At 32.8% G+C, this 456,468-nt stretch carries 399 protein-coding genes and 3 pseudogenes (1 of these 402 cut by a window edge); 194 read left to right on the forward strand and 208 right to left on the reverse strand.

All coding sequences use genetic code 11. The annotated features are described in order from the left end of the window. Window positions 1-484, reverse strand: partial view of a DEAD/DEAH box helicase gene (locus BUE10_RS03335; protein ID WP_073482318.1) — the start only. It extends 878 nt beyond the left edge of the window; the window shows 484 of its 1,362 coding nt (coding positions 1-484); it begins with the start codon at window positions 482-484; its stop codon lies beyond the left edge, outside the window. Window positions 485-689: 205 nt separating this feature from the next. On the opposite strand from BUE10_RS03335, the gene BUE10_RS03340 reads away from it, so the two are divergent. The 6 genes from BUE10_RS03340 (at window position 690) to BUE10_RS03365 (ending at window position 7,674) form a co-directional block, all read left to right on the forward strand. Then, on the forward strand, window positions 690-2,417 hold the full coding sequence (locus BUE10_RS03340) for a M14 family metallopeptidase (protein WP_073482320.1): 1,728 nt from the start codon (window positions 690-692) through the stop codon (window positions 2,415-2,417). A gap of 338 nt (window positions 2,418-2,755) precedes the next feature. Next, window positions 2,756-3,091, forward strand: a complete 336-nt coding sequence (locus tag BUE10_RS03345; protein ID WP_073482322.1) for a cyclic-phosphate processing receiver domain-containing protein — start codon at window positions 2,756-2,758, stop codon at window positions 3,089-3,091. Window positions 3,092-3,215: 124 nt separating this feature from the next. Next, on the forward strand, window positions 3,216-4,331 hold the full coding sequence (locus tag BUE10_RS03350) for a DUF4236 domain-containing protein (protein ID WP_073482324.1): 1,116 nt from the start codon (window positions 3,216-3,218) through the stop codon (window positions 4,329-4,331). Window positions 4,332-4,581: 250 nt separating this feature from the next. Further along, entirely contained in the window at window positions 4,582-5,316 is a 735-nt protein-coding gene (locus tag BUE10_RS03355) for a DUF6882 domain-containing protein (RefSeq protein ID WP_073482326.1), read from the forward strand. A gap of 342 nt (window positions 5,317-5,658) precedes the next feature. Further along, entirely contained in the window at window positions 5,659-7,035 is a 1,377-nt protein-coding gene (locus BUE10_RS03360) for an energy transducer TonB (RefSeq protein ID WP_073482328.1), read from the forward strand. Between the two features lie 36 nt (window positions 7,036-7,071). After that, window positions 7,072-7,674 carry a hypothetical protein gene (locus tag BUE10_RS03365; protein WP_073482330.1) on the forward strand — a complete coding sequence of 201 codons (603 nt, stop codon included), beginning with the start codon at window positions 7,072-7,074 and terminating at the stop codon, window positions 7,672-7,674. Window positions 7,675-7,738: 64 nt separating this feature from the next. Here BUE10_RS03365 and BUE10_RS03370 read toward each other — a convergent pair whose 3' ends face one another. Then, window positions 7,739-8,365 (reverse strand): NUDIX hydrolase, encoded by a 627-nt coding sequence (locus BUE10_RS03370; RefSeq protein WP_073482332.1) that lies wholly within the window; start codon window positions 8,363-8,365, stop codon window positions 7,739-7,741. Window positions 8,366-8,372: 7 nt separating this feature from the next. Between BUE10_RS03370 and pyrE the strand changes: the two genes are divergently transcribed. Together pyrE and BUE10_RS03380 are read left to right on the forward strand one after the other, a co-directional pair. After that, window positions 8,373-9,017: an orotate phosphoribosyltransferase gene (gene pyrE, locus BUE10_RS03375; RefSeq protein ID WP_053473537.1), complete on the forward strand. Its 645-nt coding sequence runs from the start codon at window positions 8,373-8,375 to the stop codon at window positions 9,015-9,017. Between the two features lie 145 nt (window positions 9,018-9,162). After that, window positions 9,163-9,555 (forward strand): orotate phosphoribosyltransferase, encoded by a 393-nt coding sequence (locus BUE10_RS03380; RefSeq protein ID WP_073482334.1) that lies wholly within the window; start codon window positions 9,163-9,165, stop codon window positions 9,553-9,555. Window positions 9,556-9,746: 191 nt separating this feature from the next. On the opposite strand, the gene BUE10_RS03385 is transcribed toward BUE10_RS03380, so the two are convergent. Then, window positions 9,747-10,475 carry a biotin--[acetyl-CoA-carboxylase] ligase gene (locus BUE10_RS03385; RefSeq protein ID WP_073482336.1) on the reverse strand — a complete coding sequence of 243 codons (729 nt, stop codon included), beginning with the start codon at window positions 10,473-10,475 and terminating at the stop codon, window positions 9,747-9,749. A 92-nt stretch (window positions 10,476-10,567) separates the two neighbouring features. Here BUE10_RS03385 and rsfS point away from each other — a divergent pair, with 92 nt between their 5' ends. From rsfS to BUE10_RS03455, 14 genes are all read left to right on the forward strand, one after another. Further along, window positions 10,568-10,939, forward strand: a complete 372-nt coding sequence (gene rsfS, locus BUE10_RS03390) for a ribosome silencing factor (protein WP_012024667.1) — start codon at window positions 10,568-10,570, stop codon at window positions 10,937-10,939. Window positions 10,940-10,956: 17 nt separating this feature from the next. Further along, window positions 10,957-12,882, forward strand: a complete 1,926-nt coding sequence (gene ftsH, locus BUE10_RS03395) for an ATP-dependent zinc metalloprotease FtsH (RefSeq protein ID WP_073482338.1) — start codon at window positions 10,957-10,959, stop codon at window positions 12,880-12,882. 116 nt (window positions 12,883-12,998) lie between these two features. Beyond that, window positions 12,999-13,604 carry a lactate utilization protein B/C gene (locus tag BUE10_RS03400; protein ID WP_073482340.1) on the forward strand — a complete coding sequence of 202 codons (606 nt, stop codon included), beginning with the start codon at window positions 12,999-13,001 and terminating at the stop codon, window positions 13,602-13,604. A 1-nt stretch (window position 13,605) separates the two neighbouring features. After that, complete coding sequence (locus tag BUE10_RS03405) at window positions 13,606-14,496, forward strand: phosphatidate cytidylyltransferase (RefSeq protein WP_073482342.1); 891 nt, start codon at window positions 13,606-13,608, stop codon at window positions 14,494-14,496. Next, window positions 14,486-15,139 (forward strand): phosphatidylserine decarboxylase family protein, encoded by a 654-nt coding sequence (locus BUE10_RS03410; RefSeq protein WP_053473543.1) that lies wholly within the window; start codon window positions 14,486-14,488, stop codon window positions 15,137-15,139. The genes BUE10_RS03405 and BUE10_RS03410 overlap by 11 nt, the downstream gene beginning before the upstream one ends. After that, window positions 15,140-15,409 (forward strand): acyl-CoA-binding protein, encoded by a 270-nt coding sequence (locus BUE10_RS03415; protein WP_056206080.1) that lies wholly within the window; start codon window positions 15,140-15,142, stop codon window positions 15,407-15,409. 9 nt (window positions 15,410-15,418) lie between these two features. After that, window positions 15,419-16,201: a superoxide dismutase gene (locus tag BUE10_RS03420; protein WP_073482343.1), complete on the forward strand. Its 783-nt coding sequence runs from the start codon at window positions 15,419-15,421 to the stop codon at window positions 16,199-16,201. A gap of 246 nt (window positions 16,202-16,447) precedes the next feature. Then, entirely contained in the window at window positions 16,448-20,635 is a 4,188-nt protein-coding gene (locus BUE10_RS03425) for a hybrid sensor histidine kinase/response regulator transcription factor (RefSeq protein WP_073482345.1), read from the forward strand. Window positions 20,636-20,841: 206 nt separating this feature from the next. Next, window positions 20,842-23,922, forward strand: coding sequence for a SusC/RagA family TonB-linked outer membrane protein (locus BUE10_RS03430; protein WP_073482347.1), 3,081 nt, complete (start codon window positions 20,842-20,844; stop codon window positions 23,920-23,922). 10 nt (window positions 23,923-23,932) lie between these two features. Then, window positions 23,933-25,480: a RagB/SusD family nutrient uptake outer membrane protein gene (locus BUE10_RS03435; RefSeq protein WP_073482348.1), complete on the forward strand. Its 1,548-nt coding sequence runs from the start codon at window positions 23,933-23,935 to the stop codon at window positions 25,478-25,480. Between the two features lie 178 nt (window positions 25,481-25,658). After that, a complete protein-coding gene (locus BUE10_RS03440; RefSeq protein ID WP_073482350.1) occupies window positions 25,659-26,717 on the forward strand; it encodes a glycoside hydrolase family 130 protein in 1,059 nt (352 codons plus the stop codon). Then, window positions 26,717-28,003, forward strand: a complete 1,287-nt coding sequence (locus tag BUE10_RS03445; protein ID WP_073482352.1) for an MFS transporter — start codon at window positions 26,717-26,719, stop codon at window positions 28,001-28,003. The genes BUE10_RS03440 and BUE10_RS03445 overlap by 1 nt, the downstream gene beginning before the upstream one ends. A gap of 16 nt (window positions 28,004-28,019) precedes the next feature. After that, a complete protein-coding gene (locus BUE10_RS03450; RefSeq protein WP_073482354.1) occupies window positions 28,020-29,741 on the forward strand; it encodes a glycoside hydrolase family protein in 1,722 nt (573 codons plus the stop codon). Between the two features lie 203 nt (window positions 29,742-29,944). Continuing rightward, window positions 29,945-31,615 (forward strand): alpha-glucosidase, encoded by a 1,671-nt coding sequence (locus BUE10_RS03455; protein WP_234984702.1) that lies wholly within the window; start codon window positions 29,945-29,947, stop codon window positions 31,613-31,615. A gap of 113 nt (window positions 31,616-31,728) precedes the next feature. Here BUE10_RS03455 and BUE10_RS03460 read toward each other — a convergent pair whose 3' ends face one another. Beyond that, complete coding sequence (locus BUE10_RS03460) at window positions 31,729-33,600, reverse strand: alpha-amylase family protein (protein WP_073482358.1); 1,872 nt, start codon at window positions 33,598-33,600, stop codon at window positions 31,729-31,731. Window positions 33,601-33,957: 357 nt separating this feature from the next. On the opposite strand from BUE10_RS03460, the gene BUE10_RS03465 reads away from it, so the two are divergent. From BUE10_RS03465 to BUE10_RS03495, 7 genes are all read left to right on the forward strand, one after another. Then, a complete protein-coding gene (locus tag BUE10_RS03465; protein WP_091291083.1) occupies window positions 33,958-35,634 on the forward strand; it encodes an OstA-like protein in 1,677 nt (558 codons plus the stop codon). A 263-nt stretch (window positions 35,635-35,897) separates the two neighbouring features. After that, the gene (locus BUE10_RS03470; RefSeq protein WP_073482360.1) at window positions 35,898-37,091 is read left to right on the forward strand and encodes an aspartate aminotransferase family protein; all 1,194 of its coding nucleotides are present in this window, start codon (window positions 35,898-35,900) and stop codon (window positions 37,089-37,091) included. Window positions 37,092-37,247: 156 nt separating this feature from the next. Continuing rightward, window positions 37,248-38,642, forward strand: a complete 1,395-nt coding sequence (locus BUE10_RS03475) for a tetratricopeptide repeat protein (RefSeq protein WP_073482362.1) — start codon at window positions 37,248-37,250, stop codon at window positions 38,640-38,642. 2 nt (window positions 38,643-38,644) lie between these two features. Next, window positions 38,645-39,394, forward strand: coding sequence for a shikimate dehydrogenase family protein (locus BUE10_RS03480; protein ID WP_073482364.1), 750 nt, complete (start codon window positions 38,645-38,647; stop codon window positions 39,392-39,394). Between the two features lie 65 nt (window positions 39,395-39,459). After that, a complete protein-coding gene (locus BUE10_RS03485; protein WP_073482366.1) occupies window positions 39,460-40,224 on the forward strand; it encodes a lipid A phosphoethanolamine transferase in 765 nt (254 codons plus the stop codon). Between the two features lie 246 nt (window positions 40,225-40,470). Continuing rightward, window positions 40,471-42,465 carry a DUF349 domain-containing protein gene (locus tag BUE10_RS03490; protein WP_073482368.1) on the forward strand — a complete coding sequence of 665 codons (1,995 nt, stop codon included), beginning with the start codon at window positions 40,471-40,473 and terminating at the stop codon, window positions 42,463-42,465. Between the two features lie 392 nt (window positions 42,466-42,857). After that, window positions 42,858-43,277 (forward strand): OsmC family protein, encoded by a 420-nt coding sequence (locus BUE10_RS03495; RefSeq protein ID WP_073482369.1) that lies wholly within the window; start codon window positions 42,858-42,860, stop codon window positions 43,275-43,277. A gap of 73 nt (window positions 43,278-43,350) precedes the next feature. Here the strand turns inward: BUE10_RS03495 and BUE10_RS03500 are convergent, their stop codons facing one another. Both BUE10_RS03500 and gyrA read right to left on the reverse strand, forming a co-directional pair. After that, a complete protein-coding gene (locus tag BUE10_RS03500; protein WP_073482371.1) occupies window positions 43,351-44,622 on the reverse strand; it encodes a tetratricopeptide repeat protein in 1,272 nt (423 codons plus the stop codon). 44 nt (window positions 44,623-44,666) lie between these two features. Continuing rightward, the gene (gene gyrA / locus BUE10_RS03505) at window positions 44,667-47,306 is read right to left on the reverse strand and encodes a DNA gyrase subunit A (protein ID WP_073482373.1); all 2,640 of its coding nucleotides are present in this window, start codon (window positions 47,304-47,306) and stop codon (window positions 44,667-44,669) included. A gap of 258 nt (window positions 47,307-47,564) precedes the next feature. Between gyrA and BUE10_RS03510 the strand changes: the two genes are divergently transcribed. The 3 genes from BUE10_RS03510 to BUE10_RS03520 all read left to right on the forward strand — a co-directional run bounded on the left by BUE10_RS03510 (window position 47,565) and on the right by BUE10_RS03520 (window position 52,237). Further along, a complete protein-coding gene (locus BUE10_RS03510) occupies window positions 47,565-50,111 on the forward strand; it encodes an ATP-dependent Clp protease ATP-binding subunit (RefSeq protein WP_073482375.1) in 2,547 nt (848 codons plus the stop codon). A gap of 140 nt (window positions 50,112-50,251) precedes the next feature. Continuing rightward, window positions 50,252-51,622, forward strand: coding sequence for a 30S ribosomal protein S6--L-glutamate ligase (gene rimK, locus BUE10_RS03515; protein ID WP_073482377.1), 1,371 nt, complete (start codon window positions 50,252-50,254; stop codon window positions 51,620-51,622). A 93-nt stretch (window positions 51,623-51,715) separates the two neighbouring features. After that, the gene (locus BUE10_RS03520) at window positions 51,716-52,237 is read left to right on the forward strand and encodes a DUF421 domain-containing protein (protein ID WP_073482378.1); all 522 of its coding nucleotides are present in this window, start codon (window positions 51,716-51,718) and stop codon (window positions 52,235-52,237) included. A gap of 23 nt (window positions 52,238-52,260) precedes the next feature. Here BUE10_RS03520 and BUE10_RS03525 read toward each other — a convergent pair whose 3' ends face one another. The 6 genes from BUE10_RS03525 to hutH all read right to left on the reverse strand — a co-directional run bounded on the left by BUE10_RS03525 (window position 52,261) and on the right by hutH (window position 58,033). Continuing rightward, the gene (locus tag BUE10_RS03525; RefSeq protein WP_073482380.1) at window positions 52,261-52,767 is read right to left on the reverse strand and encodes a hypothetical protein; all 507 of its coding nucleotides are present in this window, start codon (window positions 52,765-52,767) and stop codon (window positions 52,261-52,263) included. A 220-nt stretch (window positions 52,768-52,987) separates the two neighbouring features. Beyond that, entirely contained in the window at window positions 52,988-53,875 is an 888-nt protein-coding gene (locus BUE10_RS03530; protein ID WP_143187732.1) for an IS3 family transposase, read from the reverse strand. Continuing rightward, the gene (locus BUE10_RS03535; RefSeq protein WP_073482383.1) at window positions 53,821-54,339 is read right to left on the reverse strand and encodes a transposase; all 519 of its coding nucleotides are present in this window, start codon (window positions 54,337-54,339) and stop codon (window positions 53,821-53,823) included. Before BUE10_RS03535 ends, BUE10_RS03530 begins: the two co-directional genes overlap by 55 nt. Before the next feature lie 112 nt (window positions 54,340-54,451). After that, window positions 54,452-55,795 (reverse strand): inorganic phosphate transporter, encoded by a 1,344-nt coding sequence (locus tag BUE10_RS03540; RefSeq protein WP_073482385.1) that lies wholly within the window; start codon window positions 55,793-55,795, stop codon window positions 54,452-54,454. Between the two features lie 30 nt (window positions 55,796-55,825). Next, window positions 55,826-56,470 (reverse strand): DUF47 domain-containing protein, encoded by a 645-nt coding sequence (locus BUE10_RS03545; protein WP_073482387.1) that lies wholly within the window; start codon window positions 56,468-56,470, stop codon window positions 55,826-55,828. Between the two features lie 48 nt (window positions 56,471-56,518). Further along, entirely contained in the window at window positions 56,519-58,033 is a 1,515-nt protein-coding gene (hutH, locus tag BUE10_RS03550; RefSeq protein WP_073482389.1) for a histidine ammonia-lyase, read from the reverse strand. A 638-nt stretch (window positions 58,034-58,671) separates the two neighbouring features. Between hutH and thrA the strand changes: the two genes are divergently transcribed. From thrA to BUE10_RS03570, 4 genes are all read left to right on the forward strand, one after another. Further along, window positions 58,672-61,119 carry a bifunctional aspartate kinase/homoserine dehydrogenase I gene (gene thrA / locus BUE10_RS03555; RefSeq protein WP_073482391.1) on the forward strand — a complete coding sequence of 816 codons (2,448 nt, stop codon included), beginning with the start codon at window positions 58,672-58,674 and terminating at the stop codon, window positions 61,117-61,119. 159 nt (window positions 61,120-61,278) lie between these two features. Further along, on the forward strand, window positions 61,279-62,199 hold the full coding sequence (locus tag BUE10_RS03560; protein WP_073482393.1) for a homoserine kinase: 921 nt from the start codon (window positions 61,279-61,281) through the stop codon (window positions 62,197-62,199). Between the two features lie 371 nt (window positions 62,200-62,570). Next, complete coding sequence (gene thrC, locus BUE10_RS03565; protein WP_073482394.1) at window positions 62,571-63,860, forward strand: threonine synthase; 1,290 nt, start codon at window positions 62,571-62,573, stop codon at window positions 63,858-63,860. Window positions 63,861-64,022: 162 nt separating this feature from the next. After that, complete coding sequence (locus BUE10_RS03570; RefSeq protein WP_073482396.1) at window positions 64,023-66,785, forward strand: P-loop NTPase family protein; 2,763 nt, start codon at window positions 64,023-64,025, stop codon at window positions 66,783-66,785. A gap of 98 nt (window positions 66,786-66,883) precedes the next feature. On the opposite strand, the gene BUE10_RS03575 is transcribed toward BUE10_RS03570, so the two are convergent. After that, window positions 66,884-67,273 carry a helix-turn-helix domain-containing protein gene (locus BUE10_RS03575; protein ID WP_073482398.1) on the reverse strand — a complete coding sequence of 130 codons (390 nt, stop codon included), beginning with the start codon at window positions 67,271-67,273 and terminating at the stop codon, window positions 66,884-66,886. Window positions 67,274-67,869: 596 nt separating this feature from the next. Here BUE10_RS03575 and BUE10_RS03585 point away from each other — a divergent pair. Together BUE10_RS03585 and BUE10_RS03590 are read left to right on the forward strand one after the other, a co-directional pair. Beyond that, entirely contained in the window at window positions 67,870-68,376 is a 507-nt protein-coding gene (locus BUE10_RS03585; protein ID WP_073482401.1) for a GNAT family N-acetyltransferase, read from the forward strand. Between the two features lie 118 nt (window positions 68,377-68,494). Beyond that, window positions 68,495-69,043, forward strand: coding sequence for a HutD family protein (locus tag BUE10_RS03590; RefSeq protein WP_073482403.1), 549 nt, complete (start codon window positions 68,495-68,497; stop codon window positions 69,041-69,043). 174 nt (window positions 69,044-69,217) lie between these two features. On the opposite strand, the gene BUE10_RS03595 is transcribed toward BUE10_RS03590, so the two are convergent. Further along, window positions 69,218-69,790 carry a Crp/Fnr family transcriptional regulator gene (locus tag BUE10_RS03595; RefSeq protein ID WP_053473578.1) on the reverse strand — a complete coding sequence of 191 codons (573 nt, stop codon included), beginning with the start codon at window positions 69,788-69,790 and terminating at the stop codon, window positions 69,218-69,220. A 236-nt stretch (window positions 69,791-70,026) separates the two neighbouring features. Between BUE10_RS03595 and BUE10_RS03600 the strand changes: the two genes are divergently transcribed. Continuing rightward, window positions 70,027-71,136 (forward strand): pectate lyase family protein, encoded by a 1,110-nt coding sequence (locus tag BUE10_RS03600; protein ID WP_073482404.1) that lies wholly within the window; start codon window positions 70,027-70,029, stop codon window positions 71,134-71,136. A gap of 357 nt (window positions 71,137-71,493) precedes the next feature. Here the strand turns inward: BUE10_RS03600 and BUE10_RS03605 are convergent, their stop codons facing one another. The 3 genes from BUE10_RS03605 to BUE10_RS03615 form a co-directional block, all read right to left on the reverse strand. After that, window positions 71,494-71,877: a DUF3037 domain-containing protein gene (locus BUE10_RS03605; RefSeq protein ID WP_073482406.1), complete on the reverse strand. Its 384-nt coding sequence runs from the start codon at window positions 71,875-71,877 to the stop codon at window positions 71,494-71,496. Next, on the reverse strand, window positions 71,867-72,649 hold the full coding sequence (locus BUE10_RS03610) for a HipA family kinase (protein ID WP_073482408.1): 783 nt from the start codon (window positions 72,647-72,649) through the stop codon (window positions 71,867-71,869). Before BUE10_RS03610 ends, BUE10_RS03605 begins: the two co-directional genes overlap by 11 nt. Window positions 72,650-73,213: 564 nt before the next feature. Then, a complete protein-coding gene (locus BUE10_RS03615) occupies window positions 73,214-74,062 on the reverse strand; it encodes an NAD(P)H-hydrate dehydratase (RefSeq protein WP_073482409.1) in 849 nt (282 codons plus the stop codon). Between the two features lie 365 nt (window positions 74,063-74,427). On the opposite strand from BUE10_RS03615, the gene gcvT reads away from it, so the two are divergent. The 3 genes from gcvT to BUE10_RS03630 all read left to right on the forward strand — a co-directional run bounded on the left by gcvT (window position 74,428) and on the right by BUE10_RS03630 (window position 78,632). Beyond that, window positions 74,428-75,510, forward strand: a complete 1,083-nt coding sequence (gcvT, locus tag BUE10_RS03620; protein ID WP_073482411.1) for a glycine cleavage system aminomethyltransferase GcvT — start codon at window positions 74,428-74,430, stop codon at window positions 75,508-75,510. A 207-nt stretch (window positions 75,511-75,717) separates the two neighbouring features. Then, window positions 75,718-77,748 carry a S41 family peptidase gene (locus BUE10_RS03625; RefSeq protein WP_073482413.1) on the forward strand — a complete coding sequence of 677 codons (2,031 nt, stop codon included), beginning with the start codon at window positions 75,718-75,720 and terminating at the stop codon, window positions 77,746-77,748. A gap of 170 nt (window positions 77,749-77,918) precedes the next feature. Next, window positions 77,919-78,632: a YebC/PmpR family DNA-binding transcriptional regulator gene (locus tag BUE10_RS03630; RefSeq protein WP_026729302.1), complete on the forward strand. Its 714-nt coding sequence runs from the start codon at window positions 77,919-77,921 to the stop codon at window positions 78,630-78,632. 293 nt (window positions 78,633-78,925) lie between these two features. Here BUE10_RS03630 and BUE10_RS03635 read toward each other — a convergent pair whose 3' ends face one another. The 6 genes from BUE10_RS03635 to BUE10_RS03660 all read right to left on the reverse strand — a co-directional run bounded on the left by BUE10_RS03635 (window position 78,926) and on the right by BUE10_RS03660 (window position 86,109). Continuing rightward, entirely contained in the window at window positions 78,926-79,813 is an 888-nt protein-coding gene (locus tag BUE10_RS03635) for an IS3 family transposase (RefSeq protein ID WP_143187733.1), read from the reverse strand. Further along, window positions 79,759-80,277: a transposase gene (locus BUE10_RS03640; protein ID WP_073482383.1), complete on the reverse strand. Its 519-nt coding sequence runs from the start codon at window positions 80,275-80,277 to the stop codon at window positions 79,759-79,761. The genes BUE10_RS03635 and BUE10_RS03640 overlap by 55 nt, the downstream gene beginning before the upstream one ends. A gap of 80 nt (window positions 80,278-80,357) precedes the next feature. After that, the gene (locus tag BUE10_RS03645) at window positions 80,358-81,245 is read right to left on the reverse strand and encodes a LamG domain-containing protein (protein ID WP_073482417.1); all 888 of its coding nucleotides are present in this window, start codon (window positions 81,243-81,245) and stop codon (window positions 80,358-80,360) included. 319 nt (window positions 81,246-81,564) lie between these two features. Continuing rightward, window positions 81,565-82,473 carry a LamG domain-containing protein gene (locus BUE10_RS03650; protein ID WP_073482419.1) on the reverse strand — a complete coding sequence of 303 codons (909 nt, stop codon included), beginning with the start codon at window positions 82,471-82,473 and terminating at the stop codon, window positions 81,565-81,567. 389 nt (window positions 82,474-82,862) lie between these two features. Next, the gene (locus tag BUE10_RS03655; RefSeq protein WP_073482421.1) at window positions 82,863-83,903 is read right to left on the reverse strand and encodes a PLP-dependent cysteine synthase family protein; all 1,041 of its coding nucleotides are present in this window, start codon (window positions 83,901-83,903) and stop codon (window positions 82,863-82,865) included. Window positions 83,904-83,973: 70 nt separating this feature from the next. Next, on the reverse strand, window positions 83,974-86,109 hold the full coding sequence (locus BUE10_RS03660; RefSeq protein WP_073482423.1) for a S9 family peptidase: 2,136 nt from the start codon (window positions 86,107-86,109) through the stop codon (window positions 83,974-83,976). 69 nt (window positions 86,110-86,178) lie between these two features. On the opposite strand from BUE10_RS03660, the gene BUE10_RS03665 reads away from it, so the two are divergent. Next, window positions 86,179-86,499, forward strand: coding sequence for a YbaB/EbfC family nucleoid-associated protein (locus tag BUE10_RS03665; protein WP_053473588.1), 321 nt, complete (start codon window positions 86,179-86,181; stop codon window positions 86,497-86,499). A gap of 130 nt (window positions 86,500-86,629) precedes the next feature. Here BUE10_RS03665 and BUE10_RS03670 read toward each other — a convergent pair whose 3' ends face one another. Further along, complete coding sequence (locus tag BUE10_RS03670) at window positions 86,630-87,649, reverse strand: threonine aldolase family protein (RefSeq protein WP_073482425.1); 1,020 nt, start codon at window positions 87,647-87,649, stop codon at window positions 86,630-86,632. Window positions 87,650-87,994: 345 nt separating this feature from the next. On the opposite strand from BUE10_RS03670, the gene prfB reads away from it, so the two are divergent. From prfB to lpxD, 3 genes are all read left to right on the forward strand, one after another. Then, window positions 87,995-89,093, forward strand: a protein-coding gene (gene prfB, locus BUE10_RS03675) for a peptide chain release factor 2 (RefSeq protein ID WP_143055988.1) whose coding sequence is annotated in 2 segments (ribosomal slippage) — window positions 87,995-88,057 and window positions 88,059-89,093 — 1,098 coding nt in all. Because the reading frame shifts where the segments join, the coding sequence is not laid out codon by codon here. Window positions 89,094-89,192: 99 nt separating this feature from the next. Continuing rightward, complete coding sequence (gene msrB, locus BUE10_RS03680) at window positions 89,193-89,639, forward strand: peptide-methionine (R)-S-oxide reductase MsrB (protein WP_073483034.1); 447 nt, start codon at window positions 89,193-89,195, stop codon at window positions 89,637-89,639. Window positions 89,640-89,969: 330 nt separating this feature from the next. Further along, window positions 89,970-90,968 (forward strand): UDP-3-O-(3-hydroxymyristoyl)glucosamine N-acyltransferase, encoded by a 999-nt coding sequence (lpxD, locus tag BUE10_RS03685; protein WP_073482426.1) that lies wholly within the window; start codon window positions 89,970-89,972, stop codon window positions 90,966-90,968. Between the two features lie 53 nt (window positions 90,969-91,021). On the opposite strand, the gene BUE10_RS03690 is transcribed toward lpxD, so the two are convergent. The 4 genes from BUE10_RS03690 to BUE10_RS03705 form a co-directional block, all read right to left on the reverse strand. Next, complete coding sequence (locus BUE10_RS03690; RefSeq protein ID WP_073482428.1) at window positions 91,022-91,228, reverse strand: hypothetical protein; 207 nt, start codon at window positions 91,226-91,228, stop codon at window positions 91,022-91,024. Between the two features lie 2 nt (window positions 91,229-91,230). Beyond that, entirely contained in the window at window positions 91,231-91,542 is a 312-nt protein-coding gene (locus BUE10_RS03695; RefSeq protein ID WP_073482430.1) for a DUF3817 domain-containing protein, read from the reverse strand. Between the two features lie 2 nt (window positions 91,543-91,544). Next, window positions 91,545-92,003, reverse strand: coding sequence for a hypothetical protein (locus BUE10_RS03700; RefSeq protein ID WP_073482432.1), 459 nt, complete (start codon window positions 92,001-92,003; stop codon window positions 91,545-91,547). A gap of 69 nt (window positions 92,004-92,072) precedes the next feature. Then, a complete protein-coding gene (locus BUE10_RS03705) occupies window positions 92,073-92,663 on the reverse strand; it encodes a TetR/AcrR family transcriptional regulator (RefSeq protein ID WP_073482433.1) in 591 nt (196 codons plus the stop codon). Window positions 92,664-92,975: 312 nt separating this feature from the next. Between BUE10_RS03705 and BUE10_RS03710 the strand changes: the two genes are divergently transcribed. From BUE10_RS03710 to hemN, 5 genes are all read left to right on the forward strand, one after another. Then, on the forward strand, window positions 92,976-94,604 hold the full coding sequence (locus BUE10_RS03710) for an acyl-CoA carboxylase subunit beta (protein ID WP_073482435.1): 1,629 nt from the start codon (window positions 92,976-92,978) through the stop codon (window positions 94,602-94,604). A gap of 121 nt (window positions 94,605-94,725) precedes the next feature. Further along, window positions 94,726-95,148: a DoxX family protein gene (locus tag BUE10_RS03715; protein WP_073482437.1), complete on the forward strand. Its 423-nt coding sequence runs from the start codon at window positions 94,726-94,728 to the stop codon at window positions 95,146-95,148. Between the two features lie 114 nt (window positions 95,149-95,262). Beyond that, window positions 95,263-95,610, forward strand: coding sequence for a hypothetical protein (locus BUE10_RS03720; RefSeq protein ID WP_073482439.1), 348 nt, complete (start codon window positions 95,263-95,265; stop codon window positions 95,608-95,610). 112 nt (window positions 95,611-95,722) lie between these two features. After that, window positions 95,723-96,193 carry a hypothetical protein gene (locus BUE10_RS03725; RefSeq protein WP_073482440.1) on the forward strand — a complete coding sequence of 157 codons (471 nt, stop codon included), beginning with the start codon at window positions 95,723-95,725 and terminating at the stop codon, window positions 96,191-96,193. Between the two features lie 126 nt (window positions 96,194-96,319). Next, on the forward strand, window positions 96,320-97,684 hold the full coding sequence (gene hemN / locus BUE10_RS03730; protein ID WP_073482442.1) for an oxygen-independent coproporphyrinogen III oxidase: 1,365 nt from the start codon (window positions 96,320-96,322) through the stop codon (window positions 97,682-97,684). On the opposite strand, the gene BUE10_RS03735 is transcribed toward hemN, so the two are convergent. The 8 genes from BUE10_RS03735 to BUE10_RS03770 form a co-directional block, all read right to left on the reverse strand. After that, window positions 97,681-98,382, reverse strand: coding sequence for a sulfite exporter TauE/SafE family protein (locus tag BUE10_RS03735; RefSeq protein WP_073482443.1), 702 nt, complete (start codon window positions 98,380-98,382; stop codon window positions 97,681-97,683). The two genes, hemN and BUE10_RS03735, sit on opposite strands and share 4 nt — an antisense overlap. Window positions 98,383-99,119: 737 nt before the next feature. After that, window positions 99,120-99,569 (reverse strand): FixH family protein, encoded by a 450-nt coding sequence (locus tag BUE10_RS03740; RefSeq protein ID WP_073482444.1) that lies wholly within the window; start codon window positions 99,567-99,569, stop codon window positions 99,120-99,122. A gap of 13 nt (window positions 99,570-99,582) precedes the next feature. Continuing rightward, window positions 99,583-101,001 carry a cytochrome c oxidase accessory protein CcoG gene (gene ccoG, locus BUE10_RS03745; RefSeq protein ID WP_073482445.1) on the reverse strand — a complete coding sequence of 473 codons (1,419 nt, stop codon included), beginning with the start codon at window positions 100,999-101,001 and terminating at the stop codon, window positions 99,583-99,585. Window positions 101,002-101,011: 10 nt separating this feature from the next. After that, window positions 101,012-101,950 (reverse strand): cbb3-type cytochrome c oxidase N-terminal domain-containing protein, encoded by a 939-nt coding sequence (locus BUE10_RS03750; protein WP_073482446.1) that lies wholly within the window; start codon window positions 101,948-101,950, stop codon window positions 101,012-101,014. A 2-nt stretch (window positions 101,951-101,952) separates the two neighbouring features. Further along, window positions 101,953-102,147, reverse strand: a complete 195-nt coding sequence (locus BUE10_RS03755; protein WP_053473606.1) for a CcoQ/FixQ family Cbb3-type cytochrome c oxidase assembly chaperone — start codon at window positions 102,145-102,147, stop codon at window positions 101,953-101,955. 7 nt (window positions 102,148-102,154) lie between these two features. Then, window positions 102,155-104,341, reverse strand: a complete 2,187-nt coding sequence (gene ccoN / locus BUE10_RS03760; protein ID WP_073482447.1) for a cytochrome-c oxidase, cbb3-type subunit I — start codon at window positions 104,339-104,341, stop codon at window positions 102,155-102,157. Between the two features lie 3 nt (window positions 104,342-104,344). After that, window positions 104,345-104,536 carry a cbb3-type cytochrome oxidase assembly protein CcoS gene (gene ccoS / locus BUE10_RS03765; protein ID WP_073482448.1) on the reverse strand — a complete coding sequence of 64 codons (192 nt, stop codon included), beginning with the start codon at window positions 104,534-104,536 and terminating at the stop codon, window positions 104,345-104,347. Between the two features lie 114 nt (window positions 104,537-104,650). Further along, a complete protein-coding gene (locus tag BUE10_RS03770) occupies window positions 104,651-107,038 on the reverse strand; it encodes a heavy metal translocating P-type ATPase (protein ID WP_073482449.1) in 2,388 nt (795 codons plus the stop codon). A 198-nt stretch (window positions 107,039-107,236) separates the two neighbouring features. On the opposite strand from BUE10_RS03770, the gene BUE10_RS03775 reads away from it, so the two are divergent. Then, the gene (locus tag BUE10_RS03775; RefSeq protein WP_073482450.1) at window positions 107,237-107,917 is read left to right on the forward strand and encodes a Crp/Fnr family transcriptional regulator; all 681 of its coding nucleotides are present in this window, start codon (window positions 107,237-107,239) and stop codon (window positions 107,915-107,917) included. 1 nt (window position 107,918) lies between these two features. Here BUE10_RS03775 and mazG read toward each other — a convergent pair whose 3' ends face one another. The 4 genes from mazG to def all read right to left on the reverse strand — a co-directional run bounded on the left by mazG (window position 107,919) and on the right by def (window position 110,945). After that, entirely contained in the window at window positions 107,919-108,689 is a 771-nt protein-coding gene (mazG, locus tag BUE10_RS03780; RefSeq protein WP_073482451.1) for a nucleoside triphosphate pyrophosphohydrolase, read from the reverse strand. A 93-nt stretch (window positions 108,690-108,782) separates the two neighbouring features. After that, window positions 108,783-109,580: a carbonic anhydrase gene (locus BUE10_RS03785; RefSeq protein WP_073482453.1), complete on the reverse strand. Its 798-nt coding sequence runs from the start codon at window positions 109,578-109,580 to the stop codon at window positions 108,783-108,785. Window positions 109,581-109,803: 223 nt separating this feature from the next. Then, window positions 109,804-110,292 carry a DUF5606 family protein gene (locus BUE10_RS03790; protein WP_073482454.1) on the reverse strand — a complete coding sequence of 163 codons (489 nt, stop codon included), beginning with the start codon at window positions 110,290-110,292 and terminating at the stop codon, window positions 109,804-109,806. 62 nt (window positions 110,293-110,354) lie between these two features. Then, window positions 110,355-110,945 carry a peptide deformylase gene (gene def / locus BUE10_RS03795; RefSeq protein ID WP_053473614.1) on the reverse strand — a complete coding sequence of 197 codons (591 nt, stop codon included), beginning with the start codon at window positions 110,943-110,945 and terminating at the stop codon, window positions 110,355-110,357. A 199-nt stretch (window positions 110,946-111,144) separates the two neighbouring features. Here def and BUE10_RS03800 point away from each other — a divergent pair, with 199 nt between their 5' ends. After that, window positions 111,145-113,367 carry an FUSC family protein gene (locus tag BUE10_RS03800; RefSeq protein WP_073482456.1) on the forward strand — a complete coding sequence of 741 codons (2,223 nt, stop codon included), beginning with the start codon at window positions 111,145-111,147 and terminating at the stop codon, window positions 113,365-113,367. Window positions 113,368-113,430: 63 nt separating this feature from the next. Here the strand turns inward: BUE10_RS03800 and BUE10_RS03805 are convergent, their stop codons facing one another. From BUE10_RS03805 to BUE10_RS03815, 3 genes are all read right to left on the reverse strand, one after another. Beyond that, window positions 113,431-114,924: a malate:quinone oxidoreductase gene (locus BUE10_RS03805; protein WP_073482458.1), complete on the reverse strand. Its 1,494-nt coding sequence runs from the start codon at window positions 114,922-114,924 to the stop codon at window positions 113,431-113,433. Window positions 114,925-115,048: 124 nt separating this feature from the next. Continuing rightward, window positions 115,049-115,465 carry a Holliday junction resolvase RuvX gene (gene ruvX / locus BUE10_RS03810; protein ID WP_073482460.1) on the reverse strand — a complete coding sequence of 139 codons (417 nt, stop codon included), beginning with the start codon at window positions 115,463-115,465 and terminating at the stop codon, window positions 115,049-115,051. Window positions 115,466-115,594: 129 nt separating this feature from the next. Beyond that, window positions 115,595-116,227 carry a PAS domain-containing protein gene (locus BUE10_RS03815; RefSeq protein ID WP_073482462.1) on the reverse strand — a complete coding sequence of 211 codons (633 nt, stop codon included), beginning with the start codon at window positions 116,225-116,227 and terminating at the stop codon, window positions 115,595-115,597. A 274-nt stretch (window positions 116,228-116,501) separates the two neighbouring features. On the opposite strand from BUE10_RS03815, the gene BUE10_RS03820 reads away from it, so the two are divergent. From BUE10_RS03820 to BUE10_RS03830, 3 genes are all read left to right on the forward strand, one after another. Further along, a complete protein-coding gene (locus BUE10_RS03820) occupies window positions 116,502-117,317 on the forward strand; it encodes a 2,3,4,5-tetrahydropyridine-2,6-dicarboxylate N-succinyltransferase (RefSeq protein WP_056206227.1) in 816 nt (271 codons plus the stop codon). A gap of 107 nt (window positions 117,318-117,424) precedes the next feature. After that, a complete protein-coding gene (locus BUE10_RS03825; protein WP_073482463.1) occupies window positions 117,425-118,489 on the forward strand; it encodes a glycosyltransferase family 9 protein in 1,065 nt (354 codons plus the stop codon). 2 nt (window positions 118,490-118,491) lie between these two features. Continuing rightward, window positions 118,492-119,280 carry a glycosyltransferase family 2 protein gene (locus BUE10_RS03830; RefSeq protein WP_073482465.1) on the forward strand — a complete coding sequence of 263 codons (789 nt, stop codon included), beginning with the start codon at window positions 118,492-118,494 and terminating at the stop codon, window positions 119,278-119,280. Here the strand turns inward: BUE10_RS03830 and BUE10_RS03835 are convergent. Next, window positions 119,258-120,028: a Kdo domain containing protein gene (locus BUE10_RS03835; protein WP_073482466.1), complete on the reverse strand. Its 771-nt coding sequence runs from the start codon at window positions 120,026-120,028 to the stop codon at window positions 119,258-119,260. The genes BUE10_RS03830 and BUE10_RS03835 overlap by 23 nt on opposite strands. An 84-nt stretch (window positions 120,029-120,112) precedes the next feature. Here BUE10_RS03835 and BUE10_RS03840 point away from each other — a divergent pair, with 84 nt between their 5' ends. Continuing rightward, entirely contained in the window at window positions 120,113-121,186 is a 1,074-nt protein-coding gene (locus BUE10_RS03840; protein ID WP_073482468.1) for a glycosyltransferase family 4 protein, read from the forward strand. A gap of 3 nt (window positions 121,187-121,189) precedes the next feature. Here BUE10_RS03840 and BUE10_RS03845 read toward each other — a convergent pair whose 3' ends face one another. Then, window positions 121,190-122,053 carry a hypothetical protein gene (locus BUE10_RS03845; RefSeq protein ID WP_073482470.1) on the reverse strand — a complete coding sequence of 288 codons (864 nt, stop codon included), beginning with the start codon at window positions 122,051-122,053 and terminating at the stop codon, window positions 121,190-121,192. A 119-nt stretch (window positions 122,054-122,172) separates the two neighbouring features. On the opposite strand from BUE10_RS03845, the gene BUE10_RS03850 reads away from it, so the two are divergent. Next, the gene (locus BUE10_RS03850; RefSeq protein WP_073482471.1) at window positions 122,173-123,192 is read left to right on the forward strand and encodes a glycosyltransferase family 2 protein; all 1,020 of its coding nucleotides are present in this window, start codon (window positions 122,173-122,175) and stop codon (window positions 123,190-123,192) included. A gap of 3 nt (window positions 123,193-123,195) precedes the next feature. Here BUE10_RS03850 and BUE10_RS03855 read toward each other — a convergent pair whose 3' ends face one another. The 7 genes from BUE10_RS03855 to BUE10_RS03885 form a co-directional block, all read right to left on the reverse strand. Then, complete coding sequence (locus BUE10_RS03855) at window positions 123,196-124,164, reverse strand: glycosyltransferase family 2 protein (RefSeq protein ID WP_073482473.1); 969 nt, start codon at window positions 124,162-124,164, stop codon at window positions 123,196-123,198. Between the two features lie 87 nt (window positions 124,165-124,251). Beyond that, complete coding sequence (locus tag BUE10_RS03860) at window positions 124,252-124,887, reverse strand: PglD-related sugar-binding protein (protein ID WP_073482475.1); 636 nt, start codon at window positions 124,885-124,887, stop codon at window positions 124,252-124,254. A gap of 2 nt (window positions 124,888-124,889) precedes the next feature. After that, a complete protein-coding gene (locus tag BUE10_RS03865) occupies window positions 124,890-125,897 on the reverse strand; it encodes a 3-oxoacyl-ACP synthase III family protein (protein WP_073482477.1) in 1,008 nt (335 codons plus the stop codon). Then, complete coding sequence (locus tag BUE10_RS03870; RefSeq protein WP_073482479.1) at window positions 125,887-126,975, reverse strand: aromatic ring-hydroxylating oxygenase subunit alpha; 1,089 nt, start codon at window positions 126,973-126,975, stop codon at window positions 125,887-125,889. Before BUE10_RS03870 ends, BUE10_RS03865 begins: the two co-directional genes overlap by 11 nt. Before the next feature lie 5 nt (window positions 126,976-126,980). Then, a complete protein-coding gene (locus BUE10_RS03875; protein ID WP_073482481.1) occupies window positions 126,981-127,718 on the reverse strand; it encodes an SDR family NAD(P)-dependent oxidoreductase in 738 nt (245 codons plus the stop codon). Window position 127,719: 1 nt separating this feature from the next. After that, window positions 127,720-128,772, reverse strand: a complete 1,053-nt coding sequence (locus BUE10_RS03880; protein WP_073482483.1) for a ketoacyl-ACP synthase III — start codon at window positions 128,770-128,772, stop codon at window positions 127,720-127,722. A gap of 4 nt (window positions 128,773-128,776) precedes the next feature. Further along, window positions 128,777-129,007 (reverse strand): phosphopantetheine-binding protein, encoded by a 231-nt coding sequence (locus tag BUE10_RS03885; protein WP_056206255.1) that lies wholly within the window; start codon window positions 129,005-129,007, stop codon window positions 128,777-128,779. 251 nt (window positions 129,008-129,258) lie between these two features. On the opposite strand from BUE10_RS03885, the gene BUE10_RS03890 reads away from it, so the two are divergent. After that, window positions 129,259-130,335, forward strand: coding sequence for a DegT/DnrJ/EryC1/StrS family aminotransferase (locus BUE10_RS03890; protein ID WP_073482485.1), 1,077 nt, complete (start codon window positions 129,259-129,261; stop codon window positions 130,333-130,335). A 39-nt stretch (window positions 130,336-130,374) separates the two neighbouring features. Next, complete coding sequence (locus tag BUE10_RS03895; RefSeq protein ID WP_073482486.1) at window positions 130,375-130,947, forward strand: L-threonylcarbamoyladenylate synthase; 573 nt, start codon at window positions 130,375-130,377, stop codon at window positions 130,945-130,947. A gap of 196 nt (window positions 130,948-131,143) precedes the next feature. Here BUE10_RS03895 and BUE10_RS03900 read toward each other — a convergent pair whose 3' ends face one another. Next, on the reverse strand, window positions 131,144-132,268 hold the full coding sequence (locus BUE10_RS03900; RefSeq protein WP_073482488.1) for a cysteine desulfurase family protein: 1,125 nt from the start codon (window positions 132,266-132,268) through the stop codon (window positions 131,144-131,146). Between the two features lie 86 nt (window positions 132,269-132,354). On the opposite strand from BUE10_RS03900, the gene BUE10_RS03905 reads away from it, so the two are divergent. Further along, window positions 132,355-133,365, forward strand: coding sequence for a hypothetical protein (locus tag BUE10_RS03905; RefSeq protein ID WP_143055987.1), 1,011 nt, complete (start codon window positions 132,355-132,357; stop codon window positions 133,363-133,365). Window positions 133,366-133,483: 118 nt separating this feature from the next. On the opposite strand, the gene BUE10_RS03910 is transcribed toward BUE10_RS03905, so the two are convergent. Further along, entirely contained in the window at window positions 133,484-134,035 is a 552-nt protein-coding gene (locus tag BUE10_RS03910; RefSeq protein WP_073482492.1) for a Smr/MutS family protein, read from the reverse strand. After that, window positions 134,025-134,210: a hypothetical protein gene (locus BUE10_RS03915; RefSeq protein ID WP_053473640.1), complete on the reverse strand. Its 186-nt coding sequence runs from the start codon at window positions 134,208-134,210 to the stop codon at window positions 134,025-134,027. The genes BUE10_RS03910 and BUE10_RS03915 overlap by 11 nt, the downstream gene beginning before the upstream one ends. Window positions 134,211-134,332: 122 nt before the next feature. Here BUE10_RS03915 and BUE10_RS03920 point away from each other — a divergent pair, with 122 nt between their 5' ends. After that, on the forward strand, window positions 134,333-134,599 hold the full coding sequence (locus tag BUE10_RS03920; protein WP_317043635.1) for a DUF2752 domain-containing protein: 267 nt from the start codon (window positions 134,333-134,335) through the stop codon (window positions 134,597-134,599). Between the two features lie 15 nt (window positions 134,600-134,614). Here the strand turns inward: BUE10_RS03920 and BUE10_RS03925 are convergent, their stop codons facing one another. Further along, complete coding sequence (locus BUE10_RS03925) at window positions 134,615-135,316, reverse strand: DUF1003 domain-containing protein (protein ID WP_073482496.1); 702 nt, start codon at window positions 135,314-135,316, stop codon at window positions 134,615-134,617. A 190-nt stretch (window positions 135,317-135,506) separates the two neighbouring features. On the opposite strand from BUE10_RS03925, the gene BUE10_RS03930 reads away from it, so the two are divergent. The 3 genes from BUE10_RS03930 (at window position 135,507) to BUE10_RS03940 (ending at window position 138,341) form a co-directional block, all read left to right on the forward strand. Then, entirely contained in the window at window positions 135,507-136,298 is a 792-nt protein-coding gene (locus BUE10_RS03930) for a serine O-acetyltransferase (RefSeq protein ID WP_073482498.1), read from the forward strand. A 1-nt stretch (window position 136,299) separates the two neighbouring features. Continuing rightward, on the forward strand, window positions 136,300-137,187 hold the full coding sequence (gene cysM, locus BUE10_RS03935) for a cysteine synthase CysM (protein WP_073482500.1): 888 nt from the start codon (window positions 136,300-136,302) through the stop codon (window positions 137,185-137,187). 167 nt (window positions 137,188-137,354) lie between these two features. Further along, a complete protein-coding gene (locus tag BUE10_RS03940; RefSeq protein WP_073482502.1) occupies window positions 137,355-138,341 on the forward strand; it encodes an aldo/keto reductase in 987 nt (328 codons plus the stop codon). A gap of 374 nt (window positions 138,342-138,715) precedes the next feature. Here the strand turns inward: BUE10_RS03940 and BUE10_RS03945 are convergent, their stop codons facing one another. After that, window positions 138,716-139,591, reverse strand: coding sequence for a sensor histidine kinase (locus BUE10_RS03945; RefSeq protein ID WP_234984703.1), 876 nt, complete (start codon window positions 139,589-139,591; stop codon window positions 138,716-138,718). A gap of 333 nt (window positions 139,592-139,924) precedes the next feature. On the opposite strand from BUE10_RS03945, the gene rlmD reads away from it, so the two are divergent. The 3 genes from rlmD to BUE10_RS03960 are packed head-to-tail and all read left to right on the forward strand — an operon-like array spanning window position 139,925 to window position 142,720. Next, window positions 139,925-141,337 carry a 23S rRNA (uracil(1939)-C(5))-methyltransferase RlmD gene (rlmD, locus tag BUE10_RS03950; RefSeq protein ID WP_073482506.1) on the forward strand — a complete coding sequence of 471 codons (1,413 nt, stop codon included), beginning with the start codon at window positions 139,925-139,927 and terminating at the stop codon, window positions 141,335-141,337. Between the two features lie 14 nt (window positions 141,338-141,351). After that, complete coding sequence (locus BUE10_RS03955; protein ID WP_073482507.1) at window positions 141,352-141,924, forward strand: DUF6452 family protein; 573 nt, start codon at window positions 141,352-141,354, stop codon at window positions 141,922-141,924. Beyond that, window positions 141,896-142,720, forward strand: a complete 825-nt coding sequence (locus BUE10_RS03960) for a DUF6048 family protein (protein WP_073482509.1) — start codon at window positions 141,896-141,898, stop codon at window positions 142,718-142,720. Before BUE10_RS03955 ends, BUE10_RS03960 begins: the two co-directional genes overlap by 29 nt. Before the next feature lie 50 nt (window positions 142,721-142,770). Here the strand turns inward: BUE10_RS03960 and BUE10_RS03965 are convergent, their stop codons facing one another. From BUE10_RS03965 to BUE10_RS03975, 3 genes are all read right to left on the reverse strand, one after another. Next, the gene (locus tag BUE10_RS03965; RefSeq protein ID WP_073482511.1) at window positions 142,771-143,463 is read right to left on the reverse strand and encodes an aspartate/glutamate racemase family protein; all 693 of its coding nucleotides are present in this window, start codon (window positions 143,461-143,463) and stop codon (window positions 142,771-142,773) included. Between the two features lie 18 nt (window positions 143,464-143,481). Next, window positions 143,482-143,718 (reverse strand): hypothetical protein, encoded by a 237-nt coding sequence (locus BUE10_RS03970; RefSeq protein WP_053473652.1) that lies wholly within the window; start codon window positions 143,716-143,718, stop codon window positions 143,482-143,484. Window positions 143,719-143,808: 90 nt separating this feature from the next. Then, on the reverse strand, window positions 143,809-144,972 hold the full coding sequence (locus BUE10_RS03975; RefSeq protein WP_073482512.1) for a THUMP domain-containing class I SAM-dependent RNA methyltransferase: 1,164 nt from the start codon (window positions 144,970-144,972) through the stop codon (window positions 143,809-143,811). 135 nt (window positions 144,973-145,107) lie between these two features. Between BUE10_RS03975 and BUE10_RS03980 the strand changes: the two genes are divergently transcribed. Beyond that, window positions 145,108-145,872 carry a class I SAM-dependent methyltransferase gene (locus BUE10_RS03980; RefSeq protein WP_073482514.1) on the forward strand — a complete coding sequence of 255 codons (765 nt, stop codon included), beginning with the start codon at window positions 145,108-145,110 and terminating at the stop codon, window positions 145,870-145,872. A gap of 97 nt (window positions 145,873-145,969) precedes the next feature. Beyond that, window positions 145,970-146,638 carry a ZIP family metal transporter gene (locus BUE10_RS03985; protein ID WP_056206289.1) on the forward strand — a complete coding sequence of 223 codons (669 nt, stop codon included), beginning with the start codon at window positions 145,970-145,972 and terminating at the stop codon, window positions 146,636-146,638. A gap of 176 nt (window positions 146,639-146,814) precedes the next feature. On the opposite strand, the gene BUE10_RS03990 is transcribed toward BUE10_RS03985, so the two are convergent. Together BUE10_RS03990 and BUE10_RS03995 are read right to left on the reverse strand one after the other, a co-directional pair. Further along, window positions 146,815-149,202 carry a TonB-dependent receptor gene (locus BUE10_RS03990; protein ID WP_073482516.1) on the reverse strand — a complete coding sequence of 796 codons (2,388 nt, stop codon included), beginning with the start codon at window positions 149,200-149,202 and terminating at the stop codon, window positions 146,815-146,817. A 156-nt stretch (window positions 149,203-149,358) separates the two neighbouring features. Next, the gene (locus tag BUE10_RS03995; protein WP_073482518.1) at window positions 149,359-150,501 is read right to left on the reverse strand and encodes a helix-turn-helix domain-containing protein; all 1,143 of its coding nucleotides are present in this window, start codon (window positions 150,499-150,501) and stop codon (window positions 149,359-149,361) included. 180 nt (window positions 150,502-150,681) lie between these two features. Between BUE10_RS03995 and murQ the strand changes: the two genes are divergently transcribed. From murQ to BUE10_RS04035, 8 genes are all read left to right on the forward strand, one after another. After that, entirely contained in the window at window positions 150,682-151,494 is an 813-nt protein-coding gene (gene murQ / locus BUE10_RS04000; protein WP_073482520.1) for an N-acetylmuramic acid 6-phosphate etherase, read from the forward strand. A 113-nt stretch (window positions 151,495-151,607) separates the two neighbouring features. Next, entirely contained in the window at window positions 151,608-151,829 is a 222-nt protein-coding gene (locus BUE10_RS04005; RefSeq protein WP_053473765.1) for a DUF6095 family protein, read from the forward strand. A gap of 24 nt (window positions 151,830-151,853) precedes the next feature. Further along, on the forward strand, window positions 151,854-152,090 hold the full coding sequence (locus BUE10_RS04010) for a hypothetical protein (protein ID WP_073482522.1): 237 nt from the start codon (window positions 151,854-151,856) through the stop codon (window positions 152,088-152,090). Between the two features lie 2 nt (window positions 152,091-152,092). Further along, a complete protein-coding gene (locus BUE10_RS04015; RefSeq protein ID WP_073482523.1) occupies window positions 152,093-152,665 on the forward strand; it encodes a pentapeptide repeat-containing protein in 573 nt (190 codons plus the stop codon). A 113-nt stretch (window positions 152,666-152,778) separates the two neighbouring features. Beyond that, window positions 152,779-153,354 (forward strand): DUF1572 family protein, encoded by a 576-nt coding sequence (locus BUE10_RS04020; RefSeq protein ID WP_073482525.1) that lies wholly within the window; start codon window positions 152,779-152,781, stop codon window positions 153,352-153,354. Window positions 153,355-153,440: 86 nt separating this feature from the next. Continuing rightward, window positions 153,441-153,812, forward strand: coding sequence for a DNA topoisomerase IV (locus BUE10_RS04025; protein ID WP_073482527.1), 372 nt, complete (start codon window positions 153,441-153,443; stop codon window positions 153,810-153,812). A gap of 196 nt (window positions 153,813-154,008) precedes the next feature. Then, on the forward strand, window positions 154,009-155,931 hold the full coding sequence (locus BUE10_RS04030; protein ID WP_073482529.1) for a DUF294 nucleotidyltransferase-like domain-containing protein: 1,923 nt from the start codon (window positions 154,009-154,011) through the stop codon (window positions 155,929-155,931). Between the two features lie 2 nt (window positions 155,932-155,933). Beyond that, window positions 155,934-156,560 carry a 3'-5' exonuclease gene (locus BUE10_RS04035; RefSeq protein WP_073482530.1) on the forward strand — a complete coding sequence of 209 codons (627 nt, stop codon included), beginning with the start codon at window positions 155,934-155,936 and terminating at the stop codon, window positions 156,558-156,560. Window positions 156,561-156,593: 33 nt separating this feature from the next. On the opposite strand, the gene BUE10_RS04040 is transcribed toward BUE10_RS04035, so the two are convergent. The 30 genes from BUE10_RS04040 to BUE10_RS04185 all read right to left on the reverse strand — a co-directional run bounded on the left by BUE10_RS04040 (window position 156,594) and on the right by BUE10_RS04185 (window position 183,203). Beyond that, window positions 156,594-158,432, reverse strand: a complete 1,839-nt coding sequence (locus BUE10_RS04040; RefSeq protein WP_073482532.1) for a type VI secretion system baseplate subunit TssF — start codon at window positions 158,430-158,432, stop codon at window positions 156,594-156,596. Window positions 158,433-158,489: 57 nt separating this feature from the next. Further along, a complete protein-coding gene (locus tag BUE10_RS04045; RefSeq protein ID WP_073482534.1) occupies window positions 158,490-158,846 on the reverse strand; it encodes a carboxypeptidase-like regulatory domain-containing protein in 357 nt (118 codons plus the stop codon). A 311-nt stretch (window positions 158,847-159,157) separates the two neighbouring features. After that, window positions 159,158-160,228 carry a hypothetical protein gene (locus BUE10_RS04050; protein WP_073482536.1) on the reverse strand — a complete coding sequence of 357 codons (1,071 nt, stop codon included), beginning with the start codon at window positions 160,226-160,228 and terminating at the stop codon, window positions 159,158-159,160. Window positions 160,229-160,446: 218 nt separating this feature from the next. After that, window positions 160,447-161,550 (reverse strand): DUF2931 family protein, encoded by a 1,104-nt coding sequence (locus BUE10_RS04055; RefSeq protein WP_073482537.1) that lies wholly within the window; start codon window positions 161,548-161,550, stop codon window positions 160,447-160,449. 99 nt (window positions 161,551-161,649) lie between these two features. Then, window positions 161,650-162,054 carry a hypothetical protein gene (locus BUE10_RS04060; protein ID WP_073482539.1) on the reverse strand — a complete coding sequence of 135 codons (405 nt, stop codon included), beginning with the start codon at window positions 162,052-162,054 and terminating at the stop codon, window positions 161,650-161,652. A 9-nt stretch (window positions 162,055-162,063) separates the two neighbouring features. Then, the gene (locus BUE10_RS04065; protein WP_073482540.1) at window positions 162,064-162,366 is read right to left on the reverse strand and encodes a hypothetical protein; all 303 of its coding nucleotides are present in this window, start codon (window positions 162,364-162,366) and stop codon (window positions 162,064-162,066) included. Window positions 162,367-162,380: 14 nt separating this feature from the next. Further along, window positions 162,381-162,809 (reverse strand): hypothetical protein, encoded by a 429-nt coding sequence (locus BUE10_RS04070; RefSeq protein WP_073482542.1) that lies wholly within the window; start codon window positions 162,807-162,809, stop codon window positions 162,381-162,383. Continuing rightward, the gene (locus BUE10_RS04075) at window positions 162,794-163,546 is read right to left on the reverse strand and encodes a T6SS effector amidase Tae4 family protein (protein ID WP_200801707.1); all 753 of its coding nucleotides are present in this window, start codon (window positions 163,544-163,546) and stop codon (window positions 162,794-162,796) included. The genes BUE10_RS04070 and BUE10_RS04075 overlap by 16 nt, the downstream gene beginning before the upstream one ends. 34 nt (window positions 163,547-163,580) lie before the next feature. Then, complete coding sequence (locus BUE10_RS04080; RefSeq protein WP_073482544.1) at window positions 163,581-164,036, reverse strand: hypothetical protein; 456 nt, start codon at window positions 164,034-164,036, stop codon at window positions 163,581-163,583. Between the two features lie 3 nt (window positions 164,037-164,039). Continuing rightward, the gene (locus BUE10_RS04085) at window positions 164,040-165,848 is read right to left on the reverse strand and encodes a type VI secretion system Vgr family protein (RefSeq protein ID WP_073482545.1); all 1,809 of its coding nucleotides are present in this window, start codon (window positions 165,846-165,848) and stop codon (window positions 164,040-164,042) included. A gap of 32 nt (window positions 165,849-165,880) precedes the next feature. After that, window positions 165,881-166,276 carry a type VI secretion system tube protein TssD gene (gene tssD / locus BUE10_RS04090; protein ID WP_073482547.1) on the reverse strand — a complete coding sequence of 132 codons (396 nt, stop codon included), beginning with the start codon at window positions 166,274-166,276 and terminating at the stop codon, window positions 165,881-165,883. 133 nt (window positions 166,277-166,409) lie between these two features. After that, a complete protein-coding gene (gene tssD / locus BUE10_RS04095; RefSeq protein ID WP_029269192.1) occupies window positions 166,410-166,796 on the reverse strand; it encodes a type VI secretion system tube protein TssD in 387 nt (128 codons plus the stop codon). 154 nt (window positions 166,797-166,950) lie between these two features. Then, the gene (locus tag BUE10_RS04100) at window positions 166,951-167,382 is read right to left on the reverse strand and encodes a GPW/gp25 family protein (RefSeq protein WP_073482548.1); all 432 of its coding nucleotides are present in this window, start codon (window positions 167,380-167,382) and stop codon (window positions 166,951-166,953) included. Between the two features lie 9 nt (window positions 167,383-167,391). Beyond that, on the reverse strand, window positions 167,392-168,105 hold the full coding sequence (locus tag BUE10_RS04105) for a hypothetical protein (protein ID WP_073482550.1): 714 nt from the start codon (window positions 168,103-168,105) through the stop codon (window positions 167,392-167,394). Window positions 168,106-168,133: 28 nt separating this feature from the next. Next, window positions 168,134-168,658 carry a hypothetical protein gene (locus BUE10_RS04110; protein ID WP_073482552.1) on the reverse strand — a complete coding sequence of 175 codons (525 nt, stop codon included), beginning with the start codon at window positions 168,656-168,658 and terminating at the stop codon, window positions 168,134-168,136. Between the two features lie 95 nt (window positions 168,659-168,753). Beyond that, window positions 168,754-170,124 (reverse strand): DUF5458 family protein, encoded by a 1,371-nt coding sequence (locus tag BUE10_RS04115; protein WP_073482554.1) that lies wholly within the window; start codon window positions 170,122-170,124, stop codon window positions 168,754-168,756. An 18-nt stretch (window positions 170,125-170,142) separates the two neighbouring features. Continuing rightward, a complete protein-coding gene (locus BUE10_RS04120) occupies window positions 170,143-170,592 on the reverse strand; it encodes a hypothetical protein (protein ID WP_177178050.1) in 450 nt (149 codons plus the stop codon). A 50-nt stretch (window positions 170,593-170,642) separates the two neighbouring features. Then, window positions 170,643-171,155 (reverse strand): type VI secretion system TssO, encoded by a 513-nt coding sequence (gene tssO / locus BUE10_RS04125; RefSeq protein ID WP_073482557.1) that lies wholly within the window; start codon window positions 171,153-171,155, stop codon window positions 170,643-170,645. 23 nt (window positions 171,156-171,178) lie between these two features. After that, the gene (locus tag BUE10_RS04130; protein WP_073482558.1) at window positions 171,179-172,348 is read right to left on the reverse strand and encodes a hypothetical protein; all 1,170 of its coding nucleotides are present in this window, start codon (window positions 172,346-172,348) and stop codon (window positions 171,179-171,181) included. A gap of 288 nt (window positions 172,349-172,636) precedes the next feature. Then, complete coding sequence (locus tag BUE10_RS04135) at window positions 172,637-173,773, reverse strand: hypothetical protein (protein WP_073482560.1); 1,137 nt, start codon at window positions 173,771-173,773, stop codon at window positions 172,637-172,639. 32 nt (window positions 173,774-173,805) lie between these two features. Beyond that, a complete protein-coding gene (locus BUE10_RS04140; RefSeq protein ID WP_073482562.1) occupies window positions 173,806-174,231 on the reverse strand; it encodes a hypothetical protein in 426 nt (141 codons plus the stop codon). A gap of 51 nt (window positions 174,232-174,282) precedes the next feature. Next, window positions 174,283-174,648, reverse strand: a complete 366-nt coding sequence (locus BUE10_RS04145) for a hypothetical protein (RefSeq protein WP_073482564.1) — start codon at window positions 174,646-174,648, stop codon at window positions 174,283-174,285. Between the two features lie 472 nt (window positions 174,649-175,120). Next, complete coding sequence (locus BUE10_RS04150) at window positions 175,121-175,771, reverse strand: hypothetical protein (protein ID WP_073482566.1); 651 nt, start codon at window positions 175,769-175,771, stop codon at window positions 175,121-175,123. 1 nt (window position 175,772) lies between these two features. Further along, entirely contained in the window at window positions 175,773-176,528 is a 756-nt protein-coding gene (locus tag BUE10_RS04155) for an SH3 domain-containing protein (RefSeq protein WP_073482568.1), read from the reverse strand. Then, window positions 176,521-178,989, reverse strand: a complete 2,469-nt coding sequence (locus tag BUE10_RS04160; RefSeq protein WP_073482569.1) for a DUF5675 family protein — start codon at window positions 178,987-178,989, stop codon at window positions 176,521-176,523. Before BUE10_RS04160 ends, BUE10_RS04155 begins: the two co-directional genes overlap by 8 nt. 11 nt (window positions 178,990-179,000) lie before the next feature. Continuing rightward, a complete protein-coding gene (locus tag BUE10_RS04165) occupies window positions 179,001-179,492 on the reverse strand; it encodes a DUF4280 domain-containing protein (protein WP_073482571.1) in 492 nt (163 codons plus the stop codon). 69 nt (window positions 179,493-179,561) lie between these two features. Further along, a complete protein-coding gene (locus BUE10_RS04170) occupies window positions 179,562-180,641 on the reverse strand; it encodes a peptidoglycan-binding protein LysM (protein ID WP_073482573.1) in 1,080 nt (359 codons plus the stop codon). 21 nt (window positions 180,642-180,662) lie between these two features. After that, window positions 180,663-181,634 (reverse strand): TssN family type VI secretion system protein, encoded by a 972-nt coding sequence (locus BUE10_RS04175; RefSeq protein ID WP_073482575.1) that lies wholly within the window; start codon window positions 181,632-181,634, stop codon window positions 180,663-180,665. Between the two features lie 2 nt (window positions 181,635-181,636). Then, window positions 181,637-182,587, reverse strand: a complete 951-nt coding sequence (locus BUE10_RS04180; RefSeq protein ID WP_073482577.1) for a type VI secretion system baseplate subunit TssG — start codon at window positions 182,585-182,587, stop codon at window positions 181,637-181,639. After that, window positions 182,565-183,203, reverse strand: a complete 639-nt coding sequence (locus tag BUE10_RS04185; RefSeq protein ID WP_073482579.1) for a C40 family peptidase — start codon at window positions 183,201-183,203, stop codon at window positions 182,565-182,567. Before BUE10_RS04185 ends, BUE10_RS04180 begins: the two co-directional genes overlap by 23 nt. Window positions 183,204-183,423: 220 nt before the next feature. Between BUE10_RS04185 and BUE10_RS04190 the strand changes: the two genes are divergently transcribed. Next, window positions 183,424-184,476, forward strand: coding sequence for a PKD domain-containing protein (locus BUE10_RS04190; protein ID WP_073482581.1), 1,053 nt, complete (start codon window positions 183,424-183,426; stop codon window positions 184,474-184,476). Window positions 184,477-184,481: 5 nt separating this feature from the next. Further along, on the forward strand, window positions 184,482-186,947 hold the full coding sequence (locus BUE10_RS04195) for an AAA family ATPase (protein ID WP_073482583.1): 2,466 nt from the start codon (window positions 184,482-184,484) through the stop codon (window positions 186,945-186,947). 53 nt (window positions 186,948-187,000) lie between these two features. Here BUE10_RS04195 and BUE10_RS04200 read toward each other — a convergent pair whose 3' ends face one another. The 10 genes from BUE10_RS04200 to ychF form a co-directional block, all read right to left on the reverse strand. Continuing rightward, on the reverse strand, window positions 187,001-189,721 hold the full coding sequence (locus BUE10_RS04200) for a DNA gyrase/topoisomerase IV subunit A (protein ID WP_073482585.1): 2,721 nt from the start codon (window positions 189,719-189,721) through the stop codon (window positions 187,001-187,003). A gap of 43 nt (window positions 189,722-189,764) precedes the next feature. After that, window positions 189,765-190,367, reverse strand: coding sequence for a hypothetical protein (locus BUE10_RS04205; protein WP_073482587.1), 603 nt, complete (start codon window positions 190,365-190,367; stop codon window positions 189,765-189,767). Window positions 190,368-190,389: 22 nt separating this feature from the next. Continuing rightward, a complete protein-coding gene (locus BUE10_RS04210; RefSeq protein ID WP_073483038.1) occupies window positions 190,390-192,258 on the reverse strand; it encodes a DNA topoisomerase IV subunit B in 1,869 nt (622 codons plus the stop codon). Between the two features lie 162 nt (window positions 192,259-192,420). Beyond that, complete coding sequence (gene pncB / locus BUE10_RS04215) at window positions 192,421-193,596, reverse strand: nicotinate phosphoribosyltransferase (RefSeq protein ID WP_073482588.1); 1,176 nt, start codon at window positions 193,594-193,596, stop codon at window positions 192,421-192,423. An 81-nt stretch (window positions 193,597-193,677) separates the two neighbouring features. After that, window positions 193,678-194,658, reverse strand: a complete 981-nt coding sequence (locus BUE10_RS04220) for a transglutaminase domain-containing protein (protein WP_073482590.1) — start codon at window positions 194,656-194,658, stop codon at window positions 193,678-193,680. Between the two features lie 3 nt (window positions 194,659-194,661). After that, window positions 194,662-195,186 (reverse strand): NADPH-dependent FMN reductase, encoded by a 525-nt coding sequence (locus BUE10_RS04225; RefSeq protein WP_073482592.1) that lies wholly within the window; start codon window positions 195,184-195,186, stop codon window positions 194,662-194,664. Between the two features lie 110 nt (window positions 195,187-195,296). Then, complete coding sequence (locus BUE10_RS04230) at window positions 195,297-196,214, reverse strand: YihY/virulence factor BrkB family protein (protein ID WP_073482593.1); 918 nt, start codon at window positions 196,212-196,214, stop codon at window positions 195,297-195,299. A gap of 90 nt (window positions 196,215-196,304) precedes the next feature. After that, a complete protein-coding gene (locus BUE10_RS04235) occupies window positions 196,305-196,979 on the reverse strand; it encodes a hypothetical protein (RefSeq protein ID WP_073482595.1) in 675 nt (224 codons plus the stop codon). A gap of 8 nt (window positions 196,980-196,987) precedes the next feature. Beyond that, the gene (locus tag BUE10_RS04240; protein ID WP_073482597.1) at window positions 196,988-197,665 is read right to left on the reverse strand and encodes a TIGR02117 family protein; all 678 of its coding nucleotides are present in this window, start codon (window positions 197,663-197,665) and stop codon (window positions 196,988-196,990) included. Window positions 197,666-198,006: 341 nt separating this feature from the next. Then, window positions 198,007-199,101, reverse strand: coding sequence for a redox-regulated ATPase YchF (gene ychF, locus BUE10_RS04245; RefSeq protein ID WP_073482599.1), 1,095 nt, complete (start codon window positions 199,099-199,101; stop codon window positions 198,007-198,009). Window positions 199,102-199,395: 294 nt separating this feature from the next. Here ychF and BUE10_RS04250 point away from each other — a divergent pair, with 294 nt between their 5' ends. Further along, on the forward strand, window positions 199,396-202,029 hold the full coding sequence (locus tag BUE10_RS04250) for a TonB-dependent receptor (protein ID WP_073483040.1): 2,634 nt from the start codon (window positions 199,396-199,398) through the stop codon (window positions 202,027-202,029). Between the two features lie 238 nt (window positions 202,030-202,267). Here BUE10_RS04250 and BUE10_RS04255 read toward each other — a convergent pair whose 3' ends face one another. Both BUE10_RS04255 and BUE10_RS04260 read right to left on the reverse strand, forming a co-directional pair. Beyond that, window positions 202,268-203,425, reverse strand: a complete 1,158-nt coding sequence (locus BUE10_RS04255) for a peptidase associated/transthyretin-like domain-containing protein (protein ID WP_073482600.1) — start codon at window positions 203,423-203,425, stop codon at window positions 202,268-202,270. Between the two features lie 164 nt (window positions 203,426-203,589). Continuing rightward, window positions 203,590-203,943: a 4Fe-4S dicluster domain-containing protein gene (locus BUE10_RS04260; RefSeq protein ID WP_056206329.1), complete on the reverse strand. Its 354-nt coding sequence runs from the start codon at window positions 203,941-203,943 to the stop codon at window positions 203,590-203,592. 158 nt (window positions 203,944-204,101) lie between these two features. Here BUE10_RS04260 and BUE10_RS04265 point away from each other — a divergent pair, with 158 nt between their 5' ends. The 6 genes from BUE10_RS04265 (at window position 204,102) to BUE10_RS04290 (ending at window position 209,033) form a co-directional block, all read left to right on the forward strand. Beyond that, window positions 204,102-205,175: an acyl-CoA reductase gene (locus BUE10_RS04265; protein ID WP_073482602.1), complete on the forward strand. Its 1,074-nt coding sequence runs from the start codon at window positions 204,102-204,104 to the stop codon at window positions 205,173-205,175. 92 nt (window positions 205,176-205,267) lie between these two features. Next, entirely contained in the window at window positions 205,268-206,338 is a 1,071-nt protein-coding gene (gene serC, locus BUE10_RS04270) for a 3-phosphoserine/phosphohydroxythreonine transaminase (RefSeq protein ID WP_073482604.1), read from the forward strand. Between the two features lie 142 nt (window positions 206,339-206,480). Then, window positions 206,481-207,431 (forward strand): D-2-hydroxyacid dehydrogenase, encoded by a 951-nt coding sequence (locus tag BUE10_RS04275; protein WP_073482606.1) that lies wholly within the window; start codon window positions 206,481-206,483, stop codon window positions 207,429-207,431. A 103-nt stretch (window positions 207,432-207,534) separates the two neighbouring features. Continuing rightward, window positions 207,535-208,098, forward strand: a complete 564-nt coding sequence (locus BUE10_RS04280; RefSeq protein ID WP_073482607.1) for a DUF937 domain-containing protein — start codon at window positions 207,535-207,537, stop codon at window positions 208,096-208,098. Window positions 208,099-208,262: 164 nt separating this feature from the next. Continuing rightward, complete coding sequence (locus BUE10_RS04285) at window positions 208,263-208,700, forward strand: DUF6146 family protein (protein ID WP_073483042.1); 438 nt, start codon at window positions 208,263-208,265, stop codon at window positions 208,698-208,700. Window positions 208,701-208,730: 30 nt separating this feature from the next. Next, on the forward strand, window positions 208,731-209,033 hold the full coding sequence (locus tag BUE10_RS04290) for a DUF6787 family protein (protein ID WP_053473691.1): 303 nt from the start codon (window positions 208,731-208,733) through the stop codon (window positions 209,031-209,033). Window positions 209,034-209,035: 2 nt separating this feature from the next. On the opposite strand, the gene BUE10_RS04295 is transcribed toward BUE10_RS04290, so the two are convergent. Continuing rightward, window positions 209,036-209,332: a hypothetical protein gene (locus tag BUE10_RS04295; protein ID WP_053473692.1), complete on the reverse strand. Its 297-nt coding sequence runs from the start codon at window positions 209,330-209,332 to the stop codon at window positions 209,036-209,038. A gap of 224 nt (window positions 209,333-209,556) precedes the next feature. On the opposite strand from BUE10_RS04295, the pseudogene BUE10_RS24190 reads away from it, so the two are divergent. The 4 genes and pseudogenes from BUE10_RS24190 to BUE10_RS04310 all read left to right on the forward strand — a co-directional run. After that, window positions 209,557-209,781 (forward strand): annotated as a pseudogene (locus tag BUE10_RS24190) (ATP-binding cassette domain-containing protein); the annotation flags it as partial. 204 nt (window positions 209,782-209,985) lie between these two features. Next, window positions 209,986-210,435: pseudogene (locus BUE10_RS24195) on the forward strand (ABC transporter ATP-binding protein); the annotation flags it as partial. A gap of 132 nt (window positions 210,436-210,567) precedes the next feature. Next, window positions 210,568-211,332, forward strand: coding sequence for a TIGR02757 family protein (locus BUE10_RS04305; protein ID WP_073482611.1), 765 nt, complete (start codon window positions 210,568-210,570; stop codon window positions 211,330-211,332). Window positions 211,333-211,490: 158 nt separating this feature from the next. Next, complete coding sequence (locus BUE10_RS04310; protein WP_073483044.1) at window positions 211,491-212,843, forward strand: DEAD/DEAH box helicase; 1,353 nt, start codon at window positions 211,491-211,493, stop codon at window positions 212,841-212,843. A gap of 76 nt (window positions 212,844-212,919) precedes the next feature. Here the strand turns inward: BUE10_RS04310 and BUE10_RS04315 are convergent, their stop codons facing one another. Continuing rightward, window positions 212,920-214,032: a lactonase family protein gene (locus BUE10_RS04315; protein ID WP_073482613.1), complete on the reverse strand. Its 1,113-nt coding sequence runs from the start codon at window positions 214,030-214,032 to the stop codon at window positions 212,920-212,922. Window positions 214,033-214,279: 247 nt separating this feature from the next. Here BUE10_RS04315 and BUE10_RS04320 point away from each other — a divergent pair, with 247 nt between their 5' ends. The 4 genes from BUE10_RS04320 to BUE10_RS04335 all read left to right on the forward strand — a co-directional run bounded on the left by BUE10_RS04320 (window position 214,280) and on the right by BUE10_RS04335 (window position 218,817). Further along, a complete protein-coding gene (locus BUE10_RS04320; protein ID WP_073482615.1) occupies window positions 214,280-216,208 on the forward strand; it encodes a vWA domain-containing protein in 1,929 nt (642 codons plus the stop codon). 154 nt (window positions 216,209-216,362) lie between these two features. After that, window positions 216,363-217,613, forward strand: a complete 1,251-nt coding sequence (locus BUE10_RS04325) for a dihydroorotase (protein WP_073482617.1) — start codon at window positions 216,363-216,365, stop codon at window positions 217,611-217,613. Between the two features lie 4 nt (window positions 217,614-217,617). Then, entirely contained in the window at window positions 217,618-217,944 is a 327-nt protein-coding gene (locus BUE10_RS04330; protein ID WP_073483046.1) for a hypothetical protein, read from the forward strand. Window positions 217,945-218,172: 228 nt separating this feature from the next. Next, on the forward strand, window positions 218,173-218,817 hold the full coding sequence (locus BUE10_RS04335; RefSeq protein ID WP_073482619.1) for an alpha/beta hydrolase: 645 nt from the start codon (window positions 218,173-218,175) through the stop codon (window positions 218,815-218,817). Between the two features lie 134 nt (window positions 218,818-218,951). Here BUE10_RS04335 and BUE10_RS04340 read toward each other — a convergent pair whose 3' ends face one another. From BUE10_RS04340 to BUE10_RS04350, 3 genes are read right to left on the reverse strand one after another with little or no spacing between them, the layout of a single operon-like run. Continuing rightward, a complete protein-coding gene (locus tag BUE10_RS04340) occupies window positions 218,952-219,377 on the reverse strand; it encodes a hypothetical protein (RefSeq protein ID WP_234984704.1) in 426 nt (141 codons plus the stop codon). Between the two features lie 48 nt (window positions 219,378-219,425). Then, on the reverse strand, window positions 219,426-219,929 hold the full coding sequence (locus BUE10_RS04345; RefSeq protein ID WP_073482623.1) for a hypothetical protein: 504 nt from the start codon (window positions 219,927-219,929) through the stop codon (window positions 219,426-219,428). A 12-nt stretch (window positions 219,930-219,941) separates the two neighbouring features. Then, window positions 219,942-220,706 carry an MBL fold metallo-hydrolase gene (locus tag BUE10_RS04350; protein WP_073482625.1) on the reverse strand — a complete coding sequence of 255 codons (765 nt, stop codon included), beginning with the start codon at window positions 220,704-220,706 and terminating at the stop codon, window positions 219,942-219,944. A gap of 90 nt (window positions 220,707-220,796) precedes the next feature. Between BUE10_RS04350 and BUE10_RS04355 the strand changes: the two genes are divergently transcribed. Beyond that, entirely contained in the window at window positions 220,797-222,257 is a 1,461-nt protein-coding gene (locus BUE10_RS04355; protein ID WP_073482627.1) for a nicotinate-nucleotide adenylyltransferase, read from the forward strand. Window positions 222,258-222,541: 284 nt separating this feature from the next. Here the strand turns inward: BUE10_RS04355 and bcp are convergent, their stop codons facing one another. Then, window positions 222,542-222,994 (reverse strand): thioredoxin-dependent thiol peroxidase, encoded by a 453-nt coding sequence (bcp, locus tag BUE10_RS04360; protein ID WP_073482628.1) that lies wholly within the window; start codon window positions 222,992-222,994, stop codon window positions 222,542-222,544. 97 nt (window positions 222,995-223,091) lie between these two features. Between bcp and BUE10_RS04365 the strand changes: the two genes are divergently transcribed. Beyond that, complete coding sequence (locus tag BUE10_RS04365; RefSeq protein WP_056206362.1) at window positions 223,092-223,748, forward strand: endonuclease III domain-containing protein; 657 nt, start codon at window positions 223,092-223,094, stop codon at window positions 223,746-223,748. Between the two features lie 16 nt (window positions 223,749-223,764). On the opposite strand, the gene BUE10_RS04370 is transcribed toward BUE10_RS04365, so the two are convergent. The 9 genes from BUE10_RS04370 to BUE10_RS04405 form a co-directional block, all read right to left on the reverse strand. After that, window positions 223,765-224,829 (reverse strand): tetratricopeptide repeat protein, encoded by a 1,065-nt coding sequence (locus tag BUE10_RS04370; protein WP_073482630.1) that lies wholly within the window; start codon window positions 224,827-224,829, stop codon window positions 223,765-223,767. Between the two features lie 636 nt (window positions 224,830-225,465). Continuing rightward, window positions 225,466-225,609, reverse strand: a complete 144-nt coding sequence (locus tag BUE10_RS24085; RefSeq protein WP_165590706.1) for a hypothetical protein — start codon at window positions 225,607-225,609, stop codon at window positions 225,466-225,468. Window positions 225,610-225,659: 50 nt separating this feature from the next. After that, a complete protein-coding gene (locus tag BUE10_RS04375) occupies window positions 225,660-226,244 on the reverse strand; it encodes an RNA polymerase sigma factor (protein ID WP_073482632.1) in 585 nt (194 codons plus the stop codon). A gap of 312 nt (window positions 226,245-226,556) precedes the next feature. Further along, the gene (locus tag BUE10_RS04380; RefSeq protein ID WP_073482634.1) at window positions 226,557-227,315 is read right to left on the reverse strand and encodes a glycoside hydrolase family 16 protein; all 759 of its coding nucleotides are present in this window, start codon (window positions 227,313-227,315) and stop codon (window positions 226,557-226,559) included. 72 nt (window positions 227,316-227,387) lie between these two features. Continuing rightward, window positions 227,388-229,046 (reverse strand): glycoside hydrolase family 16 protein, encoded by a 1,659-nt coding sequence (locus tag BUE10_RS04385; RefSeq protein ID WP_073482636.1) that lies wholly within the window; start codon window positions 229,044-229,046, stop codon window positions 227,388-227,390. Between the two features lie 56 nt (window positions 229,047-229,102). Next, window positions 229,103-230,710, reverse strand: a complete 1,608-nt coding sequence (locus BUE10_RS04390; RefSeq protein ID WP_234984705.1) for a hypothetical protein — start codon at window positions 230,708-230,710, stop codon at window positions 229,103-229,105. Window positions 230,711-230,722: 12 nt separating this feature from the next. Continuing rightward, window positions 230,723-232,222 (reverse strand): RagB/SusD family nutrient uptake outer membrane protein, encoded by a 1,500-nt coding sequence (locus tag BUE10_RS04395; RefSeq protein ID WP_073482639.1) that lies wholly within the window; start codon window positions 232,220-232,222, stop codon window positions 230,723-230,725. An 11-nt stretch (window positions 232,223-232,233) separates the two neighbouring features. Then, a complete protein-coding gene (locus BUE10_RS04400) occupies window positions 232,234-235,272 on the reverse strand; it encodes a SusC/RagA family TonB-linked outer membrane protein (protein WP_073482641.1) in 3,039 nt (1,012 codons plus the stop codon). Between the two features lie 241 nt (window positions 235,273-235,513). Beyond that, window positions 235,514-238,315, reverse strand: coding sequence for a triple tyrosine motif-containing protein (locus BUE10_RS04405; RefSeq protein WP_304456937.1), 2,802 nt, complete (start codon window positions 238,313-238,315; stop codon window positions 235,514-235,516). Window positions 238,316-238,910: 595 nt separating this feature from the next. On the opposite strand from BUE10_RS04405, the gene uvrA reads away from it, so the two are divergent. Further along, the gene (uvrA, locus tag BUE10_RS04410) at window positions 238,911-241,706 is read left to right on the forward strand and encodes an excinuclease ABC subunit UvrA (RefSeq protein WP_073482645.1); all 2,796 of its coding nucleotides are present in this window, start codon (window positions 238,911-238,913) and stop codon (window positions 241,704-241,706) included. Between the two features lie 85 nt (window positions 241,707-241,791). Here uvrA and BUE10_RS04415 read toward each other — a convergent pair whose 3' ends face one another. From BUE10_RS04415 to BUE10_RS04435, 5 genes are all read right to left on the reverse strand, one after another. Beyond that, window positions 241,792-242,091, reverse strand: coding sequence for a hypothetical protein (locus tag BUE10_RS04415; protein WP_044047707.1), 300 nt, complete (start codon window positions 242,089-242,091; stop codon window positions 241,792-241,794). A 325-nt stretch (window positions 242,092-242,416) separates the two neighbouring features. After that, window positions 242,417-243,886 carry an oligosaccharide flippase family protein gene (locus BUE10_RS04420; protein WP_073482647.1) on the reverse strand — a complete coding sequence of 490 codons (1,470 nt, stop codon included), beginning with the start codon at window positions 243,884-243,886 and terminating at the stop codon, window positions 242,417-242,419. 78 nt (window positions 243,887-243,964) lie between these two features. Continuing rightward, window positions 243,965-245,248, reverse strand: a complete 1,284-nt coding sequence (locus BUE10_RS04425) for a glycosyltransferase family 4 protein (RefSeq protein WP_073482649.1) — start codon at window positions 245,246-245,248, stop codon at window positions 243,965-243,967. Window positions 245,249-245,393: 145 nt separating this feature from the next. Further along, window positions 245,394-247,850: a YfhO family protein gene (locus BUE10_RS04430; protein WP_073482651.1), complete on the reverse strand. Its 2,457-nt coding sequence runs from the start codon at window positions 247,848-247,850 to the stop codon at window positions 245,394-245,396. 51 nt (window positions 247,851-247,901) lie between these two features. Next, a complete protein-coding gene (locus BUE10_RS04435; protein WP_044048302.1) occupies window positions 247,902-248,189 on the reverse strand; it encodes a DUF4834 family protein in 288 nt (95 codons plus the stop codon). Window positions 248,190-248,313: 124 nt separating this feature from the next. Here BUE10_RS04435 and BUE10_RS04440 point away from each other — a divergent pair, with 124 nt between their 5' ends. Further along, window positions 248,314-249,285, forward strand: a complete 972-nt coding sequence (locus BUE10_RS04440) for a transporter (protein WP_073482653.1) — start codon at window positions 248,314-248,316, stop codon at window positions 249,283-249,285. Between the two features lie 43 nt (window positions 249,286-249,328). Further along, window positions 249,329-250,447 (forward strand): GNAT family N-acetyltransferase, encoded by a 1,119-nt coding sequence (locus BUE10_RS04445; protein WP_073482654.1) that lies wholly within the window; start codon window positions 249,329-249,331, stop codon window positions 250,445-250,447. A 90-nt stretch (window positions 250,448-250,537) separates the two neighbouring features. On the opposite strand, the gene BUE10_RS04450 is transcribed toward BUE10_RS04445, so the two are convergent. Together BUE10_RS04450 and BUE10_RS04455 are read right to left on the reverse strand one after the other, a co-directional pair. Further along, window positions 250,538-251,023: a hypothetical protein gene (locus tag BUE10_RS04450; protein WP_073482656.1), complete on the reverse strand. Its 486-nt coding sequence runs from the start codon at window positions 251,021-251,023 to the stop codon at window positions 250,538-250,540. A gap of 123 nt (window positions 251,024-251,146) precedes the next feature. Further along, complete coding sequence (locus BUE10_RS04455; RefSeq protein ID WP_073482658.1) at window positions 251,147-252,406, reverse strand: aminotransferase class I/II-fold pyridoxal phosphate-dependent enzyme; 1,260 nt, start codon at window positions 252,404-252,406, stop codon at window positions 251,147-251,149. Between the two features lie 293 nt (window positions 252,407-252,699). Between BUE10_RS04455 and nirK the strand changes: the two genes are divergently transcribed. From nirK to BUE10_RS04470, 3 genes are read left to right on the forward strand one after another with little or no spacing between them, the layout of a single operon-like run. Further along, complete coding sequence (gene nirK, locus BUE10_RS04460; RefSeq protein WP_073482660.1) at window positions 252,700-254,142, forward strand: copper-containing nitrite reductase; 1,443 nt, start codon at window positions 252,700-252,702, stop codon at window positions 254,140-254,142. Between the two features lie 16 nt (window positions 254,143-254,158). After that, a complete protein-coding gene (locus tag BUE10_RS04465; protein ID WP_073482662.1) occupies window positions 254,159-254,941 on the forward strand; it encodes a formylglycine-generating enzyme family protein in 783 nt (260 codons plus the stop codon). A 10-nt stretch (window positions 254,942-254,951) separates the two neighbouring features. Continuing rightward, window positions 254,952-255,545 (forward strand): SCO family protein, encoded by a 594-nt coding sequence (locus BUE10_RS04470; protein WP_073483048.1) that lies wholly within the window; start codon window positions 254,952-254,954, stop codon window positions 255,543-255,545. A gap of 41 nt (window positions 255,546-255,586) precedes the next feature. On the opposite strand, the gene BUE10_RS04475 is transcribed toward BUE10_RS04470, so the two are convergent. The 4 genes from BUE10_RS04475 to BUE10_RS04490 form a co-directional block, all read right to left on the reverse strand. After that, window positions 255,587-256,810, reverse strand: coding sequence for a hypothetical protein (locus BUE10_RS04475; RefSeq protein ID WP_073483049.1), 1,224 nt, complete (start codon window positions 256,808-256,810; stop codon window positions 255,587-255,589). Window positions 256,811-257,073: 263 nt separating this feature from the next. Continuing rightward, window positions 257,074-257,796, reverse strand: a complete 723-nt coding sequence (gene ric / locus BUE10_RS04480) for an iron-sulfur cluster repair di-iron protein (RefSeq protein WP_073483051.1) — start codon at window positions 257,794-257,796, stop codon at window positions 257,074-257,076. A gap of 111 nt (window positions 257,797-257,907) precedes the next feature. Then, window positions 257,908-258,432 carry an azurin gene (gene azu, locus BUE10_RS04485; RefSeq protein ID WP_073482664.1) on the reverse strand — a complete coding sequence of 175 codons (525 nt, stop codon included), beginning with the start codon at window positions 258,430-258,432 and terminating at the stop codon, window positions 257,908-257,910. Between the two features lie 24 nt (window positions 258,433-258,456). Further along, complete coding sequence (locus BUE10_RS04490) at window positions 258,457-258,906, reverse strand: RrF2 family transcriptional regulator (RefSeq protein WP_073482666.1); 450 nt, start codon at window positions 258,904-258,906, stop codon at window positions 258,457-258,459. A gap of 197 nt (window positions 258,907-259,103) precedes the next feature. On the opposite strand from BUE10_RS04490, the gene BUE10_RS04495 reads away from it, so the two are divergent. Further along, window positions 259,104-259,883: an NYN domain-containing protein gene (locus tag BUE10_RS04495; RefSeq protein WP_073482667.1), complete on the forward strand. Its 780-nt coding sequence runs from the start codon at window positions 259,104-259,106 to the stop codon at window positions 259,881-259,883. Between the two features lie 35 nt (window positions 259,884-259,918). Continuing rightward, a complete protein-coding gene (locus BUE10_RS04500; RefSeq protein WP_073482669.1) occupies window positions 259,919-261,433 on the forward strand; it encodes an FMN-binding glutamate synthase family protein in 1,515 nt (504 codons plus the stop codon). 51 nt (window positions 261,434-261,484) lie between these two features. Here BUE10_RS04500 and BUE10_RS04505 read toward each other — a convergent pair whose 3' ends face one another. From BUE10_RS04505 to BUE10_RS04525, 5 genes are all read right to left on the reverse strand, one after another. Continuing rightward, complete coding sequence (locus BUE10_RS04505) at window positions 261,485-262,174, reverse strand: hypothetical protein (protein ID WP_073482671.1); 690 nt, start codon at window positions 262,172-262,174, stop codon at window positions 261,485-261,487. A 2-nt stretch (window positions 262,175-262,176) separates the two neighbouring features. Continuing rightward, window positions 262,177-262,953 carry a hypothetical protein gene (locus BUE10_RS24090; protein ID WP_073482672.1) on the reverse strand — a complete coding sequence of 259 codons (777 nt, stop codon included), beginning with the start codon at window positions 262,951-262,953 and terminating at the stop codon, window positions 262,177-262,179. Between the two features lie 142 nt (window positions 262,954-263,095). After that, window positions 263,096-263,527: a hypothetical protein gene (locus BUE10_RS04515; RefSeq protein ID WP_073482674.1), complete on the reverse strand. Its 432-nt coding sequence runs from the start codon at window positions 263,525-263,527 to the stop codon at window positions 263,096-263,098. Window positions 263,528-263,734: 207 nt separating this feature from the next. Next, window positions 263,735-264,139 carry a hypothetical protein gene (locus BUE10_RS04520; protein ID WP_073482676.1) on the reverse strand — a complete coding sequence of 135 codons (405 nt, stop codon included), beginning with the start codon at window positions 264,137-264,139 and terminating at the stop codon, window positions 263,735-263,737. 11 nt (window positions 264,140-264,150) lie between these two features. Beyond that, on the reverse strand, window positions 264,151-265,329 hold the full coding sequence (locus BUE10_RS04525; protein WP_073482677.1) for a glycoside hydrolase family 88 protein: 1,179 nt from the start codon (window positions 265,327-265,329) through the stop codon (window positions 264,151-264,153). 602 nt (window positions 265,330-265,931) lie between these two features. On the opposite strand from BUE10_RS04525, the gene BUE10_RS04530 reads away from it, so the two are divergent. Further along, the gene (locus tag BUE10_RS04530; RefSeq protein WP_073482679.1) at window positions 265,932-266,312 is read left to right on the forward strand and encodes a ribosomal maturation YjgA family protein; all 381 of its coding nucleotides are present in this window, start codon (window positions 265,932-265,934) and stop codon (window positions 266,310-266,312) included. Between the two features lie 21 nt (window positions 266,313-266,333). On the opposite strand, the gene BUE10_RS04535 is transcribed toward BUE10_RS04530, so the two are convergent. Then, a complete protein-coding gene (locus BUE10_RS04535; RefSeq protein WP_073482681.1) occupies window positions 266,334-268,112 on the reverse strand; it encodes an ABC transporter ATP-binding protein in 1,779 nt (592 codons plus the stop codon). 81 nt (window positions 268,113-268,193) lie between these two features. On the opposite strand from BUE10_RS04535, the gene BUE10_RS04540 reads away from it, so the two are divergent. The 3 genes from BUE10_RS04540 to BUE10_RS04550 all read left to right on the forward strand — a co-directional run bounded on the left by BUE10_RS04540 (window position 268,194) and on the right by BUE10_RS04550 (window position 271,888). Further along, window positions 268,194-268,772 carry a non-canonical purine NTP diphosphatase gene (locus BUE10_RS04540; RefSeq protein ID WP_073482682.1) on the forward strand — a complete coding sequence of 193 codons (579 nt, stop codon included), beginning with the start codon at window positions 268,194-268,196 and terminating at the stop codon, window positions 268,770-268,772. A 193-nt stretch (window positions 268,773-268,965) separates the two neighbouring features. Beyond that, window positions 268,966-270,873 carry a DEAD/DEAH box helicase gene (locus tag BUE10_RS04545; RefSeq protein ID WP_073482684.1) on the forward strand — a complete coding sequence of 636 codons (1,908 nt, stop codon included), beginning with the start codon at window positions 268,966-268,968 and terminating at the stop codon, window positions 270,871-270,873. A 241-nt stretch (window positions 270,874-271,114) separates the two neighbouring features. After that, window positions 271,115-271,888: a carboxypeptidase-like regulatory domain-containing protein gene (locus tag BUE10_RS04550; RefSeq protein WP_073482686.1), complete on the forward strand. Its 774-nt coding sequence runs from the start codon at window positions 271,115-271,117 to the stop codon at window positions 271,886-271,888. A gap of 326 nt (window positions 271,889-272,214) precedes the next feature. Here BUE10_RS04550 and BUE10_RS04555 read toward each other — a convergent pair whose 3' ends face one another. The 3 genes from BUE10_RS04555 to BUE10_RS04565 all read right to left on the reverse strand — a co-directional run bounded on the left by BUE10_RS04555 (window position 272,215) and on the right by BUE10_RS04565 (window position 274,342). Further along, entirely contained in the window at window positions 272,215-273,675 is a 1,461-nt protein-coding gene (locus BUE10_RS04555) for an aminoacyl-histidine dipeptidase (protein ID WP_073482688.1), read from the reverse strand. Window positions 273,676-273,839: 164 nt separating this feature from the next. Beyond that, window positions 273,840-274,133 carry a type II toxin-antitoxin system RelE/ParE family toxin gene (locus BUE10_RS04560; RefSeq protein WP_073482690.1) on the reverse strand — a complete coding sequence of 98 codons (294 nt, stop codon included), beginning with the start codon at window positions 274,131-274,133 and terminating at the stop codon, window positions 273,840-273,842. Beyond that, a complete protein-coding gene (locus tag BUE10_RS04565) occupies window positions 274,130-274,342 on the reverse strand; it encodes a hypothetical protein (protein WP_073482692.1) in 213 nt (70 codons plus the stop codon). Before BUE10_RS04565 ends, BUE10_RS04560 begins: the two co-directional genes overlap by 4 nt. Before the next feature lie 83 nt (window positions 274,343-274,425). On the opposite strand from BUE10_RS04565, the gene BUE10_RS04570 reads away from it, so the two are divergent. The 3 genes from BUE10_RS04570 to BUE10_RS04580 all read left to right on the forward strand — a co-directional run bounded on the left by BUE10_RS04570 (window position 274,426) and on the right by BUE10_RS04580 (window position 276,784). Then, the gene (locus tag BUE10_RS04570) at window positions 274,426-275,487 is read left to right on the forward strand and encodes a DUF3810 domain-containing protein (protein WP_073482694.1); all 1,062 of its coding nucleotides are present in this window, start codon (window positions 274,426-274,428) and stop codon (window positions 275,485-275,487) included. A gap of 161 nt (window positions 275,488-275,648) precedes the next feature. After that, window positions 275,649-276,143 (forward strand): RNA polymerase sigma factor, encoded by a 495-nt coding sequence (locus BUE10_RS04575; RefSeq protein WP_073482695.1) that lies wholly within the window; start codon window positions 275,649-275,651, stop codon window positions 276,141-276,143. 8 nt (window positions 276,144-276,151) lie between these two features. Then, entirely contained in the window at window positions 276,152-276,784 is a 633-nt protein-coding gene (locus BUE10_RS04580; protein WP_073482697.1) for a hypothetical protein, read from the forward strand. Between the two features lie 144 nt (window positions 276,785-276,928). Here the strand turns inward: BUE10_RS04580 and BUE10_RS04585 are convergent, their stop codons facing one another. Beyond that, on the reverse strand, window positions 276,929-277,738 hold the full coding sequence (locus BUE10_RS04585) for a lysophospholipid acyltransferase family protein (RefSeq protein WP_073482699.1): 810 nt from the start codon (window positions 277,736-277,738) through the stop codon (window positions 276,929-276,931). Between the two features lie 123 nt (window positions 277,739-277,861). Continuing rightward, window positions 277,862-278,515, reverse strand: coding sequence for an NUDIX hydrolase (locus BUE10_RS04590; RefSeq protein WP_073482701.1), 654 nt, complete (start codon window positions 278,513-278,515; stop codon window positions 277,862-277,864). Between the two features lie 91 nt (window positions 278,516-278,606). Between BUE10_RS04590 and BUE10_RS04595 the strand changes: the two genes are divergently transcribed. Beyond that, entirely contained in the window at window positions 278,607-279,044 is a 438-nt protein-coding gene (locus tag BUE10_RS04595; RefSeq protein WP_073482703.1) for a DUF4268 domain-containing protein, read from the forward strand. Between the two features lie 89 nt (window positions 279,045-279,133). Here the strand turns inward: BUE10_RS04595 and BUE10_RS04600 are convergent, their stop codons facing one another. From BUE10_RS04600 to mnmA, 5 genes are all read right to left on the reverse strand, one after another. After that, on the reverse strand, window positions 279,134-279,769 hold the full coding sequence (locus BUE10_RS04600) for a Pr6Pr family membrane protein (RefSeq protein WP_083597951.1): 636 nt from the start codon (window positions 279,767-279,769) through the stop codon (window positions 279,134-279,136). A 114-nt stretch (window positions 279,770-279,883) separates the two neighbouring features. Beyond that, window positions 279,884-280,294, reverse strand: coding sequence for a hypothetical protein (locus BUE10_RS04605; RefSeq protein ID WP_073482705.1), 411 nt, complete (start codon window positions 280,292-280,294; stop codon window positions 279,884-279,886). A gap of 20 nt (window positions 280,295-280,314) precedes the next feature. Then, on the reverse strand, window positions 280,315-281,259 hold the full coding sequence (locus BUE10_RS04610) for an NAD(P)H-dependent flavin oxidoreductase (protein WP_073482706.1): 945 nt from the start codon (window positions 281,257-281,259) through the stop codon (window positions 280,315-280,317). Between the two features lie 9 nt (window positions 281,260-281,268). After that, a complete protein-coding gene (locus tag BUE10_RS04615; RefSeq protein WP_073482708.1) occupies window positions 281,269-282,870 on the reverse strand; it encodes a S8 family serine peptidase in 1,602 nt (533 codons plus the stop codon). Window positions 282,871-282,913: 43 nt separating this feature from the next. Continuing rightward, a complete protein-coding gene (mnmA, locus tag BUE10_RS04620) occupies window positions 282,914-284,101 on the reverse strand; it encodes a tRNA 2-thiouridine(34) synthase MnmA (protein ID WP_073482710.1) in 1,188 nt (395 codons plus the stop codon). 140 nt (window positions 284,102-284,241) lie between these two features. Here mnmA and BUE10_RS04625 point away from each other — a divergent pair, with 140 nt between their 5' ends. Then, window positions 284,242-286,119, forward strand: a complete 1,878-nt coding sequence (locus BUE10_RS04625; protein ID WP_073482712.1) for a PEP/pyruvate-binding domain-containing protein — start codon at window positions 284,242-284,244, stop codon at window positions 286,117-286,119. Between the two features lie 255 nt (window positions 286,120-286,374). Here BUE10_RS04625 and BUE10_RS04630 read toward each other — a convergent pair whose 3' ends face one another. The 10 genes from BUE10_RS04630 to guaA all read right to left on the reverse strand — a co-directional run bounded on the left by BUE10_RS04630 (window position 286,375) and on the right by guaA (window position 300,756). Beyond that, entirely contained in the window at window positions 286,375-286,932 is a 558-nt protein-coding gene (locus tag BUE10_RS04630) for a DUF4956 domain-containing protein (RefSeq protein WP_073482713.1), read from the reverse strand. Between the two features lie 207 nt (window positions 286,933-287,139). Next, window positions 287,140-287,856: a toxin-antitoxin system YwqK family antitoxin gene (locus BUE10_RS04635; RefSeq protein WP_073482715.1), complete on the reverse strand. Its 717-nt coding sequence runs from the start codon at window positions 287,854-287,856 to the stop codon at window positions 287,140-287,142. Between the two features lie 145 nt (window positions 287,857-288,001). Next, entirely contained in the window at window positions 288,002-289,915 is a 1,914-nt protein-coding gene (gene yidC / locus BUE10_RS04640; RefSeq protein WP_073482718.1) for a membrane protein insertase YidC, read from the reverse strand. Between the two features lie 81 nt (window positions 289,916-289,996). Next, the gene (locus BUE10_RS04645) at window positions 289,997-291,610 is read right to left on the reverse strand and encodes a CTP synthase (protein WP_073482721.1); all 1,614 of its coding nucleotides are present in this window, start codon (window positions 291,608-291,610) and stop codon (window positions 289,997-289,999) included. Between the two features lie 172 nt (window positions 291,611-291,782). Then, window positions 291,783-292,016, reverse strand: a complete 234-nt coding sequence (locus BUE10_RS04650) for a DUF3820 family protein (RefSeq protein WP_073482724.1) — start codon at window positions 292,014-292,016, stop codon at window positions 291,783-291,785. 281 nt (window positions 292,017-292,297) lie between these two features. Continuing rightward, complete coding sequence (gene nagB, locus BUE10_RS04655; RefSeq protein WP_073482726.1) at window positions 292,298-294,226, reverse strand: glucosamine-6-phosphate deaminase; 1,929 nt, start codon at window positions 294,224-294,226, stop codon at window positions 292,298-292,300. A 421-nt stretch (window positions 294,227-294,647) separates the two neighbouring features. Beyond that, a complete protein-coding gene (locus BUE10_RS04660; RefSeq protein WP_053474079.1) occupies window positions 294,648-295,049 on the reverse strand; it encodes an OsmC family protein in 402 nt (133 codons plus the stop codon). Further along, window positions 295,049-297,166, reverse strand: coding sequence for a PBP1 and LysM peptidoglycan-binding domain-containing protein (locus BUE10_RS04665; protein WP_073482728.1), 2,118 nt, complete (start codon window positions 297,164-297,166; stop codon window positions 295,049-295,051). Before BUE10_RS04665 ends, BUE10_RS04660 begins: the two co-directional genes overlap by 1 nt. A 93-nt stretch (window positions 297,167-297,259) precedes the next feature. Then, window positions 297,260-299,164 (reverse strand): muramidase family protein, encoded by a 1,905-nt coding sequence (locus tag BUE10_RS04670; protein WP_073482730.1) that lies wholly within the window; start codon window positions 299,162-299,164, stop codon window positions 297,260-297,262. 62 nt (window positions 299,165-299,226) lie between these two features. Next, on the reverse strand, window positions 299,227-300,756 hold the full coding sequence (gene guaA / locus BUE10_RS04675) for a glutamine-hydrolyzing GMP synthase (protein ID WP_071636969.1): 1,530 nt from the start codon (window positions 300,754-300,756) through the stop codon (window positions 299,227-299,229). 185 nt (window positions 300,757-300,941) lie between these two features. Here guaA and BUE10_RS04680 point away from each other — a divergent pair, with 185 nt between their 5' ends. After that, window positions 300,942-301,469, forward strand: a complete 528-nt coding sequence (locus BUE10_RS04680; protein WP_073482732.1) for a hypothetical protein — start codon at window positions 300,942-300,944, stop codon at window positions 301,467-301,469. Between the two features lie 73 nt (window positions 301,470-301,542). On the opposite strand, the gene BUE10_RS04685 is transcribed toward BUE10_RS04680, so the two are convergent. Further along, window positions 301,543-302,253, reverse strand: a complete 711-nt coding sequence (locus BUE10_RS04685; protein ID WP_073482734.1) for a hypothetical protein — start codon at window positions 302,251-302,253, stop codon at window positions 301,543-301,545. 305 nt (window positions 302,254-302,558) lie between these two features. Between BUE10_RS04685 and BUE10_RS04690 the strand changes: the two genes are divergently transcribed. The 15 genes from BUE10_RS04690 (at window position 302,559) to BUE10_RS04760 (ending at window position 315,977) form a co-directional block, all read left to right on the forward strand. After that, the gene (locus BUE10_RS04690; RefSeq protein ID WP_073482735.1) at window positions 302,559-303,476 is read left to right on the forward strand and encodes a DnaJ C-terminal domain-containing protein; all 918 of its coding nucleotides are present in this window, start codon (window positions 302,559-302,561) and stop codon (window positions 303,474-303,476) included. Further along, complete coding sequence (locus BUE10_RS04695; protein ID WP_083597952.1) at window positions 303,469-303,774, forward strand: chaperone modulator CbpM; 306 nt, start codon at window positions 303,469-303,471, stop codon at window positions 303,772-303,774. Before BUE10_RS04690 ends, BUE10_RS04695 begins: the two co-directional genes overlap by 8 nt. A gap of 161 nt (window positions 303,775-303,935) precedes the next feature. After that, window positions 303,936-304,319 carry a RidA family protein gene (locus tag BUE10_RS04700; RefSeq protein ID WP_053474087.1) on the forward strand — a complete coding sequence of 128 codons (384 nt, stop codon included), beginning with the start codon at window positions 303,936-303,938 and terminating at the stop codon, window positions 304,317-304,319. A 162-nt stretch (window positions 304,320-304,481) separates the two neighbouring features. Then, the gene (locus BUE10_RS04705; protein WP_073483056.1) at window positions 304,482-305,738 is read left to right on the forward strand and encodes a chloride channel protein; all 1,257 of its coding nucleotides are present in this window, start codon (window positions 304,482-304,484) and stop codon (window positions 305,736-305,738) included. Between the two features lie 374 nt (window positions 305,739-306,112). Beyond that, a complete protein-coding gene (locus BUE10_RS04710) occupies window positions 306,113-307,117 on the forward strand; it encodes a DHH family phosphoesterase (RefSeq protein ID WP_073482737.1) in 1,005 nt (334 codons plus the stop codon). Window positions 307,118-307,124: 7 nt separating this feature from the next. After that, window positions 307,125-307,787: a gliding motility-associated peptidyl-prolyl isomerase GldI gene (gene gldI, locus BUE10_RS04715; protein WP_073482738.1), complete on the forward strand. Its 663-nt coding sequence runs from the start codon at window positions 307,125-307,127 to the stop codon at window positions 307,785-307,787. A 16-nt stretch (window positions 307,788-307,803) separates the two neighbouring features. Continuing rightward, on the forward strand, window positions 307,804-308,877 hold the full coding sequence (locus BUE10_RS04720; RefSeq protein ID WP_073482740.1) for a peptidylprolyl isomerase: 1,074 nt from the start codon (window positions 307,804-307,806) through the stop codon (window positions 308,875-308,877). Between the two features lie 57 nt (window positions 308,878-308,934). After that, window positions 308,935-310,092: a peptidylprolyl isomerase gene (locus BUE10_RS04725; RefSeq protein ID WP_073482742.1), complete on the forward strand. Its 1,158-nt coding sequence runs from the start codon at window positions 308,935-308,937 to the stop codon at window positions 310,090-310,092. 211 nt (window positions 310,093-310,303) lie between these two features. Next, window positions 310,304-311,200, forward strand: coding sequence for an EamA family transporter (locus tag BUE10_RS04730; protein WP_073482744.1), 897 nt, complete (start codon window positions 310,304-310,306; stop codon window positions 311,198-311,200). 87 nt (window positions 311,201-311,287) lie between these two features. Continuing rightward, entirely contained in the window at window positions 311,288-311,644 is a 357-nt protein-coding gene (locus BUE10_RS04735; RefSeq protein ID WP_073482747.1) for a DoxX family protein, read from the forward strand. Between the two features lie 33 nt (window positions 311,645-311,677). Then, window positions 311,678-312,385 (forward strand): aquaporin Z, encoded by a 708-nt coding sequence (gene aqpZ / locus BUE10_RS04740; RefSeq protein ID WP_073482750.1) that lies wholly within the window; start codon window positions 311,678-311,680, stop codon window positions 312,383-312,385. 31 nt (window positions 312,386-312,416) lie between these two features. Further along, the gene (locus BUE10_RS04745) at window positions 312,417-312,659 is read left to right on the forward strand and encodes a GlsB/YeaQ/YmgE family stress response membrane protein (protein ID WP_073482753.1); all 243 of its coding nucleotides are present in this window, start codon (window positions 312,417-312,419) and stop codon (window positions 312,657-312,659) included. A gap of 120 nt (window positions 312,660-312,779) precedes the next feature. Beyond that, window positions 312,780-313,616 carry a sterol desaturase family protein gene (locus BUE10_RS04750; protein ID WP_073482755.1) on the forward strand — a complete coding sequence of 279 codons (837 nt, stop codon included), beginning with the start codon at window positions 312,780-312,782 and terminating at the stop codon, window positions 313,614-313,616. Between the two features lie 113 nt (window positions 313,617-313,729). Further along, window positions 313,730-314,008, forward strand: a complete 279-nt coding sequence (locus tag BUE10_RS04755) for a DUF2805 domain-containing protein (protein ID WP_053474100.1) — start codon at window positions 313,730-313,732, stop codon at window positions 314,006-314,008. A 112-nt stretch (window positions 314,009-314,120) separates the two neighbouring features. Further along, window positions 314,121-315,977 (forward strand): M61 family metallopeptidase, encoded by a 1,857-nt coding sequence (locus BUE10_RS04760; RefSeq protein ID WP_073482757.1) that lies wholly within the window; start codon window positions 314,121-314,123, stop codon window positions 315,975-315,977. Window positions 315,978-316,190: 213 nt separating this feature from the next. On the opposite strand, the gene BUE10_RS04765 is transcribed toward BUE10_RS04760, so the two are convergent. The 6 genes from BUE10_RS04765 to BUE10_RS04790 form a co-directional block, all read right to left on the reverse strand. After that, window positions 316,191-316,634: a hypothetical protein gene (locus BUE10_RS04765; RefSeq protein WP_073482759.1), complete on the reverse strand. Its 444-nt coding sequence runs from the start codon at window positions 316,632-316,634 to the stop codon at window positions 316,191-316,193. Window positions 316,635-316,959: 325 nt separating this feature from the next. After that, a complete protein-coding gene (locus tag BUE10_RS04770; protein ID WP_255396465.1) occupies window positions 316,960-319,380 on the reverse strand; it encodes a GH92 family glycosyl hydrolase in 2,421 nt (806 codons plus the stop codon). A 725-nt stretch (window positions 319,381-320,105) separates the two neighbouring features. Beyond that, complete coding sequence (locus BUE10_RS04775; protein WP_073482761.1) at window positions 320,106-320,714, reverse strand: GNAT family N-acetyltransferase; 609 nt, start codon at window positions 320,712-320,714, stop codon at window positions 320,106-320,108. Window positions 320,715-321,200: 486 nt separating this feature from the next. Beyond that, window positions 321,201-321,557, reverse strand: a complete 357-nt coding sequence (locus BUE10_RS04780; RefSeq protein WP_073482762.1) for a hypothetical protein — start codon at window positions 321,555-321,557, stop codon at window positions 321,201-321,203. 146 nt (window positions 321,558-321,703) lie between these two features. Continuing rightward, window positions 321,704-322,882 (reverse strand): AIR synthase related protein, encoded by a 1,179-nt coding sequence (locus BUE10_RS04785; RefSeq protein ID WP_073482764.1) that lies wholly within the window; start codon window positions 322,880-322,882, stop codon window positions 321,704-321,706. Between the two features lie 236 nt (window positions 322,883-323,118). Then, window positions 323,119-325,308, reverse strand: coding sequence for a glutamine synthetase III family protein (locus BUE10_RS04790; protein ID WP_073482765.1), 2,190 nt, complete (start codon window positions 325,306-325,308; stop codon window positions 323,119-323,121). Between the two features lie 428 nt (window positions 325,309-325,736). On the opposite strand from BUE10_RS04790, the gene BUE10_RS04795 reads away from it, so the two are divergent. The 3 genes from BUE10_RS04795 (at window position 325,737) to BUE10_RS04805 (ending at window position 330,057) form a co-directional block, all read left to right on the forward strand. Then, window positions 325,737-326,753: a glutamine synthetase beta-grasp domain-containing protein gene (locus BUE10_RS04795; protein ID WP_073482767.1), complete on the forward strand. Its 1,017-nt coding sequence runs from the start codon at window positions 325,737-325,739 to the stop codon at window positions 326,751-326,753. 365 nt (window positions 326,754-327,118) lie between these two features. Then, the gene (locus BUE10_RS04800; protein WP_073482769.1) at window positions 327,119-328,084 is read left to right on the forward strand and encodes a TerC family protein; all 966 of its coding nucleotides are present in this window, start codon (window positions 327,119-327,121) and stop codon (window positions 328,082-328,084) included. A gap of 173 nt (window positions 328,085-328,257) precedes the next feature. After that, window positions 328,258-330,057 (forward strand): T9SS type A sorting domain-containing protein, encoded by a 1,800-nt coding sequence (locus BUE10_RS04805; protein ID WP_073482770.1) that lies wholly within the window; start codon window positions 328,258-328,260, stop codon window positions 330,055-330,057. Window positions 330,058-330,123: 66 nt separating this feature from the next. Here BUE10_RS04805 and BUE10_RS04810 read toward each other — a convergent pair whose 3' ends face one another. From BUE10_RS04810 to BUE10_RS04820, 3 genes are all read right to left on the reverse strand, one after another. Further along, a complete protein-coding gene (locus BUE10_RS04810) occupies window positions 330,124-330,630 on the reverse strand; it encodes a hypothetical protein (RefSeq protein WP_073482772.1) in 507 nt (168 codons plus the stop codon). Between the two features lie 86 nt (window positions 330,631-330,716). Then, on the reverse strand, window positions 330,717-331,586 hold the full coding sequence (locus BUE10_RS04815; protein ID WP_073482774.1) for an alpha/beta hydrolase: 870 nt from the start codon (window positions 331,584-331,586) through the stop codon (window positions 330,717-330,719). 924 nt (window positions 331,587-332,510) lie between these two features. Beyond that, on the reverse strand, window positions 332,511-333,383 hold the full coding sequence (locus BUE10_RS04820) for an AraC family transcriptional regulator (RefSeq protein ID WP_073482776.1): 873 nt from the start codon (window positions 333,381-333,383) through the stop codon (window positions 332,511-332,513). Between the two features lie 450 nt (window positions 333,384-333,833). Here BUE10_RS04820 and BUE10_RS04825 point away from each other — a divergent pair, with 450 nt between their 5' ends. The 4 genes from BUE10_RS04825 to BUE10_RS04845 all read left to right on the forward strand — a co-directional run bounded on the left by BUE10_RS04825 (window position 333,834) and on the right by BUE10_RS04845 (window position 337,360). Continuing rightward, window positions 333,834-334,232, forward strand: a complete 399-nt coding sequence (locus BUE10_RS04825; RefSeq protein ID WP_073482778.1) for a T9SS type A sorting domain-containing protein — start codon at window positions 333,834-333,836, stop codon at window positions 334,230-334,232. A 1,182-nt stretch (window positions 334,233-335,414) separates the two neighbouring features. After that, a complete protein-coding gene (locus BUE10_RS04835; RefSeq protein ID WP_073482782.1) occupies window positions 335,415-335,771 on the forward strand; it encodes a T9SS type A sorting domain-containing protein in 357 nt (118 codons plus the stop codon). Between the two features lie 429 nt (window positions 335,772-336,200). Then, window positions 336,201-336,602, forward strand: a complete 402-nt coding sequence (locus tag BUE10_RS04840) for a DUF3244 domain-containing protein (RefSeq protein ID WP_073482783.1) — start codon at window positions 336,201-336,203, stop codon at window positions 336,600-336,602. 371 nt (window positions 336,603-336,973) lie between these two features. Beyond that, window positions 336,974-337,360 carry a secretion protein gene (locus BUE10_RS04845; protein ID WP_073482784.1) on the forward strand — a complete coding sequence of 129 codons (387 nt, stop codon included), beginning with the start codon at window positions 336,974-336,976 and terminating at the stop codon, window positions 337,358-337,360. Window positions 337,361-337,492: 132 nt separating this feature from the next. Here BUE10_RS04845 and BUE10_RS04850 read toward each other — a convergent pair whose 3' ends face one another. Then, on the reverse strand, window positions 337,493-338,695 hold the full coding sequence (locus tag BUE10_RS04850; protein WP_073482785.1) for an alpha/beta hydrolase family protein: 1,203 nt from the start codon (window positions 338,693-338,695) through the stop codon (window positions 337,493-337,495). A 53-nt stretch (window positions 338,696-338,748) separates the two neighbouring features. Beyond that, window positions 338,749-339,156 carry a helix-turn-helix domain-containing protein gene (locus BUE10_RS04855; protein ID WP_073482786.1) on the reverse strand — a complete coding sequence of 136 codons (408 nt, stop codon included), beginning with the start codon at window positions 339,154-339,156 and terminating at the stop codon, window positions 338,749-338,751. A 204-nt stretch (window positions 339,157-339,360) separates the two neighbouring features. Between BUE10_RS04855 and BUE10_RS04860 the strand changes: the two genes are divergently transcribed. The 4 genes from BUE10_RS04860 (at window position 339,361) to BUE10_RS04875 (ending at window position 343,694) form a co-directional block, all read left to right on the forward strand. Further along, a complete protein-coding gene (locus BUE10_RS04860; RefSeq protein WP_073482787.1) occupies window positions 339,361-339,678 on the forward strand; it encodes a hypothetical protein in 318 nt (105 codons plus the stop codon). 497 nt (window positions 339,679-340,175) lie between these two features. Next, entirely contained in the window at window positions 340,176-342,098 is a 1,923-nt protein-coding gene (locus tag BUE10_RS04865) for an HsdM family class I SAM-dependent methyltransferase (protein ID WP_073482788.1), read from the forward strand. A 5-nt stretch (window positions 342,099-342,103) separates the two neighbouring features. Further along, the gene (locus BUE10_RS04870) at window positions 342,104-343,123 is read left to right on the forward strand and encodes a restriction endonuclease subunit S (protein WP_073482789.1); all 1,020 of its coding nucleotides are present in this window, start codon (window positions 342,104-342,106) and stop codon (window positions 343,121-343,123) included. 70 nt (window positions 343,124-343,193) lie between these two features. After that, window positions 343,194-343,694, forward strand: a complete 501-nt coding sequence (locus BUE10_RS04875) for a HEPN family nuclease (protein WP_073482791.1) — start codon at window positions 343,194-343,196, stop codon at window positions 343,692-343,694. A gap of 155 nt (window positions 343,695-343,849) precedes the next feature. Here the strand turns inward: BUE10_RS04875 and BUE10_RS04880 are convergent, their stop codons facing one another. Further along, window positions 343,850-347,290 (reverse strand): methylmalonyl-CoA mutase family protein, encoded by a 3,441-nt coding sequence (locus BUE10_RS04880; protein WP_073482793.1) that lies wholly within the window; start codon window positions 347,288-347,290, stop codon window positions 343,850-343,852. 294 nt (window positions 347,291-347,584) lie between these two features. On the opposite strand from BUE10_RS04880, the gene BUE10_RS04885 reads away from it, so the two are divergent. The 6 genes from BUE10_RS04885 to purU all read left to right on the forward strand — a co-directional run bounded on the left by BUE10_RS04885 (window position 347,585) and on the right by purU (window position 353,317). Then, a complete protein-coding gene (locus BUE10_RS04885; RefSeq protein ID WP_073483059.1) occupies window positions 347,585-349,192 on the forward strand; it encodes a L,D-transpeptidase family protein in 1,608 nt (535 codons plus the stop codon). A gap of 185 nt (window positions 349,193-349,377) precedes the next feature. Then, the gene (locus BUE10_RS04890) at window positions 349,378-349,719 is read left to right on the forward strand and encodes a hypothetical protein (RefSeq protein ID WP_073483061.1); all 342 of its coding nucleotides are present in this window, start codon (window positions 349,378-349,380) and stop codon (window positions 349,717-349,719) included. Between the two features lie 348 nt (window positions 349,720-350,067). Further along, the gene (locus BUE10_RS04895) at window positions 350,068-350,937 is read left to right on the forward strand and encodes a hypothetical protein (protein ID WP_073482795.1); all 870 of its coding nucleotides are present in this window, start codon (window positions 350,068-350,070) and stop codon (window positions 350,935-350,937) included. Between the two features lie 116 nt (window positions 350,938-351,053). Beyond that, window positions 351,054-351,470, forward strand: coding sequence for a cytochrome c oxidase assembly factor Coa1 family protein (locus BUE10_RS04900; RefSeq protein WP_073482796.1), 417 nt, complete (start codon window positions 351,054-351,056; stop codon window positions 351,468-351,470). A gap of 168 nt (window positions 351,471-351,638) precedes the next feature. Further along, the gene (locus BUE10_RS04905) at window positions 351,639-352,358 is read left to right on the forward strand and encodes a DUF4197 domain-containing protein (RefSeq protein WP_073482798.1); all 720 of its coding nucleotides are present in this window, start codon (window positions 351,639-351,641) and stop codon (window positions 352,356-352,358) included. 104 nt (window positions 352,359-352,462) lie between these two features. Then, window positions 352,463-353,317, forward strand: coding sequence for a formyltetrahydrofolate deformylase (gene purU, locus BUE10_RS04910; RefSeq protein WP_073482799.1), 855 nt, complete (start codon window positions 352,463-352,465; stop codon window positions 353,315-353,317). A 230-nt stretch (window positions 353,318-353,547) separates the two neighbouring features. Here purU and katG read toward each other — a convergent pair whose 3' ends face one another. The 4 genes from katG to BUE10_RS04930 form a co-directional block, all read right to left on the reverse strand. Then, entirely contained in the window at window positions 353,548-355,740 is a 2,193-nt protein-coding gene (gene katG, locus BUE10_RS04915; protein ID WP_073482801.1) for a catalase/peroxidase HPI, read from the reverse strand. Window positions 355,741-356,609: 869 nt separating this feature from the next. Then, window positions 356,610-357,410, reverse strand: coding sequence for an ABC transporter substrate-binding protein (locus BUE10_RS04920; RefSeq protein ID WP_073482803.1), 801 nt, complete (start codon window positions 357,408-357,410; stop codon window positions 356,610-356,612). A gap of 323 nt (window positions 357,411-357,733) precedes the next feature. Continuing rightward, on the reverse strand, window positions 357,734-358,561 hold the full coding sequence (pyrF, locus tag BUE10_RS04925) for an orotidine-5'-phosphate decarboxylase (RefSeq protein WP_073482805.1): 828 nt from the start codon (window positions 358,559-358,561) through the stop codon (window positions 357,734-357,736). Between the two features lie 109 nt (window positions 358,562-358,670). Continuing rightward, window positions 358,671-360,854 (reverse strand): DUF5723 family protein, encoded by a 2,184-nt coding sequence (locus tag BUE10_RS04930; RefSeq protein ID WP_073482807.1) that lies wholly within the window; start codon window positions 360,852-360,854, stop codon window positions 358,671-358,673. A gap of 160 nt (window positions 360,855-361,014) precedes the next feature. On the opposite strand from BUE10_RS04930, the gene BUE10_RS04935 reads away from it, so the two are divergent. The 11 genes from BUE10_RS04935 to BUE10_RS04980 all read left to right on the forward strand — a co-directional run bounded on the left by BUE10_RS04935 (window position 361,015) and on the right by BUE10_RS04980 (window position 367,496). Continuing rightward, window positions 361,015-361,488: a Dps family protein gene (locus BUE10_RS04935; protein ID WP_073482808.1), complete on the forward strand. Its 474-nt coding sequence runs from the start codon at window positions 361,015-361,017 to the stop codon at window positions 361,486-361,488. 107 nt (window positions 361,489-361,595) lie between these two features. Continuing rightward, window positions 361,596-361,781: a CsbD family protein gene (locus tag BUE10_RS04940; protein WP_073482810.1), complete on the forward strand. Its 186-nt coding sequence runs from the start codon at window positions 361,596-361,598 to the stop codon at window positions 361,779-361,781. Window positions 361,782-361,944: 163 nt separating this feature from the next. Beyond that, a complete protein-coding gene (locus BUE10_RS04945; protein ID WP_073482812.1) occupies window positions 361,945-362,496 on the forward strand; it encodes a helix-turn-helix domain-containing protein in 552 nt (183 codons plus the stop codon). Between the two features lie 22 nt (window positions 362,497-362,518). Beyond that, window positions 362,519-362,968 carry a response regulator gene (locus BUE10_RS04950; RefSeq protein WP_073482814.1) on the forward strand — a complete coding sequence of 150 codons (450 nt, stop codon included), beginning with the start codon at window positions 362,519-362,521 and terminating at the stop codon, window positions 362,966-362,968. Window positions 362,969-362,978: 10 nt separating this feature from the next. Continuing rightward, entirely contained in the window at window positions 362,979-364,760 is a 1,782-nt protein-coding gene (locus BUE10_RS04955; protein WP_073482815.1) for a sensor histidine kinase, read from the forward strand. A gap of 141 nt (window positions 364,761-364,901) precedes the next feature. Continuing rightward, window positions 364,902-365,471 carry a DUF4142 domain-containing protein gene (locus tag BUE10_RS04960; RefSeq protein ID WP_073482817.1) on the forward strand — a complete coding sequence of 190 codons (570 nt, stop codon included), beginning with the start codon at window positions 364,902-364,904 and terminating at the stop codon, window positions 365,469-365,471. 48 nt (window positions 365,472-365,519) lie between these two features. Beyond that, a complete protein-coding gene (locus BUE10_RS04965; RefSeq protein ID WP_073482819.1) occupies window positions 365,520-366,167 on the forward strand; it encodes a porin family protein in 648 nt (215 codons plus the stop codon). Between the two features lie 33 nt (window positions 366,168-366,200). Next, a complete protein-coding gene (locus BUE10_RS23830; RefSeq protein WP_143055986.1) occupies window positions 366,201-366,353 on the forward strand; it encodes a lmo0937 family membrane protein in 153 nt (50 codons plus the stop codon). A 48-nt stretch (window positions 366,354-366,401) separates the two neighbouring features. Next, on the forward strand, window positions 366,402-366,686 hold the full coding sequence (locus BUE10_RS04970; protein ID WP_073482820.1) for a YtxH domain-containing protein: 285 nt from the start codon (window positions 366,402-366,404) through the stop codon (window positions 366,684-366,686). Window positions 366,687-366,723: 37 nt separating this feature from the next. Further along, complete coding sequence (locus BUE10_RS04975) at window positions 366,724-367,077, forward strand: hypothetical protein (protein ID WP_073482822.1); 354 nt, start codon at window positions 366,724-366,726, stop codon at window positions 367,075-367,077. 38 nt (window positions 367,078-367,115) lie between these two features. Then, window positions 367,116-367,496 (forward strand): hypothetical protein, encoded by a 381-nt coding sequence (locus tag BUE10_RS04980; RefSeq protein WP_073482824.1) that lies wholly within the window; start codon window positions 367,116-367,118, stop codon window positions 367,494-367,496. Between the two features lie 350 nt (window positions 367,497-367,846). Here the strand turns inward: BUE10_RS04980 and BUE10_RS04985 are convergent, their stop codons facing one another. Next, a complete protein-coding gene (locus BUE10_RS04985) occupies window positions 367,847-369,178 on the reverse strand; it encodes a DUF5723 family protein (RefSeq protein ID WP_073482827.1) in 1,332 nt (443 codons plus the stop codon). Between the two features lie 280 nt (window positions 369,179-369,458). Further along, window positions 369,459-370,535 (reverse strand): peptide chain release factor 1, encoded by a 1,077-nt coding sequence (prfA, locus tag BUE10_RS04990; protein WP_056204197.1) that lies wholly within the window; start codon window positions 370,533-370,535, stop codon window positions 369,459-369,461. Window positions 370,536-370,951: 416 nt separating this feature from the next. Here prfA and BUE10_RS04995 point away from each other — a divergent pair, with 416 nt between their 5' ends. From BUE10_RS04995 to BUE10_RS05010, 4 genes are all read left to right on the forward strand, one after another. Beyond that, the gene (locus BUE10_RS04995) at window positions 370,952-371,518 is read left to right on the forward strand and encodes a hypothetical protein (RefSeq protein ID WP_073482829.1); all 567 of its coding nucleotides are present in this window, start codon (window positions 370,952-370,954) and stop codon (window positions 371,516-371,518) included. A 1-nt stretch (window position 371,519) separates the two neighbouring features. Continuing rightward, window positions 371,520-371,888 carry a hypothetical protein gene (locus BUE10_RS05000; RefSeq protein ID WP_073482831.1) on the forward strand — a complete coding sequence of 123 codons (369 nt, stop codon included), beginning with the start codon at window positions 371,520-371,522 and terminating at the stop codon, window positions 371,886-371,888. 246 nt (window positions 371,889-372,134) lie between these two features. Continuing rightward, complete coding sequence (locus BUE10_RS24095; protein WP_200801708.1) at window positions 372,135-373,061, forward strand: hypothetical protein; 927 nt, start codon at window positions 372,135-372,137, stop codon at window positions 373,059-373,061. Window positions 373,062-373,302: 241 nt separating this feature from the next. Next, complete coding sequence (locus BUE10_RS05010; RefSeq protein WP_143055985.1) at window positions 373,303-374,172, forward strand: hypothetical protein; 870 nt, start codon at window positions 373,303-373,305, stop codon at window positions 374,170-374,172. A 145-nt stretch (window positions 374,173-374,317) separates the two neighbouring features. Here the strand turns inward: BUE10_RS05010 and BUE10_RS05015 are convergent, their stop codons facing one another. Next, a complete protein-coding gene (locus BUE10_RS05015) occupies window positions 374,318-374,647 on the reverse strand; it encodes a hypothetical protein (protein WP_073482835.1) in 330 nt (109 codons plus the stop codon). Window positions 374,648-374,817: 170 nt separating this feature from the next. Here BUE10_RS05015 and BUE10_RS05020 point away from each other — a divergent pair, with 170 nt between their 5' ends. The 3 genes from BUE10_RS05020 to BUE10_RS05030 all read left to right on the forward strand — a co-directional run bounded on the left by BUE10_RS05020 (window position 374,818) and on the right by BUE10_RS05030 (window position 376,085). Beyond that, entirely contained in the window at window positions 374,818-375,291 is a 474-nt protein-coding gene (locus BUE10_RS05020; RefSeq protein WP_073482837.1) for a hypothetical protein, read from the forward strand. A gap of 85 nt (window positions 375,292-375,376) precedes the next feature. Beyond that, entirely contained in the window at window positions 375,377-375,787 is a 411-nt protein-coding gene (locus BUE10_RS05025) for a DUF6157 family protein (protein ID WP_073482839.1), read from the forward strand. A gap of 94 nt (window positions 375,788-375,881) precedes the next feature. Beyond that, window positions 375,882-376,085 (forward strand): YqaE/Pmp3 family membrane protein, encoded by a 204-nt coding sequence (locus BUE10_RS05030; protein ID WP_177178049.1) that lies wholly within the window; start codon window positions 375,882-375,884, stop codon window positions 376,083-376,085. A 20-nt stretch (window positions 376,086-376,105) separates the two neighbouring features. Here the strand turns inward: BUE10_RS05030 and BUE10_RS05035 are convergent. Further along, window positions 376,106-376,890, reverse strand: a pseudogene (locus BUE10_RS05035) (DUF5995 family protein). 178 nt (window positions 376,891-377,068) lie between these two features. Beyond that, window positions 377,069-377,446, reverse strand: a complete 378-nt coding sequence (locus BUE10_RS05040) for a GreA/GreB family elongation factor (protein WP_073483065.1) — start codon at window positions 377,444-377,446, stop codon at window positions 377,069-377,071. A gap of 648 nt (window positions 377,447-378,094) precedes the next feature. On the opposite strand from BUE10_RS05040, the gene BUE10_RS05045 reads away from it, so the two are divergent. The 7 genes from BUE10_RS05045 (at window position 378,095) to BUE10_RS05075 (ending at window position 385,725) form a co-directional block, all read left to right on the forward strand. Then, window positions 378,095-378,589 carry an SRPBCC family protein gene (locus BUE10_RS05045; RefSeq protein ID WP_073482842.1) on the forward strand — a complete coding sequence of 165 codons (495 nt, stop codon included), beginning with the start codon at window positions 378,095-378,097 and terminating at the stop codon, window positions 378,587-378,589. Between the two features lie 280 nt (window positions 378,590-378,869). Further along, complete coding sequence (locus tag BUE10_RS05050; RefSeq protein ID WP_073482844.1) at window positions 378,870-379,901, forward strand: hypothetical protein; 1,032 nt, start codon at window positions 378,870-378,872, stop codon at window positions 379,899-379,901. Window positions 379,902-379,907: 6 nt separating this feature from the next. Next, the gene (locus BUE10_RS05055) at window positions 379,908-380,828 is read left to right on the forward strand and encodes a hypothetical protein (RefSeq protein ID WP_073482846.1); all 921 of its coding nucleotides are present in this window, start codon (window positions 379,908-379,910) and stop codon (window positions 380,826-380,828) included. Window positions 380,829-380,832: 4 nt separating this feature from the next. After that, window positions 380,833-382,062 (forward strand): hypothetical protein, encoded by a 1,230-nt coding sequence (locus BUE10_RS05060; protein WP_073482848.1) that lies wholly within the window; start codon window positions 380,833-380,835, stop codon window positions 382,060-382,062. Window positions 382,063-382,198: 136 nt separating this feature from the next. After that, complete coding sequence (locus BUE10_RS05065; protein ID WP_073482849.1) at window positions 382,199-384,502, forward strand: type IA DNA topoisomerase; 2,304 nt, start codon at window positions 382,199-382,201, stop codon at window positions 384,500-384,502. A 309-nt stretch (window positions 384,503-384,811) separates the two neighbouring features. Then, the gene (locus BUE10_RS05070; protein ID WP_073482851.1) at window positions 384,812-385,288 is read left to right on the forward strand and encodes a DUF6265 family protein; all 477 of its coding nucleotides are present in this window, start codon (window positions 384,812-384,814) and stop codon (window positions 385,286-385,288) included. 65 nt (window positions 385,289-385,353) lie between these two features. Further along, entirely contained in the window at window positions 385,354-385,725 is a 372-nt protein-coding gene (locus BUE10_RS05075; protein ID WP_234984708.1) for a DUF4844 domain-containing protein, read from the forward strand. Window positions 385,726-385,983: 258 nt separating this feature from the next. Here the strand turns inward: BUE10_RS05075 and BUE10_RS05080 are convergent, their stop codons facing one another. After that, window positions 385,984-387,144 carry an MFS transporter gene (locus tag BUE10_RS05080; RefSeq protein WP_073482855.1) on the reverse strand — a complete coding sequence of 387 codons (1,161 nt, stop codon included), beginning with the start codon at window positions 387,142-387,144 and terminating at the stop codon, window positions 385,984-385,986. A 275-nt stretch (window positions 387,145-387,419) separates the two neighbouring features. On the opposite strand from BUE10_RS05080, the gene BUE10_RS05085 reads away from it, so the two are divergent. The 5 genes from BUE10_RS05085 to BUE10_RS05105 all read left to right on the forward strand — a co-directional run bounded on the left by BUE10_RS05085 (window position 387,420) and on the right by BUE10_RS05105 (window position 395,572). Then, window positions 387,420-389,849, forward strand: coding sequence for a TonB-dependent receptor (locus BUE10_RS05085; protein WP_073482857.1), 2,430 nt, complete (start codon window positions 387,420-387,422; stop codon window positions 389,847-389,849). Window positions 389,850-390,129: 280 nt separating this feature from the next. After that, window positions 390,130-390,855 carry a hypothetical protein gene (locus BUE10_RS05090; protein WP_073482859.1) on the forward strand — a complete coding sequence of 242 codons (726 nt, stop codon included), beginning with the start codon at window positions 390,130-390,132 and terminating at the stop codon, window positions 390,853-390,855. A gap of 236 nt (window positions 390,856-391,091) precedes the next feature. Next, window positions 391,092-393,386, forward strand: coding sequence for a TonB-dependent siderophore receptor (locus tag BUE10_RS05095; RefSeq protein WP_073482860.1), 2,295 nt, complete (start codon window positions 391,092-391,094; stop codon window positions 393,384-393,386). A 177-nt stretch (window positions 393,387-393,563) separates the two neighbouring features. Then, a complete protein-coding gene (locus BUE10_RS05100; protein ID WP_073483067.1) occupies window positions 393,564-394,880 on the forward strand; it encodes an APC family permease in 1,317 nt (438 codons plus the stop codon). 68 nt (window positions 394,881-394,948) lie between these two features. Beyond that, complete coding sequence (locus BUE10_RS05105) at window positions 394,949-395,572, forward strand: GyrI-like domain-containing protein (protein ID WP_073482862.1); 624 nt, start codon at window positions 394,949-394,951, stop codon at window positions 395,570-395,572. Between the two features lie 57 nt (window positions 395,573-395,629). On the opposite strand, the gene BUE10_RS05110 is transcribed toward BUE10_RS05105, so the two are convergent. Further along, window positions 395,630-398,263, reverse strand: coding sequence for a valine--tRNA ligase (locus tag BUE10_RS05110; protein WP_073482864.1), 2,634 nt, complete (start codon window positions 398,261-398,263; stop codon window positions 395,630-395,632). Window positions 398,264-398,517: 254 nt separating this feature from the next. Between BUE10_RS05110 and BUE10_RS05115 the strand changes: the two genes are divergently transcribed. Continuing rightward, the gene (locus BUE10_RS05115) at window positions 398,518-398,898 is read left to right on the forward strand and encodes a DUF1573 domain-containing protein (protein WP_073483069.1); all 381 of its coding nucleotides are present in this window, start codon (window positions 398,518-398,520) and stop codon (window positions 398,896-398,898) included. A gap of 129 nt (window positions 398,899-399,027) precedes the next feature. On the opposite strand, the gene BUE10_RS05120 is transcribed toward BUE10_RS05115, so the two are convergent. The 5 genes from BUE10_RS05120 to BUE10_RS05140 form a co-directional block, all read right to left on the reverse strand. Next, window positions 399,028-399,513, reverse strand: a complete 486-nt coding sequence (locus BUE10_RS05120; protein ID WP_073482866.1) for a hypothetical protein — start codon at window positions 399,511-399,513, stop codon at window positions 399,028-399,030. 151 nt (window positions 399,514-399,664) lie between these two features. Next, a complete protein-coding gene (locus BUE10_RS05125) occupies window positions 399,665-401,794 on the reverse strand; it encodes an OmpA family protein (protein ID WP_073483071.1) in 2,130 nt (709 codons plus the stop codon). Window positions 401,795-401,804: 10 nt separating this feature from the next. Next, window positions 401,805-402,734: a PorP/SprF family type IX secretion system membrane protein gene (locus tag BUE10_RS05130; protein ID WP_073482868.1), complete on the reverse strand. Its 930-nt coding sequence runs from the start codon at window positions 402,732-402,734 to the stop codon at window positions 401,805-401,807. 19 nt (window positions 402,735-402,753) lie between these two features. Continuing rightward, window positions 402,754-405,381 (reverse strand): gliding motility-associated C-terminal domain-containing protein, encoded by a 2,628-nt coding sequence (locus BUE10_RS05135; protein ID WP_073482870.1) that lies wholly within the window; start codon window positions 405,379-405,381, stop codon window positions 402,754-402,756. Between the two features lie 159 nt (window positions 405,382-405,540). Further along, window positions 405,541-406,866: a PDZ domain-containing protein gene (locus BUE10_RS05140; RefSeq protein ID WP_073482872.1), complete on the reverse strand. Its 1,326-nt coding sequence runs from the start codon at window positions 406,864-406,866 to the stop codon at window positions 405,541-405,543. 122 nt (window positions 406,867-406,988) lie between these two features. On the opposite strand from BUE10_RS05140, the gene BUE10_RS05145 reads away from it, so the two are divergent. The 6 genes from BUE10_RS05145 to lgt all read left to right on the forward strand — a co-directional run bounded on the left by BUE10_RS05145 (window position 406,989) and on the right by lgt (window position 412,360). Beyond that, complete coding sequence (locus tag BUE10_RS05145; protein ID WP_073482874.1) at window positions 406,989-408,185, forward strand: pyridoxal phosphate-dependent aminotransferase; 1,197 nt, start codon at window positions 406,989-406,991, stop codon at window positions 408,183-408,185. 203 nt (window positions 408,186-408,388) lie between these two features. Further along, window positions 408,389-409,060, forward strand: coding sequence for a GTP cyclohydrolase I FolE (gene folE / locus BUE10_RS05150; RefSeq protein ID WP_073482876.1), 672 nt, complete (start codon window positions 408,389-408,391; stop codon window positions 409,058-409,060). Between the two features lie 88 nt (window positions 409,061-409,148). After that, window positions 409,149-409,514 carry a four helix bundle protein gene (locus tag BUE10_RS05155; protein WP_073482878.1) on the forward strand — a complete coding sequence of 122 codons (366 nt, stop codon included), beginning with the start codon at window positions 409,149-409,151 and terminating at the stop codon, window positions 409,512-409,514. Window positions 409,515-409,594: 80 nt separating this feature from the next. Further along, a complete protein-coding gene (gene cysS, locus BUE10_RS05160) occupies window positions 409,595-411,073 on the forward strand; it encodes a cysteine--tRNA ligase (RefSeq protein ID WP_073482880.1) in 1,479 nt (492 codons plus the stop codon). 21 nt (window positions 411,074-411,094) lie between these two features. Beyond that, complete coding sequence (gene yidD, locus BUE10_RS05165) at window positions 411,095-411,334, forward strand: membrane protein insertion efficiency factor YidD (protein ID WP_073482882.1); 240 nt, start codon at window positions 411,095-411,097, stop codon at window positions 411,332-411,334. Window positions 411,335-411,400: 66 nt separating this feature from the next. Beyond that, a complete protein-coding gene (lgt, locus tag BUE10_RS05170; RefSeq protein WP_073482884.1) occupies window positions 411,401-412,360 on the forward strand; it encodes a prolipoprotein diacylglyceryl transferase in 960 nt (319 codons plus the stop codon). Window positions 412,361-412,378: 18 nt separating this feature from the next. Here the strand turns inward: lgt and BUE10_RS05175 are convergent, their stop codons facing one another. The 12 genes from BUE10_RS05175 to BUE10_RS05235 form a co-directional block, all read right to left on the reverse strand. Continuing rightward, a complete protein-coding gene (locus BUE10_RS05175) occupies window positions 412,379-413,035 on the reverse strand; it encodes an acyloxyacyl hydrolase (RefSeq protein WP_073482885.1) in 657 nt (218 codons plus the stop codon). Between the two features lie 84 nt (window positions 413,036-413,119). Beyond that, window positions 413,120-416,110: a protein translocase subunit SecDF gene (gene secDF, locus BUE10_RS05180; protein ID WP_073482887.1), complete on the reverse strand. Its 2,991-nt coding sequence runs from the start codon at window positions 416,108-416,110 to the stop codon at window positions 413,120-413,122. Between the two features lie 227 nt (window positions 416,111-416,337). Then, window positions 416,338-417,273 (reverse strand): malate dehydrogenase, encoded by a 936-nt coding sequence (gene mdh, locus BUE10_RS05185; RefSeq protein WP_053470983.1) that lies wholly within the window; start codon window positions 417,271-417,273, stop codon window positions 416,338-416,340. Window positions 417,274-417,378: 105 nt separating this feature from the next. Beyond that, window positions 417,379-419,319, reverse strand: a complete 1,941-nt coding sequence (gyrB, locus tag BUE10_RS05190; protein ID WP_073482888.1) for a DNA topoisomerase (ATP-hydrolyzing) subunit B — start codon at window positions 419,317-419,319, stop codon at window positions 417,379-417,381. A 349-nt stretch (window positions 419,320-419,668) separates the two neighbouring features. Next, the gene (locus BUE10_RS05195; protein ID WP_073482890.1) at window positions 419,669-422,404 is read right to left on the reverse strand and encodes a M16 family metallopeptidase; all 2,736 of its coding nucleotides are present in this window, start codon (window positions 422,402-422,404) and stop codon (window positions 419,669-419,671) included. 216 nt (window positions 422,405-422,620) lie between these two features. Continuing rightward, complete coding sequence (asnB, locus tag BUE10_RS05200; protein ID WP_073482892.1) at window positions 422,621-424,237, reverse strand: asparagine synthase B; 1,617 nt, start codon at window positions 424,235-424,237, stop codon at window positions 422,621-422,623. 311 nt (window positions 424,238-424,548) lie between these two features. Next, the gene (asnB, locus tag BUE10_RS05205) at window positions 424,549-426,225 is read right to left on the reverse strand and encodes an asparagine synthase B (RefSeq protein ID WP_073482893.1); all 1,677 of its coding nucleotides are present in this window, start codon (window positions 426,223-426,225) and stop codon (window positions 424,549-424,551) included. A gap of 481 nt (window positions 426,226-426,706) precedes the next feature. Then, window positions 426,707-428,278, reverse strand: a complete 1,572-nt coding sequence (locus BUE10_RS05210) for a hypothetical protein (protein WP_073482895.1) — start codon at window positions 428,276-428,278, stop codon at window positions 426,707-426,709. Window positions 428,279-428,757: 479 nt separating this feature from the next. Beyond that, entirely contained in the window at window positions 428,758-429,207 is a 450-nt protein-coding gene (locus BUE10_RS05215) for a hypothetical protein (RefSeq protein WP_073482897.1), read from the reverse strand. Between the two features lie 180 nt (window positions 429,208-429,387). Beyond that, window positions 429,388-431,142: a TonB-dependent receptor gene (locus BUE10_RS05225; protein ID WP_073482902.1), complete on the reverse strand. Its 1,755-nt coding sequence runs from the start codon at window positions 431,140-431,142 to the stop codon at window positions 429,388-429,390. 147 nt (window positions 431,143-431,289) lie between these two features. After that, complete coding sequence (locus tag BUE10_RS05230; protein WP_073482904.1) at window positions 431,290-432,153, reverse strand: PhzF family phenazine biosynthesis protein; 864 nt, start codon at window positions 432,151-432,153, stop codon at window positions 431,290-431,292. A gap of 103 nt (window positions 432,154-432,256) precedes the next feature. Then, window positions 432,257-435,274, reverse strand: a complete 3,018-nt coding sequence (locus BUE10_RS05235; RefSeq protein ID WP_073482907.1) for a tetratricopeptide repeat protein — start codon at window positions 435,272-435,274, stop codon at window positions 432,257-432,259. Window positions 435,275-435,633: 359 nt separating this feature from the next. Here BUE10_RS05235 and BUE10_RS05240 point away from each other — a divergent pair, with 359 nt between their 5' ends. Continuing rightward, window positions 435,634-436,317 carry a cell division ATP-binding protein FtsE gene (locus tag BUE10_RS05240; protein ID WP_056204398.1) on the forward strand — a complete coding sequence of 228 codons (684 nt, stop codon included), beginning with the start codon at window positions 435,634-435,636 and terminating at the stop codon, window positions 436,315-436,317. A 3-nt stretch (window positions 436,318-436,320) separates the two neighbouring features. On the opposite strand, the gene BUE10_RS05245 is transcribed toward BUE10_RS05240, so the two are convergent. Continuing rightward, window positions 436,321-437,157 (reverse strand): class I SAM-dependent methyltransferase, encoded by an 837-nt coding sequence (locus BUE10_RS05245; RefSeq protein WP_083597955.1) that lies wholly within the window; start codon window positions 437,155-437,157, stop codon window positions 436,321-436,323. Between the two features lie 63 nt (window positions 437,158-437,220). Between BUE10_RS05245 and BUE10_RS05250 the strand changes: the two genes are divergently transcribed. Then, window positions 437,221-438,108 (forward strand): glycosyltransferase family 2 protein, encoded by an 888-nt coding sequence (locus BUE10_RS05250; RefSeq protein WP_073482910.1) that lies wholly within the window; start codon window positions 437,221-437,223, stop codon window positions 438,106-438,108. On the opposite strand, the gene BUE10_RS05255 is transcribed toward BUE10_RS05250, so the two are convergent. The 3 genes from BUE10_RS05255 to BUE10_RS05265 are packed head-to-tail and all read right to left on the reverse strand — an operon-like array spanning window position 438,105 to window position 440,681. Continuing rightward, a complete protein-coding gene (locus BUE10_RS05255) occupies window positions 438,105-439,178 on the reverse strand; it encodes a glycosyltransferase family 4 protein (protein WP_073482912.1) in 1,074 nt (357 codons plus the stop codon). The two genes, BUE10_RS05250 and BUE10_RS05255, sit on opposite strands and share 4 nt — an antisense overlap. Further along, complete coding sequence (locus tag BUE10_RS05260; protein ID WP_073482914.1) at window positions 439,175-439,579, reverse strand: sugar 3,4-ketoisomerase; 405 nt, start codon at window positions 439,577-439,579, stop codon at window positions 439,175-439,177. Before BUE10_RS05260 ends, BUE10_RS05255 begins: the two co-directional genes overlap by 4 nt. Window position 439,580: 1 nt before the next feature. After that, entirely contained in the window at window positions 439,581-440,681 is a 1,101-nt protein-coding gene (locus BUE10_RS05265; RefSeq protein ID WP_073482916.1) for a glycosyltransferase, read from the reverse strand. 46 nt (window positions 440,682-440,727) lie between these two features. Between BUE10_RS05265 and BUE10_RS05270 the strand changes: the two genes are divergently transcribed. Further along, on the forward strand, window positions 440,728-441,627 hold the full coding sequence (locus tag BUE10_RS05270) for a glycosyltransferase family 2 protein (protein ID WP_073482918.1): 900 nt from the start codon (window positions 440,728-440,730) through the stop codon (window positions 441,625-441,627). A gap of 160 nt (window positions 441,628-441,787) precedes the next feature. Here BUE10_RS05270 and BUE10_RS05275 read toward each other — a convergent pair whose 3' ends face one another. From BUE10_RS05275 to BUE10_RS05305, 7 genes are all read right to left on the reverse strand, one after another. Further along, window positions 441,788-442,534: an acyltransferase gene (locus tag BUE10_RS05275; RefSeq protein WP_073482920.1), complete on the reverse strand. Its 747-nt coding sequence runs from the start codon at window positions 442,532-442,534 to the stop codon at window positions 441,788-441,790. Next, on the reverse strand, window positions 442,521-444,029 hold the full coding sequence (locus tag BUE10_RS05280) for an O-antigen translocase (protein WP_073482922.1): 1,509 nt from the start codon (window positions 444,027-444,029) through the stop codon (window positions 442,521-442,523). Before BUE10_RS05280 ends, BUE10_RS05275 begins: the two co-directional genes overlap by 14 nt. Before the next feature lie 3 nt (window positions 444,030-444,032). Next, a complete protein-coding gene (locus tag BUE10_RS05285) occupies window positions 444,033-445,172 on the reverse strand; it encodes a DegT/DnrJ/EryC1/StrS family aminotransferase (protein ID WP_073482924.1) in 1,140 nt (379 codons plus the stop codon). Continuing rightward, a complete protein-coding gene (locus tag BUE10_RS05290; RefSeq protein ID WP_073482926.1) occupies window positions 445,169-446,119 on the reverse strand; it encodes a FemAB family protein in 951 nt (316 codons plus the stop codon). Before BUE10_RS05290 ends, BUE10_RS05285 begins: the two co-directional genes overlap by 4 nt. Window positions 446,120-446,241: 122 nt before the next feature. Then, on the reverse strand, window positions 446,242-446,844 hold the full coding sequence (locus tag BUE10_RS05295; protein WP_053471006.1) for a trimeric intracellular cation channel family protein: 603 nt from the start codon (window positions 446,842-446,844) through the stop codon (window positions 446,242-446,244). Window positions 446,845-446,912: 68 nt separating this feature from the next. Then, a complete protein-coding gene (locus BUE10_RS05300; protein WP_073482928.1) occupies window positions 446,913-447,758 on the reverse strand; it encodes a hypothetical protein in 846 nt (281 codons plus the stop codon). A gap of 109 nt (window positions 447,759-447,867) precedes the next feature. Further along, a complete protein-coding gene (locus BUE10_RS05305) occupies window positions 447,868-448,611 on the reverse strand; it encodes an RDD family protein (RefSeq protein ID WP_073482930.1) in 744 nt (247 codons plus the stop codon). 20 nt (window positions 448,612-448,631) lie between these two features. Here BUE10_RS05305 and BUE10_RS05310 point away from each other — a divergent pair, with 20 nt between their 5' ends. The 7 genes from BUE10_RS05310 to BUE10_RS05340 all read left to right on the forward strand — a co-directional run bounded on the left by BUE10_RS05310 (window position 448,632) and on the right by BUE10_RS05340 (window position 456,352). After that, window positions 448,632-449,612 (forward strand): stage II sporulation protein M, encoded by a 981-nt coding sequence (locus BUE10_RS05310; protein WP_073482932.1) that lies wholly within the window; start codon window positions 448,632-448,634, stop codon window positions 449,610-449,612. Window positions 449,613-449,623: 11 nt separating this feature from the next. Next, complete coding sequence (locus BUE10_RS05315; protein ID WP_073482934.1) at window positions 449,624-450,391, forward strand: DUF4129 domain-containing protein; 768 nt, start codon at window positions 449,624-449,626, stop codon at window positions 450,389-450,391. Then, window positions 450,391-451,596, forward strand: a complete 1,206-nt coding sequence (locus tag BUE10_RS05320) for a DUF4350 domain-containing protein (RefSeq protein ID WP_073482936.1) — start codon at window positions 450,391-450,393, stop codon at window positions 451,594-451,596. Before BUE10_RS05315 ends, BUE10_RS05320 begins: the two co-directional genes overlap by 1 nt. A gap of 107 nt (window positions 451,597-451,703) precedes the next feature. Next, window positions 451,704-452,717: an AAA family ATPase gene (locus BUE10_RS05325; protein WP_073482939.1), complete on the forward strand. Its 1,014-nt coding sequence runs from the start codon at window positions 451,704-451,706 to the stop codon at window positions 452,715-452,717. A 134-nt stretch (window positions 452,718-452,851) separates the two neighbouring features. Beyond that, a complete protein-coding gene (locus BUE10_RS05330) occupies window positions 452,852-454,183 on the forward strand; it encodes a DUF58 domain-containing protein (RefSeq protein WP_073482942.1) in 1,332 nt (443 codons plus the stop codon). A gap of 102 nt (window positions 454,184-454,285) precedes the next feature. Continuing rightward, window positions 454,286-455,371: an alkaline phosphatase family protein gene (locus BUE10_RS05335; RefSeq protein ID WP_073483075.1), complete on the forward strand. Its 1,086-nt coding sequence runs from the start codon at window positions 454,286-454,288 to the stop codon at window positions 455,369-455,371. Between the two features lie 192 nt (window positions 455,372-455,563). After that, window positions 455,564-456,352: a TrmH family RNA methyltransferase gene (locus BUE10_RS05340; RefSeq protein WP_073482944.1), complete on the forward strand. Its 789-nt coding sequence runs from the start codon at window positions 455,564-455,566 to the stop codon at window positions 456,350-456,352. The last annotated feature ends 116 nt before the right edge of the window (window positions 456,353-456,468 follow it).

Genomic DNA, 456,468 nt, shown 5'->3' on the forward strand with positions numbered 1-456,468 from the left:
CAATAATAAAAGACATTTGCTCGTGAAACCCAAGTTGAAGCGATTTATCAAACTCGTCTAAAATCAGCGTTTGAATTTTATCTGTTCTAAAAGTATCTCTGTCAATATGATCGGCGATTCTTCCGGGTGTTCCAATTAAAACTGCCGGAGGATTGCTTAAATTTTTTATTTCAGTATCGATTGAATGTCCGCCGTAGCAAATGTTTACTTTGTACTGCGTTCCCATTTTCTTCCAAACCTGCTCAATCTGCAATCCAAGTTCGCGAGACGGAACTAAAATTAAACATTGAACCGATAAAATTTCTGGCTGTAATAATTCTAAAACAGGAAGCAAAAAAGCAAGTGTTTTTCCAGATCCGGTTGGAGAAAGTAATAAAACATTGTTATCGTTCAGGATTGTGTCCTGAGCTGTTTCCTGCATTTCGTTTAGGCTCTCAATCCCTAAATTCGAAAGTATATTGTTAGAATGGTGTTTTTTATTCATTTTGCAAAAGTAGAGAAAATAGTTGGCAGTGTACAGCTTTTGGTATTCAGTTTTCAGCCGCAGTCACAGTTTTCAGCCATGATTAAATAGTTTTTGCCACTAATTTCACGAATTTCCACAAATTAATTCGTGCTAATTCGTGAAATTCGCGGCTAACTTTAAATCTAAATTTCTCTATATTTGATTTCTATTAAAAACCCAAATCATGAGATTTTTTACCATTGTCATTTCACTTTTCACGATCTCTCTTTTCGCTCAAAACAATAAAAAATACGATACTTTTTTTGAAAAAGGAAACGGAAATCAATCGGCATCTTATCAGGAAACTATTGCTTATTTTAAGCTTTTAGCAAATGATTTTCCGACGATTCAAATTAAAGAAATGGGTTTAACAGATTCTGGTGAACCTTTACACATGGTAACTTTTAATCCTGACAAGGAATTTGATTTTAATAAAATCCAAAAAACAAAAGCAGTTCTTTTTGTCAATAACGGAATCCACGCAGGAGAACCGGACGGAATCGACGCCACAATGCAATTTTACAGAGATTTAGCGATTGGAAAACTGAAAGCTCCAAAAAATACCGTTTTAGTCTGCATTCCGTTTTATAATATTGGCGGTGCTTTAAATCGTAATTCGACAACGCGTGCGAATCAGGATGGACCTGAAATTTATGGTTTTAGAGGGAATGCCAGAAACTATGATTTGAACCGTGATTTAATGAAATCGGATACCCGAAACACAAAAAGTTTTGTTGAAATTTTCCAAAAAATAAATGCCGATGTTTTTATTGATAATCACGTAAGCAACGGTTCTGATTACCAATACAAACTGACTTATATTATGACCCAGCATAATAAACTCGGAACTGTTTTGGGCGATTTTATGAATAATGAAATGATGCCGGCTTTGGTAAAAGATTTACAGAAAAAGAAAATCGAAACTACACCTTATGTAGATTCTTTTAAAGATACGCCAGACAAAGGTTTTGGGCAGTTTGTCGATAGTCCGCGATATACAACGGGTTACACTTCCCTATTTAATACGATTGGTTTTGTGGTCGAAACACATATGCTGAAAAAATATGCCGAACGTGTAAAAATGACATACGAATACATGAAATCGACTTTGGATTTTACCGATGCCAATTATCAGAAAATCAAAGAACTTCGAGTGAAAAACCTTGAGCAATATCAGCCTAAGAAATCTTATACTTTAAAATGGGAATTAGACAGCACAAAAGCGACTACATTTTCATTTTTAGGATATGAAGCAGGTTACAAAAAAAGCGAAGCTACAACAGGAAATCGTTTATATTACGACCGAAGCAAACCTTATAAAAAAGACGTTCCGTATATCAAAGAATTTAAATCGGTTAAGGAAGTTGTAATTCCTACCGCTTATGTTATTCCGAGAGGATATTGGAATATTATTGACCTTTTGAAAAACAATAATATTTCGTTTAAACAAATTAAAAATGACACGATTATTGAAGTCGAAAGTTATAGAATTGCCGATTTTAAAACTGTTCCGTTTGCTTACGAAGGACATTATGCACATCGAAATACAACCGTAACTTCTAAAATTGTTAAAATGGCTTTCGCCAAAGGTGATTACATCGTTCCAACCAACCAAAAAGGTGTAAAATATCTTCTGGAAGCTTTTGAGCCAGAAGGCGTTGATTCGTTTTTTAACTGGAATTTCTTCGATCCTATTTTACAGCAAAAAGAACATTATTCTGAATATATTTTTGAAGATACGGCTGCAAATCTTTTAAAAGAAAATCCTGCTCTAAAAGCGGAATTAGAAAACAAAAAACAAACTGATGCTGAATTTGCTAAAAATCCTGAAGCACAGCTGGATTGGATTTACAAGCATTCTGTTTATTATGAAAAGGCGCATTTGCAGTATCCTGTTTATCGAGTGCTTTAGTTTTTTTATTTTGCTGATATTTTTTAACGCAAAGTGCGCAAAGATTTTTTTGATTTTGAGTGGTTTTAAAAAACGTTAAGATCGCAAAGCTTTATGTGTAGAATTTTGTCAAAGTTGAATTTCAATAGCCCCTAGCTTTAGCTAGGGAACAAAATATGGATAAAAAAAGGCTTTAGCCAAATCTGCCAAAGTTTGGCTAAAGCCTTTTCTTTCTCTTTAAAATTTATCATCCAGCTAAAGCTGGACGCAATTCAAAATTCATTTTTAAATTTAACATTTTCAAACTTGTATCTTTATAACAGAAATACTTTGATAAAATCTAAATTATATACTAAAAAATGTCATACAAACTTTTTCTCGACGATATTAGAGATGTAAATATGGTTTACAAAAAACTAACTAATGATGATTTCGTTGTGGTTAGAAATTCTCATGATTTCAAAAAAGTTATTCTTGAAAAAGGACTTCCTGAACTAATTAGTTTTGATAATGATTTAGGTCTTGATGAAAATGATCAAATTGCCGAAGATGGTTACGCTTGCGCCAAATGGCTGGTTTATGAATCTGGAATAGATTTATTGAATTTAAAATTCAATGTTCACTCTGCTAATCCAGTTGCAAGTCAGCAAATTCAGGGTTTACTTGATAATTATATTAGGCATTTGAGAGGTTAAATTTCTTTTCATACAATTGATTTTTCACACAAAACATTGATTTATAAATAATTTACGGTTTTCCGTAATAATTCCATGCCACGCACATTTACTTTTGAAATTATTAATTTTAAAGAAATAAACTATGGCTTGGAGTTTTCGAAAACGCATCAAAATTATCCCGGGAGTTCATCTTAATCTTAGCAAAAGTGGTATCTCTACTTCTATAGGAATTAGAGGAACAAGTATGACTTTTGGAAGCTCAGGGACTTATCTAAACACAAATGTGTTAGGTATTAGTAATAGGCAACGACTAAACTATCCAGAAACTAATTTTAGTCCTCAAATTTATAATGAAACACTAGAACTTACAGACAACATCTTTAGCTCTGATATACATGAGATTACAAGTCAAAACATGCAGGGAATTAAAGAAGCAATAATCTTGGCTCATGAACAAAGAAAAGATTTAAAAAAAGATCTCTTAAAACTAAAAACTTCATTAAATTCTACAAAATTAAAACTAGGTTTAAGTTATTTTCTAATATATGGTTTAGTAAAAAAAACAATTCCTGAAAATTTAAAAACAGATATTGGAGAACAGAAAAAAGCAATTATACAAACTGAGGAACAAATCAAAAATTGTTTCGTTAAACTTGATATTGATTTTGATCCAGAGATAAAAGAAAAATATGATACTCTTTTACAAACATTTACCAAATTAGCAAGCTCCCAGAAAATTTGGGATGTCACCAGTGCTTATTATCAAGATAGAGTAGCTGCCAGATCTTCTGCAAGTACAATAGTAAAGAAAAAAGATGTACGGTTTTCTGTTAAATCCCTGCCTGATATAAAATCAGATTTTAATGCTCTATATTTTCAAAATGCTAATGGTGCAGATTTATATTTCTATCCGAGTTTTATAGTTATGTATTCAAACAATACAAATTTTGCCTTAATTGGGATTGACGAACTTATTTTTAATCAAAATTATGTAAGGTTTACCGAAACAGGAATTATTCCAAAAGACTCAAAGGTAATAGATCGAACTTGGGCAAAAGTAAATAAAAATGGAACTCCTGATAAAAGATTTAAAGGCAATTATCAAATTCCTATTGTTCGTTATGGAGAAATTAACCTTAGAACAAATACTGGACTAAATGAAGAATACGAATTTAGTAATTATGAATTTACAGAAGAATTTGGTAAGGCCTTTAGAGATTATCAGTCAACAATAAAATCATTAAAACAGCTTAATTAATATTCCGTAGGAATATCTCATCGGTAGAAAAAAAATAGTATCGCTGTAAAGTGTGTCCTGTAAGGACACCTGTTTTATGGAAACACATATCTGCAATATCAATCAAACGTTCCTACGGAACGTATAACTGCAATTCAAATTTAATCCTACCAATGAGACATTCCTACAGAATGAATTGTTTTATCTGGCTTATTTTAAAAGTTATATATTTGAAAATATCAATTTTATAATTCTAAAAAGTCATAAAGAAATGGGACTATTCAATAATCTTTTTAAAAAGAAAGAAGAAAAAACAGAATCAACTATCGATCTACAAAATGACAAACACTTTACATCTGAAAATGATTTTTTAGAGAAATTTGGAGCACTTGCTTTAGAAAAACAAAGAAATCTTTATAGTGTAACCGGCGAACTTTCCTGGAATGTAGATATGAATAAAGAAGAAATAATATTTGGAGATAATCTTATATTTCCAATTCAGGTTTTGGGCTCATTTTCGAATGCGTCAGAAACATGGCTTTGGATCTGGGAGAATAAAGCTGGTTATGCTGAATCTGTTATGAAACAAGCTCTTTTATTGAAGCAGTATGGAGAAGAAAATAATATTGATTTATTGACAGTTGGACAATTTGATGCGGCAGAGAATGATTTACATTTAATAGGTATGATTGCTGTTGAAATGTTTAATGCAAGTGGATATTACCTTGGAAATTATGGTCAGGGAACAATGATTCTTACTATTAAATCTGATGTAATAGATAAATCTGAAAGTGAAGAATTATCTCGAATTTTAACTGTTTTTCCAGAATTGATTTCAACATTTGAAATTCAAAATCATAAAAATGCTTTCACAAATTATCTATCTCAAAAAGGTTATAAATTAACATTAAATGGAAATGAAATTAAAGCAGAAAAGAATGAAAATGTGATTAATACTGTTTTTAATGAAGATAATCTTTTGACAAAATTAAATGGCAATTCTTAAGCTTTGTAAGTACAAATGAGAATTTGTATCGCAAAACATGAAACCTCAAACCTGAAACAAAAAACTAACCACAAAGTGCAGCTCCGCGTGAGGGATAGAGCTAAGCTACCGAAGTAGCAGCGAAAGCCCGACAGCATCCCGATAAAAGGGCGAATATGCGTAAAATGAATTAGCCCTTTTGTCGGGATGGTGGCACGCCCTAATTATTAAGTTTCAACGGAAAAGAATATCGATTTAAAATGCTGAAAAAAACTCCACAATGTGGCTTTCCGTAAAAATGGTTGGTTATAATATTTTATATTTGAAATAAATCTAACCAAACCCAAATCAAAATTCCTACTGATGAAACACAAATTAATTTCGTTATTCGTGTTGGTTTTCATTATTTTTTCTTGTAAAAATGAAACTAAAGAAAGTAATTCTATTTCAGAACCTCAAAAATCGAACGCAAATACAACTGAATCAGACAATATAAAAAGTGATTCGGCAGCGGTGAATTCTTCAAGCAATAATTTGGCAGAAAACAAAAAATTATTGTTGGATTTTTATCTTAAAAATGATAAAAAACCGCAATACTTTTTAATTAACAACAATAAAGATACTACGATTGTCTGCGCAGAAAAAACCAAAATAACAATTTCGGCGAATAGTTTTATTGTTTCAAAAACACAAAAAGAGGTTTCGGGACAAATTAAAATTTCGGTTAAAGAATATTATAGTATTTCGGATATTCTTTTAGGCAGACTTTCGACAACTTCAAACGGAAAGTTACTGGAAACTGGCGGAATGCTGGATATAAATGCTGTTTCGGGTTTGGAAAAATGTGATTTGAAAAAGGGAAAAAGTATTGAAATTGAAATGCCTAAAAAGAAAGAAAAAGAGAGAATGCAGCTTTTTAACGGAAAGAGAACAAATGATCAGGTTAATTGGCAGCTGGCTGAGGTTTCGATCAATTTAAATAAGGTTTATAGTAAAGTTGATGAAATGCCTGTTTATCCGGGTGGTAATCAAGTGTTATATAAAACTCTTGGCAACAATATAATTTTACCGGACGAAATTATCTCAGGTAGAGTTACAAGTACTTTTGTTGTAGATAAAGAAGGAAATGTAACCAATATTAAAATAATAAAAGGCTTAAGCAAAGAGGTTGATGAAGCTGTGGTTAAGGCTTTTAAAAAGCTTTCAAAGTTTATTCCGGGCAAAGTAAATGGTATTCCTGTAAATGTTCAATATTCACTTCCCGTTAATATTCACTCAGATGAAGATGGTAATAATGGCTATTTAAGTTCTACTTCTAACAGCAGCGGGTCTGGTAATTATGAAGTAAAAAAAACAAAAGCAGAGGAATTTGGTTCTTACTTATTTAAAAGTGCGAAACTAGGTTTTATAAATTGTGACAGATTTTTGGATTATGATGAATCGTCTAAAATTGATTATGTGATTAATTTTAAAAATGACAGCAATACTTCTGTAAGTATCATATTTCATAGTATAAAATCTGTAATGACAGGATACTCAAATGGTGATAATGTCTCGTTTAACAATATTCCATCTGGAGAAAAGATTACTATTTTTGCAATTAAATATGTTGACAATAAACCTTATTTAGCCACTCAGGAAACTGGAACTTCACAACAAAAATTGAATAATTTGGCTTTTGAGGAAGTAACTCCTGAAAAATTAAAACAGGAAATAAAAAAATTGGACCAACTAAACTAATTCTCTCTTTTCAATAATTGTTATTACAGAATCTACATGAAAAACTTTTTGCTGGTTTATTTATTTATATCATTTTCAAATATTGTTTGCGGACAAAAATTAGTTTCAGGCGAATATGATTCTGGAATGAATCTTTCTTATGATGAATCGTCTAAGATGCTGACGGGGTATTTTGAAAGTTATACCGGATTAGATGAAGAAACCAACAACCCTAAATTTTCTTGTATTTTTTATATTGAAGGAAAAGTTACGGGGAAAAAATTTAGCGTAAAAACTTATTATCCAGAAGATAAAAACGATGATGTAATTTTAGGAACAATTGAAATAATCAATAACAAAACCATTAAAATAAAACTTCCTGAAGAGCATGGCGGATGCTGGAATGTACAGCATTTTGCAGATAAGCCTGAACAATTTGAGTTGGAAAAGAAAAACAATTGGATACAGGTTAGATATGTAAACAAAAGCAAATCGTTCTTTTTTAAAGAAAACTCTAACCTTAGTAAAACAAAAATGTATTTAATTAAAAATGATATTGTTTATGTCGAAAAAATTGAAAACGGAAAAGCACATTGTAGCTACAAAGGAAAAAAGATCATAAAAGGCTGGATTAACATTGATGATCTAAATAAATTGTAACAAAAGCCCCAATGAACGCAAAACTGAGTATTTAAATCTCAAATTTTTAAATTCCAAATTTTAATTAATTTTTGGAATTTGGAATTTTTAATATTGGATTTTTCTCCTCCTGAAATAATAATTTAATGTTTTCGTAAGAGTTTTTAAGTGCTTCTTTGATTTGTTCTGGGTTTAGCCAAGCTACTTTTTCGATTCCTTCTTCGATTTGTCCGTGTGGAGTTCCTTCAAAATCAGAATGCATTTCGAACCAATGCGTGATTTTGAGTTTGTATTTTCCGTTGCGTTTAAAGATATGATATGTTTTTTGAAGCTTTTGAACAATACGGAGTTGGTTTACGCCTGTTTCTTCCTCAACTTCCCGCATGGCGGTGGCTTCAATATCCTCGCCTTTCTCGATTCCGCCTTTTGGTAAGTCCCATTTTCCGTTTCTAAAGATGAATAAAACCTCACCTTTTTTATTGTACACAAAACCTCCGCCGGCTTTATTTACCGGAATTTTGGCTTTGAGGGTTTTCATTATTTCACTTTCGTCAGGATGATATAAAATAGCTTTTTGAATTTTATTTTGAAAAATTTTTACTATAAGCTGTTCGATATCAATACTTTCTAACAAGAACAATTGAAAATCTGTCTCGCGGGAGATTTCATTTGTCAAAAAAAGTGGTTTGTCGTTCACAAAAACTTTATACATTTGTACTATGATTTTTAATAAAGATACTGCCGAAAAAACAGCCGAATTGCTTTTGCAAATAAATGCAATTAAATTGAATCCCGAAAATCCTTTTACATGGGCTTCTGGTTGGAAATCTCCTATTTATTGTGATAACAGGTTAATTCTTTCATTTCCGAGCATTAGAAACTATGTTCGTGATGAATTTGCTAAGAACATTGAAAAACAATTTGGAAAACCTGATGTGATTGCCGGTGTTGCTACTGGGGCCATTGGAATTGGAATTTTAGTTGCCGAAAGTCTTGGACTTCCGTTTGTATATGTGCGTCCGGAACCTAAAAAACACGGAAGACAAAACCAAGTTGAAGGTTTTTTTCAAAAAGGACAAAATGTTGTTGTTGTTGAAGATTTAATCAGCACAGGAAACAGCAGTTTGCTTGCCGTTGAAGCTTTACGCAATGAAGGTGCTAATATTAAAGGAATGGCAGCGATTTTTACCTATGGTTTTAATGTTGCCGAAGAGAATTTCAAAAATGCTAATGTTGATTTATTCACTTTAAGCAACTACGAAAATCTTTTAGATTTAGCAGTTCAAAAACAATATATCACAGAAGACCAGCAATCTACACTACAAGAATGGAGCGTAAGCCCATCGACTTGGGGACAGGAGTAAATTTTAGATTTTAGATTTTAGATTTTAGATTTTAGATTTTAGATTTTAGATTTTAGATTTTAGATTTTCTAAAAATCGCTTCGCTCTTTTTGGGATTTGGAATTTATTTTGATTGCTACATACAAATAAAAAAACAAAATATTATATGAACTTAGAAAGTCCAAAAGTTACCGTTCAGAAATCAGCTCAGGATTTATTCGATCAACTGACTGATGTTAAGAATTTTGAAAAATTAATGCCGGATAACATCGCTAAATTTGAAGTAATTGGCGAAGATGCTTTTATTTTTGGATTGAAAGGTATGCCGGAAATCAAATTAAAAATGAAAGATAAAGTAGCTCCTAACAAAATTGTTTTGGGTGCTGCAAGTGATAAACTTCCGTTTACTTTAACTTCAAATATTGACTCTATTTCTGATTCAGAAAGTGCTGTTCAATTATTCTTTGAAGGCGAATTCAACGCTATGATGGCGATGATGGTTAAAGGTCCAATCAGTAAGTTTATTGAAACTTTAGCAAACAATATGACAAAATTATAATTGTGAATTGTAAATTGTGAATTATAAATTGTTAATTATAAATGAAAAGCCTGATTTAATTGTCGGGCATTTTTTTGCTACAGATTAAAAGGATTAAAATGATTTTTTTCTCACGCAGATCTGGCAGATTCTGCAGATTTATTTTAAGCAAAAAACCTTTGAACCTTTGCCTCTCTGCACCTTTGAACCTCCTAGTAAAGCATCTGAATCTCCTTTATCTCAAATTCAGAAACAGAATCATCTTCCAATAAAACCTGCAGTTTTCCAATAGGTGAAACGCCCTGAATAATTCCCATAAAGTTTTTGTCTTCTAAATTTTTAAAAGGCATTGGAACTCCTTTTTTGAACAGCGAATTAAAATAATCTATCCAGAAAAGGGATGATGAGGTTATCCATAATTTGGTTTTCTCTTCTATTTTTTCGGTAATTAAAATTGCCAGATTCTCTTTGTCAAAAGTTTTTCCGGAGATGACTGCCAAAGAAGATCCACGAGGCAGTTCCTCATAATTAGTTTGATTGACATTTATTCCGATTCCGACAACTGACACTATCCTGCCATCGCTTTTTAGGGTATTTTCTATTAATATGCCACCAATTTTTTTATTGTATGACATTATGTCGTTAGGCCATTTTATGCATAAATCAGGAATATTTAACGATTTCAAGGCATCTAAAACAGCTAAAGAAACGACAATACTTAAATTAAAAACCTGTTCATTATCAAAGAGAAAATCTTTTACCAAGACGCTCATAATTAAGTTTTTACCCGTCTCAGAGCTCCACTTTGCCCCCATTTGCCCCTTGCCTTTTGTCTGATTTTCAGCCGTTACCACCGTAAAATTCTCCTGTTCATCCTGACTTGACAACGATTTTAAGAAATCATTTGTGGAATCTATGGCATCGAGTTTGATTAGTTTCATTAAATAATTTAAATATCTTAATTTAATATTTTGTTAAGGTTCAAAAATAATCACAAAATTTGGTAACTTTACAAATTCATATAAAATAATTCATGGCGAAAAAGACTATTAATAATGATGTTCTATTGGCGAACATAATCAAAGGGATTGAGGAAGTAAAAGGAAATGATATCGACATTCTTGACTTAAGAGATATAGACACAGCAGTTTGTGACTATTTTGTCATTTGCAACGGTAGCTCAAATACCCAAGTTAACGCCATTGTAAACTCAATTCAAAAAACAGTTTCAAAAGACTTAAAAGACAAACCCTGGCACGTAGAAGGAACCGATAATGCAGAATGGGTTCTTATGGATTATGTGCATATCGTGGTACATGTTTTCCAAAAACACATTCGTGAATACTATAATATCGAAAGCCTTTGGGGTGACGCCAAAATAACTACAATCGAAAACAAATACTAAAAGAAAAATTTTTCTAAATGGCTAAAGATAATAATCCAAATCCGAGTAAATTTAAAATAAGTCCCTGGTTAATATATACCGCAATACTTCTAGTTTTTTTATTTATAAGTTTTGCAACCGGTGGATCTAACTTAAGCGAACCTGCACAATTGACTTCTTCTAAATTCAACACTTTATTAGAAAAAGGTCAAATTGAAAAAGTGATCGTTTACAATAAAGCCGAAGCTGAAGTATACCTGACTGCTGCTGCTCTTAAAGACCCATCAAACGAAAAGGTTTCTAAAGATATTTTTAAAAACCCTAACAAAGGGCCGCACTATACTTTAGAGATTGGTAACGACCAAATCTTTCAAACAAAACTTGAAAAAGCAGTTGGCGAAGGCAAACTAAAAGATTTCAATTTCCTTCAAAAAAATAATTGGAGCGATATTTTAATCAGCTTGCTTCCTATTATCATCATTATTGGTGTATGGATTTTCATTATGCGTAAAATGTCTGGCGGAGGCGCTGGCGGAGGCGGACAGATTTTCAATATTGGAAAATCAAAAGCTAAACTTTTTGATGAAAAAACAGATATCAAAACTACATTTAAAGATGTTGCTGGTTTAGAAGGTGCTAAAGAAGAAATACAAGAAATTGTAGAATTCCTTAAAAACCCAGAAAAATATACAAATCTTGGAGGTAAAATCCCTAAAGGAGCTTTGCTTGTAGGACCTCCGGGAACTGGTAAAACATTATTAGCAAAAGCCGTTGCAGGTGAAGCTCAGGTTCCATTTTTCTCTTTATCAGGTTCTGATTTTGTTGAAATGTTTGTAGGAGTTGGTGCATCTCGTGTACGTGATTTGTTTAAGCAGGCAAAAGAAAAATCTCCAGCAATTATCTTTATCGATGAGATTGATGCTGTAGGTAGAGCAAGAGGAAAAAGCAATATGTCTGGCGGAAACGACGAGAGAGAAAATACTTTGAACCAATTATTGACAGAAATGGATGGTTTTGGTACAAACTCAAACGTAATTGTTTTGGCTGCAACCAACAGAGCTGACGTTCTTGATAAAGCTTTAATGCGTGCTGGACGTTTTGACAGACAAATTTTTGTTGATTTACCGGACATTCGCGAAAGAGCTGAAATCTTTGCAGTACACTTAGCTCCTATCAAAAAAATTGAAGGTCTGGATTTAGATTTCTTAGCAAAACAAACTCCGGGATTCTCTGGTGCTGATATTGCAAATGTTTGTAACGAAGCTGCTTTAATTGCTGCCCGTAACAATAAAACTGCTGTTGATAAACAAGATTTTCTTGATGCTGTTGACAGAATTATTGGTGGTCTTGAAAAGAAAAACAAAATTATTACTCCAGAAGAAAAAAGAGCAATCGCAATTCACGAAGCTGGTCACGCTACTGTAAGCTGGATGCTGGAACACGCTGCTCCGCTTATTAAAGTAACTATTGTTCCCCGCGGACAAAGTTTAGGTGCTGCGTGGTACTTGCCAGAAGAGAGACAAATCGTAAGAACAGATCAAATGCTTGACGAAATGTGTGCTACTATGGGCGGAAGAGCTGCTGAAAAGGTAACTTTTGACAGAATTTCGACTGGTGCATTAAGTGATTTAGAAAAAGTAACACGTCAGGCTCGTGCAATGGTAACGATTTATGGTTTGAACGATAAAATTGGAAATGTTACTTATTACGATTCATCAGGACAAAGCGAGTACAACTTCTCAAAACCATATTCTGACGAGACAGCTAAAGTTATTGACAAAGAAATTTCAGAATTAATTGAAGGTCAATACCAAAGAGCGATTGAAATTTTACAAGAAAACAAAGACAAGCTAAATCAGCTTGCTGATATATTAATTGAAAAAGAAGTTATTTTTAAAGATGACTTAGAAGCAATTTTCGGAAAACGTACTTTTGATAAAAATTTAGAAGAAGTCGTTTCGTAAATTATTCATTAAATACACAATATTTTTTAAAATCTTAATTCAAAATACCCTTTTGAATTAAGATTTTTTTATCTTTGAACGTTTTCAATTAACATGTAAAGTATTTCATATAAAAAATGAATTTTTTCAAAAAAATATTTGGTTCCAGCGAATCTGCTTCTGACGAAGAACACGAAAGTGAGTACGCAGGAACTCCTGCTCCAAATAGTCATTTGTCTTTAGACGAACAATTCATCTTTAACTTTAAGAAAAATGGCGGTAAATTTTTGTATTGTGAAAACAATCAGGAAGCTGCAGAACAATTCGAAAATATTTTAGAAGAAAACGACTGGTTTGAAAGTGAAGTATTATGTTACGAACCGGCTCTTTTTCATTTATTAGACGAAAACAAATTATTTTATATTGCCCCATCTAAACCAAAATTTTTATTAGCAAGCTGCGAAAATCTAATTGCAGATGAAGGTTCTATTCTTTTCTCTTCAAAGCAGATTAGACAAAACAAACCAAACGAATTACCCGCAAATATTGTAATCCTTGCAACAACAAGTCAAATTCTCCCAATGAAAAGTGATGGTTTAAGCGCCATTAAACGTAAATATGAGAGAGATTATCCAACTAATATCACCACAATAAAATATTTCGAAAAAGCAAAAGAAGAAGATTTTACCCAATACGGAAGTGTTGCCAAAAACCTTTACTTATTGCTCTTAGAAGATCTTTAAGATGAACGAAACGCTTAAAAGAACCATTTCTGGTGCTGTTTATATTGCTCTGTTGTTAGCTTCAATCTTGTTTTCTACCGAAAGCTTTATCATTCTCTTTGGGATTTTTCTAATTATTACCATTTATGAATTTTCAAATATTGTAAACCTTAATAAAGTCTTTTCGATTTTATTTGGAATTTTACTCTATGGCATCATAATACTAATTAGCCATTACAATAAACAAACCTCTGCTTATTTAAATAATACTTTTAAATCAAATCTTGATTTAGAAACTAATATTCAGCAATTAGATCTTGTTCTTCTGGCTATTACACTGGTTGTATCTATTAAGTGTATTATCTTTTTATTTTATGATTCTGTTCAAAAAGTAAGCACTTCTTCAAAATATCTATATCTTTTAGGATACATCGCATTACCCTTTCTTTTTATCGTAAAAATTTCCTTTGGAACAAATGATTATAATCCAAAGATTATCATAGGTTTGTTTGTATTAATCTGGACAAATGACACTTTTGCTTATTTGGTTGGAAAATCTATGGGAAAACATAAATTATTTGAGCGTGTTTCTCCTAAAAAAACAATTGAAGGTTTTCTGGGCGGAATGGTTTTTGCGGCTTTTGCAGGGTTTTTAATATCAAAATTATATATTCAGCCTAGTCCTGCTTTTAGTGGTAAATCTATCCTTATATGGACCATTATTGCTTTAATTGTGAGTATTTTTGGAACGATCGGCGATTTGATCGAATCAAAATTTAAAAGAATTGCCGGCATTAAAGACAGCGGTTCGATTATGCCGGGACACGGAGGTATCTTAGATCGACTAGATAGTGTTATATTTGTAGCACCAATTATATTTTTATTTTATCAAATTTTATATTATGTTTCATAAAGAAGGAGCCCCATCTATTTTATTAGGAACAGTTTTTACTGTTGCCGTACTTGTAATTGCTGATAGATTTATTGATATCAATTGGCTAAGAATGCTAGTTCAGATAGCAGCATTATTGATTTTGATCATCATTTTACAGTTTTTTAGAAATCCTAAAAGAATTGCTGTTAGAAACAGCGATCACATACTTGCTCCTGTTGATGGAAAAGTTGTGGTTATTGAAGAAGTTTACGAAGGTGAATATTTTAAAGATAAACGTTTACAGGTTTCTATTTTTATGTCGCCTATTAATGTTCACGTTACACGTTATGCGATGGACGGAATTATAAAATTTAGTAAATACCACCCTGGAAAATTTTTGGTTGCATGGCATCCAAAAGCCAGCGAGGAAAACGAAAGAACAACTGTTGTAATCGAAAATGATACTTTTGGCGCCATTCTTTACAGGCAAATTGCCGGTGCTCTGGCACGTAGAATTGTAAACTATGCTCAGGAAGGAATGCAGGTTATTCAGGGAACTGATGCCGGTTTTATTAAATTTGGATCTAGAGTAGATTTATTTTTACCTTTAGGTACACCAATTAATGTGGTTTTAGACCAAAAAGCAATTGGAGGAAAAACTATTATTGCTACAAAAGCGTAAATGGCAGAAAAAGATTTAGATACACGCTTCAATGAGGCTGTAGAAATTGCATTGAAAATGACTCAGGCCTCACTGCCGCAAGATGTGCAGTTAAGACTTTATGCGTTTTACAAACAGGCTACTTTTGGAACTGCAGTTTACAATCAGTCTGAGAATTTTGATTTACGAAATGCTTTTAAAACGAATGCCTGGATGCAGATTAGTCATTTATCGATTGATGAAGCTAAGGAGTGTTACATCGAAATCATTAATTCACTAACATCAAAATAAATTAACATTATGAAGAATAACATTGTTCTTTTCAGCATTTTAGCTTCATTTTTTCTATTATTTTCTTGTAATGATAACAATAAGCTAACCGAAGTTGTAGAAGTTCCGCTGCCAACTAAAGAAGAAAAAATAACGATTGGTTCTCCAAATGATGTAAAAGCAGACCCGGGTTCATTTGAACTTACAAAACTGCCTTTTGCTTACGACGGATTAAGTCCTGCGTTACGTTCCTTAACTTTAGAAACGCATTATTCTAAGCACTATTTATCGTATACAAACAATTTTAATAAAGAAATTGTTTCGACTGAGTTTGAAAATATGCCAATTGAGGATATTTTGAAAAAAATGCCCCTAACTAATTTAAAACTTCGTCAAAACGCCGGCGGATATTACAACCATACACTTTATTTTAATATTTTAACTCCAAAAGAGCAGGCTCCAAAAGATACTCTTGCGGGTTCAATTAATAAAGAATTTGGATCTTTTAATAATCTTACCAATCAGTTTAAAGGTCAGGCTGAGAAACAATTTGGTTCTGGCTGGGTTTGGCTGGTTGTTGACCGATACGGAAAGCTACAAATTACAACTACAGAAGATCAGGATAATCCGTTAATGAAAAACGCATTAATTCCCGGAACGCCAATTTTAGGTATTGATTTATGGGAACATGCTTATTATCTGGATTATCAAAATCGAAAAGGAAGTTATATCGACGCTTTTTACGAACACATAAACTGGGAAAGAGTAAACGAGTATTATGTCGAAGCCCTCAAAAAGGTCAAAAAAGTATAAAAAGTAAAGCTGGTACTAAAAAAGTATCAGCTTTTTTTATTTTAAAACACAGGCACTTTATTAATGAAAGGCAAAAAATGTGACAAAAATCATAGTGTATCATTGTATATTCCTATATCTTTAAGCATCGTGAAACATTTTCTTTAAATCAAGAATCGTATCACGAGGAACTATTTAACTATTTTGAATAAACCAATATGCTAAGAACGATGACTATGCCGGATGAAGCTATTAAAATAAAGTACAGTGAAGATTAAAGCTATTCTCTTATATTTTGTCTTAATGATTTTCTTTTCATGTGACAATAAAGAGAAAACCATTTCTATAAATAATGCTCAAAAGAGTTCGTTTTTAAAAACTACTTCGTTACCTATCCACAATCAAAACGCTGCATCTAAAACAATTGATATAGAGTATTCGGCTGAGCAATTGGATAATAACAAAGGACTTTCTAACAGTTCTATTAATGCTATTTTTCAGGATTCTGACAATTTACTTTGGATAGGAACCTGGGATGGTTTAAACCGTTATGATGGCAGTAATTTTAAAATTTACAGGCCAGAAGCTAATAATGAGAACAGCTTAAGTAATCAGGTTATTTTAAAAATAGACGAAGACAGCAACGGAAATATCTGGATTGTTACCATACACGGTATAAACCGATTTGACAAAAAAACGGGCACTTTTCAGCGGTATTATTTTTCGAGAAAAGATATCTCGCCATTATCTGAATCTGAGTTTAACATGGCGCTGGACTCTTCCAAAAGAGTATTTTGTGCTGCAAAAAATTGGGGAATCGGCTATTTTGAAGGCGATAGTTTTCAATTATTAAATTCAAAAAACCTTCCTAAAAAAGCGGTAAAAAAAATGCAGTTTACACAAAAAGGTGAATTGCTGGTTTTATTTGAAAATAATGATCTCTACAAATTATCAATTGAAACTGCCAAAAGTGGTAAAAAGGCAATTTCAGGAATAAAGCTAATTTCAAAAAACATTCAATCATTTGATGAAATTTCGAAGCAAAAAATAGTTATAGTATCACTAAACGGACACAGCAGTTTATATTCTTTAAACAATGAAATTCTTCCCTTCCATAAAAATCATATTGAAAAAATTATAGGAAAAATTGCTGACGGTCTTATCGTTCTGGACAAATCTGGATATGCTGTTTTAGACCAAAATGGCGTTGAGGTAAAAAAGGATTGGTTAAAACATTTAAAAAACAAAACTACTGTTCTCATTCAGGGAAACGAAAACATATTTTGGGCAGGAACAGATGGCGATGGAATTTTTAAAATAAGTCCGCTTAAAAAACCTTTTAATCTGGTTTCTAAAACAGAGGTTCCAGAGCTGGATGGCGCTATTGTGAGGGCATTTTTAGAATTAGAAGATCATTCATTTCTGATTGGCACAAAAGGAAAAGGTTTGTTTAAATTCGCTCCTAATTTTTATCTAAATCCTGATAAATCATTAGAATACAAAAATTACAACGAGAACAACAGTGCCATTAACAATTCAGTGTTTTGTTTACACAAAGGGCAAAATGATTTAATTTTTATTGGTACAGATGGCGATGGTATTACCGTTTATGATTCAAAAAAATCAAAATTAGTTACCTGGAAAGAAATCATAGGCAGTGACGCCTGTTCTTACTTTAAATCTGTTTATTCTATTTATCAGGATGAAAACGGGTTTATCTGGGTGGGAACAAACGGATATGGCATGTTTCGTTTTAAAATTGAGCATTTAGGAAATAATCTAAAAGTTTCTGATTTTAAAAACTATGCAGCCAATAATAATCAAAGCAATGCATTGAGCAGTAATATTGTTTTTTCGATCATTCCAAAAAATAAAAATCAGCTCTGGATTGGTACTCGCTTAGGCGGATTAAATTTATTTGATATCAAATCAGAACGTTTTTATGCTTACAGAAATCATAAAAATGATCCCGAAAGTTTATCCAACAATGATATTTTGTGTTTAGTTACCGATGCTAAAAACAGGCTTTGGATTGGAACTAGTTTGGGGTTAAACTTACTGGAAACAAAAAATGGCAAGCCTGTATTTAAAAGTTTTACGGTAAAAGACGGCCTTCCTAATAATACGATTCACGGAATTGTTTGTGATAAAAAAAACAATCTCTGGTTAAGCACCAATTTTGGTCTTTCTAATTTTAATGTCAAGAAATTAAACTTTACGAATTATACTAAAAATGAAGGACTTCAAAACAATGAATTTGCTGATGGAGCTTTTTACCAAAATCTAAAATCTGATTTTATATTTATGGGCGGTATAAAAGGATTTAATTATTTCCTGCCTCAAAATATAAAAGAGTCAAGTATAATTCCAGATCTTTTTATTGATAAAATAAGCGGGCAAAATCAGCCGCTGCCTTATTATCAAGGATTGGTTATTGCGCCAAATTCAACTTCTCATCCGTCTATTGTTTTAAATCATAACCAAAACTTTTTTGATATAGAACTGACGGCACTGACTTTTATCAATACCGAAAAATGTCAATATGCTTATCAATTAAAGAATTTTGATAAGGACTGGAATGTTATTGATAATCGAAGAATTATTTCTTTTACCAACGTTCCTAAAGGAAACTATTCTTTATGGATAAAATGGTCAAACAGTGATGGTGTCTGGACTGAACCGGTTCAGGCTGTTGATATACGCGTTAAACCGGTATATTGGCAGTCGAACATTGCCTTTTTAATTTATGCCCTGCTCCTATTGGCTTTTGCGTTTTTTATTCAGAGTTATTACAAAAAACGTCAATCCTTAAACCAAAATATCTTATTTCGAAAAAGGGAAATGGAAATACATGAAAACAGATTGACTTTTTTTACAGAAATAGCCCATGAATTTCAAACACCGCTTACTTTAATTGTTGGCCCAATTCAAAAACTTTCTGAAGTAACAAACCTCAGCGAAAGAAACACGAAATTTATACACATGATTCAGCGAAATTCTTCACGTTTATTGTTTCTAACGCAGCAATTACTTGAATTTAGAAAAGCTGAATTTGACCATATTGAAGTAAATGTGAAAAATTTTGATTTGGTAAATTTAATCGAACAAATTGCCGAATTGTTTGATGAATGGGCAATCGAAAAAAACATTAGTTATTCACTTGATATTCCGCCTGTTTTATTGGGTTGGTTTGACAAAGATAAAATCGAAAAAATAGTATTTAATCTAATGTCGAATGCTTTTAAATATACGCCTGAAAATGGCGAAATAATTTTAAAATTTAGTATTCAGGACATTGGTTCAGAAAAATTAAATATCACCATAACTAATACAGGAAAAGGGATTTCAAAAGAAGAATCAGATTCTTTATTTGACCAGTTTTTCTTAGCTAAATTAAATAATGAGACTGATAATACGATGTTCAGAACTGGTATTGGTCTGGCGTATGTAAAAAAATTAATTACAGCATTAAGAGGCAAAATTTCTGTTTCAAGTCAGGAAAATGTCGAAACAACATTTACTGTTTTACTGCCTTGTAACAAAGATTCGTTTGATGAAAAAGAACTCGACAGCACCGTAAGTCCTATTTTAATTTCTAATCATTTAAAAAATATTTTGGAAGAAACTCCGGTTAAAGAGGAAGAAACTCCGGACAAAATTTCATCATTAAGCCACATTACAGACGATCGAAAAGCAATATTGGTTGTTGAAGATGAAAAAGAAATTCATCTGCTTATTAATGATTTATTAGATCAAAAATATAAACTTATTACAGCGTACAACGGTTTAGAAGCTTTAAAAATTATTGAAAATGAAATTCCTGATCTTATTATCAGCGATGTTATGATGCCCTTTATGGATGGAATTGAGTTTTGTAAAATAATCAAGAATGATCTTAAAACCTGTCATATTCCGTTTATCATGCTAACCGCAAAAGATTCTGTTCTACATCGAATTGAAGGAATAGAAAGCGGTGCAAATTCCTATATCGCAAAACCATTTTATCCGGATCATTTACTGATAAGAGTTCAAAAACTTCTGGAAGAAAAAGAGTTAATATCAAGACATTTTACGCAAGATACTCCTATCGAAAATCTGGCTTCTCTGCCCATAAATAATGACGAAAAAGACTTCATCAAAAAAGTAATTGATCTAATTCGCCGCAATATCGATAATGAAAATCTTCAAAGTTTATATATCGAAAAAGAATTAGGCATCAGCAATTCGCAATTGTATAGAAAAATCAAACAGATATTTGGTTTTACGCCGGGCGATTTGATTCGTACCATCAGATTAAAATACGCTGCAGAATTATTGCGAAAGAATATTTTAACCGTATCTGAGGTTTGCTATAGTTCCGGCTTTAATAATCGCTCTTATTTTTACCGCGAGTTTAAAAAACTATACAATACTACCCCAAAAAATTACCAGCTCAAATACAAAACAAAGAGCTAAAACAATCACAATACACTAAATACCAACACAATAACAACCAGTGTACACTTTTGAAGAAATAGTGTACACTGTTTCTTGTATGTACCAGCTAATTTTATAAACGATAATTAATTCAATCGTTATCGTAAAACTTTATAATACATCTAACCCTTTTAAACCATGAAAAAAAACACTCCAACCAGTAAACCAATTAACACTTCCTTATCATGATGAAAAAATATATTTATAAGTTATTCCTATTTGGAATAATGATGGTGGGAAGCATTATGAATGCTCAAACCGTAAAAGGTGTAGTTTCTGATGTTGATGGCCCAATGCCGCAAGCCAATATCAATGTAAAAGGAACTTCTACTTATGCCATAACCGATTTTGATGGTAATTATATCATTAATGCAGGCACTGACGCTGTCCTGATTTTTAGCTATGTAGGATATCAAACCCAGGAAGTAGCCGTATCTGGCAGAAAAGAAATAAATGTTAGACTAATAGCAGATTCTAATGCCTTAAATGAGGTTGTTATTGTAGGATATACAAGTGAAAAAAAGTCGTCCATAACTGGTGCAGTCGCAACTATAGATATGGGCGAATTATCTAAAACAAAAGTAGCCGATGTTGGGCAGGCATTACAAGGGCAAGTTGCCGGTGTTTCTGTTTCGGCTAATACTGGTGCTCCCGGCGACGGACTTAAAATACGTATTAGAGGGGAAGGAACATTGGGTAACAACGAAGTACTTTATGTTGTAGACGGTGTGGCAACCCGCGATATTTCATTCCTGAACATGTCTGATGTAAAATCGATGACCGTATTAAAAGATGCTGCAGCAACTGCCATATATGGATCCAGATCTTCGGGCGGGGTTGTTATTCTTACTACCAAAAGCGGTGCAAAAGGAAAAGCAAATATTGATGTAGACTATTTTGGAGGAACTAGTTATGCCACTAACCTTCCAAAAATGCTAAATGCAGACCAGTATTTGACTGTAATGGATCAGGCTTGGCATAATTCTAACAATAATCCTGCAAATGCCATAAGCCCTTATCAAACCGATAGAACTAACGGACAGGTTAATGGTATTCCGTTATCAAACACAAACTGGTTAAACGAATTATTTGGTGCAGGAAGAACAGACAATTTCCAGATTTCGGCCAGCGGAGGTACTGATAAAACACAATATTTAATTTCCGGTGGTTATTTTGGACAAAATGGTATTGTCGTGGGAGATAAAGATACTTACAGACGTATCAATTTTAGAGCAAATATTAATACTGAAATTACAGAACGCCTTAAAGTGGGTACAAACTTTCAGATTACAAGCAGCAGGCAGGATAAAATGTCTTCTAGCGGAGATGCTCCGGGAGTAATTAGACATGCTTTATTGCGTCCTTCTGTTTTAGGAGTTTATAAAGATGTAAACGATCCAACGTATAAAGCAAATGATCCTTATACTGATTTGCCATTCTATTTAAATAATAATCCTAATGGCGGATGGAGCCGTAATTATGAGCTGACTTCTAACCCAATTGCGATAGTTAATTTTACAGATGATGTGCGATCTGCTTTTAAAACTTTTGGAAATGTATATGCCGAATATGCTTTTCTGGCAGATAAATCATTAAAATTCAGAAGTAATTTTGGTGCCGAAATCACTTTCGATCACAATAAAGCCTTTGGAGAAAATTATGGCGATGATAATGACAACGACCCAAATGAATTATATCCGGGTCAAGGCAGACAAAACAGGCCTTCGAGCTTAAACGAAAACAGAGGCGAAGCCACAACTTTTACCTTTACCAATACGTTAAACTATACTAAAACCCTTGCAGAAAAACACAGTATCAATGCATTATTAGGAGAAGAAACAGTTAGTTACGACCAATCTGCAGTTGGCGGAAGCAGAACAAATTATAATAATACAACTGATCCTTTCCGTTATTTGGATTTCGGAAGCGATGTAAATAAAAACAGTTCAGGATCTGCACAAAGCTGGAGCCTTATTTCCTTTTTTGCTTCTGCAAATTATGCATACGATAATAAATATTTAGTTTCAGGTACAATAAGAGCCGATGGTTCTTCACGTTTTGGACCTAATAATAAATGGGGTTATTTCCCTTCGGTTTCTGGAGGATGGGTTATGTCCAGAGAAAAATTCATGGAAAATGCAAAATGGGTTTCTAACCTAAAATGGAGAGCGAGCTGGGGACAATCCGGAAATCAGGAAATCCCTAATAATGCTTATGAAACTCTTGTTACCGAAACTGGCGGAATCATAAATGTGGTGCGTTACGGTAATCCTGACCTAAAATGGGAAACGACTACGCAAACCAACTTTGGTCTTGATTTAGGTGTATTAGATAATAAACTGACTTTCTCTGTCGATTATTTTGATAAAACAACCAATGATATTTTACTAGCCGTAGGACTTCCGTCTGCAACAGTTGGTCAAATCAATAAAACCTACGTTAATGCCGGTGTTGTAACCAATAAAGGTTTTGAATTTGGAGCTAACTTTCAAAACAATGACCACGAATTTAAATACGGAATCAACGGAAACATTGCGACTTTAAAAAACAATGTAGAACAATTACAGCAATATGTTTCAGAAATTAATGATGATAAAACGCATACCAAAACTGTAGTTGGGCAGCCAATTAGTTCTTATTACGGATTAAAATTTGATGGAATTTATCAAAATCAGGCAGAAATAGATGCTGCTTTATACTCCAATTCAAACGGTGCAAAACCCGGTGATATTAAGTTTAAAGACTTAAATGGAGACGGACAGATTAATGCGAATGACAGAACGTTTATAGGAAGTTCAATCCCGAAAATAACTTACGGATTTTCATTTAATGCCGAATATAAAAGATTTGACATGTCATTTCTTTTCCAAGGCGTTTCGGGTGTAGATCGTTACAATGATTTAAAACAAATTTTAGATTACGACAGCCGTCCGTTTAATTCTACCACTTCAGTATTAAACGCATGGAATGGCGAAGGAACAAGCAACACAATTCCTCGTAATACGCTAAATGACAATGGCGGAAGTCAGGTTTCAAGTGTTTTTGTAGAAAATGCTTCTTATTTGCGATTAAAAAATCTTGAGATTGGATATACGTTCAATCCTAAAATAATTGGCGACACGTATTTAAGAATGTATGTATCAGGACAAAACTTATTGACTTTTACGAAATATACTGGTTTAGATCCAGAATCGACTTCTTTTATAGATCAGGGTACTTATCCTCAATCTAGTACAATTCTAATAGGTCTAAAATTTAAAATTTAATAATCGAACCATGAAATATAAATATATAACAGTAATCCTTATTGCACTTGCCTTAACAAGCTGCGAAGATGAACTTACTACAGATCCCATCGGAGCGCAAACTCAGGAACAAGCCAATTCTAAACCAACATTAGCCTCTGTAGAAAGCTCTGTAACTTCTTCTTATGATATGTTATCCAATAGATTAAATCAGCTTGCTGAATGGGATTGGAACGGAGGTTTGGTATTTCAAAATGATATTATTATTGATGATATCGCTTCTGATGATATGGAAAAGAAATGGTCTCCAGACGGTGATCAATCGTGGATGGATGAAATCAATAATTTTACTTTTACTTCGACAAATGGCGGTCCAAACGGATTGTGGAAATACAATTATGAAGGTATCAAAAGAACTAATATTGCATTGAATTTTCTATTAAATCCGGATATTGAATCGCTTACCGGAATTTCAACCCAAAGAAAAAACCAATTATTGGGCGAAGCTTATTTTTTACGCTCGTATTATTACTTTTCATTGGTAACAAATTTTGGCGATGTGCCTTTAATTCTGTCTCCTATAAAAACATATCAGGAAGCTTTTGATAAAGCCGTAAGAGCGCCAAAAGAAACGGTATGGAGCCAGATTAAAACCGATTTGGAAACAGCAAAAGGACTTTTACCGAACACAAAATATTCTTCAAGTACAGAAAAATGGAGAGTTTCAAAAGGAGCCGTTATTGCACTTTTGGCTAAAACAGCACTCTATAATAAAGATTGGGCGGGTGTAACTACTTTAGTATCAGAATTAGAAACAACAGGTTTTTATAGCCTTGATGCGAATTATTTTGATAACTTTAATATGAACAAGGAATATGCAGACAATGAAGTGATTTTCTCTTATAACCATGTTAAGCAAGCAGATCCGAGAAAAGGAAACGGAATTTGCGCACCTCTTGGATGGGGATTTTTTGCTCCAAGCACTGATTTCTTAGCTTCATTTGAGCCTAATGACCCTAGAAAATTATATACCGTAAATGCTCCTGAACAATGGGTTAATAAACTTTTAGGAACTACAGACGGCGGAAACAAAGGCGATGATGACGCTCCAAACAATAAAGTTTTCATTCGCTATGCCGATGTTTTACTTTGGAAAGCAGAAGCATTGAATGAAACTGGCAATTATTCAGGTGCTATTGACATTATAAACCAAATTAGAGCAAGAGCCAGAAATACAGTTACAACTGTTACGGTTAGAGTTCAGGATCCGAAATTTCCAGATGATCCGGGCAAAACAATTCCGGTAACTTCTGTTGGTCCTCCTCCGCCTGCAGGAACATTACCAGACAGGCCAAACTCTGGCGATAAAGCTGTTGTAAAAGCTTGGCTGATTGCTGAAAGAAGAGCTGAGTTAGGTTTTGAAAATCAAAGAATGCCCGATTTAAAAAGATGGGGAATTGCTAAAGAAGTAATGACGGCGCACGGAAAAGTTTTCTTAGACAAACACATGCTGTATCCAATTCCGCAATCAGAAGTAGATGCCTCAGCAGGACTTTTAACTCAAAATCCTGGATATTAGGACAAATCTATTTCCAATTTTTAATTGCCTCCAGCTTTAGCTGGAGGCAATTAAAAATTGATAATAAATTCGGCTTTAGCCAAAATAATTAAGTGTTTTTGGCCAAAGCCTAATTCTCATTTCCTTTTTAGATCTCCAGCTAAAACTAGAGACAGTTAAAAAAGATAAAACTAAAAATATGAAAGATATAGCGAAACGTTTTGCAGATAATCCATTATTATCACCTGCAGACATCCCAGCAAGCAGAGAAGGACTAGAAATTACATGTTTATTAAATCCGGGAGTATTTCAATATGAAAATAAAACCTGGCTGGTAGTACGCGTTGCCGAAAGACCGAAACAAAAGGATAACATTATTTCTTTTCCCATATTGACAGAAACCGGTTCTATTCAAATTATTGAAATAGCAAAAAATGATCCTGAATTAATCGCGACAGATGCCAGAGTAATCAACTACAAAGGAGTTGATTATTTGACAACATTATCCCATCTGCGCTTATTATGCAGTGAAGACGGACATAATTTTTATGAACCCGAAAATTATCCGTCACTTGTTGGAGAAGGTATGTTAGAAACTTTTGGTATAGAAGACTGCCGCGTTGCCGAAATCGAAGGAACGTATTACCTAACCTTCACTTCAGTATCAGACAACGGTGTTGGTGTTGGTTTACGTACCACAACCGATTGGAAAAACTTCACCAAACACGGTATGATATTACCCGCTCATAATAAAGACTGCGCCATTTTTGAAGAAAAAATAAACGGATTATTTTATGCTTTACACCGCCCAAGCAGTGTCGATATTGGCGGTAATTATATCTGGATCGCCTCATCTCCTGACGGGATTCACTGGGGAAATCACCAATGTATCATAAAAACAAGAAAAGGACTTTGGGACAGTAAAAGAGTTGGTGCCGGAGCTGCTCCAATAAAAACAGATAAAGGATGGCTGGAAATTTATCATGGAGCTAATGAAAATCATCAATATTGTCTGGGTGCTTTTTTAATGGATTTAAATGATCCTTCAAAAGTAATTGCAAGAACCATAGAGCCCATTATGGTTCCTACTACAGAGTATGAATTAAGCGGATTTTTTGGAAACGTAGTATTCACAAACGGTCATATTGTAGAACCTGACGGAGATACACTTACCATGTATTATGGCGCATCAGATGAATTTGTGTGCGGTGCTCAATTTTCGATTAAAGAAATCCTTTTACTTTTAAAAAATAGCTAATGTTTAAAAAACTTATATCAGAAATTGATCATTTTAAAAGTCAGACCCATAATTTTCGTATTCTTATTTTCACCAACTTAGTCTACGCATTAGTATTGCCGGTTATCGATATATTTGTTGCCGCTTATATTATGCGAAACTCCAATGACACTTCAAAAGTGGTCATATATCAATTGGCAATTTATACCGGGATTCCGCTTACGTTTTTATTAAATGGATTTTTGCTGAAACATATCAATATCAAAAAATTATATTCAATCGGAATGATGCTCAGCGGCGTTTCGATGATTATTATGATGTCCTTAAAAACACTCGATTTAATCGGAATTGGTGTTGCCGGGATTACTATGGGACTTTCATTTGGCTTGTATTGGTCAAATCGCGATTATCTGGCTTTGTCCATAACAAATGACAACAATCGAAATTATTATTACGGATTAGAAACCTTTATTTATACCATAATTGCCATTGCAATACCTGCAGCGATTGGTTTGTTTATTCAGTCAAAAATAGGCGAAGATCAAAAACATCAGGCTTATGAAATTATTACCGCTGTTGTTTTTTTAATTACCATTATTGCTTCAATCGTTTGTTATAGAGGTAAATTTATAAATCCTGTACAAAAGCAATATATCTTTTTCAAATTTCATCCGCTTTGGTACAAACTGTTATCGCTGGCAGCATTCAAAGGTTTGGCACAAGGGTTTTTAGTTACCGCTCCTGCCATGCTTATTTTTAAAATATTGGGTGAAGAAGGCGCATTAGGAAAAGCACAGTCCATTGGAGCTGTTTTAGCCGCAATTATAATTTATTTCATTGGTCGTTTTTCTAAACCATCAGACAGGATCAAAACCTTTTCTGTTGGATTAATTTTATTTGCTTTAGGTGCATGTTTAAATGGTTTCTTATTTAACAAAATGGGCGTAATAATCTTTTTATTATTACTGCTTATAGCAAAACCTTTAATGGATTTAGCCTACTTCCCTATTCAGTTAAAAGTCATCGACATTGTTTCCAGAATCGAAAAAAGAGGCGAGTTTGCCTATATCTTAAACCATGAAGCTGGTTTATATCTTGGAAGACTTTTAGGCGCTGGAACTTTCTTAACCTTGTATTTTGTTGTATCTGAAGATATTGCTTTAAGATATGCCATTGGTATTATCGCACTATTGCAATTATGCTCCATTTACATCAGCAAAAAAATCATCAAACAAGGTCTGGAGCTTTCGCCAGAGGAAGAAACAGAACCTAAAGTATTAGAAGAAGCAGCGGCAAGACTGCTTTAAATTAAAAAAGAATAAAATGAATACATTTATAAAAATAAGCACTTCATGTCTGCTAGTTTTAAGTTTAACTGCAGCCGCACAAGTAACGCAGCAAAAAATACCCCGCGTAGCACAAATGCCTGATTTACCGCAGCCATTAAAAATTATCGATTACAAAAAACTGGCTTTAGATTTTGACAAAACAGTTTATGATTTTAATGCAAAAGGTAAATTTTGGCCAATGGTCTGGATGGATGACAGCAAAAAAAATTACCCGCAGACCGTTGTTGGATTATATACTGCTGTTGCAGATGTACGACAAGGCCCGGATCACAATAAAGGAATGTTTCATGAAGCCCTTGCAACAATGGGCGCAACATTAGGAGCTACATTAGTTGGTGTCGACAAAAACAACTCGCAAAACCTGAACTATGTTGGCATGTTGAAAAACTATTTCAACAAAGAAACCAACTGGAATATTATGATGAATAATACCTGCCCTGAAGTTGCTTTACTGGGCGGAGGTTACGGCCGCGATTGGTGGTATGATGTATATCCAAATCTTTTGTTTTATGCCATTTATGATAAATATCCTAATGAACCCGGTTTTACAGAAATCGCCAGAAGTATTGCAGACAAATTTTATGAAGCCGATGTAATTTTAAATGGCAATTACGAATACTCCTATTTTGATTACAACAAAATGAAACCCATGACAAACCAAATTTGTGCCCAGCCAGACGCTGCAGCCGGACATGCATGGGTATTGTATATGGCTTATAAAAAATTTGGTGATGCCAAATACTTAAAAGGAGCTAAAAGTGCATTAGCAGCTTTAGAATCGCAATCTAAAAATCCAACTTATGAAGTTTTAATGCCTTTTGGAGCTTATTTAGCGGCCAGAATTAATGCCGAAGAAGGTGCAAAATACGATACAAACAAAATGCTGGCTTGGACTTTTGACGGAACACCAATTTGTCGTGAAGGATGGGGTTCATTGGTAGGAAACTGGAATGGCATTGATATCTCAGGCGTTTTTGGAAGTACGGTAGATCACGGCGGATATGGCTTTTTAATGAATACTTATGACGCTGCATGGCCGCTTATACCAATGGTAAGATACGATCAATCCTATGCAACAGCAATCGGAAAATGGATGCTGAATGCTGCCAATGCTTCTCGTTTTTTCTATCCGCAGTATATGCCTGATGAACATGAAACAATACCTGAATTGGCAGAAGTTTCAAAAGGCGTTATTGGTTATGAAGGCATCATAAAGCAATCTAGTTATAAAGAATATGAAAATCTAAAAGGCCCAGTAGCACAAGGCGACGGTCCCCTTTGGGTGCCTGGCGAAAACCCAAAAGAATCTCAATTTAGTGTATATGGAAGTGGTCACGTTGGTATTTTTGGAAGTATTATTCGTGAAACCAATGTTACCGGAATATTGCAATTAAATTTATTAGCAACCGATTTTTATAGCGATAAAGCCTATCCTTCTTATTTATACTACAATCCATATTCAGCAAGTAGAACAGTAACTGTAAAGGTTGAAAAAGGAGCTAAAGTAGATTTATACAATACCGTTTCGGGAAGTTTTGTAGCTAAGAATGTTTCTTCATCTGCAAAAATAAAAATGGATCCATTAAGTGCCGCTGTAATTGTACAAGTCCCTTCTGGTGGAAAAGTAAGTTATGAAGGTTCAAAGATGCTGGTTAATGATATTGTAGTAGATTATCAATATCAGCAAAAAAAGTAAATTATTAAGTTTTACGCATAGTTTGTCATTCCGAGGAACGAGGAATCGCACTCGGGATTCGACAAAGATTGGCGACATTCTTTACGGAGTTTCTCGTGCGATTCCTCGTTCCTCGGAATGACAAGATTGGGTACAAATTATGGACTAAAATCCAGAATTTCATATAGATATAGAGTTCCGAAGGAACAAAACATATTGTAGGGATGGATTTTAATCCATCCTTCGCAATTATAATCGACAATAATGCTATGAAATCTAATACCTTCAATTATATATTAATTCTTCTAATAATTCTAAATATAAATCCAGCGATCGCCCAAAAAACAGCTGACAAAAAATGGTGGAAAGAATCCGTTTTTTATCAAATCTATATGCCGAGTTATGCCGACAGTAACGGAGATGGATATGGCGATTTTAAAGGAATGACCCAAAAATTAGATTATCTAAAAGAATTAGGTATAAAGGGTATTTGGCTTACGCCTTTCCTTACTTCTCCAAAAGTGGATAACGGTTATGATATTGCCAATTATTATGAAGTAGATCCTACGTATGGCACTAAAGCTGATTTTGATATTTTTTTAAAAGAAGCTCATAAAAGAGGAATAAAAGTAATTATAGATATGGTTTTAAATCATACTTCTACAGATTGTAAATGGTTTCAGGAATCGAGAAAATCAAAAGACAATCCGTATCGGGATTATTATATCTGGAAGGATGAACCGAATAATTGGGAATCTTTTTTTGGAGGTACAGCTTGGGAAAAAGATGCACCAACCAATCAATATTACTATCATAAATTTGATAAAAGAATGGCCGATTTGAACTGGTCAAATCCAAAAGTTGTTGCTGAGGTTCAAAAAATACTTCGCTTTTGGCTTGATGCCGGTGTAGATGGTTTCCGATTAGATGTAATAAACTTCCTGACGACTAACGGTATTACAAAAGATAATCCGATAAAAAACGGGCAGCAGGAACACCTAAACGACATTGATCAGGAAGGTGTAAAAAATGCCATGAAAATTATAAAATCGACCGTAAATGAATACGATAATCGTTTTATTGTGGGAGAAATTGGGAGCGATAAAATCGAAGTTTTAAAACAATACCAATCGCAGGATTTATTAGATGTTGTTTTTAATTTCAATTTTGGAAGTATAAAAGAATTTTCGACCCAGCGTATTTTTGACGAATTGCAAAGCATGGAAAAAAATATGAGTAATTATCCCACTTTGTTTTTTGGAAGCCATGATATGCCCAGAATGATCGACAGGCTCGCAGACGGAAATACAGACAGAGCCACCGCCCTCGCTGCTTTAATACTTACCGCAAAAGGAGTTCCGTTTATTTATTATGGCGAAGAAATTGGCATGCATAATATTATGGCCAAAAACATAAATGAAATGGTCGATATACAAGGCAGAACCCATTATCAATTGGCAATAGCAAAAGGCAAAAACGACAAAGAAGCACTTCTTGAAGGAAACGAACACAATCGCGATAAATCCCGAAGCCCAATGCAATGGAACGGAGAAGCGTTTGCAGGATTTTCAACAGAAAAAAGCTGGATTAAAATCAGTCCCAATTATAAAGAAATAAATGTTGCAGCTTTAAAAACTCAAAAAAAATCTATTCTTAACAGTTATAAAAAACTGACTGCTTTACGAAATAAAGAAAAAGTTTTGCAATATGGAAGTTATGATAATCTGGAACTTCAGGGAGATCAAATTTCTTTCACAAGATCTTTTGAGGGCGAAAAAATCACGATTATAATCAACTTTGGTATAAAAAAAGAAATAACACTGCCTGCGAATGTCAAAGTATTAATGGGAAGCAAAATTCTAAAACCCAATAGTTTTATTATTTATAAAAATTAGTTTTCATCCTGCAAGGTTTTCGAAACCTTGTAGGTATGGTTCTAAAATAGTTAAGACCTACAAGGTTTCGAAAACCTTGCAGGACTAGCAAATCTGACAAGTTTAATTGTCGACTATTTCACTTCATAAATAAAAGATTCAGATGGTTTTATTTTAACTCTTGCCGAACCTTCACCATTTTTCACAGTAAAATAGATTTTATTCTCAGAATATAATTTATCAACAAGCACATACGAACCATCTTTTAAATTCCATTTTGAAATAACATCCGCAGGAATTTTTAAATCAAACTCACTTGTTTTTTCTGAAGAGAAATTAGCAATTATAATCAGTTTTTGATTTTCAGACCAACGAACAATTGAATAAATCAATTCATCATAATTGGCTGTATTTTGACGATTTACCGATTGAATTTCCTGAAAACTTCCCATTAAAGCCGGGCTTTTTATAGAAAAATTCAATAATCGTTTGTAAAAATCTCTTAATTGTTTTTCAGAATCAGATAATTGTCCGCCGTCAAATTTTCCTTCATTCATCCATCTTTGATGATTTGGAACTCCGATATAATCGAAAATAGAAGTTCTGGAATGCGTTCCGAAACCAGCATTTTCATTTCCGGCCTCTCCTACTTCCTGTCCAAAATAAACCATTGTTGGCGAAGTACTCAAAGTTGTTGAAACTACCATTAAAGGTTTTCCTCTTTCTGGAGTTCCCGCAAATTCAGGACTTGCTAAACGCTGTTCATCATGATTATCTAAAAAATGAAGCATATGATGTTCAATATCTGCCATTCCTTTTTGAATATCAGATAATCCATCTGGAGAAGATTTTCCGCGAATAATATCTTTCAGTTTATCATACGTTTCTACTTTATCATACAAATAATCCATTTTTCCTAAACGAATGTAATTTCTGTATTCATTTGGATTATAAACTTCTGCCAATAAAAAAGCATCTGGATTTTTCATTTTGATTGCAGAATTCATGTAACTCCAAAATTCGTACGGAACCATTTCTGCCATATCGTAACGGAAACCATCAACACCTTTTGCTGTCCAGTATAAAGCTATTGATCTAAATTTTTTCCACGAATCCGGTACCTTTTTATCCTGCCAAAACGCAAAATGTTCTTGATATGATTTTTGGTCAAAACCAGCCGGAAGTTCCGGAAAATCTTTCGAACCATCGGGACGAACTCCATAATTTACTTTTACAGTTTCGTACCAATCGTTTTGATCCGGTTTTACTTTACGCGAACCATTTCCTGTCCACTTTGCAGGATTTTCGTCAAAAACGCCATCAACAAGAGCATTTTTTTCTCCGTTTAACGGAATATCACCATCGGGAATTTCGAAATGTACATTTGGAATATAGTAGAAATTATTATCTCGTTTATATTCTACATTCACATCATCATCGGCACCAAAATCTCTCACGCCTTCAGGATTATTTTTCCCTTCGTATTTACGTGCAATATGATTCGGAACAATATCTATAATTAATTTTAATCCCGCTTTATGTGTACGTGCGATTAAAGCCTCAAATTCTTGTAATCTATTGGCAGGATTTACTGCCAAATCAGGATTTACATTATAATAATCTTTTACAGCATATGGCGAACCCGCACGGCCTTTTACCACTTCAGGATCGTCATTTGAGATTCCGTAAGCCGTATAATCATGAACCAAAGCATGATAAGGTACGCCGGTATACCAAATATATGTTACACCTAAATCCTTAATTTCGTGAAGTGCTTTATCTGTAAAATCATTAAACTTTCCCACTCCGTTTTCTTCAATAGTTCCCCACGGTTTATTGGTTTTGTTTTTATTTCCGAATAAACGGGTAAAAACCTGGTATACAACAATTTTATGATCTTTTGAATTTTCTTCTTTTACTTCACTCATTTTTAAATCTTTTGTTTTACAACCCGAAAACAACATTGCTGAGGCCATTCCCGCTGCAATAAATTTACTTTTTATCATAGTTTTTTAAATCTAAACGTATCTTTTTTCGGAACTAGAAATCTAAATCCAATTCCTAAATTTAGTTTATTTTTTATAACTCTAAAGAATGCCATTTCAATTTATCATTTCACAATAACGAAATCGTTAACTACAACGTGAGAGTTCATAGTTTTGTTGATAAATTACGTTGGGGTTCAAAGCAGCAAAGGTTCAAAGGAACAAAGGCTTTAAAATCTGAAAAAACTTTGAGTCTTTGCCACTTTGAACCTTTGTACCTTTTGTATCTTTGAGCCTCTGAACCTAAAAAGATAAATTAATGCTAATAACAATCTAAGGTTGTATCCTTTTTTATAAATTTGACAAAAATTTAATCACTTGAAGAAATTACTCTTTTTTATATCTTGTCTGCTTTTATTAAGTGTTCAAATCATTTCTGCGCAAGCACCAAAAAAAGTGCAGGGACCAAAAAAAATCAACATAGAACATTCTGATTATTTAGATGTGGATCAAGCTACAGCTCCTGATGCAGTCTTGCTTACCGGAAACGTAAAAGTAAACCACGACGGAGTAGTTCTTACTTGTAATAAAGCGTATTATTTTCAGAAAGAAAATTATCTTAAAGCCTTTGGTAATGTACAATTAGTACAAGGCGACACTTTATTTTTAAATAGTAAATATGCTGAATACAGCGGAAATATAAAAAAGGCTTTCGCAACCGGAGACGCTGTGATGACTTCACCAGATGCTACTTTGCAAACGGACACTATTAATTTTGACCGAAACACTCAGGAAGTTTTTTATAATACAAAAGGAACAATTATCAATAAAGACAATACTTTAGTGAGTAAATCAGGAAAGTATTTTGTAGCCGAGAAAAAATTTCAGTTTTTGACAGAAGTTACGATTACGAATCCTAAATATGTTATAAAATCAAATCATTTAGATTATTACAGTAATTCCGGGCATACGTATTTACTTGGTCCATCAACAATTACGAGTAAAACAAATTATATTTATACCGAAAAAGGGTTTTATGACACCAAGAAAAACCTCGCTCACTTTTTACGGAAATCATACATAAAATACGACGACCGACTCATTGAAGGAGATAGTTTATTTTATAATCGAAATACCGAATTTGCTTCGGCAACGCGAAATGTAAAAATCACGGATTCTATTAATAAAGGGCTTGTAAAAGGGCATTATGCGGAGATTTACAAACTAAAAGATTCGATGTTTGTTACCAAAAGAGCCGTTGCTATTAATTTAGTCGAAAACGATTCTGTTTACATTCACGGACAAAAATTAATGGTTACCGGAAAAGAAGGCGAACGAATTTTGAGAGCGTTTAAAAATGTTCGTTTTTATAAAACCGACATGAGCGGAAAATGTGATTCGATACATTCAAATTCTAAAACAGCTTTAACAAAACTAATTGGAAGTCCAATTTTGTGGAACGGCGAGAGCCAGATTACAGGTGATTTAATGCATTTAATTGGCGATAACAATACCAAAAAATTAGATTCATTAAAAGTTATTAATAACACTTTCCTCATCTCCAAGGACACTTTAGGAACCGGATATAATCAGGTCAAGGGACTCAATTTATTTGGAAAGTTTAAAGAAGGAAAACTCCACGATGTTGACGTCGTCAAAAATACCGAAGTCGTCTATTTTATGCGGAATGACGCCAATGAATTAATCGGAATTAATAAAAATGTCAGCAGTAAAATAAACCTGATTCTCGAGAATAATGCCGTAGAAACGATTACGTTTTTTAATCGTGTTGACGGAGATATTTTCCCCGAAGAAGATTTGCCTGAAAATGCCCGTAAACTGCGAGGTTTTGTCTGGCGTGGTGACGAAAGAATAAAATCGAAAGACGATATTTTTACTGCCGAAGAAAATGAAATGAACGACAAATTAGTCAAAGAAGGAAAAGAACAGGAAGAAAAAGATAAAAACGTTCCTATGAAAGTCAGAAAAGAGACTTTGAATTACGACAAGAAAAAACCAGCCGTGAAAGCAGAAACGAAACCTAAAGTTAAATAGTTTTCAGTCGCAGTCGCGGTCGCAGTTTTCAGAAACCTCAAACAAACTTTTAATTTTCAGTCTCAGCTTTGCGATCTTTGCATTAAAATGTAATCTTAATTTTAACCTTACAAACTTTGCGTAAATCTTTGCGATCTTTGTGTTAAAATAAGTTGCAGTTTTCAGTTTCAGTATTCAGTCGCAGTCTCAGTTTTCAGCAACTTGAAACCTAAAACAAAAACCTCAGAACCTTAGTACCTTTGTCACTTTGAACCTTAAAAAAAATGAACCCAGATTTTATAAAATACCAGGCACAAACTTCTCCTTATCCTTTAGGAATGGAAGTTTCGCACGCCATTGGATCATACATATACGATACAAACGATAAAAAATATTTAGACTTTGTTGCCGGAGTTTCGGCTTGTACACTTGGGCATCAGCATCCCAGAGTGAATCAGGCCATAAAAGATCAGTTAGACAAATATTCACATGTAATGGTTTACGGAGAATATTCGCAGAGTCCGGCAGTGCAGTATTGCAAATTAATGGCCTCACTCCTTCCAGAATCTCTAAACAAAACGTATTTAGTAAATTCAGGAACAGAAGCAATTGAAGGCGCTTTAAAACTAGCCAAAAGAACAACAGGACGCAGTCAGCTTATTTCTTGCCATAATGCCTATCACGGAAACACAATGGGTTCTATGAGCGTTATGGGATTTGAAGAACGCAAACGAGCTTTTCGTCCGCTTCTTCCAGATGTAGATTTTATCACATTTAATAACGAAGCCGATTTAGAGAAAATAACAACAAGAACCGCTGCAATTCTGCTAGAAACAATACAAGGCGGTGCCGGATTTATTCAGCCGGAAAATAACTTTCTGCAAAAAGTCCGCAAGCGCTGTGATGAAGTTGGAGCGTTGATGATTGTAGATGAAATTCAACCGGGTTTTGGAAGAACCGGAAAACTTTTTGGTTTTCAAACCTACGATGTTGTACCTGATATTGTCGTTATGGGAAAAGGTATGGGAGGCGGAATGCCTGTAGGCGCTTTTACAGCTTCGGCCGAAAGAATGGACCTTTTAACCGAAAACCCTAAATTGGGACACATTACCACATTTGGAGGTCATCCTGTCATTGCGTCAGCTTGTTTGGCTACTTTGCAGGAATTAACTGAGACAAATTTAATGCAGGAAGCCTTAGAAAAGGAAAAACTGTTCAGATCGCTTTTGGTACATCCTTTGATAAAGGAAGTTAGAGGAAAGGGATTAATGCTTGCAGCAATGACAGAAACGGCAGAAATAACGAATCAGGTTATTCTAAACTGCCAGGACAAAGGGCTAATACTGTTTTGGCTTTTGTTTGAAGGATGTGCTATCCGGATAACGCCGCCGCTTACCATTTCTGAAGAAGAAATAAGAGAAGGATGTTCCATAATTTTAAATGTTATGGATGAAATATTAAAAGCGGGCAATAATTAAATAATCTTTTAAAAATCAGAAGATTATAACTAAATTTGGGACGTAAATTCTAAATTCATTGTTAATTAAATTGTTCAAAACAATTAATTTTCCCTCCCCACATCAATTATATGGTTGCCTAAATTTATAACAGGCTAATTTCAAATAAAACAAAGTATGCAATTAAGCAACGAAGAAGAAGATTATAACCTATCCTTATCGAAATTTGAGTCGATGTTAAAAACTAACAAAGTACTCTTTTTTGATTCTGAAGAATTTGAAGAAATCATTCTTCATTATTTAGATATAGGCAAGGCTAATTTAGCAAAAAAGGCCTTAAAACTTGCATTAGACCAACATCCAAAATCTACAGGCTTAAAATTAGTACAAGTAGAAATGCTGGTTTACGAAGACAAACTTGAAATTGCTGAAAAGCTTTTAAACGAGTTGTATGCAATCGAACCAAACAACGAGGAAATTTATATCCAAAAAGCAAATATTTGTTCTAAAAGAGATCAACACGAAAAAGCAGTAGAATTACTTAAAATTGCCCTGCAATATACTGATGACTACGCCGACGTGTACAACTTGATTGGAATGGAATATCTTTTTATGGATAATCTTGAACTGGCAAAAGAAAGTTTCATCAAATGTCTTGAGGAAGATTTAGAAGATCAATCTGCCTTATATAACGTGGTTTACTGTTTTGAATTTTTAGATCAAAACCAGGAAGCTATTGTTTATCTGAACGACTACATCAACAAAAACCCATACAGCGAAATTGCATGGCACCAGCTTGGAAGACTGCATTATGGCGTAAAAGAATACGAAAATGCCATTCGTGCTTTTGATTATGCAACCCTAATCGACGATGAGTTTTTAGGTGCATTTATGGAAAAAGCAAAAGCTTACGAGCGTCTTAAAAAATACAATGAAGCGATTGAAAGCTATAATCGTACCATTGAATTAGACGACGCAACATCGTATGCTTTACTTCGTATTGGTAAATGTTATGAAAAATTAGGAAATGCTGTAAAAGCACTTCAATATTATAACCAAACTGTGCACGAAGATCCGCTTTTAGATAAAGGCTGGATTGCGATTACAGATTTTCATGTTCGCCAAAAGAACTTTCAAAAAGCCTTATTTTTTGTCAATAAAGCATTAGCAATCGACAATCAAAATCGTTTGTATTGGAAACGCTACGCAACGATCAATAAACAAATGAACTTTTTTGAAGAAGCTGAATTTGGATACAGAAAAGCGGTTGAGTTTGGAGATTATGCCCTTGATACCTGGTTGTATTGGGTTGATATTCTTCAATTTTTAGGAGAATTTGAAAGTGCTATTCAAACCTTGCTTCAGGCATCAGAATATTTTCCGGAAGAAAACGAAATCGAATATCGTTTGGCAGGATTATATTTTATGATTCAGGACAATACAAAAGCAAAATTCCACTTAAGCAACGGACTTCGTTTAAACTTTGATAATTATATTCTTATCGAAGATTTATTTCCGGTTGTATGGACAAAGAAAACAGTTAAAAATTATATCGAAAAACATAGAAAATAATAATGATTGATATTTTAAAAAGGCGTTTTGGCTTATTGGGCCGTAATATTAGTTACTCATTTTCAAAAGGTTATTTTACAGAAAAATTTAACGACGAAATTTTCGCAGGCAACAGCTACGAAAACTTCGACATTGCTGAAATTAACCACTTTACCGGATTATTGAAAAACAATCCAGATTTGAAAGGTTTAAATGTTACGATTCCTTATAAAGAGCAGGTAATTCCTTTTTTAGATAAACTATCAAAAAAAGCAGCTTTAATTGGTGCTGTAAATACTATTAAGTTTACCAAAAAAGGAAAACTAAAAGGTTACAACACCGATTATTATGGCTTTAAAAAATCATTAAAACCGTTATTAGAACCGCATCATAAAAAGGCATTGATTCTTGGTACAGGCGGCGCTTCAAAAGGTGTTGCTTTTGCGCTTGATGAACTTGGTATTCTTTATACTTTTGTTTCTAGGGAAGCAAAAGAAAACATCATTGATTACAATTTAATCAACGCTACAACTTTTGATAACTTTCAAATCATAATCAATTGTACGCCAGTTGGCACAAGCCCTAACATAGAAGCTTGTCCTGATCTTCCTTACGAGTTTTTTACAGAAAAACACATCGCATACGATTTGATTTACAATCCTGCAGAAACTCAATTTCTTAAAAATGCTAAAGAAAGAGGTGCTGTAATTAAAAACGGATATGATATGCTTATTTTTCAGGCAGAGAAAGCCTGGAAAATCTGGAACAAATAAAAAAATACAGAATGTAGGAAATTAAAGTAATTTTTGTAAATTAGTCTACTCATTTGTAGACAATTATGAAAAAATCAATACTTTACTTCTGTATTTTATTTTTTATTTCACTTATTTCCGCAGCACAGCAGGATTCTCAAAGTACTACTCAGACTTCTAATAATCCATATACAGAAGCCCGATATCATTATTATCTAAAAACGATTCTGCTTTTTAATGAATATTTAGATACTGATACTGGTTCATTTAATACTACACAGCTTCGATTTTTACATCCCATTGCCAATAAAGCATGGAATTTAAGAGTCGATCTTCCTTTAATTTCTACTAATACTTCTTCTGAAAATAAAACCGGAATTGGAGATGTTGGCGTCGGAATCAGCTATATCCCGTACTTGGAACATAAAAACGGCGGAGTCGCTTTTCGAGCCCGGGTCATATCAAATTCGGCCGTTGATCCTGCTTTAGGATCAGGAAAATGGGTCTTTGCCCCTGCGATTTTCTATGGAAAATATTTAGTCATGAATAAGTTTTTATGGATAACCTCCTTAGAAAATCAATCTAGTTTTGCCGGATCAAGCAACAGAAGTGACATCAATACAACATCTTTTGAAAATTACTTTATGTATATTTTTGGAAAAAACTGGTTTGCTGCCGATGCTGCGTTTAGATACAATAATACAAATAAGGGTTTTCCTAATAATGCTTTTGTAGAATTTGGCCGAAAAATAACAGCAAATGATATGGCATATATTCATCCAAGTGTTGCTTTTGGAAATCACAAGTCTTATAATTGGGGAATTGAAGTTGGAATGCTGATTTTATTTTAATCAGGAATCAACAAAAGTTTCTATCTAAAATCATTAGTTTAACTTCAATCTTCTAAAAATAATGGGAAATTGAAACTTTTATTTCCTTCAAACAATTTATAAAAATTAACATATCAACGGTGTAAATGATAGTAAAGAATAAGAATTTCATCGTAAAATACAGCATAAACAAACGATTTATTTTGTAGTTAGAAACACCTTTACTATCTTTCGCTCTGTTTAAAGTAAAAACCTTATACATTTAAAATGTTAGAAGAAAAGAATGATAACCTGCAAGAAGCAGACGGAAAGTTAGGAATCGATATTAGTGATTCTACACAAGATGATACAGTTGAAGCTGCAGAACCTGAAACAGTAACTGAAACTACTCTTTCAAATCCTGAAAATGAAGTTGAAGAAACGGCTGAAATTGAAGAAACTGATCATCAAAGTGCATTAGATGCCATAACAAATTCAAACGCCGAAGAAAGTGAAGATGAAACACTAAAAGAGCGTCATGATATTCCTATGAAGGATTATGACACTTTTTCTTTGGATGCACTGGTAGACGAGCTTAAAAAAATGGTTAATATAGACAAAACAATGTCTGTAAAAGATCATATTGAGGAAATCAAAAAATCATTTTTACTACAATACAACCATCTTATAGAGGAAAAAAGAGAAGAATTTAATGCTTCAAAAGAAGATCCAAATGAAGAATTTGAATATCATTCTCCTTTAAAATCTAAGTTTGATGAATATTACAATATTTTTAGAGAGAAAAGAAATGCTCACTTTAAACATTTACAGACTAATCTAAAATCTAATTTAGAAAACCGTCTTGCTATAGTTGAGGAATTAAAAGAACTTATAAATCCGCAGGCAAATATAAAAGACACTCTTAAGCATTTTAATGATTTGAGAGAAAGATGGAAAAATGCCGGAGCAATTCCAAAAGACAAATACAATCATGTTTGGAACAACTACCATTTTCACGTAGAAAATTTTTATGATTATCTGCATTTAGATCGTGAAGCAAGAGATTTAGATTTTAAACATAATTTAGAGCAAAAGCAAAAAATTATTGCAAGAGTTGAAGAACTTGTAAACGAAAGCGATATAAGTAAAGCGTTTCGTGAATTACAGGATTTACACCGACTTTGGAAAGAAGATATTGGTCCGGTTTCTAAAGAACACCGTGATTCTATCTGGAATAAATTTAGCGAACTAACTAAAAAAATTCACGATAAAAGAGAGGTTTTGTTCGAAAGTCAAAGAGCTAACGAACAGCAAAATCTTGAAGCTAAAAAAGATATCATTTCTAAAATCGAGGTTTTAGGAACTGAAAAAGTAAACTCGCACTCGCAATGGCTTGTTCAGATTCAAAAAGTTGAAGCTTTAAGAAATGAGTTTTTTGCTGCCGGAAAAGTTCCTTCTGAAGTAAATGAAGAAACCTGGGCTTCGTTTAAAACAGCTGTTAGAAATTTCAATGCCTTTAAAAATTCGTTTTATAAAGACATCAAGAAAGATCAAAATGATAATTTAAATAAAAAAATGGCTCTTGTAGCTAAAGCCAAAGAATTGCAGGAAAGTACAGATTTTGGTTCTACTACTCCAATCATGAAACAAATTCAGGAAGAGTGGAAACAGATTGGCCATGTTCCTAAAAAATATTCAGACAAAATCTGGAAAGAATTTAAAGATGCGTGTAATCATTATTTCGATAAATTAAAAGAACACAAATCAGAAGAAAATGCTGATGAGGTTGGAGCTTTTGATAACAAAAAAGCATACTTAGATATTTTAAGAGCTTATCAGTTAACAGGCGATCACAAAACAGATCTTGATGCTATAAAACAGCATATTGAAATCTGGAAAGGTTACGGAAAAGTACCTTTTTCAAGACGTCATATTGAAGGTAAATTCAATAAAATTTTAGATGCACTTTTTGAAAAACTAAGTTTAAGCAAAAAAGAATCTGAAATGATGCGTTTCTCTAATAGAATTGATTCGCTATCAGACAGTAACGATACAAGAAAATTAGATAATGAAAAGATTTTCATTATGCGTAAAATTGAAGAAGTTCAAAATGAAATTTTCCAGTTAGAAAATAACATTCAGTTCTTCACCAATACTAAAAATGCTAAAAAAGAGAATTCAATTGTTACGGAAGTACGTAAAAACATTGCTATTCACAAAGAAAGCCTTGATGTATGGAAAGATAAATTGAAACAACTAAGAAACTTAAATCAGCCGGAATAATTATCAGGTTGAGCGAAGTCGAACCATTTAAACATAAAAGGTGTAATGAGATTCATTGCACCTTTTTTTGTGCTCATTTTTTAACGCAAAGACCGCAAAGGTTTTTTATTAAGGAATGTATAAAAACATAAGTTCGCAAAGCTGTTGTCAAGACAAAGCTTTGCGAACTTTGTATACTAGTATAAAAACAAAAAACTTTGCAAACTTTGCGCAAATCCTTAGCGTTCTTTGCGTTAAACCCCCAATCCAACTTTCAACGAAAAACCTAAAACTTAACATTCTCATTAAATTTCGTAAAACCATTCTGCAAAATATTGATTATATTTGAGTTACCACTATAATTAACAATCAAACAAATAACATTTAATACTAATTTTTAAATTAAGAAGAATATGAAATTTACAAGAAAAGCAAATGCCAACTGGAAAGGAACCGGCATGGAAGGAAAAGGAACTATAAGTACACAAAGTACCACATTAGATAACGCACAATTGTCTTTTAAAACAAGATTTGCAGACGGAGTTGGAACAAACCCTGAAGAATTAGTTGCAGCAGCGCATTCTGGCTGTTTTACAATGCAGTTAAGTTTTTTACTTAACGAAGGAGGTTTTACTGCAGATGATTTATCTACAGAAGCTACAGTAACTTTTGAAGACGGGACTATAACTTTAATTCATTTAGATTTAAAAGGAAAAGTACCTTCTATATCTGCAGAAGAATTTGAAAAAACGGCTGCAAAAGCAAAAGAAATCTGTCCTATTTCAAAACTTTTAAATACAACTATAACTTTATCTGCAACATTAGTGAGTTAAGTTATTTTCAAAGCATAAAAAAACCATCCCGTTTTTACAGGATGGTTTTTTTTATATAATGAAATGACTAATATTAGTTCATTGTCGCTTTTAAAGCTTTTGCCTCAGCAGTCATTTCTAATGCTTTATAAACCCCTAATAATGTTTTAGCAACATCTTGGTTTTTAGGGTCTAATTCATTTGCTTTTTTAAGGTAAGGAATAACACCTTTAAAAACGCCTTCTCTTTGTGCTTTTAAAACGTCGTAACGTTTCATATCTTTTGCAGAAGTACCCAATTTATTCATTTCATCAATAATTGGTTTTTCAGCTTCTAATTTTAACGCAGCAAGGTTAAGGTATGCATTAGTATAGTTTGGATTGATTTCGATAGCTTTTAAATAGTATTTCTCAGCGTCAGCCTCATTTTTTGCATTTGCGCTTAATACTCCTAAGTTAAATACTAAATCAGCATTGTTTGGATCTTTTTGTAATGCTTCACCAACTAATTTTTTATACTGATCGTAATCTTTTGTTTCAAGGTATAAATTAGCTTCTGTAAGAATCAAAGAGCTGTCATCTGGATTTGTTTTTCTAGCGTCAGCAATTGCTTGTTTAGCATCTTCGATTTTTCCTTTTTGAACTAAAATCAATGCTAAGTTTTTGTAGATTTCTCCTCTTTTTGAAGGAATAGCTTCTGTTTTAGGTTTTTCGTGAGTCCCTAATTTTACAGCTAAATCTCTTTCTTTTGCATTAGCAAAGTTATCTTCATTTCCACTTGCCTTATTCGTAGCTAAGTATAAAGTTCCTTTTCCAGAAAAGTTTAATTTTTTTAACTCTTCATACATTGGAAGTGCTGTATCAAAATCCTGAGCATTTACAGCTGTAGATGCTGCATAGTAAAGATTGATAGTATCTTTTTTATCTAACTGATAAGCATCATATAATTTTTTAGCACCGTCAGAATGTTTATTTGCCTGAGTATCTGCAATAGCTGAATTAATCAACAAACCTTTGATATTTGTAATCGAAGCCGCTGCCTGAGTTGAATATTTCTGTTTTCCAGAAGCATTTTCAACATCAATTAATTTTTTGTAGCTGTCAGCAGCTGCAGTAAGGTTTTTACTTTCTTCAACCTTTTTAGTTGCAAGGTCTAAATAAGCATTTCCTTGTACAAAATAATATTGAGCCTGCTCAGTATCTTTTGCATTCACTATTGAGTTCTCTGCATCTTTTAGCTGCGCAAGTGCTCCTTGTGCATCACCGCTTTTCAATGCTTTTTCAGCATTTTTAATTTGATCTTTTTGAGCAAATGTAGCTACAGAAATCAGTAATGCTGACGCTAGTATAACATATTTACTTTTCATAATGTTCAATTTGTATATTTATTAATTTTCTTGTGGTTTTATCTCTATTCTTCAGATTCTTCCTCTTCAGAGTCGTCTTCGTCTTCCACTACATCATCAGTGTCATCGTCGTCATCTTCAGCCGTTCCGTCATCTTCAAGAACTTCTAAATCCGGCTTAACTCTTTCAATTACAGATTCAACAACATTACCATCTTCATCTACAATAACTTCTTCTGCATCGTCTTTCATAACTTTTGTAACGGCAGCGATAGAATCTTTTCCTTTTAGGTTAATCAATCTAACACCTTGAGTAGCACGTCCCATAACACGTAAATCCTCAATTGCCATTCTAATTGTTAATCCAGATTTGTTGATGATCATTAAATCATCAGAATCTGTAACGGCATTAATTGAAATTAATTTTCCTGTTTTCTCCGTGATATTAAGAGTTTTAACCCCTTTACCTCCACGGTTTGTAATTCTGTACACATCTTCTCCATCGTCATCAACTAATTTGGTACGTTTTCCGTATCCGTTTTCAGTTACAACTAATATTTGAGAATCAGCAACATCATTTTTACCAACAGTAACCATACCAATTACTTCATCAGTATCATCTTTTAAAGAAATTCCACGAACTCCAGAAGCTGTTCTTCCCATCGGACGTGTTTTTGTTTCTTCAAAACGAACTAATTTACCAGACTTAACTGCCAGAATAATTTGGCTTTCTCCGTCAGTTAATTTAGCTTCAAGTAATTCATCCCCTTCTTTAATTGTAATAGCGGCAACTCCATTTACACGAGGTTTAGAATATTTCTCTAAAGAAGTTTTCTTAACCTGTCCTTGTTTCGTAACCATTACAAGGTTATGCGTATTGATATAATCTTTGTCTTTTAAATCTTGTGTACAAATAAAAGCTTTTACTTTATCGTCGCTTTCAATGTTTACTAAGTTTTGAATTGCCCTGCCTTTTGCCGTTTTGCTTCCCTCTGGAATTTCGTAAACACGCATCCAGAAACATTTTCCTTTTTGGGTAAAGAACATCATATATTGGTGGTTTGTCGCAACGAACATATGTTCAAGGAAATCCTGATCTCTTGTTCCGGCGCTTTTTTGACCAACCCCGCCTCTATTTTGAGTTTTATATTCTGTTAAGTTTGTACGTTTGATATAACCTGCATGCGAAATTGTAATAACCACATTTTCATCAGCAATCAAATCTTCGATACTTACATCTCCACCAGAATATTCAATTGTAGAACGACGAGCATCTCCATATTTCTCACGAATTTCTTCAAGTTCTTCTTTAATCAAGTTAGTTCTTAAATTAACGTCTGCTAATAAAGCTTTTAAGTGTTCAATTAATTTCATTAATTCTTCAAACTCAGCTCTTAACTTATCCTGCTCCAGACCTGTTAACTGACGTAAACGCATTTCAACAATGGCACGAGCCTGAATATCTGACAAACTGAATCTTTCGATTAATTTTTCACGAGCTTCTTCTGTATTTTTAGAACCTCTAATAATAGCAATTACTTCATCAATATTATCAGAAGCAATAATTAATCCTTCTAAGATATGTGCTCTTTCTTCAGCTTTACGTAATTCAAATTGCGTTCTACGAACTACAACATCATGACGGTGCTCAATAAAGTAGTGAATCATATCTTTTAGATTCAACATTTGAGGACGTCCTTTTACAAGTGCAATATTGTTTACACTAAAAGAAGATTGTAATGATGTGAATTTATATAAGGTATTCAATACTACATTTGGTGTAGCATCACGTTTTAAGATATAAACGATACGCATACCGTTTCTATCAGACTCGTCACGAATATTGGCAATACCTTCAATTTTTTTATCATTAACTAAATCAGCCGTACGTTTGATCATTTCGGCTTTGTTAACCTGATATGGAATCTCGGTAACAATAATACATTCTCTTCCGTCAACTTCTTCAAAACCAACTTTAGCACGCATAACAATACGTCCTCTACCAGTTTTAAAAGCTTCACGAACGCCTTCATAACCGTATATTACACCACCGGTTGGAAAATCCGGAGCTTTAATATGTGTCATTAATTCGTCAACTTCGATATCATTATTATCAAGATACGCTAATGTTCCGTTGATAACTTCTGTTAAATTGTGCGGCGGCATATTAGTTGCCATACCTACTGCAATACCCGTTGCTCCATTCACTAATAAGGTAGGAACTCTAGTAGGCATTACTTTTGGCTCATATAAAGTATCGTCAAAGTTTAATTGAAAGTCAACTGTTTCTTTTTCGATGTCTGCCATAATATCTTCAGATATTTTGCGCATTCTCGCCTCAGTATAACGCATTGCTGCCGGACTGTCACCATCGACAGAACCAAAGTTACCCTGACCGTCAACTAATAAATATCGCATACTCCACTCTTGAGCCATACGAACCATTGCATCATAAACAGAGGTATCACCGTGTGGGTGATACTTACCTAAAACCTCCCCTACAATTCTCGCAGATTTTTTGTGGGCAGATCTTGAAGTTACACCTAAATCATACATTCCGTAAAGAACTCTTCGATGCACTGGTTTCAAGCCATCTCTAACATCAGGAAGCGCTCTCGATACAATTACTGACATCGAATAATCGATGTAAGCTGATTTCATTTCATCTTCAATGTTAATAGGAATTAACTTTTCTCCTTCAGACATAAGTTGTTATGTTTTAATAATTACATTAGTTTCAAAGCGTGCCAAGATACGTTTTTTTAAAATTTTTTCAGCTATTTCCTTACACTTATTTAAATGATTTATTAACAACTTTATTTTAGCTTTTAGTTAATAAATTAAGCGTTTTTTAACGCTTTTATTGTTATTTTTTTTGTCAATTAGCTGACAGTAGTTCTCGATGGGTATGGTTTTTGTTTTTCAAACTGTAATTCATTAAATTTACAATACCAATTATATATTATGGATGATAATTTTTCACCAAGAGTAAAAGATGTTATTACATACAGTAAGGAAGAAGCCCTTCGTTTAGGACACGACTTTATTGGTACTGAGCATCTAATGCTGGGCATTTTAAGAGATGGTAACGGAAAAGCTATTCATATACTTAATAACCTAGCAGTCGATTTAGATCATTTACGCAGGAAGGTAGAAATACTGAGTCCAGCCAACCAGAGCGTTGAGGTAAATGCCGAAAAGAAAAACCTTCATCTGACCCGACAGGCCGAAAGGGCACTGAAGACCACTTTTCTAGAAGCTAAAGTATTTCAAAGTTCGTCGATTAGCACAGCTCACTTGCTTTTATGTATCTTACGAAACGAAAACGATCCAACAACCAAGCTGTTGAATAAGCTAAAAATAGATTATGACATAGCTAAAGAACAATATTTAAACATGACGCCAAACGAAGAAGAATTCTTAGAAAACTTGCCAAGAAACGAATCGTACAATGACGATTCAGGACAAGATGACAGTCTAAAGGAAAGTAGTTTTAATAATCCAGCCAATAAGTCAAACAAAAAATCTAAAACGCCGGTTCTAGATAATTTTGGGAGAGATTTAACAGAAATGGCGGAAGAAGGAAAACTAGATCCTGTAGTAGGACGCGAAAAAGAAATTGAACGCGTTTCTCAAATATTAAGCCGAAGAAAAAAGAACAATCCGCTTCTTATTGGAGAACCCGGAGTTGGTAAATCTGCTATTGCAGAAGGACTTGCTTTGCGCATTATCCAGAAGAAAGTATCACGTATTCTTTTTCACAAACGTGTTGTAACACTGGATTTGGCAAGTTTAGTTGCCGGAACAAAATACAGAGGCCAGTTTGAAGAAAGAATGAAAGCCGTAATGAACGAGCTTGAAAAAAACGATGACATTATTCTTTTTATTGACGAAATCCACACTATTGTAGGAGCTGGAGGAGCAACTGGTTCACTTGATGCCTCAAATATGTTCAAACCTGCATTAGCAAGAGGAGAAATACAATGTATTGGTGCTACAACTCTTGATGAGTACAGACAATATATTGAAAAAGATGGTGCTTTAGAAAGACGTTTCCAAAAAGTAATTGTTGAACCAACTTCTGTTGAAGAAACAATCGCGATTTTGAACAACGTAAAAGACAAATACGAAGACCACCACAATGTTACATATACGCAGGAAGCAATTGAAGCTTGTGTTAAATTAACAAACAGATATATGTCTGAGCGTTTCTTACCAGACAAAGCTATTGATGCTATGGATGAAGCCGGATCTCGTGTACACATTACTAATATTGATGTTCCAAAACAAATATTGGATTTAGAACGTCAGTTAGAAGAAGTTCGCGAAATGAAAAACATGGTAGTTAAAAAACAAAAATATGAAGAAGCTGCCAAACTTCGCGATGATGAAAAACGCATCGAAAAAGATCTAGCTGTTGCACAAGAACAATGGGAAGAAGATTCTAAAAACAACAGAATTGAAGTTACAGAAGATAATGTAGCTGATGTTGTTTCGATGATGACCGGAATCCCGGTAAACAGAATTGCACAAACAGAAAGCAACAAATTAGCACAATTACCTGAATTGATTCAGAATAAAGTAATTGGTCAAAATGAAGCTGTTCTTAAAATTGCACGTTCTATTCAACGTAACAGAGCCGGACTTAAAGACCCTAATAAACCAATTGGTTCATTCATTTTCTTAGGTCAGACTGGAGTTGGTAAAACACAATTAGCTAAAGTTTTAGCAAAAGAATTATTCGATTCTGAAGATGCGTTAGTTCGTATTGACATGAGCGAATACATGGAAAAATTTGCTATTTCTCGTTTAGTTGGTGCGCCTCCGGGATACGTAGGTTACGAAGAAGGCGGTCAATTAACTGAAAAAGTTCGCAGAAAACCATATTGCGTTGTACTTTTAGACGAGATCGAAAAAGCGCATCCAGATGTGTTTAATATGATGCTGCAAGTTTTAGATGATGGATATTTAACAGATAGTTTAGGTCGTAAAATTGACTTTAAAAACACTATTATTATCATGACATCTAATGTTGGAGCTCGTCAGTTAAAAGACTTCGGACAAGGTGTTGGATTCGGAACTGCTGCAAAAGTGGCCCAAGCTGATGAAAACTCAAAAAGCATTATCGAAAATGCTTTGAAAAAAACCTTTGCTCCTGAATTCTTAAACAGAATTGATGACGTAATCGTGTTCAATGCATTAGAAAAAGGTGATATTGATTTGATTATCGAAATCGAATTGAAAAAACTATATTCTCGTATTGCTGAGTTAGGTTACAAACTAACATTAACAGACAAAGCAAAAGCATTTATTGCAGAAAAAGGCTTTGACAGACAATTTGGTGCAAGACCGCTAAAAAGAGCAATTCAGAAATATGTTGAAGATTTATTGGCTGAAGAGATTATCACTTCGAAAATACATTCGGGCGATGAAATCATGATGGATCTAAAAGATGATTCACAAGAACTTTCGGTAGAAATTCACAAAGCCGAAGAGCCGACAAATCAATAAATTAGTCAAAATTTATAACATAAATAACCTACCCGTTACGTTTTCATAACTTAACGGGTATTTTTTTTGGATAATTTACTATCTTTAGTAAAAGCAAATAGCTATTTTTGAATTTAAATTCTATAATTAAAAAACAAAGTATGCTTCAAAACAAAGTCATTTTAGGCAGCGAAGAATGGTGCGCATTTCCAGAACTAGGAATCCCAACAATTAAGGCTCGTGTGGATTCTGGTGCCAAAACTTCGGCAATGCACGCTATTAACATAGCTCCTTTTATAAAAAATGATGCTAATTGGGTTAAGTTTGACATTAATCCAATTCAAAATAATATCAAAACCATCATTCATTGCGAAGCTCCGCTGGTTGATAAAAGAATTGTAAAAAGTTCAAGCGGTTTTAGAGAACACCGTTATGTAATTCAGACCAATATTAGAATTGGCGATTCAAAATGGCCAATCGAAATGACTTTGACCAATCGTGATTCAATGGGTTTCCGTATGCTTTTAGGACGCGAAGCCATGAGCGGACGTGTATTGGTTGATCCGGAAGAAAAATACTTACTTGGACAGCCTACAAGTGAAGCTTTAAAAGAATTATATCAAAACTCAGAAAAAGCAAGCTCTGGTTTACGAATTGGCCTTTTAGCCAGTAATCCAGAATTATACAGTAATAAAAGAATCATGGAAGCCGGCGAAATGCGCGGTCATGAAATGCATTTTTTGAACATCAAAGAATGCTACATGAAACTTGACGCTAAAACTCCGGAGATTCATTACAGAGGTGGAAAAATCTTAAATCAGTTTGATGCTATTATTCCTCGAATTCGACCAAGTATTACTTTTTACGGCTGTGCTTTAACACGTCAGTTTGAAGCATTAAAGGTTTTCGTTTTAAACTCAGCTACAGCCATAACACAATCAAGAGATAAATTATATTCTTTGCAATTGTTATTAAATAGTGGTATTGATATCCCAACAACTGGTTTTGCCAATTCTCCGCTGGATACAGACGATTTAATTAAGATGGTTGGAGGTTCTCCTCTAATTGTCAAGTTATTAGAAGGAACGCAAGGAAAAGGGGTTGTTTTGGCCGAAACTAAAAAAGCAGCAGAAAGTGTTATCAATGCTTTTAAAAGTTTAAATGCCAATATTTTAGTTCAGGAATTCATCAAAGAAGCAAACGGAAAAGATATTCGCTGTTTTGTAATTGACGGAAAAGTGGTTGCTGCCATTCAGCGTGAAGCAATGCCAGGCGAGTTTAGAGCTAATATCCACCTTGGTGGAACAGCATCTGTAATCAAAGTAACTGCCGAAGAGAAAAAGATCGCTATTAAGGCCGCAAAAGCAATGGATTTAAAAGTAGCAGGCGTTGATATTATTCGTTCTTCAAAAGGGCCATTATTATTGGAAGTAAACTCTTCACCGGGTCTTGAAGGAATCGAAGGCGCAACAAATAAAGATATTGCCGGAGAAATGATAAAAGCTATTGAAAAGAATTTTAAACTTAGTTAAGTTCATTTAAACTTAATATCACATAAATAATTTAGCAGCTTTGTCAAAGTTTAAAACTTTGACAAAGCTTTTTTTAACTTTAAAATAAAAAATATGCTTTTCCCCTATTTAGATATTATTTTAAGAAGCGTTGCTGTCTATTTTTTTATGACAATTGCTCTGCGCATTTTCGGAAAAAAAGAACTTTCGCAACTAAATACTGCTGATATTATTCTGATTTTATTAATTAGTAACTCCGTTCAAAATGCAATGGTTGGTCCAGACACCAGTCTTTTGGGAGGTTTGGTTGCTGCACTAGTTTTATTTGTAATCAACTTTATTATCAAAAAACTGACCCATAAATACAAAATTTTTAGTGATTTGTTATTAGACAAACCCGAAGTATTAATTCACGATGGAAAACTTGATTTTAAAGCCTTAAGCAAATTAGATATTTCTGATGAAGAATTAAAAGAAGCCATGAGAGAACACGGAATCGAATTTTTTAAAAATGTAAAATTGGCAATGTTAGAGATTGACGGCACAATCAGCATAATTTCTGAAGATCAGGAAAAGCTAAAACAAACGCATTATAAACGAAAACACAATCACAAAAGCCTGCAGAATTTTAATTAAAGAGAAACAAAAAACTTTATTTCTTACTTCTTAAAAGGAATTTTTGATTTACCATAAAATGGCAAGAGTAAATCCTCATCTGCAAATCTGCCGTCTAAATCATATCTCATAGGTGTTTTTACTAACAGAGTGCTAAAATTTCCTTCGACATCTATATAAATCTTTTTCATATAATATCTTTCAGAAGAAATTAAGCAGTCATTTATTGCAAATAACATTTTTTTTCGGGAAGACTTTTGGATTCCCATAATATCAGTAACCTTAGCAATTACTAAAATAGTATCGTTTCTCTCTACCGTATAATATTTTAGCTTATTTGTATCTATCCCTTTCAAAGACCTATTAACAGATTCTTTTATAAAACAGGAAATTACATCTGATTCTTCATTTGGATTGCTGGTCACTTTTTTTTGATCTACTTTCAAGCGAATTTTTCTTACATCATCCTCTTTTTTACAAGCGAAAAGTAAAAAAAATACAAGTAAAAAAAATAGCTGCGAAAATTTATTGTTTTTGAAGATGTGTGTCAATTGGAATTAGCAGTTTTTAAAACTCATTTCAATCTATTATACTTTAGAAAATGAATTTATATGTTTAATAATGCTGCAAATATCAATTTATAAAATATTGAGAATAACTGCTAAAAATCAAAAAAATAGCACTTACAGACATTTTTCCATTTATAAATTAACCGCAATAAAAAAGCCGATTTCAAATAGACTGCACCCAAAATTTTAGACAAATTTATAATTAAGTTTGGTAATAATGAGTTCGATATTGTATCGGGCTCATTTTGTTTAAATTTGATTTAATTCTTTCGTTATTGTAATAGATTATATATCTATTAATTTCTTTTTTTAATTGTTCTATTGATTTGAATTTTTGGGTATAAAACATTTCAGATTTTAATATTCCAAAGAAGTTTTCAATAATTGCATTATCTAGGCAGTTTCCTTTTCTTGACATGCTTTGTTTGATTCCTTTTTGTTTTAATAAATGCTGGTAATGGCTCATCTGGTACTGCCAGCCCTGGTCAGAATGAAGTATTAAATTTGTATTATCCGGTATTTTTCTAAAGGCTTTTTTCAGCATCATAACTACTTGATTGAACACTGGTCTTTCTGTGAGTTCATAGCTGATTATTTCCCCGTTAAACAAGTCAATTACTGGTGATAAATATAATTTGTTTCCCCCTACGCTGAACTCTGTGATATCGGTTGCCCATTTTTGATTTGGAGCTTGTGCTTTAAAATTTCGCTCTAATATATTTGGAGCTATTTTACCATTTTCACCTTTATAAGATTTATACTTTTTTATTCTAATAATACTTTTCAGTCCTAATAGATTCATTAATCTGAGAACTGTTTTATGATTGATAAGCAATCCTCTGTTTTGCAGTTCATCGGTTATCCTTCTATAGCCATAACGCCCTTTATGCTTTTGATAAATGACTTTAATCAGTTCTTTAGTTTCTTTATATTTATCAGGTGATTTACTTTGTTTTTGATGATAATAAAAACTGCTGCGCGCCATATTTGCTAGGTTCAGAAGTAATTCCAAACCAAATTTATGCCTTAATTCGTTTATGGCTTTGGATTTTTCCTGGCTTGAATTAAGGCTTGAAGCTTTTTTAGCAATTCATTCTCACAGCGAAGTTTTTCATTCTCTTTTAGTAGTTCCTGCTCTCTTGTCAAGGGCTTGTCTGATTTGCGTTTTTTGCCTCTATTATCACTCATCGATATGGGTCTGCCTCTTTGTTTTGGTTTTAATCCTGTTAGTCCAAAGTTAGCAAAATCTTTTTTCCATTTTAAAATCATGGAAATATTGGGAATATTAAATCGTATGCCAGCCTGCATCAAGGAAAGGAATTCCGTTTCTATGCTTTTGAGTACTTTTAACTTAAATTCGGCTGAATAGCTTTGATTAATTCGTGGCAATAACCCAATTTTACCATATGTCTTATAAAAACTGACCCACTTACGAATATTCCATCTTGAAGTCTGCTTCAATTTTGAAACATGTTCAGATGAATAATGCTTATTTAAAACCAATTCTACACATTCTAATTTAAATGCATAGTCATACTTTGTTTTTCTTTCCATAAAAAATGCCCCAAATAGTGTCTAACTTTTTGGGGCATGTTCAATTTTGAAATCGGCTTTTTTATTATGTTGACAAAATGCAATTTACATCTTACATTTTACATTAATCATTTTACGAAATAAACAAACTTAGTATAAAATAAACCAAACCTGCTAATAATGCTGAAATTGGAATAGTTAAAATCCAAGCCCAGATTAAGCTTACTGTAACTCCCCAGCGAACTGCAGAAACACGTTTTGTTAATCCAACACCAATTATAGATCCTGTAATAGTATGCGTTGTACTTACCGGAATTTTTAAATGCTCCGTAAAGTAAAGCGTTAAGGCTCCAGCAGTTTCTGCAGCAACACCTTCAAACGAACTTACTTTTGTAATTTTAGAACCCATTGTTTTTACAATTTTCCATCCACCACTTAAAGTTCCAGCAGCAATTGCAGAATAACATGCTAAAGGAATCCATCCCGGCATTACTCCTTTTATTCCTGTGTCATCATTTGGCAGTACAACATTTAACCATGAATCCATGTGAACTCCAGGATTTGTATTGATATAAACCGCTACAGCAGCAGCAATAATACCCATTACTTTTTGAGAGTCATTTCCTCCGTGGCCTAAACTGAAAGCTGCAGAAGATAATAACTGCATTTTTTTCAAAGCAGCGTCGGCCTGATGAAGATTTAAACTGCTAAATATCAAACAAAATGCACTTACTGTTAAGATAATAAAGGCTACCAAAAACCATTTAATATTATGAGGATCAAAAGCTACGCTCCAAAAATGAGAATCAAAACGAGGTTTTCCATGCTCTAAAATTTTTTCATAAGGAACCATTTGTGCATAGACAAACCAAACTGTTCCAATCATTAAAGCCACAGTAAATACTTTTGGCCAAATACTTTTACGAGAAGCATTTAAAAGCCAAATCGAAATTAAATATGAAGCCAAAGCTCCTAATAAAGGCGCTAAAACAATAAAAGCAATAATGATAAGAACTCCAGAAGGCATTCCGCCATCTTTTCCGGCTTTGTACCAGCTTACAATTTCGTACCAATAATGTGTTGCTCCGTCTTCTCCAACATAACCAGAAAAACCATGAACTGCAATAGCATGCGCAACCGCTGCTCCGGCAAAACCTCCAATTAATGTATGAGAAGAACTTGAAGGAATTCCTAACCACCAAGTCAATAAATTCCAGCAAATTGCTGCAATAACCCCGGCAAGAATTACAACCAGGTTAATTTCCATTGTGTGCGCTGTTTTTGCAACAGTATCTGCAACACCAAATCCGAAAACCCAATAAGCTAAAAAGTTAAAAAATGCTGCCCAAAGAACGGCCTGAAAAGGCGTTAAAACCTTTGTAGCAACAACAGTCGCTATAGCATTTGCCGCATCATGAAAACCATTGATGTAATCAAAAATTAAGGCTAATACTATAATTAATAAAAGTAGCGTCATAAAATTATAACTTCAGAATGAAAGATTGAATTAAGAATGTTTTACAGAAATAGATTCTAGTATGTTTGCAACACTCTTACATTTGTCTGTTGCTGATTCTAAAACAGATAACACTTCTTTATATTTAATAATATTTTTAGCATCTGTTTCGTTTTCAAAAATTTCAAAAACTGCTTTGTTATATACATTATCAGATTTGTTTTCCAGTTTATTAATTCTGGCACAAGCATCTTTAATGATTTTAAAATTCTGTAAATTTCTTAACTCTTTTACAGCACTGTCAATATTTTGACAAGCCTCAAGGTTAATTTCTGTCATTCTTCTGATCGATTTTGTAATCTTATCAACCTGATACAATCTCATACGGCTTGCTGCACCATGAAGATAATCAGCAACGTTATCAATAGAAGTAATTAATGTATGAATATCCTCTCTGTCAAATGGAGTGATAAAATTTCTGCTCAATTCCAAATTGGTTTGACGTGTAATGTCCTCCCCTTTTTGCTCTAATTCGTCAATCTTTTGAAAAAGAATTTCTCTTTCTTTTAATGGAAGGTTTACCGCTTCGTGTAAATTAGAAGCTAATTCAATTAAATTGCTTGAAGCCTCTTCAAAAAGTGGAAAGAATTTCTTGTCTTTCGGCACTAAAAATTGGAAAATACTGTTTATTGACATTTTTATATTTTTGATACGGCAAAATTACTTCAATAATATTTTACAATGTTAAGCCATTGTTAACAAATCGTTTTCTATTTGGAAACTCCCCAGAAACGATACGGTATTCTCAATATCATAGTGTAAGATTCTGTCTTCTTTAACCAGCGGTACAACCTCTCTGTAACTGCTTAAAAACATCTCGATAAAATCACTTGATTTTAATGGTTCTCTGTAAGCAATTGCCTGAGAAGCGTTTAATAATTCTATTGCTAAAATACGCTCTAAATTATCTAAAACACGTAAAGCTTTTGTAGCTCCGTTTGCTCCCATGCTCACATGATCTTCTTGTCCGTTGCTCGAAACAATACTGTCAACACTTGCCGGAGTCGCTAATTGTTTGTTTTGACTAGCAATACTTGCCGCCGTATATTGCGGAATCATGAAACCAGAATTTAATCCCGGATTGTCAACCAAAAATGCCGGAAGATTACGTAAACCAGAAATTAACTGATAGGTTCTTCTTTCAGAAATACTTCCTAATTCTGCCAAAGCAATGGCCATAAAATCTAAAGCCAAAGCCAAAGGCTGTCCGTGGAAATTTCCGCCAGAAATAATCTGATCGGCTTCAATAAATATATTTGGATTATCTGTAACCGAATTAATTTCAGTTTTAAATACCTTTCTAACATAATCAATAGCATCTTTTGAAGCGCCGTGAACCTGCGGCATACAACGGAAAGAATACGGATCCTGAACATGTTTCTTTTCCTGAACGATAATTTCGCTTCCATCCAAAAATTCAGTAATTCGCTGTGCCGTTACAATCTGCCCTTTATGCGGACGTATATAATGTATCAATTCGTTGAATGGCTCAATTCTGCCATCAAAACCTTCCAAAGAAATAGTTCCGATTAAATCTGCCAAGTATGAATATTTATACGCTTTAATTAAAATGTGAGCTCCATAAGCACTCATAAACTGTGTTCCGTTTAACAAAGCCAAACCTTCTTTTGACTGTAAAACAATTGGTTCCCAGTTAAAATGTTTTAAAACTTCTGCAGAAGCCACTTTTTTACCTTCAAAATAAACTTCTCCTTCTCCAATTAAGGGTAAAGACAAATGAGCCAGCGGCGCTAAATCTCCCGAAGCTCCAAGTGAACCCTGCGTGTAAATTACCGGTAAAATATCATTATTGTAAAAATCAACCAAACGGTTTAAAGTAATCAATTGTACTCCAGAATGTCCGTAGCTTAAAGATTGGATTTTAAGCAAAAGCATCATTTTTACAATTTCTGCCGGAACTTCTTCACCAGTTCCGCAAGCATGCGATTTTACTAAATTTTCCTGAAGTTTTGATAAATTCTCATTAGAGATTTTTACACTATAAAGCGATCCAAAACCAGTATTGATTCCATAAATTGGTGTCGTAAGTGATGCCATTTTTTTATCTAAATAATCACGGCATTTTTGAACATTTACTTTAGCTTCCTCAGATAACTCAAGTGCTTTATCATTTACTAAAATTTCCTGTAAAGTTTCCAGCGTTATAGTTTCAGTACTTATATAATGAATATCTCTCATGACATTTTTAAATTTAAGGTGTCAAAATTCAACAAATCAATATTAAAAAGCAACATTTTATCACAATAATTAAAATTTCCGTAGAGCCCAATCTTTACTTTTATTTATTTGACAATAGTAAAATGTAGATTATCACGGCCTTTTGCTCCTTTTTTTAGTAAAATCTCGTCGAGGAAGTATATGTATTTCTGTTTCAAATTATCAGAAATATATTAAAACGCTAACGTAACATCTTTAATTTTAACAAAAGCTCAATATTAAATTGTAAGGATTTAAATTATTAAAATATTCGTAAAAAGGCTTTCAAAATTTTTAACTCGTATAAAAATCTGTACTTTTGAAAAATCAAAAATGAAAAGTAACAGCGCAAAATATCAATCTACAATGACAACTCAAACAGGAGTTGCAATTGCTGCTACAACAATTTCTACTACAACAACTACTACCCCTTAGGGGTATACATTTTTACATATAATCCAGATTATCTATACTTTTTTCGCAAAAGAAGAAAGGTAATGGATACATAAAAAACATTTACAAAGAAAAAAAGTTGCAGTTTTCAGTTTCAGTTCACAGTTGATATCCTTTGAACCTTTGTTACTCAAAATCTTTGCTCCTTATTAAAAAATATCAAAAAAATGAAAGTATTAAAATTTGGCGGAACTTCGGTTGCCAATGCTCAAAATATAAAACTCGTTCTCGAAATTGTTAACCAAAAAGCAAAGCAGGATAAATTAGTAGTTGTAGTTTCTGCACTTAGTAAAGTAACTGATTTATTGCAATTAGCAGCAGCAAAAGCAGCAGCAAATGATGAAAGCTTTAGAGATATCGTTGCCGAAATCGAGAAAAAACACCTTGACACACTTAAAGAACTTATTCCGGTAAGCGAGCAAAGCAGTTTATTAAGTCACGTAAAAAGAATCATAAACCACTTAGAAACTTTATTAGACGGATGTTTCCTTTTAGGCGAATTATCGCCAAGAACTGCCGATACTATTTTAAGTTTTGGAGAATTGCTTTCGTCATATATCATCGCACAGGCGTTTCAACAAACTGAAAAAGATGCCATTTATAAAGACAGCCGTGAGTTAATTAAAACAAATGCTGATTTCGGGAAAGCAGCGGTAAACTTTGAAATTTCAAACCAATTGATTCAGGAATATTTTGCTTCGAATCAATCAAAAATCAATATTCTTCCGGGATTTATCGCACAGACTTTAGACGGAATTACTTCGACCTTAGGACGCGGCGGATCTGATTATACTGCGGCGATTATTGCCGGAGCAATCGACGCGGAACAACTGGAAATCTGGACTGACGTAAACGGAATGTTTACTGCAAATCCAAAAATCGTAAAACAAGCGCAGCCAATTGCGAACATTTCGTATCAGGAAGCGATGGAATTGTCACATTTTGGTGCCAAAGTTTTATATCCGCCAACAATTCAGCCCGTTTTAAGAAAAAACATTCCAATTCTGATCAAAAATACTTTTGAGCCGGAAGCTGTAGGAACTTTAATTTCAGATACTGTTGTAACAAAAGATACTGTTGTAAAAGGAATCAGTCATATTGATCATATTTCGCTGCTGACACTTGAAGGCCCGGGAATGATTGGTGTTGCAGGTTCATCAAGACGTTTGTTTGAAGTATTGTCTCAGGAAAAAATCAATGTGATTTTTATTACTCAGGCTTCTTCTGAACACTCTATTTGTATCGGAATTTTAAATTCGGATGCTGATAATGCCGAAGCTGCAATTAACAGAGCTTTTGAAATCGAAATTGCACAAAACAAAATCGATCCTTGTTATGTAGAAAAAGACCTTTGCATTATTGCTTTGGTTGGTGAAAACATGAAAAATCACCAAGGTTTAAGCGGAAGAATGTTCAGCACTTTAGGAAAAAACAACGTAAACATTCGTGCGATTGCTCAAGGTGCTTCTGAAAGAAATATCTCGACTGTAATCAACGAAAGAGACGTTAAAAAAGCCTTGAATACTTTACACGAAAACTTCTTTGAAGAGAACACAAAACAGCTGAACCTTTTTGTAATGGGAGTTGGAAATGTGGGAGAAAAATTCATCGAACAAATTCACAATCAAAGAAAATTTTTAAAAGACAATTTAAAGATTAATGTTCGCGTAATTGCCTTGTCGAACTCCAGAAAAATGCTTTTTGATGAAGACGGAATTTCGCTAAAAGACTGGCAGTCGACTTTAGATAAAGGTGAAGAAGCAATTCCAACTGAATTCATCGCGCGTGCAAGAGAACTGAATTTACGTAACAGTATTTTCGTAGATATTACAGCAAACGCAAACGTTTCTGAAATGTATGAGAAATTCTTAAAAGAAAGTATTGCGGTTGTAACTTGTAATAAAATTGCCTGTTCATCTGCTTACGACAATTACAAAAAACTAAAAAGCTTATCTCGTCAATACAACGCTCCATTTTTGTTTGAAACGAATGTTGGTGCGGGATTACCAATTATTGATACCGTAAAAAACCTTATTGCATCTGGCGATAAAGTGCATAAAATTCAGGCCGTTTTATCCGGAAGTTTGAATTTCATTTTCAACAACTTCGATAAAAACAATTCTTTCCACGATGTGGTTAAAGAAGCCGGAGTTCAGGGATTCACAGAACCAGATCCAAAAATCGACTTAAGCGGAATTGATGTGGCTCGTAAAATCCTTATTTTAATTCGCGAAAGCGGTTACGAAATGGATATTGACGCCATTGCAAACGAATCGTTTTTACCTGCAGAATGTTTAGCAACAACAAACAACGAAGACTTTTTTGCTTCGTTAATCAAACACGCTGCTCATTTTGAAGGTATTTATAAAGAAGCTTTAGCCAAAGATTCAAGATTGAAATACGTGGCACAATTCGAAAACGGAAAAGCAAGCGTAGGTCTTCAATTCATCCCAAAAGATCATCCTTTTTACAATTTAGAAGGAAAAGACAATATCGTATTGTTCTACACAGATCGTTATGTAGATCAGCCTTTATTGATAAAAGGCGCCGGAGCTGGAGCAGCTGTTACAGCATCAGGAATTTTTGCTGACGTTATTCGAATTGGTAATGTTTAGCCGCTAAGGCACTAAGACGCTAAGTTTTTAAGTTTTGTTCTTTGAGACTTAGCGCAAAAAATAAAAAATCTTTGCGTCTTTGCGCCTTCATGGCAAAAACCAAAGCCTTAAAAAAATAAAACTTTGTGACTTTGTGCCTTCGTGGCAAAAACCAAAAATATGGAAATAAAACTTTTTTGTCCCGCTACAATTGCAAACCTCTCGTGCGGATTTGACGTACTCGGACTTTGCTTAGACAATGCGGGTGATGAAATGATTGTTCGAAAAGTCGATCAAAAAGGAGTTCGAATCACTAAAATTATCGGTGCCGATTTGCCTTTAGAAACCGAGAAAAATGTTTCTGGAGTTGCGGCTTTGGCAATGCTTGAAACTTTAGACGAACTAGATTTTGGATTCGAAATCGAAATTTATAAAAACATAAAAGCCGGAAGCGGAATCGGAAGCAGTGCCGCAAGTTCTGCCGGAGCGGTTTTCGGAATTAATGAATTATTAGGAAAACCTTATTCTCGTAAAGATTTGGTTCAGTTTGCAATGCAGGGCGAGAAATTAGCCAGCGGAAATGCGCATGCTGATAACGTTGCTCCTGCCCTTTTAGGTGGATTTACTTTGGTAAGAAGTTATGCTCCGCTTGACATTATCAGAATTGATAGTCCAGAAGAATTGTTTGCAACGGTAGTTCACCCGCAAATTGAATTAAAAACTTCTGATGCACGTTCGGTATTAAAACAAACCGTTTCCCTAAAAAGCGCCATTATGCAATGGGGAAATGTAGGCGGACTTATAGCGGGTCTTTACACAAAAGATTACGATTTGATTGGACGTTCGCTTCATGACGAAATCGTAGAACCTTTAAGAAGCGTTTTGATTCCGGGATTTGATTTAATCAAACAAACCGCTCTTGAAAACGGTGCTTTAGGTTCTGGAATTTCAGGTTCGGGTCCGTCGATTTTCGCTTTAAGCAGAGGAAAAAATACCGCCGACCAAATCGCAAAAGCCATGAGCGACGTTTACGAAAAAATGAATTTACCGTATGAAATTCACGTTTCGAAGATAAACCCTGATGGTGTTAGAATTCTTTAAAAAGAATTAAAAATTAAAAATTTAGAATTAAAAAAATACGTCATGTTTGTCAGACTGAGCGAAGTCGAAGTCCACACAAAGTACAGACACAACGTTTCTCATTTCGAGGAACGAGAAATCACACTAGTTTGTCGACAAAGATTGGCGAATTTCTATACGGAGTTACGAGTGAGATTTCTCCTTTCAGTCGAAATGACAAACGTTAAGGATTTACATTATGTCTATACGTTGCGGGGCTTCGACTTCGCTCAGCCTGACAAAAGTAACACATAATTGAAAACATAAACTATTGGAATTTGGAATTTAAAAATTTGGAATTTCCTCCAAAAATCTAAAATCTAAAATCTAAGATCTAAAATCTAAAATTAGAAATGAAATACTACAGTTTAAACCATAATGCCCCAAAAGTTTCTTTTCAGGAAGCTGTTATACAAGGATTAGCAAGTGACAAAGGATTATATTTTCCAGAAAACATTACACCTTTAGATCCATCTTTTTTTGATAAAATCGAAAGTTTAAGTCACGAAGAAATCGCTTTTGAAGCAATAAAACAATTTGTTGGCGATGAAATCCCTGCTTCAACATTAAAAGAAATCATTGCTGATACTTTAGTCTTTGATTTTCCGGTTGTGAAAGTCGAAGACGAAATCTATTCATTAGAATTATTTCACGGCCCTACAATGGCATTTAAAGACGTTGGAGCGCGTTTTATGTCACGTTGTCTGGGATATTTCAATAAAGATAAAAAAGATGCTAAGAACACCGTTTTAGTTGCCACTTCGGGAGATACGGGCGGAGCTGTTGCAAGTGGATTTTTAGGCGTTGACGGCGTTGATGTTGTCATTTTATATCCGTCAGGAAAAGTGAGCGATATTCAGGAAAAACAATTGACAACTTTAGGACAAAACATTAAAGCGCTTGAAGTTGACGGTGTTTTTGATGATTGTCAGGATATGGTGAAAAAAGCGTTTTTAGATGAAACTTTAGCGCATAAAAACCTGACTTCGGCGAATTCTATTAATATTGCGCGCTGGTTACCGCAAATGTTTTATTTCTTCTTTGCTTACAAAGCGTTGAAAAGCCAAAACAAACCTTTAGTTTTCTCTTGCCCAAGCGGAAACTTCGGAAATATCTGCGCCGGAATTATGGCGAAGAAATTAGGTTTGCCAATTGAACATTTCGTTGCGTCTACAAACGTAAACGACACCGTACCAAGATTCTTAGAAAACGGAAAATACGACCCGAAACCTTCTAAAGCCACAATTTCTAACGCAATGGATGTTGGAAACCCAAGTAACTTTATTAGAATTCAGGAATTATACAATAATGACTTAAAAGCTTTCGAAAAAGATTTTTCTTCTTATAGTTATACTGATGAAGAAACTCTTGAAGCTCTAAAGAAAATTTATAACACAGATGGTTATATTGCAGAACCTCACGGCGCTGTTGGTTATTTAGGTTTGAAAAAAGAACTTGAAAAACACCCCAACGCCATTGGTATTTTCTTAGAAACAGCGCATCCTATTAAGTTTTTGGATGTTGTAGAACCTGCTTTAGGAATTACACTTCCAATTCCTACTCAAATTGAGAGTGTTATTAATGAGGAGAAAGTTAGCGTTAAGATTGGGACTTATGAGGAGTTGAAGGCTTTCTTGGGGTAGTTTTGAAATTAAATATTTTTTTTAAGCCACAAATTTACAATTATATTATGTAGTTTGTGGCTTTTGAATTTCATATAACCATTTGTTTTTTGTAAGATAATTTTTTAAGTTTGAGACCAAACAAATTTATTTTCTAACCTTAATAACCAAACAGTTAAACCAATGGACGCTACTCAAAAGCTAAGAATTAAAACAGCTATGATTGTATATGAACTTGAGTTATCACTCGGTAATTATATCATAGATAATGAAATTATCAATACGATACCTGAAACATCTATTGATTCAATTATTGAGAGAGAAAAAGCAAGAGGCAATGTGATTGATAAAGGAGATTTTAATTTAATAATTGAAGCTAGCTATCTTGATGAAATTTTCAATTTTGCAATAAATATAACTGAAGGAACAAGTTTGCATATTCACATGGTTGAATTAAAACAGCTTTGTTCTCTTTTAGGGATATTCAATATCCGAAATGCCGTAAGTCATCCCAATAGACCTTTTCCAGATTCATACTGGTTTAGAACCGCAACAATTGCAAGCGATCCTTTAATCGAAAAACTAAATCTAACTTCTGTTCGTAATGCTTTAAACTCTGCAATTGAAGAAAACTTAAATACACCGCCTGATGAGTGGCTTGACAATGTTAGTTGGGCAATTCCTAATACACTTCCAACCACATTTGATCATGAAATTACTGGTTTATTAGGTAGAGATAAAGAATTTAAAGATTTAGAAAGTGTTTTATCTAAACAACGCAACAACCTTATTGCAATAGTTGCTCCAGGTGGAATTGGAAAGACAGCATTAGTATTGCAATATTTAAAAGACTTAAGTTTAAGCCCCTTATGGTCATCAAAATTAAGCTCCATTATATTTTGTACATTAAAAAACGAAAAGCTAACTGCGAATGGTATTGAGGCAATTGATGCTATAAATGGAATTGAGCAAATAAAAGAATCAATATTAAAAGACTTAAACAAAATTTATTCAAAAAATCATTTAGTCTCATTTCAAGATGCTTTAGAAAAATTGGAAGATGAAAAAATTTTAATTTGTATCGATAATTTAGAAACACTTCTTATTGATTCTTCTAAAGAGTTTATTGACTTTAACCAGTCTTTGCCTTTAAAATGGAGAGTATTAGTAACTAGTCGAATTTCTATTGATTCTGCTACAACAGTACCAATAGAACCTCTAGTTAAAAGACATGCTGTTAATTTAAGTAGAAATTATCTAAAAAAAAGAGGGGTAGTCGATTTTAAGCAAGAAGATTTAGAAAAAATAGCTGATGCTGCTAATAATAATCCTTTAGCAATCCGTTTAACCATTGATTTATATATAAAAGAAGGTGATATTTCACAATCTATAAATAAATCACAAAAAGACATTGCTTCTTTTTCTTATAAAAATTTAATTGAGTCATTAAAATCTACTTCAATAACAATACTAGAAGCAATTTATGCCATTGGAAATCCAAACAAATCAGACTTAATGGATTTTATTGGAATAAGTAAAGATGAAATAATAGAATCAATAAATGAATTAGCAAAAACAAGTTTAATCATTAGAAGCACCGACGAATTTGGAAATGATTCATATAAATTAAGTGATTCAATTAGAGATTTACTTTTGACTAATCCTAAAAACATTGAAGTTAGAAATAATATAACTGAGGATATAAAAAAGAGAAAGAGTAAAATATTAGAACAATCAACTAGAATAAAACAATTAGGACTATCCGAATTCGATGACGAATACATTCCCGAAAATATTGAAAGTTCAACATATGGTTTGATTACTGATCTTAATAAATGTCTAAGCAAAACTGACAGTCAATTTTCTAATCATGGTGAACTAGTCACAATAAAAGATAGATTCAATGAAATCATCAGATATAAAAATAATGATTCTTTATTATTATTTCATTTTTCTAGAATCTTCAGAGCCTTAAAAGATATTCCAAACGAATTAAATTATCTTTTAAAGGCTAATTCTTTTTCTTCAAACTCCCCAAGAATAAAATTATCGCTTGCAATTAGATATTTTCAAAATAATGACTATCAAGATTCATTACCTTATTTACAGTATTTAATTGATAATAATTTTCATAACCCAAGTATATCAAACAAAAAATTTAGCTATACGGTAATTAAGCTATATTATTTATCCTTAATTTATCTTGGAGAATATGACAAAATAATTGAGCAAACAGCTGATTGGAAATCTGAGGATTTTTGGAATGGAATTATTGGGGTTTCTAGAGCAACAGCCTTAAAAAGAAAAATCGAATATAAATACACGTCTTCAGAGGATATTGAAAGCATAATTATTGAAATACTTAATATTTTTCATCATATATTCACAAACGAGTCTTATTTTGATACCGCCTGCGTGGAAGCTAATAAAATTGTAAAAGAGTTAGTGTTCATAATTAATCCTTCATTCAAGTATTCTAATAATATAATTAATATTTATCTTCTATTTGTATCTGTACATTATTTTAATATAATTTCTAAATTAAAAACTGAAACAATAAACAATCCTGAGAATCAAGAATTTTTATCTAAACTGTATAATTGCGAAATAGCTGACAATCCTATCCATAGCGTCACATGGTTTATCTCAGATAAAGCCGAAAATGTTTATGACAAAGAACATATAGAAGAATTAGTTACTGAAGGTTATGAAATAGTAAGAGTTTATCACATTCCTGAAGACAAAGGATATGGGATGTCAACTTTTATGTTTGCTCAAAATGAAGATAATAAACAGTTTTATCTTTCAGTGAATAATTTTGATGAAGGATGGAATAGATGGGGCTACATAAAGGAAGGTAATTTATTAGCAATAAAATTTATTGACCAAAATATAGCAGGAAAACCAAATGCAGCAACGGAAATTATTGAAATTGATCAATATTGAGATAATATAAATTCCCTTGGTCACATTAGCAATAGAACACAAATAAAAAAGAGACCTCATCAAAGGTCTCTTTTTTATTTAATATATATTCAAAACGTTTATTTCCCGTTCAATAATTTCTCCAAATACTCAACTTTATCTTTTTCAGCTTGCACCAAACGTTCGTAAAGTTCAACAACTTTATCTAAAGGATTAAAAGTACAACCGTAATTACCTGTTGTAATAGCACCGTGGTCTTGAAAAGTATTTCCAATAATATTAAAAACCGCTTCTTCCGAAAAGCTTTTAATTGCTTCAACAGAAACTCCAAGAGCTTTTGCGATCTCAATTAGTTTTTGTTCGTCTACAGTTTCGCTGTTTTCAATAGCCGAAATCGTCTGCTGATTTGTTCCTATAGCCTGTGCCAGTGCTTCCTGTTTCATATCTTTAAGCTCTCTGATACGGCTTATATTTCTGCCGATATGTTTTGGTTTTATTGCTGTACTCATAATTCAAAGATATTTAAAATTCTTAAACGAAAATAAATTTCGGTAAAAAACAAACTAGTTTTTGTAAGATACGCTTTTCAATAATTTATATATCTTTAAAACATAAAAACAATATCAAAAACATGAGTAAAATATACAATTTTGAAAAATTTGAAATCATTAAAAGTCTAATAAGAATCTCATCTTGGTTTTTAATTTTAATATTGTTGTTTGCTATAATTTTTACTTTACTTTCTACTGGATTTGAAAGTTATTTCATTAATTATTGTATAGTTTTTCTATCTATTTTTACATTATTTTTCAATGCCATAATCTTATTTGTAATTTCTATTTTGTATAAATTAAAGAAAGAAAAAATACTTTACAACATTAAAAAAGAGTCAATCTTATTTCTGGCTTCTTTGGCTAGTTTAATACTTTTAAGCTGTATAATACATTTAAAATATTAGAATTAGAATAATTACATCTTATAGAAAACAAAAAACTGTTAAACAATAATTTCGGCTAAAGCCATTCCCTATATTTTTTACTTTTGTACCTCCAGCTAAAGCTAGAGGCAATTCAATTTTATAAAAACACAATCACATTAAAACATAATGATTACAAAATCAACTCTGGAAGACATTCCAGCATTAACAACCTTAATAAACTCAGCATACAGAGGAGAATCTTCTAGAAAAGGCTGGACAACCGAAGCCCATTTACTAGAAGGAAAAAGAACCGACGAACAGGAAATGACCCAAATTTTCCTTGATCCAAAAAATACGATTCTGAAATTTACGGAGAACGATAGAATTATTGGTTCGGTTTTATTGGTTGAAAAAGGACATCAATTGTATTTAGGAATGTTGACCGTTTCGCCTGAACTTCAAAATAGCGGAATCGGGAAAAAGCTTTTGGCTGAAGCCGAAATTCATGCTAAAACTCTTGGTTTGTCTGGTATTATTATGACGGTTATTTCGGTTCGTGAAGAACTTATTGCGTGGTACAAACGTCACGGTTATGTTGATACGGGCGAAAGAGAACCTTTCCCTCAAAGCGAAATTCATATTACAGTTTCAGAAGAACCTTTGGAGTTTATATTTCTAGAGAAAAAGATTTAAGTTTTTTTTGCCACGAAGGCACAAAGACACTAAGTTTTTTTTACAAGTGATGTAAGCTTATTTAAACAGGATTTAAGATGTATCTGGAAATTTGAAATCATATTAAAATATTCAATAAATGAACATACAGCTTTTACCTAAAAAAAGTAGTAAAGCTTCTATTTGGAGCGGGGGATTGACATATGAATATATGATATATCCAAAAACAGCAAACTATACTGATAGAGATTTTGTATTCAGAATAAGCAGCGCTGCAATAGACAAAGTGCCTTCTGAGTTTACCAAATTTAAGGGTTATCACCGATATTTGGTTATGCTTGATAACTGCTTAGATATTGAGATAAACAAAGAAAGGAAAGTGTATGAGAAGTATGAAATCATGGAATTTAATTCAGATGATGAAGTGACTTCTTATACAAATGGCATTGATTTTAATTGGATGATTTCTGAAAAAATAGGCCATCATAAACTGAGAATAACAAATAGTAATCAGATTTGTAATGCTCAAGTAATCATTTTATTTTCTTTACATACAACAGTTATTACAATTAATGAGAATTCCTATTATCTAGAACCTTATGATTTATTAGTCATTGAAAATCAAGAAAAGGAAAATATATTGCTTCATTTTTCTAATGAATGCCTTTTTGGGATATTGGATTTTTAAAAGAAGTTGTTTTGCCACGAAGACACGAAGACACTAAGTTTTTTTTAATCTCGCAAAGTCGCAGAGGTGCAAAGTTTTATTTTCCTTTGCACTTCGCGACTTTGCGAGATTATTTTTTTTTGATACAGAAAAACCTTTGAACCTTTGAACCTTTGAACCTTTGAACCTTTGAACCTAAGAGACTCTCCTCTTAATCTTGGACAAAAACTCGTGTGAAACTCCTAAATACGATGAAAGGTTTTTGTTGTTTATGGTCTGGACTTTTTGCGGATAACGATCTTTAAAATCTAAATAACGCTGTTTTGAAGTTTTATTTAAAACATCTAAAAGTCTTTGCTGAATAGCCACATTTGCGCGCTCAATCATTAAAACATGAAACTGAATAAGCTTGGGAACTTCTGCAAACAACTGCGCTTTTTGGACTTTATTTATGACCAAAATTTCGCTGTCTTCTATGGCTTTAATATTGTAAGTCGTTGGCTTTTGGTGATAGAAACTTTCCAAGTCACACATCCATTCATTTTCGAAAGAAAAGAAAATTACAGTTTCCGTTCCGTTTTCATTTAAGATATAAGTTTTAAACGAACCTTTTAAAATAAACCCCTCGTAACTATTATTAGAATCCTGAATTTGAAGAAACTGATTTTTTTTAAGTTTAATAAGTTCAGCTTTTGAAACAATGATATTCCATTCTTCATCTGTGAGCGGGATCTTTCGCTCAATGTTTTTTCTTAGTAGGTTGTACATGCTTGTGGTTTTTGTTTGGAATTAAATTTGTTTTTCAATTCATTCTTTATTAGGGGTTTAAAAAATGTAATCGATTACGTAAAAGTACACTATTTATGCTTTTTTGTAAATTAACAACTGTTAAAAAAACGAATTTTATAGAAATTTCTACAAAAGTTTGAACTTGTTCAACTTTTTTCCTGCAAATTATAGTCAGATTTGTGTTGTTAAACTTTATTAATAACCAAACCTAAATTATGAAACTACAATCAACACTCTCCATGTTTTTACTAACATTGGCTTTCGGATTTACGGCATGTAATTCTGAAGAAATTGCTTCACCAAACACAGAAGCAAGTACCGAAACAACAATTCAGTCAGGTACAACGAATTTAACCGCAAAAATTGGAAACTGTTCTGAAGTTCCGGGCTGGGCTTCTCAAAACGGAAGCACAACCGGCGGCGGTTCTTCGGCTGAAACTACTGTTACAACTTACGCTCAATTAAAAGCGGCTATTGAGAACACTTCTGTAAAAGTGATCAAAGTTTCCGGAACTATTACAGTAACTACACGATTATCATTTCAGGATCAAACTGGTAAAACCATTTATGGTGCGAGTGGTGCAAAACTGGTTTCAACTAATCAGACTAAAGATGCTTCGGGTATTATCAACATTAAAAGATGTAAAAATCTAATCATCAGAAATCTAATTTTTGAAGGCCCCGGAGCTTACGATACTGATGGCTGGGACAACGCAATTCTGGACGAATGTACCAATGTTTGGGTAGACCACTGCGAGTTTAGAGATGGCGTTGACGGAAACTTCGACATTAAAAACAAATCCGATTATATTTCGGTTACGTATTCTAAATTCCATTATCTAAAACCACCAAAAGCAGGAGGTTCTGGAGGATCAGACGATCACAGATATTCAAACTTAATTGGTTCAAGTGACGGTGCTACTGCAGATCGCGGTAAATTGAGAATTACTTTTGCAAGATGCTGGTGGGCTCCCGGATGTAGAGAAAGAATGCCAAGAGTCCGTTTTGGAAAAGTGCATTTGGTAAACAACTTCTTTAACAGTACGGTAAGCAATAAATGTATCGCTGCAGGTTTTGAAGCTGATCTTCGTGTAGAAAGCAACGCTTTTGAAGGTGTAAAAACGCCTATCGATTTAATGAGCGGTTATACTGCTGTTACTGCAACTGATAACGTTTTTACCAATACAACCGGAAATCAAGCTGGAAACGGTACTGCTTTTACTCCGCCATATTCTATTGTAAAACTTAACAAAACTGCTGTTAAAGCTGATATTTCGGCAAATGCAGGGGCAACTTTAGGTGGTAATATCTGCGGATCGTTTTAAAATATGAGTTAGTTTAGTTTTTATTTTTTAAACCATATAAGTGATATAAGTTATTTAAGTTTTAGTCTTAAATTATAATTATATCACTTATATGGTTTTGCTTTTTTGTTTGCCACGAAGGCACGAAGACGCTAAGTTTTTTTAATCTCGCAAAGTCACGAAGTTTGTCATAACGTAAACATATAGTTTGTCATTTCTAGGAACGAGAAATGACAAGATTACGAATAATCATTTGCGATAAACAAAAATCATTTTAATCCTTTAATCTGTGGCTAAAAGCCTTATGTTAGACGCACTGCAGTGCGTCTCTACAGAAAACCTTTGTCCCTTTGAACCTCTATACCTTTGAACCTCTTTCTAAAGGACCAACTCTTCAAACAATCGATTAATTGTTTTCTCCAAATCCTGACATAAACCCGGATGAGGTCTTGAAGTTTGGATTGCAGAACTTCTAATTGCCGTTAACCATCTAAAACGCTCCGGAATATCAAACTCAGCGATTGGACCACCGTCTTTGGCGCCTTTTGCAATTTTTTCCAGTGATGTTAGATTACATTCTAATTGTTCGATGTCAAAATCGTTTGAAAGCGCTTGAATTCTGGCTTGATCCAGATGAAAAAGTACTTTAATAAATTTGGCTTTTTTGCAAAACAAAATGATTCCAATATTCAGGAATTCTTCGCGCTCTACCCTTGGCACAACACGAATCACAGCATATTCGTATAGATGATTATCTTGCATTTTGAGCCTGATTTACAAAGATTTCAGAATTATTTAATCGGGTTTGCAAAAACTGTAAATATACATTTCGTAAACCTTCTGGTGTTTCATCCGCATCTTCCCACTGAAGCCAGTCTAACGGAATTGTATTTACAATTTCTTCTAAAATTTTCGGTGTTAAAATCGCTTTAAATTCGACGTCGACTTCTTTTAAAAGTGAAGCTTGCGGTAATAAAACGTGGTCTTTTATCAATGCAAACGGACTTTTGGCATGTTGTTCCCAATTGTTCCAGGAATGATGAAAATACAAACATGCCCCGTGATCAATCAGCCATAATTCTTTATGCCAGATCAGCATATTGGTGTTTTTGAAAGTTCTGTCTACGTTTGTAATATAAGCATCGAGCCAGACAATCTGCGAAGCCAATTTTGCATCGACAGTTGTTACAACGGGATCAAAAGTTATGGCTCCTGATAAAAAATGTAATGCCAGATTCAACCCCTGACTTCCCTGCAGTAAATCCTGAATTTCTTCGTCGGCCTCAGTTCTTCCAAACGCTTCGTCGAGGTTTGCGAATACTAATTCTGGTAATTGTAATTTTAAGGCTTTTGCTATTTGTCCGCCAACTAATTCGGCTATAAGGGCTTTTACGCCGTGTCCGGCACCACTAAATTTTAATACGTATTTAAAGTCGTCATCGGCTTCTGCCAAAGCGGGTAAAGACCCGCCTTCGCGCAGCGGCGTTATATAACGCATGACGTTTACCGTTCTGAGATCGAAGTTGTTTTTCATAAATACAAACTTACGATTTTAGATTTTAGATTTTAGAGGGTAGATTTTAGATTTTTTTATTGTGGTGAGATTTTTTAACGCAAAGCTCACAAAGGTTTTTCGCAAAGTCCACGAAGGTTTTATTTGAGGTTGCTTTGCTTTTTAAAGTTCGCAAAGCTTTATTGTCATTTTTGTCATCCTGAGCGAAGTCGAAGGAGCGTAAAGATATTCCTCAAAGTTAATTTGTTTTATAGCTGTGAGATTTTAACGCAAAGTGTGCAAAGGATTTTTCGCAAAGTTCGCTGAGTTTTTTTTAATCTCGCAAAGACGCAGAGTCGCAAAGTTTTATTCTCATTTTTGTCATCCTGAGCGAAGTCGAAGGAACGCAAAGATATTCCTCAAAGTTAATTTGTTTGTCGAGCTGCTTGCGTCCCTTCGACTTCGCTCAGGGTGACAAGCTGAATATATACTCTACAATAAGAACCTTTGCGAACTTTAAAAAGCAAAGCAACTTAAAAACTTAGCGCACTTTGCGAAAAACCTTTGCGTACTTTGCGTTAAAAATACTCCCTACAAACTTTGCTCTTAAACGTCTAAACTCAAAAATGCTTTCCCTAAATTCTTAATTATATCTGAGGCTATAAAAGATTCATAACCTGTTTTTGGTAAAGCGATATCTGCGGTTAGTCCGTGAAGATAGACTCCGAATTTTGAAGCATATTTTGGTTCATAGCCTTGTGCGAGAAGACTTGTGAGGATTCCGGTTAAGGTGTCGCCGCTCCCTGCGGTTGCCAAGGCTGCGTTTCCGGTTGTGTTTTCGTAGACAGAATTTCTATTTATAGTAAATGTTGGTGCGCCTTTCATGACTACGATAACTTTATATTTTTCTGAAAAGGCGATTGTTTTTTGAAATTTTTCAGATTCTGAATTCCATTTTCCAATCAAGCGTTCTAATTCTTTTGGATGAGGTGTCAGAATAGTATCTTCGGGAACCAATTCCAGCCAGGATAAATTTTCAGAAATAATATTTAAGGCATCGGCATCTAAAACTAAAGGCGCTTTGTTGATTCTTAAAAATTCAAATAAGGCTTTTTGTGTTCCGAGTTCCTTTCCTATTCCGGGTCCAATTCCAACTGCTTGCGGAATCAATGGCAAATGAATATTAGTAATAAAATTGGTGTTTTCGTCGGTAACGGTCATTACTTCGGGAATGGAGGTTTGCAGGATTTGATAACCGCATTTTGGTATAAAAGTCGTTACAAGTCCACAGCCGGATTTTAAGCATGCTTTTGAGGCTAAAACGCCTGCTCCTATTTTTCCGTAACTTCCGGCGATAATGACAGCGTGACCCTGAATTCCTTTGTGTGTATGGGGATTTACGGGTTTGTATATTTTTAAGATTTCTTCTTTTGTGATTAAATATGGAGATTTCATTTGATGGCTTTTGTTGGTGCATTTATTTTTAAACACATAGAATCATAGCTTTTCTTTGTGGGTAAAGGCGTTTCACTTGTTTCAACAAACATAGCTGATTGTGAAAACGTGACTTTATAAAAGATGATTCTTTGATGTTTATTATGATTAAAGTTACATAAAAAATCGAAAACACGAATTGTTTATTGTTTCCCTTAAGTCCTAGCCCTGATAGAAGCGACATCCTTTTGCTTTTTTCTTTAAAAAGCAAAAGATATAGCGGATAGCAGGAAATTGCTCCTAATTATTGCGAAATTTATAATTTAAGGCATTCAAATTAGATATTTTTTGAATAGATTTGCAGAACAATTTTATAAAACAACACAATGAAAAATACTGCGCTTACGCACATACATGAGAGTTTGGGAGCGAAAATGCTGCCTTTTGCGGGTTACAACATGCCTATTACATACGAAGGTGTAAATGCTGAACATGAAACGGTTCGTAATAGTGTGGGCGTTTTTGACGTTTCGCATATGGGTGAATTTTTGTTAACAGGACCAAACGCTTTGGCTTTGATTCAAAAAGTAACTTCAAATGATGCTTCGACTTTAACTATTGGAAGAGCGCAATATTCTTGCCTTCCAAATAATGAAGGCGGAATTGTAGACGATTTGATTGTTTATAAAATGAAAGAAGAAGAATATTTACTTGTTGTAAATGCTTCGAATATTGAAAAAGACTGGAACTGGATTTCATCTTACAATGATTTGGGAGTTGAAATGAAAAACCTTTCTGATGATTATTCATTATTGGCAATTCAGGGGCCAAAAGCGGTTGAGGCTATGCAGGCTTTATCGTCTATAGATTTATCTGCAATTGCTTATTACCATTTTGAAGTAGCAGATTTTGCTGGTTTTAATGATGTAATTATTTCTGCAACAGGTTACACTGGTTCGGGAGGATTTGAAATTTACTGCAAAAATGCTGATGCTGAAGCTATTTGGAACAAAGTTTTTGAAGCTGGTGCAGCTTTCGGAATTAAACCTATTGGTCTTGCAGCGCGTGATACTTTACGTCTTGAAATGGGATTCTGTCTTTACGGAAATGATATAAATGATACTACTTCTCCGCTTGAAGCTGGTTTAGGATGGATCACAAAATTCACTAAGGATTTCACTAATTCTGAAGCGCTTAAAAAGCAAAAAGAAGCTGGTGTTACCAGAAAATTAGTTGCTTTTGAAATGCAGGAACGTGCGGTGCCAAGACATGATTATGAGATTGTAGATGGTTCTGGAACTGTAATTGGAATTGTAACTTCTGGAACAATGTCTCCCTCTATGAATAAAGGAATTGGTTTAGGATATGTTACGGTTTCAAACAGTGCTGTTGATAGTGATATTTTTATTAGAATTAGAAAAAATGATGTTCCTGCTAAAGTGGTAAAATTGCCTTTTTACAAGAAATAATTAAAGTTATAAATATTGTAAGATGCATTACTGTAATGGTAATGCATTTTTTTTGCCGCAGATTAAATAATTGCAGGGATTAATCCTTTAAAATCATTTAATCTGCGGTATTTTATTTCTTATTTATATGTAAGATTTTTTAGAAAAAATGTAAACCGTTTTCGAAAAATTACCGTAACTTTAATATAGAATGTTGAGATTTCACCTATGAACAAATTTTTGTCGTCATTTTTACTGTTTACCTCTTTCCTATTTAGTCAAAATAGCGCCGAGACATGCCAAATTCTCAACAAAATAAATGCTGTTATTCAAACAGAACATCTGCGTCCAAAACCTGTTGATGATAGTTTATCTGTTTTTGTTTTTGATAATCTTATAAATGAATTAGATCCTTCGCGTAATATCTTCTTTAAGAGTGAATACGATCAACTGGCTGCAGAATATCGTTTAAATCTTGACGACTTAATTTTAAGCAACGATTGTACTTTTTTGACTGATATTACGGCCAAATATATTAACGGATTGATAAGAACTAAAGAGGTTCTTGAAAAAATTCAGACGACTGCATTTGATTACACCAAGAAAGATACAATTCGATTCTACAAAAAGTCGTTTCCTTTTTATTTAAAGAAAGAAGATTTAGAAAAAGTATGGCGTAAAAAACTGCGTTATCAAATTCTGGACGATATTGCTGAAACCAGTGACAACCTGGATTCTATAAAAACTAATTTTTCTTCTATCGAAGCTAAATCCAGAAAATTGATTGTGTCGAATGAAATTTGCCGCATCAGCACACTTTTAGAAACGAAAACGAAACAAGACGAGAACCTTTATAATTTCTTCTGCACTTATTTTGATCCGCATACGGCTTATTTTAGCGACGATTCTAAATCGAGTTTTGTGGCTTCCTTATCAAAAGAGCATTTGTCATTGGGAATGACGGTGAATTTGAATGAAAAAAATGAAATTATTGTTCATGAAATAGATCCAAATGGTCCGGCGTATCAAACTGGGCAGATTAAAAAGGGCGATCAGATCATTTCGGTTTCCAATCATAAAGAGACACTACAGGTTTCCTGTTCTTCGTTAGAATCAATTTCTTCAATGATTTTATCTGAAGCGAATAAAACTCTTACGCTTACGCTGAAAAGAAACTCCGGCAAAAATTTTGACGTTTACATCGAAAAACAAGTCATGAAAGACGAAGAAAATTCGGTTTTCAGTTTTATAATTGGCAAGGAAAGTAAAATTGGCTATATAAAAATTCCGAGTTTTTATGCTGATTTAGATGGAAACAGCAGAAAAGGCTGTGCCGATGATGTGGCCAGAGAAGTTATTAAACTTGAAAGAGATAATATTAAAGGTTTAGTTATTGATTTGATCGATAATGGCGGAGGTTCGATGGAAGAAGCCATAAAACTGGCGGGAATGTTTATTGATTACGGCCCAATTTCGGTTGTTATTGATCACACAAAAGAAAAATCGGTTATAAATGATCCTTACAAAGGCATGATTTACAGAGGCCCAATTGTGATTTTGGTGAATAGCAATACGGCTTCTGCAAGTGAATTTTTCTCTTCGATTATGCAGGATTACAATCGTGCGCTTTTGTTAGGAAGCAATACGCTTGGAAAAGCTACCATGCAGACGATTCTTTCGCTTGACGAAAATAAAAATACTGATTTCCTAAAAATTACAATCAATAAATTCTACAGGGTTACGGGAAAAAGCCATCAATATATTGGTGTTACGCCAGATGTTGTTCTTCCTGAATTTTATGAAGATGTTTATCAAAAAGAAAGTGATTTTCCTACTGCTATGAAAAATGACAGTATTGAACCATTCTTAAAATTCAGACCGTATGTAAAACGTGCATTAATTGATAAATTGGCCAAAAACAGTTCTTTAAGATTGTCCGATAATTTTTATTTTAATGATATTAAAAAGATCAATCTAAAAATAGATCAATTGGTCAATACGCCAAAAGCAGAGATTCCGATGACTTTGGATGCGGTTTTTAAACAAAAGAAAATCGTAAATTCCCTTTGGACAGAGATCAATACTTTTAATGACGAAAATAATCCGCTGGATGTTTACAATTCTTCTGTAAATCAGTTTTTATTAGGCGCTTATCCTAATGACAAAACGATTAATCAATACCAAATGGATAATTTAAAAACAAATCCATACCTGAACGAAGCGGTGAATATTATCAATGACTTCAATTTTTCAAAATAAGGATTTTTGTTTCAAGTTTTTTTTGTTTCAAGTTTCAAGTTAACCGCAAAGTGCGCAAAGTTGTACCAACTTGAAACATGAAACTTAAAACTTGAAACAAAATAGCGATTTTGATTTTGGATAAATAAGGAATAACCTTTATTTTTGCATCACAAAACTAAAAATTAGAAATGGGAAGAGCGTTCGAATTTAGAAAAGGAAGAAAAATGAAACGTTGGTCTGCAATGGCCAAAACATTTACCAGAATTGGTAAAGACATCGTTATGGCTGTTAAAGAAGGCGGTCCTAACCCTGACGCCAATTCTAGATTAAGAGCTGTTATACAAAACGCAAAAGCGGCCAACATGCCAAAAGACAATGTTGAGCGCGCGATTAAAAATGCCAGCAATAAAGATACTGCCAACTATAAAGAAATTTTATTTGAAGGATATGCTCCTCACGGAATTGCGATTTTGATTGAAACTGCATCTGACAATAATAACAGAACGGTAGCAAACATTAGAAGTTATTTCAATAAATGCAACGGTACAATGGGAACTCAGGGTTCTGTTGAGTTTATGTTTGATCATACTTGTAATTTCAGAATTGCAAATAATGGTCTTGATGCTGAGGAATTAGAACTTGAATTAATTGATTTTGGTGCCGAGGAAGTTTTTGAAGACGAAGACGGAATCTTAATCTATGCTCCTTTTGGAAGTTTTGGTGCTTTACAAAAAGAATTAGAAAACAGAGGTTTAGAAATTTTATCTTCTGGCTTTGAGCGTATTCCTCAAATTACAAAAGAATTAACTGAGGCTCAAATCGCTGACGTTGAAAAACTAATCGAAAAAATTGAAGAGGATGATGACGTAATGAACGTTTATCATACCATGAAAGAAGAATAATATTTTTCTTTTTAATAAAAATTTTAAAAGCTCTGAATTTTCAGGGCTTTTTTGTTTTTGTTAAAATTGATACAGAAGAAAGCAAAATATTATAAAAAGTAAAATAAACTATTATATTTGTCGCAATCAGATCATAATTCCTTTAAACAAAAACAAATATGCAAACATCAAAATACACAAGATTTGCCGTAATTATTCTAGTAATCTTATTTGTAGTGCTTAGTGTAATAAGCTAATAAAAAAGAAAGCCTTCTGAATTTAGACTGCACCCAAAATTTTAGACAAATTTATAATTAAGTTTGGTAATAATGAGTTCGATATTGTATCGGGCTCATTTTGTTTAAATTTGATTTAATTCTTTCGTTATTGTAATAGATTATATATCTATTAATTTCTTTTTTTAATTGTTCTATTGATTTGAATTTTTGGGTATAAAACATTTCAGATTTTAATATTCCAAAGAAGTTTTCAATAATTGCATTATCTAGGCAGTTTCCTTTTCTTGACATGCTTTGTTTGATTCCTTTTTGTTTTAATAAATGCTGGTAATGGCTCATCTGGTACTGCCAGCCCTGGTCAGAATGAAGTATTAAATTTGTATTATCCGGTATTTTTCTAAAGGCTTTTTTCAGCATCATAACTACTTGATTGAACACTGGTCTTTCTGTGAGTTCATAGCTGATTATTACCCCGTTAAACAAGTCAATTACTGGTGATAAATATAATTTGTTTCCCCCTACGCTGAACTCTGTGATATCGGTTGCCCATTTTTGATTTGGAGCTTGTGCTTTAAAATTTCGCTCTAATATATTTGGAGCTATTTTACCATTTTCACCTTTATAAGATTTATACTTTTTTATTCTAATAATACTTTTCAGTCCTAATAGATTCATTAATCTGAGAACTGTTTTATGATTGATAAGCAATCCTCTGTTTTGCAGTTCATCGGTTATCCTTCTATAGCCATAACGCCCTTTATGCTTTTGATAAATGACTTTAATCAGTTCTTTAGTTTCTTTATATTTATCAGGTGATTTACTTTGTTTTTGATGATAATAAAAACTGCTGCGCGCCATATTTGCTAGGTTCAGAAGTAATTCCAAACCAAATTTATGCCTTAATTCGTTTATGGCTTTGGATTTTTCCTGGCTTGAATTAAGGCTTGAAGCTTTTTTAGCAATTCATTCTCACAGCGAAGTTTTTCATTCTCTTTTAGTAGTTCCTGCTCTCTTGTCAAGGGCTTGTCTGATTTGCGTTTTTTGCCTCTATTATCACTCATCGATATGGGTCTGCCTCTTTGTTTTGGTTTTAATCCTGTTAGTCCAAAGTTAGCAAAATCTTTTTTCCATTTTAAAATCATGGAAATATTGGGAATATTAAATCGTATGCCAGCCTGCATCAAGGAAAGGAATTCCGTTTCTATGCTTTTGAGTACTTTTAACTTAAATTCGGCTGAATAGCTTTGATTAATTCGTGGCAATAACCCAATTTTACCATATGTCTTATAAAAACTGACCCACTTACGAATATTCCATCTTGAAGTCTGCTTCAATTTTGAAACATGTTCAGATGAATAATGCTTATTTAAAACCAATTCTACACATTCTAATTTAAATGCATAGTCATACTTTGTTTTTCTTTCCATAAAAAATGCCCCAAATAGTGTCTAACTTTTTGGGGCATGTTCAATTTTGAAGGCTTTCTTTTTTATGAGAAAATATAAAACTATTTTTTTGGTGTGTTTGTTACTTTGATCAAATACGTTCCTTCTGGCAAATCACCAATATTAGAAGCATTTGCCCCTATTATTTTTTGTCCCTGAGAGAAAACCTCAACACTTTTACCACTTTTAGAAGTTTCGACAGAAGGAGCTGCAACTGGTAATTTTATAGGTGCAGAAACCGCTTTCTTTTCTGTACTTGAAACTGGCACTGGCGGAGCTGCTACTGTTTTGGCTGGTTTTGAACTGTTATAGGATTCCATAACTTGTTCGTCTGTCATAGCAACGGCATACAATTTAATGTCGTCAATATCGGCATTGATGTTTGTTGCCGTATTTAGTTTTCCGATATTTAAAATATAACCTTTAGTTAAACGCGCGATTCCATCAGCAGATTTTAGCAATTCACCATTACGATAAATTTTTGAAATATTACCGTCGTAAGTAATGCTGTACATGTACCAGATATCTTTTAATAGCGGTGCAGAAGCCTGAACATCATTGCCTGGTCCCCATCCTGAAAGAATTGTTTCAGAATTACCTCCAGCTGCCGCTTGCTGTGTTAATCCGAAATATTGGCCATTTGCTGCGGTACCATAACCTAAAACATGATTAGCGGCATTTACTGCATTAAATTTAACCCAAACAGATATTGTTCTAGGTTTATTACCTTGCGGAAGATCACCTACTACAGCCTGAAAAGCTTTATTAGAAAGCCGCAAAGCTCCTTTAGCGGCACCCATTCTGTCGTTTACAAAAACAGGAGTACCTAAAAAGGAAATTGTATTATCTGCACTACTTAAATTTCCGTTGAAATTAAATTCCTGAACGGGATTTTGCGCATTAGAATTTAAAAAACTTACAAACATTAAAGTGAGTAATATTTTTTTCATAGGGATATAGATTTTTTACTGGATGATATCTTTTTATAATAACTTATTTAACAGCAAATTTGATCATTTAAATTTTACAATTACAAATTTTTAAATATTTTATTTACAAATTTTGTTAAAACTATAATTTTAATTCAGCATAAACAAACAAATCCTACATACAAATACAGAATTCTCACAAAATATAAAAAATACGGGCCTAACAGGCTAAAAAAAAGCCTTCTGATTTCAAAAGGCTTTCTCCTAATTCCAAAAAAACTAATTGCTACTAAACAATATTTAAAAATTAACTAACTATTAAAAAATTAATGGATGGCCTTTATTTTGATGTTATTTTTTTTGCCGAAGCATTTGAAATCTTTAGTAAATATGTTCCTTCAGGAAGATCGTTGATAGTCATTGAATTGTCCCCAACTACTTTTTGTCCTTGCGAATACACTTCAATATTTTTACCTCCCACATTTACATCTTTATTCACAATTATATTACTTGATGGAGTTTTTGCTGTTTTAGATTTTACAACTGTACCTTTTGCTTTAGGGGCTGCTGTAACTTCTGCGGCTACTATTAGAGGTTTAGAACTATTATAAGACTCTGCAACCTGTTCATCTGTCAAAGCGATATCATAGATCTTTAAATCGTCTACATCAGCGTTTATACCAACCGATGTATTTATCTCGCCTAATCTAAAAATAGTTCCTTTTGTAGAGCGTTTTAAGCCGTTTATGTATTTTAACAACTCTCCGTTGCGGTACATTTTAGAAACTGTACCGTCAAATGTTACGGTATATTGGTACCAAACTCCTTTTGCTAATGAAGTTGAAACAATAACATCATTTGTCGCACCCCAGCCCGCTAAACTTAAATCTGAATTAGAAGAAACTGTCGACTGCTGCAGTAAACCAAAATATTGCGCATTATAGGCTGAACCATAACCCCAGATATAATTTGCTGATGCTATGTCATTAAATTTAACCCAAATACTAACCGTTCTGGCTTTATTGCCTTGCGGCAGATCATCTACCACAGCTTCCAGCGCTTTATTATTTAGTCTTTGAGCATTTCCGGCAATTCCTGATCTATCGGGTACAAAATCATTTGACCCCATAAAAGAAATTGTATTAGATTCATTATTTAAAGTCCCATTGAAATTAAACTCCTGAATTGGATTTTGAGCAGTTGCATTCAAATAACTTACAAACATTACTGAGAGTAGAAATTTTTTCATAATAGCAGAATTTAGGGTAATAAATAAAGTGTGTCATTTATACACAGCTAAACTATACTATTATGCTTTTCGTCGAAAATTTTTTCGTTAACCTACCTAAATAATCGTTAAAATAACCAAAATTGATGATTTTGTCGACAAAATTAGTTTTAATTATACTATTAAAGTAATTCTTAAAATTATAAATTAACCTCAATTTCAATTAAAATATCTTACGTATAAATACGGTATATTTAAATAAAACAAAATAATTAACATTTATAAAAAAATTTAAACTTTCAAAATAATAGTAACTCTTTTACTGAATCTCTTAATCATTTAAACATCAGCATAAAAAAACTCCATTCGCAGGACGAATGGAGTTTAATATTTTTTAGAAAAATAGTGACCTATTTTACAAATTCAATTTTTTGGGTTTCTTCTTCATTAACGCTGTCGAAGAATCCTTGCTCGTTCATCCAGTCATCGCTGAATACTTTACTCATATAACGTGAACCGTGATCAGGGAAGATTGCGATAATATTACTTTCTTTTGTAAATTCACCTTCTTCTGCATACTGTTTAATTGCCTGCATTACTGCTCCAGATGTGTATCCAACAAATAAACCTTCTTTACGAGTGATCTCTCTTGCTGAGTGAGCACTTTCTTCATCAGTAACTTTCATGAACTTATCGATGATATCAAAATCTGTTGCCGATGGAATTAAGTTTTTACCTAAACCTTCAATACGGTATGGATAAATTTCTTTATTATCGAATTCCCTTGTTTCGTGGTATTTTTTCAATACTGATCCAAAAGCATCTACTCCTAAGATTCTAATATTCGGATTTTGCTCTTTTAAGAATTTTGCTGTTCCGGAAATTGTTCCTCCGGTTCCGCTGCAAGCAATAAGATGTGTGATCTGCCCTTTTGTTTGTTCCCAGATTTCGGGACCTGTAGTATTGTAGTGGGCATCAATATTTAACTGATTGAAATATTGATTGATATAAACTGAACCCTTTGTTTCTTCGTGTAATCGTTTTGCTACATTGTAGTATGATCTTTCATCATCTGCAGAAACGTGAGCCGGACAAACATAAACTTTTGCGCCTAAGCTTCTCAGCATGTCAATTTTATCTTTGGAGGATTTTGAACTTACGGCCAAAATACAATTGTAACCTTTTATAATACTTACCATGGCTAAACTAAAACCTGTATTACCTGATGTAGTTTCAATGATGGTATCGCCTGGTGATAATATTCCTTTTCTTTCGGCTTCTTCAATAATATATAACGCTATTCTATCTTTTGAGGAATGACCTGGATTAAAAGCTTCTACCTTTGCGTAGAAATTTCCTTCTAACTCTTCGGTGATTTTATTTAGTCTAATAAGCGGGGTATTACCTATTAATTCTAAAACATTATTATAAGCGTTTATTTCTTCTTTCATAAAAAAATAGTTAATCGAAGGTATTTTTCACGCACCTTGATAGGTTGCAAATTTAACAAAAAATTTCTAATTAGCTTTTAATTTTTTCTAAATCTAATAAAAAACTAAATTCTTTTGCTAAGTCTTTTAAAGCCTCAAAACGTCCTGAAGCCCCGCCATGTCCTGCATCCATATTAGTATCTAAAAACAATTGATTATTATTTGTTTTTAAATCTCTTAATTTAGCCACCCATTTTGCTGGCTCCCAATACTGTACCTGAGAATCATGCAATCCTGTCGATACATACATATTAGGATATTTTTGTGCTTTTACATTGTCATAAGGTGAATACGACAACATATAATCGTAATACTTTTTATTGTTTGGGTTTCCCCATTCGTCATATTCTCCGGTTGTAAGCGGAATGCTGTCGTCCAGCATTGTTGTAATAACATCTACAAATGGTACCTGCGCTATAACTCCGTTGTATAACTCTGGTGCTTCATTTACGACTACACCCATTAAAAGTCCTCCTGCAGATCCACCTTCTGCATAAAGATGTTCTGGCGACGTATATTTCTCGTCTATTACAAATTTAGAGCAATCGATGAAATCTGTAAAGGTATTTTTCTTTTTTAACAGTTTTCCGTCTTCATACCATTGTCTTCCTAAATCTTCTCCTCCTCTAATGTGTGCAATTGCATAAACAAAACCGCGATCTAATAATGAAAGTCTTGTTGAAGAAAAATAAGTATCCATCGTAATTCCGTATGAACCGTACGCATACAGCAATAACGGGTTTTTACCATTTTTATTCAGCCCTTTTTTATAAATCATCGAAATTGGCACTTTTACACCATCTCTTGCTATTGCCCAAACTCGCTCTTCGACATAATTTTCTTTGTCAAATTTCCCGCCTAAAACCTGTTGTTCTTTTAGAATTTCTTTAGTTTTAGTTTTCATATTAAAATCAATTACAGATGACGGCGTAGCAAGTGATTGATAGCTATAACGCAGAATATCGGTATCAAAATCAATATTTGTTGTAGTAAAAGCATTGTAGGTTTCGCTTCCAAATGGCAGATAATAATCTGGTTCGTCGTTCCATGGCATAATTCGGATATGATTTAAACCATTCGAACGTTCTTCTACAACTAAAAAGTTTTTAAAGATCTCGATATCTTCTAACAAAACATCTTCTCTATGCGCAATTACATCAACCCAGTTTTTTTTGCCTGTTTTATTTTCAGGCGTTTTCATTAGCTTGAAATTGGTTGCCTTGTCTTTATTAGTTAAAATATAAAATGAATCCTCATAATGAGAAATGCTGTATTCTAAACCACGAACACGAGGCTGAAATACTTCAAATTCTCCATCCGGATTATCTGATTTCAGGATTCTATATTCTGTAGTTAAAGTACTCGATGAACCAATTACAATATATTTCCTTGATTTTTCTTTGCTAATCGAAACATTAAAAGTATCATCAATTTCATCATAAACTAAAACATCATTTTTAGAATCTGTGTTTAATTTATGTCTGAAAATTTTATCAGCTCTTAAAGTTACCTCATCCTGCTTGGTATAAAAAATGGTTTTATTATCATTTGCCCAGACAGATCCTCCTGTTGCATTTTCAATTTTATCTGATAGAATTTCTCCTGTTTCAAGATTTTTGAACTGGATAGTATAAATTCTTCTTCCCACAATATCAGTTCCAAAACTGGCAAATTTATTATCAGGACTTATACTTAAACCTCCTAATTTAAAATAAGCGTGACCTACTGCCAATTCGTTACAGTTGAACAGAATTTCTTCTTCTGCCGAAAGGCTTCCTTTTTTTCTTGAAAAAATTGGATAATCTTTCCCTGTTTCAAAACGTGTAATATAATAATATCCGTTGTAGAAATAAGGAACTGATGAATCATCTTCTTTAATTCTTCCTTTCATTTCTTCATACAAAGATTCCTGTAAATCTTTAGTATGAGCAGTCACTTTTTGATAGTATTCGTTTTCTTTATTTAGATAATCAATAACTTCGGGATTTTCTCTATCGTTTAACCAGAAATAATTATCGATTCGGGTTTCTTTATGTTTTTTTAGTGTTTTTGGAATTTCCTTGGCCTTTGGAGCCTCTATATTTTCTTGCATTGGCTGAGCATTTATTTTTAAATACGAAGGAGCAAAAGTAGTACAAACGCAACAGAACAAAATTAATTTTTTCATAAAATATTCTATTGATTTAATACAGCAATATACTAATTTTGTATGAAATAATTTAAAAATCAATAAAAAATGGATTTAATGGGAATGATGGGAAAACTTAAAGAAACCCAGCAAAAAATTGAAGATACAAAGAAACGCCTTGATACTGTTTTAATTGACGAACAAAGCGCTGACGGATTATTAAAAATTACAATTACTGCAAATAGAAAAATAAAATCAATCTCTGTTGATGATTCTCTTTTAGAAGATAAAGAACAACTGGAAGATTATTTAATTGTAACACTAAATAAAGCCATCGAAAGAGCTACAAGCGTAAACGAAAGTGAACTTGACGCCGTTGCGAAAATGGATATGCCGATGATTCCGGGGATGGATAATTTGTTTAAGTAAAGGTACAAAGGTTCAGAGTTGCAAAGGTTCAAAGGTTTTTCTTTGTTGTAACTAAAAAAAAGACGCACAATTGTGCATCTTTTTTTTAAACCTTTGTCCCTCTGAACCTTTGCAACTCTGAACCTCTTTCCTAAATTTTCGAAAACATCTCCAAAACATAAGTATGCATTACTTCTTTGTAATCTAAATGCGTAACGATTCTTAGTTTGTTGTGTCCTAGAGAACTTATTAAAATATTTTTCTGTTTTAATTTTTCAATCAAAAGCTGGTCGCTGTAACCTTCGGCTAATGAAAAAATCAAAATATTTGTTTCTACTGGCTCTACAGATGCGATCCAGGATTTTGTGCTTAAAATTGCACCTATTTCTTTTGCTCTGCGATGATCTTCTGCAAGACGTTCAATATTATTCGCCAATGCATATAATCCTGCTGCGGCTAAATAACCCACCTGACGCATTCCGCCGCCTAATATTTTTCTAATTCTTAGTGCTCGGTGAATATCTGCTTTGCTTCCCAATAAAACCGAACCAATTGGCGCGCCTAAACCTTTTGACAAGCAAACGGAAATAGTGTCGAAAATAGCTCCAAATTCCTTTGGGTTCTGTCTTTTGGCAACCAATGCATTCCAAATTCTGGCTCCGTCTAAATGGAATTTCAAATTATTGGCATCGCACACTTTTTTTATTTCTCTTAAATCTTCTAATTCGTAACAAGCTCCGCCGCCTTTATTGGTTGTATTTTCAACACAAACTAAACTCGTTAATGGACTATGATAAAATTCAGGATCATTAATTGCGGCTGCCACTTGTGCAGCATTTATCATTCCGCGGTCTCCATCAAGCAAGCAGCACGAAACGCCGCTGTTAAAAGAAACTCCGCCGCCTTCATAATGAAAAACGTGGGCATATTTATCGGCAATTAATTGTTCTCCGGGTTGTGTATGCAGTTTAATTGCGGTTTGATTCGCCATAGTTCCCGACGGAAAAAAAAGTCCAGCTTCCATACCAAAAAATTCGGCTATTCTATTCTCTAATTCGATAACCGTAGGATCTTGTTTGTATACGTCGTCGCCAACCTGAGCGTTAAACATATACTGCAGCATCTCATAAGAAGGCTTGGTAATGGTATCGCTAATTAAATTTATTTCCATATAAAAACTATATCTATTTTGGACAGCAAAATTACGTATTACTGTTTGTTATTAATCCCAAGTTTTAATAAATTTTAACTTGTGAATTACTTAGAACCAAATTAACGTAATATTTATAAAAAACATATAAAACTAGCATTAATAATTCAAAATTTGATTTCTGGTTTTCAAAAACAATTCTATGTCCTTAAAAAGGCCTTTTAGAGTTTATCTTATTTTGTATCATAATTTAATGCTGTATTCTAAAAACTAAATCTTATTTTTGTATGACGAAATTACGCATTGGTTTTTCGAAACAAACCAACGTAATATCTGCAAAAAACAAATAAAACTACTTATTAATTTATGACAACAGCCGAACAAGTAAAAGGTATTGTGGAGCGCCTTGGTGCGTTGAGGAGGTATCTTTGACGTTGATGCCAAGCTAATCGAAATTGCAAACGAAGAAGAAAAAACTTTTGCGCCTGATTTTTGGAATAATGCCAAAGAAGCAGAAAACATCGTAAAAAATCTTCGAAACAAGAAAAAATGGATTGAGGATTATGACAAAGCTGTAACGCTTACAGATGAATTGCAGCTGGCTTATGATTTTTATAAAGAAGGGGAACTTTCTGCAGATGAATTAGACGAACAATATGATACTACGCAAAGTCATATAGAAAATATCGAATTCAAAAACATGCTTTCTGACGAGGGCGATAGTTTAAGTGCTGTTGTTCAAATCACTGCCGGTGCCGGCGGAACTGAAAGCTGCGACTGGGCAGGAATGCTGATGCGTATGTACATGATGTGGGGTGAAAGTTATGGCTACAAAATAAAAGAACTTAACTTTCAGGAAGGTGATGTTGCCGGAATAAAAACGGTAACTTTAGAATTTGAAGGCGATTATTCTTTTGGATATTTAAAAGGAGAAAATGGTGTTCACCGTTTAGTTAGAATCTCTCCTTTTGACAGTAATGCCAAACGTCATACTTCGTTTGTATCTGTATATGTTTATCCGCTTGTTGATGATAGTATCGAAATTGACATTAATCCTGCCGATATCGAAATTACAACTTCACGTTCAAGTGGTGCCGGAGGACAGAACGTAAATAAGGTTGAAACGAAAGTTCAGTTAGTTCACAAACCAACCGGAATCCAGATTCAGTGTTCTGAGACAAGATCACAACAAGATAACAGACAGCGTGCTATGCAGATGCTTCGTTCTCAATTATACGAAATTGAGTTAAAGAAACAACAAGCGCAGCGTGCTGATATTGAAGCCGGAAAAATGAAAATCGAATGGGGTTCGCAGATTCGTAATTACGTAATGCAGCCTTATAAATTAGTAAAAGACGTGCGTACAGGTTATGAAACCAGCGATGTCGACGGTGTAATGAATGGTAATATCGATCCTTTCCTAAAAGCATTTTTAATGATGATGGGACAGAAGGAGGAAGAATAAGTCTCAGTATTCAGTGTTCAGATTTTATAGTATTCAGTGCCGTTTGCAGTTACAGTAAACTTGAAACCTGAAACTTTAAACTTTAAAACTAAAAAAGTTATGATAAAATGGGCAGATGTAATTCATTTTACAAATAAAGGAAATCCGGCTCCGGAAAAAAGAGTAGAGAAAACGGAAGAAGAATGGAAACAGCTTTTAACTCCGGAAGAATATCAGGTAACACGTTTAAAAGGAACTGAAAGATCTTTTAGCTCTGAATTATGCAGTTTATTTGATCCTGGAATCTATGAGTGCAAATGCTGCGGAACGGTTCTTTTTGATGCAAGCGAAAAATTTGAATCAGGAACAGGCTGGCCATCTTTTACACAACCAATTAAAGAAAATGCAATTGGTTATCACGCCGATAAATCATACGGAATGATTCGTGTTGAGGTTGTCTGCAATGTGTGCGATGCACATTTAGGCCACGTTTTCCCAGACGGACCAGAACCAAGCGGTTTACGATACTGCATTAACGCAGTTTCACTGTCAAAAATCAAAGAATAAATTCAAAAAGCGATTCCTTTTAAAGTGAATCGCTTTTTTTTTAATACCCACAAAGAGAAACAATTAACAAAAGAAATGTAAGCTGCTACTTACCAATTAAATATTTTATTTTTTATTAAAAAAAACTAAGATTATTCACCCAAAATTTCAGTACCGACAAACCTAGACATTAAAAAACCTGCAAAGAATTAATAGTTAAAATGTTAATTTTGTAATATTTAGACTTCTATTTTAAATAATTATTAAGAAACATAAAAATTTTATTAGGTAATTAAAATCTATTTTATTTTATTTGACGAAAATTAACCCTAAGTCGAACAAAATTTGTCAATGAGATCCTATTCAATTCAAGAAATTAATGAAGTAATTAATGGTGTAATTTACGGCACTACTTCACAGAGCGTTACCGCAACAGAGCAATTAGAAAAAGCTACAACTTCAGAAATTTCTTTTATAGGAAATAAGAAATATGAAAAGTACTGGTCGACATCAAATGCCTCTATTGCTGTCGTAAACGAAGACATTTCGATTGAACCTGGAGAAAATCGTGCTTTTATTAAAGTAAAAAATGCTGATTTAGCTATGTCGCAGATTTTGGCACTTTTTGCTCCTCCTACTCCAATTTTTCATAACAATATCCACAGAACCGCTACTATAGACGAAACAGCAATTATTGGCGAAGGTGCTAAAATTGGTGCCGGCTGTTATATTGGACCAAAAGTAGAAATTGGCGCCAATGCAGTAATTTACCCAAATGTTACTATTCTGGATGAATGTACCATTGGAAAAAATACCATTATTTGGTCTGGAACAGTTGTTCGTGAGCGCTGTCATATTGGAAGCGATTGTATTATTCATCCAAATGCTACAATTGGTGCTGACGGTTTTGGATTTCGCCCTTGTTCTGAAAAAGGCTTAGTGAAAATACCGCAAATTGGAAATGTAATCATCGGGAACGGTGTTGAAATTGGAGCTAACTCTTGCGTTGACCGCGGAAAATTTAGTTCAACAATTCTTGGAGACGGCTGTAAAATTGATAATTTAGTTCAAATTGGACATAACAGTAAATTAGGCCGATTCTGTATTATGGCTGGAAACAGTGGTTTAGCAGGTTCTGTAACTTTAGGTAATGGTGTTATTATTGGCGGAAGTGCTTCGATAAAAGATCATACTACTATTGGTGACGGAGCTGTAATTGGTGCCGGATCTGGTGTTACCGGAGACGTTCCTGCAGGAAAAACAATGTTAGGTTATCCGGCTGTTGAAGCTCGTGATGCTTTAAAACAATGGGCAATGCTAAAACGAATGGTTTGCGCTCCTAAAAAATAATTATACTTTGTTTTATATAAAAAAACATCCGCTGCAACGGATGTTTTTTGTTTTTATAAAGGTTCACATTCAAAGCCAATCACTTTCATTAAAAAAACTACCTTTTCGATAATATCATCTTTACATTCAAATCTTAGAATATTATCGCAATCCTCAAGATCAAAATTCCACTTTGAGTTAGGAAATAACTGATTCAGTTTTGGTGCAACCTTCTTCACTTTCGAAATATTATCAATATTTGTTTTGAATACAAAAATCATAACTAATGGTTTTGAATTTTACTTAAAATTTTAGAATCAATGTAAAAAGTACCAAACGGAATCACGCAGGCCAAAAGCACTTTCCAAGTTGTAGTTGCAAATTTCCAGTTCTGCTCTACTCCAACGCTTAACGTATTAAAAATAAAAAGTAAAAATAAAGCACCATGAACTGTTCCTACTGGTCTTGTTAAAAATGGCATTTCAAAAATATATTTCATCGGCATTGCTATAAAAAGCAAAATTAAAAGTGAAGTCCCTTCCAGAAATCCAATAATTCGTAATCTTCCGGTATTTGTAAGCAATAAATTTTTCATAATTATCTAAAATAAGGTCGGTTTGCAAGAGGTGAAAATGGCCACGGAATGGCAATAAAAATAATTAGTAAGGCAACAGAAAACCATAAAAGCATCGTTCTGAATTTTTGATCGTCAGCAAGTTTTCTTTTGGCTAAAGCCGAACCAATTGTAATGAAAACTATTGCGATTAACATCAAAGCAATATGAATAATTCCGAAGAAAGAAGCATCTAAATTTTGAACCGCTTCTTTAAAGTTTTTCCAGAAATATTTCACAATCGGACTTTGCACGTAAACCAATATTCCAAAAATAAGCTGGATATGGGCAATTGTAGCCGTCCAATGCCGGATAAGGTTATCTTTCCTGGTAAAAGGAAGTTTTTGAGAATAACCTTTGTAAGTTGTATAAATAGAATATAACAAGCTTACCAATACGAGCCATCTTATAAATGAATGGCATACTAAAAGAGATTGATACATTGTTTTTTGATTAAGACAATGCAAATATATTTAAAAACATACTAAGTAGTATGTTTTTGAAAAATAATTTTATTTCAAGCCGTTTAAATAACTTTTAAGTTCCTTTAAATAAACAAGATAAGAAGAATTATCATTTTGAAGTTTTCCGAAATTTCGTATTCCCCAATAACCCGATAAGATAAAAAAAGCGACTTGTTCGCCCACCACATCTTTACGAATCAAACCCGATTCTTTTCCTTTTTCAATAGAATTTATGATTGTCTTTTTCCATAAATCTACCAATTCAGCCAAAGCTTCACTAAATCTATTATTCCACGGCGTCATTTCCTGCGTAAGATTTCCAACCGGACATCCATATTTTACCTGCAAAAAAGGGTCTTCGAGCAATAAATACGAAATCATATTATAAAAATCTTCAATTGGATTTTGCGAAGATTCTGCAGGTTTTATAAAATATTCCTGCATTGCAGGTTTTAAAATCTCTTCAATAATTGCAATTCCCATTTCATCTTTTGTTTTAAAATGGTAATAAAAAGCACCTTTTGTGACTTGAGTTGTCGCAATAATTTCATCAATACTGGTAGTTTGATATCCTTTTGTATAGATCAATTCAAATGCTTTATGAAGAATCGTAAGTCGGGTATTAGCAGCTTTAGACATAAAAAATACTAGTTAGTATGAAAAAGCAAATTAAAGAAAAATAATTGGTGTAATTAGTTTTAACACATAGAAACATAGATTAAGTACGCTCAAAAAGGCGCTTCACTTGTTTAAAACAAACATAGTTATTAGGCTATGTGTTAGAAACGAGTTTCTTTTTACTTCCTTCTTTAAACTATAAATCCTATGTTTCTATGTGTTTAAATAAAAAACTGTACAACATAAACTTTTTCTTAATTCACAAAGCAATCGGTTTATTTCAATGGATTTTGTAAATTAGCCAACACTATTTTGTAAAATCAATATTATATCATGGATTTAAACTTCAATAAAAACGAAGATCACAATAAACTATTACTTTCAGACTTAAAACAAAAATTTGCCAAAGTAAAACTAGGCGGAGGCGAAAAACGAATTAAAAAACTACATGCCGAAGGAAAGATGACGGCTCGTGAGCGTATCGCTTATTTATTAGATGAAAATTCAGAAAATATTGAAATTGGCGGTTTTGCCGGAGAAGGAATGTACGCTGAACACGGCGGATGCCCTTCTGGCGGAGTTGTTATTAAAATAGGATATATAAGAGGGAAACAATGTATTGTTGTTGCCAATGATGCAACCGTAAAAGCTGGTGCCTGGTTCCCTATTACTGGTAAAAAAAACCTACGAGCGCAGGAAATTGCAATGGAGAACAGACTTCCTATTATTTATTTAGTAGACAGCGCCGGAGTTTATCTGCCAATGCAGGATGAAATTTTTCCCGACAAAGAACATTTCGGACGCATCTTTAGAAACAATGCTCAAATGAGCAGTATGGGAATAACGCAAATCGCTGCCGTTATGGGAAGCTGCGTTGCCGGAGGTGCTTATCTGCCAATTATGAGCGATGAAGCTTTAATTGTAGACAAAACAGGCAGTATTTTCCTTGCTGGAAGTTATTTGGTTAAAGCTGCCATTGGCGAAACTATTGATAATGAAACTTTAGGCGGCGCAACAACACATTGCGAAATTTCCGGAGTTACAGATTATAAAGCTAAAGATGATAAAGATGCTTTAGATAAAATCAAAAATATCGTTGATAAAATTGGCGATTTTGATAAAGCCGGTTACAGTAGAATTAAGGCTGAAAAACCTGCTTTAGAACCAAAAGATATTTACGGAATTTTGCCAAAAGCCAGAAACGAACAATACGACATGATGGAAATCATCAATCGTTTGGTCGATAATTCAGAATTTGAAGCTTATAAAGACGGTTACGGTCAATCGTTAATTACAGGTTATGCACGAATTGACGGCTGGGCAGTTGGTATTGTAGCCAATCAGCGTAAAGTAGTGAAAACCAAAAAAGGCGAAATGCAGTTTGGTGGTGTAATTTATTCTGACAGCGCTGATAAAGCAACCCGTTTTATTGCTAACTGTAATCAAAAGAAAATTCCATTAGTATTTTTACAAGACGTTACCGGATTTATGGTTGGTTCAAAATCAGAACATGGCGGAATTATTAAAGACGGCGCCAAAATGGTAAATGCTGTAAGTAATTCGGTTGTACCAAAATTTACAGTAATTGTAGGGAATTCTTATGGAGCAGGAAATTACGCTATGTGCGGAAAAGCGTATGACCCAAGATTAATATTTGCCTGGCCAAGTGCAGAACTTGCTGTTATGGGCGGAACACAGGCTGCTAAAGTTTTGGCACAAATCGAAGCTTCTTCGCTTAAAGCAAAAGGAGAAGTTGTCGATGAAGCCAAAGAAACAGAATTATTCAACAAAATAAAAGCACGTTACGACGAACAGACTTCGCCTTATTATGCGGCCTCGAGATTATGGACAGATGCTATCATTGATCCGCTTGATACCCGCAAATGGATTTCAATGGGAATCGAAGCTGCCAACCATGCTCCTATTCAAAAACCTTTTAATCTGGGTGTAATTCAGGTGTAATATTTCAGAATTACAGATGACGTGTTAAATAAATAGTAAAAAACTTATTTTCAGATACTTAAATTAAATATATCATTAAAAAATTATTAACTTTATATATAATTTTTAATCACGTAGTATCATGGAAAATGTCAAAAGCTTAAATAAGTGGGCAAATGCCCATACTTATTTACCAGTAGATTTAGTACGTATAATATTGGGTGTTTTTTTATTTATGAAAGGGGTTTCTTTTGTAACAAACGTTCAGTATTTACATGATTTAATTTCTCCAATTGATCGGTTCGGAGGCGGAATGTTTCTTCTGCATTATATCGCACCGGCACACATGATTGGAGGCATAATGATTGTTTTTGGGCTACTTACCCGCTGGGCAATTGCAGCTCAATTACCAATACTATTTGGAGCTGTTCTCGTAAACTTTATGGGACACATGCACTCTGAAAGCTTAGCTTTAGCAATAGTAGTTCTTTTACTATGCATCTTCTTCTTATTCTACGGAGGAGGAAAACACTCTGCCGACTATTATTTTAAAATGCAGCAATAAAAATATTTTATCCTCAACTTTTAAAAGTTGAGGATAAAATAATAAAGCTATTTTTAAGAAGTAATTAGCACTTAAAATTTCATTTATTGTGTTTTATGAACTAAATTCGCCACCATGAATTGGATTCGTAAAACCATACTTTTTGTATCACTTTTGATCATAGGACTTTTTGCCGCTCAGGCAAACGAACTTCCTGTGCAAAAAACGGAAAGTCAAAAAACGGATACCAATTTCTCTAAAGAAACTGCAGATTCATCAGCATTTATTCAGCCTCAGGGAAGTTATCACTTTGCGGCAAATATCAAAACAGATCATCTCGCATCCATTAAATGGTTTGATTCCTTACTTATTGTTATTCCGCAGCATAAAGTAATAAAATCAGCCTTTAACTTTACAAACCCATTTCCTGCACAGAGCAAAAAAATCTCATTAATGCTCTACGCCTTCCATTTTTTCTGGTAATTAAATTTTGAAATTTTAATCTGGAGAAACAATTCTTCACCAGCAATTAAACCGTTTCTATCCCGAAACTGTTTACTATTTCACATTATTTATCAAATTTAATAAAACAAAAATGGAAACAAGTGTAACCATAATTGGTATTGTGATTGCGGTCATAGTAGCCATTCCGATATATTTTTCAGCACGATCGAGCGCCGCAAACAAAACAAAAATTTTAGACATCAAGAAGAAATTCAATCCAAACAATCCGGAACAATTTGATTTGACTGAATCTCAAAGCAATAAAACGCTAACGATCGATCAAAAAAACAGAAAGTTTATTTTGATGAATTTCAATCCAAACCAACAAGAATCAACTTATGTCGATTTGAGAACTGTTTCGTCTTGCAAATTAGTTTTAACTACAGAAGGAAACTCAAATACAATTGTAAAAATTGATTATGAATTTCTGGATAGAGAAACTTCTAAAATAATTACAGTCCCATTCTATGATTTTGATGATGACCGCATCAAACAAATAAGCGCAAATCAAGATCATATGTTTGCAAAAAAATGGCTTAAAATCATTCAGGATTCTATTTAGTGTTAGTTATTTAATTCAGTAGAAAGAGGCTCATTTTGAGTCTCTTTTTTTTGTCTCATACATGATATTTGTCATTTTATGTCTGTCGCTCAAATAGTAATTTTGATGTAAACTAAATCCGTCTTTATGAAAATTTCATTGACCCAGAAATACAATGTGCCTGGCCCAAGATACACGAGTTATCCTACGGTTCCTTACTGGAATGAAACCGCTTTCACAGTCGAAGAATGGAAAACATCTTTTCAAAAAGCATTTGCCGAAAGCAATTCAAAAAACGGAATTAGTCTCTATATTCATCTTCCTTTTTGCGAAAGTATGTGCACCTTTTGCGGATGCAACAAACGAATTACAAAAAATCATTCTGTCGAAGAAAAATACATTCAGGCGCTTTTAAAAGAATGGAGTTTGTACTGCAGATTACTGCCTGAAAAGCCTCTTATTAAAGAAATACATTTAGGCGGAGGAACGCCTACTTTTTTTTCAACCAATAACTTAGAACATCTTATTAATGGCATTTTTAGTTTTGCTAATAAAGCTGAAAATCATGAATTTAGTTTTGAAGGGCATCCTAATAATACGACTTACGAACAGCTTAAAAAGTTATATGATTTAGGCTTTCGCCGAGTGAGTTTTGGTGTTCAGGATTATTCCGAAAAAGTACAGAAAGCCATTAATCGAATTCAGCCTTTTCATAATGTTGCCAAGGTTACTTTTTGGGCAAAAGAAATTGGTTATAAATCTATCGGGCATGATATTATATTTGGATTGCCTTTTCAAACTTTAAATGATGTTGTTGATACGGTTGAGAAAACAAATTCCTTAAAACCAGACCGATTAGCATTTTACAGCTATGCGCATGTGCCGTGGATTAAAGGAAATGGACAACGCGGATTCAACGATGAAAATCTTCCAAAAGATGCTGAAAAGAGACAGCTTTATGAAATAGGTAAACAGCTACTTTCTGTAAATGGATATCATGAAATTGGCATGGATCATTTCGCTTTATCTTCAGACAGCTTATTTCATGCGGCACACAACAAAAAAATGCATAGAAATTTTATGGGCTACAGTGCTTCAAAAACACAACTAATGATTGGTTTAGGAGTTTCTTCGATTAGCGACAGCTGGTATGGTTTTGCCCAAAATACTAAAAATTTGGAAGACTATTATCAACTATTAGAATGGGATCAGCTTCCAGTTGTAAAAGGTCATATTTTGAATAAAGAAGATCTTATCATCAGAAAACACATTTTGAATTTAACCTGCGATCTTGAAACTTCCTGGAATAATGATTCATTATATTTTAAAGAATTGCCACAAGTTTTAACGGCTTTAAAAGAAATAGAAAACGATCAATTAATTGTAATTGAAGAAAACAGAATCAAAATTACTGAAGCCGGAAGACCATTTGTTCGCAATATTTGTATGGCTTTTGATTTACATTTAAAAAGAAAATCACCAGAAACGAATTTGTTTTCGATGACGGTTTAATGGCAATTAGGAGTTCCCTGAACAAACAAACTCATATTTGAAGGAGATAAATAGGGAATTCCTAAACCTAAGCCTCTTAAAATAAATAATACTCCAATTATAACAGCAACATAAGGAATTGCTTTTTGAATTTTATTTCGAAATGGCAATTTTAAGAATGAGTTGACGTACACTACAACGGTCATTAAAGGAATTGTTCCTAATCCGTACAATAACATATACAAAACTCCAAAACCTGCGCTCTGCATGGCGATTGCTCCAAATAAAGCGACGTATACCATTCCGCATGGCAGAAATCCGTTTAATAAACCAATTGTAAAAAGAGATTTGTAGCTTTTCTTTTTAAACTGACTTCCTAGGCTTGATTTTAGATTTGAAATTACTTTGTAAACGGGTTTCGAGAAATTGTATTTAGCGAATATTTTTTCGGGTATTAAAGCAATTAAAATCATGGCAATACCAATAAAAATTGACATTCTTTGCTGCATTCCTGCTAAGAAAAGTCCTCTTCCCATTAATCCGAAAATTAGACCAATTGTTGAGTAAGCGGTTAATCTTCCTAAATGGTAAGTTATAATCTGCGTTACCTTTTTAGCTTCATTTTTATGATCAACAGGAAGCATCATAGCAATTGGCCCGCACATGCCAACACAATGCAGACTGCTGATAAGACCTAATATGAATGCTGAAAATAACATTTTTTTATTTATTTTTTATTTGATGAATTTTGATTATCATGTGTCCCTACGGGACACTTTTTTGTGGGATATTACATTTTTTTTCTACCGATGAGTTGTTCCTAACGGAACATATCTCGTAAAAATCTAATATCGATAAAAGAGAAATATGTAAAATACCTTTAGTCCCTACGGGACATTTTACATTACCATTATGTTTTTTTTCTACCGATATGTTGCTCCTAACGGAGCATATTTTATTCTGTAATTAATAATTTCTATATTTACCAATCATTCACTTCTTACGAGCAGATCTTATTGAAATTAATTATCGTAATTCCAATATGTTACTCCTAACAAAATACGATTCAAACATATCTCGTAGAGATAAAATATCGGTAAAAAAGAAATGCTCGAGTACTCTATTGTTCCGTAGGAACTATACTTTTTTGCGCAAAAAAGGCTAAATCAATATTAACATATAGCCCCTATGGGGTATTTTATATTCTCGATATCATTTTTTCTACCGATATGCTGCTCCTAACGGAGCATATTGTTATAATTAATATTTTGCTAATCATTTGCTTTAAATAGAGTAAATCTTATTGAAACTAATTATCTATATTTTTACCAATATGAAACTCTTGACAGAATATCATTCAAGCATATCTCGTAGAGATTAAATATCGGTAAAAAAGAAATGCTCGAATACACTATTGTCCCGTAGGGACTATACTTTTTTGCGCAAAAAGACTAAATCAATTGACGTAAATAACTTCTTTTGTTAAGTATTTTTTACCCTCATACTGCCATTCCATATTAACATCCCAACGACCTTTGATTAGTTTTTTATGTGGAATCAATATTGAAGAATTAGTCAAAGCTATTTCAGTATTAAAATCAAATTTCTTGTTTGAAGGGCGGTATAACAAAATGTTTCCTTTTATTTTATCACTTTCAAAAGTGGCAGGAAAAGTAACTTTTACGCCATCTTCTTCAAACTTTACTGAAGGCTTGTGCTGTAAATCGTGTGCATTTTGAATTCTGGCCATTTCCTCCTGAAAATGCGTGTCGTGTTTGTAATATTCTTCTACAACCAGCTCGTTATCGTATTTACTATTTGATTGTACTTCAAAAACAAAGTATAATATAAATGTCATAAACAAAGCAAATGCAATGACAATTCCGGTTCCCCAATTAATTTTCATGATACTCTATATTTTAATTAAAACTTCGTGGCCCTAAGAAATTTGTAGTCGTGGTTTCGAGCAATTCTTTACCGTTATAAACACCAATTTTTACATTTGTTTTATCACTTTCCAGTAAAACTTCATCTATTTCTATGAATAAAGTTCCTTGTGAAATAGCTTCTTTTGCCACTTTAAAATGCTCTTTCCCTACATTATTAATTTCACCTTTTTGATCGATTAATTCAAAATGAATATCGCTATAATCTTTCATGGTTTTGTTGACGATTTTATAGGTATATACATTACTGATTTTATCTCCTTTATGCTGATAAAGCTGACCGGGTAAACGCAGAATAACGGCCTGAACATCTGTTCTTAAAAATAACATCCCAACAAAAATACCAAGCAAAATAAAAAGCACAGCACTGTAACCTTTCATTCTGGCAGTAAACCTAAAAGGCTCTTTTTTAACAATCTCGTCTTCTGATGCGTAACGAATAAGACCTTTGGGTAATCCTACACTTTCCATTATATGATCGCATTCGTCAATACAAGCAGTGCAGTTTGTACATTCTAACTGAGTTCCGTTTCTAATGTCAATTCCCATTGGGCATACATGAACACATTGAAGACAGTCAATACAATCTCCTTTTCCGGTTAAAGCTCTGTCTTCTTTTTTATTGAATTTTGCCCTTCCTTCTTCCTTTTCTCCTCTCACAAAATCATACGCAACGTTTATAGATTTATTGTCTAAAAGAACGCCCTGTAATCTTCCGTACGGACAGGCAATTATACAAACCTGTTCGCGGAACCAGACAAAAACAAAGTAGAAAACTCCGGTAAAAATAAGTAGTGCAATAAAATTACTTGCCTGCTGAATTGGGCCTTGTTCAACCATTAATAGTAAAGAATCACTTCCTACTAAGTAAGCCAGAAATACGTTTGCAATTCCAAAAGAAATCAAAAAGAAAATCGTCCATTTAGTCAATCTTTTTCTGATTTTTTCAGCATTCCATTCCTGTCTTGCTAAACGTGATTGTGAGCCACGGTCGCCGTCAATCCAATATTCGATTCGGCGAAAAACCAATTCGAGGAAAATGGTCTGCGGACAAATCCATCCGCAAAATATTCGGCCAAAAACAACGGTAAATAAAAGTACAAAGACAACGCCAATAAGCATTGAAATTACAAAGAGGTAAAAATCCTGCGGCCAAAAAGGAAAGCCGAAAATATTAAAACGACGTTCAATGATATTGAACATCATAAACTGGTTTCCGTTTACTTTTATAAACGGATTTATTATCAAAATTGCCAATAAAATGTAACTGACAATTTTGCGGTAATCATAAAATTTACCAGACGGTTTCTTCGGAAAAATAAATTTCCTTTTACCACCTTCATCTATTGTTCCAATGGTATCTCTAAACGCTTCGTCTGGTAAATTTGACATGATATTCTAATTATTTTTTAACTGCTGTGGTATCTTTTTTTGTAGCTGCTGCATCTATTTTAGGCGCACTTTCGTCTACCCAAACTTCTCCTTCCGGCGCTTTTGGATCTTTTGGATTTGATCCTTGCAGAGATAAAATGTAACTCGCCACTTTTTGAATTTCTTTTGGTTTCATACCATTTGTTTTCCACGAAACCATCCCTTTTCCATCACGTCCACCGTTGGTAATAGTATGGAATACATTTTTAATTCCTCCACCTAAAATCCAATGGTCATCTGTTAAGTTAGGTCCAATTTGTCCTCCTGCATCTGCTCTGTGACAAGCCGCACAATTCATTGCAAAAATTTCTTTTCCTGCGGCTAAACTTGCATCATCAGTCAGTAAAACAACCGTTTTTTCATCCATTAAATCTGGAGCTGTTTTTAAGTATTCTTCGACATCAATTTTAGCTTGTGCCATTTCTTTTTTAAGTTCCATTTCCTGGTCATCAGCTCCTAAAACATCGTAACGAACTACATAGATTACTCCAAAAATGATACAGATATAGAATAAATAAACCCACCATGGCGGTAAATTATTGTCAAGCTCTTTGATTCCGTCATAATCATGATCCATCAATAAATCAGCTTCTTTAGACATTGGTTCTGTCTTAGTAAGCTTGTGCATTAATTCTTTGAACCAAGTGCTTTCTTGAAGACTCAAACTATTTTCGTAATCTAATTTTGCCTTTTCTTCTGGTGACAGTAATTGATACATTACTCGATTTACAGCACTAAGCGTAACTTCGATCGCTATCAAAATAAACAGGAAAGCAAGTAAAAAGACAGATAACATTGGGTATTTTATAAAAGCAGGTCTATCGCCTGAATCTATACAATATTCCATCAAAGCGAATACGATGAAGAAAATCAACGGTACTCTAACATATACTGGGAAAAACTTTTTCATTTTTATCTATCTTTTGAGATTATAACTTGTCCTTCTTCTAAAGGTATATTACTCATTTCCTGAATTTTATCTTTTTTATAAGAGAACACCCAAATGCCTAATCCTACGAAAAAGAAAAAGAAGATCAAGAGGGAAAGAATCGGGTAAATTTCTACACCCGATATCGTTTCCATATTGTGTTTTATTTGTTCAAACATAATGCTGTTATTTAGAAGTTTCTTTTACTTTAATATCAGTACCAAGTCTTTGAATATATGCAATCAAAGCAACAATTTCCCTTTCATTCATAGGAATGAATTTTTCACCTTTTGCAGCAGCTTTTTTACGGCTGTCTTCATAACTTTTTACAAAGTCAGGATCATTTTCAAGGCTTTTCTCTATTTTAACCGCCTGTTCTCTTAATGTTTTTTGTGCATTTGCAACTTCTTCTGCCGAGTAAGGAACTCCAAGAGAAATCATTACGTTCATTTTCTTTTGAGTCAATGAAATGTCTAAAGGTTTATTATCAAATAACCATTTATAACCCGGCATAATTGATCCTGCAGATGTACTTTGCGGATTCCACATGTGGTTAAAGTGCCAGTTATCATTGTACTTACCACCAACTCTTAACAAGTCTGGACCTGTACGTTTTGACCCCCATAAAAATGGATGATCGTAAACAAATTCTCCTGCTTTTGACTGAGGTCCGTAACGCTCTACTTCACTTCTAAACGGACGAACTGATTGTGAGTGACACCCTACGCAGCCTTCTCTGATATATAAATCACGTCCTTCAAGTTCTAACGGTGTATATGGTTTTACGCTTGAAATAGTTGGAATATTTGATTTTACCATAATCGTTGGTACGATCTGAATAACTCCTCCAATTAAAATAGCGATAGTTGCCAAAATGGTTAACTGAATTGGTTTTCTTTCTAACCATGAATGGAATTTTTCTCCACTTAATCTATTACTGTTTATTTTTTGTAATGCCGGAGCTTGTGCTAATTCATCTTCGATTGTTTCACCAACACGAACTGTCATGATAATGTTGTAAACCAATGTCAGCATTCCTATTAAGTACAAACTACCTCCTATTGCTCTCATCCAATACATTGGCATAATTGCAGTTACTGTTTCAAGGAAGTTTCCGTAAGTTAAAGTTCCGTCTGGGTTAAATTGTTTCCACATTGATGCTTGTTGGAAACCTGCAACGTATAATGGAATTGTATAAACTATGATACCTAAAGTACCAATCCAGAAATGGAAATTTGCTAATTTCTTAGAAAATAATGCTGTTTTTGTCATTCGCGGAATCAACCAGTAAATAATAGCAAATGACATAAATCCGTTCCATGCTAAAGCACCTACGTGTACGTGAGCAACGATCCAGTCTGTATAATGCGCAATAGCATTTACATTTTTCAGCGATAACATTGGCCCTTCAAAAGTGGCCATTCCGTAACCTGTAATCGCTACTACGAAGAATTTTAAAACCGGTTCTTCACGAACTTTATCCCACGCACCTCTTAATGTTAAAAGTCCGTTGATCATTCCTCCCCAAGATGGAGCAATAAGCATTACAGAAAATGCAACACCTAAATTTTGAGCCCAGTTTGGTAATGCTGAATATAATAAGTGGTGGGGTCCCGCCCAGATATAGATAAAAATTAAAGACCAAAAGTGAATAATAGATAATCTATAAGAGTAAATAGGACGATTTGCAATTTTAGGAACGAAGTAATACATCAATCCTAAAAATGGTGTTGTTAAGAAAAATGCAACCGCATTGTGTCCGTACCACCATTGTACCAATGCATCCTGAACACCTGCGTATACAGAGTAACTTTTTAATCCTGAAACAGGAATTTCGATATTATTGAAAATATGTAATACAGCAACCGTTACAAATGTTGCCAGATAAAACCAAATTGCTACATATAAATGACGCTCTCTACGGCGCAGCATGGTTCCTATCATGTTAATTCCCATTACAACCCAAATTAACGCTATAGCAATATCAATAGGCCATTCGAGTTCTGCATATTCCTTCGAAGAAGTATATCCTAATGGTAATGTGATGGCTGCGGCGACAATAATTAACTGCCAGCCCCAAAAATGCAGATTACTTAAAAAGTCACTAAACATTCTGGCTTTTAGTAATCTTTGCATTGAATAATACATTCCTGCAAAAAAAGCATTCCCGACAAAGGCGAAAATAACGGCATTTGTGTGTAAAGGTCTTAAACGACCATAACTAAGCCATGAAATCCCATCTGTAATATTGGGAAAAAGGTACATAACCGCAAGGGTCAGCCCCACTAACATACCCACAACTCCAAAAAGAATGGTGGCGTAAATGAATTTTTTTACAATTTTGTTGTCGTAATAAAACTGTTCCATTTCCATAATTTATACTTGTTTTTCTTCGATTGGTGAATTATTATTTGGGGAAATAATTTTGGTCTCGTCATCAAAAAGAATTCTGACCGAGGGCGTATAATCGTCATCGTACTGACCTGATTTGACAGCAACGATAAAGGCAATAAAGAAACATATTGCTACGAAAATACTTACTGAAATTAAAAGATAAATAACACTCATACCGTAAATTTATGTTAACAAAATTACTAGGTGATCGGCGTTTAAAATATGATAATTATCATGGTTGTAGAAGAATGTTAAAATTAAGTAAAATAATCTTACAATTATTTAAAATCAATCTAAATTCTTACAACTTAAGTAGTTAGACATAAAAGTAACGAAGCTTACAATCGTAATTGTACTTAAAGGCATAATGATTGCAGCAACTATAGGAAGTAGATTTCCGGTAACGGCAAACGTAAGTCCTACAATATTATAAAGAAGTGACAAACCAAAACTCATTTTGATAATCAGGATCGATTTATGAGAGAGTTTTAAGAAATAGTTTAATCTTGAAAACTCACCCGCATCGAGAATTGCATCGCAGGCAGGAGAAAATACATTTACGTTTTCAGATACAGAAATACCTACATTACTTTGTGCCAGGGCTCCAGCGTCATTTAAACCATCCCCAACCATCATAACGTTCTTTCCTGTTTCTTGCAGTTTTTTAATAAATTCTAATTTTTGCTCTGGTTTTTGGTTAAAAACCAGTTCGGTATTTTTGGGTAAAATGGCTTCCAGATTTTCTCTTTCGCCATCATTATCTCCAGAAAGCACCTTAATATTGTATTCTTTGCTAAGCGTTGCAAACAATTTTTCAAGACCTTCACGATATTGATTTTGGAAAACAAATTTTCCGTAATAGGTATTATCGATTTTAATATGAAGTGAAGTTTTTTCTATTTCTGAAGAGTCTAAAATTGGGCTTTCAACAAATAATGAAGAACCAATTTTCACTTCTTTTTCTTCGGCGAAAGCCAAAATCCCTTTTCCGGTAATTTCTTGAAAATCATCAATTTTTATTCTGTCATATTCCGGTAAAAAGTCATACAGCATTCTGCTTAAAGGATGATTGGATCCTCGAAGCACATTTTTTATTAATTGAAAATTTTCATCAGAAAAATCAATTCCTTCGTATAAAATATTAGACTTTTTATTGGTTGTAATGGTTCCGGTTTTGTCAAAAACAATGGTATCAACTTTAGCCAATTGTTCGATTACTAAGGCATTTTTCAGATACATTTTTTGTTTTCCCATTATTCTGAGAATATTTCCAAAAGTAAACGGAGCAGTAAGGGCAAGCGCACAGGGACAAGCCACAATTAATACTGCTGTAAAAACATTAAAAGCAATATTGGTATCAATAAATATCCAGTAACCAAATCCTGCAAAGGCAATTAGCAGTAAAATTGGTGTAAAATAGCGACTTAAAGCATCTGTAATTGTTTTGTGTTTTTGTTCTACTTTTTTCTGAAAAATTTCGTTGCTCCATAATTGTGTCAGATAACTTTGTGAAACCGAATTTAGTACTTCCATTTCGATTACTTTTCCAATTTGTTTTCCGCCGGCGAATATTTTGTCTCCTGATTTTTTTGTGATTGGAACAGCTTCCCCGGTAACGAAACTATAATCAATTTCGGCCTTTTCGCTCATTAAAATCCCGTCTACCGGAATTAATTCCTGATTTCGAATCAACAGTCTGTTTCCTTTTAAAACATCATAAATTGGCACGCTTTCTTCTGAAAAATCAGTATTTATTCTGGTTACTGCAATTGGAAAATAAGATTTAAAATCTCTTTCGAAACTTAAAAAACTATAGGTTTTTGTTTGAAACATTTTCCCCAGCAGCATAAAGAAAACCAAACTGGCCAAACTGTCAAAAAATCCCGGTCCGTGATCCATCAGCATATCGTAACTGCTGCGAATGAACATTACAATAATCCCCAAAGCAATAGGAATATCAATGTTTAACATTCTTGTTCTTATACTATGATAAGCTGAAACGTAATATCCGCTTGCCGAATATAAAAAACTTGGTAAGGCTAAAAGAAAAATTAAAATCCTGAAAAACGGTTTATAACTATCTAACCAGAATTCTTTGATTTCGAAATATTCCGGAAAAGAAAGCAGCATAATATTTCCAAAACAGAAAAAGGCAACGCCTACTTTATAAGTTAAACTTCTGTCTACTTTATTTTTACCTGTTTCGTAATTTTCTAAACTAATATAGGGTTCGTAACCTATTGAACTTAATAAGTATACAATTGATTTTAGAGAAACAGTTTTTGAATTGAAGGTAATTCGAACCTTTTTTTCAGGGAAATTAACTTGTGAAGTGCTGATTCCGGGCTGCAGACGATTTAGGTTTTCGAGAATCCAAATGCATGAACTGCAGTGAATATGCGGAATATTTAATGAAACTATTGAGGTATTTCCTTCCTGAAATTCGAGAATTTTAACTAAAATTGCTTCGTTGTCTAAAAAATCATATTTACCCTGAATATCTTGAGGAGTAGCACCAGGCGATTTTTCGAAATCATAATAGCTGGTTAAATCATTTTGACTAAAAATTTCGTAAACTGTTTTACAACCAGTACAACAAAACTTTTTTTCATCAAAATTGATCTCTTCATTTTTAGGAATAGTCAGCCCGCAATGAAAACAACCCTGCTCGCTCATAATTTGTTTTTTAATTTGCAAAATTCAAAAAAGGCAGTGACTATAACTATGACATTTATCATGTTATAATGAAATCTAATCCTAAATTAATGAAATAATTTATCAAATCGAAATAATACCTTTTTCTATGCATTTTTAGCCGTAAAAGTATTTTTAAACCGCAGGAATTGGTTAATTTTGCTCCAAATTACTCCTGCTATGAATAAATGTGATCAATGTATTGTTCGTCAGCTTTCTTCTTTAAAAGCCCTAAATAAAGATGAAGTTATAAAATTGGCTAATAGCAAAACTACCTACACTATTAAAAAAGGCGAAGCTATTTTTGAAGAGGGCGAAGTTACGAATGGCGTTTTCTGCGTTAAGGATGGAGTTGGAAAACTTTCAAAATTAAGTGCCAACGGAAAGGATCAAATCGTTAAGCTTGTAAAATCCGGAGAACTTTTAGGACAGCGTTCAATGATTAGCAATGAACCTGCAAATTTATCAGCAAAAGCTATTGCTGACATGGAAGTTTGTTTTATTCCGAAATCAGAAATCATTCATTTTTTTAATAACAATAATCAGTTTTCTTTGAATTTGATGCAGTCAGTTTGCGAAGATTTGAAAGAATCTGAAAATGATAAAATTGCTTTGGTTCAAAAAACGGTAAAACAGCGTTTGGCAGAAACTTTATTGCATTTGCATAATGAGTTTGGAGAAAATGCAGATAAAACCCTTAAAGTACAGCTTACCAGAGAGGAACTTGCAGGAATAATTGGAACGGCAACTGAAAGCTGCATCCGCTTATTATCTGACTTTAATAAACTGGAATTAATTGAATTAGTGGGTAAAAAAATTATGCTTAAAAATGTAAAAGCATTAAAACGAATGGCGGAATAAATTACTGTTTTTTAGCTTCGTTCCAAAAAACATCCATTTCTGCCAAAGTCATATCCATTAAAGGTTTTCCTAATTCACCTGCTTTACTTTCCAGATATTGAAAACGCTTGATAAATTTTTTATTTGTGCGTTCTAAAGCATCTTCCGGATTAACATTTAAAAATCTGGCGTAGTTTATCATCGAGAATAAAACGTCTCCAAATTCGGCTTCAATTTTATCCTGATCACCTGCTTGAACTTCAACCTGTAATTCGTCTAGTTCTTCCTGAACTTTATCCCAAACCTGATGCGGTTCTTCCCAATCAAAACCTACACCTTTTACTTTATCCTGAATTCGGCTTGCTTTTACTAATGCCGGTAAACTTCTTGGAACTCCTTCTAAAACAGATTTTTTCCCTTCTTTAAGTTTTAGTTTTTCCCAGTTTTGTTTTACTTCTTCTTCATCTTTTACAACTGTATCAGAATAAATATGAGGATGACGGTGGATTAATTTATCACAAATTTCGTTGCAGACATCTGCAATATCAAAATCATTGGTTTCTGAGCCTATTTTAGCATAAAAAACAATGTGAAGCAGTAAATCTCCAAGTTCTTTTTTTACTTCGTTTAAATCATTGTCTAAAATGGCATCGCCTAACTCGTAGGTTTCTTCAATCGTTAAATGCCTTAATGTTTGCAATGTCTGTTTTTTATCCCACGGACACTGCTCACGAAGTTCATCCATAATAATTAATAATCTTTCGAAGGCTTTGAGTTGAAGTTCTTTGCTCATTTTTTTATTTTAAGATACCAAAATTAAAATAATTTGCCGATTAAACGACTCTTTCATAAACTAAAAAAGAAGGCAAAATACCTTCTTTTTAGTTTATATAGATTCTTTAATTTTTCTGCCATTTAATTCCTGAACGCTCCTAAAATTATTTAGCGGCATAATTTTTTTCAAATCACTTATCATTTTAATAGAAACTTCTATTGGTGTCTTAAAAATAAACCACTGAACGCCTTCTGTACAAGGCGGTGTTGTCAATGAACCTGTATAAGTGTAATATGATTTGTTTTGAGGAAGAACTTTATTGATATTAAAATCGTTATTAACTTTTACCGTATCGTTGACTTTGACAGGCAGGTATTTATCAAGAAATTCAAAAGTTTCATTGCTTTTCTTGTCTTCCTGCGCCATAATAGAAACTACGGCAAATTTTCCGTCTTTATTTTTATGAACCATATGAATTTCTAACGGATATCTCACACCTTTTATAGTATGTTCTGCCGATTCATGAAAATGAAATTGCTTTAGTTCGTACTGATCTCCGTTAATTACGATATAGTCTCCAGATTCAAAATCAAATTGAATCGTGTGCCCATTATTGACAACATCGTGAATTTTTGTTTTTTGATTGTAATGAAAATCAATAGGTTTTATTGTTTTATCTGTTTCTGTTTCAACTATATCAATTGGAGATTGTGTTTTTCCTCCGCAATCATTTTGGTCTATTTCTGACCAATGTTCCGGTCCAGCTTCACCTTCGTATTCCCAATGTTTCTTATGGTGTTCTTCGGTTTTTATTGTGTCTGAAGAAATTACAGATTGTTCTGTTTCTTTTGATTTGTTATTACAAGCTGTCGCTAATACTAAAACTGCTATTACGGCAAATTTTTTCATTTTCTTATCATTTAAATTTAGTTTCAAAGTTGAAAAATTATTTCAAACCTTTTATAAAAATACACATAATATACTTATCTACAAAAGTTAGGAACAGCTTACTGCTAAACTGCTATTTTCTTATAAATTTATATTTTAAAAACCTAAATCGTAAATGATTTTAAATAAAAAAATCCTGTTAAGAAATATCTTAACAGGATCAATATATTTGAATTCAGAAAAATTACTTTTCTTCTTTTTTAGCTTTTGGTTTTTTAGCAGCTGGTTCTTTTTTTGGTTTTGCTTCAACAACCGGAGTTTCTTCCGTAGCTTCAACAGCAGCTGGAGCTAAATCAGTTACTAAACCTTTTGCTTCCAGTGTGTTGTACCAGTTTAATACTTTTTTAATATCTGAAGGATAAACTCTTTCTTCATCATAATCCGGTAAAATTTCTTTAAAGTAAGCAGCTAAAGTTGCATTATCTTCTTTGTGAGAAATCGCCTGACCTTTGTTTTCTTTAGCAGCAATTTTCTGCATTACTTCAGTCAATGGTTTTTCTCCTTCGTGTGTATAAATTGAAATTTCTGATAGTAAGCTTACATTACTTTTTAAGTTTACTGTAATTTTTTTTCCGTCTAATAATGATTCTGCCACAAAACCTGTACGAGTCTGCACTTTCAATACATATAAACCTGGTTTCCCAGAAATGGCTAAAATTTTGTCTAAATTCATGTTTATTAAAATTAGTATTAAGAATTTTTGTCTTTTATTAATGTTCTAATTATTTAGAACTTTTATCTACCTTTTTTTGCAGCAGCAAATTTCATTCTGTACTCCTGAAAAGTCTTGCCTTCGGTGATGTTTTTTAATTTCTTTTGAATCAAACGCTTTTTTAAAGAAGATATTTTATCTGTAAATAAAATGCCTTCAATATGATCGTATTCGTGTTGAATAACTCTCGCAATTAAACCGTCAAAAACTTCTGTTTTCATTACGAAATCTTCTTCACAATATTCAATAGTAACAGTTGGTTTTCTGTAAACATCTTCGCGAACGTCCGGAATACTCAAACAACCTTCATTAAAACTCCACTCTTCACCTTCTTCTTTAACGATTTTAGCATTGATAAAAGTTTTTTTGAAACCTTTTAAGTCTTTCTGTTCATTTTCTGGTAAATCCTCATCGTCGCTAAAAGGAGTTGTATCAATAACAAATAGGCGAATAGGAAGACCAACCTGCGGTGCTGCAAGTCCAACTCCTAAAGCATTATACATGGTTTCGTACATGTTTGCTATTGTCTCTTTTAAGTTTGGATAATCTGGCGTAACTGCCGTTCCTACTTTTCTTAAAACAGGATCACCATATCCTACAATTGGTAAAATCATTTGTAATTATTTAATGTTTTATCTAATGAAAACCCTATATTAAGGTTAACATATTTCAGCTGGCAAAAATAGTAAAAAATACTCAACGATAAGCCGTAAAGCCACATTATAACAATTTTTTATAAGCTTTAGAAAACTCCGCTATAATTATGCCAAAATATTTCGTACAATTCTTAACTTTGCTAGTAAACCTCACGATATGCTTGATCGAATCTCAAAATTTACAAACAGTACTTCTTTTTTAAATGCATCAAAAGTTACTATTGCTTCGGTTGTGCCTGTTGTAATTTTGAATTTTTTGGGGCATTTTGAAATAGGCTTTACTATCGCGCTTGGTGCTTTTTATACCTATCCAAGCGATATCCCGAGTTCCTTAAGCCACAAAATCAAAGGGTTAATTGTTGCTTCTTTAATTGTTTCGGGTGTAAATTTATTAGTAAATCTCGCTTATCCCTTTCCTCTTTTATTTTATCCGTTTTTAGGATTTTTATTGTTTTTATGTTCGATGATTTCGGTTTACGGACAACGTGCTACTTTGGTTTCGTTTTCTGCTTTATTATCGATTTCTTTATCATTTGGGCATTTGCACACCGGCTGGGAAGCTTTTCAATATGCAGGATTTATTTTCGCGGGAGGGATTTTATATCTTATCGTTTCGCTTATTTTTCATTTTGTACAGCCTTATAAATATGTAGAATTACAAATTGCGGAGGGTATAAAACTGACTGCAAAGTATTTAAAATTAAGAGGTGATTTATGGAGCCCGGCTGCTGATCGTCAAAAAATAATAGAAAAACAATTAGCGATACAAGTTGACCTGAATTTGATTCATGAGGATTTACGTAAAATGCTGATTGGAAATCAAAACACATCAGCAACTACAACGCAGAATCGAAAAATGCTTTTGGTGTTTATTACTTTGGTTGAAATTCAGGAATTGGCACTTTATACTTCGTTTGACCACAGTAAACTGCATGAAAAGTTTGCCAAGCATCCGGAAGTGCTTCGTACGTATCAAAATGTTGCTTACAAACTGGCTTCTACGCTTAAAAAGCTTTCAAAAAACGTGCATCATATTGCAGTTTATGTAGATAAAGATGATTTAAAAAACGAATTAGATGCGCTTGAGTTTGCCATTTTTGATTATGAAAAAACTTTAGGCAAAGAAGAAGCTGCAGAAGGTGTTTTGATGCTGACCAATATGCTGAAATATGCTAAAAATCAGGTTGGGAAAATTAAAATTATCCAGCGTGCTTTCTCACTCGCAATGCAGTCTTATAAATTAAAAGATAAGGACAAGGAATTAGAAAAATTTTTAACGCCGCAATATTATCCTCTAAGAACACTTATTGAAAACTTAAGTTATTCTTCGTCCATATTCAGGCATTCACTTCGATTAACGATTACCATTTTAATTGGTTTTATAATTGGGAAATTTTTGCCGTTTCAAAATGTATATTGGATTTTATTGACCATTGTAGTAATCATGCGTCCGGGTTATGGTTTAACCAAAGAACGTTCTTACAACAGAATCTTCGGAACTATTTTGGGAGGACTTCTCGCATTTGGGATTGTTTCTGTAATTCAAAATCATGTTGCTTTGAGTATTTTCTCGATTGTGTGTATGCTTTTGGGAATTTCGTTTACACAGATTAACTATAAAATAAGTGCCACATTTGTAACGATGTATGTGGTTTTTATTTACGGAATTTTAACACCTAATGTGGTCGAAGTTATTCAGTTTAGAATATTAGATTCGCTTGCGGGAGCTACTCTGGCTTTTATTGCGAATCAGTTTTTATGGCCGGCTTGGGAGTTTATTAATACGCCCATTCATATCGAAAATTCGATTCGGGCAAATCGAAATTATCTTAAAGAAATTGCTGATTTTTATAATAAAAAAGGGGAAATACCAACATCTTACAGATTATCAAGAAAGAATGCTTTTGTTGAAATAGGAAATTTAATGACCTCTTTTCAACGCATGATGCAGGAACCAAAATCGAAGCAGAAAACAATGCCGCTGGTCAATAAATTGGTGGTTTTAAATCATTCTCTTTTATCTGCTTTAGCATCATTATCGACTTATATCCAATCGCATCAAACAACATCGGCATCAGAATCTTTCAATTATATTATAAAAACTATTTTACAAAATCTGGAACATTCGATTTCTATTTTAAGAAATGAAACGATTATAACGGATACTTTTTTTGATAAAGAAGATGTAACACTTCAATTTGAAGAGCTCAAACGTAAAAATTTTACACGTCTTGCTACAGACGATGAACTGGATAAAGAAACGCGTCAGGCTAAAATGCAGGAGGCTTCGATGGTTATTGAGCAATTGATCTGGATGAGTAATCTTGCGGAGAAAATTTTAAAAATAACAAAAGAATTAAAAGCGGTAAACAACGATTAATATATTTTTTAGCCATAAAAAAAGGACTTAGATAACTAAGTCCTTTTTATTTTAACGGAAGTTTTATTTAATTTTTAAAACTTCTGCTGTATGTTTTCTCATTTCTGCTAAAAGCTCTGGTTTATCGTTCAGCGTTTTACCATAAGATGGAATCATTGTTTTCATTTTAGCTTCCCATTCTGGTGTTTTAATTTGGTTTGTAAAACATCTGCTGATTAAATCAACCATAATGGCAACTGCAGTTGATGCTCCCGGAGAAGCTCCTAATAATACTGCTAAAGTTCCGTCGTGTGTTGTAATAACTTCTGTTCCAAATTCAAGGACTCCGCCTCCATTTTCACCTTTTTTAATTACCTGAACACGCTGACCTGCTTTTTCTAATTTCCAGTCTTTAGAACGTGCGCTTGGCAAATATTCGCGTAGTGCTTTCATTCTGTCTTTTGGAGACTGACGAACCTGCTCAATTAAATATTTTGTTAGAGGAATATTGTGAAATCCGGCAGAAAGCATCGGAATTAAATTGTTTGCTTTTATTGACAATGGTAAATCTAAATAAGATCCATTTTTAAGGAAACGTGTTGAGAATCCTGCAAATGGTCCAAAAAGAAGTGCTTTTTCGCCATCAATTACACGGGTATCAATATGCGGAACAGACATTGGCGGTGCGCCTACGCTTGCTTTTCCGTATACTTTTGCCTGATGTTTTGCAATAACTTCCGGGTTTGTACATTTTAACCATTGACCGCTTACAGGGAAACCACCATAACCGTCGCCTTCTGGAACATGCGCTTTTTCTAATAATGGCAATGAACCACCACCGGCTCCAATAAATACGAATTGGGTATATGCTTTTCTTTTTTGACCTGTAGCTAAATCGGTGATTTTAATTCTCCATGATTTATCCTCACGCTGTCTTAATTTTTGAACTTCGTGATTAAAATATAAAGTTACTCCGTCTAATTTTTCAAGATAATTAAACATGCTTCTGGTTAAGGCTCCGAAGTTAACATCGGTACCAATTTCCATGTGGGTTGCTGCTAATTTTTCTCCTTCTTCTCTGCCTTCCATTACAAGAGGCATCCATTCTTTCAGTTGATTAAAATCTGTACTGAAAGTCATTTCAGAAAAAATTGGATTGCTTTGAAGTGCTTCGAATCTCGTTTTAAGATATTCTACGTTTTTATCTCCCCAAACAAAACTCATGTGAGGAACACTTTTAATAAAATTTTCTGGAGAAGGAACTTTATTTTCCTGTACTAAATACGACCAGAACTGGCGTGAAATTTCAAAAGATTCTGCTATGCTGATTGCTTTTTTAGGATCGATACTTCCATCTGCTTTTTCTGGAGTATAATTTAATTCACAAAAGGCAGAGTGTCCGGTTCCTGCATTATTCCAGGCGTCTGAACTTTCGGCAGCTGCCACATCTAATCTTTCGTAAATTTCAATTTTTATATCGGGCTGCAGCTCTTTCAAAATTAATCCAAGAGTTGCACTCATAATTCCAGCTCCAATAAGCACTACTTCACTATTGGAACGTATTGTATTGTCAGGCATAACAGTAATTTGTTTTAAAATGCAAAGGTACTTTTTTCAATCGCAAAAAAAAACTAATTTTTACATGATAAAAGTTAGAAAATTATAAATTTTTCTAAAAAAGAAGATTTAGTCAGAAATAAACTTAAAAACGCTTAGACGAAAGGTAATCCTGCAGCATAATTGTTGCGGAAATTTCATCGATCAAGCCTTTATTTTGGCGTTGTTTTTTACTTAGTCCGCTGTCAATCATAGTTTGAAAAGCCATTTTTGAAGTAAAACGTTCGTCTCCGCGGATTACTTTCATTTCAGGAAAAATATTCGAGAAATGAGTTACAAAACCATTAATCACAGATGCACTTTCTGATGGCTGACCGTTCATTTGTTTTGGTTCGCCAATTAAAACTGCTTCTACTTTTTCTTTAGCAAAATAATCTTTTAGAAAATCAACTAAAGTATGAGTAGGAATTGTAGTTAAACCAGATGCTATAATCTGCATTTCGTCTGTAACAGCAATTCCGGTGCGTTTTTGTCCGTAGTCTATGGAGAGGATTCTTGGCATTTTATTTAAATTAACAATACAAATATAAACTTATTTAAATTTATACTTTTAAATTAAAAACAAAAGGCCCATCTTGAAAACTCAAAACGGACCCGAACCTAAATATTTAAAACTAAAAATTATTCTCTTTTATCGGTTAAATAATCTGCCGAAAAAACCTCTGTGCTCCTCTTCTTCTCCATCTTGCTCTTCTTCATAATGAGCAAACTTTGCCTGATTTTTTTCATGATCGTAAATTAACTCCTTTATATATTCAACATAAGATTTCTTTTTTTCTTCTAAAAAACCAATCAAATATTTCTCGCTAAACTCTACTCCGCTTGCCGCTTCAATTTGAAGCAACTTTTTATATAATGGCTCAATATGCATCGCAATCACTTCTTGCGGAACAGCTTGTCTTCTTCCAAAATAATTTACAATTACACCATTTTCATCTCTTGCAATATCAAAATCTGTAATAACCCAATAATATCTTCCTGATTTTGCCAGATTTTTTACGATTGCATGAAAGTTTTTTCCGTTTTTAAGATTTTCCCAAAGCACTTTAAAAATAACTTTTGGCATATCGGGATGGCGAATAATATTATGCGGCTGTCCCATTAATTCATAATCTTCGTAACCACAAACATCAACAAAAACTTCATTGGCATATTCAATAACACCAAAAGCATTTGTTTTACTCATAATTACCTGCGTTTTATCCCACGTAACTTCTTTATCGATTACTGTAACTGGGGTTCGAATTTGATTTTCCTGATTCATGTTTAGTAGATTTTATATGTTTTGGATTGGATTTTTAATCCTTATTTCTCAGAATTAATCCGGCAAAAGTAGATTGAAGAAAAACTAGAGAATCTGACATTTGTCATATTTTGATATAAAAAAAACTTTTAGTGGTATATTATTGAAATCGAAATTATATTCAGAAAACGTAATTTATCAAATTAAAAACAAAAAGTTATATTTATAACACTTTCAGCTCCGTTTACTTTTTTGCTTTTACGTAAATACGTTATCTTTGCCAAAAATTTAAACTATGAATTCTTTACAGACTATAATTGAACAAGCTTGGGAAAACAGAGCTTTATTACAAGAAAAAACTACAACTGACGCTATTAGAGAAGTTATCGAATTAGTTGATGCAGGAAAATTACGTGTTGCTGAACCAGTTGGTGATGCTTGGCAGGTAAACGAATGGGTTAAGAAAGCGGTTGTAATGTATTTCCCAATTCAAAAAATGGAAACATGGGAATCTGGTATTTTCGAATATCACGATAAAATGTTGCTAAAAAGAGGTTATGCTGAAAAAGGAATTCGTGTAGTACCAAATGCTGTAGCACGTTACGGAGCTTATATTTCAAGCGGTGTTATTTTAATGCCGAGTTATGTAAATATTGGTGCTTATGTTGACGAAGGAACTATGGTTGATACTTGGGCAACTGTCGGCAGCTGTGCACAAATTGGTAAAAACGTTCACTTAAGCGGTGGTGTTGGTATTGGTGGTGTTTTAGAACCATTACAAGCTGCTCCGGTAATTATTGAAGACGGTGCTTTTATTGGTTCTCGTTGTATTGTTGTAGAAGGTGTTCACGTTGGTAAAGAGGCTGTTCTTGGTGCTAACGTTTGTTTGACTGCTTCAACAAAAATTATTGACGTTACGGGTGACGAACCAGTTGAAATGAAAGGTTTTGTTCCTGCACGTTCTGTGGTAATTCCTGGAAGTTATACTAAAAAATTCGCTGCAGGTGAATTTCAAGTTCCATGTGCTTTAATCATTGGTACTCGTAAACCATCTACAGATTTGAAAACTTCATTAAATAATGCGCTTCGCGAATACGACGTTGCAGTATAATTTATAAAGAACAAATAAATTAAAAAATCCAAATTCCAATTGATTATGATTGGAATTTGGATTTTTTTTGCTTCAATTTGTAACCAATTAAAAGATTCCCTTTTTAGATGAAGATACTTGTTATTCAACAAAAAATGATTGGAGACGTTTTAGTCAGCAGTATTATTTGCAATAATCTGCGTACTGCTTATCCAGATGCTCAAATAGATTATTTGGTTTATGCTTCGACAACTCCGGTTTTAGAAGGTAATTCAAGCATTGACAACATCATTTTATTTGAAGAAAAACATCGAAAAAGCAAAAAAGAATTATTGAACCTTGGTTTTCAAATTCGAAATGAAAAATACGATCTGGTTATTGATGCGTATTCAAAATTAGAAAGCTGGATATTAGTATTTTTAAGCAACGCCAAAAGAAAAATCTCTTATAAAAAACCCGGAAGAAATTTTCTTTACACAGATAATGTTCCTTTTGCACCCTTTCCTAAAACCAATTTAGGTTTGGCAATTGAAAGAAGACTTTCATTAATTGAGCCTTTAGATTTAAAAGTTGAAATAGATCCAATTCCGAAATTATTTGTTTCAGAAAAAGAAAATCAGGAAGCTATATCGGTTTTTGAAAAACATAATGTTCGCAAAGACAGAAAAACAGTAATGATCAGTCTTTTAGGAAGCGAGAAATTAAAAACGTATCCGCTTGAATTCATGTCGAAAGTAGTGGATTATATTGCAGATAATGCCGATGTAAATATTCTTTTTAATTATTTCCCGAAGCAGATTGAAGATGCAAAAACTGTTTTTAACGCCTGCAAACCTTCCACTCAGGAAAAAATATATTTTGATTTATTAGGTGGCGATTTACGTTCGTTTATTGCGATTATGAATCAATGTGATTTAATTATTGGAAATGACGGCGGCGCCATAAATATGGCTAAAGCGCTTGAAAAACCATCGTTTATAATTTTCTCTCCTTGGATTGAAAAGAAAATCTGGGCTACATTTGAAGACGAAATCCACCATTTATCGGTACATTTAAAAAATTATCGTTCGGATTTATTTGAGCAGAAATCTGAAAAAATGCTTAAAAAAGAAGCTTTGTCTTTGTATCAGGAATTTAAACCTGAATTTTTTGAAGGCAAAATTGAATCATTTCTAGAAAAAAATATCCGCTAAAAATGATTTCGTCTCCAAAACAACTTTTATCGGCTTTACTAATCACTTATAACGAAGAATCCAACATACGTGAGGTTCTTGATAATCTGGCTTTCGCCGATGAAATAATAATTGTTGATTCTTTTAGTACAGACAAGACTTTCGAAATCGCATCGACTTACAAAAATGTAAAAATTGTTCAGCGTGCTTTTGATAATTTTGCAATTCAGCGAAACTATACAATAGATTTAGCTTCCAATTCATGGATTCTTTTTATCGATGCTGACGAGCGAATAAGCCCTGAATTGCAGCAAGAAATTAGTACAGAAATAAATCAGCCAAAAAGTGCTTCAGCTTATTTTTTCCGTAGAGATTTTATCTTCGAAAACAAGAAATTATACTTTAGCGGCTGGCAGAATGATAAAATTATCCGTCTTTTTAGAAAAGAAAATGCATGCTATAATAACAATAAAATTGTGCACGAAAAACTAATCGTAAAAGGAGAAACTAAAAAATTAAAGCACAAATTAACGCACCATTCTTATTCTAATTACGAGGATTATAAGCAAAAAATGATTTTCTACGGACAGTTAAAGGCGCAGGAAGAGTTAACAAAGAATACTAACCCTAACTTTTTTCATTTCTATATTCGACCTGTTTATCAGTTTTTAAACCAATATTTATTAAGGCTTGGATTTTTAGACGGAAGAAAGGGAATTATTATCTGTTACTTAAATGCTTTAAGTGTAGCGGTTCGTTTTCAGGAACTTAAAAAAATCCAGAAACAAATTAAGATTTCTTCCAGAACTTAAGTTTCTTTTTCAATCTTTTCTTTCTTGCAAATTCTTCCTGAAAAGTAGAAGTTGCCTGCCACATTTTTTCGAAAATTTCTGTTTCAGATTTATCCGTATAGAATTTAGAATATTCATTACTCATTACAGCAATCATTTCTTGTTTAGGCGTTAAACGGCTAAAATTGTTCATGCGCTGTTCAAAACTCATATTATCATGAAAATTCATTCGGTTTAAATCTACTAAAAAGAAACTATAAATATTGTTTTCGTTCTTTTTAATTAATGTATTTCCCGGCGAATGATCAAGAAACTCTACTCCTTTTTGATGAAGATCAAAAGTGAATTTTGTAAACTGTCTTAAAATGTTATCGTTATCAGGATATTCAGGAATTTCTACCAATTCTCTATAAGTCAGCTCTGTAATTAAATGTTCACTGGCATAGTAGCTGTCTTTTAAACCTACTAAATTAAAATTTTCAAGAAATGCAATTGGTTCTGGAGTTCCAATTCCTTTTTCTAATAAAATCGTAGCATATTCAAACGAACGTCTGGCTTTTGATTTTCTAAAGTATTTATAGGCAATTTTGTTAACTATATTCGGAATTTTAAATGATTTGATATTGATTTTTTTTCCATCTAAATCAAACAATTTTATCTTATTACGATCTCCGTTTCCAAAAAGTTCGCCAGACGAGCCAAACGTTTTGATGGTATCCAGAATTGACGGAGCATTATTTTCGAAAGAAGGATTTACTTTAAAATTCATCAGTAGTTTTTTATAAGGGGACAAAAATACGGATACGATTTAAGACTTCAAATTATTATTGTACTTTCGTAAAAAAAGAAAATAATGTCCTCAAAAAGTATCTTTCTAGAAACGCATAATATCAACAACAGAGCATCGGGTTTAGGAACTTTTAATTATGAATTAATTAAAGGATTGTCTACGTTAGATTTTAATAATTATGAATTAACGCTGAACAGTGCAAAACCAGAACTTTTAAAAGACGAATTTAATGATAAATTTAAATATCATAAATACAGCAGTCTTTCAAGACATCCGTTGTTTAGAATTCGAAAAAAATACGATTTATGGCATTCTTTAAATCAAAATATTAAAGTTGAACCTTTTCATAAAATTAATTATCTGCTAACTGTTCACGATATTCATTTTGTAGAAGAAGTTTCAAACAATAAAAGCCCTAAATTAAAGAGGCTTTTTGCAGAAAAATTAGAAAGATCTACTGCAATTACTTATATCTCAGAATTTGCAAAAAAACACACGCACGAACATTTTAATGTTCCAAATGTTCCCGAATATGTAATTTATAACGGAAACCCAATTTCAACACTTTTAGATACTTCTGCTTTTGTTCCGGATGTTCCTGTTGACAAACCTTTCTTTTATTCTATTGGAGATTTTATAGAAAGAAAAAATTATATTTCGATCATTAACATGATGAAATTAATTAAGGATTTTAATTTAATCATTTCCGGAAACAACAATAAAAAATACGGTGAAAAAATCAAGAAATTGATTATTGACAATGGCTTAAGCAATCAGGTTTTTTTAACCGGAAAAGTGTCTGATGAAGGGAAACAGTTTTATATGAAAAACTGTACCGCATTTCTTTTCCCGTCCATTCGTGAAGGTTTCGGACTTCCGCCAATTGAAGCGATGAGTTTTGGTAAACCGGTATTTTTATCTGATAAAACTTCATTGCCAGAAATTGGAGGCGATGTTTCTAATTATTGGAACAATTTTGATCCTGAATACATGAAAGATATTCTTTTTAACGGATTAACCAATTTTGACAACAACAAAACCGAAATCGAAAATCAGCTTAAAAAAAGAGCTGCAAGTTTCGATTGGAAAGTTGCAGCTGCTGAATATTTTAATGTATACAAAGAGATCGTAAAATAAATTCTATTTATTTAAATGCTTAAACCACTGCCCGACATTTTTTTTCCAAATGAAAAAATCTGAGGGCAGAACTTTAAAAAAGTCCAGGTTATTTTTGATTTCATTAAAAGTTGAACCTTTAACAAATGCCAGTTTTTTCCATTTTTCTGGTTCCATGTAAAAGAAGTTTCGCATGCTTTTATAGTTGCACTCGTTTACGGTTTCCCATTTGTTTAGAAACTCTTCTTTATTGATATCGGTATCATGTCCCCAATTGTTAAACTTCATTTCCAGTTCTTCTTTAGTTCTGGATATGCATTCGTGTAAAATTGGGCCTTTAAAATAAATAATTCTTTTACGAGTTTGTCTTCCTATTTTATAACTAGGATAGTTTGTAGCCACCATGATTTTGGTTGGCTTTTTAACATACAAAACTCCCTTATCTAATCTTTTATAAAGATTTATAAGGCATGGAGAAATCTGAACCTGATTTTTTTCGGGATTATTCAAAAAATGATTTTTAGATTTTAAGAATTTTACAAATGCTTTGAAATCCAGAAAATATTCATCTGCATCTAACTGGATCAGCCAGTTTCCTATGCCCATTTTTTCGGCAAGAATTTTTCGCTCCAAAACTTCACATTGCATGCTGGTCAGTTCCGGGTGATAAAAATTATCTTCTAATATTTCTATTTTAGAATCGACATCAATCGTCCTTAACCATTGAAAAAAATCATCTTCTATAACAAAAGATTCTCCTTTCCAGGTCTTTCTTTCCTTATCAATTGCTAAAAAAATTGAGTCAGATTCTTTATATACTTGTGGAATAGCAATTTTAAGCAATTCATAATCATACGACACTAAAAATCCGACCTGAATTTTTTTCATTTATTTAAATTTGTTAGGGGCAAAGATAAAAACATTCCGAAATTATCTATGAAATTTGCTTTCTAATTTTTAAGATAATTTTAACTTAAACCTTATCTTTGCCTTTTAAAACAAAAACCATGCAAATTCTTCAATTTCCTGAAATTTCTGTGATAATTCCTGTGTTTAATGCTGCATCTTTTTTGCACGAAAGCATTGAAAGTATCTTAAATCAAACATTCTCAGACTTTGAGCTCATTATATTAAACGATAAATCTACTGATGAAAGTTTAGAAATAATTAAAAATTTTCAAGCTAAAGATAATCGAATAATTATTATAGACAAAGAACAGAATGTTGGACCGGCAAACCTTAGGAATGAAGGTATTAACGCTGCAAAAGGCACTTATATTGCATTGATGGATGCTGATGATATTGCTTTACTAACACGTTTTGAAAAACAAATTGAGGTATTAAAAAACAATCCAGAAATTGGTGTTTGCGGTACATGGTTTACTTTTTTTGGATCAAAAAAAGATAAAATCATAAAACATAACACGAATCCTGACGCTATAAAAGTATCTTTTTTACACAGTTGTAACATTGGGAATCCAACTGTAATGTTTAAGAAAGAAGTTTTAGGAGATTTAAAATTCGATAACGACTATGTTCCAGTCGAGGATTATGATTTATGGAGCAGACTATTGGCTAAAACTAACTTTTATAATATTCCTGAATCTTTACTAAATTACAGACAGCATAATAACAATATTAGTAAAACAAAAATTGATAATGTAAACCGATCTGTAAAAAGAGTAAAAGTAAATCAATTGGCTGCGCTTGAAATTAATCCTACAGATCCAAAAATTGATTTTTACCTAAATGCTGTTTCGTTTAAAAAAGGCCTTTCTCCAGAAGAAATTATAGAAACTATTAACGCATCAAAATTCCTGCTTTCGCAAAATGAAAAGTTAGGATATTTTAATCACGAGATTTTTCAAAAACATATCACTAAAAATTTAATCCGCATTATTAGAAATGCAGGTTCTTATAACCTTTCATTTTATAAGCATTTGAAAAATAACGAAGGCGCATTATTCCAAAAAATAAACTTCGTTGATAAAGTGATTCTCTATTTTAAATCCTTAACCGGGAAGTAATAATTAGATATTTGTTTTAATATATCGCCACAGATATTTCATTTTTAATGACAGACTGGCTTTATCTAAAAATTCATTTATAGCATTTTGATGATCTTTGCCGTTTTTAAACTCTTTGTTTTTACGCAATTTCAAAGCCTCAAAAGCCGAAGCTTTCAGCAGAGTTCCCAAAACTCTTTTAATGTTTTGTGTTCTGGACTGCGGGATGTTATCAAATATCTCTTTTAAATTTAGATAAGAGGAATAACGCTGTAGGAATGGTGTCTGCAAAGAATAAATTCCTCCTGAATGCCATCTGTAAACTGCGCCTTGAAAATTCAGGAAAGCTCCTTTTCCGTTACAAAGAGCCAAAGCATAAAGGGTGTTATCTTTACTGTATTGGAACTTTTTGTAATCTAAAGGATCGACAGCATCTTTCTTGAAAACGCTGGTTAAAGTGTAAGTACAATACGGTTTAAAAAGAGTATTGAAATCAATTGTATATACGACTGGTAAAGTGCTATTAAAATCGTTTGGTATTAATTCAGCTTCTTTTTTAGTATAAAAATCTGTCCAGGTAATTACATACTCCGAATTGTTTTCTAAAAAATCAACTTGTTTTTGCAGTTTTAATTCATCAATCCAATAATCGTCTCCTTCGCACAATGCAATATACTTTCCTTGTGCCTTTGGAAAAGTAAAATCGCTCCAAATATTAACCTCTTTTTTAGAATACTGATTTTCTTTCTGTAAAATTGGTTTTATAATTAAAGAATATTTTGAAGCAAAATCATTAATTACAGATGCAGTATTATCTGTAGAAGCATCATCGTGCACGATTATCTCAAATGGAAATGTAGTTTTTTGAATTAAAAAGCCATTTAGCGTTTCACCTATAAAACTTTCATGATTAAATGTCGTACAAATAATACTTACTAAAGGCTGTGTATCACTATTTTTCCAACTTGAAATGATATCGTTTTGATCTCTCATATTTGAATTTATTCACTAAACAAAACCTAGTATTATTGTTATCAATATTTTATGATTTACAAAAATCTAAATCTTTAGTAAGGATTTTTAAAAGTCCATTTTTTTTGCAGGAACTCCAAAAACAGTAGTATTTTCTTTTACGTTTTTAATAACAAGGCTGGCAGCACCAACTGTTGCGCCTTTTCTAACGATAATATTAGGCAAAACTGTAGCGCGAGTATTTAAGCATACTTCTTCTTCTAATACAGCATAACCTCCGGTAAAACTATAGGCGTTTATATGACACCATTTACCAATTTTAGAGTCATGCCCAATTGCTACAAATCCCTGAATTGTTACAAAATCATCAAGTACGCAGTCGTTGCTAATATTAGAATACATGAATACAATTATACCGTTACCTAATTTTACGTTTGATGTAAAAACCACCGTTGGGTGAATCAAATTAATAAATTGACCTCCTTTTGATAAAATTATTTCAACATAATGCTTTTTCCATTGTACACTTCCAAGTGCACAAACAAATACATCATTATCCTGAATTTCATAATTTTCTACTGATGAAATTATAGCCGGGTAATTTTCAAAACCATCTAAAGCATCTAATTTATCATCTAAGAAACCTTTTATAGTATATTCAGTATTATAGCCCGAACATTGTCTTGCAAGCCCGCATACCTCACGGCCATACCCTCTTGCTCCTATTATGATTAAATTTTTCATCTTTAAATTATTAAGTTACAAGCAGCCCAGGAGTATCCTACGCCAAATCCTGCCAATATCAAATTCTTGGATTCTATTAATTTCCCTTGTTTTTGAGCTTCATATAAAGCAATTGGAATTGTTGATGAAACTGTGTTTCCACATTCTTCCATAGCAATAAAAAACTTTTCTTCGGGAATTTTTATTTTCTTTCTCAGATGATTGAGCATGTATTTATTTGCCTGATGAAAGATATATAAATCGATATCTTCTTTGGTTAAGTTCGATTTCTCTAAAATAGCCTCTGTAAGTTTTGGAACAAATTCTCCTGTAAAATTGAAGATTTCTGCGCCGTTCATATACAAATTTTTATCATTTCGAACGTTTCCAAATTCATCTGAAATATCTTCATTTTCATTAGAAACCGGAAAACGCATTCCGCCTTGTTTTACAATTAAGTTTTCTGCTCCTTTTCCATCTGTTCCAAAAATAAATTTACCAAGAGAACAAAATCCTTCTTCGCTTGATATTAATGTCGCAGCCGCAGCGTCTCCAAAAATAGTTTTGTTACTTTTATCTTTATGATGAATGAATTTAGAATAGGTTTCGGAGGTAATCAGCAAAACATTTTTTGCCATTTCACCAGCTATTAAGCCTTTTGCTAAGCTTAATCCATAAACAAATCCTGAACATCCAAGGTTAAAATCTAAAGCTCCTATTGAAGTATTTAAACCTAATTTATCCTGAATAATACAAGCCGTTGTAGGCAAAAAATAATCTGGACTTTGCGTACAAAACAATAAGTAATCAATAGTCGATTTGTCAATATTATGCTCTGCAAATAATTGTTCCGCAGCTTTTACGGCCATATCAGATGAAAATTCATCTTTTGCACTTATGTGTCTTGAATTGATTCCGGTTTTAGAACTGATTTTTTCAATATCCCATTCCGGAAATTCTTTATTTATTAAATCATTCGACAGAACTTCTTCTGGAAGATAATAAGATATGGCTTTTATATTAGCTTTCATTTTCTAGGAATTTTAAATATTGTTTTTGAAAATGATGTACTCGCTCTTCTTCATCAGATAGTTTTCCTGATAAATTGGTATGTCTTACGCCTTGCTGAACAAGCTGACAAACCGTTTTATCTTCATCAAAAACTTGTCTGTTAAAACCAATTAAAGATTCTTCAAAAGCCTTAATTACAATTGGTGTTTTTTCAGAATCATCTGTAGCGGTTGTAAAAACGTAACTTGTAAATTTTGTACTGTCTGGTGTAATTGGTTCAATTAAAGAATAATTAAACGAAATACCGTGTGTACTTGATATCAACAAATTAGGAAAAATCAATATATGTTTGTAGCCTTCAATATCGTAACTTCTTGGTGAATAATAGGAATTGATTTTTTTATATCCTCCTTTATCTTTTACGATATTCAAATCACTGGTCCAGCTTGAATTAGTTTTATCAAAAGTAAAATCTAATCCCGAAGGTTCCAATTTGGCAAGTGTTTCAGCATGTACTAAACCAACGTGATAACTTTCAAGCGTGTTTTCGACAATCACTTTCCAATTTGCATTTATTTCCATAGAATTAACATCAATTCTATTTCCTAAACTTAATGACATTGTCTTTAATTCATCATAAAATACGCCTATAAAATCTTCTAAAGGCTCGATGTCTTCATTTAAGGAAACAAAACATAAATCTCCACAAAATGAAATTTTAAATTCCTTTAATTTCATTTCACAAAGTTCTTCTTTAGAGAATTTTTTAAACAAAGGTTTCTTCGGAATTCCGCTTGGAATTCCGTTTTTATCATACGCCCATCCATGATAAGGACAAACTAAAGGTCTATTTCCAGATGCTTCTTGCTGAATTATGGAAAAACGGTGTGAACAAACGTTTAAAAATGATTTAATCTCGCCTCTTACATTTTGAACCACAACTGGTGTGCCTGCAATTTTTAAAGCAATGAAGTCATTATCATTTAAAAAATCTGATCTGAATCCCACAAAATGCCACACTTTTTTAAAAAGCATATTGTTTTCTTGCTCAAAAACAGCGTCATCATAATAATGAAAAGCAGGTATGTTTGAATTCATAATTTTTATTTTAATGTGAATCCGCCATCAATAATTAAGTCAGAACCTGTCATCCACTTACTCATATCACTTAATAAATACATAACCAGTCCCGCAACATCTGATGGTTCCCCATATCCCAGCGGATATTCTAATTCAGCTCTTTTTAATTCTTCTTCAGAAGCTGCGTCACTTGCCTGTTCTGTCATTGCTGTTTTCACAATTCCCGGGCAAATGCTATTTGATCTAATTCCCTGCGGAGCCAGCTCTGTAGCCAATACTTTAGAAAAAGATATTAAGGCGGCTTTTGACGCTGCATACATAGCAGTTCCGCCCACGCCTAGTTTTGAGGAAATTGATGATATAAAAACAAGTGATGCTTTTTTATTCAGCAATTTCTTTTTGATTAGTTTTTGACTTAAAACAACATTACTGTCAAAGTTTACAGAAAACACGGAATCTATTTTACTTTCGTTCAAAAACTTAACCGGCAGGTACTCTACAATACCGGCATTAAAAATAACACCGTCATAAGGTAAACTTTGCGCAATTAATTCATCAATATCTGCAGCATTAGAAAGATCAACAGCATGCATTTTGTGACCGCTTCCGCTTAATAATGAAATTGTTTCCTGCAGTTTTTCTACATTTCTTCCTACTATAGTAACAGTTGCTCCTAGTTTTGAAGCTGAAATTGCTATTTCTCTGCCAATTCCCTGAGATGCACCTGTAACTAATATATTTTTATCTTGTAATGTAATCATTCTATAATTCGATTAAATCCAGAACCTCTATTTTACAATCTTCAACAAACACGGTTCCCCATGATAATCCTACACCAAAACCGCACATTAATAAATTAGAAGATTTATTTTCTATCTTATCTTTTAATTCTGAAACTATGGTTAACGGAATTGTCGCTGAAGAAGTGTTTCCAAAATGCTGTAACGAATACGGAACTTTTTCAACAGGAAGTTTTAATTTTTTGGCAATCATTTTATTCATCATCAAATTTGCCTGATGAAAAATAAAATAATCTATTTTTTCTTTATCAATTGTATATTTTTCCAACAGCTTATTTACTGTTTTAGGTCCTTGTGATATTCCAAAGCCAAAAACATCCATACCATCAAGAACTAAATCGCAGGAATTACGGCTAATTCCTTCTTCAATCAGTTTTGTTTCTAAAGAATCAGCGTTTATTCTGTTTCTTGATCCTCCATCGGGTACAATTATAGTCTTATAACCTGAACCGTCTGTACCTAAATCAAAAAGGAAGTTTCCTGTATTTTCAAGTTCAAATGCAGTTGCGCTTCCGGCATCTCCAAAAAGCGGTAATGTACTTTTATCTTTATCTGAAACAATTTTACTAATGGTATCTCCTGCTAAAAGCAAACCTTTTTTTAAACCAGTTGCTTTCATCATTCCTGCAATAATCGACATTCCGTATACATATCCTGAACATCCCAGCGGAACATCAAAAGCAATACAATTGGTAGATAAACCTAATCTGTCCTGAAGAATAGCCGCAGAAATTGGCAAAATATAATCGCCGGTTTGTGAAACAAAAACCAAAATTTCGATTTCGTCTTTCTGCCAATTTAAATCTTTAATTAATTTTTCAGCAGATTCACAGCATAAATCAGACGTACAAATTTCTTTTGAAGCAATGCGTCGTTCTTCAACTCCTGTTACATCTATAAATTTCTGGATTTCTTCCTTTGTCAATATATCCAAGTCAATATTGCGTTCCTTGTTTTTAGGAACACAGCAAGAAATACCTTTTATTGCAATATCATTTATTGAAAAAACGGCCATTTAATTATCCTTTATTTTTAATTATTTCGAAGATATCATTTAATGAATCTGAAGATTTAATATCATCTCCCGTTAACTTCACAGAATATTCTTCATCAGCCATTGCAATTAATGATAAAGCTGTTAATGAGTTCCACTCATCTAAATCTCTAAAAACAGTTTCCTGTGTGATTAAAGCCGCATCTGTATCATCTAAAATATCTGCAAAATTTTTCAAAAAAGCGTTGATTTCCATAGTAATCCTATAATTTATTTTTGTTTATTCTTTAATATTGATTTTCGAAAACATCAAAAAGTGTTCCTTTAATTTCGCTAAAACCTCTTAAAACCTTGTCTGTCAAGTACGTTAGTAACGAGTTTAACTTCCTGCAATGTTATAATAGCTATTAATACCAAAAATTAAGGTTTCTTTTCCTAATTTTACCCCGCAAATATAACAATAGTTTATCCGTAATGATAAATTAAACTCATTAAATCCATAATTAAATGATTCCTGTAACCAAAACTTTTTTGCCCCCGCAAGAAGAATATAATTCTTATGTAAAACGTGCATGGGATAAAGTTTGGCTAACAAATAGAGGCGAACTTACTTTAGAATTAGAAGATAAACTTAAAAATCTTCTTGACGTTTCTAATTTGATAATTACTAATAACGGTACAATTCCTATTCAAATTGCCTTAAAACTGTTTGGAGAAGGCGGTGAAATTATCACTACACCATTTTCATATGTTGCTACATCTGCGGCAATTGTATGGGAAAACTGCAAGCCTGTATTTGTAGATATCAATCCGAATTATTTAACAATTGACGAAACCAAAATTGAAGCTGCAATAACACCCAAAACTACTGCCATATTAGCAACCCACGTTTTTGGAAATCCGTGTGATGTTATTGCTATCGAAAATATTGCAAAAAAACATAATCTAAAAGTTATTTACGATGCTGCACATTGTTTTGGAGTAAAATTCAACAATCAGTCTGTATTTAATTTTGGCGATGTAAGCACTTGTAGTTTTCATGCTACTAAATTATTTCATACAGGAGAAGGCGGTGCTATGTTTTGTAACGATGCAGCCATTTTTCATCAGCTTTATTATAGTCATAATTTTGGGCATAATGGCCCTTTGGCCTTTCATGGTTTAGGGATAAATGCTAAAATTTCAGAACTGCAGTCGGCAATGGGTCTGGCGGTGCTTCCTTATATGGACCACATTATTTCTGAAAGAAAAAAAGTGGTTGATTTCTATAATAACAATTTAAATTTCAATACTGTAAAAACTTTAAAAATAAGAGAAAACACAGAATGGAATTATAGTTATTATCCAGTAATTTTAGATTCGGAAGAAACTTTATTACGTGTTTCAGAAGCTTTAGCAAAAGATGATATAATTCCCCGACGTTATTTTTATCCTTCTTTAAATACTATAGAATATACTAAAGGAGAAAAAATGCCTGTTTCTGAATCTATCGCATCGCGAATTTTATGTTTACCATTATATGTGGGAATTTCTGAAGCAGATTTAGAAAATATAACGCAAATTATAAATACACAAACAGCATAATAACAGCAGTATACTGTTATTATTAAAAATATTTAGGTCATGAGTCAAGATATAAATACTGAAGTTCACAATGCTTACGAAGTGATTAAAGAAGGAGGCATTATTCTTTACCCTACAGATACTGTTTGGGGAATAGGTTGTGATGCTACTAATCCTGAAGCTGTTGCTAAAATCTATAAGTTAAAACAACGTGCCGAAACACAAAGCATGATTGTTTTAATGAATGGTGAAAAAATGATTTACAACGTTTTTAAAAATGTTCCGGAAGTGGCGTGGCAAATTATGGATTTATCTGAAAAACCAACTACTTTAATTTTAGACGAAGCCAGAAATGTTGCTCATAATATTATTGCAGCCGATAAATCACTCGGAATAAGATTGGTAAAAGAACCTTTTTGTTTCAAATTAATGGAAAGAATGAAAAAACCATTGGTTTCGACTTCTGCAAATATTTCAGGACAGCCTACTCCTATTTCTTTCAAAGACATTAATCCTGAAATCATTAAAGGTGTTGATTATGTTGTAAAACTAAATCAGGATAAAATTGCCGGAAAACCATCGACAATTATCAAATTGACAAATGATTCGCAGGTAAAAGTTATTCGAAAGTAATTTTAGATTTTAGATTTTTTGAATGAAGAATTTAGAATCTTAGCAACTCGGGCTTCGACTTCGCTCAGCCTGACAGGCCTATAATGTCATCCTGAGCGAAGTCGAAGGATATTTTCAATTAGAACTTAGAATCTTAGCATCTCAGAGCCTTAGAAAACTTTGTCCCTTTGTAACTCTGAACCTTTGTAACTAAAAACTAAACAACTTTTAAACTCTCAATCAACCAGTCGATATCTTCTTTTGTGTTGTAATGACTAAATGAAATTCGGAGATTTGGTAGTTTTAAATCATCCTCTGAAAGCATTTCTTTTAAAACATGCGAAGGTTTTATACTTCCGGACTGGCAGGCGCTTCCTCTGGAAACTGCAATTCCTTTCATATCTAAGCTAAATAAAAGCATTGAAGTTTTATCTGAAGAAAAAGGTAAAGTGATATTGATGATATTATAAAAATCATCTTTTTTTCCGTTAATTCTAAAACCTGAAAAATTCAGCTCTAATTGCTCAATCAGATATTTTTTCAGGTCAGAAATATGATTTCTTTCTGCCTCTAAATTTTCATAAGAAAGGGACAAAGCCTTTGCCATTCCTGCAATTTGATGTACGGCTTCTGTTCCGGCACGAAGGCCTTTTTCTTGTTCTCCACCAAAAATTAAAGGTTGCAAACCGGAGTTTTTTCGGATGAAAGCAAAACCAACGCCTTTTGGTCCGTGAAATTTATGTGCACTTGCTAAAATAAAATCAACAGGAATTTTTTGAAGATCGATTTCCGTTTTTCCAACCGACTGAACGGTATCTGAATGAAACAACGCATTGTATTGTTTACAGATAACTCCCACTCTATCCAAATCTAAAATAGTTCCTGTTTCGTTGTTTACATGCATTAAACTAACAATAGTTTTCTTTTCGTTTGAAAGTAAATTAGAAAGATGCGTTAAATCAATACTTCCGTCTTGATTAACATTTACATAATCAACCTGAATATTATAATCTGACTGCAGTGCCAAAACGCTGTATAAAACAGCATGATGCTCAATTTTTGTAGTTATGATACGCTCTACTTTAAGATCTTCAACTGCCGATCTCAAAATCCAGTTATTCGCTTCTGTTCCGCCAGAAGTAAAAATAATTTCCTGTGCAGAGCAGTTTAAATGCTTGGCAATGCTTTTTCTTGAAAGTTCTAAAACTGTTTTAGCATTTCGTCCAAAACTATGCGTAGAAGACGGGTTACCAAAATCGTCTGCCATAATTTTAGTCATTTCCTGAATTACTTCAGGTCGCATGGCAGTTGTTGAGGCGTTATCGAGGTATACTTTTTTCATTGGTGCAAAGTTATGAAATATCAATTGTCAAATCTAAAAGTTCATTTGCCAAATTTTTCACTATTTTTGACCCAAATAAAATTACGATGAAAAAATATGTAAGCCTTTTAATATTGGCTCTTTTGTTAAACGGCTGCGACGACGGCGATTTAACTGTAGATACAATCGATTTTGCAGATGTTCAAACTTCGGCAAGCTGTCCTAATTCAAGTACTGATGAAACTGCTCCAACTCTAATTTATAAATTAAAAACTCAGGAATCATTAGTAATCCAGATGCCGGCAAACAGTATTAAAACCGATGCCACGCCAGTTGGCACGCCGCTTACTTATGACATTGACAATTCAACTTATCGTGTACTATACAGAGCTTATGATGGTACCGTTGCAATTAATAATATTTGCGGTACTATACCACCAAGAACTCCAAATGTAACAGAAGAATGGCAGGCTACAGCAGGTATAATTGAAGTTACATCAACACAGGTTACAGGTGATAAAAGTGCAACTGACGGAAGCACTAGAATTACAGGTTATAATCATCAAATTGTTTTTAGAAACATTACATTCTTAAAACCTGCAGGTCCTCAAACAGAAGAAGAATTTGTTTTTGGAAATTACACGACTGCAGCAGATCCGATAAATTTAACTTTTACAACTGTGCCAACGCAATGTACAGATAAGAAACAAGTTTTTAATTTTAACCCAACTTCTTATATGCAGGTTAATAATCTGGACCAGAATCTTATTCAACAAGTAGTAGGCACAAGATCTTCAGCAATAACTGCAGCAGCAAACAATATAACGTATACTACTTTTAAATCTAATACAGGAACTTTAACCAGCTCATATTTTTGTATAAGCCCAGCACCTTCAGCTCCAGCTGTAAGCACAGTATGGAATAGCGTAGTAGATAACAATGGTATTGTTGAAGTTACAACAACAGCAACAGGTACAACAAGCATTGTTTACAAGCATACTATTACCATAAAAAATGTAACTCTTAAAAAAGGAAACAGCAGTTTTTATCTAGCAGATAATTTTGTTCTTGGTACAATAACTGATGCGCCTGTAACTGCACCTACGGCTAAAAAATAGTAAAAAGATATTCTTACAAAAAGCGTCTGTTTTTTGATCCGGTTTTTATTAAATCAGATTCAAAAACAGACGATTTTTTATGCTTAAAAACAAACGATTTTAAGACTTTAAAATTCGTTTATTTATTGTTTTGGCGAATATAAACTTCAGTCGCACCTAAGCCGTATTTTTGATAATTGGCATCTTGAAAATCAATTCCGTCGTAACGGCCTAATAAAAAATCAAGTTCGGCTTTTAAAATCCCTTCACCAACACCGTGAATAAAAACGATTTTTGGAATGCGGTTTTTAATCGCAAATTCGATATGTCTTTTTGCAGTTTCTGTCTGCAGCGTCAGGATATCATAATTTGACATTCCGCGTTTATTTGGAACCAGTTTTTCGATATGCAAATCAAATTCCGGAGCCGCAATTTCGCGTTTATCTTTCTTTTCCTTAACAAAACTTCTTGGTTTTGGCTCTGTTTTTTCTTTTGAAATCTCTTCTAAATCAATTCTTTTAATAGAATTCATTAAATTACTGGAATCCTGAATTTTAAGCAGCTCATTGACAAAAAATGTCATCATGAATCCATCTTCAGTTTCAATCAAAACTTCTTTATTTTTAACCGAAACCACTGTTCCGTTTATTGCTTCGTCTAATACCGAAACTTTATCTCCTTTAGTCAACATCCTGCTCCTCTTTTTCTTGATTTTTACTCGGCGTTTTTGCACTTAACTGCATCATCCCATACATAAAAACGGCAATTGCAATTACCATTATATAGATATTTTTATCATCAGAAACCTGCTCATATAATGCAACTGAAATGGCAAGAATCATAATTAAAATTTTAAAAGCTTTCATTTTTTAAAGTTTAAGAATCCAAAAGTATAAAACTTTAAAATAGAAGTTTCTTTCTTCTGAAATGTTATCGAATATTTTTTTGTAAAATTGTAAAAAATTACCCTGTGAATTTAGAGAAATATATGATCCCCTGCCTCTTCAAAAAACTCTTTGGTTTTGAGTGTCTGGGCTGTGGTTTTCAACGTTCTTTATTCTTACTTTTTCAAGGTGAATTTTCGGCCGCTTTTAAGATGTATCCGGCGATCTACACTACGCTGTTATTTTTAATTTTACTCGCTTTATATTTTTTGGATAAATCCAGAAACTATCAAAAAATTATCTGGAAAGCTGCCGGGATAAATATCATTTTTATGTGCTTGGGTTATTACTACAAGCACTTTTATCTTTGATATTTTTAAGTCTTATTATTTCTTAATCTGATTCAAAATATCATTCATCATCTCAATTTGAACTTTCTGAATTTCGATTAATTCCTGTTGCTGGTGCATAATTAAATGATCAATTTTATCGTGAATCATTCTTATTTCTAATTCAGATTTCAGGTTAATCATATAATCTTTTTTGGCACGGTTTCGGTCTTTTTCTTCCTGACGGTTTTGGCTCATCATAATTACAGGTGCCTGAAGTGCTGCTATACAAGATAATATCAAATTCAACAAAATAAACGGATACGGATCAAAACCTTTATCCAATAAAAAATAAACATTTGAGCCAATCCAAACAACAATAAAAGCCACAAACGAAATAATAAAAGTCCAGCTCCCGCCAAAATCTGCCACTTTATCGGCTATTTTTTGCCCAAAACTCCTTTTTTCATCTTCATCTTCAACAATGCTTACAATTGATTTATCTTCTTTTAAAGAGGAAATAACGCTTTTTTCAAGGTCAGAAAGTGTTCCAATTTCAGCAGATAAATAATTAGAAATATATTTTTGACGGTATTCATTCAATTCCTGAACCGAAATACAATCATCGTCACAAAACGAAGGATGATCTTTTATAATAAGGCCTAAAATGGGATCGTGGATAGAATTACCGCAAATTTTCTCACTTTCGGGAAAAGAAATATCAGAAATCGAACTTTTAAAAGTTGAATTATTTTTCATTTTTGTAGATTTTATCCGCTAATTTACACAATTAACTTCTTAAGAATCATATAAAATAGAAGCATTTATTAATCTTTTATTTATCACAAATACAATTCTGAAACCAAAATTTCTTTCGTTAAATCGTGTCCTTATTTACAAAAAACGTCTTACTTTTAACGTTTTAAAATATCCACTCAATTTTACTATTGTGACTAAAGACAATATCATACAAAATATTAAGGCTTTAAAAAGCCATTCTAATATAAACTACGGTATCAAAACCAAAACTGAAGATTTTACCGAGAAGCTTTTTTATACTCTTTTTGATTCAAATGCGGCTCTTGACGAAAGTATTGATGAACTTGAAATCCGTTTTAAGGAAATAGCCGTTCTGGCCTGCAAAAAACCTCAAAATTTATGCGAGTCGATTTGGGACAGATTTGTAGCTAAACTTCCGGGCGTTTTAGAAAAATTAAATCAGGATGCCGAATATATTTTAGAAAACGATCCTGCATCAAACAGTATTGATGAAGTTTATTTAGCCTACCCAGGCTTTTACGCTATTGCTATTTACAGATTAAGCCACGAATTGTATCATTTAGATTTATTGCTGTTTTCAAGATTAATGAGCGAATATGCGCATAGAATTACCGGAACTGATATTCATGCCGGTGCCGACATTGCTTCGCCATTTTTTATAGATCACGCCACAGGAATTGTTATCGGGCAAACTTCCGTTATTAAAAAACACGTTAAGATTTATCAGGGTGTTACGCTGGGAGCTTTGAGCGTAAGCAAAGACATGAAAAACTCTAAAAGACACCCAACTGTTGAAGCAAATGTGTGCATTTATGCCAATGCAACGATTTTAGGAGGCGAAACCATCATTGGAAAAAACAGTATTATTGGCGGTAATTCATGGATTACGAAATCAATTCCCGAAGATTCGATTGTACTTAATACCACCACAACAGAAGTTAAAATAAAAGAAAAAAAATAAAATGGGCCCACAGAAGTTACTAAACCTAATTGGAAATACTCCATTGATGGAAACTGTCAATTTGGTTAAGAATAAAAACGTTAAGCTTTTACTGAAACTGGAAGGGAATAATCCCGGCGGAAGTGTAAAAGACAGAGCAGCATATAACATGATTGCGGCAGCTCTTGAAAGAGGAGAAATTAAAAAAGGAGATAAATTAATTGAGGCTACAAGCGGCAATACCGGAATTGCGCTTGCAATGATTGCACAATTATTTCAAATAGAGATAGAATTAATTTTACCGGAAGATTCTACAAAAGAAAGAACACAAACTATGCGTGCCTATGGCGCTACAGTTATTTTAACGCCTGCTGAAGAAGGAATTATTGGTTCAAGGGATTATGCCGACAAAAAAGTGGCTGAAGGCGGTTATATCATGTTAAATCAGTTTGCGAATGATGACAACTGGAAAGCACATTATAAAACTACCGGACCGGAAATTTGGAATGATACGGATGGGACTGTAACGCATTTTGTTTCGGCAATGGGAACTACAGGAACTATCATTGGAACTTCGACTTATTTAAAAGAAAAAAATCCTGCAATTCAAATTATTGGCGCACAGCCAAGCGACGGTTCTCAAATTCCGGGAATTCGTAAATGGCCTCAGGAATATTTACCTAAAATTTTTGATGCTTCAAAAGTAGACACTGTTATAGATGTAAGCGAAGAAGAAGCACGAGAAATGACTAAAAGATTAGCGCTCGAAGAAGGTGTTTTCGCCGGAATGAGCAGCGGCGGCTCTGTTGCCGTAGCCCTTAAAATCGCCGAACAATTAGAATCTGGAGTTATAGTTGCCGTTATCTGCGATCGCGGTGATAGATATTTGTCTTCGGATTTATTTGATTAAAAAAGGGACAAAGCGACAAAGGTTCAGAGGGACAAAGGGTCAACGTAACTAAGTTTTTATAAACTGATTACAAACCTCTATAACTCCCAAAAGACGCACTGCTGTGCGCCTCTACAAAAAAACCTTTGCACCTTTGTACCTATGAACCTTTGTAACTTAAAAAGAAAATGCTTTACAGAAAACTAGGAAAAACAAACTTTAATATATCTGAAATCTCACTTGGAACCTGGCAGGTTGGAGGAAAATGGGGTTCGGTATTTAATGATAAAACTGCTGATGAACTTATCAATACAGCAATTGACAATGGCGTAAATTTTATTGATACTGCCGATGTTTATGAAAACGGATTAAGCGAAACTGCTGTTGGACGAGTAGTTCGTTCACGCTCTGAACGTATTTATGTAGCGACAAAATGCGGACGTCAGATTAATCCGCATGTGAATAATGGTTATCAGCCAAAAGTGCTTCAAAAATTTGTTGAAGACAGCCTTAAAAGAACCGGATTAGAGACTTTAGATTTGATTCAGCTGCACTGCCCGCCAACGGAAGTATATTACCGACCTGAAATTTTCGAAATGTTTGACCGATTGAAAGATCAGGGTAAAATTTTGAATTTGGGTGTGAGTGTCGAAAAAGTTGAAGAAGCTTTGAAAGCAATCGAATATTCGAATGTAACAACAGTTCAGATTATATTCAATCTATTTCGCCAGCGTCCGTCGCAATTATTTTTCTCTGAAGCCAAAAAGAAAGATATCGGGATCATTGCGAGAGTTCCTCTTGCAAGCGGGCTTTTAACGGGTAAATTTGATGCGAAAACTACTTTTGACGCGCAAGACCACAGAAATTTCAACAGAAATGGGGATGCGTTTGATAAAGGTGAAACTTTCTCAGGAATTGATTATGATTTAGGTTTAAAAGCCGTTGAAGAATTAAAAGCATTATTTCCTGAAACTGAAAACCTTGCTCCTATTGCTTTGCAATGGATTTTGAGTTTTAACGAAATTAGCTGTATTATTCCCGGGGCTTCAAAAGAAAGTCATGTTCTTTCTAATTTATCGGTATATGATTTACCAAAATTAAGTTCGGAGAAAATTTCTGAAATGAATAAAATTTACGAAAAGTATATAAAACAAGCTGTACATCATCTCTGGTAAAATATAATGAATAACCTCAAAAAAAGGGAAGTTTAAACAAACTTCCCTTTTTTTTTATAAATCTACCCTATTTTATTGCTTAAATATCTTTAAACAGCTTTTATATAAGTTTAAAGTTTTCTTCTTTGCATAAAATATTAATAGTAGGATATTTTTTTCGTTTATTCGCGCAACCATTTAAAAAAACAGGCATCTTCATATCAGATCCAAACCAAAATTACCAAACCATGAAAAATATAAGTTTCTATTTAAAAATTGTATGCCTCTTAATTCTTTCCCGCGAAAGGGATGATGAAGAGTTAATGGATGAGCAAATAAATAATTAAGCCCCAAAAGAAAAACTCAGAATCTTAGTATCTCAGAACCTTAAAAACTTAGAGATCAAACTCAATTCTAAACTCAGCACCTTTATTTTTGCCTTCACTTATGGCATTTAATCGGCCTTTATTTTTTTCGATAATCTTTTTGCATAAATAAAGTCCGATTCCGGTTGAGGATTCGTTAGCAGTTCCTAAACGGCTCATTTTGGTGAATTTTTTAAATAATTCTTCCATCTGATTTTTATCAAAACCAATTCCTCTATCTGCAACAGTAATAACAAGATTGGAATCTTCTTTATAAATCCTGACTTTAATATCGCTGTCAAAATAAGAAAACTTAATCGCATTACTAATTAAATTTACTAAAACCTGAACCAGCAAACCTTCATCAATCCAAAGTTTAGCTTCATCAGTTTCAACGCTCAAATTCAATATTATATTTTTATCCAGCAATCGTTGTTCAACCTGTTCGTTTATAAAAGGAAGGATATTTTCAAAATAAATGGTTTTAGTTTCCTGATTTACTTTTAAAACCTGATCTTGTTCTTTTAATAGTTTAATGAAGTTTTCGATGTATCGGAATTGCAGGTTAGTCGATTCACAAATTAAATCGGCCAGATGCTTAACCGATTCTGAAGGATTTTCGCTTAAGATTAATTTTGCAAGACCTTGCGGATTTCCGGCAAAGTTTTTTAAATCATGTGAAAGCATATAAATTAAATCCTGCTTTTCGTTTATAAAACTTTCGGCCTCATAAATCGATTCCTGAATATTGCACATTAAAAGCCCTGCTTCATCAGTATATTCTGTTGGGAGAATTGATAATCTTCTTTTGTTTCTATAATCGTCTAATGATCTTGAGGCAATAGAAATAGGTTTTATCAGCTGTTTTAAAACTATAAGGGTTACAACGGTTGCCAATAATGTCATTATTAATGAAAAAATCAGAATCGATGAAGGTGAGATTGTATGTTCAAAAAAAAGAACAAAAAATAAAATTCCAATTAATGGAATATGAATTCCTATCAAAGCGACAAATAAAAATTTTGACGCATAACTTTTTTTTAAAAAGCTAATTTGTGAAAGATTATGATACAACTTCATAAAAACATAACAAAACTATTGATAATATATTGTAGCTTGGGGCTGAATATCAGGAACAAAGTTAACTTTTAAAGTTAATTAAACTAGTAAATTACACAATTTGATAAAATATTATGAAAATAAAATTTGTAAAAGTTTACAAACCCTTATTTTTGCGCTATGGGAAGAAAAAATACAGACAAAGTTGTCTTTCATCAAATTCAGGTTCTTGATGCCGGAGCAAAAGGAGTCTCAGTAGCAAAAGCTCCTGACGGAAAAGTAATCTTTATTCCGAATGTCGTTCCTGGCGATGTTGTTGATGTACAAACATTCAAAAAAAGAAAAGCATACTACGAAGGAAAAGCCGTAAAATTTCACGAATTATCAGAACATCGTATTGATCCAATCTGCGATCATTTTGGTGTTTGCGGCGGATGTAAATGGCAAAACATGAAATACAGCCAGCAGCTGTATTACAAACAAAACGAGGTAAAAAATCATTTACAGCGTATTGGAAAAGTTGAATTACCGGAATTTGAAACTATTTTGGGTTCAGATAAACAGTTTTTCTACAGAAATAAAATGGAGTTTTCGTTTTCAAACAGCCGTTGGTTAACCGAAAAAGAAATTGGAAGTACAGAAGATTTAGGAAACAGAAATGCTTTAGGGTTTCATATTCCGAAAATGTGGGATAAAATTCTTGACATCGAGAAATGTCATTTACAGGAAGATCCTTCAAATGCTATCAGAAACGAAATTAGAGCCTTTGCAAACGAGCATAATTTAGCCTTTTTTAATCCGAGAGAACATTCAGGATTATTAAGAACTTTAATGATTCGTACGGCTTCGACTGGCGAAATCATGGTTTTGATTCAGTTTTTTGAAAATGATAAAGCAAACCGCGAATTGGTTTTAGATCATTTATATGAAAAATTCCCGCAGATTACCTCTTTACAATATGTGGTAAATGCGAAACAAAACGATACGATTTACGATCAAGATATTAAGCTTTATAAAGGAAGAGATTATATCTTAGAAGAAATGGAAGGTTTAAAATTTAGCATTAATGCTAAATCTTTCTACCAGACTAACTCTGATCAGGCTTACGAATTATACAAAATAACTCGTGATTATGCTGGATTAACCGGAGAAGAAACCGTTTACGATTTATATACAGGAACGGGAACTATTGCGCAGTTCGTTTCTAAAAAAGCAAAAAAAGTAATTGGTGTAGAGAGTGTTCCAGAAGCAATTTTAGACGCTAAAGCAAACGCTGAACGCAATAATATTACGAATTGTGAGTTTTTTGTTGGAGACATGAAAGTGGTATTCAACGAAGCTTTTATTGCACAACACGGAAAACCTGATGTTATTATTACAGACCCGCCGAGAGATGGAATGCATGCAGCTGTAATTGATCAGATTTTAAAAATTGCTCCAAAAAAAGTAGTTTATGTAAGCTGTAACTCTGCAACACAAGCACGTGATTTAGCCTTAATGGACGAAAAGTATAAGGTAACCCGCGTACGTCCGGTTGATATGTTTCCGCAAACGCATCATGTTGAAAATGTTGTACTTTTAGAACTTCGATAATTATAAAACGCTAGATGAAAAAAATAATCTCTCTTTTATTAGTCTTTACATTTGGTTTATCCAGCTGTGAGAAAGATGATATCTGCGACGCCAACACACCTACTACTCCAAGATTAGTAATTAAATTTTATAGCAGTGCAGATCCGTCTACACCAAGAAGTGTAACCAATTTAAGAGTTGTTGGTATTGGCGCTGACGCTGATCCTAACGGAATTGTTTTTAATGAAAGCGGCACTTCTACAACAAAATATCTGGCAAACGGAAATACTATTTCGATACCGTTAAAAGTAGATGAAGATACGACAAGTTATAGATTTATATTAGACTCTGATGATCCAAATCCGGATGTAACGAACAGCGATATAATAACATTTAATTATACACGTCAAACTTCATATGTATCCAGAGCCTGCGGTTTTAAGACTATTTTTATGCTTAATGAGCAAAGTACTGCACAACCTGCTACTTCTGGCTATATACGTATAGATGATCCTGATACAGGAGATGGCGTTTGGATGAAGACTTTAAATTTAAAAACCCGTAACATTGAACTGGAAAATGAAACACACCTTGAAATATTATTTTAGTCTTTGTTTCGTTTTTGCAATGCTTTTGGGACATGCTCAGGAAATAAAAGATTCGACAGCAACAAAACCAATAGTTACCGAAAAACCAAAAGCCAAAGCTGCAAAACCTGCGGTTCAGGAAGTTAAGACAGACACCATTGTTCCGCCAAAGACAGACCGCTACGGTTTGCGTGTGGGAGTTGATTTGTACAAATTAACGAGAGGTTTTTACGATAAAGATTATAAAGGTGTAGAATTTACAGGGGACTGGCGTTTAACAAAAAGATACTATTTAGCTGCTGAATTGGGTTTTGAAGACAAAACTACAGATGACGACAGATTAAACTCTACGGCTACAGGAACATATATTAAAGGAGGTTTCGATTACAATTTGTACGACAACTGGCTTGATATGGAAAACCTTATTACAATTGGTTTACGAGGCGGTTTTAGTTCTTTCAGTCAAGATTTAAATAGCTATAAAATTTACAATTCAAATCCGTATTGGGGAGAAAAACCTGCAATTGAAGCAAATCAAAAAAACAGTGGTTTAAGTGCTGCGTGGCTTGAAGTTGCGGGAGGAATTAAAGCAGAAGTTTTCGATAATCTATTCGTAGGTTTTGGTGTTCAGTTGAAACTTTTGGTGATGAACAATAAACCTTCCGGCTTTGACAACCTTTATATTCCGGGTTTCAATAGAACTTATGACGGAAGTTTTGGTGTAGGTTTTAACTATACCGTTTCATATTTCATTCCTATTTATAAGAAAAAGGTAATCGTGCCTGAAATTCAAAAACAAGCACCTAAAAAGAAATAGTTTAAAAAAATAAAAGCCACGAATTCGTGGCTTTTTTATACTTATTTAATTTAAGACAACTGAAATTCAACAGCCGCTTTTGCATGTATCAATGTTGTATCAAAAATAGGAACTGACAAATCTCCTTCTTTTATTACTAAAGGAATTTCGGTACAACCTAAAATAATTCCTTCTGCACCGTTATTAATCAGTTCGTTAGCAATTTCTATATAACGTTTTTTCATTTCATCGGTTACAATTCCTCTTCCTAATTCTTCGAAAATTGTATAATGAATAAAATCTTTATCATTTTCGCTGGCAGGAATTATGGCTTCGATACCTTGTGCAGCCAGTTTATCTTTAAAGAAATCAAGTTCCATTGTAAACTTAGTTCCCAATAAACCCACTTTTTTAAGCTGTTGTTTTTGAATTTCAACTGCAGTTTCAACCGCAATATGAATAACTGGTAAATTAATCGCTTCCTGAAGTTTATCTGCAATTAAATGCATCGTATTGGCACATAAAATAATAGCTTCTGCCCCGCCCGATTTTAAAAATTCACAGCCTTTAAAAAGCATATTAAAAGTAGAATCCCAATCGTTATTGTCATTATTACTTTTTATATCAGCATAATTAAAAGAATACACCAAACATTCAGAGAAGTTTAAACCTCCCAGCTTTTCGTTAATTCCAAGATTTATAAGTTTGTAATAATCTGTGGTCGAAACCCAGCTTATACCGCCAATAAGTCCAATTTTCCTCATATTGCTGATTTTAAAAAATTATCCAATAACTCTAATCCCTTTTATAAAAATCCATTTCATAAAAAGTTTTTCGCCGTCTTTTGTTTTCACAGCCTGAAATTTAGGCGCAATAATAGTCGCCGCAACAAACGATGTCATCGGAATCCAAATTCCGGTTAATCCTGTATATTCTGCAATTATAAATCTTCCTAAAATAAATAGAATCGCGAAACTTCCTAATTGGTATAGAAAAGCTCTTACTTGTAGTTTTGTCATTTTTTTTCTTTTTTGAGGTTCAGAGTTACAAAGGTTCAAAGAGACAAAGTTTTTAAACCTCTGTTCCTTTGAACCTTTGTCCCTTTGTTACTATTCCGAAACCTGAAATTTCGTTCTCTTACTTCCTTCGTACATTTCGTATTTTACCAAACGCGCTTCAAGGCTTCCGTTAAAAAGTTTGATTTTTCTTGACGGTTTTAATCCAACAAATTTTAAAGCTTCAAGATTTGCTGTGATGAACCAGGCGTTTGTTCCCGGATAATTTTTCTTTAAAGTATCGCCAATGTTTTTGTAGAATTCTTCCATATGAATATCTAAACGTTCATCATACGGCGGGTTAAAAACAATATGAAGCTTTCCTTCAACCGCTTTTTCACTGTCAAAAAAGTTATTATCTTCAATCGTTACGTAATCTTCCAGATTTGCATTTTTGATATTATCTTTGGCTTTGCTTACCGCACTTGGCGCTTTATCAAAACCTTTTATAGTGTAATGAAACTCTTTGGTTTTCTTCATCAAACTGTTTACAATCTGATCAAATAAATCGTTGTCCCAGTCTTTCCATTTTTCAAATGCAAATTCTTTACGGTTAATATTTGCCGGAATATTGCAGGCAATCATCGCCGCTTCGGCAAGAAAAGTTCCAGAACCGCACATTGGATCTAAAAAGTGACTTTGTCCTTCCCAGCCTGATAATAATAAAATTCCAGCTGCTAAAACCTCGTTTATAGGCGCAATATTTGTTGCCGTTCTATAACCACGCTGATGCAGCGAATTTCCTGAAGTATCTAGTGCAACCGAAACCTGATCTTTGTCAATATGAACATTGATTCTCAAATCCGGATATTGTTTATCAATACTTGGCCTTTGTCCCGTTCTCTCTCTAAATTGATCGACAATTGCATCTTTACATTTTTGAGAAACAAATTCAGAATGGTTAAAATAAGTCGAATGCACCGTAGCATCAATCACAAAAGTCTGGTTGGCATTCAACAACTTAGACCAGTTTATTCCCGAAATTCCTTTATATAATGCCTGTTCATTATTAGCTCTAAAAGAGTAAATAGGTTTAAGGACTTTTAGCGCCGTTCTAAGCGATAAATTAGCTTTGTACATAAAACCTTTATCCCCTTTAAAACTCACCATTCGCACTCCTTTTTCAACATCCTGAGCCCCAAGTGTACGCAATTCCTGTTCTAATATCTCCTCAAAGCCAAAAAAACATTTGGCTATCATTCTAAAATTTTCTTCCATCTTTATTTTTGTATTAAAAAACAACTCCAATCGCAGGCAGATGCCAACGTTTATTTAGGTATCGTCGCGAAATAGTTATTTTTCGGCAAAAATACACTAAATTTGCGGGACTTTATATTAATTGAAATAGAATAAATGTCTGACGCACCCAACTCATCAACACCAAATCAGGATAGAAATACCGAAAACTGGTTTACATCATGGTTTGATACTCCATATTATCACATTCTGTACAAGGATAGAAACTATAGAGAAGCTCAGATTTTCATGGACAACTTAACGCATTATCTAAATCTGCCTGAAAAAGCAAAAGTGCTTGATCTGGCTTGCGGAAAAGGGCGTCATTCTATTTACCTGAATCAATTAGGTTTTAATGTTTTAGGCGCTGATTTATCTGAAAACAGCATTGCCGAAGCTACTAAAAACAGTAACGAGCATCTTCATTTTAAAGTACACGATATGCGTGAACCTTTTGAAGAAAAATTCGATGCTATTTTCAACCTTTTTACAAGTTTTGGTTACTTCGAAAATGACGATGATAACCTGACAACTCTTAAAGCCATCAGAGAAAGTTTATCTGAATATGGATTTGCTGTTATTGATTTTATGAACGTAAATCAGGTAATTGAAACTTTGGTTCCCCAAGAGGTTAAAACCGTTGACGGAATTGATTTTCATATAAAAAGATACGTTGAAGACGGTCATATTTTTAAAGAAATTGATTTTGAAGACCAAGGCAGAAAATTTCATTTTACCGAAAAAGTAAAAGCCTTAACTTTAAAAGATTTTCAGGATTTAATGGATGAGGCCGGAATTTTTCTTTTAGATATTTTTGGAGACTACAAACTCAAAAAATTCCATAAAACCGAAAGCGAAAGATTAATCATGATTTTTAAATAGGTTTAATCGTTTAACTGTTAATTTGTTTAATCGCTTGAACAAATTGACCCCAAAAAACCGATTAAACGATTAAACAAAAAACCGATTAAACAACAAAATGAACTATTTACTACCCTTATTTTCTGTACTTTTAGGATATAGTGTGGCTTTGTTTTTAAAACCAACCAACAAAACCAATTTAAAATTACTACTCGCATTTAGCGGTTCATTTTTGTTATCGTTAACCGTAATGCATCTGCTGCCAGAAGTTTACAGCTCTCACAATCATAAAATTGGTTTATTTATAATGGTTGGGATTCTGTTTCAGATCATTTTGGAATTTTTCTCCAAAGGTGCTGAACACGGTCACGTTCATGGGCATGCAAAAATGTCTCAAATTCCCTGGCTTTTATTTATAAGCCTTTGCATTCATGCCTTTTTAGAAGGTTTTCCGGTAAGTCATCATCATGATTTAGCCGTAGGAATTGCGATTCATCATTTGCCAATTGCCGTGATTTTAACCACATTCTTCATCAATGCCGATTTAAACAAAAAAGCCATTTTTGCTTTCATGCTGACTTTTGCCATCATGACGCCGCTTGGAACCGTTGCATCTGAATATTTACCAATTTTAAACGATTATTACACCGAAATAACTGCAATCGTAATTGGTATATTATTCCACATTTCGTCAACAATTATTTTTGAAAGCAGCGAAGGACATAAATTTAATGTAGCCAAAGTATCCATGATCGTTCTCGGAATTCTATTAGCATTCTTTTTATAATCAGGGCGTGTCAGTATTTAAAAAAAGGCCCAATCAACTTTGCGTTCATTGGGCCTTTTCTTAAATACTGCCGGGCTATCCGCGCTACTTCGGTAGCCAGCTCCTATCCCTCACGCGAAATGAAGTTTCAGGTTTCAGGTTTCAAGTTTTACAATATCAACATTCATAATTCATAATTAATTCCCCGTTCTCTTTTTCTCATCCTGATTTCCAAAAGCGCGTTCTTTTACATTTATCTTCTTGTTTCCAAAATTATAAACAACAGACAAACGAACGAATCTATTACTCTCATTTTGGCTGTAAACCTGTTTTACACCATTTACAACCGAAGTAAAATCTTTTAAATAAGACGTATTAAAAATATCATTTGCCAAAAATGCAATCTGCATTGTTTTATTAAACAAATCCTGTTTAAAGCCAATATCAAAACTAGAAGTATATCCAATTTCATACAAACCACTTTTAAAAGGCGAACTATAACTAAAATCAACTTGCAGTTTTGTTGTTTTACCTAATATAAAAGTATTATTTGTCGAAAAATCAATTTGCAAACTGTTTGACGGCGTTGCATCGAAATCTTTTATAAAATCTGTTTTTGCTCCCAAAAAGTACAATGAATTTTCACTTGACCACCATTTTGTAAAATTGGCCGAATAGCTCTCTCCAATACCATAATTTAAGTTTTTAAAATAATTCTCACGCGTTACAACCTGTGTATTCGTTTCTGGATTTGCAGTAAACAAAACACCGTAACCATTTGTAACTACATTAACAAAAACACTAGTTCTCAGGATTTCTTTATAAGAATGTGCAAACTCAAAATTATCACTAAATGAAGGTCTTAAAAACGGATTCCCTTCAGAATAACTATTACTATTAATATAAACCTTAAACGGATTCAGTAAATCAAAACGAGGTCTGTTGATTCTTTTTCCGTAATTTAAACTAAAAGTATTGTTTTCATTTTTCTTGTAAGAAGCATAAACAGTTGGAAATAATTTCAAATAATTGTTTACCGTTTCCTGATTCATTGTTTCAGAAAAACCATTTGTCTGCGTATTTTCCAATCTTAATCCCATTTGAAAATTCCATTTTTCACCCATTTTTTTATCTCCATTAATATAAACTGCCTGATTATTTTCGGTGTATTTAAATCGGTTAGATTGATTCGGATCTAATTCTGGAGTTCCCGAAATTGTATTGTAATAAAATACATCGCTTATACTATTGGTAAAGCTCATTTTAGCGCCATAAGATAAATTCAACGCTTGAAACGGATGTTCCATATCGGCCTTAAAACTCCAGTTATCAATATCCTGATTCGAGATATTTCTTCCCGACTGATTTACATCTACAAAAGTCATATCCGGCGTATAATTATTAGCAATAAAACTTCTATCGAACTTTGAATTGTAATTAAAATAATCCACATCAAAAGATAACTTTCTATTTAAAGAATCCAGTTTAGTAATCAAATGCACATTATACGTTTGATTCCCAGAGCCTTTATCTGTATAACTATCATTCAGCGTAACATTGTCTAATTGATTTTGAATATTATACTTTTCAATTCTAATATCCGATCCAAAATCCGGATTATTTCTGTCATTCAAAAACTGAAAACCAAAAGTTGTACGTTCCGAAAAATCATAATCTAAAGCCAATTTTCCTGAAAGATTTTCATTTTTTACTTTCGTTTCACTTTTCATAACCGAAAGTCCGTCGGGAAAATACATTTCTAAAGATTCATCAGCATTTTTATAACCCGTTTTTCCATTTACACTGGCAGAAAATCTAAATTTATTTTTGTTATAAAAGAAATTATCCCTCAAAGTATAAATTCCGTATTTATTTTGGTCGTAAGAAACCGTCGTTGTATTTTTCCAGGAATCACGCATTCCTTTTTTCATAATAATATTGATTAATCCTCCTGCTCCTTCTGCTTCATATTTTGCCGGCGGATTACTTATAATTTCAATATTTTTAATATCACTTGCCGAAATAGATTTTAAAAAATTATTCAATTCCTCGCCTGCCAATTCAATCATTCTACCGTCAATCATAACTCTGGAAGTTCCTTTTCCTAAAATCGTAATCATGTCATTTTTTACCACAACTCCCGGCGCCGTATTAATAGCGCTTAAAGCATCGCTGCCAACCGTTGTAACATTCTTTTCAATATTATAAACCAAACGATCTGTTTTCTGTTCCACAGTTTTATTTTTTGATTGAATAACAACCTCTACTAAATTAGTGGCACTTTCTTTCAAAATAATTATTCCTAAATCAGTATCCTTTTCAATTGAAATCTCTTTTTCATAATCTGTAAATCCCAAAAGATTAATTCCTATTTTATAAGATCCTTTTTTAAGATTGAACTCAAAATAGCCGTCGTTTTTAGTTGTCGTTCCATCAATAATTTTTCCTTCAGAATTTATGATTGAAACATCTGCCCATTCTAATGAAGTTGTTTCGCTGGTTATGTTTCCTTTCAATTTAAATGATGCTTGTGCTAAACAAAATAAAGGCAATAGTAAAAAGATAAGGAGATTTGCTTTTTTCATGATTTCTAATTTTTAAACTTGTTTCGATTAATTTGAAGCAAAGTTGCCTTAGAAAATCTCCATACGCGACCGACAAAAAAAAGTCGAACCAATTTCTACTTAGGAAATTGGTTCGACTTTATTAAGCACGAAGTACGACTTTTTACAAACTACTTATTATGAAGCGTTTCGGTAAGCCGTAGGCGTTAAATTTGTATATTTTTTGAAAGAAGTATTAAACGAAGATTTAGAGTTAAAACCTACTTCGTATAAAATTTCTAAAACAGTAAGCTGACTTTTAGACTGATCTTTTAAAATATGCATCGCTTTTTGAATGCGATATTCATTCACAAAGTCAAAAAAATGCTGATCCATTTGGTGATTAATCAAAATTGATAAATCCCGAACGGGAATATCAATTTGGTTTGCCAATTCCTGAATGGTAAGCGACGGATCAAGAAAGGGTTCTTTCTCGGTCATATATTGTTTCAAAGTCGTTATTTGAGTATTGATCAAATCGTTTTGAGCATTTGCTAATTCTGGTTTTTCTTCAATTTCCGGCAGAATGTCTTTAGTTAATTTCAGTTTTGAATTAACCCCTCTAAAAAGTTCAGGATGATTTAAAGCTTTCATTATAAACCAACAAGTGATAAATAAAGCAATGGTCCCCACAAGAACATTTGCCCACAGAAATATTTCACTGAAACCACTGTAACGCAATAGATTTTTTAATGCTACAATAATATGTGCCGTTAGAAATACGCATGTAATTTGAAAAAGCCATTTATAAGTCGCTGTGCTTGCGTTTGCATAATTTTCTAAATAGATTTCTCTGTACTTTTTCACAATCAAAAACACAGATACAATATAAAATGCATATTGACATTCAACTAAAATCTGGATAAAGTAAATCTCCGGCATTAAATTAAGTCCCGAAGCGAAAGTATCTTTGTCTACATCTACGCTCAGATAAATTCTCGGAATAAAAACTAAATTGACAATTATAAAAGGCAGTAAATGAAGTAAATGTTTCCATTTTAATCTAAAATCAGAATAACAAACAGCAAGTACAAAAAGGTAAAACAAAGGCATTTCAAACAAACAAGTTGTCGATCTAAAAATCTCAAAATTTAGTTCTCTACGAGTAGTCGCTTCAATGAAAAAGCCGCTAAGATCTACGGCTGAAAAAATAAAAAACCAGGCAAATAAGCGGTTAGCCAATTTATTCTCGGTCTTGACCGTAAATAAAAAAAAAGCGAGCAGTAAAGACACAAAAACCGATATTCTGCCAATCCCCTGCAATAAATCTAATTTATCCATTTAACTTTCATTATTTAACAAATATAATATTTTAGTTCTTTTAACAAGATTTATAAAGTGGTTTGATCTAAAACAAAATCACCTGAAAAAGTTTTTAAAACTTAGCGGCTTTACCGTCTAATTTTTTCCCAATTTGCGATAAAAAAGTTTAATTTTGGAGGATAACTATTTCGACAAAAAATGACCTTTACAAAAACAACCGAACAATCTTCAAAATACGAACATTTAGAGAAAATGTCAGTTCACGAACTGCTGACTAATATTAATAACGAAGACAAAACTGTTCCTAATGCTGTAGAAAAAGCAATACCGCAAATTGAAGCTTTAGTAGCACAAGTTGTGGCTAAACTAAAATTAGGCGGTAAAATATTTTATATTGGTGCAGGAACATCCGGACGTTTAGGCGTTGTTGATGCCTCAGAATGTCCTCCTACTTTTGGCGTTCCGTTTGATTTAGTAAACGGAATTATTGCCGGTGGTGACACTGCAATTCGCCGCGCAGTAGAAAATGCCGAAGACAACGCAACACAAGCCTGGATTGATTTACAAGCACATAATATTGGTGCAAATGATGTCGTAATAGGAATTGCAGCTTCTGGAACTACTCCGTATGTTATTGGCGGTTTAGCAACTTGTAATCAAAATAATATTTTAACGGGCTGTATTACAAATAATGCGGGAAGTCCGTTAGCGCTGACAGCAAAATTCCCAATTGAAGTTGTAGTTGGGCCAGAATTTGTTACCGGAAGTTCGAGAATGAAAGCCGGAACTGCTCAGAAACTGGTTTTAAACATGATTTCGACTGCAGCAATGATTCAGCTTGGAAAAGTAAAAGGAAACAAAATGGTCGATATGCAGTTGAGTAATATCAAATTGGTTGATCGCGGCGTGAAAATGATTATGGGAGAAATTCCTGTTTCGTATGAAGAGGCTTCTGAATTATTGAAGAAATATGGCAGCGTTAGGAATGCTGTTGATAATTATAACGCTTAATTTCTGTAGAATTTTAACGCAAAGTTCGCAAAGTTTAAATCAAAGAAGGCTGAGTTCGCAAAGGTTTTCAAACTTGAAACAAAGAAAACTTTAAACTTGAAACAAATTTTAAAATGAGTACAAACAAACAATTATTAGGAAAAGGAATTAAGTATTTAACTGGCGCTCTGCCTTTAATGTTTCTTGGGCCGTCGTTGATTTATAATGCATTTATGAATCAACATACTAATTGGCATTATTTAGTTCTTGGAATTGGAATTGTGGCTTGTTTGAGTTCTATGCTTTTGATTTTTTTAGGACTGAGAATCATTATGAAAGCTTTGTTTAATGACTAAGTTTTCCATTCTAAATTCTTTTCAATGGATATAGAAAAAGATCTTCAATGGATACATCAAGAAATTGATAAAATAAAAAATCCTAATACAATTAAGAAAATAAAGAACCTTCTTGAGTCGATTAATTATTCAATGATTCGTTCTTCAGATTCTTACAATTTAGACATAGAAAATTCTCTTAGAAGTATTAAAGAAGGAAATATCTATACTGAAAATCAAGCTAAAGAAATAATATTTTCAAAGAATTATAATATAATATAAAAATGGAAGAAATAATTCACATTCAAAAAACATTCGAGAAAGTTATTTATATCGATAAAAAAATAAACAATCGGGAGTTTGAAGATTGTGTTTTTAAAAACTGTGATTTTTCGAACAGTAATTTTAATTCTAATAGTTTCTTAGATTGTGAGTTTATTGATTGTAATCTGTCCATGACAAGTTTGGCAGGAACGAGTTTAAAAAATGTAACTTTCAAAAACTGTAAACTTCTCGGAATCGCTTTCCACGAATGTGATGATTTTTTATTTCAGGTTCATTTTGAAGAATGTACATTGGATTATGCTATATTTTCAAACAAAAAAATGCCAAAAACTAAGTTTATAAATTCGTCTCTTCGTGAAGTAACTTTTGTTGGAACAAATCTAACAAGTTCTGTTTTTGATGATTGCAATTTAGATGGCGCTATTTTTAATGAAACACAATTAGCTGCAGTTGATTTTAGAACTGCTTACAATTATAAAATCGATCCTGAATTTAACGCGATGCGAAAAGCACAATTTTCGACTCAGGGAATTGTGGGACTTTTAGATAAATATGACATTAAAATCGTATAATTTTTCGCCACAAATTCCACGAATTTACACTAATTTTTTCATAGAAAATGTTTAAATTTTAATTCGTGCCAATTCGTGAAATTCGTGGCGAAAAAAACAAATAATTCCATCTTATGAAAATTGATGAATCTTATTTAGAAAGCGTTAAAAAGCAGTTTTTGTATTATAAAATGCTTGGCGAAAAAGCAATTGAGCAATTAGAACAAGATCAGCTTTTTGTTTCTATTAATGAAGATACCAACAGCATTGCAACGATTATAAAACATATTTCTGGTAATATGCTTTCGCGATGGACTGATTTTTTAACGTCTGACGGTGAAAAAGAATGGAGAAACCGCGACTCTGAGTTTGAAAATGATTTACAATCTAAAGAAGAAGTTCTTGAAATTTGGAACAAAGGCTGGGATTGTTTAGAAAATGCTTTGAACAGTTTAAAACCTGAGCAGCTTTCAGACATTATTTATATCCGCAATGAAGGCCACACCGTTATTGAAGCCATAAATCGACAGCTGGCACATTATCCTTATCATGTTGGGCAGATTGTTTTTTATGCCAAACAATTAAAAAATAGTTCTTGGGAAAGCTTATCAATTCCGAAGAATAAATCGGGAAATTATAACGCCGAAAAGTTTGCCAAAGAAAAAGAAATCAAGAACTTTACTGATGATGAATTAAAAAGATTGAAATAATAAAAGCCATAAGCTTTAAGCTGTATGCAATAAGCAAAACTGCTTATTACCCAAAGCTTAAGGCCTATTGCTTAAAGCATAAAAAAATGAAAAAAATACTATTCTTATTCCCGGTACTGACTTTGGTATCCTGTTATAATGCTGAACACAATTGTAAAGATTTTAAAAACGGAAAATTCAAATTCGAGTTTGAAGTAAACGGCGTTAAAAAAACGACTTTTTTTGAACGTAAAGACAGCATCGAAATTGAAACTTTTGACGGAAAAACAGATACCGCTACAATACGCTGGGTAAGCGACTGCGAATATATTTTACAGAAAAAGCATCCAAAAAATATGGCCGAAGAAAAAGCAATCAGCATGAAGATTTTAACGACTGCGAAAGATTCTTATACGTTTGAATTTGGAATGGTAGGTTCTGAAGAAAAACAACGCGGAAAGGTTTTCAAAGTTGAATAATAAAATTAAAGTCCCACAGTTGGGGCTTTTTTTTATGCCGCAAAGGCGCTAAGACTCGAAGTTTTTTATTCTAAAAGCTAAAAAAACTTTGCCTCTTTGCACCTATGCGCCTTTGTATCTTTTTCACAAAATAAACTTTAGTGTTTGTTTCACGTTTATGTTTTTAAATAGTATTTTAGAACTCTAATCTAACCAAATGAAAAATACCATTTCGCAAAGAGTTGCTGACTTTTTAAAAAACTATCCGCCGTTTAATTTCCTGCATCCAAAGGATCTGGAGAAACTTTCGGAGCAAATTTCTATTGTTTACAAAGATAAAGATGCCGTTATTTTTGCCGAAAATGACCAAACACACGATTCTTTTTATGTGGTACACAAAGGTGCAGTTGCCTTAAAGAAAAGCACAAAAAATACAGTTCTGGATATGTGTGACGAAGGTGACATTTTTGGATTGCGTCCGCTTTTGGCACAGGAAAATTATATTATGGAAGCTGTAGCACATGAAGAAAGCATTCTGTATGCTATTCCAATCGCAGTTTTTAAACCTTATGCATTAGAAAATAGAAATGTTGGTAATTTCCTGATTGAAAGTTATGCTTCGAATACCCGAAATCCGTATTCAGATATTCACAAAGATAAATTATATGGTGATGATGATTTACTAAATGAAAATCGTCATTCGGGAAATGATTCATTTGATTTAGCACCAATTAAATATTCAAAAAAAATTGTGACCTGCAGTCCGTCAACAACAGTTAAGGAAATTGCCAGGATCATGAATAAGAAAAAAGTAGGCGCTATATTAATTGTTGATGAAATGCTTCCAATTGGTATTTTGACAGATAAAGATCTTCGAAATAAAATTGTTACCGGAGATTTCCCTATAACTACGACTGCTGAAACCATAATGACGAAACCGGTTATTACGTATCCTAAAAAAATGACCGTTACTGAGGCACAAATGGCAATGATGAAAAGTAATATCAGCCATTTATGCCTTACCAAAGATGGAACTGTAAATACTAAAGCAGTCGGAATTTTATCAAAACATGATGTAATGGTGGCTTTAGGAAATAATCCAGCTGTTTTGATTAAAGCTTTGAAAAGAGCTAAAAAAACGAAGGAAATAAAACCTATCAGAAATCGAATTATGCAATTACTTCAAGGGTATTTAGATCAAAATATTCCGATGACTTTGATTGCTAAAATCATAACAGAACTGAATGAAGCCTGCACTACACGCGTTATTGAAATTTGCTTAGAAAAAATGAGCAGTCCGCCGCCGGTTAAGTTTGCATGGCTCGCACTGGGAAGTCAGGGACGAGGCGAACAAATGCTGCATACCGACCAAGATAATGCGATTGTTTATGAAAATGTAAATGAAGTTTTTAGGGATGAAACCCGAATTTACTTTTTAAAATTTGCCGCTCTTGTCAATAAAGGGCTTTTTGATATTGGTTACGATTACTGTCCTGCCGAAATGATGGCTTCAAACCCAAAATGGTGTATGAGCCTTGATGAATGGAAAAGTCAAGTGCATCATTGGATTACGAATCCGGGAAAAAATGAAGTTTTACTTTCTTTTATTTTCTTTGATTACAGTAGAACTTATGGAGATACTGAAATAGTGAGTCAATTATCAGATTCCATTTTTGAAAATGTAAAAGCAAATCCTATTTTTTATATGCATTTGGTTAGTGGTGCTTTACAAAGCCCATCTCCTACCGGTTTTTTTAGGCAATTTTTAGTTGAACAAGACGGTGCAAACAAAGATAATTTTGACATTAAAAGAAGAGCTTTAATGCCTTTAACTGATGCTGCACGTGTTTTAATTTTATCACATTCTGTTAAATCTATCAGTAATACTGCAGAGCGTTTTGAGAAATTGGCGGAACTGGAGCCAAATAATAGAGAACTGTATTTATCATGTTCCTATTCGTTTAAAGCTTTATTGAAATTTAGAACGAAGCAAGGACTTTTACATCATGATTCAGGACAGTTTATTGCTTTGGAATCTCTATCAAAAATGGAAAAAATTAAACTAAAACGTACTTTTAAAACGATTAAAGAACTTCAGGAACTTATTTCGGTGCGTTTCAATATTTCAAATTTGGTATAGCAATGGGTTTATTTAATTTTTGGAAAAAAGAAGAAAATCTCTTCGATGAAAATATCACAATCGAAGAAACCCGTTTTGTTGTTCTTGATACTGAAACGACCGGATTTGATTATGAAAATGATCGTATTTTATGTATTGGTGCCCTAGTTCTTCAAAACGGAATAATCTCGGTTCAGGATAGTTTTGAGATTTATCTGCAGCAAGATCATTACGATAAATCTACAGCTCAGATTCATGGGATTTTAAGAGATTTTATTATCAAACGCCCTTCTGAATTAGAGGCTTTAGAACAATTTTTATCTTTTCTTGGAGATTCAGTTATCATTGCGCATCACACCATTTTTGATGTCACTATGATTAATAAAGCATTGGAAAGAAATAATTTACCTCAACTTTCTAACAAAACTTTAGATACGGCTTATTTATATAAAAGAACTTTGATTAAATCTCATTTGTTTGAGCGTAAAGATCATTATACACTTGATGATCTTGCAGATAAATTTGATATTTCAAAGAAAGACCGTCATACTGCTTTGGGTGATGCTTATATTACTGCTATTGCGTTTTTGAAAATTGTGAAAAAGTTGAGAGAGAAAAAAGAGGTTAATTTGAATCAGCTTTTTAAATAAAAAAGGTTTGAAATTTATTCAAACCTTTAAATTCTAATTATCTATAAACAAACGATACGGAAATACATTTGAAGATCTATTTTTAAGATTTTTCATAAAACTATCGCATAAATAATCCCATTCGGCGCTGGATAAATGCTGTTTTTCTTCGGAGTTTGTTTTTATGTAAATATCCACAGTTCGACTAAAGCCAGCTTTTACCGATATTTCTTTTCTTGTTCCTTTTTCTATTCGAATATCTTCAATTGAATTTTTAAAATGGTTAAATCCAAAGGCTTTGATATCTGCAAAAGTTACGATTCTGCCTCGCGTCAATAAGGCATTTCTGTAGGCCAAAATTCGATCCTTATTGTTTTGTTTGTTCAATCCGCCAACTGTATTTGTCATAAGAGTTGTAATCTGACTTACAAAAAATAAATCGTCTTTACACTCCAAAACTGTTCCTGCCTTGATATCATTTCCTTCTTCGGCACATGTTGACCAATAACTAATCTTGAATGACTTCCCTATTGATTCATCTGCTTTAGGCTTAATCATTAAATAAGGATCATTATTTTTAGAAAAACTGCTTTCTTTTGCCTGCTGCTCTACTGAAGCTAATAACTGATTGATTTCAATTAATGAACTGTTCATAAAATCTTTTCCTAAACCTGCAAAAGAGGAACTTTCATCTTTTAATAAATCCAAAACATTTTGCAATAATTCTGAAGCTGTTCTGGAATCAAATCTGGAGACTCCTCCCGTTCTTAATACTGCATTTCCTTCTTCCAGAATACCTTCTTTAAATTCCTTTATTTCGTAACGTCTGTTAAGTCCGTCAACAACAGTATCTATATCAAGAAAAACATCATTTTTTGTATCTAAAGCTATATAGGATAAAAATGTATCCAGCGTTTTGGTTAGATTGTGCTTTTTTTTGTTGATTACAGGAATACAGTTTGCTGTAAAAGAAACATTATCAATTATTTGAGGCACTAATGATTCTGGGAATATCATTTTTATCCAAATCACTGATTTATCATTTTTAGTTGCTACTTCTTCAAAAGGTTTGTATTCAGCAGCGTATTCTTTTATATTTTTATATTTTAAAATTCCTTTTAATGTATAAAAATTATCAAAGTAAAACTCATTTACTTCCTGCATTACCTCACTAAGATTAGAATAATTGTGATTGATAATACCTTCAATATCCAGATTGTTAAGGGGAACATTGTATCCTTCTTTTACAGATATCTCTTTATCGTCAAGAAAGCATTTCATTTGTTTTAAATAATAATGAAACATTTCTTTCTGGTGTGTGTTTTTAATATCGATGTAGAGCATTAAATCTTCAAGATCTACGACTTTTTCACCGCTTAATTCAATTCCTAAAACAATTTCTCCTGATGGTAAAGTATGATTGTAATCTCTAACAAGATCTTTATAAAAAAGGTTGGAGATTTGATATAGATTTCTTTCATAAGCAATGTATTTTACTTCGCAGGCAGACAATTTCACTTCGAGAGTTGGAGCAAGTGCTATCTCTTTTGTAATTGGTGCCAGCGGATTATAAATATTATGAATTCTTCTATTTGCCGTCATTTGATTTTGTACAGAAACTTTTATATTATTTTCTATTGGCAATGCATGCAAAATTGCTCTTGCGGGTTTTGCTCCAGATGTAACTTCCGGAAACATAATTTCTAAAACCCTTTCGACTACACGAGTTTTAGAATCTTCGAGTTCATGGGCAATTTTTTCCAATTCATACGATAATGCATTTAGCATCATCGATACTACAGGATCAAAAGATGTTTCCATTTCAACATCTGAAAACCCCCAAGATCTTGCGGCTCTTTTTAATACTCTGTCTTTTATTCGTTCTTGTCTCATAATATCATTTTTCAGTGTAATTGAAATGCATTTTCATCTGCCTAAAACCTATTTAATTTATTTTGTCAAAAACTCGCTGTCGTTTCTAAACATATAAATGGTTGTATTCTTGTTTTTTTGTATAGTATCGCGTTTAGAAAGGTCAGGTTTTCTATATACCTTTTTATTTTCGTAACCTTCTCTTTTTAAATTGATAATACAATTTGATTTTGATTTTACATTCAGACTGAAGTAACCTGTGCTGTCTGTCTGCGTGCTGTTTCCATTGATATTGATCTTGACATTTTTAATGGGTTTGTTTGAGTCAAAATCATGTACGTACCCCGAAAAAGTGTTTTGAGTACAGCTGGATAAGTATAAGGCAATAAAGATTAATTTGATCTTTATATTTAATTTGAGTGAATATATTGACATTGTGATTTTAAATAATTCAAATACAATAAAAAACTTGCGAAGTTTTATTGTCTCTACCGCAAAAAAGTTTATTTATTTTTACGCTTTTGTGTAAACTTATTTTGGGACATGATAAACTTGTTTTTATCCTTTTTGTAAAAACTTTAGTTTCCTGAGCGGAACGCTCGCACCAGTTAGGATATTTGCACAACTTTTTAAAATATCACTTCGCAAAAAAGACGTTATTTTTACTTGTTTTCGTTTTTGAATATAAGTTTATATAACTATTATCTAAATTTTAGTTTTAACTTTTTTGATTTTTATAACAATACTTATTTTTTTTTCTTCGTTATTTCTAGCATGTTTGTTTCAGCAGGTTCTTCTTGTATCTCAACAGCTTCTTCTTGTTGTTTTATATTATTATTTTTTTTATCGTTTACAAATAAAGCATTAGATCCTATTACTATTTCGTTAAAATTAGTTTCTGTTTTTTTTGATACCTCAACATTTTCGAATTTTAGTATGATACTTTCTTCATGATATTCTGATACCACTGCATTACTATAATCTTTACCTTTTCGATAAATATCTTTACGGATGAATTTATTTGAAGCATCATCCAACACATAATTATTAATATCAAAAATCGAAAACTCTTCAGAAAGCTGATTAAAACCATTAGCAGATTTAAACTGATCATTAAAGTAGAAAACAGCTGTATTTTTGTTTAGTTCTTGTTGCTTTTTAAAATTTATCAAAAATTTTTCCCACTCTTCATCTCTTTCATTTATCTGTTTTACAAACTTCCCCCAATGTGATTCTAAAATCATCTCACCTTTTTCGGTAACTAAACTTGCTGAAAATGGTTTTTGTTCAATAATTGTTTTTTGGTAAAATAATAGATATTCATTATAGTTACTGTCTAAATTAAAGATGTTAGTATTAAATTGATATAAATTACTGGATCTATTTTGTACTAGACTTATTGTTATAGGGTAATAATCAAGATTGGCTGTATAATAAGCATCGCCACCTGAAAAGTTATCGCAAGCAATAGGAATTAAACTATCGTTATCAAATTTTATATAAGTTGGCCCATCGTTTATGAAATCACTATTAAAAGTGAGTTGTATTCCTTTTTTTATATGCATATTCCTTCTGCCCAAAACTGTAAAGGCTTGTTTAGGAATTGTCGGTGTAAAATTAATTTGATTGTTTTTAATTGTATAGTTTCCCAATACAAGTGTAGCATAACCAAACAATACAAATGTACCATCATCATAAATATAAATACCTCCACTACTATGAGTATATCTTCCAGAAGTAATTTTACTCATCAAATTTTGTTGCGCAAATACTGTATTTGTTAATATAATTAAAATTATCAGAAAATACTTTTTCATTTATTAGTCGAATTTTGCTTATTTAAATTTTGAAATTTCTTTGAAATTATCTATTCAAAATTTACGCGTTTATATAAAATTGTTAAAACGTTTTACGTTTTAAATCTTTTGCAGGTTCCATACTCAAAGAGCCATTATCAGCTCCCATGACTTTTTGTAAAATTATTCTATTGCTTGTCCATACAACAAATTATATCTGATTCTTCAAGTCATTACTTTTATCTAAAGTAAATAATCGTAAAAAGCGCCTTTTCGAGTTTGATTTCCTTTTTGTCATTTTTTAAAACCACTGTAAAATTTTTAAAATCGTCATCGATTGTTATAAAAACGGTTATAACTGCTTTTGGGCTTGCCTCTTCCAGTTTTTTGAAAGCTTCAATGGTTTCCTGCTCATCGAGTGTTTCTATTCTAATCAAGTAATTGCTCTTGTTTGAGGCTGTTACATACATTCCTATATAATTTGGAACTACTTTATTGCCAGGCTCTAGTATAATTTTGTTAAATTTCTCCTGACTTACTTTAGGAGGCAGATAACCTGAATATTCACTATTAAAAAAGCCAATATAATATTTATACATTTCTAATGGTTTGCTTAACTCTACTTTCCAGTTGTACCGCAGTCTGTAATCATCCCATTGCTTACAGCTTATTTTTCCTTGTTTAATTATCTCCCGTACTTCTGGCGGAACCGCTCTGGATAGTAGCTCTTTTTCAAGCACAGCCTCAGGCATATCTCCACTTGATTTAAAATGGGCTTTATATACTTCATTGGCCTCCTTTCTATCTAGTTCTTTAGCTTGATACCTCCCAATTTCTATTTTGTTCTGACCATCCATCCATACTACCACCATCCCTTTTGGGGCTAATCCTACCGTAAGGGAATTATAGGTTTCCCAATGCAGGGTTTCTTTTCCATCTTTAGATTCAATTGGAATGCCATAGTTCATATACCCTTTTTTAAATAAATTGTAGATTTTTTGTTGTGGCAACGCAAATTCTCCTTCATAAATTTTCATCTCGGTTGGTGCATACCATACAATACTCACATGATCTGGTGCGGGACTTGGCTGACTGGACCAACTACGGGCAGAGCCCGTCCAATTTGACCCTCCAGTATCACTCATGTTTGGAATCAGGGTTATGTATTTGCCTCCGCTCGAATAAAATACATTTGGCGATAATACTACTACGGGGTAACCTTTTGGGGTGCAAGCCATTCCGTCCCAATCAAATTTTTCTTCGCTCATGTTTACTTTCTTTTGACACGCACTAAATTGCGTAATTAGAATAAATGTTATTACTGTAATTATTTTGTGCTTCATTTGGTTTGCGTTTATGCGTTGTCTGCAATTATTGTACGTTTCATTGAAGTAAATCCATCTGGCCTGTTTGTTTCCATACCCATTGAAACATTCCAAATGTTATTTTTTCTTATTAATAATCTTCTTTTTATTATTAATACCTACTATTTTTTTTATATAACTATCCAATTCTTTGGATTCGTAAAAATCAAAACATTTACAAAAAATGATATTTTTATCTCCAGTTTCAAAATGCAGATTATTTTTTTGAGAATAATAAGAACTAGTTGTATTAATAGTATAATCTATTATTTTATTTTTCAACAACTCATCTTCAAAAAAAAGGCCATTTATAGAAAACTGAACTGTAGATACATCATTTAAATTATTATAAAAAGTTGAATCTATCTTACTATAATTTAAAATAACACATTGATTAAAAGCAAATTTTTTAATATTTGATATTTTGTATTGTCCATACGTTTTTGTAAAACATATAAATATCATTAAAAAATATTTTTCCATTTATTTATCCTATTTTAATTCCCAAAGTTTTATTTCGTCTGTTTGTATAATAATTGTTTTATTTTTATTAGGATCAAAAACCTCATATTTCATTTTAAAATAATAATACGGACTAGTTGGATCATTATGCTGAGCTTCTCCAGGATAAATTAAATTCGTACCATTCCACAAAGTAAAATGTCCAGAAGCATTTCCCCTGCTTGCGCGAGCGTCCCGCTCGTGAACATAAAACTTGTTTTTTATTCTTTTTGTTAAAACCTTAGTTTCACGAGCGGGAAGCCCGCACTTGTTATGAACCCACAGCAATTTCACATACTTTCGTTATATTAACGAATGTTATTCTTCTTTTTTGTTTTAATTTTAAGCATTTTTCTAATAAAATTATCTAACTCTTTTGATTCATAAAATTCTAGACACATACTTGTAATTAAATTACTGCTCCCACTTTCAGAATAATAAGGACTTTCAATAGAAAAAAAATTCTCAGTCATCTTTTCTGTAAAACTTCTTATTTCCTGATTGTTTAGTTCTGTAATTTTCCCCAAATCAATAAATTCATTTTTCGATTTATCGCTTATTTGAAATTTATCATTTAAATATTTAATATCAAACTTGACATTGTTAATATAAATACAATGACAATAAGAATACTTTTTTAAATATTTTAGTTTATCATCTGTAGTTTGAGAAAAACATATTATGCTAATTAGGAAAATTTTTGAGAAAATAATTGATTTTATTACTTTAGTTCCCATATCCTTACTCTATTTGTTTGTACCAAATCTAAATCACCATTTTTCTTTTTTATTGGATATATCATACTAAAATAATATTTATCATTTGTTGGATCATCGTGCTCTGGTCCTCCAGGATAAATTAAATTTTTACCGTCCCATAATGTGAAGTGACCAGAAGCATCATTCCAACCTGAAACATCAAACGTAATAATCCCTTTTATTGTTTTTAATCTTTTCCAATCAATATCCGATATTTTGTTTTTATTTGTTTTTATTTGTTGCCATTCGAAAAGAGTTAATCCAGTATTTTTCTTCAATGCATTTGGAATTTGTAATTTATCCAATTTAATGTCTATTTCTGGGCTTCCTAAATGATCTATTAAATATGTTGCTAATTCACGTACTCTATACCAGTAGTTTAATTTATCTTTCCCTATATGTACTCCTCCACTTGTACCTGTAGCTCTATATTTAAAATTATTATATGGCAATTTAAACCCACTATAATTTAAACCCTTACTCATTCTAAAAGCACAAGTATTTTCCCATGCACTATTTTTTTGAAGCATTTCATACAAACCATTTCCAATTTCATTATATAACGTAATCACATCAACTGAGCTATTGGGATAATTGTTTATCATATCATCCCATTTTGGTCTCGTTGCGCTTACTGCTCTTGCTTGAAATCCTCCTGATTGAGCCAAAATTGCTCGTTGCATTAATTCAATTGGCTTTATTTTTTCAAAATCCATAATTTATTTTTTTATAAGTGATTAATGCCTTAATTTATTCTGTAGTAGATTCTAATTCTTCGTTTCCAAAAAGGTTTAATGTATAGTCTTTTAATGCATTCTCAAAAACTACTATGTTTTCCTTATTTACTACACCTTTAAGAATCAATTCATTTTGATCATCTGTTAATGGTTCCCCATCTTCACTTTTTATATAAACTTCAATATTTTCCCCTTCTTTATAATTTATTGTTTTCACAACAAGATTCATATCTACATAAAATCTTGATTTGTCTGATAATTTTGTTTCTCCATATGTCCAATACATATCAATAACTTTTTTATTAAACATATTTACAGGCGCCTTCTCTGGTTCTCCATACATAATTCCATTTACAGCAGTTTCATTAATTGAACCTCCTGCATTAGTAACAATATTTCCGTTAGAATACATATTATGATTTCCGCCGGTAGTTTTTGTTATGGTTCCTTTTACAAATCTTATTCTCATAATTTAGTTTTGGTTAGTTCGTTCTCCACTATTATGCTGAATATTATTTTGCGCATGTTTATTAACGTCTTTTTCACTATTACTTTGAATACCTTCTAAACCTGTTTCATGTCTTTCTTTTTCAGTATGAGATTTAAAATCACCTTCAATATGCTCCATAAAATCACCCGTAACATTCAGTATCTGATTTCCTCCAACACTAACATTATGCATCATTCCAATCATTGTAGTTTTATCAACTCCTGCACTCTCACTAATATTCATTCCTGCTATTAAAGTAATATTTTGAGAAGCATTCATAATTATATCAGTTGCGGTCATTGTTATTACTTTTGGTGCTGTAATATTGATGTTTCCGTCAATTGTGTCTAAATGTATTTCATTGCCAATTTTATCTGTAATGATAATACTTTCGTCTTCTGTGAATTTAACAATATGCCCGCTACGGGTATGAATAGCTTTAATATCGTTTTTTGGAGTATTATAACCCGAAGATTCATTCCCATTATAATGTGCTCCCATTACATAAGGATTTTGGGCATTTCCTCCTTCAAAACCTACTAAAACTTCTTCACCAATTTCAGGGATAAAATAAAATCCTTTTCCTGCTCCGGTATGCGGCTGAATCATTCTTATCCACTGGCTTGATTTGGTTCCTGCTGCCCAGTAAAAATCTACTTTTACGCGACCTAGTCCTTCGGGATCGTTGTTGTCTCTTATTTTTGCTGGCTGTGTTTCTGCTTTAGCGAAAACCTTTGTATTGGTATAATGCGGCGCCGAAACATCGGCAGGAATTGCTTTAAATTCACAGTTATAATTGCCATGAACTTCTGAATGATGTATGGCTTCTATAACTATTAAATGGTGTTCTATGGTTTGGTTGACAATAGTAAAAGTCTGCCCTAATCCTAAAGGGAAATAGGATATTCCGCTATAGTACACACTGTTTGCATCACTTCCTGCTGTCTGCAGTGTGATCATTTCTTGTATTTCTTCTTTGCTTTGAGCATTATTGGTATAAGCACCAATACTCAATTCACCTTGTGTTACAGTGCCTTGATTAAATCCTACTATAGAAGCAAAACTGTCTTTACTTCCTGTGGCTGTTTTTGCAGATGAATCTCGAATGCCTGATGCATTATTATAATCATAACCTGCTAACGAAATTGTATGTGCAGTCATATTAGCCTGTATCTTAAAACTATGCAGAGAAGCGCCGTTGATGAGTTTAATTTTAGAGTTTTTAAGCTGCCCAAACTGCATGCGCATTCCGTCAAAATAAAACCATTGGCCGTATCGGGCTGCCAATCTTTTAAGGAAATTAAAATTGGTTTCGTTGTACTGCGCCATATAATTGAATTCTTTTAGATAAGTTGATCTAATAGATTCTCTCTGGTAAAATTCTGTTGGGCCTTCTGACAATAGATCTACAACAATATCGTCCATACCTCTTTCCAAATAGGTTCTTGATTTTGGCAAATCATCAATTACTTTACTATGGCTTATTCCAGTAATGTGCAGACCGGCTGCGCTTCCATGTCTATCAATCGAAGATACCTCGGTAATAATTCCTTTGCTCATAAGCCTGATTCCGGTCAGGCTTTTGAAAGTAAAAATAACTTCATCACCAATATATTTTCGCATTGCTTTGGCTTGATCAACTGGGTTTATAACTGCTTTACCAGTGTATTGCCACACAAATGAAAAATGATGATGATCTGCCATTTTTTGTGACAGCTTTAAATCATAATAAATAATATTTTGTGTAAAACTCCCAATAGTGATATGTACCTGATCTGAGAAATGTGCCATAATGAAATAGTATTTTATTCGTTATTAAAAACTTAGTCTAAAGCAATCCAGTTGTTGGAGAATTTTGCTTCACCAAAAGTCAGTTCTTTAGTTACTAATTCCATTGTAATTTTCATTGGCACTTCAGTAGTGCTGGTAAATTGTTCGTGATAATTAATACAAAATGCTTTTTCAAACGTTAGTTCTTTCATTTTACTTAAGGCATCTCTTCTGTAAAAAATAATTTTTCCATCTTTAGTTAAGTCACTATTTAACATCCATGACAGAAAAAGGCTGTTTTGTGTTGCCTCAATTATTACTTTTATAATTCCTCCTTTTGCATTTCCTATTGGTTTGCTCGAAGTATCTATTTCTTGTTTAAAATCTATATTAAATTCAAGTACATTATATTCTTCTCCGTCTATTTGTAATTTTGATAAAAAGCTCATTTGTATATCGGTATTTAATTAATATTGGATTGTGATGTTATTATTGTTGAAGTTTTAAAATAAAAAAGGAAGCCTTTTACGGACTTCCTTTAATAGTTTCAAGCTTAATTAAGTTTGATGAAGTCCTTAGGTATTATACCCAAGCATTATCAAACTCACCTCCGCCCATCGAAATTTTACGTGCAGAAATCATAAAAGTCTCCGTTAACGGATTATCACTGTTATGATCAAAGTTTTCTTTGTACTTCACCATGTAAGCCTCTGTAAATTTCAACTCTTTTAAAGTAGCATTAGAATCACGTTTAATGAATTTTACTGACCCATCTTTTCTTTCGAAATTGTTAGTCATCCATTCAAACAATTCTGTGCTGCCAGTTGATTCTACTTCGATCATGATTCTTCCTCCACGTGTTACTGTAGATGGACGACCTGAAGCATCAGTTTCCTGAGCTAAATCATAACTTACGTTAAGTACTTTGTAATCTTTTCCTGCAACTGTCAATGATGTTAAAAACGACATAATAAAAATTTTTAGTTATTAATTTATTTATTTATATCGTAAATATATAATTTATTTCTTACACAATATAGTTAATTGTAGCTTTATTATTACATTTTATCAAAATCGCTAATACAAGCCACAAAATAGCGTTTTTAACAAAAAATATTTTTACTTATTTATAAGATAGCGGTCCAATAAAAAAATAACCCCTGAAATTAAAACTTCTATTGGTGCTCTTTATCGTTGCATCAATAATAATATCGACTCTTTTTTTTGCTCTGCTTACATCATCTATTAAATACATGGTTTCTGATATTTCGACTTTGAGTTCAATTACTTTTATCCTATTTTCATGTAAAAGCAGAGATTCTTTCATTGTTTTGGAAATAATTTCTTTTAAACTGTTTTCATTCATCAGCAAATCAAAATCAATTTCCCATATTTTTGATCCAAAAGTTTCATCAAACTTACATTCTCCAAATGTAGTTGTCGCTAATAGAATTACTTGTTGTGCAATAGAATGTTCAATTGAAGTTTTTTCTAATTCTTTCTTTTGAAGTATTGTATTAAAATCGATTGGCAGTTTATAAAATGCTCCTTTCATCTTTCTATCTTATATATAAATTAACCTTTCTGTTCTGCCCTCTTTATTTGTTTCAACTTCATTAGAAACTAATTTCCTCTTAATAATATGAAGGTTTACTTTTGGAGTTAGTTTCAAAACCTTTTCACGATATAATATATCACCTATAAAACGCTGCCCATTTTTTCCATCAACAATAATAAAATAGCTTATCCCTTTTTGCACTTTGAGATTGTTAACATCACCTGCATAAAGCTGAATGTTTTGTTCTTCTTTTTGAAAAGTATAGGTAAGCTCATCGTAGCTTAATTTTCGATATCTGGCAATATCAAAAGTTTCTACAGCTTCTTTTAAAGGCTCGAAAGTGATGTTTTCAAAAAGAAACTTTTTGGACTCTAAAAATTTCAATCCCAAGAAACTCCATAAACTTTTTCTGGTTGTTTTTTCTTTAAAAAAATAAGTATCACGAGTAACCTGATAAAACTCTTTTTCATTTGTCTTATTATCTGTTACAATCATTTGATATGTTGGAATTTCAATTTCAGACGGAGCCTCAATTTGACTTAAATTTGTATTTAAGCGAACTATTCCTGTCTGCTGTTCAGAAATTATAATATCAATTTTATACTTTTTTAAAGCAGAATCTGTTCTAACAATCGTTTTTCCTTCGCCGCTGCCTGCATAAAAAACAGATCCATCATTATCTGTGAGGCCTAATGAAAGATTTAATTCGGGGATTGCCATAAGTTTTTTTGTTTTTGAATAAATTCGACTAAAGTTTTTTTATTTTATATAATTTCAAGCAATTCAAATATTCTTTAAGATTTTGATTGTCGGAACTATTTGGGCTAAACTCATAATCTTTTTTGAGCGTAAAGAATCTTATTGTATTGATATTGTTTGCCATAATTTTTTTTCTGTCTCCTCTTGTAAGCTGCAAGGCGGCAGTTCCATCACAATTAACACTGAATGAGTTTTTTAGAACGTACTTTTCCCCTGTTTTAAAATACAATACTAAAGGCTGCTTTTGTTTGACACAAACGTTGTCTGTAAAAATTTTAAAATATAAATAAATCTTTCTTTTACGTTTTCCTAACTGCAAAACTGCATATTCAAAATCTTCATTAAAAACCCGCAGCAAAATAGGCGGTGCGCTGGCAAAGCTTTTTTTGTCTAGTAATAATTCGTTTTGCGAAATAGGACAATGTAAAGTATCAATAGGATTAATTTTTTGAGCTGTAATTGAATATGAATTAGATATTACTACAACTAAAAATAAAATTTTAAGTACGTTCATGAATTTGAATTTTTTGTTTGATCATTCAAAAAGATCAATATTCTGTTTAAAAAGGAAACACAAAAAATGTGTTTCCTTTTATAGTTATAATGCAATTATTTTTGCTCGTAATCTGTATCCCATTCTGTTCCGTCATCTCCTTTATGACCATCCATTTTTATAAGGAAGTTTTTTGCCGGGAAATAAGGTTTCATATGGATATCCATATAGATTCTATCTTTTTGGATTGGATCCTGCTCAAATCTTCTGATTTCAAAATTCTCAATTAATTTGTCCGGACCAGTGATTCCGTCAAGGAATGCCACAATTTGATTCATGATTTCTTTACGTGTTTTAGCTGTAAAGTTTTCAAATGCACGACGATTAAGGAAATCCATTAATACTTTTGTCACGTAATCAAAAACACGAACTACAGAATAGGTTTGCAGACCAAGATTATCACCGCTGAATAATGTTTTTGCAGAGAAAGCCATTACTTTTCCGTACTCGTTTACCATTGGTACTAAACCAAGGTTTTCAAGATTTGCGATTTCACTTTTCTTAAGGTCAAACTTAACGCCATCAACTTCGTTTATTCCTCCAAATTTTTTACCTGCAGTTACCTGAGACATTAATGTTTTGTAGATTTTTCCTGCTAAGGCTGCTGAAGGTGCGATGTGTAAATCTTCATTTTCTCCAATTTGGTCAAATCTGCCGCGCCCTACTAACCAGTTACAAGTCATAATAACATTAGAACGATACGCATCACCTCCTGTTAATGAAGCTGCATCGAACATTTCCATAACATCATCCGGTTCATCAAGATGTTCAAAATCTGTTACGAGCATTACTTTGTTTTCGTGTGCTATTTTTGCCCATTTTTCGATCACCTTATTCGATCCTAAATAACCTGGAATAACCAAAATTCCATAATTATTTTTAAGGTCTAAACGATCGTAATTATCCACTAATTCAGAATGAATTGCATCAATAAAGCGAGTGTTATCAAGATCTTTTAATTGTTCAAGATCTGCATTTACAATTGTGATGTTTTTAACTTTATCCGTTTCCGTGTTTTTGAAAAACAAGGCCACAGTTCTATAAGCCGCTTCAATTTCTCTTGTATCGGCAACTGCTTTTGCAAGGTTCTTTTTCAATAATACTTCAGATTCTTTGCATTTGTCCTCGCATTGCGCCACCATATCTGTCAATGCTTCGTTGCTGCTTAAAATTGAAGACCATAATTCCAAAGTCTTTTTTAAAGTTTCTCTTTCTTTGGTTTTATTTACTTCGCCAAGAAAAATTTTTCTTCTTGCTTTTCTGTCCGGATTTAGGTTCTGAACTCCTTCTATTGCCATTTCCAGTAAATCAAATCCGCCATATTTGGCTAATTTTTCTACATTTTTTTCAATAGAAACACCAGAAACTTTACGTTCTAAAACTGCAGTATCTTCACCACTATTTTGATGTGCTTGTTTATTTGACATATCTTTTATTTTTAAGTGTTATTTATTTTCTTTCAATTCGTTAATCAATGTTCCAAGGCTTTCCAGTAACGCTTTCTTTGCTTCGCCGTCTTCCAGAGCCGCTTTCAGTATTTTATTTGATTTTAACTGACGGATGATTTTTTGATACTGATCTTTTTCGGTTTCTAAATCTGATAAAAAACTACTTTGTGCCGTGATTCCTTTAACACCAAAATCGCCTAAGTTTTTAAATTTCAAAGCTTCTACTTTTGTAGCTCCGTCTGCATTTTCAAAGTTTACTTTTACTTCTGGCTTAAAGTGTTCAAAAGCTTTTTCTACATTTGTAATTCCTTCTACTAATTCCGGTTTAATTGGTGCATCAACCGTCAGTTTTTGCGCTACAAGTGTTCTGTTTTGAGGAATTGCGCTGATTGCTTCATCTGCATCCAACTTTACTTCATTTCCTCCAATTCCATAATTTGATAACATAATTTTTAATTTAAATGGTTATTATTCTATTATTTTTAAACTCGATTCTTTTATTGATTTTGATAAATCTGACGACAGACATCTAAATCCCTGCTTACTTTTTCTAATTCTTCCTTGTATGTTTTTGCCGATTGGTTTAAACTGTCAATCAAATGAGCATTATGCGTAAGACTTCTGATTTGCTTTTTGTAATCAATAATGTTCTTATAGGCCAAAATGATATTATTATACAGCTTCTTGTTATCTGTAGAATCTTTTGGGATTTTTTGATAAATATTGGCTACCATAACATTAGCCAGTCGCTGCTGAAAATCATTATCCACTTTTGGTGAATTGATAGAGTCAACTGTCATTCTTACACTATCAATTTTAATGGAGAAATTGGTTTGATAATCGTATTCACGTTTCATCATTTCGTTCTCTGCTTTCAGCATTTTATTTTCAGCCGTTGGCATGTAAAAGTTGAAGGAAACAGCAAGCAGCATCACAATAAACGTGATAGTAAAGGCAACTAAAAAAGCTCCAAAAGCTTTTCGACGTTCTGTTCTATTTAATACTTCCATAATTTATATTTGCTTTTTTTAAATTAATCTTTAATGAAAAAACCATGTCTTTTCGGGTTGTGTACGATGTCTTTTTTCTCGGTTTCGGCGACAAACAATTCGATGTTTTCTTTTTTCTTTCCTATATAGTCAAGCTTGCTTAAGGTTTCAAAAAGCTTATCAATTTTCACGAGGAAATTCATTACCAAAGAGGCTGTTTTATCAATATGCACATGATCATAGTTTGAATTAATTAAGGTTGTAAAAAGTATTTCTAAATCGCCTTGTGAAAGGTCACACCATTCTGCAAAATAATTTAAGAGCTCTTCTTTTCCCGCTCCCGATTTTGAGTCAATAAAATTCTTCATTACCCTTGCAAAAGAAACAACTGTGCTTAGCATTGCAGCCGGATGCTGATGCAGTGAAAACCAGCGAAACTGCGTTAGAGAATTTCCTAAAAAATAACTTGTATTATCTGCCAATTGCAATACCGTTTGAGCCAAAACTCCACTTTGTTGAAATCGATTGACTTTTTGTGAAATTTGAACAGAATAAATTTCTATCTGGCCAAACGAACGTGCTATCTGCGCTTGCATATCTGTTAATTTTCCATGACACGCGACTGTAACTGATGCGGGAATGTAATCTTCATCAAGAACAGAAATGTCTCCTACTAATACTTTTCCAATCGCGAGATAGAATCCTCCATACCCTATTCCTGATCGAAATTCTTCTGATTTTATAAGATGAAGTTTATACTCCGGCTGTGTATAGGGATATCTTGGCGGAACTTCATCTGGGTCTGGTTCACCAAACGGAATTCTTTTTCTGGAATTAACCGAAATACATGCTAACAATTCTAATTGCTCACCATCTTTCATTTCATAGGTATCTTCGGGATACGGAACTTGTAGATCGAGCGTGTCTGTATTTGCTTTACTGATTTCGATTCTCGAACCGTTTGGCGTAATGGCGTGACATTCTTCTACCCGAACGCGCAAAAGTTTATGGTTATCGATTCCTAAAGTAATTTTGGTCGATTCTTTACTGTGGTTTCCTGAGTCTAATAAACCGTAACTCATGGGCGTAGTATGAATTCCGATTGCATCATTTACCAATTCAGAAACATTGTCCTGCATGGCCAAAAAATGATTTTTGTTGATCTTCATTCCGTCAATCCAGTTTACCGGAAAATGATTTAATTTTTCTATCATGATTTTTATTCGTTTTAATGTTGTTTGGTTTATTCCATAGCAAAATGCCTCATGTAATTTGATTACATAAGGTTTTATGGGGATAATTATTAGCTATGGCGGCTAGTAATTAAGGTTTATTTGTTTTTGGAAAATTTTTTTGGGTGCGGTATTATTTTAAATATTGACTATTCTATATTTAAAATCAAAAATTATATTTTTTATATTCATGTTTTTACACTTTTTATGTAAAACTATTTTAGGGTAAGACACTCACCCTAACGAGGGAATTTGCATTAAACTTCATTATTATTGTTTCGGTTTTGTTTGACTTATCTTTAGCAGAAAATCTTCAGTAACATTTTCAAAATTAACATCATTAAAATCTTTTTGTGTCCAAGTTTTTGATGGTATTTTTTTATCGTGATCGGCTTTGTCAAAGTAGGTTTGACTGTATTTATGAAGAAGTATTTTGTCTTTAAATACTTTGAAAGTGGTATAAGTTGAAATAGATATATAATCAGAACATATGTAATCTTCTATTGTAAAATAATTTCCTTTAAATACGATTCTATTAAATCCTTCTGCGACACAATTAAAATTATTCTTGGGTATAATATTATTATTTTCATACCACTTTTGAAAAGTATTATTTGGCAAACCTTTTTTTATTTCCATTGGAAGTCCAAAATGAATTCTCTCAAAATCTCCTTTTTCTTCATCATTTGCATAAAGCATGATTTTATCTTTTATTCCATCTTGATCCAAATCAAAATCATACGAATAAGCAACATTTCTATTTTCATTTAATTTCAAAACTTTATCAAAAGAAAACAATTTTGGAAATAGTTTTAAAAAATAATTATTATCATGATACGGAGGAAGGACATTTTCTTTTAATTGTTTTATTAAATTCCAACTATTATTAGTTTGATCTAATAGATAAATATTTGCAATGCTATTATCTTTAATGTTTACACTCTCTTTGGAACATAGACTATCTCTTACTATATATTCTTTATTAATTTTGTATAAAAAAATATTATATAAATTATAATTGTTTTTTAAAATACCACTTATATGCTTGTTTTCTGTATCCAGATCGTCATATTCGTACTTATATATTTTATTATATTTATCTGTCCAGAAAACCCTTAGAGTATCGCTTTTAGGTATAAAATGCATAGTAAAATAACCTTCGTTTTCACAGTCAAGATAATTTACAATTGGATGTTCTGACAAAGAAGAACCATCAATATTTAATAAATAGCCTGTTAAATATTTTTTATCTAAAAAATCAGTATTTTCATCATTATTATGTTTTATAATTTCTTCTTTTGATTTTTCTATTACTTTAGTTTTGTGTTGCCCATTGCATGAATTTATAAACAAACTCAATATCAATATTTTTAAAATTATTGTCAGCCTATTCAATTTTTTCTCCATTACTATAAAATTTTGTTTTCATGTAAATTCATTTAAGGATATGATTTTGAAATAAATATTCCTTTATCAAATTTCTTTATTACATCTACTGGTCCTTCGGGAGAAAAATACCAATCACCGTTTCTTAATCCGTTGATATAATTACCTTCTTGATCGATACTTTTATTATATTCAAAAGAATACCTTTTCTCAATCCAGTAACCATTTTTAAGATGATTAATAGTTTTACCTTTTAGTTGGTATTCAAAAAATTCCTTTGAATTAATAATTTCTTTATCGCCCCATTTTTTATTAACTATTTGAAGATCAAAATAATCTAAAAACATCCCATCTTTTACTTGAAATTTTAGTTTTTCAGATTGATTGGGGCTTTTAAAAATTATTTCAATTTCATCTCCTTTTACATGAGTATTTCTTAAATAATTTTCCTCGGATTCTACACATTCGTAAACTATCATACTATTATATTCTGTATCTAAAAATTCATTTACCAATAGAATACTTTCATATCAACCATCTTCATAATGTATTTTTATATAATAAGATTTAAATTTAACCCCATTAATTACAAAAAATTTATAATCGTAAAATTGCAATAAAGAGTCATTGTTTGAAAAAAAAATATCCCAGTTATAAGGCCTCATAATTTCCCTCTCATAGGAGTTCTTTAATGTTCTTTTTAATTCTTTTATTTTGTTTTCTTCCTTAATTTTTTTTCCAATAGCAATTTTATCTACAGAATTTATCAAATAACTATCTTGAGTCGATTTATTAACTTTTTCATTTTTATTTGATGATATTTTTGACTCTAATTTGGTATCTGATTTACAATTCTGAATCTGAATTAGAAAAAAAAGGTATAAAAAATATTTCATGTTAAATTTCTTTTAATTTTGGAGTATAACTTTGTATATGTAGGTGATCATTATGATTATGATTATGATCATTATCTTTGTCATTAGTACATTTATTAAGTAGTTTTTCTTTTCTTTCTCCATAAGATTGTGATAACATACTTTCCCAACCAAATTTATATAACGCATCATTAAAATTATTTTGTCTGGATTCATCTAATCCTTTCCATCCTGATTCTTCACTACTATTAAATAAATCTGTTGTTCCCCTGTTACCGCACGAATCCTTTCATGGGGTAAGTCTCTACTTAAAATTTCTAATCATTTTTTATACATTAAATTCATATTAAGAAATTAGACTTTAACCCTGCACACAGCCACACGAAAGGATTCGTGCGGTAGCGGGGCTTTTCTTTTCAATATGTCAAGGAGCTTACTTCTTTATTATTTTATTTTTAATATTCAACGTCGTAAGCTCAAAATATTTAATTCCCTAATTGTTGATTTTCTCTTTTATTTTATCAATATCAAAATCATTAAAGAATATCTTTCCGAATACTTCTTTTCCATATGTGAAAGTTTTATCGTTTTCACCATCAACACTAATTAATTCAATACTATATTTGTGTAATACAATTTCTTTGGATTTTAAGTCATACTTAAATGTTATATAGTCATTACCTCTAACTTCTCCTGCTTGATTATTTTCTTCGAATGTGAAATAATTGTCTTTAACTACTAAATCTTGAAGACCTTCTGCCATTGAGTTAAAAAAAGAAGTGTAAATAATATTTTTATTTTCATAAACATCATAGTCCTTTTCTTTTTTGATAAAAACACAAACAGGCGATTCTTTTGTTTGTTTATTATTAGCTGTTTCAGAAGGCTCAAAAATGACAATTTTATCCATTTGACCATCCATATTTAAGTCGCAATCTTTTTCAACTCTTAGATTATATTTTTTTGTTTTATATTTTGCTTTATAATCCTCAATGTAATCTTTTGTTTTATTAACACTTAAAGTATCACTGACGATTTCTTTAGTATCTTTTTCTTTAACAACTAAATCTTTTTCCTTCTTTTCATTACAAGAAATTAAACATAACGTTAAGATGATAATCTTTAAAAAAAACTTTTTCCCCATTTCAATTTTTTACTTTTATTCTACTTTTATGTACAAATCCTACTAATCCTTTATTCGTTTGGATAAACCACCAATCTTCGGAATTATCCAAAACATTTATAATTTCATTATTTTCTATTTTTTCTATAACATCAGATTTAGAGTTACCGTATTTTCTTAAATTACTATAGCCATCTTTATCAAAAATTTGATATTTATATAATTTTCTATGTTTATCACTCTCATTACTCCTTTCTTTTTTCAATATATTAAAAACAGACATTGCTTTTTCTTTCATGGAAGCATCAAGGATAATATATAGTTTTTGCGAATAAATTAAATTTTCAATATCAAAATAAAAGCGCCAGAATTCATTCAAATCTTTATCATCCAATGTTTGCAACATTTTATCAAAATTTTCATCTTTTTCAACCAATAAAACTAAATTCATATGAAAATAATTAACCGCATCAGCTTCCCATTTAGCTTGACACGCAATTTTTATTATCTTTTTTTTGCAATTCTCATTGTTAGATGACAATTCAAAAAAATATTTTATAAAATCATTCGCTTCACTATATAATGCATTTGGTTTATCCAATTTATCATTCCAACCAAAAGTTGATTTAAAATCTATAAAATTATTAGGAAAATTACCTATAAATACTTTTTTATTTTTAGTATAATATCCTTCCTTAAGTTGTTGAATATTTAAATTATTTTGTGCACTTATATTGTATACAACTAATAATAAAAAGGTTACAAGATATTTATTCATATTTTGCTGTTATTATAATTTTTGCCCCCTCAACACCTTTCTCTTTAACATAATCATTTATTTCTTTGACTTTTGCTTTACTATCACCTACAAAATCTGTAGATTTTGTACTTCCTGCCAACAAGCAACCCTCAGTATCTGTTGCTGTATTTCCTGAATGTATTAAAATAGCCCTGTCCTCAGATACATCACTATTATACAATTTCAAAACTCCTTTTTTCTTAGTTCCATTATGCCATTTTAAATTATAAGTCCCTACAGGAACTCTTTGTTCTATACCAGAAACCGTTGTATCTGGTCCCTTCTCTTCTAGTATGTATCCTTTTATATCAGAATCATCGATAGTAAATTCTCCAATAGTCGATTTCTTTGTTTCCCATTTTCGCACTAACCTAATTGTTACACCTTTTCCAGTTTCTTTCTTCTCTTCCTTATTTACGGCAGTTCCATATTTACAATTAGCTATAGAAAAAGTCTTAGAAGTATAATCATCAAATGCTTCTTGTTTTTCTCCATGATTAGTTTTTCCATTTTGGAGTGGAACATCATTTCCAATCATTGGAGCAATTTTGTTTTTAACATCTTTACAATTATTTGCCTTTTTATTAACTCCATACATATCAAAATATGCCATAGATGATAAAACTGCGATTTTAATATTTTTAGCAACTAAATCCGAGTTCTTAACTATATCCGCATTTTCATATTTTAAAGTATATTTATTTGCATTTTCATAGTTAGTTCTACCGGTCAATTGTATACATCCTTTCCCTCTAAAATTCCATCCATCACCTGATTCAATCCCTTTATTACCTACTCTATTAGCATAAACACGATTCGCTATCGATTGTTGATCAGCCACTTGAGTAACTATTTTTTTTCCATTCTTTATTTCTTCAATTCTACCGTATTTATATGCCTCTTCTTTCCTAGTTTTAAAATATGAAAATATAGTAATATATTTTTTCTTTTTTGGATCCCATCTACCTAAATATAGATCATCAGCCAAATAATTCATACCTTCTCCTTCTTTTAATTTAAAGCTTTTTCCACTTTCAACTATAGCCTGAGCAAAAAAATGGGCTTTATTCCAACAAGTGTCCATTTTTAATGCTTTCATATGCTTCGTATATGTTTCTGCAATAGTCTTTAAAGTATCCTTGTCAGCTTTTGGAAATAAGTCCTCAAGTTGTCTTACAGTTACTGGATCAATACATTTTTGGCAAACTACTTTCTCTTTCTTATCATTCTTATCTGCTTCGCCAACTTTAGCAACTTTATTAGTTTGTTCAACAGGATCTGGTTTAAAAACCGTAGCATCAACATCAACAACTGCACTTTTTACAAAATCATGTGTCTGTAGAACTTCGATTTCTACAAATAGTTCCTGCTCATCTCCTTCTGCCCAATTACTTCCGCTTAGACTTCTAGATATAGTATCTAATGAGACAACTAACGCATGAAGATCAGATTTTATCGTGAAGTTTTCAGTAAACAACAGGTCATTGCTAACCAAATCTTCATCATACAATTTAAGACAAACTTCTTTACCAGTCAATCCAGTTGAATTTATCCAGACTTTAATTTCTTTTTCTTTAAATACACCTTTAATCTGATGTCCGGCAGTATCTGTAATATGTACAGCATTAATTTTGCCTTTTACTGCTTTTGGGGCAGTAGGTTTCTGTGAATCATTTTTAGGTTTCTGCTCAGCAGGTTTGTTTTTAACAGACTGTTGCGGACTTGTTTTTCCTTTATACGGAGCTACTGGCGTTTCGGGCGCATTTACATTTACATTATTGCTGGCTATTTTGCCATCGTTGTATTCTGCTGTTACATAAAACTCATGAATTTTATCTTTTTCGTGACCTCCTCTTTCAGCAATTTTTGCAAAACTTGGTTTTAATAAAAAATCAATATCTGCTTTTCCAAACTTTACAATTCCTGAAAGTGTTTCTATAAAGTTTTTTTCATTGGCTTTATTATGTCCGGCACCTTTTACATCATCTTCCCACATGGTAACAGATACTCTGCGTTTTTCCATGTTCAGACAAAATACCCTTGCTTTAACGGTTTGTCCGTATGATAAACGTCCGTTTATTTTGGCTCCGTTTTTATCTAATAATTCAATATGATCAATTTTTGGCTGTGCAGAAAGTGGTTTAATATCTAGTCGCGCTACTTTGTCACCTTTTTTGGCTAGAATACGAATACCATTTCTCGTCAGACTTTTTTCCAAAAAAGTATAAGAAACCTTATTTCCCTTCTTATCATTCTCTTTTGTTTTTCGCCATTTACCAAGTTCTAGAACATACACTTCCCAGTGAACTGGATTATAAGAAAAGCTGTTTTCTTCACTAAGAGGACTGCTTGGAACCTTCTCAAAAAAATCACTCACAGTATATATTTCAAGAACACCAACGACAGGATTTGGGTTTCCAATTATTTTAAAATCTGACATAGTACTTTTATTTACTTACAAATTGAATCTTGATCTTCTAAACTCTCTTTTAATTCAGCCATATCAACCAACGGATTGATCTGATTGCTCAAAAGTTCTCTGGCATTTTTGACATTCTGTTTGCTTGGTTCTGCCTGTTGTCCGTGTTTTACAACTGTAATACACTCAGGTCCGCCAATTGGGCAAGTTGCTTTGCTGTCTTCTACTAATATTTTACCTTGATTACTCAGGGTTATTTTTTCATAAAAGGCACCCCATTGCGATATTACAGCTTGACAAGGCTTATAACTGCTTCCCATGGGCTGTAATTTACAGTTGCCGAAAGTATTTTTTTCTAAAGTCTGTCCCGTTTCCTTCGTGGTTGCAATTAGCTTTTTTGATGCATCTTTATCGTTTGCAAAATGTTTACTCTGCGATTTTACTTTTAATATATCCGTCTGAGGCTTTTCACTAAACTTACATTTTAACGTTGCGCCCTGAACTACTACGTGTTTTCCACTCATGATTTGTTCTTTTTATTATTGATATTGATACAATCAATATTTTTTTGAAATACTTTAGATAATCTGTTCTTATTTTGTTTCATCTTTTTTTAAAGACTCAATATTTAAACTGATTTTTATAGGGTCCTCAAAATCAATACTGCATTCTAAATTCATTTTCTCAATAAAACCTGAATAAGAATTTAAATAATACATTGCATTATAGTTGCCATTCTGGATCTTGACATTAAAATTTATTCCGTCTCCAGAATTTACATACTTTCCTTTTTGTTCCACTTCTATAAAACTGACATCATTTAAAAAAGGATTAATTTTTTGCTGCATTTTAAAAATAGATTCCTCATTTCTTTCTAAAGGAAATAAAACTTCATTTTCAAACTCATAATCTGTTGTATAAGCTGTGTGAATGCCATTAAAAAAAGATCTTAAAAAATAATCTGAACGGAGCATCTCGAACAATTTGTCTGGACTTGTCAACGTATTTTCTGTAAATTCTATTAAACCTTGTGTTACTTTTGCTTCTTTTTTATAGTAATCAAAAATTTCACTTTTTTTATCTTTCCAACGTAATACTATTTCATCATAATTATAAATATCAATCCACTTTCCTGACTCGTCAACAATAATTTTTAACGGATATAAAACTTCTACTATTTTTGCCCCTAGCTCATCCATCATTCGATCAGGTAAATTGTCATCTATGAACAGATTTAATGACCTTGTAATCTCAAACAAATTATATTTATTTTCATCAGCAGCAATCCATTTAACCCTTACCGCCATTTCCATTTTGTCAATTTTACCTCCAGACTCAAAAGTATATTGAGCACTATAATCTTTAGAGATTCCTTTAGGTAAAAAAAGTAATTTGTTATTTTTTCCTAAGCTTACTTGTTTGGGCTTTTTCTCTATTGCATCTTTAATCTCAAAAGCATCTTTTTCAGGAGCTAAAATCAAAAACTTTGAAAAACGTTTAAAATCGTCTTCAATTAAATCGGAAATTAGACAATATGTATTATGATATCTTCTAAGTTCTCTCGCTTCTATACCAAGCTTTTGAGCTACATTTTGCAACGTGTCTCCTTTTGCTATTTTGTAAATACGAAATTTGCTGTAAAATGATAACTCAGATTCATCTGTATAATACATTCTTGAATAATTTAATTTGTCTTAAACTTGTTGTTCTTTTGTAGCTGCTTTTTTTATCTGAGGCTGATAAGTAAAAGCTTCATCTTCTGGATTATTTTCTTTATCTGACTTAAGAACTTCTTCTTTTTGCCTTTTACAAATAATAACCGAATTCTCAGTTATACCATTCATTCCCAAAGTATAATCTGCATCTACATATTTTGTGCTTTCGTACCATTTTGTTTGTAAAAAAAATACCCAATTGTAGTTTTCTCCATTGCGGTCTAAATCAATTCTATTTTCTGGATATTGTGTATTGTAACCTGTAATTGTATTATAAAACAGGGGGGCAAAATCAATCCTTACCGGACCTTTAGATCTAATGGTTATAAAATCTTTACTATCTTCATGTCTCTGAATTAGTAATGTTATTAATAAAAGGTCTTTCATTTCTACCTCTTCAATTTCAGGAAAAGGATTTTCGCCTTTCGGAATTCTCCACGTAACGTATTCTCGAGGTGGTATCTTCATCATGTATTCAAAAATGGCATAAACTCCAGTAGGAATTATAAAAACAATAAAATGAGAATACATTATAAATACGAGGTCTATTCCGTTTAATGCTGTATAAATTATAGCAAACAAAACGCTTGAATACAACACAACCAAAAGCGAAAACAGCAGTTCTATACCAATACTTTTAACCTGGAATTCCTGAAAATGCCAGCGATAAAGCCAGACATGCAATACTCCAAACAGTAAAGAGGCTATTTGATAAAACATAAACTCATCTGAGAGTTCGTTGAATAATTTATTGTACCCCAAAAAAGCTACTAATGCATAAATAAGGGCAAAGGAAAAAACATAGATGTAAAATCCTTTTTTATAAGTTGATGCAAAATTTTTTACTTTATCACTAAGCAATAAAGTAAGTATACCGCAAAGTGCTATAATTACAACTAAAAATACGATGAGTCTTACATCAATAAGTGCTAATAAATGCTTTTTAACCATTTTTAAATTCGTGTTGTAAACCCTAACACAGGTTGTTTATTAAAATTAAATTCTTCTGTTTCCTGATTCATTATTAAAACTGTTTTTGGCTCTACTTCCATCGGAAAAAAGTGTTCATAAAAACAATCTATAAATCGTTTTATCTGCCCGTTATGTATATAATTTTCAAATGAATTATTCTTTATTGGGCCAATTTCAATTGTTAGGTTCATCGAATAATCCATGTATTTATTTCCGCAGATAAAATCGACACCTAATCTGTTTTCTCCTAAATTAATTTGTTCTCTTTCTTCACTGTATTCTTTTGAAGTTGTGACTTTATAGATAACTTTTTCTTCAATAATACTGGCTAAACAACGACAGGACAAATCAATATCTCCTACAATTTTATAGGTGTAAGGCAAAAGCTGAATGAATTTTGAAACCAAAACTGCCGGATAATTGTGTGACAAACCCCAAAAATCATAGAAAAAATCTAATGGTATACTTCCATTTAGTTTATATAAAAAATCTCGCTCAACGCTTTCAATTTTTGTTCGATAGTGGAAAATTTCATTCTCAAAAGGATTAAAAAAGTTCCGTGCTTCATTTTCTTGTTTTTTCTGATGCTTGTGCTCTTTAATCATCTGATTAACGGACTTATCAGCATTGTTTTCATTTATGCTATGAACAAATCCTTCCGGCAGAGAATCATACATACTGTCTCTTGACAAAAGGAGCGTAACATAATCTTGTCTGATATAATTGTCATCCTGAATTACAGCTCCTAAAACATCACTTCTAAAAGCTCTTGAAAACTGTCCCTGATTTGAAACCGAAATTTCATCACTCGAAATTTCATGGTTCTCTATAAGTTCATTGGCAATAATTTCTGCCCGAATATCATAAGGAATACTTTCAATTTCCTGGATTAAATTTTCAAGATCTTTTTTATTTTTTTCTTGTGTCTTCATTTATTCGCCCTGCTCCTATGTAACGTAATTGAAAATACTCATCATTAAAATTGTAAATTCCTAATCCTTTATCTGTACAGGCCAAAATCCTGTCATTATGCAGGTACAGAGCCACATCAGAAATTGGATGATCTTTATCATATCTAAAAAAAACTAAATCTCCCTCGGTTAAAAATGTGCGTCCGGTAAAAACCTGAATTGATTTCGATTTCCACATTCCGGCAGGATCTTTAGGCAGTGTTACTTTATATACATCACTATATAAGGACTGTAAAAAATAAGAGCAGTCTATTCCCGTTTTAGAAAAACTCTTTTCTTTATAAGGAGTATTGATCCATGGATCGAAATACGAGTAAAGTTTATAATTTCTAATCTTACTTGGCATTACAGCCAATACAATTGAATATTTCTCTTTTAGATACAAAACTTCATCGCTTAAGTTTTCAGAATTATCATTTACAATGGTTTTATTTTTTAAGCCGGTTTCTTCCATTTCTGCCTGCTTTTTTAACAAGTCAAGTGAATAATCATATTTAAATGGAATTTGTGCGATGTACTTTTTACTGCTGCATCCAAAACATATAATGATAAATAACACAACAAATAGCTGCTTCATAAAATTTTAATATTGATCGATATTTATAAAATAAAAACCTGATTTATTCATTTTGAGGCTTTAAACCAGGATTTGATATTGAAGTGGTATTATCTCATTCTTAATACTAAGTAAGTATATATCTACAAATATATAATAATTATTTAAAATTTTATAAGATTTTACATATAATATTAAATTAAATAAACTTATTTTTGTGGCTATTACATATACAAGCAAAATGAACATTAAAAAAATAGACATCAGGATCGTATTTTTTTTCAGTATTCTTTTACTGATTGGAATTATTTCATTTCTAATACAGTTTTTTAAACATGTAGACTGCGATGATGTAAAATATTATATATTATCAGACCATTCTCAAAGTGAGGAACCCATTGAGTTTTACGACAAAACGCACAATGCTAAATCATGGAAATGGGATTTTGGGGACGGATCAATGATGGATACCAGAAGACATACTTTTCATACCTATAAAGAGCCGGGAAAATATATCGTAACGCTTACTATAAACGGAGAATGCGTTCATACCCGTGAACTTATCTTAAAGGACAAATATTTACTGGACAAACTGGGAACTCCCAAAATTATTACTTCAAAAATTATTACTGTTGGCCAGCCTACTTATTTCAATTCAATATCACGAGATGCAAAAACCTGGGAATGGGCATTTGGCGAAGGCAGAGGAATTATCGAAACATCATCAAATCCTGTTTATACATTTTTAACTCCGGGAGAAAAAACAATAACTCTTGTTATTAATGGAGATTTTAGCCGCGTTGCTAAAAAAATTATTTATGTACATCCGAGAGTAATAAAAAAAACAAATCCGTTGGATGTCACCTCTTACGTTTACGAAAAAAACGCAGAATCATTTAGTCTGCCACGAGGCTCTGTAAAAAAAGATCCTCTCGAAGACATGCTGCAATATGTTCCTGTGGCTCCAAAAAATAAAACACAAAAAGACAGTATTGCACCTATTAAAAAAGCACCAAAAATATCTGAAGATCAATTTGAAATTCTATTAAATAAAGTAGCAGAAGGAAGTAAAGTAAAAGATGATTTTACAGAGTTCTTATGTGATGATCTTGATATTCCTGTTGTAAAAAATGATAAAGAATTAATCACTTTTTCGCAATTATGCGCTTCTTTAAAAGGAAAGAAAATAAAAATAGAATCAATTCGTCTTAATAAAGACAAACAAAACAACTGCATTAAAGGAATGAATATTAACTATAAAGTTAAAAAGTACCTGATATGGCATAAAGATTAAATGATATGGAAGAAGAAAAAAATATTTTTAGTGTAGAATTGTTAACGGCTCTTGAGATTGCTAAAAAAATTGCTAAAAACAATTTGAATAAATACTATTCTGCATCTCATTTATTAAAAGCCATTTTAAATCGCGATTTATCGTTGTTAAAACGTCTCGAAACTATGAGTAAAGATGTTTATTATCTTGATGAATGGGCAGAGGTGCGAATGGAAGATGAACCTAAAAACACCAATGTTCTCGATGCAGAACCCAGTGATTTAATTGATGAAATTATCAAGGAAGCAGATTCAGTAAGAATTGCATTAAATGAGGATGAAATAAGTCTATATGCTATTCTTGTCGCAATAAGTTCTCCCGGCGTAGGTTTTAGTTTTGATCAAATGAAAACCTATCCGATTTCCAGAAATGAACTTTTGGAAAATGAAATTATTACATCGACCGAAATTGTTAGTTCTAAAAAAGAAATTAAAAAAGGTTTTTTAAGCAAATATTCTATTCATAAGAATGTAATCAAGAAACCAAATAAAATAACTGCTATAGGTCGTGAAGCAGAACTTAATGCGATAAAAGAAATTTTATGCCGTTTCTCAAAACCTAATGTCTTATTAATTGGTGACAGAGGCATTGGAAAAACAATTTTAATCGATACACTAGTTCAAAATGTAATTGATAATCAAGTTCCTGATACTTTAAACAAAACTCAGCTCTTTGAACTGGATTTATCTTCTTTAATTGCAGGTGCATCTTATAAAGGTGAAATTGAAGATCGTTTAAAAAATTGCATTCAGGAGTTGCAGCAGTTTCCAAAAGCTATTCTTATCATTGAAGAAATTCATACTTTATTAGATAAAAACGGAGGAGATTCTGGTATTTCAAATGTCTTGAAAGCAGAATTAGCAAAAGGATTAAATATTATTGCTACCTCAACAATTGACGAATATTCTAAAAGAATTGAAAAAGAACAAAGTCTTTCTGGAATGTTTGAAATTTTAAAATTGGAAGAATCTAATGATGAGACTTTGTTTCGAATGATTCGAGAATCGATTAAATCTTATCAGGAACATCATAAAATACAAATTGACGACGAAACCATTTCTGAATCTATTCGATTATCAAGAAGATATTTAAAAGAAAAAAGTCTTCCGGAATCAGCCATTAATCTTATCGATCATACGATGTCGGTTTTAAAAACTTCGGGAGAAACTTTTCTTAATGAAAAACAATCAATCACAGCTAAATTAGATTTATTAAAGAAGAACGAAAATAATTTATCTGAAATTCAATTACTAAAAGAATACAATTGGTTTTTGATTGATTTAGTAAATAAGACAACATTCTTAATGGATGTTGAGGAACAAAACGAAAACAAAACTTTTGAAACCTCAGCATCAATTGTAGATTATATCGAAAATTTAATTACTATTCTTGAAAAGAAAGCACTTGATAAACGATCTCACATCGAAGCTTTTGATTTGTCTTTAATTATCGCTAAAAAAACCGGAATTCCGGCAGGAAAATTAAAGGAAGAAGAAAAACAAAAATTAAATAATATTGAAGAAGTTTTAAGCCAAAGAGTGATTGGACAGGATCATTGTATTGCGACAGTTACAGGATCAATTTTAGAATCCAGATCAGGATTAAGCAAAGCTGGGCAGCCTATTGCTTCTTTCTTTTTTCTTGGGCCAACAGGAACCGGAAAAACAGAATTAGCCAAAAGTTTGGCTGAATTTCTTTTTCAGGATGAAAATGCTATTATCAGATTTGATATGTCTGAATTTAAAGAAGAACATTCTGCAGCCTTACTTTATGGTGCACCTCCAGGATATGTTGGTTATGAAGAAGGTGGATTGCTGGTAAATAAAATGAGGCAAAAACCGTATTCGATTGTTTTATTTGACGAAATTGAAAAAGCACATCCTTCTGTTTTTGACGTTTTTCTTCAAATTATGGACGAAGGAAAACTTCATGATCGTTTAGGTAAAGAAGGTGATTTCTCGAATGCTATTATACTTTTTACCTCAAATATTGGGGCTGATCATATTGTGACTACATTCAATAATGGGGAAATTCCAACGTCAACTTCTTTAATGGAAATTATGGGGAATTATTTCCGACCTGAATTTTTAGGAAGATTAACAGAGATTGTACCTTTTGCGCCTATCAGTAAAGAAAATGCATTGAAGATATTTGAAATTCATCTCAAAAAAGAGTTCATGGATTTATTGAAAAACATCAATATTAAAGTTGAAATTCCTATGGAAACCAAGCTTTATCTTGCCGAAAGCGGATATAATGCTAAATATGGAGCTAGACCAATAAAAAGCATTATTAGAAGTCATTTAAGAAGACCTTTGGCTAAAAAGATAATTTCCGGAGAAGTGAAAGATGGTGATACTATTTCTGTTAGCATTGAAAATAATGAAGTCAAATGGAATAAAGAAGAAATTCTTTCACCTGTTGAAAATTAAATTAGTAAACATAAAAAAACGCTAAGAAATCAATTCTTAGCGTTTTCTATTTTTTAGTCTAAAACCAAACCTATCTGGCCGTCGTCATCTAATTCTGTTTCTACAGGATCATCTTCTGATACTTCTGGTTTTTCAGGAATTTCTTCGACTGGCTCTTCGTAAGGAAGCGGGTCTAATAAATTAACCTGTTTTAGCTTATCTGTAGTTAATTGATTTCCTAAGGCTTTGAAACCTTTTACAGCTATAAAGTCCTCAACATCAATATGTAAATCTTCTTTTTGAACTCCTTTTACTTTCGCAAAAACCAATTGTGCTACCGGACGATAATCTGTTGAGACAATTTCTAATTGCGAATTTGGATGGTCTGTAATAAAACTTTCTTCTTTACCTTCGTTTTCAACAAGGAAACGTTTTAAGAAATAACGCTCTTTTTCTCCATCATAATAAATAGCCGAAATAGGCTTTTTAGGTTTCCATTTTTCCAAAATAATCATATCTTCCTCAAAATGAGTCGACAATTCTGGAATAATGACTTTTAATTTACCTGTCTGGCTTATAACTAAGATTTTATCGCTTGGTTTAAATTCACCTAACAATTCACCTCTTGCATCAACATTTAAACGTTTTACGGTATCATCAAACCAAACTTTTCTTGGCAGTAAAGTCGATATTCCTTTTTCTTTTAATTCAATTTTCTTGATTGGATATTTCGTTACCAAATTTCCTTTTGAGGCACGTCCTTTAATAGCCAGTTTAGCAAAATCAATATCGAATTTCAATTTTTTGATTGTTCCTACCTGACGTAATAATATGGTAACAACCTCTGCTTCTCCGTTTGGATTATGTGAAAAATAAACAACCTGCGAACCATTTGTTCCGTTTGTTAAATCATAAGCTTTATCACGTGTTACTCCCGTAACATTAAAACGTTTTATATATGAAGGGCCTGATTTACCGTCACGGTACATCATATTATAAATCGTTCGTTTATCACTCTTATCAAAAACAGCAATGTGTATAATATCTTTTCCGATAAATGTTTTTGCATCGACTTTTGTAATCATCATTTTACCGTCGCGTAAAAACACAATTACATCATCAATGTCAGAACAATCGGCTACGTATTCGTCCTTCTTTAAACTGGTTCCTACGAAACCTTCTTCTCGGTTTACAAATAGTTTTGTATTACGCAAAACTACTTTTGTAGCTTCAACATTATCAAAAACACGAAGTTCAGTCTGACGTTCACGGCCTTTTCCGTATTTCTCTTTTAATTTGGTGAAATAGGCAATCGCAAAATCTGTTAAATGCTCCAGATTATGCTCTACTTCTTTCATTTCGTCTTCTAACTTCGCGATAAAATCATCAGCTTTATCAGAGTCAAAACGAGTAATACGAATCATTGGTATTTGAGTCAAACGTTGTAAATCATCATCGTTAATTTCTCTAACGAATGATTTTTTGAAAGGCTCAAAACGGTCGTATAAATATTTATAAAGTGATTCTCTGTCAGAATACAATTTGAAATCAATGTACATTTCTTCACGAATGAAGATTTTCTCCAAAGTAGAAAAATGCCATTTATTTTTTAATTCTTCTAACTGAATCTCTAATTCCTGACGAAGTAAATCAACTGTTCTGTGTGTTGAAATTTTCAACATTTCAGAAACTCCAATAAACAATGGTTTGTTGTCTTCAATAACGCATCCTAAAGGCGCAACAGAGGTTTCACAGGCTGTAAAAGCAAACAAAGCATCGATTGTTTTATCCGGTGAAACGCCCGGAAAAAGGTGAATTAAAATCTCAACATCCGCAGCGGTATTGTCTTCAATTTTCTTTATTTTGATTTTACCTTTATCATTGGCTTTCAAAATACTATCAATTAAAGTCGATGTGTTGGTAGAAAACGGAATTTGTGTAATCACCAAAGTATTTTTATCTAATTGCGAAATTTTAGCACGCACACGCACACGTCCGCCGCGAAATCCATCATTATAATTGGAAACATCGGCAATACCTGCGGTCATAAAATCAGGATATAGCGTAAAGGCTTTTCCTTTTAAAATTTTAATCGAAGCATCAATTAATTCATTGAAATTATGAGGCAAAACTTTTGTCGAAAGTCCAACTGCAATACCTTCTGCTCCCTGTGCCAAAAGCAATGGGAATTTTACCGGAAGATTGTTTGGCTCTGCACGACGTCCGTCATACGAAACACCCCAGTCTGTAATTTTTGGAGAATACAAAACCTCCAAAGCAAATTTAGATAAACGTGCCTCAATATAACGCGAAGCTGCTGCTCCATCGCCCGTTAAGATATTTCCCCAGTTTCCCTGGCAGTCAATTAATAAATCTTTCTGACCAATTTGTACCATGGCGTCACCAATACTTGCATCTCCGTGTGGGTGATACTGCATGGTGTGACCTACAACATTGGCAACTTTATTATAACGACCATCATCCAGCTCTTTTAAAGAGTGCATGATACGACGCTGAACAGGTTTAAATCCGTCCTCGATAGCAGGAACTGCACGTTCTAGAATTACATATGAAGCATAATCCAAAAACCAGTCTTTGTACATTCCCGTTACTTTGGTAATAACGTCTTCTCCTTCTTCTTCTTGATTTTCGTAAAAATGCTGTCCTTCAAAATGTTTAGCATCTACGTTGATAATCTCATCGTCATCTCCATCCTGATTGTCATCCGTCAGGTTTTCGTCTTGATTATTTTCGTCGTCGTTTGGAATTATGTTATCGTCTTCTTCGTCTTTCATTTTATATGCTGAATTATTTCAGTATTTTATTTAATGCTATAATCTAGTATCCTTTTTTTCTTAAAATATCATATTCCTTTTGCTCATCATCATAATCAATGAAAAGCTTAATTCCGAATTTTTTAAATAAATCGCCCATTTCGTACAAGCAATATTTTTGAAATCCATCAATATTAGCTGAATTTCTAGAACCGTTACAACTTATACAAAACTCATTATAAGCAACAATTCTGTTTTTATTATCTCTAAATAAAATCATGTGTCTTGGTCTATAACAAGCAGCAGAAATTTCTTCAGGAACACAAGTATCACAAACTACCAAATTTAAAAGTTCTTTTTCTTGGATTTTATTTAAAATAACTCTCTCTTGTATCATGGTACTATCAAAAGTTAATTTATAATTATCCACTAATACTTTTCGAAATGGCTGTTCTCCTTTATACTTTACTGTATCCCACATTATTCTATCATAGTAAGACACCAGTTCAATTTTTGAAAAGTTCTTTAACGGAAAATCTCTTTTATTAATTACTTTGCTTACTGATTTTACAATCGGAATTCCCTCAGGTTCTTTCGGTGTCTTCGGTTTTTCATTTTTACAAGAAACTAAGGCCAAAGCAGTAATCAATAAAAATATTTTCCTCATTTAGTAAATCTTTGAGTTATTTCTAAACCTCCTCAAGCTCATCAATCTCCACCTTCAAATTCTTGATAATAAACTCTTGTCTGTCTGGTGTATTTTTACCCATATAGAAAGATAATAACTGCTCAATCGAAGTATGTTTATCCATCATAACCGGATCAAGGCGGATTGTGTCTCCAATAAAGTTTTTGAACTCATCTGGAGAAATCTCTCCTAAACCTTTAAATCGGGTGATTTCTGGTTTTGGTTTTAGTTTCTCGATCGCGTCTTTTCTTTCTTCTTCAGAATAACAATAAATTGTTTCTTTTTTATTTCGAACCCTGAAAAGAGGAGTTTGTAATATATACAAATGTCCTTCTTTGATTAATTCTGGGAAAAACTGAAGGAAAAACGTGATCAACAACAAACGAATGTGCATTCCGTCGACATCGGCATCGGTTGCGATTACGATGTTGTTGTAACGTAATTTTTCTAAACCGTCTTCAATATCAAGTGCAGCCTGCAATAGATTGAATTCTTCATTTTCATACACAATTTTTTTAGTCATTCCGTATGAGTTCAAAGGCTTACCACGCAAACTGAAAACCGCTTGTGTATTTACGTCACGCGACTTTGTAATCGATCCGGAAGCCGAATCTCCCTCGGTAATAAAAAGCGTACTTTCTAAGTTTCTTGGGTTTTTAGTATCTGGAAGATGCGCACGGCAGTCTCTTAATTTTTTATTGTGAAGATTCGCTTTTTTAGCACGATCTGTCGCCAGTTTTCTAATTCCTGATAATTCTTTTCTTTCTCGTTCTGCCTGAAGAATTTTGCGTAACAAAGCATCTGCAGTCGGAGGATTTTTATGGAGGTAATTATCTAATTTGGTTTTGATAAAATCGTTTACGAAAGTACGAACAGAAACTGCTGGCGTTCCATCATCAGAACCCATATCTGTAGAACCTAATTTTGTTTTGGTCTGAGACTCAAAAACCGGTTCCATAACTTTAATACTAATCGCACTCACAATCGATTTTCTAACATCTGATGCTTCGAAATTCTTATTGTAAAACTCACGAATCGTTTTTACAACCGCTTCACGATACGCCGCTAAGTGCGTTCCTCCCTGTGTTGTATTCTGACCATTGACAAAAGAGTGATATTCTTCGCTATATTGCGTTTTACTATGTGTTAACGCAACTTCGATATCATGATCTTTTAAATGGATAATTGGATATTCTAAATCATCTTCGCTGATTGTTTCTTCTAATAAATCACGAAGTCCGTTTTCTGAGTAATATTTTTCTCCGTTGAAAATAATCGTCAAACCATTGTTTAAGTAACAATAGTTTTTAACCATTTTGATAACGTATTCTAAACGGAATTTATAATTTTTGAAAATCGTTTCGTCTGGCGTAAAAGTTACTTTGGTTCCTTTTCGCTTTGTGGTTTCGATTATGTCTTCTTCAAGAACTAAATTTCCGGCAGAAAACTCTGCTCCTTTTTGTTTATCATCACGAACAGATTCTACACGAAAATAATTTGAAAGTGCATTTACCGCTTTTGTTCCGACACCGTTCAAACCTACCGATTTCTGGAAAGCTTTAGAATCGTACTTTCCACCCGTATTCATTTTCGAAACTACATCGACTACTTTTCCTAACGGAATTCCACGTCCGTAATCACGAACAGAAACCGTTTTATCTTTAATCGTTACCTCAATAGTTTTTCCTGAGCCCATTACGAACTCATCGATACAGTTATCTAAAACCTCTTTTAAAAGAATATAAATACCATCATCCGGCGAAGATCCGTCTCCCAACTTCCCGATATACATTCCGGGACGCATACGGATATGTTCTTTCCAATCGAGTGATCGAATATTATCTTCGGTATATTGATTTTGCTCTAGCATAAAGTGAATTGGATTTTTGGCTAATGTACCATTTATCGGCAAAAAATGAAAGCGTATTTATTTTTTGTTACGAATAATAACAGGTTTTAAATCTATTTAAATTGATTTTAAAATAATACGACCGTTAAAAATATAAAAAATCAGCTATGAAACAAAAAAATACTATTTGATTCCGAGTACTTCTTTTGCCAAAGCAATCATTTCGGGCGTTCCCGTATTTTTGTTTTTTTCGTCAGAAAGTTTGACTACACCCTGCCAATGTGTATTATCTGGTTTTGTATCGGTTAATTTTATCACCATATTCATCGCTGGAAGTCCAACATCATTGGTGAAATTTGTTCCAATTCCGAATGACATTTTAATTTTATCCTGACAGAAATCGACTATCGTTTTTACTTTTTCAAAATTTAAGGAATCTGAAAAAACAATAGCTTTCGATTTTGGATCAATTCCCATTTTAGTATAATGTCCAATTACTTTTTTGGCAAATTCAATTGGATCTCCGCTGTCATGCCGAACGCCGTCAAAAAGTTTGGAATATTTTTTATCAAATTGATTGAAAAATATTTCTGTGGTGTAAGTGTCTGTTAAGGCAATTCCGAGATCTCCGCCGTAAACTTGTGTCCAATGTTCCAGACTTATAGAATTGGCCATTTTAAAGCCGTATTGCGCAGCATGAAACATAAACCATTCGTGTGCATGCGTACCTAACGGACGTTTGTTATTAACCATTGCAAAATGTACATTGCTGGTTCCTATAAAACTTTGTCCGCCAAAAGTTCCTAAAGTTTCGTTTACCAAGTTATGGACATCATAAGAATGGCGGCGTCTTGTGCCGAATTCTAAAATAGAAACGCCTAGTTTATTGTAATTATCGATTTTATCTTTCGTGAGATTTTTAATGGCTTCATCATTTAAACGGATTAAATGATTTGATTTATAAAAAAGTTCCGAAATCAGAGCCATCAATGGAACTTCCCATAAAATAGTCCGATACCAAAAACCTTCAACTGTAACTTTAATTTCTGAACCTTCCTGACTAATCTGTACTTCTGACGGATCGAAACTATATCCCTGTAAAAAATCTAAATAAGTTGGATCAAGATAAGGGCAGTAATGTGACAGATAATGTTTTTCTTCTTTGGTTAAACGAAGATCTGCCAATGCATCTACAGAACGACGGAGTAAATCTGCAAAACCAGCCGGAAATTTATGTTTTCCTCGATTGATAAATGCGTATCGAACCTTTGCCTTTGGAAAAAGCCTTATTACAGCATGCTGCATTGTAAATTTATAGAAATCATTGTCTAAAATCGATTTCAAAAAAGTTGTCTCCATATCGCATTAATTCAATTCCTGAATTGCTAAGATACGGCAATTCAGGAAAAGAAGAAAATCTCCCGATAAACAATATGGTCTTTATTTTGGAATAACTTTAAAAGAAACAATACTATTTGTGTCTACAAAAATTGTAATGTATTCGCCAATATTATTATCGTAGGGAATTTGAAATTCTAAACCACCTCTTTTTTCTTTTGCGTTTTTAATCAAAACGGGCTGATTCCTTTTGTTTAAATAAAAAACCTGATCAGACTTTTTCACATTTTTAATTTCAACATCAATTTTATCTCCATATTTAGCTTCAATAATTCCAGTAGTTGGAGATTTAATTTTAAAATCATTCTCGATTGTTTTGTTGTAAATTAAAGGTCCGTTAAGAAAAGCATCTTTATCTAATCTATCACCTAAATAAGAACCTGAATCAGGGAAATGTTTAGCGAAAAAATAATCCGGATCTGTATCAAAGTAAACCGATGAAAAATCATTTACCATTCTGCCTTTGCTATTATCAAAATAACCCTGTCCCCAAGTCACATCAATCAAACGCCATTTTCTGTCAATTAAAACAATATTCCATGCATGATTTGAAGAAGTAGTTTTTCGGCCGATATCTCTTAATGAAATTTTAGAATCTCCTCTTATTATCTCAGATCTCAAGCCTGTTAATTCTGCTAAATGTTGATACAAAGCAGTAAATCCTTCGCAGACTGCTTTTTTAGAACTAAAGGCTTTTTGCCATAATCTGTCATTCAGTTCTTTGATTTTGCGTTGTTTTTCGGCTTCAGTTGAATAACTAAATCCCTGCGTTCTCTGCGGATTCAAAAAAGCATTGTAATCATACTTTATATTGAACGCAATCCAGCTATAAATGGCTCTCGCTTTATCTCCATCAGATTTAAAATCTTCCTGAATTCGTTCTGCTAATTTTTCTGCCGTATTAAAATTTTTAGGATATTTTAATACGATTTTATCAACCTCATTATATTTCTGTGCAAATGTTGAACAAACAAAAATGATATTCAACAAAAGGAATATAAAACCAAACTTTCTTGTATTCATGTATTAAAAACTTGATTTTATGATGTTTTTCAATTCCTGATCTAGTTCAGGGTTTGAAATTTTATTTTGTTCTAAATCGAAATTAGCATTGAAAGAAGGTAAAGAAAATGATCCCTTAATTTCGCCGCCATAACGTGGAAAAAGATTTTGAGCGATTCCTAAAACAGATGCTCCTCCTCTTCCGCCCGGAGATGTTGCCAATAATAACATGGGAATATGCTGAAAAACATCTTTCTCAATTCGGGAACTCCAGTCGAAAACATTTTTGAAAGCAGCAGAATAGTTTCCGTTATTTTCTGCCATTGAAACAACCAAGATATCAGCTTCTTTAAGTTTATTTAAAAAAGCTTTTGCAATTTCATGCTGACCAATTTCTTTTTCGAGATCAACACTAAAAAGAGGCATGGCATAATCGTTTAAATCTAAAACCTCAACTTGGGCATTTTCAAACAAATTTGCTGCATAAGCCGCTAAACGTTTGTTGATCGATTGACGGCTGTTACTTCCTCCAAAGGCTATTATTTTCATATTGTGGTATTTATATATAATTTGATGTTTTCAAAAATTAAGCCATAAAAGTCATATTGTTTTATTTTAATAAAAACTTAATAGTATGACTTTTATAGCTAAAATAAACTTTATACGTTTTCAATCTCAAAAATCTCTTTTTTTATTTCTACCGAATAATCATTTGGAGAAATCTGCCCGCCAAAGGATTTTGCATATACTTTGGTAAATTCTGCACCAAAATACAATATAATCGCCGAATAATAAACCCAGACCAATATAATAACAACTGAACCTGCGGCCCCGTAAACACTGGCAATGGTAGAATTTCCCAAATAAAGTCCAATAGCAAACTTACCTATCATAAATAAAATTGCAGTACACGATGCGCCAATAAATGCATCTTTCCATTTAATAATTCCGTCAGGCAAAGTTCTAAATATAATGGCGAACAATAATGTAATACTCGCAAAAACGATAACTAAATTTATTATATAAAAAAAGTAAACGGTGCTGTCTGGAAAATACAACTTCAAACGCGCATTTAGAACATCAAGAGTGGCATTGAGCATTAAACTGACCAGCATTAAAAATCCAACCGAAGCAATCATAGAAAAGGACATGATCCTGTTTTGAATAAACTTTTTTAAGCCTTTATTGGGTTTAGCGCGCAATCCCCAGATATAATTGATAGAACTCTGAATTTCTGCAAAAACTCCCGAAGCCCCAATTAAAAGCATCACAACACCAAAAACGGTTACAAAAACATTACTGTCTGATAATTGTACATTTTTTATAGCTTCCTGAATCTGTACCGCTGCATTGTTCCCAACCAATCTGTTTATTTGTCCATATAATTGTCCGGTTACGGCTTCTTCTCCAAAAAAGAATCCGCAGATTGTGATAATAATGATTAATAAAGGTGGTAATGCAAATATGGTATAATAGGATAATGCTGCGCTTAATTTGATGGCATTATCATCGTTAAATTCTGTAAATGTATTTTTTAGCAAATACCATGATTTCGAAAAAATATTTTGATTTTTCATTTGCTGATTTTTTGATATTCTCTCAAATTTACGCAATAATGAAAAATTTTGGATTCTTGATTTTTAAGCAGATTTTATATTTTTTCCATGTTAATTAGAAAGCTTTTTATATTCCTGATCGTATCCAAGTTTTTTAATTTTTAATATTTTTTTGAATTCACTTCTTGTGGGTTTGATCAAATAAGAAAGAGAATCCAATTCTTTTGCTTTTATTTTTGTAACGGAGTCTACCTTTTTCAAATCTTCCAGTAAATAGATACTCTTGATTTTGAGTACATTTTTTTCTAATGACATCATTTCTATTTTCCAAAAAACAGAATCTCTTGTACTTAAAACTAACTGTCCATTAATACGTTTTAGTTTTTGATTGTAGGACAATCTGAATAATGTATCTGTATTTTTTCGTGACAATTCTATTGAGTCACCTATTTTAAGTATATCAAATTTATCTTTAGTATCCTTAGTAATTAATTTTCCATCAATAAGATTATATTCAGATTTTAAAGAATCCATTTCTTTTCTGTGAACTCTGAATTTATAATAATACTCTCTAAACATTCCATTATCATCAATTCTTAAAAAAGTTGAATCTGGACTCGTATATAATCCTTTAAATTTAGAAGGAAAGCTATTTAACTCCGAATCATTAATTGGTTGTGGATTTTCAAAATAAAAAGAGATACATCCAACGCAAACTGCTGCATCAGCTTTTTTGCAGGAACTCATTACAATTATTAAAGCAAAAATTAAAATTACCTTTTTCATATCCAGTTTTATTTATAATGACAAAAAATCCCTTTATCATAAACTGTCCACAAACTTGCTTTTTGGTTTGCCGCTTTTAAAGCATTGTTTGCCCAAGTATTACACGTATAAAAAAGACTGTAACTTCCTTTTGCTTCATAAAAAGCATCTTTTTTTCCGTAGCTGTGACCTTCTATCCATTCCGGATGAATTGGATCGCTGAAACTATCTGAAATATAATTAACCAGACTTTGATAATTTTCTTTTGAAATCAAAATGCGTTTGCAATCCTCACCTTCTCTCAATTGTTTAAAAAATGTAGTATGCATTGCCGATGAACTGATTCCGAATGCGGCTTTGCAGGCTGTACTTGCTTTTAAGTCTGACCACTCCGGCGTATCAAGATAAAAACCTTTATCGCCCCAGCCAAAAGCAATGAAATTCATTAAGGAATCTTTTGATTGGGTTTGGTTAAACTGAATTTCGTTTCGCCAATCTTTGATTTCATTTTTTACAGGAACGACAATATCAGTATGAACGCCGTTTGAAAGAATATAAATTGGAACGGCATTTTGCTCTTCAACCTGTACGACATCTGAATTAACGGTAATTTTAGAGATCAGATAAACGGATACTACATAAAGGACAAGAAAACTAAAGATTCCGAAAAGTGTCCATTTTAAAATTTTGAAAGTTTTTTTTAGCATTTTGATTGGCTTATTTTAGATTAGTAATTGGTAATTTTTCTGTAACCAATTTTTGAGCCAAAAAATTTCTGTGCTGTAAATGGCACACGGATTTTACGGGTTCGCTTTCGCGAAAGCGCGGGTTTAAACGGATTTTTTTATTCTCATTTTTGTTAGGCTGAGCGAAGTCGAAGCCCACGCAAAGATTAGCAATACTATATGGAGCTTCTTACGTGGGCTTCGACTTCGCTCAGCCTGACAGTAGTGAACTCAAGTTTTTTAAACATAAAAAAACTGCTGAATTTCTCCAGCAGTTTTAGTCTATTCTCTATAATCTTTATTCTATTCTCTAGAAAAAAAGATTAAACGTTAAAACGGAAATGCATTACATCACCATCTTTTACAACATATTCTTTTCCTTCAACTTTAAATTTTCCAGCTTCTTTTGCTTTTGCTTCAGAACCGTATTGAACGTAATCTTCGTATGAAATAACTTCGGCACGAATGAAACCTTTTTCAAAATCGGTATGGATAACTCCTGCTGCTTGCGGCGCAGTAGCTCCAATATTGATTGTCCATGCACGAACTTCTTTTACACCAGCTGTAAAATAAGTCTGTTGTTTTAATAGTTTATAAGCTGCACGAATTAAAACTGACGCTCCCGGCTCTGTTAATCCCATATCTTCAAGGAAAACCTGACGCTCTTCATAGCTTTCTAATTCTGTAATATCGGCTTCTGCTCCTACAGAAAGAATGATAACTTCAGCATCTTCATCTTTTATTAATTCACGAACCTGATCAACATATTTGTTTCCGTTTACAGCAGAACCTTCGTCAACATTACAAACGTATAAAACCGGTTTTGCAGTAATTAATTGGAAACCTTCCATTAAAACCTCTTCGTCATTATTTTGAGGAATAATTGTTCTTGCAGATTTTGCTTGTAAAAGAGCTTCTCTAATTCTGTTTAGTAAAGCTTCCTCAACTTGTGCTTCTTTATTTCCTGTTTTAGCAGCACGTTTTACTTTTTCTAAACGTTTATCGATTGTTTCTAAGTCTTTTAATTGTAACTCGATATCAATCGTTTCTTTATCACGAATTGGGTTTACGTTTCCGTCAACGTGAACAATATTATCATTATCAAAACAACGCAAAACGTGAATGATAGCATTACATTCTCTAATGTTTCCTAAAAACTGGTTTCCAAGACCTTCACCTTTACTTGCCCCTTTTACCAAACCTGCAATATCTACGATATCTACAGTTGCCATTTGTACACGTTCTGGTTTTACTAATTCTTCTAATTTGTTGATTCTCGGATCCGGAACGTTTACAACACCAATATTAGGTTCGATTGTACAAAACGGAAAGTTCGCACTCTGCGCTTTTGCATTAGATAAACAATTAAATAATGTTGATTTTCCAACATTTGGTAATCCTACAATTCCTGCTTTCATCTGTTGTTTCTATTTATTTTATTGGGCTTTGAGCTTATCAAAGTCCCACCATTAACTCTCTATTTTAATGGATTATGATTTACGTGTTTGTTTTTCTTTCTGCCAAAATGATATTTTTTGGCTTTAAAATTTTGCAAATATAAGATTTAATACCTCGTGAGCGAAGTAAAAATGTGCATTAATATAATTTTAGGGTAATTCTTAAAAATTTTTAAACTTATTATTAAGTTTTTGTTAAAAAATATTACTTTTATAAAAGTAATCAACAAAAAACCAAACAAAAAACCAACAACCATGAAAAAGATTGCATTATTTTTATTACTGCTGAATTCAGCGTTTCTTTTTGCTCAAAAAGAAGTCTCGGGCGTCGTTAAGGACAAAACCGGAACACCGCTTCCCGGTGTTAATATTGTAGAAAAAGGAACTTCAAATGGTGTTTCTACTGATTTTGAAGGTGGTTACAAAATCAAAGTTAAAGAAGGTGCTACATTAGTTTTTAGTTATGTAGGCTTTGCAACTGTTGAAAAATCAGCTTCGGGGGATAAAGTCGACGTTTATTTAGATGAGAGCGGCGGTCAGGTTTTGAGCGATGTAGTCGTTACGGGTTCCAGAAGTACTAAACGAACCGTTGTAAATTCTGCCGTTCCTATTGATGTTATTAATGTAAAAGATGTTACAACGCAAAGTGGTAAAATTGAAATCAATCAGTTATTGCAATACGTTGCCCCGTCTTTTAATGCCAATAAACAATCTGGGTCTGATGGTGCTGACCACGTCGATCCTGCTTCTTTAAGAGGTATGGGCCCTGACCAGACTTTGGTTTTAATTAACGGAAAAAGAAGACATCAATCGTCTTTAATTAATTTATTTGGAACAAGAGGACGTGGAAATACGGGAACTGACTTAAATGCAATTCCGGCAGCTTCTATTAAAAGAATTGAAATTTTACGTGACGGTGCTTCGGCGCAATACGGTTCTGATGCCATTGCCGGAGTTATTAATATTATTACAAATGATAACGTAAACGAACTTACGGGATCTGTAACTTATGGTGTTTTTAATACGCATGCAAAAGGAGATTTCCTTCCCGGAACGCCAAATACAAAAGGTTACCGTTTAGATAAAAACGGAAATGGAAATTCATATGGAAAAGATCAGGATTTTGACGGAGGTTCTGTAAGAGTCGCCGCTAATTATGGTGTTGCATTAGGAACTAAAGGCGGCTATGCAAACTTTACAGGTGAGTTTTTAAATAAAAACAAAACTTTAAGACCTGCTTATGATTTTAGAAAAGGTTTTGGTGATGCCGAAATGCAAGGTGTGAATTTATTTGCCAATTTTGCCGTTCCAATTGCTGATAAAACGGAATTTTATGCTTTTGGAGGAAGTAATTTTAGAGATACAGATGCGTATGCTTTTACCAGAAATGATGGTGAAAGAGTTGTAGAATCTGTTTATCCGGGAGGTTATACGCCTAGAATTACATCAAAAATTAATGATAATTCGATCGCTGCGGGAATTAAGACTGAATCTGGCGGAGGATGGAAATTTGATTTGAGTAATACTTTCGGAAAAAATAAATTTCAATATGATATTAAAGGAACTATAAATGCTTCTCTTGAAGAAAAATCTCCACACGAGTTTGACGCTGGAGGACATAGTTTGCTCCAAAATACAACAAATTTTGATATTTCTAAAAACTATGACAGTGTTCTTAAGGGGTTCAATATTGCTTTTGGAACTGAATTTAGAGTAGAAAAATTTGAAATTTTTGCAGGAGAAGAAGGTTCTTATACTACGTATGATACTAATGGAGTGCCAATTACGGATCCAACAACTCAAAGTGCCCCAATTGATCCTATTTCAGGGAATCCAAGACCGGGAAGTTCTCAAGGTTTTCCAGGTTACAGCCCTGCAAATGAAGTTAACGAAAGCCGCACCAACTTCTCTTTGTATGCTGATGGAGAGTTAGACGTAACTAAAGCTTTTATGGTAAACACAGCTGTTCGTTTTGAAAATTACAGCGATTTTGGAAGTACCGTAAACGGAAAATTAGCTTCGAGATTAAAGCTTGGTGATCATTTTAATTTAAGAGGATCTGTTAGTACTGGTTTCCGTGCGCCTTCTTTAGCTCAAATTTATTACAACTTACGTTTTACAAACTTTAATGCAAGCGGAGCAACGGAGGTTTTACTGGCACCAAATGACAGCGAAATTACAAGAGCTTTTGGAATTGGTAAATTAAATGAAGAAAAGGCCGTAAATGCTTCATTAGGTTTCACAGCTTCTTTTGGAGATTTTACTGCAACAGTTGACGGTTATTATATTAAGGTAAAAGATCGTATTGTTCTTACCGGATATTTTGATGCAAGTGCTTTAAATCTTGGTGTTTCTGAAGCGCAGTTTTTTGCTAACGGAGTTGATACAAGTACTCATGGTCTTGATTTGGTTTTATCATGGAAAAAAACGTATAATTTTGGAACTTTTGGAGCAACATTAGTTGGAAACATCAACGATATGAAAATTGACAAAGTTAAAAATGGCGATTTAGACGAAGCTACTTTCTTTGGAAAACGTGAAAAAGCCTTTTTACTTGCTTCTGCACCAGACAATAAATTTGGTTTAAACTTAAATTATTCAAAAAGTAAGTTTGATGCAGGTTTAGCTTTTACTCGTTTCAGCAAAGTGGTTTTGGTTGATTATGCTGATGAAGATGATGTTTACAACCCAAGATTAGTTACCGATTTAACTGTAGGTTATCAAGTTACTAAAAGCTTAAAATTAAGCCTTGGAAGCAATAACTTGTTTAATGTTTATCCAACAAAACAAGACGAACAAGGAAACACAGAAGCCGGTGGATATTGGGATGCTGTACAAATGGGTTTCAGCGGAGCTTATTACTACGCAAGACTTGGATTTAATTTCTAATCAAACTTATCAAGACTAGATATGTCATCCTGAGTGAAGTCGAAGGACACGTCCAGATTTAACGAAAGTTATATAACAAAAAAGGGCTTCGACTTCGCTCAGCCTGACAATACTAAAAACAAAAAATCCTGAACAATAGTTCAGGATTTTTTTATACTAATAAAAACAAGCTGTAAAATAGCTATTCACTTATAATTCATAACTTATAATTCATAACTTATAATTCATAACTAGCTTCTCACAATTTATAATCCAAAGAAGCAATAATCGCTTTTTCTTCATCAGTTGCAACGAAACCTGAAATATCCCAGTAATTGGTCAGAATTTTATTTCTTTTATTAAAAAGTGATTTCTCTTTAAAAACATCACTTTCTTTATACGTAAAATTTTGTCTGTTGAAATTTGTCGTAATAAAACTATTGCGAACCTGAATTTTCTTTACCTGATCTTTCAAAATAAGACTATAAGCTATTTCTTCATTTGAACTCAATAAATAATAATTCTCGCCGTCTACCCTATAATCAACATTTATAAATGATCTTGTAATATTTTTAGAGTTCTCTTCGGTTTTCTCTTCAATTTTATCAAGATTCTGCGGCGTAATATCAATTTTAAATTCAATAATTAGTTTCTTTTCAGGATCATAAACAATCTCAAAATTATCAATAGCTTCTTTCGCTTTATCCAGAGGCGTAATATACATTACATAATAATCTTTATTTTTAGCATGCCCTCGTATAATAAAATCGTATTCCTTTTTTGCTTTAGGATCTAAAAGCGGATCAAAATATTTAAAATCATTATAATTTTTCATGATATTATTCAAATCATAACCTCTTAAATCTGCACTTACATCTGTTTCCAGCAAGCCATAAGATCTGTTTTGTTCTACCAAAAGTGTTGTCGAAGGACTTCCTGAAAATTGAAAATTAACCAATCCGTCATTAAAATAAGAATATTTGTTATCCAGCATAAAAAACTCCCTTACATAAACTTTTAGTCTGTAAGAGGATGCCAGTTTTTTTGATGAATTATCTACAAGTTTTTGAAGTACTTTTTGTGGAGACTGCTTAGAAAGAACAACTTCATCTAGTTTGTTGTTATTACTTTTTAGATAAACAATAAATTTTTGATCTCCGTTTAAAGATGTCCAGCGTACCGTCAGAGTTTCATAATTGGTTTCTGAAACCTGTACATTAGAACCGCCGGTAAGCATAAAAGTTACTTTACCTTCTTTATTGCTAGATAATATTTGTTTTGTTTTTAGAATAACAACTGTGGCATTTTCAATAGGAAGCTGTGTTTCTATATCTTTTACTACAATAGAATATTGTTCTTCCTGCGAAAAAACTGTCAAACTAAATAAAACAAAAAATAAAAGTATGAATTTCCTCATATGCTTATTGAATTTTCATCTAAAGTATTAAATTTTTATTAAAAAAATAAGCGCTAAAATATAAAATATTACAAACCAACGCAATAAGTTTTTAAGATTCCGAATAAAGCAAAAAAAATCCCGAGTTTAGGCTCGGGATTTTTTTATATCTATATCAATAAAGATTATTCATCGCCATGTAAAAACGCTTGTCTGTTCAACAAGGTTTCTTCATCTTCTACGTGATTATCATCTGGTACGCAGCAATCAACAGGACAAACAGCAGCACATTGAGGTTCATCATGAAAACCTTTACACTCTGTACATTTTCCGGGAACGATATAATAAATTTCATCAGAAATTGGAGTTTGCGCATCATCAGCATCAACCTCAGTTCCGTCAGGTAAAATTACAGTTCCTTTTAGGCTTGTTCCGTCTTTATATCTCCAATCATCTGCTCCTTCATATATTGCTGTATTTGGGCATTCTGGTTCGCAAGCCCCACAGTTTATGCATTCGTCAGTTATAATTATTGCCATCTTTTTATTTTTCTTAAAGTTAAAAGTCTAAAGTCTTAAAGTAAAATAAAGTACATCAAAGACATTTCTCCCTTTTGACTTTAAGACTTTTGACTTTCGACTTAATTATGCTTATTTTTGTGCAAAATTACAATCAAAACAATTCATAAACAAACATTATGACATTAGAAACAAAAAAAAGTATTTTTGTTGAATTAGGAAAATTTCTAAGTCAGTTTTCAGAAGAGCATTCTGTACAGAAATCTGACGTTTTATATAATGATATCTTTTTTGATGATTTCGAAAAACTAATCCATTTATCACAATCTCATAATGGATGGTACACTCCGGAACAAGTATATTTTGCAATAAAATCGTGGGCAGATGCATTAACAGAAGAAAACCTAAACAAATGGATTTCTCAATATTCGTCTGAATTCGCTCAGGACAATAAAAAAGAAAAAACAGTTGCTTTGATCCTGGCCGGAAATATTCCGCTTGTTGGTTTTCATGATTTTCTATCTGTTTTAATTACCGGAAATAAAGCATTAATAAAAACATCCTCAAACGATCAGCATTTACTGCCATTTTTGGCGAAGTATTTAATTGCTGTTGATGAAAATTTAAAAGATAAAATCACTTTCGTGGATGGAAAACTGGAAAATTTTGATACCGTAATCGCCACTGGAAGCAATAATACAGCTCGTTATTTTGAATATTATTTTAAGGATAAACCTTCCATCATTCGAAAAAACAGAAATTCGGCTGCCGTTTTAAACGGAAAAGAAACACACGAAGAATTAGAAGCTCTTGGCGAAGATATTTTTAGGTATTTTGGTTTAGGATGCCGAAATGTATCTAAACTTTTTGTTCCGAAAGGCTATTCATTTGATGCTTTTTTTCAGGCCATTTTTAAATATCAGGACGTAATTCATTACGAAAAATACGCTAATAATTACGATTACAATAAAGCTGTTTTCTTAATGAGTAATTTCAAATTATTAGATAACGGATTTTTGACTTTAAAAGAAGATTCGAGCTACGCCTCGCCTATTTCGAGCGTTTTCTATGAATATTACGAAAACCTTGAAGATTTAAAATCGCGTCTGGAAACCGATGCAGAGCAAATTCAATGCATTGTAAGCAGCGATTTAATAGAAAATAGTGTTGCATTTGGTCAAACCCAAAATCCTCAATTGTGGGATTATGCAGATAACGTTGATACTATAACGTTTTTGTTAACAACAAAGTAAAAAAATGTTTAATTATTTCGAATTATTTATCGCTTTTTCAGCTCCTATTGCCGAAATTTGCGTTTTTAAAATTTCGACTATTAACAACAACCATGAAAAAACACAACTACAGCGCAGGACCAAGTATTTTACCTCAGGAAGTTTTTGAGAAGGCATCAAAAGCAATTTTAAATTTTAATGATTCAGGATTATCAATTCTTGAAATCTCGCACCGAAGCAAAGATTTTGTTGCTGTTATGGATGAAGCGCGTTCGCTGGCTTTAGAATTATTAGGACTTCAGGGAAAAGGATATCAGGCTTTGTTTTTACAAGGTGGTGCAAGTACTGCATTCTTGATGGCTCCTTATAACTTATTGAAAGAAAACGGAAAAGCAGCTTATTTAGATTCTGGAACGTGGGCAACTGCGGCTATTAAAGAAGCAAAACTTTTTGGAGAAACTATTGTTGTAGCTTCTTCAAAAGATGATAATTATACACATATTCCAAAAGGTTACGAAATACCAGCCGATGCTGATTATTTTCACTGTACAAGTAACAATACCATCTTTGGAACTCAAATGCAGGAATTCCCGTCAACTAACATTCCGGTAGTTTGCGACATGAGTTCTGATATTTTTTCTCGTCAATTAGATTTCTCTAAATTTGACTTAATCTATGCTGGAGCTCAAAAAAATATGGGACCTGCAGGAACTACTCTTGTGGTAGTTAAAGAAGAAATTTTAGGTAAAAACGGAAGAACAATTCCTAGCATGTTAGATTATGCTAAACATATCAAAGCAGAAAGTATGTACAATACACCGCCTGTTTTTTCTGTATATGTTTCATTATTAACGTTACAATGGATTAAAGAAAAAGGCGGAATCGCTGCTGTTGAAAAATTAAACAACGCAAAAGCAGATTTACTTTATGCTGAAATCGACAGAAACCCATTATTTAAAGGTGCTGCTGCAGTAGAAGACCGTTCTAAAATGAACGTGACTTTCTTACTAAACAACCCGGACCATACAGAAACTTTTGACGCTTTATGGAAAGCTGCAAATATTTCTGGATTGCCAGGACACCGTTCTGTAGGTGGTTACAGAGCTTCTATTTACAACGCTATGCCTATCGAAAGTGTTCAGGTTTTAGTTGATGTAATGAAAGCACTTGAGTCTAAAGTTTAATCTTTTTTTCGGTTAATCGTTAATTTGTTTAACTGTTTAATCGTCAAAAAATCCTTGCTTTAAAATATCAAAAAAGAAAAATAATAGATTGGTTCATCGATTAAACGATTAAACGATTAACCAAATAAACAACATACCCAAAATGAAAGTATTAGCAAATGACGGAATTTCTAAAAGTGGAATTCTAGCCTTAGAAAAAGGCGGATTTGAAGTTATAACTACAAAAGTAGCTCAGGAACAAGTAGCTAACTTTATCAATGAAAATAATGTAAGTGTAATTTTAGTACGCAGTGCAACTAAAGTTCGTAAAGATATTATCGATGCTTGTCCTGGTATCAAAATCATCGGTCGCGGTGGTGTTGGTATGGATAATATCGATGTTGATTATGCTAAAAGCAAAGGGATTCATGTAATTAATACTCCAGCTTCATCATCAGAATCTGTTGCTGAATTGGTATTTGGACACTTATTTTCTGGTGTTCGTTTCTTACATGACTCAAACAGAAATATGCCACTTGAAGGAGATTCAAACTTTGACGGTTTGAAAAAAGCATACGCAAACGGAGTTGAATTAAGAGGAAAAACGCTTGGAATTGTTGGTATTGGTCGTATCGGACAAGCTACAGCAAAAATGGCTCTTGGTTTAGGAATGAAAGTTATCGCTGCAGATAGTTTCATCCCACAGGTAGATGTAAAAGTTGAATTTTTCGACGGACAATCTATCACAACTACAATTGTTTCTCAATCATTAGAATCTTTATTTAAAGAGTCTGATTTCATTACATTACACGTTCCTGCTCAGGATGGTTATATCATTGGAGAAAAAGAATTTGAGCTTTTAAAAGACGGAGTTGGAATCGTAAACTGTGCTCGTGGCGGAGTTATTGATGAAGTAGCTTTAGTAAAAGCTTTAGACTCAGGAAAAGTTGCTTTTGCAGGTTTAGACGTTTTTGAAAGCGAACCAAAACCAGAAATGACAATTTTAATGCACCCTAAAATTTCATTAACGCCGCACATTGGAGCTGCAACTGGAGAAGCACAAGACAGAATTGGTACAGAATTAGCTTCACAAATTATTACTTTGTTAAGCTAGTAATTAAAAAATAGATTATCTTTAGAGGTATTTACTACTTATTTGTAGTAAATACCTTTCTTTTTTTATTAATTTTGGTGTATAATTTAAACCCTTAAATATTATGTTTGAACAATTAACCCAATTAGTACAGCAATACGGAGGCGATGCTGTTGTAAACAACGCCGCTGTCCCAAATGAGCATAACGAAGCCGTAATAAGCGAAACCAGTAATTCTATTTTTGATGGTTTAAAAAAAATAGCTTCAGAAGGCGGAGGTGAACAACTAGCTAGTTTATTCAACGGAAATTCCCCTATAGACAACTCAAATCCAGTCGTACAGCAAATTTCGCAGCAATTGTCTGGAAGTTTAGGCGAAAAATTTGGTTTAAGCAGTGCTGATTCTTCTGGCGTAGCTTCAAACTTAATTCCGCAGATTTTAGGTTCATTAGTAAATAAAGCAAAAGATCCAAATGACAGCAGTTTTCAGATTTCTGACATCATCAATTCAATCTCAGGAAACAGCGGACAAGCATCTGGAATCATGGATACCATTTCAAAATATGGAACTCAATTTGGCCTTGACCAAAACAACGACGGAAAACTAGATGTCGCCGATGTACTTGTAGTTACCAAAAGCAAAGGCGGTATCGCCGGGTTTATTGGGAAATTATTTGGAAGCAAGTAAATAAGATACAAAGGTTCAAAGTAACAAAGGCTTTTAAAAACAAATTCTAAAAACTGATTGCAGAATTGTAATCAGTTTTTATTTTATAAACACAAAGTTAAACCTCTGTCCCTTTGTCACTTTGAACCTTTGTCCCTTTAAAAAAAATTCGTAACTTTATGGTTATGAAAAAGTGTATTTCCATATTGATCATATTATTGACAATAATTGCTTGTTCTACAGCTTCGCAGAACATTGCGAGTGCAGATAATACTGCTTCAAACAAAAAACTAAACGATACCGTTAGAATTGCAAACGATTCTCTGGAATACGAAGTAATAATTATAGATAACGGTTTTAGTACCTGGCTTCAATCAAGAGCTTATCCACGAAATTATCATTCATTAGAATATCTTGAAAATAAAAATAACTTGTATGTAACCGAGTGGAACAGCCGCGTTTTACAGCCACAGCGCTATAGTCCTAACTTATATGAAATGTCAATTAACTATCGTCCTGACATTCATTACGGATACGAAGTAAACTATCTAATTTACAATTACATGATTTATTTTCAAAATACTTACAAACAAAAACTTTGGGGGTATGTTCCTTCAAGATAATTACTATATTTGTAATCATTACAAATAGCAATGAATAAACTAAAAGAACGCTGGGGAATTACCTCAAATTTACAAGCCATTATAATACTTACCGTTTTTGCCATCACAGGATCGGCTTCTGCCTGGCTGTCTAAACCATTTTGCGTTTGGCTGGGAATCACCAAAGAAGATTTTGGAGGCTGGTTTACCTTAATTCGACTGCTTATAATTTTCCCTATTTATCAGGTTTTGTTGGTCGCAATAGGAACCGTGTTTGGGCAGTTTAAATTCTTTTGGAACTTCGAAAAGAAAATGCTCAAAAATATGGGATTAGGATTTTTATTCAAAAACTAAATTTATTCTCTTACTCTCTCACTGGAAAAGAAATAAGTATAAATCCAGGTCAATGTAAAAGAAGGAATGATATCCGTAAACGGAATTACTTCTTCAATAAAAGTTAAAACACTGGCTACTTTTCCAACTCTGCCTTTATACATTCTGGTCATAATTATAGCCGCGATTGGCGCCCAAATTACATCTGAAAATTCGCCAAGAAGCGGAATCGAAAAAGAAATCATACCAATTCCGTCCAAAATTAAGCCAATAATTAATTTTGACATTCTATTGTCATCTACAACTTTTAGATCTTGCATTTTAAGTTTGATTTGAGTTTGTTCCGAAATTAAAAATAATTCATCAAATTCATTTTATTTGAATATTAAATTTAATTTCAAAATTTCCATATCAAGAAACGAGCCGATTTTTAAATTTTAGATTTTAGAATGCAGATTTTAGATTTTTTGGAATTTGGAATTTAAGATATTGGAATTTGATTCTAACCATAATCTTCGTTTCTTTGTAAAAACAGTTTCACTAAATGATACACGCAAAAAACATACATAAATTCTACGACAAACTTGAAGTTTTAAAGGGAGTTGATTTACATATTAAGAAAGGCGAAATTGTTTCGATTGTTGGAGCTTCCGGAGCCGGAAAAACAACTTTACTGCAAATTTTGGGAACTTTAGACACACCCGAAAGAAACTCAGCATCATCATTAAGCATTAATGGTAAAAATATTTTGAGACTGCAGGATATTGAAAATGACAATTCAAAAGAAGAAAAAACATTTAAAATCGTCACTTGGTCTGGTGTAATTTACATTATAATTTTGGTTGTTTATTTATTATTTTTCAGAACAAAAATCTTGGATGAAACATTAAGGTTAGTAACCCTTGGCGTCTTATTTTTACCAATAGTTTCCATGTTTGTGTACTACAACAGATATTTCAAAAAGAAAAGCAAGCAAGACAAAATACTATCAGAATTTAGAAATTTAAATCTCGGTTTTATTTTCCAGTTTCACCAATTATTACCAGAATTCACAGCTTTAGAAAATGTGTGTATTCCTGCTTTTATGGCCAATAAGCCAAAAGCACAAACCGAAAAAGAAGCTAAAAAAATACTGGAATATCTAGGTTTATCGCATAGAATTCATCACAAACCAAGCGAACTTTCGGGCGGAGAACAGCAGCGCGTTGCTGTTGCAAGAGCCTTAATCAACAAACCCGATGTGATTTTTGCCGATGAACCGTCTGGAAATCTTGACACTCATTCTGCCGAAAATTTGCATCAATTGTTTTTCAAGCTTCGTGACGAATTCGGGCAGACTTTTGTAATTGTAACCCACAACGAAGAATTAGCCAATATGGCCGACAGAAAATTAGTTATGGTCGACGGTCAGATTAGTAATTAGGAGCTAATCCTGCTGTCCGCTGTATTCCCGATAAACAAAAACTACGGCTAAAAAGCCTTGTTTTTCTAAATCGGGAGATGCCGCTCCCATCAGGGCTAGGGCACTCGAACAAACAAGAACATTTCATTTCAAATGAATCAAAAAGAACTCAAAGAATTTCTCGACGAGAAAGTCATTCAATATAACAATCAGGATTTTATCGAAAGTGATCCTGTGCAGATTCCGCATTTGTTTTCTCAAAAAGAAGATATCGAAATTGCAGGATTCTTAAGCGCATCAATCGCTTGGGGAAATCGTAAAATGATTATCAAGAATTCGCATAAAATGATGGAATTAATGGGCAATACACCTTACGATTTCGTTATGTCACATTCTGAAGATAATTTAGCGGATTTAGAAAATTTCGTTCACCGAACTTTCAACGGAAAAGATTTCGGTGGATTTATTAAAGGCTTACAACACATTTACAAAAACCACAACGGACTCGAAGCGGTTTTTGCTAAAAATCAGGAAAAAGACAGTCTGCAGAAAAGTATAAGTGAATTCAAAAAGATATTTTTCGAAATCGATCATTTACCGCGAACTCAAAAACACATTTCAGACCCGCTGAATAATTCTGCCGCAAAACGCATCAACATGTATTTACGCTGGATGATTCGCCAAGACACAAAAGGCGTCGATTTAGGAATCTGGAAAACAATTTCTCCTTCTGCATTATCATGTCCGCTTGATGTTCACTCAGGAAATGTTGCCCGCAAACTAGGAATTCTTTCGCGAAAGCAAAATGATGCAAAAGCTTTACTGGAATTAGATACACAACTCCGCAAAATGGACGCTGCAGATCCTGTAAAATACGATTTTGCTTTGTTTGGTTTGGGAGTTTTTGAAGGATTTTAGAATTTAAAGTTATTAAGTGTCAGGCTGAGCGAAGTCGAAGCCCATGCCCCAATTGGTACGTCCCTTCGACTTCGCTCAGGGTGACAATTCAGTATCAAAAAAACAAAATCAACAAAAAACCATCATTTTAACGTACATTTGCACAAAATTTAATGCAAATGAGCACTTTCGAAAAATTCAATCTCCCAAAATCATTACAAAAAGCTGTTGACGAATTAGGCTTTGTTACGCCTACTCCTATTCAGGAAAAATCTTTCTCTGTAATCATGTCTGGACGCGATATGATGGGAATTGCGCAAACCGGAACCGGTAAAACATTTGCCTATTTACTGCCTCTTTTAAAACTTTATAAGTTTACCAATACCAATACACCAAAAATTGTTGTACTTGTTCCAACCCGTGAATTAGTTGTTCAGGTTGTTGAAGAAGTCGAGAAATTAACCACATACATGTCGGTTAAAACATTAGGTATTTATGGAGGTGTAAACATCAATACACAAAAAAAAGCCGTTTACGAAGGTGTTGATATTTTAGTTGGAACTCCAGGCCGTACAATGGATTTAGCCCTTGACGCTGTTGTTCGTTTTGATGAAACTCAAAAATTAGTAATCGACGAATTTGACGAAATGCTGAATCTTGGTTTCAGACCACAGCTGACTTCACTTTTAGCGATGATGAAAACCAAACGTCAAAATATATTATTCTCTGCAACAATGACAGATGAAGTTGATAATATATTAAATGATTATTTTGATTTCCCTGAAGAAGTTACGCTTGCAGCATCAGGAACTCCGCTTGAAAAAATCACTCAGATTACATACAACGTTCCAAACTTCAATACAAAAGTAAATCTGCTAAAACATTTATTGCAAAACGACGAAAGCATGGATCGTGTTTTGGTTTTCGTAAATAATAAAAAGATTTCAGATATGCTGCACACACGCATTGAAGAAGATTTTGAAGGTCAATTTGGTGTAATTCACTCAAATAAATCTCAAAACTACCGTTTGAGTACAATGGCAGAATTTCAGGAAGGAAATCTTCGTGGTTTAATCACAACCGATATTATGGCGAGAGGTTTGGATATTTCTAATATCTCGCACGTAATTAACTTCGAACTTCCGGAAGAACCAGAATTATACATGCACAGAATTGGTCGTACCGGACGTGCAGATGCAACTGGAACAGCCATTAGTTTTGTAACTCCTAGAGAAGAGAAATTTAAAATTGAAGTCGAAGTTTTAATGAATCAGGAACTTGATATTACTGATTTCCCTGAAGAAGTTGAAGTCTCAACAAAATTAATCGAGCCTGAAAAAGACAAACAGCCTATTAAGTTTTTAATGAAAAAAGTAAAACTCGAAGGAGACGGAGCTTTTCATGAAAAATCTAAAAAGAATAAAAAGGTCAATTTAGGAGGTCCTTCAAAAACAAAAAAGAAAACCCACGGTTCTGTCAATCGAAATATGTTGAAAACGAGAGATAAGAAGAGGAAAGACAACGATAAATAAAAATTCCAATAAAAAAAATCCAAATTCCAACTTGCAAAATTGGGATTTGGATTTTTTTTATTGGAATTTTCTAAATTTAAATTTTCGTAAAAACCAAACCTACAGGCGAACACAACTGAATTCTTTTTCCAGTGTCTGTAATTTTTCCGGTTGCGATATCTCTTTTAAAAATAACGATGTCATTTGTATATTGATGACCAACTAAAAGGTAATTTCCTGTTGGATCAATAGAAAAATCTCTTGGGCCTTTTCCTAAAGTGCTTTGCTGCTCTACTAATTCTATACTTCCGTTTTTAAGGATTTTATATACTGAAACAGCATTGGCATCTACACGATCAGAAACATATAAAAAGTTTCCGTCAGGTGAGATTTTTATGGCTGCTGCTCCCGTTCCGCCTTTAAAGCCTTTTGGTAAAATGCTCGTTTCGGCAATTACTTTTAAACTTCCGGTTTTATCGTAGCTAAAAGTTGTCAGCGTACCATCTAATTCCTGAACTAAATAAACAAATTTTCCGTCTTTGCTAAAAGTTAAATGTCTTGGGCCGCTTCCCGGTTTAACATCAACACTTCCTTTTAAAGTCAGAATTTCATTTTTAGACGCAGGATTGTATTTGTAAATAAAGACTTTATCTAAACCTAAATCATTAGAAAGCACAAACTTTTTATCTGGAGAAAAAACAACCATATGCACGTGCGCTTTTTCCTGACGTGCCGCATTTGGCCCTTTTCCTTCGTGCTGAATCAATTGCTGTACTTCAGAAATACTTCCGTCAGTATTTTTTTTATAAACTACTATATTTCCGCCAGAATAATTGGCTACAATTACATTTTTATCATCATTTATTAAGTGACAAGGATCTGCTCCCAACGCATCATTTTTATTCAAAAAATTAATTTTTCCTGATGGAGAATCATATCCAAATGCACTTACCGTACTTTGGGTTCCGTTTTCGTTTACTGCATAAATAAATTTATTATCTGCCGAAACCGATAAATAACTCGGACTCACTACATTTTCTGAAGAGTTTTTAAGTTTAAACTCACCCGAATTTGCATCAAATTCATATACATAAATTCCGTTACTCTGGCATGTATTGGTGTAAGTTCCAACCAACAGGTTAAATTTATTTTGAGCTTTTGCAGTAGTAAATGCCAAAGCTGAAAATAATACTAGATATATTTTTTTCATAGTTTGTTTTTTTTGAATACGCTAAAATACACAATAATATCTTTTAGATCATTACAAATAAAACTAGAAAAGTTACATTTATTAAAAAGGATTTTCACCATATAAGTAATATAAGTTCATTTTAGAACACTTAAATATTTTTTACTTATAATCTCTTACATGAACTTATATGGTTCAACCAAAAAATTTGTATTTTTGACCAGCATCTTCGCGAAAAATAAAAGTAGCGAAGTAAATCGAAGCCAGAATGCACTTTAAACATCCCGAAATTCTATACTTTCTTTTTTTATTGATTGTTCCAATTTTGGTTCACTTATTTCAATTACGAAGATTTAAAACTTCTTATTTTACCAATGTTCGTTTCCTAAAAGAACTGGCAATTCAGACTCGTAAAAGCTCAAAAATCAAAAAACGATTATTACTTGCCACTCGTCTTTTGTTGCTTACGTGCGCTATTATTGCATTTGCGCAGCCTTTTTTTGAAGCCAAAGACAGCAAGAATGCTTCAAACGAAATGTATATTATTTTAGACAATTCGTTTAGTATGCAGGCAAAAGGCAAAAAAGGAGAATTGCTAAAACGTGCCGTTCAGGAATTACTGGAAAACACGCCCGAAACAGCTCAATTTTCATTGCTGACAAACACAGAAAATTACTGGAATACAGATATCAAGTCAGTTAAAAGCTCGTTACAAAATCTAAATTACAGCGCAACTCCATTTGAACTTTCGTCGATTATGGCAAAAGTAAAAGCGCATAAATCGGCACATAAAAAAGATATTGTCATTATTTCTGATGCTGTTGGTTTAACTGAAAATGATATTAAAAACATTGATTCTGAAGAAAAACCCTATTTCATAATTCCAGAAGCGGAACAAAAAAATAACGTTTCAATTGACAGCGTTTATATCAATCAGACTTTAGAGAATTTCTACGAAATAAGTGTAAACTTATCAGGCTACGGAGAAGATTTTAAACCCATTTCGACTGCTTTGTACAATCAAAATAAACTGATTGCCAAAACAATTATCAATTTTGATGCGAAGAAAAAGAAAATCAACTTCACAATTCCAAAAGAAGCTTTTCATGGATATGTTTCTATTGAAGACAATGGTTTAACGTATGATAATAAATTGTTTTTCAGTATTTCTAAAAACAAAAAAACAAATGTAATCAGCATTGGTGAACCTGAAAAAAGTAATTTCCTATCGAGAATTTACACTTCTGCCGAATTCAATTATAACAATTACTCTATCAGTTCTTTAGATTATAATAGTTTAGAAAAACAAAATACCATAATCTTAAATGAATTAGTTGAAATTCCACAGGCTTTACAAACGACTTTAAAAGCGTTTGTTTCTAAAGGCGGCAATTTAGTTGTGATTCCTTCTGAAAAAAGTTCTATTTCCAATTTAAATTCCTTTTTAGGGAATTTTGGAAAAATTCAGTTTAATACTCTTAAAACAGAAAGTAAACTCATTACCAAAATCAATTTCGATCATCCGTTATTTTCGGGAGTTTTTGAAAATAAAATCACGAATTTTCAGTATCCAAAAACAAACAGTTCATTTGATATTTCAAGTCCATACCCAGCGGTTTTATCTTATGAAGATCAAAGTACATTTGTAACGGCAATTCAAAATCCTACGGCTGGAATTACTGTATTTTCGGCACCAATAAATACAGCAAATTCGAACTTTCAGCAATCACCTTTAATTGTTCCGTTGTTTTATAAAATGGCGCAGAACAATCAAAAAACGGGTATAAATGCTTTAACGATTGGAAATAATCAACCTTATTTTGTTGATGTTTTGCTGACGAAAGATGCAATTCTGGAAGTAAAAGGAATAGAAGATTCATTTATTCCGATTCAGCAGATTTTGAATAATAAAGTCAAATTAACGTTCAATGATTTCCCGGAAACAGCTGGAAATTACAGTATTTTTGACAAAAAAGAATGGGTTGAGAATTTGAGTTTCAATTACAAAAGAACCGAAAGCGATTTGAGTCAGATAAACACAAATGTAGTTTCTGATTTTAAAACCGCCGATACGATTTCGACCATTTTTAACACCTTACAAACTGAGCGAACTGACAGCCAAATTTGGAAATGGTTTGTTATCTTTGCACTGTTATTTTTAGCATTAGAAATGGCAATTATAAAATTCGTGAAATGATTTTTTTCACCATTAAGGCATTAAGATTATTAAGTTTTTCCTTTATGAACTTACTTTTAATGGTTAGGAAATTAAGTTTCTCTTCTTTATTAACTTAATTTCTTAATGGTAGAAAACAAAAACATTTAATGTTTGATAAATAAATATCTAAAATATGAAAATAATCATCAAAAGCGCCAAAATTATCGACTCAAAAAGTCCGTTTCATAACCAGACCGTTGATCTTTTAATTGCAGATGGTTTAATTGAAAAAATAGGAGTTTCTCTTCCAAACGATGACGCAGAAGTAGTAAGATTCGATAATCTTCATGTTTCTCAAGGCTGGTTTGACAGCAGTGTTTCTCTTGGAGAACCAGGTTACGAAGACAGAGAAACTATTGCAAACGGATTAAATGTTGCAGCAAAAAGCGGCTTTACAGCGATTGCTTTACAACCCAACTCCTTCCCGATTATTGACAATCAATCTCAAGTCAATTTTGTAAAAAATAAAGCAAATGGTTTTGCTACAGAAATTTTCCCAATTGGTGCTTTAACAAAAGCCAGCGAAGGAAAAGATATGGCTGAACTTTACGACATGAAAAAAGCCGGAGCAATTGCTTTTGGAGATTATAACAGAAGTATTGACAATGCTAATTTGCTAAAAATTGCATTGCAATATGTTCAGGATTTTGATGGTTTGGTTATCACTTATTCGCAAGATCCAAATCTAAAAGGAAACGGAGTTGCTAATGAAGGAATCGTTTCTACAAGATTAGGTTTGAAAGGAATTCCAAATCTAGCCGAAGAACTTCAAATTTCGAGAAACTTATTTTTATTGGAATATACAGGTGGAAAACTTCATATCCCGACAATTTCTACAGCAAAATCGGTTGAATTAATTAGAGAAGCTAAAGCAAAAGGTTTAAACGTAACGACAAGTGTTTCTGTACATCATTTGGTTTTAACCGATGAAAAACTAGACGGTTTTGACACGCGTTTTAAAGTGACGCCGCCATTACGAACCGAAGTTGACAGACAGGCTTTACTAAACGGAATTGCCGACGGAACTATCGATACGATTACATCAGACCATAATCCGATTGATATTGAATTCAAGAAAATGGAATTTGATACTGCTAAAAATGGGACTATTGGTCTTGAAAGTGCTTTTGGAGCATTATTAACGGTTTTACCGCTAGAAACTGTGGTTGCAAAACTAACTTCAGGAAGAACTGTTTTTGGTCTTGAAAACAATACAATTGAAGAAGGTGCTAAAGCTAACTTTACTTTCTTTACTCCAGAAGGAAAATCGACTTTTACGAAAGAAAATATTCTTTCAAAATCTAAAAATTCTGCTTTCTTAGGAACTGAGCTTAAAGGTTCTGTGTACGGAATTTTAAATCAAAATCAACTTGTTACAAAATAATACAATGAACAATACAATCGAAGAAGGAAAATCAATTGCCATTACGAGTTATATCTTAATTATTGGCGTTTTGATTGCAATGTCTATGAATTCTGAAAACAAAAACAGTTTTGCGTCTTTTCATATTCGTCAGTCCGCAGGATTATCGATTACTTTTATTTCCTTAGCCTTAATCATTAGCCCTTTTGACAGTTATTTAATTACTTTTCCGATGTGGATTTGTATGTCAGTATTATGGACTTATGGAATTTTTAGCGCAATACAAGGTCAAACAAGACCAATGCCTTTAGTTGGCGGTTTATATCAGAAATTGCTAAAATCTATAGGATAAAAGAAAATTCGAAATTTTGAAATTCCAAAAAAGAAATCCGTTGAATCAGCGTTTTCGCTTTAGCGAATCTGTTTTATCAGCGTATAAATTTTGAACACGGATGGCGCAGATTTGCAAGCAAAAACGCAGATAAAACAGATTTTTTATTATCTAATCGCTTTGTCAAAGTTTGAATCTTTCACAAAGTTTAAAATTTATAATTCACAACTTACAATTCACAATTAAAAAATGAATCTATCTTTAGAATATAAAATACAAGAGCCAAAAGTAATTTTAGATAAAAATCCGTTACTACTTTTATTACACGGCTACGGCAGCAACGAAGCAGATTTGTTTTCTTTTGCTTCTGAACTTCCTGATAATTATTATATCATTTCAGCCAGAGCGCCTTATGATTTGCAATATGGAGCTTATGCCTGGTACGCAATCAATTTTGATGCAGATCAGAATAAATTTTCAGATAACGAACAAGCTAAAACTTCAAGAGATGTAATTGCTTCTTTCATTGATGAATTAATTGCTAATTATCCTATTGATGCAAACAATGTAACTTTAATTGGTTTTAGCCAGGGCTCAATTTTAAGCTATTCTGCTGCGCTTTCGTATCCTGAAAAAATTCAAAGAGTTGTGGCAATGAGTGGTTATTTTAATGAAGAAATCATCAAAAAAGGTTTCGAGAAAAACGACTTTAAAAACTTAAAAATATTCGCTTCTCACGGAACTGTAGATCAAGTTATTCCAATTGAATGGGCGAGAAAAACGCCTGCAATTTTAGAAAAACTAAATATTCCGGTTACTTATAAAGAATATCCTGTTGGTCATGGTGTTGCACCACAGAATTTCTTTGATTTTAAGAATTGGCTGGCTTTGTAAGTTTTCAGTATTCAGTTTTTTAGTGCTCAGTTGCAGTTTACAGCTAGAACTTTGTCAAAGTTCGAAACTTTGACAAAGTTTTTTTGATTGCGCAAATCACTGAACACTAAAAAACTGAACACTGAATACTAAAATTATTCTCCTGTATATATAATCTTTCCGGCTTTTTTCAAAACATATCCTTTCCAGGGAATTAATTGATAGTCGTCTTTATTCCAAGAATCTCCTTCTGATTTTCTTTCTAAAATGATGGATTCTTTTTGAGTGTCCAAGAAAAGTTCAGCTTTGTTTCCATCAAAAATTACGTAAGCAGCGGTTGTATACGTTTTACCTGTTTCTTCTGTATGTGATAGTTTTGTTCCTTCAAAAATTCGGATACATTCTTTTTTAAGCGTTGACCAAGTGTAACCTGCAGAACCTTTACATCCGTGTGCATCAGAGTCTCCTCCCACTAGTTTCTTTTCCTGCGGTTCTTTAACGGTTGTGTTTTCCTGTGAAACTTTTTTTGCACAAGAAAATGTCGCAGCTGTAATAATCGTAAACAAAAACATCTTTTTCATAATCCTATTTATTTAATAATGGCTCAAAAAAAATAGGATTAAAAAATCCTATTTTTGATATAACCAAGTTTGATTTACTTCAAAGGTAATATTATCATTGTTATCAACAAAATATTTTAACAAGACTTCTCCCCATAATTCACCATTGCTGTAATCTGCAATGATCCAGCGGTGGTTTAAAATTTTTACTTTATTGATGATAAATTTATTTGGCCCTATTTGATCTTGTCCTGTATATGGATTTCCTTTTGGGTTTGCATTAAAATCTAAAAGTTTCTCTGTTACAACCGGAATTAGTTTTTCAAATAAAATTACTTTTCCTCCAGAAGCACTGTTATCAAAATAGTTTTGTGCATTTTCATTGTGTTCTAAAGAAAAATAATCCGCATCGGCTAATTTAGCTGACACTAAATTGATACTGTCTCTTAGCTTTTTAGTTGTTTTTTCATATCTTTCTTCACCAAATTTCACTTCTCGGCTGTAAAACATATAAGTAAAAACATTCATTAATATCGCAAGGATAAAAAGGTAAAGCATTAAGGATTTTTTCATTTTGTGGTATAATTAAATTGTAATTTCTAAATTATCATAGGCCAGATAAACATTTTCAGGAAGTTGTTTCTGTACTTCTTCATGAAAACCTAAAACATGGCTAATGTGTGTTAAATAAGCTTTTTCAGGTTTTACCAGATTGATAAAATCAAGTGCTTCCTGCAAATTAAAGTGTGTATCGTGCGGTTCAACACGCAGGGCATTTACAACCAAAACTTTTAAACCTTTAAGTTTATCAACTTCAGCTGGTTCGATTGTTTTTACATCGGTTAAATAAGCAAAATCATCGATTCTATATCCAAAAACCTGTAAATCACCGTGCATAACGTTTATTGGAATTGCGATTTTATCTCCAGCCGCAAAAGGCTCGTTGTTTTTGACTTCAATTGTTTTTACGCTTGGAGCACCCGGATATTTATTTACGGTTTCAAAAACATAATCAAAACGTCGGCGTAAATTATCAAGTACGCGTTTATGTCCGTAAATTGGAATTTCTCCTTGTCTGAAATTATACGGACGAATATCATCTAAACCGGCAGTATGATCTGCATGTTCGTGTGTAAACAAAATGGCGTCGAGTTTACGGCATCCGCAGGAAAGCAACTGCTGTCTAAAATCGGGGCCGCAATCGATTACAAATGAATGCTCGTCCCATGTAATCCAAATAGAAACGCGGAGCCTTTTATCCTTAGCATCAGTGCTTTTACAAACGGGATGATCGATTCCGATAATCGGAATGCCTTGAGAAGTACCAGTACCTAAAAAATAGACCTTCAATTGAACTTAATTTTTTTACAAAAATAGGATTATTTCTCTTTCATTAGAACCCTAATTTACTAACTTTGTAACAAATCTATTTAAAATAAAATGGGTACAGAAATAAAACTCAAAGGTGACAAGGTCATCGAACAGATTCCTTCTATAAAAGACAAAGCTTTACGCATTAATTTAAACGAGAATATTTACGGAACATTTGCTGAAATTGGCGCTGGACAAGAGACAGTTAGACATTTTTTCAGATCCGGAGGTTCTTCAGGAACTATTGCAAAAGCGATGTCGGCTTATGACAAAGATTTTAGTGATGCTGTTTACGGGATTGAAAGTGACGGAAGATATGTTACCGAAAACAGACTTAAAAAAATGCTTACGTTTGAAGGAGAATTGATCGAAGAACGTTTGAGCAGAGAAAAACACCCAAATAAACTTTTCTTCAGCTATGCTAATACAGTAGCAACCATAGATTTTGCCAAACAGTTTAAAGGACACGGCTGGGTTGGAATTCGATACCAGATTGAACCAGACGAGGCATATAACGAAATTATACTTCATATTCGTTTTAAAGAAACTGATGCCAGATTACAACAAGAAACACTCGGGATTTTAGGTGTAAATTTAATTTACGGTGCTTTCTATAAATATAATGACCCAAAACGTTTACTGCGTTATTTATACGATCACTTAGATAAGGATCAATTAGAGATCGATACGATCAATTTTTCGGGACCTCGTTTTGCTGATGTTGACAATCGTTTGATGAGTTTACAGCTAGTTAAAAACGGAATGACGGATGCCGTAATGTTTAATCCGGAAGGAAAGAATGTTTTACCGGCAGCTGTTTTATACAAAAAGAACCTTCTTGCTTTTAGAGGAAGTTTCCGTCCGGTTACAAATGTGAATCTTGACATGTATGAGAAATCATTGAAAATGTTTCTCGAAGAAAATAAAGTAGAAAAAGACAATACATTAGTGGTTTTTGAAATTACACTTTCGAATTTACGTTCGGATGGTGAGATTGATGAGCGTGATTTTATGGACAGAGCCGAATTACTTTGTTCGCTTGGCCAAACGGTTATGATTTCAAATTTCCAGGAATATTATAAAGTTGTGGAGTATTTTTCTAATTATACCAAAGCCCGTATGGGATTAGCAATGGGCGTAAATAACCTTGTTGATATTTTTGATGAGAAATACTACCGTCATTTAAGTGGTGGAATTTTGGAGGCTTTCGGAAAATTATTCTACCGTGACATGAAAGTATTCTTATATCCAATGTTAGGTGATAATGGCGAAGTTATTACTTCTGACAACCTGAAAGTTCATCCTAGAATGAAAGAATTGTACAAATTCTTTAAATTCAACGGTAAAGTTGTTGACATTAAAGATTATAACCCGAACATATTAAATGTTTTCTCTCGTGAAGTACTAAAAATGATTGGACAAGGAAAAACCGGCTGGGAACCAATGCTTCCATCTGGTGTTGCAGAGATTATAAAAGAACATCATCTTTTTGGATATCATCCGCAGAAAGAACTAGAGCAAAAAGCTTAAATATAAAAGTCTCTTAATTTGGGACTTTTTTTTGTTTCAGGTTGCTATGCGTGTAATTTTAACGCAAAGCACACTAAGTTTTTTTTACGCAAAGTGCGCTAAGGTTTTTTATATAGATGGCATTTACAATGCATAAAGTTCGCAAAGCTTTGTGTCGATCAAGCTTTGCGAACTTTACTTTTTTTTATAAAAAACTTACATATAAAACCTTAGCGTACTTTGCGTTAAAATCACACGCCACGATTACAACATGAAACTTGAAACCTCAAACCTGAAACAAAATTTTACTTCAAAATCTGTGCTGTGTGTTCTTTTGTTTTTACATTTTCGATTACTTCTTCGATAATTCCTTTTTCGTTGATTACGAAAGTTGTTCTGTGGATTCCGTCGTATTCTCTTCCCATGAACTTTTTTGGTCCCCAAACACCAAAAGCATTTATTACTGATTTGTCTTCATCGGCTAATAATGGAAATGGTAATTCGTATTTTTCTTTGAATTTGGTTTGCGCCTTTTGACTATCAGCACTTACGCCAAGAAGTTCGTAATTATTAGCTTGGAAACGATGAAAATTGTCTCTTAAATCACAAGCTTCGGCTGTACAGCCCGGCGTGCTTGCTTTTGGATAAAAGAAAACTACTAATTTTTTTCCGGCATAATCTGCCAGTTTATGTGTTTTTCCGTCCTGATCTGTTCCTGAAAAGTTTGGTGCTTTATCTCCGGCTTTTAATGTTGTCATATCTTTTTATTTTAGATTTCAGATTGTTGATTTAGATTTAAAACAAAGATAGCTTATAAGTTATAAATCGCTATTTTTACACTTTAAAATTACAGAAATGAATAAAGAAGCTCGCGTACAATTTGTTATAAATACGTTAAAAGAACTCTACCCTACTATACCTGTCCCGCTTGATCACAAAGACCCATATACTTTATTAATTGCTGTTTTACTTTCGGCACAATGTACAGATGTCCGAGTGAATCAGATTACGCCTTTATTATTTGCAAAAGCAGATAACCCGTATGATATGGTGAAGATGTCTGTGGAAGAAATTAAGGAAATTATTCGTCCGTGTGGTTTATCTCCAATGAAATCTAAGGGAATTCATGGTTTATCTGAAATTTTAATCGAAAAATATAACGGTGAAGTTCCGCAGAGTTTTGAAGCTCTTGAATCTTTACCTGCTGTTGGTCATAAAACGGCAAGTGTTGTTATGTCTCAGGCTTTTGGGGTTCCGGCTTTTCCGGTTGATACGCATATTCACAGACTGATGTACAGATGGAATCTTTCGAATGGGAAAAATGTTGTTCAGACTGAAAAGGATGCTAAAAGATTATTTCCGAGAGACACATGGAACGATCTGCATTTACAGATTATTTGGTACGGACGTGAATATTCTCCTGCTCGTGGCTGGAGTTTAGAGAAAGACATTATTACGAGAACTATTGGTAAAAAATCTATTATAGAAGAAGCTGCTAAAAAGAAAGTTTAGCAGCTTCTTTTTTATTTTACATACTGCTTTTTAAAGCATTATATTCATTTGTCATATCAAGTGATCGATATACTCCTAAAAGTGTTTTTGTAGCTTCTGGATTTTTTGGCTCGATAATAAGTGCTTGCTTTAGATACGGAATTGCGCTGCGGGCAATATCATCTTTTTTAGCGTTTAACTTATCATATTTTTGCATTTCAGCTGGTGAAGTTCCTAAAGAAGCTATTTCATCAGCTAAATCTTTTTTGACTTGTAGTTTTAAATACGCCATATTTATATAGGCATCCAGGTAATTAGGATTAAGTTCTAAGACATAATTATAAACTGCTTCGGCTTTAGGATAATCTCTTTTCTCCAAATAAGCGTAAGCTAAATTATTATTAACCTCTATTTTTTTTGAAGGAACTAACTCATTTCTTGGTTTTTCATAAAATCCTTGTTCTATAGCTGATTCTCTAGCTTTTGTAGAAACAAAAAAATCTTCTTCTTTTGTTTTCTTGTTTGTAGCATAATACATCATTCTCTTTCCGGAAAAATTTATCTTCTTTAAGATTTCATAATATTTTACTGCCGACTCGTAATCCTTGCCATTTATAGAAGATGCCGCAGCGTTATATAAGTTCAATGTATCTTTTTTATCAAACAAATAAACTTTATAACTTTTCTCTGCACTCTCTTTGAATTTTCCAGCATTAAAATCGGTCATTGCACCATTAACAAGAGTAGATTTCATAGCTTTTAAAGCTGCATTTGCTTTAACTGTAAATTTAAACTTTCCTGATTCGTTTTCGTACAAAAAGACATCCTGATAAGCTTGTGAGGCCAACGTAAAATTATTAGCTGCATCTATATTTTTTCCTGCTAAATCTTTATATACATTTCCTTTTAAAAAATAATAATCTGATTTAACTTCATCTGATGCATTTAGAATAAGATATTCTGTTTTGTTTAAAATCGCCAATGCTTCCTCGCTTTTTCCTTTATCGTATAAAGACTGCGCTTCTTTTATTTGATCATTTTGAGCAAATGCTGCGACATTTATCAATAGCAGCATTGATAACATCTTTAGGTTCGTTTTCATATTTCGGTTGGTTTTTGGTTGTTAAAAATAGATTTAGGTTTTTTGAATGAATTTTGCCGCAAAGATGATAGTTTAGCACTTCAGCCTGCGTTTAAATGAAAAGTTAAGATTTAGAGATTAAAATTGATTACCTTAAGTCTCTAAATTTAATTTCTCAAAAAATCAAACTTCTTAGTAAATGACTAAGGGGTATAACAAACAAAACGAAATAAGGTAGTGTAGTTTTTCTTCATAGGTTTTTGGTTATTGGTTGGACAAATTAGGGTGATTGAAATGTTTTAATACGAAAAATTCTTATGTTTTTATGAAATAATAGTTATTTTTTAACTAAAATAAAATTAATTATTGAATAAAGAAATATTTTGACTAAAAATATTAAATTTTAACAAAAACATAATTTTAAACCCAAATTACATTTCAAAATAATTTAAGTGAAAACGAAGAAATATAATAAGTGATTGTAAAGTCAAAAGTGAAAAAAAACACATCAGAATGTATCTCAACTGAGTAAAATTTAGATTTAAGGCCATAAAAAAAACTCACTACCTGTATTTGCATACAAATAGTGAGCTTTCAACCAAAACGACCATCTGGTTTTTCTTTCGAAATAAACATCCGACTAAAGCAGCGGGCTGTTTAATTAGCTATAATCTCAAAATTTTTATCTTCAATTTTCACAACTGTTAAGGCTTGTGAATAACTTAGTAAAAAAGAAATTACTTCTTTTTTAGGTTTCAAATCTTTAGAAGCTAACGCTTTTTTTGAGTAAATTTTCGCCATACTATGTAAATGTTTTATAATAGTATAACGGGCTAATATTCAAAATAGTATTAGTTGGTTAAAATAATTTGATGTTTGTCAATTATTTTTCTCAAATTCATAAGCGCATAACGCATTCTTCCCAATGCTGTATTGATGCTTACATCTGTTAATTCTGATATTTCTTTGAAACTCATATCTTGATACATTCTCATAACCAACACTTCTTTCTGATCTTCAGGAAGTTCTTCGATTAACCTTTTTAAGTCAACCTCAACCTGATCTACGATCATTCTGCTTTCGATGTTTAATGAATCGTCAGACATGATGGAGAAGATTGAAAACTCTTCGGTTTCTCTGTACATTGGCATTTTTTTGGTTTTGCGAAAGTGATCCACAATTAAGTTGTGTGAAATACGCATTACCCAAGGAAGAAATTTACCTTCTTCGTTATAGGAATTACTTTTTAAAGTTTTGATTACTTTAATAAAAGTATCTTGAAAAATATCATTTGAAATATCTCTATCAGCAATCTTAGAATATATAAATCCATATATTTTAGATTCGTGCCTTTTTATTAATGTTGCAAGAGCAGCTTCACTGCCTTCAACATAATTTTTCACTAATAGAGCGTCTGGAATTTGCAGATCAGCCATAATACTACTTTTTTAGTTTTAATAATTTGGAGTAATTTTTCTAAAAAGTAATTTTATTTTATAGGCGTGATCTTTTTTGAGTTATGTTAATTATTGTGACCAAATTTAACAAATATTTATTTTAAAAAGCAAACAAAAACAATAATAATTAACATTAAATCGTTAAGTTTTTTGCTGCAGAGGCCGTTTTTGATAAAAAAAGTTAAAAAAACGCTGTTAAAAATGATTTAAAAAACAAATGTAAATAACTTACAACTAAATATTTAAGCTATTTACACCTGCTTTTTGGCTGCTATTTAATTCTATATTTTTTTATTGATAAACACGTACGTAATCGACGTAATATTTTTGAGGAAGAACAGAATCATCTACTTCAGGCCCCCCAAAATTACCTCCAATGGCTAAATTTACGATAATATAAAATGGTTTATCAAAGGGCCATGTATCTTCATTTTTAACTACGGGATTGAAGGTATACACTAAAGTCGAATCAACAAAAAATTCGATTTTATCTTTATCCCATTCAATTGCATATACGTGATAACCTTCTTCAATATTTGGAAATTCGGTTCTTTTGGTGTTGATAGTGTTTCCGTGGCTGTCTTGCGTATGGAGGGTTGTATAAACCATGTGCGGATCTCTTCCTATATATTCTAAAATATCAATTTCTCCTGTTTTTGGCCATTTAACTTCATCAATATTAGCGCCTAACATCCAGAAAGCCGGCCATAAACCGTGTCCGATAGGTAGTTTTGCCCTAGCTTCGATTCGGCCGTATTTAAACTGTTTTTTTCCTTTGGTTGTAATTTTTGTCGAAGTATATTTTTCACCTTCTTTTCTGGCTTCTATAACTAAATTTCCATCTTTGAATTCGTGGTTCGTTTTAGTATAAATTTGTCTTTCATTGTTTCCGTAACCGCACAAATTTGGACAGCCGTCGCCGAGTTCAAAATTCCAGACTTTTTCATTTAATTTTTTAGTATTGAAATTTTCTTCCCAGACCAATTTCCTCTTTGTTTCCTGCGCATACGAAAAGCTGCAGATTAACAATAGTAAAACTATTTTATTCATAGCATAATTTTAAAATTAAGAAGGCCAGCCGAAACTGACCTTCTCCTAATTACTAATTAATTAACTTATATTCTATTGATAAATTCTCACGTAATCAATCTCCATAGAAGACTGAGTGAAAGCACCATCAATATTACCGCCTAGATTACCTCCCATTGCTACATTTAAAATCAAGAAAAAGTCGCTGTTAAAAGGTAATGAACCATCGTTTGGAACTGAATGAAGTAAATCGTCGTCTACATAAGTTTTTACTGATGCAGGGCTCCAGATTACTTTATAAACATGAAATTCTGTTGAAACGTTAGCGTATGTTTTAGAACTTGTAACCCCATTTCCGCCTGAATGTCCAGGATAATGAAGTGTACTAAGGATCACATTTTGATTATTACCCACATGCTCCATAATATCTATTTCTCCGCAGGCCGGCCAAGGACTAGAAGCATAATTTTGTCCAAGCATCCAGATTGCAGGCCATGTTCCTGCACCGCTTGGTAGTTTCGCTTTAACCTCAACTTTTCCGTATGTAAAAGCAAATTTAGCGTCGGTTTTTAATCTTGCCGATGAATAATCTGCACCGCCAGAAGCTTCTTTTTTAGCTGTAATAACCAGATTACCTCCTTGTACTTTTACGTTTGTTGCTGCGTTTGTATAATTTTGTTTTTCATTATTTCCCCAGCCGTTATCTCCTCTTCCTAAATCATAATTCCATTTTGCTGCATCTGGAGCTCCATCTGTATTAAACTCATCTGACCAAACCAGATTTGTATAATCTGTTGTTGGGTTTTGAGTTGGTTTTGTAGTCGTAAAAATATGATACCATGCTAATGCAGGGTTTCCTCCCATTACGGCTCTAACAACCATTCTGTTTGCTGTGATTGACAAGATTTCATAAGAACTTTGACCAATATAGTAACCCATAAATCCACCATCAGAGAAGTTCAACATTGTTCCTCTTGTTTGTGTTGCATGGTTTGGATTTTTAGTCACAACAGATTCTGACGGACTTAATGAAACTGTTTTAACACCGCTTGTATTATAAGTTAAACAAGCATCATCTGGTCCACTTCCTCCTCCTACGCTTGCAAAAGCTGCGTTAAAGAATGTTGCTCCGCCGTTATTTAATTCAAATTTCAATTGATCTCCGTCTTTTGAGAAAGTCAATTCGTTTTCGTATAAACAGCTGCTTGTTGGTGAACCTGCTTTTTCAAACGGTCCTGCCATATAGTAATTTGCATAATAGTTTTTAGTTGCATCGGCATCGTTTTGACCAACTCCTAAATGTCCAGCTTCTGAAGCTGACCAATACCATTTTTTAGATGTACCGCCGGTTAAGAATGTTACAGCTTCGTCATCGCTAAAGTTACTTAATACCGTAACCTCAAGTGTTATGTTTGATGCTATACCGCCTCTTCCGTTTGCAATCACAGTAATTGTGTAGGTATTTACGCCTGTTTTTGTGAAACGTTTTGTAAAAATACCGCTTGGCGAATTTTCGGATGTGCCATCGCTAAAAACATATTTAAATGAAACGGCATTATCTGCTTTTGCAGTCAATTTTACCGTTCCTGATCCGTCTCCGTTTGGAGCATCAGCAGTTTTTCCTATAATTTCAGCTGTTACCTGAATATTAGAGGGCGCCGCTAAATCGCCAAAAGCATAATCGTCTTTTTGACAACTTATTGCTAACAGCAGAGCAAAAAGTAATACGAAGTATTTATTATATTTTTTCATTTTGTTATTTTTTATAAAATGTAAACTCATTTTAATTTCGTTGATAAAATCTGCTCTTATTTATGGAAATAAACGTTATCAATATAAATGGTATGACTTCCGCTTGGGTTTCCTGAATAAATAAGCTGTGCAATATGAGCTCTGGTTGTTAATCCTGTAAAATCACTTAAAGGGATATCCAGACTCACCCATTGTCCTTGTGCCGGAGCGGTAAATTTAAGTTCGTGTTCTTTATCATCTCCTCCTCCATTGTAAACTCCATTGGCTCCAAAATCAACTAATTTAATTCTGAATTCTGTATAATCTGAAGACCAAACATCTACATGAAAATGTGTCATTGCAGTCGCATCAATTGTTGCAACTGGCTCAATACCCACAAAATTTAAATCTGAGTATTTTTTAACTGCATTTCCTGCAACAGCTGTTTCTTCTAATATTGCTGCTGACCAATCTGTACGCCAGGTTTGAACTGCAATATTTGTATACACATCACTAAATAATGAAATAACATTTGCTGCCGGTACAGTTGGGGTTGGTGCTGCTGTACTTAATGTTTCAACGTCTTTATAGAAATAAATATTATCAATAAATACAGTGCCTCCAGCCCAAGGAGTTCCTACAAATTTCAATTGGAAAATATCTGCTACCGTTAATCCCTGACTTGTAAATGCCGAGATTGGAATATCAATACTTGTCCATTGATTTGCTGTAAGGTCTTTTACAACTGGTTTTTCTCCATTTGTTTTACTAATTAATGAAGTTTCGATTTTTTGTAAATCTGCTGTCCAAACATCCATGTGAATGTAATCCATGCCCGAAACGTCAACTGTAACATTATCTGCTAAAGCAATTCCCTGGTAGCTTAATTTGATATAGTTCAACATTTTGTCGCCATTCAAATCAAATTCTGCCCAGCTGCTTCCTTGTCCTGCTTGTCCCCAATCTGGGAAATAGTTTGTTCCGGCAACATTAGTGTATTTAGAACCGTAAATAGAAATTACATTTCCGGCTGCTCTGTTTGGAGGCGTTGGTGCCGAAGTTGTTGGGTTAAGAACTAATTTTGCTTCAAACTCCTGAGATTTTTCAGTTGTTTTAATTGCAGCACTTTTTGAAACCACACGAATTGTGTAAACTCCAGCTTGCTGATATGTATACGAAACTGATTCTCCGTTATTTGCTGTAAGCGGATCTGGTTTTCCTGCTTCTCCAAAATAAACATCGTAAAACAATGCAAAATCTGCTGTTGCTTTTACGGTTACTTTTTTAGAAACCGATAAATCATTTGTTATTACCACTACTAAATTTTCCGGAGCTTTAAACGAAACTAAAACCTCTTGTGTTACTTCGGTTTTTTTTCCTGTAATTCCCATTGCAATAATTTTGCTTTGGTAAGTTCCTTCTTTATAAACGTGTGTTACGGTTCCTCCAGAAGGAAAATAATCAGATTCTGGCGATCCGTCTCCGTAATTTATTTTGTATTGTGTTACTCCTTCTCCTTTTGGTAAAAAAGTTACTTTACCGGAGTTATCCTGAGTTACAGTGGTCAGAGCAGATATGTTTTCGGGTGCGCTAACACCTTCTAAATCAATATTGCTGTCATCGCTTGAACAGCTAAAGAATAGCGCTAAAACGACAAGACTTAATATATAATGTAATTTTTTCATAATAGTATTTTTTTAATATCCAGGATTTTGCGACCAGTTACCGTTTGCGAATTGAATTTCTTCTATTGGAAGTGGAAATAGTTCGTTTTTGTTTGCCGAAAATCCAGGGATTGTTCCAACAGCTTTACCAGTTCTTACTAAATCAAAGAAACGATGTCCTTCTCCAAAAAGTTCTACTCTTCTTTCTGCCCAGATAAAATCTGTAAGGGCAGCTCCAGAAGCCGTTACATTATGGTTATTATCTCCAAAAGCACGGGCTCTAACAAGGTTTAAATATGTTCTTGCTTTTCCGTCATCAATTGCGCCTCTGTTGTAAGCTTCTGCAGCCATTAAAAGAACGTCTGCATAACGAATTGATCTATAATTATTTGGATTTGTTAAATTCAAATCTCCCTGTGCATTTGAACTTCTTTTTCTTGGAATATATTTTCTATTGAAGAAACCTGTGTCTTCATTTCCTTTTCCGTAGCTAACTCCTTTTCCATTATCATAATTAGCATTTGCAGCAGCAAAAGCAGCGATGTCTAAAATAGCTACATCTTTACGTCTGTCTCCTACTTCAAAAGCATCTGCACCTTCCTGAGTTGGTACATTAAAACTAAATCCTGAAGAGAAAAGAGGTCCTGAAAAATTTCTAACGCCGCTAAAACCTACCGCTACGTTACCTTCACTACATTGTAAACATCCAAATCCGGCACCTTCAGTATCTGTGTATTGTACTTCAAAAACAGATTCTGCTCCGTTTTCTCCGTCCATTTCAAATATTGAATTATAATCTGTTACTAAAGAATATTTTCCTGAAGTAATTACAGATTCTAGTACCGTTGCTGCCTGTGTAAATTTATTTTGATATAAGTATGCTTTTCCCAATAATGCCTGAGCAGCAGTTTTAGTTGCACGGCCTTTTTGAGATGCATTTGGTGCTAAATTAGCCGATGCGAAAATTAAATCAGCTTCAATTGAAGCATACACTTCCTGAACTGATGAACGCGGTATCGTTTTTTCATCTCCAATTTTAAATCTCGCATCGCCTTTCATTGGTATGCCACCAAACCATTTTACTAATTCAAACTGGTAATATGCTCTAAGAAAACGCGCTTCGGCAATAACTTGAGTTTTCTCTGGAAAATCTGTTTTATCTTGAAATTCAAGAATATAATTGGCTCTTTGAACTCCTGCAAACATCCAGTTCCAGATATCTCTTAAATTGCTGTTTACCGGCGTTTGGATCATATCATCAATTTGCTGAAACCCAATAACGTCTGTAGGGCTTTCTCCTCCACATAAAGTATTATCTGAAGCAATTTCTCCTAATAATACATTTACATAAGAAGCCTGAAGCAAATCGTAAGCTGCAATCAAAGCCTGATCGTAATCTGCTTTTGAATTAAAATAGTTTTCAGAATCGATAGAATATTCTGGTTTAGGATCTACAAACTCATCCGAACATGAAATACTTATGGTCGAAAACAGAGCAAGAGTTATAACGGTTGTAAAGAAATATTTTTTCATTTTAATTGAAATTAAAAATTAATGTTTAGCCCCATTAAATAGGTTCTTGGAATTGGGTAGAATCCGTAATCGATTCCTCCGCCAATTGGTGCGCCACTTGAAGCTCCCGGATCAAAACCTTTGTATTTAGTAAAGGTGTATAGGTTATTTACTCCTGCATAAAGTCTTAATTTTGTGATTCCTGCTTTTTGAGCAACACTTGGATTAAGAGAATATCCTAACTGAACATTCTGAATTCTGAAGTATGAAGCATCTTCAACAAAATAGCTGGAAAGTACATTGTTTGATGTTGCACCGGTTGTAACTCTTGGTGTAGAGTTTGTAGAACCTTCGCCTGTCCATCTGTCTAAAACATAATTTAAACGATTAGCATCAGAAAGTGTTCTTTCGTAGTTACGAATCATATCGTTTCCAATTGAAGCAAAAGTAAAAACTGCAAAATCTAAGTTTTTATAGTTTAATTGAAGATTGAATCCCATTGTTGCATCCGGAATTGGGTCTCCAATGTTAGTTTTATCTTTTGTATCAATTACACCGTCTCCATTTACATCAACATAACGAAGATCTCCAGGTGCAGCATTTGCTCCTAAAGCCAATTGTGATGGATGAGCATCCACTTCGGCTTGATTTTGGAAAATTCCATCTGTTTTATATCCGTAAAAATATCCTAATGGTTTTCCTATTTCCATACGAGCAGCCAGCGGCTGTCCTACTCCAAAATTACCATTTTCAATAAATCCTGTTCCGTTGTTTACTTCCAGAACTTCGTTTTTAAGGAAAGTAACATTGTAACCTACACTAAATGAAAATGAATCTGAAAATTTGTCTTTATAGTCGATCGCAAATTCAAAACCTTTATTTCTAACAGATCCTGCATTTAAAGTTGGAGCACTTGCGCCCGGCGCACCCGTACCTGTAATTCCTGAAACCGGAATATTTTGAATCAATAAATCTTTTCTGGTATCGATGAAATAATCGGCAACGATGAAAACTTTATCATTTAAAACTTTTAAATCTAAACCAACATCAAATTTTTCTGCTTCTTCCCATTTCAAATCCGGGTTTGGAACTTGTCCTCCTGCCGTTCCATTAACTAAAGAACCATCAAAAACATACGTTGCTTCTCCATTTAAAAGTCCTAAATAACCATAATTCGGGATTTGGTCATTTCCTAACGTTCCGTAACTAGCTCTTAACTTTATAAAACTAATTGCTTTTGGCTGTCCGAAGAATTCTTCTTCAGAAATTACCCAACCACCTGTAACTGATGGAAAGTATCCTACTTTATTTCCTGGCCCAAATTTGGTAGAAGAATCACGACGGATCATCCCAGACAATAAATATTTCTTTTTGTAATCATACTGCAGTCTTCCAAAATAAGACAATCTTCTTTGATCGTAAACATATGAGCTGTTTGTCAACGTTTCTGAAACTCCTTTTGTTAAAGAAATATCTGCAAATTCCCAAGAGTTATTTGGTACATCAAAACCAGTTGCAGTGAGTCCGTTACCCCATTCTTTAAAAATAGTAGTACCAATTGTTCCTGTAATATTGTGAGATTCTCCAATTTGTGTAGTGTAATTACCAAAAAGGTCAAATGAATAGTTGTTATCATTTACAGCTCCCTGAGTTACAGAACTTCTTTGAACGTCAAATACTTTTCCGCCATAACTGATTTGTTTTGCAAAAGTTTTTGATTCGCTGTTTGAAGTATTAAAACCTATTGAACTTGAAAGTGTAAATCCTTTGAAAATTTTATAATCTAAACCAAAGTTTCCGTTCAGTTTTTTATAATTGTAGTCATTATAAGTATTGGCAATCTGCGCAAGCGGATTTATAATTTCATTACCTAAACCTGTTGTACTTGGCACTAAAGCAAATTGGCCATTTGCATCATAAGGTTTTAATGTTGCAGGAACGTTAAGTGCATTAAACAATACAGAACCCAATCCGTTTTCGTTTAACGTTCTTCTTGTAAAATAAGTGTAAATAACGTTTGTTCTCAATTTGAATTTATCGCTTAAATCAGCACTCAAACCAAGTCTTGCTGTATTTCTTAAGAAACCAGATTTGTCTCCTCCTACAATTCCTTCCTGATCTAAGTGAGACCCACTAATAGAATACGTGATTTTATCAGAACCTCCGGTAATCGTTAAATCATTATTGATGATAGGTGCTCCTTTTTGAAAAACTTCTTTCTGCCAGTCTGTACCTGATCCTAAACCAGAAACATTTGGATAAGGAAGCGGTCGTCCTCCATTTGCATAACTTTCATTTAATAAAAGTGCATATTCAGTAGCGTTTAGAGTTGGTAATTTTCTAGATGTTTCCTGAAATCCTGCATAACTGTTAAATGAAACTTTTGTTTTAGTATTTTTTTTACCCATTTTGGTTGTTACCAAAATGATTCCGTTTGCACCAATTGTTCCGTAGATAGCAGCCTGGGCATCTTTTAAAACGGTAATGGTTTCTATATCATTCGGATTCAAAAGTCCAAAATCTCCCACATAACCGTCGATAATAGCAGTTGGTGCATTTTGTCCATTTGTAGCGATACCACGAATACGAATATCCAGCGGCGCTCCCGGCGCTCCTGACTGCGTCGTTACGTTTACACCAGAAATTGTTCCCTGTAAAGCCTGTTCAATACGAGTAGGTTTTAAAACATCGAGTGTTTTACTGTCAACAACAGACACAGCTCCGGTAACTTCTCTTTTTTTCTGGCTGCCGTAACCAATAACAACGACTTCATCAAGCGATTTTGCATCGTCGGCCATTTTTACAGCCATCTTAGTTCCAGAAACTACAACTTCTTGGGTTCTGTAGCCTATATAACTGAAAACAACTGAAGATCCTTTTGGAACTCCGGTTAATTTAAAAGATCCGTCAAAATCTGTGGTTGTGCTTTGAGACGAACTTTTAACTTTTACATTAACGCCAGGCAATGCTAAGCCTGAGCCATCTACTACCGTTCCGGTTACATCAATAGATTGCGCAAAGGCAAATGATGTACACAGTGATAGTACAATTAGTAATAATTTAGATTTCATAATTAGTTAGTTTTTATTGAAAGTTAAATTTATCTGTTCCCTTTATGAAAACGATAAAATTAACCTCAACAAAAAACATACATCATAAAAAAATCTAGTCTTAATTCAGGATATCATAAAATAAACCGCCGTATAACTATAATTTATGAATGTTAATTTTCTTAACATTTCCACTGCAATTTCCCAACAAAAGCATAATGTTGTGGTAATGTATAGTTTTTTTAAACGATTTTTAGAATTCCTATACAGCAAGAATATATTCTACTAAACCGATTTCGTGCTGCAAATCCATTTTCTTACGCAAACGATACCTTTTTATCTCAACACTTCGAACTGAAATATTAAACATGGGAGCTATTTCCTTTGATGAAAGATTCAATCTCAAGTAAGCGCATAAACGAAGATCATTTGGCGTTAAGGCCGGATGCATTTGTTTTATTCTTTTTAGGAAATCTTTATCGGCACTATCAAAAGCTTCTTTAAAAATTTTCCAGGAATCTTCCTCTGTAATGTTTTTATTAATGGTACTAATTACAGATTTGATATTTGAACTGTCATTTTGAGATGTTTTCTTTAAATCTTCTTTAATAAAAGCCAGCAATTCGTTTTTACTATTTAAACTCATTGTCGAAACCGCCAGTTCACGGTTTTTATTATCAACGTCCTGCGAAAGCTGTTCATTTCGAAGCTTCATTAACTGCTGTTCGTTTTCTAGTTCCTGAATCTCCAGTAAAAGGTTATTTTCTTCAATCAGTTTTTCTTTTTGCTTTTGATAATAATTTCGATATGCTTTATTAATAAAGTATGCCATTGCCAAAATCAAAAGGAAATAAACAAAACAAGCTAAATTGGTCAAATACCAAGGTTTTAAAACTACAAATGTATATACAGCCGTGTTTTGCAAAATTGTATTGGCATATTTTGCCCTGACTCTAAAGGTGTATTTTCCCGGCGAAAGGTTTTTAAAATTTATTGTCGCCTTTGTACTCCACTCGCTCCAGTCGTCCTGAAAGCCTTCTAATAAATATTGATATTCAGAGTTGATGTATTTATTGTATTCCGGAACGGTATAATTAAGCGTAATGTTATTTTCATCAGAATCAAAACTGCCTTCACTTTGAATGCCGACATTTTTAAACGTTTCGTTTTGTTTGTTTATCAATATATCAGTAATAAAAACATCGTAATTTTTAAAACTTAAATCGTCGATATTTAAGGTATAATAACCATCTGTTGTACCAATTAAATAAGTTGATTTTGAAATTTGGGTAATATTTTCATATCCTAACATCGAATTTGTTAAAGAGGAAGGAATAGGAATTATATTTTGCTTTAATTGATTGCTCAATTTACTGGCAGAAAAATAATGAATGTAGTTTTTAGAAAACAACCAGATTTTATTCGAATGATCTACAATTAATTTACCCGATGTATATTCGTCTTTTTCAAAAATCGAACTTAATACGGTATCTTTTTCAAACTGTCTTGTTTTAGGATTTAATTTGAAAATCCCGCCTTTGTAGGCATAATAAATTGAATTATTAAAAGTGGTCAAACTGGCGCTGATTCCTTTTTCCGGCGATTTGTAGGTATAAAAATCATGTGTTTTTAAAAGCGTTTTATCGAGTTTTAGTCTAAAAATTCCTTTGTATTCGTGACTTATGTAAACATCCAGATTCTTTGTAATTTCAAAATATCGCGATGAATAATCAAAACCCTGAATTTTGTTTTTAAAAACCCACTGATTGTTTACTTTCTCTAAAACCGAAAGTCCGTAATAATTCCCTTGAATTAATTGATTTTTATTTATTGGAGAAGGTTCAAACTTCCAGGTTCCTGAACCCGAAAATATACTTCTTGCCGAATCATTTGTAACTATAAAAGTTCCCGAATCGTGTCCGCAAAAAAGTGTATTATCATATGTAAACAGTGACCAAACCTGCCCTTTTGTTCCGTTTATAAATTTGAATTCAGTATTACTCTGCGTTCGTTTACAAAACAATCCCTGATTTGTTCCAATGTAAAGCATTCCGTTAAAAACTGCCGATGCATAAACGGTTCCTAAAACGCCCGTATCGTCTGTAAAACTGTGTACCGGTGATTGAATATTGATGCAGTTAATTCCGTTATCTAATCCAACCCATAAATTTTGATCTTTATCTTCAAAAAGTGATAAAGCCGTATTATTACTTAAACCTTTACTCTGCGTAAGATGATATTTTAGTTTTCCGCTATTTGATAAAATAAAAACTCCGTTTGAAACCGTTCCCAAAGCAAAACTGCCATCCTGAAGACGCTGACTGCTGTAAACAAAACTTGATTTTAACTCTGCATCTACATCTGTAGCAACTCTCGTTAGAGAATTCCCTGTCAGTTTATAAATCCCATCCAGCTGCGTTTGAATAAGCAAACCATCATCTGTCGTAAAAACATTCGCAATTGTAAATTTCTTTAGAGTTGCATTATCTGAAACTAATTTTGCTCTTCCACTTTCAATTTCAAAAAGTCCTTCTTTAATAGTTTGAAAATAAATAGCATTTTTTGCCGAAAATGACTTTATAACACCATTTTTGGGGGCGATGATATTAAATTTTCTGTTTTTAGTATCATAGATATAAATTCTGTTTAAGGATTGAAACAGAATCCATTCATCGTATTTTAAGATATTCCAAAACTGTTCATCATCTAAAATTTCACTTTTAATTTTATCGCTGAGAGATGTGTATTTTAGTTTGCCGTTTTCGTTTCTGGTCCAATAACCAAAATTCATATAACTGCCTGTATATACTTTATTTCCAATCACTTTTACAGATCGGATAATAGTTTCATTTGGTCCCGGATACAATTGCCAACTCGTTCCGTTATATTCTAAAAGTCCATCGTTATTAGCAAAATACAAATAATTTTCATCGTCCTGCGAAATCATCCAGCTCTGATTTCCGGCTCCATAAACAGATGAAGAATATTTAACAATTGGCGGAAGTTCCTGCGCAAAAAGCAAGAAATTCATCAAAAATAATAAGGTCGTTAGTTTAGTTTTCAAATTTGGTCAGGATATTAAATAATACTAAAACAGTTCTAAAATAGCACATTTTAGAGTGAAACAATAATTTTTAGTAAAATAAAATCTTTACAAATAACCCGTGATTTTAGCTACGCGAAAACAATTATCATAATATGTCACGCTCCAGCGGTTGAAACCGCTGGCAATGTTTCCTAACAATTTCTCAAAAATAATCAAACATAGCCCGTGGTTTCAACCACGGGAAACCGATTGTGATGATATGCCTTGTGTCACAGCGGTTGAAACCGCTGGCAATGTTTCCTAACAATTCCGCAAACATATTCAAATATAGCCTGTGGTTTCAACCACGGGAAACAGATCGAGATAATATACTTTGCATCCCAGCGGTTGAAACCGCTGGCAATGTTTCCTAACAATTTCTCAAAAATAATCAAACATAGCCCGTGGTTTCAACCACGGGAAACGTATTGTAATGAGATAAGCTTATATTACCAATAGTTCAAATACCTTCTTTAATCAAAACCAAACATGGTAATTCTGTTAAGATTTGGAACAATATCCTTAACAAAACTCTATTCAAAATTGATTACTTTTGTAAAAATTGACTTTTTTTATGCAAATTGATCTTTCTACACTCGACCCAAAGCAAAATATTATAATAAAAGGCGCACAAGTACATAACTTAAAAAATGTAGATGTTGCCATTCCGAGAAACAAACTTGTAGTAATTACGGGACTTTCTGGATCAGGGAAATCAAGTTTAGCTTTTGATACTTTATATGCCGAAGGACAGCGCCGTTATGTTGAGAGTTTATCATCATACGCACGTCAGTTTTTGGGACGTTTAGATAAACCGAAAGTAGAATACATAAAAGGTATTGCGCCTGCAATTGCAATTGAGCAGAAAGTAAATACAACAAATGCTCGTTCGACTGTTGGAACTTCTACAGAAATCTACGATTATATTAAACTTTTATTCGCCCGAATTGGAAGAACCTATTCTCCGGTTTCTGGACAGGAAGTCAAAAAAAATACGGTTACAGATGTTGTTTCTGATGTAAAAACACTCGAAATCGACAGCCGTTGGCTTTTGCTTGCTCCAATTCATTTAGAAGAAGGCCGTTTGCTTGAAGACAAACTTAAAGTACTTTTACAGCAAGGTTTTGCCCGTATTTTAGTCGATAACGAAATGGTTCGTTTAGATGAATTTACACCAACAGAACTGCATAAACTGGATAATAAAGACATTTTATTAATTATTGACCGTATTGTGGTTAAAGAGGAAGAAGAGTTTTACAATCGTCTTTCTGATGCTGTACAAACTGCTTTTTTTGAAGGAAAAGGAATTTGCTATCTTCAGGAAGTGGGTTCAGAAAAAAGATTTTCTTATTCTAACAATTTCGAATTAGACGGAATTACATTTTTAGAACCAAACGTACATTTGTTCAGTTTTAATAATCCGTACGGAGCGTGTCCGGTTTGTGAAGGTTACGGAAATATTATCGGGATTGATACTGATTTGGTTGTGCCCAATACTTCATTATCCGTTTTTCAAAGTGCCATTTACCCGTGGCGCGGCGAAAGTATGAGCTGGTATAAAGATGAATTGGTAAAACATGCTTATAAATTCGATTTTCCAATTCACAAACCTTATTTTGAACTTTCAGAAGATCAAAAAGATCTAATCTGGAAAGGAAATCAATATTTCCAGGGTCTAAATGATTTCTTTAAAGAACTTGAAGAAAAAAATTATAAAATACAAAATCGTGTGATGCTTTCGCGTTACCGGGGAAAAACAAAATGCCACGCCTGCCGTGGAAAACGTTTACGCGAAGAAGCTTCATATGTAAAAATCAACGGGAAAACGGTTTCAGATTTAGTAGATCTTCCAATTAGACATTTGGTTACTTTCTTTAAAAATATTGAACTGAATGTTTACGAACAACAAATTGCCAAACGTTTGATGGTTGAAATCAATAATCGTTTATCATTTTTAACAGAAGTTGGTTTAGATTACCTAACATTAAACCGAAATTCGGCTACACTTTCTGGAGGAGAATCGCAGCGTATTAATCTTGCTACTTCATTAGGAAGCAGTTTGGTTGGTTCGATGTATATTCTGGACGAACCAAGTATTGGTCTTCACCCAAAAGATTCAGAACGATTGATTAAGGTTTTACTTTCTCTTCGTGATTTAGGAAATACGGTTATCGTAGTAGAACACGACGAAGATATCATGAAAGCTGCCGATATGATTATTGATATTGGCCCAGAAGCTGGAACTTTTGGAGGAAATTTGGTTGCGCAGGGAACTTATGCAGAGATTTTAAAATCCGATTCTCTTACTTCAAAATACTTGAACGGCGATTTAGAAATTTCGGTTCCAAAGAAAAGACGAAAATTCAAAAATCATATTGATATTATTGGTGCCAGAGAAAATAACCTTAAAAACATTAATGTTACTTTTCCTTTGGACGTTTTAACGGTTGTAACAGGAGTTTCAGGAAGTGGAAAAAGTACACTGATTAAGAAAATTTTATTTCCTGCTATGCAGAAAAAACTGGAGAATGCTGCCGAGAAAGCAGGACAATTCAGTGAAATTTCAGGTTCTTTTTCTCAGATCAAACATATTGAATATGTAGATCAAAATCCAATTGGAAGAAGTTCAAGATCAAATCCAGTAACGTATATTAAAGCGTATGATGATATTCGTGATTTGTATGCAAAAGAAAAATTATCAAAAATAAGAGGCTATCAGGCTAAACATTTTTCTTTTAATGTTGATGGAGGCCGCTGCGAAACTTGTAAAGGAGAAGGTTCTATAAACGTTGAAATGGTCTTTATGGCCGATGTTTCGCTGCCTTGTGAAACCTGCGGCGGAAAAAGATTTAAAAAAGAGATTCTTGAAGTCGCTTTTGATAATCAAAACATCAACGATATTCTAACCATGACAATTGATGATGCAATTGCTTTCTTCGAAAAAAATAAGCAGTCTAAAATCACTCAAAAATTGCAGCCTCTGCAAGATGTTGGTTTAGGATATGTTCAATTAGGACAATCGTCTTCTACTCTTTCGGGTGGTGAGGCGCAGCGTATTAAGTTAGCTTCATTTTTAGTAAAAGGAGCAACAAAAGATAAAGCTCTGTTTGTTTTTGATGAGCCTACAACGGGACTGCATTTTCATGACATTAAAAAATTACTAGCTTCTTTTGATGCCTTAATCGAAAAAGGACATTCGATAATTGTAATTGAACACAATTTAGATTTAATAAAATGCGCCGACTGGATTATTGATTTAGGTCCTGAAGGCGGTGAAAATGGAGGACATTTATTAGCCACAGGAACGCCGGAAGATGTTGTTAAAATAAAAGAATCGGTTACGGGAATTTATTTAAAAGATAAATTATAAACGGAACTATTATAAAAAAAGTTAGCCCTAAATTACAATCTTAATGAATGTGATTTAGGGCTAAACTATTTTAGACTGAAATATTTTATGCTACTAAGCATTTTTCTTCAAAAGGAAAGCCATCTTCGTCAATGGCAACTAATACCTTTTTTTGTTTGGAAGCCTCGAATGTTAGATATAGCCAAGCAAATGACCATAATCCGAGGGTTAAACAAAAAATCATGAAATTTAAACTGTGGTTAACTACTTTTCCTCCTTTAGAAAGAACCGCAAAAAGTAATTCATCATTTCTCTCTTCTAGTGTAAATCCATTATGAACTTTGTTCGATATCATATTGGAAAACACCTGTACACTTTGTTCCTGACTTAGCTTATTGCTTTTCATAATCGTTTGTTGGGTTTGTCTGCATGTGATACTTAAATTTAATAATTTTGGATAGCTATTTAATTTAAAAAAAACATTAAGACACCACTTTTACTGGCCTTATGTAAATATTTCTCATACTGTCAATGAAAGAGATGTAATAAAAATCTACATAAAATTAATCGTAATAAATTGAAAAACAAAATAATTTGAGCGAATTTTTTAAGATTTCCTTCACATTTTCAAGATGTTATATAAAAAAGTGGCTTTTGTTTTGGATAATGAAAAAATTGCACCCTTAAATAATGAACTTAGGAATTCAGCGATATAGGAATAATAAAAATTCTTAAATTTTTATTCCGATCCTTTTTAGAATATTATCAATAACCTTATTAATATCCGGAGAGATATTAAATTTATAATTTAGGTAAACATATAAAATTGTTACCAAAATTGATTTTAAGGCAATGCTAATAAGCTGGTAAAATGGAAATTCCCAAAAATAGAAAACAAGAAACAATACGAACGTCAGCAGCATTGAAGAAAGCGTTTCTTTTGTAAAGGGATATAAATGAAGTTTCTTGACAACAAAAAGCAGTTTAGCCAAACTGTATAATGTGATAGACAATAAAGTGGCAAAAGCTGATCCGAAAATTCCAAAAATTGGGATGAAGATCATATTTAAAACTACAGTCAACACTACCAGCATTAATCCTAAATACAATACCATTCGGTAATATTTAGTATTGAAAATGATAGCGTTATTGTTTCCTAAAATCAAATCGAAATATTTAGACAAACCAATCATAAATACAACTGCGATACCTCCGCTGTATTCTTTTGGAACCAATTCATACAATTGATTAATATTTACAAATATGCAAAGCATCACAAAACCTCCAACCATTTGTAAATTTATTGAGGTTTTTTTATAAAGTAAATTCAATTCGTCATGTTTGTTCTCGTGCATTAATTTTGCCGTAATTGGATATACAATTTGATGCATCGCCCGACTCGGAACTGAAATTACCAAAGCAATATAGGTAGCAACAGAATAGAAGGCAATATTTTCAATCTGCATATATTGATTTAATATCATTTTATCACCATCCAAAAGCAGGTTGGCAACACTTCCAGATAAAATAATATAAAAAGTATATACTAATATGTCTTTTGTATTTGTTGGTATTGTAAACTGAAAAGTTGGTTTCTGAATACTAAATGCATATAGCATGGTTATCAGGAATGCCAAAAAATACAAAATTGCTGTTGCGTACACAAAACCTTCTACGCTAAGCCAATTGTAGTAAACACCTATTAATAGAAATAATGAAAATAATCGTAAGCCTACTTCCTTAACAAAGTTTCCAAAAACAGAATGCATATTTACCCGCAGCCAAGCATAAAAAATTTCAAAATATGCCATAGACAACCCTATAAATGGTATCAACCAGATGTAACTTTTTACAATCGCATTCTTTTTTGACAAAAAGAACAGGATCTCATCGTAAAAAACAAGCCCAATCAATAAGAGTGGAATTATTAATAGCAGAGGGAACAAAACTGTAAAGGATAAAAAACGGGATTTTTCTTCTTCAGTTTGATATTGTGAATAAAATTTAACCAGAGTGTTTTGCATTCCTATTGCAAATAAAGGCATAATCACATTAGCACAAGACGTCACATAATTAGTTAAACCATAAAAAGTTGCGCCTAAAAAAACAGGATATAAATAGAGTGTATTAATGGCTCCAATTCCAAAGCCAATGTAGGTTATTATAGTGTTTTTAAAAGACTGGTTTAAGACAATACCCATTTTTTGATTGCAGAGTTTAGATTGTAGAGTTTAGATTTTTGATTTTCTGCTCTCTTTTATTTTTTTGAAATTGTTATTTTAATTTATCAATTGTACTAATTGCTTAGTCAGGTTTTTTCGTGAATATTGCTGTAAACCAACACCGTTAGCTTGTAATTTTCCTTCTAAAAATTGATTATAAAAGTCCAAAATTACACTTTTTAGCTTCGCTTTTTCTGAATAATTAAAAAATACGCCTGTATTGGTTTCTTTTATAATATCGGCAAAATCAGAACCTTGTGGTCCAATAGCAATAATTGGACGATTTGAGACCATATATTCAAACAATTTCCCTGGAATAATACTTTTAGTATCTTCAGAGTTTATTTCGATTAAAAGTAAAACCTGAGACTTTTTTTGGTGGGCAATAGCTTCATTATGCGAAACATATCCTAAAAGGTTCAAATAATCGTTTAGTTTAAATTCTTCTATAGAATCTAAAACTTCCTGACTTACGGCGCCAATTAATTTAATTTCTAAATGCGTTTTAAAATCTGGAATTTCCTGAAGTAATTCGACCAGACATTCCCATAAAAATTTTGGGTTTCTATCTGATAAAAATGAACCGATATGAGCAAGCGTAAACTTAGTATCTAATGTTTGTTTCTCAACGTTCTCAATATCGTAACCATTTGTAATTACTGAAATTGGCTTATTAGTAATTGCCTGAAACTCGGCTTTTGTAGTTTTACTCGTTACAATTATAGTATCCGCAGAATTAAGAACTTTATGTTCTAAACTTTTATGTTTTTTGGCAGCATAACTGGATAAACGCAACGCTTTATGATAACCAATTGTTGTCCACGGATCACGGAAATCTGCAAACCATTTTACATTTAATTTTTCTTTTAATTCTAAACCAATTAAATGTAAACTGTGCGGCGGCCCCGACGTTACGATTGTATCAATATTGTTTTCTTTGATGTATTTTTCAAGATAAGAAACTGAAGGTTTTACCCAAAAAACTCTCGCATCCGGAATAAATAGATTTCCACGCACCCAAAGAAAAGCTTTGTCTAAAAAAGTCTGCTTTTTTTTATGCGGAAAAATTCCTGAACTGATTTTCTTGGTTTTGTTTTTTGAAAAAACAGAAGCTAATTGATAAGGTTCCCAAATTTTATTTTTAAGAACAATTACTTTATCTGATATTTCACTTACTAAACCTTCGTCAACAATTGGATAAGTTGGATTTTCTGGAACATAAACAATGGGCTGAACACCAAAGTCTGGCAGATATTTTACAAATTTCAGCCAGCGCTGTACTCCCGGTCCACCAGCTGGAGGAAAGTAATAGGTTATAATTAAGAGCTTTTTTTGTTCCAAGGAAAATCGTTTATTATTTTAAAGTGCAAATTTAGAGCTTATTACCAACTTTGCGAAACTCGGTGACATCTTTGTGAATCTTTGCGAAATAACATTTCACAAAGTCACACAAAATATCGCAAAGATTCACAAAGCAAAACTGAGACTAATTACTGAGACTGCTCACTAACTTCTTTCTTTCAAAATAGATTCCTCCTATTAAAATTACAAACATTCCAATTGAACTTATTAGATTAATTGTACCTCCTGTTTTAATAACCTGCGGTTCAAACTTAAATTCTATAGTATGTTTTCCGCCCGGAATTTCCATTGCTCTTAAAACATAATCAACTGGGAAATGGTCTGTCAATTTTCCGTCAATATAAGCATTCCAGCCATTTTTATAATAGATTTCAGAGAAAACAGCTAAACCATCTTTTTCATTATTTGATTGGTATTTTATATAGTTTGGCTTGTACTGAACTACTTTTATTGTTCCGGTTGTGTCCCATTGTTTTTTCATTCGGGCATTTTGGAATTTACTTTCATGCTCATGAACGTTAAAAACAGCAACTTTTTTAGTATCGATATGATCTAATGCTTTCATTACATCATCTGGTTTATTTACAAGCTTAACAGTCTCTACAAACCAAGCATTTCCATTTGCATCAGGATTAATTGCCGGTATAGGTGTACCTGTGCTATCATCAACCTGAATTACATACTTAACATTCAACATATTAAGCACTTCAAGATTCATGTTTTTTGATTTATTACCAATTTGGTAATCAAACAATTGCTGCATTCTTCTTGGTTTTGCAGCGTGATATCCTCCAATAGAATGGTGAAAATAAGAAGCTGTCGCACTTGACATGTTTCCATCTATATCAAAAACTCTGTAATGAGTTGTATCTTCTAAAATTTTAGCATCTGCGGCTGTTTCCTGAAAAGGAGCTGCAATCTGAACCGGGCTGACAAAATCCTTTGCTGAGACGTATTTTTTGTCAACAAAAAACAAATCAAAAATCATTAAAAGTGCAACGATTACCAGAGTTGTAGTTTGTGAAAATTTATTTTTTATAAACAACCATAAAACTCCAAATGTTATTACGACAAAGAATCCTGAACGCAGCAAATCTGCAGAATAAAGACTTTTTCTATCTTCTATTAAAACATCAACAAATTCTTGTCCGAATCTTTTAAGCCAATAACCATCACCAGCTGCTGAAAAATGAAAGAAACCTTTAGCAATTACTAAAATAAAAATAACTCCCAATCCAAAAATTCCAGTTTGTATAAGTGCTTTTTGCTGTAATTTAGGTTCGTCTTTTGCTTTAAAAAACGACTGAATTCCCATTACTGCTAAAACTGGCATACACAGCTCTAAGATTACCTGAATAGATGATACAGCTCTAAACTTATCATACATTGGTACATAATCAATAAAGAAGTCTGTTAACAGTGAGAAATTTTTTCCCCAGGAAAGTATTAATGAAAATAATGCTCCTGAAAGAAAAACATATTTTATTTTACGGTCATCAATAAATAAAGCTAAGACAGCTAAAAAGAATACTACAATTCCAATATACGCCGGAGCAGCAACAATTGGCTGATCTCCCCAATAAGTTGGCATTGCTGATACAAAATTTTCAGCATCAGATACTGGCACATTGTGGTCAGTCATAAATGTATACATATTACTGTCTGGACCAACATTTTCATGATTGGAACCTCCAAAAAGTCTCGGAGCAATTAGATTGAAGCTTTCAGCAATTCCGTAACTATATTCCGTAATATATTCACGGCTCAAAGCGTTTTCGTTTTCCTTTTTAGTTCCGTCAGGATTAAAAGTTAATTCGCTGTTGCTTCGTGTACTAAACTTAGCATACTCACTTGTCGCTAATAAATTTCCTGCATTAGCACCAATCGCAAAAATTCCGGCTACAGCCAAAGTTCCAATGGCAATTAAAAGTGGTTTGTATTCTTTATCTTTTATAAAAGTAAAGGCAAAATAACCTGAAAGTATCAATAAGAAAATCAATAAATAATAGGTCATTTGAAAGTGGTTCGCATTAACCTCTAACGCAACCGCAAACATGGTGAGCAAACCTCCCCAAATATATTTTTTCTGAAAAACGAGTATAAATCCGGCAATAACCAATGGCATATAAGCAATTGCATGCGCTTTTGCATTATGACCAACACCAAGAATAATAATTAAATAAGTAGAAAAACCAAACGCAATCGCACCGATAAAAGCTTTTAAAGGATCTGTTTTTAAAACTAATAACAAACCATAAAATCCTAAGAAGTATAGAAATAAATAATCAGCCGGACGTGGTAAAAAACGTAAAACATCATCTATTTTACCAACAAAATCGTTTGGATAATTTGCTCCTAACTGATAAGTCGGCATTCCGCCAAAAGCAGAGTTTGTCCAATATGGCTCTGTATGTTCTGCTGCTCTAAAGTCATTTTGCTCTTTCGCCATTCCGGTGTATTGAGCAATATCTGACTGGAAAATTTGTTTTCCCTGCAAAACAGGGTAAAAGTAAATTAAAGAAACGAGAATAAAGCCCAGGATTACAAGGGCGTGCGGATAGAATTTATTTACTATTTTCAATTTTGGCTGGTTTGGTTAAATGATGAATCCTAATACTATAAGGATACAAACTTAATCTATTTCTTCGTAATCAACATAATCGCCTACCTTTTTGGTTTCGCGAGGCTTTTTGGCATTAGCAGTATTAATGATTATTTCGTCATTATTGTTATTACGGGTTTGCTGCCAAGAATTATCCTGACTGTATTGTTGTTGTCTTTGAAAATTTTCTCCTGCTTTCTCTACCGCTTTTTTAACCAATACCGGCAAAAAGATTCGGGCTAAAAATTTAAAAATATAATAAAACGCAATAATCCACATTATCGTTTTAAACAAATTTGTAAAAGATGCTTCTTGCATGATCATATAATTTTTTTCCAAAATTAGTAAATCCGTTGTTTAAAATTAAAATATCAATCTTAAATAAATAATAAAATATAGTACATTTGAAATGCGTTATAGCTTTTAATCAAAAAATACATTTATGTTGAAAATTAAAAACTTACTCTTTGCGTTTCTTTTTTTAGTACCACAATTTTTCTTCGCACAATATACAGATGTGATTAATTCGAACCGTCCGGGCGAAACGATGTCGGCTTATGCGGTTGGAAAATCAGTTATTCAGGGCGAAATTGGCGTTTATGGAATTAAAGAAAAACACGACTTATTAGATTATGACGCTACCGGTTTTGGTACAGATTTAACCGTTAGATATGGTGCTTTTTTTGAACAGCTGGAATTTATTTTAGATGTTCAGTATCAAATGGAAAACTTTGATACTCCATATACAAGTTATAAAAAGAACAACTTCAGACAGACCGTTTTAGGAGCTAAATACCTGATTTATGATCCTTATAAAAACTACAAAAAAGAAGCTAATATTTATAGTTACAAAGCGAATCATAGTTTTCAATGGCGTGAATTAATTCCGGCTGTTTCTATTTTTGCCGGAGCGAATTTTGTTGGTGCCGATAATCCATATTATTTCTCTCCAAATGGAGATATTTCACCAAAAGTTGCTTTGGTAACTCAAAACTTATTTGGCGGCGGAAGATGGGTTTTTGTAACCAATATTATTGCAGATTATATTGGAACAGATTATCCGAGTTATGGTTATATTTTAACTTTAACTCACGGATTTAATGACAAATGGTCTGGATTTGTTGAGAATCAAGGATACAAAAGCGATTTTTACAGCGATGCCATTGTGCGTGGCGGTGCGGCGTACCTTTTGTCTCCAAATATGCAGGTTGATGCCTCTATAAGTACTAATTTCAAAAACACGCCTTCTATTTTATATGGAGGAGTTGGTTTTTCATGGCGATATGACGGATGGTACAAGGAAAAACAAATTGCTAATAAGAACAAAGAAAAAGCAAAGAAAAACTCTGATAATAAAGATGAAAAAGTAGATTATCAGGAAAAAGAAAGAAAACGTAAAGCTAAATACGAATAAATTTAATAATCAAACCTTTAAACAAGGAGCTAATACCACCTTAATGATTACAATCAAAGAAGCCAAAACTAAAAAAGAACTAACAGATTATATAAAATTCCCATTTTCACTTTATAAAGACAATCCGTATTGGGTTCCTCCTATTATTGCTGATGAATTAGAGTCTTTTGATAAAACTAAAAACCCTGCTTTTGATAATGCAGAAGCTTATTTTTATCTGGCTTACAAAGACAATGAAATTGTTGGGCGAATTACGGCTATTATAAACTGGGCAGAAGTAAATAATCAGCATAAAAGAAAGGTTCGTTTTGGATGGTTTGATGTTATTGATGATATCGAGGTAACTAAAGCGCTTCTTGAAAAAGTTTACGAATTAGGCAGAAAACATAATCTGGAACATACCGAAGGTCCAATGGGTTTTTCTAACTTAGATAAAGTTGGAGTTCTGACAGAAGGTTACGACCAAATGGGGACTATGATTACCTGGTACAATAATCCTTATTATGTTACTCATTTTGAACAATTAGGATTTCAAATTGAGAAAGAATACATCGAAAGTATTTTCCCGTTTTCGAATGTAAAACCAGAATTTTTCCTGAAAGCTCAGGAATTAATCAAAAAACGTTACGGACTCAGAGCATTAACTTTCACCAAAACAAAAGACATAATGCCGCATGTGGACAAGATGTTTGATTTGTTTAACGAATCGTATGCTAAACTGGCTTCTTTTGTAGCTATTTCAGATGTCCAAAAAGAATATTTTAAAAAGAAATACATCAGCTTTATCAATCCAGAATATATAAAGTTTGTGGTGGATAAAGAGGATAATTTAGTTGCTTTTAGTATTGTAATGCCAAGTTTTTCAGAAGCATTACAAAAAGCCAAAGGAAAACTTTTCCCATTTGGTTTTATCCATCTGTTAAAAGCCAGAAAGAAAAGTAAAGATGTTGTTTTTTACCTTATCGGAGTTCATCCTGATTACCAAAACAAAGGTGTTACAGCTATTATTTTTGATGAATATTTTAAAACTTTTTCTGAAAAAGGAATTCAAAATTGCATCAGGACTCCTGAATTAGCTGAAAATACAGCAATTCATTTACTTTGGAAAAACTTTGATCCAAAAGTTCATTGCCAGAGAAAAACTTATTTGAAATATTTATAAGTTTTCAGTCGCAGTTTTCAGTTTTCTGTGAACATAAAAAAATCCATTCGCTCCCAAAACGAATGGATTTTTTACTTTAATAACAATTCATTAATCCACTTTGCAATCTATTTTGGTCAGCGTATTTTTCTGATCAAATTTTAGTTTGGTTTTATCCTTAAATGTTACTTTGTCATTGGCTTGTACAACATCTCCGTATCCTTCAATTAGAGTTCCGTCTTTTTGTAAAAAAACAACTTCTCGTACAGATGAAGTTCCTTCAGAATTAAACGTATAATCGGCAACTATGGTGTCACCTTTCATATTTCCAATCAGTGTTCCTTCGTTTTTATCTTTTCCTACCAGATTATAGCTTAATTTTCCATTTACTTCCTGATGAGAGTTTACATTAAAACTGATCTCAATTACGCTTCCATTTGCTTTCCAGGCGTAACATTGATCTCCTGCCGGTTCGGCAATTTCAGCCTCTTTTGGAGGATTTGGTATAATTTGTACGGGCTCTGTAGTAGTCGTTTCTTTTTTACAGGAAATAAGAACCGTCAAAATTAGGGTCGCTATTGCTAATACTTTTTTCATAATGCTGTGCTTTTTATTTTGTGGTTTATGAATTAAAGTTACTTGAAATAAAAAAAATCCATTCGTATAACAAATGGATTTTTTTACATAATTTCCACTTAAGGAAATCTATTTTTAAATTAATTACGAAACGTCAACTGTTGTGCGTTCTGCAATTTCTTTATAAATTCCGTTAACTAGTTTCTCACGAATTGCTTCAAAAGCCGTTAAGGTTTCTTCAATATCTGATAAAGTATGAGAAGCTGTCGGGATCATTCTTAATAAAATAATTCCTTTTGGAATAACCGGATAAACAACAATAGAAAGGAAAATACCGTAGTTTTCTCTTAAATCGTTTACCATAACCATTGCTTCAGGAATACTTCCTTCTAAGTAAACCGGAGTAATACATGTATTAGTATCTCCAATATTGAATCCTTTTTCTTTAAGACCGCTTTGTAATGCATTTACATTTTCCCAAAGTTTATCTTTAATAGAAGATGAATTACGCAATAACTCTAAACGTTTCAAAGAACCAATTGTTTGGATCATTGGCAATGCTTTTGCAAACATCTGCGAACGTAAATTGTATTTTAAGTAATCAATAACCGTTTTATCTGCAGCAACAAAAGCTCCAATATTTGCCATTGATTTTGCAAAAGTCGAGAAGTAAACATCAATATCGTCCTGAACTTCCTGCTCCTCACCTGCTCCGGCACCTGTTTTACCAAGTGTACCAAAACCGTGTGCATCATCAACTAATAAACGGAAATTGTATTTTTGCTTCATAGCAACAATTTCTTTTAATTTACCCTGTTGTCCGCGCATTCCAAAAACACCTTCGGTAATAAATAAAATACCTCCGCCTGTTTCTTCGGCCATTTTAGTAGCACGCTGCAGGTTTTTCTCCATGCTTTCAAGATCATTGTGTTTGTAAGTAAAACGTTTACCCATATGCAAACGAACACCATCAATAATACAAGCATGTGAATCTACATCATAAACAATGATATCATTTTTTGTAACCAAGGCATCAATAATAGATACCATTCCCTGATAACCAAAATTCAATAAATAAGCTGACTCTTTCATAACAAAAGCTGCTAATTCATTTTCTAACTGTTCATGATAAGTTGTGTGTCCAGACATCATACGAGCTCCCATAGGGTATGCAGCGCCATATTGAGCCGCAGCATCCGTATCTGCTTTACGAACTTCTGGATGATTAGCTAAACCTAAATAATCATTTAAACTCCAGTTTAAAATATTTTTTCCGTGAAACGTCATTCTAGGACCCAACTCTCCTTCTAACTTTGGGAAAACGTAATAACCTTCTGCCTGAGAAGCCCATTTTCCTAAAGGTCCTTTATTGTCCTGAATTCTTTCGAATAAATCTTTTACCATAAATATATTTTGAAGTAATAATTTTATTTATACAGGTCGCAAAAATAATGATTATTATTCTAAAATAGAGTTGGGCATTTGTTTTTATTAAAAAAATATCAAAATATTAGTTTACAAAAAATTTACACACACTTAAAGAATTGAATTTAAAATAGTTAACTGTAATAAAAGTGTACACAATAAATTAATATAAAGTTTTTATTAGTAAGTATTTCATGACTTTTATCATAATAAAAGATAAAATAGTCTTTTATTTTTACGCCTGATTTAAAACTAAATAAAACCAAAACCTTATGAAAAAGAAAAATGACATTTCGATTAAAATGAACATGTTGTTATGCTTACTTTTTACGATTTTTTTAGGAAGCTGTAAAAAAGAAGAACCAGTAAATTATACTGATATAATGACCGAAGGAGAAATGAATGCTGAACTTACTGCTCCGCCAATGGTACCAAAACCTGTTGGAAACAGAACCACTATGAAACTCAAATTGAACATGGAAATCAAAGAGCAGGAAGGCACCATGACTGATGGCGTAAAGTATACGTATTGGACATTTGGAGGCTCTGTACCGGGAAGTTTTATCAGAACGCGTGTTGGCGATGAAGTAGAATTTCATTTAAAAAATCATCCCGACAATAAATTACCGCATAATATTGATTTACATGCTGTAACCGGACCTGGAGGCGGGGCAACTTCTTCACTTGTTGCACCGGGACATGAAAAAGTGTTCAGCTTTAAGGTGATCAATCCGGGATTGTATGTATACCATTGTGCAACAGCGCCTGTGGGGATGCACATTGCAAATGGTATGTATGGTTTAATTTTGGTTGAACCAGAAGGCGGACTTCCGCCTGTTGACAAGGAATATTATGTTATGCAGGGTGATTTTTATACGCAGGGCGAATATGGCGCAAAAGGTTTACAGCCATTCGACATGAATAAAGCTGTAAAAGAAACTCCTGATTATGTTGTATTTAATGGTAAAGTAGGTTCGCTGACAAACGGAAACGAGTTAACGGCAAAAGTTGGGGAAACAGTACGTTTATTTGTGGGGAACGGAGGTCCAAACTTAGTATCGTCTTTTCATGTTATTGGAGAAATATTTGACCATGTGCATGTAGAAGGCGGAACTGTAATTAATAAAAATGTGCAGACCACTTTAATTCCAGCCGGCGGCGCTGCAATTGTTGATTTTAAAGTAGAAACTCCGGGAACTTTTATTCTGGTTGACCATTCTATTTTTAGAGCCTTTAATAAAGGAGCTTTAGGAATGCTGAAAGTAGAAGGAAAAGAAAACAAAAACATCTATTCTGGAACGATTCAGGAAGGAATTTATCTGCCTGAAGGCGGAACTATTCAAAAAATGCCTGAAAATGCAACTGCAAAAGCTGCAACACCTAAACGAACTGCCGAAGAAAGAATAAAAATTGGAAAAGAAATTTTTGGTACAACTTGTTTCGCCTGTCACCAATCTGAAGGGCAGGGAATTCCGAATACATTCCCTCCTCTTGCAAAATCAGATTATTTAAATGCTGATTCTAAACGTGCGATTAAAACAATTTTACATGGTTTAACTGGAGAAGTAAGTGTGAACGGGAAAAAATATAACAACGTGATGCCGGCTCAAAATTTATCTGATGATGAAATAGCAAATGTGCTTACTTACATCTATAACAGTTGGGGCAATAACAAAACAGAAGTAACTCCAGAAATGGTAAAAGCACTGCGCTAACAATCAAAAATAAAGCATGAAAAAATTAATTTTCATTCTTGCCTTTTTCCTGATGCTTACAGGCATAACAATAGCTCAGGAAATTGGAATGGCTCTGATAAAAGAGGGACGTTTTGTTCCTCTTTACGGAGCCTCATCTAAAAAACCTGTGTCTGTAAATTCTTTTTATTTAGATATTTATCCTGTTACCAATGCCGAGTTTTTGAGTTTCATCAAAAAAAATCCAGCGTATAGTAAATCGAAAATTAAAGGAGTTTTTGCCGACAAAACTTATTTGTCTTACTGGGAAAATGATTTTGATTTTGGCAGTTCAAAACCTAATTCACCCATAACGGCTGTTTCTTGGTTTGCTGCAAAAAAATACTGCGAATGTCAGGGAAAACGTTTACCCACAATGGATGAATGGGAATATGCTGCAATGGCTGATGCAAAAACAATTGATGCCAGAACTAAAAAGGAATTTAATAATTACATTTTATCGTGGTATGAAAAGTCGAAAACGTATGAAAATGAAGTGGGAAAAACGTTTAAAAATTATTGGGGAGTTTACGATATGCATGGCTTGGTTTGGGAATGGACAGCTGATTTCAACAGCATTTTTTTATCTGGAGAATCTAGAAAAGACAAAAGCAGCGACAAGAATTTATTCTGCGGAAGCGCTTCTGTAAATGCATCCGATTTAATGGATTATGCAGCATTTATGCGCTACGCTTTTAGAGGAAGTCTTAAAGCGCAATACTCAACCCGAAACCTTGGTTTTAGATGTGCCAGTTCAACAAAACCAAAAGTTAATCTTTAAATTAATTGCAATGAAAAAAATAATAATTGCGGTTTTTATTCTGCTGTTTTCGTTACAAAGCTGTAAAGAAAATAAAAAGGATACTACAGTAACAAAAAAGGAAATAAGTGATTTATCTATTTATAATCTTCCTTCAAAATGGACAACTCAAAACGGAAATGACATTGAACTAAAAAGCTTGAGAGGAAATGTACTGGTTATGGTAATGATTTACACAAGCTGTAAAGCCGCTTGCCCCAGATTAGTTGCAGATATGCGTGACATTGAAGCAAAACTCAATAAAAAAACTAAAAACAATGTAAAACTTATTTTAGTAAGTATTGATCCTAAAACAGATACGCCTGAAAAATTAAAAGCTTTTGCCATTTCGAATAAAATGAATCAGGAACCGTGGCTTTTTCTTCGTTCATCTGAAGAAAACACGCGCGAATTTGCAGCAGTTTTAGCCGTTAATTACAAACAAATATCTCCCGTAGATTTTTCGCATTCTAATATTATAAGCGTTTTTAATCCCGAAGGAGAATTAGTTTTTCAGCAGGAAGGTTTAGGTGTAAACAATGAAAAAACAATTGAAACTATAAATAAAGAAGCAGAGAAGATTTAAAATTTTGAATAGGTTGATTAGTGAAAAAACAAGAGAAGATTTTAGGAATGGATCGACTCTTGTTTTTTGTTTATAATAGATGCCGTAATCAATATTAATCCTAAAACCAGCAATACACTAAAACCAAAAATACTTTGATAATATCCTAAGATTGTTCCTTTATTAAAAAAGAAAAATCCTCCCTGCAAAAACAATAAAACTTCTGTCCCAACAAATCCTAATACAAAACATTTCACTCCAATTTTCAAAACTAAAGAATTAATGGAAAGCATTTTATTTTGAAGTAATATTCCAAACAAAAAACCTGTGATGATTCCTAAACTGGTTAAATGAATAAACCCAATTACAAAATTCCTGACTTGATGTGAAATCGCTGCGATATTTGGAAAAATGGTCAGCAATTGAATTCCTGTTTTTAAAAATAAAGAACATAATGCTAAACCATAAACCATTTTAATCTCTTTACTCAAATTAGCTTTAAAATCGTTTATTTGGGGATGCAGCATTTTATAGAAATAAATAAAAGCTATCAACTGCAACAAAACTCCACAGCTATTTATCCAGCCTAAAATATTATTTTCAACAAACCAGCGTATAGGAAATGAAACCGTTAAAATTGTCGAAATAACCAAAATGATATAGAATTTTCTAAACTTGGCTTCTTCAATTTTATGCTGAAACTGCTTTAAAAACAAAGCCAAAACAGCCCATAAAAACCAGCCGTTAAACTGAAAATGCAGAAAAAACTGAATTGCAATTTGATAAAAAGCACTTTGTTTCCCCAATGTACTTACTGCCGGGCCTAAACACCAAACTCCTAAAGTAGATAAAACCATAAATAAAATTGAAGCGTTTAAAAGTCTTTGTGAAGATGTTTTTTCTTTTGGAAGATCTTTCCAAATTAATCGGCAGAAAACGTAACTCAATAAAATGTGCATTGTCGAAAATATAATAGAAAACAAGGCATAACCCTGAAAAGGAAAAGCAATCATCATTCCTATTACAGAAAGTTCTGTTAACCAAAACAATCTATTATAAATAGGTTTTCGGCTTTTCTCTTTCGGAATAAAAAAATAAATTATTAAGACATAAATAATCATGTAAACCCAGCCCAGCATGGCAACATGAGAATGCGCATGAAGTATAAAGCTATAGTTTATAAAATCTAAAGGAACCAAAAACATAAACCGCATTAATAATCCAAATACGCAGGCAATTAGAAAATTAATAAAGCAACTGATTATCCAGGTTTTTTGGAAATTCATAGCGTGCATTTTTTTTAAACACATAGAAACATAGGTTTTAAAAAAATGTAAAAAAAGATATTTAAAAAAAATCAAGATTTTTACACATAGCTATGTTTGTTAATGCAAGTGAAGCGTCTTTTTGAAGTTTACAAAATCTATGTTTCTATGTGTTTAATACTAAACTCAATCCATTAAAAATAATAAGTTCAATCTAATAAAAAACACCGATAATACTCCACAACTGGAATTTATCAGTGTTTTTTCTGTGGTTAAAATTATAGTTAAGCAAATTCTTCTTCCAGCGCAACTGCTTTTGGGAACAAAATATTATTCTCTAAATGAATATGTTTATGTAAATCTTCTTCAAACTCATTTAGCATAGCATAAGTTACTTTATAAGTCGTGCATGCATCAGCCGGAGGCGTATAATTATTCGTCAAATCAGCAATTTCTCTAAAACGGTCACCTTCATTTTCATGTTCGTGCATCATCATGGCAATTGGATTTGAAACCGTTCCAAAAGAAGGCTGCGATAAAAGTCCGTTAGCATCTTTCGTTTTTACCATTCTTTTTACAAAAGGAAACAAAACCAGTTCTTCCTTTTTCATATGCTGCGCCAATTCTCCCGCACATCCAATAAACAATTCATTAATTTTGAATAATTCGGGATGATTTGGACCGTGAACTTTGCATAATTTTTCTAGAAAAGTCAATAGAACCTGCGTTTTTTCTTCCACATAACGGTGATGTGTTTTTTCTATATAATCTACTAATAAATCTAAAGGCCAAGAATTAAAATCGATTCCGCTGTTATTTTCAGATTGCAAAACATCATAAATACTTTGAAGCAGTGCATCAGAATTAATTTCTTCCTTCTCACAAACTTCAGAAACAGTTCTGTTTCCTTTACAGCAAAAATCTATTTTATATTTTGAAAATACAGCAGCAGTTCTATAATCCTGAGCCACAAATGATCCGATTGTTTTGTTTTTTAAATTTTCCATTTTCGTAAAAATTAATATTGATATTTCTTTTTGTTTTAAATAAAAGATAAAATTATCTTTTATTAGCATTTAAAAAAACTCCAAACCAAAATAAGGCTTAGAGTTTATAATTTATTCTATAATTAATATCCCTTTCATCATAGCCACGTGACCAGGAAAAGTACATAAAAAATTGTATGTTCCTTTTTTATCAATTGTAAATTCGATGGTATCTTCTTCACCTCCGCCCAATAATTTTGTATGAGCCACGATTGAAGCTTTTTCAGAAGCCGGAACATAATCTGTAGCTTTTGCTTCGATCGCTTTTGCCGCAAAAGCACCTTCATCTGTTCCTTGCTGTAGAATTACCAAATTATGCCCCATCGCTTCTTTTGGAATTGTTCCTACGTGTTTTAAAGTAAGTTTGATAGGTTTTCCGGCAACCGCTTTTAGTTCGCTTTTATTAAATTGCATTTGGTCGTTTCCTTCAATAACCAGAACATTTTCAACGCCTGCTTCGGGTTTTACGCCTTCATCTGATGTTGTTTCATTTATTTCTGTTGATTCGTCAGCAGGAGCTGCTTCTTTCTTTCCGCAAGAAGTTACTGCTAAAAATCCCATTAGCATTACCATCGAAATTGTGACTTTTTTATTCATTACTATATATTTAAATTATAAGATTTATTCGGTTTTATTGAAGATTTTCAAATAATAATCTCCAGCATTTACCCCAAGTGCAAGCTCTTCTAAAGTGGTATTAGTAAGCATTGCCAAAAGCAGTTCGCGTATTTTTTTAAATTGATTATGTACGGGGCAAGGATGAATTTCAGAACATTCTTTCAGGCCAATTCCGCAGCCTTTATAAATGGTATTTCCGTCAATCGCATCCACAATCTGAATTAATTTTATCGATTTTAATGCTTCTTTCGAAACCTCAAAACCTCCTCCTACTCCTTTTGCCGAATAGATGATTCCGTTTTTGGTTAAAATCTGCATAATCTTGGCAGTAAAAGGTTCGGGCGAATCAATTTCTTTGGCAACATCTTTAATTCCAACCCTAATTCCTTCTGAAGATTTGGTTGCTATAAAAATAGAAGCCCTAATTCCGTACTCACACGCTTTTGAAAACATATACTGATTAATTAATTCCTTACAAATATATTCAAATCTACCATAAAAGACAAATTTATCTTTAATTAATTTTTATAACAGAAACCTTATTTATAACCAAAATAATTAACATGGTCAAAAACACTTATTCACCAACAAATTCACCTAAAAACGAATTTTAATTTTAACTTTGATACTTAATTTCTAATATCTAAAAAATGCCTATAAGCAATTCAAAAGAATTAAAATTAGCTGTTCTTATTGACGCCGATAATGTGCCCTACAGCAATGTAAAAGGGATGATGGAAGAAATTGCAAAGTTTGGAACTCCAACAACGAAACGAATTTATGCGGACTGGACTAAGCCAAATGCAAACGGATGGAAAGCGGTTTTACTGGAGCATGCTATTACGCCTATTCAGCAATATAGTTATACGGTTGGAAAAAATTCTTCAGATTCGGCATTGATTATCGATGCAATGGATTTGCTTTATTCGGGAAAATTAGATGGTTTTTGTATTGTTTCCAGCGACAGCGATTTTACCCGTCTGGCGATTCGACTTCGTGAATCTGGCATGAAAGTAATCGGGATTGGTGAAAAGAAAACCCCAAGTTCTTTTATCGTTGCCTGCGACAGGTTTATTTATATTGAGGTTCTGGACGGCGCCATTCAAAAGAAAAAGCCAAAAGCAACCGCAGCAGATACAAAAAAACCTGTAGAAAAACCTACTGAAAAAGCACTTCACAAAGTCGACAAACAAACCATTGATCTTATAGAAGCTACAATTGAAGATATTGAAGATGATGACGGCTGGGCATTTCTTGGCGATGTGGGCAATTTGATTGTAAAGAAAAAACCAGAATTTGACCCAAGGAATTATGGTTATTCTAAGCTTACGCCAATGCTGAAATCATTAACGGATATTTTAGAAATCGACGAAAGAGAATCGGATAAAAAAGGCATTAAACACGTCTATGTTAGATTACGGTTCAATTAATTAAATTATTACCTTATTACTATTATTACTTAAACATGAGAAAAAAATTCTTTATTTACGGATTCTTATTGTTTCTAATTGTTCTTGCAATTTATTACTACACAGACCGAGGTTATCTACTCGTTTTTATTATCCCAATTTTATTGATTATTGGAGCTTATAATGCTACTCAAAAAAAACATGCTATTTTAAGGAACTTTCCTGTTTTAGGTTATTTCAGATATTTATTTGAAATGATTGCTCCGGAAATTCAACAGTATTTCATCGAAAGATCTACAGATGGAAAACCTTTTTCGCGAAATCAGCGCTCACTTGTTTATCAAAGAGCAAAAAATATTGATTCGAGTACGCCTTTTGGAACACAGCAAAACTTAAATACCGAAACTTATGAAGGTATAAAACATTCTATTTTTCCGGCAAAAGTAAATGAAGAATTACCGCGTGTTTTAGTGGGAGGAAAAGATTGTAAACAACCTTATTTAGCTTCTCTGTTTAATGTTTCGGCAATGAGTTTTGGTTCGCTGAGCGAAAATGCCGTTCGTGCCATAAATATTGGTGCTAAAAAAGGAAACTTTTATCAAAATACTGGAGAAGGTGGTTTAACTGAATTTCATCTTGCAGGAGGCGGCGATATTACCTGGCAGATAGGAACCGGATATTTTGGATGCCGTGACGCTGAGGGAAATTTCAGCCCTGAAAAATTCTCAGAAAAAGCCAATCTTCCAAACGTTAAAATGATTGAAATTAAGCTTTCGCAAGGTGCAAAACCAGGACATGGCGGTGTGCTTCCGGCGGCTAAAAATACAGAACAAATTGCTAAGATTAGAGGTGTTCAGCCACATACGATGATTCTTTCTCCTCCGGGACATCATGCTTTTTCTGATTCTAAAGGACTTTTGCATTTTGTGAAACAATTACGTGATTTATCAAATGGAAAACCAATTGGATTTAAATTATGTATAGGAAACACGGCTGAATTTGAAGCAATATGCCACGAAATGATCGCCGAAGATATTTACCCTGATTTCATTACCGTTGATGGTGCCGAAGGCGGAACGGGAGCTGCTCCGTTAGAATTTGCAGATGGCGTTGGAATGCCTTTTGAACCGGCTTTGATTTTCGTAAACAAAACCTTAATTGGTTTAAATATTCGCGACAAAATACGCATTATAGGAAGCGGAAAAATTATTTCAGGATATTCAATCCTTCACGCCGTTGCTTTGGGTGCAGATATGTGTAACAGCGCGCGTGGTTTTATGTTCTCTTTGGGATGTATTCAGGCTTTACGCTGTCATAATAATGAATGTCCAACAGGAGTTGCCACTCAAAACAAAATGCTGATGAAAGGTTTGGTTGTAACCGATAAATCAGATCGTGTTTATCACTTTCATAAAAATACGCTTCATTCTGCAAACGAACTTTTGGCTGCAGCCGGAAAAACATCTTTTGCAGATGTAGATATTAATATCTTTATGCGTGGTGATGAATTTACCAATTTATCAGAATTGTATTTCCCTGATAATTTGACAAACGTTACGAAACGTAATTAAAACAAAAAGCCTCTTTGAAAACTCAAAGAGGCTTTTTTGATTTTAAGAAGTTTATTTCTTCTCTTTCATATTTTGAGATAAGAATTCAATAGCGCGTATTTTTAATTTATCGACAGAAAGTATATTACTTTCGAATTCATAGAAATTAAGAAATCCATCATTTTTAAAGCATAAAGCATAACCATTGTATCTTTTATTTTCTTTGGTTATTTTGTATGATATCATCTTAACGTCTCCAATAGTATTTTCTACTTTAAACTTTTGAAGATTGACGCTGTTTTTTAAGGTTTTAAAACTTGGTTCTATTTCTGCTTTTGATTCAAAATCGTGAATAAAAACATTTACATTATCAGGCGATTTAAATGCCATTCGCAAGGAATCATCGTGTCTGTTTTGAAAATAAAAATCCTTTGGTATTTTTATCTGAGTGTCTAATGCAATGTATATTAAGGAATCTTTTTCTATTTTTTGAATACCATAATTATCTTTTTGTAAAGCCGATAAACTGTCTAAACTTTCATAATTAGAATACAATATATTATTAGATAATTTCCTTTGCATTTCTTGGTGCTGCCTAAAATTCTCTTTCATCGCTTCCTGAGAATTTCGGAAACTTTCCATTACAGGATCATTTTCATAACGGGGTTTATTCATATTGGAGCAAGTATACAAGAGCCTTCCGCCTAAAATTATAACCGATAAAACACTTAATACGGTTCTCCAGGTTGATCTTTCATCCATGATTATTTCAGGTCTTTTTCAGTCAAAATAATATCATTTACCATGTTCCCTTTAGCATCCTGATATAGATATTTTATTGTTGTAATGTTATAACGCTGTATAGATCCTAAAATAGTTTTTAAATCACTGCTTCTTAAAATACTTTCTTTCATTAAAACCTTAGCTCCTTCTCCTTTAAGTAATTCAGAATATTTTTTTGGCACTTCAATTTTATAAACCAATTCATTTTTATCGCTAATTTCAATTTTTATGATTTTTGTTCCATCTTCATTTACAATTGGCATATTTTGGTTCATGATGGCCAGCATTTGCTGCATCTCTGGGTTCATTCCAGAACTTGAAAGTTCTTTTCTATCTACAGCAGGGGTGTTATTTTTGCTTAATATTTTATTTAACTCCTTTTCATCCACTTTCAGTTCAGCAAGTATTGTGCTGTTATTGGCTAAAAAAAACATTTCGAATGTTACTCCTTCTCTAATTAGTTCCATTGAAGCTGCATCGCTTTTCAACATTTCACCAAGTAAAGCCGGGAACATTTGGTTGTAAATAGATTTGCTTGATTCGTCTTGTTCTAAATTAGTATCAATTCTTATTTCAACTTTATTTTCATTTAAAAAAGCTTTTGCACTTGCGCTGCTGATAATATCATTATGAAAAAGTGCACTCGAATTATTAAACGTATTAACGTATTCCTGAATTTTTTGCTTGGTATTTTTACAGCTTACTAAAAATAAAGCAATAGCAATCGTGCATGAGATTTGGGTAATTTTTTTGATCATAGTTTTAGGGTTTTATTAAGTAGACATTTACACAAACATAACTTAATGTTAGAATTAATGCAACAAGAATTATCATTCTTAACGAAAAGAAAATAGCCTCTCTGATTTACAAAGAGGCTATTTTCAATACTTTAATTTTAATTTAAAGTTTTGCTGTTTCCTTATTTCCTTCTGCAGTTCCTTCTAAAACTGCTAATTCTTCTTTATCAACTGTTCTTTTAGCTAAAATAACATTATTATAAGCTAAAAAGTAAACATCAAATGTTACGCCTTCGCCAATTAACTCTGCAGAAATTTGATCATTTTTAATCATTTCTTTTAATAAATCAGGAAACGAATTAGCGGCAGCCTGCTTGTTTGCTTCATCTCCTTCTAAATTTGTTTCAATTCTAATTTCAATTTTATTCTCATTTAAAAATGCTTTCGCATCAGTACTGGTAATCCCGTTACCTTTTATGGAAGATGAATTATTGTAGGTACTTACATGTTCCTGGATTTTTTGCTTGGTATTTTTACAACTTACCAGCAATAATGCAATAGCAAAAGCAAATGCGATTTGGGTAATTTTTTTCATAATTTTTTAGGTTTTTGGTTTATTTTTAACTCAAACATAATGAAATTATAACACAAAAACAAAACGAAGTCGCAAAACTTTAAAATATAACTATTTAGCTACAAATAGGTTATCGTGACAAAAGAATGAAAAGAATTAACTTAATAACTAAAAAAAATCCTCTTTAAAATTGTTTAAAGAGGATTTGATAAATATTATATCTGAATATTATTTTAGCAATTCAGCCAGAGATTCTTTGTTGATTATTTGTTTTACAAAAACCGTATTATCATCGGCTAAAAAATAAGCATCAAACTGAATACCTTCTTCAACCAGTTCTTTAGGGATTTGATCTTTGGCAATCATTTCTTTTAAAAGTTTTGGAAACGATGATTCTGCTTTTGCTTTATTCACTGCGTTTTGCTCTAAATTAGTTTCAAACCGCAATTCGATTTTATCATCATTAATATAACCTCTTGCCGTTGTCAGTGTAACATCTTCAGCCTTAAAATTTGCGGCTGTACTGTTATAAGTCGTTACATATTCCTGAAGTTTTTGCTTTGCATTTTTACAGCTTACAAGCGTCAAAACCATCATAACTACACACAAAATCTGGCTTACTTTCCTAATCATAATTTAAAGTTTTATTTCAATTTTTGAAGTCTTAAAAGTGCTTCAAGATAGTAATAATCTGCGTAATTTATAGAACAGTCTATTTCGCTTCCGGCAGGTTTATGACCTGTTGAATGCAATAAAAATGCTGAATTCACATCGTGGCTTTGGTAATTATCTGAAAGCGAAACGATCATTTTTTTAGATTTTGTCAAATATTCGTTTTTCAGCGTTTTATCTTTTGTATAAGAACTCAATTCTAAAAGTGCCGAAGAAACAATTGCTGCTGCCGATGCATCTCTTGGAGCATTTGGAATATCCGGTGCATTAAAATCCCAATACGGAACTAAATCTTCTGTTATCAATTTATCCAGATAAACACGAGCTAGTTTATGAGCAAAGTCTAAAAATTTAGGATCTTTTGTTTCTCTGTAAGTCATTGTAAAACCATAAATTGCCCACGCCTGTCCGCGCGCCCACATACTGTCGTCGCTATAACCCTGAGCAGTTCTTCCTTTTATTTTCTTACCGGTTTCATAATCATAAATAATAACATGATAAGAAGTATTATCTGGTCTAAAATGATTTGTCATTGTTGTTTCGGCATGTTTTACTGCGATATCATACAGCTTTTTATTTCCGCCGTTTTTAGATGCCCAAAACAACAATTCTAAATTCATCATGTTATCGATGATCGTATTGTGACCGCCCATTTTATTGTGAGGCCAAGATTGAATTGTTCCCACTTTTGGATTAAAAAGTGTTGCCAAAGTATCGGCTGTTTTTAGAATGATTTCTTTGTATTCCTTATTTTTAGTCAATCTATATCCGTTTCCGAAACTATTAAAAATCTGAAAACCTAAATCATGGTCAGCAGCTTTACTAACCGACAAAGGCGTTAAAAAACGACTAAATTTATCGGCTTCTTTTTCCCATTTTTTATCTTTTGTCGCTTCGTATAAAAACCACAATTCTCCAGGCCAGAATCCGCTTGTCCAGTCTTTGTAATTTACAAATTTCCAGTCTTTGCTTCCATTCGGAACTGTTCTTGGTGAAGTGCCGTCATCCGGAATCACTTTTAATGTTTTTGAAGCCTGCTCTGCGCAATACTCCAATTGTTTTTTTACGTTAAACGAATTGTCTTTTTGAGAATAACCCTGATTTCCAACAAATAATAAAGCTGTAATCAGAGCGAAAAATTTTGCATTCATGTGGTTACTTTTAAATAGATAGTTTTTAGAACCGATAAATTTATGAAATAAAGTAAACTTATTTTAGTCTTTGTATTTTTCGATGCCTAAAAATGTACTTTTTTTGTCATTGCGAGGAACAAAGCAATCGCACTAAGCTGGACGTGATGGCACGCAGATGACGCAGATTAAACAGATATTTTTTGTTGCATGTTTGTCATTGCGAGGAACGAAGCAACCGCACTAACAAGAGTTGCGAAGCTTTGTGTAATGGCACACAGATGACGCAGATTTAAACAGATTTATTTATAATCTTGTCATTCCGAGGAACAAGGAATCGCACAAGAAACTCCACAACAGCAAGTCGCCAATCTTTGTCGATTCTCTAGTGCGATTCCTCGTTCGGAATGACAAACTTTATGGTTACTATACATTTATGCATCGTTAGTCAATCAAAAAAAAACAAAAATAAATCCGTTTAAATCTGCGTCATCTGCGTGCCATTACGTCTAGTTTTGCATCCCTTGTTAGTGCGGTTGCTTCGTTCCTCGCAATGACAAACTTTATCTATAAATAAAAGGATTTAATATATATTTGCTCCTAACCAAAAACCTACCAAAACCTTGAAAAAATCCAGAATACAATATTTCATTTTATTTCTCTGCACCATTCTTCTCGGAATCCTTTCAAGGAAAATCTCCTTTATTCCTTTATGGATTGGCGATGCTCTTTATGCAGTTATGATTTATTTTTTGGTTAGAATATTTCTTCCAACTAAAAAAGCTTTTATAGTCGCTTTATTTTCTTTGTTAATATGTTACTGTATTGAGTTTTTACAACTTTATCAGGCAGAATGGATTATTGAACTTAGAAAAACACTTTTTGGAAGATATGTATTGGGGCAAGGTTTTCTTTGGTCGGATATTTTAGCTTATACTTTTGGAGTTTGTGTTGCTTTTATTATAGATACCAATTGCATTCCGAAATCTTTGTCAAAATTTTAAACTTTGACAAAGATGAAAATCTCAATCAAAAGTCTGCGTGATTTTTTCAATATTTAAACTGTTTGCCATTGCCATAAATATTTGATAATACGCTCCTTTATTATCGTACAATTCGTCGTGTGTTCCTTTTTCGACACATCTTCCTTTTTCTAAAACAATAATATTTGAGGCATCAATAATTTGGGAAATACTGTGTGAAATGATAATCACAGTTCTGTCTTTTTTAATGGCGTCTAAAGATTTTTTAATTTGTTCTGTAGCAATTGCATCTAAACTTGCCGTTGGTTCATCCAGAAAAATTATAGGCGGATTTTTCAGAAAAAGTCTCGCAATGGCAATTCGCTGCTGCTGACCGCCGGAAAGTAAATGCGCATCTGAATCGTAGCCTTTTGGCAATTGAATAATTTGTTCATGAATGTAAGCTTGTTTTGCCGCTTCAATAATTTCAGATGCTGAAGCTTCGGGATTTCCGTATAAAATATTTTCTCCAATTGTGCCTTTAAAAATGTGGTTTTTCTGAAGTACTAAACCAATATTTTTACGCAGAAAATCGGTATTATAATCCACTAAATCAATCCCATCTAAAAAGATTTGTCCTGATGAAGGCAGATAAAATTTATCCAGTAAATTAATAATCGTGCTTTTTCCGGCTCCGCTTAATCCAACCAAAGCGGTCGTTTCATTCGGTTTAACCGTAAAATTAATATCATAAAGCGCCTGAGTTCCGTTTGGGTAAACAAAATCAACGTTTTTTACTTCAATTAATCCCGTGATTTTCCCCGGAATATAAGTTCCGCTGGTTTCTATTTCCTGTTCAGATTCTAAAATATCAAAAAATCCTTCAGAATAAATTAAGGCATCGTTTACTTCATCATAAATTCGGTGCAATTGTCTAATTGGCGACGAAACATTATTAAACAACATAATATGAAACATGATCGCACCAATTGTCATTTGATTATTTAAAACAAAATAAGCGGTCAAAATGATGATAATCACGACTCCTATTTGTTCAACGAAGCTTTTAATGCTTTCAAAAATAAAACTGGTTTTTCTCGTTGCCAGTTGATTTTCGGTCATTTCGTATTGAATTTTTTCATGACGATCAGCTTCAGTCGATTCTCGGACAAAAGATTTAATAACTGTTATTGATTCAATTAAACTAATGATTCCGTTGTTTTTGGTTTCACGATAATTACGCATTCTTCGTCTGAAACCGCTTAGTTTTGTGGCTTGCAACTGGCTGATGTAAAAGTAAATTGGAATGATACATAAACTTACCAATCCCACATATACATTGGCATAAAACATAATAACCAAAGCCACAAAAGCGTTGGCAAACAGTGGCAGAATATCAATAAAAAAGTTTTGAACTAATCGTGTTAAACTGCTAATTCCGAGATCGATTCTGGTTTGGAGTTTTCCACTTTCATTTTCATCAGAAGTATAAAACTCCATTCTATAACTTAGAATTTTTTCTACGATTGTCTGTGAGATATCTCGGGTTATAAAAATTCGAAGTTTTTCACCATAAAATTTTTGCCCAAATTGTACAATTGAGTTTACCAACTCTTTAGTAAGCAATACTATACTTATTATCTCTAACAAATGAAATCCTTTTGATAAAGGTTCATGTGCCACCATTAAATTATTGATGGCATCGACGGTATATTTTAATATTAAAGCATTTACCTGCGCTGCAAATGAGCCTAAAAAGGTAAGCAGTAAAGTGGCAATTACCATTTTTCTGTACGGTTTTACAAATGGCATTATTTTTTTATACAGTACAGATAATTGCATTTATTTTTATTTTTAGGTAACTATCAAATATAAGAATTCTAAATTTGTGTTTAAAATAGTCTTACCTTTAAATATACAAATATGAAACTGGTTTTCGCTTCCAATAATTTAAATAAAATCAAAGAAATTCAAAGCATTCTAAACGGATCTATCCAATTATTAAGTTTAGAAGATATTGGCTGTCATGAAGAAATTCCTGAAACTGCTGATACTATTGAAGGCAATGCGATTTTAAAAGCCAATTATGTTACCGAAAAATATGGTTATGATTGTTTTGCTGATGATACAGGTTTAGAAGTGAAAGCTTTAAACGGAGAACCCGGCGTTTATTCTGCCCGATATGCGGGTGAACAAAAAAATGCCGACGATAATATGAACAAGCTTTTGGAGGCTTTAAAAAATGAAGAAAACCGAAGTGCACAGTTTAAAACCGTTATTGCTTTAAATTTAGAAGGAAAACAGCATCTTTTTACGGGTTTGGCAAAAGGAAATATTACTTTGACTAAAGCCGGAAATCATGGTTTTGGGTACGATCCAATTTTTCAGCCGGAAGATTATAAGGGGACTTTTGCCGAATTATCTGCGGAAATTAAAAATAAAATCAGCCATCGCGCAAAGGCAACTGAGCAACTTATTGATTTTCTGAACACAAGAAAATAAATGTTCAAAATACAACAAATTATTGGGCAAAATTGATATTTCACGACGTATTTTTTTCGATTTCTTTCAAAAATGATTTTACACCAAACATAACTTTTTGATAATCAAATCATAACAAATATATAAATCTTAAAATAGCATTAGTTTATCTGAATAATTAACAGTAATTTTGCACCCTATTTTAAAAACACATATGAATAAATTTGAACAATTAGGATTGAATGAATCGTTACTGAAGGCGATTTTAGATCTAGGATTTGAAAATCCGTCAGAGGTACAGGAAAAGGCGATTCCCCTATTATTGGAAAAAGACACAGATATGGTTGCGTTGGCTCAGACAGGGACAGGGAAAACGGCAGCTTTCGGTTTTCCGCTAATTCAAAAAATTGATGCTGACAATAGAAACACACAAGCATTAGTTTTATCGCCAACACGAGAACTTTGTTTACAGATTACCAACGAACTTAAAAACTACTCAAAATACGAAAAAGGTATTAATGTGGTAGCAGTTTACGGCGGGGCTAGTATTACAGAGCAAGCTAGAGAGATTAAAAGAGGCGCACAAATTATTGTGGCTACTCCGGGGAGAATGCAAGACATGATTAACAGAGGTTTAGTAAACATTAAAAATATAGATTACTGTATTCTTGATGAAGCTGATGAGATGTTAAACATGGGATTCTATGAAGACATCGTATCTATTTTATCAGATACTCCAGATCAAAAAAGTACATGGTTGTTCTCTGCAACTATGCCGCAAGAGGTTGCCAGAATTGCAAAACAATTCATGAGCGAACCGGTTGAAATTACTGTTGGTGCTAAGAACTCTGGTTCTGCAACAGTTTCTCACGAATTTTACTTAGTAAATGCTCGTGACCGTTACGAAGCTTTAAAACGTTTAGCCGATGCAAATCCAGATATTTTCTCTGTGGTTTTCTGTCGTACTAAAAGAGATACACAAGCTGTAGCCGAAAAATTAATTGAAGATGGATATAGCGCTGCTGCGCTGCACGGAGATTTATCTCAGGCACAACGTGATGGTGTAATGAAATCTTTCCGTGGAAGACAAATTCAGATGCTTGTTGCTACTGACGTTGCTGCACGTGGTATTGACGTTGATAACGTAACACACGTTGTAAACTACCAATTACCTGATGAAATCGAAACGTACAACCACCGTTCTGGTCGTACTGGTAGAGCTGGAAAATTAGGAACTTCTATTGTAATTGTTACAAAAAGTGAGTTGCGTAAAATTTCTTCTATCGAAAGAATCATCAAACAAAAATTTGAAGAAAAATCTATTCCATCTGGAATCGAAATCTGCGAAATTCAATTATTACACTTAGCTAATAAAATTAAAGATACTGAGGTTGATCACGAAATTGACAATTATTTACCAGCTATTAACAATGTTCTTGAAGGTTTATCTAAAGAAGAATTGATTAAGAAAATGGTTTCAGTAGAATTTAACCGTTTCATTGCTTACTACAAAAAGAATAGAGATATTTCTACTCAATCTTCTGGAGAAAGACGTGAAAGAAACGATTCTGAGCCTAGAGAATTCAATAATAACGGAGCAGTTCGTTATTTTGTAAACATCGGTTCTAGAGATAATTTCGACTGGATGTCTCTTAAAGATTACTTGAAAGAAACATTAGACTTAGGTCGTGATGACGTTTTCAAAGTGGATGTAAAAGAAGGTTTCTCTTTCTTTAATACTGATCCTGAGCACACTGACAAAGTTATGGAAGTATTAAACAACGTACAATTAGAAGGACGTCGTATTAATGTTGAAATTTCTAAAAACGATGGTGGCGGAAGACGTGATCATAACGGACGTAGCGGCGGAAGTCGTAGTTCTGGAGGACCAAGACGTGAAGGAGGTTTTGCTCCAAGACGTGAAGGTTCTGGTGGAGGTTTTAGAAGCGACAGAAACTCAGCTCCAAGACGTGAAGGTTCTGGAGGAGGTTTTAGAAGCGACAGAAATGCAGCTCCAAGAGAAGGTGGTTTCAAAAGAAACGAAGGAGGTTCTGACAGAGCTCCAAGACGTTCTGAAAGCTTTGGTGATTCACCAAGACCAAGAAGACCAAGAAGAGATTAATTCTTTTATATCTTAAAATATAAAATCCCAAATTCCTGACATAAATGGAATTTGGGATTTTTTTATATACGCTCCACGAATAGTTTTGTAATCCAAAACAATATAACTCAAACTTCCTGATCCCTTTTTATTTAAACACAAAAAGCAACACCGATGACTTTGTTAATTTTCTGATAATTATATTCGAAGACTGCGAAATATTTAATCTCTATTTACTACTTTTAGTGCTTTAAATCAGGATATGAAATATTTCGCAGTTTTCTTTTTTTTACTATTCTCTGCCATAAGTTTTGCACAAGATGCTGAATCTACAACTCCGCAAAGGGTTTCAGGTTACATTATAAACGATGATAGTAAACAACCTCTTCCAAATGTAAATATCATTAACACCAATAAAGTACGAGGCGCAAAATCTGATGCAAAAGGGTATTTTGAAATTGATGTACAGCCAAATGATACAATTCATTTTTCTCTTTTAGGATTTCAATCTCTTAGAATCAGAGTAACAAATGACTGGATAAAAAATAAAGTAACTCGAATTCAACTTACTGAAAAAGCAATCGCTCTTGAAGAAGTTATTATTGCACCATTTAATTTGACTGGTTATCTTGAAATTGATTCAAAGTTAATTCCAACCAAAGAAAACTACCGTTACAGTATTTCTGGTCTTACACAAGGTTATGAAGCGGGTGAATATTCTCCAAATGCTTTTGGAAAAGTATTGGGTTCTATTTTTAATCCGGCAGATATGCTTTATAATTTCTTTGGAAAAAACAGCCGGGAGCTCAAAAAACTCAAGGACATGAAAAAAGATGATACGATTAGAAATCTTTTAGAAACTAAATATGATCGTGAAACTATTGCAGTTTTATTAGGAATCAGTAAGGATGAAATTCCTGAAATTATGCACCGCTGCAACTATTCTGATGCATTTATTCAATCTGCAAATGACTTACAGATTTTAGATGCCATAAGCGGCTGCTACGAACAATATAAAGTATTAAAAAGGAATTAAAATTTTACTTTTACATCAATATAGAAATCCTCAATTTAAAAAATTGGGGATTTTTTTATGCCTTATGATTTCAAAAAAAGCTATATTTACTATAGCAAAACAATAAAACAAACAAAATCAATACGTTATGTCAAAAGGTCAAGATGCAAAAAAAACGGCAAAAAAAGAACCGTTAAAAACGGCTAAAGAAAAGAAAGAAGAAAAAAGAGAGAAGAAAAATTCTCCTAAAAGAGATTAAAAAAGTGTTCAGTGTTCAGTTTTTTTTAGTGTTCAGTTTAGTCACCAGATTTACTGATTACCAAAAACTGAACACTGATTACTTTTTTTTATTTAGCCGGAATGTTAGAAAGAATTTCTAATACAAATTTCCAATATTTTTGTGCAGATGAAATGCTGGCTCTTTCGTCTGGAGAGTGCGCTCCGTGAATGGTTGGTCCAAAAGAAATCATATCCATATCTGGGTAATTTGTTCCTAAAATTCCGCATTCTAAACCAGCGTGACAAGCCACAACTTTTGGCTGTTCACCATTTTGTTTTTCGTAAATATCTTTTAAAACTTCTAATATTTCTGAATTTACGTTTGGAGTCCATCCTGGGTAAGAACCAGAAAGCTCAACTTCGCATCCCACTAATTCAAAAGCTGAACGCAAAGAATTAGCCAAATCAAATTTAGAAGATTCTACGGAAGAACGTGTTAAACATCCAACCAAAATTTCTCCGTCTTTTATAACTACGCGAGCAATATTATTTGAAGTCTCAACTAAATCAGCCATATCTGCGCTCATTTTGTAGACTCCGTTTTGTGCCGCATAAATCGCTCTGACAATTCCTTCCTGAACACCTAAATCCATTATTTTTTCAGGTAAATCAGTTTTTACGATTTCTATCGATAAGTTTGGTTCCGTTGTTTTGTATTCTGCTTTGATGTCTGCAATAATTTCCTGCATATCATAAACATATGCTTCATCAAACATTTGAGAAATAATTACTTTAGCAACGCTTTCTCTCGGAATTGCATTTCTAAGACTTCCTCCGTTAATTTCAGAAACCTGTAATCCAAAGTTTTCAAAACCATCAAATAATAAACGGTTCATTATTTTATTGGCATTTCCTAAACCTTTATGAATATCCATTCCAGAATGACCTCCATTTAAGCCTTTTACGGTAATAGTATACCCAACAGAGCCTTCCGGAACTTCTTCTTCGTTATAAGCTCTTGTAGCCGTTACATCGATCCCGCCAGCGCATCCTATATCAATTTCATCATCTTCTTCTGTATCCAGATTCAATAAAATCTGTCCTTGAAGAATTCCTCCTTTTAAATTTAAAGCTCCTGTCATTCCGGTTTCTTCGTCAATTGTAAACAAAGCTTCAATTGCAGGATGTGGAATGTCTTTACTTTCTAAAATTGCCATAATTGCAGCTACTCCTAACCCATTGTCAGCACCAAGCGTTGTACCGCGGGCGTGAACCCAGTCGCCATCAACATACATATCAATTCCTTGCGTATCAAAATCAAAAACAGTGTCAGCATTTTTTTGGTGTACCATATCTAAGTGACCTTGCATTACAATGGCTTTGCGATTTTCCATTCCCGGAGTTGCCGGTTTTCTGATAATTACATTTCGGATTTCGTCTTCAAAAGTTTCTAAACCTAAGCTGTTTCCAAAGTTTTTCATAAACTCGATTACACGCTCTTCTTTCTTTGACGGACGCGGAACGGCGTTTAAATCTGCAAATTTGTTCCAAAGTGCTTTTGGTTCCAGATTTCTTATTTCCTGACTCATTATATTTTGTTTGAAGTTTAACAATTAAGAGCTTCAAAGTTACAAAGTTTAAATGCTTTTTCCGCCACGAATTCTACGAATTAGCACAAATTATAATGGCTCTAAAATTAAAGGATAAGAATACTCAATTTAAGATAAAGAAATTTAAAAGTAAAGCAAACTTTTTAAAGAGGATATTTTGAAGGATTTAACGAGGTATTAAAAACAGACATAACATATACTGTTTTCACTGTTTCATCAATAAAATAAAAAATAATAAATGGGGATTTTTTAGTGGGAAGACCTCGATAATCCTTATATCTGATTTCAAAAAAAGGATTTTTCGATAATGTATCTAAATGTTCATCAATTACTTGATAAAAATATTCGCCTAAACCATTTTGCTTAGACTCATAATAATCAATCGCTTCTTGTATATCTACAAGCGCTCTTGGCTCAATAACAATATTAAAAATCATTTCTTTGATTTGAAACGTAATTGTTTTTTAGCTTCATTCCAAGGAAGAAAATCGTCTGCTTTTGAAGTTGATCTTCTTTCATCTAATAAATTTTTCATTTCTTCGGTTACAGAAAATTCATTAATTACGGTTTCATAATTGAATTTTTCTATCAACTGCATAAAGAATGACAATTCATTATCTGGAATATTTAAAGTGATTTGTGTCATTTTCCTCGTTATTGAATAACAAATTTACAAAAAAGAAAACGAACTAGTATTTTAATTATTATTTTTAACCCAAAAGTAAAACCGTGACACGAAAATATATCCTTCCTCTACTTCTTTTAGCTCAGATTATCTTTTTAAAAATCCTGCCGTTTTTCCCCGATTTTGTAGAAGGCCTCTACAGTAATAATTTATATATCAGGATTTCGCATTTCTCACGAGTACTTTTAGGTAAAATTTCATTTTCTGTTGGCGATTGTATTTACGCAGTTCTAATATTATCTATGATAAGCTGGTTTTGGAGAATTCGAAAAACATGGAGAACAGACTGGAAAGATCATCTTTTAAAAATTACAGGTAAAATTTCTGTTTTTTACTTTTTCTTTCATGTGCTTTGGGCTTTCAATTATTATCGTAAACCTCTTTTCGAAAAAATGGAAATCAAAAGAGAATATACCGATGCTGATTTATTAGCCTTTACAAAAAGACTGATTGTTAAAACGAATGAAGTTCAGTTTAAAATCACAAAAGATAAAGACAAAAAAATTAGTTTCCCCTATTCTCAGGAAGAAGTTTTTAAGATGAACCTTAACGGATATGATAATTTAGCACAAGAACATTCTTATTTTAAATATGAGACTCTAAGCGTAAAAAAATCGCTGTTTAGTGTTCCTTTAACTTATATGGGATTTGGCGGCTATTTGAACCCGTTTACAAATGAAGCACAGGTAAATGATTTATTACCAATGTATTCTTTTCCGCTTACCGCTTCTCACGAAATGGCGCATCAAATAGGTTTTGCAAGCGAGAACGAATGCAATTTTATAGGTGTTTTGGCGTCTGTAAAAAATGATAATTTATATTATCAGTATTCAGGATATAGTTTTGCTTTGCGTTATTGCCTTGGAATTTGGAAGTTTAAAAACGAGGAAATCTTTGAGGTTTTAAAAAGACAAATAAATCCGGGGATTTTAAAAAACTATCAGGAAAGTCAGGATTTTTGGAAACAATATGATACTTTTATTGATGAAGGTTTTCATTTTGTATATGATAGTTTCTTGAAATCAAACAATCAGAAAGATGGAATGGAAAGCTATAGCAAGTTTATAGATTTGATGATTAATTATTATAAAACACGTCAACTGTAGCAAGTTGCCACGAATTTCACGAATTAGCACGAATTTTTAAAAACTAAAATTCAACTTTATCATTATTATTTTGAGAAGTAATTCGTGAAATTTGTGAAATTCGTGGCGAAAAAATAATTAAGTCTTGTAACAAAATAGATTTCAACACTACTAATACTTTTATGAGCGAAAATATAGAACAGTCATTTGTTGCGCAATTGCAGGCAAATCAGAATATAATCCACAAAATTTGTAGATTATATACTGCCGGTGAAGACGCCCATAAAGACTTGTTTCAGGAAATTACTATTCAGCTCTGGAAAGCATATCCAAAATTTAGAGGCGACAGTAAATTTTCGACCTGGACGTATCGTGTCGCTTTAAATACAGCCATTACCTTATATCGCAAAACCAAAAGAACCATATCTACCGTAGATTATGAGAGTCATCAGCATTTTGTAAAAGATGTTGATTACAACTATGAAGAGGAAGAACAGATTAAATTGATGTACAAAGCCGTTTATCAGCTTAACGACATCGAAAAAGCATTAGTTTTTATGTATTTAGAAGACAAAGATTATCAGGAAATAGCCGAAACCTTAGGAATCAGCGAAGTGAATGCGCGCGTGAAAATGAACAGAATTAAAGGGAAACTTAAAAAAATACTAAATCCTTAAAAATTATTATGAAAGAACTGGATTTACTAAAAAAAGACTGGCAGAAGAACTCTGATTCTTTTGAACAAATTTCTGAAAAAGAAATCTATAAAATGATTCACAAAAAGTCATCTTCAATTGTGAAATGGATTTTGATTATCAGCATTTTGGAGATTTCGTTTTGGACTTTTTCAAACTTATTTATCAATACCGATGATGTTTTGCGAAAAATAAATCATCCAGAAATTGTGGTTACGCTTGAATACTTAACTTATTTGAATTACTTAGTGGGATTGGTTTTCGTGTTTATTTTCTATAAAAACTACACTACAATTTCTACAACTGTTGCCACAAAATCCTTAATGAGTGCCATTTTAAGAACCCGAAAAACAGTTCAGTATTACGTTTGGTACAACTTAGGAATGATTGTAATTACATCCATTTTAAGTTTCTTTATCGCTTTTGTTTACAATCCTGATATGGCTTTTTTAAGAGAAAAACTTGCCATAGACGGAAAAGCAATGTTTGCTACAATTGGAATATTAACTTTAGTAATATTAGGTTTCTTTGGATTGTTCTGGTGCTTTTACAGATTACTTTACGGAACATTATTACGCAGATTATACTTGAATTATAAGGAGTTGAAGAAAATTGATTTCTAATTGAGGTTCAAAGGTTCAAAGATTTTCCTTTAAGGCGCTATCCCGAAACTTCGGGACTTAGATGTTAAGGTTCTAAGTTTTTCTAACTTGAAACCTGAAACTTGAAACAAAAAAATCTAAAATCAGAAATCTAAACTCTAAAATCTAATACTCCCACTGTCTCAATCTATTTAGTTCTTCCTGTGCTTTGATTTCTTCGGCCGGAATAACTTTTAAGAAAGATGGATGCTGTTCGATAGCATATTCTACTTTTTCTACGATTTCTTCGATTGTGTCATTTTCATAATCAATTTCAAGAGGTTCTTTGATAATGAAAGACTGCAGGATATTTTTCTTTTTCATACGAAGCCCTTTTTTATCAAAAGAACGACGGAAACCATCTATAACAATAGGAATTACGATAGGTTTATGTTGTTTAATTATATGCGCTGTTCCTTTACGAACGGGTTTAAAAGATTTTGTTGTCCCCTGCGGAAAGGTAATAACCCAGCCGTCTTCAAGGGCAATACGGATATTTTCGGTATCGTTTGGATTTACGTCACGTTTTTCAGTAACATCAACACCTTTTGCACGCCATGTTCTTTCTACAGTAATTGCGCCAACATAAGCTAAAATTCTTGGCAGTAATCCGGCCTGCATTGTTTCTTTTGCAGCTACGTAGTAAATATTCATTTTTGGCTGCCACAAATAACCAATGTTCTTAATAGTATCTTGACGTCCGCTTAAACTTGCGTTAAAGACATGAAACATTGCCACAACATCGGCAAAATAAGTTTGGTGATTGGATATAAACAAAACGTTTGTGTCTGGAAGTGTTTTAATAATTTCAGATCCTTCAATCTGCAATTCATTAAAACCTCTATATCTTCTATGAGTCATGGCTCCCAAAATACGGATTAACCATTTCTTGATGAATAATATATGCCCAAAAGGATTTCGCTTAAACAATCCCATAACGTTATTTTGTATTTTTTAGGTTAAGTCGCAAACATACAAAAATTATTCTTTTAGCAATACTAATATACAATTTACGAAATAAATCTATATATCCATGATTATCAAAATGTTAAATTAAAGTTATTGAGGTTTTTCTGAAAAAGTAAATTTTAGAACATCTCTCAATTCGCTTAAAATCATTGCGGTTGCTCCCCAAACGATATGATTTTGGATATTAAATGCCGGAACCAAAATATCATTTCCGTAAGAAGTTGATAATTTGGTTTCGATTATAATTTCATCATCTAAAAAAACAGATAATGGCAATTCGAGAACACCCGCCACTTCTCGGGCATCGGGATAAAATGCAAGTTCTTCTTTGGCAATTCCTAAATAAGGATGCACTAAAAAGTTACTTGGCGGAATATACATAGGTGTAAAATGTTTTATTATTTCAATTTTTTCAGGAAGAACGCCAATTTCTTCGCTGGTTTCGCGTAAAGCTGTTTCCTGATAATCACGATCTGTGAGTTCGTATTTTCCGCCCGGAAATGCAATTTGCGACGAATGAACGCCATTGTATGCATTTCGAACAATTAGAATCAAATGTGTTTTTTCATTTTTAGGATAAAACAACATCATAACTGCGGCAATTCTTGGATTTTTTGCGTCGATATCTAGGTTTTTCATAGCCTGAATGCGTTCTAGAGGTGCCATTTTTGCGTGTGCCGATTCTGCCGGAAGTTCAACTGGAATTAAATTAGGAACATATTGCAAAAAATCTTGAAAATCCATATTCAAAGTTTATTTTTGTACTTTCAAATTAAAATATAAATATACTCTAGAAAATGCGGTTCTACAAGTTTTCTAAAACAAAGCCATAAAAATGTACAGCAGAGAAGAATCACAAAGAATAAAAAGGGAATTTTGGGTTGCTTTTGCAGAAAAGTATCCAAGAAAATGGGTTCTTTATGATACCAAAATCAAAGATTTCTCTTTTAAATTTTATGTAGACAATAAAAAAGCACAGGTTTTAATTGACATCGAACACCGCAGCGACGAAAAACGAAATGCGTATTTTGAAAAGATTGAAGCTTTAAAAAATATTCTGGAAGAGGAATTTATTAAAGATTTGGTTTTCGAAAAAAACTACACTTTAGAAAGTGGTAAAACCATAAGCAGAATTTGGGTTGAAAAACTTGGAGTAGGTTTTAGCAATCGCAATAATTGGGACGCTATTTTTGATTTTTTCAACGAAAACATGCATGCTCTTGAAATGTTTTATCTGGAGTATGATGAATTTATTAAGGAAATTGAAGTTTAGAAAAAAGGTTCTGAGATATTAAGATTCTGAGTTTGATTTATTTAATAAAACAGAATTCATTAAGGTATTTATGAACTAAGCGGCAGTAATCAAATGTCTTGGTGATCGTTGTTCGTTTTTAACTTATTATTTAAAGCAATTAATAGTAACCCTATTATAAAAAATACTATAATCATAACTCCAACATTCACTAAAACTGTTTTGTAACCAATTTGTACTGCATTTAAAAAAGGGTAAGGATACCAGTTTGTAATTACACCTCTAATTAATGAATAAATGAGGTATAGAAAGGGGAAAATTGTCCAATAAATACCATCTTTCCAACTTAATTTTTCTTTTTCAGAATAACGTAACCAATACAATATATACAAAATAGGATTTAAAACGTGCAGCATATTATCTACAATTAGCTGCCAGCCTGTTACAATCCAAATTCCTCGTAAAACAATATTGTAAACTAATGCAACTATAAATACGTACAATGTTATGGCAGTTTGTACTGAAAGACTTGAAAAGAATATTCCCGTTTTTGTTTTGGGTAAAAATATCGAAAACGTAAGACTCAATGCAATCAACAAATTAGATAGAATAGTAAAATAACTGAAGAAATTAGCAATACTCCCTTTGGTAAGATAGAATTGAAAAATAAGAGCAAACCATACAAAAAATGCTGCAATTGAAGCGTAAAAAATTTTTGTATTTGATTTTCTATTTTTACTATTCATACTCTAACTTTTTGGGGTTCCAAAATATTGTCAGCATGCCATTTTACCTCCTCTTTATGAAAGTGAAATGAAAAATGTATTTTTTATATTTACAATTGAAAAAATTCAGGATCGTTAAACGGTAAAAATATTATAAACAATAATATGATCGTCGTAATTAATATAAAGCTGTTTACGATTATCCTGCTTTTTACGTGTAATAATAGAAAGTTTACATTCTCGTCCGTCATTATCTTTACACATAAAAGAGTACACAATATCTGTATCGTTTTCTTCTCGTTCGATGTAATCCAAAATACTAAAAAGCTGAATTTCCTGAGAATAAACTACAATCCTATGTTTATCAGTATCCAAAACTACAGAGAGATTAACCAAATCAAGATCTGACCACTGTCCCCACTTTCCTTTTTCATTTTTTTCTAAAACACTAAATCCTGAAGTTTTAAAATGATACGATTGACTCTGAACTTGTTGTAATCCAAAAGTCAGAAACAAAAATAATATATAGAAGCGAATAGAATTCATAAAATATTTCTTGCAGATAATTAAAACTCAAATGTAGCTTTTTCTTCGCGAGCAGCTTTAAAATCAGCCATCATTTGTTGAACAATTTGTTCTACAGGTAAAATTTCATGAATCAGTCCGGCAATTTGTCCTATTTCAAGCTCACCTTCTTCAAGATCGCCTTCAAACATTCCTTTTTTGGCTCTTGCTCTTCCTAAAAGCGCTGCTAATTGTTCTTTAGAAGGGCATTTTTCATACAAAGCCTGAACATCATTATAAAATTTATTCTTTACCAATCGAACCGGGGCTAACTCTTTTAAAGTCAATTGAGTATCTCCTTCTTTTATACTAACTATCGTTTCTTTAAAATTATTGTGGGCAGAAGATTCGATTGAAGCTGCAAAACGACTTCCAACCTGTACCCCATCAGCACCCAAAATCATTGCAGCCAGCATTCCTCTTCCAGTTGCGATTCCGCCTGCGGCAATAATAGGGATTTTAATTTTTTCTTTAACCATCGGGATCAAAGTTAAAGTCGTAGTTTCGTCGCGTCCGTTATGTCCGCCAGCTTCAAAGCCTTCGGCAACAATGGCATCAACACCTGCTTCTTGTGCTTTTAATGCAAAAACACTGCTGCTAACAACATGTACAACCGTTATTCCTTTTTCTTTTAAAAATGAAGTCCAGGTTTTAGGATTTCCTGCTGATGTAAAAACGATTTTCACGCCTTCTTCGACCACAATATTCATGATCTCTTCAATATTGGGATATAACATCGGAATATTAACTCCAAACGGTTTATCAGTTGCTTTTTTACATTTCTGAATGTGTTCTCTTAAAACTTCCGGATACATTGATCCTGCTCCAATTAAACCTAAACCTCCGGCATTACTCACTGCCGATGCTAATTTATAACCACTGTTCCAAATCATTCCGCCTTGAATAATTGGATATTTTATATTGAAAAGCTGTGTAATTCTGTTCATTAAAAACTCTTATTGTTTTATTATTTTCCCTGTTTTCTGTAAACCTCCAGATTTAAAAGTATAAAAATACAGTCCGCTGGTTAAGCTTTCAACAGAAAGAACCGGATTTTGATTTGTTATTTGTTTTTCAATCAGCTTTTGTCCCAAAATGGAATAAATAGACACAGAAGCTGTTTCATCTGCAAACAAAAAAGAAATGTTAGATTTTGCCGGATTAGGATAAACTGAAAAATCCGATGAAGACTGAAAAGTATCTACACTTAAAGTCGATCCAAAATTGGGAATTCCATAACCATAATTATTATCCGGAACAGTATATTTATCTGCAGATTGAATAATCATTTGTCTAATTTCCTGATTCGTTTTCGCTGGAAAAGCCTGCCATAAACAAGCGACCATTCCGGCCATAATTGGACATGAAAAAGAAGTTCCGTTAGCCGTACCAATAGTTCCCGAAGTACTTGAAACTACTGCAGCCACTCCCTGCGCCATTACATCTGGTTTTATACGATTGTCAAAACTTGGCCCAATAGAACTGGAAGGAGCCTTAACTTTTACAGAATTTACGGAACCAATTGTAAGAACAGAAACGCCATCTGCAGGCGCACCAATATGTTTTTCAGCAGTATTTCCTTCATTTCCAGCAGAAGCCAAAACAATAATTCCTTTACTAAAAGCCAGTTCAGCCCCTTTTGTACTAAAATTTGTTGTGCCGTTCATATCACTGTATGTATGACTATAATTGGCATTATCAAACCCAAAATACCCCAATGAAGTTGTAATAATATCTACCCCGTAAGCATCTGCCTGTTCTGCTGCTTCAACCCAATACGATTCTTCAACAGGATTTTCGGATGCACCATCTTCAGTAATAAATAAATAATAAGAGGCATCTGGAGCTGTTCCTACCAAAGAATTTTCTGTGTAACCACCCATTGTCGATAAAACTAAAGTTCCGTGATCACTTCCAGAATAGAAATTTGTACTTCTGTTTACATAATCATAGCCGCCTAAAATTAAGTTATTATCACGAAGTCGTTTAAAAGGGTCAGCTGTATTTACGCCCGGAAAACCTCCGTCTAAAACCGCAATTACTTTTCCGGTACCTGTATAATTCTGCTGATGCAAAACTTGTCCGTTAAGCATCTGAATTTGATTTGCAGAGCTTCCGTATGCATAATCAATTGCAGTTTCAAGCTTATTTTTTACCGCTGTAATATTGTTTTCTGAAACTTTTTTTGAAGTTACATTCAAATTCTTATTTGCAAAAGTTACTTTACTCACAAACGAAAGCAGTTTTAATGCATCAATATTAATTTGAGTTCCTCTAACATGAAGTGCATTTAACCATTTAGACTGAGCTTTTACAGTTATACCTGTACTTGCTTTTATCTGATCTACATAGGTAGTTTCCAGAGGTGCATCTGTACTATTTAATGCAATATTTTGTACCGTACGGCGATCTAATGATCTCTGCGAAAGAGTCAGCGATGGATTATTGAAAAAATCCTGCGAATTTGGTTTTCCTGTAAAATATACCCAGGCATCTTCTTCCTGAGAAAACATTACAATCGAAAACAATAATAAAATAAAAGTAAAGCTATTTTTCATATATACTCTTTTAAAAGGAAATCCTCCGTAAAAAAGTATAAAGCTAAGAAATTACTCCCGAACCTACTAATTCATTTTCTAAATACCAGGCAACAAACTGACCTTCAGTTATGGCAGATTGTGGTTCTTCAAAATGAACGTACATTCCATCTTCAAATTGATGAAGTGTCGCTTTTTGCAATGGCTGACGGTAACGAATTCTCGCCATAACTTCCATTTTTTCACCTGTTTTTAACTTCATATCTTCGCGAACCCAGTGTACTTCAGATTCTCCAACAAATAAAGCTTTTTTAAACAACCCAGGGTGATTGCTGGTTAAACCAGTATAAATGGTATTGGTTTCAACATCTGTAGCGATTACAAATAAAGGATCTGTAGTTCCGCCCACATTCAATCCTTTTCTTTGACCAACAGTAAAATAATGCGCACCCTGATGTTTGCCCATAATTTTTCCCATTGTTGGAAGATAATCCAGTTTTTGAGCTTCAATTTTTAGATTTTCTTCTAAAGATAATTCAGCTGGTTTTTCAAAGTTATAAATTGGATCGTTTTTATCAATCTGAACAATTGTACCTTCTTTTGGCTGCAATTTTTGCTGTAAAAACTCCGGTAAACGAACTTTTCCAATAAAACAAAGTCCTTGAGAATCTTTCTTTTCAGCCGTTACCAATTCCATTTCAGCTGCAATTTCGCGAACTTCAGGTTTTGTCAACGCACCAATTGGGAACAATGCTTTAGACAATTGATCTTGCGATAACTGGCATAAAAAATAAGACTGATCTTTGTTCACATCATTTCCGGCAATCAATTGATAAACCGTTTTTCCGTCAACCTCAATTTCGCTTTTTTGACAGTAGTGTCCAGTAGCAACATAATCAGCACCAAGACTTAGTGCAATTTTCATAAAAACATCAAATTTGATTTCGCGGTTACAAAGCACGTCAGGATTTGGAGTTCTTCCTTTTTCGTATTCGTTGAACATATAATCAACGATTTTTTCTTTGTATTCCTCGCTTAAATCAACAGTTTGAAACGGTATTCCGAGTTTTTCAGCCACTAATAAAGCATCGTTACTATCTTCTAACCAAGGACATTCGTTAGAAATAGTAACTGAGTCATCGTGCCAATTTTTCATAAAAAGCCCAATAACTTCGTATCCTTGCTGCTGCAATAAATAAGCAGCAACACTAGAATCTACTCCACCAGAAAGACCAACAACTACACGTTTCATTTTAAAATCTTTAATTTTACAAGGGTGCAAAGATACGCCATATTTTAGATAATCTAACTCCTTTCAATTAGTTTATATAATCCCATGGTAGATAAAACTTATTGTTTAAATACTTACTTTTAATATTCAATACAATTGTCATGAAAAAATACATTTACGGCCTAGTTTTCTTTTTCATTTTCATGTCTTTAAGTGCACAAAGATATTCTTCATCATTAACTGATTATGAAGCTTATAAAGCATTTAGAGGAAAACCTTTATCTGATAAATTCTCCAATATCGAATCGGTAAAAGTGGTTTATGATTTAAGAAAACAAAAAATGTATTATTTCAACAGCACTTTGATTCCGCTGCATTATGATTTTGTAACAAATTATCTGCACTACAATTATGATTTGCAAATTTTTAATAATGAGAATTACAGCAGCACTTTAAAAGACAGAGATTTTTTACTGGGAAATCTCAATCATATCAAAGGAACTGACAAATGGATTTTTGAACTTGCCGCTTCAGATCATATGCCGATTCCGTTAATTGAACGATTTTTCAATTTAGTAATTCAATCTACTTTTATTGGTCAAAACTTAAAATTTTATTTGAACAATCCAGAGCAAATGGAATGGTTTCGTTTGGAACAATTTAAAATTCCGTGTGTAAAATCAGAATATATTTTTAATGAAATAAAATATCAAGAAGTCGTTTCCGGCAGCAATGTCGGTATTTTAAAACAATACAAAATCAAAGATTTGGATAAAATAAAACCAAATCCTGACGAAATTATTGTTTTAGATGGAACGCCTGATATTTTACCTAATGTAAGAGGAATTATTGTCAACGAACTGCAGACACCTCTTAGTCATTTAGTATTGCTGGGCAAAAACAGAAAAATTCCAATTATGGCTTATACATTGGCTTTAAAAGATGAAAACATCAAAAGATTACTTTCCAAAAAAGTAGAATTAAAAATTCAGGTTGATACTTTTTTTATAAAAGAGACTGATAAAAAGATTGTTGTTAAAACGAATTCTAAAAAGAAGAAATTAATCATTGACAATAGTGTTTCTGATTTAGTTGATTTGTCTAAAATTCCAAAAAAAGGAGTTAATTATATTGGTTCAAAAGCGCAAAACATGTCCTATTTGATAGCTATTTCAAAAGAAATTCCATTTAAAGTTCCGGAAAATGCTCATGCCATTCCATTCTATTTTTATACGAAACATATTCAGAAAGAATCGATTTCTCCTTTAATACAAGAACTTTTAAATTCTACGAAGAAAGATTCAACGGTTTGGGTAAATCAGCAATTGAAAAAAATTCGTGATGCTATTAAAAAAGAGCCTGTTAACCCTGAATTAATTTCGAAATTGAATTTAACTTTTAAAGATGCTAAATTCAAAAATTTCAGGTTTCGTTCTTCAACAAATGCAGAAGATTTAGATGATTTTAACGGTGCCGGATTGTATGATTCTAAAACCGGAATTCTTGGAGATAGCATCAAAACATTCGAAAAAGCGATTAAACAAGTTTGGGCAAGTGTCTGGAATGAAGCTTCGTATAACGAAAGAGAACTTTTTGGAATCGATCAGCAAAATATTGCAATGGGTGTTTTGGTTCATCGTTCTTTTCCTGATGAATTGGCAAATGGTGTTGTAATTACAAAGAACATTTTTAGAGAAAACTTTCCCGGAATTACGGTTAATATTCAAAAAGGGGAAAACTCAGTTGTAAAGCCAGAAAAAGGAGAAATCTGCGAGCAGTTTGTAGCGTACCATTTAAACTCCGGAACTGACGATGATGATTTTGATGTCGATTATACTTCAAACTCAAATCTCAATAATAATGAACCTTTATTAAGCCGAAAAGAAATGAGCAGGCTTTTTCTTGTGAGCAGTAAAATTGAAGAGAAAATGTATCGCTATTGGCGAAAAAACCTCTTTCATCCTGTAGATATAGAATTTAAAATCGTTGGTGAAAATCGGGATTTATATATCAAACAGGTTCGTCCATTTAATAATTAGGCACAATTCAATCAAAAGCCTCTTGAATTAATGACATTGAGCTATCGGGAGCGAAAATTGGTTTTATTCTGCCACAGATTAAAGGATTAAAATGATTTGAAAAAATGTATTGGCAAAACTCTCGCAGATTCCGCAGATTTAACAGATTATTCTTCGAGAAACTTTATCAAAAAATCTGCTAAATCTGCAGAATCTGCGAGAAAAAAACTTGTTGTATTATTTTTTTAAGCCGACTTATTTCTGAATTTTTCTGGGTTAATAAAAAACTAAAAGATCTATTTCATTTGTTACCGTATTGACCAAAACAATCTTGAAATCAAAATCCTGAATATTGATTTTTTCCTGAACTGCTTTACGGATGTTTCCATTTTCTAAAGAAAAATCGTTGATTAGCGCAATTTTTACATCAACAGTATTCAGATATTTTGAAGCTTTTCTGTTTACGATAATAGAAGCTGCCACATAAAAACCAATGATGATGATTTGAAAAAATAAGAGTATTTCTATTTTTTCAAAAGGATACATAATGTCTAAAATAGAAAGCGTGATCGTAGCAAAAAGAAAGATGATTGCGTTTACAGTAAACGATTGTGTTCTAAATCTTAGGATAGAAAAAATGGCAAACAAACCAAACCCAATTCCTACTCCAATTTCAATTTTGGTAAACAAATAACAAAGCGAAAAGGTACACAAACCAACAATAACCATCAACGGATTTATAGTTTCGTTATCTTTTCTGTTGGAGAAAAAATACAAAACCAAAATCGAAAAAAACAATAAAAAAAATCTTCCTATAAGTTCGTTTAAATCCATTGAATCAAAATATTAGCTCAATCAAATTTAAACAATTAGATAAAAAATCAGCTCCGAATTCATGAATTTATTTTGAATAAGAAAGGTTTGCCACGAATTACACTAATTTACACGAATTAATTTTTTGCTTTCTTAGTTAAATAAAAATTCGTGTAAATTAGTGTAATTCGTGGCAAAAAAAAATGCCCGCAAGCGGGCGCACTAATATTATTCGTTTTTAGGTTTTGAATTGGCTTTATAAGCACTTTTAGGGTCACTCATATTAACTTCTTTGGTCAATTTACCTCTTGTGTAAAACTGCCACATTCCGGCTTTTTTTCCTTTTACAAATTTTCCTTTAGAAGCTACAACACCATCTGAATCATAAAAAACAGCATCGCCTTCATACTCATTATTTTTAAATACAGACTGTTCCTGAATCGTTCCGTTTTGTCCTAGCTTTTTATAATTTCCTTCTTTTAAACCGTTCACATAAGTCATTTCCTCAGCAACTTGGGAATTCGGATAATAAACTGTTCTCAATCCTTGTAATTTACCTTTTTTATAGATTTCAGAAGTCATCAAAATCTTAGAAGCTTTGTGGTAATATTTCCACTCGCCTTCCCTATCCTTACCAATTTCTTTTCCTTCGCTTACTATATTTTTATTCTGATCATAAAAAATAGTGTATGAGCTTCCATCATTAGCTGTAAAATCGCGTGTTGCAATTACGTCGCCTTTTTTTGTATCATCAAAAAACTTAAAGATTCCAGTTTCTTTTCCGTGGCTGAAGGTTCCTTCATATCGCGGACGTTTTGATTCATAAACACCTTTCCAAACACCATCTTTCTTTCCGTTAGCATCTAATTTATTAAACTCTGTTTGGGCATTTACAAAGAAAACATTTAGTAACAACAGCCCAATTATTATTTTTTTAGAAATCATCTTGTATTCAATTTTTAACTTAAACGAAAATTAGTTTCATAAAGTATGTTTTGTCATTATCAAAGTTAAAATTTTCATTTGTTATTTGAAAAGGGAACACACTCTTTAAAATAAAAAATCCCGATTAGATCGGGATTTTTAAAATTTATTTCTTTTTATTTTGAGTCTTTTTTGCTGCCTCTTGCTGCTCCATTACATCCTGAAGACGTTGTTGAAACTTGCTTGGTTTTTTAGGCTCTTTTAATTTATTTTCCTGAATTTGAGCGTGAATTTTGTCACTGTCTACGATGTAATTTTTAATTACAAACATAATTCCGATAGTAATTAAGTTCGAGATAAAGTTGTACAAACTTAATCCTGCACCATAACTATTAAAGAAAATTAGCATCATTAATGGCGAAACATAAATCATGATTTTCATCATTTTTGCCATATCCGGCATACCTTCTTGCTGAGGCGCAGCCATTTGCTGATCTCCAGATGTCATTTTCATGTAGAAGAAAATTGCAATTGCAGCCAAAATTGGGAACAAACTGATATGATCTCCGTACAATGGAATATTGAAAGGTAATTTTACAACCGAGTCAAAAGATGATAAATCGTCTGCCCAAAGGAAGCCTTTTTGTCTTAATTCAAAAGCCGATGGGAAAAACTGGAAAGATGCATACATAAACGGAAGCTGAATCAATGCCGGAATACATCCTGCCATTGGGTTTACTCCTGCTTTGTTGTACAGTTTCATTGTTTCTTGTTGTTTCTTCATTGGGTCTTTTTTGTATTTTTCTCCCAATTCAGTAATATCTGGACGCAAAACTTTCATTTTAGCCTGAGACAAGAATGACTTATATGTAATTGGCGACATAGCCAATTTAATAATAATTGTAAAGATGATAATCGCAATACCTAATGATAACCCAATTGTTGAACTCAAGAATCCAAACAACGGAATAAAAATTAATCTGTTAATCCAACCAAAAATTCCCCAACCTAATGGAATAATTTTTTGGAAATTTTTATCGTAAGATTTTAAAACTTTATAATCTGCTGGCCCAAAATACCATTGCATTTTATAATCGATTTCACCATTTGAGAATGCTAAAGGAACATTTGCTTTAAACTGTTTCGTAAATACAGTATCTATTTTTTCATCATTCACTAAATTAGTTGATTCTAATTTTGATGTTGCAAATGGTTTATCTGTTACTAAAATAGAAGTAAAGAAATGTTGTTTATAAGCTATAAAACTAACTTTTTCAACTGTCTCTTCTTCATGCTTACCTAAACCTGCGTAATTTATTTTCCCATCTTCATGTTCGTAATAAATTTCTGCATAACGGTTTTCGTAAGAAATACTTTTTTCATTTCTGTAAGTTTTTAAATTCCACTCTAAATCTAATGGCTTAGAAGAATTCAAAACTTTATTTAATCCTTGAGAACGAATGTCAAAACCAACTAAATAATCATTTGGTTTTAATATGTATTTATATTCTAAAAACTCATTAGCACCTGCTTTTAAGCGCATTGTTAAAATTTGGTCTGCACCATTTTTAGTCAATGTTGGTTCAAAAAATAAATCTTTAGAGTTTAAAGTTCTATTATCAATCGTTTGCAATTGAATGTTTAAATTAGCGTTGTTGTCTTTGATCAACTCTACTAATTGTCCCGAATTTTTCTCAAACTTTTTGAATTCTTTTAAAACAGCTTCAACTATATAACCACCTTTATTAGCGATTTTAAGTTTAATCTTCTCGTTTTCGATAGTTGTAAAAGAGTCTTTTGCAGAAGGAAGCGTAGCAGAATATGCAAATCCGCCTAAAGTTTTTTGCAATTGTGCTAACTGAACTGTATCGCCTGGTGTAGCCGCAACAACTGGTGCAGCAATAGTTTTAACTTTATCAGCTTTTGCCTGAGCTTCTTGTTTAGCTACTAATTCTTTCTTGGCTTTTTCAGCAGCAATTTCTTTATCAGAAGGCTGATTTTGGTACATAATCCAAATCAGGATTCCGAATATCAATACAAAACCAATGATTGAATTAAGGTCAAATTTTTTTTCTTCCATTATTTATTTAAAAAAGTTATCCGTCAGAAGTTATTAGTTATGATTATAGCTTAAAAGTTACAACCTCTTAGAATATAATTATTATTTTTTATGCGCATTTACCGCAGCAGCTACGAAATTCACAAAAATCGGGTGCGGATTTGCTACCGTACTTTTGTATTCTGGATGGTATTGTACACCAATAAAGAACGGGTGGTTTTCAAGCTCTACAATTTCTACCAATCCAGTATCAGGATTAACTCCAGAAGCCTTTAAACCAGCTTTTTGCAATTCGTCTGCGTATTTATTATTGTACTCATAACGGTGGCGGTGACGTTCTGAAATGGTTGTTTCACCATAAATTCTGTGTGCCAGCGTATTTGGTTTAATATCACATTTCCAAGCTCCTAAACGCATTGTTCCGCCTTTGTCTGTAACATTTTTTTGTTCTTCCATTAAACTCACAACCGGATGAGGCGTTTTCTCGTTCATCTCAGTAGAATTGGCTTCCGTATAACCTAAAATATTTCTTGAATATTCGATAACAGACATCTGCATTCCTAAACAAATTCCGAAAAACGGAATGTTATTTTCACGTGCATAGCGAACTGCTTCAATTTTTCCTTCAATACCTCTTTCACCAAATCCCGGAGCAACTAAAACTCCGTCAAGAACACTTAATTTCTCCGCAACATTATCAATATTAACGTGTTCTGAGTGAATAGAAATTACATTTACTTTAGTTTCATTTGCAGCACCTGCATGAATGAATGCTTCTAAAATAGATTTGTAACAATCCTGCATTTCTACATATTTTCCAATCAAACCAATATTTACGGTTTGTTTTGGGCTTTTTAACCTGCGTAAAAAAGTATTCCATGTTTTTAAATCCGGAGATGCTTTTTTAGGCAAATCTAATTTTTTCAAAGCCACAACGTCTAATCCTTCTTCAAGCATTAAATTTGGAACTTCGTATATTGTTGAAGCGTCGATTGACTGAATAACGGCTTCTTTTTTAACGTTACAAAACAAAGCTAGTTTTTGGCGTAATTCCTGAGACAATTCATGCTCTGTTCTACATACTAAAATATCAGCTTTGATTCCACTTTCCATCAAAGTTTTTACAGAGTGCTGTGTTGGTTTTGTTTTCAACTCACCCGCAGCAGCCAAATAAGGAACTAATGTTAAATGAATAACGATCCCGTTATTTTCTCCTAATTCCCAAACTAACTGACGAACAGACTCTATATAAGGTAAAGATTCGATATCCCCTACAGTTCCTCCAATTTCAGTAATTACAATATCATAATCGCCAGATTTACCCAGCAATTGCATTCTGTCTTTAATTTCGTTTGTAATATGAGGAACAACCTGAACTGTTTTTCCTAAAAATTCCCCTCTTCTTTCTTTTTCAATAACCGAAAGATAAACTCTTCCTGTTGTAACGTTATTTGCCTGAGAAGTAGGAACGTTCAAGAAACGCTCGTAATGACCTAAATCTAAATCTGTTTCGGCACCATCATCTGTTACATAACATTCTCCGTGCTCATACGGGTTCAATGTTCCCGGATCCACATTAATATATGGATCGAATTTTTGAATAGTTGTACGGTATCCTCTTCCTTGTAACAATTTTGCTAAAGATGCTGCAATGATCCCTTTTCCTAATGAAGAAGTCACACCGCCTGTAACAAAAATATATTTTGTTTGATTCATTCTGTTGTTGTTTGTAAGTAGTTGTGTAAAAAACTTGGCAAAAGTACAAATTTAATTAGATAATTTATCAATTAGAGAATGAGATAATTTGCAAATTTTTAAATAGATTGATTACTTGGTTTTGTAATCGATAATTTTAAGCTTTTATTAGCAGTATTTTTAAGAAATATCTTTAAATCGGCTTTGGATATTGCTTCTTAATATTCCTGATTAACTCTTCCAAACCATTTAATTTCAACTCATAAATAAGCTGTAACTGCTGCCCCAATTCTCCTTTTGGAAAACCTTTATTGTGATACCAAACCACATAATATTCAGGTAAATCAATTAAAAAGCGTCCTTCGTATTTCCCGAAAGGCATTTTGGTATGTGCTAATTTTATAAGAAGTTTTTTGTCTTGTTCCATTTTTTTTAAAGAAAAAAGAAGCAAGAGGAAAGAAAATATAGACTCATTCTTTCTTCTTGCTTCTAATTGCTTACAAAGCTATTATTATTTTTCTTTTTGCCACAGATTAAAAGGATTAAAATGATTTTTTTTCGCCACGAATTTCACGAATTTAATTTTGTGGAAATTCTAGTAATTAATAGCAAAAAACAGAATAATAAAATCTGTGAAAATCTTTTTAATCTGTGGCAAAAAAACCTTAGAATCTTAGCATCTCAGTCCCGAAGCTTCGGGATAGCAACTTAATAATGCCATCTCACGAAAGCTTCCATCGCTGCGTAAGTTGATAAACCTAATTGTTGATATAAAGCAGCTGTTTCCGCATTTCGGTCTTCCGCTCTCTGCCAGAACTCTCTGGCATCTGTTCCTTGGAAAACAACTCCGTCTTTTTGCGATTGATGTTTGAAGATTCCGTGACGTTTTGCTAAAACTTGGTCTGGGCTCATTGGAACCGCCATTTCAACTTCATCAATTCCCCATTCCTGCCATGCGCCGCGGTATAACCATAACCAGCAGTCGTTCATAAATGGTTTTGGTTTTAAAGCTTTTACAGCTTCAAAAATCGCATCAAGACAAACTTTGTGTGTTCCGTGCGGATCTGCTAAATCTCCTGCAGCATAGATTTGGTGTGGTTTAATTTTTTCAATTAAATCCATTGTTAATTGGATATCTTCCTGTCCGATTGGTTTCTTTTCTATTGTTCCAGTCTCATAGAATGGAAGTTCCATAAAATGAATCTGATTATCGGTTAATCCAACAAAATGGCTTGTCGCTCTCGCCTCTCCTTTTCTGATTAATCCTTTGATGTATCTTACTTCCGGAATATCAATTTCACTGTTCTTTTTATTTTCTAAAAACGTTTGTGCTTTTTTATAAATATTATCTGCTTCTTCGCTTTTAATGTTGAATTTCTCGTTGTAATCAATCACGAATCTTGCAAAACGCAATGCTTCATCATCCGCTACAGCGATATTTCCTGAAGTCTGGTAAGCCACATGAACCTCGTGTCCCTGTTCCTGTAGACGCATAAATGTTCCTCCCATACTAATAATATCATCATCCGGATGCGGACTGAAAATCAATACACGTTTTTTAGCAGGTTCAGCTCTTTCAGGACGATTGGTATCTTCTGCATTTGGTTTTCCACCCGGCCAGCCTGTGATTGTATTTTGAAGTTTATTGAATATTTTAATGTTGATGTCGTATGCCGGACCAGAATCTGCCAATAAATCACTCATTCCGTTTTCGATATAATCAGCATCGGTAAGCATTAAAATTGGTTTTTTAAGATCAAGTGCTAATCCTAAAACTGCTTTTCTGGTTAGTTTATCTGTCCAAACTATTTTTTCTACCAGCCACGGTTTGTTGATTCTCGTTAATTTTGAAGAAGCTTCTTTGTCTAAAATAAAAACAGCATCATCATGTTCCTGTAAAAAAGAAGCCGGAACTCTGTTTGTAACTTCATCCTCAACAGATCTTTTTACAATATTGGCTTTTCCTTCTCCCCAAGCCAACAGAATTACTCTTTTGGCTTCCATGATTTTTTTTACTCCAAGTGTGATGGCAGTTCTCGGTGTATTGTTTAATCCGAAGAAATCTTTGCTTGCCGCAACTCTTGTAATATGATCTAAAGCAACTAATCGTGTTTTTGAATTTTGAAGCGAACCCGATTCGTTAAAACCAATATGTCCGTTTCCTCCAATTCCTAAAATCTGCAAATCGATTCCGCCTAAAGCTTCGATTTTTGCTTCGTATTCGTGGCAGTAATCTGCAATTTGTTCTTTTGTTAAAAGCCCGTCTGGAACATGAGCATTTTCAGGTAAAATATCAACGTGGTCAAATAACAGTTCTTTCATAAAACGAACGTAACTGTTGATTGAATTTGGTTCCATTGGATAATATTCATCCAAATTGAAACTGATTACGTTTTTAAAACTTAATCCTTCTTCTTTATGAAGTCTTACCAGTTCTGCGTAAAGTCCTTTTGGAGAAGAACCTGTTGCCAAACCTAAAATACAAGGTTTGTTTTCTTTTTGTTTTGACTGGATTAAAGCTGCAATTTCCTGTGCAACGGCTTTTGAAGCTTCTCCTGAATTTTCAAAAACAACGGTGTTGATGTTTTCGAAGCGTTTTTCAAAACCGGTTGCTTTGTCTATTTTACTTTTTAACATGATATAGTTTTTTTTTATTCTTCGGATTTATGTATCGGCTTTAAGCCTGAAAATTTTATTTTACATCGCAAAAACGCAAGTCAAAACATTGCTAAAACAATAGCAATCAATACCATATAAAGATAAAACCTTTATAAATGGAATACAACAAAATTTAAATTATTGATTTAGGGCAGATTTGGAATATCATTTTTATCTCACTTAGAGATTCCAAATAATATTAAAAAGTGATTCTCGTTTTCACTTTTGAAATTGCATTATTTTTGCATAAATATGCGTATTTTTTGCAAGACAAAGATACTTCATATTATACTTAAGAACCAAAATTTGATATGAATATTTTGTTAATTTTTTCAATTATGAGAATTGCATAAAAAAAGCCGTCAATATTGATGGCTTTTAGAATATATCGTAAAAAAAATTATTTCCAATTAAAGGTTACATTTTTTTCAATTTCGGAACTTAGGCTTAAAAACACCGGACAAGTCATTGCAGCACGTTCTAAAATGATTTTGCTTTTTTCATCGGCGTTGCTTTTTAGTTCAAAAACAACTTCAATTGCACCAATTCTTCTTGGTTCTGCATTCATAATTTTAGTTACTTCAGCAGTTGAACCGGCTAAATCTACGTTTAAATCACGGGCTTTAATGCCCATAATAGTAAACATGCAGCTTGCTAAAGCATTAGCAACTGTATCTGTTGGAGAAAAAGCTTCGCCTTTTCCGTTATTATCCAGCGGTGCATCAGAAATGATTTCACTTCCAGATTGTATATGTATTGAACTTGTTCTTAAATCGCCTAAGTAGGTTACTTTTGATGTCATTAATTTGCTTCTTTTAAAGTTAAGTCTGAATCGTAATATAATATGTAGACACCTTTATTTGCGTGTCCGCCATCTTCTTTTTTATAAAATTGAAATTTATTATCCACTTGCTGTGTCGTCATTAAATCTGCCGTTTCCTGATACGTTTTTCCCTGAACCAAACGCATCATGGTATCAAAAGTTACATCAAAACCTCTAGTTGCATACGTATTAGGATAAACTTTATTTTTCAATTTATATTCTTTTTTAAAGATCGAAACTGCCTGATCATCGCTGTCACGAGTTACAGACGGATACATTAATTTCAATTTTACCAAGTTATCAAAACTAATTTCATCTGTATCAAGCGTGCTGTTTTGTTCTAAAATTACCAATTGAACCTGACATGTTTTTTGGGCATCGGTCAACGCTTTAATTACACTTTTGATCATTGCGGTATTCCCCGTTTCCATAACCACATAATTCATACGGGTTGGCAGTAATAAACTTTTTAAATTAGCAACATCCAAGCCGCCAGTTTCTGTTAAAGCAGCAAAAACAACTCCTTTTTGATTTTGTTTGATATAACTAATAACCGATTCTTTTTTCTTATCTACAACAGCTACAATGTTTCCGTTTTTAGCTCTCATATAATCGAAAATTGCATTTCGAACCATATCGTTTGAAGGGATTGTCTGGTACAAATTATCGATAGGATTTGCCACATCTTTTGATAATGGCGAAATAACAGGAACATTATATAAACGTAATGAATTTGCTGTAGACTCTGCATTGTTTTGATAAAACGGCCCAACAACTGCATCTGCTTCCTGTAATTTATTTTGTGCAATTAAACTCGAAATGTTTGATGTTGTTTTTGTTTCCTGCGAATCATAAATAGCAACATCAATTGGCAGTTTCAATGTTCTTGCCGAATCTATCGCCATCATTGCTCCTGAATAAAAATCCAGCGTCATGTTTAAAAATTTATCTGTTTTTAAACGTGCTGCCGTTCCGGTTGTATCGCTTTGCAATTTAGCCAAGTTAAACGGAAGTAATAAAACTACTTTCTTGCGTTCGTTTTGACCTCTTTTTTTAGTTAGTTCAACAATTTCAGGATCTGCCGAAACGGTTTCAGATTTTACTTTATCTACAATTTTAATTCCGCCTCCGGTGCTTTCAACTGGTTTTTCGATCGCTTTTTCAACTGGTTTTTCTACAGAAGTTTGTACAGGTTTTTCAGCTGGCTGTGATTGTGCCACAATTGGGGCCGGAGCTACATATCCCGCAGGAACTTTTAAAACCATTCCTTCTTTTACTCCTTCTGAAAGTGATGGATTTAAGGCCGTTAATTCTTCTTGGGTCAAATGAAAAACTCTTCCTAAACTATAAAATGTTTCTTTTGGTTTTACCTGATATTCCATATAAGAAACTGCTTTTTTAGATTCTGCAGGTTTCTTCGTTTCTTCAGGTTTTGCAGCTGTAGTAACAGGTGCTGCAGTTTCCGTTTTTGGTGCAGTTCCTTTTATTGTCAAGCGATATCCAACTGGTAAACTTGTTACAATTTCAGGATTTTTCTTTTCTAATTCTTCAATTGAAATTCCGTATTGTTTGGCGATTCCAAATTTAGTTTCTTTTGGAGCTACATCATGGTAAACATATTTTTCAGCTCCTTTTTGTTTTTTGTCCGAAGTTGCTGCAGCTTTTGGTGCAGCACCTTTTCCAGGAATTGTCAATGTCTGTCCCGGCTGTAAACCGTCAGTAACCAAAAAAGGATTTGCCGCTTTTAAAGCTTCATCGCTAATACCGTATTTTTTTTCAAGACCAAATAGTGTTTCTTTTGGCTGTACTTCGTGAGTTGTTGCTTTAGAGCTAGCAGTTGATTTTACCGCAGCTGTTTCTTTTTTGTCCGTATTTTTATTTGATGCTGCCGGAATCAGCAAAACCGTATTTGGTTTCACGCCATTACGCGCATCCGGATTTAGTTCGTAAATATCAAAAGGTGTAACCTTAAATTTTTGAGCAATTTGGTTAACCGTTTCTCCACTTGACACTGTATATTTCACGGCTTTTCCTTGCGAAAAAGCAGAACAGGTTACAAAAAAAACAAGTAAAAATAATGTTGAATAATATTTCATAATAAAGGCTAAAACAATTTAATTTTTAATTCAAAAACAAGATACTAATTTCTCGTATACAAGATTCACGCCAGTTGTCAATTCTTCTTAAAATTATCGAAGATCGATTTCTAACTTAGCAATAATAACGTTCTTATATAACTCATTTTCCTCTTTTTTCTTGCATTGATACAGAAGTTCTTCCATATTTTGGAACTTATCTGAATAAACATAATAAGAAAGGCTGTTTATATTAAAGAAAAAACTAGCGTTAAAATCGCCCGAATCAATAAGTTGCATAATTAGCTTATCTCGCTGCGGCGCGTCTGTAAATATACCCAAAACTAAGTAATAGCCGTTTGAAACTTCTTTAAGATTATCATAAACTTCAATCTTTATATTTTTTTCATTTTTAAACGGATTTTCTTTTAGTTCGCGTTTCATTTCTTCCAGCGAAACTGCTTTTGAAGTTTCTGCAGAACCTGATTTTTTAATCGCTTCATCCTGATATTTTTTCAGTTTAACCAAAGCCAATTTGTCATCAAATTTTCTGGCTTCCATACTATAATAAGAGGCTTTACTGATATGTCGCTTTACCTCGATTTGTTTTTGAGTATCCAGCGAGTCAATTTTAGAAATTAATTGTTGATTTTTGGCATCGCCCTGCTCCTGTTCGATTTTATAACGTTTAATTTCTTCTAAAGAAAGTCTTTGCTGAATCGAAGTAACATTTTTATTTTTTTCGCTTTCGCGGATTTTCTTCTTGTATTCCTGATTTTCTTCAACGGCAATTTTCTCCACTTTATTCATTAAACCGGCATACGCTTTTCGGTTTTCAGCCAGTTCTTTTTTTAATTGAGAAGATAATTCGCTTGTTTTTCCAATGCTTTCGTATGATTGTTTTTCCAGACGTTTTGATTCATCAACATTTAAAACATCCATTCGTTTTAATTCGACCAAATCATTGTTCATCGTATTTACTAACGAATCTAATTTTGCCATTAAAATATCCTGAACATTTTTATTGGCTTCTAAAACCAAACGCAGTTTTTCAACTGAATTTTCTTTTGAACCATTCATATCATTCAAATTAACTTTTAGATCGTTAATTTTTATAATCTTCTGATTCATTTCTTTTTGAATAACCAATCTGTCTTTTAAATCATCAATTTCAACCGTTTTGGCTTTCGTTTTTTCGACTACAACTTGTTTTTCGGCAAGAGCCAGCATTAATTCTTCACTTTCATTTGCTGGTTTTATTTCCTTTGTATTGATAGCTAATTTATTACCAACAATTAATCCGTTTATGATTTCCGGATTTTGAGATTCCAGCTGATCGATTGTAATTCCGTATTTTTTAGAAATCGAAAATTTAGTTTCTTTTGGTTCAACCACATGAAAAACAGTTTCCTGATTGATCACGCGAACTTTTCCGTCTAATGTTTTTCGTTTGTTGGGAATGGCAATTGTCTGCCCAATCTGCAGTCCGTTTTGTAATAATTCTTTATTAAGATTTTCTAAATCCTGAACCGAGACATTATATTGTCTGGCAATGCTGAATAAAGATTCCTTTGCCACAACAAGATGTGTTGTTTTTGCAGCAGCTATAATTTCTGTTTTTGGAAGATTTGAAGCACTTTGCGGAATAACTAATTCCTGCCCAACCTGAAGTCCGCTTGCAAGAATTGGATTTGCATTTTGAATAGCTTCTACAGAAACATTGTATTTTTTAGATAAACCGTACAGCGTTTCTTTTTCGCCAACAACGTGAGTAATTTGCTGTTCTTGATTTATTTTTTGTGGAGAATGAACGGGAATCTTAATAATTTGGTTGTCTTTGATTCCGTTTTGCGATTCGGGGTTGAGTTTGTAAATCTCGTCTACAGAAACCTTATACTTTTGGGCAATGAAATAAGCAGTTTCCCCTTTTTGAATCTTGTGCTCAATAATTGAATCTTGCGCAGCTATTTTGTTAAAAGACAAAATAAACACAAGAGAAATCGTTAAAAGTTCTCTCATAAATAGTAGGTTATAAAAAATTAAGGCCTTACAAATGTAAGACCTTAATTTTAAAAACAATACTATTCCCACTCAATTGTTGCAGGTGGTTTTGAACTTATATCGTAAACTACACGATTCACGCCTTTTACCTTGTTGATAATGTCGTTTGACACTTTCATCAAGAAATCGTAAGGTAAATGAACCCAGTCAGCCGTCATACCGTCTGTTGATTCTACTGCTCTAAGTGCCACTACTTTTTCGTAAGTACGCTCATCGCCCATAACTCCAACACTGTTTACCGGAAGCAAAATTGCTCCAGCCTGCCAAACTTTGTCGTATAATCCCCAAGATTTTAATCCTTCAATAAAAACAGAATCAACATCTTGTAAAATTTGTACTTTCTCCGGAGTAATATCTCCTAAAATTCTAATTGATAATCCTGGTCCAGGGAAAGGGTGTCTTCCTAATAATTCAGGATCTATTCCTAATGTAGCTCCAACTCGTCGCACTTCATCTTTAAAAAGCATTCTTAGCGGTTCTACAATTTTTAATTTCATATAATCTGGCAATCCACCTACGTTGTGATGCGATTTAATAGTTGCAGATGGGCCTTTTACCGAAACAGATTCGATTACGTCTGGGTAAATTGTTCCTTGCGCCAACCATTTTACGTCTTCAATTAAATGTGATTCATCATCAAAAACTTCGATAAATACACGTCCAATCGTTTTACGTTTGGTTTCAGGATCGCTGATTCCGGCAAGTTCAGAAAGAAAACGGTCTCCGGCATCAACACCTTTTACGTTCAATCCCATTCCTTTGTATTGATCTAATACGTTTTGGAATTCGTTTTTACGAAGTAATCCGTTGTTTACGAAAATACAGTAAAGGTTTTTACCAATTGCCTGGTTTAATAAAACCGCTGCTACAGTAGAATCTACTCCGCCTGATAATCCTAAAACTACTTTATCGTTACCTAATTTCTCTTTTAATTCTCCCACCATTTCTTCTACGAAAGCGTTTGGTGTAAAGTTTTGAGGAACTTCGGCAATTTTAACTAAAAAGTTTTCCAGCATTTTTGATCCATCTGTAGAATGGAAAACTTCCGGATGATATTGAATTCCGTACGTTGTTTCGCCTTCAATTTTATAAGCGGCAAATTCTACGTCGTGTGTGCTTGCTAATTTTACAGCATTTGTAGGAAGCGCTTTGATACTATCGCTATGGCTCATCCAAACCTGACTGTTTTCTGAAACTCCTTCAAAAAAAACTTCATTATCTTTTATATAAGATAAATTCGCCCTGCCGTATTCTCTAGTATTAGAAGCTGCAACTTCACCTCCACTAAAATGAGCTAAATATTGCGCTCCGTAACAAACGGCAAGCATTGGAAGTTTACCTCTAATTTGAGATAAATCAGGATGCGGGGCATCTTCTGCGCGAACAGAAAATGGGCTTCCGCCTAAAATTACTGCTTTGTAAGCTGATAAATCACTAGGAAAGTGATTGTAAGGAAAAATTTCGCAGAATATATTTAATTCGCGAACTCTACGCGCAATAAGCTGTGTATATTGCGATCCGAAATCTAAAATAAGTACGTTGTGTTGCATGCGCAAAAATACTTTTTATATTCGAAATTGAAAAATCAGAACTGTGAAAAAAAATATTTTTTTTCACAGTTCTGATTTTAGGCTCAAAGTTGAAAAGGTACAAAGGTTCAGAGGTTTTAAAATTGAAGATTTTTTTTTACTTTGCACCTTTATTCCTCTAAGCCTTTGAAACTAAAAAAACATTTATGAAATCAAAATTAATCGCCCTTACCTTTTTATTATCGTTATTTTTAACTTCTTGCAATGCTGTAGATGATTTATTGAGTTTCAATATTTCAAACGAAACTTCAATTAAAATTAAAAGCACATCGCCAATTAATCTGCCAACAGAAATAGTCACACCGGATGTTACAACCAATTCTTCGGCTGAATTTGAAAACAATAAGACTAAAGCAAGTTTAGTAAAAGATGTAAAAATCAGATCACTCAAACTTTCTATTTCTGATCCTTCAGACAAAACTTTTACATTTTTAAAATCAATACACTTATATATTTCAACAACAGACTCTGATGAAATAGAATTGGCGTATCAAGACAATATCAATTCGTCAAGCAATACGATTGTTTTAATTTGTACCGATAAAAAACTGGATCAATATATTAAAGCAGACAGTTATAAAATTAGAACACAGGTTACAATTAAAGAAACGCTTACGAAAGATATAACGGTTAAAGCAGATATGACGTTTAAGATTACTGCGGATCCGTTTTAATTTATAGGAGCAAAGGCTCAAAGGTAAACGAAGTATAAAAACTTTGCTCCTTTGAACCTTTGCATCTAAAAATTTACTCTTTCGTAACAATAATCGTTGCCCTAAATCCTGCTGCAAGATTGTTCCAATAATCATTTGTAACTAATTGGCCTTTGTCGTCGTAAACCCGGATTTCGGCTGTATTTCCGCCCAAAGAACCTATATTTAGGGCTTCAAAATCTAATTTATTAAAACCTTGGGTCAGATTTATTTTTACATCTTTATAGCCAGAATCTAAAAGGATTTGGTCTTTAATTATGATATCATTTGATGAAACTCTTACCAAATCGCCGTCGATTGCACCAAAATCACGGAATTTAACAATAAAGTATTCTGATTTGGTTTTGAAATCTCCAAGAGAAATATTTTGTTTTACCAATGTACCACGGCCTTCTAGTAATCCCGCATCTTTTAAAGCTTTATTTAAATCTTTTTCCATTTTTGCCACATATTGATCGCCTGGATTAGCAAAATCATTTTCTGTAGACATGGTAAATTTACTTTTCTCCACTCCAACCTGAAGCTGAGATTTAGGAGTTATACTTGTATTATCAAAAACATTTGGCGTTTTAATACTTGGTATATCTGTAGTTTCTGCTTGTGGATCTTTGACTTGCGGAATTGGTGTTTTTTTCTTTGTGCTAAACTTAGGTGCCGGAATTGGCTTGAATTTGGTTCCAAATTCAGTTTGGGCTGAAACAGTTACAGCAGTAAAAAACAGTATAAAAAATAAGATATGCTTCATTGAAAAGTGGTTATCGAATTGGCTTTATATTTTTTTATTAGCACTCAAGTATAGCATCGCAAAAATAGCATAAATAAGTTTGGTGCGACAACTTTAAGACTATTATAACAATATATTAGGCTAATTTTTGGAATCAAAAAACCTGCCAAAAATTCTAAAATAAAATCTCAATTACAAAATTCCAAATTCCAAACGGATCTTGGTTATGCGTTAATTTTTTCTTTAAAGCTACACATCACTTTGATAGTTAACAACTTATTCTTAACTTCAATATCTCAATTTATTTTATCTTAAAATTCAAAAAGATGGATTATATCGACTATTATAAAACCTTAGATGTTACAAAATCGGCAACTGAAGCCGAGATTAAAAAAGCATATCGAAAACTGGCCAGAAAATATCATCCAGATTTGAATCCGAATGATAAAGAAGCAGAGAAAAAATTCAAAGAAATCAACGAAGCAAACGAAGTTTTAAGCAATCCCGAAAATCGTAAAAAATACGATAAATACGGAAAAGACTGGAAACATGCCGATGAATTTGAAAAAGCCGGTTATGATCCAAACCAGCAGCAATATTCCAGACAACAACAAAGCAATCAGGATTTTTCTGGTTTTGGCGGAGGTGATTTTTCGCAAAGTGATTTCTCAGATTTTTTTAATTCTATGTACGGTTCAGGGCGAAGCAGCCGAGGTCAGTCTAAATATAGAGGACAGGATTTTAATGCAGAACTGCAATTAGATTTGGCTTCTGCTTATACCACACACAAACAAAGTTTGACCGTAAATGGTAAAAATATCCGAATTACAATTCCGGCCGGAGTTGAAAACGGTCAGGTTATCAAAATTCCCGGACATGGCGGCGCTGGTGTAAACGGCGGGCCAAATGGTGATTTGTACATTACCTTTATTATTGAAAACAATTCTGATTTTAAAAGAGAAGGAAACAATTTATATTCTAATGTTGATCTGGATCTGTATACCGCAATTTTAGGCGGAGAAATTAATATCAAAACTTTTGACGGAAAGGTTAAAATTAAAGTTCCTGCCGAAACTCAAACGGGAACAAAAGTCAAATTGAAAGGAAAAGGTTTTCCTGTTTATAAAAAGGAAAATCAATTTGGAGATTTATATGTGACATACAACTTAAAAGTTCCGACCCAGTTATCTGAAAAAGAAAAAGAATTGTTTGCAGAATTATCTAAACTTAGAAATCATGAGTAACAAGAACTTAATCCAAATAAAACAGTTTTGTATTTATCACGAAATTGAAAATACGTTTATTACTGAACTTCATAATTATGGTTTAGTAGAAATTATTGTTGAAGAAAATGATGAATATCTTCAGCCGGAACAGCTGCCTTCTATAGAAAAAATGATTCGTATGCATTATGATTTGAATATTAATTTAGAAGGAATTGATGCCATTTATCATTTACTGAATAAAATTGAGGTTTTACAGCAGCACTTGACAAACACGCAGAACAAACTAAGAATTTATGAAGAAAACCAAGCAGAATAAACCGTAAATCTCTCTTTTAAATATCACAAAAAAGAAAGATTTTCAGCATGATTTCAACTCATAATAATTCTTTTTGCCAGTCATATTTCCTAAATTGCAGCGTATTAATTAACCTGAATTTGTTTTAAAACGAAACGAAACAATTCAAAAAACCTCATAAAATGAAAAGAGAAAATATCTTAACAGGATCGCCGTGGGAAGACAAAATGGGATACTGCCGCGCTGTAAGAATTGGCAATATCGTTGAAGTTTCGGGAACTGTAGCAATTGTTGACGGCGACAAAGTAAAAGCTGACGATGCTTATGCGCAGACCTATAATATAATTGAACGTGTTGAAAAAGTTTTAGAAGACTTAAACGTTGGAATAAAAGACGTTATCAGAACTCGTATTTTCACTACTAATGTTGATACTTTTGAAGAAGTTGCCCGAGCGCATTCTGCCTTTTTTAAAGATGTAAAACCAACTACAGGTTTTTATGAAATCAGTAAATTAGTTGCTCCTGAATATTTAGTTGAAATTGAATTTACAGCTGTTGTACAGTAAATAGTTTTTTGCCACGAATTGCACTAATTTCCACTAATTATTTTTTTTGTTTTGCCACAGATTAAAAGGATTTTAGAGATTTCTTTTTGTTTGTCTCAAATTAAAATATATTAATTCGTGAAAATTCGTGAAATTCGTGGCAGAAAACATCACACACAATTAATGACTTCCCAAACTCCAAAACAAATCCTGTTTTCCATTTCTAAATGGATTATTATTTGTGCTTTAATAGGCATATTTTCGGGATCTGCATCTGCATTTTTTCTTGTTTCTTTAGAATGGGTAACACAATATAGAATTCAGCACGACTGGATTATCTGGCTTTTACCTTTAGGCGGATTTTTAGTTGGTTCGAGTTATTATTATTGGGGAGAATCTGTGGTAAAGGGCAATAATTTATTGCTCGAAGAATACGAAAAACCCAAAAAAGTCATTCCGTTTAAAATGGCTCCTTTGATACTTTTAGGAACTTTATTAACGCATTTATTTGGAGGTTCTGCCGGACGCGAAGGTACCGCCGTACAAATGGGAGGCGCAATTGCCGATCAATTCACCAAGATTTTCAAATTAGATAATACCGAACGCAGGATTTTAATTATTCTGGGAATCAGTGCCGGTTTTGCTTCTGTTTTTGGGACACCTTTGGCAGGTGCTATTTTTGCTTTGGAAGTTTTGTATTTCAGTAAAATTAATTTTAAGAGTATTGTCCTTTCGTTTTTAGTGGCTTATGCCGCTTATTTTACAGTAGAATTTTGGGAAATAAAACATACACATTACAGCATTCCAATTGTTCCTGAACTTAGTTTTAGCACTATATTTTACACCCTATTAGTGGGACTTCTTTCTGGTTTTGCTGCTTTATTATTTTCACGAAGCACACATTTTTGGGGCTCTCTATTTTCGAAAAATATTAAATATCCACCGCTTCGTCCTGTTATTGGCGGGATTATTTTAGCGATTGCCATTGCAGGTTTAGGATTTACCAAATTCTCCGGACTTGGTGTTCCCGTAATTGTCGATTCATTTTCAAACCAGAGTGAATGGTATGATTTTCTCCTTAAAATTTTATTTACCGGATTTACTTTAGGTGCCGGTTTTAAAGGCGGAGAAGTAACACCATTATTCTTTGTTGGTGCAACTTTAGGAAGCGCTTTATCCTTATTTATCCCAATGCCAATTGCACTTTTAGCCGGAATTGGTTTCGTTGCCGTTTTCTCCGGCGCAACCCACACTCCTATCGCCTGCACGATCATGGGATTGGAATTATTTGGTATTCAACCCGGAATTTTTATTGCTATTGGATGCATAATAGCTTATTTTTCATCGGGTTCCGTTGGTATTTATAAATCACAAATTGTAAAAGGCGCAAAGTATAAATTGTACCAAAGGTTTAAGGGAAAAGAATTGGAACATTTGTAAAATAAATTTCAAATTCCATTTTTTAAATTCCAAATTCCAAAAAAATGGATTAAAATCCGTTTCTACAAAATAAACCGTTCCTCCAGAACTATAACATTCCAAAAATAAAAAATCCGCTTAAATCAGCGTTTTCGCGAAAGCGAATCCGTATCATCCGTGTGCCAATTTTACGCACAGAAAAACGAATATCTCCAACAGATTAAAATCCGTTTCTACAAAATAAACCGTTCCTCAGGAACTATAAACATTCCAAAAATAAAAAATCCGTTTAAATCAGCGCTTTCGCGAAAGCGAATCCGTATCATCCGTGTGCCAACTTCAAAGACTAAAAAATATTTTCAGCATTACATTAAAAAAATGTAAATTCGCACACTATGAAAATACAAGATATTCAGGCAATTCAATTATTGCTTGCTGCTCCAAAGAAAATTGTAATAATTCCTCACAGAGGACCAGATGGCGACGCCATGGGTTCTACTCTAGCTTTATACCATTTTTTATTAAAAAACAATCACCAGCCAACGGTGATTGCCCCTAATGATTTTCCTGATTTTTTGGCCTGGCTTCCGGGTTCAGAAACAGTAAAAATCTTTGAAAAAGATACTGAAAACTGTACCAAAATATTAGAAGAAGCCGAGTTGATTTTTACACTCGACTTTAATGCATTTCATCGCACAGGCGAAATGGAACATACTTTAGCAAAGCTGACCGCTCCGTTTATTATGATCGACCATCATGAAAAACCGCACGATTATGCCGCTTATATGTATTCTGATACTTCATACGGATCAACTTGTGAGATGGTTTACAACTTTATCACCTTTTTAAACAAAAAAGAAGATATTGACAAAACCATTGCAACTTGTATTTATACCGGAATTTTAACTGATTCTGGTTCATTCCGCTTTCCGGGAACTACAGGAAACACACACCGAATTATTGCAGAATTAATTGATTTAGGAGTTGAAAACACTCAAATTCCGGTTTTACTATACGATAACAGTTCGTACAGCCGTTTGCAATTATTAGGACGTGCGCTGCAAAATATGAAAGTTTTTGAAGAACATAAAACTTCTTATACCACTCTTACTCAGGAAGAACTAGATTCTTTTCATTATGTAAAAGGCGATACAGAAGGAATTGTTAATTACGGATTAAGTATTAAAGGAATTGTTTTTACGGCTATCTTTATCGAAAATAGAGACGAAAAAATAATCAAAATCTCTTTCCGTTCACAAGGAGGATTTGATGTAAACCAGTTTGCAAGAGATCACTTTAACGGCGGAGGCCACGTAAACGCTGCCGGAGGAAGATCTGATGTAACAATGGAAGAAACCGTTAAAAAGTTTGAAGATTTAGTAACTAAACTAAAATTATAAAACCAATATGAACTACTTAAAACTTAGCATTTACTCCCTGCTTTTTGCAGTTGTATTGGCAGGCTGTAAGCACCATGAAGAAGCTCGAAGACCAATTTCGAGAGCTTCGGGTACTTTTATGAAAAAATCGGCTGATAGAAATAAAAAGTTAGTGGCAAGCGAAGAGGAAGTCATTAAGAAAATCATCAAAAGCAATCCGAAAGTAAAATATTACGCTACTAAAAAAGGATATTGGTTTTCTTATGATGAAAAAAGTGCTGCCGAAACGGCAACTCCAAAAAAAGGAGATATTGCTTACTTCAATTTAGAAGTTAAAAATATCGACGGTACGCTTATTTATTCAGAATCTGATCTTGGTCCACAGACTTATTATGTAGACAAACAAGATATTATGATGGGATTACGCGATGGAATCAAATACATGAAAAAAGGAGAAACGGTTACTTTCCTGTTTCCATCTCATATAGCATACGGATACCACGGAGACAACAAAAAAATTGGCCCTAATGAATCCTTAATTTGTACTGTTACACTTCGTAATTTCGTTCCAGATCCGGCACAAACTACTGCTGCTCCTGCTGCGGGTACAGGTGTCACATCAGTAAAAACTCCAAAACCTGCAGCTGTAAAACCAGCCGCAACAACTAAAAAAGATACAATAAACCCATAAAAAAACATTTTAAGAAATGAAAAAAAGTATTTTATTATTACTATTAGCCGTAAGCTCATTGTATTCATGTAAAGATGACCACAGTAATTTACCAGATGGTTTATATGCTGATATCGAAACGAATAAAGGACACATCATTGTTGAATTAGATTACAAAAAAGCGCCAATAACTGTTGCAAACTTTGTAACCTTAGCAGAAGGTAAAAACGAATTTGTTACGGATGAAAAATTAAAAAGCAAACCATTTTTTGACGGTTTAAAATTCCACAGAGTTATTGAAGATTTCATGATTCAGTCTGGAGACCCGCTAGGAACAGGTTCTGGAGATACAGGATATAAATTTAAAGATGAATTCTCAGATTTAAAATTTGACAAAGCTGGTGTTTTAGCAATGGCAAACAACGGGCCTGGAACAAACAGCAGCCAGTTTTTCATTACTCATGTTGAAACGCCTTGGTTAGACAATAAACATACGATTTTTGGACACGTTGTTGAAAAAGGACAAGAAGTAGTAAATAAAGTAGTTCAGGGAGATAATATTGTTGCTGTAACTATTATCAGAAATGGTGAAGCAGCTAAAAAGTTTGATGCAGTAAAAGTATTCCACGATTATTTTGCTGATATCGCTAAAGAACAAAGCAAATACGCTGGAGCTCAAAAAGAAAAAGTAGATTTCTACGCTTCTATAAGACCAAAAGCAACTAAAACTTCAACTGGTTTAGAATATGTTATTACTGAAAAAGGTTCAGGGAAAAAACCTGCAATAGGAACTCAGGTTTACATTCACTACGCTGGTTTCCTTGAAAACGGAACTTTATTTGATTCAAGCATCGAAGAAGTTAATAAAACTTTCGGAAAATTTGACGCTGCAAGAGCAGAACAACACGGTTATCAGCCAATTCCTTTCCAAGCAGGAAAAAAAGACGGTTTAATTCCTGGATTTATTGAAGGAATCGAAAAACTTTCTTTTGGTGATAAAGCGGTTCTTTTTATTCCATCTCATTTAGCTTATGGAGCAACTGGAGCTGGAGGAGTTATTCCGCCAAATGCAAATATTATTTTTGAAGTTCAATTATTAGAAAAACCATAATTAGTTTTATAATTAAATTCTTATAATTAGTTTTACAGACTTAAATTGAAAAACACAATGAAATTTAAATTTCTATTTTTATTCTGTCTGGCTGTATTAAACATTCAGGCGCAAGCAAAAAAAACTACTACGAAAGCAAAACCAAAAACGGCTAAAACAGCTGTTGCGGCAAATCCAGCTGAAGGTATTTTTGCTACAATTTCAACAACAAAAGGAGATATTGTTCTTTCATTAGAATATGTAAAAGCTCCCGTTACGGTGGCTAACTTTATTTCTTTGGCAGAAGGGAAAAATCCTTTTGTAAAAGTGGAAAAACTTAAAGGAAAGCCTTTTTATGATGGTTTAAAATTCCACAGAGTTATTGCAGATTTCATGATTCAGGGTGGTGATCCGGACGGAAATGGTTCTGGTGGCCCTGGATATTCTTTTAAAGATGAATTTGTCAGCGATTTAAAATTTGAAAAAGGCGGTGTTTTAGCAATGGCTAATTCAGGTCCTGCAACAAACGGAAGCCAGTTTTTTATCACACATAAAGATACACCTTGGTTAAACGGAAAACATACTATTTTTGGTCATGTAGTTTCTGGAATGGACGTTGTAAATAAAATTGCTCAGAATGATGTGATGACAAAAATTACAATTACACGCAAAGGTGCTGCAGCTAAAAAATTTGATGCCGTAAAAGTTTTTAGTGATAATGAAAAAAACCAAGAAGCTAATAAAGCTGAAGAGGCTAAAAAACTAGAAATCTTAAAAGCACAATCTCAAAAGGTTGCTGCAGAAAAAGCAGCTTATTTTACAGCTACAAAAGCTAAAGCAACTACAACTGCATCTGGTTTAAAATATGTAGTTACTAAAAACGGAACAGGAGTTAAAGGTGCTGAAGGTTCAAATATCTTTTTTCATTATGCCGGATATTTTGAAGACGGAAATCTTTTTGACAGCAGTATAACTGATGTTGCAAAAGCATACGGAAAATATGATGCAAACAGAGACGCTCAAGGCGGATATAAAGCTTTTCCTTTTACTGTTGGTAAAAAAGACGGTATGATTCCTGGTTTTATCGAAGCTCTTGATTTGATGACAGACGGAGAAAAAGCAATTTTCTTCCTTCCTGCAAATTTAGCTTACGGAGCGCAAGGTGCCGGAGGAGTTATTCCACCAAACGCTACTTTGGTTTTTGAAATTGAAACCTATCAAAATCAGCCTAAATAAGATTTTAAATTCTTTTTAAAATATAGTAAAGCCATCAAAATTAAATTTTTGGTGGCTTTTTAATTTCTCAAATTCTGTCAAATCTTTAAAATTGAATTCAATAACACATCCTCAATATACACATTGATAACGTTTGCGCATATTTTCTATTAATTCTTAAACAAAATAACTTACCTTTGCCGGCTTGAATTTTTTAAAATAAACAATCAAAATGTCACAAAATAACGTATTAAAAGGAGTGTTTTTAGTTGCTTTAGGAGCTACAACTTACGGAATGTTAGCCACTTTTGTAAAAATGGCTTATTCTGAAGGATATACAACTGCCGAAGTAACAACCTCTCAATTTGTACTTGGAATTATTGGTATTTTGATCATCAACGCTTTTCAAAAAGTAAAAAACAAAGAAAAAGTAGTAAAAGCTACTTCAAAGAATATATTTCATTTAATGCTTGCCGGAACTTCTTTAGGAATGACAAGTTTATTCTACTATCTGGCCGTTAAGTTTATTCCTGTTTCTATTGGAATAGTTTTATTAATGCAGACCGTTTGGATGGGCGTTTTACTTGAAATGATTTTAGAAAAAAAATTACCTTCTAAACAAAAAGTCTTTGCGGTTTTTATTGTTTTGATTGGAACTGTTTTAGCCACTAATATTATCCACAATGATATTGTGCTTGACTGGCGCGGAATCGTTTGGGGAGTTTTGGCTGCAGCCTCATTTACTACCACAATGTTTACGGCAAACCGTGTTGCAACTGGAATTTCTTCTGCACAGCGTAGTTTATATATGCTTTTGGGCGGAGCCGTAATTGTATTTACTTTCGCATTTTTTACTCAGGTTACACCTTTCAATCTGGCAATTTTCCTGAAATGGGGAATTGTTTTATCATTATTCGGAACAATAATTCCGCCACTTTTAATGAATTTAGGTTTTCCGTTAACCGGAATTGGTTTAGGAAGTATTGTTTCTGCATTAGAACTTCCGGTTTCTGTAATGATGGCTTATGTACTTTTAAATGAAAAAGTGATTCTTACACAATGGATTGGAATTGTTCTTATCATTTTGGCAATCATCATTATGAATGTAAATTTCAAACGCAAAATTTAAGATTTTTTGCATGTTATTAAAAAAAGCTGTCTTGTAATGTAATAAGTGTTAATTTTTTTATAATTTAGTTATAAATAATTAATTATCATGAATTTACCTTGGCATTTATATTTAATGGCGATACTTTATATTCTTGCCGGATTCAATCATTTTCGAAAGCCCGGAATGTACATTAAAATCATTCCTCCATTTTTTAAAAACCCTAAAATACTAAATACTTTAAGCGGAATTGCTGAAGTGGTCTTAGGTGTTTTACTAATGTTTTCTCTTACCACACAATATGCCGCATGGGGAATTATTGCATTGTTGATTGCAATATTTCCTGCGAATTTATATATGTTTCAAAATAAAAAGGCAAGTTTTGGTTTACCAAAATGGATTTTATTTGTACGTTTGCCCTTACAAGTTGTTTTGATGGTTTGGGCATTCCAATATACCCTATAACAATCAAATCTATTAATCTTAAATTATTTTATTATGAAAAAATTGTTTGCAGAGTTTTTCGGAACTTATTGGCTGGTTTTTGGAGGTTGTGGAAGCGCCATTTTTGCTGCTGGTTATCCTGAATTAGGAATCGGGTTTGCAGGTGTTGCTTTAGCATTTGGTTTAACTGTTTTAACAATGGCGTACGCTGTTGGACATATTTCGGGCGGACATTTTAATCCCGCTGTTTCATTTGGTTTATGGGCTGGCGGAAGATTTCCTGCCAAAGATCTTATTCCTTACATTATAGCACAATGTATTGGTGCAATTGCTGCTGCGGGAACATTATATACAATCGCATCAGGAAAAGCAGGATTTATAATCGATAATACTAAAGCCGGAGCCTTTGCTTCAAATGGTTTTGGGGCATTTTCTCCTGACGGATATTCATTAGGATCAGCTTTTATTGCAGAGTTTGTACTGACTTTATTTTTCTTATTGGTAATCTTAGGTGCAACAGATAAATTCGCAAACGGAGGATTTGCCGGTATTGCAATTGGTCTTGGATTAACGTTGATTCATTTAATTAGTATTCCAATTACAAATACATCTGTAAATCCTGCAAGATCATTATCTCAGGCAATTTTTACTGGCGGAGAACCACTTTCGCAGGTTTGGTTATTTTGGGCAGCTCCAATTTTAGGCGCCATTGCAGCCGGATTTATTTATAAAACATTACTGCAAAATCACACAGAAGCATAACTAATCTAATTATAACTTAAAAAAAAATATTATGGAATTTTTATATTTCTTATTAATAGGCGCAATTTCTGGATGGTTAGCCGGTCAATTGTGGAAAGGTGCCGGTTTCGGACTAATTGGTAACATAATTGTTGGAATTATTGGTGGATTTGTTGGCGGCTGGATTGCCGGCAAATTTGGTATTGGCGGCGGCGGGCTTCTTTGGCAGATTATAATTGCTGCCGGAGGTGCATGGATCTTACTATTTATTATTAGTTTGATTAAAAAAGCATAAATTTTTTAACCAATTATAAAATTTAAAGAGAAAATCAGATATATTTATATTTGGTTTTCTCTTTTTCTTTAGACAAAATCGAAAAAAGAAAGCTTCATTTCAACTCAAATCTAATTGGTTATGAACGAAATTATTTCTTATTTCAGCACTATTCCGTCCTCACACCGGAGTCTTATCTTAATTGGCGGGATTACACTTTTTTGGGTAATAGAAAACGCTTTCCCACTGTTTCAAATGCAATATAGAAAATGGCATCATGCGGGAATCAACATTTTTTTTACCATTACTACTATTATTGTCAACTTTATTCTGGCTTTTATTTTAATCAAAACGGCCAGCTGGACAACTGAAAATAATTTCGGGATTTTACAATGGCTTCCTCAAATTCCTATTTGGCTTTATACCATTATAGGTCTTCTTTTATTAGATTTAATTGGCGCTTATTTAGTTCATTTTGTACAACATAAAATAAAGTTTTTATGGCGTTTTCATATCATTCATCATACTGATACCTGGATTGATACCACAACAGCAAACAGACATCATCCGGGCGAGAGTGTAATTCGTTTTGTGTTTACAGCACTTGGCGTATTAATCGTAGGAAGCCCAATGTGGATGGTATTTTTATATCAGTCTTTATCTGTTATATTTTCACAATTTAATCATGCTAATATTTCCCTGCCAAATAAACTGGATTTATTCCTAAGCTACTTTATTGTTTCTCCCAATATGCATAAAGTACATCATCATTATGTACTGCCTTATACAGACAGTAATTATGGTAATATTTTTTCTGTTTGGGACAGGCTTTTTGGCACTTATACCTCTTTGCCAAAAGATCAATTAATTTACGGCGTAGATACTCATATGCTTGCCGAAGAAAACAACCAATTGAAAAATTTATTGCAAATTCCGTTTCAAAAATCAAGATCTGCAAAAAACACTAAAAATCAATAAAAAAAAATATACTTGGGCGTACCAACTAATTATTTTTTTTATTAATATTGATATATAAAATGAAAATCAATCTATTAATCATTAACCCTCTATTTTGAATTAATTTTCACGAGATGAAAAAGAGTAACCGCAAAGAATTGAATTGGGAACAAACGGAAAGACTTGTTTCGTTAGCCTTAGAAGAAAGAAATCCATTTGAAATCATAAAAAAAGAATTTGGATTGGAAGAAAAAGAAGTTCTTGAAATAATGAAGAAGAAAATGCCTCTTGAAAAATTTGAGATGTGGAAAAAGAAGGCTATAGCAAATAAACCTAAACCAAAGCCAATTAAAATTGATGATTTTGACGAAGATTTGGATGGTAAATATTATATTAAAAATAAATTTGACTAAGATTTAAAACTCCTGTAAAAAGCAGGAGTTTTTTTTATTTATAACTTTTTACAATGATTTTGTAACTATTTTGTAATTTTCTAGTCTGATAGGTATAACTAAACATAAACAAATGAAAAAAATACTTTACACTTTAGCTCTTGCAGTAACGCTTTGGGGCTGTAAAACAGGAAGTTCTTCAGTTTCTGAAAAAAATGTCGTAGACGTTAACATTAATCTTGTTGATGTAAAAGACGATAAAGTTTTAGTAACTGTAACGCCTCCGTCAATTAAAACTGATGAAATCATCTACAGTATTCCAAAAACAGTTCCTGGAACTTATTCTACTGATAACTACGGAAAATACTCAGAAGATTTTAAAGCTTTTGATGCTAAAGGAAATGCTTTAAAAGTAACCAGACTTGGTGATAATTCATGGTCGATTACTAATGCTAAAGCGCTTAAAAAAATTACTTATTTAGTTAATGATACTTTTGATACTGAAAAAGGTACCGGATTTGGTAATGATGATGTTTTCTCACCAGCAGGAACAAACATTAAAGCCGGAGAAAATTTCCTGGTAAATACACACGGTTTTGTTGGGTATTTTCAAGATAAATTAGAAATTCCGTACAAAGTTACTATTACACATCCTGAAACACTTTGGGGTGCAACTTCAATGAATGATGAAGATACAAGCAAAACAAGCGATGTTTTTACAACGCCGCGTTACGCTGTTTTAGTTGAAAATCCAATTATGTATTCTAAACCAGATTACACTACTTTCAACGTTAACGGAATGGATATTTTAATTGCTGTTTATTCTCCAACAGGAAAATTTACTGCAGAAAGTATTACTCCTGAAATGAAAACAATGATGACGGCTCAGAAAAACTTTTTAGGTAAAGTAAATGCTAATAAAAAGTATACTGTATTATTGTATTTGTCTAGCATGGCAAAAGATGATGCACACGGATTTGGAGCTCTAGAACACCCAACAGCTACTACAGTTGTACTTCCGGAATCTATGCCAAAAGAAAGATTGGTAGAATCAATGAAAGATGTTGTTTCTCATGAGTTCTTCCACATTGTAACTCCATTGACCATTCACTCAAAAGAAATCCAGTATTTTGACTATAATGCACCATTAATGTCTGAGCACTTATGGATGTATGAAGGTGTAACAGAGTATTTTGCAAATCTTTTCCAAATCAACCAAGGTTTAATTGATGAAGCAGAATTCTACACTAGAATTGCAGATAAAATTGAACAGTCTAAAAAATTAGACGATACAATGTCATTTACTGTAATGAGTAAAAACGTATTAGAACAGCCATATAAAGATCAATACTTAAACGTGTATCAAAAAGGGGCACTGATTGGAATGTGTATCGACATTATCATTAGAGAAAAAAGCAACGGCGAAAGAGGAATTCTTGATTTAATGCACAAATTATCAACTGAATATGGTGTAAACAAACCATTCAATGATAATGAATTATTTGCTAAAATTACACAATTGACTTATCCTGAAGTTGGTGATTTCTTAAATAAATATGTTGCTGGAACAACTCCAATTCCTTATGATTTTTATTTAGCTAAAGTTGGCGTAACTAAAGCAATGGAGAAAAAAACCGGAGCTGTTTTCATAAAAGGACAAACTCCTTATATCAAAATTGATAAACAGACAAAAGAAATCGCAGTTCGTCCTGATGTTGAACCAAATGATTTTTTCAAGAATTTAAACTTAAAAGGCGGCGATATCATTTTAGCAGTAAATAACAAAGCATATTCTTTAGATAACATTTATGAGCTTATTGGTGAAAGTGAAAACTGGAAAGAAAATGATCCAATTACTGTAAAAATAAAACGTGATGGTAAAGAAGAAACTATAAAAGGAACTGTAAAATTACCATTTGAAGAAACTGAAACTTTTAAAGCAACTGATGCTTCAAAAGAGAAACTTAAAAATGCATGGTTAAAAGGATAATTTCTTTTAAACCCATAAAAAAACCGACAAGTGATTGTCGGTTTTTTTGTGATTATTTGTTTCGTTTGTCAGACTGAGCGAAGTCGAAGTCCCGCAAGTCAAATCCTCACTGTTGAGGGCTTCGACTTCGCTCAGCCTGACAATATTGTGCTTAATCTTTACGCTAAACCTTTGTCAAAGTTTAAAACTTTGACAAAGGTTTTAAATGCCTAATTATTTCTTAACCGGAAACTTCCATGCAAACTCATCTTTATCATTGATAATTGCACCAATCTCAAATTTTACAACCTCATCAAATTCAGTTTGAAGAATAAACCAATTGTCTTCGTTGAAATAATTTTCGAAAGTATCAAAAGTTTCCTGAGTGTATTTTGTAATTCCTTTTGCAGCAAAATCTTTCTTTACATCAGCAATTTTTCTTCCGATTATTTTGAATCCAAAAACTTCCAGATCATTGCTTGACGCTACTAAATACCCTAATTTAAGTTCTTCTTCTTCATAAAATGTCAATCTGATTTTGTGTGCATTGTATACAAAAATCACATTATCATCTTCGTCTTTATAGTTTTTATCAGGTTTTCCTAAAGCAGCTGTAACATCATTCTGCTTCATTCCGAAAAGCAGTTTATCAATTCCTGATTTTAAATTTATTTTCATATTTAATTGTCTTTATTTGAAGTGCAAATTTCGTGAAGTTTTTTGTTGTTCCGCCACGAATTCACGAATTTTCTTGAATTTTAATTTTGTTCTCTTGTCTGGCTGAGTGAAGTCGAAGCTCATTTTTGGTTGTTTTTTGCCACGAATTGCACGAATTTTCACGAATTTAATTTTGTTCTTTTGTTCGGCTGAGCGATCCTTTCTGTCAGGCTGAGCGAAGTCGAAGCCCTTTTTCGTTACAAAAGCCCTTCGACTTCGCTCAGGGTGACATCGTAATAAATAAACCAGTACAAACCCGTTTCATCAGTACAATCCGTAGCCCATCTTAATTTTGATAATTCTTTTTATTAGGTTTCGCGCTCATATAAAAAGTAATTTTACCGCCATTAATAACATCTGCATGTTTCAGGAAAGGTCTTGAAATTTCTTTTCCATTCAACAAAACTTTACTCACAAATACATTTTTATCCGATTGATTTACGGTTTCAACTTCAAAGGTTTTTCCGTTTTCTAAATTGAAAATTGCTTTTTTAACCAGCGGACTTCCTAGCGCATATTCGTCAGAACCCGGCGCAACAGGATAAAACCCTAAACTGCTGAAAATATACCAGGCACTCATTTGTCCGAAATCGTCATTTCCGCCTAAACCATCTGCTCCGTTTCGGTACATTTTTTTAAGAATCATTCTGATTTTGTCCTGAGATTTCCAAGGTGAATCTGTCCAATTGTATAAATAAACTACGTGATGCGAAGGTTCATTTCCGTGAACATAATTTCCAATGATTCCGTCTCTTGTAATATCTTCAGTGTTTTCAAAATATCTATCCGGCAGATGCATGTTGAATAAAGAATCTAAACGAACTTTAAATTTATCATTTCCTCCCATCATTTTAATCATATCAGCAGGATCTTGCGGCACGTATAAACTATAATTCCATGAATTTCCTTCGATAAAACCCTGCCCATGTGTATCAAGCGGATCAAATTCTTTTTTGAAAGTTCCGTCGTTTAATTTAGGACGCATGAAACCCGTTTTCTCGTCGTAAACATTTTTATAATTCTTAGATCTTTCGATGAATTCATTATAGATATCCGTTTTTCCTAATTTCTTCGCCGCCTGTGCAATCGCCCAATCGTCATAAGCATATTCTAAAGTTTTAGAAACTGATGCACCGTTTTTATCTTCGGGAACATATCCTTTTTTCATATAATATTCCAATCCGTCGAAATAAGGCACTTTCGCTGTATTTACACAAGCCTGAAGCGCTTTTTCTGCATCAAAATTTGTATTGCCTTTTACGATTGCATCGGCAATTACAGAAACAGAATGATAACCAATCATACACCAGTTTTCATTGGCATAATGAGACCAAATTGGCAGCATTTTATGAACACTTTGATCAGAATGTGCCAGCATTGAACTTATCATATCTGAGTTTCTGGAAGGCTGTACAATGTTGAATAACGGATGCAAAGCTCTATAGGTATCCCAAAGTGAATAACTGGTGTAATTTTTAAAATTATCAGCTTTGTGAACATTCATATCCAAACCTTTATAATTTCCATCAAGATCCATATATTCTGTCGGGCCTAAAAAGGCGTGGTACATTGCGGTGTAAAAGTTTACCAAATCTTCTTTTTGAATGGTTTCAACCTGAATTTTATTCAGTTCCTTATTCCAAATTTCCTGGCTTTCTTTTTTTACTTTTTCAAAATCCCAATCCGGAATTTCTTTTTTCATGTTTTCTAATGCTCCGGCAGAACTTACAGGCGATAAAGCCATTTTAATTTTAATTTTTTCGCCTTCGTTTGTATCAAAATCAAAAAACAATTTTAGGTTTTGTCCTGCCATTTCAGGGAAATTTTTCGTTTGATCAAATCTTCCCCAAAAACCTCTGTAAACACTTTTTTCCTGTGCGTCCTGTCCGTAACTTTTGATTGGTTTACTAAAAGACATAGCAAAATAAACGGTTCTCGTTCTTGCCCATCCGTTTGTCTGGCGATAACCTGTAATTAAAGTATCGTTTTCTACTCGTACAAAAGTCCAGACATTTTTTTTATCATAATTGTAAATTCCAGAAGTCAAATCAAGAATAATATGTGCTTCATCTGATTTTGGAAAGGTGTATTGATGCATTCCAACTCTGGTTGTTGCAGTCAATTCAGCTTTAATATTATGATCTTCCAAAAGAACGCTGTAATACGCAGGCTCAGCTTTTTCTGTTGTATGAGAAAATGCAGATCTATAACCTGATAAAGGTTTTGAAGCAACGCCGGGATTCAATTGCAGTTTTCCAGTTGTTGGCATAATTAGAAAATCTCCTAAATCAGAATGACCTGTTCCGCTAAAATGGGTATGGCTGAAACCCACAATCGTTTTGTCTTCATATTGATATCCTGCGCAATATTTATAAACTTCACCATTGTATTTTCCGTTTAATCCATAAGCGATTGTATCGGTTTCCGGGCTTAATTGCACGCTTCCAAACGGAACAGTTGCTCCCGGATAGGTATGTCCCATTTTTGCTGTTCCAATCATTGGATCAACATATTGGATCAAATTTTTAAGGTTATTTTCTTTTTTCTGAGCATTTGTATTTGCTGTAAAAGCAAACATTAAAGTTCCAAATGCAATAATAAAAGCAGGTTTTTGTAAAATATTCATTGGGTAATTTCCTGTAATTGTTTCGTTCAGAAAATTACGATAAAATATAATTTTAAAAAATTTAAATTTTAAAATAAACATGATTTTAAAACCGGATTAAAATCCGGCTCTACAATATGGATGGGGATTTATTTTAAACTGGATTAAAATCCAGCCCTACAATATGAATCGAGCCTAACGGCTCTTTACAATGATTATGCTTAATTGATATGGATGAAGCTATAAAAAGTATATGATCGATTAATTTCTATAGAAAAGATAGATTTACAGCAACGTATTTTAATCCATTTAAAATTATACGCAATAAACAAGAGTTCCGAAGGAACGGTTTATATTGTAGGGCTGGATTTTAATCCAGTTTAAAAATGAATCGAACCTAACGGCTCTTTACAATGATTACGCTTAATTGATATGGATGAAGCTATAAAAAGTATGTGATCGATTAATTTCTATAGAAAAGATAGATTTACAGCAACGTATTTTAATCCATTTAAAATTATACGCAATAAACAAGAGTTCCAAAGGAACGGTTTATATTGTAGGGCTGGATTTTAATCCAGTTTAAAAATGAATCGAGCCTAATGGCTCTTTACAATGATTACGCTTAATTGATATGGATGAAGCTATGAAAAGTATGTGATCAATTAATTTCTATAGAAAAGATACATTTACAGCAACGTATTTTAATCCATTTAAAATTATACGCAATAAACAAGAGTTCCGAAGGAACGGTTTATATTGTAGGGCTGGATTTTAATCCAGTTTAAAAATGAATCGACCAATTTTATGAGCCTAGCGGCTCTTTTTTAAAGCTTACGTTTTAGGTTTTCTTTTACCTCAGCAAACCATTCGTTTCTTAGAATGCTTAAAACGATAGAATCACGACGAACATTCCCGTCTCGTGTTGGCATGTTGCTTCTTAAAACACCTTCAACTTTACAGCCAATGCTTTTCATTGCGGCGATGCTTCTTTCGTTATTATTATCGGCACGAAATTCTACTCGCTCCATTCCAAGGGTTTCAAACGCAAATTGAAGTAATAAAAATTTGCAGTGTTTGTTTAGTCCGGTTCCTCTAAAAGCTGATCCGTACCAAGTATAACCTAATTGTAACGTTTTAAAATCAAGATTGATATCATAAAAACGTGTTGAACCGGCGTATTTTTGGGATTTTTTATCGAAAACAATAAAGGGAAATTCTTTTTGCTTTTCTCTTTCTTTTATTGCCAATTGAATATAATGGATCAAATTATCTTTTCCTTCTGCTCCCACTAAAGAATATTTCCAGGTTTCGGGTTCATTGATGGAAATTTCAAGTAAATTTTCTATATCTGATTCCTGAATTGGGCGTAGTAAAACTAAGTCGTCTTCTAAAATGATATTATCAGTGAAGTTGAAATTTGATGTTTGGTTCATTGGTTTATTTAGGTTAATTAAATATTTTCAGACATTCTTTGGGTAAAAATATAGTCCCTACGGGACAATATGAAACTTGTAAATACATCCTTGCTACCGATATTTAATCTCTACGAGATATTTACTTTGAATATCTTTATTCCGTCAGAAGTAAAATATTGGTAACAAATATAAACTTCGATATATAATCTCTGCAGATGTTTACTTTGAATATCTTATCTCGGCAGAAGTAAAATATTGGTAACAAATATAAACCTTGATATATAATCTCTATCAGATATTTACTTTGAATATCTTATTCCCCTTCCACTTAAATATTGGTAATAACAAATATAAAATTACCAATATTGAATATCTATCACATATTAATTTCTTAAGCTTACTCCGCTAGGAGTATAATAATCGGTAGAAAACATAATAACCCAGAGAACAAATGTCCCGTAGGGACTATACATTTACAATTATTTATCAAATATTCACAAAAAACTATTCACTCATTTCATCATAACGTTCCGGAACCTGCGGATCATAAAGCGGACATTTGAATTCTGCCATCAAATCTACTAATTGATTCATGGTTTTTCCTTCGGTTCCATAACAGTCAATTTTAATGCTTTGCGGAGTGGTAATAACTTGAAAAGCTCCTTTTCCGGCATTATTTTTCCAGCTGTTTTCATCGACTCTTTCCCATTTTGAAAAAACAGAATTAATACGATTTATAATTACCTCAACAGGAAGTTTCTCAAGGCCGTCAACTTCTTCTTTTTCAACAAGAGCTTCGTAAACCTCATGATGGTTTAGGTAAATTTCGTCTATATATCTCCAAAAAAGCAGTTCGTACATAATACCGGCGTTTTATAAATTGTAGAGACGCACAGCAATGCGTCTTTCGTAATGTTAGACGCACTGCTGTGCGTCTCTACTAAAATTCAGATGCTAAAAAAACCTTAACAACTCAGAACCTTTGTAACTTTGTCCCTCAAAAAAAATTAATATTCGAATGTTCCGTATTCGCTGGTGATCGTTAGTTTTTTAGCATCGGCTGCTTCTACTTTACCTACAATTTGGGCATCAACATTGAATGATTTTGAAATTTCAATAATATCTTGTGCAATGTTTTCTGGAACGTAAAGCTCCATACGGTGACCGCAGTTGAAAACCTGATACATTTCTTTCCAGTCGGTTTTTGATTGTTCCTGAATTAACTTGAACAATGGCGGAACTGGGAATAAATTATCTTTTATAATATGTAAATTTTGAACGAAATGTAAAATTTTAGTCTGTGCGCCTCCGCTGCAATGCACCATTCCGTGAATCTCGTTTGGCGTGTATTTATCTAAAATTTTCTTGATAATTGGTGCGTAAGTTCTTGTTGGAGAAAGCACCAATTGACCAGCGTTTATTGGACTATTTTCAACTTCATCAGTTAAATTAACCTGACCAGAATAAATTAATTCTTCGGGAACTGCAGCATCATAACTTTCAGGATATTTTTTAGCCAGATATTTTCCGAAAACGTCGTGACGTGCAGACGTTAACCCGTTACTTCCCATTCCTCCGTTATATCCTTTTTCGTATGTTGCTTGTCCAAAAGAAGCCAAACCAACAATTACGTCTCCAGCTTTAATATTAGCATTGTCTACAACATCTGCACGTTTCATACGAGCCGTAACAGTTGAGTCTACAATGATGGTACGAACAACATCTCCAACATCAGCAGTTTCGCCTCCAGTTGAATGAATCGTTACTCCAAAAGATTTTAGTTCGTTGATTAGTTCTTCGGTTCCATTGATAATTGCTGAAATAACATCAGCCGGAATTAAGTTTTTGTTTCTTCCAATGGTTGAAGAAAGTAAAATATTATCGGTTGCGCCAACACATAATAAATCGTCAATATTCATGATTAAAGCATCCTGAGCGATTCCTTTCCAAACCGACAGATCTCCGGTTTCTTTCCAGTACATATAGGCCAAAGATGATTTTGTACCCGCTCCGTCAGCATGCATGATTAAGCAGTGATCATTGTCCTGAGTTAAATAATCTGGAACAATTTTACAGAATGCCTGCGGAAATAAACCTTTGTCAATATTTTTTATAGCGTTATGTACGTCTTCTTTTGATGCCGAAACACCTCTTTGTGCATATCTTTTGCTAGAATCTGAACTCATGAAAATTAGTTTGTGTTGATGTGGTGCAAAGATAATCCCTTTTTTTAATTCTTTAGGTATTCGGGTATTAGGATTCAAAAAAAGTTTTGTCACGAATTACGCGAATTTTCACGAATCTTTTTTTCTTAAAAAACAAAAATCATCCAATAAGGATGATTTTTGCATGTTTTAAATACTTTATACAAAATAGTAAAAAACCAAATTCGTGAAAATTCGTGTAATTCGTGGCGAAAAAACTATTTCGTAAACAATAATTCTCTGTATTTAGTTAATGTCCAGCTTTCGTCATCAACTAAAAGCTCTAATTTATCACAGTGATTACGAATGTCTTCAAAATATGGTTTTACATTATTGCAATAGGCTTCGGCCATTTTTTGACCATCCGTTAATTGATTTGCTTTTTTTCTTTCATTGGTCATAGCCAAAACTTTAGAATTGATTCCCTCAATATGACCAGAAATTTCTTTGATCAATGTAATTTGCTCTTTTGCAATGGTTTCAAATTCTTTCCCGAAGATTTCTTTTAAACCTTTTACATTTTCAATTAATGTATTTTGGTAACGAATTGCTGTTGGAATTACATGATTTCTGGCAATGTCGCCTAAAACTCTTCCTTCAATCTGGATTTTTTTAGTGTATTCTTCTAATTCAATTTCGTAACGCGCTTCGGCTTCAACGTGATTAAAGATTCCCAATTCAGCAAATAAATCTAAAGCTTGTTTAGAGACTTTAGCTTTTATCGCTTCCGGAGTTGTTTTAAAGTTACTCAAACCTCTTTTTGCTGCTTCTTTTTCCCATGCATCACTATAACCGTCGCCTTCAAAAAGAATCTTTTTAGATTGTTTGATGTATTCTCTTAAAACATTAAAAATAGCATCGTCCTTTTTCATGTCTTTTGACTCGATCAGGATCTCGACTTCGTTTTTAAAATCTATTAGTTGTTTTGCCACAATAGCATTCAAAGTTGTCATTGCATTCGAGCAGTTTGCATTTGAACCAACCGCTCTAAACTCAAATTTATTTCCTGTAAAAGCAAAAGGCGAAGTTCTGTTTCTGTCAGTATTATCTAAAAGTACATCTGGAATTTTACCAACTACATTTAGTTTAAGATCTGTTTTTTCTTCTGGAGATAATTTTCCGGTTGTTACACTTTCTAATTCAGATAAAACTTTTGTTAACTGTGCTCCAATAAAAACAGAAATAATAGCCGGCGGTGCCTCATTTGCTCCTAACCTATGATCGTTACTAGCTGTTGCTATAGATGCTCTTAATAAAGTTTCATAATCATTTACCGCTTTTATAGTATTAATAAAGAAAGTCAAAAACTGTAAATTGCTCATTGGGGTTTTACTTGGACTCAATAAGTTAACTCCGGTATCTGTTGCCAATGACCAGTTGTTGTGTTTTCCTGAACCGTTTACGCCTTTAAATGGTTTTTCGTGAAATAACACTTTAAAGTCATGACGTTCTGCCACTCTCTGCATTACATCCATTAATAAAGAGTTATGATCTACGGCAAGATTGGTTTCTTCAAAAATTGGTGCCAGCTCAAACTGATTTGGCGCTACTTCATTATGACGTGTTTTTACCGGAATTCCCAATAACATACATTCCTGCTCTAAATCTCTCATATAAGTAAGAGCGCGGGTTGGAATAGATCCGAAATAATGATCGTCTAACTGCTGTCCTTTTGCAGAAGTATGTCCTAATAAAGTTCTTCCTGTCATCACTAAATCTGGACGTGAGTTAGCCAATGCTTTATCAATTAGGAAATATTCCTGCTCCCATCCTAAAGTTGCGGTTACTTTTTTTACGTTTTTATCAAAGTATCTACAAACTTCTGTAGCCGCTTCGTCAATTGCAGATAATGCTCTTAATAAAGGTATTTTATTGTCTAGGGCTTCACCTGTATAAGCAATAAAAACGGTTGGGATACATAAAGTTGTACCATATATAAAGGCTGGCGAAGTTGGGTCCCAGGCTGTATATCCTCTTGCTTCGAATGTATTTCTGATTCCGCCGTTAGGAAAACTTGACGCATCCGGCTCTTGCTGTACTAATTGCGCTCCGCCGAATTTCTCTACTGGATCACTTCCATCATATGATGTTTCAAAAAAAGCATCGTGTTTTTCTGCAGTAGTTCCGGTAAGCGGCTGAAACCAGTGCGTATAATGCGTAACACCTTTTGATAATGCCCATTCTTTCATTCCCATGGCGATATAATCTGCCAGTTTTCGTTCTATTTTCGTTCCGTGTTGAATGGCATCTCTTACTCCTTTTAAAGCATCTGAAGTTAAAAACTGCTTCATTGCTTTCTCATTAAACACATTTGAACCAAAAAGATTCGATTTCTTATCTATTTCTTCAAAGTGTACCGGCTTTCTTGTAGAAGCTTCTTTTAAAGCTTGAAAACGTAATGTTGACATGTATATAATTTTAAAAATTCGTAATAGTTTTCATTAAAAAAATGAACAACAAATATAAACAATAAAAGCCCCTTTTTTAAACTTATAACCGAGAATTTTATAAGCAGAATTTTCAACGTATGAAGCCTTTTTTAAAGAATAGTGATTATGTTGTAAAGAAATATAACAAAAAAGCTTAGTATTATTCATTAAATAAACATTTTTTCATAATTTCTTAACCCTAAAATTCAAAAAGTTACCCTTATTTTTACGAATTTATTTTTTTTAAGTATTTAAAATTGCTTTTTTTAGAATATACCCCTATCAAAATTGCGCTTCTCAAAAAAATTATACTTCGCCCAACAAAATAGCCCCCTAATTTTTAGGACTAAAAAAATAAATCTATATTTGACCCAGCGAAAAAACAAAAAAAATAAATTTATATTATTATGGCTAAAATTAAGTTAGAGTACATTTGGTTAGATGGATACGAGCCAACTCAAAATCTTAGAAGTAAAACTAAAGTTGAAGAACACGAAAATTTCAAAGGAACATTAGAAGAACTTGGAAATTGGTCATTTGATGGTTCATCAACAAAACAAGCTGAAGGTGGATCTTCTGACTGTTTATTAGTTCCTGTTGCAATTTACCCGGATCCAACTCGTATTAACGGATATTTAGTAATGTCTGAAGTTATGTACGCTGATGGAACTCCACACCCTTCTAACGGTAGAGCTACTATTGATGATGAAGATGATGATTTTTGGTTTGGTTTCGAACAAGAATATTTCATCATGGACACTAAAACTTTATTGCCATTAGGTTTCCCTGTTGGAGGTTATCCTGCTCCACAAGGTATGTACTACTGCTCTGTAGGTGGAAAAAACACTCACGGAAGAAAATTAGTAGAAGAACATGCTGATTTATGTATCGCTGCCGGAATTAACTTTGAAGGTATTAACCAAGAGGTTGCTTGCGGACAATGGGAATTCCAATTATTCGCTAAAGGTGCTAAAAAAGCCGGAGACGAAATTTGGGTTGCTCGTTACTTATTAGATCGTTTGACTGAGAAATATGGTTACTATATTGAATATCACCCAAAACCTCTAGGAGACACTGACTGGAATGGTTCTGGAATGCATGCTAACTTCTCTAACGAGGTGTTAAGAACATGTGGAGACCAAGCTACTTACGAAAGAATTTGTGAGGCTTTCCGTCCTGTTACTGCTGAGCATATCGCGGTTTACGGAGCTTACAATGAGCAACGTTTAACTGGTAAACACGAAACTGCTTCTATTCACGATTTCTCTTATGGAGTTTCAGACAGAGGATGTTCTATCAGAATTCCTTTAATGACTGTTCAAAAAGGATGGAAAGGTTGGTTAGAAGACAGAAGACCAGCTTCAAACGGAGATCCATACAAAATCGCTGCTAGAATTATCAAAACTGTTAAATCAGCGCTATAATTCAAAGCTTAGAATATATTCTAAAAGTGCCATCGTAATTGTTGGCACTTTTTTTTTGTCATTGCGAAGAACGAAGCAACCACACTAACAAAAGTTACAAAGTTTACAAAGCCTTGTGTAATGGCACACAGATGACGCTGGTTTAAACAGATTTTTTTATCATTCCTAACAAACAACAAGCAAACGCACAGTTTGTCATTGTGAGGAACGAAGCAACCGCACTAACAAAAGTTACAAAGAAACCCCTCTCACCTTTTACATTTCACATCCCACAAAATTCCTTAATTTTAAAAGTACCTTTCTTATAAATAATTTTTAATTTAAACTTCAAAACTTATCTTTGTATTTCATTTAAAAAAACCATCATGATAGTCTGGACTCTCTTTTTATTGGCCGTAGTTTTTATTCTTGCTTTAGATTTAGGTGTATTCAACAAAACACCGCATATTATCAGCACCAAAGAAGCCAGTAAATGGACATTGATTTGGGTTACTTTATCCTTTTTATTTTCTGGTGTTATCTATTGGCTTTATACTACAGATTATATTGCAAACCCCGACGGTTTAAAGCCTGCAGTGGCTTCGATGAAGTTTATTACGGGTTATTTAATTGAATTATCTTTAAGTGTAGACAACATATTTGTAATTGCGATTATTTTCGCTTCTTTTAAAATTCCGCAAAAGTACCAGCACCGTGTTTTATTCTGGGGAATTTTAGGCGCGATTGTTTTCCGTGGTTTAATGATTTTCTTCGGAGTTATGCTGATTAATAAATTTAGCTGGACAACATATGTTTTTGGGGCGTTCTTAGTATTTACTGCTATAAAAATGTTGTTTTCTGGAGAAGAAGAAGATTTTAATCCTAAGGATTCTTTTGTATACAAAACGTTAGGAAAAATTATTCCGATTACATCACACATGGATCATGAGAAATTTTTCATTTTAACCGAAAAAGGAAAAAAGGCAGCAACGCCGCTTTTCGTTGCTTTAATAGTAATTGAAGTTATGGACGTTTTATTTGCCGTTGACAGCGTTCCGGCAATTTTAGCCATTACTTCTGATCCTTTTTTAGTATTTAGTTCTAATATTTTTGCCATTTTAGGTTTACGTTCTATGTATTTCTTCCTGGCAAACATGCTGGCAAAATTCAGTTTCTTAGAATACAGCTTAGTAGCTATTTTAGCATTCGTAGGTTTAAAAATGCTTCTTCATGAATGGATTCACGTTCCAGAATGGGCTTCGTTAGGATTTATTGCGCTTTCGCTTTTAGTTGGAATTTTGGTTTCACTTAAATTCGGAAAAGAAAAAGAACTTACTGATTCTGATTTGTAATATCATTTCAAAACATATATTCATAAAAAAGGAAATCTTTTAATTTCCTTTTTTATATCTATTGTAGCCCAATTGTTAAATTATAAGATAAATATTATATTTTAACTTTTAAAAATAAGATATTACATATTTAAAGGTTATTTTTATCTCATTATAAACCATAAATTTTTATCATGAGAAAAAATTACATTTACGCCATTTTTGTTTTCTTATTAGCCTTTACTTCATTTGGGCAAAAAGTTACGCTCACACCAACTACAGTCAACGGTCAAAGCGTTAGCGGAGGACCAATTAATTTAGGCGGCACACCAAATTCAACTATAGGATTAGGAGTTACAGTCGAAATGCCAACAATACCAGGAAATTACGGTACAATTACCATTCATTCCGTAAATGGTTTAAACGACAACATTGTAACTGGAGGAAACGGAGGAGCTTTATTTTTTGGGGAAGGAAAATCTGCATCTCGTAGTTTTGTTATAAACTTACTTTGGAGTTCTTTTACTACTTCTGGCTCTTATATTTATGCAGAATATAAAACTGGAGGCGGTGTAATATACAAAAGCTCTAATCTTGCTATTATTAAAAATGCTACGCAAGGCGGCGGAACTCCTCAAATTCCTGCAGACGCTCCTGATCCAGCTAAAATTCCAAATTCAATATGCTGTAATCAAACCGTTAGACAAGGAGATAAACCTGCTACAATAACTGGCTCTCAATATCTTAATCCTTATCAAGGGCAAACATATGGTATAAATGCCTCATGGCAAGTAAATGGGAATCCGAATGTTCGTATTATAGAAGTTGACAATGCCAACAAAACTCTATCATTAGATTACGTAGAAAATCTGGGAAATTTTACAGTAATGAGAGGTTTAGGTTACCCAACTACTTTAACTGCTCCTAACAAAAGTAATACTGTTACAATTACTGTTGTACCATCGCCAATACTTTCAAATGAAATTTCAGTTGATGATCCCGTAAATGCTGATGGATTTGTAGAAATAATAAGTACCAATCCAAAACAAATATCTGGAACTACACAAGGAGCACAAGTAAATTTAAATATTTTACAAGATCCTTTCCATACTTCTCAAAGAGGAGATACTTTTACAGCGATTGAAAGATTTGAATGGCAATACGCAAAAACAAATAAAGCATTGGGTGGTAATCTGAATTGGATTACAATTAATAGTAGCCATCCATATAACCTAGAATCATTTAATCCATTAGATCAAAATATCAATGAGGATAACTATTACTTATTAAGAAGAATTGCTATATATCAAAATATAAAAAGAGTTAGCAATACTTTAAAATTAGTATTACGAAATATTCGAAATAACAATACAATTTGTTGTGATCAAGTTTTATCAATATCGGCGTCAAACGAAATTGAGTCACCGACTTCCTTTATAGGTTCTACAGCTGTTTCAAATCCAAATCAATATTTTACTTATCAATGGCAAAGCCAATCTATGGATCAAACTTCCACAACCAAACTTGGCAAGTGGGCTAATATTATCGGGGCAACATCAAAAGATTATACACCTACACAACTTCAACTTGTTTCTACCAATAGAGGGAGGGGGGAGATTAGTTGGTCAACACCAATAACTTTTAATTATAGACGTCTAACAGTTTTACTGAGCACAAATGAAGTAACATCATATAGTAATGAAGTAAATTTATCATCAAGTAGTTACAAATATTTAGATCAAGGACTAATAGTTTATCCAAATCCAGCTTCTTCTGTTATAACTATTGAAAAGAAAGGAACAATTCTTAATATGACAACAACATCATTTCGTATAACTAATGTAAATGGCCTAGTAGTAAATTCAAATAATTACTCTATAATAAGTCCAAGTATAATAAGTGTAAATGTTTCCAACCTACCATTTGGAATGTATTTTATAAATTTTGACATATCAGATCAAAGAAGTATACAAGCAACATTTATGAAAAATTAATAAAACTTAAAATCTAAATAAGAAAAGGAAATCTTTCGATTTCCTTTTCTTATTATTGATTCTGAATTATTTTATTTTTTTCACGTTACTGTCATCAATATTGTATTTTGCTATAACAGCATTATAATCTGAATAATCTGCCTTAGCTTTTTTAGCATTTATACCATCATCGCCAGGAACAAGTACAATTCTAAATGTTTTTCCTAATCTAAAACTATTTGGTAATTGAGAAAAATCAGCTATGCTGCCATCGATAAAGATTCTAACATTAGTTTTTGAAAAATCAAAATTATATTGAGCCGTTTCTAAGCCATCATTAAAGTAATATATCTGAGGCAATAATGCCCATCTATCTCCTCCTGTTGTTCCAACTAATTCATACACTAAAACAACGTCTCCAGAAAGCATGCCCTGTATTGGAACATTTCTTTCATAGTTTGGACCAGTAAAATCCGTAGTGACTTCAAAAACATAAGGAAGTGGAGCGTCTAATCCCGGAGGCCCTTGATCTCCTTCACAGCTTGTAAATACAATCAACCCAACAACAGCGAATAACGTAAGTATCTTTTTCATAATATATATTTTTTTTAAGTTTATAAAAGCATTCCAAAAACCAAACCAAAAATTTTGTTAAATGGGTTTTAGAATGAAATTTTGTATTATTTTTTTGCAACAACCTGATTCTTAAATAGGATCTTGCTAAAAAATAATACATGGTAAGGTAGTGAATTTTCCCAATATTCCCAAGTATGTGCGCCGGGACGTTCAGTATAATCGTGTTCTACCTTATTATAAACTAATCGGCGGTGTAATTCTCTGTTGGGCTCAATCAGGAAATCATCTACTCCGCAGTCAATAATTAAAGGCAATTTATTTTCTTTTATTTTATCCAGCATTCCCATAACAGCGTGCTGTGCATACAACTCAGAATTATCACTTCTGTCCCCAAAAACAGGCTGCATTAATTTTATCACTTGCGCCGAAGATTCTCGGTTAAGCATTGTACTCATATCAACTGCACCACTCATACTTCCGGCAGCGCAGAACAAATCTGGATGTCTGGCAGAAAGATATAAAGCGCCGTGTCCGCCCATCGAAAGTCCGGTAATAACTCTTCCGCTTTTATTGCTGATTGTTCGGTATGTTTTGTCAACTTTTTGAATAACTTCCTGTGTAATAAAAGTTTCAAATTGGCTTTCTTTATTTACAGGGCTGTCCAGATAAAAACTAAACGTTTCTCCTTCGGGCATTACGATGATTAAATTATATTGATCAGATAAATTCTGAACCAGTTTTTTATTTGGAGTATTTTTTAACCAGTCACCAAAATATCCGTACGCTCCGTGCAGCAAATACATTACCGGAAACGTGGTTTTACTTTTTGCATACGAATTTGGTAAAACTACAGCCGCCTTGTAGGTTTTGTTCATGGCTGCACTTGCAATTTGTAAAGTATCTACTTTTGCTGCGTATGACATTGAGGAAACACACAGAAAAACAAAGAATACTAAAATTTTAAGGTTTTTCATTTTGATAGTTTTTTTTGATTAAAGGAGTGTAAATATACCTTTTTTCTGAACAAACTAAATGAAAAATCCGACCAGCTTTTATACTAATCGGATTATGGATTTGTTATTTTTTCTGCCACAGATTAAAAGGATTCTATGGATTATTTTCTTTGAAAAATTGGTTTGCCACGAATTGCACGAATTTCCACGAATTTATTTTCAACTTGGCTTATAAACGGATTCTAAAATCATTTTAATCCTTTAATCTGTGGCAAAAATATCAAACATTCTTCACAAACTAATTCGTGGAAATTCATGCAATTCGTGGCAACTAAAAAAAAATCAATTTAATCCTTTAATTAGTGGCAAAAAACATCTAACACTCTTCACAAACTAATTCGTGGAAATTAGTGTAATTCGTGGCAACTAAAAAATCATTTTAATCTGTGAAATCTGTGGCAAGAAACATATAAAGGTTGGTTTGCCACGAATTGCACGAATTTCCACGAATTTATTTTCAACTTGGCTTATAAACGGATTCTAAAATCATTTTAATCCTTTAATCTGTGGCAAAAATATCAAACATTCTTCACAAACTAATTCGTGTAATTCGTGTAATTCGTGGCAAAAAACATCTAACACTCTTCACAAACTAATTCGTGGAAATTAGTGTAATTCGTGGCAACTAAAAAAAAATCATTTTAATCTGTGAAATCTGTGGCAAGAAACATATAAAGGTTGGTTTGCCACGAATTACACTAATTTCCACGAATTTATTTTTCAATGTGGCTTATAAACGGATTCTAAAAATCTTTTTAATCCTTTAATCAGTGGCAAAAAACAATTAACACTCTTCACAAACTAATTCGTGGAAATTAGTGTAATTCGTGGCAACTAAAAAAAATCATTTTAATCTGTGTAATCTGTGGCTAAAACACAAAAATACTAACTAATAATAATCTTATGCTCGTGACGGTATTGCGATGCGCTTTTACCTGTATATTGTTTAAACGATTTACTAAAGTGACTGAAATTATTAAAACCGCTTTCGTAACAAACCTCATTTATACTTATAGGTTTTTCGGCCAAAAGTTTTGAGGCGTGCACCAATCTATATTCGTTTACAAACTCTGTAAAAGTTTTGTTGGAAATCTTTTTAAAATATCTACAAAAAGAAGGCGTTGTCATGCTCACTAAATTCGAAACCTCGTCGATAGCGATAGACTGCTGAAAATTATCTTTAACAAAATTAAAAACCACATTCATACGATCGTTATCCTGAGTCTGCAGTTCCATTGCAAAACCATCTGCGTTCAGCATTGTATACTCTTCAGACGAATCTAATTCATCCAGAATATTCAAAAGCGAAAGCAAACGTTCAAACGGAAGCTGGTCTTCCATTGCTTCTATTTTTTTTCCAATATGTTTTTTAGTTTCTCCGCCAAAAGCGATTCCGCCTTTAGACTGACTTAAAACATTTTGAATCTTTCTCATTTCCGGTACACCAAAAAAGCCATTCCCTAAAAATTCAGGTTTAATATGAATAACTGTTTCGTTTACGTTTCCCGTTTGTTCATTCGTAAAGCCGCAATGCGGCAAATTAGACCCTATCAAAATCAAACTACCATTTGTATAATAGGAAACATGGCTTCCTATTTGTCTTTTTCCAGCCCCGCCATTTATATAAACCAACTCAATCTCTGGATGATAATGCCATAAATGAGCTTTGCTATTGGTCTTTTCGGCGTGTTTAGTGTAGGTAAAAGAACTTCCGTATGAGTTAGTTATCACTTCAAGAGCTGGGGCAATTGCTTTCATGATAATTTCTTTAAAAAATAATAGCAAATTTAACAAAAACTCCTAGAATAATTTAAATTTTAACCTATAACGGTTTCGTAAATGAGAATTTTTCATTAAAATAACAAAAAGATAATCTAACAAATTATCACTAAAACGTCTTTTTTTAAACAACCCGTATTTTTATTCCAGATTTTTTTAAGATATCGTATTTATTCGACCTTTTTTATAGACATTCATAATTTATGTAAGAATATTGGAAGTTTTTCAAAACGTTAACATTTAGAAAACATTGAAAAATAACAACGTAATTAACTAAAACACCTAAAATAATTCAAATTTTAACCTATAACGGTTTCGTAAATGAGAATATAGCACATAAATTGGAAAATAGAGTTGATATTATTTTCGCATAGCTGAAGTAATTTTACATCAGAGAATTAGAGATAATAATTTTTAAAAACAAATACTATGAATAAGATAAAATTAAGTTTAGTGTGTGCAGTGCTTTTATCAGGAATCAGCACTTATGCGATTGATGGAAATGAGGACTTTAATCTTCATGTATTGAAAAACGGAAAAATGATCACTTTTGGTCTTAACCAAACTCAAAAAGCAAAATTAGCTATATACGATACAGATGGTACTTTATTGTATTCTGAAAATGCTTCTGGTAAAGACGGAATTTTAAGAACTTTCAGCTTACAAGAATTTCCTGATGGAGTTTACTTCTTAGAAGTTGAGGACAATGCAAAAAAAGTTAGATATGAAATTAATGTAAATAACGAGATCGCTACTTTATCTTCAAAAGCAATTTCATCTGTTTACAAAACAGTTTCAGACAAAAATACTAGCGTAGCAGTACGCTAAAAAACTTATACTTTCTCATAAGTATAAACTAAGGTTAGATAGTTAGTAAAGTTAAAAACGTAAGTTTTAAAAACAGCTCTTTGTGGTTATTGGGCTGTTTTTTTTTGTTTTAAACTTTTTTAAAAAGCGCTTAATTTATTTTCACGCAGATTCTGCAGATTCTGCAGATTTTTTATTGCAATTTTATATTACGTTCCCAGCGGTTGAAACAGCTGGCTATGTTTTCAATTGTATCTATATAAGAATACACCCATTCACCAAATCTCAAAAATCATATCAAATTCAAATATAGCCCGTGGTTTCAACCACGGGAACGCAGAGTCGATATTGTATTGTGATTATATTACGTTCCCAGCGGTTGAAACCGCTGGCTATGTTTTCAATTGTATCTAAACAAGAAATCTACAAATTCACCAAATCTTAAAAACCTCATCAAATTTAAATATAGCCCATGGTTTCAACCACGGGAACACAAAGTCGATATTGTATTGTGATTATATTACGTTCCCAGCGGTTGAAACCGCTGGCTATGTTTCCAATTGAATCTATTCAAGAAATCTACAAATTCACCAAATCTTAAAAACCTCATCAAATTTAAATATAGCCCATGGTTTCAACCACGGGAACACAAAGTTGATATTGTATTGTGATTATATTACGTTCCCAGCGGTTGAAACCGCTGGCTATGTTTTCAATTGAATCTATACAAGAAATCTAAGTATTCTCCACCTCCTAAATCACACCTTATTTCAATATAGCCCGTGGTTTCAACCACGGGAACACAAAGTCGATATTGTATTGTGATTATATTACGTTCCCAGCGGTTGAAACCGCTGGCTATGTTTCCAATTGAATCTATTCAAGAAATCTAAGTATTCTCCACCTCCTAATAAATCATATCAAATTTAAACGCGTGGTTTCAACCACGGGAACGTAAAGCTAATATTGTATTGTATACCTATATATAAGGTACAAAAACCTCAAAGTTATATTTTGCAAAAACATTGAAAAATAACATACGAATTAACAAAAACAATAAAAATAATTCAAATTTTAACCTATAACGGTTTCGTAAATGAGAATACAGCATCGAAATTGGAAAATAGAGTTGATAAAAAATACATATATCTAAAGTAATTTTACATCAGAGAATTAGAGATAATAACATCAAAAACAAATACCATGAAAAAGAATTTAAAATTGAGTTTAGTATGTGCTGTACTTTTATCAGGATTAAGTACTTATGCAATTGACGGAAACAATGCTTTTAATCTTCACGTATTAAGAGCTAACGGAAAACTAATCACTTTTGCTTTAAACCAAACTCAAAAAGCAAGTATTAGTATATATGACAAAAACAATAATTTAATTTATTCTGAAAACGCTTCTGGTAAAGACGGAATCTTAAGAACTTTTAGTTTAGAAGAATTTCCAACCGGAACTTACTTTTTAGAAATTGAAGATAACTTCAAAAAAGCAAGACACGAAATTACCGTTACAAATGATGCAACAGTTTTGTCTACAAAATCAATTAATTAAGCAGATTTCTGCAAAAAATATAGTGTGCCCCAAATACACTTAAAAATTTATACTCGCATACAGTATAAAAATGAGGTTAGATAGTTAGTAAAGTTAGAAAACGTAAGTTTTAGAAACAGCTCTTTGTGGTTATTGAGCTGTTTTTTTTTGCTCTTTACTTTTTGGTAAAACCTACTTTACAAATTCACTTCTTTAAGAGTTGGTTTATTATTAAAATGTAAGAAAAACGTAAAATCAAATATTTACAAAAACATTGAAAAATAACAACCTAATTAACAAAAACGATATAAATAATTCAAATTTTAACCTATAACGGTTTCGTAAATGAGAATACAGCATCTAAATTGGAGAATAGAGTTGTTAAAAAATAAGCACTTCTGTAATACTTTTACATCAGAGAATTAAACTAATAATTTAAAACTAACAGTTATGAAAAAGATTTTAAAATTGAGTTTAGTATGTGCAGTACTTTTTACAGGAAGTACATATGCAATTGATGGAAATGAAGACTTTAATCTTCATGTAATAAAAGCCAACGGAAAGCTTATCACATTTGCGATCAACAAATTGCAAAAAGCAACCCTGACGATTTATGACAAAGACGGAAATCTAATTTACTCTGAAACTGCTTCAGGTAAAGATGGAATATTAAGAACTTTTAGCTTAGAAGAATTTCCTGAGGGAACTTATTTTTTAGAAGCTGAAGACAATGTAAAAAAAGTGAGACACGAAATTACAATTACAGACGATACAACTGTATTATCTGCAAAAGCAGTTTCATCTGTTTATAAAACAGGTTCAGAAAAAAATACAAGCGTAGCAGTGCGCTAAAAAAGTTATACTTCTCATAAGTATAAAATAAGGTTAGATAGTTAGTAAAGTTTAAAAACGCAAGTTTTAGAAACAGCTCTTTGTGATTATTGAGCTGTTTTTTTATGCTAATTTTTTTTGGAAAATGAAAAATATTTTTTTTTTGGAAAATTATTCTTAATAAATGTATGTGTCTGGTTTTTACAGCATTAAAAAAAATGAAATTTTTTAAAACCGCAAGCCCCGTATTTACGTACATTGCGTAGACAAAACACAGAAACAGTTTGAATTCAGCATTTTATATCTTAAAAAAGGTGATTTTTTTGCTAAAAATTAAATTTGTATTTGTAGTTTTGACCGTTCCACATTTAGTAATAAAACTTTAAAAAAACATGACAAAATTTACCAAAGCCGGTCTAGTTGCAGCTTTCTTTTTTGCAACTTTATTTTCTTACGCTATTGATGGAAAAGGGGATTACATTTTAAACATTCAAACTGGAAACGGAAAAGTAGTTAGCTTTACTTTAAACACAGTTGAAAAATCATCTTTTTCTATCTATGACGAAAATCACAATTTACTTTATGCGGGAGATTCTGCAGCAAACAAATTAGAGGTTTCGAAAACAATAAGTTTAGAAGGTTTACCAGCCGGAACTTATGTGTTAGAAGTTAAAGCAAACGACAAAGTTGCTAAACACGAAATTAAAGTTGTTGCGAAAAAGGCAAAAACTGTTAAGTTAGACGAGTCGGTAAACGAAAGTCCTGGGTTTCGTCGTTAAACCACTTTTTTTTGCCCCACAAAAAAAAATGAAAGCAGCTCTATAAGATGGAGCTGCTTTTTTTATGGATAATCTCTTGATCATTCAGAAAATATTGCATTAGAAACTTTTCTGAAATCATTTATTTTCTCTTTAATTTGTCTCAGTGATAATTTTATATAATTCTTGACAATAAGTAAATTTCTCATTTTGTCGATTTCTTTTATTTTCCTGTCCGGCTTCATAAACCGAAACCTGAAACCAATATAATACCCTAATTGCCATATTTTGGGCTAAAGGATTTTTATTATCTAACTTCATATTATTCAAATCTTTAATTTCAGATTTCCAAAACTTAAAATTAGAATTACTCTTAACCGATTTTAATTCCTGTTCAAATCGAAACCAAAGTTTATCTAAAATTTTATTTTCCAAAACCTTTATCTCCTCCATTTTTGCTATTTCATCTTTATACTCTCTGGATTTTTTGATTTCGGCAATTTTAGCTCTTAGAAAATTATCTTCGTTTGTATTAAAAAAAGTAATTCCTTTTTCATAGCCATTTACAGAAAGAACCATTTCTTTATTTGCCTTTAAACTATCAGCTATTCGCAAATTAATATCATAAATTCTTTTAATAATGGTATCGTTCTTTGGTCTTATATTTTTTCTGTAGGCCTGAATTTCCAGCCAGTCAAATGCACGAAGCATTTCAGACTGCTTAGGCCAAACATGATCTTCGTGAGCAATAAAAAGTGTATTTACCAGCTTTGCATTATCCAGCCATTCTTTATTTTCCAGCATTTCCTGATAATTCATATCCTTATCTCCAACCATGCCCACATAAGAGAAATTATTAGAAGGCAGTATAAATTTATCCATACCATTAAAAGAAGCACCGCAAGCAATAACGCCTTGAAAAACGCCTGTAGATATCCCAAAAAAACTGGCTAATCTTGCACCGCCCGAAAAACCTGCAATATAAAGCTGCGAAGTATCAATAGCATAGGTTTGTAATACATAATCAAATAATCTATTAGCAATAGCAATATTATCTTGAGTTGATCCATTTTTTAAAGTATTAGAGCAAACCAAAATATAATTATACGTTTCTGCGGCCAGAATAAACGGTTCAATTCCTTTTTTGCCCCTTGCAGCTGGTTCAAAAATAAAAACCAATGCTAATGGAGTTTTAGCATCGTATTTTTTAGGAAAATATATAGCATACGATTCCGTTGGGGTATTTGCAATTTTTACCGAATCGATAATAACTCCCGTTTGCAACGATTGCTTATTTTGAGTATAACCAAAAATCGTAACAAAAAGAAACAGAATACAATAGATAGTGTTTTTCATAATACTAAAATAAAAAAACCTTTCATTTCTGAAAGGTTTCTCAATTAATATCTTTATTTCTCTTTTAGTAATTTCTCTAAATATTCGATTTTTTCTCTTTCTGATTGAAGCAAACGTTCGTAAAGATTTTTATTTTCTTCTACAGTTTCCATTAATTTATCTAATGGATTGAAAGTGCAATTATTAAGTCCAAAATAGTTATTAGGACTTTCATTAAAAGTATTGAAATAATTAATTGCTGCTTCTTCCGAAAAATTCTTAATGGCTTCAACCGTTACACCAAGAGCTTTTGCAACTTCAATAAGTTTTGCTTCATCTATAGTTTCGCTGTTTTCTATAGCCGAAACTGCTTGTTGGTTAGTTCCTAAAGCTTGCGCCAAAGCTTCCTGTTTCATATCACGAAGTTCACGAATACGGCTTATTTTTCGCCCTATATGATTTGGTTTTGTTAGTGTGCTCATAATTCAAAGATAATAATAAAGTGTCAAAATCGGTAAAATGTAAAAAACAGATTTTCTTCCGTACAATACGGCAAAAAATGATTTGCTACAGAACAATCAATTTCTTCCTTCGCCGAACCAAACAAAAGTACAATTTTTCTTATAATAAATTTATAAAAGCCAAATTGTAACGTAATTATCTAACACAACTAAATTATACGCCTTATGGAAACAAATGAATTTGAAATTGTAAAAAACCTAAAAAGATTAACTGCTCTGCATTTCCGAACTCTAAAACCCGCCAATGACGAATCTAAAAATTATATCGCTCAAATTGAGGTTTTAAATTATCTTGAATTAGGCTGCGTTATTACCGATATGCTAAAATTATGCATTCTAGCCCTCGATCACGATATGCATAATGTTCCAGAAAAGAAAAACCAATCTATTAATGTGGGTTTAGTTTTAGAAACTGTTTTGCAAATGTTTCCTTTGAATGAAATGGAGTTTTTGAGTTGTGTTGGGGAGGTTGTTGGGGAATGATTTTCTGCTGATTTATTCTGGCGCTGGCAAATGGATTTTTGATTACGGAATTTCTTGTCATGATGGATTGAAATCCATCCCTACAATATGTTTCGTTCCTTCGGAACTTTTTATAGAACTTTATTAAAAATAACCACAATATTGTCATTTCGACGGAGGAGAAATCGCACTAGTAATTCTGCAAAGATTGGCGACTTGCATTGTCGAGCTTCTAATGCGATTTCTCCCTTCGGTCGAAATGACAAACTTCATGGGATTTTATTGTTTGCAGGTGTAAGCAAATGGAATTAATTACGGAATTTCTTTGTCATGATGGATTAAAATCCATCTCTACAATATGATTCGTTCCTCCGGAACTCTTTATAGAACTTTATAAAATTAACCACAATATTGTCATAATGCTACTTAAGAAACAAAAAACTTGATTTTAAATAATAGTTTTTTTCTAAAGAAAAATTTTAAATAGTTTACTACTTTAGCGATATAATTACAGAAGCATGGCAAACGAGAGAAAGACAGATATATTAGTAAGCAAACTATTAGAAATTGCTAAAATTAACTATACCCCAAACGGCAGTGATATTAAAGAAATTCAAACAGCATTAAAATCTGCTTCTAAAAAAGGTACTGGAAAATCAGGTTTTCCTGAATATGTTGCAATATCTAAAGATTTCATCTTAGTAATTGAAAATAAATCTTCACTCGACAAACAAGTTCTATATTCTGACGAAGAAAGCCAAGTTTTATCTAATGATTCTAAAGCAATTACTAATTATGCCGAAAATGGAGCATTGCATTATGCAAACGAAATAATATTAAAAACTAATTTCAAAAAAATATTTGCTTTTGGTTGCTCGGGCGATGAAAAGCATCACGTAATTCGACCAATTTATGTAGACCAGAACGGTTATACACTTCTTGAAAAAGTTGAAAATTTTGAAAATTTTACTGAAAAAAATATTGAAAAATATTACAAGGAACAAGTTTTAGGTGAAACACCGCAAGAAACAATTGAATTAGAGGATATTTTAAAAAAATCTTCTGAACTACATGAAGCACTTCGTAATTATGGTCAATTAGGTAATGACCAAAAACCACTTGTAGTTTCAGCAATTCTTTTAGCATTAAGTGAAGAATCTTTTAATTTAGATTCTCTAACAGGAGATACAATCAAAACTGATGGACAAAAAATTTATGATGCACTTTCAACTCACATGTCTAGAGTACAAGTTCAACCCGAAACAAAAAAAGAGGTTGTTTTAAATCAGTTTAATATAATTAGAGATAATACTGTTTTAAACCAAAAAGACTCTAGACTAACAATTGAAACTTCGAAAAATACTTTTTTAGAAAAAACACCTTTAAAATATTTTGCAGAGTATATAAACAAAAATATACTATCATCTGTAATAGCGAATAATACTGAAGATGTTTTAGGTAGATTCTATGGCGAATTTATGCGTTATGGTGGTAGTGATGGTCAAACTTTAGGTGTTATTTTAACTCCTAAACACATTACTGAATTATTTACTGAGCTTATTAATTTAAAACCTTCTGATACTATTTTTGATCCCTGTTGTGGGACAGGTGGTTTTCTTATTGCAGGAATGCATAAAATGTTAAATCAGGCAAAAAACTCTAATGAGAAAGCAATCATAAAAAAGGATAAGATACATGGTATAGAAATTAAGGCTGAAATGTTTTCAATTGCAACTACAAATATGATTTTGCGAGGGGATGGAAAAAGTAACTTAATTAAAGACGATTTTTTAAGAAGAAGCATAACAGATTTACAAAAAAACAACTATACTGTTGGTTTTATTAATCCACCGTATTCTCAAGCCAAAGGCAAAGATACTGCACATTTATCTGAAATTAATTTTATTAAACATTTACTCGATAGCTTAGCCGAAGGTGGCAGATGTGTTGCCATCATTCCATTATCTACAATGGTAGGGAAAACAAAAGAAGACAAATTAATTAAAAAAATGATTTTAGAAAATCATACCCTTGAGGGCGTAATCACACTAAATAAAAACACTTTTTATGGCGTAGGCACTAATACTTGTATTGCTATTTTCACTGCACATCAACCTCACTCAGATAAAAAATATTCTAAATTTATTAATTATGAAGATGATGGATTTGTAGTTAGTAAACATATAGGATTAGTTGAAACTACAAGAGCTATTTCACAAAAAAATCATTTACTTGATTGCTGGCTACATGACAAACCAGCTGAAAGCAAGTTTATGGTAAAAACAACTATAAAACCAGAGGATGAATGGCTACACTCCTTCTATTATTTTAATGATGAAATCCCAAATCAGGAAGATTTTGAAAAAACAGTTGCGGATTATTTAACTTTCGAATTCAATATGGTAATGCAAGATCGTGAATATTTATTCGATAACATTTAATAATAATGGATTTAAATAATATTTTATGGGAAGAATACGTCTTTGAAGACGTTTTTAAAATCTATTCGACTAAAAGTGGAATTGATAAAAATAAACTTATTTTAAAAAAAGGGAACATACCATATGTAACTAGAACCGAAAAAAATAATGCAATTGATTTTTTTATTTGTGAGCAAGACGAACAATATGAAAAGGATAAAAAAAATGTAATAACAATTGGTTTAGATACACAAACTGTTTTTTATCAAAAACACGAGTTTTACACTGGCCAAAATATTCAAATTTTAGAAAACGATAATCTAAATTTTAATAATTCCCAATTTTTAATTCCACTAATAAAAAAACAAATGGAAAAGTTCAGTTGGGGCGGTAATGGTGCAACATTAACGAGACTAAAAAGAACTAGAATTATTCTACCTTCCAAAAATAGCAAACCAGATTTTTTGTTTATGGAGCAATTTATACAACAAAAAGAGAAAGAAAAATTAGACAAATTTTTAGATTATATTACCAAAAAAATTAACGAAGTAAAAGACTATAAAGAAGTAAAACTTATTGAAAAAAAAGATTGGGTCGAATATAAATTAAGTGATTTATTTCATTTTGAAAAAGGTAATCAAAATAACATGACGGCCTTAAAAAATGGAAAAATTCCTTTAGTATCAGCCAAAAATGGTGATAATGGTTTAAAAAACTTTGTTTCTAAAAATAACAAAAAAATATTTTATCATAATTGCTTAACACTTAATAATGATGGCGATGGTGGTGCTGGTATAGCATATTATCAGCCTTATGATTTTTTATTAGATAGTCACGTAACCGCATTAACCCCAAAAATGAAGTTAAATAGATTTGTATTACTCTTTATTTCAAGATGCATTACTTCACAAAGAAATAAATTTGGTCACGGTTATTCTTTAACAAACAATAGAATAACAGCATTTAAAATGATGCTTCCCATCAACTCAAAAAAAGAACCAGATTATGAATATATGGAAAATTACATAAAAAAAGATCGAATTTGAAAAATTAAGCAAATACATGAAAAGGATAAAAAGTAAACTATAAGATACAATCTATTAATAAATTATTTATATGGGAATACAATTAGGTCAGTATGATAGAGAATTAATAAAAAGAACTATTGAATTAAATAAAAAATATAAAGGAATTTACAATATAACATTATTAATGAATTCACTTTTAAGCTTAATTGTTTTACCAAATGAAAAAAGAAGCTTTAGAAATATTCAATTTCTGAAAAGTAGCATATATAGTATTCCCGAAATTCAAAATATAATATCTCAAGCCGGTTTTATTTTTGATTCAGGTTTTTACAAACAAACTATCAACGGAGTTAAAACCAATACCCAAAATCCTAGAGATTTAGAGAATTTACTTAGGAGAATTCGAAATGGAATTTCTCACCAAAGAATAGAACCAATAAGTGACATAAACAATAAGTGGATAGGAGTAATTATACAAGATTATTCATCTAATAATGTATGTGGGCTAAATGTTCATTTCACAATAAGTGAGTTGAAGAGTTTTGCTTTATTTATAGGTAATTCATACCTAAACGAATTACCGGAATAATACTTTTCCAATTAATTCCACACATCAAATTGTAGTCAACTAACTACTTATATTGTTGGGTAATTTAAAACACCCATTTTTTGCATTTCAATTTCAAAAAAACAAAAAAACCTCTCAAAAATCTGAGAGGTTTTTCCATATCATTAAAAAATTATTTACATATTCCTTCTATACTGCCCACCCACTTCAAACAACGCCGAAGTAATCTGACCCAAAGAACAAACCTTAGTAGCTTCCATTAAATGATCGAATAAATTTTCGTTTTTAATAGCCGCTTGCTGTAAATTATTTAAATGTTCATTAACTTTTGCTTCGTGAAATTGATGTAAGTTATCCAGCATCGTAATTTGATATTGTTTTTCTTCTTCGGTTGCACGAATAACCTCAGCTGGAATTACCGTTGGTGAACCTTTTGAACTCAGGAAAGTATTTACTCCCACAATTGGGAAATCGCCGTTGTGTTTCAAAGTTTCGTAATACAAACTTTCTTCCTGAATTTTAGATCTTTGGTACATTGTTTCCATTGCGCCAAGAACTCCGCCACGTTCTGTAATTCTGTCAAATTCCTGTAAAACTGCAGCTTCCACTAAATCAGTCAATTCTTCGATAATGAACGAACCTTGAATTGGGTTTTCATTTTTCGCCAAGCCTAATTCTTTATTAATAATCAACTGAATTGCCATTGCACGACGCACAGATTCTTCTGTTGGCGTTGTAATCGCTTCATCGTAAGCGTTTGTGTGCAGTGAATTACAGTTATCATAAATGGCGTATAAAGCTTGTAAAGTCGTTCTAATATCGTTGAAATCAATTTCCTGCGCATGCAATGAACGTCCCGAAGTTTGAATATGATATTTCAGCATTTGCGCTCTTTCGTTGGCTCCGTATTTGTTTTTCATGGCTTTTGCCCAAATTTTACGTGCCACACGACCAATAACCGAATATTCTGGATCAACTCCGTTTGAGAAGAAGAATGATAAATTTGGTCCAAAATCGTTGATGTTCATTCCGCGGCTCAAATAATATTCCACGTAAGTAAAACCATTTGAAAGCGTAAAAGCCAATTGCGTAATTGGGTTTGCTCCCGCCTCGGCAATATGATATCCTGAAATCGAAACCGAATAGAAATTTCGAACGTTTTTAGTAATAAAATATTCCTGAACGTCGCCCATTAATCGTAAAGCAAATTCGGTTGAGAAAATACAAGTATTCTGTGCTTGATCTTCTTTTAAAATATCGGCCTGAACCGTTCCACGAACTTGTGATAACGTTTTGACTTTTATTTCATTATAAACATCTAAAGGTAAAACCTGATCTCCAGTAACGCCTAAAAGCATTAATCCTAAACCATTGTTTCCTTCTGGTAAATCGCCTTGGTATTTTGGTCTTTCAATACCTTTTCCAGCATATATTTTGGTGATTTTTGCCTCAACTTCTTTTTCTAATTCATTGGCTTTAATGTACAATTCGCATTGCTGATCGATTGCCGCATTCATAAAAAAGCCTAAAAGCATTGGTGCAGGCCCATTGATCGTCATACTTACAGATGTTAAAGCATGAACCAAATCGAAACCTGAATAGAGTTTTTTAGCATCATCTAAACAACAAATAGAAACTCCCGCATTTCCAATTTTTCCGTAAATATCCGGACGTAAATCTGGATCGTTTCCGTATAAAGTAACGCTGTCAAAAGCAGTCGAAAGTCGTTTTGCAGGCAATCCCGCACTTACATAATGAAAACGTTTATTTGTTCTTTCTGGTCCGCCCTCGCCCGCAAACATTCTCGACGGATCTTCGCCTTCGCGTTTAAACGGATATAATCCCGAAGCAAAAGGAAATTCGCCAGGAACATTTTCTTGTAAATTCCAACGCAAAATATCGCCCCAGCCTTCATATTTAGGCAAAGCAATTTTTGGGATTTGTAAATGCGATAAACTTTCAGAATGCGTTGCAATCTTGATTTCTTTATCACGAACTTTAAACGAGTAAATCGGATTTTTATATTTGGCTACTTTTTCATCCCAATTCAGGATAATTTCCCAATTGTACGGATCTAAATCCATTTTTACTTTATCAAACTGATTCAATAAAAGATTTAAAAAGATTCTGTTTTCATCATGTGGCTGACCTGCGCTTGGTAAAACAGTCGAATCATCGATTCCTGCTTTATTAATTTGTGGCACTTTTCCAGAAACCGATTCTATGGTTTTGAAAATTCCGTATAATTTCTGCGCTACTTTTTGCTGCGAAAGTGCGATTTCATCATAAGATCTGTTATTCTCTGCAATTTCAGATAAATAACGCGTTCTGTGTGGCGGAATCACAAAGATTTTCTCGCTCATTTCTTTAGTGATTTCAAAGGTCGATTTCAAATCTGAAGCCGTTTTTTCAACCACTTTATCCATAATCGCTTTGTAAAGCGTGTTCATTCCCGGATCGTTAAACTGCGAAGCAATTGTTCCGAAAACTGGCATTTCATCAGGATTTTTATCCCAAAGATTATGGTTTCTTTGATATTGTTTTTTTACATCGCGCAAAGCGTCTAAAGCTCCGCGTTTATCAAATTTATTTAAAGCTACTAAATCGGCAAAATCAAGCATGTCGATTTTTTCCAATTGTGTTGCGGCTCCAAATTCCGGCGTCATTACATATAAGGATACATCAGAATGATCCATAATCTCAGTATCAGACTGACCAATTCCTGAAGTTTCCAGGATAATCAAATCATATTTTGCGGCTTTTAAAACCTGAATTGCTTCGGCTACATATTTAGATAAAGCCAAATTCGACTGACGTGTCGCCAGCGAACGCATATATACACGAGGATTATTTATGGCATTCATACGGATTCTGTCTCCTAAAAGCGCTCCTCCGGTTTTTCTCTTAGAAGGATCGACAGAAATTAATCCGATTGTTTTTTCAGGAAAATCAATTAAAAAACGACGAACCAATTCATCAACCAAAGATGATTTTCCGGCGCCGCCCGTTCCTGTAATTCCCAAAACCGGAATTATAGAATTGGTATTGCTTTCGTGAATTTTATCAAAAACTGGTTTTGCAATTTCAGGGAAATTCTCGGCTGCCGAAATTAAACGTGCAATCGCCGTAGGAACTTTATTTTCGATATGATCGATTTCTCCGTTTAATTTATCTCCAATAGGAAAATCAGCCTGCTGTACCAAATCATTAATCATTCCCTGAAGCCCTAACGAGCGGCCGTCATCTGGCGCATAAATTCGGGTAATTCCATATTCATGCAATTCTGAAATTTCGCTTGGCAGAATCACTCCGCCGCCGCCGCCAAAAATTTTAATGTGTCCCGCTCCTTTTTCATGAAGCAAGTCATACATATATTTAAAGTATTCGTTGTGCCCGCCTTGGTAAGATGTCATCGCAATGGCATTAGCATCTTCCTGAATGGCTGTATTAACCACTTCCTCTACACTTCTGTCATGTCCAAGGTGAATTACCTCAACTCCAGTTGACTGAATAATACGACGCATGATGTTAATTGCTGCATCATGGCCGTCAAAAAGCGACGCAGCGGTTACAATTCTTACTTTATTTTTAGGAATATATGGTATTTGTTGTTCCATTTTATGAATATGATAATTTTATGGACGCAATTTACAAAATATTTTAATATTTGTTTATGATCAAACCTTTATGTTTTTAAAAAATATATCGATTTCGTTAATAACTAGGGTAACAAATTTTCTAACCAGCTGATTTATACTATATAAACCTACAACATGGCAATCTTGCAAAATCTAAATGTAATAAAGCAACTCATTATCAATAACCTAAAGTAATTTAGCAGTGTAGAAAAGGCCCCAAATTTTTACCCAGAACTTTCGAATCTAAGTAGTAACGTAAAAATTGAAATGAAAATGAAAACGACATATCCACTAAGCATAATTTTAGCTCTTAGTTTCACTATTTTATCTTTCGGAAAGCATAATAATAGTACTACCAGAGAAAACATAAGTTTAAATAAATCTTATCTAAATAACAATTCAGATACAAAAGTTGACAGTGAAGTATTGACTGATTTCTTTAAAAGGTATTCTGATTTAAAAAAATATCAAAACGAGGTTACCTCATTGTACAAAACAAGGTCTTACGGACCAATTTGGTTTGAAGATGACAAAATCAACGAGTTTGGAAAAACCTTATATGATAAATTGAATGATACTTATGAGGAAGGTTTAATTTTTGAACTTCCTTATAAATATGAAATTGATCAAATTTTCAAAAAAAGATCAAATGATAAACCATCAAAAGCAGATTCCGATATGCTTTTGACAGCAGCATACATCATATATATGAACCGTGTGTATGTTGGTTTAGATGCCGAAACTGCTAAAAAAACAGGATGGCTCCTTCCAAAAAAAGAAATATCTTATGATACTTTGTTAGATTCTTTAATGACTCAACCTACATTATTAGAGAAAAATGACGAGCTTCTTTTTAGCCAATACTATAAATTGCAGGATGCACTTAAAAAATACAGAGAAATAGAAAAATCTGGTGTTTGGAAACCTATCGTTGCCGAATCTCCTTATAAAGATTTACGACCTGATGCCAATACACCAACAATTGGACAAGTTAGAACGAGATTATTTATTTTGGGCGATTTAGATCATGATTCTAAAAGTAATTTTTATGATCGTGAATTAATGGATGGTGTAATGAAATATAAACTTAGAAATGGTTTTAAACCAAATTACATTCTGTCTGAAGATCATATTAAAGAAATGAACATTCCGTTGAAAGACAAGATTAATACCTTGATGGTGAACATGGAAAGATGTCGTTGGATTTCTCCAAAAATTCTAAAAGACAAAGAATATATTATTGTAAATATTCCTTCTTTTGAATTAGTGTATGTAAAAAACGGAAAACCGGAACTTACTTCTAAAGTTTTTGTGGGATCTGCCGTGACTAAAACAACTATATTTAATGGGAATATTGACAAAATTGTTTTCAGCCCATATTGGACAGTTCCTCAAAGTATTGTCGAAAACGAATTGAAAATGAAAATAGCTGCCGATCCTAATTACTTGACAGAAAAAAATATGGAAATAGTTAATGGTCAGGTAAGACAAAAACCGGGTCCAAACAACTCTCTTGGATTAGTGAAATTTATTTTCCCAAATCCTGAAGATATTTACATGCACGATACTCCTGCAAAATCATTATTTGATTTTGAAAGAAGAACTTTTAGCCACGGTTGTATTAATGTAAACAAAGCCAAAGAATTAGCTATTGCCATGCTTAAAGATTATCCAGAATGGACAACAGAAAAAATCAATACAGCAATGGAAGGGAAAACTGAAACTACTTTTAAACTGCCAAATAAAGTGCCTATTTACATTACTTATTTTACTTCATGGGTACATGATTCTGGAGAAATTAGTTTTTATCAGGATGTTTATGAAAAAGATACAGAGTTAAATAATTTCTTATTTCCGGTTGATGGCGTAGCTTCAAACTAAATATTATAATAAATCATAAATAAAATAAAATCGGGAATTCAATCAAATGAATTCTCGATTTTTCTTTTTTTAAAATTAACCTAACTTATTAATATTAAAACTTCTAAGTCTAAAAATATTTTGATTTCCGTCGCAACTTTGCAGTGTAATACTACCACTAATATTAATTGCAAAATCAATTTATCATGAAAACAGAGAATATCGATGGATTAACACTTTTTGAAATAAATTTATTAATTCAACAAGGAGCAAGATTTGTAATGTTTCCTAATATGATGACTAAATTTAAAAGTTATACGATTTATTTTGTTCGCCCTGAAGAAAAAACTTTTAAATATGCCATAAAACACTTTTTAAAAAATATAGCAAATTGCTGGCATACAATACCTTTTAGACCACTTTATCTTTCTAAATCTTTATTTTATTTAGCTATTGGCGGTCAAAACTACACTCATGCAGTACTGGCAGATTTAAAAACCATAAATCCTGTCTACAACCCAAACCTATACTGCTTACAATACGTTTAAACTGCCTTTTTTGTCCCTAAAAATCTTAGTTATAAATATGTTTCGGTAAACCAAAAGCTATCCAAACAATCAGGCAATCCCTACTCTGCTCGAATAAAATGTTTTTTTAGTAATTTGTTTATCTCAAACAATGAATTAAATCATCTTATAAATTTTATAAGATGATTTTTTGTTATTAAGACCTAGGTAAATTTCCTGATTTTTCTATATCTATAAACTAATATATACATGTTATTTGAAGTAAAACCTATTTTTTTTTGTCTTAAAATACTACTTTAAAATCATTTTGAGGCTTATATGCTAATAGATTAAATAGAGATTTGCAGATTCCAATTCATCCATTTACAAATGAAAAAATACGTTTTAATTTTTAGTCTTACTATAGCAACTTTACTTATTTCATGCAATAAATTTACAACAGAAGATGGGATTATATCTGATGGAATCAGCAATCCAAAACCACCAAAAGCTATAGGGCCTCCGCGTATATTATTTATAGGAAATAGCCAAATTGAATATTTTGTAAGTGCTCCTACTCTGTTTCAGGAATTATGTAATTGCAATAATAAACATATAAATGTACAGCAATTGGTAACGATGGGAGTTTCACTTGATAAAGTTTATTATACTAATAAAACAGAAGCTAATCAAATTTTTTCTAATAGAGATAAGGATGGAAATTATTATGATTTTGTTGTGCTTCAGGAAGCGACGCCAATTGCATTAACAGATCTTGAAAAATATAGATCAAATTTAAAATTAATTGTAGAAAAAATACATAAAAACAGCCCGGATGTTGCCATATATGTCTATCAAAATATGTCTCCATTACCATATACAAATCCAGAATATAATGATTATTATAAAGAATTACAAAAGAATGCTATTTTAGCCGCCGCTTTTATTAAAAATGCAGGTTTATTGAGGATTGGTGATGCTGTTAAAGATGCATATGACGGTAAAAGCGGTTATAAATATTTAAGTGATAATAAAGATAATCTTCGTTATGGTAAAAATATACTTCACTTTACAAACGATGGCGGTTTTTTACAGGCAGTTTTACTATACTCAGCTATATTTGACAAAACACCAATTATTCCTAAAAAACTTATTTTAAGCACAGGAACTGGAGATAAAGACAATATGAGAAAACAAGAAGTGAATAAAGTAATCAGTAATCCAAAGGCTTTAGAAGAAATAGCTTTTAATAATCGTTAAACTTTAAAAACAAAAAATCATCTTATAGTTTATAAGGTGATTTTTTTATTTTGTTTCATCTGAAAATTAATATCTTTCAGAAAATTAACCTAACCAACAAATTAACCTTTATTATTATGAATGATGATTTTCAACCTCAAAAAAATTGGTGGGACAGAAACTGGAAATGGTTTGTACCAACAGGATGTTTAAGCCTTTTAGTGCTTTTTGCTTTATTTATTGGCGGAATATTTTTTGGAGTAACATCGATGATGAAAGATTCTGATGCTTTTAAAGAATCGATGACAGCCGTACAGCACAATAAAGTTGTAATCGAAAAATTAGGAAATCCAATTGAAACCGACGGAATGATATCTGGAAGTATAAGTACAAACAACAATACCGGAAATTGCGATTTACAAATTCCGATAAAAGGCCCTAAAGGAAAAGCGACTCTATTTGTTGTTGCCACAAAAAGAGGTGAATGGAAATACGATCAAATGTCTGTTTATATTGAGAAAACAAAAGAAGAGATTGATTTATTGAAGAAATAGATTTTTTTTTTAAGTTTCTAAGATGCTGAGTTTTTTAACTATTTGATTTTATATTAAATTAAAATATTACGAATGTTAATAATAAAACAAAATGTTACGTGTCGTTAAATAAATTGTGGCTTTATTTTTGAATATGTAGTATTTTTGAACCTTATAAAACCCCAATAAATGAAAAAGATTTTTTTATTAGCCATTACATTTTCTCTAACGTCATGTGCGCAGGTACAGCAGACTTTAAATCAATTACCGCAAATATCTTCTCAAATTCCGGGAGTTGGCGGTGTTGATATCGCTTCTGGACTAAAAGAAGCCCTTAACAAAGGAATTACGCAGCAAGTAAGTAAATTAACCGCTGTAGATGGTTTTTATAAAAATGAAGCCGTAAAAATTTTAATGCCGGAAGAATTACAAAAAGTAGATGCTACATTGCGTAAAATTGGTCTTAGTTCACTGGCCGATGAAGGAATTAAAGTTTTAAACCGCGCAGCCGAAGATGCTGTAAAAGAAGCAACACCTATATTTGTTTCGGCAGTTAAAAATATGTCTTTTACAGATGCTAAAAATATTCTGTTAGGAAATGACAGTGCAGCAACTAGTTATTTACAAGGAACTACAACAACAGCTTTATACGGAAAATTTAATCCGGTAATTAAAAGTTCTTTTGCAAAAGTGGGTGCCGATGTTGTCTGGACAAAAATTATCAACAAATACAACACTATTCCGTTAGTGAAAAAAGTAAATCCTGATTTGACTGATTATACAACAAATCAAGCACTAGCAGGAGTTTTTAAAATGATTGCTGTAGAAGAAAAAGATATCCGTAATAATATCAGTGCAAGAACAACGCCTTTATTAAAAAGCGTTTTTGCAATGCAGGACGGAAAATAGTTTTTTCTAAAGGTTCAAAGGCTCAGAGTTACAAAGATACAAAGCAGCCTTTGTCACTTTGAACCTTTGCAGCTTTGTCACTAACCAAAAACCAAAAAAACGAAATGCAAAAAATAACCATTCTGATTCATTGCAAAGACCAAAAAAACATCATTGCATCAGTAACTACTTTTATTGCAAAAGTAGAAGGAAATATTACCTACATCGACCAGCATGTTGATGTGGAGCAAAATGTATTTTTTATGCGATTGGAATGTGAATTTACCAATCCTAAAATTACCATTGAATCCTTAAAGGAAGAATTTAATAAAACTCTTGCGGTCGATTTTCATATGTCATGGGATTTGTACAATCAGGAGCAGAAACCAAAAATGGCTTTGTTTGTCTCTAAATATGATCATTGTTTATTTGATATTTTAGGCCGATACAGCGCAGAAGAATTAAATGTTGAAATTCCGGTTATTATAAGCAATCATAACGATTTACGATCTGTTGCAGAACGTTTTGATATTCCGTTTCACTGTGTTCCTTTTACGAAAGACAACAAGGAAGAAGGCGAAGCAAAACAAATTGAGCTTTTAAAAAGATATGATATTGATTTTATTGTTTTAGCGCGCTATATGCAGATTATTACACCAAAATTAATTTCGCTTTACGAAAATAGGATTATCAATATCCACCATTCCTTTTTACCGGCATTTCCGGGTGCAAAACCCTATCATTCGGCATTTAAACGCGGAGTAAAAATTATTGGTGCAACAAGTCATTATGTTACAGAAGAATTAGATGAAGGGCCAATTATCGAACAGGATATTGCCAGAGTTTCTCATATTCATTCGGTGGAAGATTTTATTATGAAAGGCCGTGACTTAGAACGTATTGTTTTGGCTAGGGCTATTAAATTACATTCTGAACGTAAAACAATGGTTTACAGTAATAAGACGGTTGTGTTTTCTTAAGATGCTGAGATTCTAAGTTTTTTTCGCAAAGGTTTTATGTGTAGATTTTGCCCTCAGATTTAACGGATTAAACTGGTTTTCTTTGAACCTTTGTAACTCGTAACTCTGAACCTTTGAACTTAAAAAAATAAACAAACCCGACAGGTATTTAAAATCTGTCGGGTTTGATTTTTATATAAAGTAAGAAAGCTTTGAACCTTTGTTACTCTGGATCTTTGAACCTTTTAAAACTATTTAAGTAAATCGAATCGATCCAGATTCATTACTTTGGTCCATGCTGCGACGAAATCTTTTACAAATTTTTCTTTGGCATCGTTACAGCCATAAACCTCAGCTATAGCACGAAGTTCAGAATTAGAACCAAATATAAGATCTGCACGGGTTGCTGTCCATTTTATTTCTCCTGTTGCACGATTACGTCCTTCAAAAATTTCTCCGGTTTCGTTAATCGCTTTCCAGGTAGTACCCAAATCTAATAAGTTAATAAAGAAATCATTATTTAATGTTCCTGCATTTGCGGTAAGCACACCATGTTTAGAACCATCGTAATTGGCATTCAATACTCTTAAACCTCCAACCAAGACCGTCATTTCAGGTACTGTAAGGCTTAATAATTGCGCTTTGTCTATCAAAAGTTCTTCTGTTATTGCACTCGTTTTAGCACTTTTATAGTTTCTGAATCCATCTGCTTTTGGCTCTAATGCCTCAAACGAATGCACATCTGTCTGCTCTAAAACTGCATCTCCTCTTCCCTGTGTAAAAGGAACCCCAATATTTAATCCAGCATTTGATGCCGCTTTTTCGATCGCCACTGATCCTCCTAAAACAATTAAATCTGCTATAGAAACTATTTTTCCTGAATTAGCAAATTCATTTTGTATCACTTCTAAAGTTGTTAATACATTTTTTAATTGATTTGAAGAATTGACTTCCCAGCTGATTTGAGGTTCAAAACGAATACGGGCCCCATTTGCTCCTCCGCGTTTATCAGAACCACGGAATGTAGAAGCTGATGCCCAGGCCGTATGCACTAATTGCGAGATCGAAAGACCACTTGAACGGATTTTCTCTTTCAAAACAGCAATATCATTATGGTTTAATTCATTTTTAGCAGCAGGAATCGGATCTTGCCAGATCAACACTTCACTTGGAACTTCAGGCCCTAAGTAACGTGTAATCGGTCCCATATCTCTGTGAGTCAGTTTGTACCATGCTCTGGCAAAAGCATCAGCAAATTTGTCAAAATTTTGCATGTAGTCTCTTGAAATTGGTTCATAAATAGGATCCATTTTCATTGCCATATCCGCCGTTGTCATTATAGGAGCGTGTCTTTTCGTCGGATCATGTGCATCTTCTACGGTAGTAGCAGCACTTTCGTCGGTTGGAGTCCATTGATGTGCTCCTGCAGGACTCTTAGTCAATTTCCAATCGTATTTAAATAATGTTTGAAAATAGCCATTATCCCAGGTTGTAGGATTTGGTTTCCACGCACCTTCAATACCACTTGTAATAGCGTCTCCACCTACTCCGGTACCAAAACTATTTTTCCATCCTAATCCCATTTGTTCAATGCTTGCGCCTTCTGGTTCTGCTCCTACTAAGGCTGCATCTCCAGCTCCATGCGCCTTCCCAAAAGTATGACCGCCTGCTGTCAAAGCTACAGTTTCTTCATCATTCATGGCCATACGGGCAAAAGTTTCTCTAATATCTCTACCAGATCCTAATGGATCAGGATTTCCGTTTGGCCCTTCGGGATTTACATAAATTAATCCCATTTGCACGGCCGCCAGCGGATTATCAAGTTCGCGCTCTCCTTTGTATCTTGTATCACCCAGCCATGTTGTTTCATTACCCCAATTAATATCTTGTTCCGGCTCCCAAACATCTTCTCTACCACCTGCAAATCCAAAAGTTTTGAATCCCATAGATTCTAAAGCACAGTTACCTGCTAAGATCATCAAATCAGCCCACGAAATTTTATTTCCATACTTTTGCTTAATTGGCCAAAGTAAAAAACGTGCTTTATCTAAATTACCATTATCCGGCCAGCTGTTAAGAGGTGCAAAACGCTGACTGCCTGAACTCGCGCCTCCACGACCATCAGATATACGGTAAGTTCCCGCACTGTGCCATGCCATACGAATAAACAAAGGACCATAATGACCATAATCTGCCGGCCACCAATCCTGAGAGTTTTTCATTAAATCAAAAAGATCTTTTTTGACTTCATTTAAGTCTAAAGTCTTAAACGCGGCAGCATAATTAAAACCTTTTTCCATAGGATCTGACAAACTAGAATTTTGGCGCAATATGTTTAAGTTTAAACGGTTTGGCCACCAATCTTTATTAGATGTTCCTGTACCAGCAGTTTCTTTCATTTGTCCGTTGTGAAAAGGACATTTACTTTCGTTTGAATCACTCATTTCTTTTGTTTTTTATTATTAAAGTTAACTATTTTTCTATCAGATGCTAATTTTTTAAGAAATCACATATCACTGATTTTTAACACTTTATCAAATATACGAACTTATCTTTACGATATTAATAAACAAAATTGATTGTTATTATATTTTAATAGTTAAAAATTATTTAACGTTACAGAAAGCTCAAAAACGCGTTTTGACAAATCTTAACTTATGGTCAACAAAGTAATAACAAAACCTTAACAGCTTAAGATTGATATATGTCGGACATTTGTAATGTAATAAACTGGTTATTTATTATTTTGGTTTTGGTTAGTTAAATGATGCCGGCGTCTTCGAGATGCCGGCATTCTTTTTTTTGTATTAATTTGGTTTCAGGTTTCAAGTTTTCTTTGTTTCAGGCTGCTTCGCTTTGAGCATAATTTTTTACCGCAAAGAGCGCAAAAGTTTTTCGCAAAGTACACAAAGTTATATACCTAAATCTTTAACATTAACTTATATCCAACAAAGTAATAACAAGACCTTAACAGCTTAAGATTGATATATGTCGGACATTTGTAATGTAATAAACTGGTTATTTATTATTTTGGTTTTGGTTAGTTAAATAATGCCGGCATCTCAAGACGCCGGCATTATTTTTTATGCTAACTTGGTTTATTTTGTTTCAGGTTTCAGGTTTCAGGTTGCTTTACTTTGAACATAATTTTTAACGCAAAGAACGCTAAGGTTTTTTATTTGTGAGTGTTTTATACAAACGCAAAGTTCGCAGAGCTTTGTGTAAAAAACTTTGCGAACTTTGCGTAAAACTTAGCGCTCTTTGCGGTTAAGCTTCCAAGAACTTGAAACCTGAAACTTGAAACAAAAGAAAACTAATTTCTAAGTCTTTCGTGCAGTAATTTAAAATAAGAGAAAGCCTTTAATAGTCGGCTGCCGTGCCAGGAGAACATTTCGCCGTCGACGAAAATGGTTTTGGCGTGATGTGTGAACCTTCCTATTTCGAATGCATCTTCTTCTTTAAAAGGATACGGTTCTGAAGAGAGAAAAACGATATCCGGATCGCCTTCTAAACGCATTTTTTTAAGTTCGATTTCAGGATAACGCCCTTTATCTTCGTAAATGTTTTTAAAATGATTCAGTTTTAGTAACTCATTTATATAAGTATCTTTTCCGGCAACCATATAAGGATTTTTCCAAATAAAATAAGCTGCTTTCTTTACTTCAATATCCTGAATGTATTTTTTGAAATCGCTCAAGGCGAAAGTCAATTTATCATTCCACTTTTGAGATTCGGTTCTGCAGTTGAATAATTGTCCGAAATCTGAAATCATCTGGAAATTATCTTCTATAGAAACGATATTCGTAACCCAAACCGGACAGATTTCCTGCAATTGATTTACGATTTCTTCTGTGTTTTCTTCTTTATTACAAATGATTATATCGGGTTGCAATAATTTTATTTTTTCGAAATGGATTTTCTTGGTTCCGCCAACAATCTTTTTGGTTGATTTTAAATGATAAGGATGTACACAGAACTTAGTTATCCCGATGATCTTTTCTTCCAGACCTAAATCATATAATAATTCGGTTTGAGAAGGAACCAAAGAAATAATGCGCTTTGGAGATGTCTCAAAAGAATGTAAAGTGCCAAGCTGGTCTTTTAATTGTTTCATGTTTTCTTTGTTTCAGGTTTCAGGTTGTTGGTGCGTGAATTTTAACGCAAAGTTCGCAAAGGTTTTTTCGCAAAGGTTTTTTCGCAAAGGTTACAAAGGTTTGTATATTCGTTGAATTAAAGTTTTTTTTAAGTTCACAAAGCTTTAATAAGGTAAACCTATACTCTTCTTTGAGAACTTAAAAAAAACTTTTTCAAACCTCTAGCTAATTTCTTAGTGCACTTTGCGAAAAAACCTTAGCGCTCTTTGCGTTAAAAAATTTCTTAGCGAAAAAAACTTAGCGAACTCTGCGCTAAAATTATGTTCAAAGTAAACTTGAAACTTTAAACCTGAAACTTTAAACCAATAATCTCTGCCATTTCTTTTTGAACAGATATAGCTTCTTCTCTAGCTTTTTCTGCAAAGTCAGTTCCTTTTGAGGCATAAATAATGGCTCTTGCTGAGTTTACTAATAATCCGATTTTATCGTTCATTCCGTATTTGCATACTTCAGATAAACTTCCGCCTTGAGCACCAATTCCGGGAACTAATAAAAAGCTGTCTGGAACAATTTTTCTTATGTCGGCAAAATATTCGGCTTTTGTAGCGCCAACCACATACATTAAGTTGTGACTGTTTTTCCATGTTTTAGAGGTTTCTAAAACTTGCTTGTATAATTCTTTTCCGTTTGTGTTTAAAGTCTGAAAATCGAATGCGCCTTCGTTTGAAGTTAAGGCTAACATAATGGTATGTTTATTTTCGAAAGCAAGAAAAGGCTCAACAGAATCTTTTCCCATATAAGGTGCAACGGTTACACTGTCAAAATTTAAATCTTCAAAAAAAGCTTTAGCATACATACTCGAAGTATTTCCAATATCGCCGCGTTTTGCATCGGCAATGGTAAAAATATCAGGATAATTTTCGTTGATGTAATTGATTGTTTTTTGCAGAGACATCCATCCTTTTATTCCGTATGCTTCAAAGAAAGCGGTGTTTGGTTTGTAGCCAACGGTTAAATCATGGGTTGCATCGATTATCGCTTTATTAAATTCAAAGATTGGGTCTTCTGTTTCTAATAAATGCGGTGGAATTTTAGCCAGATCAGGATCTAAGCCTACGCATAAAAATGATTTTTTTTGAAGAATTTGTTCGTGTAGTTGTTGTGTAGTCATATTGATTTTTTAGTTCTTTTTCAAAGATTTTATTCTTTTTAGAAAGTATGCAAAAATAAAAAAAGCCACTCAATTAAGAATGGCTTTTTGGTTTTATATTCAATAGCAATTATAAATTACCTAAGTAAACAATTTCTGTTCTTCTGTTTTCGGCTCTTCCTAAAGCGGTTTTATTTGTTTTTACCGGTTTTGAAGCTCCGTAACCTTTAGAAGTCAAATTAGCAGGATTTACTCCTTTTTCAATTAAAAGATCCATTACGGCTTTTGCTCTGGCTTCAGATAATTTCTGGTTTGCTTTTGGATTTCCTACATTATCGGTATGTCCGTTAATCGCAAATTTAGCATTTGGATAATTTTTTAGAATTTCTTTGATTGCGTCAAGTCTTCCGGAAGTTTCTCCCATTTTAGCACCATCTAAAGTTGCTTTTCCTGTGTTGAAAAAAATAGATTTAGCTTCCACTTTTAATTGTGCTAATGTTTCTTTAGTCACTTTAGGACAACCTTTATTATCAGCTGGTCCAGCTACAAGCGGACAATCGTCTTCTTTGTCTAAAACGCCGTCTTTATCAGCATCAAGATCCGGGCAGCCTTTATTTGCTGCTAATCCGGCAACTGTTGGGCAGGCATCATCTTTGTCTAAAACGCCGTCTCCATCTGTATCTGGCCACGGACATCCTTTATTTTCTACCGGACCTGCAACTGCCGGGCACGCATCAACATTATCTAATAAAGTATCCCCGTCAGAATCTTTCCACGGACACCCTTTATTTTCTTTTGGACCTTTTACATCTGGGCAGGCATCGTCTTTATCAAAAACTTTATCTCCATCTGTATCTGGCCATGGGCATCCATTATTTTCTTTAGGGCCGGCTACTTTTTTGCAGGCATCTTCTTTATCAATAATTCCGTCTCCATCTGTATCTTTAAATTGTTTTTCGTAAACCGGAATTTTCATCCCAATATGAAAATCTGCTCCTTTTGATTCTTTTGAAACTAAATTGCTCAAAATAGAACCAGAACCTATAAAGAAAACTCCCGTACGCAAACCTGTACCAACCTCCATTCCGCTATATTCCATATACGTTACCGGAACATAAAAACTAAACCATCTGCTTTCGTAGCGAGGCGTTAAGGTTACTCTGTCTGCAATTCCGTATGAATTTAATTTATCATCAGAAACCATGCTGATATCTCCGTTAAGGTTCAAATAGAATTTATTATACATATTCCAGTCAACATCAGCATGAATGGCTGTTGGCAGATTTGTTTTAACTCCTTTTGATGTTGAAACTTTAGTATAATGATCGTTTAAGAAATCGTATAAATTATCTGCATCATCAATCATTTGCTGGGTTACAACACCATTTACATTATACGTATCCAGTTTAGAATTTTTGTAGTTGATCGATCCAATATCTGTAACCGATAATCCGAAACGTAATTTGTATTTGTTTAAATCTCTGAAATTATTATCTGCAGGTCTTGCATTTCTTAAATCGTATTGATCGTAATCTGGTCTCCATTCGTAAACCAATCCAAAATCAAAACCAAATCCGCGTGAAGCAGAGTCAAAATCGTAATCTTCATTATTTTCCCAATCCTGGCTTCCTCCTACAGTAATTTCTCCACTTGATTGTAACATTCCCAATTGCGGATTTGTTGTGTTCTCAAAATAAGTTACACTTACATCTTTTCCCTGAACATAAGCATTAGCTCCGCCTTGTAAATATTTAGCAGTTAAACCTCCTTTTAAAAAGTGCTGGTTGTTTTGGTATAAAACCGCTGCATATGAGATTCCTAATTCTCCCCAAGCATTTGAAGATCCGTTTGGGTTTCCTAAATTGAAATTAAAATCGCTTGCTTCGTCTAAACCATCTTTTACCTGATCTACCAAGTATCCGTTGATTTTTTTGGCATTCGTAATGGATCTTGCTCTTGTAAATACTGCAATTGTGTGTTTTGGAGCAATATTAAACATAAATGACGGCCCCATAACATCAACATTTACTAATGCATTATTGGCATTTTTTGGAAACATTTTAGACTGACTGTCAAAATCGTAACCATCTTTGTAAGTATCAAAAATTTTAACGCCGTACAAATCATTTTGTGCAGATCCGCTAACAGAAAATATATTAATATCTGTTTTAAAACGGGAATCGGCTATAGAAGCCGGATTAAAAAGAACGCTTTGTACACCCGCGTAATTATCATGAAAATAACCTAAATAAGATTGTGCCTGGGCTGATACGGAAGTAATTAAAATAAATAAAAAGAGTAACTGTTTTTTCATTAATCAGGGGTTTTAGTTTTAGTTGGCGGCAAAACTACAATTTTGGAATCATTAATATGTTATGAAAACATTGAATTCATGTAACATCTTTTACTAATTATGTAAGATGCGCCAAGCTCTTCCTTTTTATTTTTGAAACTGAACCCAAAAAACAACAATTATGACTCCACATATCGGAATATCTACAGCAAACTTAAAAAAGAGCTCTAGTATACTAGCTACAATCTTATCAAACGAAATGACACTTTACGTTAAAACGAGAAAATTTCACTGGAATATTTCTGGAAATAGTTTTATGGAACTGCACAAATTATTTGAAGAACAATACCGCATTTTAGAAGCGCAGATTGATGAAGTTGCAGAAAGAATTAGTCAGCTTGGCGAAAAAACTATTGGTACAATGAAGGAATTTATCGAAAATTCGACTCTTAAAGAATCTCCAAAAGAATATACTTCGCAAAAGCATATGCTTGAAGAACTTTTAGAAAACCATGAACAATTGGTTACAGAATTTAGAGGTTATATTCCGGTTTTTGAAAACGAAGCAAACGATGCCGGATCTGCTGATTTTGTTACGGGATTATTGCAGGAACACGAAAAAATGGCATGGGTTTTACGTCGTTATCAGGCATAGATAAAGGCAAAATGTGAATTATGCAACGATCATCGAAATTCCTGTAACACAAATTTTATGGAGAAACTGCAACTTTACATTGTAATAATGACAAAACAAGCCCGATTATGAATACCACAGAAATAAAAGGAAATTGGAATGAGTTAAAAGGAAAACTAAAGCAAAAATATGCTGAGCTGGCAGATGATGATTTAATTTATGCTGAAGGAAAAGAAGATGAATTGTATGGAAAACTTCAGCAAAAATTAGGTAAAACTAAAGAAGAATTTCATAAAATTCTGTCAGATTTGTAAACCTTCTGGCTCAATCAGGAAATACCGTCTAGTAATTAAATGTATTAGGCGGTATTTTTTTGAAACTTTTAGCGATTATTATTACTGTTTATCGATTTTTAAAAAACATTAAACGCGGTAACCCCAAATAATTTATTTATCTTTAACCAAATTTTTTACAAAAATGAAGCTATTTATAAAGTTCGACATAAATACCATCTGTTCACTTTATCTAAAACAAAACCTGGAAGAACAAAATATAAATTTTACCAGTTTAGGATTTGGCGAAATTGAGATTGATGACAATTTTGATGCTGATGCACTCGAAACTTTAAAAAATAATTTAATCCCGCATGGTTTTGAAGTTGTCGAAAATCAGAAAAGTGTTTTAGTACAGAAAATAAAAGATGCTATAATTGAACTGGTCTTTATGGAAGACAGTAACAATTATAAAAGTTCTGTATTTTTAGCAGAAAAACTCAACCATAGTTATGGTTATTTATCTAATGTTTTTTCGGAGGTTACTTATTCGTCTATCGAAAACTTCATCATTTTACAAAAAATAGAAAGGGCAAAACAATTAATTATTATCAATGAAATGAGTTTGACAGAAATTGCTTTTTTGTTAAATTACTCAAGCGTTGCGCATTTAAGCACGCAGTTTAAGAATACGACCGGAATTACACCGTCGGCATTTCAAAGAATAATTAAAAAACGAAGAGAAAATTTAAAATAAAAAAAACAAATACCACACTAAAATGCAAAAAAACGCATTAAATATTTTACTGGCGGATGATGACGAGGATGATCGTCTTTTTTTTAAGGATGCTTTTGAAGAAATCAAGATACAAACAAACGTAGAATTTGTTCATGATGGAATGCAGTTAATGGAGCATTTAATGGACTTAGATAACAAAATCCCGGATATTTTGTTTCTGGATTTAAATATGCCAAAAAAAACTGGTAAAGAGTGTTTGATTGAAATTAAAAAAACAGAGCATCTTAAAAATATAATTATTGCAATCTATTCTACTTCATCTTCAGAAGAGGATATAGAAGATACTTTTATTCAGGGTGCCAATATTTATATCAAAAAGCCAAGCGATTTTAATACGCTGAAAAAAATAATTAATGAAGTCGTGACCGTAAACTGGCACTATCATACCTCTGGGTTAAATCGTGATAATTTCTTGCTGCGACTAAAATAAAAGTATACCAATGAAATGGATACCAAATTTTAATTCTTCAAACTCTTTGAGAGTTATTTTTGTAATCGCAGTTTTCATTCTGTTATTTCTTTCTTCTATTGCTTATAAGCATAATCAAGACTTGAACGAATCGAGTAAAGTGGTTATGCATACCTACGAAATAAACATTCAGCTAGAAAGATTAATGTCGGCAATTAAGGACGCCGAAACCGGCCAGAGAGGTTATATTATTACCCGTAATGCCCGTTTTTTAACGCCTTATATTTATTCGCGGGACAAGGTAAACACTTCATTTATTACTTTAAAAAAATTAACTGCTGATAATCCCGTTCAGCAGGCAAATCTTCGAAGGTTATTTAAACTCATTATTCAGCGTTTTGTTTCTTTCGAAAATTGTTTAAAATACAGCGATCCCAAAACATATGATAAACGAAGACTCGACAATTATATGTTTGGAGGGCGAATCCTGATGGAAAACATTCGTTTTAAAGTTGACGAAATGAACGACATCGAGAAAACGTATTTAAAAAACAGACTTAAAATTTATGATGACGAAATTTCTTTAAGTCCACTTTTTTCTATTTCTCTTTTTTTAACGGCTTTGTTTTTCATTCTTTTAGCTTTCAGACAAATCAGCAAAGATTTCCAGCGCTTAAAAGTTTTCAATAAAAGACTTTTAATCTCAAACGGATTAATTGCAGAGTCTGAAACTATTGGGAAATTCAGTACCTGGCAATGGGATTTAGATGCAAATAAAATCGATTATTCTGATAATCAATATCGTTTATTGGGCTATGATCCGGGCTCATTTGTACCTGTAAAAGAGACTTTTTTAGATTTTGTACATCCTGATGACAAAGAAAATGTTTCGAATTCTATTGAAGGAATTATAAAAAACAGACAACTCCCTTTTGTGTATTATAAAGTTCTGCTTCCGAGCCACGAAGTGAGATATTTTAAATCGACAGGAAAATTATTGACGGACCAGCAGGGAAGTAAAATTTTACTGGGAATTAATTTTGATATTACCGATGAGCATTTGCTAAATATTGAATTGCAGGAACGTAATAAAGAATTGGAAAAAAGTAATAAGGAACTTGCCTCTTTCAACCACGTTGCGAGCCACGATTTACAGGAACCGCTGCGAAAAATCCAGACTTTTATTTCGAGGGTTTCTGATGCAGACAAAGCGGCTATGTCCCAAAGTGCAAGAGATTATATTGATAAAATTGAAGTTTCGGCAAAAAGAATGCGTGTTTTAATTGATGATTTGCTTTTATTTTCGAGAACCAATACGACTAAGAAAGAATTTATAAAAACAAACTTAGAGGAATTACTTGAAAACGCCGAATCTGAATTAACAGAAGTTATTGATGAAAAAAGCGCTGTTATTGTTTCAAATAAACTTCCTAAGCTTGCCGTAATTCCGTATCAAATTGAGCAGCTTTTTATCAACCTGATTGGAAATTCTTTAAAATACAGCAAACCAAATGTTATACCTTCTATAACTATTGAAAGTACTAAAGTCAATTCTGAAGATTATCCGAAACTGGATCAAAATATTAAAAAATTCCACAAAATAACTTTTACGGATAACGGAATGGGATTTGATCCTCAGTTTAAAGAAACGATCTTTATTTTGTTTCAGCGTTTACATTCAAAAACAGATTATCCCGGAACCGGAATTGGTTTGGCGATTTGTAAGAAAATTGTAGAGAACCATAAAGGATTTATTATGGCCGACAGCGAGCCGGATAAAGGTTCTGTTTTCACCATATTTCTTCCTGACTAAATTCGTCAGCACCCTAAAACACTACATTTTAAACGTTATATAAATTCTTTATGGGAATTATATAACGTTTCTTTTTTATGCTGTAAAGCAAAACGCTGTATTCATTAGCATCTTTGTAATGTAATACTTTAAGAAGTAATAATGAAAAAAATCCCAGTACTAAAAGCCGTTTTTTTTAAGGTACTAATTTTATTAATTATAATTTGTGTTTCATCATGCAAAAAAAATAATTCGATAGAAAATACATTTAAAAAAAATGAAGCTTTTACAAAAAACGAGGAGGAAGAAACAACAGCCTTTTTTTTTATAGAAGCGGCCAATGTTGGAAAAACAATTATTTCTAAAAGTCAAATTGCACAACAAAAAAGTTCAGACAATTCAATAGTGATTTTAGGTAAAAATATCGAAAGACATCAAAATCGACTGCTGCAGGAAATAACAGAATTAGCAAATAAAAAGCTGATTATAATTTCTGAAATAAATGCAACACACAGAAGAGATACTTATGAATTGATTACTGCAAATCCTAAGGATTTCAACAAAGTTTATTTAAATTCTATGAAAGAATGCCTGGAACAGCAAATTAAGTTGTTAGAAACCGTTTCGAAAGAAACTAACGATAAAATAATTTTAAAATTAGTATTAAAGTATTTGCCTGAACAATTTGATCTCTTAAGGGAAACCGAAAGAATCAGTAATGTAAAAAATTAAAAAAGAGAATTATTTAAAAGCCCGGATTACTAACTAAATTATTTTATTATGAAAATGCAAACCAATTTTTTATGCACCTTAACCCTTTTTATTTCAGCTTCATTTGGAATGCTGCACGCTCAGGACAATAATGTAAACACCGAGTTTGGTGTAAAAGGAGGATTCAATATGTCTAACCTTTACAATAGTGGAGAGGATGTAGATGACAACAATATTTTATACGGTTTTAATGCCGGTGTTTATGCCACATTACCCGTTTCAGATTTTGTAGCCATTCAGCCGGAGATCTTATTTACAACAAAAGGCGCCGAATTAGAATATAACAATGCTTTGATAAGCGGAGATGCGAAATTCAGATTAAACTATATCGAAGTTCCTTTATTAGTGCGAGTAAATATTACTAAAAACTTTAATGTTCATGCCGGTGGTTATGCATCATATTTGGTAAGTTCTAAATTTACAGGAAGCGGAGATATTGTTTTTGATCAGGAAATCGATACAGACGATTTAAACAAATTTGACGCTGGTATTTCTGCAGGTCTTGGAGTAGATTTTAACCCTATAAGCATCGGATTACGTTACAATTACGGTCTTACAACTGTTGGAAAAGAAAGAACTGTTGCCGGAACAACGTATACGTTTCCAGACGCAAAAAACAGCAATTTAACCTTATACCTTTCGTATAAGTTAAATTAAAATATTAATTACTAACCCATTAAATAAAAAACCATGTCAAAATTATTAGATACCATCGCAGTAATACTAGTTATTCTATGGGCTCTTGGTTTTTTTATATACAATTTGGGAAATATCATCCATGTTTTATTAGTATTCGCCATTATTGCAATTTTACTGAATCCTGTCAAAGGCCGGGAGGTTTAAAATTAATCAACATTAAATAAATATATTAATCTATTAAAAATCAATATTATGAAAGCATCTAGCACAATTTTAGGAATCGTAGGAGCTGCAGCTGCAGGAGCATTATTAGGAGTATTATTTGCACCGGATAAAGGTTCAAATACCAGAAAAAAAATCAAAGATAAATCGAGAGATTACGGAGATAATATCAAAACTAAATTTGATGGTATTGTAAGTTCAATCACTTCAAACGGTAAAGACATCATCGAGGAAGGAAAAGCAAAATTCAACCAGGTAAAAGATGATTTCAATGCAGTTAAAGATGAAGCTAAAACTGTAAAATCGAACTACTAATACAAAGTGATTTTTTCAAACCATAAATACCAGCAACATGGAACCAAATGCAACAACAAACGAGGATTTAAATCTTTATGAAAAAGCTGAAAATTATACCAAAACGAGTTTAGAGTTATTAAAACTCAAAACAGTATGTTCAGTAGCCGATGGTGTTTCATCATTAGCATCAAAGATAGCAGTTGGCGTTGTTGTTGCATTTTTTACCTTGTTCCTTAATGTTGGTTTAAGTTTATGGATTGGGAAAGAACTTGGGGAATATTATTTCGGTTTTTTTATCATGGCACTTTTTTATTTAATTGTTGCCATTATACTGCACAAATCGCATCACAAGCTGATAAAAACCCCAATTGGTAACTCGATTATTTCGAGTATTTTAAAAGAGAAATAAAACTGATTTAAAACTATTAATAACTTAAAAAGACCATTATGGAGCCTATTTACACTATTGATGAATTAAATCAGAGAATAAAACTATTAGAAGATCGTCAGGATACTGAATGGAGTGCTATTAAAGATCATATCGATGATATTAAAGAGAATTTAAAACCTATTAATCTCATTCGAAATACGGTCGAGGAAATCAACGAAACTGTTGGTTTTAAAAGCCATCTGGCACAATCTGCCATCAGCATCGGAATTGGATATCTGGCCAAAAGATTTATTGTGGGCAAAGGCGATTCGATGTTTAAAGGAATTTTAGGCTCAATCGTTCAGCTTATCGTAACCAATTTGGTTTCAAAACCCAGCGAATCTTCACATGAAACTTCGGAAGAAGAATCATCACAATACGAACCACCTAGAGAGTAATTTGTTAAACTTAAATTTTAAACATTATGGAAAAGTTAAGCCACATAGTATTAAAAAACGGTGTATACATGTACTCTAATCTATATAAATGTTTTGAATACACACGAGTATTTTTTGGTATCTAACTCGTTTATACGTTTCTGCTATAACAAACGGTTAAAGGGTTAATACTTTTAATATATTTTTTAAGGTTCTGAGGTTCTAAGTTGCTAAGATTCTAAGATTTTTAGTGTCTTGGTCAAAACTTAAATAAAACTTCAAAACCAAAAAAGAGATTGTTCCACATATGTGAAACAATCTCTTTTTCATTTTAAAAACTTAGAACCTTAGCATCTTAGTATCTTAGCCCCTTAGTTGTAATTTTGATAAATTGGCAATTTCAATCCAACATACACATTTGCAGCTTTAGAATTGTTTGAAAACAAATTCGAAATCAAAGATCCTGAACCAATAAATAATGGGCCAGCTCTAAAACCAGTTCCTATCTGCGTTCCGCTATATTCCATATAAGTAATGGGAACATAAAAACTGAATTGTCTCGTTTCATATCGAGGTGTAAATGTAACCGAATTTGCAATTGCAGTTCCGTTGATCTTTTTAGCATCGACTAAACTAAAATCGCTGCTTAAATTCAAATAGAATTTATTGTCGATATTCCAGTCAAAGTTGGTGTGTAATGCTGTTGGTAAATTTGCTTTTACTCCTTTTCTGGATGAGATTTTGGTATAATAAGTATCAAAAAACTTAAAAACATCATCTGCATTGTCAATGTCATCCTGAGTAACATTTCCGGTCAGGTCATACGTGTTTTCAGTAAGGTTTTTATAATTCAGTTTACCAATATCGGTCACGGCTACAGCAGCTTTAAGTTTATATCTGTTTCCTATACAAGTATGGCAATTGGTGCGGTATTCATAAGTAAAACCCAAATCAAGACCCACACCTGCCGAAGCCATATCAAACTCCGGATCTTTTCCATTTTCATAATCGTAGCTTGCAGCCGTTTTTAAAGTTCCTGTTGAGTTATAGGTACTCAAAGCCGGATCTGCAATATTTTTATTAAAGGCAACACTCAAATTATTTCCGTTGATATAACCGTTTACTCCCGCCATCAAATATTTTATGGTAATACCTGCTTTAAGAAAATGCACATCATGATCTAACAATATCGTTCCGTAACTGGCTCCAATCTCTGCCCACGAATTGTAGACACCATTTGGATTTCCTCCCGATATTAAAAAACTGTTTGAAGCATTAATATCTTTATTGACCTCATCAACAAGCTGTCCGTTTACATCAACCAGATTGGTAATGCTTCGTACACGTGTAAAAACGCCAATACTGTGCTGCTCATTAATATTCATCATAAACGAAGGACCTAGAATATCGACATTAAAATTCCCTCTGTTATTCGATTTGAATTTCTTTTTTGCATCTGTATCCAAGTCGTAACCGCCGTCAAATATTTCGGCAAAATTAACTCCGTACAAATCATTTTGTGCCGTTGCACTTGCAGAAGCAATGGTAATATCAGCTTTGTATTTAGAATCTACAATTACCGACGGATTAAATAATACGCCCTGAATTCCGGCGTAATTGTCGTCCCGAAATCCAAAATAAGACTGACTCCGGGCATAAAAAAAGCTTCCAAAGAAGCATAATAATAGTAAAGTTCTCTTCATAAATTGACTATAATTGGTTGATTAGTAGCGCAAATATGAAATAAAAAATGACAATATAAAAGGTTATAAGGTGCTAAGTTACTGAGGTTCTGAGTTCTTAAGAAAAGGTTTATGTTTGAGAGTTCAATACTGGTAAAAAAGTTACAAAGAGGCAAAGGTTCAAAGGGACAGAGTTTTTAAAAACAAAAAAGCCGAACAAATGTTCGGCTTACTATTTTACGCCAGAAAAGAAACCTCTGAACCTTTGTAACTATGTACCTTTGAACCTAAGAAGCTTACATTAGTAAACTTCAGACGCTTCCTTCAATTTCTCCATATTGTTTACCAATTGTAATTCGGCAACAATTTTTTGGATATCACCATTCATGATGTTTCCTAAATCGTAAAGTGTTAAACCAACTCTGTGATCGGTTACACGACCTTGGGCGTAGTTGTACGTACGAATCTTTGCCGAACGGTCACCAGAACTAACCTGAGAAGTACGTTTTGTAGCATCCTCAGCTTCTTTCTTAGCCAATTCCATTTCGTACAAACGAGAACGTAAAACCGTTAACGCCTTATCTTTATTTTTATGCTGCGATTTCTGATCCTGACATTGCGCCACTAATCCCGTAGGAATGTGCGTTAAACGTACTGCTGATTTCGTAGTATTTACAGATTGTCCTCCAGGTCCAGACGAACAGAAGAAATCTACACGAACATCGTTCATATCAATTTGAACATCAAACTCTTCTGCTTCTGGTAAAACCATAACAGTAGCTGCCGATGTATGCACACGACCTTGCGTTTCTGTCTGCGGAACACGCTGTACACGGTGAACACCTGCTTCAAACTTCAAAGTTCCATAAACATCTTCTCCCGAAACCTCAAAAATAACCTCTTTGAAACCTCCAGAAGTTCCTTCGTTCATATCAACAACCGAAGTTCTCCAGCCCATGCCTTCGCAATATTTAGTATACATTCTAAATAAATCCCCTGCAAAAATACTAGCTTCGTCCCCACCCGTTCCGGCGCGAATCTCAACCATTACATTTTTAGCATCTTCAGGATCTTTAGGAATCAACATAAATTTAATTTCCTCCTCAAGTTGAGGCAAGCGTTCTTTTGCTTCGTCAAGCTGCATTTTGGCCATTTCGGTCATATCAGCATCGCTTCCGTCAGCAATAATTTCGTTTGCTTCGTCAATATTTGCTAAAACAAGAATGTATTCTTCTCTCTTTTCAACCAGTGCTTTTATGCTTTTATATTCCTGGTTAAGCTGCACATAACGTTTTTGATCAGCAATAACATCCGGCTGAATAATCAAATCCGAAATCTCATCAAAACGCTGCTTTACATATTGAAGTCTATCTAACATTTTCTAATTCCTTTTATTGGACTGCAAAATTACAAAATTTTTGTGGAAAATTCTAGTGTTGATTTTTTGGGAATTTTGACGAGGAAATTTAGTGGAATTATGATGGTTTTTAGGAGCTTTTTCCTGCTATCCGCTATATTTTTTTTAGGTAGAATGTTCACGGTTTAATTTAGATTTTTTCGTTTGCCTAAAGGATGCCGCTTCTATCAGGGCTAGGGCAATTGGTTTTAAAAAGAGCGTTTACGGATTTCCGTAATATTCTTGAATTTTAAGTATCTAATTTTATCCAAAAAGATCAGGTATTTTTACGTAACGATACATCTAAATTAAATACGATTTTTGTTATTATGTTCAAATTAATATTTTATTTAAATAGAGCTTAAAAATAGAAAAAATTAAACCAATAAATTCAAAACATGAATATTACAATAAATTTAACCACTGCAGACCTTAGTGTTGCTGACAAAACACTAATTAAGGAGTGCCTAGGACTAGCAACTGATCCTGAAGTAGACAATGCTCTGACAAAAATCACAAAAGCTGCGTTCATGGAATACGTAAAAATGTTTAAAGAGAAAGGCTTACCAACTCGCGCTGACGAAGTTCAACAGGAACGGTTGTTTTTTCTGCTTCTTTACTATTTTGAAAATATTCTACCAAGCGAAAACGAATTATCGTCAATATTTCAATTAACTCAATCTCAAAGCAAAACTTTATTAAGGAATACAAAGTCTAGATATCGTACCAAGATATCTTCTTTCATTAAAAATACACTTTTAGAAACAATAAATTCAGCAACACAAATTTCGCCTACTGACCCTTATGAATTTGTTTGCACATCTCCAACAACCGTTGAAGAACTTAATCTCATCATAAGTCAAAAAGGACCAACTTTAGAACCAGTCAACAAAATTAGGGGAATATCTAGTAAGTATACCTGCGCAATAGACACATACAATTTGTTACAACAAGAATTAAATTAATATGAATGATATTTTATCCGCAATTGGCGTAATCTTAGTTTTCTTGACATTTTTATTAGGCTCAATTCAAACTGAGATAACCAAGATTCTCGAAGAAAAAAAACCAGAAGCAAGTCAAAGTGCTAAAATCGAAATTTATAAATCTAGAAAAAGAAAAATACTCTATTTAAAATCGCTTCCAATTTCAATAATATTTATTGTAATAAGTTATCTTTTAATTCCATCTTGTGTAAAAATTCTTAAACAGAGTTCTTTCGATATTTGGGATTTCGACGTTTTGAATACAACATTTATTTTTGTTGAGTTAGGGCTTATTGGCATGTCATCATTTTCAATTTATAAATTTGTACAATTAGCTAAAAAAGAATAAACCTCCTAGCACATTTATTTCATAATCGCATTCAAATAAAATCGAATAATAAAAATAATCCGATTACACGAATTTGTAATCCCTTTAATCAATAGCAAGTCACAATACAAATAATCAAATACAACAACGACAAGAACTCCTAAAGTTGCTTTCTTTATTTTCGAAAAACAAATCTAAGCTTCTCAGTAAGGATTGCAAATCTAAGCTGTCAAATAGTGAGAATTAATTAAACGACAAGTTTTAAATATGAAAACAAACGAAGAACAATATATAATTTTTCTTAAACAAAAAGTTTTCAAAAAAATCTCAACTGAGCTAAATGAAAATTCAATTGATAGAATTGTACAAATTGACTTATATGATTCTCATATTAAAGACAATATTTCGTCTAGTTTTCAAAAGTATTATTTTGAAACATTAAATAATGAAATTAATTTTTTAAGCTCTCAAAATTTTTTCAAACAGTTTAAAAGACGTTACTCTCTTCAAGGTATAGATAACGAATATCTAGACAGACTTGAAAATAGTAAATCTGAAATTCTACAATTAATTCGTCACAATTCTTTAACAAAATTGTACATTGATTATTTCAACAAAGCTTTAATCAAACATGGCGATTTGAAAAAAGAAAAAGATTTAGGTTCTTTTTTCGCAAAATTAGTTCATCATTTTTTACCCAATGAATACTGTGCATTAGACAATCCAATCAAAGATTATTTTGGATTATCTAAAGAAAGTTTTTTTATTGCATTCTTTATTATTAGTGAGGAATACAAAAAGTGGGCATTAGAAAATAAACAATTACTTAATACTATTCGAGAAAATTTTAGGCAACTTGATGAAAATAAAATTTTAGACTTTAACTTACTTACTGATCATAAATTACTAGATCTTATATTTTGGAGCAAAGCAAATAGAAATAAAAAAGTAAATACAAAAAAATCTTCTCCTTTAAAAAAAATGAAACTTCATGATGCAATAGCCCAAACTTTAATAACAGAGAATAGAGCAATGTCTACTAAAGAAATTGCAGATAAATTAAATATAAGCAAACTCTATACTAAAAAAGATAAATCAAAAATTACTGATTTTCAAATCCACGGTAGAACTAAAAATTATCCAAATTTATTTAATCGTGACGGTAGTGTTGTATCTTTAATTAAGGGAAAATAATCCCGATAGCGCGGATTTGCAATCCGTGCCCACAATAATAAGACACAACAAAAAACATCAAAAATAAAAGCTACAAAATCATGTAGCTTTTTTTATTACAAAAGCACAAACTAATCTTTGTGGACACGGATTACAAATCCGCGCTATCGGATAATTTTATTTTATAAAATCAGATAAAGCTTTTTTAATTATTTTTAAGCCTTATTAAACCATAGTCCGAGAAATCGTTAAAACATTATTTATGAATAAAATCTACTCCTTATTTTTTCTACTATTTATTTTTTTGACAAGCTGCAAACAGAGCGAAGAAAGCAAAATAAAAGAAACCTGCACAACTTATATAGAGGGCAGAATAGCTTTTGAAAATGGAGACACTTTAAAAATAAAACCGGTTGTCGGAGATACTCTTTACAGACAGATGCTTCTAAACCATCAATATTCAAGACTTCTTGAATCTAATCTTGCAATAGGTCCAGACTTAATAACTATAACGCCAGCAACTGTTGAAATTAAAGGAAATAAGGCAACCTGCATTATGAACAGTCCGATACCTTTCCAACTAAACTTAGTGAGAAGTAATGACCAATGGAAAATTGTTGGGGAAAATGAAATATTTCCAAATTCTTATTCCATTGCCGCAATAGAGAAAAAAATAAATGATTACAAAGCGTATTTAAAAGAAAAACCTGCTAAAGACCCTGTTTTTCAACTTACCAATCGTTTCTTTAATGATGTGAATAACTATTGTAAAAACAAAGATTTAAATGCATTAAAAAACAATTGCGACGATGCGACAGCAGATTTTGTGAAACGTCTTTATGAGTATGCGAAAAAAAGATCTGGTGTCGATGTAATTAATGAAGAAATCAACAATCCGCATGCAGCGAGTGGAGCTATCTCTTTTAGAGGAGATTTGGCTTATTATATGTTTTATCAGGAAAATGCTTCGGTGCTTCTTAAGAAAACAGGAGACACTTATAAAGTGATTGGTTTTAACGGAATCAAATCTGCTTCGATAAGCAACCAAATGATGGAAGATCAATATGTAGAATTACTTAGAGCGCTAAGATTGGTGAAATCGGAACAATATCGAAACAAAAACATTAAATAACGAAAAGCAATAGCGCAATAAGACACAATGAAAACATCAAAAATAAAAGCTACAAAATCATGTAGCTTTTTTTATTACAAAAGCACAAACTAATCTTTGTGGGTACGGATTACAAATCCGCGCGCTCATTGTACTTCTGATTTCATCAACCTTCCAAATAAATCTTATACAAATCATCCAATAACTCCATTTCTTCTTCCGGCAAAAGCTGTAATGCTATTTCAAGTAAAGTCAATACATTAATATCTGTTTCTTTATGAAAAACGGCTAAACTTCGCGCTTCTTTATTCATTAGAACAATACTCGCTTTAAGCAAATCTGAAACCATTAGATTTAATTCGTTATAAGAACATACTTTTAGCGGTATCGTAAATGAAGTGTCTTCTTTATGTTCCAGTTTTAGTCTGGTGAAATAATTTCTTTTATTCATTAATTCTAACAATTCTTCGGCTCTTTCTTTATTCTTTAATTCCATGATTTCATATTTTTTATTTTAAAACGAAATTAGAAATAACAGATTATTTTTAAGTGATTGTAAACAATCAGGTGTATACAACTTGAATTAAAAACCAACATGAAATAATATACTATATTTGTTAAATAAAAACCAAAATCCTTACAAAAAATGAATTTTTATAAATAATTATGCTGAGCGAAATCCCTGATATTGAGAATAAAACTGAAGCTTTATATTTATATTTACAAAGCAATGCTTCCGATAATGAAGGTGATTCGTGGAATTATCATCACAATCCAAAAATAGTTTCCCACATTAATAATTTATCTAAAGATGATTGTGAAAATTTTACGTCAGAGATTTGGAATTGGAAAAAAGAAATTATTTTTGATTTAGCCGATCCATTTCTCCATATAGTCAATCCAAATTTAAATGGATCTTATTTGTATTGCAAACTTATTCTTCATATGGATGATATGGAAAGTCAAGAATATTTAATACAAAATATACAAATCATCCATAATATCCCTAAAAAAACTCATCCGATAGATTTCTATCTTGATCTGGCGAAAAAAATTTTAACTATAAATAAAAAAAATAATGAAAATTATAATTATGCAGTTGAGCAAATTAGATTAAAAATTATAACAGAAAAATCTTAAGCTACATCCCCTCGTTGGCGCGAGTGAAGGGCAAAAAAATATTCCGTAAGAAAAATCTATATTTACAAAGCAAATTTATAGGAAGATGAAAATACACACCACCAACTATTTTGATACTTTTATAGAAACAGCAGAAGACAGCAAAGTTTCTCACGGAACAAAACCGCCAAGCAAAGACAAAAAAACAGTTGCAGAAATGCAATACGAGCTAATTAGCAAAAATCCGTATAAATATACCTCAGACGATGTTCTTTTTCAGGTATTTGCTGATCGGAATGATTTAACAAAAAGTGAATACGAAAAAGCCAGACAAGATTATTTTTCTAAGGGACAAGCTTGTTTTCGTGCCTCACCTCTTTCAAAAACATACGGTTTTGGAATTCATAATGATCATAATGGAAAAATAGCCATATTCGGTATGGAAACAGATGAATACCTAAAGTTTATAAAAGATCCCAAAATCAAAAAAGTAAAAGCCATGAAATCTGCCCGATAATTTTCCCGCTGGCGCGAGCGGGACGCAATTGGATCCTGAAAAGTAGACTTGCAAAAAATCATGTAACTTTTTTTATATTTACAGAAAACAAAAAATGATGACACTAATTGCAATTTTCTTTCCCTTTGCTTCTTTCTTTTTGAGAGGAAGAATATTAACTTCGATTATTTGTCTAATCTTGCAAATAACTTTAATTGGCTGGATTCCTGCAGCAATTTGGGCTGTTATTTCTTTACAGAATTCAAGAGCTGATCAGCGTAATAAGAAACTAATAAGAGCAATAAAAACCAAGTCTTAAAAGAATAAAGAACAACAAAATCAAGCCACAACACATTCCATATTTTTTTGTTCCATTATCTGCATATCAATTATTTTTTGAGCGACAGTTCCTCTTTCAAATAAACGAATAAATTTAAAAACAGCGCTGACAAAATATCCCGGGTTTGAAACTAATCGGGCGATTTCTGTAATTCTTTCGTCTCTTAGCTTTGTACAAGCTTCTCTTTCATTTTCTGGAACGGCTACAAATTCGTTGGCAAATTTCCATGCACCGTTTCTTGCGGTTTCCATACTAAAATCAATAAAGAAGTTGTCTATTTTGCCTGAGAATTTTAATATCCACGTAAGTGTTGGCCAAATTTTGATTAAGCATTTTTCGACACCACCTACCAAATTGCTAAGAATAGCGTTTATTTGATCAAAATCATGTTTTAAATCTGCTATGTCTTCTACAGTACTAATTTGAGCCGAGGCAATTCCTAAATCAAGGTTCACGTGAGCATTTATTCCGAGTAGTAAATGCTGAACAACTATTGGCCAAAACTTTTCGGCTTGTTCAAAGGCAAATCCCCAACATTCTGATGGTTTCTCTTTGGCTTGATATTGATAATAAGCTTTTAAATAGCGATTGGCAAAAATAACATCCAATTTTCCATTCGTTCGCCGTTTTGAAAAGAACCAGCCTGAATACCTTGTTTGACTCTTAGAGTAACTTCGCGATACAGAATAGCAAATAAACCTATATTGCTTTGATCAATCTTTGCTTTTTCAATTATTTCATCCAAAAACTGAATTACTTCATCAATAGTATTTGCTTGTTTCATAATCGTTTATTGTTAGTTATTAGTCAAATTGAGAGCAACGAATATAATTATTTTAATCTTTCAATGGGTATTTTTTGAAGTAATTATCTTATTATTTTTCTTTTTTAATGCGAAAAAAATATCCCAAAAGAAAACTCTTTTGGGATGTTACTAACTTAAATCGAAAACAGCAGACATATTATGCCTCTACTTCTACTTTTAAAATTTCTAATTTTAAATTGCCTTTTTTAGCTGGCCATTCCACAAGATCTCCTACTTTGTAGCCAACCATTGCAATACCTTCATCAGAAAGAACCGAAATTTTGTTTTTGCTCACTTTTACTTTTTCCGGCCCAACAAGAAGAATTGTTTTTTCTTCATTATTAATGTGGTCTTTATAGGTTACTTTTCGGTTTATGGAAACAATATTTTCGGGAAGATTTTTTCTCAATACTTGAGAGGCATTTTTTAACTCGCCCAATAATAACTCTTCTTCTTGCGGTGTTACTTTTTTTCTTCTTACGTGATCTTTAATTAAATCGTATGTTCCTGTTGTTAATATAATATTTTGTGACATAACTTTCTTGTTTGCTTCACTTTCATTGAGTATGATATACAACTCTTCATTGAATATCTTGCAGCTCCATCTAATTCAATGATATCACATCCTGAATGAAATTGAAGGTTAAATAAAACGAACTATAATAAATAAAAGGTTTCCCTGCCTAGAGTTGCGACAGGGCAAAATGAATAAACTCTTTTGAGTTTTTTAAGAAAGTATCATCATGCAGATATAATAATGTGTACATCAAGCACATCAAACCGTTATTAGCTAAATAAAAATTTGCAGTTACCATTATTGTAATTCTAATTGTGTTGCAATATACGCTTTTTTCTTACAAATGCAAGTAACAATTGAGTTTTAGGTAATTGTGTGAATCGGTTGTATTCAACAGATATTTTATTGCAATAATGAGCCTTAAAAATCTAGACGAAATATCTTATATTTGTTTTAATTAAATTTTTCAAAACTAAATCCAAACGATTTGATTTAAAAATTTATAAACTAAAAATTGTTTATTGAAGGCAATAATGGTAAAATACTAGAATTCAAAAAAAATAAAGTTCAATATACTTTGCGGAGATTTCTCCTTCGCCAAGATGACAAAATGAGTATAACAAAACTTTGTGTCTTTGAGCCTTTGTGGCAAAAAAACATTAAATCATGGAAAACTTCGACTGGACATCTTTCACAAAAAAAATAGCAATTAAAGCTAAACGCAATGACATTTATAATGCCTGGACAATTGCAAATGAATTAGAAAAATGGTTTCTCGAAAAAGTATCTTTTTTTGATGCAAATCAAGAACCAATTGGCAAAAACAAAAACGCTGCAGAAGGTACAACTTACGATTGGCTTTGGTATTTGTATAAAGACTCCATGAAAGGAAAAATTATTTCTGCCAATGGAAAAGATCAATTACAATTCACTTTTGAAGGAACTTGTCTGGTAGATATAAAACTAAGCGAAACAAACGGCTATACCGTGGTTGAACTTCGTCAGCACAATATCGCTACAGATGATTATTCTAAACAATACATTAGGCTCGGCTGTTCAAACGGCTGGGGTTTTTACTTAACTAATCTTAAATCAGTTTACGAAGGTGGTTTAGATTTACGCAACAAAGATGAAAATTTGAATCCTATGATTAATAATTAAATCATTTTTAAAATTTAAAAAGCTAAAAATGCGTAAGAGTCAAAAAAGGCTTTTACGCATTTTTTTATGACAGGTTTCCTTAACTGTCTCAAAAAACGGAAATCCGTAATTATTTTTCTCGTTTACGGATTTCCGTAAAACTGCTGATTGTAAAGCCCTTAGTTTTGAATAACAAATTGATATCCTGATTTATTCATACGCTTTTATATTATAAAAAGTGCCGGATATTTTTTTGAAACCAAAAACTAAAACAGGTACATAATCTTAAATTTTACAAACAATGAGCAGAAAATCAATTCAAGTAACCGACATTTTTTTGGCTATACTGGCTATATTATTAATTAGTGTAAGTTTTTATCAGACCTGGCTGGGATTAGACCAGATTTTTGGCCCGGCTTCTTTTATAATTGCCTTAGTTTTATCTTTCTTATTATTGTTTTTAATCTGGATGATCAGAAGTGCAAAAGTAGAAGGCCGTGCAACTTCAAATTTGGTAGGGATTTATCTTTTTATTGCCTCCTTTTGTTTCATAGCCAACTTTAATGCTTTATACACCAGATTTATGAAAACTGATATTTATACTACCGAATTAAGGGACATAAACGAACGTTTTAATAATCTGGAAGCTGATGTTCAGTCCAAACTAAGTTACAAGTACAACAAAGAAACTGCTCAGGATATAGAAATTAAAAAGAAGCAGATGATGGAGCAGATTAAAGATCCCGGAAATAAAGGAATAGGCACTAGAGCCCAGTCTTTAATACGTGACATCGAAAAATTAACCGGACAAAAAGTTGATTTCCTGACCCCGGTTGCTAATGATTATGATGATTTGGCAGAAAGAATGGGACTCCAGATCGACAATATGATTTCTGATCTTTCGCCAGAAGAAAAAGCTTTAAAAACAGATATCAACAATGCGGTATTAAAATGGAATAAAAAAATTCAGGACTTATTACTGCTTTCTAAAAAAGAAAAAGATGACCTCTCTCAGGGGTTAATCGATGATTCTTTATCAGAATATAATAAACTTGGAAATCGTGCCCACTCCGTTTTAGGTGAAGACAAATTTAAATTCACTCCCGAAATCTCCAAAACACAAGATGTTGGTAAAATTGGTTTTGCCTTTGATCATGCCGTCAAAAACTTCGGAATGTACCAGTTTGTGGTATTAATGGGTTGTATCCTGCTTGATTTTGTTATTGTGATTATTGTATTACTTGCCACTCCCGGCAGCGGAAACAGCAGTAATAACTCCAGCATTTTTAGTGGCAGTAAAAGAAACGGGAAAGTATTAATTGCTAAAAACTAAAACAAGATGACTGAAGATAACAACACTTTAAAGCCTTTGACCCTGAGCAATGAAACATTAAAACCAATTTCGTATGATGCTCAAAATAATGCAAAACCAGATTTTGTTCCTTTGGCAAATGCCAGCACCAACCAGATTAAAAACAAGGAAAGTAATTTTATTTTCTTTTTTGGTGTAGGAGAATCTGGCAAGTCGGTTATTCTTTCTTCGATTTTGTATTTTTTAAGTTCGCAAGCCGGCGTTTTACGTCCAAAACTGGGTACTCCCAATACAAAAGAAGCTCAGGTTTTACTGGCCGATTTTTTTGAAAACATAAGGCAAGGCATTTTGCCCAATAGAACTACCCGTGATCAGGTTACGAGACTGGACTTAATATTTGAACCAAACAATAAATCTAAGAAAGTTCCGCCTATAAACCTGACTTTTCTGGAAACTTCGGGAGAAAACCATAAAGATATCAGCAGAGGCGGTACTTATCACAGCAGTATCGAAGCGTACCTGAATGCTAATATTCCGCTGACTTTTATAATTGTGACCAGTTATGACAATGCACATCTGGAAGATACTTTAATAAACGAATTTCTGGATGAACTAGAGAGAAAAGGGAAAAACCTGAAATCAATAAACGTGATTTTAGTTGTTTCTAAATGGGACAAATCTGGCAGAACAGATGTTTCAAACGAAGATGAACTGGAAAACTTTATCAACGAAAGGCTGCCGAGAACCAATACCCGAATAAATTCTTATGAATTGAATAAAACCTATTTCACAATAGGCAGTATTGAAAATAATGGTAACGGAGAAAGAATCACCCTTTTAAATTTAGCTCCTGCCGAAGTTTTGTCGAACTGGCTTTACGAAAGCATAGTAGGTTATCCGTTAGATTATGAAGGAACTTTTTGGGAACGATTAAAATTTAGCTTTTAAACTAATGACACAAAATATATACCTGCTGGCTTTTGGCACATTTGGAAATCCTTATGGTTTTAGACAGACCTTTTATTTAGGAAACCAAAATGTTGCGAAATCAATTAAAACCTTCGACCTTAATACCAATGCCATAAAACTATTCGAAAACAGCATCCTGTACTCCATTCGTAAAGAATCAGTAAACGGATTAAACGCCATTGCTTACTCCAAATATTCTTTTGCAAAAGAAAAAAACTCTGACCGAGGAGGAACTTTTGTTGGAGCCAGTATTTTGTTTACCAACGAAATTGCAGAAGATAATTTGACAATTACCAAACTCAATGAATTTCATGAAATATTAGTACGCAAAAATATCGAGGATAAAACCATAATGGTAAATCATTCTGACGATTTTACTGTTGACATGCCTAAAGATTTTGATAAACTCAGCTTTCATCTTAAAAGCATTGACGAACCTTCTAATTTTAGGTTATCAAATTCAAATCTTGTAGTTTATTCTCATATAGATGAAAATACGCTACAGCAAAACCTGAAAAAATCATTAGAATTATTGAATAATTTTGACACTATCTTTTTTACTGACCATCAGGAAATTGCAAATTTCACCATCGCTAAAAGCCTTTACAAAACAATAGATGAAAAAGGATTTGATGAAGAAATACAAATTGTAAAAGAGGAAAAAAAGAAACAGCGGCAGCTTATACTTCATGATTTTGAAAAAGAATTTTCTGAGCTTGAAGAAAACAAAAAAACGAGTATCAGGGTACTTAAAGAAGGTATTGAGCAAAACATAAAACTGCATCAGGAAAATGGCAGAAAAATAGACGAGTCAAAAAAACAAGTTGCTGTTGTAGAAAATAAATATTCGGAATTTTCAAGAAAAATAAAAGAAGCAATAAGTTACATACACACCGATAAAAAAATTGAGGAAATAAAACTATTTCACAATGAAAACAAACGTGAATTTATAAATTATATAAACGAAAATACTAAACCTCAATATCTAAATAGTTTAAGTAATATACAGTCCAAAACCGACTCGGCTGTCAGAAATCAACCAGCCCTTGACTGGCTTCAGCCCAATAATGAATATAAAAGAAGAGAACGAACAGAAAAAGAGTCATCCCGAACTTATATATTCCTTTCGGTTTTATTTTTCTCGTTATGGATTTTAACCTTTTTCTATTTTCTGTTTTTAGATGAAATAAATAAACTGCTTTTAAGTGCATAACTTTAACGTTTATCTTTGTCAGCTTTGCCCCTTCACGAAGATCAACACAACGGCATAAAAAACTTAGCGCCCTCGCGCCTTTGTGGCAAAACCAAAAAAAATCCTAACTTCGCTCTTTAAATAAGAAAAGGAGAAAATGAAGGTATGTATTGCTGAGAAACCAAGTGTAGCACGTGAAATCGCATCTGTTTTGGGCGCCAATACCAAACACGACGGATATTACGAAGGCAACGGTTATGCCGTAACCTATACTTTTGGACATTTATGTACCTTAAAAGAACCTAACGATTATAAACCACATTGGAAAAGCTGGGATTTAAATAACTTACCAATGCTTCCCGAAAAGTTCGAAACCAAAGTCGTTGAGAATTCGGGAATCCAAAAGCAGTTTAAAATCATCAAAAGTCTTTTCGATAAAGCCGAACTGGTCATAAACTGCGGGGATGCCGGGCAGGAAGGAGAATTAATACAACGCTGGGTCATGAATGAAGCGCATTACAAAGGCGAAATAAAACGCCTGTGGATTTCATCCTTAACAACCGAAGCTATAAAAGAAGGTTTTGACAATTTAAAACCTTCTGAAAACTACGACAATTTATTCTACGCCGGATTTTCAAGAGCTATTGGCGACTGGCTTCTCGGAATGAATGCTACTCGTTTATATACCGTAAAACATGGCGGTTACAAACAAGTATTATCTATTGGACGTGTGCAGACGCCGACTTTGGCAATGGTTGTAGACCGATTTAAAGAAATCGAAAATTTCAAACCTCAGCCCTATTGGGAATTGCAGACTTTATACAGAGAAACTCTTTTTAGTTATGAAGAAGGACGTTTCCTGAAAAAAGAAGATGGAGAAATTCTGGCTGAAAAAGTCAAAGAAAGTGACTTCGAAATTGTTTCTGTTGACAAAAAAAACGGAAACGAATACGCACCAAAACTGTTTGACTTAACAGGTTTACAGGTTTATTGCAATCAAAAATTTGGATTTTCGGCAGAAGAAACACTTAAAATTGCACAGACTTTATACGAGCAAAAAGCCATTACATATCCCAGAGTTGATACAACTTTTTTACCAGGCGATATTTATCCAAAAGTACCGGGAATTCTGCAAAAACTGACACATTATGCACATTTAACAGAACCGCTTTTAGGAAAAAAAATAAAAAAATCACCAAAGGTTTTCAACGATAAAAAAGTAACCGATCACCACGCAATTATTCCAACGGGAATTGAAATTAATCTGCCGTACAATCAGCAGCAGGTTTATGATATTATTGTAAAACGTTTTATTGCCGTTTTTTATGATGATTGTCTAGTTGCAAATACAACAGTTATTGGAAAAGCAGCCGACGTAACTTTTAAAGCCACGGGGAAAGAAATCCTGAAAAAAGGTTTTCGTGTCGTTTTTGAAGATCCAAATGCAAAAGAAAAAGAACCCGATTTATTACCGAGTTTTGTTGTGGGCGAAAAAGGGCCCCATGAGCCGTCTTTTCTCCAAAAAGAAACCAAACCACCCAATCATTTTACCGAAGCAACTTTACTTCGAGCGATGGAAACTGCAGGAAAACAAGTCGACGACGAAGATTTACGTGAATTGATGAAAGAAAACGGAATTGGGCGTCCGTCAACGCGTGCGAATATTATTGAAACGCTTTTTAAACGTCAGTATATTGTTCGAAACAAAAAACAGGTTTTGCCAACAACAACCGGAATTCAGTTGATTGATACAATTCAGAACGAATTGATAAAATCTGCTGAGCTTACGGGTTCTTGGGAAAAGCAGTTAAAAGATATTGAAAAAGGAACTTTTACCGCTGCTGCTTTTATTAGAAACATGAAACGCATGGTTGAAGCTTTGGTTAACGAAGTTCGCAGTGAAACGAGACACGCTAATATTTCGCATGCTGCAACGATTCAAAAACCAGCTGTAAAACCAGAGAAAAAGAAAGCGGACGGAATTTCAGCAGAAACTTGTCCAAAATGCCAAAAAGGAAATCTTATAAAAGGAAAATCGGCTTTTGGATGCAGTGAATATAAATCGGGTTGTGATTTTGTACTGCCTTATGTGTTTTTAGATAAAAAAATTACCGAAAGCCAGTATTTACGATTGGTTCAAAAGGGCTCAACCGTAAACATAAAAGGTTTTAAAACCGAGTCTGGAACGGTTGAAGGTTTGATTCGTTTTGAAGAAAATTACAAACTCAAATTAGAACCAAAGAAAACCGAAGCGAAAAAGACAAAACAAGAAACATCCGATTCTTTAATGTGCCCGAAATGCAAAAAAGGAACGATCTTAAAAGGAAAAACCGCTTACGGATGTGCTGAATATAAATCGGGTTGTGATTTTAAAGTCACTTTTGATGAAGTCCGTGCCAAACTAAAAGATCAAAAACCAACGAAGGAACTAGTTTACTCTATTTTAGAGGAAAGCGTTTAGTTTTTTTTAGCCACAGATTAAAGGGATTAAAAAGATTTTTTTCTACTGTGTGTTTTTTTTGCCACGAATTACACGAATTTTCACGAATTTATTTTTCACGCAGATTTGAAAAGATTTAAGCTGATACTAGCAGATTTATATAATTCTGAATCAAAATTAAATCTGCAGAATCTGCGTGAAAAAAAATCCTTTTAATCCTTTTAATCTGTGGCAAAACATTTCCAGTTTTTCAAAAATTAATTCGTGAAAATTAGTGAAATTCGTGGCAACAATTTTTTTCATACTTTAGTACAATCAAAACTCATAAATATGTTTCAGAAAATTACTCTTTTAGCACTTGTATTAGCTGTTGTTTCTTGCCAGAAAAAAGAATCAGTAGAAAAAGATAAAATCAAAATTGCCGACTGGCTTATCGGAAACTGGGAAAATACTTCTCCAGATGGTGTTTTAACTGAAAACTGGGAAAAACTAAACGACAGCACTTTCAACGCTTATTCTTATTTTATAAAAGGAAAAGATACTTTGCATTTTGAAACTATTGTTTTAGCTCAAAAAGGCGAAACCCTAACCTATTTCGCAACCGTAAAAGGTCAAAACGAAGATAAAGCTGTAGCTTTTTCATCAACTGCAGAATCAGACAAACAATTGGTTTTTGAAAACGCTAAACACGATTATCCTCAAAAAATCACATATACTAAAGGGGCAAATAATACTTTGACTGCTGAGGTTTCCGGGAAATTGAATGGAAAAGTGAGTTCAGAGAAGTTTGTTATGACGAAGAAATAATAATGAAATTAAATTTTTTTTTAATAACGATAATATTTTCATTTTTATCTTGTGGACAAACGAAGATGAAAACAACAAGTGATGCTATGCCTAAATTTGAAAATTTCAAAAACAAAGAAAAATTTCTACCAGACAATACCATTTTTTATCCAGGAATTGGTGATGAAAAATTAAAACCTGTTTTAACAGAAAAAATTAATTTAGCTGCAGATGATTTTAAAAAGATTGCAGAATCAAACAATCCTACAGATGAAAATTATCAAAATGCAATAAAAACTGGACTTAATCGATTTTCAGAAATTTATCTTGAATTGGATACTGAAAATCGTGAAAGAATTTGTACTTATTTTGAAGAATTAATGGATATTGTTGGTCTGGAAAGTTCAGATGGACAATTGAATGATTTTATGTATGATTTCGATCCAAATCAAAACTAAGGATAATCTTAAGCTTTAATTTCTTTTACTTCAATTTCAAAGGGATTAAAATCCCTTGCTACAAAATATAATTCATTCCTCCGGAATTCTTCACAATATTAACAGAACCGGAGGTTCGATCAATCTTTGCATAAACATAACAATAGTTATTAGATCAAGAGAAACAACATCAGTATAAAAAACTTTGTGCCTTAGAGCCTTCGTGGCAAAAAAACCTTAGAACCTCAGCATCTTAGAATCTTAGAACCTTAAAAAAAATCACTCATTCTCCCCGATTTTATTCACCATAAAAATCATCAGAATACCTAAAAGCGCCATAATTAAAAACGCCCATTTCATACTTAGATATTCAGAGATAAAACCAACCATTGGCGGAACTAGTAAAAATCCCAGATAACCAATTGTAGATATAGAAGTTAATGCAGAACCGCTGCTGAGTTTTGAAGATCTTCCGGCAATACTAAATACTAACGGAACCACGCAGGAAACCCCAAATCCTATTAAAACATAGCCAAAAATAGTAGGGTATGCATACGGCAGAATAAAACAAAGAGCGAAACCAACAGTGATTAAAATTCCGCTGTAAAGCAGGATTTTTTTAGTCCCAAATTTCATTACACCATAATCACCAAATATACGCCCCAGAGTTACCGCAGTGGCAAAAAATACAAATGCTGCGCTGGTCAATTTTGGTGAAGCCTTTAATATATTTTCAAAATAAATTCCGCTCCAGTCGTACATTGTATTTTCGCAAGCCATTGAAACAAAGCAAATTAAAGCAAACTTAACAAGGTTTTTTTCCGGCATCGAAAAAAACTTCTTTTTAACCGGTACAGGTTCATTATGAATGCTCAACGGATAAAAACAAGCCGTAAGCGCCAGCATAAAAACACTTACTCCCAATAAATGATGCGATGGCGCAATATGCTGCGTAACCATAACATATCCTAAACCAGCTCCTGAAAAAACAGCAATACTCCATACCGCATGAAAACGGGTTATAATCGATTTTGGATATAATTTCTGCACTTCAAGAGATTGTGCATTAATCGATAAATTGAAAATATTACGCGAAGCCCCAAAAATTAAAAGTATAATAACCAGCTGCCATACAAAAGCGGCTAAACCCGGTAACGACAACACGATATTAAACATAATCGCTCCTAAAAGCATAATATAACGGCTGCTGTATTTATTTAATAACTTCCCTGTAAATGGCATTGTGAGCATTAAACCAATTGGAAATGCAAATAAAACAGCTCCAAACTCAGCTTCGCTTAAATGCAATTGCGCTTGTATATGCGGAATTCTGGATACCCAGGAAGAATAGCCAAATCCGGAAAGGAAAAAAAACACAGTATTTGCTATACGGAATCCTCGAGGTGTATTTTGTATTTTTTTGAAGAAAGGTAAAATCATGAAGTCTGTTTTTCAGATTGCAAAAATAAAGTTTTTAAAGGGAATTACTGTCCTTTTTACATTTAATAAAAACCTGCAAATTTCGCTTTTATTTCTTCCATTTTCTCTTATTCTATGCTTCTGTTTTTTTTTCGAAAAATAAATTTCTACCACTAAATTTTAAAAATATTTTCTTTAAAAGTCCCGTATTTGTTGGTAAAGAGATTAAAATTTCTAAATTTGTTTTTGTTTTTATTTATTCTAAATAATAACATATCCAAAAAAAAAGAAATCCCATGAATTATTCAAATTTCAGCTTTAAACAGATCCTTACCAAAATCTGTTTGCTGCTATTCTTCAGCTGTAATGTATTTGCACAGCAAAACTCAGGTAAAATTAAAGGAGTAATAACTACATCCGACGGAGAACTTGCCGCTGGAGTTAACATCATCCTTAAAAATTCAAAATATGGCACAATTACTAATGAAGATGGTGCTTTTGAATTTAACCGCGTAAAACCTAATACTTACACGCTGCAAGTTTCATTAACTGGATATGAAACACTAGAAAAACAAATAAATGTAACTGCTAATGAAACAACTTCTCTTAATTTAAAATTGACTGTTTCTAACAAACAATTAAAGGAAGTTATCATTACTACTAACAGAGGAAAAGCATTTCCTAAGCAAAGTACATATGTATCGAAACTTCCACTTAAAAACATTGAAAATCCACAGGTTTACAACATCGTTTCATCTGAATTGATGAAAGAACAAGCGATTACGAATTATGAAGACGCATTGAAAAATGTTCCCGGAATTCAGAAATTATGGGAATCTACTGGACGCGGCGGCGATGGAGGTTCTTATTATTCGCTTCGTGGTTTTGAAGTTCAGGCGAATATCGTTAACGGATTGCCGGGCTTAACAAGCGGAACATTAGATCCTGCCAATATTGAACGTATTGAAGTTATAAAAGGGCCGTCTGGAACTTTATTTGGAAGCAGTTTGGTTAGTTATGGCGGACTGATTAATACGGTTACCAAAAAACCTTACGAAGGTTTTGGAGGTGAAGTTTCCTATCTTGTTGGAAGCTTTGGCTTGAACAGAGCTACGGCAGATATCAACACACCGCTGGATGATAATAAAAACATTTTATTTAGAATTAATTCTTCTTTTCAAACGGAAAACAGTTTTCAGGATGCCGGCTTTAGAACTTCATATTTTATAGCTCCAACAATCTCTTATAAAGTAAATGAAAGACTTTCTTTTTTATTGAATACAGAATTTATGCAGGAAGAAAAAACAACGCCGTCAATGTTGTTTTTAGGAAGAGATGCACCTTTACAATATGCTAATTTGGCAGAGTTGAATTACAATACGAATTTGTCATTTTACAGTGATGATTTATCGATAAAAAATCCCCGATTCAATTTGCAGGCGCATATGAATTATAAGATTTCATCTAAATGGAATTCACAAACTGTATTTTCAAGAGGAACTTCTAAATCAAACGGTTACTACTCTTACATCTATGATAACGAAGACGGTAACAAAGATTTTGGTTTTTGGATTACCAAAGAAAAATCGCAGACCGCAACGACAGATATTCAGCAGAATTTTACAGGCGATTTTAAAATTGGCCCAATGAGAAACCGTATTGTAATTGGTTTTGATTATTTTAAAAGAGATGTAACTTTTGGAGGTACAGGTTATGCAAAACTTTATAATCTTACGGCACAAGGAGAAGTGAGGCAATTTGATGATCTTAATCCAAATTATCTAACTGTAGAATCTGTAGACCAGGCTCTTTTAGCAGAACCCGGACCTGATTATCATTCTAAAGACGCGACTTATAGTGCTTATGCATCAGATGTATTAAATATTACTCCGACTTTATTAGCGATGGCAAGTTTAAGGGTCGATTATTTTGATACTGAAGGAAACGTAAAAACAAACGATGACAATTATAACCAAACGGCTTTGTCTCCAAAATTTGGACTTGTTTACCAGCCCATTAAAGATCAATTATCTGTTTTTGCAAATTATATGAACGGTTTTAGAAATATCGCTCCATCGGCGATATATGATAATGACGGAAATTTTATCAGATCTCAAACTTTTGAGCCTGAACACGCTAATCAGTTAGAAACTGGGATTAAAACAGATTTATTTTCAGATAAATTAACGGCAACTGCAAGTTTTTATATTATTAATGTTGCCAATTTAGTAACAAGCAACCCAATGTACAGCGCACAAGGCGGTGAAGCCAGAAGCAAAGGTTTTGAATTTGATTTGAATGCTGCGCCCATAAAAGGTTTAAGCATTATTGCCGGATACAGCTATAATGACAGTAAAATTACAAAAGGAGACGAAAATAACGTTTGGTTAGATCAAGGGCAAAGACCTTTCTGGGCCGGACCAAAAAACTTGGTAAATCTTTGGGCAACTTATAAATTTGACGAAGGTTTATTAGAAAATTTCGGCCTAGGTTTTGGAGGAAATTATGCCAGCGATAATGCTATTTTAGATAGTTCTGTAACCGGAAAATTTGTTTTACCAGAATATACTGTTATAAACGGATCTGTTTTTTACAATTCAAATAAATTCCGCGTAAGCTTCAATATAAATAATATAGCAAACAAAGATTACTTTAACGGAGGCTGGTCTACAATAAATCCTCAAAAACCTAGAAATGTTGTAGCGAGTCTAGCTTATAAATTCTAAAATAGTTTGTCAAGTGCAGCTTAAGCTTTGTCAGGCTGAGCGAAGTCGAAGCCCGCGTTCTGTAAAGCCCTTCGACTTCGCTCAGCCTGACAGATGTTAAAAAAGAGGTTAATTTCTATTAGCCTCTTTAAATTTAAACTTTATTATTAATAATTAATCTAAATAAGTATTGTGCAACGAATATTAAACAGTACATTTGTGACACAAAATAATAACCTATAAATCAAAAATTCTGAGTGTTTATCAGGATTTTTTCAATATTAATTTTAAATCTTATACCATGAAATCAAAAACTTTTAAATTAATAACATTTGCATTTTTAATGCTTTTTGCTGCGCCTCAACTTTTTGCCCACGCTCTTTGGATCGAAACTAAAGCGACCGGAACAAAAGGAAAAGCACAGGAAATTTCTGTTTATTTTGGAGAATTTTCAGAAAACGATATTACAAAAGCAGATAAATGGTTTTCTGATTTAAAAGATTTCTCTTTGGTAGTAATTTCTCCATCAAAAAAAGAAACAAAACTTACTGCAAAAGCTTTAGACAATAAATACCAGGCGTTTTTTACTCCAGATGAAGACGGAGTTTATACAATTGTAATGCATCATAAAGTTAAAGACGTTTATGGAACTATGGTTTTAGATTACAATTCCAGCGCAACTGTAGTTGTTGGAAATAAAACTGCAGGAAACTATGCAACGGCCAACAATAACATTATTGGTTTGTTTAGCGAAAACGCTGACATCGCAAAAAAGAATGTAAAAATCGATGGATTTGCTTTGTACGAAGGCGTATCTGCAAAAGAGCAAAAAATCAAAGTAATTGCTCCAAACGGCTGGGAAAAAGAATTATGGACAAATGATAAAGGTCAATTTTCATTTACTCCAATCTGGCCTGGAAATTATATGGTAGAATTTGCTTATACTGAAAAAGCTGCCGGAGAACATAACGGTAAAAAGTACGATGAAATCTGGAAAATGGCTACCTACCTAATTGCAGTTAAATAATTTTCAAAACTTTTTTAGATTTTAATTTAAAAAAACCTTGCTCTTTCGGGCAAGGTTTTTTGTTTTTAGAGATTCCAAACCATAAGTAATAAAAGTCTTAAAAACAAAATCTTAAGCTAATCTTAAGCAAAAACTAATAAAACTTTAATGAAGATAATTATCTCATAATTTTTTGTTAAGGTGTTCGTAGTTCTATATTTGCATTCGATAATTTTTATTGAATCTAAATAAATACCATGAAACATAATTTAATACTATTCTTAGCCCTAATAAGCTTTTCTGCTTCTTATAGTCAGGATTACACAAGTACAGATAATGGTGCAGTAACTGATACTGTAAAAAACAAAAAAGGAGAAATCCTTAATGAAGTATTAATCACGGCAAATAAACCTAAAAAGCCAGTTGAAGCAGCACGTTCAGGTATTAAAGTAATGGACTTGCCACAAAGCGTTCAGGTTATTGGCAGCGAAGTAATCGAACAACAACAAGCAATTAGATTAAGTGAAGTAGTAAAAAACCTTAATGGTGTTTATGTAGGATCTGCTCGTGGCGGTGCGCAGGAATCATTCTTTTCAAGAGGATATGATATGAGTGCTAACAATATGTTTAAAAATGGCTTTAGATATAATGCCGGTTCTATACCTGAAGTTTCTTCTTTAGAAAAAGTTGAATTTTTAAAAGGAGGTTCAGCTTTATTGTATGGAAATGTTGCTCCTGGCGGAATCATGAATTTAGTTACCAAAACGCCAAAATTTACAAGAGGTGGAGAAGTTTCTATGCAAATGGGAAGTTACTCTTATTATAAACCATCTGTTGATTTTTACGGACCTTTAAATAAATCTATTGCTTACAGATTTACAGGATCTTATGAAAATTCAGAAAGCTTTAGGGATTTTGTAAAGAACGAACGTATTTATATAAACCCTTCTTTCCTATTTCATCTTTCAGATAAAACCCAAATTACATTACAAGGAGATTATCTAAGTGCTGACTGGACTCCGGATTTTGGAACCGGAATTTACGGAAAAACAATTTTAGACTTACCTCGTAACGAATATTTCGGAGCACTTTGGTCAACAGCAAATACTAAATCTTCCAGCGCTTCATTATTGCTTAATCATGATTTCAATGCCAATTGGAAATTAAATTTTAATTCTTCTTACCAATCTTACAGAAGAACACAAACTTCTACAGCACAATTAAGTACAATTGATGTAAATGGAAACTGGAAACGTGGTTTGACAAAGGCGGATGCTGCCGAACAAATATTTGGAGACCAATTAAGTCTACAGGGAAATTTTAATACCGGAAGCATTAAACATCAAATATTTACTGGAGTGGATTATGAAAATTCTCTTGCTCCTAGTTACACTTTTGGATTTTATGCTCCTGGAAAACCGGCAGACCTTTTAACAACAGAAGCTACGGCTATAAATTTAAATACTTACGATTATAGCACCCAAAGTACTGTTATTCCTTATCCAACAAGAACTACGCAATTAGCCAGTACAGAAACACAGCGTTTTGGAGCCTATTTTCAAGATTTAGTTTCGATTAATCAATACATCAAAGTTCTGGCGGGATTACGTTGGTCATGGCAGCAAGGCGAAGCTACGACTACAAAAGAAGTGATAGAGAAAAAGAATAATGTAAATGTCATTACAACTGCTTATGAAGATGCAATACCTGTAACTGGTGCTAAAACTATAAACAAAGCTTTTTCACCAAAAGCAGGATTGGTAGTACAGCCAACTAAAGATTTGTCTTTGTTTGCAAGTTATTCAAACTCTTTTACTCCAAATACAGGAACGACAGTAGATGCAAAACCATTAGATCCATCTATTATAGATCAATATGAAGTTGGTGTGAAAAAAGATTTTTTTAGAGGTCTTTTGACTACTAACATAACTCTATATCAAATTACCAATAATAATTTAGCACAAACAGCTCAATATTTATCAGACGGTGTTACACAAAACGTTAATACTAATCTAAAAGAATTAGTTGGAGCTACAAAAGGAAAAGGAGTCGAAATAGATATTACTGCGAGCCCCGTAGAAGGTTTGAATATTATGGCTGGTTACAGTTTTAATGAAACCAAAGTATCTAAATCATCTGGTACAAGCGGAAGCCTTGTTGTTGGAGATGTTTTAGCAAGAACTCCAAAAAACACTGCCAATTTGAGTTTTTTCTACAAATTGCCTAGTGGTTTATTAAAAGGAGTAACTTTTGGAGCGATTGGAAATTATGTTGGAGATCGTACAGGAGGTTGGAATGATGATTATTTATGGACAGAAAACACACCTTCAACCAATCCAAAAACATATACGGTAACAATTAGAGATCGTGATATTCCTTTGGAAGGTTATGTTACTGTAGATGCTTCTCTTGGGTATGAATGGAAAAAATTCTCCATCTTATGCAGATTATCAAATATAACAAACGAATTGAATTATACCGTTCACGAAAATTATAGTGTAAACCCAATTGCACCTAGACAAGTAATGACAAGTCTGCGTTATAAATTCTAAAATTTTGAATTAGATTTTGTCCATTGAGCATTTTTCTGATTATTATAAATTAGAATGTTTTTGGAAACTTTAAACCTCATCTTGCAAAAGGTGAGGTTTTTTGTTTTGTTAAAAAATGTGTCTCATTTTATAAGTACTTTTGTTCGTATAAACCATTCTAAATCGCAAAATCCAAATATGTCTGATTCTACAAAAAACCAATTAAAGAAAAGTTTAGGCTTAAGTTTTAATATTGCCGTATTAATTGGAGGAACAATTGGAGTTGGAATTTTACGAACTCCGGGAAATATTGCAGAATTGCTCAATAATTACTGGCTCATTCTGGCATCCTGGCTTTTTGGAGGTTTATACGTTTTGTTAGGCGCCAATTCGTATGCCGAACTTGCAACGATGTTACCAAAAGCAGGAGGATCTTATAATTATATTAAAAGAGCTTTTGGCGAATATGCAGGATTTCTCTCAGGTTGGTTTGATTATATCACAAATGCCATTCCGCCTGCATTTTACTGTATTGTAATCAGTGAATATATGATCATTTTGTTTCCGGCTCTTGCTAATTATTCAACAGTAATGGCAATTTCTTTATTGGCGGCTTTTGTATTGATTCATTTAAGTGGTGTAAAAAACGGAAGTGTGATTCAACAGATTACCAGTTTCCTGAAAGTAATTTGTTTCGTGGCTTTGGTTGTAGCTTGCTTTATGTATTCAGGCGTTAAAATTCCGCCTATAAAAACGGATAATTCGTTCTTTCAAATTGGTTTAGTATTTGGATTTTTCAAATCATTGCAATTAATAATCGGAACTTATAATGGCTGGAATGCAGTTTGCTTTTTTGCGGAAGAAAATGACGATCCCGGTAAAAATATTCCGAAATCTTTATACAGCGGTGTTTTACTTGTTGTTGCCATTTATGTTTTGGTAAATGCGGCATTCTTTCATGTTTTACCTATTGAAACTTTAGCCAAATCAAATCTGGCTGCCGCCGATGTTGCTAAAATTCTATTTGGAGAAAACGGCGCTATTATCGTAACGATAATTTCAATATTTTCTTTAATCAGTATTTTGAATGCTTTTATGATGATTCCGCCAAGAATTCTTTACGGATTAAGTCGTGACGGATTTTTTATCGAAAAAGGAACTAATGTAAATAAAGGCGGAACGCCAATTGTGGCACTTTTGGTTTCGTCCTTTTTCAGTTTATTACTAATTATTTTTGTAGGCTCTTTTGAAGTTTTGTTTGGATTCGCCGCTTTTATCTCCATTATCGTTTGGGGACTGGCCTATTTTTCACTTTTAAAACTAAGAACTTCTGAGCCAGATTTACCAAGACCTTATCGTTCGTTTTGGTATCCGTGGACAACGATAATTGCTATTATTGCATCTATTGCTTTATTGATTGGGTTTATTTACAGTGATCCAAAAAGCTTTATTGTTATCTTGGGAATTACAGTGGTTTCTTATCCATTGTTTTTGGCTTTAAGGAAGAAACTATAATGTAGAATTTCTGCTGACATACTGTTGTCACTTAATATGATTTAATTTGCAATATTAAAACATAAAAAATGAGCAAATTAGATTTAGTAAAAACTGACAAAGTATATTATACCGCTAAAATTAAGCCTGAAATACTTCATATAGAGAAAACAAATTATATATCGATTACTGGTAAAGGAGATCCTTCAGGAAAAGAATTTTCAGAAAAAATTCAAGCGCTATATGCCGCAGCTTATGTTATTAAATTTATGCTGAAGGCCGCAAATAATGATTTTGTTGTTCCGAAACTAGAAGCATTATGGAGTTTTGACGACAAAAAATACAAAGGTATTTCTATGGATGAAGCACCTATAAAGATACCTCGCAGTGAATGGGACTACAGAATTATGATCAGGATGCCGGATTTTGTAACTAGAGAACAAGCCGAAGAAGCTATTGATACAGCTGCTAATAAAAAACAAATCGAATTAGCAAAAGCAATCGAATTTTATGAAATGACAGAAGGTAAAGTGGTACAGATTCTTCATGTTGGACCTTTTGAAAATGAACCGCAAACGTTGAAAAAGATCCATGAATTTACTACGATAAACAATTTGCAGAAAAACGGATTACATCATGAAATTTATTTATCAGACTTTCGTAAAACATCTCCTGAGAAATTAAAAACTATACTCAGAGAACCTGTAAAATAGCAAACCCGACAGGAAAACCTGTCGGGTTATGATATCATAATTCAAGAGAATTGATTCTTATTTCAAACCAGCTAAACTCTGCTCGATTGTAGCAATTTTTGCTAAAGCATCGGCTTGTTTTTGTTTCTCTATATTTAAAACTTTTTCCGGAGCTCCGTTTACGAATTTTTCGTTTGAAAGTTTTGCTTCTACAGATTTCAGGAATCCTTTTGTATAATTCAATTCTTCTGTCAGTTTTGCAATTTCTGCTTCAACATCAATATTTCCTGTAATCGGAATGAAATATTCATTTGATTTTACACGGAAAGATAATGCACCGTCAACTTTTGCAGAAACATATTCAAAAGCAGAAACATTTCCTAATTTTGTTACGATTGAATCAAAATGCGTTGTTAAATTCTCACTGTTAATCGCTTTTAATTCGATAGTATCTTTAAACGGAATATTTTTGTCTTTTCTGATGGTTCTAATTCCAGAAATTACTTCTGTAATATTATCAAAATCAGAAATTAAATCAGCATTAAATGGTTTTAATTCCGGCCAAGTTGAAACAATCAAAGCCTCTTCTGGAGTTCTGTCGGCAATTAACTGCCAGATTTCTTCCGTTAAGAAAGGCATAAATGGGTGAAGTAATTTCAAATTACTTTCTAACATTTCGATTGCTTTATCAAACGTTGCTTTATCAATTGGCTGTTGATACGCTGGTTTAATCATTTCTAAGAACCAAGAACAGAAATCGTCCCAAACCAATTTATAGATTGCCATAAGAGAATCTGAAATTCTGTATTTCTCAAAATTATCTTCAATGTCAACTAAAGTCTGCTGTAATTTCGCTTCGTACCATTCGATTGCCACTTTTGATGATTCTGGCTGTGGAATTGTTTCTGAAACTTCCCATCCTTTTATTAATTTAAAGGCATTCCAGATTTTATTTGTGAACGATTTTCCCTGAAGGCATAATTCTTCATCAAACATAATATCGTTTCCTGCAGAAGCGCTTAAAAGCAATCCTACACGAACACCATCGGCACCAAATTTATCGATCAAATCTAAAGGATCAGGAGAATTTCCTAATGATTTAGACATTTTACGACGTTGTTTATCACGTACTAAACCTGTTAAATATACATTTGTAAAAGGTTTTTCGCCAGTATATTCATAACCTGCGATAATCATTCTGGCAACCCAGAAAAATAAAATATCCGGACCTGTAACTAAGTCGTTTGTTGGATAATAGTATTTGAAATCCTCATTTTCAGGATTTACAATACCATCAAAAACTGACATTGGCCATAACCATGCAGAAAACCAAGTATCTAAAGCATCAACATCTTGTCTTAAATTGTCGATTGTTAATTGTTGATTGTTAGTTTTTTCTTGTGCTAATTTTAAAGCGTCTTCAATGTTTTCAGCAACAACGAAATCTTCTTTTCCATCACCATAATAGTAGGCAGGAATTCTGTGCCCCCACCATAACTGACGAGAAATATTCCAATCGCGAATGTTGTTTAACCAATGTGCATAAGTATTTTCGAAACGTTTTGGATGTAATTTAATATCTCCCGTTTCTAAAACAGATTTAATTGCAGGTTTTACCAATTCTTCCATTTTCAAAAACCATTGATCTGATAATCTTGGTTCGATTACAGCTTTAGTTCTTTCAGATGTTCCTACTTTATTTAAATGGATTTCGGTTTTTGCCAAAGCTCCAATTTCTTCCAGTTCTTTTGCAATTTCAGTACGAACTACAAAACGGTCTTTTCCTTGATAATGTAATCCGAAGCTATTTAATGTAGCATCTTCATTAAAAATATCAACGATTTCAAGATTGTGTTTTTCACCTAATGTTTTATCGTTCATGTCGTGCGCAGGAGTTACTTTTAAACATCCTGTTCCGAATTCAACGTCTACATACTCATCTTCTATAATAGGAATTACTCTGCCGCAAATAGGAACGATTGCGCTTTTACCTTTTAAATCTGTAAAACGCTCATCGTTTGGATTGATACAAATTGCAGTATCTCCAAAAATTGTTTCCGGACGAGTTGTGGCAATGGTCAAAAATTCCTCAGTTCCTTCGATTTTATATTTTAAGAAAAAAAGTTTTCCTTGTTGTTCTTCATAAATAACTTCTTCATCAGATAAAGTCGTTTTTGCTTCCGGATCCCAGTTTACCATTCGGTATCCTCTGTAGATTAATCCTTTGTTGTATAAATCAACAAAAGAATGAATTACAGCTGCCGACATATCTGGATCCATTGTAAATTTAGTACGTTCCCAATCGCATGAAGCTCCTAATTTTTTAAGTTGTTCAAGAATTGTTCCGCCGTATTTATGTGTCCATTCCCAAGCGTGTGCCAAAAATTCTTCACGAGTTAAATCGTTTTTATTTATTCCTTCTGCTTTCAATTTAGCCACAACTTTTGCTTCAGTTGCAATAGATGCGTGATCCGTTCCCGGAACCCAGCAGGCATTAAAACCTTTTAAACGTGCTCTACGAATTAAAACATCCTGAATAGTATTATTCAACATATGTCCCATATGCAAGACACCAGTGACGTTTGGAGGCGGAATTACAATAGTATACGGCGTTCTATGATCTGGTTCTGAATGAAAATAGTTGTTTTTCATCCAGTAATCATACCATTTGTTCTCAATCGTCTTAGCGTCAAATTGTGCTGGAATTGTCATTTATTAGGTTGTTTAATCGTTTAACTGTTTAATCGTTTTTTTGTTTAACTGTTTAATTGATTTTTGCTTTTTCAAATCATCAATCGATTAAACGAATTAACGATTAAACAATTAAACAGAAAAATTGGTTCAATTTTTGTAATTGTAATTGACAGCAAAAGTAAATAATTAAGTACACTATAAAAAGCGAATTAATAATTTGTGTGTTAATTAAAAGAATGTATATTTACTTACAACTTAAAAATAATTTCAAGATGAAAAATGTTGCCTCTTTTATTGCTGTCGTATTGTTTAGCGCAATAGGTTATGCACAAAATGGCCCAAAAATTGAATTTGCAGCCCCGGACAATACAATTGATTATGGAAAAATTTCTAAGACTGATAATGGAGTTCGCTCCTTTGAGTTTACTAACACCGGCGATGCACCGCTTTTAATTATTGGCGCAGAATCGACTGTTAGTTCTATAGTTGTTACAAAACCTGCAGCAGCTGTAATGCCTGGTAAAAAAGGAAAAATTGATGTTAAATATAACATGACAGCTGGTCCAATTCGTAAAACAATTACGGTTGAAACCAACGCTGTAAATTATCCTGATGGCCGCGTTGCCTTAAAAATTAAAGGTGAAGTTTTATAACAAAAATTAAATCTAATAAATAGTAAAAGCTGTTTCTTAAATTTAGAAACGGCTTTTTTTATGGTTATATTTTCCAAAATTAAACCCGACAGGTTTTAAAAACCTGTCGGGTTTAGCAATCTTTCTTCTTTATTTCTTCACAGCACATTCAGCTGTATCAAATTTATATTTTACACTAATAAAATCGATAGGTTTATCTTTTACTAAATAAGTAACTCCCATTGTAGTCTGCATTGTTCCGTTTCCTAAAATAAGCTGTTTGTCTTTCTTTAAAAATGCCATTGGATTTTTAAACGTTTTGTCTTTAGTTGCTAAATCCTTAAAAGTATAATCTGCAAATAAAGTATCTCCATGAAATTCACCCTTAATTTCACCAGTTCTTACTGTTGAAGGCGCAACTTTCATAATCATATTTCCACTTAATTTTCCATTTTTTAAAGTGTTAAGCTTTAATTGAAGAGTATCTTTTTCATATATTGCCTGATAACACTCCGTTTTTACAACTATTTCAGCATCAGCTTTTGCTGTTTCTATTTGTTTTTGTTTTTCTTCATTTTTACAGCTTTGAAATCCAATGCAGATAACAAGCAGACAAGGTAAAACTAGGTTTTTCATATTTCAATATTTTGTTTCGAGGTTATTTTATAAAATTAAATAAAAAAGAAGCCAAGAAAAAGATTTTATGAAACTTTTCTATAAAAATAAAACCCGACAGTCCCGAAGCTTCGGGATAAAAACCTGTCGGGTTTACTATGCTTCAAAAAAATTATAAATTCTTAATTACAAATTCAGATCTTCTGTTTAATTCATGTTCTTCTTCAGAGCACGCATCATCGGTTTTACATTTTACAATTGGCACCGATTCTCCGTAACCTTTAGCGGTAACTCTTTTTGCATCAATCCCGGATTGTATGATAAACTCTCTGGTTGAATTAGCTCTTTTTTGAGATAAATTTTCATTGAATTTTGCATTTCCACGAGAATCTGTATGCGAACCAATTTCGATTACCATTCCCGGATATTTATTCATCAGCGCCACAACTCTGCCTAAAACAACTTTTGATTCTTTACGAATGTACCACATATTGTAATCAAAATAAATTGGGTCAGTTTTAATAATTAATCTGCCTTTATCTCTTACAACATCTTTTTCCTTCTCTAAAATTTCTTTTACTTTTTCATTCTTTTTAACTTCAGCTGCCACAATTTCAGCTTCTTTCGCTTTCTTCTCTTTCTGCTTTAATTCTAGAGCGGCAAGAACTTCTTTTTTCTTGTTTTCTTCTTCTATAATAATTTCCTGCTGTCTTTTCTTTTCAACATTTTCTTTTTCTTCGAGTTTGATTTTTTCCAAAGATTTTAATGCTAAAGAAGCGTCATTTTCTTTATCTCTGATATTATCTAAAGTTACCGTTTTAGATTCATTTGTATATTTTTCTTTAAAAGCCGAAACTTTATATGAAGCTTCACAAGGAACTCTAAAACTAAACTTTCCGTCTGCAGAAGTTGTTGCTGTATTGAGGGTTTTATTATTTGAATCCTGCAGTATTACGGTTGCATTTTCTAAAACCAATTTAGTATCGATATCTGTAATAATACCTGCAATCAATTGATGACAATCTTCAACAATTAAATCTTTAGTTTCTTTAAATTGATAAATATCGTCGCCACCCTTTCCTCCTTCTCTATTTGAGGCAAAATATCCTTCTTTAGTTTCAGAATCGATATTGAATGCAAAATCATCTAAATTTGAGTTTAACGGAAGTCCGATATTTATTGGTTTTGAATATTCATTTCCGTTTATTTCTGAAACAAAAACATCCAAAGATCCATAACCTAAATGCCCATCAGAAGAAAAATAAAGTTTATTATCTGCGGAAACAAAAGGAAATTGTTCTCTTTTATTGGTATTAATTTCGGGGCCTAAATTCTTTGGGGTATCAAATGCGCCTTTGTTTATGTTTACCGAATAAATATCAAAAGAACCTATCGAACCCGGCATATCTGAAGCAAAATACAATACTTTTTCATCAGCACTAAGTGCTGGATGTTCTACAGAATAATTTGGACTGTTAAACGGAAGCGATGTGATGTTTATCCATTTTCCGCCAACTAATTCAGCCTTGAAAATTTGAAGATTTGAAATTTTCTTGTCGTCTTTCTTTTTCTTTCCGTTTTTAGAATTATTTCTGGTAAAATAAATTGTTTTGCTATCTTTTGTAAAAATGGCATTTGATTCGTGCATTCCGGTTTTTAATTCTTTGGCAAAATAATGCGTAATAGAATCAGCTGCATTAATATTTTTTAGCGGAACTGTAACCAAATTTAAATAGGTTTCACCATCCCATTTAAATTTTTTATCAAATATTCCCGGCTTTAATTTAACGCCTGCAAATACTAAATTGTCTTTGTATTTTACAGCTCCAAACTCCGAATTTGGTGTATTTATTGGCAGATTTTTTATTTCAAATCTTTTTCCAATTGCTGAAACATTTTCTAGAGTTTTAATGTCTTTTTCGAAATTAACAACGTCTTCCGGATTTGATGATTTTGCATAATATTCTTTTAAAACAGTATTTGCATCGTTATAAGCATTTGTTGCTTTTAGAGTTTGTGCATATCTAAAATAATATTCTTTGTCTAAATTGTCATTATAATTTTGAACCAAAAGACGATAATAGCGTTGTGCTTTTATTAAATCATTTGTATAATAATAGGAATCTGCAAGGTTTTTTATTACTTCTTGCGATGGTTTTTCTTCGGCTAATTTTTCATATAAAATAATAGCTTCGCTGTAATAAGTTCTATCAAAAAATTTCTTTGCTCTAATCAATTCCTGATCTTGGGCATTTATAAACTGTATTGAAAATACGAATATAATAACGAGTAGTTTTTTCATATTTTTCATTTTAGAAGAATCTTGGTGATTTATCAAATCCTTTGCCTAATAAATCTAAATCAAAAAGCAGCATAATTTCATGCGTTCCCGAATTAAACTGACCTAAATTTGTAAGTGTATAATCGTACGCATAACCAACTCTCAAGGTAGGTGTTACATTAAAATTAAACAAAGCACTTACCGAATCGTCAATTCTATAAGCTGCACCAAGTTCAAACTTTTCATTGTACAAAACATTGGCTGTTAGATCTATTGAGATTGGCGCTCCTTTTACGAATTTTGTCATAAATGCAGGTTTCACTTTCCACATATCATTTACCTGGAAAACATATCCTGCGGTTAGAAAAGTGTGAATATTTTCAGCTCCAAAAGCATTTACTCCCGATTTTTCTTCAATATATTTTGTCTTCAATAAGTTAGGCACAGAAAGTCCAACATATAAATTGTCTCTAAAATAATAAGCTCCAACTCCAATATTTGGTTTAGTAGCATTTATGTTTTCGGCGAAAGCCATATCTGTAGCAGGATCATTAAACTTAAATCCATTAAAATTAGTCTGCATTGATGATAATCCAGCTTTTAGACCAAGAGAAAGTTTATTTTTTCCTCCTAATTTTAGAACGTATGCAAAATCAGCATAAATATTGTTTTCTTTTTTAGCACCATCACCAATATCATCTGATATAAAGGAAAACCCGGCTTCAACTTTATCAGAAATCGCCGTGTGACCAAAAAAGGTAAAAGTTTTTGGCGCGCCCACTGCACCAACCCACTGTGTTCTGTACAATCCACCAAAATTCATCATAGCCGGAACTCCGGTCGCATATGCAGGATTCACCACGCTCATATTGTACATATAATGTGTGTATTCAGGATCTTGCTGCGCGGAAACTGATGTTATATAGAAGAAGAAAGTTATATAGAGTATTATTTTTTTCATTTGAAATTTATATTAAAAATTATCGATTTAGATAAAGACGTCCTTGTTGAGGGGGTCTGTTGTCTTTATTAAAATAGAGAATGTAAAAATATACTCCGTTTGGTGCTATTCCTCCTCCAATTCCACTTTGCTCATAATTTATTCCGTCCCATGCCGGCTTATTTTTAAAGCCTTTATACATTCCGTTTCCATATCTATTAAAAATTTCCAGCGAATAATTTGGATATAAAAAATCGATGTCCGGGATAGTAAAAGTGTCGTTAATTCCATCTCCGTTTGGAGAAAATCCGTCGGGAACAAAAAATGTATATTCTGGAGAATCACAAACTATTAATGAAACCGTAACTGAAATATTTTCTTGTGAAACGCAATTTAGTGTCGACGAAAAATCAAATCCATAATAAGTCGCCTTATCTACTAAAGGAGTTGTAGACGAAAGCAAGTTTCCACTATTTGGTGCATCATACCAAACAACTGTTGAAGGTGATCCTGTATTATTTGACAAATCAAGAATTGTTGGATTGTCTAAACCGCAAAAGTTTTGCCCGTCCTGATTTAGAGTTGGTGCTGGTATATCATTTATTGTTACAGTAATTTGAGCCGCAGGAGATACGCAGCCAGCCGCTGAAGTTTCCTTAACAAAATAATCTTCCGATTTTAAAACATACGTATTTGGAAGAGGTGTAACTTCGGTCGCAGAAATATACCATTTATATTGAACTCCCTGAGGCTGCAAATTTGCAATTGTAGATTGATCTTTTTTACAAAATTCCTGATTATTTACTAATGGTGCTGCTGGAGTTGGATTTAGCATAAAAGCACCTGATATTCCTGTTACATCACTTTCACAAGTGGTTATATTGTTCTTTATTTTAATAATAGAAATTGTTGTTGAACCAGAATTTACCAGCAAATTTGATGGAATAACAAAACTAGAACTTCCATTTACTGGATTTAGAACGACAGTTTCTACATTAGAAATATTACTTCCAGAAAGTTTATAAGACAAGGTAACATCAGTCAAAGTCTGAAGGCCCAAAACATTGACAGTTACTTCTTCACCAAAACATACATTTTGAATTTGCAATCTTAAAAGTGAACCATTTGGCAGAGGATTAATAAGAATCTCGCCTGATAAATTGGCTGCATTAACACATTGCGAAACTACATGTGTAATGGCTGTAATAGTTACAGTAGTAGTACCACTTCTTGAGTTAAATATTTCTGGTACAACAAAAGTTGCATTTCCTCCCAATACAGTAATTCTAGTTACTTGAGAAGATACATTTGTTGCTCCTGATAATTTATACACGATATCATAATCTCCATCTGCCAGCTTTACAGCGTTTGAAATCTGGATTACAGCATCTTGATCTTGGCATGTTACAGCAGGAGTAATTACTGCTCCAGATAAATCTGGAATAGGATAAATAATTAAGTCATCTGATAAATTATTTATAATATTTTGACATGCTTGAGCACTATTGGCAGGATAAATTTTTAAAATATTTACTGTAAAAATTCCAACTTTGTTAAAATATATAGAATTAATTGGAAAGGTAAGAACTCCATTTACAAAATTTCCACTAACTTTTTCTGATCCCGAATGACCTGAAACAATAAATTCTACAAAATAAGTACCGTTAGGAATATTTGCAGGTCCTTTTGTTATCGTTACATTATAAGTTGCTGTTGAAATTTCTGTTTCGCATATATCGGAATTAACTTCAACAATTGCTCCTGTAAAATCAAGTTTATCTTCAAGGCGGATAATCAATGTGGTTTGATCATCTGCACATATAGGATTTGTTGACGGGACTACATAATTGAAACCATAAGTTCCAGCACCGTATGTATTATAAATCCTTTGAATATTAACATTATGATCTCCTTTAAAAGTTAACTCACCAGTATTACCTTCTCTCCAGTAGCCTCCTGCATCATGACCTGAAATTAAACTATATAAATCAAAGTCTGTGTATCCAGATAGACCATCACTTGCACATAAAATTAAAGGTGTTGCTTGTCCTGAATCAGGTGCCCTAAAAACAGTTACTATAGCCGTTGATGACATAGCAGGACAGGTTCCTATTGCGGGCATTGTATATGTAAAATAAAAAGTTCCTTCTAGATCTTCAACATTCACGGAAGATCCAACAACATTTTCATTTGTAGTGTCATTGTGCCATTGTCCATTAAATTGGGGACTTACATCGACTCCGTTAAACGCTTGAAAAAGATTAAAATTAACTACAGAACTACAAACAGAAACATTCGGTGAAGTAACCCCAGAATAACCGCCTATAGTAACTGTAATTGTTGCCGAATTATCAATACACCCAGCATTTCCGGTAACCGTATAAGTATAACGATATATACCACTTGCTCTAATTACCTGAGCATTCAAAATTCCTGTATTTACATTTAATCCTCCAGAAGAATTATCATCCTCCCAAACTCCGCCTGCGACAGGAGATCCGCCTAGAAGTGAGAATAAATTTATTGTTTTGCTGCTGGGATTAGGAATATCACAAACAGTAAAAGCTGCATCATCACCTGCACATTGAGCATTAACTATTTGGGGCAAAAATGATAAAAAAACAAAAAATAAAATTATACGTAAGAAATCATTGTATTTTTTGGCCATAAACTGCTATTTTTTGATAAACTTAATAAATTATTAATGTTTGTTAAACAAAAAAGTAGTTTTAACACTTATTTTTTCACAAAATTCAAACAATTTTAAAAATCATTATTGAAACAAAACTTTTTAATCTAAAAAAATTAAAGAATCATAATCGATATTTTACAACTCATCTTCAAGCCTAAATCTAAACTTCAAAATCAAGCTATTACGCTCTACTTCAAGATTAATCCATTTATCTTCTTCTGATTTCAAAAGCTGATTAATTTGCTGTAAAGAATATTTATAAGGCCGCTCACCATTTATAGATGTAATAAGATCACCCTTTTGCAACCCACATTTTTCTGCAGCAGATTGTTTTCTAATATTGACAATCTCATAAACAGGCTTTAAAGAAAATTTATATCTAAAATTTCCACCGTTATTTTGGTTTGGCTCTCCTTCGTTTAATGACACAGCAACCTTTACAGTTTCTAAATGAACCGTTTCCTGAACCCACTGCAGTCCATTATGCTGGATTGTAATTCCACTTTTATTATAAGTAAAAGGGTCTTTAAACTTGTGGTTTTTTTTTAGGTACAGTTTTTTATCTGCATAATCTAAAACTACTGTAAACCGCTTTAAGATTTCTCCACCTACAGAACCAATTCGGTCCGGAACCATCTTTACATTTCTGATAGATGTCGAATCTGGAAAAGCTACAATCGGTTTCTTAAATTCAAATTCATCAATTATAAATTTTTGAATTCTGGCACGATGCCCTTCAATATCACCACTAAAACCTTTTCCAAGAAAATCAGGAAAATTTCTCTTTGGAAGTTTTATTTTATTATTTTCAAAGATCCAAAAAGCGTCACTATTACCAATATCAATTAATAGTTTTGCAGGAATTTCTTCATTGTCTACAACTGCAGTCGTGTAAATATAAGGCTTAGATTTTTCAATTGTAATAGGAATTGCTTTAAATTTTTTATCTAATTTTTTTCTAATAGATTCATTATTTGAATACACAATAACTTTCCGCTTTTCATAATTCACTTCTACAATATTGTTTTTAAAGAATTTATGTCCAATAATTCCATTTACCGGAATACCAATATGAGACGAAAGATTAAAACTTTGATCTAAAATTACAAACAACATGTGGTTATCAGATCTTAATCCGTGTGTTTCAAATGTGTTTTTTGTCGATTTAAGTCCTTCAATTTCACTTTCAGAACCTAATCCTCTAAGTCTGATTTTTTCGACGTTATTAAATTTAACCTCCTGCATTTCATCCATACTAAATAAAATAGTTTCTTCGACGCCGGAATCTAACAAGAAATTCAGCTCGATTCCGTTTACTTTAATCGGAATAAAAATGAGATTATTTATCAATTTAAAAGGGATTACAGCCTTTTGTTTGTTATTTTGGATAATAAAACTATCCTGAGATTTTACATAAAAAGGTAACAATAACCCAAAAAACAACACAATATATTTTTTCATTGACAATATTTTATTATAAAATTAGTAAATATATTTATTATTGTTAGATTTTTATAAGTCTATACATTGTTTACGTTAAATTCGAAAAAAAAATGCAAATTTGCACTTCAATAAAAAATCTCATGCCAACAATTTCAAGCAAAGGCAGAAACATGCCCGAATCACCGATACGTAAGCTTGCTCCTTATGCAGATTTAGCAAAGCAAAAAGGACACAAAGTGTATCACTTAAACATTGGTCAACCGGATATCAAGACACCCGAAGTGGCCATCGAGGCGGTAAAAAATATTGATTTAAGTATTATAGAATACAGTCCGTCAGCCGGATATGAAAGCTACAGAAAAAAATTAGCAAAATTTTACCAGCGCCAAAATGTAAACGTTAACTCAGAAGACATCATTGTTACAACTGGTGGTTCTGAAGCCCTTTTGTTTGCACTGGCCACAATTACAGACCCTGGAGATGAAATCATTATTCCAGAGCCATTTTATGCTAATTATCACGCATTCGCATCTTCTACAAGTGCAACCGTAATTCCTCTTGTTTCGACTATCGAAACGGCATTTGCTTTGCCAAATATCGAAGAAGTCGAAAAGTTGATTACACCAAAAACAAAAGCAATTTTAATCTGTAATCCGGGTAATCCAACTGGATATTTATATTCAGAAGCTGAAATTAAACAATTAGCTGGTTTAATTAAAAAATATGATTTGTATTTAATTGCTGACGAAGTTTATCGTGAGTTTTTGTACGATGGCGATGATGTGCATTATTCTGTAATGAATCTAGAAGATGTACAGCAAAACGTAATCATGGTCGATTCGGTTTCAAAACGCTACAGTATGTGCGGTGCAAGAATTGGATGTTTGATTACTAAAAATAAAGAAGTACTGGCAACAGTAATGAAATTTGCTCAGGCGCGATTGAGTCCGCCAACTATTGAGCAGATTGCATGCGAAGCTGCAATTGATACTCCGCAAAGTTATTTTGATGAAGTAATTGGTGAGTATAAAGAACGTCGAGACACTTTAATTTCAGAATTAAATAAAATTGAAGGTGTAGTTGTAACCAAACCAAAAGGTGCTTTTTACTGTATTGCTGAGTTACCTATTGCAGATTCTGATGATTTCGCTCAATGGCTTTTAGAAAGTTACGACTTAAATGGCGAAACAGTTATGATTGCTCCTGCAAAAGGATTTTATTCGACTCCTGGAATGGGATTGAATCAGGTTCGTATTGCGTATGTTTTGAATAAAAAAGACTTAGTAATTGCTGTAAATATCTTAAAAGAAGCACTTTTAGTATACAATAGCAAATAAAAAACAAACGAAACTTAAACTTTCAAAAGACAATAGCCATTTGTGTTATTGTCTTTTGTATTTTAAAGAAGTCACAATTAGACCAATTTTAAATTATATCCAAAAAGGATCAATTAAATAGTAAAAACCATAGAAAAGGTTTCCTATTTATTAATTATCTTTACCCCCTTAAAAAGATATACCCATTATAATAGTAGTTTTTAATGATAAATAACGAAGATTTTTTAGACGAAATAGGTGACAGTCATTTCAGCAGTAATGCAAAAAACCCTCTAAGAGTGGACGCATTTGACATAACTGATGAGGAAAAAATAGAAAAAATTAAAAAAGATGTTGAAAACATTCTGCAAACTCTTGGAATGGATTTGACAGATGACAGCATAAAAGGTACTCCAAACCGAGTAGCCAAAATGTTTGTAAAGGAGATTTTTGGTGGTTTAAACCCTGCAAAACAGCCAAAAGCTTCAACTTTTGAAAACAATTACAAATACGGTGAGATGTTAGTAGAAAAAAACATTACTGTTTATTCTACCTGCGAACACCATTTACTGCCAATTATAGGACGTGCTCACGTTGCTTATATTTCAAGCGGAAGAGTTATTGGTTTATCAAAAATGAACCGTATTGTTGAATATTATGCCAAAAGACCTCAGGTTCAGGAGCGTTTGACAATGCAGATTGTTCAGGAACTTCAAAAAGCTTTAGGAACAGAAGATGTTGCCTGCGTTATCGACGCAAAACACCTTTGTGTTAACTCAAGAGGAATTAAAGATATTGAAAGCAGTACAGTAACTTCTGAATTCGGTGGAAAATTCAAGGATCCTCAAACAAAAAGAGAGTTTCTTGACTATATTAAATTGGAAACCCATTTTTAGTTTAATCGTTAATTTGTTTAATCGCTTCATCACTAAGTCTTAATTTTCGATTAAACGATTAAACAAATCAACAATTAAACAGAAAAGAATGTACATTTTTTCTTTTGAAAAACTAGAAGTCTGGCAGAATGCAAGAATGTTCATTTTGGATATTTATAAATTAACTAGTAAATTTCCATCAAATGAATTATTCGGAATAACGTCTCAAATAAAAAGAAGCTCGTCATCAATTGCTACTAATATTGCAGAAGGAACTTCGAGAAACACAAATAAAGATAAAGCTCATTTTTTAACGATCTCCTATTCATCAGCGATGGAAACTTTGAATCATTTAATTATTTCAAAAGATTTAAATTATGTATCTGAAATAGAATATGTAGAATCTCGTGAAAAAATTGAAAAAATCTGTAATCAGATAAATAGTTTAAAAAAATATTATCTTTCCAAAGAATAAAACGCAGCTAATTAAAAAACAATAAAACGTTTACACGATTAAACAAATCAACAATTAAACGGTTAAACAGAAAAATAAATATGCCTTTATATACAACGCAGCCACTAAAAATATACAATTCACTTTCGGGTGAAAAAGAAAATTTCAAACCAATCCATGAAGGAAATGTTGGAATGTATGTTTGCGGACCAACGGTTTATAGCAATGTGCATTTAGGAAACGTAAGGACTTTTATGTCTTTTGACGTAATTTTCAGGTATTTTTTACATCTGGATTATAAAGTTCGTTATGTTCGTAATATTACCGATGTTGGTCATATTGTAGATGATGTTGATGAAGGTGAAGATAAAATTGCTAAAAAAGCACGTTTAGAGCAGTTAGAACCTATGGAAGTTGTTCAGCGTTATACTGTTGACTTTCACGACATTTTAAAAGCTTTCAACTTTTTACCTCCAAGTATTGAGCCAACTGCAACCGGGCATATTATTGAGCAAATCGAAATCATCAAAAAAATCATTGATAACGGAATTGGTTATGTTGCCAACGGATCTGTTTATTTTGATGTTGTAAAATATAACGAAACCAATAATTACGGAGTTTTAAGCGGCAGAAATATCGAAGATATGCTTGCTAACACTCGTGATCTTGATGGTCAATCTGACAAAAGAAACCCGCAGGATTTTGCTCTTTGGAAAAAAGCAGAACCAGAGCATATCATGAGATGGCCTTCACCTTGGAGCGATGGTTTTCCGGGCTGGCACTTAGAATGTACTGCAATGAGCACTAAATATTTAGGAAATCATTTCGACATTCATGGAGGTGGAATGGATTTAAAATTCCCGCATCACGAATGTGAAATCGCTCAAAATGAAGCTTGCACAGGACAATCGCCGGTAAATTACTGGATGCACGCCAACATGCTTACGCTTAACGGAAAGAAAATGGCAAAATCTACCGGAAATAATATTTTACCAGGAGAGATTTTAAGTGGAGATAATACTATTTTAAGCAAAGCCTTTTCTGCTTCAGTAACTAGATTTTTCATGTTGCAGGCGCATTACAGAAGCATTTTAGATTTCTCTGATGATGCCATTACAGCTGCTGAAAAAGGATACAAAAGATTAATAGAAGCTCTTGAAGCATTGCCAGCAATAACAGCCGGTACTTCAAGTTCTGTTGATTTTTCTGCATGGAAACAAGCTTGTTATGATGCAATGAATGATGATTTTAACACGCCAATTTTAATTGCGCAGTTATTTGAAGGTGTTCGTTATATCAATTTATTAAAAGAAGGAAAAGAAACTATTTCTGCAGAAGATTTAAAATTATTTTCGACAGCTATAAATGCTTTTGTTTTTGATGTTTTAGGTTTAAGCGATGAGAAAGCTGCTGACAGCAATAATGATAAATTAGAAGGTGTTGTAAACATGCTTATCGGAATGAGAAATCAAGCGAGAGCAGATAAAAATTTCGCTCTTTCAGATCAAATTCGAGATCAGTTAATTGCTTTAGGAATTCAGCTTAAAGACGGTAAAGAAGGAACGAGTTTCTCTATTTAAAAGACAAAATTCTAATAAATCATGAAAGTCATTACGCCATTTGTTTTATTAGTACGCTTTTATCAAACTGCGATTTCACCTTTTACACCAGCCTCATGCAGGTTTGAGCCAACGTGTTCAACTTATATGATTCATGCATTGCAAATGCACGGATTATTCTACGGAGGATATTTAGGAATGAAACGAATTTTAAGCTGTCACCCTTGGGGAAGAACCGGATATGATCCCGTTCCCGAAAAGAAATGTTCACACAAACATTAACTTTATATAAAGACTTGCTCCACATTTAATATTTATTTTTACAACATATATAAAACATTACTCTATATGACACAGCCTTTAAACATCGTTTGGAATCCTTCAGAAGGAATAGATTTAGGATTTTTTATGATTCGTTATTACAGTTTAATGTTCGTAATTGCTTTTGGTTTAGGATGGTTCCTAATGAAAAAGATTTTCGAACGCGAACATGAATCGTTAGATAAATTAGATTCTTTATTTGTCTGGACTGTTTTAGCAACGTTAATTGGAGCTCGTTTAGGCCATGTTTTCTTTTATGATTGGGAATATTTTAGAAATCATATTCTTGAAATATTTTTACCAATTAAAGAAAATCAAAATGAAACACTCTTAGGTTTTATAAAAGGTTGGGAATTTACAGGTTTTCAAGGTTTAGCGAGTCACGGTGCTGCAATTGCTATTATTGTTGCCATGTATTATTACAGTAAAAAAATCTTAAAACGTTCGTTATTATGGATTTTAGACCGTGTAGTAATTCCTGTTGCAAGCGGTGCTATTTTTGTTCGTTTGGGCAACTTTATGAATTCAGAGATTATTGGACATGAAACTACATCGGCTTTTGGAATTCGTTTCCTACATGATAAATTCAGCAAAGCAGAAGCAGTGAACGCAACTCAAATCGCAAATCCAAAAGACGCCTATACTGCAATAGCAACAGATCCTAAATTTGCTGATTTATTAGCACAAGTTCCTGCAAAACATCCAACGCAATTATATGAAGCTTTTTGCTACATTTTTGTATTTGCAATTTTATATTTCTTGTATTGGAAAACTAATGCAAGACTTAAGTCAGGATACTTATTTGGATTATTTTTAGTTCTTTTATTTGTTGTTCGATTTATAGTTGAATTTGTAAAAGAAAGCCAGGGAGGTATCGAAGAAGAATTAGGTTTATTCTCAACCGGACAATGGTTAAGTATTCCTTTTATCATAATCGGTCTTTTCTTTATTATTAGAGCACAAAGAAACCCTTTAGCGACTTCTTAATAATTAAATAAGAATCTCTTAAAATATAAAAGTCCAGTATTTCGAAATACTGGGCTTTTTTTTATGTGGATATGAAATCCCAAACTCTATATTTTTAGTATTGTAACCTGCATTCGTACTACTTAATCCTGCATTAGAAACATGCCGTATTTCAGGACGAATATCAAATTGGACCTTCTGTACCCTAAAAGAAAAACCAAGCGCTAAAACGTCTGCAAAAGCAAAACCTTTAGACATTCTTTCAGTTTCCGTGTCTGTAATCATTGGACCAACACTTCCCAAAACATAAAAGGAACAACTTTTATTAATCGGTTTCCGAATTAAAAAACCAAGATTCAATACATATTCCCGCACATCTTTTAACTTTGTATATTCATCTCTTTTTTCTTGATAATCCGGAGTTTCGGGTTTAACAAAATAAAAATTCAACAATTGATGTTTGGCAAAATTAATTTCGGGCTGAACCAGAATTTCATATTGAAAATGTTTTGTCTCTTTCAATCTATAATATAACTGCGCTTTATAAAAGTGATTTTCAAAAGTGTAATCTTTATTATTGAATTCACTTCCAAAACCATAATTAAAACCAATTGAGAATCGCGAATTAACTTCTTGTGCGGTAATTTTTAAAACACTGAAAAAAAGCAATAAACATAAAAGTAATTTTCTACCCATAAATCATTTTAAAGTTCATTAAATATAATACAAAAAAAGATCCAGCTTTCACCGGATCTTTTTTTATATAGTTTAAGCAATTAATTATGCTTTGTTATGCTTGTCTTCGATTGTGTGTTTATCAGCAGAAGAAATCGAGTCAACCAATACTGGTGTAGCGATAAATAATGATGAATAAGTACCCACAATAATACCAATTAACATGGCAAAGATAAATCCTCTGATTGATTCTCCACCGAAGATAAACATCGTTAATAACACAATGATCATCATTAATGAAGTATTCAATGTTCTAGATAATGTAGTATTAATAGAAGCGTTTACGATATCTTCAAAAGTACCTTTACGGTTTCCGATGATGAACTCTCTAATTCTATCAAATACAATTACAGTATCGTTCATAGAATAACCAATTACCGTAAGAATAGCAGCAATAAAGTGCTGATCCATTTCCATGTGGAATGGCATGAATTTATAACATAAAGAGTAAATTCCTAATACAAAGATTACGTCATGCGCAACAGCTGCAATCGCACCTAATGAATACTGCCATTTACGGAAAGAAATCATTAAGTATAAGAAAATAACTGCCATTGCCCCAAGAACTGCCCAGTATGAGTTTGTTTTGATGTCTTCAGAGATAGAAGCTCCAACTTTAGAAGCTTGCAATACTCCAACTTTTTTACCATCAAACGAGTTGATAAATTTATCGTAAGTTGTATTTGGGAAATATTTAATTAATCCTTTGTATAACTTTTGGTTTACTTCTTCATCGACAGCAACACCATCTTCTTTAATTTTATATTTAGTTGTGATTTTCAATTGATCATCATCACCTAAAATTTTAGCTTCAACCGGAGTTCCGAATTCAGCAGATAATTCATCTGATACTACAGTAGCATCAACTGGTTTTTCAAATTTAACCTGGAAAGTTCTACCTCCAACAAAATCAACACCTTCATCTAATCCGTTAACGAAGAAGATAGAAATTAAACTCACAACTACTACAATTGAAGAGAAGATATAAGTGAATTTTTTGATTTTAATAAAGTCAAAGTGGAAATTAGTAAACCAGTTTTTAGTAATGTTTGTAGAGAAAGTTAAATCTCCTTTTCCAGCAATGTTTCTGTCAATGAAAATTCTAGCAATAAAGATAGAAGTAAACAATGAAGTTACGATACCAATAAGTAATGTTAAAGCAAAACCTTTGATTGGTCCTGTTCCAAAGATAAATAAGATCGCTCCAGTTAAAACGTGAGTTACGTTTGCATCAATAATAGAACGCATTGCACCATGCCATCCATAAGATGCAGCTACAGCTTCAGATAATGATTTACCTTCACGTAATTCCTCTTTTGCTCTTTCATATATAATAATGTTGGCATCTACCGCAGTACCTAGTGTTAATACGATACCTGCAATACCTGGTAATGTTAATACAAAACCAAAACTTGCCATAATTCCGAATAAGAAAAGTAAGTTCAATAATAAAGCAAGGTTTGCATACCATCCAGCTTTACCATAATAGAATACCATCCAAACACAAACTAATAAGAATCCTAATACAGATGAAATTGTTCCTGCATCAATTGCAGCCTGACCTAAAGATGGTCCAACAACAGTAGATTGGATAATATCGGCAGAAGCTGGTAATTTACCTGCATTTAATACGTTAGCTAAATCTTTAGTTTCAGCAACATCAAAAGAACCTGTAATTTCAGATCTTCCTCCGGCAATAGGACCACTTGTAACACCTGGTGCAGAATATACGATGTTATCTAATACAATAGCGATATAACCTTTTTGAGAGAAAGCTCTTCCTGTTAATTCTTCCCAAACTTTAGCTCCTTGGCTGTTCATTTGCATAGAAACAGCTGGTTTACCCATTTGGTCAAAAGTATCTTTTGCATCAGTTACAACACCACCGCTCATAGCTGGTACGTTATCTCTGTTACCTTTTAAAGCATATAATTCAACTGCTTCAATGTCTTTAGCGCTTGCTAAATCTTTTGCTTTAGGATCTTTTACAGTAGTTGGTTTACTCCAAACAAATTTTGCATTGTGTTGGTCAGCAGCCAATAAAATTCTAATTTCTGGTCTTTTGAAATAAGCATTGATTGCTGCAGTATCTTTTGTAGCGAAGTATCCTAAAACTGGACCGCCGCCTTGAGTGATCATTTTGTCAAATAAAGGATTGTTTCCTTTTTTAGTATCAACTGAATCTTTAGCATCAGTTAATAAAGCATTCAATGAATCTTTAGCAACTGTTTTAGTTTCTACTTTTTTAACTTCAGTTTTCTTTAAAGCTTCGTTAGCAGCAACTAAGAAGTTACCAACTTCTTCAATTTTATAAGTTTCCCAAAACTCTAATTGAGCTTTTCCACCTAATAATTTTTTAATCCTGTCAACATCTTTAGCACCTGGAAGCTCCACTAAGATTCTTCCTGTTTCTCCTAATTTTTGAATGTTTGGTTGTGTTACACCAAATTTGTCGATACGCTCTCTTAATACTTTGTAAGCACTTTCGATAGACTCATCAACTTTTCTTTTGATTACTTTTTGAGCTTGTGCATCTGTCATTTGGAAATCAATTCCACCTTCACCTTGTAAACTTCTGTTTGCAAAGATATCTGGCGAAGCCAATTTTGTATTTCCGTTTGAGTTAGCTTCAAAAGCTTCAAAGAATTTATTTAAATAGGTCTTATTTCCTTCTAAATTTGCAGTTGCATCAGCTAATGATTTATTAAAAACTGGGTTTTTAGAATTGTTTGCTAATCCTTTTAAAACGTCTTTAACAGAGATTTGAAGAATTACGTTGATTCCTCCCTCTAAGTCAAGACCTTTATTTAATTGTTTGTTTTTTACTTCATTATAAGTGAAGTCAGTAAAACCAAGATTAAACACTTTTTCTTTACCAATAGAATCTAAATATTTTAGCTCTTTATCAGGATTATCTCCTGCAAAAGCTTTAGCCTCACTTTTGACATTGTTTGCCACAAAAGTGAAAGATAGTTGGTAAATACTTACCAATGCAAATAGAATTGCGAAAAATTTAATAAGTCCTTTATTCTGCATTATTACTAAAAATTAATTATGTTTTATGTTTGTTTTTGGTTTTAAATCCCCTAAAAATAAGCCTTGACATGAGTTTTTAAAACTAAAAAATCGAGGTCACGAATTACAACATTTTTTTTAAATCGAGCAAATATATAATTAACGAAAACATTAACCAATTTATTTATTAATTAATCTCAAAAAAAAGACTGCAAAAGTGCAGCCTTTTTCTTTTTTTTCTGTTTTTATTATACTAAAATCGATTTTAGAGCATCATTCATGCCACGAACTGCATCTGCACTTTTGGCAAATAAAGCCTTTTCCTGGTCGTTTAAATGAATATCTACAATTTCTTCGATACCGTTTTTACCAATTATACACGGTACTCCTATACAAATATCATTTTGCCCATACTCTCCTTCTACGAAAACAGAGCATGCAATCATTTTCTTTTGATCGTTTAGGATACTATCTACTAAATAAGCCACAGAAGCTCCCGGAGCATACCATGCAGACGTTCCTAAAAGCCCTGTAAGGGTTGCACCGCCAACCATTGTATCTGCAGCAACTTTTTGAAGTACTTCTTCTGAAAGGAATTGCGAAACCGGAATTCCGTTATAAGATGCTAAACGTGTTAACGGAATCATAGTGGTATCACCGTGACCTCCAATTACCATCGCAGAGATATCATTTGCGGGTTTATCTAAAGCAAGGGAAAGATACGTTCTAAAACGAGAACTATCTAAAGCTCCTCCCATACCTATAATTCTGTTTTTTGGTAATCCTGTAGCTTTTAAAGCTAAATAAGTCATAGTATCCATTGGATTTGAAACTACAACTATTATAGTATCAGGAGAATATTTTAGTACATTTTCGGCAACTGTTTTTACAATTCCTGCATTTATACCAATTAATTCCTCCCTTGTCATTCCTGGTTTTCTCGGAATTCCTGATGTAATAACCACTACATCACTTCCGGCAGTTTTAGAATAATCGTTGGTTACACCAGATACTTTAGTATTAAACCCCGTATTTGTGGCACATTGTGTGATATCCAACGCTTTTCCTTCGGCAAAGCCTTCTTTAATATCCAACAACACTACTTCGCTGGCAATTCCTCTATAAGAAATAACGTCTGCACATGTAGCTCCAACATTTCCTGCTCCTACAATGGTAACTTTCATATTTTATACTTTATCGGTTATTAATTTGTTTGTTTTATAAATTGACAATTCGTTTAATCGTTTAAGTAAATTTAAACAATTAAACGAATTGAAAGTTAATTTTTATTAGGCATCGATATTTGCGTAAACTGCATTTTTCTCGATAAATTCTCTACGTGGTGGAACTTCGTCTCCCATTAACATAGAGAATACTCTATCTGCCTCTGCAAGACTGTCAATTGTAACCTGACGTAATGTTCTGAAGTTTGGATCCATTGTGGTTTCCCATAACTGCTCAGCGTTCATCTCTCCAAGACCTTTATAACGCTGGATAGCTGCACTTCCTCCCATTCTTTCATTCGCCTGATCACGCTGTACATCGTTCCATGCGTATTCTTTTTTATTTCCTTTTTTAACTAAGTATAAAGGTGGTGCTGCAATGTAAACGTGACCTTCTTCAATTAGTTCTTTCATGAAACGGAAGAAGAACGTTAATATTAAGGTAGAAATGTGACTACCATCGACATCGGCATCACACATGATGATTACTTTATGATATCTTAGTTTTTCAAGATTTAAGGCTTTGCTGTCTTCTGCAGTTCCTACAGTAACTCCTAAAGCGGTAAATATGTTTCGAATCTCTTCGTTTTCAAAGACCTTATGATGCATCGCTTTTTCCACATTCAAAATCTTACCACGTAATGGTAAAATCGCCTGAAAGTTACGGTCACGACCTTGTTTTGCGGTTCCACCAGCCGAATCTCCCTCGACAAGGTAAACCTCACATCTTGCAGGATCCTGTTCAGAACAATCTGAAAGTTTTCCTGGCAATCCACCGCCGCCCATAACGGTTTTACGCTGTACCATTTCACGTGCTTTTTTCGCCGCGTGACGTGCCTGAGCAGCTAAAATTACTTTTTGAATAATGATTCGGGCATCATTTGGGTTTTCTTCCAAATAATTCTCTAACATTTCTCCAACTGCCTGAGATACAGGAGAAACCACTTCTCTGTTTCCAAGCTTTGTTTTTGTTTGTCCTTCGAATTGAGGTTCAGCAACTTTTACCGAAATAATAGCTGTTAATCCTTCACGGAAGTCATCTCCCGCAATTTCGAATTTCAATTTATCTAACATTCCGGATGCATCTGCGTATTTTTTAAGGGTTCTTGTTAAACCACTTCTAAAACCTTGTAAATGCGTCCCTCCTTCGTGTGTATTAATATTATTTACATAAGAGAAAATATTCTCTGTGTAACTTGTATTATAAATTAAGGCAACCTCAACCGGAATTTCACCTTTTTCATGATCCATGCTGATTACGTGAGAAATAATTGGCTCACGGTTTCCATCTAAATAACGAATGTATTCTTTAAGACCTTCATCAGAATGGAAAACTTCGCTTTTAAATTCGCCTTTTTCATCTACTTCTCTTTTATCTGTAAACGTAATTGTGATTCCTTTGTTTAAGAAAGAAAGCTCACGCATACGAGCAGACAACGTATCATAAGAGAACTCTGTAGTTTGTGTAAAGATTGTATTATCAGGATAAAAAGTCTGACGTGTACCTCTTTTTTCTGTTTCTCCGATTTGTTTTACCGGATATAATGATTTTCCTCTTTCGTATTCCTGCTCGTAGATTTTTCCATCTCTAAAAACAGTCGATTTCATGTGAACCGAAAGTGCATTTACTACAGAAACCCCAACACCGTGAAGTCCTCCAGAAACTTTATAAGAATCTTTATCAAATTTACCTCCGGCACCAATTTTAGTCATTACAACCTCAAGTGCAGAAACTCCTTCTTTTTTATGTAAATCAACTGGAATACCACGTCCGTTATCTTCAACTGTAATAGAACCATCTTCATTAATTGCAACACCAATAGTATCACAATGTCCGCCCATCGCCTCATCAATAGAGTTATCAACAACTTCATAAACCAAATGATGCAGTCCTCGAACTCCTACATCTCCAATATACATGGATGGACGCATTCTTACGTGCTCCATTCCTTCTAATGCCTGAATACTATCTGCTGAATAATTGTTCTTCTTGATCTCTTCGCTCATATAATTTATTCTAAAAAATGTATTTACTGTCTAACACGCAAATATATAAAAACGCAGACTATATACCCATAAAATTCCGACTTAAAGCACTTAAGTTATCAACACAATTGTCTTAAAAACCAAAAAATAATTCTAAAAGTTAATTTTAAATTCCAAATTCATAAATTCCAAATTCTAAAAATGGGAATAACATAAAAAAATTTCAAATTTTAAAAATTCCAAATTCCAACGTTAGAACTGAAATAAAAAAACCGAAATACATTTTAAAATGCATTTCGGTTTCAATGATTTAAAAATTCCTTATTCAAAAATTGGAATTTGGAATTTTTTTATTGGAATTTCACCTCAATTATTGTTTCTTATTAAAATCCCCGGCATAAACAGAGGTCATTTTATCTAAAGTCAGGTATTTTTTCAATACTTTATTTACTTCATCTACTTTTAAAGCTTTTACTTTAGTTTCAAGTTGATCATAATCATCAAGAGTTATTCCGTATTGCAAATAAGTATTTACCAGCTCCATTAAAGTATAATCAACCCCTAATCTAGTTTTTCTTTCATTCTGCCAGCTCACTAAATTTGATTTTAACTCTTCGGCTGTAAATCCATCTTTTAATGCTTTTGCAATTTCCTCTTTTGCTGCTGTTTCAACAGCATTCTTTTTTGTAGGGTTTAAAAAAGCATAATAAGTCCAGGCTGCCGCATCATTTGTAATTGGCACATCAATAAAAGAACCCGCGCCATAACTAATACCTTCTTTTTCTCTTAACCTCATCGGGATTCTGGCACTTAAAAAACCACCGTTTCCTAAAATTTCATTTGCCATAACAAATGCCGGATAATCTGGATTTTTTCTATCCATTTTAAAACTGATTCTGCCTAGCGCTACAGCATTTTCTTTATCTGGCGTAATAATATCTTTATCTAATTTTTGTGTTTCAAAATAAGCCGGAGAAGCAAGTTCGTATTTTGATTTAGAATTCCATTTTCCAAATGTACTTTCTAAAATCTCTCCCGTAGTTTTTGCATCTAAATCTCCTACTACACTTCCTATTCCATTATTCCCGCCTAAAACATTGGTGTAGAAATCAACAATTTCAGCTTGTTTTATTTTTTTAAAAGCATCAATTTGCTCCTGAATAGTTGGTGTATAAAAAATACTTCCTTTTGGATATTTAGTTGTTATTCTTGAAATATCTGTAAATGCAACAGCCTGCGGATCATTTAAACTAGACTCCAAATAGGTGTTATATTCGCTGATTGTTTTAGTTAATTCATTTTCCGGAAAAGTCGAATTAGCTAATAAATCTGCTAAAATTCCCATTACTTCTTTAAAGTGCTCTTTATACGTATTAACACTAACGGATAATGTTTGTCTCGAAAAATTAAAATTAATTGATGATTTCAATTGATCTAATTTATCCTGAATTTGCTCTTTGGTCTGGGTTTTAGTCCCTGTTTTTAATAATTGAGCCAGAATTCCGGCAATATCACTTTTACCTGTTAAATCTTTTTCATTACTAACCGGAAACTTGAAACTTGCCTGAACTTTCCCACCTTTTATTTCTTTTTTGATTAAACCGTATTTGATACCATTTGTCAATTTTCCTTCAACAAAATTCTGCTTTAGATTTTTGATTGAGGCTTCAAATGGTGCAGCTTCTTTCTCTAGAGCTTTTCCTTTATAATCTTTAGTAAGTGCTAACAATTGTTCATCAGTGTATTCATTTGGCTTAACCCTTACCTCATCTTTAGAAGGAATAAATACTCCAACTGTTCTATTATTAGCTCTAAAATATTTTTCAGCAACTCTCTGAATATCTTCTTTTGTTAATTTCTCAACAGCATCCCTGTATAAATAACCAAGTCTGTAATCACCTGCACCAATAATTTCGGTTAGGTTAATAGCATACGAAATAGTATTGTTTTTTACCGATTCTATTTGCTTGATAATTTTTGCTTTTGCTCTGCTTACATCCTGATCCGTGTATTTTGTAATGGCTATTTTATCCAGCTCGCTTCTTACAATATCTTTTGTTGCATATACATCTTTATCATTAGGAACTGCAACTCCAAAATAGATAAAACTTGCATCTCTTACCGAAGGCTGCCAAAAATAAATATTGGATACTTTTTGTGTTTCGACTAATGTTTTATATAAATAACCTGATGGATCTGCAGTTAGGATTTCTCCTAAAGCATCAATTGCGGCATAATCTTTATCTGCATAAGATACGGTATGATATAAAGCGCCAACATTTTTACTGTCACCCGCTCTTTTAAGCTCTACATATTTTTCGCCATCCTGCGCAGGTTCTATTGTATACGTTTTATCTAAAACTCTTTTTGGTCTCGGAATTGCCCCAAAATACTGCCCAACATATTGCAATGCTTTTTGTTCATCAAATTTACCTGCAATTATCAAAGTTGAATTATCTGGCTGATAGTATTTTTCATAAAAAACGCGAAGTGTATTTGCTTTTACTCTTTCAATATCTTCTTTACTGCCAATGGTGCTGTTTCCGTAATTGTGCCATAAATAAGCCGAAGATAGAATTCTGTCTTGTAAAACGCCGTCAGGATTATTCTCACCTATTTCAAACTCATTTCTAACTACAGAAAACTCTTTATCCAAATCAGTTTGCAAAATGGTAGAGTTAATCATTCTATCCGCTTCCATTTCGATACTCCATTTTAGGTTTTCATCGCTTGACGGAAAAACTTCATAATAATTTGTTCTGTCAAACCAAGTGGTTCCATTGGCGTTTCCTCCTTTATCTGAAAGCATTTTTTTAATATCCCCTAAATTCTTAGTGCTTTTAAAAAGCATATGCTCTAATAAATGCGCCATTCCTTTTTCTCCATAACCTTCATTTCTGGAACCAACATTGTAAACAATATTGACTACCATATTACTTTGAGAAGCATCTGGAATTAAAAGAACTTTTAATCCATTATTTAAAGAATATTCTTTGACACCTTCGACATTTGTGATATACTTGGGTGCCTCTGTTTTTTGTGCATAAACTGAGCCCAATGAAACTAATGAGCAGCATAAAATTCCACTTAGTAATAAGTTCTTCATAAATTGTTTTTAAGGGTTATTTAATTGTTCGTGGTAATCAAATATAGTATTTTTCTGAAATACGTTTTATTCTTATTAACTTACTTTTAGCAATTTACGGGAAACCACAAAAAAAGCCGAAACTACATTATGAATGTATTTCGGCTTTTTATATTTTAGTTCCAAATTGAAATTCGGAATTTGGAATTTGGATTTTTTTTATTGAAATTTTCTATATTAAACAGCAACTCCAGATTTTACGCTTTCAAAATTTCCTTGTAAGTGGGCTGCATTTGCTCTTCCGCTTGGATCAAGGTTTTCCTGCCATTTCGGAATCCATTTACGAACCGTTTGCGCTGCACTAACCTGTGGATAATATTTGTGAAAAATAGATCTGTAATAATAGGCTTCTTTTGTTGTTGGCGTATTATACGGAAACTCTGCGCTTGCACCGGCCAATTGCTCATCTGTAACCTGAGTAGCACAATATTCGATTAATTCATCAACCCAGTTATATCCCACTCCATCAGAAAATTGTTCTTTTTGTCTCCATAAAACTTCTTTTGGTAAATAAGGATCGTTTGGAGTATCAAAAGCTTTTCTTAAAATATATTTTTCAATTCCTTCATACGTTTTAGGCTGTTTTTCTTCTGTTTTAATTCGAATGGTAACATCTAAAAAATCTGTATCTAAAAAAGGAATTCTGGCTTCTATTCCGTTTGCCATTGTTGTTTTATCAACACGCAGTAAATCGGCTGTAAATAACTTTTGAACTCTTTCTATAGTTTCATCCTGAAATTCTTCTGCCGAAGGCGCATTTCTAAAATACAAATGTCCGCCGAAAATTTCATCGGCACCTTCACCCGAAAGAATCACTTTTACTCCTTTATCAATTATTGCTTTTGATAATAAATACATTGGAACTCCTGAACGAACCGAAATAATATCATAGGTTTCAATATGAGAAATCACTTTTTCTAAAATCGCTACTCCTTCTTCAACTGTAAAATGCACTTCATGATGATCTGTTCCTAAAAACTCAGCTGCTTTTCTTGCTGAAACATTATCTGGAGCATCAGCATCTAATCCGATAGAAAAAGATGGCAATTTTTTACCGCTGTCTTTTAATAATCTAGACGCTATTGCAGAAATTAAAGAGGTATCTAAACCTCCAGACAATACAACTCCTACGGGAACTTCGCTCATTAATCGTTTGCGGGTTGCTTCGATTAATGATTCTCGAATTAAATCTAAATCAAGTGGTTGAGTCGCATTTTTATGATCTTCGTATTCTGGGTGATAATATTTTACAAAACCGCTTTTTGCTGTATAATAATGTCCCGGAGGAAAAGTCGAAAATGATTTACATTGATCTGCAATTGATTTCATTTCTGAAGAAAAATAAATTCTTCCTCTTTCATCTAAACCATAATACAACGGTTTTACACCAATTGGATCTCGTCCTGCAATATATTTATCTCCGTCGATTATTACAAAAGCAAAATCTCCATCTAGTTTATTACAAAAATCATATCCAAATTCTTCGTACAAATGCACAATTACTTCTGAGTCAGAATTTGTTCTAAAAGTATGATCTTTTAAAACGGTATTTTTTAATTCCTGATAATTATAAATTTCCCCGTCGTGAACCATCCAGGCTTTATCTGTTCCCTGAATAGGCTGTTTCCCCGATTTTAAATCGATAATAGAAAGACTTTCATGACAAAGTATACTGCCATTTTCCATAATGTGCAAATCATTTTCATCAGGGCCGCGATGCGACATTCTTTTTGAAAGTTCTTTTACAAGCTGCGGGTCTTTTCCTTTACCAATAACGGCCAATAATCCAGACATACTATTCTATTTTTTATTTTATTCTTCTGTTTCAGACTTAAAGTAAGCCGAACATTAAAAAATCATTAAAATTTTCTGTTGAAAGCAAAACTAAATATTATTTTTTGCTTTCTTACATTTTCAATATTAAAATCTTAGGTATTTAACTTTTTTGGGGAATGCCAAATATAAAAAAAGTAAGTTAAATAATTGCCGAAATATTTTTATAAAGAACTGAAATATAGAATTTAACAATTTTAGACAAGAAAGACGTTCTTAAAATAAGAACGTCTTTCTGCAATATATATACTAATTCTAATAATTAAACGTGTTTATGCTTTAACATAGGCATCGTCGTGAACGCTTGCCACGGCTCTACCAGAAGGATCGTTCATGTTTTTGAATGCTTCATCCCACTCTAAAGCGATTTTTGTGCTGCAAGCTACACTTGCTTCCTGAGGAACGCATAATGCCGCTGCATCGCTTGGGAAATGTTCTGTAAAGATGGAACGATAGTAATATTCTTCTTTTGAAGTTGGAGTTTGTAACGGGAATTTAAATCTCGCATTTGCCAATTGCTCGTCTGAAACTTCTCTGCCTACTACTTCTTTCAAAGTATCAATCCAGCTGTATCCTACTCCATCAGAAAATTGTTCTTTTTGTCTCCATGCCACACTTTCAGGAAGCATATCTTCAAAAGCTTTACGAACAACCCATTTTTCCATTGGGTGTTCTTTGTTGATCATTTTATCTTCTGGGTTGATACGCATTGCAACATCCATAAATTCTTTATCTAAGAAAGGAACACGTCCTTCAATTCCCCAAGCCGCTAAACTTTTGTTTGCACGTAAACAGTCATACATATGAAGTTTACTTAATTTACGAACGTTTTCTTCGTGAAATTCTCTTGCGTTTGGCGCTTTGTGGAAATATAAATATCCTCCAAATAACTCATCTGCACCTTCACCTGAAAGCACCATTTTGATTCCCATTGATTTGATAACTCTTGCCATTAACCACATTGGAGTTGAAGCTCTTACTGTAGTTACATCATAAGTTTCCAAGTTGTAAATTACATCACGAACAGCATCTAAACCTTCCTGAATAGTGAATTTAATTTCATGGTGAATAGTTCCAATATGATCTGCTACTTTTCTTGCTGCTGCTAAATCCGGAGATCCTTCTAAACCAACTGAGAAAGAGTGTAATTGCGGATACCATGCATCTGTAGTATCATCTGATTCAATACGTTTTTGTGCAAATTTTTTGGCTACAGCCGAAGTAATAGACGAATCTAAACCTCCAGAAAGTAAAACTCCGTAAGGAACGTCACTCATTAATTGTCTGTGAACCGCTGCTTCAAGCGCTTTTTTGATTTCTGGAATACTTGTTTCGTTGTCTTTAACTGCATCATAATCAACCCAGTCTCTTTTGTACCATTGTACAAATTCTCCATCTTTGCTTGATAAATAATGTCCAGGAGGAAATAATTCAATTTTTGTGCAATATCCTTCTAAAGCTTTTAATTCAGATGCTACGTAGAAAGTTCCGTGTTGATCCCAACCAATGTATAATGGAATAATTCCCATGTGGTCACGAGCAACAAAATACTCATCTTTATCAACATCATAAATTGCAAAACCAAAAATTCCGTTTAATTCATCAACAAAACTTACTCCTTTTTCTCTGTATAATGCTAAAATAACTTCGCAGTCACTTTCTGTTTGAAAGTTATATTTTCCTTCGAATTGTTTACGTAATTCTCTGTGGTTATAGATTTCACCATTTGCAGCCAAAACCAATTTTTTATCTTCTGTAAATAAAGGTTGTTTTCCTGAAGCTGGATCTACAATTGCCAAACGCTCATGAGAAAGAATTGCTTTATCATTACTGTAAATTCCGCTCCAGTCTGGTCCGCGGTGACGAATGATTTTAGACATTTCTAATACTTGAGGTCTTAACGCTTCGGCTTTTTGCTTTAGATCAAAGGCACATACAATTCCACACATAATTTTATATTTTTAAACTTTTAATTTTATTTTGATAAGGCAAAGATGCGGTATTGGTTATAATTGAAAAACATAAATATTAATTTTAATTACAATTTAAAACCATAATTTAGTTTTTACATATAAAATGTAAAATTTTAGCATCAAAAAATACCTGAAACTTATAAATTTCAATTTTGAAGGTAAAACGCGAGTAAAATCGAAGGTTTTGGAGAAATCTTTGAATTAAATTTTGAGATATTTAAGAATCGTTAAAAATATTTCAAACCAAAGACAAATTCTCGAGTGGAAATGTGTTTTTCACAATATTGTCATTTCGAGGAACGAGAAATCTTCGTAAGTAACTCCGAAATATATATCGCCAATCTTTGTCGAGTTTCTAGTGCGATTCCTCGTTCCTCGGAATGACATACTTTGCGGACTTAACTTTGTCAAAGTTTAAAACTTTGACAAAGTTACCTCTAGGCATTATTGTTTTAAATTAATCTTCAAAACTAATTTTGGAAGAAATATAATTAGGCATTTTAGCTACTGCCAGTTGCAATTTAGATTGATTTAGCTTTTTTGCATTCTCATCTTTCAAATTATAATTATAATTTTCAAATAGATAATACATCAAAATTCTATTATAATCGTCCAACTCATTATCTGTAATCATATCCAACAAACTTGTCTCAATTAATTGAGGATTTGCAGTTTCAGAAAGCGCTCGCCCCACTCTATTAATACTAGAGTAATAATGATTTTTAGATGGATTTTCAATGCGAAGCGATATTCCTAAAATCAAGTCCAGAACATTTATATCTAAAACTTCTATCTCTTTAATATAGGTACTTCTCGCACCCTGAGCATAACTTCCATCACTTACTCTATCAAAACGATCATTCATAATATTAAGATGAGATCGAAGAAAAATTTCCCATTTTATAGTTTCTGCAGAAAGCATTGCAATATTCAACGCATGAACTCTCGGACTGCTATCCATACTACATCCGCCTATAACGCGTCTGTTTCTTTTCAATTCCAGTTCTTCATTTTTACTTATATAACGACCTACATACTCTTCAAATTCGTCGTCAGAAGATTTTGTGACTTTTGATTCTTCTAATGCTTCTTTAAGAAGTAAATCAAAATTTTTATCTGCTTTTCTTAAAGAATCTAATCGTGTAAACTTTAAAGATTCCCAGTTTTCTATATTTTTCAGAAAAACATCATATTCCTTTTCTATAAGTTCCTTTTTAAGAATATCTTCTTTATTTTTTTTCTTTGATTTTTCATCAAAAGCCATTTCATCAAGACCATATAGAACAGAAATTTTCTCCTCACTAAAACTTGGTTTTTTCAAAGCTTGATCAATATAGTCTTGAAACTTTTTTGCTTTTGTTGGTAAAGTATCCAAATAGCGAACGCCAGAATCTTTTGCATTATCATGAAACACTTGTGCTGTTGTATCGACCAAACAATCTGAATATTGAATTAATCTCGCATATTTATCTGAAATAGGTTTTGATTTAAATTCTTCAGTGAAATAAAAAGCTTTAACTGATTCTTTTGAATAACTGGTTTTTTCTTCAAATACAAAAAGCCATTTTCCTTTGAAATTATTTTTATAAGAATCAACATTCTTTTTACTTTCAGTAATTGATTCTTCGTCATTTCGTTTTCCTAATGGCAAGCTTGAAAATTGAACTTTTTCCTCTTTCTTATAATTAGCATACGAGGATTTTATAATAATTAAATCTTCCTTAAAATCAGCTTTTGGATATTTTGCTTTTAATTCTGAATATGAGATGCCTTTTTCCAGATCTTTTTTAGCTTTTACGGCATCTGATTTTTCTAATTCTACATAATTGGCTTTGGCCTGACCAAAAGCAAAAAACGTTTTATTGAATTCGCATACTTTAAACTTCAAGTTCAATGAATCAACAATATGTTTGAGTTTATTCACAGAATTTTCAGAATAAATCAAACCATTATCATAAACCTTAAATTCAGTATTTTGAGCAGTTAAATTCATGCTCATCAAAATCATAAAAGCAAAAAGTTTTCTCATAATTTTAGTTTTAAATTAATTATTCAATACTATCAATCCGTTGATTATTTTAACATTAAAACGAAAATTCAATCTAGTAATTGTTTTAAAAAATAAATTATTTTACACATTATTAACATAATTATCCCTACTCAATTATTTAGGCTAACTAACTTCTTCTATCGTAAAATGCGTCTTATTTATTTCAAACTGAAACCCAGCCTTATTTCCCATTAAATGATTTTCCAAAGGTGATTGTGGAAAAAGCGCAATAACATTAATTCCGTCTATTGCGATCTTTGGAAGTTCAACTTTGACAAAGTTATTATTTGTATTTAGTCCCTACGGGACAATTTTATTGGGTTACTTATATTTCTACCGATATTTAGCTCCTAAAGGAGCACAACTCATAAGTTTATCTCGTAGAGATTAAATATCGGTAGAAAAAAAATACACGCAAGATAAAATTGTCCCGTAGGGACTAAACCTAAAAAAATAAATCACAAAACACTTTCGATAGTATAATGTGTCTTATTAATCTCAAACTGAAACCCAGCCTTATTTCCCATTAAATGATTTCCCAAAGGCGACTGCGGAGAAAGCGCAATAACATTAATTCCGTCTATTGCTATCTTTGGAAGCGCAACACTTACGTATAAATAGATTCCATTTGCTTTTACCAAACTGCCGGAAATAATATTTTCAGTGTTTTTAGAAGAATCAATTTTATCTAAAACTGCTTTTTGAGCAATAGCTTCTTTTAGTTTATGGGTTAGTTTTTCCTGTTCGATATGCATCATCGACAAAGCGGTTTCGTGCTTATCGCCCGCCGAACCTTTGGCATCGTTTTTAGAATCTTCTGTCAATCCCAAAATCATGTCTTTAAAAACATCAATTCGGTCTTGAACCATTTGTAAGTAATGAGAATGTATTTTTTGTTTGAAAGTCATTTTTTTAAAGGTACTGAGGTTCTGAGGTACAAAGGTGCAAAGGTTTTTCTGCTGTCGCAAAAAAATAGCCACGAATTCACGAATTTACTCCAAAAAATTCACGAACTCATGGCTAAAAAAAAGGCACTTTTTATACTTTATATACTCTTTTGTCCCTTAATGTCTTTGCGTTAAAATCTCTTAAAAATCAAATTTATAATTTCCTCCTACTAAAACCTGGAATCCCTGAACAGGATAATTCAGCCATCTTTCGTAAGCTTGGTTTCCGATATTATTTAATTTTAAGAAGAAAGTTAAACGCTCATTATATTTATATCCTAAATGCGCATTGGCATCAAAATAACTTTTTAAAGTCGTAATTACAGGATCTGTTCCAAAAGTTAGATTGGTCTGCATGTCTTTACGTTCTCCAACATAAAACACATTTAAACCTGCATACCATTGTTCTGTAATATTTACATCAAGATTCGAACTCAATTTCATTGAAGGTAAATTCCACGCTTCAACTCCATCTGTTTTGTAACTATTGAAAGTTCCGTTAATTCCAAAAGAAACATTCTTAGAAAAATCAGCTTTTAATTCTCCGTAGAAACGGAAAGTTCTGATATCGTCATAAACTACACTAAATGAATTTCCGAAACCATAATTTTGGTTCGAGAAATCTTCTGTATAATCGTTGCTTTTAAACAACGCTTTATCTTTTTCATTCAAATAAGAACCAGTTACGTTATAGCTCACATTATTAGCCAGTTTTCCTTTTAAACCTGCAAAAACTGTATATTGATTACTAGTTGGTCTCATATTTAAAGTTGGAGACAAAAACGGATTTTCGGTTACAAAATCGGCATATGAATTTTGGTTTAAACTCCCGTTAACTCCGGTATAGAAAATCATTAAATCACCAACCAATTTGTATGAAGCATTTACTTTTGGATAGATATAAAATTTGTTTCCGCTGTTTTCAGAGTCCAAAGCATAAAATAAACCAGCACCTAATTCTAATGTCCAGTCGTTTTCATTAACCACAAAACTCGGTTCAATTCCGAAGTTTGTCAAACTGTATTTTAAAGGCTCAACATTATCCCAAGCATAATTATGTTCAAAAGAACCGCTTACATGATCTACAATAACATTAGTATTAATTGCCTGATCCATTACATCTACTTTAAAAGTCGGTTTTAGATAAAAACGATTTTCTGAAGAAGAAAAACTATCCGAAAAGTTCGTAAATCTTGTTGAAATTTTACTGAAAATACCTTCTGTAAATTCAGCATTCCCGCCTACAGAAATCGTGTTATAAGAATGATTCGGATTAATTCCTCTAATCAAATCTTCCTGAGTTCCCGGCGGCAGCGTCATTCCGAAATCAGCCGGTAAACCATACCAATTATATACTTGATTTTGATAACCTAAATCAACACCCCAAGACACATCACGATCTTTTACACCGTAACCAATATTCAAACCGGTATCGTAAAATTCATCATTAAGATTTACATCTTTAATTCCGCCTTGAGAAGAATGATGACGCAGCATTCCGGCTAAATAATCGTTGTTTCCTAAATCCTGTGTTACGAATAATTCAGCGTTTAAAGTTCCGTAATTTCCAACTCCAACCGTTGCATAATTATTAAACAATCTTTCTTTTTTAGATTTATCCACAGCTTGTGCATTTCCTTTTGACGGCGTAAAAGTCGAAGCCACCGGAACAGACAAAATACTATATTTAATAGTTTCTTTTGGCTGATTTCCCGCATCGTCCAGCGAAGGCGTTTCTTTCACTTTAAAAGCGTCGGATATTGTTGGCGAATAAGGTTTTACTACGTTTACCGTTTCAGTTCCAATGCTTTCATTCTTCTTAACTTGCGAAAACGAAAGCTGGCAGACCAATAACACTAGTAAAACGATGATTTTATTTCGGCACTTAATTTTCATATTTATTTCTTTTAAGAGTATAGAGAAAAGAGTATAGAAAATAGACTTACACTATTTCTTAATTCTTAAGCTCAATCTCTTTGTTCAGTTTCTATATTCTAAAATCTATATTCTTTGTTCTTTATTCTATTTTCTCTTCTCTAAAAATCAAGCTTCCCACTCTCCTTTAGCTACAAACTGAGCTTTTCCTCCAATATTAATATCAAACTGATTCTCGGTTAATTTCCCTTTGAAAAAAATCTGAGACGGACGTCCGATATAATCTCCCTGATAATTAGTTAATTCAAATTCCGGTTTATGGTATTTTAGCAGAAAAGCTTCAAGACACGTACTTGCACTTCCTGTTGCGGCATCTTCTACCAATTGATTGTGTTCAATGCATAACATTCTGCTAAACAATTTTGAACCTTCCAAATAATAAAAATACAAGCCTCTGTGATCTGTTTTACAATGATTTTTCATCCATTGATCTGCTTTATCTTTATCTAAAACCAGATTTTCCAACGCTCTTTTACTGCTTAATCCAACCATTACAAACGCGCTTCCGGTTGTCACTTCCTGAATTGGGAATTGATTTTCAAAATCTTCTTTTTTCAGATTACTGAATAATGTAAAATCTTCTTTAGAGAAAATATCCCAAAATTTTGGCTGTGCTGCTTTTAGCCAGATCAAATCTTCAGATTGCTGAATTTGAATGGGTCCAATCGGAACATTCAATGTTATACTTTCAGGCGAATTATCAAATATTTTATTGATCAAAACCCATGAAGTTCCAATTATTGGATGTCCTGCAAACTGCATTTCATGAGCTGGCGTAAATATTCTTATTTCTGCTTTATTGTTTTCTCTGTCCAGCTTGGTTATAAATGTACTTTCAGCGAAATTAATCTCGCGCGCCATTTGCTGCATTTCTTCTGAACTTAAATTCTCAGCTTCTAAAAAAACCGTCAATTGATTTCCGGCATATTTTTTATCAGCAAAAACATCAACTATATAAAAAGGTAAACTCATTGTTCTTATTTTTTTTAGAGAATAGAGAAAAGAATAAAGAAAATAGACTTCAAATCTTTGCTTTCAATCTATTTTCTATCCTCTATATTCTATACTCTTTTTTTTATTTATTAATCGACGAATTTGTTTTTGATTCTTCCGCCTTAATCGCACTTAATTCTTTTTTCGCTTCTTCAACAACATCCGGATAATCTGTAAAATTGTTGATTACGTTATCCAGAATATAAGTTGCCTGATAGCTGTCTTTTAATCCGTAGAAGTTTTTTGCCATTAAAACCAAACCTTTTGCTCCATAATATTTGTATGCAGAATAGCTTTTTGCCAGTTTTTGAACTGCAGCATTCGACACATCAAATTTTCCTTCTTTGGTTTTAAAATATGCATCATAATACAATGCCTCTGCTGCTAATTCTCCTTTTGAAGTTGTAGACAATTTTGCATACGCTGCTTTTGCTTTATCTTCATTTCCTGTTTGAATTGCCGCTCGCGCTACAATAATTTGTGCATCGGCTTTTACGTTGGCATCGGCTTTTGGATTCGCTAAAACTTTATCTGCAGCAATAACCGAATTATCATAATCTTTTTTGTCATAATAACATTTCATCAAATTAGCTTGAGCAAAGTTTTTGTTTTGCGGATAATCGGCTTCGCTTTCTAAACGAACTAAAACCGGAATCGCTTTATCACAATCTTTCGCTTTTAAATAAATTTGAGCCAATCTGTTTAACGCTTGTTCTGTAAATTCATTTCTTGGCTGGTCGATTACATATTGATAATTCTGAGTCGATTTTGTTTCAGATCCTTCAGCATAATATAATTGTGCTAAATTGAAATTAGCTTCTAAAGCGTGTAATCCCACAGGAAATTTGCTCACATAACCTGCAAAACCTGTAATCGCCGCTTTGCTGTTATTTTGACTGTATTGTTTGTTGGCCGCATCGTAAGTATCGTTATCCAATTCAGCATCTGTAACCGAAACGAAATCTAAAGTTCGAACCCAGGCTGCATATTCATCCACTTTTCCTGAATCAACATAAATTAATCTTGCTGTCGAAACGGCTTCAAGTGCTTCTGGCGTTTTTGGAAATTCAGCGGCTACTTTTTTGAATTTTGCCAGCGCTTGTTCATCACGATCTGAATTGTAATAAATCAAACCTTGTTTCAAAATAGATTTTGAAGTAAAAGATCCGTTTTTGTATTCAGAAATCAACTGATCGTATGTTTTAATCGCTAAATCATTCTTTTTATCCGCCACATACGTATTTCCTAATTCGAATAAAGCATCATCGCGATATTCTGATTTTTTATACATTTTTAGGAAGTTATTCAGCTCGTTGATTTTTTGATCATTTTTCGACATAAAACCATACGAAAGTGCTTTTTGAAACTGAGCATAATCCGCATCAACGCTTTTTGCGTCCATTGCTTTTCCGTAAGCTTCGTTTGCCTGTGCGTATTTAGAATTTACAAAACGCGAATCTCCTAAACGCAAATATGAATCATTTAAACGTACTTTATCAGAAGGAGAATTATCGATCTGCGCCTGAAACGAGTTCGCCGCCTGATCGTATTCTTTCAATTTAAAATAGGTATAACCAATATTATAATTGATGTTTTTATATTCTTCTGTAGATTTAGCTGCAGCAAGTCCGGCAAATTGTTTGTACGTTAATAATGCATTCTGAAAATCATCTGAAACATATTCTGTTTCTGCTTTCCAGAAAGTGGCACGCGCTGTAAACTCAGGAGTTTTTTGCTCGCTTATGGCACTTTTAAACATTTTTCCGGCTTCTGTATAATTCGATTCATTGAACAATTCAACTCCTCTGTAAAAAAGTACTTTTTGGTATGCCGCTTTATTTTCGGCATTTCTGTTTTTTTCTAATAAAGCCAAAGCTTCTTTGTAGTTTTTAGTCGAAATATAAGAGTCAACCAAAAGTTTTTCTACTTCTGCCCTGCTTGAATTGTTTGGATATTTTTTTAAGAAATCAAGTAAAATTCCCGGAACAGTTTGGTAAGCGTTTCCAATATCATAACTTACTTTTGCATAATTTAACGCCGCATCTTCCTGAATTTGCGCATTGAAATCCATTTCTGAAGCATTCTTGAATGCGTTCAAAGCTTCTTGTTTTTTACCTGTATTTAAATAACTTAAACCTAAATGATAATAAGCATTTTGAGCTACGAAATCTTTTCCTTCAATAATTTTATTGAATTGAGAAATGGCTTTTTCGTAATTTTTCTGCTCGTAATACGCATAACCTAGTTGGTAGAAATCAGTATTATTCCATTTTCCTTTTTTACCAGCGTATTGCTCTAAATATGGAATCGCTTTTTCGTATTGTTTTAAGTTGAAATAACTTTCTCCAATAATTTTATTCAGTTCAGATTTTTCCATTTCATTTGATTTCGCCATTGCTTTTTGACCCAAATCAATTGCTTTTTGAAAATTTCCAAGTTTAAAATTCATATCGGCCTGATAATACGAAAGCTTTTCTTTGTATTTTTCTTCGCCGGAAACCTCATCAAAATATTTTGTTGCTTCTTTATAATCGTCGCCTTCATAGGCCATAAATCCTAAATAATATTTGGCTTGAGAACCAAATTCTGGAGAGTTTACAACTTTATTAAAATAAGTTGTTGCTTCTTTTTTCTTTTTAGCAGTAAAATAGCTGTATCCTTTTTGGAAATTAAATTTATCCGATTCTGATTTACCCATGTAACCTTCGTCCACTTTGTCAAACCATTGCAAAGCTTTTGGGTAATTTCCCTGTTCGAAAAAATACTCTGCCACTTCAATATAAGCCTGATTTTGTTTGGTGCTTGTTGGATAATCTTCTACAAATTTTTCCATCAAAGCATCGGCATTGGGCTGATTGGTTCTAATGGCGCAGTTGGCGATATAATAAGCGCAGTCTGATTTTACTTCTTCTGTTTGTGCCGTATTATTTTTTACATACTCAAAAATATGTTGTGCCGAAGCGTATTGTTTATCGTTATATAAAGCCTGTGCTTTGTCAAAATCCTTTAAATCGTAAGTATAAATAGCTGATTTTTGTGCCGAAACTATGGTCGAAGTAAGGATAATTTGGAATAAAAAGAACCAGGAAAGTCTACGCATTTTAGTTATATTTAGTATTCAAATTTATCATTTTATACCGTTTATAACGAAACGTTTCTTGAATTTATTATGAATAATTGTTTTAATCGCAATTATTAAACAGCATATTAAACGCCAAAAGATTGGTTCTCAAACTTTCCACAAATATTTTCTATTTTACAATTAAAATAATAATCTTGTTATGTTCGCCACAGATTTCACAGATTCTCACAGATTAAAAATTAGCTTTCGCAAAAGGAATAAATCATTATAATCCTTTAATCTGTGGCTATTTTTTGAAATTTCTCACAGAAATGATTGAAATTTATTTTGAATACAAACGTTATCTTATTACTTTTACCATTCAAATCAATTTTATTATGTCAGAAACCGTACTATCTCTTAAAGAAGTCACTATATACCAAGAAGGAAGAAAAATTTTATCTCATATTAACTTAGATGTTCAGCATGGTGAATTCATCTACATCATTGGTAAAACAGGTTCCGGAAAAAGCAGCTTTTTAAAAACTTTGTACGCCGATTTACCTTTAACTGAAGGTGAAGCTCATATTGTTGACTTTGATTTGGCAACTTTAAAAGAAAAAGATATTCCGTATTTAAGACGTAAAATTGGTATTGTTTTCCAAGATTTTAAACTACTTCCAGACCGTTCTGTTCAGGACAATATGCTTTTTGTTCTTAAAGCAACTGGTTGGGTTGAAAAAGAAGCGATGGAATACAAAATCGACGAAGTTCTGGATAAAGTTGGAATGAAAGATTTCCTTAACAAAATGCCTCATCAGCTTTCTGGCGGTGAACAGCAGCGTGTTGCAATTGCAAGAGCTTTACTTAACGATCCTGAATTTATCCTTGCCGATGAACCTACAGGAAACCTTGATCCGCAGACAAGTTCTGAGGTTTTAGAAGTATTAAAAAACATCAATGCACTTGGTAAAACTGTTATCATGGCAACTCATGATTATGCTTTATTGATGAAATTCCCTTCTAAAACATTAAAGTGTGAAGATGAAAGAATCTTCGAAGTGGTTCAAAGAAGCGTATAAATCTTAAACTTTTTTTAGAATTAAAATATCCTGATAATCAAACAAGGCATCAACTGCTCTGTTTGACCAGGTTCCGTATATCTTATTTTCTAATTTTAATTGACTTATTTGAATCATTTCAAAAAGTAATTCTTCTTTAAAAGCAATATTTGCCGAAGGAACTTTTTCATTCATTAATCTGTAATTTTCTTTTTGGTAAGGAAAACAGAATCCTTTATTTTCTTTTGAAATGTATTCTTCATTTTGATCGTCGTAAAGAAAGAAAGTCGAAAGACATTTTCCATCAGGTTTTAAAACTCTGTAAATTTCATTTAAATAGTTTTGAACTTCCTTTGGCTGCATATGGGTAAAAACCGAGAACAGAAAAACGGTATCAAAAGAATTATCTTCATAAGGAAATTTAAAATTCTCTGCTTTTTGATTCGTCAAATTGTATAAATCATTGTTGAGAGAAATGTGCTGAAAATTAAAATTAGAGAAATCTTTGCTGATATTTTTTCTACACCAGTCAATTCCTTTTTTCACCACATCAAAACCTTCGTATTTTCCTTTTGTTGACAAATACTGCGTTAAGGGTACGGCAGCGCGGCCAATTCCGCAGCCAACATCTAATACAGAGTGATCAGGCAGCAGTGATGTGTATTCTTTTAAAAGTTCTAAATGATGTTTTCCCTGAGACAAGAAATCGCCGGAACCAATAAAAATATCTCCTTTTTTAGGCTCATATTTGTTTTTCTTTCTGTTTAAAGAATTCCAAAAATCAGCAGGAAAATAATAAATCTTACGAACCAGAAATCTTGACTTTGGAGAAATAGCATAATAAAGAGACCTTAAATTCATTTTTGATTTATTATTTTAATAAAAAACATTTCCTTTACAAATATATTTTAAAAAAGAGAATAAATGCTTTCTATTTTAATTCCGGTTTATAATTACAATGTGTTTTCGCTTGTAGAAGAACTTGCTGAACAATGCCGTTTTATTGGAATTAACTTTGAAATTCTGTGTCAGGATGATGCTTCAAATTCTGTACTGAATAAAGAAAATGAAAAAATAAATGCTCTACAGAATTGTTCTTTTGTTTCTTTAGAAAAAAACATTGGATTAAGTTCTAACAGAAATCTTTTGGCATCAAAAGCACAATACCAAAATCTTCTTTTTATTGATGGCGATTCTATCGTAATCAACCCCAATTACATACAAAATTATTTAGAAAATATACAGGATTCTGATATTGTATATGGCGGCCGAATTCATCCTGAAAACATTTATTCAAACAAACAAAAATTACGCTGGAAATACGGACGTTTGGTTGAAGACAAAACGGTTTCTCAAAGAAATACAGCTTTGTATAAAACCCTGATGTTCAATAATACATTAATTAAAAAGGATTGTTTTAGCAAGATAAAATTTGATTCTAATTTAATTAAATACGGACACGAAGACACGCTTTTTGCTTATCAGGTAAGTCAATCTGATTTTAAGGTCAAACATATCGAAAATGCAATTCAACACGGCGATATTGACGAGAATCTTGTTTATATATCTAAAGTAAAAAACAGTTTAGAAAACCTGCTTATTCTTGATCGTAAAAAACAAATTGATTCTGATTTTTTAAAAATACTGAAGGTATACCATTTACTTAAACGTTTTAAATTACGTTATCCGGCAGGGTTATTCTTCAAGACATTTAACACACTAATTTTAAAACAGCTAAACTCTAAAAATCCTTCTTTGCTACTGCTTAATATTTACAAACTAATGTATTTGTGTAGCATAAAAACAAATTAGAAATTCTCTAATAAAGCTTTCCATTGTTTCATGACAGGTTCAAGCTGATATTCTTTCATTTTTTCTTTTGATGCCGCGCCAAATTTTATTCTCAATTCTTCGTTTTCAATTAAAAAAGAAAGTTTTTCAGCAAACAATTCTAAATCTCCATCTGGGATTAAAAAGCCATTTTCATTATCTGTAATAATCGATCTCGGCCCCGAAGGACAATCATAAGAAATACTGGGCAAACCTAAAGACATTGCTTCTATTAAAACCATTGGAAATGCTTCAAATCGCGAAGTCATAACTAAAATGGAAGATTCAAGGTATTTCTCCTCAATGTTTTTTACAAAACTGAAAACACTTATTGTAGAAGTTAATCCTAAATCAATAACAATACTGTTTAACAAATCAACTTCATCTGTATAAATATCTAAAGTCCAATCCGGATGTATATCAATTACTTTTTCCCAGATTAACAGCATTCTGTCTAAACCTTTTTCATACGAATTTCTTGCAACAGCAATAACCCGTTTGTTTTTTAAAGCCGCAGCATTTTCGGTTTTAATCCAGGAAGGATTCGGAATTATTACTGCATTATTAATAGGCCAGTCTTTTAAATTTTCGGAAGATAAAACGACTACTTTAGTATATTTTTCGGCACCAAAATCTTTGAATTTGTATTTTAATTTTGAAAAGATATTTGATTTTAATGATTGTTCTTCAATAAATTTAGAAGAATGAATCTCCAAAACAATTGGAATTTTCGTTTTAACAATCAATGGTAAAATAAAAGCTTTCAAACCATTATCGGCAACAAGAATTACATCTGGTTTTATTGCTGCAATTTTTTGATTTAAATGCTTTTTATAGGAGTTTAGAAAATGAAAAACATTTCCCTCCAAAATCATATTATGAAAGATAATTTTAGAATTGAAATCGTAAAAAGGTGAATTTTCGTCTTCGTTTTGTGACAGAATATGAACTTCGTAACCAAAGTGTTCAATAAAATAATTGGCTTTAATGGACAAAACCCTTGCTACTCCTCCCGCATTTTTTATGTTGGGAACAATGTAAAGCAGTTTCATTTTTTAGAATTCAAGAAAGTTTCATAATCCCGAATATAATCTGTCTCTTCAAAAATATCTGAAGCCAAAACAAGGCAAACTGCGCCCGAAGAAAAGTTTTCTAACTCTCTCCAAATTCCTTTTGGGAGATACAATCCAACATTGGGTTTGTTGAGTAAATAGCTTTTTTTGTCTTTTCCGTCATTTACCGTTACTTCAAAACTTCCGCTTAAAGCGATCAAAACTTCATGCTGTTCTATATGCGAATGTCCGCCGCGAAAAGCACTGCTTGGAACATCAAAAAGATAATAAACACGCTTGAATTCAAAAGGAAGAACTCCGTTTTGAATAAAAGCCAAATTCCCGCTCAAGTCTTCGACAACCGGAATTTTAAGTAATGAAATATCTTGAATTGTTGTCATATTATGAATGTTCCTCAAGCAAATTTAACCATTGCTGACCAATTTTTTCTAATAAAAATGGTTCAATACTTTTTAATGCATTTTTTTTACAATGCTGATATAAACTTTCATCAACCGTAAATAAATTCATTGCTTCTGTTAGTTTGTCCCAATTTTGATTCTCAACTAAAATACCATTTTCAAAAGGGGTAATGATATCTCTTGGCCCGAAATCACAATCAAAAGATACAACTGGCGTTCCGCAGGCTAAGGCTTCTAAAATCACATTTGAGAAACCTTCATTTTTACTGCATAAAACTAAAAATTTAGCTTTTCGTACATATTTAAACGGATTATTTTGATAACCTAAAAGATGAACAAACTGAGAAACATTATTTTCTAAAATTATTTTTTTGAGTTTTGTTTCGTCGCCATTTCCAATAATTACCAAATGCATTTGTTTTTGAGGCAGATTAGATTTGCTGTAACTTAAAATCAGTTTATCAAATTGTTTGATCTCATTTTCATATTGACCTATTGCTGCTATAAAATCAAATTCCAAATCTATTTTTTCATCTCGTTTTTCCTTAATTTCTTCCAGATTTACCGGATTATGAATTGTAACTACATTTTGCAGTTTATGTGTACTTTCAATCAGCGTTTTCATTTCATCTGTAATTGCCACATTAGCATAACAATGATTGTACATCAATTGTGTCAGCCATGAATTTTTGGGCATATAATGATCGATTAAAAAGCTGTGAACCGTAAAAATAGTTTTGGTATTGTATATAAATCGGGCTAAAATAAGTTCTTGTAATATTTTGGTACGAAAGCGAAAATCTATAATAAAATCAAACTGATTTTGGTTTAAATAATCACTTAAAACCTTTGACCTTTTGACTTTATTAAAAAATCCGTTGCTTTTATTTTTAAGCAATCCTAAGTTTACCAATTTCCCGGAATAGGGAAAACTCACTTCATCTATAACAATAAGTATATCAACTTCAAATCCTTGGTTTTCAAAAAAAACAGACAAATTTGCCATTACTTTATCGCTTCCGCCTCCGCTTAAACGATAACCAATAAGAGCAATTTTCTTTTTTTTGTGAGATGATATCATTCTTGATTTCTTATTTTCGTATCAAATATATAACTCTAAAAACAATATGCAAGATAAATCAATAGTGAGCATTATATGCCTGTGCTATAACCATGAAAAATTTGTTTTGCAGAGTTTATTGTCTGCTCTAAATCAGGATTACCCTTTTATTGAATTGATAATTGTTGATGATTTTAGTACCGATAATTCGAGAGAAGTTATAAAAAAATGGATTGTTGATTATCCAGAAATTCAATTTATCGAAAATGAAAACAATTTAGGAAGCACGAAATCCTTTAATAAAGCCCTAAAACTTGCCAAAGGCGAATATATTATTGATCTCGCATGCGATGATATTTTATTGCCCAACTGTGTTTCATTACAATTAAAAGCTTTCGAAAAAAACAGGTTTGAAAATCTTGGAGTTGTTTACGGAAATGCTGAACTAATTAATGAAAAAGGCGATTCTTATTTTTATTTTTTCCCAGTTGATGAATCCAAAAAAACAATTGAAAAAAGAGAAACAGGAGATATTTATTTGAGTGTAATTTCGGGAGGAAATAGTATTTGCTCCGTTTCATCAATGGTTAAAAAATCAGTTTTTGATGATTTACAGGGTTATGATGAAAATCTGGCTTATGAAGATTTAGATTTATGGATTCGTGCTTCACGTAAATATGATTTTGATTATATCGATGAAATTTTAATCAAAAAACGAATTACAACAACATCTTTAGGAACTCATTTTCATATCAAAAATGATTCAAGGTCCCGAAAAATCAATTATTCAACTTATTTGATTATCAAGAAAGCGATTCAATTAAACAGAACAAAACAAGAGGATAAAGCTATTTTAAAACGAATCCATTTTGAAATGTTTTTGAACTTTAAAACATCCAATTATAAGCTGCTGTCAAAATATATTCTTCTTGAAATAAAACAACGGTTTCGTATTATATTTAAGTGATAAAGCGATGTCTTGAATAGAACGCGGATTTTTACAGATTCGCTAAAGCGAAGACGCAGATTAAAACGGATTTTTTATTATCTGTTTAAAAAATAAAATCCGTGTCAATCCGCGTCTTTACGAAGTAAATCCGTCTCATCCGCGTACAAAACACACATTTTTAAATCGTCAAAAAATCATCTAACAACTCTTTTTCTCCACTCCAATCGCGTGAAATATTACTTCGGATTAATTTAGCCGGAACACCGCCTATTAAGATATTTTCGCCAAGCGAAGTATAATCTTTGGTACACAAACTATTTGATGCAACGGTGCAGAAATCTGGCGTTTGAGTTCCTTTTAAAACAGAAACCCTGTTGCTCATAAAATTATAATTCCCAATACTAATTGGAGCTGATTTTTTAAGTTTTTCTCCGGTTTGAGTATCAATCAAATCATGGAAATTAGTATCAATAATCTGAGATTCAGAACCGAAACGGGCATATTCTCCCAAAACTATTTTTTCGGTACAAATTATTTTTCCGCTTGAAGCGAGAGAAGCCATATTTCCGAGTTCACAGACAGCATTTTCTCCAACGAAAACAAAACAATCTTTGCCAAACTGGAATTTTCCTTTAAAAATTAATTTTCCTAAAATATTGATTTCAACGATGCCTTTATGAACCGTATTCAATTCATAAGGCTGACCAAAGCCAATCATTCCTTTCTGGATTTTTCCATCTAATTGAATCTCACCATAAATGGAAATGAATTTTACTTTTCCGTAAAAGAAAACAGGAAGTTTTTTAGCGGTTGCAAAAGGGAATTTCTTAAAGTTAAAATACAGCGTTTTGATCCAGTTTACTTTCCAGTAAAACTTTAATTTATGATAAAATGATCGGCATTTTCTATAACTATTCTGAATCATTATTCTCTTTTTTTCGCTGAACAAATGACGTAAATATTTCGCTTAAATTCATCTTTTTATCAATATGATACAAACTAAAACCGAAAGATATCAAAATCATAACCGATAATAAACCATATTTTAAAAGCGAAGTTTCGATAAATCGGAAGAAAAATGAAGCGGTGCTAATTACAAAACAAACCAAGTAAATTTGGCAAAATTCTGTTTCAAAATAAAAATTATATCTTTTTTTAGTGATGATTTTTAAACCGATAAAATGACATAAAAAATAAAGACAGAAACTAAAACCCAAACCTTCTAATCCGTAAAAATAATAGCCTAAAACATTCATTACTAAAGACAAAACATTAAAACCAACGGCAGTTTTTATAAACATTTTAGAATCGCCTTTTGCAATTAAAATAAATCCCATTGCCCAGGAAACGGCGCGAAAAATCATTCCTAAAATACCAATGCAAATCATAGGTAAAATAGCTTCAAACTTTAAGGTATAAAGCAACTTAACGATAAGGGAGCTAAAAGCAAGAAACAAAACAATAATAGGCGTTATAATCAAAACCGAAATAAAAGCCTGCTGCTGTACGCTTATTCTAACTTTATCATTATCAGAGTTTATAGAAGCTAGTTTCGGGAAATAATCGGTGCTCATAACCGTAAAAATAATTCCCACATAGGAGTTTAATAATGTAAATCCGGCGTTGTAAAATCCTACTTGTTCTAAACCTCCTGTTTTTCCAATATAAATTTGAATTAGATAAGCAGTCAAAAGCGTTAAAACACTACTTATGGTAAGCATAAAGCCTAATTTTATAATCGATTTTCCTTCGGTTACAAAGACATCTTTTGTAATTTCTCCTTTCTTATTTTCTACTCTTACTTTAGTTGAATAATAAAAAGAAAAAATCAATGAAGTTACGGATGCCAGCAAAATGGTTGGAATTATGGCATCGATCTTAAAATAAATATAGAGCGGAATTGAAAATAATAATCCGAATAAATTTCCATAAAAATTGGCTTTCGCCAAAAACTTCAAATGTCTTAAACCTTGCAAAACAGCCAATTGTCCAGAAGATAATTGCTTGAATAAAATAGTAAGAGAAAGAAATATAAACGAATACGTTTGACTCGAATCTCCAAAAGTCAAAATACTTAAAGCTTTTGAGAAAATTATAGTAAATAACATTCCTAATATTCCGGTAAAAAAAACAATTCTTTTTACAATCCGAATCGTTATCGAAACCTTTCGAATATCATCTTTATTGAAATTTTCTGAAATACTTTTGACTGCGCTGGTTTCAATTCCAAGACCTGAAACGCTGCTTAAAACACTCAACGTAGAATTTAGCAAAGCAATAATTCCCATTCCCGCCGGACCTATAAAAACGGCAATTAATTTGGTGCGGATTATTGATATTAAAATCGAAAAAAACTGAACGCCTCCAAAAAGTGAAGTTGTTTTTAAAATCTGCTGATATGATTTTTTGCTATCAGTCACGAATTAATACTGGTTTAGAATTTCGATAATGTAATTTACTTCCGTTTCTGTCAAAACGGGACTCATTGGCAGACTCAAAACTTCATTGTGAATCTTTTCTGTAATAGGAAATGATAAGTTATTCCAGTCTGGAAATGCGTTTTGTTTATGCGGCGGTACCGGATAATGAATTACGGTTTGGATATTATTTTTGGTCAAATACTGCTGTAAATGATCTCTGTTTTTAGTTCTTATAACAAATAAATGAAAAACATGATTGTTTGAAAAATCCCAAAACGGCAATTCGATTTTATCATTTTTAATTTCAGCCAAATAACGTTTTGCAATTACTCTTCGCTTTTCATTATCAGCATTTAAATTGGGCAGTTTTATGTTTAAAAATGCGGCTTGCAATTCGTCTAATCTTGAATTTACGCCAATATATTCGTTATAATATTTTTTCTCAGAACCGTAATTGCGAAGCGAAAACAACACTTTTGCTAATTCAGGATCGTTTGTAGTAATTGCACCGCCATCGCCTAGACTGCCTAAGTTTTTTCCTGGGTAAAAACTGTGTGCCGACGCTCCTAAATGCTCTTCGACTTCGCTCAGAGTGACATCTTTATAATTTGGAATTTGGGTTTTAGAATTTTGGAATTTTGAAACTCCGTGCGACTGGGCTGCGTCTTCAATTATTAAAAGATTGTTTTGATCTGCAATTTCATTTATTTTATCCATTTCTGCTAATTGTCCGTAAAGATGAACGGCTAAAATGGCTTTTGTTTTTGATGTTATTTTTTCGAAAATTAAATCCGGATTGATGTTGTAGGTTTCTAATTTTGGTTCAACTAAAACGGGAATTAAATCTGCTTGTAAAATGGATAAAATACTGGCAATATAAGTATTGGCAGGAACAATAACTTCATCGCCTTTTTTGAGTTTCCCCAGTTCGATATAACCTTTAAAAATCAAAACCAAAGCATCAAAACCGTTGCCTGCTCCAATGCAATATTGAGTTTGGCAATATTCGGCGAAAGCTTTTTCGAAGGTTTCTGTTTCTTTTCCTAAAATGTACCAGCCATTGTCTAAAACCAATTTCAGTTTTTCCTGAAAAGCGGTTTCATAAGGTTCATTAATTTTTTTTAGATCTAGAAACGGTATCATTTTATATCCAATTTATAAAAATCCTGATTGTAAACTTTACAGCCTAATTCTTCTTTTTGTTTTAAAAGACCAGAATGATAACCGGATTCATTTTGTTCATTTACAATTCCCATATCAAAAAAATGTTTTCCTTTTCGTTTGTATCGGTGGATCAAATTAATGAATAAAAAATCTAACGCCCGTGTTTCTTCTCCTTTTTTAGAAGTGGCGCCATATTGTGATTTTACTACATTTTGGGTTTCAAAAATGGTTATTCCGGCAATAATTTCATCATTTTGATAAACTGAAAATTGTTTGATGTTTTTGGGGAATCGTTCTTTTAAAAGTGCTATTTCTTCTTTTGAATGAACGGGTTTTTCATTAAACTTTTCTAATAATCTCGGTTCTAAAACTTCATTCCAAAACGGTTTAAAATCTTCTTCTTCAATAATATCCAAATCAAGGTTTTCAATTCTTCTAAAATGTTTTAATTTACTTTTTGAAATTTTTAAAGGTGAATTTAAATTGGCTGCCAAATTCATTTCTTTTCGTTCTAAAACCGCTCCTCTTTTAAATAAAAAAAAGTCAAGTTCCTGATTTCCTTCCGGAAAGTAAAAAATCGGAATGGGTTTGTAATAGAAAGTTTTTATGGCGTTTTCTTTCAAAAATAATAAAACCGAATCCAGAATTGATTCCGTTTTTTCGGCATTTAATTTAGACGAAAAAACCAATCCTCCATAAGTAAGTCCCTGATGCGAATAAATGGAGTTTTCTTTTTTATTGGCTGGCAGAATGGCTTTTAGTTTTTCTTCTTCAAAAATTAAAAGTGAAAAATCTTCAAACCGATCCTTATGATATTCCATAAAATCACGATGAAATAAAAACGTTGCATTTTTGGCCTGAACAATAAAGTCATTCCATAATTTGTAATCGTTTTGATCGTATTTTTTTATGGTGTATTTATTCATTTTTTGGTGTGTGTTCTTTTGCCACGAATTTCACGAATTTTCACGAATAAAAGCCGCTTAATAAAATTTAATACAAAAGAAATTCGTGTAAATTCGTGAAATTCGTGGCAGACAAAAAATCTTTATTTATGTTCAAAAGCCGGCAGATACCATTTATATTTTACCGCTAATAAACGAACTGAAATTATTACAACAGAAGTTACAAGGTACAAAACATCATCTTCTAAATTTAATTTCTTAAGTCCAAAGAATACGATTCCCCCAAAAATACAGATTGTTGCGTAGATTTCTCTTCTAAAAATCGTTGGAATTTCGGTACACAAAATATCCCGAATTACACCGCCAAAACAAGCAGTCATGGTTCCTAATGCCACACAAATTACTGGATGAAGACCCGTTAAAATTCCTCTCTCAAGGCCAATTAAAGTAAAAACTCCCAGACCAATGGTATCAAACAAAAACAGCGAAGTTCTAAGTTTATCAAACTTTTTTCTGAAGATAATCGCCAGAAAAAATCCCAAAATAATAACATAAACATATTGAAGATTCATCATCCAGCCCACTGGAGTTCTTCCAATTAAAACATCACGAAGCGTTCCGCCGCCAACAGCGGTGACAAAAGCAATGATAAAAACCCCAAACGGATCGAGTCTTTTATGCATCGCGGTTAATGCGCCAGACATTGCAAATGCCATCGTGCCAATAATATCTAATAAGTGAAACATGCTTTAAGGTGCAAAAATTTAAAGGTGCAGAGATACAAAGATTAAATTAATTGCAGCTCCTCAATTTGTTATTTTTTTGTGTAAATAGGGCTTCTTTTCAATAAATAGGTAATCGAATCCATCCAGCTGTCTTTTATTGCCAAAAACGGTTTACGAGTCTGCGAATATATTTTTGTGTTGTTTTTATACATATCAAAATAAACCGTGTAATAATAGTAAACCTGTGTGCTTGCTGTTGTTGTCGAAACATCGCTGGTTTTAACTTTCTTATTATTGTCGCTTACTTTTGCGTCTCCGCTGCTGTAAGTTGTAGCAGTTGTTCCAGAATTCATAGTATAGGAAACTTTTGCAGCTACAATATTATCAACTCCAAGAATTTTTTCAAGATCTTCAATTGGTGTTTCATCAATATTGTTGTGATCGATTCCCGCTTTGTGCAGTAAACTATTTGTAGTTCTTAAATCCTGAACCGTCAGCGGAAAAATATTCGATGATTTATCAATCAGTTTATTGTAAAGATCATTTTGGGCAAATTTTGCCATATCTTCGGAGCTTTCCTGTGTATCTGAATTTAAATACGGAACCGGAAGTACAGCAATAGTATTGGGTTTTACCTCTGCTGCAGCAATAACTGCCGAATTTGAAGATGTATTATTTCCCTGACTTACATCAAAAGTCTGCGAGCGTCCGCTTGCAAAATCGATTCTGGCTATTTGCGAAACATCGAGAGAAATTATCAGCGTTTCTCCGGGTAAAGAATATTCAACCGTTTTATCAGATATTTTACTAATTGTACCTTCAATAATCTGATAATCTCTTTTAATAATTTTATCTAATTTTTTTCCGCCTTGAGCGAAACTAAAAACGAATACAAAAAACAGCAATAATACGGCAGTTAATTTTTTAATCATCATATCATTTAGAATTTAATTTATAATCAGATTTTCCACGTCTGATAAATTTATAAAATTAAAATGGATAATTAACACTAAGAAAAACAATGAATTAACTCTTAGCAATTCATTACATATGCTGCGTGTAGAAATTGTAATCTTTTAAAATTACCCTGATAAAATCGTTATTATTTCCCGATTGATTTTTGATTCCGGTTACGCCTTCAATTTTTGCAACCAGTTTATAGATAATTTCATGATCATTTTTAGCCAGCGCACTTTGGTACGTTTCCTTAATAATTCTCATATCATTATCAGATAATTTAATTACTAAAGGATAAGTTGGTACATAAGCTTCGCCAATATCTTCAAGGATTGTATGGCTGATATTAATTTTGTTTTTTAAAGTAATTACGGCTGTTCCGGCTGCCATATCTCCTAATCGCTGTGATTTTTTACTTGAAGCCACGGCAATTAAACCAATAATTCCGTTGAATAAACTAAAATCAATAATTCTAAAAAACCAACGAATTAGGTAATCGCCAAAACCAGCCTGGTAACCATCTATTTTTACGACTTTAATTTTTACTAGTTTTTTTCCAAAGGACTGCCCTTCAAAAATACTTTCTAAGGTTATGGAGTAAATAATTAATGGAAAAAATAACACCAGAAATATGGCTCCTCTAGACCACATATCTAAATTTGTCATTAACCTATCGATGTCCATCCAGTAAAAAAATATCCAAACAATGAAGAATATATAAGAAAGTTTAATACCTAAATCGATGAAATAAGCGCCTAATCGCTCGCCTACAGAGGCCGCGATAAAATTTATTTTAACATTTTGTGTTGTGTTAATAGATAATTCTGACATATTTTATATTTTAGCCCTCAATGAGAGAAGTTGCCTTTATAAAACAAAATAAAGAAAAATGGCTGGAATTTGAGCTAGCTATTTTCGGTAAAGCTAAGAAAAATCCTGACGAATTAGCTAATTTGTACATTCAATTAATGAATGATCTTTCCTATGCGCAAACTTATTACCCTAAAAGTAAGACAGTTATCTATTTAAATCATTTAGCTTCACAGATTTATCAAAAGATTTATAAAACGAAGCGAACGGAAAAAAACAGGATTGTAGAATTTTTTAAAATAGAAGTGCCGCTTTTGCTTTTTGAATACAAAAGGTATCTTTTATACGCTTTTATCCTCTTTTTTGCCACCGTTGCAATGGGGGTAGTTTCTGCACGCTACGATCCAAATTTTGTTCGATTGATATTGGGCGACGATTATGTCAATATGACTTTAGAAAATATCAAGAAAGGAAATCCTGTAGCTGTTTACGAATCTGGGTCGAACTGGGGAAGTTTCATTGGCATTACGATGAACAATCTTTATGTTGGCGCAAGATGTTATATGTATGGAATTTTTGCAGGAATTGGAACGTTTTATGTTTTTCTTCAAAATTCATTAATGCTTGGTTCTTTTCAATATTTCTTTTACGACCAAAATGTCTTCTGGAAAAGTGTCCGCGGAATCTGGATTCATGGTTCTATGGAAATTTTTGCCATTGTAATTGAATCTGCCGCCGGGTTTATTTTAGGTGCTTCTATCCTGTTTCCTAAAACATATTCAAGAATTAATTCTTTTAAAATTGGTTTTAAAAACAGTTTTAAAATATTTTTAAGTACTTTTCCATTTACCATTAGTGCCGGTTTTCTGGAAGGATTCATTACAAGATATTCTATCGATATGCCTAACTGGTTAAGCAGTTTTATAATATTATTTACTTTAGGAATAATTTCATTTTATTACTTGGTTTACCCTACTATTGTTTACAAAAAAGTGCATAAATTATCAGCCAAACCGAATTAATTAAACCAGTAATGAATAAAATTTTATTTATTTTATCTTTTTTCTTTTTCTGCAGTATTTCGAATGCGCAGGATTCTTTGGTGACGGAAGATCCTCCAAAAATTGCTGCGATAAAATATACTGAAAAAGATATTCAAATTGATTCAGACTCAATTGAAGCCAAGACTTTTTCAAAAAATTACCAAAAAAAATATACCGATCCAGATTTTGTTTACGAACATAAAGCTCCTGAAAAAGGTTTTTGGGGTCGTTTTAAAGACTGGCTTGCCAGTATTTTTAGAAGTCTGTTTTCGTTTAGTACAAACGAAGCTTCTTTGAATTTTGTGGGTATATTGATTAGGATTATTTTGACGTTAGGAGTTGTTTTAATGATTTATTTAATCGTTAAAGCAATTATCAATAAAGAAGGCCAATGGATTTTTGGCAAAAATTCTAATAAAAGAACCGTTTATTATTCCGATATAGAGAAAAATATCCATCTTCTTGATTTCGAAAAACTGATAAAAGAAAGTCTCGAATCTGGCGAAAAACGTGCTGCAATTCGATACTATTATCTTTGGTTATTGAAAATAATGGCCCAGAATAATTATATCGAATGGGATATCGAAAAAACAAATTCAGATTATTTATACGAGCTTCAAAGACCTGCTCATAGAGAAGAGTTTACATATTTATCCTATCTGTACAATTACATTTGGTATGGTGAATTTGAAATTGATGAAAACACTTTCAGTAAAGCACAAAGTAGATTTAAGAATGCAATAAAAACCTTTAGTTAATGAATAAAAGTATCAAAATATACATTTCTGTTCTGGTTTTTATTTTTATCTTAATTCTAGTTTCAGATTACAACAAACCAAAACCTATTGATTGGCGCCCAACTTACTCTGTCAATGACAAAATCCCTTTTGGGTTATATGTTTTTGATAAAGAAATTGGCGGTATTTTAAAAAAACAAAAAATCCAGAGAATTTCGGCTGTAACGCCTTATGAGTTTTTAGATTCAAAATATGATGAAGATTCACTAGTTGAAACTTATTCTGTAAAAGGAACTTTTGTTAATATTTCTGTACAGAATAATATTGACGATCAGTCAATGAAGGAGATTATGTATTTCGTTTCACACGGAAATAATGCCTTTTTAAGTATGGCAAATTTTCCAAAGCCTTTATTAGATAGTTTGAAGTTTGAGTATACTTCAAATTTCCGTCCAACAGATAGTTCATTAGTCTGGATGGCAAATAAAAAACTGAGCCGAAAAGCATACAAATCAACAGGTGATATTGCTGATTATTTCTCTAAGATTGACACTTTAAACACAATTGTTTTAGGCTATCAGGGAAATCCAAAAAAAAAGAAAAATATCAATTTTATACAAATTCCTTATAAAAACGGAAACTTTTTTCTGCACATGCATCCTGTTGCTTTTACAAATTATAATCTGCTCAAAAAGGATCGTTATCAATATGCCGAAAATGTTCTTTCTTATATTCCGAAAGGAGATGTTTTTTGGTACACAAAATCGCAGACCGATGAAAATATTTCCGGATCGCCTCTTCGATATATTTTAAGTCAGCCGGCCTTAGCATGGGCTTGGTATTTATTCCTGATCGGGATGTTGATTTTTATGATATTTAATGCCAAAAGAAAACAGCGAATTGTTCCTATTTTACAGCCTCTCTCTAATTTGACAATTGATTTTACCAAAACAATTGGTAATTTGTACTATCAGGAAGGCGATCACAAGAATATAATTGATAAAAAAATCATTTATTTTTTAGAAAGAATCAGAACTGAATATTTAATCGACACCACAAAACTGGATGATGAATTTGTCAAAAAACTGCATCATAAAACAGGCAAAGACGAAAAAGATATTCAGGAACTGGTATTTTTAATTAACGAACACCGAAATAGTTATCATGACAGTATTGAACAGGATTTAATCCGAATTAATAATGCAATCGAAAAAATTATACATTAAAAATATTTGTCAAGATTTAAAATTAAAGAGTTAGCTAAAATCTTTTTTAATCCTAATAATCTGTGGCAAAAAAAATAAAATAAAACGAATTAAAAAACACACCAAACATGGACGATATTAATACACCAGAAACAGAAATCACAAATGAAAATGTGAATTTTGAAACCAGAATAAATTTAGCACCGCTTTTAGATCACGTAAATGCCATTAAAAAAGAAATCGAAACCGTAATTGTTGGACAGCATAAAATGGTTGACCAGCTTTTGGTTGCTATTTTATCAAACGGACACGTTTTATTAGAAGGTGTTCCCGGAGTTGCAAAAACAATTACAGCAAAATTATTGGCAAAAACATTAAATATTGGTTTTAGCCGAATTCAGTTTACGCCAGATTTAATGCCATCTGATATTTTAGGAACTTCAATTTTCAATTTAAAAAGTTCAGAATTTGAATTCAAAAAAGGGCCAATCTTTTCTAATTTAATTTTAATTGACGAGATCAACCGTGCGCCGGCAAAAACACAAGCCGCTCTTTTTGAAGTTATGGAAGAACGTCAAATTACAATTGACGGTTCTGGATATAAATTAGAAACTCCGTTTTTGGTAATTGCAACGCAAAACCCAATTGAGCAGGAAGGAACTTATCGTTTGCCAGAAGCGCAATTAGACCGTTTCTTGTTCAAAATCACAATCGATTATCCAAAATTAAACGAAGAAATCCTGATTATTCAAAGAGAACATTTATTGCAGGATCACGGAAAATTAGAAGCTATTCAAACGCTTCTTTCTTCTGCAGAAATAAATCAATACCAAGCTTTAGTTAAACAAATTAGAGTAGAACAAAACTTATTAGAATATATCGCTAGAATCGTAGTAAACACACGCGAAAATGCCTTTTTATATTTAGGAGCTTCGCCTCGTGCATCGATTGCTATTTTGAATGCTTCAAAAGGTTTCGCTGCCATTCGCGGACGTGATTTTGTTACTCCGGAAGATATTAAAGAAGCTGCAATTCCTGTTTTACAGCACCGTGTAATTGTTGCGCCGGAACGTGAAATGGAAGGGATTACAAGCTCTGAAATTATCAAACAAATTATCGAAACTGTAGAGATTCCTAGGTAATTCTCTGTTCCTGAGAGGTTTTCAAAACCTCGTAGGTATTAATTATATAATTTATTCTAAGCCAAAAACACCTACAAGGTTTTAAAAACCTTGCAGGAGAACTTGAAACTTAAAACCTGAAACTATAAAAAACAGTGAAGTTTATAAAAAGTCTATATCTCAATAATTTCTTCTTCTATGTGCTCTTGGGCATTATAGCATTATTTGTCTGCGCTTTTATTTTTCCCAATTTGTACAACGCAGTTTGGTTTATTATTTTGGTTTTGATCACTTTTTTAGGTTTGGATATTTTAATATTATATCTGGCCAAAACAGGAATTGAAGCCGAGAGAATTACACCGGAAAAGCTTTCAAACGGAGATTTAAATCCAATAAACATCCAAATAAAAAATCATTATACTTTCCCAATTTTGGTTAGGATAATTGATGAAATTCCGTTTCAATTTCAGGTTCGTAATTTTAAAATTGCAAAAAGAATAAAAGCATCAGAAGAAAAAGAAATCGGATATGACCTTCGTCCAACAGAACGCGGCGAATATCATTTTGGTTATTTAAACATTTATGTTTCTTCGCCACTACGATTGATTTCAAGAAGATTTTCTTTTGCCAAAGATCAAATGGTGCCAACTTATCCGTCTTATATTCAATTGAGAAAATACGATTTATTGGCATTTTCGAATAATTTATATCAATACGGAATCAAGAAAATCCGCCGAATTGGTCATACCATGGAATTTGAACAAATTAAAGAATATGTTCAGGGTGATGATCTTAGAACTATAAACTGGAAAGCTACAGCAAAGAAAAATGCGCTGATGGTGAATCAGTTTCAGGACGAAAAATCACAGTCTGTTTATTTGGCTATTGACAAAGGACGCGTTATGCAAATGCCTTTTGACGGATTAAGTTTACTGGATTATGCGATAAATTCGACGTTAGTTTTAGCGAATGTAATTTTGAAAAAACAGGATAAAGCCGGAATTTTTGCTTTTTCTAAAAAAGTTGAAAATAGAGTTTTTGCAGAAAGAAGAGGTTCACAGATGCAAAAAATCCTTGAAACCTTATACAACATCAAAACTGACTTTTTTGAAAGCGATTACAGCCGATTGTATGTTGACATCAAGAAAAATATCAACCAAAGAAGTTTGATTATTCTGTATACGAATTTTGAAACAATGGACGGTTTACATCGTCAGCTGCCCTATTTAAAAGGAATTGCAAAAAGCCATTTACTGGTTGTTGTCTTTTTTCAGAATACGGAACTAAACGCTATCATCAATAAAAAAACAGATACCATTCAGGAAGTTTACGATAAAGTAATTGCCGAAAAATTCATGTTTGAAAAACGTCTTATCGCAAATGAACTAAAGAAATATGGAATTCATTCGGTTTTAACACAGCCTGAGAATTTGACTTTAGATGCTATTAATAAGTATTTGGAGATTAAAGCGAGAGGGATTTTGTGATTTTTTTCTCTGTTAACTAATGGTTATATTTAAAAATATGAATTAAGTTGATTTGAATTATTGATTAGTTTTGGATATCAAATAACTTCTAAATCTTTAAAAATGAAAAAAGCAATTCTCATTGTATTCATTTTAATCAGCTTTTTATCTTCTGCACAAAAAACAGAAAACATAATCATTATTACTACTGACGGTTTTAGATGGCAGGAAGTTTTTAAAGGATTAGACCCGGCGATTGCCAATGATAAAAAATTCAATCAGGGAGACAGTACTTATATTTATAAAAGATACTCCGCTTCAGATTTTGCAGCATCTCGCCAAAAAATCATGCCTTTTTTCTGGACAGAAATTGCTTCAAAAGGACAAATTTATGGAAATCGTGATCTTGGAAGTAAAGTAGATGTTTCAAATCCGTATTGGTTTAGTTATCCTGGATATAGCGAAATTATGACCGGAAATGTTGATGTTCAGATAAACTCTAACGGTTACAAACCCAATCCAAACGTAAATGTTTTGGAATTCCTGAATAAGCAATCTAAACTAAAAGGAAAAGTTGCTGCTTTTGGTGCATGGGACGCTTTTGATCGAATTTTAAATGAAGAAAGAAGTGGGTTTCCAGTAATTTCTGCTTTTGATAATGTAGGCGGAAACAAGCCTACAGCCTCTCAAAAACTATTAAACGAAATGCGAAATAATTCGTTCAAACCTTTTCATGAAGATGAATGCCTTGATGTTTTTACGCATTATGAGGCAATGGACGAACTTAAAACCAAGAAACCAAAAGTGCTGTATATCTCTTACGGAGAAACCGATGAATGGGCGCATCATGGTCATTACAGATCATATCTTGATGCAGTTAATCAAGTAGATAAATGGATTAAAGAAATCTGGGATTTTGTACAAAATGATCCACAGTACAAAAACAAAACAACAATTTTTATCACCGTTGATCACGGCCGCGGCGACAAAATAAAATCACAATGGACAGATCACGGAGCTGATATTGCTGGCGCATCGCAAATTTGGTTCGCCGCAATGGGACCAGAAATTGCTCCAAAAGGCGAAATCAAAACAGATTCTCAATTCTACCAAAAACAATTCGCCCAGACTTTCGCCAAAATCATGGGATACAATTTCACCACAGATCATCCTGTTGAAACTGAAGTTAAAGAAATCTTTGAAAAATAAATTCTAGCTTTTTCGCCACGAATTACACGAATTTTCACTAATTTCTTTTGATTATGTTCAATTATAATTCGTGAAAATTCGTGTAATTCGTGGCAAAAACTATAACAATTCAAAACCTACAAGGTTTTAAAAACCTTGCAGGAAGAAAAAATCTCAGTACCTTAGCGCCTTAGAATCTTAGTCGCTCAAAAAATGAAACAAATAACGTCAGTTCAAAATCCGTTTATAAAATCGCTTGCTTTATTACAGGAAAAAGCAAAAGCCAGAAAACAAACCGGAACATTTTTAATTGAAGGACAACGTGAAATTTCATTAGCCATAAAAGGCGGTTACGAAATTGAAACGGTTTTATTTTTACCCGATTTAGTGACCGAAAACCAAATCAATAAATTGGTTTCCTCATCAGTTCAGTTAATCGAAATCAACAAAGAAGTTTACCAAAAACTAGCTTATCGCGACACAACCGAAGGTATTTTGGCTGTAGCCAAAACCAAATCTTTAAAATTATCTGATTTAAAATTATCTGATAATCCATTAATTTTAGTGGCCGAATCTCTGGAAAAACCCGGAAATGTCGGTGCCGTTTTACGTACCGCAGATGCCGCAAATCTAGACGCCGTTTTAATCGCAGACCCAAAAAGCGATTTATACAATCCGAATATTGTGCGTTCCAGCGTTGGCTGTTTGTTTACCAACCAAATCGCAACCGGAACAACCGAAGAAATTATTGCTTTTTTGAAAGAGAAAAAGATCAATTTTTATTCGGCAACTTTACAAAATTCAACTTCCTATCATACCCAAAACTTCACTACTCCAACCGCTTTGGTTGTTGGTACAGAGGCTACCGGCTTAACGCAGAAATGGCGTGATGCCGCAACACAAAATATTATTATCCCAATGCAGGGCGAAATCGACAGCATGAATGTTTCTGTCGCTGCCGCTATTTTAATTTTTGAAGCAAAAAGACAAAGAGGGTTCTAGATTTTTGATTTTAGATTTTTGATTTTAGATTTTAGATTTTAGATTTTAGATTTTAGATTTTAGATTTTAGATTTTAGATTTTAGATTTTAGATTTTAGATTTTAGATTTTAGATTT

This window comes from Flavobacterium sp. CF108 (assembly GCF_900129795.1).
In the GTDB taxonomy this organism is placed as follows: Bacteria; Bacteroidota; Bacteroidia; order Flavobacteriales; family Flavobacteriaceae; genus Flavobacterium.

Bases quoted from the DNA above. Each gene is read 5' to 3' on its own strand.
- BUE10_RS03340 (WP_073482320.1), top strand. From the start codon at position 690: ATGAGATTTTTTACCATTGTCATTTCACTTTTCACGATCTCTCTTTTC.
- BUE10_RS03345 (WP_073482322.1), top strand. From the start codon at position 2,756: ATGTCATACAAACTTTTTCTCGACGATATTAGAGATGTAAATATGGTT.
- BUE10_RS03350 (WP_073482324.1), top strand. From the start codon at position 3,216: ATGGCTTGGAGTTTTCGAAAACGCATCAAAATTATCCCGGGAGTTCAT.
- BUE10_RS03355 (WP_073482326.1), top strand. From the start codon at position 4,582: ATGGGACTATTCAATAATCTTTTTAAAAAGAAAGAAGAAAAAACAGAA.
- BUE10_RS03360 (WP_073482328.1), top strand. From the start codon at position 5,659: ATGAAACACAAATTAATTTCGTTATTCGTGTTGGTTTTCATTATTTTT.
- BUE10_RS03365 (WP_073482330.1), top strand. From the start codon at position 7,072: ATGAAAAACTTTTTGCTGGTTTATTTATTTATATCATTTTCAAATATT.
- BUE10_RS03370 (WP_073482332.1), bottom strand. From the start codon at position 8,365: ATGTATAAAGTTTTTGTGAACGACAAACCACTTTTTTTGACAAATGAA.
- pyrE (WP_053473537.1), top strand. From the start codon at position 8,373: ATGATTTTTAATAAAGATACTGCCGAAAAAACAGCCGAATTGCTTTTG.
- BUE10_RS03380 (WP_073482334.1), top strand. From the start codon at position 9,163: ATGAACTTAGAAAGTCCAAAAGTTACCGTTCAGAAATCAGCTCAGGAT.
- BUE10_RS03385 (WP_073482336.1), bottom strand. From the start codon at position 10,475: ATGAAACTAATCAAACTCGATGCCATAGATTCCACAAATGATTTCTTA.
- rsfS (WP_012024667.1), top strand. From the start codon at position 10,568: ATGGCGAAAAAGACTATTAATAATGATGTTCTATTGGCGAACATAATC.
- ftsH (WP_073482338.1), top strand. From the start codon at position 10,957: ATGGCTAAAGATAATAATCCAAATCCGAGTAAATTTAAAATAAGTCCC.
- BUE10_RS03400 (WP_073482340.1), top strand. From the start codon at position 12,999: ATGAATTTTTTCAAAAAAATATTTGGTTCCAGCGAATCTGCTTCTGAC.
- BUE10_RS03405 (WP_073482342.1), top strand. From the start codon at position 13,606: ATGAACGAAACGCTTAAAAGAACCATTTCTGGTGCTGTTTATATTGCT.
- BUE10_RS03410 (WP_053473543.1), top strand. From the start codon at position 14,486: ATGTTTCATAAAGAAGGAGCCCCATCTATTTTATTAGGAACAGTTTTT.
- BUE10_RS03415 (WP_056206080.1), top strand. From the start codon at position 15,140: ATGGCAGAAAAAGATTTAGATACACGCTTCAATGAGGCTGTAGAAATT.
- BUE10_RS03420 (WP_073482343.1), top strand. From the start codon at position 15,419: ATGAAGAATAACATTGTTCTTTTCAGCATTTTAGCTTCATTTTTTCTA.
- BUE10_RS03430 (WP_073482347.1), top strand. From the start codon at position 20,842: ATGATGAAAAAATATATTTATAAGTTATTCCTATTTGGAATAATGATG.
- BUE10_RS03435 (WP_073482348.1), top strand. From the start codon at position 23,933: ATGAAATATAAATATATAACAGTAATCCTTATTGCACTTGCCTTAACA.
- BUE10_RS03440 (WP_073482350.1), top strand. From the start codon at position 25,659: ATGAAAGATATAGCGAAACGTTTTGCAGATAATCCATTATTATCACCT.
- BUE10_RS03445 (WP_073482352.1), top strand. From the start codon at position 26,717: ATGTTTAAAAAACTTATATCAGAAATTGATCATTTTAAAAGTCAGACC.
- BUE10_RS03450 (WP_073482354.1), top strand. From the start codon at position 28,020: ATGAATACATTTATAAAAATAAGCACTTCATGTCTGCTAGTTTTAAGT.
- BUE10_RS03455 (WP_234984702.1), top strand. From the start codon at position 29,945: ATGGATTTTAATCCATCCTTCGCAATTATAATCGACAATAATGCTATG.
- BUE10_RS03460 (WP_073482358.1), bottom strand. From the start codon at position 33,600: ATGATAAAAAGTAAATTTATTGCAGCGGGAATGGCCTCAGCAATGTTG.
- BUE10_RS03470 (WP_073482360.1), top strand. From the start codon at position 35,898: ATGAACCCAGATTTTATAAAATACCAGGCACAAACTTCTCCTTATCCT.
- BUE10_RS03475 (WP_073482362.1), top strand. From the start codon at position 37,248: ATGCAATTAAGCAACGAAGAAGAAGATTATAACCTATCCTTATCGAAA.
- BUE10_RS03480 (WP_073482364.1), top strand. From the start codon at position 38,645: ATGATTGATATTTTAAAAAGGCGTTTTGGCTTATTGGGCCGTAATATT.
- BUE10_RS03485 (WP_073482366.1), top strand. From the start codon at position 39,460: ATGAAAAAATCAATACTTTACTTCTGTATTTTATTTTTTATTTCACTT.
- BUE10_RS03490 (WP_073482368.1), top strand. From the start codon at position 40,471: ATGTTAGAAGAAAAGAATGATAACCTGCAAGAAGCAGACGGAAAGTTA.
- BUE10_RS03495 (WP_073482369.1), top strand. From the start codon at position 42,858: ATGAAATTTACAAGAAAAGCAAATGCCAACTGGAAAGGAACCGGCATG.
- BUE10_RS03500 (WP_073482371.1), bottom strand. From the start codon at position 44,622: ATGAAAAGTAAATATGTTATACTAGCGTCAGCATTACTGATTTCTGTA.
- gyrA (WP_073482373.1), bottom strand. From the start codon at position 47,306: ATGTCTGAAGGAGAAAAGTTAATTCCTATTAACATTGAAGATGAAATG.
- BUE10_RS03510 (WP_073482375.1), top strand. From the start codon at position 47,565: ATGGATGATAATTTTTCACCAAGAGTAAAAGATGTTATTACATACAGT.
- rimK (WP_073482377.1), top strand. From the start codon at position 50,252: ATGCTTCAAAACAAAGTCATTTTAGGCAGCGAAGAATGGTGCGCATTT.
- BUE10_RS03520 (WP_073482378.1), top strand. From the start codon at position 51,716: ATGCTTTTCCCCTATTTAGATATTATTTTAAGAAGCGTTGCTGTCTAT.
- BUE10_RS03535 (WP_073482383.1), bottom strand. From the start codon at position 54,339: ATGGAAAGAAAAACAAAGTATGACTATGCATTTAAATTAGAATGTGTA.
- BUE10_RS03540 (WP_073482385.1), bottom strand. From the start codon at position 55,795: ATGACGCTACTTTTATTAATTATAGTATTAGCCTTAATTTTTGATTAC.
- BUE10_RS03545 (WP_073482387.1), bottom strand. From the start codon at position 56,470: ATGTCAATAAACAGTATTTTCCAATTTTTAGTGCCGAAAGACAAGAAA.
- hutH (WP_073482389.1), bottom strand. From the start codon at position 58,033: ATGAGAGATATTCATTATATAAGTACTGAAACTATAACGCTGGAAACT.
- thrA (WP_073482391.1), top strand. From the start codon at position 58,672: ATGAAAGTATTAAAATTTGGCGGAACTTCGGTTGCCAATGCTCAAAAT.
- BUE10_RS03560 (WP_073482393.1), top strand. From the start codon at position 61,279: ATGGAAATAAAACTTTTTTGTCCCGCTACAATTGCAAACCTCTCGTGC.
- thrC (WP_073482394.1), top strand. From the start codon at position 62,571: ATGAAATACTACAGTTTAAACCATAATGCCCCAAAAGTTTCTTTTCAG.
- BUE10_RS03570 (WP_073482396.1), top strand. From the start codon at position 64,023: ATGGACGCTACTCAAAAGCTAAGAATTAAAACAGCTATGATTGTATAT.
- BUE10_RS03575 (WP_073482398.1), bottom strand. From the start codon at position 67,273: ATGAGTACAGCAATAAAACCAAAACATATCGGCAGAAATATAAGCCGT.
- BUE10_RS03585 (WP_073482401.1), top strand. From the start codon at position 67,870: ATGATTACAAAATCAACTCTGGAAGACATTCCAGCATTAACAACCTTA.
- BUE10_RS03590 (WP_073482403.1), top strand. From the start codon at position 68,495: ATGAACATACAGCTTTTACCTAAAAAAAGTAGTAAAGCTTCTATTTGG.
- BUE10_RS03595 (WP_053473578.1), bottom strand. From the start codon at position 69,790: ATGTACAACCTACTAAGAAAAAACATTGAGCGAAAGATCCCGCTCACA.
- BUE10_RS03600 (WP_073482404.1), top strand. From the start codon at position 70,027: ATGAAACTACAATCAACACTCTCCATGTTTTTACTAACATTGGCTTTC.
- BUE10_RS03605 (WP_073482406.1), bottom strand. From the start codon at position 71,877: ATGCAAGATAATCATCTATACGAATATGCTGTGATTCGTGTTGTGCCA.
- BUE10_RS03610 (WP_073482408.1), bottom strand. From the start codon at position 72,649: ATGAAAAACAACTTCGATCTCAGAACGGTAAACGTCATGCGTTATATA.
- BUE10_RS03615 (WP_073482409.1), bottom strand. From the start codon at position 74,062: ATGAAATCTCCATATTTAATCACAAAAGAAGAAATCTTAAAAATATAC.
- gcvT (WP_073482411.1), top strand. From the start codon at position 74,428: ATGAAAAATACTGCGCTTACGCACATACATGAGAGTTTGGGAGCGAAA.
- BUE10_RS03625 (WP_073482413.1), top strand. From the start codon at position 75,718: ATGAACAAATTTTTGTCGTCATTTTTACTGTTTACCTCTTTCCTATTT.
- BUE10_RS03630 (WP_026729302.1), top strand. From the start codon at position 77,919: ATGGGAAGAGCGTTCGAATTTAGAAAAGGAAGAAAAATGAAACGTTGG.
- BUE10_RS03640 (WP_073482383.1), bottom strand. From the start codon at position 80,277: ATGGAAAGAAAAACAAAGTATGACTATGCATTTAAATTAGAATGTGTA.
- BUE10_RS03645 (WP_073482417.1), bottom strand. From the start codon at position 81,245: ATGAAAAAAATATTACTCACTTTAATGTTTGTAAGTTTTTTAAATTCT.
- BUE10_RS03650 (WP_073482419.1), bottom strand. From the start codon at position 82,473: ATGAAAAAATTTCTACTCTCAGTAATGTTTGTAAGTTATTTGAATGCA.
- BUE10_RS03655 (WP_073482421.1), bottom strand. From the start codon at position 83,903: ATGAAAGAAGAAATAAACGCTTATAATAATGTTTTAGAATTAATAGGT.
- BUE10_RS03660 (WP_073482423.1), bottom strand. From the start codon at position 86,109: ATGAAAAAATTAATTTTGTTCTGTTGCGTTTGTACTACTTTTGCTCCT.
- BUE10_RS03665 (WP_053473588.1), top strand. From the start codon at position 86,179: ATGGATTTAATGGGAATGATGGGAAAACTTAAAGAAACCCAGCAAAAA.
- BUE10_RS03670 (WP_073482425.1), bottom strand. From the start codon at position 87,649: ATGGAAATAAATTTAATTAGCGATACCATTACCAAGCCTTCTTATGAG.
- msrB (WP_073483034.1), top strand. From the start codon at position 89,193: ATGATAAAATGGGCAGATGTAATTCATTTTACAAATAAAGGAAATCCG.
- lpxD (WP_073482426.1), top strand. From the start codon at position 89,970: ATGAGATCCTATTCAATTCAAGAAATTAATGAAGTAATTAATGGTGTA.
- BUE10_RS03690 (WP_073482428.1), bottom strand. From the start codon at position 91,228: ATGATTTTTGTATTCAAAACAAATATTGATAATATTTCGAAAGTGAAG.
- BUE10_RS03695 (WP_073482430.1), bottom strand. From the start codon at position 91,542: ATGAAAAATTTATTGCTTACAAATACCGGAAGATTACGAATTATTGGA.
- BUE10_RS03700 (WP_073482432.1), bottom strand. From the start codon at position 92,003: ATGTATCAATCTCTTTTAGTATGCCATTCATTTATAAGATGGCTCGTA.
- BUE10_RS03705 (WP_073482433.1), bottom strand. From the start codon at position 92,663: ATGTCTAAAGCTGCTAATACCCGACTTACGATTCTTCATAAAGCATTT.
- BUE10_RS03710 (WP_073482435.1), top strand. From the start codon at position 92,976: ATGGATTTAAACTTCAATAAAAACGAAGATCACAATAAACTATTACTT.
- BUE10_RS03715 (WP_073482437.1), top strand. From the start codon at position 94,726: ATGGAAAATGTCAAAAGCTTAAATAAGTGGGCAAATGCCCATACTTAT.
- BUE10_RS03720 (WP_073482439.1), top strand. From the start codon at position 95,263: ATGAATTGGATTCGTAAAACCATACTTTTTGTATCACTTTTGATCATA.
- BUE10_RS03725 (WP_073482440.1), top strand. From the start codon at position 95,723: ATGGAAACAAGTGTAACCATAATTGGTATTGTGATTGCGGTCATAGTA.
- hemN (WP_073482442.1), top strand. From the start codon at position 96,320: ATGAAAATTTCATTGACCCAGAAATACAATGTGCCTGGCCCAAGATAC.
- BUE10_RS03735 (WP_073482443.1), bottom strand. From the start codon at position 98,382: ATGTTATTTTCAGCATTCATATTAGGTCTTATCAGCAGTCTGCATTGT.
- BUE10_RS03740 (WP_073482444.1), bottom strand. From the start codon at position 99,569: ATGAAAATTAATTGGGGAACCGGAATTGTCATTGCATTTGCTTTGTTT.
- ccoG (WP_073482445.1), bottom strand. From the start codon at position 101,001: ATGTCAAATTTACCAGACGAAGCGTTTAGAGATACCATTGGAACAATA.
- BUE10_RS03750 (WP_073482446.1), bottom strand. From the start codon at position 101,950: ATGAAAAAGTTTTTCCCAGTATATGTTAGAGTACCGTTGATTTTCTTC.
- BUE10_RS03755 (WP_053473606.1), bottom strand. From the start codon at position 102,147: ATGTTTGAACAAATAAAACACAATATGGAAACGATATCGGGTGTAGAA.
- ccoN (WP_073482447.1), bottom strand. From the start codon at position 104,341: ATGGAAATGGAACAGTTTTATTACGACAACAAAATTGTAAAAAAATTC.
- ccoS (WP_073482448.1), bottom strand. From the start codon at position 104,536: ATGAGTGTTATTTATCTTTTAATTTCAGTAAGTATTTTCGTAGCAATA.
- BUE10_RS03770 (WP_073482449.1), bottom strand. From the start codon at position 107,038: ATGAGCGAGCAGGGTTGTTTTCATTGCGGGCTGACTATTCCTAAAAAT.
- BUE10_RS03775 (WP_073482450.1), top strand. From the start codon at position 107,237: ATGAATAAATGTGATCAATGTATTGTTCGTCAGCTTTCTTCTTTAAAA.
- mazG (WP_073482451.1), bottom strand. From the start codon at position 108,689: ATGAGCAAAGAACTTCAACTCAAAGCCTTCGAAAGATTATTAATTATT.
- BUE10_RS03785 (WP_073482453.1), bottom strand. From the start codon at position 109,580: ATGAAAAAATTTGCCGTAATAGCAGTTTTAGTATTAGCGACAGCTTGT.
- BUE10_RS03790 (WP_073482454.1), bottom strand. From the start codon at position 110,292: ATGAATTTAGACAAAATTTTAGCCATTTCTGGGAAACCAGGTTTATAT.
- def (WP_053473614.1), bottom strand. From the start codon at position 110,945: ATGATTTTACCAATTGTAGGATATGGTGATCCTGTTTTAAGAAAAGTA.
- BUE10_RS03800 (WP_073482456.1), top strand. From the start codon at position 111,145: ATGCTTGATCGAATCTCAAAATTTACAAACAGTACTTCTTTTTTAAAT.
- BUE10_RS03805 (WP_073482458.1), bottom strand. From the start codon at position 114,924: ATGCCTGACAATACAATACGTTCCAATAGTGAAGTAGTGCTTATTGGA.
- ruvX (WP_073482460.1), bottom strand. From the start codon at position 115,465: ATGCCAAGAATCCTCTCCATAGACTACGGACAAAAACGCACCGGAATT.
- BUE10_RS03815 (WP_073482462.1), bottom strand. From the start codon at position 116,227: ATGAATCAGGAAAATCAAATTCGAACCCCAGTTACAGTAATCGATAAA.
- BUE10_RS03820 (WP_056206227.1), top strand. From the start codon at position 116,502: ATGAATTCTTTACAGACTATAATTGAACAAGCTTGGGAAAACAGAGCT.
- BUE10_RS03825 (WP_073482463.1), top strand. From the start codon at position 117,425: ATGAAGATACTTGTTATTCAACAAAAAATGATTGGAGACGTTTTAGTC.
- BUE10_RS03830 (WP_073482465.1), top strand. From the start codon at position 118,492: ATGATTTCGTCTCCAAAACAACTTTTATCGGCTTTACTAATCACTTAT.
- BUE10_RS03835 (WP_073482466.1), bottom strand. From the start codon at position 120,028: ATGAATTTTAAAGTAAATCCTTCTTTCGAAAATAATGCTCCGTCAATT.
- BUE10_RS03840 (WP_073482468.1), top strand. From the start codon at position 120,113: ATGTCCTCAAAAAGTATCTTTCTAGAAACGCATAATATCAACAACAGA.
- BUE10_RS03845 (WP_073482470.1), bottom strand. From the start codon at position 122,053: ATGAAAAAAATTCAGGTCGGATTTTTAGTGTCGTATGATTATGAATTG.
- BUE10_RS03850 (WP_073482471.1), top strand. From the start codon at position 122,173: ATGCAAATTCTTCAATTTCCTGAAATTTCTGTGATAATTCCTGTGTTT.
- BUE10_RS03855 (WP_073482473.1), bottom strand. From the start codon at position 124,164: ATGAGAGATCAAAACGATATCATTTCAAGTTGGAAAAATAGTGATACA.
- BUE10_RS03860 (WP_073482475.1), bottom strand. From the start codon at position 124,887: ATGAAAAATTTAATCATAATAGGAGCAAGAGGGTATGGCCGTGAGGTA.
- BUE10_RS03865 (WP_073482477.1), bottom strand. From the start codon at position 125,897: ATGAAAGCTAATATAAAAGCCATATCTTATTATCTTCCAGAAGAAGTT.
- BUE10_RS03870 (WP_073482479.1), bottom strand. From the start codon at position 126,975: ATGAATTCAAACATACCTGCTTTTCATTATTATGATGACGCTGTTTTT.
- BUE10_RS03875 (WP_073482481.1), bottom strand. From the start codon at position 127,718: ATGATTACATTACAAGATAAAAATATATTAGTTACAGGTGCATCTCAG.
- BUE10_RS03880 (WP_073482483.1), bottom strand. From the start codon at position 128,772: ATGGCCGTTTTTTCAATAAATGATATTGCAATAAAAGGTATTTCTTGC.
- BUE10_RS03885 (WP_056206255.1), bottom strand. From the start codon at position 129,007: ATGGAAATCAACGCTTTTTTGAAAAATTTTGCAGATATTTTAGATGAT.
- BUE10_RS03890 (WP_073482485.1), top strand. From the start codon at position 129,259: ATGATTCCTGTAACCAAAACTTTTTTGCCCCCGCAAGAAGAATATAAT.
- BUE10_RS03895 (WP_073482486.1), top strand. From the start codon at position 130,375: ATGAGTCAAGATATAAATACTGAAGTTCACAATGCTTACGAAGTGATT.
- BUE10_RS03900 (WP_073482488.1), bottom strand. From the start codon at position 132,268: ATGAAAAAAGTATACCTCGATAACGCCTCAACAACTGCCATGCGACCT.
- BUE10_RS03905 (WP_143055987.1), top strand. From the start codon at position 132,355: ATGAAAAAATATGTAAGCCTTTTAATATTGGCTCTTTTGTTAAACGGC.
- BUE10_RS03910 (WP_073482492.1), bottom strand. From the start codon at position 134,035: ATGTTGACTAAAGGAGATAAAGTTTCGGTATTAGACGAAGCAATAAAC.
- BUE10_RS03915 (WP_053473640.1), bottom strand. From the start codon at position 134,210: ATGAAAGCTTTTAAAATTTTAATTATGATTCTTGCCATTTCAGTTGCA.
- BUE10_RS03920 (WP_317043635.1), top strand. From the start codon at position 134,333: ATGATCCCCTGCCTCTTCAAAAAACTCTTTGGTTTTGAGTGTCTGGGC.
- BUE10_RS03925 (WP_073482496.1), bottom strand. From the start codon at position 135,316: ATGAAAAATAATTCAACTTTTAAAAGTTCGATTTCTGATATTTCTTTT.
- cysM (WP_073482500.1), top strand. From the start codon at position 136,300: ATGGGCCCACAGAAGTTACTAAACCTAATTGGAAATACTCCATTGATG.
- BUE10_RS03940 (WP_073482502.1), top strand. From the start codon at position 137,355: ATGCTTTACAGAAAACTAGGAAAAACAAACTTTAATATATCTGAAATC.
- BUE10_RS03945 (WP_234984703.1), bottom strand. From the start codon at position 139,591: ATGACATTATTGGCAACCGTTGTAACCCTTATAGTTTTAAAACAGCTG.
- rlmD (WP_073482506.1), top strand. From the start codon at position 139,925: ATGGGAAGAAAAAATACAGACAAAGTTGTCTTTCATCAAATTCAGGTT.
- BUE10_RS03955 (WP_073482507.1), top strand. From the start codon at position 141,352: ATGAAAAAAATAATCTCTCTTTTATTAGTCTTTACATTTGGTTTATCC.
- BUE10_RS03960 (WP_073482509.1), top strand. From the start codon at position 141,896: ATGAAACACACCTTGAAATATTATTTTAGTCTTTGTTTCGTTTTTGCA.
- BUE10_RS03965 (WP_073482511.1), bottom strand. From the start codon at position 143,463: ATGAGGAAAATTGGACTTATTGGCGGTATAAGCTGGGTTTCGACCACA.
- BUE10_RS03970 (WP_053473652.1), bottom strand. From the start codon at position 143,718: ATGACAAAACTACAAGTAAGAGCTTTTCTATACCAATTAGGAAGTTTC.
- BUE10_RS03975 (WP_073482512.1), bottom strand. From the start codon at position 144,972: ATGGAAGAAAATTTTAGAATGATAGCCAAATGTTTTTTTGGCTTTGAG.
- BUE10_RS03980 (WP_073482514.1), top strand. From the start codon at position 145,108: ATGTCTGACGCACCCAACTCATCAACACCAAATCAGGATAGAAATACC.
- BUE10_RS03985 (WP_056206289.1), top strand. From the start codon at position 145,970: ATGAACTATTTACTACCCTTATTTTCTGTACTTTTAGGATATAGTGTG.
- BUE10_RS03990 (WP_073482516.1), bottom strand. From the start codon at position 149,202: ATGAAAAAAGCAAATCTCCTTATCTTTTTACTATTGCCTTTATTTTGT.
- BUE10_RS03995 (WP_073482518.1), bottom strand. From the start codon at position 150,501: ATGGATAAATTAGATTTATTGCAGGGGATTGGCAGAATATCGGTTTTT.
- murQ (WP_073482520.1), top strand. From the start codon at position 150,682: ATGACCTTTACAAAAACAACCGAACAATCTTCAAAATACGAACATTTA.
- BUE10_RS04005 (WP_053473765.1), top strand. From the start codon at position 151,608: ATGAGTACAAACAAACAATTATTAGGAAAAGGAATTAAGTATTTAACT.
- BUE10_RS04010 (WP_073482522.1), top strand. From the start codon at position 151,854: ATGGATATAGAAAAAGATCTTCAATGGATACATCAAGAAATTGATAAA.
- BUE10_RS04015 (WP_073482523.1), top strand. From the start codon at position 152,093: ATGGAAGAAATAATTCACATTCAAAAAACATTCGAGAAAGTTATTTAT.
- BUE10_RS04020 (WP_073482525.1), top strand. From the start codon at position 152,779: ATGAAAATTGATGAATCTTATTTAGAAAGCGTTAAAAAGCAGTTTTTG.
- BUE10_RS04025 (WP_073482527.1), top strand. From the start codon at position 153,441: ATGAAAAAAATACTATTCTTATTCCCGGTACTGACTTTGGTATCCTGT.
- BUE10_RS04030 (WP_073482529.1), top strand. From the start codon at position 154,009: ATGAAAAATACCATTTCGCAAAGAGTTGCTGACTTTTTAAAAAACTAT.
- BUE10_RS04035 (WP_073482530.1), top strand. From the start codon at position 155,934: ATGGGTTTATTTAATTTTTGGAAAAAAGAAGAAAATCTCTTCGATGAA.
- BUE10_RS04040 (WP_073482532.1), bottom strand. From the start codon at position 158,432: ATGAGACAAGAACGAATAAAAGACAGAGTATTAAAAAGAGCCGCAAGA.
- BUE10_RS04045 (WP_073482534.1), bottom strand. From the start codon at position 158,846: ATGTCAATATATTCACTCAAATTAAATATAAAGATCAAATTAATCTTT.
- BUE10_RS04050 (WP_073482536.1), bottom strand. From the start codon at position 160,228: ATGAAAAAGTATTTTCTGATAATTTTAATTATATTAACAAATACAGTA.
- BUE10_RS04055 (WP_073482537.1), bottom strand. From the start codon at position 161,550: ATGAAGCACAAAATAATTACAGTAATAACATTTATTCTAATTACGCAA.
- BUE10_RS04060 (WP_073482539.1), bottom strand. From the start codon at position 162,054: ATGGAAAAATATTTTTTAATGATATTTATATGTTTTACAAAAACGTAT.
- BUE10_RS04070 (WP_073482542.1), bottom strand. From the start codon at position 162,809: ATGGGAACTAAAGTAATAAAATCAATTATTTTCTCAAAAATTTTCCTA.
- BUE10_RS04075 (WP_200801707.1), bottom strand. From the start codon at position 163,546: ATGGATTTTGAAAAAATAAAGCCAATTGAATTAATGCAACGAGCAATT.
- BUE10_RS04080 (WP_073482544.1), bottom strand. From the start codon at position 164,036: ATGAGAATAAGATTTGTAAAAGGAACCATAACAAAAACTACCGGCGGA.
- BUE10_RS04085 (WP_073482545.1), bottom strand. From the start codon at position 165,848: ATGGCACATTTCTCAGATCAGGTACATATCACTATTGGGAGTTTTACA.
- tssD (WP_073482547.1), bottom strand. From the start codon at position 166,276: ATGAGCTTTTTATCAAAATTACAAATAGACGGAGAAGAATATAATGTA.
- tssD (WP_029269192.1), bottom strand. From the start codon at position 166,796: ATGTCGTTTTTAACATCATTGACAGTTGCAGGAAAAGATTACAAAGTA.
- BUE10_RS04100 (WP_073482548.1), bottom strand. From the start codon at position 167,382: ATGAAAGGAGCATTTTATAAACTGCCAATCGATTTTAATACAATACTT.
- BUE10_RS04105 (WP_073482550.1), bottom strand. From the start codon at position 168,105: ATGGCAATCCCCGAATTAAATCTTTCATTAGGCCTCACAGATAATGAT.
- BUE10_RS04110 (WP_073482552.1), bottom strand. From the start codon at position 168,658: ATGAACGTACTTAAAATTTTATTTTTAGTTGTAGTAATATCTAATTCA.
- BUE10_RS04115 (WP_073482554.1), bottom strand. From the start codon at position 170,124: ATGTCAAATAAACAAGCACATCAAAATAGTGGTGAAGATACTGCAGTT.
- BUE10_RS04120 (WP_177178050.1), bottom strand. From the start codon at position 170,592: ATGTTATCAAATTATGGAATTGGAGGAAATGAAGTAAAGTTGGATGCA.
- tssO (WP_073482557.1), bottom strand. From the start codon at position 171,155: ATGGAAGTATTAAATAGAACAGAACGTCGAAAAGCTTTTGGAGCTTTT.
- BUE10_RS04130 (WP_073482558.1), bottom strand. From the start codon at position 172,348: ATGATAGAAAAATTAAATCATTTTCCGGTAAACTGGATTGACGGAATG.
- BUE10_RS04135 (WP_073482560.1), bottom strand. From the start codon at position 173,773: ATGGAGAAAAAATTGAATAGGCTGACAATAATTTTAAAAATATTGATA.
- BUE10_RS04140 (WP_073482562.1), bottom strand. From the start codon at position 174,231: ATGATAGTTTACGAATGTGTAGAATCCGAGGAAAATTATTTAAGAAAT.
- BUE10_RS04145 (WP_073482564.1), bottom strand. From the start codon at position 174,648: ATGAAATATTTTTTATACCTTTTTTTTCTAATTCAGATTCAGAATTGT.
- BUE10_RS04150 (WP_073482566.1), bottom strand. From the start codon at position 175,771: ATGGGGAAAAAGTTTTTTTTAAAGATTATCATCTTAACGTTATGTTTA.
- BUE10_RS04155 (WP_073482568.1), bottom strand. From the start codon at position 176,528: ATGAATAAATATCTTGTAACCTTTTTATTATTAGTTGTATACAATATA.
- BUE10_RS04160 (WP_073482569.1), bottom strand. From the start codon at position 178,989: ATGTCAGATTTTAAAATAATTGGAAACCCAAATCCTGTCGTTGGTGTT.
- BUE10_RS04165 (WP_073482571.1), bottom strand. From the start codon at position 179,492: ATGAGTGGAAAACACGTAGTAGTTCAGGGCGCAACGTTAAAATGTAAG.
- BUE10_RS04170 (WP_073482573.1), bottom strand. From the start codon at position 180,641: ATGTATTATACAGATGAATCTGAGTTATCATTTTACAGCAAATTTCGT.
- BUE10_RS04175 (WP_073482575.1), bottom strand. From the start codon at position 181,634: ATGGTTAAAAAGCATTTATTAGCACTTATTGATGTAAGACTCATCGTA.
- BUE10_RS04180 (WP_073482577.1), bottom strand. From the start codon at position 182,587: ATGAAGACACAAGAAAAAAATAAAAAAGATCTTGAAAATTTAATCCAG.
- BUE10_RS04185 (WP_073482579.1), bottom strand. From the start codon at position 183,203: ATGAAGCAGCTATTTGTTGTGTTATTTATCATTATATGTTTTGGATGC.
- BUE10_RS04190 (WP_073482581.1), top strand. From the start codon at position 183,424: ATGAACATTAAAAAAATAGACATCAGGATCGTATTTTTTTTCAGTATT.
- BUE10_RS04195 (WP_073482583.1), top strand. From the start codon at position 184,482: ATGGAAGAAGAAAAAAATATTTTTAGTGTAGAATTGTTAACGGCTCTT.
- BUE10_RS04200 (WP_073482585.1), bottom strand. From the start codon at position 189,721: ATGAAAGACGAAGAAGACGATAACATAATTCCAAACGACGACGAAAAT.
- BUE10_RS04205 (WP_073482587.1), bottom strand. From the start codon at position 190,367: ATGAGGAAAATATTTTTATTGATTACTGCTTTGGCCTTAGTTTCTTGT.
- BUE10_RS04210 (WP_073483038.1), bottom strand. From the start codon at position 192,258: ATGCTAGAGCAAAATCAATATACCGAAGATAATATTCGATCACTCGAT.
- pncB (WP_073482588.1), bottom strand. From the start codon at position 193,596: ATGGAGACAACTTTTTTGAAATCGATTTTAGACAATGATTTCTATAAA.
- BUE10_RS04220 (WP_073482590.1), bottom strand. From the start codon at position 194,658: ATGAATACAAGAAAGTTTGGTTTTATATTCCTTTTGTTGAATATCATT.
- BUE10_RS04225 (WP_073482592.1), bottom strand. From the start codon at position 195,186: ATGAAAATAATAGCCTTTGGAGGAAGTAACAGCCGTCAATCGATCAAC.
- BUE10_RS04230 (WP_073482593.1), bottom strand. From the start codon at position 196,214: ATGAAAAATCAAAATATTTTTTCGAAATCATGGTATTTGCTAAAAAAT.
- BUE10_RS04235 (WP_073482595.1), bottom strand. From the start codon at position 196,979: ATGAAAAAGGTAATTTTAATTTTTGCTTTAATAATTGTAATGAGTTCC.
- BUE10_RS04240 (WP_073482597.1), bottom strand. From the start codon at position 197,665: ATGCTAAAAAAAACTTTCAAAATTTTAAAATGGACACTTTTCGGAATC.
- ychF (WP_073482599.1), bottom strand. From the start codon at position 199,101: ATGAAAGCAGGAATTGTAGGATTACCAAATGTTGGAAAATCAACATTA.
- BUE10_RS04250 (WP_073483040.1), top strand. From the start codon at position 199,396: ATGAAAAAGATTGCATTATTTTTATTACTGCTGAATTCAGCGTTTCTT.
- BUE10_RS04255 (WP_073482600.1), bottom strand. From the start codon at position 203,425: ATGAGGAAATTCATACTTTTATTTTTTGTTTTATTTAGTTTGACAGTT.
- BUE10_RS04260 (WP_056206329.1), bottom strand. From the start codon at position 203,943: ATGGCAATAATTATAACTGACGAATGCATAAACTGTGGGGCTTGCGAA.
- BUE10_RS04265 (WP_073482602.1), top strand. From the start codon at position 204,102: ATGACATTAGAAACAAAAAAAAGTATTTTTGTTGAATTAGGAAAATTT.
- serC (WP_073482604.1), top strand. From the start codon at position 205,268: ATGAAAAAACACAACTACAGCGCAGGACCAAGTATTTTACCTCAGGAA.
- BUE10_RS04275 (WP_073482606.1), top strand. From the start codon at position 206,481: ATGAAAGTATTAGCAAATGACGGAATTTCTAAAAGTGGAATTCTAGCC.
- BUE10_RS04280 (WP_073482607.1), top strand. From the start codon at position 207,535: ATGTTTGAACAATTAACCCAATTAGTACAGCAATACGGAGGCGATGCT.
- BUE10_RS04285 (WP_073483042.1), top strand. From the start codon at position 208,263: ATGAAAAAGTGTATTTCCATATTGATCATATTATTGACAATAATTGCT.
- BUE10_RS04290 (WP_053473691.1), top strand. From the start codon at position 208,731: ATGAATAAACTAAAAGAACGCTGGGGAATTACCTCAAATTTACAAGCC.
- BUE10_RS04295 (WP_053473692.1), bottom strand. From the start codon at position 209,332: ATGCAAGATCTAAAAGTTGTAGATGACAATAGAATGTCAAAATTAATT.
- BUE10_RS04305 (WP_073482611.1), top strand. From the start codon at position 210,568: ATGAATCAAAAAGAACTCAAAGAATTTCTCGACGAGAAAGTCATTCAA.
- BUE10_RS04310 (WP_073483044.1), top strand. From the start codon at position 211,491: ATGAGCACTTTCGAAAAATTCAATCTCCCAAAATCATTACAAAAAGCT.
- BUE10_RS04315 (WP_073482613.1), bottom strand. From the start codon at position 214,032: ATGAAAAAAATATATCTAGTATTATTTTCAGCTTTGGCATTTACTACT.
- BUE10_RS04320 (WP_073482615.1), top strand. From the start codon at position 214,280: ATGCACTTTAAACATCCCGAAATTCTATACTTTCTTTTTTTATTGATT.
- BUE10_RS04325 (WP_073482617.1), top strand. From the start codon at position 216,363: ATGAAAATAATCATCAAAAGCGCCAAAATTATCGACTCAAAAAGTCCG.
- BUE10_RS04330 (WP_073483046.1), top strand. From the start codon at position 217,618: ATGAACAATACAATCGAAGAAGGAAAATCAATTGCCATTACGAGTTAT.
- BUE10_RS04335 (WP_073482619.1), top strand. From the start codon at position 218,173: ATGAATCTATCTTTAGAATATAAAATACAAGAGCCAAAAGTAATTTTA.
- BUE10_RS04340 (WP_234984704.1), bottom strand. From the start codon at position 219,377: ATGAAAAAGATGTTTTTGTTTACGATTATTACAGCTGCGACATTTTCT.
- BUE10_RS04345 (WP_073482623.1), bottom strand. From the start codon at position 219,929: ATGAAAAAATCCTTAATGCTTTACCTTTTTATCCTTGCGATATTAATG.
- BUE10_RS04355 (WP_073482627.1), top strand. From the start codon at position 220,797: ATGGGTACAGAAATAAAACTCAAAGGTGACAAGGTCATCGAACAGATT.
- bcp (WP_073482628.1), bottom strand. From the start codon at position 222,994: ATGACAACATTAAAAGCCGGAGATAAAGCACCAAACTTTTCAGGAACA.
- BUE10_RS04365 (WP_056206362.1), top strand. From the start codon at position 223,092: ATGAATAAAGAAGCTCGCGTACAATTTGTTATAAATACGTTAAAAGAA.
- BUE10_RS04370 (WP_073482630.1), bottom strand. From the start codon at position 224,829: ATGAAAACGAACCTAAAGATGTTATCAATGCTGCTATTGATAAATGTC.
- BUE10_RS24085 (WP_165590706.1), bottom strand. From the start codon at position 225,609: ATGGCGAAAATTTACTCAAAAAAAGCGTTAGCTTCTAAAGATTTGAAA.
- BUE10_RS04375 (WP_073482632.1), bottom strand. From the start codon at position 226,244: ATGGCTGATCTGCAAATTCCAGACGCTCTATTAGTGAAAAATTATGTT.
- BUE10_RS04380 (WP_073482634.1), bottom strand. From the start codon at position 227,315: ATGAATAAAATAGTTTTACTATTGTTAATCTGCAGCTTTTCGTATGCG.
- BUE10_RS04385 (WP_073482636.1), bottom strand. From the start codon at position 229,046: ATGAAAAAATATAATAAATACTTCGTATTACTTTTTGCTCTGCTGTTA.
- BUE10_RS04390 (WP_234984705.1), bottom strand. From the start codon at position 230,710: ATGAAAAAATTACATTATATATTAAGTCTTGTCGTTTTAGCGCTATTC.
- BUE10_RS04395 (WP_073482639.1), bottom strand. From the start codon at position 232,222: ATGAAAAAATATTTCTTTACAACCGTTATAACTCTTGCTCTGTTTTCG.
- BUE10_RS04400 (WP_073482641.1), bottom strand. From the start codon at position 235,272: ATGAAATCTAAATTATTACTAATTGTACTATCACTGTGTACATCATTT.
- uvrA (WP_073482645.1), top strand. From the start codon at position 238,911: ATGCAAATTGATCTTTCTACACTCGACCCAAAGCAAAATATTATAATA.
- BUE10_RS04415 (WP_044047707.1), bottom strand. From the start codon at position 242,091: ATGAAAAGCAATAAGCTAAGTCAGGAACAAAGTGTACAGGTGTTTTCC.
- BUE10_RS04420 (WP_073482647.1), bottom strand. From the start codon at position 243,886: ATGGGTATTGTCTTAAACCAGTCTTTTAAAAACACTATAATAACCTAC.
- BUE10_RS04435 (WP_044048302.1), bottom strand. From the start codon at position 248,189: ATGCAAGAAGCATCTTTTACAAATTTGTTTAAAACGATAATGTGGATT.
- BUE10_RS04440 (WP_073482653.1), top strand. From the start codon at position 248,314: ATGTTGAAAATTAAAAACTTACTCTTTGCGTTTCTTTTTTTAGTACCA.
- BUE10_RS04445 (WP_073482654.1), top strand. From the start codon at position 249,329: ATGATTACAATCAAAGAAGCCAAAACTAAAAAAGAACTAACAGATTAT.
- BUE10_RS04450 (WP_073482656.1), bottom strand. From the start codon at position 251,023: ATGAAAAAAGTATTAGCAATAGCGACCCTAATTTTGACGGTTCTTATT.
- BUE10_RS04455 (WP_073482658.1), bottom strand. From the start codon at position 252,406: ATGGTAAAAGATTTATTCGAAAGAATTCAGGACAATAAAGGACCTTTA.
- nirK (WP_073482660.1), top strand. From the start codon at position 252,700: ATGAAAAAGAAAAATGACATTTCGATTAAAATGAACATGTTGTTATGC.
- BUE10_RS04465 (WP_073482662.1), top strand. From the start codon at position 254,159: ATGAAAAAATTAATTTTCATTCTTGCCTTTTTCCTGATGCTTACAGGC.
- BUE10_RS04470 (WP_073483048.1), top strand. From the start codon at position 254,952: ATGAAAAAAATAATAATTGCGGTTTTTATTCTGCTGTTTTCGTTACAA.
- BUE10_RS04475 (WP_073483049.1), bottom strand. From the start codon at position 256,810: ATGAATTTCCAAAAAACCTGGATAATCAGTTGCTTTATTAATTTTCTA.
- ric (WP_073483051.1), bottom strand. From the start codon at position 257,796: ATGGAAAATTTAAAAAACAAAACAATCGGATCATTTGTGGCTCAGGAT.
- azu (WP_073482664.1), bottom strand. From the start codon at position 258,432: ATGAATAAAAAAGTCACAATTTCGATGGTAATGCTAATGGGATTTTTA.
- BUE10_RS04490 (WP_073482666.1), bottom strand. From the start codon at position 258,906: ATGTTTTCAAAAGCGTGTGAGTACGGAATTAGGGCTTCTATTTTTATA.
- BUE10_RS04495 (WP_073482667.1), top strand. From the start codon at position 259,104: ATGCCTATAAGCAATTCAAAAGAATTAAAATTAGCTGTTCTTATTGAC.
- BUE10_RS04500 (WP_073482669.1), top strand. From the start codon at position 259,919: ATGAGAAAAAAATTCTTTATTTACGGATTCTTATTGTTTCTAATTGTT.
- BUE10_RS04505 (WP_073482671.1), bottom strand. From the start codon at position 262,174: ATGGATGAAAGATCAACCTGGAGAACCGTATTAAGTGTTTTATCGGTT.
- BUE10_RS24090 (WP_073482672.1), bottom strand. From the start codon at position 262,953: ATGATCAAAAAAATTACCCAAATCTCATGCACGATTGCTATTGCTTTA.
- BUE10_RS04515 (WP_073482674.1), bottom strand. From the start codon at position 263,527: ATGAAAAAAATTACCCAAATCGCATTTGCTTTTGCTATTGCATTATTG.
- BUE10_RS04520 (WP_073482676.1), bottom strand. From the start codon at position 264,139: ATGATTAGGAAAGTAAGCCAGATTTTGTGTGTAGTTATGATGGTTTTG.
- BUE10_RS04525 (WP_073482677.1), bottom strand. From the start codon at position 265,329: ATGAATGCAAAATTTTTCGCTCTGATTACAGCTTTATTATTTGTTGGA.
- BUE10_RS04535 (WP_073482681.1), bottom strand. From the start codon at position 268,112: ATGCAATTATCTGTACTGTATAAAAAAATAATGCCATTTGTAAAACCG.
- BUE10_RS04540 (WP_073482682.1), top strand. From the start codon at position 268,194: ATGAAACTGGTTTTCGCTTCCAATAATTTAAATAAAATCAAAGAAATT.
- BUE10_RS04545 (WP_073482684.1), top strand. From the start codon at position 268,966: ATGAATAAATTTGAACAATTAGGATTGAATGAATCGTTACTGAAGGCG.
- BUE10_RS04550 (WP_073482686.1), top strand. From the start codon at position 271,115: ATGAAATATTTCGCAGTTTTCTTTTTTTTACTATTCTCTGCCATAAGT.
- BUE10_RS04555 (WP_073482688.1), bottom strand. From the start codon at position 273,675: ATGAGTCAGGAAATAAGAAATCTGGAACCAAAAGCACTTTGGAACAAA.
- BUE10_RS04560 (WP_073482690.1), bottom strand. From the start codon at position 274,133: ATGATTTTTAATATTGTTATTGAGCCAAGAGCGCTTGTAGATATACAA.
- BUE10_RS04565 (WP_073482692.1), bottom strand. From the start codon at position 274,342: ATGACACAAATCACTTTAAATATTCCAGATAATGAATTGTCATTCTTT.
- BUE10_RS04575 (WP_073482695.1), top strand. From the start codon at position 275,649: ATGAGCGAAAATATAGAACAGTCATTTGTTGCGCAATTGCAGGCAAAT.
- BUE10_RS04580 (WP_073482697.1), top strand. From the start codon at position 276,152: ATGAAAGAACTGGATTTACTAAAAAAAGACTGGCAGAAGAACTCTGAT.
- BUE10_RS04585 (WP_073482699.1), bottom strand. From the start codon at position 277,738: ATGGGATTGTTTAAGCGAAATCCTTTTGGGCATATATTATTCATCAAG.
- BUE10_RS04590 (WP_073482701.1), bottom strand. From the start codon at position 278,515: ATGGATTTTCAAGATTTTTTGCAATATGTTCCTAATTTAATTCCAGTT.
- BUE10_RS04595 (WP_073482703.1), top strand. From the start codon at position 278,607: ATGTACAGCAGAGAAGAATCACAAAGAATAAAAAGGGAATTTTGGGTT.
- BUE10_RS04600 (WP_083597951.1), bottom strand. From the start codon at position 279,769: ATGAATAGTAAAAATAGAAAATCAAATACAAAAATTTTTTACGCTTCA.
- BUE10_RS04605 (WP_073482705.1), bottom strand. From the start codon at position 280,294: ATGAATTCTATTCGCTTCTATATATTATTTTTGTTTCTGACTTTTGGA.
- BUE10_RS04610 (WP_073482706.1), bottom strand. From the start codon at position 281,259: ATGAACAGAATTACACAGCTTTTCAATATAAAATATCCAATTATTCAA.
- BUE10_RS04615 (WP_073482708.1), bottom strand. From the start codon at position 282,870: ATGAAAAATAGCTTTACTTTTATTTTATTATTGTTTTCGATTGTAATG.
- mnmA (WP_073482710.1), bottom strand. From the start codon at position 284,101: ATGAAACGTGTAGTTGTTGGTCTTTCTGGTGGAGTAGATTCTAGTGTT.
- BUE10_RS04625 (WP_073482712.1), top strand. From the start codon at position 284,242: ATGAAAAAATACATTTACGGCCTAGTTTTCTTTTTCATTTTCATGTCT.
- BUE10_RS04630 (WP_073482713.1), bottom strand. From the start codon at position 286,932: ATGGATTTAAACGAACTTATAGGAAGATTTTTTTTATTGTTTTTTTCG.
- BUE10_RS04635 (WP_073482715.1), bottom strand. From the start codon at position 287,856: ATGATTTCTAAAAAAATAATAATTGGGCTGTTGTTACTAAATGTTTTC.
- yidC (WP_073482718.1), bottom strand. From the start codon at position 289,915: ATGGAAGAAAAAAAATTTGACCTTAATTCAATCATTGGTTTTGTATTG.
- BUE10_RS04645 (WP_073482721.1), bottom strand. From the start codon at position 291,610: ATGAATCAAACAAAATATATTTTTGTTACAGGCGGTGTGACTTCTTCA.
- BUE10_RS04650 (WP_073482724.1), bottom strand. From the start codon at position 292,016: ATGGAACAAGACAAAAAACTTCTTATAAAATTAGCACATACCAAAATG.
- nagB (WP_073482726.1), bottom strand. From the start codon at position 294,226: ATGTTAAAAAGTAAAATAGACAAAGCAACCGGTTTTGAAAAACGCTTC.
- BUE10_RS04660 (WP_053474079.1), bottom strand. From the start codon at position 295,049: ATGACATCAAAAGTAACCTACTTAGGCGATTTAAGAACAAGTTCAATA.
- BUE10_RS04665 (WP_073482728.1), bottom strand. From the start codon at position 297,166: ATGAAATATTATTCAACATTATTTTTACTTGTTTTTTTTGTAACCTGT.
- BUE10_RS04670 (WP_073482730.1), bottom strand. From the start codon at position 299,164: ATGAGAGAACTTTTAACGATTTCTCTTGTGTTTATTTTGTCTTTTAAC.
- guaA (WP_071636969.1), bottom strand. From the start codon at position 300,756: ATGCAACACAACGTACTTATTTTAGATTTCGGATCGCAATATACACAG.
- BUE10_RS04680 (WP_073482732.1), top strand. From the start codon at position 300,942: ATGAAATCAAAATTAATCGCCCTTACCTTTTTATTATCGTTATTTTTA.
- BUE10_RS04685 (WP_073482734.1), bottom strand. From the start codon at position 302,253: ATGAAGCATATCTTATTTTTTATACTGTTTTTTACTGCTGTAACTGTT.
- BUE10_RS04690 (WP_073482735.1), top strand. From the start codon at position 302,559: ATGGATTATATCGACTATTATAAAACCTTAGATGTTACAAAATCGGCA.
- BUE10_RS04695 (WP_083597952.1), top strand. From the start codon at position 303,469: ATGAGTAACAAGAACTTAATCCAAATAAAACAGTTTTGTATTTATCAC.
- BUE10_RS04700 (WP_053474087.1), top strand. From the start codon at position 303,936: ATGAAAAGAGAAAATATCTTAACAGGATCGCCGTGGGAAGACAAAATG.
- BUE10_RS04705 (WP_073483056.1), top strand. From the start codon at position 304,482: ATGACTTCCCAAACTCCAAAACAAATCCTGTTTTCCATTTCTAAATGG.
- BUE10_RS04710 (WP_073482737.1), top strand. From the start codon at position 306,113: ATGAAAATACAAGATATTCAGGCAATTCAATTATTGCTTGCTGCTCCA.
- gldI (WP_073482738.1), top strand. From the start codon at position 307,125: ATGAACTACTTAAAACTTAGCATTTACTCCCTGCTTTTTGCAGTTGTA.
- BUE10_RS04720 (WP_073482740.1), top strand. From the start codon at position 307,804: ATGAAAAAAAGTATTTTATTATTACTATTAGCCGTAAGCTCATTGTAT.
- BUE10_RS04725 (WP_073482742.1), top strand. From the start codon at position 308,935: ATGAAATTTAAATTTCTATTTTTATTCTGTCTGGCTGTATTAAACATT.
- BUE10_RS04730 (WP_073482744.1), top strand. From the start codon at position 310,304: ATGTCACAAAATAACGTATTAAAAGGAGTGTTTTTAGTTGCTTTAGGA.
- BUE10_RS04735 (WP_073482747.1), top strand. From the start codon at position 311,288: ATGAATTTACCTTGGCATTTATATTTAATGGCGATACTTTATATTCTT.
- aqpZ (WP_073482750.1), top strand. From the start codon at position 311,678: ATGAAAAAATTGTTTGCAGAGTTTTTCGGAACTTATTGGCTGGTTTTT.
- BUE10_RS04745 (WP_073482753.1), top strand. From the start codon at position 312,417: ATGGAATTTTTATATTTCTTATTAATAGGCGCAATTTCTGGATGGTTA.
- BUE10_RS04750 (WP_073482755.1), top strand. From the start codon at position 312,780: ATGAACGAAATTATTTCTTATTTCAGCACTATTCCGTCCTCACACCGG.
- BUE10_RS04755 (WP_053474100.1), top strand. From the start codon at position 313,730: ATGAAAAAGAGTAACCGCAAAGAATTGAATTGGGAACAAACGGAAAGA.
- BUE10_RS04760 (WP_073482757.1), top strand. From the start codon at position 314,121: ATGAAAAAAATACTTTACACTTTAGCTCTTGCAGTAACGCTTTGGGGC.
- BUE10_RS04765 (WP_073482759.1), bottom strand. From the start codon at position 316,634: ATGAAAATAAATTTAAAATCAGGAATTGATAAACTGCTTTTCGGAATG.
- BUE10_RS04770 (WP_255396465.1), bottom strand. From the start codon at position 319,380: ATGTTTATTTTAAAATTTAAATTTTTTAAAATTATATTTTATCGTAAT.
- BUE10_RS04775 (WP_073482761.1), bottom strand. From the start codon at position 320,714: ATGAACCAAACATCAAATTTCAACTTCACTGATAATATCATTTTAGAA.
- BUE10_RS04780 (WP_073482762.1), bottom strand. From the start codon at position 321,557: ATGTACGAACTGCTTTTTTGGAGATATATAGACGAAATTTACCTAAAC.
- BUE10_RS04785 (WP_073482764.1), bottom strand. From the start codon at position 322,882: ATGAGTTCAGATTCTAGCAAAAGATATGCACAAAGAGGTGTTTCGGCA.
- BUE10_RS04790 (WP_073482765.1), bottom strand. From the start codon at position 325,308: ATGTCAACATTACGTTTTCAAGCTTTAAAAGAAGCTTCTACAAGAAAG.
- BUE10_RS04795 (WP_073482767.1), top strand. From the start codon at position 325,737: ATGGCTAAAATTAAGTTAGAGTACATTTGGTTAGATGGATACGAGCCA.
- BUE10_RS04800 (WP_073482769.1), top strand. From the start codon at position 327,119: ATGATAGTCTGGACTCTCTTTTTATTGGCCGTAGTTTTTATTCTTGCT.
- BUE10_RS04805 (WP_073482770.1), top strand. From the start codon at position 328,258: ATGAGAAAAAATTACATTTACGCCATTTTTGTTTTCTTATTAGCCTTT.
- BUE10_RS04810 (WP_073482772.1), bottom strand. From the start codon at position 330,630: ATGAAAAAGATACTTACGTTATTCGCTGTTGTTGGGTTGATTGTATTT.
- BUE10_RS04815 (WP_073482774.1), bottom strand. From the start codon at position 331,586: ATGAAAAACCTTAAAATTTTAGTATTCTTTGTTTTTCTGTGTGTTTCC.
- BUE10_RS04820 (WP_073482776.1), bottom strand. From the start codon at position 333,383: ATGAAAGCAATTGCCCCAGCTCTTGAAGTGATAACTAACTCATACGGA.
- BUE10_RS04825 (WP_073482778.1), top strand. From the start codon at position 333,834: ATGAATAAGATAAAATTAAGTTTAGTGTGTGCAGTGCTTTTATCAGGA.
- BUE10_RS04835 (WP_073482782.1), top strand. From the start codon at position 335,415: ATGAAAAAGAATTTAAAATTGAGTTTAGTATGTGCTGTACTTTTATCA.
- BUE10_RS04840 (WP_073482783.1), top strand. From the start codon at position 336,201: ATGAAAAAGATTTTAAAATTGAGTTTAGTATGTGCAGTACTTTTTACA.
- BUE10_RS04845 (WP_073482784.1), top strand. From the start codon at position 336,974: ATGACAAAATTTACCAAAGCCGGTCTAGTTGCAGCTTTCTTTTTTGCA.
- BUE10_RS04850 (WP_073482785.1), bottom strand. From the start codon at position 338,695: ATGAAAAACACTATCTATTGTATTCTGTTTCTTTTTGTTACGATTTTT.
- BUE10_RS04855 (WP_073482786.1), bottom strand. From the start codon at position 339,156: ATGAGCACACTAACAAAACCAAATCATATAGGGCGAAAAATAAGCCGT.
- BUE10_RS04860 (WP_073482787.1), top strand. From the start codon at position 339,361: ATGGAAACAAATGAATTTGAAATTGTAAAAAACCTAAAAAGATTAACT.
- BUE10_RS04865 (WP_073482788.1), top strand. From the start codon at position 340,176: ATGGCAAACGAGAGAAAGACAGATATATTAGTAAGCAAACTATTAGAA.
- BUE10_RS04870 (WP_073482789.1), top strand. From the start codon at position 342,104: ATGGATTTAAATAATATTTTATGGGAAGAATACGTCTTTGAAGACGTT.
- BUE10_RS04875 (WP_073482791.1), top strand. From the start codon at position 343,194: ATGGGAATACAATTAGGTCAGTATGATAGAGAATTAATAAAAAGAACT.
- BUE10_RS04880 (WP_073482793.1), bottom strand. From the start codon at position 347,290: ATGGAACAACAAATACCATATATTCCTAAAAATAAAGTAAGAATTGTA.
- BUE10_RS04885 (WP_073483059.1), top strand. From the start codon at position 347,585: ATGAAAACGACATATCCACTAAGCATAATTTTAGCTCTTAGTTTCACT.
- BUE10_RS04890 (WP_073483061.1), top strand. From the start codon at position 349,378: ATGAAAACAGAGAATATCGATGGATTAACACTTTTTGAAATAAATTTA.
- BUE10_RS04895 (WP_073482795.1), top strand. From the start codon at position 350,068: ATGAAAAAATACGTTTTAATTTTTAGTCTTACTATAGCAACTTTACTT.
- BUE10_RS04900 (WP_073482796.1), top strand. From the start codon at position 351,054: ATGAATGATGATTTTCAACCTCAAAAAAATTGGTGGGACAGAAACTGG.
- BUE10_RS04905 (WP_073482798.1), top strand. From the start codon at position 351,639: ATGAAAAAGATTTTTTTATTAGCCATTACATTTTCTCTAACGTCATGT.
- purU (WP_073482799.1), top strand. From the start codon at position 352,463: ATGCAAAAAATAACCATTCTGATTCATTGCAAAGACCAAAAAAACATC.
- katG (WP_073482801.1), bottom strand. From the start codon at position 355,740: ATGAGTGATTCAAACGAAAGTAAATGTCCTTTTCACAACGGACAAATG.
- BUE10_RS04920 (WP_073482803.1), bottom strand. From the start codon at position 357,410: ATGAAACAATTAAAAGACCAGCTTGGCACTTTACATTCTTTTGAGACA.
- pyrF (WP_073482805.1), bottom strand. From the start codon at position 358,561: ATGACTACACAACAACTACACGAACAAATTCTTCAAAAAAAATCATTT.
- BUE10_RS04930 (WP_073482807.1), bottom strand. From the start codon at position 360,854: ATGAAAAAACAGTTACTCTTTTTATTTATTTTAATTACTTCCGTATCA.
- BUE10_RS04935 (WP_073482808.1), top strand. From the start codon at position 361,015: ATGACTCCACATATCGGAATATCTACAGCAAACTTAAAAAAGAGCTCT.
- BUE10_RS04940 (WP_073482810.1), top strand. From the start codon at position 361,596: ATGAATACCACAGAAATAAAAGGAAATTGGAATGAGTTAAAAGGAAAA.
- BUE10_RS04945 (WP_073482812.1), top strand. From the start codon at position 361,945: ATGAAGCTATTTATAAAGTTCGACATAAATACCATCTGTTCACTTTAT.
- BUE10_RS04950 (WP_073482814.1), top strand. From the start codon at position 362,519: ATGCAAAAAAACGCATTAAATATTTTACTGGCGGATGATGACGAGGAT.
- BUE10_RS04955 (WP_073482815.1), top strand. From the start codon at position 362,979: ATGAAATGGATACCAAATTTTAATTCTTCAAACTCTTTGAGAGTTATT.
- BUE10_RS04960 (WP_073482817.1), top strand. From the start codon at position 364,902: ATGAAAAAAATCCCAGTACTAAAAGCCGTTTTTTTTAAGGTACTAATT.
- BUE10_RS04965 (WP_073482819.1), top strand. From the start codon at position 365,520: ATGAAAATGCAAACCAATTTTTTATGCACCTTAACCCTTTTTATTTCA.
- BUE10_RS23830 (WP_143055986.1), top strand. From the start codon at position 366,201: ATGTCAAAATTATTAGATACCATCGCAGTAATACTAGTTATTCTATGG.
- BUE10_RS04970 (WP_073482820.1), top strand. From the start codon at position 366,402: ATGAAAGCATCTAGCACAATTTTAGGAATCGTAGGAGCTGCAGCTGCA.
- BUE10_RS04975 (WP_073482822.1), top strand. From the start codon at position 366,724: ATGGAACCAAATGCAACAACAAACGAGGATTTAAATCTTTATGAAAAA.
- BUE10_RS04980 (WP_073482824.1), top strand. From the start codon at position 367,116: ATGGAGCCTATTTACACTATTGATGAATTAAATCAGAGAATAAAACTA.
- BUE10_RS04985 (WP_073482827.1), bottom strand. From the start codon at position 369,178: ATGAAGAGAACTTTACTATTATTATGCTTCTTTGGAAGCTTTTTTTAT.
- prfA (WP_056204197.1), bottom strand. From the start codon at position 370,535: ATGTTAGATAGACTTCAATATGTAAAGCAGCGTTTTGATGAGATTTCG.
- BUE10_RS04995 (WP_073482829.1), top strand. From the start codon at position 370,952: ATGAATATTACAATAAATTTAACCACTGCAGACCTTAGTGTTGCTGAC.
- BUE10_RS05000 (WP_073482831.1), top strand. From the start codon at position 371,520: ATGAATGATATTTTATCCGCAATTGGCGTAATCTTAGTTTTCTTGACA.
- BUE10_RS24095 (WP_200801708.1), top strand. From the start codon at position 372,135: ATGAAAACAAACGAAGAACAATATATAATTTTTCTTAAACAAAAAGTT.
- BUE10_RS05010 (WP_143055985.1), top strand. From the start codon at position 373,303: ATGAATAAAATCTACTCCTTATTTTTTCTACTATTTATTTTTTTGACA.
- BUE10_RS05015 (WP_073482835.1), bottom strand. From the start codon at position 374,647: ATGGAATTAAAGAATAAAGAAAGAGCCGAAGAATTGTTAGAATTAATG.
- BUE10_RS05020 (WP_073482837.1), top strand. From the start codon at position 374,818: ATGCTGAGCGAAATCCCTGATATTGAGAATAAAACTGAAGCTTTATAT.
- BUE10_RS05025 (WP_073482839.1), top strand. From the start codon at position 375,377: ATGAAAATACACACCACCAACTATTTTGATACTTTTATAGAAACAGCA.
- BUE10_RS05030 (WP_177178049.1), top strand. From the start codon at position 375,882: ATGATGACACTAATTGCAATTTTCTTTCCCTTTGCTTCTTTCTTTTTG.
- BUE10_RS05040 (WP_073483065.1), bottom strand. From the start codon at position 377,446: ATGTCACAAAATATTATATTAACAACAGGAACATACGATTTAATTAAA.
- BUE10_RS05045 (WP_073482842.1), top strand. From the start codon at position 378,095: ATGGAAAACTTCGACTGGACATCTTTCACAAAAAAAATAGCAATTAAA.
- BUE10_RS05050 (WP_073482844.1), top strand. From the start codon at position 378,870: ATGAGCAGAAAATCAATTCAAGTAACCGACATTTTTTTGGCTATACTG.
- BUE10_RS05055 (WP_073482846.1), top strand. From the start codon at position 379,908: ATGACTGAAGATAACAACACTTTAAAGCCTTTGACCCTGAGCAATGAA.
- BUE10_RS05060 (WP_073482848.1), top strand. From the start codon at position 380,833: ATGACACAAAATATATACCTGCTGGCTTTTGGCACATTTGGAAATCCT.
- BUE10_RS05065 (WP_073482849.1), top strand. From the start codon at position 382,199: ATGAAGGTATGTATTGCTGAGAAACCAAGTGTAGCACGTGAAATCGCA.
- BUE10_RS05070 (WP_073482851.1), top strand. From the start codon at position 384,812: ATGTTTCAGAAAATTACTCTTTTAGCACTTGTATTAGCTGTTGTTTCT.
- BUE10_RS05075 (WP_234984708.1), top strand. From the start codon at position 385,354: ATGAAAACAACAAGTGATGCTATGCCTAAATTTGAAAATTTCAAAAAC.
- BUE10_RS05080 (WP_073482855.1), bottom strand. From the start codon at position 387,144: ATGATTTTACCTTTCTTCAAAAAAATACAAAATACACCTCGAGGATTC.
- BUE10_RS05085 (WP_073482857.1), top strand. From the start codon at position 387,420: ATGAATTATTCAAATTTCAGCTTTAAACAGATCCTTACCAAAATCTGT.
- BUE10_RS05090 (WP_073482859.1), top strand. From the start codon at position 390,130: ATGAAATCAAAAACTTTTAAATTAATAACATTTGCATTTTTAATGCTT.
- BUE10_RS05095 (WP_073482860.1), top strand. From the start codon at position 391,092: ATGAAACATAATTTAATACTATTCTTAGCCCTAATAAGCTTTTCTGCT.
- BUE10_RS05100 (WP_073483067.1), top strand. From the start codon at position 393,564: ATGTCTGATTCTACAAAAAACCAATTAAAGAAAAGTTTAGGCTTAAGT.
- BUE10_RS05105 (WP_073482862.1), top strand. From the start codon at position 394,949: ATGAGCAAATTAGATTTAGTAAAAACTGACAAAGTATATTATACCGCT.
- BUE10_RS05110 (WP_073482864.1), bottom strand. From the start codon at position 398,263: ATGACAATTCCAGCACAATTTGACGCTAAGACGATTGAGAACAAATGG.
- BUE10_RS05115 (WP_073483069.1), top strand. From the start codon at position 398,518: ATGAAAAATGTTGCCTCTTTTATTGCTGTCGTATTGTTTAGCGCAATA.
- BUE10_RS05120 (WP_073482866.1), bottom strand. From the start codon at position 399,513: ATGAAAAACCTAGTTTTACCTTGTCTGCTTGTTATCTGCATTGGATTT.
- BUE10_RS05125 (WP_073483071.1), bottom strand. From the start codon at position 401,794: ATGAAAAAACTACTCGTTATTATATTCGTATTTTCAATACAGTTTATA.
- BUE10_RS05130 (WP_073482868.1), bottom strand. From the start codon at position 402,734: ATGAAAAAAATAATACTCTATATAACTTTCTTCTTCTATATAACATCA.
- BUE10_RS05135 (WP_073482870.1), bottom strand. From the start codon at position 405,381: ATGGCCAAAAAATACAATGATTTCTTACGTATAATTTTATTTTTTGTT.
- BUE10_RS05140 (WP_073482872.1), bottom strand. From the start codon at position 406,866: ATGAAAAAATATATTGTGTTGTTTTTTGGGTTATTGTTACCTTTTTAT.
- BUE10_RS05145 (WP_073482874.1), top strand. From the start codon at position 406,989: ATGCCAACAATTTCAAGCAAAGGCAGAAACATGCCCGAATCACCGATA.
- folE (WP_073482876.1), top strand. From the start codon at position 408,389: ATGATAAATAACGAAGATTTTTTAGACGAAATAGGTGACAGTCATTTC.
- BUE10_RS05155 (WP_073482878.1), top strand. From the start codon at position 409,149: ATGTACATTTTTTCTTTTGAAAAACTAGAAGTCTGGCAGAATGCAAGA.
- cysS (WP_073482880.1), top strand. From the start codon at position 409,595: ATGCCTTTATATACAACGCAGCCACTAAAAATATACAATTCACTTTCG.
- yidD (WP_073482882.1), top strand. From the start codon at position 411,095: ATGAAAGTCATTACGCCATTTGTTTTATTAGTACGCTTTTATCAAACT.
- lgt (WP_073482884.1), top strand. From the start codon at position 411,401: ATGACACAGCCTTTAAACATCGTTTGGAATCCTTCAGAAGGAATAGAT.
- BUE10_RS05175 (WP_073482885.1), bottom strand. From the start codon at position 413,035: ATGGGTAGAAAATTACTTTTATGTTTATTGCTTTTTTTCAGTGTTTTA.
- secDF (WP_073482887.1), bottom strand. From the start codon at position 416,110: ATGCAGAATAAAGGACTTATTAAATTTTTCGCAATTCTATTTGCATTG.
- mdh (WP_053470983.1), bottom strand. From the start codon at position 417,273: ATGAAAGTTACCATTGTAGGAGCAGGAAATGTTGGAGCTACATGTGCA.
- gyrB (WP_073482888.1), bottom strand. From the start codon at position 419,319: ATGAGCGAAGAGATCAAGAAGAACAATTATTCAGCAGATAGTATTCAG.
- BUE10_RS05195 (WP_073482890.1), bottom strand. From the start codon at position 422,404: ATGAAGAACTTATTACTAAGTGGAATTTTATGCTGCTCATTAGTTTCA.
- asnB (WP_073482892.1), bottom strand. From the start codon at position 424,237: ATGTCTGGATTATTGGCCGTTATTGGTAAAGGAAAAGACCCGCAGCTT.
- asnB (WP_073482893.1), bottom strand. From the start codon at position 426,225: ATGTGTGGAATTGTATGTGCCTTTGATCTAAAGCAAAAAGCCGAAGCG.
- BUE10_RS05210 (WP_073482895.1), bottom strand. From the start codon at position 428,278: ATGAGAAAACTTTTTGCTTTTATGATTTTGATGAGCATGAATTTAACT.
- BUE10_RS05215 (WP_073482897.1), bottom strand. From the start codon at position 429,207: ATGACTTTCAAACAAAAAATACATTCTCATTACTTACAAATGGTTCAA.
- BUE10_RS05225 (WP_073482902.1), bottom strand. From the start codon at position 431,142: ATGAAAATTAAGTGCCGAAATAAAATCATCGTTTTACTAGTGTTATTG.
- BUE10_RS05230 (WP_073482904.1), bottom strand. From the start codon at position 432,153: ATGAGTTTACCTTTTTATATAGTTGATGTTTTTGCTGATAAAAAATAT.
- BUE10_RS05235 (WP_073482907.1), bottom strand. From the start codon at position 435,274: ATGCGTAGACTTTCCTGGTTCTTTTTATTCCAAATTATCCTTACTTCG.
- BUE10_RS05240 (WP_056204398.1), top strand. From the start codon at position 435,634: ATGTCAGAAACCGTACTATCTCTTAAAGAAGTCACTATATACCAAGAA.
- BUE10_RS05245 (WP_083597955.1), bottom strand. From the start codon at position 437,157: ATGAATTTAAGGTCTCTTTATTATGCTATTTCTCCAAAGTCAAGATTT.
- BUE10_RS05250 (WP_073482910.1), top strand. From the start codon at position 437,221: ATGCTTTCTATTTTAATTCCGGTTTATAATTACAATGTGTTTTCGCTT.
- BUE10_RS05255 (WP_073482912.1), bottom strand. From the start codon at position 439,178: ATGAAACTGCTTTACATTGTTCCCAACATAAAAAATGCGGGAGGAGTA.
- BUE10_RS05260 (WP_073482914.1), bottom strand. From the start codon at position 439,579: ATGACAACAATTCAAGATATTTCATTACTTAAAATTCCGGTTGTCGAA.
- BUE10_RS05265 (WP_073482916.1), bottom strand. From the start codon at position 440,681: ATGATATCATCTCACAAAAAAAAGAAAATTGCTCTTATTGGTTATCGT.
- BUE10_RS05270 (WP_073482918.1), top strand. From the start codon at position 440,728: ATGCAAGATAAATCAATAGTGAGCATTATATGCCTGTGCTATAACCAT.
- BUE10_RS05275 (WP_073482920.1), bottom strand. From the start codon at position 442,534: ATGATTCAGAATAGTTATAGAAAATGCCGATCATTTTATCATAAATTA.
- BUE10_RS05285 (WP_073482924.1), bottom strand. From the start codon at position 445,172: ATGATACCGTTTCTAGATCTAAAAAAAATTAATGAACCTTATGAAACC.
- BUE10_RS05290 (WP_073482926.1), bottom strand. From the start codon at position 446,119: ATGAATAAATACACCATAAAAAAATACGATCAAAACGATTACAAATTA.
- BUE10_RS05295 (WP_053471006.1), bottom strand. From the start codon at position 446,844: ATGTTTCACTTATTAGATATTATTGGCACGATGGCATTTGCAATGTCT.
- BUE10_RS05300 (WP_073482928.1), bottom strand. From the start codon at position 447,758: ATGATGATTAAAAAATTAACTGCCGTATTATTGCTGTTTTTTGTATTC.
- BUE10_RS05305 (WP_073482930.1), bottom strand. From the start codon at position 448,611: ATGTCAGAATTATCTATTAACACAACACAAAATGTTAAAATAAATTTT.
- BUE10_RS05310 (WP_073482932.1), top strand. From the start codon at position 448,632: ATGAGAGAAGTTGCCTTTATAAAACAAAATAAAGAAAAATGGCTGGAA.
- BUE10_RS05315 (WP_073482934.1), top strand. From the start codon at position 449,624: ATGAATAAAATTTTATTTATTTTATCTTTTTTCTTTTTCTGCAGTATT.
- BUE10_RS05320 (WP_073482936.1), top strand. From the start codon at position 450,391: ATGAATAAAAGTATCAAAATATACATTTCTGTTCTGGTTTTTATTTTT.
- BUE10_RS05325 (WP_073482939.1), top strand. From the start codon at position 451,704: ATGGACGATATTAATACACCAGAAACAGAAATCACAAATGAAAATGTG.
- BUE10_RS05335 (WP_073483075.1), top strand. From the start codon at position 454,286: ATGAAAAAAGCAATTCTCATTGTATTCATTTTAATCAGCTTTTTATCT.
- BUE10_RS05340 (WP_073482944.1), top strand. From the start codon at position 455,564: ATGAAACAAATAACGTCAGTTCAAAATCCGTTTATAAAATCGCTTGCT.